Source organism: Aquipuribacter nitratireducens, from assembly GCF_037860835.1.
In the GTDB taxonomy this organism is placed as follows: Bacteria; Actinomycetota; Actinomycetes; order Actinomycetales; family JBBAYJ01; genus Aquipuribacter; species Aquipuribacter nitratireducens.
Map to the genome: position 1 here is coordinate 344,789 of NZ_JBBEOG010000001.1, position 428,034 is coordinate 772,822.

The 428,034-nt window shown below is 75.0% G+C and carries 374 protein-coding genes, 6 tRNA genes, 2 pseudogenes and 1 riboswitch (1 of these 383 running past the window's edge); of the genes and pseudogenes, 234 read left to right on the top strand and 148 right to left on the bottom strand.

Annotation, left to right across the window (positions count from 1 at the left end):
• The 3 genes in view from WAB14_RS01480 to WAB14_RS01490 are tightly spaced (each overlapping or abutting the next) and all read left to right on the top strand, a layout consistent with a single transcriptional unit that may run on beyond the window.
• Positions 1 to 657, top strand: partial view of an MBL fold metallo-hydrolase gene (locus WAB14_RS01480; protein WP_340266669.1) — the 3' portion only. The gene continues 714 nt to the left of window position 1, outside the view; the window shows 657 of its 1,371 coding nt (coding positions 715-1,371); its start codon lies beyond the left edge, outside the window; its stop codon occupies positions 655 to 657.
• Positions 654 to 1,259, top strand: a complete 606-nt coding sequence (locus tag WAB14_RS01485; protein ID WP_340266671.1) for a rhodanese-like domain-containing protein — start codon at positions 654 to 656, stop codon at positions 1,257 to 1,259. Before WAB14_RS01480 ends, WAB14_RS01485 begins: the two co-directional genes overlap by 4 nt.
• Positions 1,256 to 2,155 carry a sulfite exporter TauE/SafE family protein gene (locus WAB14_RS01490; RefSeq protein ID WP_340267385.1) on the top strand — a complete coding sequence of 300 codons (900 nt, stop codon included), beginning with the start codon at positions 1,256 to 1,258 and terminating at the stop codon, positions 2,153 to 2,155. Before WAB14_RS01485 ends, WAB14_RS01490 begins: the two co-directional genes overlap by 4 nt.
• Here the strand turns inward: WAB14_RS01490 and WAB14_RS01495 are convergent.
• Positions 2,115 to 3,038 (bottom strand): NAD-dependent epimerase/dehydratase family protein, encoded by a 924-nt coding sequence (locus WAB14_RS01495; RefSeq protein WP_340266673.1) that lies wholly within the window; start codon positions 3,036 to 3,038, stop codon positions 2,115 to 2,117. The genes WAB14_RS01490 and WAB14_RS01495 overlap by 41 nt on opposite strands.
• A gap of 29 nt (positions 3,039 to 3,067) precedes the next feature.
• Positions 3,068 to 3,265 carry a hypothetical protein gene (locus tag WAB14_RS01500; RefSeq protein ID WP_340266675.1) on the bottom strand — a complete coding sequence of 66 codons (198 nt, stop codon included), beginning with the start codon at positions 3,263 to 3,265 and terminating at the stop codon, positions 3,068 to 3,070.
• A 153-nt stretch (positions 3,266 to 3,418) separates the two neighbouring features.
• Here WAB14_RS01500 and WAB14_RS01505 point away from each other — a divergent pair, with 153 nt between their 5' ends.
• The 4 genes from WAB14_RS01505 (at position 3,419) to WAB14_RS01520 (ending at position 9,620) form a co-directional block, all read left to right on the top strand.
• Entirely contained in the window at positions 3,419 to 4,192 is a 774-nt protein-coding gene (locus WAB14_RS01505) for a response regulator transcription factor (RefSeq protein WP_340266677.1), read from the top strand.
• The gene (locus WAB14_RS01510) at positions 4,189 to 4,521 is read left to right on the top strand and encodes a hypothetical protein (protein ID WP_340266679.1); all 333 of its coding nucleotides are present in this window, start codon (positions 4,189 to 4,191) and stop codon (positions 4,519 to 4,521) included. Before WAB14_RS01505 ends, WAB14_RS01510 begins: the two co-directional genes overlap by 4 nt.
• A gap of 74 nt (positions 4,522 to 4,595) precedes the next feature.
• Complete coding sequence (locus WAB14_RS01515; protein ID WP_340266681.1) at positions 4,596 to 6,704, top strand: M12 family metallopeptidase; 2,109 nt, start codon at positions 4,596 to 4,598, stop codon at positions 6,702 to 6,704.
• A gap of 174 nt (positions 6,705 to 6,878) precedes the next feature.
• On the top strand, positions 6,879 to 9,620 hold the full coding sequence (locus WAB14_RS01520; RefSeq protein WP_340266683.1) for a S8 family serine peptidase: 2,742 nt from the start codon (positions 6,879 to 6,881) through the stop codon (positions 9,618 to 9,620).
• Positions 9,621 to 9,652: 32 nt separating this feature from the next.
• Here WAB14_RS01520 and WAB14_RS01525 read toward each other — a convergent pair whose 3' ends face one another.
• Together WAB14_RS01525 and WAB14_RS01530 are read right to left on the bottom strand one after the other, a co-directional pair.
• The gene (locus WAB14_RS01525) at positions 9,653 to 10,648 is read right to left on the bottom strand and encodes an LLM class flavin-dependent oxidoreductase (protein ID WP_340266685.1); all 996 of its coding nucleotides are present in this window, start codon (positions 10,646 to 10,648) and stop codon (positions 9,653 to 9,655) included.
• 116 nt (positions 10,649 to 10,764) lie between these two features.
• Positions 10,765 to 12,702 carry an adenylyl cyclase gene (locus WAB14_RS01530; protein ID WP_340266687.1) on the bottom strand — a complete coding sequence of 646 codons (1,938 nt, stop codon included), beginning with the start codon at positions 12,700 to 12,702 and terminating at the stop codon, positions 10,765 to 10,767.
• A gap of 209 nt (positions 12,703 to 12,911) precedes the next feature.
• Between WAB14_RS01530 and WAB14_RS01535 the strand changes: the two genes are divergently transcribed.
• The 7 genes from WAB14_RS01535 (at position 12,912) to WAB14_RS01565 (ending at position 21,883) form a co-directional block, all read left to right on the top strand.
• Positions 12,912 to 14,219: a cation:proton antiporter domain-containing protein gene (locus tag WAB14_RS01535; protein ID WP_340266689.1), complete on the top strand. Its 1,308-nt coding sequence runs from the start codon at positions 12,912 to 12,914 to the stop codon at positions 14,217 to 14,219.
• A 33-nt stretch (positions 14,220 to 14,252) separates the two neighbouring features.
• Positions 14,253 to 15,437 carry a pyridoxal phosphate-dependent aminotransferase gene (locus WAB14_RS01540; RefSeq protein ID WP_340266691.1) on the top strand — a complete coding sequence of 395 codons (1,185 nt, stop codon included), beginning with the start codon at positions 14,253 to 14,255 and terminating at the stop codon, positions 15,435 to 15,437.
• 63 nt (positions 15,438 to 15,500) lie between these two features.
• A complete protein-coding gene (locus tag WAB14_RS01545) occupies positions 15,501 to 16,178 on the top strand; it encodes a nucleoside/nucleotide kinase family protein (protein ID WP_340266693.1) in 678 nt (225 codons plus the stop codon).
• 77 nt (positions 16,179 to 16,255) lie between these two features.
• A complete protein-coding gene (locus tag WAB14_RS01550; RefSeq protein WP_340266695.1) occupies positions 16,256 to 17,677 on the top strand; it encodes a hypothetical protein in 1,422 nt (473 codons plus the stop codon).
• Complete coding sequence (locus tag WAB14_RS01555; protein WP_340266698.1) at positions 17,674 to 18,255, top strand: hypothetical protein; 582 nt, start codon at positions 17,674 to 17,676, stop codon at positions 18,253 to 18,255. The genes WAB14_RS01550 and WAB14_RS01555 overlap by 4 nt, the downstream gene beginning before the upstream one ends.
• Positions 18,252 to 21,002: a hypothetical protein gene (locus WAB14_RS01560; RefSeq protein WP_340266700.1), complete on the top strand. Its 2,751-nt coding sequence runs from the start codon at positions 18,252 to 18,254 to the stop codon at positions 21,000 to 21,002. Before WAB14_RS01555 ends, WAB14_RS01560 begins: the two co-directional genes overlap by 4 nt.
• Before the next feature lie 59 nt (positions 21,003 to 21,061).
• Positions 21,062 to 21,883, top strand: coding sequence for a C40 family peptidase (locus WAB14_RS01565; protein WP_340266702.1), 822 nt, complete (start codon positions 21,062 to 21,064; stop codon positions 21,881 to 21,883).
• Between the two features lie 19 nt (positions 21,884 to 21,902).
• Here WAB14_RS01565 and WAB14_RS01570 read toward each other — a convergent pair whose 3' ends face one another.
• From WAB14_RS01570 to WAB14_RS01610, 9 genes are all read right to left on the bottom strand, one after another.
• The gene (locus WAB14_RS01570; protein WP_340266704.1) at positions 21,903 to 24,056 is read right to left on the bottom strand and encodes a phospholipase D family protein; all 2,154 of its coding nucleotides are present in this window, start codon (positions 24,054 to 24,056) and stop codon (positions 21,903 to 21,905) included.
• 46 nt (positions 24,057 to 24,102) lie between these two features.
• Positions 24,103 to 24,912: a carbon-nitrogen hydrolase family protein gene (locus WAB14_RS01575; RefSeq protein ID WP_340266706.1), complete on the bottom strand. Its 810-nt coding sequence runs from the start codon at positions 24,910 to 24,912 to the stop codon at positions 24,103 to 24,105.
• A 30-nt stretch (positions 24,913 to 24,942) separates the two neighbouring features.
• On the bottom strand, positions 24,943 to 25,443 hold the full coding sequence (locus tag WAB14_RS01580; protein WP_340266708.1) for a hypothetical protein: 501 nt from the start codon (positions 25,441 to 25,443) through the stop codon (positions 24,943 to 24,945).
• A gap of 119 nt (positions 25,444 to 25,562) precedes the next feature.
• On the bottom strand, positions 25,563 to 26,603 hold the full coding sequence (locus WAB14_RS01585; RefSeq protein ID WP_340266710.1) for a M14 family zinc carboxypeptidase: 1,041 nt from the start codon (positions 26,601 to 26,603) through the stop codon (positions 25,563 to 25,565).
• 126 nt (positions 26,604 to 26,729) lie between these two features.
• Complete coding sequence (gene recD, locus WAB14_RS01590) at positions 26,730 to 28,754, bottom strand: exodeoxyribonuclease V subunit alpha (protein ID WP_340266712.1); 2,025 nt, start codon at positions 28,752 to 28,754, stop codon at positions 26,730 to 26,732.
• Entirely contained in the window at positions 28,751 to 32,146 is a 3,396-nt protein-coding gene (locus WAB14_RS01595) for a UvrD-helicase domain-containing protein (RefSeq protein ID WP_340266714.1), read from the bottom strand. The genes recD and WAB14_RS01595 overlap by 4 nt, the downstream gene beginning before the upstream one ends.
• The gene (gene recC, locus WAB14_RS01600; protein WP_340266716.1) at positions 32,143 to 35,661 is read right to left on the bottom strand and encodes an exodeoxyribonuclease V subunit gamma; all 3,519 of its coding nucleotides are present in this window, start codon (positions 35,659 to 35,661) and stop codon (positions 32,143 to 32,145) included. The genes WAB14_RS01595 and recC overlap by 4 nt, the downstream gene beginning before the upstream one ends.
• Before the next feature lie 96 nt (positions 35,662 to 35,757).
• The gene (locus WAB14_RS01605) at positions 35,758 to 36,684 is read right to left on the bottom strand and encodes an NADP-dependent oxidoreductase (protein WP_340266718.1); all 927 of its coding nucleotides are present in this window, start codon (positions 36,682 to 36,684) and stop codon (positions 35,758 to 35,760) included.
• Between the two features lie 149 nt (positions 36,685 to 36,833).
• Positions 36,834 to 37,004: a hypothetical protein gene (locus WAB14_RS01610; RefSeq protein ID WP_340266720.1), complete on the bottom strand. Its 171-nt coding sequence runs from the start codon at positions 37,002 to 37,004 to the stop codon at positions 36,834 to 36,836.
• 113 nt (positions 37,005 to 37,117) lie between these two features.
• Between WAB14_RS01610 and WAB14_RS01615 the strand changes: the two genes are divergently transcribed.
• Together WAB14_RS01615 and WAB14_RS01620 are read left to right on the top strand one after the other, a co-directional pair.
• Positions 37,118 to 38,263, top strand: coding sequence for a DNA topoisomerase IB (locus WAB14_RS01615; protein WP_340266722.1), 1,146 nt, complete (start codon positions 37,118 to 37,120; stop codon positions 38,261 to 38,263).
• A 482-nt stretch (positions 38,264 to 38,745) separates the two neighbouring features.
• A complete protein-coding gene (locus tag WAB14_RS01620) occupies positions 38,746 to 41,781 on the top strand; it encodes a S8 family serine peptidase (RefSeq protein WP_340266724.1) in 3,036 nt (1,011 codons plus the stop codon).
• A 73-nt stretch (positions 41,782 to 41,854) separates the two neighbouring features.
• Here the strand turns inward: WAB14_RS01620 and WAB14_RS01625 are convergent, their stop codons facing one another.
• From WAB14_RS01625 to WAB14_RS01640, 4 genes are read right to left on the bottom strand one after another with little or no spacing between them, the layout of a single operon-like run.
• Positions 41,855 to 43,012 (bottom strand): ABC transporter substrate-binding protein, encoded by a 1,158-nt coding sequence (locus WAB14_RS01625; protein ID WP_340266726.1) that lies wholly within the window; start codon positions 43,010 to 43,012, stop codon positions 41,855 to 41,857.
• Between the two features lie 45 nt (positions 43,013 to 43,057).
• Positions 43,058 to 43,843, bottom strand: coding sequence for an ABC transporter permease (locus WAB14_RS01630; RefSeq protein ID WP_340266728.1), 786 nt, complete (start codon positions 43,841 to 43,843; stop codon positions 43,058 to 43,060).
• Positions 43,840 to 44,634: an ABC transporter ATP-binding protein gene (locus WAB14_RS01635; protein ID WP_377002113.1), complete on the bottom strand. Its 795-nt coding sequence runs from the start codon at positions 44,632 to 44,634 to the stop codon at positions 43,840 to 43,842. The genes WAB14_RS01630 and WAB14_RS01635 overlap by 4 nt, the downstream gene beginning before the upstream one ends.
• The gene (locus tag WAB14_RS01640; protein WP_340266730.1) at positions 44,631 to 45,602 is read right to left on the bottom strand and encodes an ABC transporter permease; all 972 of its coding nucleotides are present in this window, start codon (positions 45,600 to 45,602) and stop codon (positions 44,631 to 44,633) included. The genes WAB14_RS01635 and WAB14_RS01640 overlap by 4 nt, the downstream gene beginning before the upstream one ends.
• A 115-nt stretch (positions 45,603 to 45,717) precedes the next feature.
• Here WAB14_RS01640 and WAB14_RS01645 point away from each other — a divergent pair, with 115 nt between their 5' ends.
• Complete coding sequence (locus WAB14_RS01645; protein ID WP_340266732.1) at positions 45,718 to 46,695, top strand: phosphatase PAP2 family protein; 978 nt, start codon at positions 45,718 to 45,720, stop codon at positions 46,693 to 46,695.
• A gap of 1,458 nt (positions 46,696 to 48,153) precedes the next feature.
• Positions 48,154 to 48,645, top strand: a complete 492-nt coding sequence (locus WAB14_RS01650) for a VOC family protein (RefSeq protein ID WP_340266734.1) — start codon at positions 48,154 to 48,156, stop codon at positions 48,643 to 48,645.
• A 6-nt stretch (positions 48,646 to 48,651) separates the two neighbouring features.
• On the opposite strand, the gene WAB14_RS01655 is transcribed toward WAB14_RS01650, so the two are convergent.
• Together WAB14_RS01655 and WAB14_RS01660 are read right to left on the bottom strand one after the other, a co-directional pair.
• Entirely contained in the window at positions 48,652 to 49,995 is a 1,344-nt protein-coding gene (locus tag WAB14_RS01655) for an aspartate aminotransferase family protein (RefSeq protein ID WP_340266736.1), read from the bottom strand.
• A gap of 15 nt (positions 49,996 to 50,010) precedes the next feature.
• A complete protein-coding gene (locus WAB14_RS01660; RefSeq protein WP_340266738.1) occupies positions 50,011 to 50,265 on the bottom strand; it encodes a hypothetical protein in 255 nt (84 codons plus the stop codon).
• 133 nt (positions 50,266 to 50,398) lie between these two features.
• Here WAB14_RS01660 and WAB14_RS01665 point away from each other — a divergent pair, with 133 nt between their 5' ends.
• On the top strand, positions 50,399 to 51,136 hold the full coding sequence (locus WAB14_RS01665) for an SDR family oxidoreductase (protein WP_340266740.1): 738 nt from the start codon (positions 50,399 to 50,401) through the stop codon (positions 51,134 to 51,136).
• Between the two features lie 18 nt (positions 51,137 to 51,154).
• On the opposite strand, the gene WAB14_RS01670 is transcribed toward WAB14_RS01665, so the two are convergent.
• The 8 genes from WAB14_RS01670 to WAB14_RS01705 form a co-directional block, all read right to left on the bottom strand.
• Positions 51,155 to 52,168 (bottom strand): TIGR03842 family LLM class F420-dependent oxidoreductase, encoded by a 1,014-nt coding sequence (locus WAB14_RS01670; protein WP_340266742.1) that lies wholly within the window; start codon positions 52,166 to 52,168, stop codon positions 51,155 to 51,157.
• A gap of 10 nt (positions 52,169 to 52,178) precedes the next feature.
• The gene (locus WAB14_RS01675; protein ID WP_340266744.1) at positions 52,179 to 53,666 is read right to left on the bottom strand and encodes a CoA-acylating methylmalonate-semialdehyde dehydrogenase; all 1,488 of its coding nucleotides are present in this window, start codon (positions 53,664 to 53,666) and stop codon (positions 52,179 to 52,181) included.
• 38 nt (positions 53,667 to 53,704) lie between these two features.
• Entirely contained in the window at positions 53,705 to 55,114 is a 1,410-nt protein-coding gene (gene hydA / locus WAB14_RS01680) for a dihydropyrimidinase (protein WP_340266746.1), read from the bottom strand.
• Between the two features lie 63 nt (positions 55,115 to 55,177).
• A complete protein-coding gene (locus tag WAB14_RS01685; RefSeq protein ID WP_340266748.1) occupies positions 55,178 to 55,618 on the bottom strand; it encodes a PIN domain-containing protein in 441 nt (146 codons plus the stop codon).
• A complete protein-coding gene (locus tag WAB14_RS01690; protein ID WP_340266750.1) occupies positions 55,615 to 55,857 on the bottom strand; it encodes an AbrB/MazE/SpoVT family DNA-binding domain-containing protein in 243 nt (80 codons plus the stop codon). The genes WAB14_RS01685 and WAB14_RS01690 overlap by 4 nt, the downstream gene beginning before the upstream one ends.
• Before the next feature lie 72 nt (positions 55,858 to 55,929).
• The gene (locus tag WAB14_RS01695; protein ID WP_340266752.1) at positions 55,930 to 57,117 is read right to left on the bottom strand and encodes an AI-2E family transporter; all 1,188 of its coding nucleotides are present in this window, start codon (positions 57,115 to 57,117) and stop codon (positions 55,930 to 55,932) included.
• A 91-nt stretch (positions 57,118 to 57,208) separates the two neighbouring features.
• Positions 57,209 to 58,051: a nitrilase-related carbon-nitrogen hydrolase gene (locus WAB14_RS01700; RefSeq protein WP_340266754.1), complete on the bottom strand. Its 843-nt coding sequence runs from the start codon at positions 58,049 to 58,051 to the stop codon at positions 57,209 to 57,211.
• Positions 58,052 to 58,117: 66 nt separating this feature from the next.
• Positions 58,118 to 60,367: a chorismate-binding protein gene (locus WAB14_RS01705; RefSeq protein WP_340266756.1), complete on the bottom strand. Its 2,250-nt coding sequence runs from the start codon at positions 60,365 to 60,367 to the stop codon at positions 58,118 to 58,120.
• 82 nt (positions 60,368 to 60,449) lie between these two features.
• On the opposite strand from WAB14_RS01705, the gene WAB14_RS01710 reads away from it, so the two are divergent.
• Together WAB14_RS01710 and WAB14_RS01715 are read left to right on the top strand one after the other, a co-directional pair.
• Positions 60,450 to 63,104 (top strand): hypothetical protein, encoded by a 2,655-nt coding sequence (locus WAB14_RS01710; RefSeq protein WP_340266758.1) that lies wholly within the window; start codon positions 60,450 to 60,452, stop codon positions 63,102 to 63,104.
• 73 nt (positions 63,105 to 63,177) lie between these two features.
• Positions 63,178 to 65,364, top strand: coding sequence for a DEAD/DEAH box helicase (locus tag WAB14_RS01715; RefSeq protein WP_377002106.1), 2,187 nt, complete (start codon positions 63,178 to 63,180; stop codon positions 65,362 to 65,364).
• A gap of 49 nt (positions 65,365 to 65,413) precedes the next feature.
• On the opposite strand, the gene WAB14_RS01720 is transcribed toward WAB14_RS01715, so the two are convergent.
• Together WAB14_RS01720 and WAB14_RS01725 are read right to left on the bottom strand one after the other, a co-directional pair.
• Complete coding sequence (locus WAB14_RS01720) at positions 65,414 to 66,097, bottom strand: TIGR00266 family protein (protein WP_340266760.1); 684 nt, start codon at positions 66,095 to 66,097, stop codon at positions 65,414 to 65,416.
• A 56-nt stretch (positions 66,098 to 66,153) separates the two neighbouring features.
• Entirely contained in the window at positions 66,154 to 66,777 is a 624-nt protein-coding gene (locus tag WAB14_RS01725; protein WP_340266762.1) for an ArsR/SmtB family transcription factor, read from the bottom strand.
• Between the two features lie 69 nt (positions 66,778 to 66,846).
• Here WAB14_RS01725 and WAB14_RS01730 point away from each other — a divergent pair, with 69 nt between their 5' ends.
• Positions 66,847 to 68,112 carry an MFS transporter gene (locus WAB14_RS01730; protein WP_340266764.1) on the top strand — a complete coding sequence of 422 codons (1,266 nt, stop codon included), beginning with the start codon at positions 66,847 to 66,849 and terminating at the stop codon, positions 68,110 to 68,112.
• 27 nt (positions 68,113 to 68,139) lie between these two features.
• Here the strand turns inward: WAB14_RS01730 and WAB14_RS01735 are convergent, their stop codons facing one another.
• Positions 68,140 to 68,637: a DUF1801 domain-containing protein gene (locus tag WAB14_RS01735; protein ID WP_340266766.1), complete on the bottom strand. Its 498-nt coding sequence runs from the start codon at positions 68,635 to 68,637 to the stop codon at positions 68,140 to 68,142.
• Between the two features lie 208 nt (positions 68,638 to 68,845).
• On the opposite strand from WAB14_RS01735, the gene WAB14_RS01740 reads away from it, so the two are divergent.
• Both WAB14_RS01740 and WAB14_RS01745 read left to right on the top strand, forming a co-directional pair.
• Entirely contained in the window at positions 68,846 to 75,877 is a 7,032-nt protein-coding gene (locus WAB14_RS01740) for an SdrD B-like domain-containing protein (RefSeq protein ID WP_340266769.1), read from the top strand.
• Positions 75,874 to 76,458, top strand: coding sequence for a hypothetical protein (locus tag WAB14_RS01745; RefSeq protein ID WP_340266771.1), 585 nt, complete (start codon positions 75,874 to 75,876; stop codon positions 76,456 to 76,458). The genes WAB14_RS01740 and WAB14_RS01745 overlap by 4 nt, the downstream gene beginning before the upstream one ends.
• A 15-nt stretch (positions 76,459 to 76,473) precedes the next feature.
• Here the strand turns inward: WAB14_RS01745 and WAB14_RS01750 are convergent, their stop codons facing one another.
• From WAB14_RS01750 to WAB14_RS01775, 6 genes are all read right to left on the bottom strand, one after another.
• On the bottom strand, positions 76,474 to 77,034 hold the full coding sequence (locus tag WAB14_RS01750; protein WP_340266773.1) for a phosphate-starvation-inducible PsiE family protein: 561 nt from the start codon (positions 77,032 to 77,034) through the stop codon (positions 76,474 to 76,476).
• A gap of 47 nt (positions 77,035 to 77,081) precedes the next feature.
• On the bottom strand, positions 77,082 to 77,444 hold the full coding sequence (locus WAB14_RS01755) for a hypothetical protein (RefSeq protein ID WP_340266775.1): 363 nt from the start codon (positions 77,442 to 77,444) through the stop codon (positions 77,082 to 77,084).
• A complete protein-coding gene (locus WAB14_RS01760) occupies positions 77,441 to 78,322 on the bottom strand; it encodes a DODA-type extradiol aromatic ring-opening family dioxygenase (RefSeq protein WP_340266777.1) in 882 nt (293 codons plus the stop codon). The genes WAB14_RS01755 and WAB14_RS01760 overlap by 4 nt, the downstream gene beginning before the upstream one ends.
• 33 nt (positions 78,323 to 78,355) lie before the next feature.
• Positions 78,356 to 79,168, bottom strand: coding sequence for a citryl-CoA lyase (locus WAB14_RS01765; RefSeq protein ID WP_340266779.1), 813 nt, complete (start codon positions 79,166 to 79,168; stop codon positions 78,356 to 78,358).
• Complete coding sequence (locus WAB14_RS01770) at positions 79,165 to 80,424, bottom strand: CaiB/BaiF CoA transferase family protein (protein ID WP_340266781.1); 1,260 nt, start codon at positions 80,422 to 80,424, stop codon at positions 79,165 to 79,167. Before WAB14_RS01770 ends, WAB14_RS01765 begins: the two co-directional genes overlap by 4 nt.
• A gap of 69 nt (positions 80,425 to 80,493) precedes the next feature.
• Complete coding sequence (locus tag WAB14_RS01775) at positions 80,494 to 81,303, bottom strand: IclR family transcriptional regulator domain-containing protein (RefSeq protein ID WP_340266783.1); 810 nt, start codon at positions 81,301 to 81,303, stop codon at positions 80,494 to 80,496.
• Between the two features lie 166 nt (positions 81,304 to 81,469).
• Here WAB14_RS01775 and WAB14_RS01780 point away from each other — a divergent pair, with 166 nt between their 5' ends.
• From WAB14_RS01780 to WAB14_RS01795, 4 genes are read left to right on the top strand one after another with little or no spacing between them, the layout of a single operon-like run.
• A complete protein-coding gene (locus tag WAB14_RS01780) occupies positions 81,470 to 83,305 on the top strand; it encodes an FAD-dependent oxidoreductase (RefSeq protein ID WP_340266785.1) in 1,836 nt (611 codons plus the stop codon).
• 57 nt (positions 83,306 to 83,362) lie between these two features.
• Positions 83,363 to 83,590 carry a hypothetical protein gene (locus tag WAB14_RS01785; protein WP_340266787.1) on the top strand — a complete coding sequence of 76 codons (228 nt, stop codon included), beginning with the start codon at positions 83,363 to 83,365 and terminating at the stop codon, positions 83,588 to 83,590.
• A gap of 51 nt (positions 83,591 to 83,641) precedes the next feature.
• Positions 83,642 to 84,589 (top strand): NAD(P)/FAD-dependent oxidoreductase, encoded by a 948-nt coding sequence (locus WAB14_RS01790; protein WP_340266789.1) that lies wholly within the window; start codon positions 83,642 to 83,644, stop codon positions 84,587 to 84,589.
• Positions 84,590 to 84,628: 39 nt separating this feature from the next.
• Entirely contained in the window at positions 84,629 to 86,356 is a 1,728-nt protein-coding gene (locus WAB14_RS01795) for a glycoside hydrolase family 13 protein (RefSeq protein WP_340266791.1), read from the top strand.
• Here WAB14_RS01795 and WAB14_RS01800 read toward each other — a convergent pair.
• On the bottom strand, positions 86,343 to 86,849 hold the full coding sequence (locus WAB14_RS01800) for a YajQ family cyclic di-GMP-binding protein (RefSeq protein ID WP_340266793.1): 507 nt from the start codon (positions 86,847 to 86,849) through the stop codon (positions 86,343 to 86,345). The genes WAB14_RS01795 and WAB14_RS01800 overlap by 14 nt on opposite strands.
• A gap of 124 nt (positions 86,850 to 86,973) precedes the next feature.
• Here WAB14_RS01800 and WAB14_RS01805 point away from each other — a divergent pair.
• The 3 genes from WAB14_RS01805 to WAB14_RS01815 all read left to right on the top strand — a co-directional run bounded on the left by WAB14_RS01805 (position 86,974) and on the right by WAB14_RS01815 (position 87,717).
• Positions 86,974 to 87,055 (top strand) — tRNA-Tyr (locus WAB14_RS01805).
• Between the two features lie 94 nt (positions 87,056 to 87,149).
• The gene (locus WAB14_RS01810) at positions 87,150 to 87,284 is read left to right on the top strand and encodes a hypothetical protein (protein WP_340266795.1); all 135 of its coding nucleotides are present in this window, start codon (positions 87,150 to 87,152) and stop codon (positions 87,282 to 87,284) included.
• 94 nt (positions 87,285 to 87,378) lie between these two features.
• Entirely contained in the window at positions 87,379 to 87,717 is a 339-nt protein-coding gene (locus WAB14_RS01815; protein ID WP_340266797.1) for a hypothetical protein, read from the top strand.
• A gap of 136 nt (positions 87,718 to 87,853) precedes the next feature.
• Here the strand turns inward: WAB14_RS01815 and WAB14_RS01820 are convergent, their stop codons facing one another.
• Positions 87,854 to 89,725 carry a hypothetical protein gene (locus WAB14_RS01820; protein WP_340266799.1) on the bottom strand — a complete coding sequence of 624 codons (1,872 nt, stop codon included), beginning with the start codon at positions 89,723 to 89,725 and terminating at the stop codon, positions 87,854 to 87,856.
• 124 nt (positions 89,726 to 89,849) lie between these two features.
• Between WAB14_RS01820 and WAB14_RS01825 the strand changes: the two genes are divergently transcribed.
• The 5 genes from WAB14_RS01825 (at position 89,850) to WAB14_RS01845 (ending at position 91,115) form a co-directional block, all read left to right on the top strand.
• Positions 89,850 to 89,922, top strand: a tRNA-Thr gene (locus tag WAB14_RS01825).
• Between the two features lie 31 nt (positions 89,923 to 89,953).
• Positions 89,954 to 90,026, top strand: a tRNA-Met gene (locus WAB14_RS01830).
• 39 nt (positions 90,027 to 90,065) lie between these two features.
• Entirely contained in the window at positions 90,066 to 90,236 is a 171-nt protein-coding gene (gene rpmG, locus WAB14_RS01835; RefSeq protein WP_340266801.1) for a 50S ribosomal protein L33, read from the top strand.
• A 7-nt stretch (positions 90,237 to 90,243) separates the two neighbouring features.
• Positions 90,244 to 90,693, top strand: a complete 450-nt coding sequence (locus WAB14_RS01840; protein WP_340266803.1) for an FAS1-like dehydratase domain-containing protein — start codon at positions 90,244 to 90,246, stop codon at positions 90,691 to 90,693.
• Positions 90,690 to 91,115: a MaoC/PaaZ C-terminal domain-containing protein gene (locus WAB14_RS01845; protein ID WP_340266805.1), complete on the top strand. Its 426-nt coding sequence runs from the start codon at positions 90,690 to 90,692 to the stop codon at positions 91,113 to 91,115. Before WAB14_RS01840 ends, WAB14_RS01845 begins: the two co-directional genes overlap by 4 nt.
• A gap of 26 nt (positions 91,116 to 91,141) precedes the next feature.
• Here the strand turns inward: WAB14_RS01845 and WAB14_RS01850 are convergent, their stop codons facing one another.
• Positions 91,142 to 92,317, bottom strand: a complete 1,176-nt coding sequence (locus tag WAB14_RS01850) for a substrate-binding domain-containing protein (RefSeq protein WP_340266807.1) — start codon at positions 92,315 to 92,317, stop codon at positions 91,142 to 91,144.
• Between the two features lie 33 nt (positions 92,318 to 92,350).
• On the opposite strand from WAB14_RS01850, the gene WAB14_RS01855 reads away from it, so the two are divergent.
• Together WAB14_RS01855 and WAB14_RS01860 are read left to right on the top strand one after the other, a co-directional pair.
• On the top strand, positions 92,351 to 93,715 hold the full coding sequence (locus tag WAB14_RS01855) for an MFS transporter (protein ID WP_340266809.1): 1,365 nt from the start codon (positions 92,351 to 92,353) through the stop codon (positions 93,713 to 93,715).
• Between the two features lie 9 nt (positions 93,716 to 93,724).
• Entirely contained in the window at positions 93,725 to 94,861 is a 1,137-nt protein-coding gene (locus WAB14_RS01860; protein WP_340266811.1) for a UDP-N-acetylmuramate dehydrogenase, read from the top strand.
• Here WAB14_RS01860 and WAB14_RS01865 read toward each other — a convergent pair.
• The 6 genes from WAB14_RS01865 to WAB14_RS01890 form a co-directional block, all read right to left on the bottom strand.
• Positions 94,851 to 95,918, bottom strand: coding sequence for an adenosine deaminase (locus tag WAB14_RS01865; protein ID WP_340266812.1), 1,068 nt, complete (start codon positions 95,916 to 95,918; stop codon positions 94,851 to 94,853). The two genes, WAB14_RS01860 and WAB14_RS01865, sit on opposite strands and share 11 nt — an antisense overlap.
• Positions 95,919 to 95,927: 9 nt before the next feature.
• The gene (locus WAB14_RS01870) at positions 95,928 to 96,584 is read right to left on the bottom strand and encodes a response regulator (RefSeq protein WP_340266814.1); all 657 of its coding nucleotides are present in this window, start codon (positions 96,582 to 96,584) and stop codon (positions 95,928 to 95,930) included.
• Positions 96,581 to 97,801 (bottom strand): sensor histidine kinase, encoded by a 1,221-nt coding sequence (locus WAB14_RS01875; RefSeq protein WP_340266816.1) that lies wholly within the window; start codon positions 97,799 to 97,801, stop codon positions 96,581 to 96,583. The genes WAB14_RS01870 and WAB14_RS01875 overlap by 4 nt, the downstream gene beginning before the upstream one ends.
• Positions 97,798 to 98,592 carry an ABC transporter permease gene (locus WAB14_RS01880; RefSeq protein ID WP_340266818.1) on the bottom strand — a complete coding sequence of 265 codons (795 nt, stop codon included), beginning with the start codon at positions 98,590 to 98,592 and terminating at the stop codon, positions 97,798 to 97,800. The genes WAB14_RS01875 and WAB14_RS01880 overlap by 4 nt, the downstream gene beginning before the upstream one ends.
• Positions 98,589 to 99,539 carry an ABC transporter ATP-binding protein gene (locus tag WAB14_RS01885; protein ID WP_340266820.1) on the bottom strand — a complete coding sequence of 317 codons (951 nt, stop codon included), beginning with the start codon at positions 99,537 to 99,539 and terminating at the stop codon, positions 98,589 to 98,591. Before WAB14_RS01885 ends, WAB14_RS01880 begins: the two co-directional genes overlap by 4 nt.
• A gap of 96 nt (positions 99,540 to 99,635) precedes the next feature.
• The gene (locus WAB14_RS01890; protein WP_340266822.1) at positions 99,636 to 100,859 is read right to left on the bottom strand and encodes a pyridoxal phosphate-dependent aminotransferase; all 1,224 of its coding nucleotides are present in this window, start codon (positions 100,857 to 100,859) and stop codon (positions 99,636 to 99,638) included.
• A gap of 162 nt (positions 100,860 to 101,021) precedes the next feature.
• On the opposite strand from WAB14_RS01890, the gene WAB14_RS01895 reads away from it, so the two are divergent.
• From WAB14_RS01895 to WAB14_RS02135, 49 genes and pseudogenes are all read left to right on the top strand, one after another.
• A tRNA-Trp gene (locus tag WAB14_RS01895) sits at positions 101,022 to 101,094 on the top strand.
• Positions 101,095 to 101,188: 94 nt separating this feature from the next.
• Positions 101,189 to 101,422: a preprotein translocase subunit SecE gene (gene secE, locus WAB14_RS01900; RefSeq protein ID WP_377002091.1), complete on the top strand. Its 234-nt coding sequence runs from the start codon at positions 101,189 to 101,191 to the stop codon at positions 101,420 to 101,422.
• A gap of 58 nt (positions 101,423 to 101,480) precedes the next feature.
• Positions 101,481 to 102,326, top strand: coding sequence for a transcription termination/antitermination protein NusG (nusG, locus tag WAB14_RS01905; RefSeq protein ID WP_340266823.1), 846 nt, complete (start codon positions 101,481 to 101,483; stop codon positions 102,324 to 102,326).
• A gap of 83 nt (positions 102,327 to 102,409) precedes the next feature.
• On the top strand, positions 102,410 to 102,844 hold the full coding sequence (gene rplK / locus WAB14_RS01910) for a 50S ribosomal protein L11 (protein WP_340266824.1): 435 nt from the start codon (positions 102,410 to 102,412) through the stop codon (positions 102,842 to 102,844).
• A 95-nt stretch (positions 102,845 to 102,939) separates the two neighbouring features.
• Entirely contained in the window at positions 102,940 to 103,650 is a 711-nt protein-coding gene (gene rplA / locus WAB14_RS01915; protein ID WP_340266826.1) for a 50S ribosomal protein L1, read from the top strand.
• A 463-nt stretch (positions 103,651 to 104,113) separates the two neighbouring features.
• Positions 104,114 to 104,650 (top strand): 50S ribosomal protein L10, encoded by a 537-nt coding sequence (rplJ, locus tag WAB14_RS01920; protein ID WP_340266828.1) that lies wholly within the window; start codon positions 104,114 to 104,116, stop codon positions 104,648 to 104,650.
• Positions 104,651 to 104,740: 90 nt separating this feature from the next.
• Positions 104,741 to 105,133 (top strand): 50S ribosomal protein L7/L12, encoded by a 393-nt coding sequence (rplL, locus tag WAB14_RS01925; protein WP_340266830.1) that lies wholly within the window; start codon positions 104,741 to 104,743, stop codon positions 105,131 to 105,133.
• Between the two features lie 200 nt (positions 105,134 to 105,333).
• The gene (rpoB, locus tag WAB14_RS01930; RefSeq protein ID WP_377002228.1) at positions 105,334 to 108,831 is read left to right on the top strand and encodes a DNA-directed RNA polymerase subunit beta; all 3,498 of its coding nucleotides are present in this window, start codon (positions 105,334 to 105,336) and stop codon (positions 108,829 to 108,831) included.
• Between the two features lie 86 nt (positions 108,832 to 108,917).
• The gene (locus WAB14_RS01935) at positions 108,918 to 112,793 is read left to right on the top strand and encodes a DNA-directed RNA polymerase subunit beta' (RefSeq protein ID WP_340266834.1); all 3,876 of its coding nucleotides are present in this window, start codon (positions 108,918 to 108,920) and stop codon (positions 112,791 to 112,793) included.
• Between the two features lie 313 nt (positions 112,794 to 113,106).
• Positions 113,107 to 113,481, top strand: coding sequence for a 30S ribosomal protein S12 (gene rpsL / locus WAB14_RS01940; RefSeq protein ID WP_336920709.1), 375 nt, complete (start codon positions 113,107 to 113,109; stop codon positions 113,479 to 113,481).
• Positions 113,481 to 113,951, top strand: coding sequence for a 30S ribosomal protein S7 (gene rpsG, locus WAB14_RS01945; protein WP_340266842.1), 471 nt, complete (start codon positions 113,481 to 113,483; stop codon positions 113,949 to 113,951). The genes rpsL and rpsG overlap by 1 nt, the downstream gene beginning before the upstream one ends.
• An 82-nt stretch (positions 113,952 to 114,033) precedes the next feature.
• Complete coding sequence (fusA, locus tag WAB14_RS01950; protein WP_340266844.1) at positions 114,034 to 116,139, top strand: elongation factor G; 2,106 nt, start codon at positions 114,034 to 114,036, stop codon at positions 116,137 to 116,139.
• Between the two features lie 123 nt (positions 116,140 to 116,262).
• Positions 116,263 to 117,456, top strand: a complete 1,194-nt coding sequence (tuf, locus tag WAB14_RS01955) for an elongation factor Tu (protein WP_340266846.1) — start codon at positions 116,263 to 116,265, stop codon at positions 117,454 to 117,456.
• A 386-nt stretch (positions 117,457 to 117,842) separates the two neighbouring features.
• Positions 117,843 to 118,151, top strand: a complete 309-nt coding sequence (gene rpsJ / locus WAB14_RS01960; protein WP_336920713.1) for a 30S ribosomal protein S10 — start codon at positions 117,843 to 117,845, stop codon at positions 118,149 to 118,151.
• A 10-nt stretch (positions 118,152 to 118,161) separates the two neighbouring features.
• Positions 118,162 to 118,809 carry a 50S ribosomal protein L3 gene (gene rplC, locus WAB14_RS01965; RefSeq protein ID WP_340266848.1) on the top strand — a complete coding sequence of 216 codons (648 nt, stop codon included), beginning with the start codon at positions 118,162 to 118,164 and terminating at the stop codon, positions 118,807 to 118,809.
• Between the two features lie 2 nt (positions 118,810 to 118,811).
• Positions 118,812 to 119,510 carry a 50S ribosomal protein L4 gene (gene rplD, locus WAB14_RS01970; protein ID WP_340266850.1) on the top strand — a complete coding sequence of 233 codons (699 nt, stop codon included), beginning with the start codon at positions 118,812 to 118,814 and terminating at the stop codon, positions 119,508 to 119,510.
• Positions 119,507 to 119,821 (top strand): 50S ribosomal protein L23, encoded by a 315-nt coding sequence (gene rplW, locus WAB14_RS01975; RefSeq protein WP_340266852.1) that lies wholly within the window; start codon positions 119,507 to 119,509, stop codon positions 119,819 to 119,821. The genes rplD and rplW overlap by 4 nt, the downstream gene beginning before the upstream one ends.
• Positions 119,822 to 119,852: 31 nt before the next feature.
• Positions 119,853 to 120,689, top strand: a complete 837-nt coding sequence (gene rplB / locus WAB14_RS01980) for a 50S ribosomal protein L2 (RefSeq protein WP_340266854.1) — start codon at positions 119,853 to 119,855, stop codon at positions 120,687 to 120,689.
• 14 nt (positions 120,690 to 120,703) lie between these two features.
• Entirely contained in the window at positions 120,704 to 120,985 is a 282-nt protein-coding gene (gene rpsS / locus WAB14_RS01985; protein WP_336920718.1) for a 30S ribosomal protein S19, read from the top strand.
• A gap of 37 nt (positions 120,986 to 121,022) precedes the next feature.
• Positions 121,023 to 121,433 (top strand): 50S ribosomal protein L22, encoded by a 411-nt coding sequence (gene rplV / locus WAB14_RS01990; RefSeq protein WP_340266858.1) that lies wholly within the window; start codon positions 121,023 to 121,025, stop codon positions 121,431 to 121,433.
• The gene (gene rpsC / locus WAB14_RS01995) at positions 121,433 to 122,314 is read left to right on the top strand and encodes a 30S ribosomal protein S3 (protein ID WP_340266860.1); all 882 of its coding nucleotides are present in this window, start codon (positions 121,433 to 121,435) and stop codon (positions 122,312 to 122,314) included. Before rplV ends, rpsC begins: the two co-directional genes overlap by 1 nt.
• 5 nt (positions 122,315 to 122,319) lie before the next feature.
• Positions 122,320 to 122,739 carry a 50S ribosomal protein L16 gene (rplP, locus tag WAB14_RS02000; protein WP_340266862.1) on the top strand — a complete coding sequence of 140 codons (420 nt, stop codon included), beginning with the start codon at positions 122,320 to 122,322 and terminating at the stop codon, positions 122,737 to 122,739.
• Positions 122,739 to 122,969: pseudogene (gene rpmC, locus WAB14_RS02005) on the top strand (50S ribosomal protein L29); the annotation flags it as partial. The gene rplP and the pseudogene rpmC, both read left to right, overlap by 1 nt.
• A gap of 2 nt (positions 122,970 to 122,971) precedes the next feature.
• Positions 122,972 to 123,238 (top strand): 30S ribosomal protein S17, encoded by a 267-nt coding sequence (rpsQ, locus tag WAB14_RS02010; RefSeq protein WP_340266864.1) that lies wholly within the window; start codon positions 122,972 to 122,974, stop codon positions 123,236 to 123,238.
• A 7-nt stretch (positions 123,239 to 123,245) separates the two neighbouring features.
• Complete coding sequence (gene rplN, locus WAB14_RS02015) at positions 123,246 to 123,614, top strand: 50S ribosomal protein L14 (protein WP_336920723.1); 369 nt, start codon at positions 123,246 to 123,248, stop codon at positions 123,612 to 123,614.
• On the top strand, positions 123,614 to 123,988 hold the full coding sequence (gene rplX, locus WAB14_RS02020; protein ID WP_340266867.1) for a 50S ribosomal protein L24: 375 nt from the start codon (positions 123,614 to 123,616) through the stop codon (positions 123,986 to 123,988). Before rplN ends, rplX begins: the two co-directional genes overlap by 1 nt.
• A complete protein-coding gene (gene rplE / locus WAB14_RS02025; protein ID WP_340266869.1) occupies positions 123,985 to 124,578 on the top strand; it encodes a 50S ribosomal protein L5 in 594 nt (197 codons plus the stop codon). Before rplX ends, rplE begins: the two co-directional genes overlap by 4 nt.
• A 16-nt stretch (positions 124,579 to 124,594) precedes the next feature.
• Positions 124,595 to 124,780 carry a type Z 30S ribosomal protein S14 gene (locus WAB14_RS02030; protein WP_340266871.1) on the top strand — a complete coding sequence of 62 codons (186 nt, stop codon included), beginning with the start codon at positions 124,595 to 124,597 and terminating at the stop codon, positions 124,778 to 124,780.
• Between the two features lie 76 nt (positions 124,781 to 124,856).
• Complete coding sequence (gene rpsH, locus WAB14_RS02035; protein ID WP_340266874.1) at positions 124,857 to 125,255, top strand: 30S ribosomal protein S8; 399 nt, start codon at positions 124,857 to 124,859, stop codon at positions 125,253 to 125,255.
• 30 nt (positions 125,256 to 125,285) lie between these two features.
• Positions 125,286 to 125,825: a 50S ribosomal protein L6 gene (gene rplF / locus WAB14_RS02040; RefSeq protein ID WP_340266876.1), complete on the top strand. Its 540-nt coding sequence runs from the start codon at positions 125,286 to 125,288 to the stop codon at positions 125,823 to 125,825.
• Complete coding sequence (gene rplR / locus WAB14_RS02045) at positions 125,825 to 126,214, top strand: 50S ribosomal protein L18 (protein WP_340266878.1); 390 nt, start codon at positions 125,825 to 125,827, stop codon at positions 126,212 to 126,214. The genes rplF and rplR overlap by 1 nt, the downstream gene beginning before the upstream one ends.
• 46 nt (positions 126,215 to 126,260) lie before the next feature.
• Positions 126,261 to 126,896 (top strand): 30S ribosomal protein S5, encoded by a 636-nt coding sequence (rpsE, locus tag WAB14_RS02050; protein WP_340266880.1) that lies wholly within the window; start codon positions 126,261 to 126,263, stop codon positions 126,894 to 126,896.
• A gap of 2 nt (positions 126,897 to 126,898) precedes the next feature.
• Positions 126,899 to 127,105, top strand: coding sequence for a 50S ribosomal protein L30 (gene rpmD / locus WAB14_RS02055; protein ID WP_340266882.1), 207 nt, complete (start codon positions 126,899 to 126,901; stop codon positions 127,103 to 127,105).
• Positions 127,106 to 127,107: 2 nt separating this feature from the next.
• The gene (rplO, locus tag WAB14_RS02060) at positions 127,108 to 127,575 is read left to right on the top strand and encodes a 50S ribosomal protein L15 (RefSeq protein ID WP_340266884.1); all 468 of its coding nucleotides are present in this window, start codon (positions 127,108 to 127,110) and stop codon (positions 127,573 to 127,575) included.
• 204 nt (positions 127,576 to 127,779) lie between these two features.
• Positions 127,780 to 129,090, top strand: a complete 1,311-nt coding sequence (secY, locus tag WAB14_RS02065; RefSeq protein WP_340266886.1) for a preprotein translocase subunit SecY — start codon at positions 127,780 to 127,782, stop codon at positions 129,088 to 129,090.
• Positions 129,087 to 129,659, top strand: coding sequence for an adenylate kinase (locus WAB14_RS02070; protein WP_340266888.1), 573 nt, complete (start codon positions 129,087 to 129,089; stop codon positions 129,657 to 129,659). Before secY ends, WAB14_RS02070 begins: the two co-directional genes overlap by 4 nt.
• A 14-nt stretch (positions 129,660 to 129,673) precedes the next feature.
• Entirely contained in the window at positions 129,674 to 130,531 is an 858-nt protein-coding gene (gene map / locus WAB14_RS02075; RefSeq protein WP_340266891.1) for a type I methionyl aminopeptidase, read from the top strand.
• Between the two features lie 336 nt (positions 130,532 to 130,867).
• The gene (locus tag WAB14_RS02080) at positions 130,868 to 131,269 is read left to right on the top strand and encodes a hypothetical protein (protein WP_340266894.1); all 402 of its coding nucleotides are present in this window, start codon (positions 130,868 to 130,870) and stop codon (positions 131,267 to 131,269) included.
• A gap of 294 nt (positions 131,270 to 131,563) precedes the next feature.
• Positions 131,564 to 131,785 (top strand): translation initiation factor IF-1, encoded by a 222-nt coding sequence (gene infA, locus WAB14_RS02085; protein ID WP_336920739.1) that lies wholly within the window; start codon positions 131,564 to 131,566, stop codon positions 131,783 to 131,785.
• 43 nt (positions 131,786 to 131,828) lie between these two features.
• The gene (gene rpmJ / locus WAB14_RS02090; protein ID WP_110851912.1) at positions 131,829 to 131,942 is read left to right on the top strand and encodes a 50S ribosomal protein L36; all 114 of its coding nucleotides are present in this window, start codon (positions 131,829 to 131,831) and stop codon (positions 131,940 to 131,942) included.
• 165 nt (positions 131,943 to 132,107) lie between these two features.
• A complete protein-coding gene (rpsM, locus tag WAB14_RS02095) occupies positions 132,108 to 132,488 on the top strand; it encodes a 30S ribosomal protein S13 (RefSeq protein WP_340266901.1) in 381 nt (126 codons plus the stop codon).
• Between the two features lie 56 nt (positions 132,489 to 132,544).
• Positions 132,545 to 132,952: a 30S ribosomal protein S11 gene (gene rpsK / locus WAB14_RS02100; protein ID WP_340266904.1), complete on the top strand. Its 408-nt coding sequence runs from the start codon at positions 132,545 to 132,547 to the stop codon at positions 132,950 to 132,952.
• Positions 132,953 to 132,982: 30 nt separating this feature from the next.
• Positions 132,983 to 133,609 carry a 30S ribosomal protein S4 gene (rpsD, locus tag WAB14_RS02105; RefSeq protein ID WP_340266906.1) on the top strand — a complete coding sequence of 209 codons (627 nt, stop codon included), beginning with the start codon at positions 132,983 to 132,985 and terminating at the stop codon, positions 133,607 to 133,609.
• Positions 133,610 to 133,776: 167 nt separating this feature from the next.
• Positions 133,777 to 134,832, top strand: coding sequence for a DNA-directed RNA polymerase subunit alpha (locus tag WAB14_RS02110; RefSeq protein WP_340266908.1), 1,056 nt, complete (start codon positions 133,777 to 133,779; stop codon positions 134,830 to 134,832).
• 66 nt (positions 134,833 to 134,898) lie between these two features.
• Positions 134,899 to 135,564, top strand: coding sequence for a 50S ribosomal protein L17 (gene rplQ / locus WAB14_RS02115; protein WP_340266910.1), 666 nt, complete (start codon positions 134,899 to 134,901; stop codon positions 135,562 to 135,564).
• Between the two features lie 103 nt (positions 135,565 to 135,667).
• Complete coding sequence (locus WAB14_RS02120; RefSeq protein WP_340266911.1) at positions 135,668 to 136,855, top strand: AAA family ATPase; 1,188 nt, start codon at positions 135,668 to 135,670, stop codon at positions 136,853 to 136,855.
• Positions 136,852 to 137,412 carry a hypothetical protein gene (locus tag WAB14_RS02125; protein ID WP_340266914.1) on the top strand — a complete coding sequence of 187 codons (561 nt, stop codon included), beginning with the start codon at positions 136,852 to 136,854 and terminating at the stop codon, positions 137,410 to 137,412. Before WAB14_RS02120 ends, WAB14_RS02125 begins: the two co-directional genes overlap by 4 nt.
• Positions 137,409 to 138,236: a tRNA pseudouridine synthase A gene (locus tag WAB14_RS02130; RefSeq protein WP_377002422.1), complete on the top strand. Its 828-nt coding sequence runs from the start codon at positions 137,409 to 137,411 to the stop codon at positions 138,234 to 138,236. The genes WAB14_RS02125 and WAB14_RS02130 overlap by 4 nt, the downstream gene beginning before the upstream one ends.
• Before the next feature lie 35 nt (positions 138,237 to 138,271).
• Entirely contained in the window at positions 138,272 to 139,498 is a 1,227-nt protein-coding gene (locus WAB14_RS02135) for an aminotransferase class V-fold PLP-dependent enzyme (protein WP_340266916.1), read from the top strand.
• Between the two features lie 2 nt (positions 139,499 to 139,500).
• Here the strand turns inward: WAB14_RS02135 and WAB14_RS02140 are convergent, their stop codons facing one another.
• The 11 genes from WAB14_RS02140 to WAB14_RS02190 form a co-directional block, all read right to left on the bottom strand.
• Entirely contained in the window at positions 139,501 to 140,184 is a 684-nt protein-coding gene (locus WAB14_RS02140; RefSeq protein WP_340266917.1) for an FHA domain-containing protein, read from the bottom strand.
• Positions 140,181 to 141,467: a VWA domain-containing protein gene (locus tag WAB14_RS02145; protein WP_340266918.1), complete on the bottom strand. Its 1,287-nt coding sequence runs from the start codon at positions 141,465 to 141,467 to the stop codon at positions 140,181 to 140,183. Before WAB14_RS02145 ends, WAB14_RS02140 begins: the two co-directional genes overlap by 4 nt.
• A complete protein-coding gene (locus WAB14_RS02150; protein ID WP_340266919.1) occupies positions 141,464 to 142,546 on the bottom strand; it encodes a PP2C family protein-serine/threonine phosphatase in 1,083 nt (360 codons plus the stop codon). The genes WAB14_RS02145 and WAB14_RS02150 overlap by 4 nt, the downstream gene beginning before the upstream one ends.
• Positions 142,543 to 144,867 (bottom strand): serine/threonine-protein kinase, encoded by a 2,325-nt coding sequence (locus tag WAB14_RS02155; protein WP_340266920.1) that lies wholly within the window; start codon positions 144,865 to 144,867, stop codon positions 142,543 to 142,545. The genes WAB14_RS02150 and WAB14_RS02155 overlap by 4 nt, the downstream gene beginning before the upstream one ends.
• A complete protein-coding gene (locus tag WAB14_RS02160) occupies positions 144,864 to 146,009 on the bottom strand; it encodes a hypothetical protein (RefSeq protein ID WP_340266921.1) in 1,146 nt (381 codons plus the stop codon). Before WAB14_RS02160 ends, WAB14_RS02155 begins: the two co-directional genes overlap by 4 nt.
• The gene (locus WAB14_RS02165) at positions 146,009 to 146,986 is read right to left on the bottom strand and encodes a glutamate ABC transporter substrate-binding protein (RefSeq protein ID WP_340266922.1); all 978 of its coding nucleotides are present in this window, start codon (positions 146,984 to 146,986) and stop codon (positions 146,009 to 146,011) included. The genes WAB14_RS02160 and WAB14_RS02165 overlap by 1 nt, the downstream gene beginning before the upstream one ends.
• Positions 146,983 to 148,293, bottom strand: coding sequence for a hypothetical protein (locus WAB14_RS02170; RefSeq protein WP_340266923.1), 1,311 nt, complete (start codon positions 148,291 to 148,293; stop codon positions 146,983 to 146,985). The genes WAB14_RS02165 and WAB14_RS02170 overlap by 4 nt, the downstream gene beginning before the upstream one ends.
• Positions 148,290 to 149,747 (bottom strand): AAA family ATPase, encoded by a 1,458-nt coding sequence (locus tag WAB14_RS02175; protein ID WP_340266924.1) that lies wholly within the window; start codon positions 149,745 to 149,747, stop codon positions 148,290 to 148,292. Before WAB14_RS02175 ends, WAB14_RS02170 begins: the two co-directional genes overlap by 4 nt.
• On the bottom strand, positions 149,744 to 150,328 hold the full coding sequence (locus WAB14_RS02180; RefSeq protein ID WP_340266925.1) for a hypothetical protein: 585 nt from the start codon (positions 150,326 to 150,328) through the stop codon (positions 149,744 to 149,746). Before WAB14_RS02180 ends, WAB14_RS02175 begins: the two co-directional genes overlap by 4 nt.
• Before the next feature lie 33 nt (positions 150,329 to 150,361).
• Positions 150,362 to 151,612, bottom strand: coding sequence for a toxic anion resistance protein (locus WAB14_RS02185; RefSeq protein WP_340266927.1), 1,251 nt, complete (start codon positions 151,610 to 151,612; stop codon positions 150,362 to 150,364).
• Positions 151,613 to 151,728: 116 nt separating this feature from the next.
• Entirely contained in the window at positions 151,729 to 152,736 is a 1,008-nt protein-coding gene (locus WAB14_RS02190) for an aldo/keto reductase (RefSeq protein ID WP_340266928.1), read from the bottom strand.
• Between the two features lie 69 nt (positions 152,737 to 152,805).
• Here WAB14_RS02190 and WAB14_RS02195 point away from each other — a divergent pair, with 69 nt between their 5' ends.
• The 5 genes from WAB14_RS02195 (at position 152,806) to WAB14_RS02215 (ending at position 158,215) form a co-directional block, all read left to right on the top strand.
• The gene (locus WAB14_RS02195) at positions 152,806 to 154,512 is read left to right on the top strand and encodes an ABC-F family ATP-binding cassette domain-containing protein (protein ID WP_340266929.1); all 1,707 of its coding nucleotides are present in this window, start codon (positions 152,806 to 152,808) and stop codon (positions 154,510 to 154,512) included.
• A 151-nt stretch (positions 154,513 to 154,663) separates the two neighbouring features.
• Entirely contained in the window at positions 154,664 to 155,110 is a 447-nt protein-coding gene (gene rplM, locus WAB14_RS02200) for a 50S ribosomal protein L13 (protein WP_340266930.1), read from the top strand.
• Positions 155,111 to 155,177: 67 nt separating this feature from the next.
• Positions 155,178 to 155,690, top strand: a complete 513-nt coding sequence (gene rpsI / locus WAB14_RS02205; protein WP_340266932.1) for a 30S ribosomal protein S9 — start codon at positions 155,178 to 155,180, stop codon at positions 155,688 to 155,690.
• 18 nt (positions 155,691 to 155,708) lie between these two features.
• Positions 155,709 to 157,076 carry a phosphoglucosamine mutase gene (glmM, locus tag WAB14_RS02210; RefSeq protein ID WP_340266934.1) on the top strand — a complete coding sequence of 456 codons (1,368 nt, stop codon included), beginning with the start codon at positions 155,709 to 155,711 and terminating at the stop codon, positions 157,074 to 157,076.
• A gap of 47 nt (positions 157,077 to 157,123) precedes the next feature.
• A complete protein-coding gene (locus tag WAB14_RS02215; protein WP_340266936.1) occupies positions 157,124 to 158,215 on the top strand; it encodes a GNAT family N-acetyltransferase in 1,092 nt (363 codons plus the stop codon).
• Positions 158,216 to 158,397: 182 nt separating this feature from the next.
• On the opposite strand, the gene coaA is transcribed toward WAB14_RS02215, so the two are convergent.
• Positions 158,398 to 159,453: a type I pantothenate kinase gene (gene coaA, locus WAB14_RS02220; protein WP_340266938.1), complete on the bottom strand. Its 1,056-nt coding sequence runs from the start codon at positions 159,451 to 159,453 to the stop codon at positions 158,398 to 158,400.
• Here coaA and glmS point away from each other — a divergent pair.
• From glmS to WAB14_RS02270, 10 genes are all read left to right on the top strand, one after another.
• On the top strand, positions 159,452 to 161,329 hold the full coding sequence (glmS, locus tag WAB14_RS02225; protein WP_340266939.1) for a glutamine--fructose-6-phosphate transaminase (isomerizing): 1,878 nt from the start codon (positions 159,452 to 159,454) through the stop codon (positions 161,327 to 161,329). The genes coaA and glmS overlap by 2 nt on opposite strands.
• Positions 161,330 to 161,345: 16 nt before the next feature.
• Positions 161,346 to 161,717: a holo-ACP synthase gene (locus WAB14_RS02230; RefSeq protein ID WP_340266940.1), complete on the top strand. Its 372-nt coding sequence runs from the start codon at positions 161,346 to 161,348 to the stop codon at positions 161,715 to 161,717.
• Positions 161,714 to 163,339: an NAD(P)H-hydrate dehydratase gene (locus tag WAB14_RS02235; protein ID WP_340266942.1), complete on the top strand. Its 1,626-nt coding sequence runs from the start codon at positions 161,714 to 161,716 to the stop codon at positions 163,337 to 163,339. Before WAB14_RS02230 ends, WAB14_RS02235 begins: the two co-directional genes overlap by 4 nt.
• A complete protein-coding gene (alr, locus tag WAB14_RS02240; protein ID WP_340266944.1) occupies positions 163,332 to 164,630 on the top strand; it encodes an alanine racemase in 1,299 nt (432 codons plus the stop codon). Before WAB14_RS02235 ends, alr begins: the two co-directional genes overlap by 8 nt.
• Positions 164,627 to 165,874, top strand: coding sequence for an alpha/beta fold hydrolase (locus WAB14_RS02245; RefSeq protein ID WP_340266946.1), 1,248 nt, complete (start codon positions 164,627 to 164,629; stop codon positions 165,872 to 165,874). The genes alr and WAB14_RS02245 overlap by 4 nt, the downstream gene beginning before the upstream one ends.
• A gap of 82 nt (positions 165,875 to 165,956) precedes the next feature.
• A complete protein-coding gene (gene tsaE / locus WAB14_RS02250) occupies positions 165,957 to 166,463 on the top strand; it encodes a tRNA (adenosine(37)-N6)-threonylcarbamoyltransferase complex ATPase subunit type 1 TsaE (protein WP_340266948.1) in 507 nt (168 codons plus the stop codon).
• A complete protein-coding gene (gene tsaB / locus WAB14_RS02255; RefSeq protein WP_340266950.1) occupies positions 166,460 to 167,164 on the top strand; it encodes a tRNA (adenosine(37)-N6)-threonylcarbamoyltransferase complex dimerization subunit type 1 TsaB in 705 nt (234 codons plus the stop codon). Before tsaE ends, tsaB begins: the two co-directional genes overlap by 4 nt.
• 11 nt (positions 167,165 to 167,175) lie before the next feature.
• Positions 167,176 to 167,697, top strand: a complete 522-nt coding sequence (locus tag WAB14_RS02260; RefSeq protein ID WP_340266952.1) for a GNAT family N-acetyltransferase — start codon at positions 167,176 to 167,178, stop codon at positions 167,695 to 167,697.
• The gene (gene tsaD, locus WAB14_RS02265) at positions 167,694 to 168,758 is read left to right on the top strand and encodes a tRNA (adenosine(37)-N6)-threonylcarbamoyltransferase complex transferase subunit TsaD (RefSeq protein WP_340266954.1); all 1,065 of its coding nucleotides are present in this window, start codon (positions 167,694 to 167,696) and stop codon (positions 168,756 to 168,758) included. The genes WAB14_RS02260 and tsaD overlap by 4 nt, the downstream gene beginning before the upstream one ends.
• Before the next feature lie 126 nt (positions 168,759 to 168,884).
• Positions 168,885 to 169,916: a PAS domain S-box protein gene (locus WAB14_RS02270; protein ID WP_340266956.1), complete on the top strand. Its 1,032-nt coding sequence runs from the start codon at positions 168,885 to 168,887 to the stop codon at positions 169,914 to 169,916.
• Positions 169,917 to 169,928: 12 nt separating this feature from the next.
• Here WAB14_RS02270 and WAB14_RS02275 read toward each other — a convergent pair whose 3' ends face one another.
• On the bottom strand, positions 169,929 to 171,212 hold the full coding sequence (locus tag WAB14_RS02275) for a THUMP-like domain-containing protein (protein WP_340266958.1): 1,284 nt from the start codon (positions 171,210 to 171,212) through the stop codon (positions 169,929 to 169,931).
• A gap of 214 nt (positions 171,213 to 171,426) precedes the next feature.
• Between WAB14_RS02275 and groES the strand changes: the two genes are divergently transcribed.
• The 3 genes from groES (at position 171,427) to WAB14_RS02290 (ending at position 175,120) form a co-directional block, all read left to right on the top strand.
• On the top strand, positions 171,427 to 171,726 hold the full coding sequence (gene groES, locus WAB14_RS02280) for a co-chaperone GroES (protein WP_336920765.1): 300 nt from the start codon (positions 171,427 to 171,429) through the stop codon (positions 171,724 to 171,726).
• Positions 171,727 to 171,834: 108 nt separating this feature from the next.
• Positions 171,835 to 173,460 (top strand): chaperonin GroEL, encoded by a 1,626-nt coding sequence (gene groL, locus WAB14_RS02285; protein WP_340266961.1) that lies wholly within the window; start codon positions 171,835 to 171,837, stop codon positions 173,458 to 173,460.
• 112 nt (positions 173,461 to 173,572) lie between these two features.
• Positions 173,573 to 175,120: a fused MFS/spermidine synthase gene (locus WAB14_RS02290; protein WP_340266963.1), complete on the top strand. Its 1,548-nt coding sequence runs from the start codon at positions 173,573 to 173,575 to the stop codon at positions 175,118 to 175,120.
• Positions 175,121 to 175,142: 22 nt separating this feature from the next.
• On the opposite strand, the gene WAB14_RS02295 is transcribed toward WAB14_RS02290, so the two are convergent.
• Positions 175,143 to 175,439 (bottom strand): WhiB family transcriptional regulator, encoded by a 297-nt coding sequence (locus tag WAB14_RS02295; protein WP_340266965.1) that lies wholly within the window; start codon positions 175,437 to 175,439, stop codon positions 175,143 to 175,145.
• Positions 175,440 to 175,728: 289 nt separating this feature from the next.
• On the opposite strand from WAB14_RS02295, the gene WAB14_RS02300 reads away from it, so the two are divergent.
• The 7 genes from WAB14_RS02300 (at position 175,729) to WAB14_RS02330 (ending at position 183,835) form a co-directional block, all read left to right on the top strand.
• Complete coding sequence (locus WAB14_RS02300; protein ID WP_340266967.1) at positions 175,729 to 176,934, top strand: MerR family transcriptional regulator; 1,206 nt, start codon at positions 175,729 to 175,731, stop codon at positions 176,932 to 176,934.
• 54 nt (positions 176,935 to 176,988) lie between these two features.
• Positions 176,989 to 177,639 (top strand): response regulator transcription factor, encoded by a 651-nt coding sequence (locus WAB14_RS02305; RefSeq protein ID WP_465251628.1) that lies wholly within the window; start codon positions 176,989 to 176,991, stop codon positions 177,637 to 177,639.
• Between the two features lie 167 nt (positions 177,640 to 177,806).
• Positions 177,807 to 178,448, top strand: coding sequence for an RNA polymerase sigma factor ShbA (gene shbA, locus WAB14_RS02310; protein ID WP_340266969.1), 642 nt, complete (start codon positions 177,807 to 177,809; stop codon positions 178,446 to 178,448).
• Complete coding sequence (locus tag WAB14_RS02315; RefSeq protein WP_340266971.1) at positions 178,445 to 179,671, top strand: hypothetical protein; 1,227 nt, start codon at positions 178,445 to 178,447, stop codon at positions 179,669 to 179,671. The genes shbA and WAB14_RS02315 overlap by 4 nt, the downstream gene beginning before the upstream one ends.
• Before the next feature lie 62 nt (positions 179,672 to 179,733).
• Entirely contained in the window at positions 179,734 to 181,278 is a 1,545-nt protein-coding gene (guaB, locus tag WAB14_RS02320; protein WP_340266973.1) for an IMP dehydrogenase, read from the top strand.
• 137 nt (positions 181,279 to 181,415) lie between these two features.
• Entirely contained in the window at positions 181,416 to 182,633 is a 1,218-nt protein-coding gene (gene fdhA / locus WAB14_RS02325; protein ID WP_340266975.1) for a formaldehyde dehydrogenase, glutathione-independent, read from the top strand.
• Positions 182,634 to 182,713: 80 nt separating this feature from the next.
• Positions 182,714 to 183,835 (top strand): GuaB3 family IMP dehydrogenase-related protein, encoded by a 1,122-nt coding sequence (locus WAB14_RS02330; protein WP_340266977.1) that lies wholly within the window; start codon positions 182,714 to 182,716, stop codon positions 183,833 to 183,835.
• On the opposite strand, the gene ptsP is transcribed toward WAB14_RS02330, so the two are convergent.
• Genes ptsP through dhaK form a run of 3 tightly spaced genes read right to left on the bottom strand, consistent with a single transcriptional unit; the run spans position 183,783 to position 187,995 of the window.
• Complete coding sequence (gene ptsP / locus WAB14_RS02335) at positions 183,783 to 186,347, bottom strand: phosphoenolpyruvate--protein phosphotransferase (protein WP_340266979.1); 2,565 nt, start codon at positions 186,345 to 186,347, stop codon at positions 183,783 to 183,785. The genes WAB14_RS02330 and ptsP overlap by 53 nt on opposite strands.
• Positions 186,344 to 186,991, bottom strand: coding sequence for a dihydroxyacetone kinase subunit DhaL (gene dhaL / locus WAB14_RS02340; protein ID WP_340266981.1), 648 nt, complete (start codon positions 186,989 to 186,991; stop codon positions 186,344 to 186,346). Before dhaL ends, ptsP begins: the two co-directional genes overlap by 4 nt.
• 2 nt (positions 186,992 to 186,993) lie before the next feature.
• A complete protein-coding gene (dhaK, locus tag WAB14_RS02345) occupies positions 186,994 to 187,995 on the bottom strand; it encodes a dihydroxyacetone kinase subunit DhaK (RefSeq protein ID WP_340266983.1) in 1,002 nt (333 codons plus the stop codon).
• Positions 187,996 to 188,117: 122 nt separating this feature from the next.
• On the opposite strand from dhaK, the gene WAB14_RS02350 reads away from it, so the two are divergent.
• Positions 188,118 to 188,897, top strand: a complete 780-nt coding sequence (locus tag WAB14_RS02350; RefSeq protein WP_340266985.1) for an IclR family transcriptional regulator — start codon at positions 188,118 to 188,120, stop codon at positions 188,895 to 188,897.
• A gap of 47 nt (positions 188,898 to 188,944) precedes the next feature.
• On the opposite strand, the gene glpK (WAB14_RS02355) is transcribed toward WAB14_RS02350, so the two are convergent.
• Together glpK (WAB14_RS02355) and WAB14_RS02360 are read right to left on the bottom strand one after the other, a co-directional pair.
• Positions 188,945 to 190,471 carry a glycerol kinase GlpK gene (gene glpK, locus WAB14_RS02355; RefSeq protein WP_340266987.1) on the bottom strand — a complete coding sequence of 509 codons (1,527 nt, stop codon included), beginning with the start codon at positions 190,469 to 190,471 and terminating at the stop codon, positions 188,945 to 188,947.
• Positions 190,468 to 191,271, bottom strand: coding sequence for an IclR family transcriptional regulator (locus tag WAB14_RS02360; protein WP_340266989.1), 804 nt, complete (start codon positions 191,269 to 191,271; stop codon positions 190,468 to 190,470). Before WAB14_RS02360 ends, glpK (WAB14_RS02355) begins: the two co-directional genes overlap by 4 nt.
• A gap of 158 nt (positions 191,272 to 191,429) precedes the next feature.
• Here WAB14_RS02360 and WAB14_RS02365 point away from each other — a divergent pair, with 158 nt between their 5' ends.
• The 6 genes from WAB14_RS02365 (at position 191,430) to guaA (ending at position 200,586) form a co-directional block, all read left to right on the top strand.
• On the top strand, positions 191,430 to 192,179 hold the full coding sequence (locus WAB14_RS02365) for an MIP/aquaporin family protein (protein WP_340266991.1): 750 nt from the start codon (positions 191,430 to 191,432) through the stop codon (positions 192,177 to 192,179).
• A 64-nt stretch (positions 192,180 to 192,243) separates the two neighbouring features.
• The gene (gene glpK, locus WAB14_RS02370) at positions 192,244 to 193,761 is read left to right on the top strand and encodes a glycerol kinase GlpK (protein WP_340266993.1); all 1,518 of its coding nucleotides are present in this window, start codon (positions 192,244 to 192,246) and stop codon (positions 193,759 to 193,761) included.
• 94 nt (positions 193,762 to 193,855) lie between these two features.
• Positions 193,856 to 195,661: a glycerol-3-phosphate dehydrogenase/oxidase gene (locus WAB14_RS02375; protein ID WP_340266995.1), complete on the top strand. Its 1,806-nt coding sequence runs from the start codon at positions 193,856 to 193,858 to the stop codon at positions 195,659 to 195,661.
• A 17-nt stretch (positions 195,662 to 195,678) separates the two neighbouring features.
• Positions 195,679 to 197,238 (top strand): succinic semialdehyde dehydrogenase, encoded by a 1,560-nt coding sequence (locus tag WAB14_RS02380; RefSeq protein ID WP_340266997.1) that lies wholly within the window; start codon positions 195,679 to 195,681, stop codon positions 197,236 to 197,238.
• A complete protein-coding gene (locus WAB14_RS02385) occupies positions 197,235 to 198,995 on the top strand; it encodes an FAD-dependent oxidoreductase (protein WP_340266999.1) in 1,761 nt (586 codons plus the stop codon). The genes WAB14_RS02380 and WAB14_RS02385 overlap by 4 nt, the downstream gene beginning before the upstream one ends.
• A 4-nt stretch (positions 198,996 to 198,999) precedes the next feature.
• Positions 199,000 to 200,586, top strand: a complete 1,587-nt coding sequence (gene guaA, locus WAB14_RS02390) for a glutamine-hydrolyzing GMP synthase (protein WP_340267001.1) — start codon at positions 199,000 to 199,002, stop codon at positions 200,584 to 200,586.
• A 9-nt stretch (positions 200,587 to 200,595) separates the two neighbouring features.
• On the opposite strand, the gene WAB14_RS02395 is transcribed toward guaA, so the two are convergent.
• A complete protein-coding gene (locus tag WAB14_RS02395; protein WP_340267003.1) occupies positions 200,596 to 201,087 on the bottom strand; it encodes a GNAT family N-acetyltransferase in 492 nt (163 codons plus the stop codon).
• A 174-nt stretch (positions 201,088 to 201,261) separates the two neighbouring features.
• Between WAB14_RS02395 and WAB14_RS02400 the strand changes: the two genes are divergently transcribed.
• Entirely contained in the window at positions 201,262 to 204,111 is a 2,850-nt protein-coding gene (locus WAB14_RS02400; protein ID WP_340267005.1) for a M36 family metallopeptidase, read from the top strand.
• 108 nt (positions 204,112 to 204,219) lie between these two features.
• Here WAB14_RS02400 and WAB14_RS02405 read toward each other — a convergent pair whose 3' ends face one another.
• Positions 204,220 to 204,480 carry a hypothetical protein gene (locus tag WAB14_RS02405; RefSeq protein WP_340267007.1) on the bottom strand — a complete coding sequence of 87 codons (261 nt, stop codon included), beginning with the start codon at positions 204,478 to 204,480 and terminating at the stop codon, positions 204,220 to 204,222.
• 188 nt (positions 204,481 to 204,668) lie between these two features.
• On the opposite strand from WAB14_RS02405, the gene WAB14_RS02410 reads away from it, so the two are divergent.
• From WAB14_RS02410 to WAB14_RS02440, 7 genes are all read left to right on the top strand, one after another.
• Positions 204,669 to 205,232 (top strand): peptidase, encoded by a 564-nt coding sequence (locus tag WAB14_RS02410; RefSeq protein ID WP_340267009.1) that lies wholly within the window; start codon positions 204,669 to 204,671, stop codon positions 205,230 to 205,232.
• A gap of 186 nt (positions 205,233 to 205,418) precedes the next feature.
• A complete protein-coding gene (locus WAB14_RS02415) occupies positions 205,419 to 206,282 on the top strand; it encodes an SURF1 family protein (RefSeq protein ID WP_340267011.1) in 864 nt (287 codons plus the stop codon).
• On the top strand, positions 206,279 to 206,626 hold the full coding sequence (locus WAB14_RS02420; RefSeq protein WP_340267013.1) for a DUF3817 domain-containing protein: 348 nt from the start codon (positions 206,279 to 206,281) through the stop codon (positions 206,624 to 206,626). Before WAB14_RS02415 ends, WAB14_RS02420 begins: the two co-directional genes overlap by 4 nt.
• Positions 206,623 to 207,642: an NUDIX hydrolase gene (locus WAB14_RS02425; protein ID WP_340267015.1), complete on the top strand. Its 1,020-nt coding sequence runs from the start codon at positions 206,623 to 206,625 to the stop codon at positions 207,640 to 207,642. Before WAB14_RS02420 ends, WAB14_RS02425 begins: the two co-directional genes overlap by 4 nt.
• Positions 207,639 to 208,628 carry a glutathione S-transferase family protein gene (locus WAB14_RS02430; protein ID WP_340267017.1) on the top strand — a complete coding sequence of 330 codons (990 nt, stop codon included), beginning with the start codon at positions 207,639 to 207,641 and terminating at the stop codon, positions 208,626 to 208,628. The genes WAB14_RS02425 and WAB14_RS02430 overlap by 4 nt, the downstream gene beginning before the upstream one ends.
• Positions 208,629 to 208,657: 29 nt before the next feature.
• Entirely contained in the window at positions 208,658 to 209,017 is a 360-nt protein-coding gene (locus WAB14_RS02435; RefSeq protein WP_340267019.1) for a hypothetical protein, read from the top strand.
• A 65-nt stretch (positions 209,018 to 209,082) separates the two neighbouring features.
• Positions 209,083 to 209,787, top strand: a complete 705-nt coding sequence (locus WAB14_RS02440; protein ID WP_340267021.1) for a hypothetical protein — start codon at positions 209,083 to 209,085, stop codon at positions 209,785 to 209,787.
• Between the two features lie 9 nt (positions 209,788 to 209,796).
• Here the strand turns inward: WAB14_RS02440 and WAB14_RS02445 are convergent, their stop codons facing one another.
• Positions 209,797 to 210,522, bottom strand: a complete 726-nt coding sequence (locus tag WAB14_RS02445; RefSeq protein ID WP_340267023.1) for a PIG-L deacetylase family protein — start codon at positions 210,520 to 210,522, stop codon at positions 209,797 to 209,799.
• Positions 210,523 to 210,673: 151 nt separating this feature from the next.
• Here WAB14_RS02445 and pcrA point away from each other — a divergent pair, with 151 nt between their 5' ends.
• Entirely contained in the window at positions 210,674 to 213,130 is a 2,457-nt protein-coding gene (gene pcrA, locus WAB14_RS02450) for a DNA helicase PcrA (RefSeq protein WP_340267024.1), read from the top strand.
• On the opposite strand, the gene WAB14_RS02455 is transcribed toward pcrA, so the two are convergent.
• From WAB14_RS02455 to WAB14_RS02465, 3 genes are all read right to left on the bottom strand, one after another.
• Entirely contained in the window at positions 213,127 to 214,497 is a 1,371-nt protein-coding gene (locus WAB14_RS02455) for an MFS transporter (protein ID WP_340267026.1), read from the bottom strand. The two genes, pcrA and WAB14_RS02455, sit on opposite strands and share 4 nt — an antisense overlap.
• A 73-nt stretch (positions 214,498 to 214,570) precedes the next feature.
• Positions 214,571 to 215,311 carry an alpha/beta hydrolase gene (locus WAB14_RS02460; RefSeq protein ID WP_340267028.1) on the bottom strand — a complete coding sequence of 247 codons (741 nt, stop codon included), beginning with the start codon at positions 215,309 to 215,311 and terminating at the stop codon, positions 214,571 to 214,573.
• A gap of 70 nt (positions 215,312 to 215,381) precedes the next feature.
• Positions 215,382 to 215,816 (bottom strand): cobalamin B12-binding domain-containing protein, encoded by a 435-nt coding sequence (locus WAB14_RS02465; RefSeq protein WP_340267029.1) that lies wholly within the window; start codon positions 215,814 to 215,816, stop codon positions 215,382 to 215,384.
• 147 nt (positions 215,817 to 215,963) lie between these two features.
• Here WAB14_RS02465 and sucC point away from each other — a divergent pair, with 147 nt between their 5' ends.
• From sucC to WAB14_RS02480, 3 genes are all read left to right on the top strand, one after another.
• Positions 215,964 to 217,136 carry an ADP-forming succinate--CoA ligase subunit beta gene (gene sucC, locus WAB14_RS02470; RefSeq protein ID WP_340267031.1) on the top strand — a complete coding sequence of 391 codons (1,173 nt, stop codon included), beginning with the start codon at positions 215,964 to 215,966 and terminating at the stop codon, positions 217,134 to 217,136.
• Positions 217,137 to 217,155: 19 nt separating this feature from the next.
• Positions 217,156 to 218,055: a succinate--CoA ligase subunit alpha gene (gene sucD, locus WAB14_RS02475; RefSeq protein ID WP_340267033.1), complete on the top strand. Its 900-nt coding sequence runs from the start codon at positions 217,156 to 217,158 to the stop codon at positions 218,053 to 218,055.
• A 67-nt stretch (positions 218,056 to 218,122) separates the two neighbouring features.
• Positions 218,123 to 219,400 (top strand): cell division protein PerM, encoded by a 1,278-nt coding sequence (locus WAB14_RS02480; RefSeq protein WP_340267035.1) that lies wholly within the window; start codon positions 218,123 to 218,125, stop codon positions 219,398 to 219,400.
• Here the strand turns inward: WAB14_RS02480 and WAB14_RS02485 are convergent.
• Positions 219,384 to 219,824 (bottom strand): hypothetical protein, encoded by a 441-nt coding sequence (locus WAB14_RS02485; protein ID WP_340267037.1) that lies wholly within the window; start codon positions 219,822 to 219,824, stop codon positions 219,384 to 219,386. The genes WAB14_RS02480 and WAB14_RS02485 overlap by 17 nt on opposite strands.
• Positions 219,825 to 219,882: 58 nt before the next feature.
• On the opposite strand from WAB14_RS02485, the gene purN reads away from it, so the two are divergent.
• Both purN and purH read left to right on the top strand, forming a co-directional pair.
• Complete coding sequence (gene purN / locus WAB14_RS02490) at positions 219,883 to 220,509, top strand: phosphoribosylglycinamide formyltransferase (RefSeq protein WP_340267039.1); 627 nt, start codon at positions 219,883 to 219,885, stop codon at positions 220,507 to 220,509.
• 11 nt (positions 220,510 to 220,520) lie between these two features.
• A complete protein-coding gene (gene purH / locus WAB14_RS02495) occupies positions 220,521 to 222,140 on the top strand; it encodes a bifunctional phosphoribosylaminoimidazolecarboxamide formyltransferase/IMP cyclohydrolase (RefSeq protein ID WP_340267041.1) in 1,620 nt (539 codons plus the stop codon).
• Between the two features lie 51 nt (positions 222,141 to 222,191).
• Here the strand turns inward: purH and WAB14_RS02500 are convergent, their stop codons facing one another.
• Positions 222,192 to 223,190 carry a malate dehydrogenase gene (locus WAB14_RS02500; RefSeq protein WP_340267042.1) on the bottom strand — a complete coding sequence of 333 codons (999 nt, stop codon included), beginning with the start codon at positions 223,188 to 223,190 and terminating at the stop codon, positions 222,192 to 222,194.
• A 149-nt stretch (positions 223,191 to 223,339) separates the two neighbouring features.
• Here WAB14_RS02500 and WAB14_RS02505 point away from each other — a divergent pair, with 149 nt between their 5' ends.
• Together WAB14_RS02505 and WAB14_RS02510 are read left to right on the top strand one after the other, a co-directional pair.
• On the top strand, positions 223,340 to 224,557 hold the full coding sequence (locus WAB14_RS02505; protein ID WP_340267043.1) for an NADP-dependent isocitrate dehydrogenase: 1,218 nt from the start codon (positions 223,340 to 223,342) through the stop codon (positions 224,555 to 224,557).
• A gap of 51 nt (positions 224,558 to 224,608) precedes the next feature.
• The gene (locus WAB14_RS02510) at positions 224,609 to 225,127 is read left to right on the top strand and encodes a gluconokinase (RefSeq protein ID WP_340267045.1); all 519 of its coding nucleotides are present in this window, start codon (positions 224,609 to 224,611) and stop codon (positions 225,125 to 225,127) included.
• Here the strand turns inward: WAB14_RS02510 and purU are convergent.
• Entirely contained in the window at positions 225,124 to 225,975 is an 852-nt protein-coding gene (gene purU / locus WAB14_RS02515) for a formyltetrahydrofolate deformylase (protein WP_340267047.1), read from the bottom strand. The genes WAB14_RS02510 and purU overlap by 4 nt on opposite strands.
• A gap of 38 nt (positions 225,976 to 226,013) precedes the next feature.
• A riboswitch (ZMP/ZTP riboswitch) is annotated at positions 226,014 to 226,096 on the top strand.
• 23 nt (positions 226,097 to 226,119) lie between these two features.
• Between purU and glyA the strand changes: the two genes are divergently transcribed.
• Both glyA and WAB14_RS02525 read left to right on the top strand, forming a co-directional pair.
• Entirely contained in the window at positions 226,120 to 227,436 is a 1,317-nt protein-coding gene (glyA, locus tag WAB14_RS02520; protein ID WP_340267049.1) for a serine hydroxymethyltransferase, read from the top strand.
• Entirely contained in the window at positions 227,433 to 228,314 is an 882-nt protein-coding gene (locus WAB14_RS02525; protein ID WP_340267051.1) for a bifunctional methylenetetrahydrofolate dehydrogenase/methenyltetrahydrofolate cyclohydrolase, read from the top strand. Before glyA ends, WAB14_RS02525 begins: the two co-directional genes overlap by 4 nt.
• A 3-nt stretch (positions 228,315 to 228,317) precedes the next feature.
• Here WAB14_RS02525 and WAB14_RS02530 read toward each other — a convergent pair whose 3' ends face one another.
• A complete protein-coding gene (locus tag WAB14_RS02530) occupies positions 228,318 to 228,782 on the bottom strand; it encodes a pyridoxamine 5'-phosphate oxidase family protein (protein ID WP_340267053.1) in 465 nt (154 codons plus the stop codon).
• Between the two features lie 97 nt (positions 228,783 to 228,879).
• Between WAB14_RS02530 and WAB14_RS02535 the strand changes: the two genes are divergently transcribed.
• Positions 228,880 to 230,403: an HNH endonuclease signature motif containing protein gene (locus WAB14_RS02535; RefSeq protein ID WP_340267055.1), complete on the top strand. Its 1,524-nt coding sequence runs from the start codon at positions 228,880 to 228,882 to the stop codon at positions 230,401 to 230,403.
• Positions 230,404 to 230,424: 21 nt separating this feature from the next.
• Here WAB14_RS02535 and WAB14_RS02540 read toward each other — a convergent pair whose 3' ends face one another.
• Together WAB14_RS02540 and WAB14_RS02545 are read right to left on the bottom strand one after the other, a co-directional pair.
• On the bottom strand, positions 230,425 to 230,781 hold the full coding sequence (locus WAB14_RS02540; RefSeq protein WP_340267057.1) for a VOC family protein: 357 nt from the start codon (positions 230,779 to 230,781) through the stop codon (positions 230,425 to 230,427).
• A 9-nt stretch (positions 230,782 to 230,790) separates the two neighbouring features.
• A complete protein-coding gene (locus WAB14_RS02545) occupies positions 230,791 to 232,032 on the bottom strand; it encodes a M20 metallopeptidase family protein (protein WP_340267059.1) in 1,242 nt (413 codons plus the stop codon).
• A 27-nt stretch (positions 232,033 to 232,059) separates the two neighbouring features.
• Between WAB14_RS02545 and WAB14_RS02550 the strand changes: the two genes are divergently transcribed.
• Positions 232,060 to 232,851, top strand: a complete 792-nt coding sequence (locus tag WAB14_RS02550; protein WP_340267395.1) for an exodeoxyribonuclease III — start codon at positions 232,060 to 232,062, stop codon at positions 232,849 to 232,851.
• A gap of 40 nt (positions 232,852 to 232,891) precedes the next feature.
• Here WAB14_RS02550 and WAB14_RS02555 read toward each other — a convergent pair whose 3' ends face one another.
• From WAB14_RS02555 to WAB14_RS02595, 9 genes are read right to left on the bottom strand one after another with little or no spacing between them, the layout of a single operon-like run.
• A complete protein-coding gene (locus WAB14_RS02555; RefSeq protein WP_340267061.1) occupies positions 232,892 to 234,220 on the bottom strand; it encodes a CysS/YqeB C-terminal domain-containing protein in 1,329 nt (442 codons plus the stop codon).
• Positions 234,217 to 235,176, bottom strand: a complete 960-nt coding sequence (locus WAB14_RS02560) for an alpha/beta fold hydrolase (RefSeq protein ID WP_340267063.1) — start codon at positions 235,174 to 235,176, stop codon at positions 234,217 to 234,219. Before WAB14_RS02560 ends, WAB14_RS02555 begins: the two co-directional genes overlap by 4 nt.
• Entirely contained in the window at positions 235,173 to 236,234 is a 1,062-nt protein-coding gene (locus tag WAB14_RS02565) for a Gfo/Idh/MocA family protein (protein WP_340267065.1), read from the bottom strand. The genes WAB14_RS02560 and WAB14_RS02565 overlap by 4 nt, the downstream gene beginning before the upstream one ends.
• 7 nt (positions 236,235 to 236,241) lie before the next feature.
• Positions 236,242 to 237,915, bottom strand: a complete 1,674-nt coding sequence (locus WAB14_RS02570) for a Gfo/Idh/MocA family protein (protein ID WP_340267067.1) — start codon at positions 237,913 to 237,915, stop codon at positions 236,242 to 236,244.
• A gap of 9 nt (positions 237,916 to 237,924) precedes the next feature.
• Positions 237,925 to 239,421, bottom strand: a complete 1,497-nt coding sequence (locus WAB14_RS02575; protein WP_340267069.1) for a dihydrolipoyl dehydrogenase family protein — start codon at positions 239,419 to 239,421, stop codon at positions 237,925 to 237,927.
• Between the two features lie 49 nt (positions 239,422 to 239,470).
• Entirely contained in the window at positions 239,471 to 240,694 is a 1,224-nt protein-coding gene (locus WAB14_RS02580) for a galactokinase (RefSeq protein ID WP_340267071.1), read from the bottom strand.
• A complete protein-coding gene (gene galT / locus WAB14_RS02585) occupies positions 240,691 to 241,920 on the bottom strand; it encodes a galactose-1-phosphate uridylyltransferase (protein WP_340267073.1) in 1,230 nt (409 codons plus the stop codon). The genes WAB14_RS02580 and galT overlap by 4 nt, the downstream gene beginning before the upstream one ends.
• Entirely contained in the window at positions 241,917 to 242,750 is an 834-nt protein-coding gene (locus WAB14_RS02590; protein ID WP_340267075.1) for a DeoR/GlpR family DNA-binding transcription regulator, read from the bottom strand. The genes galT and WAB14_RS02590 overlap by 4 nt, the downstream gene beginning before the upstream one ends.
• Positions 242,747 to 244,813 carry a beta-galactosidase gene (locus WAB14_RS02595; protein ID WP_340267077.1) on the bottom strand — a complete coding sequence of 689 codons (2,067 nt, stop codon included), beginning with the start codon at positions 244,811 to 244,813 and terminating at the stop codon, positions 242,747 to 242,749. The genes WAB14_RS02590 and WAB14_RS02595 overlap by 4 nt, the downstream gene beginning before the upstream one ends.
• 261 nt (positions 244,814 to 245,074) lie before the next feature.
• Between WAB14_RS02595 and WAB14_RS02600 the strand changes: the two genes are divergently transcribed.
• The 8 genes from WAB14_RS02600 to ppc all read left to right on the top strand — a co-directional run bounded on the left by WAB14_RS02600 (position 245,075) and on the right by ppc (position 256,442).
• A complete protein-coding gene (locus WAB14_RS02600; RefSeq protein WP_340267079.1) occupies positions 245,075 to 246,421 on the top strand; it encodes an ABC transporter substrate-binding protein in 1,347 nt (448 codons plus the stop codon).
• Positions 246,422 to 246,563: 142 nt separating this feature from the next.
• Positions 246,564 to 247,448 carry a carbohydrate ABC transporter permease gene (locus WAB14_RS02605; protein ID WP_340267081.1) on the top strand — a complete coding sequence of 295 codons (885 nt, stop codon included), beginning with the start codon at positions 246,564 to 246,566 and terminating at the stop codon, positions 247,446 to 247,448.
• Positions 247,445 to 248,386: a carbohydrate ABC transporter permease gene (locus WAB14_RS02610; protein ID WP_340267084.1), complete on the top strand. Its 942-nt coding sequence runs from the start codon at positions 247,445 to 247,447 to the stop codon at positions 248,384 to 248,386. The genes WAB14_RS02605 and WAB14_RS02610 overlap by 4 nt, the downstream gene beginning before the upstream one ends.
• A 9-nt stretch (positions 248,387 to 248,395) precedes the next feature.
• Entirely contained in the window at positions 248,396 to 250,585 is a 2,190-nt protein-coding gene (locus tag WAB14_RS02615) for an alpha-galactosidase (RefSeq protein ID WP_340267086.1), read from the top strand.
• A 125-nt stretch (positions 250,586 to 250,710) separates the two neighbouring features.
• Positions 250,711 to 251,721, top strand: coding sequence for a tryptophan--tRNA ligase (trpS, locus tag WAB14_RS02620; protein WP_340267397.1), 1,011 nt, complete (start codon positions 250,711 to 250,713; stop codon positions 251,719 to 251,721).
• Between the two features lie 31 nt (positions 251,722 to 251,752).
• Entirely contained in the window at positions 251,753 to 252,352 is a 600-nt protein-coding gene (locus WAB14_RS02625) for a 2'-5' RNA ligase family protein (protein ID WP_340267088.1), read from the top strand.
• 28 nt (positions 252,353 to 252,380) lie between these two features.
• Positions 252,381 to 253,490 carry a YihY/virulence factor BrkB family protein gene (locus WAB14_RS02630; protein ID WP_340267090.1) on the top strand — a complete coding sequence of 370 codons (1,110 nt, stop codon included), beginning with the start codon at positions 252,381 to 252,383 and terminating at the stop codon, positions 253,488 to 253,490.
• Between the two features lie 84 nt (positions 253,491 to 253,574).
• Entirely contained in the window at positions 253,575 to 256,442 is a 2,868-nt protein-coding gene (ppc, locus tag WAB14_RS02635) for a phosphoenolpyruvate carboxylase (RefSeq protein ID WP_340267093.1), read from the top strand.
• 6 nt (positions 256,443 to 256,448) lie between these two features.
• On the opposite strand, the gene WAB14_RS02640 is transcribed toward ppc, so the two are convergent.
• The 6 genes from WAB14_RS02640 to WAB14_RS02665 form a co-directional block, all read right to left on the bottom strand.
• Positions 256,449 to 257,882, bottom strand: coding sequence for a threonine/serine exporter family protein (locus WAB14_RS02640; protein WP_340267095.1), 1,434 nt, complete (start codon positions 257,880 to 257,882; stop codon positions 256,449 to 256,451).
• A 51-nt stretch (positions 257,883 to 257,933) separates the two neighbouring features.
• Complete coding sequence (locus WAB14_RS02645) at positions 257,934 to 258,698, bottom strand: succinate dehydrogenase iron-sulfur subunit (RefSeq protein ID WP_340267399.1); 765 nt, start codon at positions 258,696 to 258,698, stop codon at positions 257,934 to 257,936.
• A 41-nt stretch (positions 258,699 to 258,739) separates the two neighbouring features.
• Positions 258,740 to 260,515 carry a succinate dehydrogenase flavoprotein subunit gene (gene sdhA, locus WAB14_RS02650; protein ID WP_340267097.1) on the bottom strand — a complete coding sequence of 592 codons (1,776 nt, stop codon included), beginning with the start codon at positions 260,513 to 260,515 and terminating at the stop codon, positions 258,740 to 258,742.
• Between the two features lie 49 nt (positions 260,516 to 260,564).
• A complete protein-coding gene (locus tag WAB14_RS02655) occupies positions 260,565 to 261,002 on the bottom strand; it encodes a succinate dehydrogenase hydrophobic membrane anchor subunit (RefSeq protein ID WP_340267099.1) in 438 nt (145 codons plus the stop codon).
• A gap of 2 nt (positions 261,003 to 261,004) precedes the next feature.
• Positions 261,005 to 261,448, bottom strand: a complete 444-nt coding sequence (gene sdhC, locus WAB14_RS02660) for a succinate dehydrogenase, cytochrome b556 subunit (RefSeq protein WP_340267101.1) — start codon at positions 261,446 to 261,448, stop codon at positions 261,005 to 261,007.
• Between the two features lie 235 nt (positions 261,449 to 261,683).
• Entirely contained in the window at positions 261,684 to 262,865 is a 1,182-nt protein-coding gene (locus WAB14_RS02665; protein WP_340267103.1) for a glycosyltransferase family 4 protein, read from the bottom strand.
• Between the two features lie 62 nt (positions 262,866 to 262,927).
• Here WAB14_RS02665 and WAB14_RS02670 point away from each other — a divergent pair, with 62 nt between their 5' ends.
• The 9 genes from WAB14_RS02670 to WAB14_RS02710 all read left to right on the top strand — a co-directional run bounded on the left by WAB14_RS02670 (position 262,928) and on the right by WAB14_RS02710 (position 274,058).
• Complete coding sequence (locus WAB14_RS02670; protein ID WP_377002424.1) at positions 262,928 to 264,121, top strand: mannose-1-phosphate guanylyltransferase; 1,194 nt, start codon at positions 262,928 to 262,930, stop codon at positions 264,119 to 264,121.
• A gap of 30 nt (positions 264,122 to 264,151) precedes the next feature.
• Positions 264,152 to 265,732 (top strand): acyl-CoA mutase large subunit family protein, encoded by a 1,581-nt coding sequence (locus tag WAB14_RS02675; protein ID WP_340267105.1) that lies wholly within the window; start codon positions 264,152 to 264,154, stop codon positions 265,730 to 265,732.
• Positions 265,733 to 265,913: 181 nt separating this feature from the next.
• A complete protein-coding gene (locus WAB14_RS02680) occupies positions 265,914 to 267,023 on the top strand; it encodes a BMP family lipoprotein (protein WP_340267107.1) in 1,110 nt (369 codons plus the stop codon).
• Between the two features lie 105 nt (positions 267,024 to 267,128).
• A complete protein-coding gene (locus tag WAB14_RS02685; protein ID WP_340267109.1) occupies positions 267,129 to 268,724 on the top strand; it encodes an ABC transporter ATP-binding protein in 1,596 nt (531 codons plus the stop codon).
• Positions 268,721 to 269,956, top strand: a complete 1,236-nt coding sequence (locus WAB14_RS02690; RefSeq protein WP_340267111.1) for an ABC transporter permease — start codon at positions 268,721 to 268,723, stop codon at positions 269,954 to 269,956. Before WAB14_RS02685 ends, WAB14_RS02690 begins: the two co-directional genes overlap by 4 nt.
• Positions 269,953 to 271,263, top strand: coding sequence for an ABC transporter permease (locus WAB14_RS02695; protein WP_340267113.1), 1,311 nt, complete (start codon positions 269,953 to 269,955; stop codon positions 271,261 to 271,263). The genes WAB14_RS02690 and WAB14_RS02695 overlap by 4 nt, the downstream gene beginning before the upstream one ends.
• Positions 271,260 to 271,667: a cytidine deaminase gene (locus WAB14_RS02700; RefSeq protein ID WP_340267115.1), complete on the top strand. Its 408-nt coding sequence runs from the start codon at positions 271,260 to 271,262 to the stop codon at positions 271,665 to 271,667. The genes WAB14_RS02695 and WAB14_RS02700 overlap by 4 nt, the downstream gene beginning before the upstream one ends.
• Positions 271,664 to 272,953 (top strand): thymidine phosphorylase, encoded by a 1,290-nt coding sequence (locus WAB14_RS02705; protein ID WP_340267117.1) that lies wholly within the window; start codon positions 271,664 to 271,666, stop codon positions 272,951 to 272,953. Before WAB14_RS02700 ends, WAB14_RS02705 begins: the two co-directional genes overlap by 4 nt.
• Positions 272,954 to 272,990: 37 nt before the next feature.
• Entirely contained in the window at positions 272,991 to 274,058 is a 1,068-nt protein-coding gene (locus tag WAB14_RS02710) for an adenosine deaminase (RefSeq protein WP_340267119.1), read from the top strand.
• Between the two features lie 31 nt (positions 274,059 to 274,089).
• On the opposite strand, the gene WAB14_RS02715 is transcribed toward WAB14_RS02710, so the two are convergent.
• The 4 genes from WAB14_RS02715 to deoC form a co-directional block, all read right to left on the bottom strand.
• Positions 274,090 to 274,737, bottom strand: a complete 648-nt coding sequence (locus WAB14_RS02715) for a uridine kinase family protein (RefSeq protein WP_340267121.1) — start codon at positions 274,735 to 274,737, stop codon at positions 274,090 to 274,092.
• A 4-nt stretch (positions 274,738 to 274,741) separates the two neighbouring features.
• Positions 274,742 to 275,644 (bottom strand): aldehyde dehydrogenase family protein, encoded by a 903-nt coding sequence (locus tag WAB14_RS02720; RefSeq protein ID WP_340267123.1) that lies wholly within the window; start codon positions 275,642 to 275,644, stop codon positions 274,742 to 274,744.
• On the bottom strand, positions 275,641 to 277,134 hold the full coding sequence (locus WAB14_RS02725; protein WP_340267125.1) for an aldehyde dehydrogenase family protein: 1,494 nt from the start codon (positions 277,132 to 277,134) through the stop codon (positions 275,641 to 275,643). Before WAB14_RS02725 ends, WAB14_RS02720 begins: the two co-directional genes overlap by 4 nt.
• A gap of 61 nt (positions 277,135 to 277,195) precedes the next feature.
• Complete coding sequence (gene deoC, locus WAB14_RS02730; RefSeq protein WP_340267127.1) at positions 277,196 to 278,263, bottom strand: deoxyribose-phosphate aldolase; 1,068 nt, start codon at positions 278,261 to 278,263, stop codon at positions 277,196 to 277,198.
• 33 nt (positions 278,264 to 278,296) lie between these two features.
• Here deoC and WAB14_RS02735 point away from each other — a divergent pair, with 33 nt between their 5' ends.
• On the top strand, positions 278,297 to 278,953 hold the full coding sequence (locus tag WAB14_RS02735; RefSeq protein WP_340267129.1) for a PH domain-containing protein: 657 nt from the start codon (positions 278,297 to 278,299) through the stop codon (positions 278,951 to 278,953).
• Between the two features lie 22 nt (positions 278,954 to 278,975).
• Here WAB14_RS02735 and WAB14_RS02740 read toward each other — a convergent pair whose 3' ends face one another.
• Together WAB14_RS02740 and WAB14_RS02745 are read right to left on the bottom strand one after the other, a co-directional pair.
• Positions 278,976 to 280,742, bottom strand: a complete 1,767-nt coding sequence (locus tag WAB14_RS02740; protein ID WP_340267131.1) for a phospho-sugar mutase — start codon at positions 280,740 to 280,742, stop codon at positions 278,976 to 278,978.
• The gene (locus tag WAB14_RS02745; RefSeq protein WP_340267133.1) at positions 280,739 to 281,605 is read right to left on the bottom strand and encodes a purine-nucleoside phosphorylase; all 867 of its coding nucleotides are present in this window, start codon (positions 281,603 to 281,605) and stop codon (positions 280,739 to 280,741) included. Before WAB14_RS02745 ends, WAB14_RS02740 begins: the two co-directional genes overlap by 4 nt.
• 86 nt (positions 281,606 to 281,691) lie before the next feature.
• On the opposite strand from WAB14_RS02745, the gene WAB14_RS02750 reads away from it, so the two are divergent.
• Positions 281,692 to 282,846, top strand: coding sequence for a DUF418 domain-containing protein (locus WAB14_RS02750; RefSeq protein ID WP_340267135.1), 1,155 nt, complete (start codon positions 281,692 to 281,694; stop codon positions 282,844 to 282,846).
• Here WAB14_RS02750 and WAB14_RS02755 read toward each other — a convergent pair.
• Complete coding sequence (locus WAB14_RS02755) at positions 282,801 to 283,256, bottom strand: gamma-glutamylcyclotransferase (RefSeq protein WP_340267137.1); 456 nt, start codon at positions 283,254 to 283,256, stop codon at positions 282,801 to 282,803. The genes WAB14_RS02750 and WAB14_RS02755 overlap by 46 nt on opposite strands.
• Positions 283,257 to 283,339: 83 nt before the next feature.
• Between WAB14_RS02755 and WAB14_RS02760 the strand changes: the two genes are divergently transcribed.
• A complete protein-coding gene (locus WAB14_RS02760; protein ID WP_377002430.1) occupies positions 283,340 to 284,764 on the top strand; it encodes an NAD(P)H-quinone dehydrogenase in 1,425 nt (474 codons plus the stop codon).
• A gap of 45 nt (positions 284,765 to 284,809) precedes the next feature.
• On the opposite strand, the gene WAB14_RS02765 is transcribed toward WAB14_RS02760, so the two are convergent.
• Positions 284,810 to 286,633: an acetyl/propionyl/methylcrotonyl-CoA carboxylase subunit alpha gene (locus tag WAB14_RS02765; RefSeq protein ID WP_340267141.1), complete on the bottom strand. Its 1,824-nt coding sequence runs from the start codon at positions 286,631 to 286,633 to the stop codon at positions 284,810 to 284,812.
• A gap of 155 nt (positions 286,634 to 286,788) precedes the next feature.
• On the opposite strand from WAB14_RS02765, the gene WAB14_RS02770 reads away from it, so the two are divergent.
• The 4 genes from WAB14_RS02770 to WAB14_RS02785 all read left to right on the top strand — a co-directional run bounded on the left by WAB14_RS02770 (position 286,789) and on the right by WAB14_RS02785 (position 291,303).
• A complete protein-coding gene (locus WAB14_RS02770) occupies positions 286,789 to 288,117 on the top strand; it encodes an extracellular solute-binding protein (RefSeq protein WP_340267143.1) in 1,329 nt (442 codons plus the stop codon).
• Positions 288,118 to 288,236: 119 nt separating this feature from the next.
• The gene (locus WAB14_RS02775) at positions 288,237 to 289,133 is read left to right on the top strand and encodes a carbohydrate ABC transporter permease (protein ID WP_340267402.1); all 897 of its coding nucleotides are present in this window, start codon (positions 288,237 to 288,239) and stop codon (positions 289,131 to 289,133) included.
• Positions 289,133 to 289,972 (top strand): carbohydrate ABC transporter permease, encoded by an 840-nt coding sequence (locus tag WAB14_RS02780; protein WP_340267145.1) that lies wholly within the window; start codon positions 289,133 to 289,135, stop codon positions 289,970 to 289,972. The genes WAB14_RS02775 and WAB14_RS02780 overlap by 1 nt, the downstream gene beginning before the upstream one ends.
• Positions 289,973 to 289,983: 11 nt before the next feature.
• Positions 289,984 to 291,303, top strand: a complete 1,320-nt coding sequence (locus tag WAB14_RS02785) for an ABC transporter ATP-binding protein (protein ID WP_340267147.1) — start codon at positions 289,984 to 289,986, stop codon at positions 291,301 to 291,303.
• A 46-nt stretch (positions 291,304 to 291,349) separates the two neighbouring features.
• Here the strand turns inward: WAB14_RS02785 and map (WAB14_RS02790) are convergent, their stop codons facing one another.
• The 3 genes from map (WAB14_RS02790) to pta are packed head-to-tail and all read right to left on the bottom strand — an operon-like array spanning position 291,350 to position 295,517.
• Positions 291,350 to 292,120, bottom strand: a complete 771-nt coding sequence (gene map / locus WAB14_RS02790; protein WP_340267149.1) for a type I methionyl aminopeptidase — start codon at positions 292,118 to 292,120, stop codon at positions 291,350 to 291,352.
• 47 nt (positions 292,121 to 292,167) lie between these two features.
• Entirely contained in the window at positions 292,168 to 293,391 is a 1,224-nt protein-coding gene (locus tag WAB14_RS02795; protein ID WP_340267151.1) for an acetate/propionate family kinase, read from the bottom strand.
• Positions 293,388 to 295,517 (bottom strand): phosphate acetyltransferase, encoded by a 2,130-nt coding sequence (gene pta / locus WAB14_RS02800; protein ID WP_340267153.1) that lies wholly within the window; start codon positions 295,515 to 295,517, stop codon positions 293,388 to 293,390. Before pta ends, WAB14_RS02795 begins: the two co-directional genes overlap by 4 nt.
• 116 nt (positions 295,518 to 295,633) lie before the next feature.
• Here pta and WAB14_RS02805 point away from each other — a divergent pair, with 116 nt between their 5' ends.
• Together WAB14_RS02805 and WAB14_RS02810 are read left to right on the top strand one after the other, a co-directional pair.
• Positions 295,634 to 296,812: an acyl-CoA dehydrogenase family protein gene (locus WAB14_RS02805; RefSeq protein ID WP_340267155.1), complete on the top strand. Its 1,179-nt coding sequence runs from the start codon at positions 295,634 to 295,636 to the stop codon at positions 296,810 to 296,812.
• The gene (locus WAB14_RS02810; RefSeq protein ID WP_340267158.1) at positions 296,809 to 298,362 is read left to right on the top strand and encodes an acyl-CoA carboxylase subunit beta; all 1,554 of its coding nucleotides are present in this window, start codon (positions 296,809 to 296,811) and stop codon (positions 298,360 to 298,362) included. Before WAB14_RS02805 ends, WAB14_RS02810 begins: the two co-directional genes overlap by 4 nt.
• A 385-nt stretch (positions 298,363 to 298,747) precedes the next feature.
• Here the strand turns inward: WAB14_RS02810 and WAB14_RS02815 are convergent, their stop codons facing one another.
• The 7 genes from WAB14_RS02815 to WAB14_RS02845 form a co-directional block, all read right to left on the bottom strand.
• Positions 298,748 to 300,877, bottom strand: a complete 2,130-nt coding sequence (locus tag WAB14_RS02815; protein ID WP_340267160.1) for a methyl-accepting chemotaxis protein — start codon at positions 300,875 to 300,877, stop codon at positions 298,748 to 298,750.
• A gap of 31 nt (positions 300,878 to 300,908) precedes the next feature.
• Positions 300,909 to 301,592, bottom strand: coding sequence for a Maf family protein (locus tag WAB14_RS02820; RefSeq protein WP_340267162.1), 684 nt, complete (start codon positions 301,590 to 301,592; stop codon positions 300,909 to 300,911).
• Complete coding sequence (locus WAB14_RS02825; RefSeq protein WP_340267164.1) at positions 301,589 to 303,382, bottom strand: DUF885 domain-containing protein; 1,794 nt, start codon at positions 303,380 to 303,382, stop codon at positions 301,589 to 301,591. Before WAB14_RS02825 ends, WAB14_RS02820 begins: the two co-directional genes overlap by 4 nt.
• Positions 303,379 to 303,606, bottom strand: a complete 228-nt coding sequence (locus WAB14_RS02830; protein WP_340267166.1) for an acyl-CoA carboxylase subunit epsilon — start codon at positions 303,604 to 303,606, stop codon at positions 303,379 to 303,381. Before WAB14_RS02830 ends, WAB14_RS02825 begins: the two co-directional genes overlap by 4 nt.
• On the bottom strand, positions 303,603 to 304,328 hold the full coding sequence (locus tag WAB14_RS02835) for a PspA/IM30 family protein (RefSeq protein WP_340267168.1): 726 nt from the start codon (positions 304,326 to 304,328) through the stop codon (positions 303,603 to 303,605). Before WAB14_RS02835 ends, WAB14_RS02830 begins: the two co-directional genes overlap by 4 nt.
• A 48-nt stretch (positions 304,329 to 304,376) precedes the next feature.
• The gene (locus WAB14_RS02840) at positions 304,377 to 306,449 is read right to left on the bottom strand and encodes a TPM domain-containing protein (RefSeq protein ID WP_340267170.1); all 2,073 of its coding nucleotides are present in this window, start codon (positions 306,447 to 306,449) and stop codon (positions 304,377 to 304,379) included.
• A gap of 76 nt (positions 306,450 to 306,525) precedes the next feature.
• Complete coding sequence (locus WAB14_RS02845) at positions 306,526 to 308,181, bottom strand: acyl-CoA carboxylase subunit beta (protein WP_340267404.1); 1,656 nt, start codon at positions 308,179 to 308,181, stop codon at positions 306,526 to 306,528.
• 171 nt (positions 308,182 to 308,352) lie between these two features.
• Here WAB14_RS02845 and WAB14_RS02850 point away from each other — a divergent pair, with 171 nt between their 5' ends.
• The 5 genes from WAB14_RS02850 to WAB14_RS02870 are packed head-to-tail and all read left to right on the top strand — an operon-like array spanning position 308,353 to position 312,334.
• On the top strand, positions 308,353 to 309,012 hold the full coding sequence (locus WAB14_RS02850; RefSeq protein ID WP_417281682.1) for an ABC transporter ATP-binding protein: 660 nt from the start codon (positions 308,353 to 308,355) through the stop codon (positions 309,010 to 309,012).
• Positions 309,009 to 309,734 carry an ABC transporter permease gene (locus tag WAB14_RS02855; RefSeq protein WP_340267174.1) on the top strand — a complete coding sequence of 242 codons (726 nt, stop codon included), beginning with the start codon at positions 309,009 to 309,011 and terminating at the stop codon, positions 309,732 to 309,734. The genes WAB14_RS02850 and WAB14_RS02855 overlap by 4 nt, the downstream gene beginning before the upstream one ends.
• 21 nt (positions 309,735 to 309,755) lie before the next feature.
• Positions 309,756 to 310,535: a biotin--[acetyl-CoA-carboxylase] ligase gene (locus WAB14_RS02860; RefSeq protein ID WP_340267176.1), complete on the top strand. Its 780-nt coding sequence runs from the start codon at positions 309,756 to 309,758 to the stop codon at positions 310,533 to 310,535.
• Positions 310,532 to 311,494, top strand: coding sequence for an adenylate/guanylate cyclase domain-containing protein (locus tag WAB14_RS02865; protein ID WP_340267178.1), 963 nt, complete (start codon positions 310,532 to 310,534; stop codon positions 311,492 to 311,494). The genes WAB14_RS02860 and WAB14_RS02865 overlap by 4 nt, the downstream gene beginning before the upstream one ends.
• Positions 311,495 to 311,539: 45 nt before the next feature.
• Positions 311,540 to 312,334, top strand: a complete 795-nt coding sequence (locus tag WAB14_RS02870) for an enoyl-CoA hydratase/isomerase family protein (RefSeq protein WP_340267180.1) — start codon at positions 311,540 to 311,542, stop codon at positions 312,332 to 312,334.
• Here the strand turns inward: WAB14_RS02870 and WAB14_RS02875 are convergent.
• Positions 312,250 to 312,870 (bottom strand): GtrA family protein, encoded by a 621-nt coding sequence (locus WAB14_RS02875; RefSeq protein ID WP_340267182.1) that lies wholly within the window; start codon positions 312,868 to 312,870, stop codon positions 312,250 to 312,252. The genes WAB14_RS02870 and WAB14_RS02875 overlap by 85 nt on opposite strands.
• Before the next feature lie 34 nt (positions 312,871 to 312,904).
• Between WAB14_RS02875 and WAB14_RS02880 the strand changes: the two genes are divergently transcribed.
• Entirely contained in the window at positions 312,905 to 314,107 is a 1,203-nt protein-coding gene (locus WAB14_RS02880; protein WP_377002425.1) for a 5-(carboxyamino)imidazole ribonucleotide synthase, read from the top strand.
• 20 nt (positions 314,108 to 314,127) lie between these two features.
• Positions 314,128 to 314,613 carry a 5-(carboxyamino)imidazole ribonucleotide mutase gene (gene purE, locus WAB14_RS02885; RefSeq protein ID WP_340267408.1) on the top strand — a complete coding sequence of 162 codons (486 nt, stop codon included), beginning with the start codon at positions 314,128 to 314,130 and terminating at the stop codon, positions 314,611 to 314,613.
• A 7-nt stretch (positions 314,614 to 314,620) separates the two neighbouring features.
• On the opposite strand, the gene WAB14_RS02890 is transcribed toward purE, so the two are convergent.
• Both WAB14_RS02890 and WAB14_RS02895 read right to left on the bottom strand, forming a co-directional pair.
• Positions 314,621 to 316,048, bottom strand: a complete 1,428-nt coding sequence (locus WAB14_RS02890; protein WP_340267184.1) for an LCP family protein — start codon at positions 316,046 to 316,048, stop codon at positions 314,621 to 314,623.
• A gap of 76 nt (positions 316,049 to 316,124) precedes the next feature.
• A complete protein-coding gene (locus WAB14_RS02895) occupies positions 316,125 to 317,465 on the bottom strand; it encodes a UDP-glucose dehydrogenase family protein (RefSeq protein WP_340267186.1) in 1,341 nt (446 codons plus the stop codon).
• Between the two features lie 103 nt (positions 317,466 to 317,568).
• Between WAB14_RS02895 and WAB14_RS02900 the strand changes: the two genes are divergently transcribed.
• The 5 genes from WAB14_RS02900 (at position 317,569) to WAB14_RS02920 (ending at position 325,079) form a co-directional block, all read left to right on the top strand.
• Entirely contained in the window at positions 317,569 to 318,714 is a 1,146-nt protein-coding gene (locus tag WAB14_RS02900) for an acyl-CoA dehydrogenase family protein (protein WP_340267188.1), read from the top strand.
• Between the two features lie 206 nt (positions 318,715 to 318,920).
• Positions 318,921 to 320,945 (top strand): N-acetylmuramoyl-L-alanine amidase, encoded by a 2,025-nt coding sequence (locus WAB14_RS02905; RefSeq protein ID WP_340267190.1) that lies wholly within the window; start codon positions 318,921 to 318,923, stop codon positions 320,943 to 320,945.
• Complete coding sequence (locus WAB14_RS02910) at positions 320,942 to 323,026, top strand: SpoIID/LytB domain-containing protein (protein ID WP_340267192.1); 2,085 nt, start codon at positions 320,942 to 320,944, stop codon at positions 323,024 to 323,026. The genes WAB14_RS02905 and WAB14_RS02910 overlap by 4 nt, the downstream gene beginning before the upstream one ends.
• Positions 323,027 to 323,134: 108 nt before the next feature.
• Complete coding sequence (locus WAB14_RS02915) at positions 323,135 to 324,115, top strand: GDP-mannose 4,6-dehydratase (RefSeq protein WP_340267410.1); 981 nt, start codon at positions 323,135 to 323,137, stop codon at positions 324,113 to 324,115.
• Position 324,116: 1 nt separating this feature from the next.
• Positions 324,117 to 325,079: a GDP-mannose 4,6-dehydratase gene (locus WAB14_RS02920; protein WP_340267194.1), complete on the top strand. Its 963-nt coding sequence runs from the start codon at positions 324,117 to 324,119 to the stop codon at positions 325,077 to 325,079.
• Positions 325,080 to 325,120: 41 nt separating this feature from the next.
• On the opposite strand, the gene WAB14_RS02925 is transcribed toward WAB14_RS02920, so the two are convergent.
• From WAB14_RS02925 to WAB14_RS02955, 8 genes and pseudogenes are all read right to left on the bottom strand, one after another.
• Positions 325,121 to 326,071 carry a lysylphosphatidylglycerol synthase domain-containing protein gene (locus WAB14_RS02925; protein WP_340267196.1) on the bottom strand — a complete coding sequence of 317 codons (951 nt, stop codon included), beginning with the start codon at positions 326,069 to 326,071 and terminating at the stop codon, positions 325,121 to 325,123.
• On the bottom strand, positions 326,068 to 326,868 hold the full coding sequence (locus WAB14_RS02930) for a class I SAM-dependent methyltransferase (RefSeq protein ID WP_340267198.1): 801 nt from the start codon (positions 326,866 to 326,868) through the stop codon (positions 326,068 to 326,070). The genes WAB14_RS02925 and WAB14_RS02930 overlap by 4 nt, the downstream gene beginning before the upstream one ends.
• Before the next feature lie 101 nt (positions 326,869 to 326,969).
• A complete protein-coding gene (galE, locus tag WAB14_RS02935; RefSeq protein ID WP_340267200.1) occupies positions 326,970 to 327,944 on the bottom strand; it encodes a UDP-glucose 4-epimerase GalE in 975 nt (324 codons plus the stop codon).
• A gap of 25 nt (positions 327,945 to 327,969) precedes the next feature.
• Entirely contained in the window at positions 327,970 to 328,680 is a 711-nt protein-coding gene (locus WAB14_RS02940) for a CoA transferase subunit B (RefSeq protein WP_340267202.1), read from the bottom strand.
• The gene (locus tag WAB14_RS02945) at positions 328,677 to 329,477 is read right to left on the bottom strand and encodes a CoA transferase subunit A (protein WP_340267204.1); all 801 of its coding nucleotides are present in this window, start codon (positions 329,475 to 329,477) and stop codon (positions 328,677 to 328,679) included. The genes WAB14_RS02940 and WAB14_RS02945 overlap by 4 nt, the downstream gene beginning before the upstream one ends.
• Positions 329,478 to 329,519: 42 nt before the next feature.
• Entirely contained in the window at positions 329,520 to 330,677 is a 1,158-nt protein-coding gene (locus WAB14_RS02950) for a glycosyltransferase family 4 protein (protein WP_340267206.1), read from the bottom strand.
• A 66-nt stretch (positions 330,678 to 330,743) separates the two neighbouring features.
• Positions 330,744 to 330,953, bottom strand: a pseudogene (locus WAB14_RS18205) (hypothetical protein); the annotation flags it as partial.
• Positions 330,954 to 331,014: 61 nt separating this feature from the next.
• The gene (locus WAB14_RS02955; protein WP_340267208.1) at positions 331,015 to 332,208 is read right to left on the bottom strand and encodes a DUF222 domain-containing protein; all 1,194 of its coding nucleotides are present in this window, start codon (positions 332,206 to 332,208) and stop codon (positions 331,015 to 331,017) included.
• 74 nt (positions 332,209 to 332,282) lie between these two features.
• On the opposite strand from WAB14_RS02955, the gene WAB14_RS02960 reads away from it, so the two are divergent.
• Entirely contained in the window at positions 332,283 to 333,188 is a 906-nt protein-coding gene (locus WAB14_RS02960) for an SDR family oxidoreductase (protein ID WP_340267210.1), read from the top strand.
• Between the two features lie 25 nt (positions 333,189 to 333,213).
• Here the strand turns inward: WAB14_RS02960 and WAB14_RS02965 are convergent, their stop codons facing one another.
• Positions 333,214 to 333,909: a TIGR03089 family protein gene (locus tag WAB14_RS02965; protein ID WP_340267212.1), complete on the bottom strand. Its 696-nt coding sequence runs from the start codon at positions 333,907 to 333,909 to the stop codon at positions 333,214 to 333,216.
• A gap of 90 nt (positions 333,910 to 333,999) precedes the next feature.
• Between WAB14_RS02965 and WAB14_RS02970 the strand changes: the two genes are divergently transcribed.
• The 3 genes from WAB14_RS02970 to WAB14_RS02980 all read left to right on the top strand — a co-directional run bounded on the left by WAB14_RS02970 (position 334,000) and on the right by WAB14_RS02980 (position 337,048).
• Positions 334,000 to 335,028 carry a glycosyltransferase family 2 protein gene (locus tag WAB14_RS02970; RefSeq protein WP_340267214.1) on the top strand — a complete coding sequence of 343 codons (1,029 nt, stop codon included), beginning with the start codon at positions 334,000 to 334,002 and terminating at the stop codon, positions 335,026 to 335,028.
• 86 nt (positions 335,029 to 335,114) lie between these two features.
• On the top strand, positions 335,115 to 336,083 hold the full coding sequence (locus WAB14_RS02975; RefSeq protein WP_340267216.1) for a lysylphosphatidylglycerol synthase domain-containing protein: 969 nt from the start codon (positions 335,115 to 335,117) through the stop codon (positions 336,081 to 336,083).
• Complete coding sequence (locus WAB14_RS02980; RefSeq protein WP_340267218.1) at positions 336,080 to 337,048, top strand: DNA-3-methyladenine glycosylase family protein; 969 nt, start codon at positions 336,080 to 336,082, stop codon at positions 337,046 to 337,048. Before WAB14_RS02975 ends, WAB14_RS02980 begins: the two co-directional genes overlap by 4 nt.
• Here WAB14_RS02980 and WAB14_RS02985 read toward each other — a convergent pair.
• Entirely contained in the window at positions 337,045 to 338,166 is a 1,122-nt protein-coding gene (locus WAB14_RS02985; RefSeq protein WP_340267220.1) for a coenzyme F420-0:L-glutamate ligase, read from the bottom strand. The genes WAB14_RS02980 and WAB14_RS02985 overlap by 4 nt on opposite strands.
• Positions 338,163 to 339,209, bottom strand: a complete 1,047-nt coding sequence (gene cofD / locus WAB14_RS02990) for a 2-phospho-L-lactate transferase (protein WP_340267222.1) — start codon at positions 339,207 to 339,209, stop codon at positions 338,163 to 338,165. The genes WAB14_RS02985 and cofD overlap by 4 nt, the downstream gene beginning before the upstream one ends.
• A 219-nt stretch (positions 339,210 to 339,428) precedes the next feature.
• On the opposite strand from cofD, the gene WAB14_RS02995 reads away from it, so the two are divergent.
• The gene (locus WAB14_RS02995) at positions 339,429 to 339,935 is read left to right on the top strand and encodes a WhiB family transcriptional regulator (protein WP_340267224.1); all 507 of its coding nucleotides are present in this window, start codon (positions 339,429 to 339,431) and stop codon (positions 339,933 to 339,935) included.
• A gap of 27 nt (positions 339,936 to 339,962) precedes the next feature.
• A complete protein-coding gene (locus WAB14_RS03000; protein ID WP_340267226.1) occupies positions 339,963 to 344,948 on the top strand; it encodes a DUF5719 family protein in 4,986 nt (1,661 codons plus the stop codon).
• 15 nt (positions 344,949 to 344,963) lie between these two features.
• Here the strand turns inward: WAB14_RS03000 and WAB14_RS03005 are convergent, their stop codons facing one another.
• On the bottom strand, positions 344,964 to 345,431 hold the full coding sequence (locus tag WAB14_RS03005; protein WP_340267228.1) for a metallopeptidase family protein: 468 nt from the start codon (positions 345,429 to 345,431) through the stop codon (positions 344,964 to 344,966).
• Positions 345,432 to 345,479: 48 nt separating this feature from the next.
• On the opposite strand from WAB14_RS03005, the gene WAB14_RS03010 reads away from it, so the two are divergent.
• From WAB14_RS03010 to ahcY, 5 genes are all read left to right on the top strand, one after another.
• Positions 345,480 to 345,878, top strand: coding sequence for a DUF3499 domain-containing protein (locus WAB14_RS03010; protein WP_340267230.1), 399 nt, complete (start codon positions 345,480 to 345,482; stop codon positions 345,876 to 345,878).
• Positions 345,879 to 345,999: 121 nt separating this feature from the next.
• On the top strand, positions 346,000 to 346,311 hold the full coding sequence (locus WAB14_RS03015) for a hypothetical protein (protein ID WP_340267232.1): 312 nt from the start codon (positions 346,000 to 346,002) through the stop codon (positions 346,309 to 346,311).
• Positions 346,312 to 346,347: 36 nt separating this feature from the next.
• Positions 346,348 to 348,078 (top strand): phosphomannomutase/phosphoglucomutase, encoded by a 1,731-nt coding sequence (locus WAB14_RS03020; protein WP_340267234.1) that lies wholly within the window; start codon positions 346,348 to 346,350, stop codon positions 348,076 to 348,078.
• Positions 348,079 to 348,087: 9 nt separating this feature from the next.
• On the top strand, positions 348,088 to 349,236 hold the full coding sequence (locus WAB14_RS03025; protein ID WP_340267236.1) for an SIS domain-containing protein: 1,149 nt from the start codon (positions 348,088 to 348,090) through the stop codon (positions 349,234 to 349,236).
• A 162-nt stretch (positions 349,237 to 349,398) separates the two neighbouring features.
• A complete protein-coding gene (gene ahcY, locus WAB14_RS03030) occupies positions 349,399 to 350,916 on the top strand; it encodes an adenosylhomocysteinase (RefSeq protein ID WP_340267238.1) in 1,518 nt (505 codons plus the stop codon).
• Positions 350,917 to 350,977: 61 nt separating this feature from the next.
• Here ahcY and WAB14_RS03035 read toward each other — a convergent pair whose 3' ends face one another.
• From WAB14_RS03035 to WAB14_RS03045, 3 genes are all read right to left on the bottom strand, one after another.
• The gene (locus WAB14_RS03035) at positions 350,978 to 351,730 is read right to left on the bottom strand and encodes a hypothetical protein (RefSeq protein WP_340267240.1); all 753 of its coding nucleotides are present in this window, start codon (positions 351,728 to 351,730) and stop codon (positions 350,978 to 350,980) included.
• 4 nt (positions 351,731 to 351,734) lie between these two features.
• Positions 351,735 to 352,481 (bottom strand): HlyD family secretion protein, encoded by a 747-nt coding sequence (locus tag WAB14_RS03040; protein ID WP_340267242.1) that lies wholly within the window; start codon positions 352,479 to 352,481, stop codon positions 351,735 to 351,737.
• A gap of 142 nt (positions 352,482 to 352,623) precedes the next feature.
• Positions 352,624 to 353,421: an RDD family protein gene (locus tag WAB14_RS03045; protein WP_340267244.1), complete on the bottom strand. Its 798-nt coding sequence runs from the start codon at positions 353,419 to 353,421 to the stop codon at positions 352,624 to 352,626.
• A gap of 56 nt (positions 353,422 to 353,477) precedes the next feature.
• Between WAB14_RS03045 and WAB14_RS03050 the strand changes: the two genes are divergently transcribed.
• Positions 353,478 to 354,473 carry a stage II sporulation protein M gene (locus tag WAB14_RS03050; RefSeq protein WP_340267245.1) on the top strand — a complete coding sequence of 332 codons (996 nt, stop codon included), beginning with the start codon at positions 353,478 to 353,480 and terminating at the stop codon, positions 354,471 to 354,473.
• Positions 354,474 to 354,522: 49 nt separating this feature from the next.
• Here WAB14_RS03050 and WAB14_RS03055 read toward each other — a convergent pair whose 3' ends face one another.
• Complete coding sequence (locus tag WAB14_RS03055; RefSeq protein ID WP_340267246.1) at positions 354,523 to 355,251, bottom strand: hypothetical protein; 729 nt, start codon at positions 355,249 to 355,251, stop codon at positions 354,523 to 354,525.
• 152 nt (positions 355,252 to 355,403) lie between these two features.
• On the opposite strand from WAB14_RS03055, the gene WAB14_RS03060 reads away from it, so the two are divergent.
• Positions 355,404 to 356,042 (top strand): TetR/AcrR family transcriptional regulator, encoded by a 639-nt coding sequence (locus WAB14_RS03060; protein WP_377002426.1) that lies wholly within the window; start codon positions 355,404 to 355,406, stop codon positions 356,040 to 356,042.
• On the opposite strand, the gene WAB14_RS03065 is transcribed toward WAB14_RS03060, so the two are convergent.
• Both WAB14_RS03065 and WAB14_RS03070 read right to left on the bottom strand, forming a co-directional pair.
• The gene (locus WAB14_RS03065) at positions 355,958 to 356,473 is read right to left on the bottom strand and encodes a hypothetical protein (RefSeq protein ID WP_340267250.1); all 516 of its coding nucleotides are present in this window, start codon (positions 356,471 to 356,473) and stop codon (positions 355,958 to 355,960) included. The two genes, WAB14_RS03060 and WAB14_RS03065, sit on opposite strands and share 85 nt — an antisense overlap.
• 68 nt (positions 356,474 to 356,541) lie before the next feature.
• Positions 356,542 to 357,213: a LysE family translocator gene (locus WAB14_RS03070; protein WP_340267252.1), complete on the bottom strand. Its 672-nt coding sequence runs from the start codon at positions 357,211 to 357,213 to the stop codon at positions 356,542 to 356,544.
• Between the two features lie 246 nt (positions 357,214 to 357,459).
• Here WAB14_RS03070 and WAB14_RS18210 point away from each other — a divergent pair, with 246 nt between their 5' ends.
• Positions 357,460 to 357,828 carry a DUF805 domain-containing protein gene (locus tag WAB14_RS18210; protein ID WP_377002431.1) on the top strand — a complete coding sequence of 123 codons (369 nt, stop codon included), beginning with the start codon at positions 357,460 to 357,462 and terminating at the stop codon, positions 357,826 to 357,828.
• Here WAB14_RS18210 and WAB14_RS03075 read toward each other — a convergent pair.
• The 5 genes from WAB14_RS03075 to WAB14_RS03095 are packed head-to-tail and all read right to left on the bottom strand — an operon-like array spanning position 357,806 to position 363,227.
• A complete protein-coding gene (locus WAB14_RS03075) occupies positions 357,806 to 359,098 on the bottom strand; it encodes a DUF58 domain-containing protein (protein ID WP_340267254.1) in 1,293 nt (430 codons plus the stop codon). The genes WAB14_RS18210 and WAB14_RS03075 overlap by 23 nt on opposite strands.
• Before the next feature lie 4 nt (positions 359,099 to 359,102).
• Positions 359,103 to 360,092 carry an AAA family ATPase gene (locus WAB14_RS03080; protein WP_340267256.1) on the bottom strand — a complete coding sequence of 330 codons (990 nt, stop codon included), beginning with the start codon at positions 360,090 to 360,092 and terminating at the stop codon, positions 359,103 to 359,105.
• The gene (locus tag WAB14_RS03085; protein WP_340267258.1) at positions 360,089 to 361,369 is read right to left on the bottom strand and encodes a DUF4350 domain-containing protein; all 1,281 of its coding nucleotides are present in this window, start codon (positions 361,367 to 361,369) and stop codon (positions 360,089 to 360,091) included. Before WAB14_RS03085 ends, WAB14_RS03080 begins: the two co-directional genes overlap by 4 nt.
• Complete coding sequence (locus WAB14_RS03090) at positions 361,366 to 362,046, bottom strand: DUF4129 domain-containing protein (protein ID WP_340267260.1); 681 nt, start codon at positions 362,044 to 362,046, stop codon at positions 361,366 to 361,368. Before WAB14_RS03090 ends, WAB14_RS03085 begins: the two co-directional genes overlap by 4 nt.
• Entirely contained in the window at positions 362,043 to 363,227 is a 1,185-nt protein-coding gene (locus WAB14_RS03095; protein ID WP_340267262.1) for a DUF7847 domain-containing protein, read from the bottom strand. Before WAB14_RS03095 ends, WAB14_RS03090 begins: the two co-directional genes overlap by 4 nt.
• 86 nt (positions 363,228 to 363,313) lie before the next feature.
• On the opposite strand from WAB14_RS03095, the gene mtrA reads away from it, so the two are divergent.
• The 7 genes from mtrA (at position 363,314) to secA (ending at position 373,795) form a co-directional block, all read left to right on the top strand.
• Positions 363,314 to 364,006: an MtrAB system response regulator MtrA gene (gene mtrA / locus WAB14_RS03100; protein WP_340267264.1), complete on the top strand. Its 693-nt coding sequence runs from the start codon at positions 363,314 to 363,316 to the stop codon at positions 364,004 to 364,006.
• Entirely contained in the window at positions 364,003 to 365,754 is a 1,752-nt protein-coding gene (gene mtrB, locus WAB14_RS03105; RefSeq protein ID WP_340267412.1) for an MtrAB system histidine kinase MtrB, read from the top strand. The genes mtrA and mtrB overlap by 4 nt, the downstream gene beginning before the upstream one ends.
• The gene (locus tag WAB14_RS03110) at positions 365,751 to 367,628 is read left to right on the top strand and encodes an LpqB family beta-propeller domain-containing protein (protein ID WP_340267266.1); all 1,878 of its coding nucleotides are present in this window, start codon (positions 365,751 to 365,753) and stop codon (positions 367,626 to 367,628) included. The genes mtrB and WAB14_RS03110 overlap by 4 nt, the downstream gene beginning before the upstream one ends.
• Positions 367,629 to 367,716: 88 nt before the next feature.
• Positions 367,717 to 368,466: a ComF family protein gene (locus WAB14_RS03115; protein WP_340267268.1), complete on the top strand. Its 750-nt coding sequence runs from the start codon at positions 367,717 to 367,719 to the stop codon at positions 368,464 to 368,466.
• Positions 368,467 to 368,724: 258 nt separating this feature from the next.
• A complete protein-coding gene (hpf, locus tag WAB14_RS03120) occupies positions 368,725 to 369,477 on the top strand; it encodes a ribosome hibernation-promoting factor, HPF/YfiA family (protein WP_340267270.1) in 753 nt (250 codons plus the stop codon).
• An 80-nt stretch (positions 369,478 to 369,557) separates the two neighbouring features.
• The gene (locus WAB14_RS03125) at positions 369,558 to 370,811 is read left to right on the top strand and encodes a winged helix-turn-helix domain-containing protein (protein WP_340267272.1); all 1,254 of its coding nucleotides are present in this window, start codon (positions 369,558 to 369,560) and stop codon (positions 370,809 to 370,811) included.
• Positions 370,812 to 370,879: 68 nt separating this feature from the next.
• Positions 370,880 to 373,795, top strand: coding sequence for a preprotein translocase subunit SecA (gene secA / locus WAB14_RS03130; protein WP_340267275.1), 2,916 nt, complete (start codon positions 370,880 to 370,882; stop codon positions 373,793 to 373,795).
• A 108-nt stretch (positions 373,796 to 373,903) separates the two neighbouring features.
• On the opposite strand, the gene WAB14_RS03135 is transcribed toward secA, so the two are convergent.
• Positions 373,904 to 374,584: an Rv3235 family protein gene (locus WAB14_RS03135; RefSeq protein WP_340267277.1), complete on the bottom strand. Its 681-nt coding sequence runs from the start codon at positions 374,582 to 374,584 to the stop codon at positions 373,904 to 373,906.
• Positions 374,585 to 374,746: 162 nt separating this feature from the next.
• On the opposite strand from WAB14_RS03135, the gene WAB14_RS03140 reads away from it, so the two are divergent.
• Genes WAB14_RS03140 through WAB14_RS03155 form a run of 4 tightly spaced genes read left to right on the top strand, consistent with a single transcriptional unit; the run spans position 374,747 to position 379,786 of the window.
• Positions 374,747 to 376,201 carry a WS/DGAT/MGAT family O-acyltransferase gene (locus WAB14_RS03140; protein ID WP_340267279.1) on the top strand — a complete coding sequence of 485 codons (1,455 nt, stop codon included), beginning with the start codon at positions 374,747 to 374,749 and terminating at the stop codon, positions 376,199 to 376,201.
• The gene (locus WAB14_RS03145) at positions 376,198 to 377,307 is read left to right on the top strand and encodes a patatin-like phospholipase family protein (protein WP_340267281.1); all 1,110 of its coding nucleotides are present in this window, start codon (positions 376,198 to 376,200) and stop codon (positions 377,305 to 377,307) included. Before WAB14_RS03140 ends, WAB14_RS03145 begins: the two co-directional genes overlap by 4 nt.
• Positions 377,304 to 377,831: a DUF6912 family protein gene (locus WAB14_RS03150; protein ID WP_340267283.1), complete on the top strand. Its 528-nt coding sequence runs from the start codon at positions 377,304 to 377,306 to the stop codon at positions 377,829 to 377,831. The genes WAB14_RS03145 and WAB14_RS03150 overlap by 4 nt, the downstream gene beginning before the upstream one ends.
• Before the next feature lie 35 nt (positions 377,832 to 377,866).
• Positions 377,867 to 379,786, top strand: a complete 1,920-nt coding sequence (locus tag WAB14_RS03155; protein ID WP_340267285.1) for an alpha-amylase family protein — start codon at positions 377,867 to 377,869, stop codon at positions 379,784 to 379,786.
• Here WAB14_RS03155 and WAB14_RS03160 read toward each other — a convergent pair.
• The 3 genes from WAB14_RS03160 to WAB14_RS03170 all read right to left on the bottom strand — a co-directional run bounded on the left by WAB14_RS03160 (position 379,756) and on the right by WAB14_RS03170 (position 384,951).
• On the bottom strand, positions 379,756 to 381,276 hold the full coding sequence (locus tag WAB14_RS03160; protein ID WP_340267287.1) for an SDR family oxidoreductase: 1,521 nt from the start codon (positions 381,274 to 381,276) through the stop codon (positions 379,756 to 379,758). The two genes, WAB14_RS03155 and WAB14_RS03160, sit on opposite strands and share 31 nt — an antisense overlap.
• Before the next feature lie 89 nt (positions 381,277 to 381,365).
• A complete protein-coding gene (locus WAB14_RS03165; RefSeq protein WP_340267289.1) occupies positions 381,366 to 382,706 on the bottom strand; it encodes a mechanosensitive ion channel family protein in 1,341 nt (446 codons plus the stop codon).
• A gap of 55 nt (positions 382,707 to 382,761) precedes the next feature.
• On the bottom strand, positions 382,762 to 384,951 hold the full coding sequence (locus tag WAB14_RS03170; RefSeq protein ID WP_340267291.1) for a prolyl oligopeptidase family serine peptidase: 2,190 nt from the start codon (positions 384,949 to 384,951) through the stop codon (positions 382,762 to 382,764).
• A gap of 186 nt (positions 384,952 to 385,137) precedes the next feature.
• Between WAB14_RS03170 and malQ the strand changes: the two genes are divergently transcribed.
• The gene (malQ, locus tag WAB14_RS03175; RefSeq protein WP_340267293.1) at positions 385,138 to 387,297 is read left to right on the top strand and encodes a 4-alpha-glucanotransferase; all 2,160 of its coding nucleotides are present in this window, start codon (positions 385,138 to 385,140) and stop codon (positions 387,295 to 387,297) included.
• Between the two features lie 38 nt (positions 387,298 to 387,335).
• Here the strand turns inward: malQ and pepN are convergent, their stop codons facing one another.
• Positions 387,336 to 389,915, bottom strand: coding sequence for an aminopeptidase N (gene pepN, locus WAB14_RS03180; RefSeq protein WP_340267295.1), 2,580 nt, complete (start codon positions 389,913 to 389,915; stop codon positions 387,336 to 387,338).
• 57 nt (positions 389,916 to 389,972) lie between these two features.
• On the opposite strand from pepN, the gene WAB14_RS03185 reads away from it, so the two are divergent.
• Complete coding sequence (locus WAB14_RS03185; protein ID WP_340267297.1) at positions 389,973 to 390,581, top strand: mycothiol-dependent nitroreductase Rv2466c family protein; 609 nt, start codon at positions 389,973 to 389,975, stop codon at positions 390,579 to 390,581.
• Positions 390,582 to 390,599: 18 nt separating this feature from the next.
• Here WAB14_RS03185 and WAB14_RS03190 read toward each other — a convergent pair whose 3' ends face one another.
• On the bottom strand, positions 390,600 to 391,337 hold the full coding sequence (locus tag WAB14_RS03190) for a DUF429 domain-containing protein (protein ID WP_340267299.1): 738 nt from the start codon (positions 391,335 to 391,337) through the stop codon (positions 390,600 to 390,602).
• A gap of 17 nt (positions 391,338 to 391,354) precedes the next feature.
• Here WAB14_RS03190 and WAB14_RS03195 point away from each other — a divergent pair, with 17 nt between their 5' ends.
• Genes WAB14_RS03195 through WAB14_RS03210 form a run of 4 tightly spaced genes read left to right on the top strand, consistent with a single transcriptional unit; the run spans position 391,355 to position 394,613 of the window.
• Positions 391,355 to 391,846, top strand: a complete 492-nt coding sequence (locus tag WAB14_RS03195; protein WP_340267302.1) for a ribose-5-phosphate isomerase — start codon at positions 391,355 to 391,357, stop codon at positions 391,844 to 391,846.
• Positions 391,846 to 392,700: an Fpg/Nei family DNA glycosylase gene (locus WAB14_RS03200; RefSeq protein ID WP_340267304.1), complete on the top strand. Its 855-nt coding sequence runs from the start codon at positions 391,846 to 391,848 to the stop codon at positions 392,698 to 392,700. The genes WAB14_RS03195 and WAB14_RS03200 overlap by 1 nt, the downstream gene beginning before the upstream one ends.
• A 21-nt stretch (positions 392,701 to 392,721) precedes the next feature.
• Positions 392,722 to 393,840 (top strand): PP2C family protein-serine/threonine phosphatase, encoded by a 1,119-nt coding sequence (locus WAB14_RS03205; RefSeq protein ID WP_340267306.1) that lies wholly within the window; start codon positions 392,722 to 392,724, stop codon positions 393,838 to 393,840.
• Positions 393,828 to 394,613: a YqjF family protein gene (locus tag WAB14_RS03210; protein WP_340267308.1), complete on the top strand. Its 786-nt coding sequence runs from the start codon at positions 393,828 to 393,830 to the stop codon at positions 394,611 to 394,613. Before WAB14_RS03205 ends, WAB14_RS03210 begins: the two co-directional genes overlap by 13 nt.
• 79 nt (positions 394,614 to 394,692) lie before the next feature.
• Here the strand turns inward: WAB14_RS03210 and WAB14_RS03215 are convergent, their stop codons facing one another.
• The gene (locus WAB14_RS03215; protein WP_340267310.1) at positions 394,693 to 395,121 is read right to left on the bottom strand and encodes a hypothetical protein; all 429 of its coding nucleotides are present in this window, start codon (positions 395,119 to 395,121) and stop codon (positions 394,693 to 394,695) included.
• Between the two features lie 125 nt (positions 395,122 to 395,246).
• Between WAB14_RS03215 and WAB14_RS03220 the strand changes: the two genes are divergently transcribed.
• Positions 395,247 to 398,018: a helix-turn-helix transcriptional regulator gene (locus WAB14_RS03220; RefSeq protein ID WP_340267312.1), complete on the top strand. Its 2,772-nt coding sequence runs from the start codon at positions 395,247 to 395,249 to the stop codon at positions 398,016 to 398,018.
• 13 nt (positions 398,019 to 398,031) lie between these two features.
• Here the strand turns inward: WAB14_RS03220 and WAB14_RS03225 are convergent, their stop codons facing one another.
• Positions 398,032 to 398,703, bottom strand: a complete 672-nt coding sequence (locus WAB14_RS03225) for a hypothetical protein (protein ID WP_340267314.1) — start codon at positions 398,701 to 398,703, stop codon at positions 398,032 to 398,034.
• A 60-nt stretch (positions 398,704 to 398,763) separates the two neighbouring features.
• On the opposite strand from WAB14_RS03225, the gene WAB14_RS03230 reads away from it, so the two are divergent.
• Positions 398,764 to 399,201, top strand: a complete 438-nt coding sequence (locus WAB14_RS03230) for a winged helix-turn-helix transcriptional regulator (RefSeq protein ID WP_340267316.1) — start codon at positions 398,764 to 398,766, stop codon at positions 399,199 to 399,201.
• Between the two features lie 16 nt (positions 399,202 to 399,217).
• Here the strand turns inward: WAB14_RS03230 and WAB14_RS03235 are convergent.
• Together WAB14_RS03235 and WAB14_RS03240 are read right to left on the bottom strand one after the other, a co-directional pair.
• Positions 399,218 to 399,288 (bottom strand) — tRNA-Gly (locus WAB14_RS03235).
• A gap of 25 nt (positions 399,289 to 399,313) precedes the next feature.
• A complete protein-coding gene (locus WAB14_RS03240; RefSeq protein WP_340267317.1) occupies positions 399,314 to 399,814 on the bottom strand; it encodes a DUF6789 family protein in 501 nt (166 codons plus the stop codon).
• A gap of 75 nt (positions 399,815 to 399,889) precedes the next feature.
• Between WAB14_RS03240 and WAB14_RS03245 the strand changes: the two genes are divergently transcribed.
• The 6 genes from WAB14_RS03245 (at position 399,890) to clpX (ending at position 404,929) form a co-directional block, all read left to right on the top strand.
• Positions 399,890 to 400,363 (top strand): nitroreductase/quinone reductase family protein, encoded by a 474-nt coding sequence (locus WAB14_RS03245; protein ID WP_340267319.1) that lies wholly within the window; start codon positions 399,890 to 399,892, stop codon positions 400,361 to 400,363.
• A 47-nt stretch (positions 400,364 to 400,410) separates the two neighbouring features.
• Positions 400,411 to 400,484 (top strand) — tRNA-Pro (locus WAB14_RS03250).
• Positions 400,485 to 400,611: 127 nt separating this feature from the next.
• Positions 400,612 to 401,979 (top strand): trigger factor, encoded by a 1,368-nt coding sequence (tig, locus tag WAB14_RS03255; RefSeq protein WP_340267321.1) that lies wholly within the window; start codon positions 400,612 to 400,614, stop codon positions 401,977 to 401,979.
• Positions 401,980 to 402,190: 211 nt separating this feature from the next.
• Positions 402,191 to 402,796 (top strand): ATP-dependent Clp protease proteolytic subunit, encoded by a 606-nt coding sequence (locus tag WAB14_RS03260; RefSeq protein WP_340267414.1) that lies wholly within the window; start codon positions 402,191 to 402,193, stop codon positions 402,794 to 402,796.
• Positions 402,797 to 402,846: 50 nt separating this feature from the next.
• Positions 402,847 to 403,494, top strand: a complete 648-nt coding sequence (locus WAB14_RS03265) for an ATP-dependent Clp protease proteolytic subunit (protein ID WP_340267323.1) — start codon at positions 402,847 to 402,849, stop codon at positions 403,492 to 403,494.
• A 157-nt stretch (positions 403,495 to 403,651) separates the two neighbouring features.
• A complete protein-coding gene (gene clpX / locus WAB14_RS03270) occupies positions 403,652 to 404,929 on the top strand; it encodes an ATP-dependent Clp protease ATP-binding subunit ClpX (RefSeq protein ID WP_340267325.1) in 1,278 nt (425 codons plus the stop codon).
• Between the two features lie 25 nt (positions 404,930 to 404,954).
• Here the strand turns inward: clpX and WAB14_RS03275 are convergent, their stop codons facing one another.
• Both WAB14_RS03275 and valS read right to left on the bottom strand, forming a co-directional pair.
• Complete coding sequence (locus WAB14_RS03275) at positions 404,955 to 405,509, bottom strand: hypothetical protein (protein ID WP_340267327.1); 555 nt, start codon at positions 405,507 to 405,509, stop codon at positions 404,955 to 404,957.
• Complete coding sequence (gene valS / locus WAB14_RS03280) at positions 405,506 to 408,106, bottom strand: valine--tRNA ligase (RefSeq protein ID WP_340267329.1); 2,601 nt, start codon at positions 408,104 to 408,106, stop codon at positions 405,506 to 405,508. Before valS ends, WAB14_RS03275 begins: the two co-directional genes overlap by 4 nt.
• 66 nt (positions 408,107 to 408,172) lie before the next feature.
• Here valS and WAB14_RS03285 point away from each other — a divergent pair, with 66 nt between their 5' ends.
• From WAB14_RS03285 to ileS, 3 genes are all read left to right on the top strand, one after another.
• A complete protein-coding gene (locus WAB14_RS03285; RefSeq protein WP_340267331.1) occupies positions 408,173 to 408,694 on the top strand; it encodes an OsmC family protein in 522 nt (173 codons plus the stop codon).
• A gap of 87 nt (positions 408,695 to 408,781) precedes the next feature.
• A complete protein-coding gene (locus WAB14_RS03290; protein ID WP_340267333.1) occupies positions 408,782 to 410,227 on the top strand; it encodes a multicopper oxidase family protein in 1,446 nt (481 codons plus the stop codon).
• 257 nt (positions 410,228 to 410,484) lie between these two features.
• Positions 410,485 to 413,670 carry an isoleucine--tRNA ligase gene (ileS, locus tag WAB14_RS03295; protein ID WP_340267335.1) on the top strand — a complete coding sequence of 1,062 codons (3,186 nt, stop codon included), beginning with the start codon at positions 410,485 to 410,487 and terminating at the stop codon, positions 413,668 to 413,670.
• Between the two features lie 70 nt (positions 413,671 to 413,740).
• On the opposite strand, the gene WAB14_RS03300 is transcribed toward ileS, so the two are convergent.
• Complete coding sequence (locus WAB14_RS03300; RefSeq protein ID WP_340267337.1) at positions 413,741 to 413,872, bottom strand: hypothetical protein; 132 nt, start codon at positions 413,870 to 413,872, stop codon at positions 413,741 to 413,743.
• Between the two features lie 146 nt (positions 413,873 to 414,018).
• Here WAB14_RS03300 and WAB14_RS03305 point away from each other — a divergent pair, with 146 nt between their 5' ends.
• The 15 genes from WAB14_RS03305 to WAB14_RS03375 form a co-directional block, all read left to right on the top strand.
• A complete protein-coding gene (locus WAB14_RS03305; RefSeq protein WP_340267339.1) occupies positions 414,019 to 415,356 on the top strand; it encodes a helix-turn-helix domain-containing protein in 1,338 nt (445 codons plus the stop codon).
• 64 nt (positions 415,357 to 415,420) lie between these two features.
• Positions 415,421 to 415,672, top strand: a complete 252-nt coding sequence (locus WAB14_RS03310; RefSeq protein WP_340267341.1) for a hypothetical protein — start codon at positions 415,421 to 415,423, stop codon at positions 415,670 to 415,672.
• A complete protein-coding gene (locus tag WAB14_RS03315) occupies positions 415,669 to 416,376 on the top strand; it encodes an OmpA family protein (RefSeq protein WP_340267343.1) in 708 nt (235 codons plus the stop codon). Before WAB14_RS03310 ends, WAB14_RS03315 begins: the two co-directional genes overlap by 4 nt.
• 41 nt (positions 416,377 to 416,417) lie before the next feature.
• Positions 416,418 to 417,998, top strand: a complete 1,581-nt coding sequence (locus WAB14_RS03320; protein WP_340267345.1) for a bifunctional folylpolyglutamate synthase/dihydrofolate synthase — start codon at positions 416,418 to 416,420, stop codon at positions 417,996 to 417,998.
• A complete protein-coding gene (locus tag WAB14_RS03325) occupies positions 417,991 to 418,380 on the top strand; it encodes a DUF4233 domain-containing protein (protein WP_340267347.1) in 390 nt (129 codons plus the stop codon). Before WAB14_RS03320 ends, WAB14_RS03325 begins: the two co-directional genes overlap by 8 nt.
• Before the next feature lie 11 nt (positions 418,381 to 418,391).
• On the top strand, positions 418,392 to 418,838 hold the full coding sequence (gene ndk, locus WAB14_RS03330; protein ID WP_340267349.1) for a nucleoside-diphosphate kinase: 447 nt from the start codon (positions 418,392 to 418,394) through the stop codon (positions 418,836 to 418,838).
• A 257-nt stretch (positions 418,839 to 419,095) separates the two neighbouring features.
• On the top strand, positions 419,096 to 421,777 hold the full coding sequence (locus tag WAB14_RS03335; RefSeq protein ID WP_340267351.1) for an Rne/Rng family ribonuclease: 2,682 nt from the start codon (positions 419,096 to 419,098) through the stop codon (positions 421,775 to 421,777).
• 235 nt (positions 421,778 to 422,012) lie between these two features.
• The gene (gene rplU / locus WAB14_RS03340; protein ID WP_340267353.1) at positions 422,013 to 422,321 is read left to right on the top strand and encodes a 50S ribosomal protein L21; all 309 of its coding nucleotides are present in this window, start codon (positions 422,013 to 422,015) and stop codon (positions 422,319 to 422,321) included.
• 7 nt (positions 422,322 to 422,328) lie between these two features.
• Positions 422,329 to 422,592 carry a 50S ribosomal protein L27 gene (rpmA, locus tag WAB14_RS03345; protein WP_340267355.1) on the top strand — a complete coding sequence of 88 codons (264 nt, stop codon included), beginning with the start codon at positions 422,329 to 422,331 and terminating at the stop codon, positions 422,590 to 422,592.
• A 103-nt stretch (positions 422,593 to 422,695) separates the two neighbouring features.
• The gene (gene obgE, locus WAB14_RS03350) at positions 422,696 to 424,270 is read left to right on the top strand and encodes a GTPase ObgE (RefSeq protein WP_340267357.1); all 1,575 of its coding nucleotides are present in this window, start codon (positions 422,696 to 422,698) and stop codon (positions 424,268 to 424,270) included.
• On the top strand, positions 424,267 to 425,424 hold the full coding sequence (gene proB, locus WAB14_RS03355) for a glutamate 5-kinase (RefSeq protein WP_340267359.1): 1,158 nt from the start codon (positions 424,267 to 424,269) through the stop codon (positions 425,422 to 425,424). The genes obgE and proB overlap by 4 nt, the downstream gene beginning before the upstream one ends.
• 94 nt (positions 425,425 to 425,518) lie before the next feature.
• Positions 425,519 to 426,775: a glutamate-5-semialdehyde dehydrogenase gene (locus WAB14_RS03360; RefSeq protein WP_340267416.1), complete on the top strand. Its 1,257-nt coding sequence runs from the start codon at positions 425,519 to 425,521 to the stop codon at positions 426,773 to 426,775.
• Positions 426,776 to 426,860: 85 nt separating this feature from the next.
• Positions 426,861 to 427,043 carry a hypothetical protein gene (locus tag WAB14_RS03365; protein ID WP_340267361.1) on the top strand — a complete coding sequence of 61 codons (183 nt, stop codon included), beginning with the start codon at positions 426,861 to 426,863 and terminating at the stop codon, positions 427,041 to 427,043.
• Positions 427,040 to 427,672 (top strand): nicotinate-nucleotide adenylyltransferase, encoded by a 633-nt coding sequence (gene nadD / locus WAB14_RS03370; protein WP_340267363.1) that lies wholly within the window; start codon positions 427,040 to 427,042, stop codon positions 427,670 to 427,672. The genes WAB14_RS03365 and nadD overlap by 4 nt, the downstream gene beginning before the upstream one ends.
• On the top strand, positions 427,672 to 428,034 hold a 363-nt coding region (locus tag WAB14_RS03375; RefSeq protein WP_340267365.1), incomplete at its 3' end, for a hypothetical protein. The genes nadD and WAB14_RS03375, both read left to right, overlap by 1 nt.

Here is a 428,034-nt window from a genome sequence, read left to right on the forward strand (position 1 = left end):
AGCGCCGGCCCCGGGGCCCCCGACCTGTCGCCGGCGGCCCCGGCCGACCCGGCGGAGCTGCGCCGTCGCATCGACGCGGGGGAGTGGGTCGTCGACCTGCGCCGCCGCACCGAGTTCGCGGCGGGCCACCTCCGCGGCGCCTTCAACTTCGGCAACGACGGCTCGTTCATCACGTACCTCGGGTGGCTCGTGCCGTGGGGCACCGCCCTCACGCTGCTCGCCGACAGCCCCCAGGACCTCGAGGCCGCGCAGCGCGACCTCGTCCGGATCGGTATCGAACGGCCCGCCGCGGCCGCCTCGGGTCGGGTCGAGGACTGGGCGGGCGACGAGCTGCTCGCCACCTACCCGAGGAGGACCTTCGCCGACCTGGCCGGGCTGCGGTCCGCCGGCGACGACCCGCACGTGCTCGACGTCCGCCGCGACGACGAGCGCCGCGCGGGCCACGTCGCGGACTCGCAGCACGTGCCGCTCCACGAGCTCCTCGAGCGGGTCGACGAGGTGCCCCGAGGCCAGGCGGTCTGGGTGCACTGCGCCGCCGGCTACCGCTCCTCCATCGCCGCCGCCGTGCTCGACCGTGCCGGCGTCGACGTCGTCCTCGTCGACGACTCCTTCGACAACGCCGGGACCGCCGGCCTCACCATCGAGAGGACCGCATGACCGCCACCGCCGAGCCCCGCCGCCTCGACGTCACCGCCCTCCGGGAGGGCGTGAACGCCGGGACGGTCCGGGTCCTCGACGTCCGCACCCCTGCGGAGTTCGAGACGGCCCACGTGCCCGGGTCGTACAACGTCCCGCTCGACACGCTGCGCGAGCACCGCGAGGAGCTGCGCAACCACCTCGACGAGGACGTCGTCCTCGTCTGCCGCTCCGGCGTCCGGGCGACGCAGGCCGAGCAGGCGCTCGCCGGCGTCGGCCTGCCGAACCTCCGCGTCCTCGACGGCGGGATCGTCGCCTGGGAGAAGGCGGGCGGCGAGCTGCGGCGCGGCCGCCAGAGGTGGGAGCTCGAACGGCAGGTCCGCCTCGTCGCGGGCTCGATCGTCCTCACGTCGGTCGTCGCGTCCGCGGTCGTGCCGGGCGCCCAGGTCGTCGCCGGTGCCATCGGTGCCGGCCTCGCCTTCGCCGCGCTGTCGAACAGCTGCCTCATGGGCCGCGCCCTCATGGCCCTGCCGTACAACCGCGACACCTCGTACGACCTCGAACGGGAGATCGCGCGGCTCGCCGGCGACGGTCCGGGCCGCGCCGCACGGCGGGCGGGCTGAGCGTGCTCTGGCTCGTCCTCGTCCTCGCCCTCGCCGTCGGGCTCAGTCTCGGGCTGCTCGGCGGCGGCGGCAGCATCCTCGCGGTGCCGCTGCTCGTGTACGTCGCGGGTCTCGACGCGAAGGAGGCCATCGCGACCTCCCTGCTCGTCGTCGGCACGACGAGCCTCGCGGCGCTCGTGCCGCACGCCCGCGCCGGGCGCGTCCGGTGGCGCACGGGACTGCTCTTCGGAGCGGCGGCCATGGCGGGCGCGTACGCGGGCGGCCGCCTCGCCGCGTTCGTGCCCGGACCGGTGCTCCTCCTGCTCTTCGCCGCGATGATGCTCGCGACCGCCGTCGCGATGATCCGCGGGCGCCGCGCGGTCAGCGCGACCGAGCACGGGCTGCGGGTCGGCGTCGTCCTCCTCGAGGGCGCCGTCGTCGGGCTGGTCACCGGGATGGTGGGGGCAGGAGGCGGGTTCCTGGTGGTGCCGGCGCTCGTGCTCCTCGGCGGGCTGCCGATGAGCGCGGCGGTCGGCACGTCGCTGCTCGTGATCGCGCTCAAGTCGTTCGCGGGCCTCGCGGGCTACCTCGCGAGCGTCGACGTCGACTGGCCGCTCGCCCTCGCCGTCACCGGCGCGGCCGTCGTCGGCTCGCTCGTCGGCGGGTCGCTCACCGGGCGGATCCCGGCCGACACCCTGCGCCGGGCGTTCGGCTGGTTCGTCGTCGTCATGGGCGGGTTCGTGCTCGCCCAGGAGCTCGGGGACGTGCTGGGCTTGTCCCTGGTTCCCGCCGTCCTGGTGTCGCTCGGCGTCGTCGCCGTCGCGGCGGTCGCCGCGCTGGCCCCGCGTCGATCGGACCGTCCCCGCCGGGACGACGTCAGTACCGGAGGCCGGCCACGTCGCGCCGCAGCTCGCTGAGCGCAACTGCACGGTCGACGCGCGGAGCCCAGCCCCAGCGCGCGGCGCGGTCGGGGCGGATGCGTCCCGTCCAGACCGGCTCGTCGGTCCACTCCGGCTCGACGCCGAGCGCGTCGCACACCGTGCCGTGGTAGTCCCGCCAGGTCGCCGGCTCGCCGGCGACGAGCACCGGTGTGGTGCCGCCTGCCACCGGCCCCTGCTCCGGGTCACCGGAAGGTCGGACCGCCCCGACCGCGAGGTCGGCGAGGAGCGCCGCGAGGTCGTCGACGTGGACCCACGCGAACGACTTCGCCGGGTTCGCGCCCCGGTCGCCGTCGCGGACCTGCTGCGGCCGCAGCGTGTTCCACACCGACGTCGGCCCGGGGCCGAGGATGGCGGGCGGCCGCACGAGGACCGTCGTGAGCCCGTCGACCCCGGCGAGCGCCGCGTCGGTGTCGCGCTTCGTCACGGCGTAGTCGCCGTCGTCGTCCCCGACGAGGGGACTGTCCTCGACGACGTCGCCGGCGGCGGGGGAGCGGTCGTACACGCCGGCCGTCGACACGTGGACGAGCCGCGCGACGCCCGCGTCGCGTGCCGCCCGCGCGAACGCCGTCGTGCCGTCGACGCCGACGCGCTCCTGCGTCCGCCGGTCCGAACCCATGGGGTGCACCGTCGTGACGGCGGCGTCGGCGCCCTCGACGACCGACGCGGCGAGGGACGGGTCCGCGAAGTCGCCGACGTGCTCGGTGACGTGCGGCCCGGACGGTGCCGTCCCCGGCCGCCGGACGAGGGCCCGCACGTGTGCGCCGCGTCCCTCCAGCGCGGCGCACACGCGGGCCCCCACGAGGCCGTTGGCGCCGGTGACGACCACGACGGGAGGGCGGGGTGTCGCGTCCTCGGTCATGGCCGCCACCCTGCCAGCGGCGGGCCGGCCTAGCAGGCGGAGACGGGCAGCGCTGGGCAGACGGCGACGGGGCCGCCCTCGGACGTCGCGGGCGCGGTGCCGGAGCTGCTGCCGGGCGTCAGCAGCATGACGACGCCGAGCACGAGCAGGGTGGCGACGAGCACCACGGCGGTGACGAGCACCGCGGTCCGGGCGGGAGCGCTGTGGTGGGTGGCGACGGTGGTCATGACGGCTCCTCTCGGGTCGCCGGCCCCCGGTGATACCGGTGCCCCGAGCCTCGACCCGCCCTCGCCCGTCCGGTAGTCGTCATCGTGCGTATTCCGTCCCGGTCACCCGACTCCTACGGTGGTGACGCACCAGTCCCTCCCAGGAGGTCGCCCATGACGGGTCACCTGCGCGATCACGACGCCGACCGCATGCTGCAGCTGCTCGGGGACGTCGCCGACGACCCCGACCCGGGACCCGCGGCCCCGTGGACGCTGCTCACCGGCCTCCAGCGGCTGGACCCGTGCGACCTCGAGGTCTCCTACCAGCACCACGACTACGCACGGCAGCGCACGGAGCTCATCCAGGCCGTCGACCTCGATCACGGCAGGGAGGCCGTGGGCGACGCGGTCGGGGTCGAGCACGTCGAGGACGAGTGGTGGCTGGGCTGGTGGACGAGCGCCTGCTCTTGGCCGCAGCGCTCCGGCGACCTCCGCAGCGTCGTCCACACGTACGACGTCCACCCGCTGGAGCGCGACCGCCTCGCGGCCACGTCGGCCGACGACGAGCTCCGCGACTGCATGATCGTGTCGCTTCCCGCGGAGCCGGGGCACGCGCGCCGGATCTGCTTCATGCGGCAGGAGGGCGCAGCGTCCGACGAGCGCGACCGGGAGGTCCTCACCCGGCTCCGGCCCCACGTGGTGGAGATCGTGCAGGACGCGGAGCGGCGCAGGACGGGGGTGCCGCGCCTCACGCCGCGGGAGCGGGAGGTGCTCGTGCTCGTCGCGTGCGGGCTCTCGTACCCCGAGGTCGCGGCGCGGCTCGTCGTGTCGACCGCGACCGTCCGCACACACATGGAGCACGTGCGGGAACGGCTCGGCGTCTCGAGCGCCGCGGCGGCGGTCGCCGTCGCCAAGCCGCACGCGCCCGCCCAGCACAGCGTGCCGTGAGGGTCCGCGTCGAGGTCGTCCTCGCGCCGGGCGTCGCGTCCGTCGTCGCGGCGGAGCTCCGGGTCGACGTCCTCGACGTCACCGAGCACGACGCCCCCGCGCGCCGGGTGTCGCGGGCGACGCTGGCGGAGGCGGCACTGGGGAACGAACCCGTCACCCTCGACGTCGAGGTCGCGCTCGACCCGTCCCGCGACCACGTCGTCCGGGCGGTCGCCGACCTCGCGGGGACCGGCGGCACGGACCCCGGCGACCTCACGACGACGACGCGGGTCGCCGTCTCCGCCGACCACCCGCGCGCACGGCTCGTCCTGCACCGTGCCACCGGCTGAGAACGAACCGGACGTATCACCCCCGTTCGCCGCGGCCTCCTGCTGACGCCCGAGTTCCTGCCAGGAGGCTCCTCATGACCGAGAACGACAACACCACCCCCGACCCCACCGTCCACGTCGCCGACGAGTCCGGCGCGTCGTCGCAGGTCGAGACCGGCTACCTGTCCGGTCCCGGCTTCACCGACGTCCCCGTCCGCTACTCCGTCCACGACGGCCACGCGTTCTACCAGGGCTGCATCGACATGGGCCCCGTCGACGAGGTCCGCGCCCACACCGAGGACGTCCGCGCCCAGGTCGCCCAGCGCATGGACCTGCCGCTCGGCGGTCCCGACCCCACCGGCACCGACCCCGAGGGCGCGTCGCTCGACGGCATCGAGCTGGAGGCGAGGGGGATCGGCCGCCCGCCGAGCTCCTCCGACCTCTGGACGAACGGCGTCGTGCCCTTCGTCGTCGACGGCGGGCTGCCGAACCAGCAGCGGATCACCGACGCCGTCGCGCACCTGCGCGACAACACCCCCATCCGCTTCGTCCCCCGCACGACGCAGAACGACTACGTCCGCTTCGTCCGGAACCCGAACGTCGGGTGGAGCTCCTCGCCGATCGGCCGCCGCGGCGGCGAGCAGATCATCCGGATCTCCGACGGCGCCAGCATGGGCACCGTCGTCCACGAGTGCTTCCACACCCTCGGAGTGCTCCACGAGCAGAGCCGGTGCGACCGCGACGCCCACGTCACGATCAACTTCGCCAACATCGACGACGACTTCGAGAGCAACTTCGACCGGTTCTGCGCCGGGTTCCAGGACTACTTCGACTACGACTACGACTCGATCATGCACTACGGCCCGACGGCGTTCTCCACCAACGGCCAGCCGACGATCGTGCCGAAGAAGAGGGGCGTGACGATCGGCCAGCGCGCCGGTCTCAGCGTCGGCGACCGGCTCACCATCGCCGAGATGTACTCCCGCTTCACCGGCAAGGGCCACACCGGCGTGTGGCGGCAGGGCAGCGGCGCGTACGGGCTGTGGGTCAACGCGACGTGGGAGTCGTTCGTCCAGAAGTGGCAGCAGTGGGCCGGGCTCGGTCTGCGGCTCGTCGACATCGACGTCCGGAAGGCCGGCTCGAGCACCCGCTACTCCGGGGTGTGGCGCGCCGGCACGGGTGGCTACGCGCTGTGGGCGAACGCCACGTGGGAGTCGTTCGTCCAGAAGTGGCAGCAGTGGGGCACCCAGGGCCTGCGGCTCGTCGACATGAGCAGCCACGGCAGCGGCGCGAACGCCCGCTACTCCGGGGTGTGGCTGCCCGGCACCGGCGGCTACGCCCTGTGGGCCAACGCCTCCTGGGACTCCTTCGTCCAGAAGTGGCAGCAGTGGGGTGCCCAGGGCCTGCGGCTCGTCGACGTCAACGTCCAGCGGCACGGCGGCGACACCCGCTACTCCGGGGTGTGGCTGCCCGGCACCGGCGGGTACGCGCTGTGGGCGAACGCGTCGTGGGCGTCGTTCGTCGCCAAGTGGCAGCAGTGGGCCGGCCAGGGCCTGCGGCTCGTCGACATCAACGTCCACCGCAGCGGCTCCGACACCCGCTACTCCGGGGTGTGGCTGCCGGGCACCGACGGCTACTACCTGTGGGCCAACGCACCGTGGGAGGCCTTCCGCGCACGGTGGGAGGACAACGCGAGCAAGGGCCTGCGTCTCGTCGACTACGAGCTCACAATCAGCCAGGACGCCGCCGACCTCGACAGTGCCGGTCTCCCGGTCACGGCCGAGGTGCTCGAGGACGGGTTCGGCGGCGTGTTCGCCGAGGACGGCAGCCCGATGGTGGAGGAGGCCGCCGAGACCACCGACAGTCGCCTCGCCCCGCAGGCTGAGGACGCCGGCGACGGCATGGGCGGTCTCGTGCTCGCCGGCGCGGACCCCTCGCAGGAGCCCACGGCGGCGTCCGCCGACAGCGGCGACGGCATGGGCGGTCTCGTGAGCGGTGACGAGGCCCCCGCGACCAGCGGCGCCTCCGCGGCCGACGGCGGCGACCAGGCGGAGGACGGCATGGGCGGGCTCGTCGCCGGGTCCTCCGGGTCCGCCGAGGTCGACCTCACGGTGTCGACCGACGGCGCGGCCACCGAGACGACCGACGACGGCCGTGGTGGTCTCGTCGGCCAGCGCTCGCGCACCACGGCGGGCGCCCGCTGACCCCGGCACCCTCCCCGCGCACGACCACGCGCCCCGTCGCCCACCCGGCGGCGGGGCGCGGTCGCGTGTCCCGGGACGTGTCCGATCACCTGTCAGCACGTATCAGCGCGACCGGTGACCCGCTCCTGGTGAGGGCTGCGGGACACGCAGACGCACACGAGGAGGCACACGGACATGGAGCGGTATTTCTACCGGCGCGGGGAGCGGGTCCCGGTCACCGAGGTCGACGGCGTCGTCGCCGTGCAGGTCGCGGACGAGCAGCGGCAGGCGCTGCTGGACGGCGACCCCGCGGGCGACGAGCGGGTGCGCGGCCTGTTCGGCGCGCCCGCCACCGGGCCCCGCGTCACCGACGCCGAGCTCGACGTCGACGCGGAGGAGGCCCGCGGACTCCGGGAGTCCGGCTGGCTGCTCGTGCGGCCCGTCGCGGGGCTCACCGCCCGAGGCGGCGACCTGCCCGAGGCGGCGGAGGACGTCGGGACCGTCTTCACGCAGGCGGACGGGCACGTCCTCATCGGCACCCGGAGCATCGTCGTCCAGTTCGACCCCGAGCTCAGCGAGGAGGAGGCCCGCGCCCGGGCGGCGCAGCGCGGCCTCACGATCGTCCGCGAGCTGCGCTTCGCGCCCAACCAGTTCGAGGTCGCGGCCGCGGCGGGGGAGGACGTCCTCGAGGTCGCGAACGACCTGCAGGAGAGCGGGGAGACCGTCTTCGCCGAGCCGTCCTTCGTCGAGTACATCGGGCAGCGGCTGCGGCCCGGCGACCCCACGTACGCCCAGCAGTGGCACCTGCGCAACACCGGTGCCGCCGGCGGTGTCGCGGGCGCCGACATCGCCGCCGAGCAGGCGTGGGACGTCACCCGCGGCGCGGGCGTCACCGTCGCCGTCATCGACAACGGCTTCGACGTCACGCACGGCGACCTCTCGCCCGCCCTCACCGCCGGCTGCGGCTTCTTCGACGGCTCCGGCACGTTCCGCCGCACCCTCACCGGCTACCCGGACAGCGACCACGGCACGTTCTGCGCCGGGATGGCCGCCGCCCGCCAGAACACGCTCGACGGGTCCGGTTCCGCCCCGCTGGCCGACCTGCTGCTCGTCGCGTCCCGGGGGGACCAGGTCGGCACGCAGGCGACCCTCGCCCGCGCGGTCGCGTACGCCGCCGACCCGCGCACGGAGGTCGCGACGGCGAACCCCGCCGACGGCGCCGACGTCATCGTGTCGAGCCTCGGCCCGAACGGCGCGAACTGGGCGCTCACGAGCGTGCTGCAGAACGCGATCGAGTTCGCGGCGCAGACCGGCAGGGAGGGCCGCGGCACGCCGATCTTCTGGGCGAGCAGCAACGGCAACGTGGACATCGCCCTCGACCAGGTCGTGTCCCACCGCGACGTCATCGCCGTCGGCCGGTCCCGTCGCACCGACCTGGAGGACAACAGCGCCCGCGGCGAGGAGCTCGACTTCCTCGCGCCCGGCGTCAACGTGGTGAGCACCGCCTCCGGCGGTGGCACCCGCACCGACACGGGGACGAGCTTCGCCGCGCCCCTGGCCGCGGGGGTGGGGGCGCTGCTGCTCGCGGTGAACCCCGACCTGTCGGCCGACGACGTCCGCACGATCATGCGACGCACGTGCGACAAGGTCGGCGGGGTCACCTACGACGCGGCGGGGCACAACCTCGACTACGGCCACGGCCGCGTCAACGCGTTCCGGGCCGTCGTCCACGCGCTCAGCACCGTCGCCGAGCGCTCCGGCGTCGACACCGACCACGACGGCGACGGGCTCGCGGAGGTCCCGGTCGTGAGCCCGTGGGGGCTCGGGACCCTCGAGTACCGCGCCGGCGGCCTCACCCACCTGTCGATGGCGCCGAACGGCAGCCGCTTCGGTGGCTGGCTCCTCAACACCCGCGACAACCGCTTCCCCGTCCTCGGGGACCTCGACCGGGACCGCCGCTCCGAGCTGTTCGTCACCAGCCCCTGGGGCATCGGCGTCCTCGACGTCTCCGGCGGCTCCTACCGGGGCCGGATGCTCGCCCCGAACGGCACCCGCTTCGGGGGCTGGCTGCTCAACACCGCCGACAACCGGTTCGGTCCGGTCGGCGACTTCGACGGTGACGGCCGCGACGAGGTGCTCGTGACGAGCCCGTGGGGGATCGCCCTCCTCAAGCTGACCGGGCGCACGTTCTCCACGGTCGTCATGGCCCGCAACGGCACCCGCTTCGGCGGCTGGCTGCTCAACACCGCCGACAACGTGTTCGGTCCGGTCGGCGACTTCGACGGCGACGGCCGCGACGAGGTCGTCGTGCGCAGCCCGTGGGGGATCGGCGTGCTGAAGCTGTCCGGCACGACCTTCGCCCCCGCGATGATGGCGCCGAACGGCACCCGGTTCGGCGGGTGGCTGCTCAACACCGCAGACAACTGGTTCGGCCCGGCCGGGGACCTCGACGGCGACAGCCGCGACGAGCTCGTCATCGCGAGCCCCTGGGGTGTCGGTGTCCTCGAGCTCTCCGGCGGCACCCTGTCCGCCGCGACGATGGCGCCGAACGGCACCCGTTTCGGTGGCTGGCTGCTCAACACCTTCGACAACCGCTTCCGGGCGGCCGCCGACCTCGACGGGGACAGCCGGGACGAGCTGTTCGTCACGAGCCCGTGGGGGGTGGGCGTGCTCCGGCTGGCCGGCGGGTCGCTGACGAGCGTCATGCTGCAGCCCAACGGCACCCGCTTCGGTGGGTGGCTGCTCAACACGGGCGACAACGCGTTCCGGCGGTTCGCGCCGATCACGCGGACCGGTCAGGCGGAGGTCCTCGTCGAGAGCCCGTGGGGCATCGGGGTGCTGCGGCTGAACGGGGGGACCTTCGACGCGCCGTTCATGGCGCCGAACGGCACCCGGTTCGGCGGCTGGCTCCTCAACACGGCCGACAACCGGTTCTGACGGGGGTGGGGACGGTGTTCTTCTGACGTGCCCTACGCCGCGACGGCGGTCGCCGCGGCCGTGAGCTCGAGCGAGCGGACCCGGGAGGTGGGGTCGGGGGACTGGAACGCCACGACCAGCTCGTCCGCGTCCGCGTGGGCGGCGAAGCGGTCGAGGTACTCCCGCACCTCCTCAGGCGTGCCCGCCACGCTGTACCGCAGCATGTCGGCGAGCTGGGCGCCCTGTGCGCTCGCGAGCAGCGCGTCGACCTCGTCGTCTCCCAGCAGCGGGGCGTCGGGGCCGCGCTGGAGGATCCGCTTCACGAACGACCGCCGGACGGTCGCGAGCTGCCGCTGCGCGTCGGTGGCGTCGTGGTCGGCGACGACGTTGACGGCGGCGAGGACGTACGGCTCCGCCAGCTGCTCCGACGGCCGGAAGTCGCGCCGGTACAGCGCGACCGCCTGCTCGAGCATCGCGGGCGCGAAGTGCGAGGCGAACGCGTACGGCAGGCCGAGGGCCGCCGCCACCTGCGCGCCGTAGAGGGAGGACCCGAGCACGTACAGGGGCACGCGGGTGCCCGCGCCGGGCACCGCCTGCACGCCCGGCACGCGGGACTCACCGGCGAGGTAGGCCTGCAGCTCGACGACGTCGTCGGGGAAGCGCTCGGCGGCGGCCGGGTCGCGCCGCAGCGCGTACGTCGTCGTCCGGTCGCTGCCCGGTGCGCGGCCGAGCCCGAGGTCGATGCGGCCCGGGTGCAGCGACGCCAGGGTGCCGAACTGCTCGGCGACGACGAGCGGGGAGTGGTTCGGAAGCATGACCCCGCCCGCGCCCAGCCGGATCCTCGAGGTGTGCGCGGCGACGTGCGCGACGACCACCGCGGTCGCCGACGACGCGATGGTCGGCATGTTGTGGTGCTCGGCGTACCAGACGCGGCGGTAGCCGGCGGCTTCGGCCGCGCGGGCGAGGTCGACGCTCGCGCGGAGGCTGTCGCCGACGGTCTGCCCCTCGGCGACGGGAGCGAGGTCGAGGACGGAGAGCGGGACGGTCACGTCCGGTGCCAACCGCCCGCGCCGTGCGCTCCTTCCCGCCGTCCGGCAGCGGACGGCGACGGGCCCGCCCCTCCGAGGAGGGACGGGCCCGTCGCGTGCCGTGCGGCGAGGAACCGTCAGGGAAGCGGGTAGCGCACGACGTACTCCGGGTCCTCGTAGTCGTCCGGGTCACCCGGGTCCGGGATGCCGTCGACGCGACCGCCGACCCCGTTGACCACGTGGGCGATGATCCCCGGGCCGCTGAGGTTCTTCGTCATGATGTGGTGGAGCACGACGCCCGGGGTCTCGGGGACCTCGTAGCCGTCCTCGGTGACGATGGTCGGGTCGTTGCGGTTGAACGCGTAGACACCGCCGCCCCACAGCGTGTGCCGCTCGACGTCGTCGGCGACCTTGTAGCCCGCCCAGCCGAGCGTGCCGTCCGGCTGCGTCCACTCCGCCTGCGACGGCGGGTCGTACGGCAGCTCGTTCTGGAACAGGACGACGAACCCGTCCTCGCCGTTCCACACGCTGTTGTACTCCTGGAAGTGCTCGACGAAGTACCCGGTCGCGGTGACCCGGTCGCCGTTGACGACGACGCCGTTGCGGCCGATGTTGGTCCGCCACCGCTCGTTGTCGCCGAAGACGCCGTCGGTGCGGTCGAAGCCCTCGATGCCGTGGTCGGCGCGCCACACCCACGTGTGGTCGATGAGGACGTCGTCGCTGTTGACCTCGAGCGCGATGTCGGTCTTGCCGACGTACGGCCCGCCGACGCGGAAGTACACGTCGGACAGCGTCGTCGGGTTCGAGCCGCTCGACTTCCGGGCGGCCTTCGGCGTGTTCTTCTTCCCGACCTGCAGGAGCACCGGCGACTCGACCTCGCCCGCGTCGACGGTGACGCCCGCGACGACGACGCCCGGCACGTCGGCGACGGTCAGCGGGACCGCCCCGCCGACCGAGTGCAGCGTCGCGAGGCCGATGCCGAGCACGACGGTGTCGGGCCGCTTCACCTGGATGCTGCGGGAGACGTCGTAGACGCCCGGGGTGAGGAGCAGGTGCCTGCCGCGGGCCAGCTGGTTGTTGATCTCCTGGACGGAGTCGTCCGGCGTCGCGACGAAGAACTGCGTGATCGGGATCGAGCGGCCGGCCGTCATGCCGTCCGCCCACGTGATGCCGCGGGTGCCCTGCTTCGCGACGGGGACCCGGACCTGCCAGGCGCCGGCGTCGTCGACGTAGAGGTACGGCTTCTCCCGGCTGACCGGCGTCGTCTCGAGCGTCGTGTACGGCGGGTCGGGGTACGTGCTGTCGTCCGGGGCGCCGACGACGCCGGAGAACACCTGGTTCCACACCGCGTTGGTCCAGGTGCCGAACTCGCTGTTGCGGGCGTACCACTGCTGCTGCGAGCCGTTGATCACGACGCCCGCGCGGGAGTCGGCGATGAACCCACCCGAGGCGAACGACGGGCCCGTGCAGTAGTCCATCAGCGTGAGGTTGGCGCCCTGCACGTCGACCCGACGCATCGAGACGGCCTGGGAGACGGCCCAGAAGTTCGCCGACGCCTCGCAGCCGCCCTGCCCGGCCGTGTTCACGTCGATCGTGAGGTTGGAGATGCCGCGCCAGAAGTTGTTGAGGGCGAAGCAGCCGACGAACTCGGGGTTCGTCGGGTCGTCGAAGCACTGGTTGTAGACCTCGACGGCGCCGTTGATGACGACGTCGCCGGGGGAGGCGCCGAGGCCGATGACCTCCGTGTAGTAGCCGACCTTCACCTGCAGCGGCTCGGCGTCGGTGCCGTAGGTGCCGGGCAGGAAGAGGAACGCGTGCCGGCCGGAGCCCATCTCGTCGCTCACCTGCTGGGCGTGGACGGCGTCGACCGTGGCCTGGATCTCGCTGACGGGCATGCTGGGGTCGAAGACGACGGCCGAGCCCACGTCCGGGTCGGTGGCCGAGGTCGTGGGCGGCGGCGCCGCGGTGGCGGTGACCGCGGAGGCGAGGACGAGACCGGCGGCGGCGACGACGGCGGGCACGACCCGCCGGGCGACGCCACGCCGTCGGCGGGCAGGGGGTGACAGGGGACTCACGGTGGACTCCTTCGTCCGGGAGCAGGGGCCGTCCGGTGTCGCCGACGAACAGGTGGCGCGGACGGCCGTACTGTGTCACGACAGCCGGAACGGCGGGTACCGGTCGGTGACGAGCAGCGTCGCGTACGCCTGCACCCGCAGCGCCCAGCGGCCGACCCGGGACCGAGGTCCCCCTCGACGGGTCCGGCCCCCGGCGGCAGGCTGACCGCGTGGAGGAGTCGTCGCTCGCCGCGCAGTTCGCCGTGCTCGCCGCCGGTGTCGTCGCCTTCGCCGTCGTGTCGCGCCGCACCGCACCGTGGCCGCTCACCATGCCGATGGTCTTCGCCGCCTTCGGGCTGCTGTGCGCCGTCACCGGGCTCGTACGCCTCGGCGTCGAGCCGACGGCGACGGCCGTGCTCGCCGAGCTCGCGCTCGGGGTCATCCTCTTCGTCGACGCGGCCCGCATCGACGTGCGCGCCCTCGCCCGCGAACGGGGGCTGCCGCTGCGGCTGCTCGGGCTCGGTCTGCCCCTCACGCTGCTGCTCGGCGCCGTCGTCATGTGGGCGGTCGCGCCCGGGCTCGGCCTGCTCGGGGCCCTCCTGCTCGCGGCGATCCTCGCCCCGACGGACGCCGCCCTCGGGCTGGCCGTCGTGGAGGACCCCGCCGTGCCGCAACGGGTCCGTCAGGGGCTCACCGTCGAGTCGGGACTCAACGACGGCCTCGTGCTCCCCGTCGTGCTCTTCTGCCTCGCCGCGCTCGGCGGAGGGGACGGGGCAGGCGAGGGCCCGGCGTACTGGGCGGCGTTCGTCCTCGGTCAGGTGGGCGGCGGGACGCTGCTCGGGATCGGCGTCGGGGCCCTCGGCGGCTGGGCGCTCGCACGTGCCGCCCGCGCCGGCTGGGTCGAGGGCCTCTGGCGGCAGCTGGGGACGCTCGCGCTCGCAGGACTCACGCTCGCCGCGGCGGAGACGCTCGGCACGAACGGCTTCATCGCCGCCTTCGTCGCGGGTCTCGCCGTCGGCGTCGTGTCCCGCCGGGTGGGGCACACGGGCGACAGCGCCCCGACGGAGTACACCGAGGACACCGGCCAGCTGCTCGCGGTCGTCGCGTTCTTCGCCTTCGGCAACGTGCTGCTCGCGGAGTTCGCGGTCGACCTCACATGGCAGGTCGCGGTGCTCGCCCTCTTCTCGCTCACGCTCATGCGGCTCGTGCCCGTCGCCGTGTCCCTGCTGGGCTCGCGGGCGCGACGCGCCACCGTCCTGTTCGTGGGCTGGTTCGGTCCCCGCGGTCTCGCCTCGATCCTCTTCGGCCTCCTCGTGCTGGAGGCGGAGGTGCCGGCGTCGGAGGAGCTGTTCTCCGTCGTGACGTGGACCGTTGCGGCGAGCATCGTCCTGCACGGCGCGAGCGCGTCGTGGGGGGCGGCCCGCTACGGCCGCTGGTACGCCCGCGTGCGGCGGGACATGCCCGCGGAGCAGGCGGCCGGGATGCCCGAGGCGGGCAGCGCGATGGCGCACCGGCCGCGGCGGGGTCGCGCCCGCTGACCGGCCCCGCGCCCGGGGCGTAGCCTCGCCGGGATGGCAGTGGACACCGACCCGCTCGTCGCCCGCATGCGCGGGTTCGGGACGACGATCTTCGCCGAGATGTCGGCGCTCGCGACGTCGACGGGGGCGGTCAACCTGGGGCAGGGCTTCCCCGACTTCGACGGTCCGCCGCAGATGCTCGAGGCCGCCCGCGAGGCGATCCGCACAGGGGTGAACCAGTACCCGCCCGGACCGGGCACGCCGGAGCTGCGCGGGGCGGTCGCCGCGCACCAGCTCCGCTTCCACGGGCTCGGTTACGACCCCGGGAGCGAGGTCGTCGTCACCGCGGGAGCGACCGAGGCCGTGACGGCGGCGGTGCTCGCGCTGTGCGAGGTGGGCGACGAGGTCGTCGTGCTCGACCCCCTGTACGACTCCTACGCGGCGGCGGTGGCACTCGCCGGCGCCGTCGTGCGCCCCGTGCCGCTGCGTCCCGGGCCGGACGGGCGCTTCGCCTTCGACGAGGCCGACCTGCGGGGCGCGTTCGGGCCCCGCACCCGGCTCGTCCTCCTCAACTCCCCGCACAACCCGACGGGCACCGTCCTGAGCCGTGAGGAGCTCGCGCTCGTGGCGGAGCTGTGCCTCGAGCACGACGTCCTCGCCGTCACCGACGAGGTGTACGAGCACCTCGTCCTCGACGGGGAGCACGTCCCGCTCGCGACGTTCGACGGCATGCGGGACCGGACGCTCCAGGTGTCCTCGGCCGGCAAGTCGTTCTCCTGCACCGGGTGGAAGATCGGCTGGGCGTGCGGGCCCGCGGTACTCACGGGTGCCCTCATGCGGGTCAAGCAGTACCTCACGTACACCAACGGTGCCCCGTTCCAGCCCGCCGTCGCCCTCGCCCTCGGCCTCGGCGACGACTACTTCGACGCGTTCACCGCGAGCATGCGCGGCAAGCGGGACCGGCTCGTGGCGGGGCTGCAAGAGGCCGGGTTCGGCGTCGAGCGCTCGCAGGGCACGTACTTCGTCGCCGCCGACATCCGGCCCGTCGCCGGGGAGCAGGACGGTCTCGCGTTCTGCCGGTCCCTGCCGGAGCGGGTCGGGGTGGCGGCGGTGCCGATGCAGGTCTTCTACGCCACGCCGGGGGAGGGGCGGCACCTCGTGCGGTTCACCTTCGGCAAGCGCGACGACGTGCTCGACGAGGGGGTCCGCCGCCTCGTCGGCTCGCGCGAGCCGTCGTGACACGAGCCGTACGCCGGCCGTCGAGTGGGATCGGCCGTCCGGCCGGCGGCAGGAGCGGGGAGGATGTCTCCCGTGGTTGACCTCGAGGACCTCGTACGGCGGGCGTGGCAGCTGGTTCCGACCGACGGGCGGGCCATGCTCGGCATCACCGGCAGCCCCGGCGCGGGCAAGACGACGCTCGCGGCGGCCCTCGCCGAGCGCGTGCAGGCGCTCCACGGCGAGGGCGAGGAAGGCGGCGCGGTCGCGGTGCACGTGCCGATGGACGGCTTCCACCTCGCCAACGCGACGCTCGACCGGCTCGGGCTGCGCGATCGCAAGGGCGCCGTCGAGACCTTCGACGGGTGGGGTTTCGTCGCCCTGCTGCGGCGCCTCGCCGCCGAGACCGACCACACCGTCTACGCCCCCGGCTTCGACCGGGCCGTGGAGGAGGGGGTGACGGGCGTCCACGCGGTCCCGGCGTCAGCCCGCCTCGTCGTCGTCGAGGGCAACTACCTCCTCGTCGACCGGGAGCCGTGGTCGCAGGTGCGGGACCTGCTCGCCGAGGCGTGGTTCGTCGAGGCCTCGCCGCAGGAGCGCACGGCGAGGCTCGTGGTCCGGCACGAGGCCGGCGGCCGCTCACCCGAGGCGGCGCGCGCGTGGGCCGACACCGTCGACGGGTCCAACGCGGTCCTCATCGACGCGACGCGGGAGCGGGCGGACCTCGTCGTCAGCGGCGTCGCACTCCGCACCGCCGGTCCCTGACCCACGATCCGCCCCCGGCGGTATCACTCGCGCGACGGCGGGCTCCTGGCACGTGACCGGCGACCCAGGAGGCGCGGGTGGACACGAGCCCACGGCAGCAGCACCGGGCCCACCCTGCCCGGACGCTGCCGTGGCTCCTCACCCTCGCGCTGGCTCTCGGCATGTGGGTGGTGGGTCCCGCTGCGCTCGCGCAGCCCGCCGACGGTCGTGTCGTCGTCGACTTCGACACCGGCACGGCCGCGCGCGACGCCGGCGTGGAGGTCGTCGGTGGGGAGCGCGCGGAGGTCGGCGGTGACGGCGTCCTCTTCCTGCCGACCGTGTGCCGCGCCGCCTGCCCCGACGCCGTCGAGCTGCGCCTGCCGGGACCGGCGGTGTCCGTGCAGGTGAGCGTCGCCGTGGTCGTCCCCGACTCCGTCGCGAGCGGCGCCGCGGTCGTCGCCGCGCCGGCGCTGGTCCCCGCTGCGCCGGCTGCGCTGCTCGAGGGCCTCGACAGCTCCGGCGACGCGACCGTCGAGCCGGTGGGGACCGCGCTCCCGCTCGCGGTCGGGCTGCCCCTCGACCCCGACGCGGAACGGTCCGTCGCGCTCCGCGACCCGGCGGGCCGCACGAGCACGGTCCGGGTGCGGCTGGTCGCGCCGGCCGAGGCGCAGGCCGCGGTCCTCGTCGTCGACGACCTCGTCCTCGAGCCGGCACGCCCCGCCCTCGACCTGTCCGCGAGCGCGGTCACGCTCGCCGAGCCGGGCAGCGGTGCCACCGTCGTGGCGACGAACTCGGGCAGCACGACGCTCACCGGCATCGTGATCACCCTCGACCCGGACCCCGGTGACGGTCTCGACGTCGACGCGTCCGCGTGCGACGGCGACCTCGGACCCGGTGGCGAGTGCGCCCTCCGGCTGACGGCGGGGGAGGTGACGGACGACCTCGACGTCCTCCTCGTGGTCGGCTCCGAGGGGACGGGTCCGCTGGCGCGCGCCGTCGTCACCGTGCCCGCGGTCGTCCCCGAGCCGGAGCCGGCACCCGAGCCGGAACCGGCACCCGAGCCGGAGCCGGCACCCGAGCCGGAGCCGGCACCCGTGCCGGAGCCGGCACCCGAGCCGGAGCCGGCACCCGAGCCGGAGCCGGCACCCGAGCCGGTACCGGAACCTGCACCGGAGCAGCCCGGGGACACCGTCGCACCCGGTCTCGACCTGCTGGCGGCGACGCCCGTGGCGCTCGGCGGCGCGCTCCTCGTCGTGCTGCTCCTCGTCGCGGGTCTCGGTGGTGCGCTCCTGCAGCGCCGCGTCGCCCGTCGTCGCGTCGAGCGGCGCCGACCCCCCCGCGACCCCGTTCCGCGGGCACGCTGGGACGTCACCCGCGACGACGGCTCCCAGCGCGTCAGCGGCGCCGGCGCCCCGCTGGTGACCGCGACGGCGTGGGCGCCGTCGCCCCGCACCGACCTGCACGAGGACACGACACCCCGCACGACCCCGGCGGGCCGCACGACAGGAGGCACGACATGACGACCGTCACGCACCTGCTCGGCGTCGACACCGACGACGGCGCCGCCGCCCTCTCCCGCGGTCTCGCGGCCGCGCTGCGCGCCGTCCCGGACCTCGGCGTCGACGGCCTCCGGCTGCCGGTCGACGACCTCGTCGACGTCGTCCGGGAGCTGCTCTCGGTCCCCGTCGGCAACCTCGCGGTGCGGGCGTGGCAGGGCGAGCGGGCCGTCGTCGCCGCCCGGCGGCGCACGCTCGAGCACCCGGGGGAGCGGGTCGTCGTCGAGCTGTTCCACCACACCGTCACGAGCACGCAGGAACCGACCGTCGACCTGTCGGTCGAGGGCCTGGGACGCCGGCCCGTGCTGCGCCTCACGCTCGAGGTGACCCTCGACGTGGACGCGCTGCTCGTCACCGTGAGCGGCGGGCGGGTCGAGCGGCTCTCGCCCGGCCGTGCGTCGGCGACGGCGGAGCTGTCGGTCTCCGGTGCGACGCTGCTGCGCCGGCACGTGGACGTCGTCGGCCTTCGGCCGGACCCGCCACCGCCTGGAGTCGACCGGGGCCCGGCGGCACGCGTGCCCGGCCAGGAGGTGCGGTCGTGACCGTCCGGTTCGGCGCCGACGGGCTGCGCCGTCTCGGGGAGCTCATGTCGACCGCGGCGCCCGTGCCGGACGCGCTCCTCGACCGGGACGCGGTGCCGGCGGCCGACGCCGCCGGCGGACCCGCGCTCGACCTCCAGGAGCCCGAGCGGTGGCTGTGGCACCCGGCCCCCGGCGGTTCGGTGCCGCTCGCCGGCGCGTGGTCCGACCCCGCGCAGTACGAGATGGTCGACGACGCGCGGCTGCGACGGCGTCTCCTCACGACGCCCCCGGCGCGGGTCGGTGACCTCGACCCGGAGGAGCAGCGCCTGTACGCCCGGCACAGCGCCGACATCGCGATGCGGGGCGGGACCACGTCCGGTGTCGTCTACCCGCTCGCCGTGTGCGAGCTGGCGAAGGACCGCAGGCTGCGCAACGTCGGCGGCGCGTCCGCCGGGGCCATCGCCGCGGCCGCCGCCGCCGCCGCGGAGCTCGGCCGTTCCACCGGGGCGGCCCCGAGCGGCCCCGCGCCGACGGGCCGGCTGCGCAGCGGCTTCCCCGGGCTCGCCGACCTCGTCGCGTGGCTCGTCCAGGCCGACGCCCCGGACGACAGGGAGCAGTACCGCCTCGCCGCGCTGTTCCGGCCCGCGGCCGACCAGCGCCGGCTCTTCGCCATCGCCGTCGCCGTCATGCGCCGGCGCGTGTGGGCCGCGCCGGTCGCCGCGTTCGCCGCCCTCCGGTGGTTCTTCCAGGTCGCGCTGCTCGTCGCGGTCGCGCTCGGCGTGTGGTCCCTCGCCGTCGTCACCTCGTCCCTCGCCGGCACCGACGGCACGTGGGTCGCGACCGCGCTGCGGGGCGCCGGGCTGCTCGTGGGCGGCGTCCTCGCCGTCAGCGCGGTCACCGCCGCGCTCCTCCTCGCGCCGTCTCTGCTGGAGCCGCTGCGGCGGCGCCGTCGGGTCCGCGCCGACCTGTCCCTCACGACCGAGGAGGTCAACCGGCTGCAGCAGCACTCGACGAGCCGGCCCCGGCTCGGCCTCGACCGCAAGGGCGACGGTGGCGGTCTCCTCGTGGTCGCGCTCCTCGCCCTCGGCAGCGCGGCGTTCCTGCGCCCGTACGGCGCGGCCGAGCGGACCGTGGCCGTGCTCGGCGGGCTGTCGCTCGTCCTCGTCCTGCTCGCCGTCGTCGGCGTGGCGGTCCTGCTGTGGGCGCTGCGGGCCCGTGGTCGCTCCTACGGGCTCGTGCCCGGCGCGACGCCCTACCGCGCGCCGAGCCCCCTCGACCGCCTCGTCGGCGCCGGCCGGCGCGGCGACGACACGCGGCCCCTGTCGACGTGGCTGTCGGACGCGCTCGCCGACCTCGCCGGGCTCACCACGGCGCCCACGGCGCCCACGGCCCCCACCGCCCCCACCGCCGACGGCGGCCGGGGCGACGCGGTCCTCTGCTTCGGGCACCTGTGGCAGGGACCGGACTTCCGCCCCGTCCCCGAGGACCGGGCCGCCCGCCCGCTCCCGGAGGAGGCAGCGGTCCGCGCCGCCGCGGACGACCCCGCCGCGCGCCTCGTCAACCTCGTCGTCATGACGACGGACCTCAGCCGCAAGCGGCCGTGGACCTTCCCGCTCGACCCGTGGCGCACCGACGCGCCGGCCGAGGACGGCGACGCGGCCGCGGACCCGCTCTCGCTGTGGTTCGACCCCGCCGACCTCACCGCCTCGTGGGACCCCGACCGCGGCGGGACCGACGTCCTGCCGCGCCACGTCGTCGACCTCATGGTCGACGTGACCCGGGCGAGCGTCCGCACGGTGCCGCGCGCCGACGGCTCGGGCGCCGTGACCCTGTACCGGCTGCCGCAGCCGTGGAACCTGCCGGTCGTGCTCGCGGTCCGCATCAGCGGGGCCCTCCCGGTCCTGCTGTCCGCGGTGCGGCTGTACCGGCTGCGCCGGCCGAGCCGGGTCCGCGACGACCTCGGTCGGCTCGTCGTGCACGGGCGCGGCGCCGGGTCCCGGCCGGTGTGCTCCCAGGAGCCGCCGGAGGTCGCGGAGGAGCTGTGGCTGTCCGACGGCGGGATCACGAGCAACTTCCCCGTCCACCTCTTCGACAGCTACCTGCCGCGCTGGCCGAGCTTCGGGCTCAACCTCGGCGAGCACGTCCCCGGTCAGCCCGTCCAGGACGTGTGGCTGCCGGAGGACTGGCAGTCCGCCCTCGTCCCGGCCGACCGGCTGGGTGCGGGCCTGCCCGCGCTGCTCGGCGCCGTCCTCACGTGCGCGCGCAACTGGCGGGACAACCTGCAGACCGCCATGCCCGGCTACCGCAGCCGGGTCGCGTGGGTGCGGCAGCACGAGGGGGAGGGCGGCACGAACCTGTTCATGGCGCGGACGACCATCGCGGCGCTCGCGCTGCGCGGCGCCCTCGCCGGGGCGCGGCTCCGCGTCCGCTACGCCGACCCGGGGCAGTGGGACCGGCACCGCTGGCTGCGGCTGCGGGTCTCCGCCGCGAACGTCGAGGAGCTGCGGGGTCGGCTCGCCGTGGCGCGGCCGGTGTACGGCGACGTCCTCGACGGCGGCGCGCCGTGGCTGTCGCAGCTCCGCGACGGACTGACCGGCGACCCCGACCTGCCGGGCACGGACGCCCACTGGTTCGCACCGGACGTCGACACGTACTGGCGGGACGTCGCCCGGCTCCTCGACAGCGCGGGCGAGGCGGACGCGGCGACACACCTCGCGGCCGGGGTGCCGGCGCCGCCGCCGCGGCTCAGCCAGGTGCCGCCCGTCTGAGGGGCGACGAGTCCGGCGGCACCCCTCCAGCCGCAGGTCCGGCGACCCGATGAGGGGGCATGAGCCTGTCGCGTCGTTCCCTCCTGCGTGGTGCCGTCCTCGTCCCCGGCGCGGTCGGGGCCGGGCTCCTGACCGGCCCGGCGTCGGCCGCCGTCACGCCGCTCGCGCCCGTCGCGAGCATCACCCCCGCGAAGGGGCACCACCCGCTGGTCCCGGGCTGGACGGGCATCAAGGTGAAGGTCGTCCAGCACCGCCTCGGCCTGCCCGCGAGCAGCTGGGAGGCGGTCGACGCCACGACGCTCGCGGCGGTGAAGGACTTCCAGCGCGCCAACGGCCTGCGAGTCGACGGTGTCGTCGACTGGCGGACGTGGGGGGCGATGGCGACCGGTCGCAGCTGGGGCATGGACCGGTGGCAGGCCACCCCGCGCTGGGGGCTGTCGGCGGGGCGGGCCCGTCGCGTCGAGACGATGGTCGAGCACGCGATGACGTACGTCGGGCACGAGTACGTGTGGGGCGGGGCCGGCCGCCCGCACGAGGGCGTCGACTGCTCGGGGCTGGTGCTGCAGTGCCTCTACCGGGCGGGACTGGACCCGCAGCCGATCTCCGTCGACCGGCACGTCGAGCCCACGTACCGGACGTCCTACGAGTTCTACCGCCACCCGCGGCTGGTGCACGCGCCGCTGGCCCGGGCCCGTCGCGGCGACCTCGTCTTCTACCGGAACACCTCGACCGGCCGCATCAACCACGTCGCGATCTACCTCGGCGACGGACGGCTCGTCGAGGCGATGAGCGGCCCGAACGTCGTCCGGGTCGCCCCGCTGAAGCGGACCCTGTCGACGCAGTCGCCCATGCCGGAGGTCGTCCGGCCGTTCCCGGTGTGACAGCGTCGGTCGAGGTCGCTCAGTACAGCCCCCGCCACCGCATCCGCGGCGGCCGGCCATCGGGGTCGAACGCGGTCCGGTAGAGCGGGGACGCGAGCAGCCGCAGCCCGCGCGGCGGCGCCTCGACCCGGTGGGGGCGGAGCCGTCCCGGCGGCCGCGCTCCCTGGCGGCCGCCCTCGTGCCACGCGTCGAGCCGGGCGGCGCTCGCCGTCAGCGTCGCGACCGCCTCGTCGGGGTCGAGGAGCCCGGTGTCGTCGCCGGTGTCGAGGTGCTCCCGCCACAGCCGCAGCCGCAGGTCCCGGGCGAAGCGCCGGGCGCCGTCGCCCCGCCCGCCGGGGTCGCGGGGCTCCCGTTCGTCGCGCTCGCCGTCGAGGACGGCGGCGGTGAGCTCGGAGTCGTGCGTCCACGAGCGGCGGTTGAAGTTGTCGCTGCCGACCGTCGCCCACACGTCGTCGACGACGCACACCTTCGCGTGGACGTACACCGGCTCCCCGGCCCGGTTCTCCACGTCGAGGACGTGGACGCGGTCGCCACCCGCCGAGCGCACGACCTCGAGGGCCTGCACGTGCCCGAGCAGCGCCGACCTCGCCGCCAGCCGGCCGTCCTGGTCGGGGAAGCGCGGTACGACGGCGACGAGGTGGAGGCGCGGGCAGCGGTGCAGGGCCGCGGCGAAGACGCGGGCGACGTCCGTCGACCACAGGTACTGGTCCTCGACGTAGACGAGCCGCTCGGCGCGCTGCAGCGCCTTGGCGTACCCGCGCGCGGCGGTGCGCTCCCCGTCGGGGGCGAACGGGTAGCCGGGCCAGCGGTTCGGGTAGGTGCGCAGCAGCTGGACGGTCGCGCTGCCGGCGGGCGGCGGCTCCGGTCGGGGCGGCGGCAGCGCGTCCGGGTCGCGGTCCGTGCCGCGGACGAGGTCGGGGACGACGTGCCACGGCAGGCGCGACAGGACGGCCGGGTCCTGCCAGCGCTCGCGGACGGTGTCCTCCACAGCGCGCACGACCGGTCCCCGGAGCCGGACCTGGACGTCGTGCCACGCGGGAGATCCGCCGTACGGGTCGGCGAAGACCTGCTCCTGCGGGTCGCCGCCGTGGTCGGCGTCGTCGCGGCGGCTGTGGGCGAGGTCGATCCCGCCGACGAACGCGACGTCGCGGCGGCTGTCGTCGCGGTGGCGGATGACGACGACCTTCTGGTGGTGGCTGCCGAGCGGGCGCACCCGCTGGTCGAGGAGCACCTCGGCGCCGTGGTCCACCAGGCCCTCCGACAGGTTCCGGTTCTGCTCGGAGGAGAACTGCAGGCGGTCCCAGTGGGAGCGCCACAGCAGGCCCTTCACCACGGCGCCGCGGTCCGCGGCGGCGGCCAGCGCCTCCACGACGGTCGGCCCGTCGTCCGTCAGCCGCTCGTCGGGGTCGCCGCGCCAGTCGCACAGCATGACGAGGTCGCCCTCACCGGTTGCGGCGAGGGCCTCGAGCAGCGCCGGGAAGTACGTGCGGCCGTGCACGAGGGGCTCGACGAGGTTGCCCGTGCACCACAGCGGGACACGGGAGCGGTCGTTGCCGAGCTGGTGCGCGCTGAGCAGCCACGCGGCGACGGCGGGGTCCGCCGGCTCGGCGTCCTCACGCTCCTGCAGTCGTGACCGGAGCGCTCCGCCGTCGGGCGCGCGGACCACCGGCACCTCGCCCATCCGGTCGACGAGGTCCGGCCCGGTGAGCCGGACGCCCCCGTGGGGGGCCGTCTGCCGCAGGAGCACGGCGGCCACGCGGGCGGGGTGCTCACCGGCCGAGTCGAGGAACAGGGCGGTCAGGTCCTCGGTGTCGTCGCCGACGAGGTACCAGCGGTGGGGGCCGTCGGACAGCACGCGGGGGAGATCGCCGCCGGGGTCGGTCGTGACGAGGACGCGGCCGGGCGGCAGCCCGCGGGCGTGGAGCGCGCGCCGGACGCGGGGGAGGAGCCGTCCGGGCCAGCGGCACAGGTAGACCACCGGACCGGGCGGGCTGCCCTCCCCGACGCCGGACAGGTGCCGCACGAGCCCGGGCACCCCGTGCCCGGGGGTGCGGTCGGCCCCGGTCTGCGACGTCGCGCGCCACAGGGCGACGAGCGGGTGCCGGAGGCCGGCGAGGCCCGCGAGGTCGTCGACGTCGACGACGACGCCGGCGTGCGGCGGGTCCGGGGCCACGGCGACGAGGCTGGCAGAGCGGGGCCGCCCGTGCACCCGCCGGAGCTCAGCCCGGCGGGTGGAGCCCCCTGGCGTGCCGCAGGACGGGCAGGCGCTGGCGGACGGCCGCCACCTCGTCGGTGTCGACGTCGACGACGAGGACCTCCGGGGCTGCGCCGGCGCGGGCCCCGACCTGCCCGGTCGGGGACACCGCGAGGCTCGCCCCGATGCCGCCGGCGGACCCGGGCAGCGGCTCGAGGCCGGCGGTCGTGGGCTCGGCCTGGTCGCACGCGAGCAGCCACGACGTGGAGTCGAGCGCCCGGGCCCGGACGAGGAGCTCCCACTGCTCGGCCTTGCCCGGACCGTCGCCCCACGAGGCGGGCAGCACGACGACCTCGGCGCCCTGCCGGGCCAGCGACGTGAACACCGCCGGGAAGCGGACGTCGTAGCACGTGGCGACGCCGACCCGGGTGTGGTCGACGCTCACGACGACCGTGCGGTCCCCGGGCTCCACCCAGTCCGACTCCCGCGAGCCGAAGGCGTCGAACAGGTGGATCTTGTCGTAGTGCGTGTCGCACCCGGGCCCGGTGACGAGAAGCGTGTTGCGGACGCGGTCGCCGTCGGAGGCGGGCGTGAACATGCCGACGACGACCGTGAGGTGCGCGCGCGCCGCGGCCTCGCGCACGGCGTCCGCCCACGGCCCGTCGCACGGCTGCGCGACGTCGCGCAGCCGGGTCCCGAAGCGGGCCATCGTCGCCTCGGGGAACACGGCGAGCTCGGCGCCGGCGTCCGCGGCGGTGCGGATGCCGTCGCGCACCAGCTCGAGGTTGTGCGCCGGGTCCGACGTCGAGGCGACCTGGCAGAGCGCTGCCCGCATGGCTCCACGGTAGGCGCACCGGGCAGCAGGTCAGTGCACCTGCTCGGGCTCCGGTGCGGTGACCCGGCGCAGCCACAGCCGGGACACGGGCGTGCTGGCGGCGTGGAGCAGCCGCGCCCACAGCGGGGCGTCCCGCGGCAGCGGCACCGCGACGAACGTCGCCCCGAGCCGCCAGGCGAGCAGGCCGTCCTGCAGGGGCTGGTCGCCGACCACGACGGCGCCGGGCGGGACCTGCAGGCGCGTGAACGGCTTGCGGGCGACGCGCAGGTAGCGCCACGACGCCGGGAGGAGGCCGTCGGACACGCCGCGCGCCGAGTTGGTGACGACGTGGACGTGCTGGTCGCCCCACTCCCGCCCGAGCCGCTCGACGGCGTCGTCGAGCTCCCGCTGCCCGGTGCGCCAGTGCGCGACCCACGGCTCGACGTCGAGCACGACGACGCTCGCGCGGGGCCGGGTGCCGTCGCGGACCTGCTCCTGCCACGTCCCGACGTCGAGGACCTCTGCCCGGCGCCACCTGGTCGGTCGTCTCATTCCGGGGAGGTACCCCGCCCGTGCCGCACCCACCCCTGCTGCGCCCCATACGACCGCGCCGCCCCCGGGCGGACCGGGGGCGGCGCGGGCGGTGCAGGTCGTGCAGGTGGTGCGCTGGCTCAGACGCCGCAGGAGCCGCGGTCGGCGTAGGGGAGCGCGTCGTAGTCGGCCCAGTCGCTCGTGAACAGCGAGCCGTCGGCGGCCGCGGCCAGGACGGCCATGGTGGGCCGCTCGAAGAGGGTGGCGAGGTAGCCGTTGCTCTTCTGCCCGACCGAGCGCACCTCGTAGAAGATCGCGCCCTGGACGACGTCCTGCGACAGCGGCGTCTCACCGGCCGGGGCGGTGCCGCCGAGCAGCATCCGCGACAGCGCGGCGTTCGTGATGTCGATGTCGGGGTAGCGGGCCACGTGCGTCTGGCCGTAGCCGTCGAGCGCGTCGAGGCTCACCTCTGCCATCTGCCGGGCGGTGGCCCACTGCTCGTCCGTGAGCCGGGCGGGGTCGACGGTCCGCGCGCCGATCTGGAACTGGTTGAGGTCGTCGGTCCCGGCGACCCGCGGCGCGGAGCTCATGTGGTGCAGGTCGAGCCCGAGGTCCGGCTGCACCTCGGCGAACAGCTCCCAGAACGCGACGGACTCCGGCTGGACGAAGTTCTCCCAGTCGCGGTTGAGGTCGGTGCGGGTCGGCGTGGTGCTCTGCCGGATGTTGGCCTCGGCGCCGTCCGGGTTGTACATGGGGATGACGACGACGGTGAGGTTCTCCCGGATGCTGCGGGCCTCGGGCGTGTTGCTGCGGCCGAGCTCCTGGAGGATGTGGAGCACCGCCTGCGTGGACTGCAGCTCGTTGCCGTGGATGCGGGCCTGCAGCCAGAACACGGTGTCCCCCGTGCCGACCGTCGCGTAGTACAGCTCACGGCCCTCGCCGGACAACCCGGCGCTCTCGACGCTCACCCGGCCGTCGCTGTTCGCCTCGATGGTCGCGAGGCGGCGCTCGACGTCCTCGTAGTCCGCGACGCTGCTGAGGGTGACGGTCTGGTCCTCCTGCAGGCACGGGCCGCCGGGGGTGTGGGCGGGCTCGGCGCTGGCGGGCTGTGCCGCGATCCCGGACAGGACGCCGGCGGTGAGCAGCCCGGTGGCGCAGGCGGCGACGACTCGCGTTCTCACGAGGTGTTCTCCTTCGATCGGCAGGTTCTGGCAGCACACACCTACCCGTTCTGTCGCCTTCCCGGCAATACCTGTCGAACGATCAGTCGGATCGTGGACGGGGCCGTCGGAAGTCGACCGGCCCCGTCAGGGTCCGGGCTCGCCGCCGAGTCGTCCGCGCAGCCCGCTCGCGCGTGCGGCCGGGGTGCGCACGGCGGCCGCGACGGCGTCGACCGAGCCGACGACGCGCACGTGCGCGACGGCCCGCGTCACCGCCGTGTAGAGGGTCTCCCGGGTCGCCAGCGGGGAGTCCGCGGCGGGCAGCACGACGGTGACGCGGTCGAACTGGGAGCCCTGGCTGCGGTGGACCGTCATCGCGTGCACCGGGCGGACGGCGCCGAGCCGGACCAGCGGGATGCCCACCGGCGCGCGACCACGGGCGAACCACGCGCGGGGCCCCGTCCCGCGTGCGCCGGGCGGCTCCGCGACCACGACGCCCGTGTCGCCGTTGAAGAGGGCGACCTCGTAGTCGTTCGCCGTGACGAGCAGCGGCTCACCGGGGTGGTGGCCGTCGGCGCGCGCCGTCAGCAGGTCGGGGTCGGCCGAGACGAGCCAGCGCAGCGCGAGGGCCTCCCACTGCTGCACGCCGCGGGGGCCGCGCCGGTGGGCGCACAGCAGCCGGTGGGTGTCGAGCGCACGGAGGGCGCCGACCGCGTCGCCCGCGAGCGCGGAGCGCCGCATCGCCGAGCCCCAGGTGACGACGTCGCGCTCGACGGCCGCGAGCGCCTCCGCCCCGGGCGGGGCGTCGTCGGGGACCTCGACGAGCTCGACGCCACGCGGTCCGGGTGCGTCGCCGGCGGGACCCGCGTCGCTCTCGTCGCCGGAGCGGAGGAGGTCGACGACCTCGTCGACGCGACCCCTCCGCACGGCCTCGGCGAGGCGTCCGATGGCGCTGGCGGCGTCGAAGCGGTGGTTGACGGTGAGCGCCGCGATGCCGTCCTGCACGTACGCGGCAGGGCGGGCCGGGACGACGACGGCACCGTGACCGGGGACGACCGCGTCGAGGGCGGCGGCGGTGCGGGCGGTGCGCTGCCGGAGGGCGTCGCGGTCGACGAGGTCGCCGAGCACGGCGCCGGCCTCCACGGAGGCGAGCTGGTCGGGGTCGCCGACGAGCACGAGCCGGGTCCCGTCGCGGAGCGCCTCGAGGAGGCGCGCCATGAGCGTGAGCGGGACCATCGAGGCCTCGTCGACGACGACCACCTCGAACGGCAGCCGGTTCGCGCGGTCGTGCCGGAACCGCGACCGGGATCCCGGCCGCCACCCGAGCAGGCGGTGCACCGTGGTGCCCTCGAGGCGGCCGAGCCGCTCGAGGTCGACCGCCGGGAGCGTCCCGCTCGACGCGGCCACGGCCTCGTCCAGCCGCGCCGCCGCCTTGCCGGTCGGCGCCGCCAGCGCGACCCGCCACGAGGGGTGCTGCTCCTTGAGCAGCGCGAGGACCTTCGACACCGTCGTCGTCTTGCCGGTGCCGGGGCCCCCGGCGAGCACCGAGACCCGCGACAGCGCGCACACCGCAGCGGCGAGGCGCTGGTCGGCGTCGGCGTCGGGGTAGAGCCGGTCGAGCCCCGCTCGCAGGACGGCGAGGTCGAGGTCGTCCGGGCGGTCGGCGGTGCGCCGGAGGAGCTCGTCGGCGACGAGCTGCTCCTGCGCGTCGTAGCGCGCGAGCCACAGGCGCGTTCCGCGCAGCCGGAGCGGGGCGTCCTCGCCGACCGTCAGCGGGCTCGCGGCGCACGCCGCCACCCACGCGCCCACCTCCGGCCACGGCAGCGGTCCGGTGGTCCCGCCGTCCGTGGCGGCCGAGGTGACGGAGGAGATGGCGGAGGAGGTGGCGGACGAGGTGGCGGCGTGGCCGGCGTCGGCGACGTGCTCGTCGGTGTCCGGGACGGCGGTGGCCGCGACGGTCGACAGGTCGACGACCACGGAGCCCTGCCGCGTCGAGCGCACCGCGAGGGCGGCGGCGAGCAGCACCCGCTCGTCGCCCTCGCCGACGAGCACGCCGAGCCGGGACGCGACGTGGACGTCGGCGGCGGTGAGGACGCCGGCGTCGTTCATGAGGCGCAGCACGCCCTCGGCGCGCAGGGCGAGGTCCGCCGACCACGGGGACGCCACGCTCACCCGGCACCTCCCGCCAGCAGGTCCGACAGGCCGACGACGAGGGCGGTGGGTGGTCGCCACGCGAGGACCCCGGGCGCCTCGCCGGCGTCGTCGAGCACCCCGGGGCCGCTCATGCCGCGCAGGAACAGGTAGAGGACGCCGCCGAGGTGCTGCTCCGGGTCGTAGCCCGGGCGGCGCCAGCGCAGGTAGCGGTGGAGCGCCGCGGCGTACAGCAGCGCCTGCAGCGGGTAGTGCGCCTCGACCATCGAGTGCTCGAGCGCCTCCGAGCGGTAGTGCCAGGCGGTGAGGGCCTCCTCGCGGGGGGCCAGGCGGTTCGTCTTGTGGTCGACGACGAGGTAGCGCTCCGCCCCGGGCGCACCCACCCGCACCACGGCGTCGACGGAGCCCGCGAGGTAGCCGCGCAGGGTCGCCTCGCCGCGCGCGACCGGCAGCTGCTCGAGGGCGTCGGCGTACCCGGCGAGTCGCCCGCTCGGCACGTGCTCCCGCCACAGCGCGACGAGCCCGGCGAGCGTGGCGCCGGCGGCGTGGCGGGGGTCGGGCCGGTCGCCGCCTGCCAGCGGCAGCTCGAAGTCGAGCTCGGGCAGCCGGTCCGCCACGGGGACCTGCGCCCACGCGAGACCGTCGGCGAGCGGGCCGAGCGGCGTCGCGAGCGCGACGTCGAGCGCGCGGACGAGAGCGGGGACGTCGGCGCCGCCCTGGGCGAGCCGCCCGACCAGCGCCGCCACGTCCCCGCCGGGCTCGTAGCGCTCGAGCGCGAGGTGGACGAGGGTGCCGAAGCCCGTGCCGCCCGCGAGGTCGTGCCACAGGGAGGGGACGTCGAGCAGGTGCGCGTCGGCGGTGGCGCCCGCGTCGCCCCGGCGCGGGACCGGCGCGCCGGTGAGCGTCCCGGGCCCGGCGTCGGGCTCGTCGTCCGTCCGGCCGGTCTCCGGCTCGTCGGCGGGCGCGGGCGTCGGGCCACCCGGTCCGGGCCCGAGGCCGTACACCGCCTCGTGGGCGGCGTGCGTGAGCGCGCTGTACGACGTGCGCCGCCACCCCGCGTCCGGCGCCCGGTCGAGCCGGGCGAGCGCGAGCCGGGGTGTCGGTCGCGGGGGCGGCTGCCACGTCCCGACCGGCGCGGAGCCGGGCGCCGGCACGGGGAGCACGTCGAGCGCGGCGCCGGTCGTCGCCGCGCGGCTGTGGAAGGCCCGCACCGCCTCGGCGTCGGAGGGCACGGGGACACGGAACGGGGCGACGGTGCCCGGGTCGTCGTGGAGCAGCAGGCGCTGCAGCGGCGACGAGGGCGTGTTGGTGGTCGGGCACCACCACGTCACGACCTTGCCCTGCGCGCGGGTGAGGGTGACGTAGGCGAGCCGCAGCTCCTCGGCCGCCTCCTCGTCCTGGTGCAGCCGGACGTGCTCGCCGAAGTCGGGTCCCGTGGGACCGCCGACGTCCCGGGTGCGGACCCCGCGGCGGTCGTGGAACAGGGGGTGGAGCGGGGGCCGGCCCGTGTAGTGGTTCCACAGCGAGGGCGCGAGGACGACGGCGAACTCCAGTCCCTTGCTCGTGTGGGAGGTGAGGACCTGCACGGCGTCGGCGTCGGTCTCCAGCCGCCGGCTGCGCTCCACCGTGGCGTCGGTGCCCTCGCTGCGCCGCCGGCACAGCCACGAGGCGAGCGCGGTGAGGCCGAGGTCCCCGACCACCGCCTCCTCGTGGAGCACCTCGGCGACGTGGCGGAGGTCGGTGAGGACGCGCTCCCCGTCGGGCTGCGCGAGCAGTCGCTCCTGCACCCGCAGGTCGGACTGCACGCGCTCGAAGAGGGCCGCCACCCCACGCTCGGCGTGGACGCGGCCCCAGCCGCGGAGGCGCAGGGCGAGGTCGTCGACGGCGGGGGCGTCGCCGTCGAGGTCGGCCGCGGTGAGCCCGACGAGGCGGCCGACCCCCAGCCGGCGCACCCGGGTGGTGCGGTGCGGCTGCTCCAGCGCCTCGAGGAGCCGCTGCCACTCCTCCGCGGCCTCGGTGGCGAACACGCTCGTGCGGCCGGACACGACCGCGGGCACCCCGGCCTCGCGCAGGCGGGCCTGGATCGCGAGCGCCTCGGAGTTGTACCGCACGACGACGGCGACGTCGCCGGGGTGCAGCGGGCGGGCGGTACCGCCCCGGGGGGTGAGGGTGGTGCCGTCGAGGAGCTCGACGACCCGGCGCGCGCAGTCCTCCTGCACGGCCGCGCGGGCGGCGCGCGCGGTGACGAGTCCCGCGCCCGTGAGGTCGTGCGCCGCCAGCCCCTCCCGCCGGAGGACCCGCAGCTCGACCGGCGCCCCGACCGCGGGGCCGTCCACCACCTGGCCGTCGTGGGCGGCGGTGACCGGACGCACCCGGATCCGCTCGTCGCCGAGCGCCGCGCCGCCGAGCAGCCCCGCGAGCCCGCGCACGAGGCCGGGGTCGCTGCGGTGGTTGCGCGGCAGCGTGGCCCGCCCGGTCGTCGCGGCGCGGGCGTCGAGGTACGCCGCGACGTCGGCGCCGCGGAAGCCGTAGATCGCCTGCTTGGGGTCGCCGACGAGCACGAGGGTCGCGTGGCCGTGGAAGGCCCGTCGCAGGATGCGCCACTGGACGGGGTCGGTGTCCTGGAACTCGTCGACGAGCACGACGGTGAACCGGGAGCGCATGCGCGCGGCGGCGACGGCGGCGGTCGCGGGGTCGGTGAGGGCGTCGTCCAGCCGCAGCACCATGTCGTCGTAGGTGAGGAGCCGGCCCGCGCGGGTGCGTCGGGCCACCTCGGCCCGGACCGCCGCGGCGACGCGGACGCGCAGGCGGGTCGCCTCGTCGGCGGCCTCCGACGGGTCGGGCACGAGCGGGGTCGCGAGGTCGAGGCCGACCTCGCGCGCGAGCCGGCGGAACGTGTCGACGTCCAGCGCCGGCCGGTCCTCGGCGCCCGGCGCGCCCCACTTGCGGACGTAGAGGTCGTCGGCGACCTCCGCGACGAGGTCGGACGGGTCCTCGACGAGGACGGCGTCCCGGTCGTGGTCCGCGGCGGTGCCGAGCTCGCGCAGCATGGCGTGGCAGAACGCGTGGGTGGTCGTGACGGTCGCGCCGTCGAAGTCGGCGAGCGCGCGCTCGAGCCGGTCGACGCGGTCGTCGGCCCCGGCTGCTGCGGCGTCCCCCCTGTCCTCGACGAGCCGGCCGCGCACCCGCTCCCGCAGCTCGCGGGAGGACTCGCGGCTGAACGACACGACGAGGAGCCGGTCGACCGGGACGTCCTGCTCCGCGACGTAGCGCGACACGAGCCGCGCGATCGTGAAGGTCTTGCCGGTCCCCGCGCTCGCCTCGAGCACCGACGTGCCGACCGGCAGCGGACCCTCGAGGTCGAACGGCTCCGGATCGGGCTCGAGCAGCCCGCGCAGCGGCGACGCGCTCACAGGACGTCCCTCGTCTCCGCCGCGAGCAGCGGCGACCACAGGCGCCGGGCGAGCACCCCGAACCGGTCGCCCTCCTCCTCCGCGGCGACGTGCGGGACCACCGAACCGGCGTCGGCGGCCGTCGCCCGGGCGGCGAGGAGCCCGTCGAGTCCGACGACGCCTCCGTGGACGAGGACGTGCTCGGGTTCGGACTGCTCACCGCCGTAGCCGTTGTCGCTGTCGGCCCACTTCTGCCCGGCGACCGTGCGGGCGATCGTGATCCGGGTGCCCTCGTGGCGGCGCCCCGCGTACGCACCGGCCGTCGCGCACGGCAGCGGCAGCGGCTCCGCGAGACCGGCGCGGTGGAGGGCGACGAGGTCCCGGAGCACCGCGGTCGCGTGGTCGGGGGCGACCGGCCCCAGCAGGCTGCGCGCGCAGCGGGTCCTGTCCCGGCCCGTGCCCCGGCCGAGGGTCACGGCCTGCCAGGGCCGCTCGGGCCCGCACGCGGCGAGCGCGAGCACGCGCACCCAGGCGGCGAGCCGGTGCTTCGGGGCGAGCGAGGAGAACGCGACCGACACCAGGCAGTCGCCCCGGACGCCCCCGACCGTGCCGGTGAGCCGCGTGCCGTCCCCCAGGTCGACGGCGACGTCGTAGGACTCCGGCTCGTGGACGTGCCAGGGCTCGGCCGCCGCGACGAGGGCCTCGACCTGGCCGCCGACCTCCTGCAGCACCCGGGCGCCGAGCGGGCCCGGGGGGAGCACGCCCCGGCCGTGCTCGAGCGAGGCGACGGTCGCGATGTCGAGCCCGGCGAGGCGGTCCCGCAGGAGCCGGTCCCCGACTCCCCAGCGCCCGAGGCCGTCGAGCTGCACCGGGAGGGCGTCGTCGGGGTCGTCGTCGCGCTCGGCCAGCGACAGCTGCAGCCGCTGGCGGAGGTACTGCCGGGCCGGGTGGACGAGGAGGCGGACGAGGTCGTCGAGGGCGACGTCGGTCGGCGGCGGCGCAGGTAGTGCCCGGCCGAGCAGCGGCGGGGGTGCGGCCCGCTCGCGGGCGGCGGCGACGGCGCCGCGGTGGGCGCGCGGGTCGAAGCCGAACGGCCGCCCGTCGGGGTCCGTCCCCAGGGCCCCCGGGGTGAAGGCCCGGGGGTCGAACGGCTGCAGCGGGTGGTGGGTCGTGACGGCCTCGCGGCCGGGGCTGCCGTCCGCGCCGACGACGGTGCGGTCGACGGCGTCGAGGAGCTCACCGACGGGGACCGCGGGCGGCACGGGGGCCCCGGTCCGTTCGTCGTGGCCGGTGAACGTCACGACGAGGTGTTCGCCGGCGGCGCCGATCGCGTCGAGCAGGAGCTGGCGGTCCTCGCTGCGGGGGTCGCGGTCGCCCACCCAGGGCTCGCGGGTCAGCAGGTCGTCGCCGTCGCGGACGGTCCGGCGGGGGAAGGCGCCGTCGTCGAGGCCGAGGAGCGCGACGACGCGGTGCGGCACGGACCGCATGGGGACGAGCGTGCACACGGTGAGCGCGCCGGTCCGGAACCCCGTGCGGGTCGGACGGCCCGCGAGCGCGTCGCGGAGCACAGGGCGCAGCTCGGCGACGGTGAGGGACGGACCGGCCCCTGCGCCGGTGGGCGCCGCCCCCGTCCCGGGGTCGGGCGCGCCGGGCATGAGCGCCTCCTCCAGGACCTCCCGCAGCTGGATCTCCTGCCACGCCGCGTCCCGCTCGGGCGCGGCCAGGCGCAGGGTGGCGCGTTCGAGCACGTCCGCCCACGACCGGCGGGTGCGGGCCACGGACAGCTCGGCGCGGGCCGCGTCGAGCCGGTCGAGGAGCTCGACGACGCGGCCGAGGAGGTCGAGGTCGGCGGAGTCGACGTCGTCGAGGGGCACGAGCCCCGCGACCGGCCCGGCGTCGGTGCCGCGGCCGGGCTCGACCGCCGCGCCCAGCACGAGCCGGTCGAGCCCCCGGCGCCACGTGCCGTCCCCCACGTGCTGGAGGTGCCACTCCGCCCGGTGCTCGCGGTGGAGCCCCCACCGGACGCCCGCCTCGCCGACCCAGTCCCGCAACCGCTCGACGGCCTCTTCGTCGAGACCGAGGCGGCGGGCGACCGCCGGGTGGCCGGCGAGGTCGAGGACCTCGCTCGCGGTGAGGCGGCCGGACGCGAGCTCCAGCAGCCGGTCGAGCACGGCGACGAGCGGGTTCGACTGGTGCAGCGCGCGGTCGGCGACCCGCACCCGCAGCCGGGACGCCGGGTGCGCGTCCCGGGAGCGGTACCCGTCGTCCCCGCCGTCGTCCCCGCCGTCGTCCCCGCCGCCGTCCCTGTCGGACGCGAAGGCCGCGGCGAGCAGCGGCGCGAAGGTCTCGACGTCCGGGCACATGACGAGCACGTCCCGGGGCTCGAGGGTCGGGTCGTCGGCGAGCAGGCCCACGACGACGTCGCGGAGCACCTCCACCTGCCGGGTGCGGCCGTGGCACGCGTGGACCTGGACGCTGCGGTCGCCCGCGAGGAGCGGGGTGGGCGAGGGCGGGACCCGGTCGGCGACGAGGTCGGCGCGCAGCCGCTCGAGGAGGGTGCTCGGTCGACCCGGCGGGTCCTCGTGCGGCTCGTGGTGGAGGGTCGTCGCCGCCGGGGCGTGGGCGCGGAGCAGCTGCTGGAGCTCGCGCACGTCCCGGGACAGGCTGCGCAGCAGCGGGTTCCGCACCGGCGTGCGGTCGTCGGCCCGCCGCACCACCGCGGGGCGGTCCGCGACCGTCTGCCACAGGGCGGGGGAGGCGTGGTGGAGCCACACGTGCACGTCGCGGTGCTCCGCGAGGGCGGCGAGCAGGTCGAGGTCCGTGCGCGGCAGGCGGCTCGGCCCGAAGACGCTGAGCCGGTGCGGGGCCGAGACGTCGCCGGGGCGCTCGCGGACGGCGGCGCAGACCTCGTCCCGCAGCCGCACGGGGTCGGTGCCCCCGACCCGGTCGAGGACGCGCCGCCACAGCAGGGGCTGCCACTGCTCGTGCTCCTCGACCGCGGTCCACCCGCCCTGGCACGGGACCACCGCCTCGGCCTCGGCCCAGCGCCTCAGCATCTCCGGCCGGGACCGCGCGTACGTGTCGAACAGGCGGGCGAGGTGGGTGGCGAGGCTCAACCGGCGTCCGGTGGGGGTGCCGGCGACGAGGAGGTGGCGGCGCGGCACGCGGCACCACTCCTCGTCGAGGGACTCGTCGAGGACCTCGAGGAGCGGCCACGCGAGCCGCTCGGGGTCCCACGCCGCGAGGGCTCCCGCCACCTCGGGTGCGGCGGTCGTGCTCACACCGTCGAGCATGCGCCGGGGGGAGGGGAAGTCGACGTTGGCGCACACCCCGTCACCCGGCCCGCCGCCCGCCCCGTCGCCCGGTCCCGACGTGCCGAGCCGGTGCGACAGCCGCTGCGCCAGCCAGCGCTCGACGCCCTTCGCGGGCACGGCGACGACCTCGGCGGCGAACGGGTCGGGGAGCGGGTCGGCGAGGAGGTCGGCGAGGGCGTCGGCCAGGGCGGTCGCGCGCTCGGCGCGGTGCACGACCAGCACGCCCCCACCCCCTCGTCGTCGTCGAGCCCTCGTCCCGTTCCCGGCGGCGCTCAACCTACCGAGGGGGCCGGACACAGGGTGCCGGTCGGGGTGGCGTCAGACGGTGACGACGACCTTTCCCGCGCCGTGGCCGGCCTCGACGTCGCGGTGGGCCTCGGCCACGCGCTCGAGGGGGTACGTCCCGCGGACGTGCACGCGGAGCGAGCCGTCCTCGACGAGGCGCGCGAGGTGGGCGAGCTGCGCGCTGTCGGGGCGGACGAAGACGTACCGACCGCCGCCGCCGAGCACCGTCGCGGCGTCGGTGATCGAGACGACGCGGCCCGGGTCGGATGTGACGGCGAAGGAGGCGGGGAGCGCGTCGCCGCCGACGAGGTCGATGCTCGCGTCGACGGCGGCCCCGCCCAGGACGGTCCGCACGCGCTCCGCGAGCCCGTCGCCGTACGTCACCGGCTCGGCGCCGAGGTCGCGCAGCGACGCGTGGTTGGCCTCGCTGGCGGTGCCGAGGACGCGGGCGCCCCGCAGCCGCGCGAGCTGCACGGCGAGGTGCCCCACACCACCTGCGGCGGCGTGCACGAGGGCGGTCTCGCGGTCCTGCACCCCCGCCGCCTCGACCGCCTGCAGCGCCGTGAGGCCGGCGAGGGGGAGGGCGGCGGCCTGCTCGAACCCGACGCCGTCGGGCAGGGGCGCGAGGTGGCGCACGGCGGCGCGCACGAGCTCGGCGGTCGTCCCGTGCTGCACGTGGTCCTTGCGGACGTACCCCAGGACCCGGTCGCCGACCGCGAACGCGGTGACGGCGGGGCCGACCGCCTCGACCGTGCCGGCGACGTCCCAGCCGGGCACGACGGGGAAGGCGGAGGGGAACGCGCCGTCGAGGTACCCGGCGCGGATCTTGTGGTCGACGGGGTTGACCCCGGCGGCGCGCACCCGGACGACGACGTCGTCCGGTCCCGGCCCGGGGTCGGGGAGCTCCCCGACCCGGAGCACGTCGGCGTCGCCGTAGCTGTCGAAGAAGGCTGCTCGCACGGAGGGCGCAACGGGTGCATCGCGCGGGCTGTTCCCGGGTGGCCGACCACCGGAGGCTCGTCCCCGCGGACGGCTGACAGGCGCCGCACCACGCGACGAGGGGGCCTGCACCGTCCGGTGCGGGCCCCCTCGGCCGTGGTCGTGAGCTGTCAGCGCTTCTTGTCGGGTCGGACCGTGTCCGCGGCCTTCCGCAGGCCCCGGGCGACCTTCGACTTCGGGCCGCGGCGCTCCTCGACGGTGTCGGCGACCTTGCGGGCCGCGGCCGCCGCGAGGGGCACGGCGACGGCGACGGCGACCCAGCGCACGAGCTGGCGTCTCATGAGGTGTCTCCTTCGGTGGGGGTCGACCCGGCGGTCGGGTCGTCGGGCTGCCACAGCGGTACCCGCCCGCGCGTCGCGGCATGCCGACCGCGTCCTGCGGGTACTGCAGCGCCGTGCCCCGCCTCCGCCGTGCCACCCCGTCCGAGCCCGGTCTGACCCGTCGTCGCGCCGGCCGGGGCTGGGTGTACCTCGACGCCGACGGGCGGAAGGTCGACGACCCGGCGGTCGTCGCCCGCTGCCGCGAGCTCGTCATCCCGCCTGCGTGGTCGGACGTGTGGATCTGCCCGTGGCCGAACGGCCACCTGCAGGCCGTCGGCACCGACGACGCCGGCCGGCGCCAGTACCTCTACCACCCGCAGTGGCGGGCCGCCCGGGACGAGGCGAAGCACCAGCGCGTCCTCGACATCGCGGCACGGCTGCCCGAGGCCAGGCGCGCGGTCGCGACCCACCTCGCGCGCGGGGACATGTCCCGGGAGCACGTCCTCGCGGCGGCCTTCCGCCTGCTCGACCTCGGCCTGTTCCGGGTGGGCGGCGAGAGCTACGCGGCGGACAACGGCTCGTTCGGCCTCGCCACCCTGCGGCGGGACCACGTCCGTGTGTCGGCCGAGGGGATCGTCTTCGACTACCGCGCCAAGCACGGGCAGCGGCGGCGCCTCGTGCTGCAGGACGAGGCGTGCGCCGAGGTCGTCCGGACGCTGAAGCGGCGCCGCGACAGCAGCGAGGAGCTGCTCGCGTGGCGGGTGCGTGACGGGGGCCGCACCCGGTGGCGGGACGTGACGAGCGGCGACGTCAACGACTTCGTCCAGGAGGTCGTCGGGCCCGACACGACGGCGAAGGACTTCCGCACGTGGCACGCGACCGTCCTGGCGGCGCGGTCCCTCGCCGACGCGGGCCCGGCGGAGGAGCTGTCGAGGACCCGACGCACGAGGACCGTCGCCGGGGTCATGCGGGAGGTCGCCGAGCACCTCGGCAACACCCCGGCGGTCGCCCGCAGCAGCTACGTGGACCCGCGGGTCGTCGACCTGTGGGAGGACGGGGTGAGCATCGCGCCGGTCGTCGCGGCGCTCGGTGCCGAGGGCAGCGCGGACGTGGCCCCGGGGGAGCGGACCCAGGACGCCCAGGACGCGCTCGAGCGGTCGGTGCTCGAGCTGCTCACGCTGCCGCCGCTCAAGGCGCGCGCCACCCTGCGGCGGACGGCGCGCGAGGTGGCCGAGGGCCCGGTGCACGGGCGGCGTGACCGCTCCCGCGGCGCCGCCTGACCCCGATACGGGGGTGCAACGACTCGCCGCTGCTGCGGCGCCGGCGCGAGCCCTCGTCGGTCTGACGTGTGGCCGGAGGCCGGCACCCGTGGGCGCGGCGGGAACCGGGACCTTCACAACAACCCCTGCGCTCCTGTGACCCTGACCCGCGGTTCCCGCCGCGCGACTTCGGGGTACCCGACGTGCGCGGAGGCAAACGCGCCCGGCCGGAGGATCTGGCCCTGCATCCCCGCAGCCCAGGCCGTCACGTAGGGTGACCAGTGATGCGTCCGGAGTGGCGTTGTCCACGGGTTGGCCGTCGCAGGTCGGGACCGGTCCGCACGCATCGCCCCGGTATGTCCGGTTCCGTGACACTCGGTCACAGCAGTGTAACGAGGCGGTAACTCATCCCGGTGACTCCTTGACCCCGAGAGTTCCCTGACGGAAGGTCCCGCTGTCCCGCGCCGCAGCGCAGGTCCCAGCCCATGAGGAGAACTCCCACCGTGATCTCTGCCACCCGAAGGGTCCGGTGCGTCGTCGCCGGGCTCGCCGCCACGGCCACCGCCGTCGGCGGCGTCGCGCTCGCGGGCACCCCCGCGACCGCCGCGCCGCTGCCCTACGACGACGGCAGCTACGTCGTCCTGCTCGACGAGCCCGCCGTCGCCTCCTACGACGGCGGCGTCCCCGGCTACGCCGCCACCCGGCCCGCCGAGGGCGAGGCCGTCGACGTCACCGGTCGCGACGTGCGCCGCTACGCCGACCGGCTCGCCTCCGCGCAGGCGGACCTCCTCGACGAGGTCGACGCCGAGGCGACGTACACCTACCAGGTCGCGCTCAACGGCTTCGCCGCCGAGCTCGACGGGTCCCAGGCGACGAAGCTCGCCGCCCTCCCGGGCGTCACGGCCGTCGTCCCGAACGAGGTCCGCTCGATCGACACCGTCCAGACCCCCGAGTTCCTCGGCCTCGACGGAGAGGGCGGCCTGTGGGAGCAGGTCGGCGGTCCGGACGCCGCGGGCGAGGGCGTCGTCGTCGGTGTCCTCGACACCGGCGTGTGGCCCGAGAACCCGTCGTTCGCGGGTGAGCGCCTGCGCACCGGCAACGGGCTGCGCACCGACGGCAAGGGCCGCGTCGTCGGCCGGAACCCGCTCGTCGGGACGCCGTTCCGCACCGCCGACGGTGAGGTCTACATGCTGAAGGGCGACCGCACCGTGTTCCGGGGCGAGTGCGAGCTCGGCGAGGGCTGGGAGAGCGCCGACCTCTGCAACGACAAGCTCGTCACCGCCCGGTACTTCGCCGACTCCTTCGTCGCGAACGTGCCCGAGGCGAACCGCGGTGAGTTCGAGTACCTGTCCGCCCGCGACGGCGACGGGCACGGCTCCCACACCGCCGGCACCGCGGCGGGCAACGACGGCGTGCCGATGAGCATCGACGGCATCGACCTCGGTGAGGGCTCCGGCATGGCGCCCGGCGCCAAGCTCGCCGTGTACAAGGTGTGCTGGGAGGACGACGACCCGAACACGGGCGGCTGCTACACCGCCGACTCCCTCCGGGCCATCGAGCAGGCGGTCGTCGACGGCGTCGACGTCCTCAACTACTCGATCTCCGGCACGACGACCACGGTCGTCGACGCCGTCGAGCTCGCCTTCTACAACGCCGCCAACGCGGGCGTCTTCGTCGCCGCGTCGGCCGGCAACTCCGGCCCCGGCTCGTCGACGACGGCCCACAACAGCCCGTGGGTCATGACGGTCGGCGCCACCACCTTCAAGCGGGACGAGGGCACGGTCGTGCTCGGCAACGGGGAGACGTACCTCGGCGCCAGCGTCATCCAGTCCCCGCTCGCCGCCACCGAGGCGGTCCTGTCGAGCGAGGTCGCCCTCGCCGGGGCGGACCCGGACGAGGCGACGCTGTGCTACCCCGGCACGCTCGACCCCGCCCTCGTCGACGGCAAGGTCGTGGTCTGCGACCGCGGCGTCATCGCCCGCGTCGACAAGTCCCTCGCGGTCGCGCAGGCCGGCGGTGTCGGCACGGTGCTCGCCAACGTCGCCCCCAGCAGCCTCGACCCCGACTTCCACTCCGTGCCCACGGTCCACGTCGACGAGGTCGCGGGCGCCGAGATCAAGGACTACGTCGGGTCCGTCGCAGGCGCGACGGTCGCCTTCGAGGTCGGCGACACCACCGGCGGCGAGCCGACGCCGCTCCCGCAGATCGCCGGGTTCTCCTCCCGGGGCCCGACGCTCGCGGCGGGCAGCGACATCATCAAGCCCGACATCGCTGCCCCGGGCGTCGCGGTCGTGGCCGCCGTGGCCCCCGGCCCCAACAACGGCAACGACTTCAACGCCATCTCGGGCACGTCGATGTCGAGCCCGCACGTCGCGGGGCTCGGGGCGCTCGTCCTCGGCGAGAACCCGCTGTGGCACCCCAGCACGGTGAAGTCGGCGATGATGACGACCGCCGACGACATCAAGGACACCGACGGCGACGCCGAGACCGACCCCTTCGTCCAGGGCGCCGGGTTCGTCGACCCCGCCCAGATGCTCCGTCCGGGTCTCGTGCTCGAGGCGGGCGAGGAGGAGTGGGCCCGCTTCTACGCCGGCCAGGGGCTGCAGCTCGGCGAGCCGGGCAGCGAGTACGAGCCCCTCGCGACGACCGACCTCAACTACCCGTCGATCGCGATCGGGCAGCAGGCCGGCCCGCAGACGGTGACCCGGACGTTCCGCGCCCTCCAGGCCGGCACGTGGGACGTCAGCGTCGACGTGCCCGGCTACGAGGTGACGACCTCGGTCGACACCGTGCGGGGCGACGCCTCCGGGAAGCGCTCGACCTCGGTCGACCTCACCTTCACCCGCACCGACGCCACGCTCGCCGACTGGGCGACGGGCTTCGTCACCCTGGAGGGCCCGACGACGGTCCGCATGCCGGTCGCGCTGCGCCCGGTGTCGGTCGCGGCGCCCGCCGAGGTGAGCGGTGCGGTCGCCGACGGCGCGGTCGACGTCGAGATCACCCCCGGCTTCGAGGGCGAGCTCGCTCTCGAGACCCAGGGCCTGGCGCGTGGGAACACCGTCGCGGCGACGTTCGCCCAGGGTCAGCAGGGCGCGGTGCGGACGACGATCCCGGCCGGGACGTCCTTCGCGCGCTTCGACCTCGACGCGGTGAACGACGAGGCCGACCTCGACCTCACGGTCTACCGGATGAACGCCGCCGGCACCGCGCTGGTCGCCCTCGTCGGGCAGTCGGCGACGGGCGCGGCCGACGAGCGGGTCGACGTCCTCGCCCCGGTTCCCGGCATCTACTACGCCGTGCTCAGCAACTACGCGAACGCGCCGGGCGAGAGCAGCGCCGCGTTCGAGTACACGACGTACGCCGTCACGCCGTCGACGACGCTCGGCGGGTTCACCGCCGAGCCGAACCCGCTCGACGTGTCGACGGGGGAGCCGACGTCGTTCCGGGCCACGTGGTCCGGGCTGACCGAGGGTGCGAAGTACCTCGGCTGGGTCGGCTACGAGGGCGCCATCGCCCCCACGATCGTGTCGATCGACTGACACCGGCACGACGCGCGTCGGCCCCCCGCCCTCCCGGGCGGGGGGCCGTCGCGCGTGAGGCGGGCGGCCGGGGTCAGACCCCGCCCTCCTCCAGCTGCACCTCGGTCTTCTCGAAACCCTCACCGGTGACGTCGAGACCCTCCTCCTCGAGCTCGGCGACGGCCGACTCCGCGAAGGAGGAGTCGTAGGCGGAGTCGTCGACCTCCGCGCCCTCGAGCTCGGGGATCTGGCTCGTGGCGACCTGGACGGTCTGCTCCCACTGCGACTCGTCCATCACGCCGATCCCGCCGGGGGAGGGCCAGATGAGGGCGTTGACCTCGTTCATCTGCCACGTCTGGTGGCTCGTGCCGAGGGTCGGCCCGGCGGCGAGGACGTGCTCGACGCACGCGTCCGGGTTGTCGCGGCAGAAGATCCAGCCGCGGAACGTGCCGCGGAGGAACGCCTCGATCGTCTCGCCGTTCTCCGCGGCGTAGTCCTCGGTCACCCACAGGGAGTCCTGGAGCATCGCGGTGCCGACGTCGTTGAAGTCGATGACGGTGAAGTCCTCCGGCTGGTACAGCTCGCCGGTGTCGGGGTTCACCGCCTCGAGCAGCTGCGCGTACTCGTTGTAGATCATCGCCTCGGCGGCGTCGAGGTCGCGGCTCAGCAGGCCCTCCATGTCGAAGTTCTGTGCGACGAGCTCGACGTCCTCCACCCCCTCCTGCTCGATGGCGGCGGTGAGCTCGTACTCGTTGCCGAAGCCCCAGTTGCCGACCGTCTTCCCCGCCCAGTCGGCGGGCTCGGTGATGCCGGAGTCCGCCCACGACACCATGAGCGTCCCCGAGCGCTGGAACACCTGGGCGACGTTGACGAGCCCCGCGCCCTCGGTGTTCGACACGAGCGCCTTCGGCACCCACGCGATGCCGAAGTCCGCGCCGCCGGTGGCGACGACCTGCTGGGGCACGATGTCGACCGCCCCCTCGAGGATGCTGACGTCGAGACCCTCCTCCTCGTAGAAGCCCTCCTCCAGCGCGGCGTAGTAGCCGGCGAACTGCGCCTGGGCGAACCACTGCAGCTGCAGGCTGACGGGGGTCAGCTCGCCGTCGCCGCCGGCTGCGGCGTCGGTGGCTGCGCCGGACGCCGCCTCGTCGGGGTCGCCCGTGTCGTCGGCGCCGCCGCAGGCGGCGACCCCGAGGGCGGCCGCGGTGAGGAGCGCGACCGCGGGAGCGAGGGAACGGGACCGTGCTGTCACTGGGACCTCCTGGTGACGGTGGGTGGGACGGGCGGGTCGGGCGGGTCAGGCGGTGCTCGTCGCGCGGACGGACACGTGCCAGGGCATGAGGCGGCGCTCGAGGAACGCGACGACGAGGTAGAGGGAGATCCCGAAGACGGACGCGAGGACGATCGCGGCCCACGCCTCCGCGAACTGGAAGAGGGCCGCCTTCGTCGTGATGTACTGCCCGAGCCGGTCCTGCGGCCCGCCGAAGTACTCCTTGACGATCGCGCCGATGAGGCTGAGCGGCGCCGCCACCGTGAGCGCGGAGAACAGGAACGGCAGCGCGGTCGGCACCTGGAGCCGCTGCAGCGTCGAGCGGCGGTCGCTGGCGTAGGAGGCCATGAGCTCCCGCTGCGCCGGCGTCGTCGACAGCAGGCCCCGCAGGACGTTGACCATGACGGGGAAGAACACGAGCACACCCACCACGAAGACGGTGCCGAGCGGGCTCAGCAGACCGAACCACGCGTTGGCGACGGGCGCGAGCACGATGATCGGCATCGAGTTGACGGCGACGGCGAGCGGCAGGGCACCGCGCCGCACAGGCGTCCACCGGGCGCACGCGGCCGCGGCGAGGACGGCGAGGGACGCGCCGACGAGCAGACCGCTCACCGCCCCCGCGAGGGTCGCGAGCCCGGCCGACAGCAGGTCCGGCCACTCCGCCACGATCGCCGCCACGACCTCCGACGGCGTGGGGAGGATGAACGACTCCGCCCCGCTGATCCGCAGCACGACCTCGAGCGCGACGAGGGTGCCGACGAACAGCGCGACGGCGGGCGCCGCGCCCGCGACCCGGCCCCGGGCGCTCACGACCGGGGGCTCCCGGCGTCGGCGTCGACCTTCCGCAGGGCGTCCCGCACCCGCGTGGTGAGCGCGAAGAAGCGCTGGTCCTCGCGGGTGTCGTCGTCGCGCTCGCGGGGGAGGTCCACCTCGACCACGTCGGCGATGCGCCCCGGGCGCGGGGACATCACGACGACCCGCGTCGACAGGAACACCGCCTCCGGGATGGAGTGGGTGACGAAGACGACCGTGGTGCCGGTCTCGCCCCAGATCCGCAGCACCTCCGCCTGCATGCGCTCCCGCGTCATCTCGTCGAGGGCCCCGAACGGCTCGTCCATGAGGAGGACGGCAGGCCGGAACGCGAGGGCGCGGGCGATCGCCACCCGCTGCTGCATGCCACCGGACAGCTGCCACGGGTAGGCGTCGGCGAACTCGGCGAGCCCGACGAGGGCGAGCATCTCGGTGGCGCGGGCGCGGCGCTCGGCCCGGGCGACGCCCATGATCTCCAGCGGCAGCTCGACGTTGGCCCGCACCCGCCGCCACTCCAGCAGCGTCGCGGCCTGGAACACCATGCCGTAGGTGCGGTCGAGGCGTGCCCGGTGCGGGTCCGCGCCGTCGACGAGCACGCTGCCGCTCGTGGGCTGCAGCAGGTCGGCGAGCAGGCGCAGGAGGGTCGACTTGCCGCACCCCGACGGGCCGATGAGGGAGACGAACTCGCCTGCCTCGACGTCGAGGTCGATGTGCTCGAGGGCGGTGACCGGGCCGCCGGGCGCGGGGAACACCATCCCCACGTCGGCGAGGTGGAGGGCGGGGGTGCTCACGTCGTCCCGACCAGCGGTCGGGCGGTGCCGGTGGGGGCGGTGCCGGTGGGAGCGGTGCCGGTCCGCTCCGCCGGGTCGGTGTGCCGCAGCGGCGCCGGCACGACGAGGCGCTCGACGAGCGCGACGAGCCCGACGAAGAGCACCCCGAGCAGCGCGGAGACGAGCACGGAGGCGAAGAGCTTCTCCGGCGCGGCGGAGAAGCTCGACGCGAAGGACAGGATCTGCCGTGCGAGCCCGTCGGACTGCCCGGCCGGCAGCTCCCCGACGATCGCACCGATCACGGAGGCGGTCGCGGCGATCCGCAGCGCCGGGAAGAGGAACGGCAGCGCCGCCGGCAGCTGCAGGCGCAGCAGCACGGTCCGTGGTGGTGCGGCGTAGGAGCGGAACAGCTCCGTCGCCGTCGTGGCGGGGGAGCGCAGCCCCCGGACGGCGGCGATGGTCACTGGGTAGAACGCGAGGTAGGCGGACAGGAACGCGACCGGCACCCAGATCGGCACCTGCTCGCGGCGGGCGAAGGAGATGAGGAGCGGCGCGATCGCGAGGACCGGGACCGTCTGCGACGCGATGACGTACGGCATGAGGCCCCGCATGGCCACGCGGGAGCGGACCAGCAGCACCGCGAGCAGCAGACCGACGACCGAGCCGACGAGGAAGCCGACGACCGCGATCCGCCACGTGTAGAACGCGGCCCGGGCGAGGATCACGAGGAGGACCTCCTCGCCGCCGCGGCGGGCGGGCTCGAAGAGCGTGGCGACGATCTCCCACGTGTGCGGCATCGTCCGGTCGTCGGGCCGGACGGGCAGCCGGACGTCCGTCCCGGGCCACGTGCCGCCGAGGGCCGCGCCGAGCCCCTTGTACGCCTCCCACGCGGCGACGAGCGCGAGCACGATGAGGCCGGCCGACAGCACGGCGCGCGCGGCGCCCGCGCCCGCCCACGAGGCGGCCCGCCCGGCCACGACCTGCTCCATCGCGCCACCCTGGCCGGGCGCCGCCCGGCTGACAAGCACCGTCGTGTGACGACTGCGTAACGCGTCCGGGGCACCTCGACGGGCGCTCGTCCCCCGGGAGGTGCACTCTCCCTCCGTGCCGCAGAACATCGAGATGCCGAGCGGGGGGGACACCTCCGCCGACTGGGGCCGCCTGCGCGGGGCCCGCGCCCGGTGGGCGGCGCTCGCCGTCCTCGCCCTCGTCGTCGCCCCGTGCCTCGCGCTCACCGGCGCGCTCTTCCTGTCGGAGTCCGACAACTCCCTCGACGCGTTCGACGAGCCGGTGCTCGAGTGGTTCGTCGGTCTGCGCGAGCCGGTCGGCGAGGTCGTCGTGCGCGTCTACAGCGCCCTCGGGAGCCCCGTCTTCGGCATCCTCTTCACGTTCCTCGCCGTCGTCGGGCTGGGGGTGCTGTGGCGGAGCAGGACGCCCTTCCTCCTCATGCTCGTCGCGGGTGCCGGGTCGCTGGCGATGTCGATGACGACGAAGGCGTACGCGGACCGGGAGCGTCCGCCGGACGCGACGGCCGTCGGCGAGCTCGAGCCGTCGTGGTCCTTCCCCAGCGGGCACGCGCTCAACGCCACGATCATCGCCGGCGTCCTCGCGTACCTCTTCATCATCCGGGCGCGGCCCGGGCGCTCCGGCCGGGTGGCCGTCGTGGCCGTCACGCTCGCCGTGCTCCACGCCGGTCTCATGGGGCTGTCCCGGGTCTACCTCGGGCAGCACTGGTTCACCGACGTCGCCGTCGGCTGGGCGATGGGTGTCGCGTGGCTCGCCGTCGTCCTCGGCGCGCACCAGCTGTTCCTGCGCAGCAGGGAGGGCCGGGTCGGTGCCGCGGGCGCCCAGTCGGGCGGGCAGGGCTCAGCCGGTCGGACCGCCCGGCAGGGCGGGTCGCGCGACGTCGACGACACCGCCGGAGAAGTAGGGGTCGGTGATGCGGACGAGGCCGTCGTCGCTGCGCCGGTAGGAGCCGCTCAACCCGAGCCGCCACGGGCTGCGGCTGTCGAGGGCGGGCTGCAGGCTCGGGGTGGCGAACCGCTCCGGGTCGACGGCGACGAGCAGCTCGGGAGCCGCTGAGCCGGCGTCGCCGCGGGCCTGGACCGTGCGCGCGTACGCGCGCGCGGTCGTCACGAGCACGTGCCCGCTGGCGTCGGGGCTGCCGTGCAGTGCGGTGCTCGTCGTGACGGCGGTGCCGGGCATCGCGCCGCGCAGCTCCTCGGCCCACACGGCGACGTCCGCGCGGCGGGGCGCGACGACGACGACGGGCCGGCCCGTGCCGCTGACGTGCCGCAGCACGGCGAGCCCGAGCGTGAGGCGACGCTGCGGGTCCGGGTCGACGACGACCCCCCGCCCACCGCCGAGCACCCACGCCTGGACGGCGTCGAGACCCTCGGGCGACAGGCCGACCTCGTCGGCGGCGCGGGCGAACGCGTCGGACGCGGCCACACCCAGGCGCGAGGCGCGGTCGGCGAGCTCGTCGTTGTGCGCCTGGAGCAGCTCCCGTGCCGACAGGACCCTGGGGTGGACCGGGCGCTGCTGCACCTCCTCGCGCAGCCGCGCGACCTCCTCCCGCAGCAGGGTGGTCTCGCTGCGGTGCGAGTCGAGGAGCTGCCCGAGGAGCGCGCGCGTCGCGGACAGCTCCGTGACGAGCGCCTCGACCGCGCGCAGCGCGACGTCCTGGTGGCCGGGGGCCGTGGGGAAGCCCTGGTCGCGGAGCCGGTCCTCGGCGCGTCTCCGGGGCAGCGGCTGCCACACGCCGGTCGCGGTCCCGGGGGCGGCGTCGCTCGCGCTGTCGGGGGAGACGGGCGCGGTGCGGGTCGTGCGGCGGGCCGACGGCACGGGCTGGGCGCCGACGGGCGGCGCGGACGGTGCGGGACGGGGAACGGGGGCACCGACGGGCCGCGCCGTCGACGGGCCCGGCGGGACCACGCCGGTCGACGGCTGCGACGGGCCCGGAAGGGGCTGCGTCGGGAGGACGGGTGGGGCCGGTGGGGCCGGGGACGTCCCGGCCCGTGGCGCGACGGGCGGTGCCGGGGCAGGCGGCTCCGGCCACTGCACCTCGACGGGTCCGACCCCGGACGCCAGGCGGGCGGGGGTGCTGCGCGTGAGGGGCAGGGCGTTGAGGCGGCCGCCGGGGCGTCCGCCGGGCTCGCCGGAGCGGGCGGGTGCGCCGCGGGAGAACGAGGTCTGCGGCGTGCCGGACCCCATGACACCGGACCCGGCCGCGCGACGGTCGTCGGCGCCGGCGAAGCGGGGGGCGGGCGGCGGCACCGGCGGCGCCGGCGCCTTCTCCTCCCGTCGGGAGAACCACCGCCGCTTCTGTGGCGGTACGGGGTAGGGCACCACCGTCACCGCGGGCTCGCGCGGGGCCGGTGGCTCCACCGGCTCGGCGTCGCTCACGTGTGCCTCATCGGCATCTGCGTGACGGTCTTGAGCCGGACGGGTTACGCACCCGCCCCAGCAGCCGCCCCGGCGACGACCGTCATGATCCGTGAGGTCCGTCGCCGCCGGTGCCCGGATCGCACGACAAGGGTCATGATCCGTGCCCGGCCGCACGCGGACACCGCGGAGTCGGGGGACCGGGAACCCGCGAGGGCCGAGCGGTGTTCGTCGGGTGTGCGCCTCACCGGTACCGCCGTGTCGCTCGTCGTCCCCGACCCTGCCGGCTCGGCCGACTGGTTCGTCGACCATCTCGGCTTCGTCGTCGCCATGCGGGCCGACGGATTCGTGTCCCTGGCTCATCCCGACTCGGGCGCCAACCTCGTGCTCCTCGACCCCGACCTGCCGACCCTCGCCCCCGCCGAGCTGCGCGGGAGCAGGGTCGCGGGCGTGCTCCTCGCCTTCGTCGTCGAGGACGTCGACGCGGAGCACACCCGCCTCGTCGCCTCGGGCGTCGACGTCGTCGCGGCGCCCGAGACGGAGCCGTGGGGCGAGCGGTTCAGCCAGTACCGCGACCCCAGCGGTCTCCTCGTCCAGCTCGTGACGTGGGTCGAGGAGCCTCCGGCCGAGGTCGTCGGGGCCCGCTGAGCGCGCTCAGCCGATCGAGCGGATGGCGTCGGCGAGGAGCGCGGCGCCCTCGTCGGCCTCGTCGTCGGTGAGCGTGAGGGGCGGCGCGACGCGGAGCACGTTGCCGTACAGCCCGCCCTTGCCGATGAGGAGCAGGCGCTCCTTGCAGGCCTCCGTGAGCGCGGCGGCCCGCGCCGGGTCGGGCTCGACGCCGCCCGGGTGGACGGTCTCGAGGGCGAGCATGAGGCCCTTGCCCCGCAGCTCGGCGATCCACGGCGTCTCGTTCACGACCGGCTGGAGCACCGCGCGCAGGCGCTCGCCCTGGCGGCGGGCGTTGCCCTGGAGGTCGTGCTCGACGAGGTAGCGGAGGTTGGCGTTCGCGGCCGCGGAGACGAGCGGGGACCCGCCGAACGTCGAGATGTGGTTGGCGGCGATGGCGTCGACGACCTCCGCCCGGGCGACCACGCCGCCGAGGGGGACTCCGTTCCCGACGCCCTTGGCGAAGGTCAGGAGGTCCGGCGTGATGCCGTGCGCCTGGTAGCCCCAGAAGTTCTCGCCCGTACGGCCCCAGCCGGTCTGGACCTCGTCGGAGACGAAGAGGATGCCGTGCTCGTCGAGGACCTCCTTGATCGCGCCGAAGAAGCCGTCGGGCGGTGTCGCGAACCCGCCGACGCCCTGGACGGGCTCGGCGATGAGGCACGCGACGTCGCCGGAGGTCGCCATGTCGAGCAGCTGGCGCAGGTCGGCGACGCATGCCGCCGTGTACTCCCCGTCCGGCAGGTCGCGGAAGGGGGAGCGGAGCCGGTAGCCGCCCTGGACGTACGTCACCTGCAGCCCGGAGAAGCTCGTCGGGCTCCACGAGCGGTGGCTCGTGATGCCGATCGTGGAGAACGAGCGCCCGTGGTAGCTGTTGCGCATCGCGAGGACCTGGTTGCTGCGCCGGTACGCGGTCGCCATGAGGAGCGCCGCGTCGTTGGCCTCGGTCCCGGACGGCGTGAGGAACACCTTCGCGTCGGGGATGCCGGACAGCCCGGCGATGCGCTCGGCCAGCTCGATGGTCTGCTCGTTGAGGTAGAGCGTGCTCGAGTGGAGGATCTTCCCGGCCTGCTCCTGCACCGCCGCGGTGACCTCGGGCAGGGCGTGCGCGGTCATCGTCGTGAGGATGCCGCCGAAGAAGTCGAGGTAGCGCGTGCCCTCGACGTCCCACACGTGCCGGCCCTCGCCGTGCGACAGGGCGATCGGCTGCTCGTAGTACAGCGCCTGCCAGCGGGGCATGACGGCGCGGTGGCGGGCGAGCAGGTCCTCGGTGCGGGCGCGGTCGGACGCGGGAGCGGTGCCCGCGTGCCCGACCGCCGGGTCGGTCAGCGTCATGGCCTGACGGTAGGGCTACTCGTCGCGCGGGTCGAGGGACTCGGGCTCGCTCTGGAAGTTCACGCCGAGGCCGCTCGCCTGACCGCTGCCGAGCCCGGTGTCGGAGCCGAGCGCGGCGACGTCGGCGCGGTCGAGCCCGAGGGAGCGGAGCAGCTCGGCGTGCTCCTCGGTGTCGACCCGCTCGGGCAGCTCGGACTCGGCGCGTCGGACCTGCTCGTCGTCGCCTCGGGTGCGGAGGCTGTCGAGGACCTCGGCCTTGGAGACGTGCATGCTGCTCCTCCTCCTCGTCGTCGGGCGGGGTCGCGGCGGGGCGCGTGCGACCCGAGGACGAGGTGCCCGGTGCACGGGGGGCGAAACCCCCCTGGACGCGCGGGTCGCCCGGTCGCTGTCTACCGTCCCGTCCATGACCCTCATGCAGCCCCGGGACCTCACCGGCACCGTCGTCGCCATCACCGGAGCGAGCGCCGGGATCGGTCGCGCGACCGCGGAGGCGTGTGTCGCCGCCGGCGCGAACGTCGCCGTCGGCGCCCGCCGGCTGGAGCGCCTCGACGCCCTCGCCGACGAGCTCGGCCGGGACCGCGTCGAGTGCGTCGAGATGGACGTCCGTGAGCCTGCGGGCAACGCGCGCCTCGTGCAGGCGGCGCTCGACCGGTGGGGGCGCCTGGACTCCGTCGTGCCGAACGTCGGGATCGGCTCCTACGGCTCGATCCTCCACATGAGCGACGACGAGGTCGCCGACATGGTGGACACGAACGTCACCGGCACCGTCCACACGATCCGCGCGGCCCTGCCGCACCTGCTCGAGCGCGGCGAGGGCGACGTCGTCATCGTCGCCTCCGTCGCGAGCTTCCGCGGCGGCGCGGACGAGGCCGTGTACGCGGCGACGAAGTTCGCCCAGCAGGGCCTTGCGGGCTCCCTCGACCGCGAGCTGCGGGAGAAGGGCATCCGGGTGTCGACGGTCAACCCGGCCGGGGTCGAGACTGAGTTCGCCATCGGCCGCGGGCGCACCGAGGGCGATCCGGCGCTGGCGGAGTACCTGCGACCGGAGCAGGTCGCCCACGCGATCGTCACCGTGCTCCAGCAGCCGCGGAGCATGCGGACGCAGTCGTGGGCGTTCTGGCCCATGGGCCAGCAGAGCTGACCGGTCCGACGGGCCCGGTCAGGTCCCCCGACGCAGGACGGGCGCGACCCGCTCGCCGTAGGCGGTGAGGGTCGCCTCCGGCTCGTCGTGCATGAGGTAGACGGCGAACTGGTCGACGCCGAGGTCACGCAGCTCCGCGAGCCGCTCGAGGTGGCGCTCGACCGGCCCGAGCAGGCAGAAGCGGTCGATGACCTCGTCCGGCACGAAGTCGGTGTGCGTGTTGCCCGCCCGGCCGTGCTCGGCGTAGTCGTAGCCCTGCCGGCCCCGGATGTAGTCGGTGAGGGCGGTCGGCACGGCCGCCCCGGCGTCGCCGTAGCGCCCGACGAGGTCGGCGACGTGGTTGCCGACCATGCCACCGAACCAGCGGACCTGGTCGCGCATGTGCGGCAGGCGCTCCTCGGGCCCGACGTACGCGGGCGCGGCCACGATCACGTAGAGGGAGTCCGGGTCCCGCCCGGCCGCGGCCGCGGCCTCGCGGACGGCGCCGATCGTCCACTCGACGATCGAGGGGTCCGCCAGCTGGAGGATGAAGCCGTCGGCGTGCTCGCCGCACGTCTGCAGCGCCTTGGGCCCGTACCCGGCCATGTAGACGGGCAGGGACCCGCCGGCGCGCCACGGGAAGGCGATCTCCCGCTCGTTGTATGTGACGGTGCGTCCCTCGGCGAGGGCCTTGACCGTGTGCATGGCGTCGCGCACCTCCCCGAGCGTGCACGGGCTGCGGCCGATGTAGCGCATCGCGGAGTCGCCGCGACCGAAGGCGCACACCGTCCGCTCGCCGTACATGTCGTGCAGCGTGGCGTGGAGGCTCGCGATCACCGTCCAGTCGCGGGTGCCCGGGTTCGTCACCATCGGGCCGACGACCATCCGGTGGGTGGCGGCGAGGACCTGGCTGTAGACGACGTACGGCTCCTGCCACAACACGTGGGAGTCGAACGTCCAGCCGTGGCTGAAGCCGAGGGTCTCCGCGCGGCGGAGCAGGTCGACGACCCGCCACGCCGGCGGGTCGTTCTGCAGCACGAGCCCGAGGTCCATGCGCGCGCCCTCAGTGGTTCCGCGGGAAGCCGAGGTCGACGCTCGACGTCGCCGGGTCCGGCCAGCGGCTCGTCACGACCTTGCCGCGCGTCCAGAAGTGGATGCCCTCCGGGCCGTACATGTGGGTGTCACCGAAGAGGGAGTCCTTCCAGCCACCGAAGGAGTAGTAGCCGACCGGGACGGGGATCGGGACGTTGACCCCGACCATCCCGGCGCTCACCTCGTGCTGGAAGCGCCGGGCCGCGCCGCCGTCGCGGGTGAAGATCGCCGCCCCGTTGCCCCAGGGGTTCGCCTCGACGAGTCCGACGGCCTCCGCGTACGTCTCCGCGCGCACGACGCACAGCACCGGCCCGAAGATCTCGTCGGTGTAGACGCTCATGTCCGCGGTCACGTGGTCGAGCAGCGTGACCCCGAGGAAGAAGCCGTCGCCGTCGAACCGCTTCTGCCGCCCGTCGACGACGACGCGGGCGCCGGCCTGCTCGCCGGCGTCGACGTAGCCGGCGACCCGGTCGCGGTGCTCGCGGGTGATGAGCGGTCCCATCTGGGAGTCCGGGTCGGAGCCGGGCCCGATGACGAGCTTGTCGACGCGGGCGGCGACGGCGTCGACCAGCGCGTCGCCGACGTCCCCGACGGCGACGACGACGCTGACGGCCATGCACCGCTCGCCCGCCGAGCCGTACGCGGCGCCGACCGCCGCGTCGGCGGCGAGGTCGACGTCGGCGTCGGGCAGCACGACCATGTGGTTCTTCGCCCCGCCGAGGGCCTGGACGCGCTTCCCGGCCGCCGTGCCCGTCGTGTAGACGTGCCGCGCGATCGGCGTCGACCCCACGAAGCTGACCGCCGCGATCCCCGGGTGCGTGAGCAGGTGGTTCACGGCCTCCGCGTCGCCGTTGACGACGTTGAGGACACCGGGCGGGAACCCGGCCTCGGCGAAGAGCTCGGCGACGAACATCGGCGCCGAGGGGTCCTTCTCGCTCGGCTTGAGGACGAACGTGTTCCCGCACGCCACGGCGTTCGGGATCATCCACAGCGGGACCATCGCCGGGAAGTTGAAGGGCGTGATGCCGGCGACGACCCCGAGCGGCTGCCGCAGGGAGTAGACGTCGACGCCGCCGGAGGCCTGCTCGCTGTAGCCGCCCTTGAGGAGCTCCGCGAGCCCGCACGCGTACTCGATGTTCTCCAGGGCCCGCGCGACCTCGCCGCCGGCGTCGGACAGGACCTTCCCGTGCTCGGCGGACAGCCGCCGGGCGAGCTCGTCCCGGTTCGCCTCGACGAGCTCGCGGAAGCGGAACAGCAGCCGGGTGCGGGCGGCGATCGAGGTCTCCCGCCACTCGGTCGCCGCCTCGGCGGCGGAGGACACCGCGGCGTCGACCTCGGCGGTGCTCGCGAGGTCGACGTGGGCGCTGACCTCGCCGGTGGCGGGGTCGTGGACGGGGGCGCTGCGGCCGGAGACGCCCGGGCGGACGCCGTTGTCGACCCAGTGGGAGATGCGGTTCACGGACGGATCCTCTCAGCGCGGGTGCTCAGCGGAGGTGCTCAGCGGAGGTACGACGACAGCCCGCGCGGCACGAACCGGCCGTGGCCCTTCGTCCCGAGGTACTGCCCGCGGTCGACGACGACGGTGCCGCGGGACATGACGGTCCGGACCCCGCCGGCGATCTCGAACCCCTCGTAGGCGGAGTAGTCCATCGCCATGTGGTGCGTGGCGGCGCTGATCGTCGTCCGGGCCTGCGGGTCGTACAGGACGATGTCGGCGTCCGACCCGGGGGCGATGACGCCCTTCTTCGGGTACATGCCGAACATCCGCGCCGGTGTCGTGGCGCACGTCTCGACCCACCGGGCGAGACTGAGCTCACCGGTCACGACGCCCTGGTAGACGAGGTCCATCCGGTGCTCGACCCCGCCGATGCCGTTGGGGATGAGGCGGAAGTCGTCGCGGCCCAGCTCCTTCTGGTCCTTGAAGCAGAACGGGCAGTGGTCGGTCGCGACGATGGCGAGGTCGTTCGTGCGCAGCCCCCGCCACAGGTCGCGGTGGTGGTGCTCGTGCTTGCTCCGCAGCGGGGAGGAGCACACGTACTTCGCCCCCTCGAACCCGTCCTCGCCGGGGGCGCCGAGGTGGTCCTCGAGCGTGAGGTAGAGGTACTGGGGGCACGTCTCGGCGAAGACGTTGTGGCCCTCGGCGCGTGCGCGGACGACCTCCGCCAGCGCCTCGCTGCTCGACAGGTGGACGAAGTAGACCGGTGCCCCGGCGACGAGGGCGAGCTGGATGGCCCGGTGCGTGGCCTCGCCCTCCAGTCGCGCGGGTCGGGTGATGCCGTGGTGGATGGGCGCGGTCTCGCCGCGGGCGGCGGCCTGCTCGGCGAGCACGTCGATCGCGATGCCGTTCTCGGCGTGCATGGAGATGAGCGCCCCGAGCTCGGCGGCGCGCTGCATCGCGCGCAGGATCTGCCCGTCGTCGGAGTAGAAGACGCCCGGGTACGCCATGAAGAGCTTGAAGCTCGTGATGCCCTCGGCGACGAGGTCGCCCATGAGCTTGAGGCTCGCGTCGTCGACCCCGCCGATGATCATGTGGAACGCGTAGTCGACGGCGCACTCCCCCTCGGCCTTGCCGTACCACGTGTCGAGGCTCTCTCGGACGTCGTTGCCGGCCGTCTGCACGGCGAAGTCGATGATCGTCGTCGTGCCGCCGTACGCCGCGGCACGCGTGCCCGTCTCGAACGTGTCGGAGGAGAACGTCCCGCCGAACGGGAGCTCCATGTGGGTGTGGGCGTCGATGCCGCCCGGCACCACGTACGTGCCCGTCGCGTCGACCGTGGTGTCCGCCGTGATGCCCTGCGTGCCGGGGGCCAGGAGGGCGACGACCTTCTCGTCCTCGACCAGCACGTCGTGGGCGATGGCGCCCGTGGCGCTGACGACCGTGCCGTTGGTGATGAGGGTCCGGGTCATGCTGCGCTCCTCGCGTCCGGGGCTCTCGACGCTAGACCGGGGTCCGGCGCGGGTAAAGGACCCTCATGCGGCTGCGGGGTCGTGGACCGAGCCGTCCGCGCGGGGGAGGGCCACGTATGGGGCGCCCGCCACGCGGAGCGTGTCGAGCATGTCGGGGTCGGACGTGGCGACGGGGGCTCCGGAGCGCACACCCTCAGCGAGGACGAGGCAGTCGGCGAGGCTGAGCGGCGCGCGGGTGCGGTGGTAGGCGTGCGCCCGCAGCACTCCCGCCCGGACGGCGAGGTCCGCGTCGACGCCGGTCACCGACAGCGGCAGCTGCCGGAGGCTCAGCGCGACGTCGCTCGCCGGCCGGCCGCTGAGGCGGCCGACACGGTCGACGACCTCGGTGAGGGTGGTGGCGAGGGTCCGGGTGCCCACGTCCGGGTCCAGCAGCAGGCCACGGACGACGGGTGCCGCCGGTTCCCCGCGCAGCGCGGCCACGAGCGCGCAGGCGTCGAGGATCACGGCGGTTCCTTGCGCGTCTCGATCCGGGCCTCCTCCTCCCGGGACAGCGCCTGCAGCTCGTCGGAGGTGACGGGGGTCCGGTAGCGCCCGATGACCGCGTCGACGTCCTCGACCGGGTCACCGGTCACGGGGCGCATCACGAGGGTGTCCCCGAGATCGAGGACGAGCACGTGGGAGGTGGCCCAGCGGCGACGTACGTCGGCCGGCAGGGAGACCTGACCGTTCCGGGACACCTTCATGAGGGCTGCTGTAGACGACACAGTTCTCACTGCATGAAAACCACCGTGCATTGTAGAAAGCGACCAGTCGGCTCACCGACGCGCGGGCGAGCCGCGCAGTATCGCAGGGCCGGGCTCCTCGGCGGGGGCCCGCCGGGAAGCCGCTCCCTCCGGGTCGTCCGGCCCGCCCCGCTCGTCGTCGGTGTCGTCCGGGGCGTGGTCCCGCCCCGCGAGGTAGCTGACGAGGCGGTAGCCGACGGCGACGACCGGGACGGCGAGGACCGCGCCGGCGATCCCGAGCAGGAGGGTGCCGACGGTGACGGCGGACACCGTGACGAGCGGGTGCAGCTTGACGACGCCGCTCATGACGAGCGGCTGGAGGAGGTTGCCCTCGAGCTGCTGGACGAGGAGCACGAGACCGAGGACGAGCAGGGCGTCGGTCGCCCCGTTCGTCACGAGGGTGACGAGGACGGCGGCCGCGCCGGCGATCGTCGCCCCGACGATCGGGACGAACGCGCTCACGAAGGTGAGGAGGGCGAGGGACAGCCACAGCGGCACCCCGAGGACGAGCAGGCCCAGCCCGATGCCGACGGCGTCGCCGAGGGCGACGAGGACGGTCCCGCGGACGTAGGCGGTGACGGTGGACCACGCGAGGCGGCCCCCACCGTCGACGCGGGCGCGCCGCTCCTCCGGCACCCACGACAGGAACCACCGCCACATCGCGTCGCCGTCCTTGGCGAGGAAGAACACGGCGAAGACGACGAGGAGGAGGCCGGTGAGCACGTGCAGGGCGGTGGTCGTCCCGGCGACGGGGCTCGGGAGCGCGGCGCGGGCGGCGTCGAAGGCGGACGTCCGCAGCTCGTCGATCCGCGCCGGGTCGACCCCGAGCGGACCGGTCACGAGCCACTCGCGGATCCGGTCGAGACCCGCCGTGACGGCGGGCCCGACGGCCTCGAGCTGGACCATGACCCGGCTGTAGAGGAGCCAGCCGATGCCGACCGGGACACCGAGGAGCAGGAGCAGGGCGGCGAGCGCCGCGACGGCCCGGGGCAGCCCGAGGCGCCGCAGACCCGTGGCGACCGGGGCGAGCAGCGCCGTGAGTAGCAGCGCGGCGAGCAGCGCGAACGCGACGACCCCGACCCGCAGCAGGGCGACGGTGACCACGGCCACGACGGCGGCCGCGACGAGCGCCGCGATCCCGTAGGCGACGGTCCGGCGCAGCCAGCGGGGCAGCGGGGCCAGGACGCCGTCGGCGACGGGGCGTGACGGGGACTCGGGCACGGGGGTCTCCTCGCGGGTGAGGGCTCGACCGGTCGTCCCGGTCCCTACCCACCGCTCGGCGCCCCACCCCTCCCGCGGGTCGGCTCCCCGCTCAGGCGTCGGTCAGCGAGCCGTACGCGTCCGGGCGGCGGTCCCGGTAGAAGGCCCACTGGTTGCGGACCTCCTCGATGAGGGAGAGGTCGAGGTCGCGCACGACGAGCTCCTCCTCGTGCCCGCTCGCGGTCTCCCCGACGAACTGGCCCCGCGGGTCGACGAAGTAGCTCGTGCCGTAGAAGTCGTCGTCGCCGAGCGGCTCGACGCCCACCCGGTTGATGGCGCCGACGAAGTACATGTTGGCGACCGCGCTCGCCGGCTGCTCGAGCTTCCACAGGTAGCTCGACAGGCCGCGGGAGGTGGCCGACGGGTTGAAGACGATCTCCGCGCCCGCGAGGCCGAGGGCCCGCCAGCCCTCCGGGAAGTGCCGGTCGTAGCAGATGTAGACGCCGACCTTGCCGACCGCGGTCTCGAAGACGGGCCAGCCGAGGTTGCCGGGACGGAAGTAGAACTTCTCCCAGAAGCCCTTCACCTGCGGGATGTGGTGCTTGCGGTACTTGCCGAGGTACGTGCCGTCGGCGTCGACCACCGCGGCGGTGTTGTAGAGCAGGCCCGCCTGCTCCTGCTCGTACACGGGCAGCACGAGCACCATGCCGAGCTCCTTGGCGAGCGCGGAGAACCTATGGACGGTCGGGCCGTCGGGGACCGCCTCGGCGTAGGCGTAGTACTCGGCGTCCTGCACCTGGCAGAAGTACGGGCCGTAGAACAGCTCCTGGAAGCACATGACCTGCGCGCCCTGCGCCGCGGCGTCGCGCGCGTGCTTCTCGTGGAGGTCGAGCATCGAGTCCTTGTCGCCGGTCCAGGCGGTCTGGACGATCGCGGAGCGCACGACGCGGGACATGGCGTCACCTCTTCCGGTCCCCGGGGCGCGTGCCCCGGCCCGGGTCCGGCGCCCGGGAGCCCGACGCTAGGCGAGGCCGGGACGGCGGTAAAGGCCCGCGGGTGCCCCCGTCGTCGTGAGCCGCCGCCTCGTCCTCAGCATCTCGGCGAGGGCCACGACCCCGTCGCCCGGCGCCGCCCAGCTCCGCGCCGTCGCCCTGGTGCCTCCGTCGGCCGCGCCCCGGACCTCGCGGACCCACCGGACGCCGCGCAGCGCGTTGCACGCGAGCAGCCCGTCGGCCGACTCGAGCGTGGGCGCGTCGAGCGGGCCGAGCCGGACGGCCCAGCCGGCTTCCGCCGCGAGGTCGAGGAGCACGCGGCGGGTGACCCCGGGCAGGACGCGGCCGTCCTCCGGCGGTGTCACGAGGCCGCGCCGGCCGTCGGGCCCCGGCGCCACGGTGGCGACGAGGCAGTCGCGCGTCGTCTCCAGCAGCGCACCCGAGGGCTCGACGAGGACGGCGTCGTCGGCGTGCGCGGCCACCGCGGCCCCGTGCACCTCGTCGAGCCGGCGCCTGTCGGCCCACTTGTGCCGCTCGAGCCCGTGCTCGGGCGCCGGGACGGCGAGGAGCACGAGACCCGTCTGCTCGACGACGAGCGGGGTGGGGGCGAGAGGCTCGTGCTCGACGAGGACGGGGGCGCTCCCGGTCGGGGTCGTGGCGCAGCGGACGCGGACGCGGTGCGTCCCGGGACCGGCGGCCTCTGCGGCGGCGGCCAGCGCAGCGGCGAGGTCCGGCGCGTCGGTGTCGAGGGAGCGTCCCGTCACCTCCCAGTAGGAGCGGCGGAGGCGTGCCACGTGGTCGGCGGCCTCGTGGAGGTGGCCGTCGGTCGCGAGCAGCGTCTCGAGCAGGCCGCCGGCGGGGTCGGCGAGGCCCTTCCGGCTCGCGGTGTCGGGATCCGGTCGCGGCGGCTCCGCCCCCAGGGCGCGCACGAGGGGCGCCGCCTTCGTCAGGACCTCGTGCCACTCCTCGGCGGGGGTGGAGTCCGCGACGACCCCGCCCCCGACCCCGAGGGCCGCGGTGCCGTCCGCGGCGACCTCGAGCGAGCGGATGGTGACGGCGAGCCGGGCGAGGCGAGGACCGACGAAGCCGACGGCTCCGGTGTGGGCGCCCCGTGCGGCCGCCTCCACGGCGTCCGTCACCTCCGAGGCCCGCTGCTTCGGCGTCCCGGTCACCGAGCCGGGCGGGAACGTCGCCGCGACGACCGCTCCCGTGCCGGTCCGGGGTCGCAGCGTCCCGGAGACCCGGGAGACGAGGTGCTCGACGCCGGCGTGCCGTCCGACGCTCAGCAGGTCCTCCACCCGCACCGTCCCCGGCTCGCAGACCCTCGCGAGGTCGTTGCGGACGAGGTCGACGATCATGACGTTCTCGCTCGAGTCCTTCGCGGACGCGACCAGCTCCGCCGACTGACCCGCCGGGCGCGTCCCCTTGATCGGCGCCGACGTCACCCGGTCGCCGTCCCGGTCGAGATAGGTCTCGGGCGACGCGCCGACGAGGGCGCCCCACGGGCCGGTGACGAGCGCGGCGCGCGCGGGCCGCAGCGCCGCCACGAGCGCGAGCCACGCCCCGACCGCGGCGGCCCCGCCGTCGCGCAGCCGCAGGGAGAAGCGGGAGCAGACGTTCGCCTGGGCGATGTCCCCGGCCCGCACGGCGTGGACGACCCGCTCGACCGCGAGCATGTGCGCCGTACCGTCCGGGGCGACGACGTCGGCGACGAGGGACGCCCCGTCGGGCGCGCCGTCCGTCGTCCCGTCACCCGGCGGCGCGGCGGCGAGCCCCCGCACGGCCTCGTCCGCCAGGCGGCGGGCCGCGTCGACGGCCGAGCCGTCGCCCGGGTCGAGGGCCTCCGCCCACCACCCCGCCCCGTCGTGGCGCAGGACGTGGTCGGTGCGGGCGAGCGACACGGTCGGCAGCGCCGGCCCGACCAGCGGCGGCAGGGGACCCCGGACCCGGCCGGTCCGGCGACCGAGAGCGTGGCCCAGGAGGCACACCCAGCCCCCGCCGACGGCCCCGGGCGGGGCCCGCAGGTCCCGGGCGAGCGGCACCGGCTCGTCGAGGAGGGCGAACGGGTCGACGGGTGCCGAGCCGGGCAGCTCCTCGTGCACCTCGACGGGGTCCGCGCTCAGCAGCAGCGGCGCCGTCGCGGCCCACCCGCCGGACAGCACGGCGAGCCGCCGGGCGCCGGCCAGGCCGGACAGGGCACGGACGACGTCGACGGCGGGCACGCCGTCGAGGGCCGGGACGGCCTCGCCGACGAGCCGACGGACGCGCGGCGCGGGCACGCCCGGAGGCTAGCGTCGGTGCGTCCCGCGGCCACGTGGGGTTGGGTGGTGGCGCAGGACCACGGCGAGGGGACGGGTGTCGATGACGGTGCGGTACGGGGCGGCGGCCATGACGACCCTCGCCCGGTTGCTCGGCACGACGACCCCGCACGTCGACGACCTGCTCGCCGACCTCCCGGACGGCGTCGCCGTCGTGCCGCCCGCACCCGGGGGCGATCCCGACCGCTGGCTGTGGGCGGACAGCCCGGGCGTGCTCGGCGGGTGGGCCCGGCCGGACTCCTACGACCTCGTCGCGGACCCCGTCCTGCGGGACCGGCTCCTGCGGACTCCGCCCGCGCGCCTCACGGGGCTCGCCCCGGCGGAGCAGCAGCAGTACGTCCGGCACAGCGTCGACCTCGCGATGCGCGGTGGCGCCACGTCCGGGGTCGTGTACCCGCTGGCCGTCTGCGAGATCGCCCGCGGTCACCGCGTCCGCAACGTCGGCGGCTCCAGCGCGGGGGCGATCGCGGCGGCGGCGACCGCGGCGGCGGAGCTCGGGCGCAGCTCGGGCCGGGAGGGCGCGGGTGAGGCGGGCGCCGGCCGGTGGCGCGCCGGCTTCACCGGTCTCGCGGACCTCCTCGCGTGGCTCGTGCAGCTCGACGACCCCGGCGCCGGTGCCCCGGGCGAGGACGGCGCGCGGGAGGAGTACCGCCTCGCGCAGCTGTTCCGCCCGCTGCGCCGGCAGCGGGCGGTCTTCGCCCTCGCGGTCGCCGTCCTGCGGCGCCGGTACTGGGCCGTGCCCGTGGCCGCCGTCGCGGCGACCGGACCGGTGGGCGGGGCGGTGCTCGCCGGGGTCGCCGTGGCCGCGGTCGCCGCGCTGTCGGCCGTGGCCGGCACGACGTGGTCCCTCGCGCTGCTCCTCCTCGCCGCGGCCGCCCTCGTGGTCACGGGGCTCGTCGGCGGTGGCCTCCTGCTGCTCGCCCGGGGACGCCTCGCCGGGGCGGGGGAGCCGTGGCAGCCGACGCCGTTGCTGCGACGGCTCGCCGGACGCGCCGGGAGCGGACCGGAACCCGCCCGCGCCCGCACCGCCGCGGTCGTGGCCGCGGTCGCGCTCGTCGCTGCCGTCGCGCTCGCCGGGGTGGGCGTCGCCGTCCTGGACGGCGACACGTTCCTCGCGACGGTCGTCGTGACGCTGTCCGCCGCGCTCCTCACCGCCGTCGTGCTCGCGTGGGCCGCCGTCCGGTGGGTGCTCGGCGGACGCGGTCGGGGCTGGGGTGTCGTCGCCGGCGCGACGCCGCCCGACCGTCCCGGTCCCGTCCAGCGGCTCGTGTCGTGGCTCGTGGGTGCGCCCCGCGCGACGGTCGAGCGGTCCCTCGTGACGTGGCTGTCGGAGTCCCTGGCGGACCTCGCGGGCGCACCCGGGACGGTGCTGTGCTTCGGCCACCTGTGGGCCGGACCCGGGTTCGTGCCCGTCCCGGAGAGCGGGGACGGCGCCCCGACGCCCGCCGAGACGCCCCTGCGGGAGCTGGCGGACCGGCCCGCGCTCCGTCTGGTCAACCTCGAGGTCATGACGACGGACCTCACCCGCGGTCGCCCGGTCCGCTTCCCACGACCGGTGGCCGATCCACCGACGGCGCCGCCCGCTGGGCGGCCGGAGGCGCTGCACCACCTCGAGGGGCGCGGTGACCGTGGCGTCGAGCAGCTGTGGTTCGACGCCGCCGAGCTCGTGGCCTCGCAGGTGCTGCCGGCGGACGTCGTCGACGCCATGACGGCGGTCGTCCCCTCCCGGACCGTGCCGCGCGCGCACGGGACGGGCGAGGTGACGCTGCACCGGCTGCCGCACCCGTGGAACCTGCCCGTCGTCGTCGCCGTCCGGCTGAGCCTCGCGCTGCCCGTCCTGCTCTCCGCCGTGCGGCTGTACCGGCTCCTGCCCGTCACGACGTCGCGGGACGACCTCGGGCGGGAGCTCGCGACGCGCGAGGACGGCGGGCTCGTGCCGGTGCCGACCCAGGCCCACCCGTGGGTGGCCGAACCGCTGTGGGTGTCCGACGGCGGCATCACGAGCAACTTCCCAGTCCACCTCTTCGACACCTACCTGCCGCGCTGGCCGAGCTTCGGTCTCGACCTCGGGGCCCACCCGCCCGGGCAGCCCCTGCAGGACGTCGCGCTGCCGCAGGACTGGCAGGTGCTGCCGGTGCCCGGTGGGCGGCTGGGGGAGGGCGTCGTGAGCCTCCTGTCGTCCGCCGTGGCGGCGGCGCGGGACTGGCGGGACGGCCTCCAGGCGGACCTGCCCGGCTTCCGCAGCCGCATCGCGGCGGTGCGGCAGCACCCCGGCGAGGGGGGTGTCAGCCTCTTCATGCCCCGCACGACCGTCGCGGCCCTCGCGCTGCGGGGCGCCGTGGCGGGCGCCCGACTGCGGGAGCGCTTCCGCGACGAGGACCAGTGGGACCGCCACCGCTGGCTCCGGCTCCGGGTGACGGCCGGGTCGCTGGAGCGCCTGCGGGCGAGCATCACGCGGGCGGACCCGCTGTACGACGACCTGCTGGAGGCCGGCGACGCCGGTCTCGCGGCGCTCGCCGACCGGCTCCCGGGCGACCCGACCCTGCCGCCGCCGTGGGCCTGGTACGACCCGGTGGCCGGGTTCTGGGCCCACGAGGACGCCGTCGTCGACGCCCTCGGCGTGCCCCCGCCCGACCTCGACGTCGTCGCGGGCGGCCCCCGCCCGGAGCCGACGTTCCTCCAGGTGCCGCCGGTCTGACGAGCGCCCCGTCGTCCACAGGCGGGGTGCGCGGCGGCCCGTGGTGTCCGGGGCTCGTCGTAGCGTCGTCACCGTGAGCACCGCGACCCCCACCAGCGCCGTGGACCTCGGGCCCCTCGTCGACCCCGACTCGCTGGCCGACGAGGCCCGCGAGGTGCTGCGGCGGCTCACGGCGCGGGAGGACGCCGCCTTCCGTCCCGACCAGCTCGAGGCGGTCCGGGCGCTGCTCGTCGAACGGGCCAGGGTCCTCGTGGTCCAGCGCACCGGCTGGGGCAAGTCGGCGGTGTACTTCGTCGCCACGGCCCTGCTGCGGGCCGTCGGCATGGGGCCCACCGTCATCGTCAGCCCGCTGCTGTCGCTCATGCGCAACCAGGTGGAGGCGGCGGCGCGGGCGGGCGTGCGGGCCCACACCGTCAACAGCGGCAACGTGACGGAGTGGCAGCAGGTCCGTGAGCGCCTCGCGGCCGGCGAGGTCGACGTGCTCCTCGTGAGCCCCGAGCGGCTCAACAACCCCGAGTTCCGCGAGTCGTGGCTGCCGGAGCTCACGCGCGACGTCGGTCTCCTCGTCGTCGACGAGGCGCACTGCGTCTCCGACTGGGGCCACGACTTCCGGCCCGACTACCGCCGGATCCGCGACCTGCTCGCCGGCCTGCCGGTCGGCACCCCGGTGCTCGCGACGACCGCGACGGCCAACGCCCGCGTCGTCACCGACGTCACCGAGCAGCTCGCGGCCGGGGCATCCGGTGCCACCCACGAGGTCGTGACCCTGCGCGGCCCGCTCGGGCGGGACTCGCTCCGCCTCGGGGTGCTGCGCCTGCGGGGCGACGACCGGCTGCCGTGGCTGGCCGAGCACCTGTCGGACCTGCCCGGCTCCGGCATCGTCTACACCCTCACGGTCGCGCAGGCGACGGACGTCGCCGAGGCCCTCCGCGCGGCCGGCCACGAGGTCCGCGCGTACTCGGGGCGGACCGACCCGGAGGAGCGGGTGGCGCTCGAGCGGGCGCTCCTCGACAACCGGGTCAAGGCGCTCGTCGCGACGTCTGCGCTCGGCATGGGGTTCGACAAGCCCGACCTCGGCTTCGTCGTCCACCTCGGCGCCCCCGACTCGCCCATCGCGTACTACCAGCAGGTCGGGCGGGCGGGGCGCGCCGTGGCGTCGGCCGACGTCCTGCTGCTGCCGGGCCCGGAGGACGAGTCGATCTGGGCGTGGTTCGCGTCGATGTCCTTCCCCGGGCCCCACAGCGTCCACCGGGTCCTCGACGTCCTCGGGCGGGCCGACCGGCCGCTGTCGACCGCCGCCCTCGAGCCGCGGGTCGAGCTCAAGCGCGGCAAGCTCGAGCTGCTCCTCAAGGTGCTCGACGTCGACGGAGCCGTCAGCCGGGTCCGCGGCGGCTGGGTCGCCACGGGCCAGGAGTGGCACCACGAGTCGGCCCGCTACGCCCGGGTCGAGGCGGCGCGCGCCGCGGAGCAGCAGGCGATGCGCGACTACGTCCGCGACGACACCGGCGTGTGCCGGATGCGCTTCCTGCGTGAGCGGCTCGACGACCCGCACGCCGGCGACTGCGGGCGCTGCGACGTGTGCCTCGGACCGTGGTACCCGACGAGCCTGTCGGGTCAGGGCCGCGACGTCCTCGACGAGGTCCTGCGGCGGCCCGGGGTCGTCGTCGAGGCGCGCACGGCGTGGCCGACCGGGATGGACGCCGTCGGGGTCCCCGTCAAGGGGCGCATCCCCGACAGCGAGCGGGCGGCGGACGGCCGCGCCGTCGCGCGGCTCACCGACCTCGGGTGGGGCGCGGCGCTGCGGCAGGCGCTGCGGACGGACGAGGACGGCCACGCCGTCGACGCACCCGTGCCGGACGACCTCTTCACCGCCGCCGTGCGGGTGCTGCGCGAGTGGGACTGGGCGGAGCGACCCGTCGCCGTCGTCCAGGTCCCGTCGCGGTCGAGGCCGCAGCTCGTCGCCTCGTTCCGGTCCCGGCTCGCCGAGGTGGGCCGGCTCGCGGACCTCGGCGAGCTCGCCCTCGTCCACGGCGGCCCGAGCGGCGGGGCCGGCGGCAACAGCGCCGTGCGGCTCGCCGGGGTGTGGGAGCGGCTCGCGGTGCCGCCGGAGCTCACCGAGCGCCTCGCCGGCCTGCGGGGGCCGGTGCTGCTCGTCGACGACCTCGTCGACTCCCGGTGGACCCTGACGGTCGCGGCGCGGGAGCTCCGGCGGGCCGGCGCGGACGCCGTGCTGCCGCTGACCCTCGGCATCGCCGGCTGATGGGGCCGAGGCGGTCCGCCGCCGTGGCGTCAGCGCCCGACGGGGCGGGCTACTGCCGGTTCGGCAGCTGCGCGGCCAGCCAGCCGACGAGCTCGGTGGGGTTGCGCGACTGCGTCCAGACCGTGCCGGGGCCCTGGAAGTCGAAGACCCAGCCCTCGCCCGACTTCATCGACTGCAGGACACCGCGGCTCACCTTCCGCATGCGCGGCTGGACCCGGTCCTCGTACGCGACGACGTGACCGGTGTCGACGGTGAAGCCGCCGCCTTCGGGCAGGTCGTGCCGGTCGAGGGCGCCGTAGCAGGCGCCGACGACCGTCCCGCGGCCGGTGGCGTGCACGACGAAGCCGCCCTCACCGCCGAACAACGAGCTGGCGCCGCCCCACCGGGTGTCGAGCTCGACCCCGGCGTCCGAGGCGAGCCACGACCCGCGCGTGAGGACGAGCCCGCTCGAGGGCTCGACGTCGAGCACGAGCGCGTCACCGGGGAGGCGGGCGGCGAGGTCGACCCAGCCCGGGTGCTCCGGGTGCGCCGTGAAGGTCGTGACGTAGAGGGACTCCCCGCCGAGCACGCTGCGCGACAGCGAGCGCATGAGCCCGCCCTGCATCTGCGCCTGCACCTCCACGCCCCACGAGTGGGCCGCCATCGACCCGGACTCGCCGCGGACCTGCTCGCCGGGGGCGAGCTCGACGCGGACGACGGCGAACGACGGCTGGTGGCGTACCGACACCCTCACGGCGTGCTCCTTCGTGGCCGGTGCCGGGCGCCCTTCGCCGCGGCCCGCGCGTCACGCTAGTCCTCGGGCGCCGCCTCGGGCACGAGCGCGAGCGTCACGGCGACGGTCCGGGTCCCCGGCTCCCGGCGCTCGTGGCGGGCGGCGTAGCGCTCGACGACGGCGGCGAGCTCCCGGGACAGCTCGGCCGTCTCGGCCGCGCTGAGGTGGAGCGTGGTCGGGAACAGGCCGCCGACGCGCCACTCGGGGTCCTCCCGGTGGGCGCGCGCCGACAGGGCCGCCAGGGACGCGGCGAGCCGCTCGAGCATCGCGCCGAGGAGCAGGTCGGTGGCGGCCCGGTTCGCGGTCTGCTCGCCCGCACCCGACCCGCCGCTGCGGACGACGACCTGCTCGCCGGCCGCGCGCCAGGGTCGCTGCCGCTCGTCGCCCGTGGCCTCCGCGCGGACGACGAGCCCGTGCCGCTCGAGCGCCCGCAGGTGGTAGCTCATGGCGCTGGGGGTGAGCCCTGCCTCGGCGGCGAGCTCCGTCGCGGTGAGCGCGACGCCCCTACGGGCGAACAGCAGCTCCGTCGCGAGGAGGCGGGCGGGGTGGGCGAGCGCGCGGATGGCCGCGGCGTCCTCGAGGACGACGTCGCCCGGTCCGGGCTGCCAGCCTCTCTCGCCGGGCTGTCCCTGCTCGCTCACGGAGCCACCGTACGACATGTCTGAAGCAGGCCCTTCACAAATGAGTCGTGAAGCACTACCTTCACATCCATGAAGCGACTCCTTCACGACTCACCGTGGGCGATCCGGGACGTACGGCTCGCCGGCTCCGCGCAGGCCGTCACCTTCCTCGCCGGCGAGGTCGTCGTCGTCGCTCTCCTCCTCCACGCCTACGCGGCGGGCTGGGGGAGCCGGGGCACCGCCCTCCTCCTCGTGACCGCGGCGCTCCCGGTCGCCGTCGGCTCCGTGCTCGCGGGCCCGCTCGTCGACCGGTTCTCGTCGCGGCTGCTCGCGACCGGTGCCGCGGCGTGGCAGGCGCTGGTGTGCGCAGCCGCGGCGGCCGCCGCCGCGTCCGGCGCCCCGGGCTGGCTCCTCGTCGCCGCCCTCCTGCTCGTGCAGGTGGGTCAGGCGGTGGCGGGGCCGACGTGGGCGGCCCTCCTGCCGGAGCTCGTCGCCCGCGAGCAGCTCGCGCGTACGGTCGGGGCCGTCCACTCCCTCGTCATGCTGCTCGGCATGGCGGGACCGCTGGCCGCGGGGGGCGCCGTCGCCGTCGGGGGCGTCCCGGCGGCGCTCGGTGCCGCGGCCGTCGGCTACTCCGCCGTCGCGGTGTTCGCAGCGCTCACGCGGGCGACCCGCGGGGGAGCGGGTGCCCCGGCCGAGCCGGTGCACGTGCTCGACGGTCTCCGCTTCGTCCGCGGCGAGCCCGTCGTGCGGACCTTCGTCGTCGGCTTCGTCGCGTTCGTGCTCGCCGTCGAGGTCGTCGGGGTGGTCCTCGTGCTGCTCGTGCGCGGCGAGCTGGGCGGCAGCGAGCTCGACTACGGGGTCGTGGGGTCCGTCATGGCGGTCGGCCTCGTCGTCGGCACGCTCCTGGCGGGCGGGCTCGGCGCGGGCCGGCGGCTGGTGCGGGCGGCCGTCGTCGGTGCGCTCGGGATGTCGCTCGCGCTCGTCGCCGGCGGTCTGGCCCCGACCGTGCTGCTGCTCGGAGCCGCCATGCTGCTGCTCGGGGTGGCGAACGGCCTCGTCAACGTGTCGGCGCAGACGACCATGGCGCTGCGGGTGCCGGCCGAGCGACGCGGTCGTGTGCTCGGCTCGGTGTCCGGGGCGTTGCGCACGGCGTCGGTCCTCGGGCTCGTCGCCGGTGGCGCACTGGGGACGGTGCTCGGACCCCGGGAGCTCGTCGTGGGTGCAGGCGTCGGTGGCCTCCTCGTCACCGCGTGGCTGTGGCGGGCGCTGTGGTGGCGCTCGGACCTCGAGCCGACGGCACCGACGGGACCGGCGACGCGCCCCGCCGGCGCGGAGGCCGAGCTCGCCGCCTGAGGCCGCCGCGCGGGCAGGGGCCGCGGCTCAGCGGGCGCGGGATCGCTCGTACACCGCGACGAAGTCCTCGACGGGGAGCGAGCCGACGACCTCGGCCACGAGGTCGAGGTCGAGGTCGTCGGCGGAGCGGAATCGCAGGCACGAGCGGCCCATGTCGAGCCGGCGGCCCGTCGCGGTCCAGCGTCGACGGAAGTCCGCCTCGCGCTCGGCGTCGCCGTACAGCCCCATGAGGTACAGGGACCCGTGGCGCTTCTGCGCCGCCAGTGCCGCGTAGCCGAGCGGGCGGCCGTTGTACGTGTCGGGGTACACGTCGAGCGGCACGACCCAGCTCACCATGCCGAAGGCCGTCGTCTCCTCGTAGCCCTCCGGCAGCGCCCCGCGGACCGTGGTGAGCACGCGCTCGAGGTCCTCGGCCCGCTCGCGAGGCAGGGCGGCGACGTACCCGTCCGCGCTGGTCGCCGACCGGGCGGCCGCGAGCCCGTCGTCGCTCGCCCCGCCCTTCGCCGTCCGGGTCCCGCGCGCCACGGGGGAACCGTAGCCCGGTGGTCCCACTGCGGGCACGGGCGCCGCCGGTCCGCCCGGTACGCCCCGGTACGACCGCTGCGGGTGTCGTCGCCGGCGGCCGTTTCACGCGCAGATCACGGCACGGGCGCAGCGTGCCCGCTGAGGACCCGCGCCCACCGTCGGGGGGCGCGGGTCCGCACGGACGACCGCCACCTGCCAGGAGCCCGCCATGGCCGCAGCCCCGCACGCCGCCCCCGCACCGCGACGCGACACGGCCCCCGTCGCGGCCGCCGTCGTCCTGCTCGCAGCGGCAGGGGCCGCCCTGTCGCTGCTCGTCGGGACCGCGCTCCCGCCGGTGGCCGCGCTGCTCGTGGCCACGGCTGCCGCGCTGGGAGCGGTGGCGGCGGCACGGACGGCGAGCGGGCGCGTGCCGGGCGCCACGGGGTCGTGGGTGGCGGGACTCGCCGGTGCGATCGGCGCAGGGGCCGCCGGTGCCTGGGCGGCCGTGAGCGCCGCCTGGAGCACGGGCGTCCCGGTCACGGCCGCGGTCCTCGTCGTCCCCGTGCACGCCGCGCTCGCGCTGCTCGTCCTCGCCTGGGTGGTCGGACGGGGCTGGCGCGTGCCGCTCGACCCGGCCGCCGCCGGGCGCGCCGTCGTGGCGGCCAGGCGGCCGCTCGTCGCCGGGGTGACGTCGCTCCCGCTCGTCCTCACCCTGCTCGCAGGTCCCGCCGTCGCGCCGGCGACCGCCGCAGCGGTCGAGGACCCGGCGGTGGCGCCGTGCGTCGCGGGGGAGCAGGTCCGCAACTACGCCGTCTCGGCGATCACCGTCGACGTGCCGTTCAACCGCTGGGGGAAGACGCTGCGGAGCGCCCGCATCTTCGCGATGGACCAGGACCTCGCGGCGGTCCGAAACTGGCACCGGCCCCTGGCCGCGAGCGCCGCGGACGACCCCGCGGCGAACCGGCGGCTGCGCCCGCGTCCGCTCGTCCTCCGCGCCAACGAGGGCGAGTGCATCCGCGTCACCCTCACCAACCGGCTGTCGTCGGAGGCCGCGCACGGGCTGCCCGGGGACCCCCGGGTCGGCATCCAGGCCGCCGGCGTCGTGATGAACGTCCGCCGCTCCGGCGGCGCCCGCGTCGGCTACAACGCCGACCCGACCGTCGGCATCGGCGAGTCGATCTCGTACTTCTGGCGGGTGCCCGACCAGGAGGGCCTCTACATGTTCGAGGACCTCGCGACGCCGGCGGGTGGCGAGCACGACGCGGGCTCCCGCGGCGTCGGTCTCTACGGCGGCCTCGCGGTGCAGCCGGCGGGGTCCACGTGGACCGACCCGCGCAGCGGCAAGGTGCTGTCCGGCACGCCCGGGGCCCTCAACAGCACGTACGCGGCCGTCCGGAACCAGTCGGGCGAGCTCTACATCGAGGCCGACATCCACCCGCCGGGCGGCGACTCCTTCCGCGAGAGCATCCAGCTCGCCCAGGACGAGATCCCCGACATCGGGATGGGGTTCAACTACGGCTCGGAGCCCCTGGAGGACCGCGAGACCGCACTCTGCCCCGACTGCGTGGGGGAGGAGACGTGGCTGTCGTCGTGGCCGTACGGGGACCCCGCGCTCGTCAAGCTCGCGAGCGGCAGGGGACCGTGGCTGCCGAACGGCGAGGGCGACCGGAAGGACAAGGAGGACTGCGGCCTGCCCGAGTCGTGCTACGTCTCCAACGTCTTCCACACGTACACCGGTGACGCGACGAAGATCCGCTTCGGTCTGGCAGGGGTGAAGGAGACCCACGTCTTCCACCTGCACGCCCACCAGTGGCTCGCCGACGCACGCGAGGACGTCGCGCAGGGCGACGGCCCGGGATACAAGCCCGGCTCGTCGACGATCGACTCGCAGAGCTACGGGCCGGGCGAGGCGTACTCCGCCGAGCTCCTCTACGGCGCCGGCTCCCAGAACGGCACCTTCGGCGACTCGATCTTCCACTGCCACCTGTACCCGCACTTCGCCGAGGGCTTCTGGGCGATCATGCGCGTCCACGACGTCCGCCTCGACGGCCGTTCCGCCACCCCGGACGGGGTCAACGTGCGCCCGCTCCAGCCGCTGCCCGACGCCCCGGCGCCGCCGCAGCCCACCGCCGACAACCCCGGCTTCCCCGGCATGATCCCCGGGACCTACGGCTACCGGGCGCCCCAGCCGCCGGGCAGCGTCACCGTCGGCGGCGTCGACGGCACCCCCGAGCGGCCTGCGCCGCGCGTGGTCGGCGGCCGTCCCATCGCCGAGGGCAAGCTCGCGCTCGAGGAGGGCGTCGTCGCGCGGCACAACCCCGGCGGCGAGGCCCCGCGCGGTGCCCCGTTCGCCGACCCCTGCCCGAGCGGGTCCCGCGAGGTCGACTACGCCGTCACGGTGCTCCAGCGCGACCTCGTGTACAACACCGCGGGGCACCACGACCCGCAGGCCCGCGTCATGGTGCTGACGAAGGACGTCGAGGCCGTGCTCGCCGGCACGAAGAAGGTCGAGCCGCTCTTCATCCGCGCGAACGCCGGCGACTGCATCAACTTCTCCCTCACGAACATGACGCACAACTGGGCCGGCAACGACGTGTTCCAGAAGCTCGTCCAGACCAACATGGCAGGCGGGCACGTCCACCTCACGAAGTTCGACGTCACCGCCTCCGACGGCGGCTCCAACGGGTGGAACTACCAGCAGGCCGCCTTCACGAAGGAGCAGGCCGACTTCGTCGAGAAGCAGGCCGCAGGCGAGGTCCGGTGCACCCCGAGCGACACGTTCTACGGCGGTGAGAGCACCGGCTGCCGCATCCCCTACGACTGGTCGTGGCAGCCCCCGGCGGACTCCTCCGGGCTGTGGGGCCAGACGATCCACGAGCGCTGGTACGCCGACTACGAGCTGCGGACCGCGTTCACCCACGACCACCACTTCCCGGCGGTCACGCAGAACCACGGCCACTACGGCGCCCTCGTCGTCGAGCCTGCCGGTTTCGACGTCCGCGACCCCGAGACCGGGGAGTTCCGCCAGCCGGTCAACGACCCCGCCCACGGCACCGTCTGCGGCGCCCGCTGCGACGGCGACGCCGACGGCGAGGCCGCCGACCTCGTCGGCCCCGGAGCCAACGACGACTACCGCGAGTTCGGGCTCGCCGTCGCCGACTTCGTGTCGCTGGTGAAGAAGGGCGGGAACCCCCGCAACCCCGACGACGCGATCAACCCGCCGGGCGCCCCCGAGTCCTTCCCCAGCAACGACCCCGGCACCTTCAGCGTCAACTACCGCAACGAGCCGCTCCACGAGCGCCGCACCCGCAACGGCCAGCCCGTCGACCCCGCTCACCGGTTCTCCTCGTGGGTGTTCGGCGACCCCTACACGCCGCTGCTGCAGGCCTACTCGCGCGACAACGTGAAGTTCCGTCTCATCCAGGGCTCGCACGAGGAGCAGCACATGTTCCAGGTGCACCGCCTGCGCTGGCTCGAGGAGCCCGACGACCCTGACTCCCCGCTCGTCAACGCCCAGACCATCGGCATCTCCGAGGCGTTCAACGTCGAGATGCCGGGCTACGACTGCCGCGCCACGGACACCCCGTGCCGCGGGGACCACCTCTACGGCGCCACGACCCCCGAGGGGCTGTGGAACGGCATGTGGGGCGTCCTCCGCGTCCACGGCCAGAGGACCGCCGGCCTGCTCCCGCTGCCGGACAACACCCCCCGCGAGGCGACCGTGCCCGAACCCGTCCCCGCCTCGCGGCAGGCGCCGCCGCCGGCGCAGCAGACCGGGACGAGCTGCCCCGACGGTGCCCCCGTGAAGCGCTACGACGTCGTCGCCATGGCGAACGACCTCGTCTACAACGAGCACGGCGACCACGACCCCAAGGGCGCGCTCTTCGTCCTCGCCGAGGACGAGGCCGCCGTGCGGGCCGGGACGAAGGCGCCCGAGCCGCTCGTCCTGCGCGCCAACGAGGGCGACTGCGTCCGCGTGACCCTCCACAACGCCCTGCCCGCGAACTACGGGGACCTCGTCAACGGCACCGACGGCGACATCCGGTACACGCTCGAGCCGCCGACCGGCACGCGCATGGGTACCCGGGTCTCGCTGCACCCGCAGATGCTGCGGCACGACGTGCGCCTGTCCGACGGCTCGGCCGTCGGGTTCAACCCCGACTCGACGGTCGGCATCAACGGCACGATCTCGTACGAGTGGTACGCCGACCGCGAGGTCGGCGCCACCAACCTCGTCGACTACGGCGACGTCCGGGGGCACCGCCACCACGGCCTGTTCGCGGGTCTCGTGGTCGAGCCGCGGAACGCCACGTACCACGACCCCGTGACGGGCGCCGAGGTCCGCAGCGGCGTGAGCGCGGACGTCCGCGTCCCCGGCCTCCGCGACTTCCGCGAGAACGTCCTCTTCTACGAGGACGGGCTCGACCTGCGCGACGCCACGGGCGCCGCGGTCGTCGACACCGTCCACCCGGGCGCGGCCGACGAGGTGCCGACCGGGCGGGAGGACCACGGCGATAAGGGCGTGAACTACACCAACGCCCCGCTGCACCGCCGTCTCGGCGCCCCCGCCGGCGCGCAGGCGGACGTCACGAGCGCCGCGTGGTCGACCGTGTTCAGCTCGGCCGTCCACGGCGACCCCCGGACCCCCGTGCTGCGCGCGTACGCCGGCGACGACCAGCGGGTCCGCCTGCTCAACGGCTCCGCCAAGGCGCCGCCCGCGTACTTCGGCAGCTTCCAGCTCGACGGCGCCTCCTGGCGGGCCGAGCCGTACGACCCGCAGAGCGAGCGCGTCGGCCTCTACGGCAACCTCGGCTCCGGCGGGGCGAAGAACGTCCACGTCGGGCTCGCGACGCCGGGTGACCACCTGTGGGCGAGCAAGACGTCGCTGCAGCTGCCGAGCGGCGTCTGGGGCATGGCCCGGGTCTACCCGCAGCCGACCGCGGGCGCGGGCTTCACCCCCACCCCGCTGCGGCGCGTCGACAACCCCTACGGGCTCGACAACGTCCCCATCCTGCCGCTGGAGCGGGCCTCCGTGACCGTCGCGGTGTTCGACGACGCGGACGCCGACGGCGCCCGCGACGAGGGTGAGGCGGTGCGCGTCGGTGTCCCCGTCGAGCTGCGCGCCACCGACGGCACGGTCGTCTCGACCGTCCCCACGACCGCCGCGGGGACCGCGACGTTCTCCCCGACGCCCGGCGTCTACGACGTCGCGGTGAGCGCCCCGCAGGGGACCAGCGTCGTCGGGGCCCCGACGCGTCGCGTGGACGTGCGCGGGGACGTGGCACCCGCACGCCTCGCCGTGGGGGTCACCTCGCGCGTCGTCCTCACCGCCCGCGTCTTCGACGACCGCGACGGCGACGGCGTGCGCGACGAGGGCGAGCCCGGTCTCGCCGGGCGGACCGTCCAGCTCGACGGCCCGGTCCCGGTGGCCGACGGCACGACCGGCGCGGACGGCACCGCCACGGCCGCCGTCGTCGCCGGCACGTGGAAGGCGTACATCGCCCCCCGCACGGGATGGACCGCGACGACGCCGCTGCCCGCCGTCGTCACGGTCTCGGGGACGGCGCCGGTGTCGGTCGACCTCGGTGTCCGGCGCGACCCGGGCGTCGTCGTCCGCGTCGTCGACGACGTCGACGGCAGCGGGACCGCCGGCCCGGCGGAGGCCGGCGTGCCCGGTGTCCTCGTCGACGCCACGCTCGCCGACGGCAGCGCGCTGTCCCGGCGCACGGGGGTCGACGGCGCGGTCGTCGACACCCGCGCCCAGGCCGCCACGCTGCGGGTCCTCGGGCCCGACATGCGGACGTGGCCGTGCGTGAGCGCGGTGGTCACGCTCGTCGAGGGCTCGACCACCGTCGTCACGTGCGACGCGGCCGGAGCGTTCGCCGTCCCGGCCGACGCCGTCGAGGTCTCCGTGCTCGGCGCCTTCGACGACGGCGTCGTGTCGGTCCAGCTCTTCCAGGACGCCGACTCCGACGGTCGCCGCGGTCCCACCGAACCCGCGCTCGCGGACTGGCCCGTGGTCCTGCAGGACCCGGTCACCCACACGGAGGTCGCGCGTGGCACCACGGGCGCCGACGGCCTCACGGGCTTCCTCGTGCCTCCGGGCGACTACGAGGTGGTCCCGCTGCCACCCGTCTCCGACGTCGCGTGGACCAACACCGTCGGCGACTACGCGATCACCGTGGAGCGCGCGCAGCGGGCCCAGGCCAGCGGCGGGTGGGTGCAGCGGGCGTCGGTGTCCGCGTCGGTCTTCCACGACCTCGACGGCAACGGCCGGCGCGACGACTACGACCCGCCGCTCGCCGAGCGCACCGTCCGGCTCCTCGACTCCGCCGGCCGGCTGCGGTCGACCGCGGTCACCGACAGCACCGGCAGCGCGGTCTTCCCCGTCACCGCGGGCGCCTCGTACTCGGTGGAGACGACGGTGCCGAGCGGGTGGCGCGCCACCGGGCCGCTGAGCGGCACGACGGTGCAGTCCCGCGTGCCGTTGACCGCCCCGGCGGACGGCTCGCAGGCGGTGGTGGCGTTCGGGCAGTACAACACCGTCGACCGGACGCCGCCGGCGCGCCCGGTCCTCACCCCGGCGGGCGGGGTCCTCGACCGCCCGACCCTCGTCGGCTTCTCCGCCGAGACCGGGGCGACGATCCGGTACACGCTCGACGGTTCGACGCCGACCGCGACCCGCGGCATGGTCGTGAGCGGCGACGTCCGCATCGCCACCGACCGGGTGGTCCAGGCCGTCGCGGTCGACGCCGCGGGCAACGTGTCGGCCGTGGCATCGGCGACGTTCGACCTGCCGTGGACCGGTGCCGTGACCAGGGTGGGCGCCGGGGCGTGGCAGGCGACGACGGGCACGGTGCGCGGGACCGTCGCCGACGCCGCGGTCGACGACAACCGGTACCTGTCGGTGTCCGCCGGCCTCGTCGCGTCGCGGCGAACCGCCGACGTGACCGCTCGCGTCGTGCTGCCGGAGGCGGCCCGCACCCCTGCGGCCCTCGACGTGTCGATGTCGGCGCGGACGACCCTGCGCAACGTGCGGGTGCGGCTGCAGTACTGGGACAACGAGGGCGGCCTGTGGCGGAACCTGCTGACGCCCTACACCTCGGGACTCGACGAGCAGCGTGTCGACCTCGACCTGCCCGGCGCGGGTCGCGCGGTCGCCGCCGACGGCACGGTCCTCGTCCGCGTCGTCGCCGACACCGCGCAGCCGTTCGACCTGCAGGTCGACCAGCTGACCGTCACCGCGGTGAACCGGCGGTGAGCCGGGCCCCCAGCGGGCCCGCGGGTCCGCCGTGGCGCCGGGTCGGGCTCGTCCTGGTCGTCGCCGCTGCGGTCCTCGTCGTCGTCGGCGGGGCGGTGTGGAGCCTCGCCCGCACGGCGGCCACGGTTCCCGTCGGGGCGGACGAGCTCGCCGTTCCCGGGGGGCTCGTCCGCGTCGACCGGGTCCTCACCGCCGAGCAGGCGATGGCCGGCATGGCGATGCCGGGCATGGGCACGGACGCCGACCCGGTTCCCGAGGGCGAGAAGCGGGTGTCGGTCGACGTCACCGTCCTCGGTGCCCGTGGCGACGGGGTGGCGGTCGACCCGGACGCCTTCACGCTCGAGGCGCCGGGCGCGGGCGCCCGTCCGCCGCACCGCTCGGTGCTGCCCACCACGACCGTGCCGGCGGGGAGCAGGCTGTCGGGGACCCTCGTGTTCGACGTGCCCGCGGACGCCACGACCGGCGTGCTCGGCGTGGCGGGGGGCGGCGCGCTCGACGTGCCCCTCCCGGCGGAGGACGCGCACGACCCCTCGCACGACCCGTCGCACGGACCGTCGCACGCGCCGGCGCCCTCGCCGTGACGGGCGGCCGGTGCCTCAGCGAGCCTCCTCGCCCGCGACGGCGTCGGCCGCCCGCTCGACGTCCTCGGTGCGGCGCCGCTCGTCGGGGTAGACCTGCGAGCGCCGCAGGAGGAGCACGGCCAGCGCGAGCAGGAAGGTCACACCGCCGAGCACGGCGATGAGCGCGAGCCGGTCGTCGAACAGCGACAGGTCGCCGACCGCGCCGGCCGCCTCGACCGACAGCACGACGATCTCCTTGATCGAGGCGATGATCCCGATGAGGAGGAACGGCTCCGCGGCGATCTCGTGGCGGGTGATCGTCACGCGCACCGCGTACAGCAGCTCGACGAAGATGAACACGAGCAGGAGCGCGTCGAGGACCTCGAGCATCGCGGTCTCGGTCTCGTCGGCGACGCGGACGAAGCTCTCGAGCGCGAAGAACAGGACGACGGCCGAGGCGGCGAGCAGGACGAGCGCCATCGCGTAGTAGACGCCGTCCTCCGCCCACCGCAGCGCGCGCATCGCCCGGCCCGCGCCGGGCTCGGGGGGAGCGGTGCCTTCCGCGACCGGCGTCCGGTCGGCCTCCCGTCGGCTCATGGCGGGATCATGGGGCCGTGCCCGGCGCCGCGCGAGCCGGCCGGGCCCTACGTCGCGATGTCGGGGTACGGCATCGAGTAGTGCGCGAGCCGTCGCGCGTACTCCAGCTGGAACCCGAGCGGCTCGGCGTGGTCCCGCTCGAACATCGCGATGAAGAGCGTGAGCGTGAGGAACGGGTGCGCGCCCAGGCCGAAGAGGGCGGGGTAGTCGTGCGTGCGCAGCGCCTCCCGCTCGGCGTCGGTGAACGCGAGCCACGTCGACCGCTCGTCGCCGTGGCAGGCGAGGATGCGGTTGGCCTCCTCCTGCTCCCACCACCCGACGGTCCCGACCGGGTCCTCGCGGTACCGCTCGACGAGCTCCGGGTCCCGGTCGACGCAGAACAGGAACTTGTTCACCAGGTACTTGCTCACGCCGCACCTCCGGCCGGCTGCGGGACCCCGTTCGGGTACCACGTGAAGTACGCCTCCATCGTGTGGAAGAGGTCGAGGGAGTCGACGTGGTCGGCCTTCTGCCCCTCTCCCGCCACGCCCATCATGAGCATGAAGTCCATGAACCCGTGGGTGGCGTTGCCCGGGGCGTGGAGGGACTCCAGCGTCACCTCGGCGAGCGTCTTCTCGATGTCGCCGGTGGCGATCCACTCGACCGCCTTCCGGTCGAACTCCGGGTCCGGGCCGTGGGGGCCGAACTGGCGCGGACCGCCGAGCTCGAGGCTGAGGTGGCCGGTACCGATGATCGCGACGCGCTTGTCGCTCGGCCACGACTCGACCATCTCCCGGATGGCCTGCCCGAGCTGGACGAACCGCTTCGGCTGCGGCAGAGGAGGGGCGAAGATGTTCGTGTACACCGGCACGATCGGCAGGTCGTTCTGCGGGCGCAGCGTGATGATCGGGCACGTCACCGAGTGGTCGATGCGCAGCTCGTTGCTGAACGCGAGGTCGAAGCCCATGTCGAGGCCGTTGCGCAGCAGGTGCCCGGACAGGTCCCGGTCCCCGAGCATGTGCATCCGCGGCAGGCCGAACTCCCGCTCCTCGTTGTACCAGTTGGCGTCGTACTGCTCCGCGTGGCCGACGAGGAACTGCGGCATGTTGTCGAGCCACAGCTGGTGGAAGTGGTCGCTGCCGACCATGAGGAGCACGTCGGGGCGCGCGGCGGTGAGGGTGGCGCGGAACGCCTCGATCTTGCGGACCCACTCGTCGGCGAACGGCGGGCGGTCCTCACCGGTCGCGGTGCTCGCGCGGTAGTAGAACGGGTGGTGGGTCGAGGCGACGACGGCGACGATCTCTGCCAACTCGGGACTCCTTCGTCCGGTCCGGTGGGGCGGTCAGGCCCGGGGGTCGTTGTCGGACTCGTGGGGGACGTACGTGGCGTTGCGGTCGACCGTGAGGTAGACGTCCATGCCGAGCGGGCGCCGGCGCTCCTCGGCCAGGTGCCCGAGCAGGCCCGCGGTGCGGGCGAGGAGGGCGACGCCGCGGAGCAGCTCGACGGGCAGGTCGAGGTCCGCCAGCGCCGCCCCGCAGACGCCCGCGCCGTTGAGGGGCAGCGTGCGGCCGAGGACCTGCGGGTGGACGCGACCGACGGCCTCGAACAGCCGCAGGTGCGGCCCGCGAAGCCCCTCCTCCTCGGCGACGGCGAGGATCCGGGGCGTGCGCGGGTCGCGCTCCTTGTGGACGGGGTGACCGAGCCCGGGCACGAACCGCTTCTGCGACCGGGCCTCCTGCACCGCGGCGAGGGCGAGGGCGTCCCAGCCGGCGTCGTCGGTGGGGAGGGCACCGTCGACCCCGGCCAGGACGCCGGCGAGGAAGCGGCCGGAGTCCTCGGTCACCCCGAGGAACCGCGAGCCGCCCCCGAGCAGCCCCGCCGCGAGCGCACCCTGGAGGGAGTCCGGCGCGCTGAGGTACGTGAGACGCGACGCGATGGCCGTCGGGGTGAAGCCGTGGTCGGCGAGGGCGACGAGGACGGTCTCGAACACCCGGACGTGGCCGGGCTCCGGTCGCCGCTGCGTCATGAGCCACAGGGCGAGCTCGCCGAAGCCCACCCGGCCCATGAGGTCCTCGGCGAGGTCGTGGCCCATGAGCCGGATCTGCTCGGCGTCTGAGGTGCCGAGGCCCGTGGGGAACTCGGGGACCCCGCTCACCGGTGGGCCTCCGCCCGCTCCGCCGTCGCCGTCGCTGTCGCCGTCCGGACGCTGCCGGGTCGGGGCCCGTCCTCCAGCAGCCAGCGGCGGACCTCGTCACCGTGCTCGTCGAGCGCCGGTGGCGGCAGGCGGTACGACGCCGGGGTCGCGGAGAAGCGGACGGGGTTGCGCACGACCGGGACGGCCGCCGCCCCCTCGCCGACCTCGACGACCGGCTCGAGGCCGAGCTCGGTGGCGAAGGCGACACCCTCGTCGACGGTGTTGATGGGAGCGCACGGGACCCCGGCGTCGAGGAGGTCGCGGAACCACTCGTCGCGGGTGCGGGTCCGCAGCCGCTCGACGAGCAGCGGGTAGAGCTCCTCGCGGTTGGCCGTGCGGTCCTGGTTGTGCGCGAAGCGGGGGTCGTCGACGAGCCCCGGCACGCCGAGGACGTCGCAGAGGCGGGCGAACTGCCCGTCGTTGCCCGCGATGACGATGAGCTCGCCGTCGGCGACGGGCAGCGGCTCGTAGGGGAACAGGGACGGGTGGGCGTTGCCCATCCGGAACGGCACGGTGCCGCCGGCGACCCACGCGCTCGTGTGGTTGACGAGCCCGGACAGGGCGGTCGACATGAGGTTGACCTCGACGTGCTGGCCGCGGCCGGCGCCCGCGCCGGCGCGGTGGGTGAGGGCGGCGAGGATCCCGATGGTCGCCTGCATGCCGGACATGACGTCGAAGACGCTGATGCCGGCCCGGTACGGCGAGCCGTCGGGGTCGCCCGTGAGGCTCATGAGCCCGGACATCGCCTGGACCATGAGGTCGTAGCCGGGCAGCGACGCCCCCGCCCCCGGCCCGAAGCCCGTGATGGAGGCGTACACGACGCCGGGGTTCGCGTCGCTCACGCTCGCGTAGTCGAGGCCGTACTTCGACAGGCCCCCGGGCTTGAAGTTCTCGATGACGACGTCGGCCCGCCGGGCCAGCTCCTGGGCGGCCCGCAGGTCCGTGGCGTCGCGCAGGTCGAGCGCGACGGAGCGCTTGCCGCGGTTGACGCCGAGGTAGTAGGTCGACACGTCCTCGCGGACGGGGGGCATCCACGTGCGGGTGTCGTCGCCGGTGCCGGGGCTCTCGACCTTGACGACCTCGGCGCCCATGTCGGAGAGCAGCATCGTCGCGTACGGCCCCGCGAGGATGCGGGAGAAGTCCGCCACCAGGAGACCGGCGAGCGGTCCCGTCGGCGTGCCGGGTGCGGGGGTGGCACCGTCCCGCTGCGTCGTCATCGACCCTCCCGTGTCCGGTGAGCGGACAGTCGTCCGCTGATGAGAGTCTGCGGAGCCCGGCGGGGGGTGTCAAGCCGACGGCGCGACGACCTCGACGGGGAGGCGGCCGATGAGCGCGTAGTCGGCGCTGACGGCCTCGGCGGTGGCGAGCAGGAGCGGGAGGTGCTCGCCGAGCAGCGTGTCGACGCTCGTCTCCGCGGCGTGCACGGTGACGTTGACAGCGGCGAAGACACGTCCGTCGGGGCCGCGCAGCGGCGCGGCGACCGAGCGGACCCCGGGGGCGAGCCGCTCGTCCGCCAGGGCCCAGCCGTTGTCGCGTGCCTCCTCGAGCGCGGCGTCGAGCTCGGCGCGGGTCGGCTGCCAGCGGGCGGTGACGCCGGCGCGGCTCGGCTCCTCCAGGACGGCGTCGAGCTCCGCGGTCGGCAGGTCGGCGAGCAGGACCGTCCCCATCGACGTGGCGGGGGCGGGGAAGCGCGTGCCGATCTGCACGGCGAGGGCGATGAGCTTCGGCACCGCGACGCGGGCGACGTAGACGATGTCGCTGCCGTCGAGCTGCGCGATCGACGTCGACTCGTGCGTGCGCTCGACGAGGCGCTCCATGTGCGGCCGGGCGACGTCCCACAGCCCCATCGACTGCACGTACGTCACCCCGAGCTCGAGCACGCGGGGAGTGAGCACGAACCCTGCCTCGCCGGAGCGGACGTACCCCAGCGACTCCAGCGTGAGCAGGATGCGACGGGCGGTCGGCCGGGCGAGGTTGGCCGCCGCGGCCACCTCGCTCAGCGACATCGCGGGCCGGCGGGGCTCGAAGGCCCGGAGCACGTCGAGGCCCCGGGCGACGGCCTCCACGAAGTCGGGGTCGTCGTCGCGTCGGGGCACGGGCCACCTCCGGGCGGGTCGTGGGGCCGGCGTGCGGCCGGACCTGCGGAGCGTAGCGCCGTCCGGGTTGACAGCCCTCCGGTCAGAGGTGACAGTTCAGGCGTCAACCAGGTGTACGCCAGTCGGACGGCCGTCCGCTGGCGCAGGTCGGCGACGGAGGCGACCCATGAACGAGACCAGTGACGGTACGGCCTCGGCGCGCACGGACGTGCTCGTCGTCGGCTCGGGCCCGGCGGGCGCGTCGGCCGCCCTGTTCCTCGCGACGTACGGCGTCGACGTCACCGTCGTCACGAAGTACGGCCGCCTGTCCGACACCCCGCGGGCGCACATCACGAACCAGCGCACGATGGAGACGATGCGCGACGTGGGGCTCGAGCAGACCCTCATGGACCTCGCGACGCCGTGGGAGCTGATGTCGAACACGACGTTCTGCACGAGCCTGGCCGGGGAGGAGCTCGGGCGGGTGGAGTCGTGGGGGACCTCCCTCGCCCGCAAGGGCGACTACGAGGCGCAGAGCCCGTGCCACATGCTCGACGCCCCCCAGACCATCACCGAGCCCGTGCTCATGAAGGCCGCGCAGGAGCGTGGCGCGAAGGTGCGCTTCGACACCGAGTACCTCTCCCACAGCCAGGACGACGAGGGCGTGACGACGCGCCTGCGCGACCGGCTCACCGGCGCGGAGTACAGCGTCCGCTCGCGCTACCTGGTCGGCGCCGACGGTGCCCGTTCGAGGGTCGCCGCCGATCTCGACCTGCCGTTCGAGGGCCCCGGCGCCGTCGGCGGTGCGCTCGGCATCATCTTCGAGGCCGACCTGTCGCGCTTCGTCGCCCACCGGCCCTCGGTCCTGTACTGGATGCTGCAGCCGGGCGCGGAGAAGGAGGGCGTCGGCCTCGGCGTCCTGCGGATGATCAAGCCGTGGCACGAGTGGATGCTCATGTGGGGCTACGCCGTGGCCGACGGCCCGCCGGACCTCACCGACGAGTACATCCGCGAGCTCGCCGTGATGCTCGTCGGCACCGACGACTTCGAGATGCGCGTGACGGCCCGCTCGCCGTGGACGGTCAACCACCACTACGCGACGTCGCTCGCCAGTGGCCGCGTCTTCTGCGTCGGTGACGCCGTCCACCGGCACCCGCCGACGAACGGGCTCGGGTCGAACACGTCCGTGCAGGACTCCTACAACCTCGCGTGGAAGCTCGCGCACGTCCTGCGCGGCACCGCCTCCCCGTCGCTGCTGGAGTCCTACGACGCCGAGCGCGCACCGATCGCCCGGCAGATCGTCGAGCGGGCGAACCAGTCGATCGCCGACACCGGCCGGATCATGCAGGCGCTCGGGCTCGACGACACCTCCGACCCCGCACGGCTGGAGGAGGCGCTCGCGGCGCGGAAGGCGCCCGGTCCCGAGGGCGACGCGGTGCGTGCGGCGCTGCGCGACGCCATCGCGTACAAGTCGTACGAGTTCAACGCCCACGGTGTCGAGCACAACCAGCGCTACGTCTCGACGGCGGTCGTCCCCGACGGCACCCCGATGCCGGAGTTCCGCCGCGACGAGCAGCTGTACGCGCAGCCGACGACGTGGCCCGGCGCCAAGCTGCCCCACACGTGGGTGACCCGGGACGGGCACCGCGTCAGCACGCTCGACCTCGTCGGACGCGGCGAGTGGAGCGTCGTCACGGGGATCGGCGGGGCGTCGTGGCTCGCGGCCGCCGCAGCGCTCGGCGCCGCCCGCGGGCTCCAGCTGCGGCCCGTGTCGATCGGGCCGGGGGAGGCGGTCGAGGACCCGTACGGGACCTGGGCGCAGCTGCGGGAGACCGACGACGGCGGCGTCCTGCTGGTCCGCCCCGACGGCTACGTCGCGGCCCGGTCGATCGCGGCGCCCGACTCGCCCGAGGAGGCGCACGCGTGGCTCGCAGGAGTGCTGGACGCCGTCCTCGGTCCCGTGCCGGGGGCGCCGGGCGACGTCGTCGACGCCCGTGCCGAGGCGGTACCCGCGCCGGCCTGACCGTGGGGGCGCCGGGTCCGGACCCACCCCGCCTTCGCCGACCGTAGGCTGGGCCGGGTGGGTCCTGACACGTCCGGCCGCGAGTACTTCTGGCTCGCGCCGCTCGGCCTCGTCCTCGTCGGCGCGGGGGTGAGCGTCGCGGTCGACGCGGCGGCGCGGCGCGCGGCGGGTGCGGCGACCCGACGGTGGGTGGGCCAGGGAACGGCCGGGCTCGTGCTGCTCAACAGCGGCCTGTCGGTGTTCGGCGACGCCGTCCGGCGGCGGGCGGTCGCACTCGCCCGCTGACCCTCCGGGCCGTGCGCGTGGGCGCGTGCGCGTCCGGGGTAGCACACCTGCATGACAGCGGAGCCGGAGCACGTGGACGTCGTCGTCGTCGGCGGTGGGGCCGCCGGGCTCAGCGCCGCGCTGGTCCTCTCCCGCGCCCGGCGGGACGTCGTCGTCGTCGACGCCGGCAGCCCCCGCAACGCCCCGGCCGCGCACGCCCACGGCTACCTCGGGCGGGAGGGCGTCGAGCCGCTCGAGCTGCTGCGGCTCGGGCGCGAGGAGGTCCGCGCCTACGGCGGACGCGTCGAGACCGGCGTCGTCGACGCCGTCGTCCACGGCCCCGGCGGCGCGTCGTGGCGCTACGAGGTGCGCTGCGTCGACGGCCGGTCGTGGCGCTGCCGGGCCCTCCTCGTGTGCACGGGGCTGTCCGACGAGCTGCCCGGTGTGCCGGGGCTGCGGCAGCGCTGGGGCCGCGACGTCCTCCACTGCCCGTACTGCCACGGCCGTGAGGTCGCCGACCGGCGTGTCGGGGTGCTCGCGACGAGCCCGGGCTCCTTCCACCAGGCGGAGCTGGTGCGGCAGTGGTGCGCCGACGTCGTCCTCCTCGCGCACGGGCTCGCCGTCGGCGAGGAGCAGCGCCGGCGCCTCGACGTGCTCGGCGTCGACGTCGTCGAGCAGCCGGTCGACCGCCTCCTCGTCACCGACGACGCGCTGCGTGGGGTGCGCCTGTCCGACGGGTCCGACGTCGGCGTCGAGGCGCTCTTCGTCGGACCGGTCTTCCGCGGCACGGACACCTTCCTGCTGGGGCTCGGCGCCTCGACGCAGCGGCGTTCGGAGGGCTCGTGGGTCGTCGTCGACGACCGCGGCCGGACGAGCGTGCCGTGGCTGTACGCGGCCGGGAACGTCGTCGACCCCGCCGCGCAGGTCGTCGACGCGGCGTCCGCCGGTTCCCGCGCGGCCGTCACGGTGAACGGCGACCTCGTCGACGCCGACGTCGAGGCGGCGCTCGCGCGGCGCTGACGTCTGGCCCGACGGCGAGGGCTCTGTCAGGGTCGGGGGATGACCGCCCCGTGGTGGACCCGCAGCGTCGTGTACCAGGTCTACCCGCGCTCCTTCGCGGACTCCGACGGCGACGGGATGGGCGACCTCGGTGGCGTGCTCGAGCGGGTCGACCACTTCGTCGACCTCGGTGTCGACGTCGTGTGGCTCTCCCCGGTCTACCCCTCGCCGCAGGACGACAACGGATACGACATCAGCGACTACCGCGACGTCGACCCGGTGTTCGGCTCGCTCGCCCTCCTCGACGATCTCACCGACGCCCTCCACGACCGCGGCATCCGCCTCGTCATGGACCTCGTCGTCAACCACACCTCCGACGAGCACCCGTGGTTCGTCGCCTCACGGTCGTCGACGACGAGCCCGACGCGGGACTGGTACTGGTGGCGACCGCCACGCGATGGCGCGGCGCCCGGCGCACCCGGCGCCGAGCCGACGAACTGGCGCAGCGCCTTCGGCGGCTCCGCCTGGCAGCTCGACGAGGCGACGGGGGAGTACTACCTCCACCTCTTCAGCCGCAAGCAGCCCGATCTCAACTGGGAGAACCCCGAGGTCCGCCGGGCCGTCCACGACATGATGCGGTGGTGGCTCGACCGGGGCGTCGACGGCTTCCGGATGGACGTCATCAACTTCGTCTCCAAGCACGTCGAGCCCGACGGCACGCTGCACGACGGGCCGCCCATGCCGGGCTCGCCCTGGGGTGACGGGTCCGCCCAGTTCATGTCCGGGCCACGCATCCACGAGTTCCTCGGGGAGATGCACCGGGAGGTGTTCGAGGGCCGCACCGCCTTCGACGGCGGGCCGCTCCTCGTCGTGGGGGAGATGCCGGGCGTCACGGTCGAGGACGCCAGGCTCTTCACCGACCCCGCCCGGCGCGAGGTCGACATGGTGTTCCAGTTCGAGCACGTCGACCTCGACCACGGTCCCCACGGCAGGTACGACCCCCAGCCGCTGCGGCTCGTCGACCTCAAGACGTCGTTCGGACGGTGGCAGGCGGGCCTGGCGGAGGCGGGCTGGAACAGCCTCTACTGGGACAAGCACGACCAGCCGCGCATCGTGTCCCGCCTGGGCGACGACTCCCCGGCGCACCGGCGGGACTCCGCGACGTGCCTCGCGACCCTGCTCCACCTCCACCGCGGGACGCCGTACCTGTACCAGGGGCAGGAGATCGCGATGGCGAACTTCCCCTTCGAGCGGCTGCTCGACTTCCGCGACATCGAGTCCCTCGGCTGGGCGCACGAGCAGCAGGCCCTCGGGCGCGACGTCGCCGAGCTGCTGCCCGGCCTGCGGGCGCAGAGCCGGGACAACGCGCGCACGCCGGTGCAGTGGGACGACACCCGGAACGCCGGCTTCACGACCGGCGAGCCGTGGATCGCCGTCAACCCCGACCACACGACGTGGAACGTCGCCGCCCAGCGGGACGACCCGCGGTCCGTCCTCGCCCACTACCGACGGCTCATCGCGCTCCGCAAGGAGCTCGACGTCGTCGCGACCGGTGACTTCGCGATGCTCCTGCCGGAGCACGAGCAGGTGTACGCATTCCGCCGGCGGCTGCCCGGGGCGGACCCGGCCGAGCTGCTCGTCGTGTGCAACGTCGGCGGCGAGCCGGTCGACCTCGACGTGCTGCTGCCCGAGGCGGTGGGCCGGGAGCTGGTGCTCGGGAACCTCCCGGCGCCCGACGACGACGCCGTGCTGCGCGGCTGGGAGGCGCGGGTCCTCAGCGGTAGTTGACGAACTGGAGGGCGACGTCGAGGTCGGCGCCCTTGAGCAGCTGGATGACGGACTGGAGGTCGTCGCGGCTCTTGCCGGACACCCGCAGCTCGTCGCCCGTGATCTGCGTCTTGACGCCCTTGGGGCCCTCGTCGCGGATCAGCTTGCCGATCTTCTTCGCGTCCTCCTGGCTGATGCCCTCCTTGAGGGCGGAGTCGAGGACGTAGAGCTTGCCCGACGCCTTCGGCTCGCCCGAGTCGAGGGCCTTGAGGGAGACGCCGCGCTTCACGAGCTTCGACTGGAGGACGTCGAGGACGGCCTGCGCCCGCTCCTCGCTGTTGGCCTCGATGCGGATGGCGTCGTCACCGCGCCACGCGATCGAGGCGTCCGTGCCCTTGAAGTCGTACCGCTGCGCCACCTCCTTCGCGGCCTGGTTGAGCGCGTTGTCGACCTCCTGGCGGTCGAGCTTGCTGACGACGTCGAAGGAGGACTCGGAGGCCACGGCGGTGGGCACCTTTCCTGGGCTGGGTGTGCGGTCGGGCTCGTCCCGCGGGGCGCGCGGCGGTGCCGGGAGGCCCCGTGGGCTTGCTATCCTCGCACCGCTGCCGAGGCGTCCGCGCCCCGGCGAGCACCTACCCGGCAGGTTGCCCGAGCGGCCAAAGGGAGCTGACTGTAAATCAGCCGGCACAGCCTTCGCAGGTTCGAATCCTGCACCTGCCACGTGACGACGACGGCCCCGCAGCGCGCGCTGCGGGGCCGACGTGTCTCTCGGCGCGACCCGTGTGCGACCGCGCGCAGCGGGCACCGATGACGCATGATCGCTCTCCCCCTCCCGCTCCAGCAGGGCCTGACGATCGACTGGACCGACGTCCCGGTCTACAACACGGTGATGTCCGTCGCGGCCGGTGTGCCGGGCTGCTCCTGCTGGTCGACCTCGCCCGACGTCTGAGGCGCGGGGACGTCGTACGCCTCGAGGGCTGGGCGCTGGCGTTCACGGCCAACGGGGCGCTGCTGACGGCGACCGGCCTCCACATGACGCTGACGTGGCCGCTCGCGCCGGGTGGGTTCCCTACGACAACATCATCTTCGGTGAGCCCGCGCTGGTGCTCGGGGTCGTCCTGCTGGTCGTGTCGTTCGGGCTGTGGAGGCGCGGGGACCTGATAGCCGCCCCCGGCCCTGGGCGCGACGAGGCCCTCGGGGCGCTCGGGCTCCCGATGTCCGTGCTCGCAGTCGGTATCGGGCTCGGCTGCTTCGCCATCGCCGCCGCGACCGTCGGAGGGGTGGCGTGGACCCTGGCCGGCCTCGCGTTCCTCCTCTTCGGTGCGCTCAACTGCTACACGCACATCGAGCTGATCCTCGCGACGCAGCCCTCCGCCGGCTGAGCCCGACAGCAGGGGTGCGTCGCGGGGATCTCCCGCGCAAGCCGGCCACAGCGCAGGAACCTGGCGTCGCACCTGCAGGCCGGCGACGAGACGGACGCGCCCGTCCTGCGGTGTGGCCGCGCCGCGGCCCGACGCCTCAGCGGTCCGTCGCGGGGATCTCGGACCCGGTGGGGGCGTACCAGACGCCGTAGCGGAGCGTGGGGTCGATCTCGACGAGGCGGTGCGGCGCACCGATGATGAGCGGCCGCGGCACGAGGGCTCCGATGAGCAGCTCTCCGGGCTCTGCCCGGATCGCCTCCTGCGCAGGGTCGACGAGGCGGTAGTCGCGGTCGCCGAGCCAGTACTGGAAGGCCGTCCCGGTGAGCAGGAGCGGACGGTCGACGATGAGGGCGATGTCGGCGTCCGGGTACTCCTCGACGGTGTCGCGGAGGGTGAACAGCTGTCGGAGGCCGTCGTCGCGGGCGTCGATCGTGCGGTGCTCGGCGACGAAGGAGCCCGTGACGGCGGCGGCCCCGAGCGCGACGAGGACGACCCCGGCGAGCGTCGCCGGCGGCACGGCCCGCGCCTGCAGCCAGCGGATGGCGACGAGCACGACGAGCGCGGCGAGGGTCGCCTGGACCCACGGCACCCGGAGCTCGCCGTCCGGTACCCAGTCCCACATCTCGATGCCGGGCGGGTTGAGCTGCACGAGCCCGCCGACGATGCCGCCGACCGCGAACAGGACCACCGCGACGCCGAGACCGAGCAGCCCCACCGCCCACACGGCACGGCGCCACATGAGCCGGTCGAGCCGGCCCGTGACGACGACCGTGAGGCCGACCACGGCGAGCAGGGACCACACGGGGTCCATGTAGCGGCCGTACACGACCTGGTCGAGGCGACCGGCGCCGACGGTGAGCCGGGTCGAGAGGTAGAACGCGCCGACCAGCAGCTGCCCCAGGCCGATCGCGAGGAGAACGCCGTAGGGGCCGGGGGAGCGCTGCTCCCACTCGCGACGGGCGAGGCGGAGCAGCCACAGGACCGCGACGACGGTCATGCCGCCCCACGCGACCGCCCCGTACCAGGCGTGCCCCACGGTCAGCGACGTCATGAAGCCGATGTGGAGCTGGCCGATCTGGTCCCCGGCGGCCGAGAACCGGTCGACCTCGCCGTAGAGCCGCGCCTCGACGAGGCGGTTCGCGACGACGGACCCGGCGACGCCGGCCGCGCCGAGCGCGACGACCACCCAGCCGCCCCGCGGGCGGGTGCGCCACGCCCACCACGCGACGACGACGACGAGCAGTGCCGCGGTCGGTACGAACCGGGAGTGGACGAGGCCGAGGTAGCCGGCGGTGAGCGCGAGTGCCGCCGCGGTGCCGGTGCGGGAGGCGACGGGCAGGCCCACGCGGCGGACCAGCCCGACGGGGCCCTGCGGACGCGTCGCGGTCGTCCCGTCGTCCCACAGCCGGAGCACGAGGAGGAAGGACAGGGCGACGAGGAGACCGATGAGGGCCTCCGGCAGGGCGTAGCCGGTGTACAGCGCCCGACCCGGCGCGACCGCGACGACCCCGCCCACGAGGAGGGCGGCGCGGGGACCGGCGCCGAGCCGACGCGACACCGCCGCCCACACGACGACCGCGACCGTCGCGAGCACGACGTTGACGGCGACCGAGAGGTGCAGGAACGTCACCGGGCTGTCCGCCACCGACCACAGCGGCGACACGAGCAGCCCCCAGCCCGCGGAGTACCCGCCGGCGTGCGGCGGCATGATGAGGTCGGCGCCGCCGCCCCCGCCGAGCAGGCGCGCGGCCATGAGGTAGCCGATCTCGTCCTTCGTCTGGACCGGTGCCGTGGCGTCGAGGCTCAGCGCCGTCTGCACCGCCGCCACGGCCGCGAGCACGAGCACCCACTGCCACGGGCGGGCGCCGGGCCGGGTGGTGCGCGGGGCCCGCGCGGGCGCGGTCGCACGGACCGGCGTCGCCGCGGTCGTGACCGGGGTCGGCCCGGCGGCGTCGATCGAGGTGTCCATCGTCTCCGAGTGTCGCGTACGGGGACGGGTGCCGCGTGACGGCGGCGTTGCAGCGCGGTCACGGATCGGGCACGATCCGGCGGGCGCGAGCACGGTCCGGGGTCCTGTACCCTCGTTCCTCGTCGCCCCGATAGCTCAGTCGGCAGAGCGTCTCCATGGTAAGGAGAAGGTCTAGGGTTCGATTCCCTATCGGGGCTCTGACGGGTGCCTGGCGACAGGCACCCACCAGGCGGTGTAGCTCAGCTGGTAGAGCAAGCGGCTCATAATCGCTGTGTCGTCGGTTCGAGTCCGGCCACCGCTACCGATCCTCCTCGACACCTGCAACGGAAGGTCTGGTCCCATGGCCGCCAAGAGCGCTGACGTCCGCCCCAAGATCACCATGGCGTGCACCGAGTGCAAGGAGCGGAACTACATCACGAAGAAGAACCGGCGGAACGACCCCGACCGGCTCGACCTCGCGAAGTTCTGCCCGCGCTGCGGCAAGCACACCACGCACCGCGAGACCCGCTGACGCGGGCGTGAGCCTCGACCCAGGGCTCGTCGGCCGGGAGTACCGGTCCGACGAGCCCTTCGTCGTCGGGCGCGAGGCCGTCCGCGAGTTCGCGCGTGCCGTCCGGGCGGTGCACCCGTGGCACCACGACACCGCTGCCGCCCGGGACGCCGGCCACCCCGACGTCGTCGCGCCGCCGACCTTCGCGGTCGTCGTCGCGCAGGGCGCGACGCAGCGCCTCGTCGACGACCCCGAGGTCGGGATCGAGTACTCCCGGGTCGTCCACGGCGAGCAGGGCTTCGTCGCGCACTCGCCGATCGTCGCGGGCGACGAGCTCGTCACGACGACGACCCTCGCCGGCCTGCGCCAGGCGGCGGGCGTCGACATGCTGACGCTGCGCACCGAGGTCACGACGAGCGCAGGCGAGCCCCGCAGCACCGTCACCGCGATGCTCGTGCACCGGGGCGCCGACTCGTGAGCCTGCGAGGGTTCGACACGGTCGCGGTCGGAGACACGCTGCCCGTGCTCACCGTGGAGCTCGACCGGGCCGCGCTCGTCGCGTACGCCGCCGCCTCCGGCGACCACAACGCGATCCACTGGAGCGACCGTGTCGCCCAGGAGGTCGGCCTGCCCGGCGTCATCGCCCACGGCATGCTGACGATGGGCGTGGCGTCCCGGACGCTCACCGAGTGGGCGGGGGAGCCGACCGCGGTCGTCGCGTACTCCACGCGCTTCACCCGCCCCGTCGTGGTCCCGGACCCGGGTGTGGTGGTCCTCGAGGTCTCCGGGTCCGTCCGGAGCACCGACGCCGACGCGCGCGAGGTCGTCGTCGACCTGACGGTGGGCGTCGGCGGCGAGACCGTCCTCACGAAGACGCGGGCGACGCTCCGCCTCGCCTGAGCGCGTGCACGAGGTCCGGGCGCCGTTCAGCCCGGCGGCGGCCCGGTCGTCGCACCGACCCGCAGCCGCACCGGCAGGGTGACGTCGCTCGCCGGGCCTCCCGCCAGCCGGGCGAGGACCGCGTCGGCGGTCGCGCGGGCCTTCTCGGTGACAGGCTGCACGAGGGTCGTCAGCTGCAGCGGCAGCCACGGGATCTCGACCCCGTCGAACCCGACGACGCTCACGTCCCCCGGGACGTCGAGGCCGAGGTCGCGGCACCCCTGCACGACGCCCGCCGCCAGCACGTCGCTCTGCGCGACCACGGCCGTCGGCCGTTCCCCGACGTCGTCCCCGAGCAGCCGCACGGCCGCGTCGCGGCCGGCCTCGACCGTGTTCGTCGGGCACTCCACGACGGCCACCGGCGCGAGCACGTCCTCGACGCCGGCCAGCCGCGCGGTGGAGTCGGCGAAACCCGCGAGGGCGCGCCGCGACGCGGTGAGCGCCCCGCTGCTGCCGTCGAGGCGCCACGGCATCGTCACGACACCCACGCGTGCGTGGCCGAGCCCGGCGAGCAGCCGGGCCGCGTGCCGGGAGCCGTCCCGGTCGTCGATCCGGACGAGGCTGGCTCCCGGGGCCTCAGGACCCTCGATCGCGACGACCGGCACCCCGCGGCCGAGGACCACGGGCAGGCTCGGGTCGTCCGGCAGCCCGCCCGTCGCGTAGACGACGGCGTCCATCGGCGCCGTGCGGTACTGCTCCGCCGGCTGGCCGCCGACGTCGTGGACCATCGGGAGCAGGAGGATCGCGAGGCCCTCGCCCGCGAGCGCGTCGACGAGGCCGTCGAGCAGCGTCGCGACGTAGGGGTCGCGGAAGGCGTCACGGATGCGCTCGCCGACGACGACCCCGACGACGCCGGAGCGGCCGCGACGCAGCGACGCCGCCGTGGGGTCGGGGCCCGCGTAGCCGAGGGACTGCGCCGCGTCGAGCACCCGCCGCCGCGTCGCCTCCGCGACCGGTCCGGCGCCGCTGAAGGCGAGGGACGCCGTCGAGGCCGACACCCCGGCCGCGGCGGCGACGTCCTGCAGCGTCGGGCGGCGGGGCCGGGCGGGCCGCGACGGGCGGTCGATGGTCGGCTCCTTCCGGCCGCTCGGTCGTGCGGCGGCTCGTCTCGACGGGTTGGCGTCCGCCCCAGTCTGCCGTACGATCGAATCGATTCGATCCATCCCCGGCGCAGCCGAGCACCACCAGGAGAAGCGTTGTCCCTGCCCGCCCCCGCGGACGGCCGTCCCGTGCCGCCCGCCGACGCCCGTCCGTCCCTCGCCCCCGACGAGGTCGCCCGCGCCGTGCGCGCGGCGACGTGGTCGGTCTACGCGGTCTTCGCCGCCAACGGCGTCCTCATCTCCACGCTGCTCGCACGGCTGCCCGCGGTCCGCGACGACCTCGGGCTCTCCCCGCAGCAGCTCGGGCTCCTCCTGCTCGCCGGGTCGGTCGGGTCCCTGCTGGCGCTGCCGACCGCGGGCGCCCTCGTCCAGAAGCTCGGTGTCCGTCCCGTCGTCCTCGCGGGCGCCGTGCTCGCGACCACGGGCGTCGCGTTCGTCGGGGTGGCGCCGGACCGGACGTTCCTGGCGGCGGGCCTGTTCGTCTGGGGCTTCGCCAACGGGGCGTGGGACGTCGCGATGAACGTCGAGGCGGCGGACGTGGAGCGGCGCCTCGGCGTCACGATCATGCCGCGCTTCCACGGCCTGTGGTCCGTCGGGACCGTCGTGGGCGCCGGCATCGCCGCGGGGGTCGCCTTCCTGACGATCGGCCGCGGGCCCCACCTCGTCGTCATGGCGGGCGTCGTGCTCGTCCTCGCGGTGCTTTCGGTCCGCTCGTTCCTGCCGGCCGCGCTCGGCTCCCGCGGAGCTGCGGCGGAGCACGCGGAGACCGAGGCCGCGCGGGTCGCCGCGGGCGGGGAGCGGGCGCGCACCTACTCCCTCCTCGACGCGTGGCGCGAGCCCCGCACCCTTCTCGTCGGGCTCACGATGCTCGGCTTCGCCCTCGCCGAGGGCATCGCCGGTGACTGGCTCGCCATCGCCGTGGTCGACTCGCGCGACGCCGCCGAGTACGTGGGCGTCGCGATGTACTGGGTGTTCCTCGTCAGCGTCATGGTGGGGCGTTTCGTCGGCCCGGTCGTCCTCGACCGCTACGGGCGCTACCGGCCCCTGCTCGTCATGGCGGGCATGGTCGTGGCCGGCGTGCTCACCGTCGTCCTGGTCCCGGGGGTCGTCGGTGCCGCGATCGGTGCCCTGCTGTGGGGGATCGGCGCGAGCCTCGGGTTCCCCGTCGGGATGACGGCCGCCGCGGACGACCCGGTGCGGGCGGCCGTGCGGGTGTCCGTCGTCGCCTCGATCGCCTACACGGCGTTCCTCGCCGGCCCGCCGCTCGTCGGGCTCCTCGGGGAGCGGTTCGGCACCGACCTCGCGCTGCTCACCGCGGTGGGCGCGGCGCTGCTCGCCGCTGCGTGCGCCGTCGGGATGCGGCCCGTGCCGCCGTCGCTCGGTGGCGCCTCGGACGGTGCCGGGGCGCCGGGGGACCCCGGGCTCGACGTCGCGGCGGGGGAGCCGGCCGTCCGCGGCTAGCCTGAGCCGGTGCCGACCACGCTCGCCGACCTCACGACGCTGCGGGTCGGCGGCCCGGCCGGCCGGCTCGTGACCGCCGGCTCGCCCGACGAGCTCCTCGCCGCCGTCCAGGACGTCGACGCCCGTGGCGACCGCCTCCTCCTCGTCGCGGGCGGGTCGAACCTCGTCGTCTCCGACGAGGGGTTCCCCGGCACGGTCGTCCACGTCCGCCCGCCCGCAGCCGACGCCGCGTCCGGCGACCTGCCCGGACGGGCGGACCGGGCCCACCCGCTCGCGGGCGTCACGGTCCCCGACGTCGGCTACTGCGGCGGCGCCGACGTCCTCGTCGAGGCCGGCGTCGTGTGGGACGACCTCGTCGCGCTCGCGGTGGCGAAGGGGTGGTCCGGTCTCGAGGCGCTGTCCGGGATCCCCGGCAGCGTCGGCGCCACCCCGGTGCAGAACGTCGGCGCCTACGGGGCGGAGGTCGCCGACACCGTCGCCTCCGTCCAGGTGTGGGACCGGGTGGAGCAGCGCACGCGCACGCTGTTCAACCGCGACTGCGCGTTCTCCTACCGCGACTCCCTCCTCAAGCGCGCGGCCCGGGAGGGCCCGGACGGTGGCGACCGCTACGTCGTCCTGCGCGTCCGTTTCCAGCTGCCCGTGGCTGACCTCTCGGCCCCCGTGCGCTACGCCGAGCTCGCCCGCCGCCTCGGCGTCGGGGTGGGGGAGCGGGCGCCGCTCGGCGCCGTCCGGGAGGCCGTCCTCGCGCTGCGGGCCGGCAAGGGCATGGTGCTCGACCGGCCCGAGGCGCCCGACCCCGACACGTGGAGCGTCGGCTCGTTCTTCACCAACCCGGTGGTCCCGGCCGCGGCCCTGCCGGGCTCCCTCGACGGGGCCCCACGCTGGCCGGCCGGGACGGGTGAGGACGGCGCGGAGCTCGTCAAGCTCCCGGCGGCGTGGCTCATCGAGCACGCCGGCATCGCGAAGGGGCACGGCCTGCCGGGCCCGGCCGCCGTGTCGACGAAGCACACCCTCGCCCTCACCAACCGGGGCGGTGCCCGCGCCGCCGACGTCGTCGACCTCGCGCGCGAGGTGCGCGACGCCGTGCGCCAGGCGTTCGGGGTCGTCCTCGTGCCCGAGCCGCGCCTGGTCGGCGTCAGCCTCTGACGACTGCGGGCTCCGCGGGGGCCGGGGTGGCGAGCCACGCGTCGACCTCGCCGAGCCAGCGGCGCCTGTCGGGCTCCTCGACGCGCGCGAGGCGCAGGCTCGCGCGCGCGAGGTCCGCGAGGGCCGCGTCGTCCAGCCCCCACACGTCGCGGGCGGTCGCGTACTGCGCGACGAGCCGGGAACCGAAGAGGAGCGGGTCGTCCGCCCCGAGCGCGACGGAGGCGCCGGCCCGCAGCAGCGCCGGACCGGGGACCGCGCCCGCGTCGGCGTACACGCCGAGCCCGACGTTGCTCGCCGGGCACACCTCGAAGCCGACGCCGGCGTCGACGAGCCGGCGCAGCAGCCCGGGGTCCTCGCTGCTGCGGACGCCGTGACCGAGGCGGTCCGGCCGCAGGACGTCGACGACCTCCGCGACGTGGTCGGCCCCCAGCAGCTCCCCGCCGTGCGGGACCGCCGCGAGGCCGGCCCGCCGCGCGATGTCGAACGCGCGGGCGAACTCGGCCGTGTCGCCGCGCCGCTCGTCGTTGCTCAGCCCGAAGCCGACCACCTCGCCGGGCCCCGTGCCGGCGTAGCGGGCGGCGAGACGGGCGAGCGCCCGCGCGTCGAGCGGGTGGCGCAGGCGGCTCGCGGCCACGACGACGGCGACGTGGCAGCCCGTGGTGCGGCTCGCGTCGCGGGCGGCGTCGAGCACGACCTCGAGGGCGGAGGTGAGGCCCCCGACGAGAGGCGCGTACGACGTCGGGTCGATCTGGAGCTCCAGGTGCCGGGAGCCCTCGGCGGCGTCGTCGGCCGCGGCCTCGAGGACGAGCCGGCGCATGTCGTCGGCGGTACGGACGCAGGCCCGCGCCGCCTCGTACAGGCGCTGGAAGCGGAACCAGCCCCGCTCGTCCGGGGGCAGCCGCAGGAGGTGGTGCTCGCGCAGCACCGCCGGCAGACGCAGGTCGTGCCGCTCCGCGAGGTCGCTGAGCGTGCCCGGCCGCATCGACCCGGTGAAGTGGAGGTGGAGGTGCGCCTTCGGCAGTGTCGCGAGGTCGCGGCGGCCGGGCGGCGGAGGCATCGCGGCAGACTAGGACAGGGGGTCGCCGGACCTCCCGCCGAGCAGTCCGCGCTCCTGCGCGACGAGCACGGCCCGGGTGCGGTCGTCGACGTCGAGCTTGGTGAAGACCCGCAGCAGGTGCGTCTTCACCGTCGCCTCGCCGATGTGGAGGTGCCGTCCGATCTCCGCGTTGCTCCACCCCTGGGCGACCCCGCGCAGGACGTCGGCCTCCCGGGCGGTGAGGGCCGGGCCGGGGGCGCGGACACGCTGGACGAGGCGCGCGGCGACCGACGGGGCGAGGACCGTCTCGCCGCGAGCGGCGGCGCGCACACCCTCGACGAGCACGTCGGCGGGGGAGTCCTTGAGGAGGTAGCCGCGCGCACCGGCCTCGACCGCGCGGAGGATGTCGGCGTCCGTGTCGTACGTCGTGAGGACGAGGACCGCCGCCGCCGGGTCGAGCGCGAGCACGCGCTCCGTCGCACCGGCGCCGTCGAGGCGCGGCATCCGCAGGTCGGTGAGCAGCACGTCGGGCCGCAGCCGCTCGTGCAGGGCGACGGCCTCCTCCCCGTCGCCCGCCTCCCCGACGACCTCGACGTCGGCCTCGCCGGCGAGCAGCCCGACGATGCCGGCGCGCACGACGGGGTGGTCGTCGGCGACGAGCACCCGCACCGGACCGCCGCCGGTCACGGCTCCGGCACCTCGACCGCGAGGCGCGTCCCGCCGCCCGGGGCGGTCGCGACGTCGACCCGACCGCCGACGTCACCGGCACGGTCGCGGAGACCCCGGAGACCGAACCCGGTGGGGCCGTCGACATCGGGGTGGAGGCCGCGGCCGTCGTCCTCCACCACGAGCCGGACGGTGCCGCCGGAGCGGTCGAGACCGAGCCGGACCGAGGTCGCGGCCGCGTGCTTCCGCACGTTGGCGAGGCCCTCCTGCGCGGTGCGGAGCAGCACGACGGCGAGGTCCTGGTGGAGGTCGGTGTCGAGCCCGTCGAGGGCCGTCTCGTCGACGTCGACGGCGACCCGCACACCGGTCTCCGCCGCGAAGCGGTCCCCGAGCCGCCGCAGCGCCCCCACGAGGTCGCGGCCGTGGACCTCGACGGGGGAGAAGGCCGCCACGAGCGCCCTCGCCTCCGCGAGGTTGGTGCGGGCGACGTCCTCCATCGCGGCGAGGCGCCCGCGGGCCTGGTCGGCGTCGCCGGCGTCCACGTCGCGACGGGCGACCTGCGCGAGCATGACGATGCTCGTGAAGCCCTGCGCGAGGGTGTCGTGGATGTCGCGGGCGACCCGGGCGCGGGCCTCGGCGGCGCCGGCCGAACGCTCCGCGGCGGCGAGCTCGGCACGGGTGGCGCGCAGCTGGGCGACGAGGTCGGCCCGTTCGGCGGACTGGTCGATGATCGAGCTGATCCACAGGCCGAGGGCGAGGCTGAAGAGGAAGCTCGCGGCCACCGCCGTGCCGTAGCTGCGCAGGGCCGTCGGTCCGAAGCCGAAGGCCAGCCCGAAGCCGACGAGACCGGCGACCGACACGACGGCGGTCATGGCGACGGCGCGGGCGCGTCCCTCGACGAGAAGCCACACCTGCGGGTAGGCGAGGAACAGGAGGAACGAGGTCCCGGCGTCCAGCCACAGCAGCACGACGAGGGCCACCACGAGGACCGCGAGGTAGGCGAAGGCCCGCGGTTGCGACCGCGTCCGGGCGGCCGGGCCCCCGAGGAGCAGGTAGGCCACCGCGAGGACGCCGATCACGGAGAACGCCGTCACGAGCTGCTCGGGCGGGTTGTCGCCCTCGGCGACGAGGGAGACCGCGAGGAGGGCCAGGACCACCCAGAACGCGGCGTCCCACCCCACGACCCCCCGGTCCCACGCGTGGACCGGCCGGGTCGCGCGTCGGGTCCGCTCGCTCACCCGTGGCGCCGCGGCAGCCACCGGAACGTCAGCCGGGCCAGCACGAGCCCGGCGACGAGCCACACGACGAGCACGACCGCCGTCTCGGTCGTCTGCCACGACCCCGAGGGTTCCACCTGCAGCCAGCCCGTGTCATCGAGGAACACCGAGCGCATGCCCTGCGCCATCCACTTGAGCGGGAACAGCGACGCGACGTCGAGCATCCAGTCGGGCAGGTCGCTGACGACGAAGTACACGCCGCTGATGAACTGCAGGACGATCATCGGTGGTGTGACCACCGCGCTCGCGGAGCGGGCGTTCGGCGGCACGGAGCTGAACGCGATGCCGAGGACCGTGCCCGCGGCGGTGCCGAGCACGACGATCCACGCGAAGCGCGCCCACAGGTCCGCGCCGCTCGGCAGCGTGACGTCGAAGAAGAGCACGGCGACGGTGAGCAGGAGGACCAGCTGCAGCGCGGTCGTCGCGAGGACCTGGCCGATCTTCCCGAGGAAGAAGGCGACGGGCGGCATGGGTGTGGTGCGGAGTCGCTTGAGCGTGCCGTTGTCGCGCTCGATGCACAGCTCGATCGCCATCGCCTGGAAGCTCGTGAGCAGGACCCCGGCCGCAGCGATGCCGGCGACGAAGTACTGCGTGAAGGGCACCCCGCCCGGCAGCTCGGCGTCGAAGACGCTGCCGAAGATGACGAGGAGGATGACGGGGAACAGCAGGTTGAAGATGACGGCGTCGCGCTCGCGGAAGAACTGCAGGAGCTCCACGCGGGTGCGGGCGGCGCCGACGGCGAGCGTGCTCATCGCACGGCCTCCTCGAGGTCGTCGGTGGGGGTCGCGGGGTCCGCGACCCGGGCGTCGTCGGCGGCGCCGCCGATGAGGTGGAGGTAGACGTCCTCCAGGGACAGGCGGGCGACCTGCAGGTCGGTGACCTCGCCGTCGGGTCCGGTCGGCAGCGAGCGGACGAGGCGGGTGGGGGTGCGGGTGGCGTGGGCGTGCGCGAGCCCGTCCGCGTCGCGCCACGTGACGGTCGACTCCTCGCGCAGCGCGCCGCCGAGGGTCTCCGGCGGGTCGCAGGCGACGAGCCGGCCGCCGGCGATGACGGCGACCCGGTCGGCCAGCCGCGCGGCCTCGTCGAGGTAGTGCGTCGTGAGGAGGATCGTCGTGCCCTCCTCGCGCAGCCCCTCGACGAAGTCCCAGAAGGCGCGGCGGGCGGCGGGGTCGAAGCCGGTCGTCGGCTCGTCGAGGAACAGCAGCTCGGGGCGGCCGACGACGGCGAGCGCGACGTCGAGCCGGCGCCGCTGCCCGCCGGACAGCGACGGCACCCGCGCCCGGGCCTTCTCGGTGAGCCCGACGAGGTCGATGACCTCGTCGGCGTCGCGGGGGTGGGGGGACAGGCGCGTCCAGTGGTGGACGAGCTCGGCGACGGTGAGGTCGACCGGCTCGGACGTGTCCTGGAGGACGACGCCGACCCGGGCTCGCCACGACAGCGGCGCCTGCCAGGGGTCGCGGCCGAGGACGTCGACCTCGCCGGCGTCGCGGTGGCGGATGCCCTCGAGGACCTCCGTCGTCGTCGACTTGCCGGCGCCGTTCGGGCCGAGCAGGGCGAGGATCTCGCCGCGGGCGACGTCGAGGTCGACGCCCGCGACGGCGTCCCGCACCGTCGCGCGGCCGACGCGGTAGGACTTGCGGAGCCCGCGGACGCGGACCGCGAGGTCCGTGCCGGCGGGGAGTGTGGCGTCCGGTGTCATGCCCCCAGGCTGGTCGCACGCGCCCTGGCGCCGCGAGAACCGCCCGGCTGGACTCCGGGTCCACCGGTCGGTGGACCCGGACCTCCTCCCGAGCGCTCAGACCGTGCCGAGCAGGCGCTGGAGGCGTCCCACGCCCTCCACGAGGTCGTCGTCGCCGAGGGCGTAGCTGAGTCGCAGGTAGCCGCTCGGCCCGAACGCCTCGCCCGGCACCACCGCCACCTCCGCCTCCTCGAGGACGATCTCGGCGAGCTCCGCCGACGTCGTCGGCGTGCGGCCGGCGACCTCGCGGCCGAGGACGCCCCGCACGTCCGGGTAGGCGTAGAACGCACCCTGCGGGACCGGGCAGCTGACGCCGTCGATCTCCTCGAGCATCCGGACCATCGTCCGGCGGCGCCGGTCGAACGCCTCGCGCATGGCGTGGGCGGCGTCGAGCGGTCCGCTGACCGCGGCGAGCGCCGCGCGCTGGGAGACGTTGGCGACGTTGCTCGACAGGTGCGACTGGAGGTTCGTCGCGGCCTTCACGACGTCGGCCGGACCGAGGAGCCAGCCGACGCGCCAGCCCGTCATCGCGTACGTCTTGGCAACGCCGTTGAGGACGACGCACGTGTCGGCGAGCTCGGGGACGACGACCGGCATCGAGGCCGCCTCGACGCCGTCGTACGTCAGGTGCTCGTAGATCTCGTCCGTCACGACCCACACGCCGTGCTCGAGCGCCCAGCGGCCGATCGCCTCGACGTGCTCGCGCGGGTACACCGCGCCGGTGGGGTTCGACGGCGAGCAGAACAGGAGGATCTTGGTCCGGGCGGTGCGGGCGCGCTCGAGCTGGTCGACGTTCACGAGGTAGCCCTGCTCCGGCCCGGCGAAGACCTCGACGGGCACCCCGCCCGCGAGCCGGACCGCCTCGGGGTACGTCGTCCAGTACGGCGCCGGCAGCAGCACCTCGTCGCCGGGGTCGAGGAGGGTCGCGAAGGCCTCGTACACGGCCTGCTTGCCGCCGTTGGTGACGAGCACCTGCGAGGCCTTCACCTCGTAGCCGGAGTCGCGGGCGGTCTTCGCCGCGATCGCCTCCTTGAGCGCGGGCAGCCCCCCGGCGGGCGTGTAGCGGTGCATGGCGGGCTCGTGCGCGGCGGCGACCGCGGCCTCGACGACCTCGGGCGGGGTGGGGAAGTCCGGCTCGCCGGCGCCGAAGCCGATGACCGGGCGGCCCTGCGCCTTCAGCGCCTTCGCCTTGGCGTCGACCGCGAGTGTCGCGGACTCGCTGATGCCCCCGACGCGGGCGGAGACGCGGGCGGGGGCGGCGGTCGTGTCGGTCGCGCTCATGCGGCCCATCCTGCCGCGCCCGCCGGGGGCCGCACGGCGTCGTCCGCCCAGCGGGTTCGACCCACGGGCCCCGGGACCCGTATGCTCGAGCGACGGCGTGCACCGGTGCGTCCGCGCGCGCCCCTGGGGACAGGGGAGCGGGGGCTGCCGGGGGAGCGTCGAAGGGCAGTGGCGCAATTGGTAGCGCACCGGTCTCCAAAACCGGCGGTTGTGGGTTCGAGTCCCTCCTGCCCTGCGCGACAGGCACCGGCGCGACGCCGGCCCGGCCGGGTCCGCCCGCCGGGGGCGAGAGGCGTCACCACGGACGCACGAGGGAAGAAGGCAGCACGGTGACGGACACCCGCGAGGGGAAGACGAGCCCGACGGACGAGCGTCCCCGCGGGGGCTTCGTGCTCTTCCTGCGTCAGGTCGTCGCCGAGCTGCGCAAGGTCGTCCGGCCCACGCGCGACGAGCTCATCGCCTACACCAGCGTCGTCCTCGTCTTCGTCATCGCCGTCATGATCTACGTCGGGCTGCTCGACTTCGGGTTCGGGCGGCTCGTGCTGTGGGCCTTCGGCGGCTGAGCGCCGCCGCGGGCCCCGCGCCCGTCCGCCCACCCCTCTGAGGAAGCAGGTTCACCGCATGTCCGACCAGCCCGACGTCGAGCGCGACGCCCCGGGTCCCGTCGACCCCTTCGCCGCCCCCGCGGCCGAGACCACCGACGCGGACGGCACGGCCGACGTGGACCTGGCCGACGACACCGCCGAGCAGGACGTGCTCGGGGACGAGCTCGTCGACGCCTCGGACGACGCCTCGGACGACGCCTCGGACGAGGAGACCGTCGAGGAGCCCGTCGCCGCCGACGACGACGACGTCGCCGACCCGGTCGAGGAGCTGCGCTCCGAGCTCCGCCGCGTGCCCGGTGACTGGTACGTCGTCCACAGCTACGCGGGCTACGAGAACCGCGTGAAGAGCAACCTCGAGGCGCGGATCACCTCGCTCAACATGGAGGACTACATCCACCAGGTGGAGGTCCCCATGGAGGAGGTGACCGAGATCAAGAACGGGCAGAAGAAGCAGGTCCGCCGCGTGCGGATCCCGTCCTACGTCCTCGTGCGGATGGACCTCACCGACGAGTCGTGGGGCGCCGTCCGGCACACGCCGGGCGTCACCGGCTTCCTCGGCTCGGCGCACCACCCGGTCCCGCTCACCATCGACGAGGTCGTCGGCATGCTCGCCCCGACGGTCGCCCAGCCCGCCGCGGCCGGTGCCGGCGCGGGCGGCGGCAAGGCCGCCGGCCAGGCGGCGACCGCAACGGTCGACTACGAGGTCGGCGAGTCCGTCACGGTCATGGACGGCCCGTTCCAGACCCTCCCGGCGACGATCTCCGAGATCAACGTCGACTCCCAGAAGCTCAAGGTGCTCGTGTCGATCTTCGGTCGCGAGACCCCCGTCGAGCTGTCGTTCAACCAGGTCGCCAAGCTCTGAGACAATCCGTCGGTCGACCTGGCGGTCGGCGGGCACGCCCATGCCCGCCGCCACCACCCCTCTGAACCAGAAGGACCCGAGACGTGCCCCCCAAGAAGAAGAAGGTCACCGGAGTCATCAAGCTCCAGATCAAGGCCGGTGCCGCGAACCCCGCGCCGCCGATCGGCCCCGCCCTCGGTGCCGCCGGCGTCAACATCATGGAGTTCTGCAAGGCCTACAACGCGGCGACCGAGTCGCAGCGCGGCAACATCGTGCCGGTCGAGATCACCGTGTTCGAGGACCGCTCGTTCACGTTCATCACGAAGACCCCGCCCGCCGCCGAGCTCATCAAGAAGGCCGCCGGCATCGACAAGGGCTCCGGCACCCCGCACACCGTCAAGGTCGCCACCATCAGCCGAGACCAGGTGCGCTCCATCGCCGAGACGAAGATGGCCGACCTCAACGCCACCGACGTCGACCAGGCCGCCAAGATCATCGCCGGCACCGCCCGGAGCATGGGCGTCACCGTCTCCGACTGAGACGCCGGGGCGACCAGCACCCCGAGCACGACGTGGGAGGGCCGAGCGCGGCCCGCCGACCACGACTCCGCACCACCGAACCCGCAGGAGCAGACATGAAGCGCAGCAAGGCCTACCGCGCCGCCGCCGAGAAGATCGACGCCGAGCGCCTCTACACCCCCGGCGAGGCGGTCCGCCTCGTCCAGCAGACCGCCACGACGACGTACGACGCGACCGTCGAGGTCGCCCTGCGGCTGGGCGTCGACCCCCGCAAGGCCGACCAGATGGTCCGCGGCACCGTCAACCTGCCGCACGGCACGGGCAAGACCGCCCGGGTCCTGGTCTTCGCCACCGGTGACCGTGCGCAGCAGGCCCTCGACGCCGGCGCCGACCACGTCGGCTCGGACGACATGATCGAGAAGGTGCAGGGCGGCTGGCTCGACTTCGACGCCGTCGTCGCCACCCCCGACCTCATGGGCAAGGTCGGCCGTCTCGGCAAGGTGCTGGGCCCCCGCGGTCTCATGCCGAACCCGAAGACCGGCACGGTGACGATGGACGTCGCGAAGGCCGTCTCCGACATCAAGGGCGGCAAGATCGAGTTCCGCGTCGACAAGCACGCGAACCTCCACTTCATCATCGGCAAGGCGTCCTTCGACGCCGAGAAGCTGGCGGAGAACTACGCCGCGGCCATGGACGAGGTCATGCGCCTCAAGCCGAGTGCGGCCAAGGGCCGCTACGTGAAGAAGGCGACCATGGCCTCCTCCATGGGGCCGGGCGTCCCGCTCGACCCCAGCGCGACGAGCGCCACCGAGGCCGCGACCGCCTGAGTCGCCGCAGCACGACGTCCGGAGCCCGGGCCGCCACGCGCGGCCCGGGCTCCGTCGCGTCCGTGCCCTGCGCCGCCCCCGCCCCGCCCGCCCGCCCGGACTGGGACGTTCGCGCCGCGACTGGGACGTTCTCGGGCTCTGCGGGCGTGCCGGAGCCCGATGACGTCCCACTCGTGCGCGCAACGTCCCACTCGCGGGGTCGACGGGCCCGCGCACAGGCGATTTGGTCGGGGGAGCGGGGGACCCGTACCCTGAGCGAGCCGAAGACCGCTGGTCGCCGCCCTCCGGGGTGGTCGAAGGCCCCGGGACACCCCGGACGGCCCGCGCAGGTGATACGGAGCACGACCCCCGAGGTCCCACGCCCCGTGCGCCTGCGCACGGGGCGTCCGTCGTCTCCGGGCCCGGTTCGGCCGGCGCCGCGCCAGCGGTGCCGTGGACCCACGGGCCGGACGGAAGGACCCACATGCCCACCCAGGAGAAGGCCGACGCGGTCGCCGAGCTCGCGGACCTGTTCCGTGCCTCGAACGCCGCCGTCCTCACCGAGTACCGCGGGCTCACCGTCTCCCAGCTGACCGCCCTGCGTCGCGCCCTCGGCGCGAACGCGACCTACGCCGTCGTGAAGAACACCCTCACGAAGATCGCCGCCGAGAAGGCGGGCTTCGAGGGCCTCGACGCCGACGCGCTCAAGGGCCCCACGGCCATCGCCTTCGTCACCGGTGACCCGGTCGAGGCGGCCAAGGGCCTGCGCGACTTCGGCAAGGACGCTCCCGCCCTCGTCATCAAGGGCGGCGTCCTCGAGGGCCGTGCGATCGACGCCGACGGGCTCCGGAAGCTGGCCGACCTCGAGCCGCGCGAGGTGCTCCTCGCCAAGCTCGCCGGCGCCATGAAGGCCCCGCTCTCCAAGGCGGTCTACATGGCCAACGCCCCGCTCGCCCAGGCCGCCCGTGCGGTCGACGCGCTGCGGGCCAAGCGCGAGCAGGAGGGCGACGCGGCCGCCTGAGCCCAGGCACCGCGCCGCGCCGCTGCCGCGCCGGCACGACCCACCCGCAGCACCACCCCGCACGAGAACACCCGAGATCAGGAGACAACCATGGCGAAGCTCAGCGCCGACGAGCTGCTCGAGCAGTTCAAGGACATGACCCTCATCGAGCTCAGCGAGTTCGTGAAGAAGTTCGAGGAGACCTTCGAGGTCACCGCCGCCGCCCCGGTCGCCGTCGCGGCCGCCGGTGGTGCCGCCGCCGGTGGCGGCGAGGCCGCCGCCGCGGAGGAGCAGGACGAGTTCGACGTCGTCCTCGAGGCCGCCGGCGACAAGAAGATCCAGGTCATCAAGGAGGTGCGCGCGCTCACGAGCCTCGGCCTCAAGGAGGCCAAGGACCTCGTCGACGGCGCCCCCAAGGCCGTCCTGGAGAAGGTCGACAAGGACGCCGCCAACGCGGCCAAGGAGAAGCTCGAGGCGGCCGGCGCCACCGTCACCGTCAAGTGACGAGCTGATCCCCAGCACCACCCGCACCGGCCCCCGCGCGGCACCTCGCGCGGGGGCCGGTGCGCGTGCCGGCGGATTTGCCCTGCCGGCGTATAGCACGTATCGTCGTCCTTTGCTGCCCATCCTCTGACCCCGTGGGATTTGACCACGGGTGTCAGGCGTGCAAAAAAACCATCAGCAGGCCCGTGGAAGGACCCGTCTTGGTCGCCTCGCGCACCGCGCCCGCTCCCCGTGTTCAGCCCGTCCCGGTGAACCCCCGCCCCTCCTTCGCCAAGATCCGTGAACCGCTCGAGGTCCCCGACCTCCTCGCGCTCCAGACCGAGAGCTTCGACTGGCTCCTCGGCAACGAGAGCTGGCGCGCCCGCTGCGCCGAGCTCGGCGAGGAGCCCGGTCTCTCCGGCCTCGCGGAGATCTTCGAGGAGATCAGCCCCATCGAGGACTTCTCGGAGACGATGTCCCTGTCGTTCAGGGACCACCGCTTCGAGCCCCCCAAGTACTCCGTCGAGGAGTGCCGCGACAAGGACATGACGTACGCGGCGCCGCTCTTCGTCACCGCCGAGTTCATGAACATGACGACCGGCGAGATCAAGAGCCAGACGGTCTTCATGGGCGACTTCCCGCTCATGACCGACCGCGGCACGTTCGTCATCAACGGCACCGAGCGCGTCGTCGTCTCCCAGCTCGTCCGCTCGCCCGGCGCGTACTTCGAGCGCGTCCGCGACAAGACGAGCGACAAGGACGTCTACACCGCCAAGCTCATCCCGAGCCGCGGTGCGTGGCTGGAGTTCGAGATCGACAAGCGCGACGCCGTCGGCGTGCGCGTCGACCGCAAGCGCAAGCAGTCGGTCACGGTCTTCCTCAAGGCCCTCGGCATGACCGAGCAGGAGATCCGCGAGGAGTTCGCCGGCTTCGACTCGATGCTCGGCACGCTCGACAAGGACACGACGGCCGACTCCGACGCCGCCCTCCTCGACCTGTACCGCAAGCTGCGTCCGGGCGAGCCCCCGACGCGCGAGGCGGCGCAGACGCTGCTCGACAACCTCTACTTCAACCCCAAGCGCTACGACCTCGCGAAGGTCGGTCGCTACAAGCTCAACCGGAAGCTCGGCGTCGACAAGGCGCTGAAGGACTCGGTGCTGAGCCTCGACGACATCGTCGCGACGCTGAAGTTCCTCGTCACGCTCCACCACAACGAGAACGCCCAGCTCACCGGCGGCGAGCAGCGCTCCCTGCACGGCAGCCGCGACGGCGAGCAGGTCGACCTGCGCGTCGAGGTCGACGACATCGACCACTTCGGCAACCGCCGCCTGCGCAGCGTCGGCGAGCTCATCCAGAACCAGGTCCGCACCGGCCTGTCCCGGATGGAGCGCGTCGTCCGCGAGCGCATGACGACCTCCGACGTCGAGGCGATCACGCCGCAGAGCCTCATCAACATCCGCCCGGTCGTCGCTGCGATCAAGGAGTTCTTCGGGACCTCCCAGCTGTCGCAGTTCATGGACCAGAACAACCCGCTCGCCGGGCTCACCCACAAGCGCCGCCTGTCGGCGCTCGGCCCGGGTGGTCTCTCGCGCGACCGCGCGGGCTTCGAGGTCCGTGACGTCCACCCGTCGCACTACGGCCGCATGTGCCCGATCGAGACGCCCGAGGGCCCGAACATCGGTCTCATCGGCTCGCTCGCGACGTACGCGCGGATCAACTCGTTCGGCTTCGTCGAGACGCCGTACCGCCGGGTCACCGACGGCACGGTCACCGACCACGTCGACTACCTCACCGCCGACGAGGAGGACAACTTCGTCGTCGCGCAGGCGAACGCCCCGCTCGACGAGGAGAACCGCTTCGCCGAGGACCGCGTCCTCGTCCGCACCCGCGGCGGTGAGGTCGACTACGTCCACGGCGACGAGGTCGACTACATGGACGTCTCCGCCCGGCAGATCTCCTCGGTCGCCACGGCGATGATCCCGTTCCTCGAGCACGACGACTCCAACCGCGCGCTCATGGGCTCGAACATGCAGCGCCAGGCCGTGCCGCTCGTCCGCGCCGAGGCGCCGTACGTCGGCACCGGCATGGAGCTGCGCGCGGCGGTCGACGGCGGCGACGTCGTCGTCGCGGACGCGCCCGGCGTCGTGCAGGAGGTCGCGGCGGACGCCGTGACGATCCAGCAGGACGACGGTGTCACCCGCACGTACCGGGTCCACAAGTTCCGTCGCTCGAACCAGGGCACGAGCTACAACCAGCGCGTGCTCGTCGACGCCGGCCAGCGGGTCGAGGCCGGCAGCATCCTCGCCGACGGCCCCTCGACCGACGGCGGCGAGATGGCGCTGGGTCGCAACCTCCTCGTGGCGTTCATGCCGTGGGAGGGCCTCAACTACGAGGACGCGATCATCCTCAGCCAGCGCCTCGTCCAGGACGACGTCCTCTCCTCGATCCACATCGAGGAGCACGAGGTCGACGCCCGCGACACGAAGCTGGGCCCCGAGGAGATCACCCGGGACATCCCGAACGTCGGCGAGGAGGTCCTCGCGGACCTCGACGAGCGCGGCATCATCCGCATCGGCGCCGAGGTCGTCCCCGGCGACATCCTCGTCGGCAAGGTGACGCCCAAGGGCGAGACCGAGCTGACCCCGGAGGAGCGGCTGCTCCGCGCGATCTTCGGCGAGAAGGCGCGCGAGGTCCGCGACACGAGCCTCAAGGTCCCGCACGGCGAGACGGGCACCGTCATCGGCGTCCGGCTCTTCGACCGCGACGAGGGCGACGAGCTCCCGCCGGGCGTCAACCAGCTGGTCCGGGTGTACGTCGCCCAGAAGCGCAAGATCACCGACGGCGACAAGCTCGCCGGCCGTCACGGCAACAAGGGCGTCATCTCGAAGATCCTGCCCGTCGAGGACATGCCGTTCCTCGAGGACGGGACCCCGGTCGACGTCGTCCTCAACCCGCTCGGCGTGCCCGGCCGCATGAACATCGGCCAGATCCTCGAGCTCCACCTCGGCTGGATCGCCAGCCAGGGCTGGAAGATCGAGGGGACGCCGGAGTGGGCGGGCCGTCTGCCCGACACGGTCAACGAGGCGCCCCCCGGCACCAAGGTCGCGAGCCCCGTCTTCGACGGGGCGACCGAGGACGAGGTCACGGGCCTGCTGACCGCGACGCTGCCGAACCGCGACGGCGACCGCCTGGTCGACGCCGACGGCAAGGCGCGCCTGCTCGACGGCCGCTCCGGCGAGCCGTTCCCGGACCCCGTGTCCGTCGGCTACATGTACATCCTCAAGCTCCACCACCTGGTCGACGACAAGATCCACGCCCGCTCGACCGGCCCCTACTCGATGATCACGCAGCAGCCCCTGGGCGGTAAGGCCCAGTTCGGCGGCCAGCGGTTCGGCGAGATGGAGGTGTGGGCGCTCGAGGCGTACGGCGCCAGCTACGCGCTGCAGGAGCTGCTCACCATCAAGTCCGACGACGTCCTCGGCCGGGTCAAGGTCTACGAGGCGATCGTCAAGGGCGACAACATCCCCGAGCCCGGGATCCCCGAGTCGTTCAAGGTCCTCATCAAGGAGATGCAGTCCCTGTGTCTCAACGTCGAGGTGCTGTCGAGCGACGGCACGTCGATCGAGATGCGCGACTCCGACGACGACGTGTTCCGCGCTGCGGAGGAGCTCGGCATCGACCTGTCCCGGCGCGAGCCGAGCAGCGTCGAAGAGGTCTGACGGTCCGGCGCGGGAGGCCTCGCCTCCCGCGCCGCCGCCGGCCATCGGTCTGACCCGTCACCCTCGAAACTGAGAGAAGGAACTACGTGCTCGACGTCAACTTCTTCGACGAGCTCCGTATCGGCCTCGCCACCGCGGACAACATCCGTGCGTGGTCGCACGGCGAGGTCAAGAAGCCCGAGACGATCAACTACCGCACCCTGAAGCCGGAGAAGGACGGGCTCTTCTGCGAGAAGATCTTCGGTCCCACCCGGGACTGGGAGTGCTACTGCGGCAAGTACAAGCGGGTCCGCTTCAAGGGCATCATCTGCGAGCGCTGCGGCGTCGAGGTGACCCGCGCCAAGGTGCGCCGTGAGCGGATGGGCCACATCGAGCTCGCCGCGCCCGTCACCCACATCTGGTACTTCAAGGGCGTGCCGAGCCGGCTCGGCTACCTCCTCGACCTCGCGCCGAAGGACCTCGAGAAGGTCATCTACTTCGCCGCGTACATGATCACGAGCGTCGACGACGAGGCGCGCCACCGCGACCTGTCGAGCCTCGAGACCGGCATCCTCAACGAGAAGGCCGAGATCGAGAAGCGCCGCGACGCCGACATCGAGGAGCGCGCGAAGAAGCTCGAGACCGACCTCGCCGAGCTCGAGGCCGAGGGCGCCAAGGCCGACGTGCGCCGCAAGGTCCGCGAGGGCGCCGAGCGCGAGATGTCGCAGATGCGCCGCCGCGCCACCCAGGAGCTCGACAAGCTCGAGGCCGTCTGGGACCGCTTCAAGAACCTCAAGGTCCAGGACCTCGAGGGCGACGAGCAGCTGTACCGCGAGATGCGGCTGCGCTTCGGCATGTACTTCGAGGGCGGGATGGGTGCCGCGGCGCTGCAGAAGCGCCTCGAGACCTTCGACCTCGACGCCGAGGCCGCGTCGCTGCGCGAGACCATCGCCACCGGCAAGGGCCAGAAGAAGACCCGCGCCCTCAAGCGGCTCAAGGTCGTCTCGGCGTTCCTGTCGACGACGAACTCGCCCATGGGCATGGTGCTCGACTGCGTCCCGGTCATCCCGCCGGACCTGCGCCCCATGGTGCAGCTCGACGGCGGCCGCTTCGCCACCAGCGACCTCAACGACCTGTACCGCCGCGTCATCAACCGGAACAACCGGCTCAAGCGGCTCCTCGACCTCGGTGCGCCCGAGATCATCGTCAACAACGAGAAGCGCATGCTCCAGGAGGCCGTCGACGCGCTGTTCGACAACGGCCGCCGCGGCCGGCCCGTCACGGGCCCGGGCAACCGTGCGCTCAAGTCGCTGTCCGACATGCTCAAGGGCAAGCAGGGCCGGTTCCGCCAGAACCTGCTGGGCAAGCGCGTCGACTACTCCGGCCGCTCGGTCATCGTCGTCGGCCCGCAGCTCAAGCTCCACCAGTGCGGCCTGCCCAAGCAGATGGCGCTGGAGCTGTTCAAGCCGTTCGTCATGAAGCGGCTCGTCGACCTCAACCACGCCCAGAACATCAAGTCCGCCAAGCGGATGGTCGAGCGCTCGCGCTCGGTCGTGTGGGACGTGCTCGAGGAGGTCATCGCGGAGCACCCCGTGCTGCTCAACCGCGCCCCGACCCTGCACCGCCTCGGCATCCAGGCCTTCGAGCCGCAGCTGGTCGAGGGCAAGGCCATCCAGATCCACCCGCTCGTCTGCACCGCGTTCAACGCGGACTTCGACGGTGACCAGATGGCCGTGCACCTGCCGCTGAGCGCGGAGGCGCAGGCCGAGGCCCGCATCCTCATGCTGTCGAGCAACAACATCCTCAAGCCGTCCGACGGCCGGCCGGTGACCATGCCCACGCAGGACATGATCATCGGGCTGTACCACCTGACGAAGGACGTCGAGGGCGCGGTGGGCGAGGGCCGGGCCTTCTCCTCGGTGTCCGAGGCCCTGATGGCGCACGACCGCGGCGAGATCCACGTCGGGGCCAAGGTGCAGATCCGCTTCACCGACGTCACGCCGGCGGAGGGGGAGCAGCTGCCCGAGGGCTGGGTCGAGGGCGAGCCGCTGCGGCTCACCACGACGCTCGGGCGCGCGCTGTTCAACGAGGCGCTGCCCGAGGGCTTCGCGTTCGTCAACTACACCGTCGACAAGAAGAAGCTGTCGGCGATCGTGTACGACCTCGCCGAGCGCTACCCCAAGGTGCAGGTCGCGGCGACGCTCGACGCGCTCAAGGAGGCGGGCTTCCACTGGGCCACCCGGTCCGGCACGACCGTCGCGCTCAGCGACGTCATCCCGCCCGCCAACAAGACGCAGATCCTCGAGGCGTACGAGGCGCGCGCGGACAAGGTGCAGAGCCAGTACGAGCGGGGCCTCATCACGAACGACGAGCGGCGCAGCGAGCTCATCGAGATCTGGACCGAGGCCACCGACACCGTCGCGAAGGCGATGGAGGAGAACCTCACCGACACCAACACGATCTACCGGATGGTCACCTCCGGCGCCCGCGGCAACATGATGCAGATGCGTCAGATCGCCGCCATGCGAGGCCTGGTGGCGAACCCGAAGGGCGAGATCATCCCGCGGCCCATCAAGGCGAACTTCCGCGAGGGCCTGTCGGTGCTGGAGTTCTTCATCTCCACGCACGGCGCCCGCAAGGGCCTCGCGGACACCGCGCTGCGCACCGCCGACTCCGGGTACCTCACCCGTCGTCTGGTGGACGTCAGCCAGGACGTCATCGTCCGCGAGGAGGACTGCGGCACCGAGCGCGGCCTCGTCATGCCGATCGCGAGCGAGAACGCCGAGGGCGTCCTCGCGAAGGACGAGCACGTCGAGTCCACGGTCTACGCCCGCAACCTCGCGGTCGACGTCGAGGTGGACGGCGCGGTCGTCGCCACCGCCAACACCGACCTCGGCGACGTCGTCATCGACCGGCTCGTCGCGGCGGGCGTGCGCGAGGTCAAGGTGCGCTCGGTCCTCACGTGCGAGTCGCACGTCGGCACGTGCGCGCGCTGCTACGGACGCTCCCTGGCCACCGGCAAGCTCGTCGACATCGGCGAGGCCGTCGGCATCGTCGCGGCGCAGTCCATCGGCGAGCCCGGCACCCAGCTGACCATGCGGACCTTCCACACCGGTGGTGTGGCCGGCGACGACATCACGCAGGGTCTGCCCCGCGTCGTCGAGCTGTTCGAGGCCCGCACCCCGAAGGGCAACGCGCCCATCGCGGAGGTCACCGGCCGGGTGCGCCTCGAGCGCAACGAGGCCGACGTCGTCACCGCGGTCGTCGTGGTGCCGGACGACGGCAGCGACGAGGTCGAGGTCGCCGTCGGGCAGCGCGCGAAGCTCCTGGTCAAGGACGGCGACTCCGTCGTCGTCGGCCAGCAGCTCGTGGCCGGTGTCGTCGACCCCAAGCAGGTGCTCCGCCTCCTCGGGCCGCGCAAGGTGCAGCAGCACCTCGTGGACGAGGTCCAGCGGGTCTACCGCAGCCAGGGCGTGACGATCCACGACAAGCACATCGAGGTCATCGTCCGCCAGATGCTCAAGCGGGTGACGATCATCGACTCCGGCGACAGCGACCTGCTGCCGGGCGAGCTCACCGAGCGCGCGCGCTTCGAGACGTCCAACCGCGAGGTCGTCCGCAACGGCGGCAAGCCCGCCAGCGGCCGCCCGGAGCTCATGGGCATCACGAAGGCGTCGCTCGCGACGGAGTCGTGGCTGTCCGCGGCCTCCTTCCAGGAGACGACCCGGGTGCTGACGGACGCGGCGATGAACGCCAAGTCCGACCCGCTCGTCGGCCTCAAGGAGAACGTCATCATCGGCAAGCTCATCCCCGCCGGCACCGGCCTGTCGCGCTACCGCGACGTCACGGTCGAGCCGACGGAGGAGGCGAAGGCGGCGATGTACACCCTGCCGAGCTACGACGACGACTACGCGCCGTTCGGCACGGGCTCCGGTCAGGCCGTCCCGCTCGAGGACCTCGACTTCGGCGGCTCCTACCGCTGAGCAGCTCCTCCCGCACCACCCGGCGCAGCCGGCGGCGACCCTCGTGTCGCCCCGGCCGCGCCGGTCCCGGGGGGCCCCGACGGCTCCCTCGGGGCGTTTTGACCCGTCACGCTCGGGCCGGTTACCCTCTCCCGAGCTGCCCGGTCCGACCGGGTCATCGCGCGTGCCGCAGCACCACCGCGGCGCCGGGCCACCCCCCACCCGCCGTCCGAGCAGGCGCGGGGGATCCCAGGGCAGCGCGACACGCCCGACCTCGGGGGTCACGCCCCCCGACCAGGCACAACCACGACACGAAGTAGGGAGTACCGCCGAGGTGCCCACGATCCAGCAGCTGGTGCGCAAGGGCCGCCAGGACAAGCCGGTCAAGAACTCGACGCCCGCGCTCAAGGGCTCGCCCCAGCGCCGCGGCGTCTGCACGCGCGTCTACACGACCACGCCCAAGAAGCCGAACTCGGCGCTGCGCAAGGTCGCCCGCGTCCGGCTGTCCAACGGCATCGAGGTCACGGCGTACATCCCCGGCGTCGGCCACAACCTCCAGGAGCACTCGATGGTGCTCGTGCGCGGCGGCCGCGTGAAGGACCTCCCGGGCGTGCGCTACAAGATCGTCCGCGGCTCGCTCGACACCCAGGGCGTGAAGAACCGCAAGCAGGCACGCTCCCGTTACGGCGCGAAGAAGGAGAAGGGCTGATGCCTCGTAAGGGCCCCGCCCCCAAGCGGCCGCTGGTCGTCGACCCGGTCTACAGCTCCCCGCTGGTCACCCAGCTGGTCAACAAGGTGCTGCTCGACGGCAAGAAGTCCGTCGCCGAGCGCACGGTGTACGGCGCCCTCGAGGGTGCCCGCGCCAAGACCGGCAACGACCCGGTCATCATCCTCAAGCGCGCGCTCGACAACGTGAAGCCCGCGCTCGAGGTCCGCTCGCGCCGCGTCGGCGGGTCCACCTACCAGGTGCCGGTCGACGTGCGCCCCGCGCGCTCGACGACGCTGGCGCTGCGCTGGCTCGTCTCCTTCGCCCGCGCCCGCCGCGAGAAGACGATGACCGAGCGCCTCATGAACGAGATCCTCGACGCGAGCAACGGCCTCGGCGCCTCCGTGAAGCGCCGCGAGGACATGCACAAGATGGCGGAGTCGAACAAGGCGTTCGCCCACTACCGCTGGTGACGCGTCGGCCGGTGCCCCCTCGCGGGGCGCCGGCCCTCGTCCGTCCCGCACCCGCCCGCCCCACGACCCAGGAAGGCCCACCGTGGCTCAGGACGTCCTGACCGACCTCACGAAGGTCCGCAACATCGGGATCATGGCGCACATCGACGCCGGCAAGACCACGACCACCGAGCGGATCCTGTTCTACACCGGCATCAACTACAAGATCGGCGAGGTGCACGACGGCGCCGCGACGATGGACTGGATGGAGCAGGAGCAGGAGCGCGGCATCACCATCACGTCCGCCGCGACGACCTGCTTCTGGGAGGGCACCCAGATCAACATCATCGACACGCCCGGCCACGTCGACTTCACGGTCGAGGTCGAGCGGTCGCTGCGCGTGCTCGACGGCGCCGTCGCCGTCTTCGACGGCAAGGAGGGCGTGGAGCCCCAGTCCGAGACCGTGTGGCGGCAGGCGGACAAGTACAACGTCCCGCGCATCTGCTTCGTCAACAAGATGGACAAGCTCGGCGCGGACTTCTACTTCACCGTCCGGACCATCGTCGAGCGCCTCGGCGCCAAGCCGCTGCCCATCCAGCTGCCGATCGGCTCCGAGAGCGACTTCGTCGGCGTCGTCGACCTCGTGTACAAGCGCGCGCTCACGTGGCGCGGCGAGGTGCAGAAGGGCGAGGACTACACGATCGAGGACGTGCCGGCCGACATGGCCGACAAGGTCGAGGAGTACCGCAACGCCCTCATCGAGGCCGTCGCGGAGTCCGACGAGGCCCTCCTCGAGAAGTACCTCGGCGGCGAGGAGATCTCGCCCGAGGAGATCAAGGCGGCCGTCCGCAAGCTGACGATCGCCGGCGAGGCGTACCCCGTCCTCTGCGGCTCGGCGTTCAAGAACAAGGGCGTGCAGCCCGTGCTCGACGCCGTCATCGACTACCTGCCGAACCCGCTCGACGTCGGCGAGGTCCACGGCCACGTCGTCGGCAAGGAGGACGAGGAGCTCACGCGCCCGCCGAGCAAGGACGCACCGTTCTCCGCGCTCGCGTTCAAGGTCGCCGCGCACCCGTTCTTCGGCAAGCTCACGTATGTCCGGGTGTACTCCGGCAACGTCGACTCCGGCGCCCAGGTCATCAACTCGACCAAGGGCAAGAAGGAGCGCATCGGGAAGCTCTTCCAGATGCACTCCAACAAGGAGAACCCGGTCGAGAACGCCCAGGCGGGCCACATCTACGCGATGATCGGTCTCAAGGACACGACGACCGGCGACACGCTCTGCGACCCGCAGCAGCCCGTCGTCCTCGAGTCGATGACCTTCCCCGACCCCGTCATCAGCGTCGCCATCGAGCCGAAGACGAAGTCCGACCAGGAGAAGCTCTCGGTCGCGATCCAGAAGCTCGCGGACGAGGACCCCACCTTCCAGGTGGAGCTCGACGAGGAGACCGGCCAGACCATCATCAAGGGAATGGGCGAGCTCCACCTCGACATCCTCGTCGACCGCATGCGGCGCGAGTTCAAGGTCGAGGCGAACGTCGGCAAGCCGCAGGTCGCCTACCGCGAGACCATCCGCCGCGTCGTCGACAAGTACTCGTACACCCACAAGAAGCAGACGGGTGGCTCGGGTCAGTTCGCGAAGATCCAGTTCACCATCGAGCCGCTCGTGGACGCCGAGGAGGGCGTGCAGTACGAGTTCGACAACAAGGTGACCGGTGGTCGCGTCCCGCGCGAGTACATCCCGAGCGTCGACGCCGGCTTCCAGGACGCCATGCAGGTCGGCGTGCTCGCGGGCTACCCCATGGTCGGCGTGAAGGCCACGCTGGTGGACGGCGCCGCGCACGACGTCGACTCGTCCGAGCTCGCGTTCAAGATCGCCGGTTCCGCCGGCTTCAAGGAGGCGGCCCGCAAGGCGGACCCCGTCCTGCTGGAGCCGATCATGGCCGTCGAGGTGCGGACGCCCGAGGACTACATGGGCGACGTCATCGGCGACATCAACTCCCGCCGTGGCCAGATGCAGTCCATGGAGGACATCTCCGGGGCCAAGGTCGTCAAGGCCCTCGTCCCGCTGTCGGAGATGTTCGGCTACGTCGGGGACCTGCGCTCCCGCACCCAGGGCCGCGCGGTGTACACGATGCAGTTCCACTCCTACGCGGAGGTGCCCCGGAACGTCGCCGACGAGATCGTCAAGAAGATCCGCGGCGAGTGACACCCCCGGGGGCGGTCTAGGCTTGCCCCCGGTCCGGGCGGTCACCACCGCCCACCCAGAACCACCCCACGACCACCGTCGGGCGAACCGGCCCACGGAGAACAGCCCGAGGAGGAGCCCCCAGTGGCCAAGGCGAAGTTCGAGCGGACCAAGCCGCACGTCAACATCGGCACCATCGGTCACATCGACCACGGCAAGACGACGCTCACCGCGGCGATCACGAAGGTGCTGCACGACAAGTACCCCGACCTCAACCAGGCCTCGCCGTTCGACCAGATCGACAAGGCCCCCGAGGAGCGCGAGCGCGGGATCACGATCTCGATCGCGCACGTCGAGTACCAGACGGAGAACCGTCACTACGCGCACGTCGACTGCCCCGGTCACGCCGACTACATCAAGAACATGATCACCGGCGCGGCCCAGATGGACGGTGCGATCCTCGTGGTCGCCGCCACCGACGGCCCGATGCCGCAGACGAAGGAGCACGTCCTCCTGGCCCGCCAGGTCGGCGTCCCCTACATCGTCGTGGCGCTCAACAAGGCCGACATGGTCGACGACGAGGAGATCCTCGAGCTCGTCGAGGTCGAGGTCCGCGACCTGCTGTCGCAGTACGAGTTCCCCGGCGACGACGTCCCCGTCGTCCGCGTCTCGGCGCTCAAGGCGCTCGAGGGCGACGCCGAGTGGAGCGAGAAGCTCCTCGAGCTCATGAACGCCGTCGACACGGCGATCCCGGAGCCCGAGCGCGCCGTCGACCAGCCGTTCCTCATGCCGATCGAGGACGTCTTCACGATCACCGGCCGCGGCACCGTCGTGACCGGTCGCGCCGAGCGCGGCATCCTCAAGGTCAACGAGGAGGTCGAGATCGTCGGCATCAAGGAGTCGTCGACCAAGACCACCGTCACCGGCGTCGAGATGTTCCGCAAGCTCCTCGACGAGGCGCGTGCGGGCGAGAACGTCGGCCTGCTCCTCCGCGGCATCAAGCGCGAGGACGTCGAGCGCGGCCAGGTCGTCGTGAAGCCGGGGTCGATCACGCCCCACACCGAGTTCGAGGCGCAGGTCTACATCCTGTCCAAGGACGAGGGTGGGCGTCACAACCCCTTCTACTCGAACTACCGTCCGCAGTTCTACTTCCGGACCACGGACGTCACCGGCGTCATCACGCTGCCCGAGGGCACCGAGATGGTCATGCCCGGCGACGACACGCAGATGACGGTCAACCTGATCCAGCCCATCGCCATGGAGCAGGGTCTGCGCTTCGCCATCCGCGAGGGCGGCCGCACCGTCGGCGCGGGTCGCGTCACCAAGATCCTCAAGTGATCTGAGCGGCGGCGACGCCCCGGTTCCCCCGGGGCGTCGCCGCCGTCGCACGTCCGGGGGAGGGGTCCTCCGGACGGCGCAGGCCGGCCCGGCCGGGGCCCGGGCGGTCGATTTGGGCGAGGGCCACCTCGTCTGTCAGACTGTCGCGGTTGCCCGGCGCAGGTCTGCGCCCACCAACGGCTCAGAGCTCAGCGCCCCGCACCGCGGGGGGCCGCGCCGGCCGGGGGAGGCACCCACCCCGTACCACCGAACGACACCGACCCGGACCCTCGTGGGGCGTGCGACACGCCCGAGCGCGGGGGTCGGCGGTACAGACCGAGCACGACCACCGGATGGCGGCCCTGACGGCCGGGAACCGGTACCGAGAAGAGAGAGTGGACGACGGCATGGCGGGACAGAAGATCCGCATCAGGCTCAAGGCCTACGACCACGAGGTCATCGACTCGTCGGCGCGCAAGATCGTCGAGACGGTCACCCGCACGGGTGCCTCCGTCGCCGGTCCCGTGCCGCTGCCGACGGAGAAGAACGTCTACTGCGTCATCCGCTCGCCCCACAAGTACAAGGACAGCCGCGAGCACTTCGAGATGCGCACCCACAAGCGGCTCATCGACATCCTCGACCCGACGCCCAAGACGGTGGACTCGCTCATGCGGCTCGACCTCCCCGCGGGCGTCGACATCGAGATCAAGCTCTGAGGGACCGATCGTGACCATCGAGAGAGACGTGAAGGCGCTGCTGGGCCGCAAGCTCGGCATGACGCAGGTCTGGGACGAGAACAACGTCCTCGTGCCCGTCACGGTCGTCGAGGCGGCCGGCAACGTCGTGACCGACGTGCTGACGGCCGACAAGGACGGCTACGCCGCGGTGCAGCTCGGGTTCGGGCGCATCGACCCGCGCAAGGTGAACCAGCCGATGTCCGGCCACTTCGAGCGCGCGGGCGTGCCGCCGCGGCGCCACCTCGTCGAGGTGCGCACCGCCGGCTCCTTCGAGCTCGGCCAGGAGGTCGGCCTCGACACGTTCGCGGGCGGTGACGTCGTCGACGTCGTCGGCACCACGAAGGGCAAGGGGCACGCGGGCGTCATGAAGCGCCACGGCTTCGCCGGCGTCAGCGCCTCGCACGGTGCCCACCGCAACCACCGCAAGCCCGGCTCCATCGGCGCCTGCGCGACCCCCGGTCGCGTGTTCAAGGGCGTCCGGATGGCCGGTCGCATGGGTGGCGCGCGCCAGACCACGCAGAACCTCACGGTCCATGCCGTCGACGCCGAGCGCGGCCTCGTGCTCGTCAAGGGCGCTATCCCGGGCCCGCGCGGTGGGGTCGTCCTGCTGAAGACCGCCAGCAAGAAGGGGGCCTGACCATGGCTACCGCCACGAAGGGTGCCGAGGGCACCGAGGGCCTCACGGTCCCGGTGACCACGGCCGACGGCTCGAGCAGCCGCTCCGTGGAGCTGCCCGCCGAGCTCTTCGGCGCGCAGACCAACGTGCCGCTCATCCACCAGGTGGTCGTCGCCCAGCTCGCGGCCGCGCGCCAGGGCACGCACAAGGTGAAGACCCGCGGCGAGGTCTCCGGCGGCGGCAAGAAGCCGTACCGCCAGAAGGGCACCGGCCGCGCCCGCCAGGGCTCGACCCGCGCCCCGCAGTTCGCCGGCGGCGGCACCGTCCACGGTCCCGTGCCGCGCGACTACTCGCAGCGCACCCCCAAGAAGATGAAGGCGGCCGCCCTGCGCGGTGCGCTGTCCGACCGGGCCCGCCACGGCCGGGTGCACGTCCTCGAGGGCGTCGTGTCCGGCGAGGTGCCGAGCACCAAGCAGGCCGCCGCGGCGCTCGCGGGTGTCAGCGAGCGGCGCAACCTGCTCGTGCTCGTGAGCCGCGACGACGAGCTCACGTGGAAGAGCGTGCGCAACCTCGCCGGCCTCCACGTGCTCGCCGTCGACCAGATCAACACCTACGACGTGCTCTGCGCCGACGACATCGTGTTCGTCGGCGGGGCGTACGACGAGTTCGTCCAGGCGCGTCAGCGCGGCGCGGCCGCTACCGACGAGGAGGCGACGGCGTGAGCGACTTCAGCACCGTCGGCAAGGACCCCCGCGACATCCTGCTCGCCCCCGTCGTGAGCGAGAAGTCGTACAGCCTGCAGGAGGAGGGGAAGTACACCTTCCTCGTCGACCCGCGCGCCACGAAGACCGAGATCAAGATCGCGGTCGAGAAGGTGTTCGGCGTCAAGGTGGCGACCAAGGGCGTCAACATCATCAACCGGCAGGGCAAGGCGCGTCGCACGCGCTACGGCCTGGGCCGCCGCAAGGACACGAAGCGCGCGATCGTCACCCTCCGCGAGGGCTCGATCGACATCTTCGGTCCGGTCGGCTGAGGCACGGACGACGTAGAGGACTGACTGACCAATGGCCATCCGCAAGTACAAGCCGACGACCCCGGGTCGCCGCGGCTCCTCGGTCGCCGACTTCGTCGAGGTGACGCGTAGCGAGCCCGAGAAGTCGCTCGTCAAGCCCCTCCCGAAGAAGGGCGGCCGCAACAACTCCGGCCGCATCACGACGCGTCACCAGGGCGGCGGCCACAAGCGCGCCTACCGCGTCATCGACTTCCGGCGCAACGACAAGGACGGCGTGACCGCGAAGGTCGCCCACATCGAGTACGACCCCAACCGCACCGCGCGCATCGCGCTGCTGCACTACGCCGACGGCGAGAAGCGCTACATCCTCGCGCCGTACCGGCTCTCGCAGGGCGACGTCGTGGAGAACGGGCCGGGCGCCGACATCAAGCCGGGCAACAACCTGCCGCTGCGCAACATCCCCGTCGGCACCGTCGTCCACGCGATCGAGCTCCGTCCCGGTGGCGGCGCGAAGATCGCCCGCTCCGCCGGTGCGAGCGTCCAGCTCGTCGCCCGCGAGGGCACCCACGCGCAGCTGCGCATGCCCTCCGGCGAGATCCGCAACGTCGACGTCCGCTGCCGCGCGACGATCGGCGAGGTCGGCAACGCCGAGCAGTCGAACATCAGCTGGGGCAAGGCGGGCCGCATGCGCTGGAAGGGCAAGCGCCCGACCGTCCGCGGTGTCGTCATGAACCCGGTCGACCACCCGCACGGCGGTGGTGAGGGCAAGACCTCCGGTGGCCGTCACCCCGTCAGCCCCTGGGGCAAGCCCGAGGGCCGTACCCGCCGGCCGAACAAGGCCAGCGACAAGCAGATCGTCCGCCGCCGCAAGACCGGCAAGAAGCGCTGAGAGGAGTTGCGACGATGCCACGCAGCCTGAAGAAGGGCCCCTTCGTCGACGACCACCTCGCGAAGAAGGTGGACGCGCAGAACGAGGCCGGCACGAAGAACGTCATCAAGACCTGGTCGCGCCGCTCGATGATCGTGCCCGACATGCTCGGCCACACCATCGCGGTGCACGACGGCCGCAAGCACGTCCCGGTGTTCGTCACCGAGTCGATGGTCGGCCACAAGCTGGGCGAGTTCGCCCCCACCCGCACCTTCCGCGGGCACGAGAAGGACGACCGGAAGGGCCGCCGCCGCTGAGGCGGGGCGTCCTCCCGAGACAGGTCAGGAGCTGACTATGGAAGCCACGGCGAAGGCGCGCCACGTGCGCGTCACGCCCATGAAGGCCCGTCGCGTCGTCGACCTCGTGCGCGGCAAGCGCGCCACGGAGGCGGTGCAGGTGCTGCGGTTCAGCCCGCAGTCCGCCGCGGAGCCGGTGCGCAAGCTCGTCGAGAGCGCGATCGCGAACGCCCGGGTGCAGGCCGACCAGTTCGGTGAGCGCTTCGTCGCGGACGACCTCGTCGTCACGACGGCGTTCGTCGACGAGGGGCCGACCCTCAAGCGGTTCCAGCCGCGGGCCCAGGGCCGCGCGTTCCGCATCCGCAAGCGCACGAGCCACATCACCGTCGTCGTGTCGTCGCCCGAGGTCGAGGCCGCCGGCACCGCTCCGGCGGGCCGCACGACGCGCAGCACGAAGGGAGCCCGCTGATGGGTCAGAAGGTCAACCCGCACGGGTTCCGCCTCGGCATCACCACCGAGCACAAGTCGCGGTGGTTCGCCGACTCGACGACGTCGGGCCAGCGCTACCGCGACTACGTGGGCGAGGACGTCAAGATCCGCAAGCTCATGACGGACGGCCTCGAGCGCGCCGGCATCGCGAAGGTCGAGATCGAGCGCACGCGCGACCGCGTCCGCGTCGACCTCCACACCGCCCGCCCCGGCATCGTCATCGGCCGCCGTGGCGCCGAGGCCGACCGCCTGCGCGGCGAGCTGGAGAAGCTCACGGGCAAGCAGGTGCAGCTCAACATCCTCGAGGTGAAGAACCCCGAGGGCGACGCCCAGCTCGTCGCCGTCGGCATCGCGGAGCAGCTGAGCAGCCGCGTGTCCTTCCGCCGCGCCATGCGCAAGGGCATGCAGTCCGCGCAGCGCGCCGGCGCCAAGGGCGTGCGCGTGCAGGTGTCCGGCCGCCTCGGCGGAGCGGAGATGAGCCGCACGGAGTTCTACCGCGAGGGCCGGGTCCCGCTGCACACGCTGCGCGCGAACGTCGACTACGGGTTCTTCGAGGCCCGCACGACGTTCGGCCGCATCGGCGTCAAGGTGTGGATCTACAACGGCGACAAGACGGCCAAGGAGCTCGCCCGCGAGCAGGCCGCCGCCGCCCCGCGCGGTCGCGGTCGCGACCGTGGCGAGCGCCCCGGCCGCCGTGGCGACCGCCCCGAGCGCGCGCCGCGCAGCGAGGCGCCGGTCGCCGAGCCGGCGGCCGCCGCCGGCCAGGACGCCGCCCCCGTCACCGAGACGGTCTCGAACCCGACCGCCGTCGCCGAGCCCACCGGGGCGGGGACGTCGCAGCAGACCGGACAGGAGGCCTGAGGACGATGCTCATCCCGCGTCGCGTCAAGCACCGCAAGCAGCACCACCCGCACCGCGGTGGGGCTGCCAAGGGCGGCACGCAGGTGACGTTCGGCGAGTGGGGCCTGCAGGCCCTCGAGCCCGCCTACGTCACCAACCGGCAGATCGAGTCGGCGCGTATCGCCATGACCCGCCACATCAAGCGTGGCGGCAAGGTCTGGATCAACATCTACCCGGACCGCCCGATCACGAAGAAGCCCGCCGAGACCCGCATGGGCTCCGGCAAGGGCTCGCCCGAGTGGTGGGTGGCCAACGTCAAGCCGGGCCGCGTGATGTTCGAGCTCAGCTACCCGAGCGAGGACGTCGCCCGCGAGGCGCTCACCCGCGCCATGCACAAGCTGCCCATGAAGTGCCGGATCGTCCAGCGTGAGGGTGGTGACATCTGATGAGCGTCGGGAGCAAGGACCTCGCGCCCGCCAACCTGCGGACCTTCGACGACGAGCGACTCGTCGAGGAGCTCCGCAAGGCGAAGGAGGAGCTGTTCAACCTCCGCTTCGCCTCCGCCACGGGTCAGCTGGAGAGCCACGGCCGCCTCAAGGCCGTCAAGCGGGACATCGCCCGGATCTACACCGTGATGCGCGAGCGGGAGCTCGGCATCACCACCCAGGAGGTGGCCTCATGAGCACGGAGACCGAGCGCGGCAACCGCAAGGTGCGCCGCGGGTACGTCGTCAGCGACAAGATGGACAAGACCGTCGTCGTCGCCGTCGAGGACCGCGTCAAGCACCCGCTGTACGGCAAGGTCCTGCGCCGCACCAGCAAGGTGAAGGCGCACGACGAGCAGAACGGCGCCGGCATCGGCGACCTCGTGCTGCTGATGGAGACCCGGCCGCTGTCCGCGACCAAGCGCTGGCGCGTGGTCGAGGTCCTCGAGAAGGCGAAGTGAGGCACCAGTGATCCAGCAGGAGTCCCGGCTCAAGGTCGCCGACAACACCGGTGCGAAGGAGATCCTCTGCATCCGCGTGCTCGGTGGCTCCGGCCGTCGCTACGCCGGCATCGGCGACACGATCGTCGCGACCGTCAAGGACGCCATCCCCGGCGGGAACGTCAAGCGCGGTGACGTCGTCAAGGCCGTCGTCGTGCGCACCGTCAAGGAGCGCCGCCGGCCCGACGGCAGCTACATCCGCTTCGACGAGAACGCCGCGGTGATCCTCCGCAACGACGGCGACCCGCGCGGCACGCGCATCTTCGGGCCCGTCGGTCGCGAGCTGCGCGACAAGAAGTTCATGAAGATCATCTCGCTGGCACCGGAGGTGCTGTGATGAGCGCGGGCAAGTTCCGCATCAAGAAGGGCGACACCGTCAAGGTGATCGCCGGGGCACGCCAGTCCCGCGGCGGCGACCGCGGCAAGACCGGCAAGGTGCTCGCCGTCTACCACGACACCAACCGGGTGCTCGTGGAGGGCGTCAACCGGGTGACGAAGCACGTGCGCGCCGGCCAGACCGGCCGGGGCTCGCGCACGGGCGGTCTCGTCCACACCGAGGCGCCGATCCACGTCTCCAACGTCGCCCTCGTCGACCCCGAGTCCGGCGAGGCCACCCGCGTGGGCATCCGCGTCGAGACCCAGGAGCGCGGCGGCCGGGAGCGCGTCGTGCGCGTCCGCGTCGCCAAGCGTTCCGGCAAGGACATCGCATGACCGACACCACCACCGCCCCGGAGACCGCGGCGGCCGACGAGCGGCCGCAGCCGCGGCTCAAGCTGCGCTACCGCGAGGAGATCCTCCCCGCGCTGCGCGAGGAGTTCGGCCACGCCAACGTCATGCAGGTGCCGGGCGTCGTCAAGGTCGTCGTCAACATGGGCGTCGGGGACGCGGCGCGCGACTCCAAGCTCATCGACGGCGCCGTCCGCGACCTCACGGCCATCACCGGCCAGAAGCCGCAGGTGACGAAGGCCCGCAAGTCCATCGCGCAGTTCAAGCTCCGCGAGGGCATGCCGATCGGCGCGCACGTCACGCTGCGCGGCGACCGCATGTGGGAGTTCCTCGACCGCCTGCTGAGCGTCGCCCTGCCCCGCATCCGCGACTTCCGCGGGCTGTCGGACCGGCAGTTCGACGGGCGCGGCAACTACACGTTCGGTCTCACGGAGCAGGCGATGTTCCACGAGATCGACCAGGACAAGGTCGACCGCGTCCGCGGCATGGACATCACCGTCGTGACGTCCGCGACCTCCGACGACGAGGGCCGCAGCCTGCTCCGCAGGCTCGGGTTCCCCTTCAAGGCCAGCTGAGGGGAGGAGTACCCACATGGCGAAGACCGCCCTCATCAACAAGGCCGCCCGCAAGCCGAAGTTCAAGGTGCGCGCCTACACCCGCTGCCAGAAGTGCGGCCGCCCGCACTCGGTGTACCGCAAGTTCGGCCTGTGCCGCGTGTGCCTGCGCGAGATGGCGCACGCCGGCGAGCTGCCGGGCGTCACCAAGAGCTCCTGGTAAGTCCCACCCCCCGCACGACCCACTGACGCGCCGCAGGTCCCACCCGGAAACCACGGCGAGGAAGGGCAGAAGCCCGATGACGATGACCGACCCGATCGCGGACATGCTGACGCGTCTGCGGAACGCCAACTCGGCGTACCACGACGACGTCTCCATGCCCTACAGCAAGCTCAAGGCGAACGTCGCCGACATCCTCAAGCAGGAGGGCTACATCGCCGGCTGGAGCGTGGCGGAGGCCGAGGTCGGCCGCACGCTCACCATCCAGCTGAAGTTCGGCCCCCAGCGCGAGCGCTCGATCGCCGGCCTGCGCCGCGTGTCGAAGCCGGGGCTGCGCGTGTACGCCAAGTCCACCAACCTGCCGCGCGTCCTCGGGGGCCTCGGCGTGGCGATCCTGTCCACGTCGTCGGGGCTGCTGACCGACAAGCAGGCGAAGACCAAGGGCGTGGGCGGGGAAGTCCTCGCCTACGTCTGGTGACGGGCGAGCCGAGGACCTGAGGAGGCAGACATGTCGCGCATCGGCAAGAACCCGGTGACCGTGCCGTCCGGCGTCACGGTCGCCCTGGACGGTCGCACCGTCAACGTCAAGGGCCCCAAGGGCGAGCTGAGCCACACCGTGGCCGAGCCCATCACCGTGTCGCAGGAGGACGGCTCGCTCGTCGTCGCCCGTCCGGACGACGAGCGCCGCTCGAAGTCCCTGCACGGCCTGACCCGCACCCTCATCGCCAACATGGTGACGGGCGTGACGGACGGCTACACGCGCAAGATGGAGATCCACGGCACGGGCTACCGCGTCCAGGCCAAGGGCAGCAACCTCGAGTTCGCCCTCGGCTACAGCCACTCCATCACCATCGAGCCGCCGGCGGGCATCAGCTTCGCCGTCGAGAACCCGACCCGCTTCTCGGTGTCGGGTATCGACAAGCAGCTCGTGGGCGAGGTGGCCGCCAACATCCACAAGCTCCGCAAGCCCGACCCGTACAAGGGCAAGGGCATCCGCTACGAGGGCGAGCAGATCCGCCGCAAGGTCGGGAAGGCTGGGAAGAAGTAATGCCCACTGTCGTCGAGCGCAGCACGCGCCACGGAGGCCGGGGCCGCGTCGCGGCCCGCAGCCGTCGTCACCAGCGCGTCCGCAAGTACGTCGTCGGGACCGCCGAGCGTCCCCGCCTCGTCGTCACCCGCTCCCTGCGCCACGTCGTGGCGCAGGTCGTGGACGACGGGTCCGGTCGGACGATCGCGTCGGCCTCGACCCTCGAGGTCGACCTGCGCGCCGCCGAGGGCGACAAGACGGCCAAGGCGAAGGCCGTCGGCGAGCTCGTCGCCGAGCGCGCGAAGGCCGCCGGCGTCACCGCCGTCGTCTTCGACCGCTCCGGCAACAAGTACCACGGCCGGGTCGCGGCCGTGGCGGACGGCGCCCGCGAGAAGGGGCTGCAGCTGTGACGCGGCTCCCGCACGACCTCACGCACCCGAAGGAAGGAAACCTCTGATGGCTGGACCGCAGCAGCGCCGCGGTGGCACCGCCGGCGGCGGTGGCCCCGAGGGCGGCCGCGACGGTCGCCGTGACCGCCGTGACCGCCGCGACGACCGCGGTGGGCGTGGCGGCGAGGACCGCAACCAGTACGTGGAGCGGGTCGTCGCGATCAACCGCGTCGCCAAGGTCGTGAAGGGTGGTCGGCGCTTCAGCTTCACCGCCCTCGTGGTCGTGGGCGACGGCGACGGCATGGTCGGCGTCGGCTACGGCAAGGCGAAGGAGGTGCCCGCGGCGATCAGCAAGGGCGTCGAGGAGGCGAAGAAGAACTTCTTCCGCGTCCCCCGCATCGCCGGCACCGTCCCGCACCCGGTCCAGGGGGAGAAGGCGGCCGGTGTCGTCATGCTCCGCCCGGCCGCGCCCGGTACCGGGGTCATCGCCGGCGGGCCCGTCCGCGCCGTCCTCGAGGCGGCCGGCATCCACGACGTGCTGAGCAAGTCGCTCGGCTCCGACAACGCGATCAACATCGTGCACGCGACGGTCGCGGCCCTCAAGGGCCTGGAGCCGCCGGAGTCGGTCGCCGCCCGTCGCGGCCTGCCTCTGGAGGACGTGGCCCCGGCCGCGCTGCTGCGTGCCCGGCAGGAGGCGTCCTGATCATGGCTGCCAGCACGAAGGCCTCGAGCAAGCGGCTCAAGGTCACCCAGGTCAAGAGCGTCATCGGCGGCACCCACGGGCAGCGGAACACCGTCCGCTCGCTGGGTCTCAAGCGCATCGGTGACGTCGTCGTGAAGGAGGACCGTCCCGAGATCCGCGGGATGGTCGCCACCGTGGCGCACCTCGTCGCGGTCGAGGAGGTCGAGTGACGATGGCGAAGCAGGACAGGCCCGCCGAGCACGCGCTGAAGGTCCACCACCTGCGCCCCGCGCCGGGCGCGCACACCGCCAAGACGCGCGTCGGTCGCGGTGAGGCGAGCAAGGGCAAGACCGCCGGGCGCGGCACCAAGGGCACGAAGGCCCGCTACCAGGTCCCGGAGCGCTTCGAGGGCGGGCAGACCCCGCTCCACATGCGCCTGCCGAAGCTGCGCGGGTTCACCAACCGGTTCCGCACGGAGTACCAGGTCGTCAACCTGGACCGCCTGCAGGAGCTCTACCCCGAGGGCGGCACGGTGACCCCGGTCGACCTCGTGAAGCGGGGTGCCGTCCGCGACGGCGCGCCCGTCAAGGTGCTCGGCACCGGCGACGTCACCGTCGCCCTCCAGGTGTCGGCGCACAAGTTCTCGGCGTCCGCCGCGAGCAAGATCGAGGCGGCAGGCGGGACCACCACCACCGTCTGACACACCGTCTGACACACCGTCTGATCGGCGTGACCGCCCGTCGAGGGCGGGTCGCGGCCGCCCGCGCGGCCGGCTGACCACCACCAGGACCGGGGCCTCGGCCCCGGTCCTGGTGTTAGGGTCGCGGGCACGAGGCGGGTCGCTGCGGTGCACCGGCCAGCCGTCCGTGCCCCTCTCGGGGGCCTAGCAGGAGGTACATCCGTCGTGGTCAGCCTCGGCGCGTTCATCAGCGCGTTCAAGACCCCCGACCTGCGCGCGAAGATCCTGTTCACGCTCGGGATCATGGCGATCTTCCGGCTCGGGTCGTTCATCCCGACCCCCGGTGTCGACTTCGGCAACGTCCGGGAGTGCCTCGCGCTCGCCGAGACCCAGGGCGGCGTCTTCGGCCTCATCAACCTCTTCAGCGGGGGCGCGCTGCTGCAGCTGTCGATCTTCGCGCTGGGGATCCTCCCCTACATCACGGCGAGCATCATCGTGCAGCTGCTCACGGTCGTGATCCCGCGCTTCGAGGAGCTGAAGAAGGAGGGGCAGACGGGCACGGCGAAGCTCACGCAGTACACCCGCTACCTCACCATCGGCCTCGCGATCCTCCAGTCCACGACGTTCGTCACCCTGGCCCGCACCAACGCCATCTTCGGCGGCGCGTGCGACCCGGCCGCGTTCCCCACCATCCCGGACCAGAGCGTGCCGGTGCTGCTCCTCATGATCCTCACGATGACGGCCGGCACCGGGCTCATCATGTGGCTCGGCGAGCTCATCACCGCCCGTGGCGTCGGCAACGGCATGTCGCTGCTGATCTTCACCTCCATCGCCGCGACCTTCCCCAGCTCGCTGTGGAACATCGCCCAGCAGCAGTCCTTCGAGACGATGCTGCTCGTCATCGCGATCGGCCTCGTCATCGTCGCCGCGGTCGTCTTCGTCGAGCAGAGCCAGCGCCGCATCCCCGTGCAGTACGCGAAGCGGATGGTGGGCCAGCGGGCCTACGGCGGCACGAGCACCTACATCCCGCTCAAGGTCAACATGGCCGGCGTCATCCCGGTCATCTTCGCGAGCTCGCTGCTGTACCTCCCGGCGCTCATCGCGCAGTTCTCGCCGGAGTCGACGTGGGCGGGCTGGATCAACACGTACTTCGCGACCGGCGACCACCCCATCTACATGGCGGTCTACTTCGGGCTCATCATCTTCTTCGCGTTCTTCTACGTCGCCATCACGTTCAACCCCGACGACGTGGCGGAGAACATGCGCAAGTACGGCGGGTTCATCCCGGGGATCCGCGCCGGGCGGCCGACGGCGGAGTACCTCGACTACGTCATCACGCGCATCACGTTCCCCGGGGCGATCTACCTCGGCGTGGTCGCCCTCATCCCGCTGGTCGCGATCGTCCTCGTCGACGCCAACCAGAACTTCCCCTTCGGTGGCGCGTCGATCCTCATCGTCGTCGGCGTCGGGCTCGAGACGGTCAAGCAGATCCAGTCCCAGCTCCAGCAGCGCAACTACGAAGGGTTCCTTCGATGACGCGACTCGTCCTCCTCGGACCGCCCGGCGCGGGCAAGGGCACGCAGGCGGCCCGGCTGGCCGCCACGCTCGGGGTGCCGGCCATCTCGACCGGCGACATCTTCCGGCGCAACGTCGCCGACGGCACCGAGCTCGGTGTCACTGCGAAGCGGTACATGGACGCGGGGGAGTACGTCCCCGACTCGGTGACGAACGCGATGGTCGCCGACCGGCTCGCCGAGCCCGACGCCTCCGACGGGTTCCTGCTCGACGGCTACCCGCGTACCGCCGAGCAGGTCGAGGAGCTCGACCGCATGCTCGCAGCGCAGGACGCTCGGCTCGACCACGTCGTCGAGCTGACCGCCGACACCGACGAGGTCGTCCAGCGGCTGCTCAAGCGGGCCCAGGAGCAGGGCCGCAGCGACGACACCGAGGACGTCGTCCGCCGGCGGCTGGAGGTCTACGCCGAGCAGACGGCACCGCTCGCCGCCGTCTACGAGCGGCGCGACCTGCTCGTCCGCGTCGACGGCATGGGCGAGGTGGACGAGGTCACCGCCCGCCTGCTCGACGCCATCGGCGTCTCCGTCTGACCCGCCCCTCGCTCGTGTTCGGCCGGGAGCGCATCGAGTACAAGACCGTCGCGCAGGTCCGCACCATGCGCCGCGCGGGTCTCGTGGTCGCCGCGGCGCTCGACGCGGTCCGTGCAGCGGTGCGTCCCGGTGTGACGACGGCGGAGCTCGACGAGGTCGCGGCGCGGGTCATCGCCGACGCCGGGGCGACGTCGAACTTCCTCGGCTACCACGGCTACCCCCGGACGGTGTGCTCGTCCGTCGACGACGAGGTGGTCCACGGCATCCCGGGGGACCGGGTGCTGCGGCCCGGGCAGCTGGTGAGCGTCGACTGCGGCGCGGTGGTCGACGGCTGGCACGGTGACGCGGCGTTCTCCGTGCTCGTGCCCGACGTCGACGGTTCCGACGTCTCGTCCGCCGCGGACCGCGCCCTCGTCGCCGCCACCGAGGAGTCCCTGTGGCGGGGGATCGCCGCGCTGCGCGTGGGGGAGCCCGTCGCGCGCGTCGGGGAGGCGGTCGACGACTTCGTCACCCACGAGTGCGACGGGCGCTACGGGCTCGTGGAGGAGTACACAGGACACGGCATCGGCACCGCCATGCACCAGCCGCCGGAGGTGCTCAACTACCGCGCCGGTGGTCGCTCGCCGCGCGTGAGGGCCGGGCTGTGCGTCGCCGTCGAGCCGATGCTGACGGCCGGCTCGGCCGCGACCCGACTGCTCGACGACGGCTGGACCGTCGTGACGGCCGACGGGTCCAGGGCGGCGCACGTGGAGCACTCCGTCGCGGTGCTGGCGGACGGTCTCTTCGTGCTCACCGCCCCCGACGGAGGGCGTGCCCGGCTGGAGGCGATGGGCGTGCGGGTCTCCGACGCCGTGGAGCCGGCCGCCGCCTGACGTCGGCACAAGCGCTGTCACCTGGACGGCGCAACCGCGCAGAATCACCCGAAGGGCACAGCGGTGGCTGTGCGTATCGCCAGGGATGCGTCGAGTGTCCGGAAGGTGACGCGCCGTCGTGGCCTCGCCGTCGGTTCATGACAGGGCGACGTCCTGTGACTACCGGGGGTGTGACCGCTCACCCGACCGGCGCAGCCGGCGTGACGACGTGGCAGGTGAGAGCCGTGAGGACTCGTGGTCACAGGGCGGTCGCCCGTATTGACACCTCGGGGCCGTGCTGGTGCGCTGTGCCCGACGCGACCGCGTCGTCCCTGCGCCCATCCCGGAGGTCCCGCCGTGCTGTTCCGACTGCGCTCCCGCGTCCTGACACTGTCCGCCGTCCTGCTCGCCGCCCTGCTCGGTGGTGTCCTCACCACGACCGCGTCCGCCTCCGCGGCCACCGGCGCCGCGCCCGCCGTCGCGGCGAAGTCGTGGCTGCCGTACAAGAGCTGGCTGCCGTACGAGTCGGGTGTGGCGGCGAAGTCGTGGCTGCCGTACGAGTCGGGTGTGGCGGCGAAGTCGTGGCTGCCGTACAAGAGCTGGCTGCCGTACGAGTCGGGTGTGGCGGCGAAGTCGTGGCTGCCGTACAAGAGCTGGCTGCCGTACGAGTCCGGTGTCGCCGCGAAGTCGTGGCTGCCGTACAAGAGCTGGCTCCCGTACTCGACGACGAGCAGCAGCAAGTACGTGCGCGCCGTCTGACGTCCCCGGTGACGGTGCCCCCGCCCTGCCAGGGACGGGGGCGCCGTCCTGTTCGAGCACCTCCGGTGCAGTCGTCGTGGTCGTGATCGGCGCCGACCTGGCCGGTCCCGGCTGATTTCGGCATCCGGGCGCTATGCCGTAGGATCGCCGTTTGGCACACGGCTTCAACGTCCCGTTCGCCCCCGCGGCTGGTCTGGGTGGACGGGACTCGTCACGCGTGGGCTCGGTGCGCACCGCCGGTGCGCAGCAACTGTCGGAGGCTCCCCCGAGGAGCGCGTAGGGATAGCGGAGGACATGCCGAAGAAGGACGGGGTCATCGAGATCGAGGGCAGCGTGGTCGAAGCCCTCCCCAACGCCATGTTCCGCGTCGAGCTGGAGAACGGGCACAAGGTGCTCGCGCACATCTCCGGGAAGATGCGGCAGCACTACATCCGGATCCTCCCGGAGGACCGCGTGGTGGTGGAGCTCAGCCCGTACGACCTGTCCCGCGGACGCATCGTCTACCGCTACAAGTGACGGCACGCCTCTGCGAGGGGCTGTGTCGCCAGGGAGTCCATCGATGAAGGTCAAGCCCAGCGTCAAGAAGATCTGCGACAACTGCAAGGTGATCCGCCGTCACGGCCGGGTCATGGTCATCTGCACCAACCTGCGCCACAAGCAGCGCCAGGGCTGAGCAGCTCCGACCACCTGCACCACCACCCCTGCGGTGCCCGACCCCGGGACGGCGTGAGCACGCCGGACCGGACGACACCCCCGGACGAGGGCCGGGGACCCGCGAGAGACGCTCGCGGGACAGGCAGCCGCGCAGACCCTCGTGCACCGAGAGGCACCACCACCCATGGCACGTCTTGTCGGCGTCGACCTGCCCCGTGAGAAGCGGGTCGAGATCGCCCTCACCTACGTCTTCGGCATCGGGCGCACCCGGTCGACGGAGACCCTCGCGGCCACCGGCATCGGGTCGGACGTCCGCGTGAAGGACCTCACCGAGGAGCAGCTCGTCGCGCTCCGCGACCACATCGAGGCCAACTACCGCGTCGAGGGCGACCTGCGGCGCGAGGTGGCCGCCGACATCCGCCGCAAGGTCGAGATCGGCAGCTACGAGGGGCTGCGCCACCGCCGCCACCTCCCGGTCCGCGGCCAGCGCACCAAGACCAACGCCCGCACCCGCAAGGGTCCGAAGCGGACCGTCGCCGGCAAGAAGAAGGTCGGCAAGAAGTGAGCCGGCGCGCTCACGACACCGCCATCCGGACCGTCTGACCAGGAGAGACCAGCCGCATGCCCCCCAAGACCCGAGCCGCGTCCGCGGCGCGCAAGCCGCGCCGCAAGGAGCGGAAGAACGTCGCCGCCGGCGTCGCGCACATCAAGAGCACCTTCAACAACACCATCGTGTCGATCACCGACCCGGGCGGCGCCGTCATCGCGTGGGCGTCCGCCGGCCAGGTCGGCTACAAGGGCTCCCGCAAGTCGACGCCCTTCGCCGCGCAGCTCGCCGCCGAGGCCGCCGCGCGCCGTGCCCAGGAGCACGGCATGAAGAAGGTCGACGTCCTCGTCAAGGGTCCCGGCTCCGGCCGCGAGACCGCCATCCGCTCCCTGACCGCCGCGGGGCTGGAGATCGGTTCGATCTCCGACGTGACGCCGCAGCCGCACAACGGCTGCCGTCCGCCCAAGCGTCGTCGCGTCTGAGCGCCCGAGCCGAGAAGGAGAGACCGACACATGGCTCGTTACACCGGCGCTGACTGCAAGCGCTGCCGCCGCGAGAAGACCAAGCTCTTCCTCAAGGGCGCCAAGTGCGACTCGCCGAAGTGCCCCATCGAGATCCGGCCCTACCCCCCGGGCGAGCACGGCCGTGCCCGCACCAAGGAGTCGGAGTACCTCCTGCAGATGCGGGAGAAGCAGAAGATGGCGCGCATCTACGGCGTCCTCGAGAAGCAGTTCCGCAACTACTACGAGGAGGCGAACCGCCAGTCGGGCAAGACGGGTGACAACCTGCTGCGCCTGCTGGAGGCCCGCCTCGACAACGTCGTGTACCGGGCCGGCTTCGCCAAGTCCCGCGACATGGCCCGTCAGCTCGTCAAGCACGGCCACTTCACGGTGAACGGCCGCAAGGTCGACATCCCGTCGTTCCAGGTGAGCGAGAACGACATCATCGAGGTCCGCAAGACGTCGGTGGAGCTCACCCCGTTCGTCGTGGCGCGCGCCGAGGCCGGCGAGAAGACCGTTCCGGCGTGGCTCGAGGCCATCCCGAACAAGATGCAGGTCCTCGTCCACGGCCTGCCCCAGCGGCAGGTCATCGACACCCAGGTGCAGGAGCAGCTGGTCGTCGAGCTGTACTCGAAGTGACGCACCGGGACCGTGCCGCCCTCGGGCGGCACGGTCCCGACGCACGTCGGCCGTCGCGGGCAGGGCACCCCGCGGCACCAGGCCCGTCGACCCGGTGGACGGATACCGGGACGACCTGCCCGTCGCGAGGCGTCAAATAGCGGTCGCCCGCGGGAAGGACACCTGAAGTGCTCATCGCACAGCGCCCCACCCTCACCGAGGAGAGCGTCGACACCGCCCGGTCCCGGTTCGTCATCGAGCCGCTGGAGCCCGGCTTCGGCTACACCCTCGGCAACAGCCTCCGCCGGACCCTGCTGTCGTCCATCCCCGGCGCGGCGGTCACCAGCATCCGCATCGACGGCGTGCTCCACGAGTTCTCGACGGTCGCGGGCGTCAAGGAGGACGTCACCGAGATCATCCTCAACCTCAAGGAGCTCGTCGTCTCGAGCGAGTTCGACGAGCCGGTCGTCATGTACCTGCGCAAGCAGGGCCCCGGTCTCGTCACCGCGGCAGACATCGCGCCGCCCGCGGGCGTCGAGGTCCACAACCCGGAACTCGTCATCGCGACCCTCAACGAGAAGGGGAAGCTCGAGATCGAGTTCACGGTCGAGCGCGGCCGCGGCTACGTCTCCGCCTCGCAGAACAAGAGCGGCGACTCCGAGATCGGCCGCATCCCGGTCGACTCCATCTACTCGCCGGTGCGGCGCGTGACGTACAAGGTCGAGGCGACCCGCGTCGAGCAGCGCACCGACTTCGACCGCCTCGTGGTCGACGTCGAGACGAAGAGCTCGATCAGCCCCCGCGACGCCATGGCGAGCGCGGGCCGGACTCTCACCGAGCTGTTCGGTCTCGCCCGGGAGCTCAACGTCGAGGCCGAGGGCATCGACATCGGTCCCAGCCCGAACGACGCGGCGCTCGCCGCGGACCTCGCGCTGCCGATCGAGGAGCTCGACCTCACGGTCCGCTCGTACAACTGCCTCAAGCGCGAGGGCATCCACTCGGTGGGTGAGCTCGTCGGCCGCAGCGAGGCCGACCTCCTCGACATCCGCAACTTCGGCGCGAAGTCGATCGACGAGGTCAAGGCCAAGCTCGCCGGGCTCGGTCTGCAGCTGAAGGACAGCCCGCCCGGGTTCGACCCGGCCGTGGCGCTGGCCAGCTACAGCGAGGACGGCGTGAACGACGACCCGTTCTCGACCGCCGGCTACGACGACGACCGTTCTGCCGTCGAGGACGAGCAGCTCTGACCCAGCGCCCGGGGCGCACCGACCCCGCGCCGGGGTGACCGGCGCGAGAACCACGAGGAGAACGACATGCCCACGCCCACCAAGGGCCCGCGTCTCGGCGGCGGACCGGCGCACGAGCGGCTGATGCTCGCCGGCCTGGCGACGTCGCTGTTCGAGCACCGCCGGATCACCACGACCGAGGCCAAGGCCAAGCGGCTGCGCCCGCTCGCCGAGCGCATGGTGACCTTCGCCAAGCGGGGGGACCTCCACGCCCGGCGCCGGGTCATGACGGTCATCCGCGACAAGAGCGTCGTGCACGCCCTCTTCACCGAGATCGCCCCGCTCGTCGCGGAGCGTCCCGGCGGCTACACGCGCATCACGAAGGTCGGTCCGCGCAAGGGCGACAACGCCCCCATGGCGGTCATCGAGCTCGTCCTGGAGCCGTACAGCCCGAAGGTCGCGACGGTGAAGGAGGCGGAGGCCGCCACGAAGCGGTCCGCCGCCACTGCGCCGGCCGCGGCGCAGAGCGAGCCGGCCGCGGAGGCCGAGGCCGCCGCCACCGACGCGGTCGAGGCCGCGGCCGAGGGCGACGCGGACGCGGCGGTCGAGGCCGCCGCCGAGGCCGAGGGTGCCGCGGAGAAGGCCGAGGCCGAGGGTGCCGTCGACGCCGACGAGGCGAAGGCGGACGCCGAGGTCGCCGACGAGATGGCGCAGGACGCCGTCGACGAGAAGGCCGCCGACGAGAAGGCCTGACCGGTCGTTCAGCCGCTGCCCGTCGCCGCATCTGCGGGGGCGGGCAGCGCTGTCTTCTCGCCCAGGCAACATGCGATGCGGCGCCCGGGCGTAGCCTTTGACGGTGACGCCGACCAAGTTCGCCATCAGGCGGGTGCGCCTCACCCACTACCGCAGCATCAAGAGCTGCGACGTCGGTCTGGGCGATCTCATGGTTCTTGTAGGACCGAATGGCTCGGGCAAAAGCAACTTTTTGGACGCACTGAGGTTCACTGCTCAGTCACTCCGAGATAACCTCGACAACGCGCTGCGCGAGCGTGGCGGTGTAACCGAGGTGCGACGCCGGAGCACTGGTCACCCGACGCATTTCACTATCCACCTCGACTTCGAGTGGGGGTCCGGGGCCGGGCACTACAGCTTCTCAGTGGGTGCGCGCAGGAACGGCGGATACGAAGTCACGAGGGAAAGTTGTCACGTCTCGACGGCGGCCTTCGGGTCGGACAAGTCATACTTTGAATTGAAGCGACGCGGGGCGGACGTCGAAATCGCGTCGTCAGAGTACCGCATCCCTGCCGTCACCGCTGATCGTCTGTTGCTCGTGGCCCTCTCGGGCTCTGAGCCCTTCTCCACCGTCTTTCACGGCCTAGCAGGGGTCAATGTTTTCAACATCAATCCCGACGCGATCCGTACCCCCCAGAAGCCGGGGCCCGGCGACCTGCTGCTTCGTGACGGAGCCAATCTGGCGAGCGTCCTTGACCAGCTATCGAGGGAGGAACCGCGGCGCAAGGCTGTGATCGAGCAGTACCTCTCCACCGTGGTCGACGGGATCGTCTCAGCGGACCGTCGGACGATCGATGCCTGGGAGACGGTCGAATTCCGTCAGAGAGTGCGGGGGTCTGCAGCACCTTGGGACTTCACGGCATCATCGATGAGCGATGGAACTTTGCGAGTCCTCGGTATCTTGACCGCTGTCCTCGGTGCTTCGTCCCGCCTGACCAGCCCCGTCGGCGTTGAAGAGCCAGAGACTGCCCTTCACCCTCGCGCGGCGGGTCTATTGCTTGACGCAATGAGGGAGGCCGCCGACACCCGGCAGGTGCTTGTCACCACCCACAGCCCGGAGCTCATCGATGGGCTCGACAATCCCGATCACCTGCTAGCAGTGCGATCTTTGCACGGGGATACCACGATCGGGCGCGTGGACGCAGCAGGCACGAAGGCGCTCGTCGAGCGCCTCTTCACCGCCGGTGAGCTGTTGCGGTCGGACCAGTTGCAGCCTGAGGGTGCGGACGAGGCGCTTCGGTTGTTCGTGTGACGGCGCAGGACGACATCTGCACAGTCGCCTCGATTGTGGAGGGCTTCGGTGAGGTGCAGGCGCTACCTAAGCTGTTGCACCGCCTCTGGCCCACGTTGGGCGCGCCGGGTTGGTTGCACACGCCAGTACCTCACCGCCTGCCGCGAGGCCAGATCGTCAAGCCTGAGCGCCTCGAGGCCGCCGTGAGGGTGCAGAGTGCGCGTGTACAGGGACGAGGTGGGATCCTCGTGGTGGTCGATGCGGACGACGACGACCCTGCGGAGCTCGAGGCCCGTTTGGCGGCAGCGGAAGCGACCAAGGGAGTACGCCTCCGGGTGGTGGCTGCGGTTCCTGAGTATGAGGCGTGGCTGCTCGCCGGTGGGGCAGCGGACGACGTCGACCCGGAGGCGCACCGGGACGCCAAGAGCCTGGTGAGTTCTCTCCTTCTCGATGAGCCCTACAGAGAGACCAGGCATCAGGCGCTATTGAGCCAGCGCCTCGACGTAGGTCGGGCGCTGTCGAGGTCACCTTCATTTCGGCGCCTGGTGCATGGTCTCCGTGAGCTCTGCAGTCCATGAGTGGGCTCGTGCGTCTGCGGCTCGACCTCGGCTACGACGGGACCGGCTTCCACGGCTGGGCCGTGCAGCCGGGGCTCCGAACCGTCGCCGGGGTGCTCGTCGACGCCCTCGGCACCGTCCTGCGGACGCCCGCCGAGGAGGTCCTCGCCGCGACGGTCGTCGCGGGACGCACCGACGCCGGGGTCCACGCGAGCGGGCAGGTGGCCCACGTCGACGTCGACCCCGGCGCCCTCGCGGGAGCCGGCGGCGGCGACGGGATCCGCCGGCGGCTGCGCGGCCTCCTTCCTGCGGACGTGCGCGTCGTCGCGGTGGCGCCGGCCCCGACCGGGTTCGACGCCCGGTTCTCCGCCCTGCGCCGCCACTACCGCTACCGGGTCTGCGACGACCCGAGCGGTGTCGACCCGCTGCGTCGGCACGACACGCTCGCCCACCCCCGCCTCCTCGACGAGGCCCGGATGGACGCGGCGGCAGGGCGGCTCCTCGGCCTCCACGACTTCGCCGCGTTCTGCCGCCGTCGCGAGGGGGCCACGACCACTCGGACGCTCCTGCGCTACACGTGGGCGCGGGACGCCGACGGCACGGTCGTCGCCCGCGTGAGCGCGGACGCGTTCTGCCACTCGATGGTCCGCGCGCTCGTCGGAGCGCTCCTGCCCGTGGGCGACGGCAGACGCGACGTCACGTGGCCGCAGGAGGTGCTCCGGGGCCGGGTCCGCGACCCGGCCGTCGGGGTCGTGGCCGCGCACGGCCTCACGCTCGTCGGCGTCGACTACCCGCCCGACGAGGACCTCGCGGCACGGGCGAGCGAGGCCCGCGCGCGCCGGTGACCCGGCAGGGCGGCGGCAGCGGGCACGATGCCCGCGTGGACCCCACCACCGCCCCGGCCGCCGCACTCGACGCCGCCGACCCGCTCGCGGGGTTCCGCGACCGCTTCGCCGTCGACGACGTGCCCGGTGCGCCGCTGGCCTACCTCGACGGCAACTCGCTCGGGCGTCCGCCGCGGCGCACGCTCGAGCGGCTGCGGCACCTGCACGAGACCGGGTGGGCGGTCGACCTCATCCGCGGCTGGGACCGCTGGCAGCACCTGCCCACCGAGGTCGGCGACGCGCTGGGTGCCGCCGTGCTCGGTGCTGCTCCCGGGCAGGTGGTCGTCGCGGACTCCACGAGCGTCCTGCTCTTCAAGGCGCTGCACGCCGCCCTCGCCCTCCGCCCGGGCCGCACGCGCCTCGTCGCGTCCGCCGGTGACTTCCCGACCGACCGCTACCTCGTCGAGGCCGTGGCCGCGCGGTCCGGCGGCGAGGTCCGCTGGCTGCGGCCCGACCCGGCGGAGGGGCTCGGTGCGGACGAGGTCGTCGCGGCGGTCGACGAGCGGACGGCGGCCGTGCTGCTCAGCCACGTCGACTACCGCTCGGCGGCGCTCGCCGACCTGCGAGCCGTCACCGCGGGGGCACACGCTGCGGGGGCCGTCGTCGTGTGGGACCTGTCGCACTCCGCGGGCGCCGTCCCCCTCGCCCTCGACGCCGACGGCGTCGACCTCGCCGTCGGGTGCACGTACAAGTACCTGTGCGCCGGTCCGGGCGCGCCGGCGTTCCTCTTCGCGGCGGCCCGGCACCACGAGCAGCTGGACAACGTCGTGCCCGGCTGGTTCGGCGCCGACGACGTGTTCGCGATGGCCGGTGAGTGGGTGCCGGCGGCGGGGATCCGGCGGATGGTCTCGGGCACGCCGCCGGTGCCGGGCCTCGTCGCCGTCGACGAGGGCGTCCGGCTGGTCGGCGAGGCCGGCACCGACCGGATACGGGAGAAGTCCGTCGCGCTGACGTCCCGGGCCGTCGCTCGGCTCGACACCGTCGCCCGCCCCCACGGCTGGCGGCTGGCGAGCCCGCGGGACGCCGACCGCCGGGGGTCCCACGTCGTCGTGGGCGGGCCCGGTGCCCGGGAGGTGGAGCAGCGCATGCGCGCCCGGGGGGTCCTCGCCGACTTCCGGCACCCCGACCTCGTGCGGCTCGGCCTGTCCCCGCTCACGACGTCCTTCGCCGAGCTGGACGCCGCTCTCGACGTGGTCGAGGCGGCACTCGGCGGGAGCGGCTGACGTCAGCCGTGCTGCGCCTTCTCCGCGTCGGTCGCCGCGCGCAGCACCAGCCGGGTCCACGCGCCGACGTAGATGCGGTCCCCCTCGGAGACCTCCGTCCGCTGCCCGGGGGGCAGCGGGGACCTCGGGAGCGGACCGCTGGCCGGGCCGGTGAACGTGCCGTTCGAGGACCGGAGGTCCTCGATCCACCACCGGGTCCCGTCGGTCGTCAGCTGGGCGTGGCGACGGCTCACGGCCGTGTCGGGCGTGCAGTCGATGTCGGGGCCGATGTTGCGCGAGGCGGACGGACGGCCGATGAGGAGGCTCCGGGCGACCAGCGGCACCACGACGGGCAGCCCGGGGGACGGGCAGGGAGCGGGGCTGTCCTGGCTCGCGTGCCACTCGGGGTCGACCCAGCGCTCGAGCACCCACTCCAGCGGCACCGCGGGCGCGAGCGGCTCACCGGGCGCCGGTGACGCCGCGGCCCGAGGCGCCGCACCCGTCGTGAAGTCGTACCCGCAGCCCTCGCAGAACAGCGCCGCAGGGACGTTGTCGAGCCCGCAGTGCGGGCACGGCCGCGGCGCCGCCGGGGCGGCGGGGGCGGACGGGCCCGGTCCGGGGACGGCGGACGCGCCCATGGGGGCCCCGCACGTGTCGCAGTAGTCGTCCGCGGTGCTGGTGTGCCCGTTGGGACACGTCCCGGTCACCGGCGCACCCGGCTGGTCTTCGTCGAGGCGGTGTCGAGGGCCATCTCGTCGAGACGCTCGACGGCCTGCTTGAGCCGTACCTTCCCCGTCGCCGCCTCGTCGATGTCGACGACCTTCCGCAGCCGTGCCGTCGCCTCGTCGTTGCCGGTCGCCGCGGCCAGCTGCACCGCGCGGCCGAGCTTCGCGGTGGCAGTCCCCTCGTCGCCGGCGGCCTTGGCCGCCAGGCCGTCCTGGATCGCCGCGGCCAGCTCCGTCTGCCCCGTGTAGTGGGCGACCTCCGGGCTGATGCGGGCGCTGAGCGCGTCGTCGTCGGTCCACATCGCCTTCACCAGGCCCTGTGCCCGGACCTCGCCCCCGACGGCGAGCTGGACGCGGGCCGCCAGCTGCTCCGAGCCGACCTCGCGCGCCGCCGCGAGCCGCACGGCGACGTGGTACTCGCGGGTCTCGTCGCCCCAGCTGCCGGTCGGGTAGCCCCCCGTCAGCGGGTTGACGTCGGTGCGGCGGGCCGTGAGGTCCTCGACCTCGGGCGCCACCTGGCGGACGAACAGCACCTGGGCGCCCTGCGGCGTCCACACCCGCAGCTCCGCCGCGGCGACGCCCCGCGCCATGGCCGCCCTCATGAGCCGCTCGAACTCCGCCGGCATCTCCGCCGGTGTCGGGATGAGGTCGACGGTGCCGAGCAGGGCCTGGGCGATGCGTCGGACCTCGCCGACCTCCCAGTCGGCGCCGATGCCGCGGCAGTCGCACTGGAACGCCCCGGTGACCGTGGCGAGGCGGGCGTCGAGCTCGGACCGCGTCTCGTGCTCGTTGCGGCCGTCGGTGAGGAGGATGGCGTGTCGCTGGGCCGCCGAGGGGACCGTGGCGAACACTCGTCCGGTGAGCTCGAGCCACGTCCCCATGGCCGTGCCGCCGGCCGGCTCGAGCCGGCGGACGGCCGCGACGGCCTCCGCCCGCGTGGTCGGGGACATCCGCGACATCCACGACTCGAGGGGCCGCACGGGGTACGCGAGGTAGGCCTGGTGGTTGCCCGCGACGACGGCGAACCACGTGCCGTCCAGGATCTGCTCGAGGGCCGCGACGGCGGCGTCCTGCGCGGCGCGCATCCGCCCCGGCACCTGCATCGACCCGGAGATGTCGACGACCACGACCTCGGCTGCGTCACCGGCACCGGAGTGCCCGGCCCGCCCCGCGCCGGAGCACGTGACGCCGACGATCGCGTGCGCGTCCGTCGCCCCCACCGGCAGGAACTCGTTCTGGAACACCGTCGCGGAGAACTCGGTCACGTCGTGCCTCCTGATCCCACCCTGGCCAGGGCCACCGTGATGTTGTCACGTCCGCCCTGCGCGTTGGCCCACGCCACGAGGGCCTCGGCGAGGCGCGTCGCGTCCGCGTCCGCGCGGTGCTCGTCCACCACGCGGCGGACGTCTGCCGGGGTGGGCGCGTAGTTCCACAGCCCGTCCGAGCACGCCAGCACCCAGCCGGGGCCGTCGAGGGCGAGGGAGGACAGCCTCGGGGAGGGGTCCGGGCTGTCGGCGCCGAGCCAGCGGGTGATGGCGTGCGCGTGCGGCGAGGCCTCGACGAGCGCCCGGTCCGCGCCGGCCTCCAGCTGCTCCGCCGCCCACGAGTCGTCGCGGGTGAGCTGGACCGCGGGTCCGCGGTCGGGCAGCCAGTAGACGCGGCTGTCGCCGACCGACGCCGCCACGACCTCCCCGGGGCCGACGACCGCTGCGGCCAGGGTGCACGACGGCGGTCCGTCGGCCGTCCCTGGTGCGCCCTCCGCCGTGGCCGCAACGGCGTGGTCGGCCGCGGTCACGGCGGCGACGAGCGCGTCCTCCGTGGCCTCCCGGGCCCACGCGCCGGCGGCGAGGTGCTCGACGGCGGTCCGCACCGCCGCCTCCGCCGCCGCGAGGCTCGCGACGTCGGAGTCCGGCGACGTCGACACCCCGTCGCACACGACGAGGACCGTAGGCGCTCCCGCCGTGTCCCCGGTGCCCGTGTGCAGGGCGACGGCGTCCTCGTTGCGGTGGTGCCGCCGGCCCCGGTCGCTGACACCGCCGACGCCGTCGCCGGCGTCCACGACCACGTGGTCCCGGGGCCGCGGTGCCGCGGCGCCGCACACCGTGCACCAGCCGTCCGCGTCGACGACGCCCCCGCACTCGCGGCACGTCCGCACCGAGGTCCCGACGGGTGCGACGGTCCCGACACGTGCCGCTGGCGCCGCGGCCTCGGCGGACCCGGCGGCCGTGGCCTCGAGGGCCATCCCGCACGCCTCGCACCACGAGGCCCGCGCCGGCACGATCTCCCCGCACGACGGGCAGGCGGCGCCCGTGGCCGCGCCCGGGGTGGTAGGGGCCCCGGTCACAGCCACGTCCAGCGCCGGACGCGGTTGGCCTCGTCGACGAGGCGGACGCGTTCCGCCGGCGAGTCGCTCGTCGTCGCGAGGTCCCGGATCGCGGACTCCAGCCCGTCCCGCAGCGACCGCTCGGTCGCGGCGTGGCCCGCCACGAGGAGAGCCGGTTGCGGCCCGCTCGTGCGGACCTGCTCCAGTGCCGCACGCAGCACCGTCACGGTGAGCCGGGTGCGGTCACGCGGGTCCATGGCGACGCCCTCGACGCCGGAGACGGCCGCGGCGAGCGACGGCAGCCCCGCCCCGGGCCCGGCGAGGAGGGAGGCCCGCATGGCCCGCGCGTCGACGTAGGCACGGCTCGTGCTGGGCACGAGCTCGAGCGCGGCGACCGCGTCGTCCGTGGCGCCCCGCGCCCCGCGGATGCGTGCCAGACCGAAGGCGGCGGGGGGTGTGTAGGCGGCGTCGGTGCGCGCGCAGACGGCGTAGAGGCCCTCGGCGATCTCGGGCTCGCCGCTGCGCTCGCACGCGAGCGCGAGCGCGAGCTTGGGGGCCAGCTCGCCCGGGACCTGCCCGTAGACGGCGTTGAACGCGCCGCGCGCCGCCCGCCCGTCGTCGGCTGCCAGTGCGGCGAGGCCCTGCAGCCACACGGCGCGCCAGTCCCACGGGTCGAGCCGCAGCAGCTCGCGGGCGGCGGTCTCCACCTCGTCGGCGTGCCCCGCGTGCAGGGCCGCGATCCCCGTCTGCACGAGCACCTCGGGGGAGCTCGACGGAGCGGCCAGGAGCGCCTCGAGCCGTTCCGCGGGTCCGTCGACGCTGACGGTGGCGAGCCAGCCGGCCTGCGGGTCGGAGGGGTCGGGCAGCAGCCCCGGCAGGTCCGACCACTCCAGCGTGTCCCCGGCGACCCGCGGCACCTCGAAGTGCAGGGACGGAGCCGCGTGCACGACGGGACCGGCGGGGCCGGCGGAGCCGGCGGCCTCCTGCTGCTGCTGCGCGACGACCTCGCGCAGGACACCGAGGAGCTGCACGCGCATCTCCGCGGCGGAGGCGAACCGGTCGGCGGGCTCGGGGGCGCACGCCTTCACCACGAGCCGGTAGAACGACTCGTACCGCTGGAACAGGGGCGTGGCGGACAGCGGCGGCAGGCTCGTGGCGTACGTCGTCTGGTAGCCGCGGAACTCCGTCGACATGACGACGAGGGCCCGACCCAGCGTGTAGATGTCCGAGGCCACGGACGGGCCCGCCGACGGCACCTCCGGCGCCTGGTACCCGACCGTGCCGTAGATGACGGACTCGTGGTCGTCGGCCCGCCGGACGCCCCCGAGGTCGATGAGGCGCACCTCGTCGCCCACCTGGATGATGTTGTCGGGCTTGAAGTCGCAGTAGAGCAGGCCGAGGTCGTGGAGGTAGCCGAACGCCGGCAGCACCTCGAGCACGTAGGCGATCGCCTGGTCCAGCGGCAGGGGGTCGTAGTGCCCTGCCCGTCGCATCCGGTCCTTGAGGAGGGCCTTCAGCGAGGTCCCCCCGACGTACTCCATGACGATGTAGCCGGACCCGTCGTGGCTCACGAAGTTGTAGATCTCGACGATGAGCGGGTGCTCGACGCGGGCGAGGAACTGCCGCTCCGCCAGGGCCGCGCCCAGCGCGTCGGCGTCCTGGGAGTTGAGGAGGCCCTTGAGCACGACCCAGCGGTCCGACACGTTGCGGTCGCGCGCGAGGTAGATCCAGCCGAGCCCGCCGTGCGCGAGCGGGCCCGCGACCTCGTACTGACCGGCGACGAGGTCCCCGGCCCGCAGCTTGGGGCTGAAGGAGAACGGGCTGCGGCACTGCGGGCAGAAGCCCTCCGTGCGTCCCGGCCGGCCCTCGACGGAGCGGCCCACCGGCGAGCCGCACGACGGGCAGAAGCGCTTGCTCTCGGCGAGGACGGGGTCCCGCATCAGCGCCTTCTCCGCGTCGACCGCGGGCAGCGGGGGGACCCGGGTGAGGCCGGCCCCCAGCCGGGCGGCCCGCAGCCGGGTGGAGGAGCTGCCGGCGCGGCGTGGTGTCAGCACCGTCTCGCTGCCCCGCGCGGTCCCCAGCGCGGTTCCCAGCGCGGCCGACGCGAGCCGCATCGACGTGCTGGCCCCGGCACCCGGGGTCGCGACCGTGAGGTCGGCCGACGACGGGTCGGACGGCACCGTCGCCGAGCCGGCGCCGCCGAGCGCGGTGGCCGCCGAGGCGACCGCCGCCTCGAACGCCCCGGCGCGGGTCGGTCCGGGAACGCCGCAGACGTCGCAGTAGCCGTCGACGACGTCGCCGGTGCACCCCGGCTCCCGGCACGGCTCCGGCGCCGCGCTCACCGGTCGCCGCCCCACGTCGCGGCGGTCTCCGGCGATCCGGACACGAGCGTCCTGTAGGCGGCGAAGGCCGTCCGGGCCCGGGCGAGGTCGACGGGCACGTCGTCGAGCAGCGACCGCGTCGCGGCCACGAGGCCGCGGACCTCCGCCCGTTCGGAGACGCCGGTGGCGCGGGCCTTGACGCCGTACGCCTCCAGGCCGTCGCGCAGGGCGGCGAGCTCCGCCAGCGGCGCGGCGTACGCGGCCTCGACGCGCTCGAGCGCCTCGGCGACGGTCTCGAGGCGCACGAGGTAGGTGTCGACGTCCCGTGCGTCCGACGGCACCGGACCCAGCTGCTCGACCCGGGGCACGGCGAGGCGCGGTGCGTCCCGCACGGCAGCGACGCAGCGGCGCTCGAGGTCGGCCGCCCGGCGCGACCGGGACAGCAGCTCCGCCCGCAGCGTCACCGCGCGGGCGGCGTCGCGCTCGTCGTCGCGCCTCGCCGCCGCCGCGACGATGCTGTCGCGCTCGGCGCGCGCGAGGTCGCTCCCCAGCTGGGGGAGGAGACCGCCGACGTCCGCGCCGCGTCCCGCGCGGGCGGTGACGTCAGCCAGCCGGGACTCCAGCGAGGCCAGGGCCCGGACCTGCGCGGGGTCGTCGGTGCCCGTGAGGTCGCGGACGCGCTCGAGCCCCGCCCGCAGCTCGCGGAGCCGGATCGCGACATCAGTGGCGCCGACGGAGGACAGCCGCAGCCGCAGCTGCCCCGCGAGCGCGTCGGACAGGCGGCACGCCTCCGGCAGGGACACCACGAGCCCCCCGCCGGGGACGTCGCCGCCCGCCGAGCGCCGCCCCCACACGATCCCCGCCAGCCGCGTGCGCTCGACGGGCCCGACGCGCCCGCCGTCCCACACGCGCACGAGCTCGTCGTGCCGCTCGGCCACCGCCTGCCACAGCGTCATCGACAGCGTGACGTCCGCCGTGACGTCCGCCGCCGTGCCGAGGGGGCCGTCCCCGGTCCCGAGCGCCTGCGCGTCGAGGCTCTCGAGCTCGGCCCGCCGGTGCTCCCGCCAGTCCCGCAGCTCGGCGAGGTAGCGCTCCATGGCCGCGGGCTCCACCGCCTCTCCGAGGCGACCGGGCGCCTGCGGCGCCGTGACCGTGCCCGTCATCAGCCGCGCCCGTAGTCGGGTACCGGAGGGGTCGGCGCAGCTCCCAGCGAGTCGGCGAGCCACCGGTCGTAGGAGGCCCGCCACCGGCCGTCGGCGACGGCGTCGGCGAGAACGGCGTTGACGAAGCGCACGAGGTCGACGTCGTCGGCGTTGACGCCGAGCCCGTACGGCTCGTCGGTGAAGGCCTCGCCGACGACCACGGCGTACGGGTCCTGCGCGGCCATGCCCGCCAGGACGGTGTCGTCGCCGGTGATGGCGTCGACCGTCCCCTGCTGGAAGCGCACGAGGCAGTCGGTGTGGGTCGCGGCGCCGACGGCCTCGACGTCCGGGTGGTCCCGCTGCAGCGTCGCGAGGCTCGTCGAGCCCGTCGGCGCGCACACGCGCGCCCCCGCGAGGTCGTCGAGGGAGGCCGCATCGGAGCCGAGCGGCACGAGGACCTTCTGCCCCGAGCGGTAGTACTCCGCGCTGAAGGCGATCTCCTCCCAGCGCTCGCACGTGATCGTCATGTTGCGGGCCACGAGGTCGACGCTGCCGTCCTGCAGCAGCGGGATCCGCTCGGCAGCGGTGATCACGCGGAGCTCGACGGCGTCGGGGTCGCCGAGGAGGGCCTCGGCGACCATGCGCGCCAGGTCGATGTCGAAGCCCTCGATCCGCCCGCTCACGGGGTCGCGCGCGCCCAGGAGCAGCGAGTCGGCCGAGACGCCGACGACGAGCCGGCCCCGGTCGCGGATCTGCGCCATCGTCGATCCCGCCGGAAGCGAGTCGGGCGACGGCAGGGGGTCCAGCGGCGCGTACGACGCCAGCGGGTCCTCGCACCCCGCCGCCGGTGACGGACCGGGGCTCGGACCGGTGGGGGTCTCGACCTCCGCCGGCACGGACGGGCTCGGCAGGGCGGTCTCCTCGTAGGGGGCGCTCGCGCAACCGGCGAGCAGCAGCGCGGGGAGCAGCGCCGCGGCGAGCGCGACCCGCGCCCTCACCGGTACTCCTCGTAGCGCAGCCGCAGGCCCCACTGGGCGAGCGCCGCGGCCGCCACGCCCGCGAGCAGGCACAGCCACACCGCGACGCCGATGCCGCGCCCGGCCTCCTCCAGCGCCGCGGCGGTCCGCGCGTCGAGGTCGGCGAGCGCGGCGGCGGAGCGCTCGTCGAAGGCGTCGAACGCCGCGTTCGGGCTGTCGGGCTCGCGGCTCGTCGCCAGCGCCACCGCCTGCTCCCAGTCGCCCCCGTCGTCGAGCGCCCGCACCTCGCGGTGGCGGTCGGCGTAGTCGGTCCAGGCAGCGGCGAGACCGTCGGCCGCCGAGTCGGCGGCCGCGGCGTCGGCCAGGCGCGCCTCCGTGGTGTCGGACGCCGCGACCCACGCCTCCTCGAAGGCCGCCCCGGAGCCACGCGACACGAGCGTGAGGCTCTCGTTCGCCTTCGCGTCGAACGCGGCCGTCCGTGCCTCCGCGAGGTCCCGCTCGGCCGCGTAGGAGGTCTCCCGGACGTCCGCCACCGTGCGGGCCGCGGTCCCGAGCACCACCGCGGCGCCCACCGTGACGGCGACCAGGACGACGCCGGAGGCGACGAGCGGCAGGTTGAGCCGGCGGTGGGTGCGCCGCGCGAGCCAGGACGAGGCGAGGACGACGGCGACGAGACCGAGCAGACCCACGACGACCGGTGGCACCCATGCCGTGCGCACCCGCGTCAGCTCCGCCTCCGTCCGTTCGCTGTTGGCGTCGCGGACCACGGCGAGGACGGGGAGCGCGTCGGCGCGCAGGTCGGACCCGGCGACCCGCAGGTACTGGGCGCCGACGGGCAGCCCCTGCCGGTTGTTGGCGCGGGCGAGCGCCACGGTGCCGACGTAGTCCTGCACGGCGGTCGTGAGGGTGGCGAGCGCCTCGCCGTCGGCGGGCTGGGCCCTGGCGGCGAGGGTGATGCCGCGCCCCGCCGTCCCGACGGCCTCGTCGTAGTCCTCCCGCAGCGCGGCGGGCTCGAGGCCGCCGACGAGGAACGCGTTGGTGGCGTCCGCGTCCGCGCGGACGAGTGCCGTCTGGACGGCCTGGACCCGGACCAGCTGTGCGGCGTTCTCGCCCGCGCGCTCGAGGGCGGTCCCGGCGGTCCGGAACGACTGCGCCGCCACCAGCCCGGTCACGAGCCCCACGACGACGAGGCCGACGGCCAGCCACCGCATGAGGGTCGGGGTGTCGCGGCGGAACGGCGCCGCGCGGGCGGTGGTGCGAGCCGTGGCTACCGGCGCGGCTCCCGGCGTGGTTCCCGGCGCGGCTCTGGGCGTGGTGGAGGCGCTCACGGGGCGCCTCCGGCGGCCGCGACCACGGTCCCCTCGGCGCCCTCGGACGCGTCGGTCACCGGGTCGGGGGAGTCCTCGAGGTCCTCCGGCAGGAGCGCCCGGAGCTCGTCACGGGACGGCTCGGTGACGTCGCGCAGCCGCCACGCGTGACGCCCGATGGCCCCTTCCAGGCAGTTGCGCGCGAAGCGGCCGTTGCCGAAGCCCGGGCCGCGGGGCGTCTCGGCGAGCAGGCGGCGGAACCGCGCGAGGCACGCGTCCGTCGGCTCGAAGTCGGCCTTGTCCGCGAGCAGCCGGAAGATCTCGACGAGCTCGTCGTCCGTGTAGTCGTCGAAGTGGACCGTCGTCCGGAACCGGCTGTCGAGGCCGGGGTTGGACCGGATGAGCTCGGCCATCGGCACGGGGTAGCCCGCCACGACCACGACGAGCGACTCGCGGTGGTCCTCCATGAGCTTCACGAGGGCGTCGACGGCCTCCTCGCCGTAGTCGTCGCCGGCGAGGGAGTACGCCTCGTCGACGAAGAGGACGCCGTCGAGGGCGGTGCGCGTGACCTCGGCGGTGCGCGCGGCGGTCTGGCCGAGGTAGCCCGCGACGAGGTCGGACCGGTCGACCTCGACCAGGTGGCCCCGCTCGAGCAGCCCGAGCGCCCGGTAGATGCGGGCGACGAGCCGGGCGACCGTCGTCTTGCCCGTCCCCGGGTTGCCGGTGAAGACGAGGTGGCGCGTGATGGTCGGGTTCGCGAGCCCCTGCTCGGCGCGCAGCCGCTGCACGCGCAGCACCGCTGCCTGCCGGTGGACCTCCCGCTTCACGGCGGTGAGCCCCACGAGCGCGTCGAGCTCGGCGAGCAGGTCCTCGACGCTGTCGTGCCCCTCGACCTCGACCTCGACCTCGACCTCGACCTCGCCCTCGTCCTCGCCCTTGGCGACCGGAGCAGGGGACGGGCCCGTCGTGGCGGGTACGACGGGTGTGGTGGTCGCGCTCGTCGTGTCCGGTGCGCTCGTCGTGTCCGGTGCGCCCGGCCGTCCCGGCGCCTGACGCGGGGGGACGGCCGGTGCCGCCGCCGGGCCCCGCGCCGCGGCGAGCTGCGCGGCGGCGGCCACCGAGGCGTTGCCGAGCGCCCGCAGCATCGGCTCGCCGAGCCCGCACGCCGCCGAGGCCACCCGCGACAGCGCCGCCGCGTAGTCGCCCGCACCCTGGGAGCGCTCGACCACGAGGCGGTCGAGCAGGTGGGTGGGGGAGGCCCGCCAGCGCCCGCCCCTGGCGACGGCCGCCTCCCACCCGCCGGCGCCGCCCACGGCGCTCGCCCAGTCCGCCGCCGCCCCGGGGGAGTCGGCGGCGACGCCCGCGGCGAGGGCCGCGCCCTCGTCCCGCGCGGCTGCGACGTCCACGCCCACCGCGGTGGCGACGGCCGCCAGACCGTCGAGCGCGGCGGCGAGCTCGTGCGGTCCCCGGCTCACGGCTCCACCCCCGGCGGCGGGGCCAGCCGTGAGCCGCCCGTGACGCCGGGCGCAGGGCGCGGGGCGTCCCCACCGAGCGCGAGGCCGCCGCCGACCGCCTCGTGGCCGAAGCGTGCCCGCAGGAACTCCCCGTGCGCGACGAGCGCCGCCGCGTCGCGCCGGTTCACGGCGTCGAGGACCCCGTCCATCGTGCGGCCGAGGAGGTCGAGCTGGTCGATGAGGACCATGAGCGAGGTACGTCCGGCGTCCACCGGTCGGCTGTTCGCCCAGTCCCTCGGCAGACGCAGGTACCCGGCCACGGCGTCCGGCAGGTAGTCCGTGGCGGTCGCGACGACCGAGTACGCCTCGAGGCTGCCGGCGCCGAGGCGGTCGAGGCGGGGCACCGTGTCGCGGACGGTCCGCGTCACCCGCGCCACCCGCGAGGCGACGGCGGCGGGCACGCCGGCGTCGGCGACCATCGACTCCACGCGGTCGACCGCGGCGAGCAGGTCCTCGGCCGTCGGGGCGGCGGGCAGCGCCGGTCCGGGGTCGGGCTCGCGACGGCGCCGACCCCTCAGCAGGTCGAGCAGGCCCGGGGGCACGCAGACCTCACCGACCCGTCGTCGGCCCGGCCGTCACCGGGTGCCGCCCAGGTCGAGGGACCCGAGGCCGACGCGCTCGTCGTGCCGCTGCGCCCGCTCGAGGTACGTGCGCGACTTGTCGACCTCGCTCTGCAGCGCCCCCACGGTGGCGGCCATGCTGTCGAGGGCCTCGACCTTGAACGCGTCGATGGCGTCCATGGTGGCGTAGATGTTGGCGAAGGCGGCCTCGAGCTGCGGCAGCCCGATCGTGGCCGAGGCGGCCTGCCGCTGGATCTCGACGGAGTTGTCGAGGAGCAGCTTCGAGGTGCGCTCGATGAGGTCCGACGTCGTCGTGTTGAGCGCCGAGATCTGGTCGAGCACGAGCTTCTGGTTGGTGAGGGCCTGTGCGACGACGACGGCCGTCCGCAGCGCCGACACCGTCGTCGTCGAGGCCCGGTCGACCCCCTTGACGAGCTCGAGGTTGTTCTTGATGACGACGTCGATGGCGAGGTAGTTCTGGATCGAGACCGCGAGCTGGACGAGCAGGTCCTGGTGCTTCTGGCGCACGTAGAACAGGACGTCCTCGCGCAGCGCGCGGGCCCGCTCCGGGTCGGTCGCCTCGAGCGCGGCGACGCGCTCGGCGAGCTGCGCGTCGAGCCGCTCCGCGATGTACACGTACTGGTTGAGGCGGGTCATCGCCTCCCACAGCGCCACCTTCTCGAGGTTGAGGGCGGCGTTGTCCTTCATGAGCTCGTCCTGGCCCTCGCGGAGCGCGTGGAGGATGGCGTCGAGGTGGGACTGCGCGCTCTGGTAGCGACGGAAGTAGTCGGTGAGCCGCTCGCCGAACGGGATGAGCCCGAGCAGCCGGCGTGCGCCGGTCGCCTGGGAGGGGTCGAGGTCCTCGACCGTCCGGCGCAGCTCCACCAGCGTCGTGCCGACCTTCGAGCCGGACGACAGCCCGCCCTCCCGGATGGCCCGGACCGGTGTCTGCAGCAGCCGGTTGGAGCTCTCCGCGGCGCCGCGGATGTCGGCGTCGCCCATGCCGCGGACCTCGGCGGCCTTCGCCGCGAACTCGGGGGAGCGGCTCTCGGCGGCGAGCAGCGCGTCGAGGTAGTCCGCCACCTTCGCGTCGAGCGCGGGCAGCACGTCCGGCGCGACGGCCGGGGCCGTGGCGGGCGCCTGCGTCGTCGGGACGGCCGCCACGGGCGCGGGTGCGGTGAGGGCGAGGACCGGTTCCGCGGGCCCGGGCGGGGACAGCGGCGACGCCGCGCCCGGGGCACCGCCCTCGGGGTGCTGAGCGCTCACGTCCGTCTCCTCCCCGGGCGCCGTCATCCGCGCCGACGCCCCGCTACCGACGCCTCGGACGATACGCGTCGCGTCCCCGTCGCGGGAGGCGTCGGAGCAGACACCCCCGGACGGGCTCAGGAGCGCTCGGGGTCCGCCGTGACCGTCGCGTACGGGTAGGGCAGGGGGCGGTCGCTGGCGGCGTCGAGCCGGGCGCGCTGCTCGTCGCCCAGCTCCCACCCGACGGCGCCCAGGTTCGCCTCGAGGTGCTCGGGGGTGCGCACGCCGATGATGGGGGAGGTGACCCCCGGGCGGTCCTTCACCCACGCGAGCGCGACCTGCGCGACGGTGCGACCCGTCTCCTCGGCGACCGCGTCGAGCGCGTCGACGACGCCCCACGTGCGGTCGTTGGCGTAGACGTCCCACGCCTCGCCCCAGCCCTGCTTGGCCGCCTCGTCGATGCGGGTGTCCGCGGGCGGTCCGGACATCCCCCGCCGGTAGCGGCCGGTGAGCCAGCCGCCGCGCAGGGGGCTCCACGGCAGGATGCCGAGCCCCTCGGTCACCGAGACCGGGACGAGCTCCCACTCGAGCTCGCGGTCGAGGAGGTTGTACAGCGCCTGGAGGCTGACGAAGCCCTCCCAGCCGTTCGCGGCGGCGAGGTCCACCGCCTTCTGCAGCTGGTAGCCGGCGTAGTTCGAGGCGCCGAGGTACCGCACCTTCCCCTCGCGGACGAGCGCGTCGAGCGTCGACAGCGTCTCCTCCAGCGCGGTCGCACCGTCCCACGCGTGCACCTGGTACAGGTCGATGTGGTCGGTCCGCAGCCGCCGCAGCGACGCCTCGACCTGCCGGCGGATGTGGCCCCGCGAGAGCCCCTGGTCGTTGGGGCCCTCGCCCATGGGGAAGCGGACCTTCGTCGCGATCGTGACGGCGTCGCGGTCGGTGGTCGCGAGCCAGCGCCCGAGGATCTCCTCGCTCGTCCCCTGCCCGTAGACGTTCGCGGTGTCGATGAACGTGCCGCCCGCGTCGAGGAACGTGTCGCACATGCGGTGCGACGTCGCCTCGTCGGTCTCGCGACCGAACGTCATCGCGCCGAGGCACAGCTCGGAGACCTTGAGACCACTGCGACCGAGGAAGCGCTGCTGCACGATCGACGACGCTAGACGCCGCGAAACGGCGTTGCACGCCGGGGCGCGCGCCCCGCATGCTGCGGCCTCGTGGGTCACGTGGACGTCGTCGGGGTCGGGTTCACGCTGCCCGACGGCCGCCCGCTGCTCCGGGACGTCTCGTTCCGCGTCCCCGACGGCTCGGCCACCGCGCTCGTCGGCCCCAACGGCGTGGGCAAGACGACGCTGCTGCGGACGGTGACCGGCGACGTCGACCCCGACGAGGGCCACGTCGCGCGCTCCGGCGGGCTCGGGGTCATGCGCCAGCACGTCGCCGCCGTCGACCCGGACGCCGACGGCGTCGTCACCGTCGCGCTGCTGCTGCGCAGCGTCGCCCCGCCGCGCGTGCGGGCGGCCGCGGCCGCCGTCGACGCCTGCGAGCTCGCGCTGATGGAGGACGACAGCGAGCCGGTGCAGATGCGCTACGCCCAGGCGCTCGCCGACTACGGCGATGCGGGTGGCTACGAGGCCGAGACGCTGTGGGACGTGTGCTGCGAGGCGGCGCTCGGGGTCGGGTTCGAGCGGGCCCGCGGCCGGGACGTCCGGACCCTGTCCGGCGGCGAGCAGAAGCGGCTCGTCCTCGAGGCGCTGCTGCGCGGTCCCGACGGCGTCCTCGTCCTCGACGAGCCCGACAACTACCTCGACGTGCCGGCCAAGCGCTGGCTCGAGGACCGGCTCCGCGAGACGACCAAGGCCGTCCTGCTCGTGAGCCACGACCGCGAGCTCCTCGCGCGGGCCGCGGACCGGGTCGTCACCCTCGAGCCCGGCGCCGCCGGGGCCACGGCGTGGGTGCACGGTGGCGGGTTCGCGACGTGGCACACCGCCCGCGAGGAGCGCAACGCGCGCCTGGAGGAGCTGCGGCTGCGCTGGGACGAGGACCGGGCGCGGCTCGTCGCGCTCGTGCAGCGGCTCAAGGTGAAGGCGACGTACAACGACGGGATGGCCAGCCAGTACCAGGCCGCGCAGACGAGGCTGCGGAAGTTCGACGAGGCGGGCCCGCCCCTCGCCGTGCCGCAGCAGCAGAAGGTGACGATGCGGCTGCGGGGGGCCCGGACCGGCAAGCGGGCCGTCGTCTGCGAGGGGCTGTCGCTGCGCACCGCGGACGGCCTGCCGCTCGTCGAGCCCTTCGACCTCGAGGTGTGGTTCGGCGACCGCGTCGCCGTCCTCGGCTCCAACGGCTCCGGCAAGTCCCACCTGCTGCGCCTCCTCGCCGCCGGCGGGAGCGACCCCGACGCCGAGCACCGCCCGGTCGGGGCGGTGCCGGACCCCGTCCCGCACGACGGGACCGCGCGGCTGGGCGCCCGGGTGCGTCCGGGGTGGTTCCGGCAGACGAACGCGGCCCCCCACCTCGTCGGGCGGACCCTCCTGGAGGTGCTCCACCGTGGTGACGACCGCCGCGACGGGCTGCCGCGCGAGCCGGCGAGCCGGGTCCTCGACCGGTACGGGCTCGCCCGGGCCGCCGAGCAGCGGTACGAGCTGCTGTCCGGGGGACAGCAGGCGCGCTTCCAGGTGCTCCTGCTCGAGCTGTCCGGCTGCACGCTGCTCCTCCTCGACGAGCCGACCGACAACCTCGACCTGCACTCCGCGGAGGCGCTCGAGGAGGCGCTCGCGACCTTCGAGGGCACGGTGCTCGCCGTCACGCACGACCGCTGGTTCGCGCGGGGCTTCGACCGCTTCCTCGTCGTGGGGCGGGACGGCCGCGTGCGCGAGGAGCCGGACGCGGTGTGGGACGAGGGGCGGGTCGTCCGCGCCCGCTGAGGCGTTTTGACCCGCGACGCCCCCGGCTCGTATCGTGGGGCGCTGTTGCGCGCACTACCGCGTGCGCGCCCTCGCCCCGCGGCACCGGCACTCCGGCCGGGCCACGCGGCGGCGGACCTTCGAGACTAGACCGGCTGGACGAGGTAGACCTGTGCGCACGTTTTCCCCCCGCCCTGGCGACGTCGACCGTCGCTGGCACGTGATCGACGCCTCCGACGTCGTCCTCGGGCGTCTGGCGAGCCAGACCGCCCAGCTGCTGCGCGGCAAGCACAAGGCGGTCTACGCGCCCCACGTCGACACCGGTGACTTCGTCATCATCGTCAACGCCGAGAAGGTCGCCCTCACCGGCTCCAAGCGCGACCAGAAGGTCGCCTACCGCCACAGCGGCTACCCGGGCGGCCTCAAGGCCGTCGGCTACACCGAGCTCCTCGCGACCAAGCCGACCCGCGCGGTCGAGAAGGCCGTCGCCGGCATGCTCCCCAAGAACCGGCTCGGGCGTCAGATGCTCGGCAAGCTCAAGGTGTACGCGGGCCCCGAGCACCCGCACGCGGCGCAGAAGCCGCAGCCCTTCAGCGTCAACGACCAGATCGCCCAGTGACGCGGTCCGCCGCGACCACCCCCTGACCGCAGCCCGACTGCACAGCACCTGAGGAAGTAGGAGACACGTGGCCGACGTCACCACCGACGCCCCCGCCGGCACCCCGGACACCGACGAGGCGACCGAGGAGTTCAGCGGCAGCTACACGACCGAGTCGGTCGTCGAGACCCGCAGCGGCGGGCAGAGCATCACCGCGCCCGGTGCCGCCGTCGGCCGCCGCAAGCGCGCCATCGCCCGCGCCCGGCTCGTCCCCGGCTCCGGCCAGTGGACGATCAACGGCCGCGCGCTCGACGACTACTTCCCGAACAAGGTCCACCAGCAGGAGGTCAACGACCCCTTCTCGGTGACCGAGACCGAGGGTCGCTTCGACGTCGTCGCCCGCATCGTCGGTGGCGGCCCCTCCGGCCAGGCCGGGGCGCTGCGCCTCGCGATCGCGCGGGCCCTCAACGGCATCGACGTCGAGGCCAACCGCCCGACGCTGAAGAAGGCCGGCTTCCTCACCCGCGACCCGCGTGCGGTCGAGCGCAAGAAGGCCGGGCTCAAGAAGGCCCGCAAGGCCCCGCAGTACAGCAAGCGCTGACGCACCCCTCGCGACTCGATGGGCAGGATCTTCGGTACCGACGGGGTACGGGGGCGGGCCAACGTCGACGTCACGGCCGAGCTCGCCCTCGACCTGTCGGTGGCGGCCGCCCACGTCCTCGTCGAGGGCCGTCCCGACACCGGTGAGCGGCCGCGGGCGCTCGTGGCCCGCGACCCGCGGGCCTCGGGGGAGTTCCTCTGCGCCGCCGTGTCCGCCGGGCTCGCGAGCGCCGGGATGGACGTCCTCGACGCCGGGGTGCTCCCGACGCCGGGGCTCGCGCACCTCGTCGCCACGCGCGACGACGTCGACCTCGGCGTCATGATCTCCGCGTCGCACAACCCGATGCCCGACAACGGCATCAAGTTCTTCGACCGGTTCGGGCACAAGCTCGCCGACGACGTCGAGGACGCCATCACCGACCTCGCCGGGCAGCCGTGGCAGCGGCCCACCGGGGCGGCGGTCGGCCGCGTCCGGACCGACCACGGCGCCTCGCAGGTGTACGCGGCCCACTGCGTCAACACCCTCGACGACGCCGCACCGCTGACCGGCCTGCGGGTCGTCGTCGACTGCGCGCACGGGGCGGCGTCCGTCGTCGCGCCGATGGCCCTGCGCTCGGCGGGGGCGCAGGTCACCGTCATCGGGGCCGAGCCCGACGGGCTCAACATCAACGACGGCTACGGCTCCACGCACCTCGAGAGGCTGCAGGCCGCGGTCGTCGAGCAGGGCGCGGACGCCGGGGTCGCCTTCGACGGCGACGCCGACCGCTGCCTGGCCGTCGACGCCGCGGGCCGCGTCGTCGACGGGGACCAGGTCCTCGCCGTGCTCGCCCTCGGGCTCAAGGAGCAGGGTCGGCTCGTCGGCGACACGGTCGTCGCGACGGTCATGAGCAACCTCGGGCTCCGGCTCGCCCTCCAGGAGCACGGCCTCCACCTCGTCACCACGGCGGTGGGCGACCGCTACGTCCTCGAGGAGATGCGCGCCAAGGGCTACGTCCTCGGGGGCGAGCAGTCCGGGCACGTCGTGCTCGCGGAGCACAACACGACCGGTGACGGCCTCCTCACCGCCCTCCACCTGCTGCAGCGGATGACCGCCACCGGACGTCCGCTCGCCGACCTCGCCGCCGTCGTGACGCGGCTGCCGCAGGTGCTCCTCAACGTGCCGGGCGTCGACAAGACCCGCGTGTCCGCCGACGACGTCGTCGTGGCGTGCGTCCGTGACGTCGAGGCGGAGCTGGGGGAGCGCGGGCGGGTCCTGCTGCGGGCCTCCGGCACCGAGCCGCTCGTCCGCGTCATGGTCGAGGCGCCCGACGAGGAGACGGCGCAGAAGCACGCCGACCGCATCGCCGACGTCGTCCTCGACCGGCTGTCGCTGTCCTCCGTGGGCTGAGCGGGAAACCCGTTGCCGCGCGAGGGCGCGCGCGGGACCGTTGGTGTGTGGACACGCGCACCGACACCGCCGTCGTGACGAGCGTCGTCGAGATCGACCCCACCTCGCCGTGGTTCCCGGACCTCGTGCGCCTGCTCGCGGACGTCGACCGCGAGACCGTCGGCGACGCGTACGAGCCGCAGAGCGTCGAGTACCACGCGCGGTCGTGGCGCACCCCGAACGGGCGCCAGCTCGGGTGGGGCGTCGTGGCCGGTGGTGGGCTCGCGGGTGTGGCCAAGGCCTACCTGCCCACGCAGGACAACACCCACCTCGTCGAGCTCGAGCTCGCCGTCGCCGCCGCGCACCGGGGCCGCGGCCACGGGCGGGCGCTGCTGGAGCGCGTCGTCGCCGCGGCCCGGGCGGAGGGGCGCGACACCGTCGTGTCCGGGACCGGCTACCGGCCCGACCCCTCCGAGGCGTGGACGCTGCACGAGCAGGCGGTCGCGGACGCCAGCGTCAGCACCGACCGGGTGCCCGACCACCTCGGTGTGGGCTTCGCGCGGGCCAGCGGCGCCACGCCGGTGCAGACCGAGATGCGCAGCCAGGTGCGGCTGCCGGTGCCGGACCCCGTCCTCGAGGCCGTGGAGGCCGAGGCCGCCGGTCGCGCGGACGGGTACACGACGCGGACGTGGACGGGGGTCCCCCCGGACGACCTCGTCGACGACCGCGCCGTCCTCGCCGAGCGCATGAGCACGGACCCGCCGCTCGGGGACCTCGACTGGCGCCCCGAGGTCTGGGACGCCGCTCGCGTCCGTGAGACGAGCGAGGACTGGGCCCGCCGCGGCATCACCGTCGTGGGAGCCGGCGCCGTGGACCGGTCGACGGGCCGCATGGTCGCGTTCAGCGAGGTCGGCCGCGACGAGCGGGAGCCGACCATCGCCTACCAGTTCGACACGATCGTCGACCCCGGCCACCGCGGCCGGCGGCTCGGGATCGTGGTGAAGGCCGCGAACCTGCGCGCGGTCGCGCTCGCGTGGCCGGAGGTGCGACGGGTGCAGACGTGGAACGCGCTGGAGAACGGGCCGATGCTGCGCGTCAACCGGGCGCTCGGCTTCGAGCCGGTGGGCCTCTACACGCTGTGGCAGCTCGTGCTCCGCTGAGGGTGCGACCGAGCGGGCGCACCCGCGCCACAACCGCTGCGGCGCAGGGGTCGTAGCGCGGCTTCGGGTTGTATCCGCGCTCTGATCCCTGCGGGACAGGGGTTGTGGCGCGGTTTCGGGCTGTCTCCGCGCTCTGATCCCTGCGGGACAGGGGTTGTGGCGCGGGCCGCCCGCCGCATCCGTCAGACCTTGCGCAGGCGCACCCGTCGGACCGAGTGGTCCGGGCCCTTCGTGAGGACGAGTGAGGCCCGGCCCCGGGTGGGGAGCACGTTCTCTCGCAGGTTCTTCTCGTTGATGTCGTGCCAGATCCGCTCCGCGGTCCGCACGGCGTCGGCGTCGGAGAGGTCGGCGTAGCGGCGGAAGTACGACTCCGGGCGGGCGAAGGCGGTCTCCCGCAGGCGCAGGAACCGTTCGACGTACCAGCGGCGGACGTCGTCCACGCGAGCGTCGACGTAGATCGAGAAGTCGAAGAAGTCGCTGACCGCCACGCCCTGCCGGCCGTCGGAGCGCACCCGCGCCGGCTGGAGCACGTTGAGCCCCTCGACCACGAGGATGTCCGGGCGCCGCACCGTGACGTGCGCGCCGGGGACGACGTCGTACGTGAGGTGGGAGTACACCGGAGCGGGCACGAGCGCCTGGCCCGACTTCACGGCCTGGACGAAGCGCAGGAGCGCCCGCCGGTCGTAGGACTCGGGGAAGCCCTTGCGGCCCATGAGGCCCCGGCGCTCGAGCTCGGCGTTGGGGTAGAGGAAGCCGTCGGTCGTCACGAGCTCGACCCGTGGCGTGCCCGGCCAGCGCGACAGCATCTCCCGCAGGATGCGGGCGGTCGTCGACTTGCCGACCGCCACGGACCCGGCCACCCCGATCACGTAGGGGGTGCGCGCCGCGGGGTGCTCCCCGAGGAAGGTCGCCGTGGCGTCCCGCAGCCCGTCGTTGGCCTCGACGTACAGGGTGAGCAGGCGCGACAGCGGCAGGTACACCTCCTCGACCTCCCCGAGGTCGACCCGGTCCCCGAGGCCCTGGAGGCGCACGAGGTCGGCCTGGTCCAGCGTCATGGGGGTGGCGGCACGCAACCGGCTCCACGCCTGCCGGTCGAGCTCGACGTAGGGCGACGCCGCCCCGTCGGGTGCGGCCAGGGGTGTCAGCACGCGCGGTCCGGCCCGCTGGTCGGCCCGGTCACGGGCCTGCTCCCGCGCCTGCGCCGGGGACGGGGTGCCTGCTCCTAGACTCCCCGGCATGTGCGGAATCGTAGGAGTCACCGGAGGGGTGGGCGCGCCGAGCGCGCTCGACGTCGTGCTCGGGGGCCTGCGGCGCCTGGAGTACCGCGGCTACGACTCCGCCGGTGTCGCGCTGGTCGCCGACGACGCCCTCCACGTGACCAAGCGGTCCGGCAAGCTCGCCCGTCTCGTCGACGCCGTCACCGCCGCGGAGACCCTCGAGGCGGTCCCCGCGTACTCCTCCCGCACCGGCATCGGCCACACGCGCTGGGCGACGCACGGCGCGCCGACCGACGAGAACGCCCACCCGCACCTGTCCGAGGACGGTCAGGTCGCCCTCATCCACAACGGCATCATCGAGAACTTCGCCCCCCTGCGCGCCGAGCTCACCGAGGCCGGGGTCACGCTGCTGAGCGAGACCGACTCCGAGGTCGTCGCCCACCTGCTGGCGCGTCGCCTCGCCGACGGCGGGACCGACCTCGCCGGTGCCATGCGCGACGTCGTCCAGCGGCTCGAGGGTGCCTTCACCCTCCTCGCCGTGTGGCGCGGCCAGCCGGACGTCGTCGTCGGGGCCCGCCGCTCGTCCCCGCTCGTCGTCGGCGTCGGGGACACCGCCACCTACCTCGGCAGCGACGTCGCGGCGTTCATCGACCACACGAAGGAGGCGGTCGAGCTCGGCGAGGACCAGGTCGTCGAGGTCCGCCCGGACGGCTTCACCATCACCGACTTCGCGGGCGCCCCCGTCCAGGGCAAGCCGTACACCGTGACGTGGGACGCCGCCGCCGCCGAGAAGGGCGGCTACGACACCTTCATGGCGAAGGAGATCGACGAGCAGCCGAAGGCGGTCGCCGACACGCTCCTGGCCCGCTCGGACGAGCAGGGCCGGCTGGTGCTCGACGAGATGCGGATCGACGAGGCGGCGCTCGCCGACGTCGACAAGGTCGTCATCGTCTCGTGCGGCACGAGCAGCTACGCCGGCATGGTCGCGAAGTACGCGATCGAGCGGTGGGCGCGCATCCCGGTCGAGATCGAGTACTCGCACGAGTTCCGCTACCGCGACCCCGTCATCGGCGCGCGCACCCTCGTGGTGTCGATCAGCCAGTCCGGGGAGACGATGGACACGCTCATGGCGGTCCGGCACGCCCGCGAGCTCGGCGCGACCACCGTCGCCGTCTGCAACACGCACGGCTCGACGATCCCCCGCGAGTCCGACGGCGTCCTCTACACGCACGCCGGTCCCGAGGTCGCCGTCGCGAGCACCAAGGCGTTCGTCGCGCAGATCACCGCCATCTACCTGCTCGGGCTCTACCTCGCCCAGCTGCGCGGCACGCTCGCCGCCGCCGACATCAAGGGCGTCCTCGCCGAGCTGCACGCCGTGCCGGACAAGGTCCAGAAGGTGCTCGACGGGTCGGGTCACGTCCGCCAGATCGCCCGGTGGATGGCCGACACCCGCTCGGTCCTGTTCCTCGGGCGCCACGTCGGCTTCCCCGTCGCCCTCGAGGGGGCCCTCAAGCTCAAGGAGCTCGCCTACATCCACGCCGAGGGCTTCGCCGCCGGCGAGCTCAAGCACGGCCCGATCGCCCTCATCGAGCCCGGCCAGCCCGTGTTCGTCGTCGTGCCGAGCCCCGAGGGCGACGACTCCGTCCATGCCAAGGTCATCTCCAACATCCAGGAGATCCGGGCCCGCGGGGCCCGCACCATCGTCATCGCGGAGGAGGGCGACGACGCCGTCGTGCCGTACGCGGAGGAGATCATCCGCGTGCCGCAGACCCCGCCCCTGCTGGCCCCGCTCGTGACGGTCGTGCCGCTGCAGGTGTTCGCGTGCGAGCTGGCCGGCGCCAAGGGCCTCGACGTCGACCAGCCCCGCAACCTCGCCAAGAGCGTGACCGTCGAGTGAGCCCACGGGCTCGCGGATGATCGTCGGCGTCGGGACCGACGTCGTCGACGTCGCACGCTTCCTCGCGCAGCTCGAGCGCTCGCCGGGCCTGCGCGAGCGGCTGTTCACCGACGCGGAGCGCCACCTCTCGCCCGCGTCCCTCGCGGCCCGCTTCGCCGCGAAGGAGGCGATCGCGAAGGCGCTGGGGGCGCCCGGGGGGCTGCGGTGGCACGACTGCACGGTGACGCGCGAGCCGGGCGCCGCGCCCCGCGTGCACGCGCGCGGCACGGTGGCGGCGCGCATGGCGGAGCTGGGGGTGACCCGTCTCCACCTCAGCCTGTCCCACGACGCGGGCATCGCGGCGGCGACGTGCGTGGCGGAGGGCCGCGAGCCAGGCTCGACCGCGTGAGCACCCTCACGTGGACCCCCGACGCGCCCGGGGAGCTGCTGCCCGGCTGGCGCGCGGCGGACGTCGCCGCTGCCGACGCCGCGCGCCTCGCGACGGGCGTCGACCTCATGGCCGTCGCCGCCCACGCCCTCGCGGGGCGGTGCGCCGCACTCCTGCGGGAGCGTGCCGGCGGGGTGAGCGGACGCGCCGTCGTGCTGCTCGTCGGGCCGGGGAACAACGGCGGCGACGCGCTGCTCGCCGGTGCCTCCCTGCGTCGCCGCGGGGCGGGGGTCACCGCCCTGCTCCTCGCGGACAGGGCCCACGAGGGCGGGGTCGCGGGGCTGCGCGCCGCCGGGGGCCGCGTGATCCGCCCCCACCCCGACGACGAGGCCGACCTCCACCACGCCGCCGACCTCGTCCGCGACGCCGACCTCGTCGTCGACGGCGTCCTCGGCATCGGCGCCCGGGGGGCGGTCCGCGGGGCGGCCCACGACCTGCTCGAGCGGGTCGCGCTCCGCGGCGGGGCCGTCGTCGCGTGCGACCTGCCGAGCGGGCTCGACCCCGACACCGGGGCGCTGTCCGGCCCGGTCCTGCCCGCCGACGTCACCGTGACGTTCGGGGCGGCGAAGGCGGGTCTGCTGCTGCCCCGCGGCCGGCACGTCGTCGGGGAGCTCGTGGTCGTCGACCTCGGGCTCGAGGAGCACCTGCCCGACCCCGCCCTCCACCTCGTCCGCGACGGCGGCGCCCCCGACCTCCCGGGGCCCCACGTGGCGGTGCGGTGGCCGAGGCCGTGGCGGGACGCCGACAAGTACGCCCGGGGTGTGCTCGGCGTCGCCGCCGGTGACGACCGCTACCCCGGGGCCGCCGTCCTCGCGTGCTCCGCCGCAGCGGCGTCGGGGGTCGGCATGGTCCGCTACGTGCCCGCCGACGGCAGGGCCGCCGCCGTCGACCCGGTCGGCCCGCTCGTGCTCCGCGCGGTCCCGGAGCTGCTCGTCCAGCCCCTCGCCGACGTCGGTCGGGTCCAGGCGTGGGTGGTCGGGCCGGGGGTCTCCGAACCGGACGACCCCCGCGTGCGGCACGTCCTCGAGGAGGCCGACGAGCCCGCGGTCGTCGACGCCGGGGCACTGCAGGCCGCGGCCCGCCTGACCCGGGAGGGCACTCTGCGTCGCCCCGACCGGCTGCTGCTCACCCCCCACCGCGGGGAGCTCGAGCGGGTCGCCGGGGTCCTCGGGCTCGAGCGCCGCGAGGACGCCGTCGACACCGCGAGGGACGTCGTCGCCCGGACCGGGGCGGTGGTCCTCCTCAAGGGGGCGGACACCGTCGTCCTCACGCCCGAGGGCCGCACGACCGTGGTCCCGGGGGGACCGCCGTGGCTCGCCACCGCCGGAGCCGGTGACGTCCTCGCCGGGGTGGCGGGGGCGCTGCTGGCCGCCGGCACGGCACCGGGGCGGGCGGCGACGCTCGCCGCCCACGTCCACGCCGTCGCCGCGCACCGGGCGTCCCGCGGGGGACCCCTCCACGCGGCTCTCGTCGCAGACGAGGTGCGCGGGGTGGTCGCCGACGCGCTCGGTGCCCGCGTCCCGGGGGAGGGCCTCGCGTCCGGCGGCGCGCCCGTCCTCTGGGACGATGGTGCACGTGACTGAGCAGCTCGCCGCTCCGGGACCCGCGGCCGCCGCGGCGACCGCCCCGGCCCCGCTCGGGACCCCGGCCCCGGGCACCGACCCGAGCGTCGACCCGGGCGCCGACCCGGTGGGGACGGGCGTCGTGGAGGTCGACCTCGACGCCGTGGCGTCGAACGTCGCCGTCCTCGCCGCCCGCAGCGGGCGCCCCGTCCTCGCCGTCGTCAAGGCCGACGCGTACGGCCACGGCCTCGTGCCCGTGGCCCGGGCCGCCGTCGCCGGCGGTGCCACCTGGCTCGGCGTCGCGCAGCTCGACGAGGCCCTCCGCCTGCGCGAGGCCGGGGTGGACGAGCCCCTGCTGTGCTGGCTCCTCCTGCCCGACGCGCAGCTGCTCGAGGCGGCGGTGCGCCGCGACGTCACGATCGGCGTGTCCGACCCCGAGCACCTCGACGCCCTGCTCGCCGCGGCCCGGGCGAGCGGCCGGGTCGCCGACGTCCACGTCAAGGTCGACACCGGGCTCAACCGCAACGGCGTCCGCGTCGAGGACCTCGCCCCCCTCGCGGCCCGCCTGGCGGACGCCGAGCGCGACGGCCTCCTCGCGGTCGGTGGTGTCTTCAGCCACCTCGCGTGGGCCGACGCCCCCGACCACCCGACGGTCGACGCGCAGGCGGAGGCCTTCGCCGAGGCGGTCGACGTGCTCCGCGCCGCGGGGCTGCGGCCGACCTGGCGGCACCTCGCGAACTCCGCGGCGACCCTCACCCGGGCCGACCTCCACCTCGACCTCGTCCGGCCCGGGCTCGCCGTCTACGGCCTGAGCCCCGTCCCGGACCTCGCGACGTCCGCCGAGCTCGGCCTCCGCCCCGCGCTCACGCTGCGCTCCCGGCTCGCCCTCACCAAGCGCGTCCGCGCCGGGGAGGGCGTGTCGTACGGCCACGTGTGGACCGCCCCGCACGACACCGTGGTCGGGCTCGTGCCCCTCGGCTACGCCGACGGCCTGCCCCGCGCAGCGACCGGGCACGCCGAGGTGTGGGTCGGGGCGCGTCGGGCGCCCGTCGTCGGGCGCATCTGCATGGACCAGGTCGTCGTCGACCTCGGCCCGTCGGCGCACGACCGGATCGGCGACGACGTCGTCGTCCTCGGCCCGGGGGACCGGGGCGAGCCCACGGCGCAGGACTGGGCCGAGGCGGCCGGCACCATCTCCTACGAGGTGGTGGCGCGGCTCGGCGCCCGGCTTCCCCGCCGCTACGTCGGGACCGGCCAGGCCGTGCTCACCGACGACCCCGGCGACGGGCTCGACGAGGCGGTGTCGCCGTGAGCCCCCGTCCCGCCGCCCCGCTGCCTGCCCGGCCCCCTCGCGTGACGCCGTGGGGGCTCGTCGGGCTCGGCGCCGGGCTCGCCGCCGCCGGCGCCGGCGTCGCGGTCGGGGTGGCCGCGGACCGCGTCCACTCCCGGCGCAGGCAGGCGGAGGCGGTCTTCGACCGCGAGGGCCTCGCCCTGCTCGGCGCCGTCCGCGGCGAGGAGTACGTGCTCCACACCGACGACGGCGTCCGGCTCCACGTCGAGGTCGACGAGCCCGGGCCGCGCGACGCCGGGGAGGCCCCGTGCCTCACCGTCGTCCTCGTCCACGGCTACGGCCTCAGCAGCCAGTCCTGGCACTTCCAGCGCCTCTCCCTACGGGGTCGCTACCGCGTCGTGACGTACGACCAGCGGGGCCACGGCCGCTCCGAGCCGGGGCCGTCGGGCTCCGCGCGGATCCCCCGCCTCGGCCGCGACCTCGAGGCCGTCCTCGACGCCTACGCCCCGGAGGGGCCCGTCGTCCTCGTCGGGCACTCCATGGGCGGCATGACCGTCATGAGCCTCGCGGCACAGCGCCCGGACCTGTTCGGGGACCGCGTCCACGGGGTGGGGTTCGTCGCCACGAGCGCCGGCGACCTCGGCAGCCTCGACTTCGGGCTGCCCGGCGGCGGGGCCGTCACGCGCGTGGCGCCGAACCTGCTCGCGCTGCTCGCCCGCCGCCCCGAGCTCGTCACCCGCGGGCGGCGGATGGTCTCCGACATCGAGACGCTCGTCGTGCGGCGGTGGTCGTTCGCCTCGCCGGTGCCCTCGGAGCTCACGCGCTTCGTCGCGGACATCATCGCGAGCACGAGCATCGAGGTCGTGAGCGACTACCTGCCGGGCTTCACCGAGCACGACGAGAAGGAGGCGCTCGCGGTCCTCGACGACCTGCCGACGCTCGTCCTCGTCGGCGACCAGGACCGCATGACGCCGCCGCGGCACTCCGACGAGATCGTCCGGATGCTGCCGGGCACGGCCCACGTCGTCGTCCGGCAGGCGGGCCACCTCGTCATGCTCGAGCACCCGGACGTCGTCAACGGGCACGTCCTCGACCTCGTCGCCCGCGCGCTGCGGCACGCCCGGCGCCCGACCGGCGAGCAGCTGACCGCGCTGGCGTCCGCCTCCACCGCCAAGGGGCGCGGGCGTCGTCGCCGCGCCCTCGCCGAGGCCGCGGACGCGGTCCAGCGCCTGGTGGGGCGGCCGCTGGAGAACCGCGGTGCCTGAGGCGGTCCGGTCGCTCGTGGAGAGGCACGGGACCCCTGCACGGGTGACGTTGCGCTGTCCCGGCCCCTTGGACACCGCCGCCGTGGGCGAGGCGCTCGGTCGCCAGCTCGTGGGCGGCGACGTGGTCGTCCTCGACGGACCGCTCGGGGCCGGCAAGACGACGTTCACCCAGGGCCTGGCGCGCGGGCTCGGCGTGACGGCCCCCGTGACGTCGCCGACGTTCGTGCTCGCACGCCACCAGCGCCCCGACCCCGCCGGCCCCCGCCCGGACGGCCCCTGGCTCGTCCACGTCGACGCCTACCGCGTCGGCGGCGCGCTCGAGTGGGACGACCTCGACCTCGACTCCGACGTCGACCGCTCGGTCGTCGTCGTCGAGTGGGGCCACGGCCTCGCCGAGCGGCTCGCGGACCGGTGGGTCGCGGTGCGGCTCACCCGCGCTGCGGGCGACGGCACCTCCGACGGGGAGGCGCGCACGCTCGAGGTGTCGCTCGAGGGGACGGCCCCGGGTCCGGAGCACGCCCCGGGGCGTCGTGTCGACCTCGACCTGCTCCCCGGGCGCGTCCCAGCGCCGGAGGGGAGCGACCCGTGAGGATCCTCGGTCTCGACACCTCGACGTCGACCGTCTCGGTCGCCGTCCTCGAGGGGCCGGCGGAGCCGGTCGGACCCGCGGCGGCCGCGCCGCGGGTGCTCGCCGCGGCCGACGTCCACGAGGGCAACCGCCCGGCGGAGCTCCTCGCGCCGACCATCAAGCAGGTGCTGGCCGAGGCGGGCCTCGGTCCCCGCGACCTCGGGGCCGTCGCCGCGGGCGTCGGACCCGGGCCGTTCACGGGCCTGCGCGCCGGGCTCGTCACGGCGCGGGCGCTCGCGCACGTCGTCGGCGTCCCCGTGCACGGCGTGTGCAGCCTCGACGCGCTCCACGCCGCCGCGCTCGCCGCCGGGGGTCCCGCCGACGCCGTCGTCGTCACCGACGCGCGCCGCCGCGAGGTCTACTGGGCGACGTACCGGGACGGCCGGCGCACCGGCGACCCGCAGGTGGGCGCGCCCGCCGAGGCGGCCGCACGCGCCGCCGCCCTGGGCGTGCCGGTCGTCGGCCGCGGCGCCCTCGTCCACGCCGACGTCCTCGGAGCCCCGCCGGAGGCGCTGCCCCTCGACCCGCCCGCCGTGCAGGTCGCCGCGCTCGCGCTCGCCTCGCTCGCCGGGCGGGGGCCGCAGCCGCTGCCGGCGGACCCCCTCTACCTGCGACGCCCCGACGCGCAGGTGCCCGGCGCCCCGAAGCGGGTGACCGGGTGAGGACGCCCGCCGTGACCCTCCGCCGGCTGCGGTGGTGGGACGCCGACGCGGTCGCCGCCGCCGAGCCCGAGGCCTTCGGGTCGGACGCGTGGTCGAGGGAGGCCGTCCTCGCCGAGCTCGCGGCCCCCGGCCGCTGGTACGTGCGCGCCGACGACGGCGACGGGCACCTCCAGGGGTACGTCGGGACCGCCGCGCACGGTGCGGACGCCGAGCTGCAGACCGTCGCCGTGCTGCCCGCCGCCCGCGGGACCGGGCTCGGGCGGCGTCTCCTGGACGAGGCGGTGTCGGCCGTGACCGCGGCCGGCGCGCGCCGGCTCCACCTCGAGGTGCGCGAGGACAACGGCCCCGCGCTCGCCCTCTACGGCGGTTCCGGCTTCCGCCGCACCGGCCGGCGGCCCCGCTACTACGCCCCGGCGCGACCGGACGGCGAGCGGGTGGCGGCAGTGCTCATGACGCGCGACCTCGCGAGGGACCCGGCCGAGCCCCCCGGGTCGGCCGAGCCGGCCGGTCACGGGGGAGCGGGGCGGCCGTGAGCGACGCGCCCCTCGTGCTCGGCATCGAGACCTCGTGCGACGAGACCGGGGTCGGTCTGGTCCGCGGTGGCACGCTGCTCGCCGACGCGCTCGCGAGCAGCGTCGAGGAGCACGCCCGTTTCGGCGGCGTCGTGCCCGAGGTCGCGAGCCGCGCCCACCTCGAGGCGTTCCTGCCGACCCTCGAGCGCGCGTGCCGCGAGGCGGGTGTGCGGCTGGAGGACGTCGACGCGGTCGCGGTGACGAGCGGGCCGGGGCTCGCCGGCACGCTCGTCGTCGGGGTGTCCGCGGCGAAGGCCCTCGCCGTCGGGCTGGGGGTGCCGCTGTACGGGGTCAACCACCTCGCCGCGCACGTGGCCGTCGACACCCTGGAGAACGGGCCGCTGCCGGGCGCGGCGCTCGCGCTGCTCGTCAGCGGCGGGCACTCGAGCCTCCTGCGCGTCGACGACGTCACCGCCGACATCTCGGTGCTGGGCCACACCCTCGACGACGCCGCCGGCGAGGCCTTCGACAAGGTCGCGCGGGTGCTCGGGCTGCCGTTCCCGGGTGGTCCGCACGTCGACCGGGCGGCGCGCTCGGGCGACCCCGCCGCCATCCGCTTCCCGCGCGGGCTCACCGGGGCCCAGGCGGTCGGGCGCGACGGTCGCGACCACCACGACGACTTCTCCTTCTCCGGCGTCAAGACGGCGGTCGCCCGGTGGGTGGAGAAGGCGCGGGACGAGGGTCGCGCGGTGCCCGTCGCCGACGTCGCCGCCTCCTTCCAGGAGGCGGTCGTCGACGTCCTCAGCAGCAAGGCCGTCGCCGCCTGCCGGCGCGAGGGGGTCGACCACCTCCTCGTCGGCGGCGGAGTGGCGGCGAACAGCCGGCTCCGGGCCCTCGTCACCGAGCGGGCGGAGGCAGCCGGCGTCCGGGTGCGGATCCCGCGTCCGGGGCTGTGCACCGACAACGGGGCCATGGTCGCCGCGCTCGGCGCCCTGCTGGTCGAGCGCGGGCGCGCGCCGTCGCCGCTGGAGATCGCGACCGACCCGGCCATGAGCGTCCGGCAGGTCCTCGCCGGCACCTGACGGGGCGGCGCGCGGACCGTCCGGCGGCGCGTCCGGACGGGTGGTCGTCGGTCAAGGCGCCGCCCGGGTGGGCCGACACACCTCCGCAGGGGCGTGCCACGAGGGTGCGCCGGTCGGAGGTCGGACGTGCGGACGGGTCCCACGAGCAGCAGCGGGAACGGCAGCGGGGACGTCGTGCCACCGACGGACGGCGAGACCGCCGAGCGCCTGCGTCAGGTCTTCCGCAGCACGGGCGCCGCCATGGGCCTCGTCGGGCTCGACGGCACCTGGCTCGCGGCGACCGACCGTCTCTGCGAGCTCCTCCGCACCGACACCGACACGCTCCTCGCGCTCAGCCCGCGCGACCTCATCCACCCCGACGACCGGCCGGCGGCCGTGCGGGCGACCCGGCTGCTGCTCGAGGGCGGCGTCGACTCCGTCGACGCGGAGCGGCGCTACCTGCGCGCCGACGGCGGGGTCCTGCACGCCCGCGTCGCGACGACGCTGCTGCGCGACCCGGACGGGCGCCCGGACAGCTTCCTCACCCAGCTGCTCGACACCGAGGACGACAGCGGGCCGGTCCCGCTCGAGCGCCAGGTGAGCGGGCTCGTCGGCGCCGACACCTTCCTCGCCCACGTCGACCGGGCCCTCGAGCGCAGCCGGCGCGCCGGACGCACCGTCCTGCTCGTCCACGTCGAGCTCGACGACACCGGCACCGACCCCGTCCTGGCCGCCCGGCTGCGCACGTGCGCCGCGCAGCGGCTCGTCGGCACGGTCCGCGGCGGCGACATGGTCGCGGCCCTGCCGGCGCGGCTCACCGTCTGCTGCGAGGGCCTCGTCGACGAGGCCGACGTGCCCACCGTCGTCCGGCGGCTGCACGGCACGCTCACCGCCGCCGTTGAGGTGGACGGACAGCGGCACCTCCTCCCGGTCGCCGTCACCGCCGCCGTGGCCGGACGCGGGGAGACGGCCGACGAGCTGCTCGCCCGACCCGGCTGGCCCGTCGACGTCACGGCCGGACCGGCCGTCGCAGGCCCACCGGCGGGGGTCGCGGCGAGCGGGCCGGGCCAGGTCCCCCGTGCGAGCGCGGTGCCGGCGCAGTCCGTCCTGCCGGGTCGAGGGGCCGACGCGGGGCGCGCGGGCCGCGCTGGTCGTCACCGGGCGGGCGCGGTCCGGTGAGCCCGGGAGCGCTCAGGCCGTGACGGGGTCGACGACGAGCACGAGCCGCTCGTCCCCGCGTCGCGTCAGCACCACCGTCGCCTCGCCGTCGCCGTCCAGCCGCAGCGCCCGCCGTAGCTCGTCGGGGTCGATCGGGCTGCCGCGCCGCTTGACCGTGACCCGACCCACCCCGTGCCCCCGCAGGTACGCGCGCAGGCGCTTGAGGCCCCACGGCAGCACGGCCCGGACCTCGTAGCTGCGGGCCAGCGGCGACGGCACGAGGTCGTCCGCCGTGACGTAGGCGATCATCGGGTCGAGGAGCCGGCCGCCGACGGCGGCGGCGACGTGCCCCACCAGGCCGGCGCGGACGACCGCCCCGTCGGGCTCGTGGAGGTAGGCACCGACCCCGCCGACCGGCGGGACCGGCAGGCCGACGTCGGTCAGCGTCCCCGCCTCCTGCACCTCGACCGCGCCGTCCCGCGTGACGCTGCGCAGGACCGTCGCGCTCCGCGCCGCCCCCGTGACCGCGGCCGCCCCCCACCAGAGCACCGCCTCCACGACGTCCCCGTCGACCGACGTCCACGCCGCGGTCCAGCCGTGGGCGGGTCCGCCCGGCGCCACGAGGGCGTGGTCGACGCCGGGCGCGACCTTGACCCCCACGGCGCGGACCCCTGTCCCCGGCAGGCCCAGCGCCCACGACAGGGGCGGTGACCACGCCTCGGGGTCCGTGAGGCGGCGGCCGCCGGCCCGTCGGGCGGGGTCCGCCCACGCGGCGTCGACGCCGCCCGGGGTGCCGGGCTGCGCCACGGGGAGCGCGGCCGGGAAGCCCGTCGCGTCGCCCAGGTGCACCCGCGCGCGCGGGAAGTGGCGGAGGTTGACGGTGGCGACGGCGGCTGTCGCCTCGTCCCGCTCGACGGCGTCGACGGCGAGGTCCATGCCCGCCATCGCGAGCGCGTCGACCCCGATCCCGCACCCGAGGTCGGCGACGCGCGTGGCGCCGGCGGCCCGGAGCCGGGCGGCGTGCCGTGCCGCCACCGGCAGCCGGGTCGCCTGCTCGAGGCCGTCGGGGGTGAAGAGCATGCCGTCGGCGAACGCCCCCACCTTGTCCCGCGCCGCCGCGCGCAGCCGCGACTGCGTGAGGGCCGCGGCGACCGTGCCCGGGGGCACGCCGTCGGCCCGCAGACGCTCCCCGAGGGCGAGCGCGCGGTCGGGGTCGTACGGTGGCAGGGCCTCGAGCAGGGCCCAGCCCTCGGGGCGGAGCAGGGCCGACAGGCCGGTCGGTGCGCCGTCCCCGGCGCCCGCCGCTCCCTCACCCACACCGCGATCCTGCCAGCAGGGCGAGGGCTGGCACTCGGGTTGACCGAGTGCTAATCGTCTGGCTACTGTCGACCTGGCACTCGACGGCATCGGGTGCCAGCTCGCCGGAGGACGGGTCGGCACCCGCGACGACGTCCCGACCGACGGCGGAACCCCAGACCACACGGACCGGCCGACCGGCCGGCCGCTCACGTCGCGAAAGAGAGGTCAGCACGTGGCTGTCTCCATCAAGCCGCTCGAGGACCGCATCGTCGTCCAGACGCTCGAGGCCGAGCAGACGACGGCCTCCGGGCTCGTCATCCCCGACACCGCGAAGGAGAAGCCCCAGGAGGGCAAGGTCCTCGCGGTGGGCCCGGGTCGCTTCGACGAGGACGGCGAGAAGCGCATCCCGCTCGACGTCCAGGTCGGTGACACGGTCCTGTACAGCAAGTACGGCGGCACCGAGGTCAAGTACGGCGGCGAGGAGTACCTCATCCTCTCCGCGCGTGACGTCCTCGCCGTCATCGAGAAGTGAGCCGGGCGTCGCGCTGACGCCCTCCCGACGCCGCCCCGGCCCCACGGCCGCGGGCGGCGTCGGTGCCTGACCTGCAGACGAACCACCCCTCCCACCGCCAGGAGCGAGATGCCCAAGAGCCTGTCCTTCGACGAGACCGCGCGGAAGGCGCTGGAGCGCGGGGTCGACGCCCTCGCCGACGCCGTCAAGGTGACCCTCGGCCCGCGCGGCCGCAACGTCGTCCTCGCGAAGAGCTTCGGTCCGCCCGTCATCACCAACGACGGCGTCACCATCGCCCGCGAGGTCGAGCTGTCCGACCCGTACGAGAACCTCGGCGCCCAGCTCGCCAAGGAGGCCGCGACCAAGACGAACGACGTCGCGGGCGACGGCACCACGACCGCCACGGTGCTCGCCCAGGGCCTCGTGCGCGAGGGGCTGCGCAACGTCGCCGCCGGCGCCAACCCGACCGCGCTCAAGCGCGGCATCGACGCCGCGGTCGCCGCGCTCGAGGCCCGCCTCGACGACATCGCCGTCGAGGTCACCGACTCCGCGTCCGTCGCGCACGTCGCGACCGTCTCGGCGCAGGACGCGACGATCGGCGAGACCCTCGCCGAGGCCTTCGACAAGGTCGGCCGCGACGGCGTCATCACCGTCGAGGAGGGCTCGACCACCGGCGTCAGCCTGCAGTTCACCGAGGGCATGCAGTTCGACAAGGGGTACCTGTCGCCGTACATGGTGACCGACCCCGAGCGCATGGAGGCGGTCCTCACCGACGCCCACGTCCTCCTCGTCGCGAGCAAGATCAGCACCGTCGCGCAGCTGCTCCCGCTCATGGAGAAGGTCCTCGAGACCGGCAAGCCGCTGTTCGTCGTCGCGGAGGACGTCGAGGGCGAGGCGCTCTCGACCATCGTCGTCAACAAGATGCGCGGCACCTTCACCGCCGTCGCCGTCAAGGCGCCCGGATTCGGCGACCGCCGCAAGGCGATGCTGCAGGACATGGCCGTGCTCACGGGCGCCCAGGTCGTCTCCGAGGACGTCGGCCTCAGCCTCGACACCGTCGGGCTCGAGGTGCTCGGCAGCGCCCGTCGCGTCGTCGTGACGAAGGACGACACGACGATCGTCGACGGCGGCGGCCAGAGCGACGCCGTGGCCGACCGGGTCCGGCAGATCAAGGCCGAGATCGAGCGCACCGACTCCGACTGGGACCGCGAGAAGCTCCAGGAGCGGCTCGCGAAGCTGTCCGGCGGCGTCGTCGTCATCGAGGTCGGCGGGCACACCGAGGTCGAGGTCAAGGAGCGCAAGCACCGCGTCGAGGACGCGGTGTCGGCGACCCGCGCCGCGATCGAGGAGGGGATCGTCGCCGGTGGCGGCTCCGCCCTCGTCCACGCCCGCAGCGCCCTGGACTCCCTCGACCGCGAGGGCGACGAGGCGGTCGGCGTCGACATCGTCCGACGCGCCGTCAGCCGCCCGCTGTGGTGGATCGCGACGAACGCCGGCCTCGAGGGCTCCGTCGTCGTCGACAAGGTCGCGGCGCTGCCGCCGGGGCAGGGTCTCGACGCCGCCACCGGCGAGCACGTCGACCTCGTGGAGCGCGGCATCGTCGACCCGGTCAAGGTGACGAAGGCGGCCCTGCGCAACGCCGCCAGCATCGCCTCCATGGTGCTGACGACCGAGGCCGTCGTCGTCGACAAGCCCGAGCCGGTGCAGGAGCAGGGCCACGGCCACTCCCACGGCGGCCACGGCCACCACCACTGAGGCGCAGGCCCGCAGCACCACCCGCAGCACCACCCGCAGACGCCGAACGGCCCGCCCGGTCCCCGACCGGGCGGGCCGTCCGCGCTCGTGCGGGCCGGGTACGTTCGCGCGTGTGACCGACAGCGCGACCGGAGCCCCCGCCCCCGGCCGACCCGCCGTCGGGCAGCCGCTCGCCGTCGTCGTGGTCTTCGCGACCTCGGCCGCCGTCCTCGTCCTCGAGATCCTCGCCGCCCGCCTCCTCGCGCCGTACGTGGGGGAGTCGCTGCGCACCTACACGGCGATCATCGGCGTCGTGCTCGCCGGGATCGCCGCCGGCTCGTGGCTCGGCGGGCGGTGGGCCGACGCGGTCGACCCCCGTCTCGTGCTCGGTCCCGTCGTCACCGGCGGGGGTCTGCTCGGGCTCGCCGCCCTCCCGCTGACGACGGCAGCGGGCAGCGCGCTCGCGGGCAGCGGCGCGATCGGCACCGTGCTCGTCACGGGGCTCGCCTTCTTCGGTCCCGCCCTGCTCCTCACCGCCGCGACGCCCCTGTGCGTCGCGCTCCGGCTCCAGGACCTCGCGGAGACCGGCCGCGTCGTGGGACGGCTCTCGGCCGTCGGCACCGCGGGCGCCCTCGTCGGCACCTTCACCACGGGGTTCGTGCTCGTCGCGGCGCTGCCGACCCGCGTCATCGTCGTCGCGGTGGCGGGCGCGATGGTCGTGCTCGGCCTGGGGCTCACCGTCGCCCTGTCGCGGCGGGGCGCGCGCCGGACCGTCGCGCTCGCGGCGGTCGCCGTCGCCCTGGGCGGGGTCGCGTGGGTGGTGCCGACGCCCTGCGACGTCGAGACGGAGTACTACTGCGCCGCGGTCGTCGCCGAGACCACCGACGACGGGCGCGAGCTCGACGTCCTCGTGCTCGACTCGCTGCGGCACTCGGCCGTCGACGTCGACGACCCGTCGTACCTGCACTTCCGCTACACGCAGCTGTTCGGCGCCGTCCTGTCGACGCGGCCGGCCGGCCCGCTCGACGTCGTCCACGTGGGCGCCGGTGGCCTGTCGATGCCCCGCTGGCTCGACGCCGAGCGACCCGGGAGCGCGAGCACGGTGCTCGAGATCGACCCGGCCCTCGCCGACCTCGCCCGGGAGCGGCTCGGGTGGACGGACCCGCCGTCGACGCGCGTGCTGGCGGGCGACGCCCGGCTCACCCTCGCCGACCTGCCCGCGGCCACCGCCGACGCCGTCGTCGGGGACGCCTTCGGGGGGCTGGCGGTGCCGTGGCACCTCACCACGCTGGAGTTCCTCGCCGACGTGCAGCGCGTGCTCCGTCCGGACGGGGTCTACGTGCTCAACGTCGTCGACTACGACGACCTCGGCCTCGCCCGGGCGCAGACGGCCACCCTGAGTGCGGCGTTCGACCACGTGGCCGTCGTCGCGACGCCCGAACGGCTCGCGGGCGAGGGGGGTGGCAACCTCGTCCTCGTCGCGACGGACGCGTCGTTGGCGCCCGACGAGATCCGTGCCGCCGTGCCCGCCGCGGACGTCGGGGCGGGGTCGGGCTCGGGATCGCGCGAGACGGTGCTCACGGGGTCCGGACTCGAGCGGTGGGTGGGAGATGCCGTCGTGCTCACCGACGACTACGCGCCCGTGGACCAGCTGCTGTCGCCGGCCGACCTGCCGGGCTGAGCCCGGCGAGGACCGGGCCGGGTCAGCCCGCGGCGGCGAGCCGGCGCGAGCGGGAGTACACGGCCTCGCGCTCGTCCTCCGTCATGCCGCCCCAGACGCCGTACGGCTCGCGGACCGCGAGGGCGTGGGCGCGGCACTGGGCGAGGACGGGGCACGACGCGCAGATGGCGACCGCCGCGGCGTCGCGGTTGCGCCGGGCGGGCCCGCGCTCGCCCTCGGGGTGGAAGAACAACGACGTCTCCGCCCCGCGGCACGCCCCCTCGAGCTGCCAGTCCCAGAGCTCGGCCACCGGGCCAGGCAGTCGGGAGATCTCGGCCATGTGTCCTCCTGCGTGTCCTCGGTGTCGCGTGTGCCGAGACCGTAGCAACCGCGTCAGAGATTGTTCAAGACCCGGTCTCGACTTGTTCGCCGGTGGTTCGCGGTCGACGTCCGCGACGACCCGCAGTTGTTCACGGGTGCGCCACGGGCGCCTCTTCCAGCGCTGTGCCCCGTCCAGGCGTTGTTCAACCCTGCTTCAGGCACGAATTTCCGCGCGCATCCGCGAGGAGGCCGCGCCGCGCGGCGGGTCAGCGTGTGCGATCACCGCGTCGGGTCGTCACAATCGCGGAATGGCTGAGGCTCCTGCGGGTCGGCAGGGCGGCGGTGACACGGTGCTGCGCCCGATGCTGACCGTCGCCGCCGTCGCACGACGGCTGGGCGTCGCACCGGCGACCCTCCGCACGTGGGACCGCCGCTACGGCCTGGGGCCGTCGGAGCACACGGCCGGCTCGCACCGTCGCTACTCGGCGACCGACGTCGGTCGACTCATGGTCATGCGGCGACTCACGCTCGAGGGCGTGCCGCCCGCCGAGGCGGCGGGACTCGCCCGGACGAGTGACGTCCCGGAGGACCTCGGTCTGGCGAGCGTCACCGCGCTCGTCGGCCGGCCGGTCCCGGTGGGAGGGCCGAGCGCGGCGACGACGAGTCCCGTCGGGGCCCTGCCCCGGGAGCGGGACGGCGCCGTGGCCGACGCGGACGACGGCTACCCGACGTCCGGTCTCTTCGACGACGTCGGCGACGTCTGGGCGGACGACCTCGCAGTGGGCGCGGCGGACGCCGAGGGCGACGGCATGGCGCTCCGTGCGGGTGCCTCCGTCGACGGCGGCACGGGTGCGGTGCCCGTGCGCCCGCGCAGCGGGGGCGGCCGGGTCGTCGCCCTGCCGGACGGGTCGCCCACCGCGCGGGGGCTGGCGCGTGCCGCGATGGCCGTCGACAGCCACGAGTGCGTCCGGATCGTCCGTCAGCACCTCGAGCGGTTCGGCACGGTGCGCACGTGGGAGCAGCTCGTCGCCCCTGTGCTCGTGGCGGTCGGCGAGCGCTGGCGCGCGACCGGCGCGGGCGTCGAGGTCGAGCACGCGCTGACGGAGAGCGTCCTGCAGTGCCTGCGCGGTGTCGCCGGCGGGCTGCGTCACCCCCGCAACAGCCGGCCGGTGCTCCTGGCGGCAGCGGAGGACGAGCACCACGGCCTGCCGCTCCACGTGCTGACCGCCGCGCTGGCCGAGCAGGGGGTCGCGTCGCGCCTCCTGGGCGTCAGGGTGCCGCGGGCCGCCCTCGCGGCGGCCGTGCGCCGCAGCGGTCCTGCCGTCGTCTTCGTGTACGCCCACCTGCGCGTGCGGCAGCCCGAGCAGCTCGACGAGCTGCCCCGCCTGCGGCCCAGCCCGCTCCTGCTCCTCGGCGGCCCCGGCTGGTCCGGCGTCGACACCCCGCCCGGGGTCGAGCGGGTCGACGACCTCCCGGGTGCCGTCGACCGGATCGTCACCGCCGTCGGCGCCTGAGGTCCGTCGCGCCCCACTCCCTCAACCCGCCTCACCCACCTGCCGATACGGCTCGTGGAGCGCCCCGAGGGGGTGCCGGAGAAGGGAGCCCTCGTGGCCACGGTCCTCGTCGTCGACGACACGCCCATCGTGCGTGAGCAGCTGCGCCGTGCCGTCGGCGGGCTGCCCGGCATCACGCGGGTCGTCGGGGCCGCCTCGGGGGAGGAGGCGCTGTCACGCTGGCCCGTCGAGCGCCCGAGCGTCGTGCTCCTCGACGTCCGCATGCCCGGCATCGGCGGGGTCGAGACCGCGAAGCGGCTGCTGACGCGCCACCCGGAGGCGAACGTCCTCATGACGACGATGGCGGAGGACGCCGACGGCCTCGCCCGCGCCATCGCCGCAGGCGCCCGCGGCTACGTCGTGAAGGACGCCAGCCCCGAGGAGCTGTCCATCGCGCTCGCCGCGGCTCTCAGCGAGGCCACGCGCCGACAGGTCCCCGCGCAGACGCGGGGCCGTCCGGGCGGGAGCGCCGTGCAGCTGACGGAGCGCGAGGTCCAGGTGCTCGACGGCATGTCCCGTGGCTGCAGCAACGCCGCCATCGGCAAGGAGCTGTTCCTCTCCGAGGACACGATCAAGACGCACGCCCGTCGCCTCTTCCGCAAGCTCGACGCCGCCGACCGCGCCCAGGCGGTGGCGACCGGCTTCCGCCTCGGCCTGGTCCGCTGACAGCTAGCCTGGCGGTGCCCGTCGCACGGGCCGACCCGGGGACGAGGACCTGCCATGCACCTGTGCCGCGCCGCCCGCACCGCGAGGGGCACGGGCGTCGTCCGTCGAACGAGTGACGCACCGTGCCCGCACGGTGCTGGTCTGTAACGACTCGACGGGTTGTCGCGATGTCGCACGAGGACGCCCCAGCAGGCGCCGGTCCCCCTGACGGCAGCCTGTGGTCGAGGCTCGTCACGCGGGCCGTGGCCGGGGAGTCCGCAGCAGTCGAGACCCTGATCGCCGGGGTGCGGCAGCGGGTGCACCGGTACTGCCGCGCCCGGCTCCGCGGCTACCCCGGCGCCGAGCAGGCCGCGGACGACGTGGCCCAGGAGGTGTGCGTTGCCGTGCTGACCGCCCTGCCCCGCTACCAGGACACCGGACGCCCGTTCGAGGCGTTCGTGTTCCGCGTGGCCGGGCACAAGGTCGCCGACGCGCAGCGCCAGGCGCTCGGGCGGGAGCAGCCGGTCGAGGAGCTCCCGGACGGGCACAGCGACGCCCTCGCCGACGACCCCGCGCGCAGCGCCGAGGTGTCCTCCGAGGCGGACCGGGTGACGCGGCTCATGGACCGGCTGCCCGGCCAGCAGCGCGAGGTGCTCGTGCTGCGGGTGGCGGTCGGTCTGTCGACCGAGGAGACGGCCGCGGCGCTCGGCATGACCGCGGGTGCGGTGCGGGTGGCGCAGCACCGGGCGCTGGGCCGGCTGCGGGTGCTGCTCGCCGAGGAGGACGCCGGCAGCCCCGGCTCCGGTGCGACCGGGCGGGGTCGTCGGTGAGCCCGCGCCGCCCGTCGCAGCTCGGCCCGGAGGAGGCCACGCGTTCGCTCGCCGCCGTGCGCAGCTCGGACGCGCTGGTCGACGCGCTCGCCGCACGTGGCGACCTCCGCCGGGTCGCCGCCGACGACGACGGGCTCGCCCGCCTGCTCGCCGGGTGGGCGGCGACCGTCGACGCCGAGACGGTCGCGCGGCTCGGGACCCCGCCCGTCGCACCCGTCTCGCCCGGCCCGACGACGGCACGACCGCGCGCGACCGCGCCGACTGTCCTCACGGCACGCCCGGCTGCGCCGGGGGGGCGGGCTCGACCGTGGTGGCTCGTCTCCGCCGCGGCCGCCGCCGTCGTCGTCTCGCTGGGCGTCGGGGGTGCCGTCCACGACATCGGCCGCCTGTCCCCGTCGCCGGCGCAGGCGGCCACCAGCATCGAGACGACGCTCGTCGCGGCCCGGCTCGCGCTGGCCGAGGGGGACGTCGCCGGCGCCCGCGTGCTGCTCGACCAGGTCGCGGCCCTCCTCGACGAGCTGCCGCCGGAGGTGCGCGACGGACTCGAGCCGGACGTCGACAGCGTCGTCGTCGAGCTGCGCGCCGCCGCGGCCGAGGGCGGCCCCGGAGGTGTCGGTGGTGGTGCCGGGAACGGTGGGGCTGCCGGGAACGGTGGGGCTGCCGGGAACGGTGGTGGTGCCGGGAACGGTGGGGCTGCCGGGAACGGTGGTGGTGCCGGGAACGGTGGTGGTGCCGGGAACGGTGGTGGTGCCGGGAACGGTGGTGGTGCCGGGAACGGTGGTGGTGCCGGGAACGGTGGTGGTGCCGGGAACGGTGGTGGTGCCGGGAACGGTGGGGCTGCCGGGAACGGTGGGGCTAGCGGGAACGGTGGGGCTGCCGGGAACGGTGGGGCTGCCGGGAACGGTGGTGGTGCCGGGAACGGTGGTGGTGGCACGCCTGCCGATCCGCCGACAGCGGACCGCGAACAGCCGGCCCCGAAGCCGACAGCGGCCCCCGAACGCCCGGCCCCGAAGTCGACAGCGGCCCCTCGGCCGCCGGCTCCGAAGCCGACAGCACCCCCGACCACCGCGCGGCCGACCGCCGCCCCACCACCGGCGGGCGACGAGCGGGCCACGGCGGCCCCGGCGACGCCCACCGCGCGGACGAGCACGACCCCGACGGCCGCTCCCGCTCCCGCGACCCCCACACCCCCGTCCGGCGGTCGGCCCACGTCCGACGGCTGAGCCGTCCCCCCGGTGGCCCGCGGGCGGTCGGGGCGCCCGCCCCGAGCGCCTACCATCGGGGCGTGGTGAACGAGCGTCCCGCCGCCCCCGTGAACGCCGCCGCCGACGAGGTCCCTGTGCCGGACCCCTTCGCGACCGTCGGCCTCACGTACGACGACGTCCTCCTCCTGCCCGGCGAGAGCGACGTCGTGCCGAGCGCGACCTCCACCCGGTCGCGGGTGTCGCGACGGATCCACGTCGAGGTCCCGCTGCTGTCCAGCGCCATGGACACGGTGACGGAGTCCCGGATGGCCATCGCGATGGCGCGGCAGGGCGGGCTCGGTGTGCTCCACCGCAACCTGTCAGCGGAGGACCAGGCGCAGCAGGTCGACCTCGTCAAGCGGTCGGAGGCAGGCATGGTGACCCACCCCGTCACGACGAGCCCGGACGCGACCCTGGCGGAGGTCGACGCCCTGTGCGGGCGCTACCGGGTGAGCGGCCTGCCGGTCGTCGACGGGGCCGGTGTCCTCCTCGGCATCGTCACCAACCGGGACCTCCGCTTCGAGAGCGACAACACCCGCTGCGTCCGCGACGTCATGACCCGGATGCCGCTCGTTACGGCCCCCGTCGGCACCTCGCCCGAGGCGGCCATGGCGCTGCTCGCCCGGCACAAGGTCGAGAAGCTGCCGCTGGTCGACGACAGCGGGCGGCTCCGCGGCCTCATCACCGTCAAGGACTTCACGAAGCGCGAGCAGTACCCGCTCGCGACCAAGGACGACGACGGCCGGCTCCGGGTCGCGGCCGCCATCGGCATCTTCGAGGACGCCTGGAAGCGCGCGATGCTCCTCGTCGAGGCCGGCGTCGACCTCCTCGTCGTCGACATGGCCCACGGGCACTCCCGCGCGGTCCTCGACATGATCCGCCGGCTGAAGGCCGAGCCGTCGGTGGGCGGGGTCGACGTCGTCGGCGGCAACGTCGCGACCCGCGCCGCCGCGCAGGCCCTCGTCGACGCCGGTGTCGACGGCGTCAAGGTCGGCGTCGGGCCCGGCTCCATCTGCACTACCCGGGTCGTCGCGGGCGTCGGCGTGCCGCAGGTGAGCGCCATCCACGAGGCGGCGCAGGCCTGCGCCCCCGCCGGTGTGCCCGTCATCGGGGACGGTGGCCTGCAGTACTCCGGCGACATCGCGAAGGCGCTCGTCGCCGGGGCCGACACCGTGATGCTCGGCTCGCTCCTCGCCGGGTGCGAGGAGAGCCCCGGCGAGCTCGTGTTCGTCAACGGCAAGCAGTACAAGTCCTACCGCGGCATGGGCAGCCTCGGTGCGCAGCAGACCCGCGCCGGTGCCCGGTCGTTCAGCAAGGACCGCTACTTCCAGAACGACGTCGTCGCCGACGACGAGTTCGTCCCGGAGGGCGTCGAGGGGCAGGTGCCGTACCGGGGGCCGCTCGGGGCGGTGGCGCACCAGCTCGTCGGGGGGCTCCGGCAGTCGATGTTCTACGTCGGAGCAGAGACCGTCGAGCAGCTGAAGCGCCGTGGGCGCTTCGTGCGGATCACGTCGGCCGGGCTCAAGGAGAGCCACCCGCACGACATCCGCATGACGAACGAGGCGCCGAACTACACGGTCCGCTGACCGCCGGGGTCGCGTCCGGTCCGTCCCGGGTTGTCCGGATCCCGTGACAGGAGTTTGCTGCGCCTGTGCGCATCCGTGCACGGGCGACGGCGCCGTCGGGCCTCCCGTCGCCGACCGGTGACGAGAGGGGCAGGCAGATGGCGGAGAACCGAGCGGTCACGTACCAGGGGGCGGGCAAGGTCCGGGTCGACGAGATCCCGTACCCGAGCTGGGAGCTGAAGGACGGCCCGGGCGTGAACCCGGACAACGTCGGTCGGCCGCTGCACCACGGCGCGATCCTCAAGGTCGTCACGACCAACATCTGCGGCAGCGACCAGCACATGGTCCGCGGCCGCACGACCGCTCCCGAGGGCCTCGCCCTCGGCCACGAGATCACCGGCGAGGTCGTCGAGACCGGCCGGGACGTCGAGTTCATCAAGGTCGGCGACCTGTGCTCCGTGCCGTTCAACATCGCGTGCGGACGGTGCCGCAACTGCAAGGAGCGCAAGACCGGCATCTGCCTCAACGTCAACCCCGACCGGCCGGGCTCGGCCTACGGCTACGTCGACATGGGCGGCTGGGTGGGCGGCCAGGCGGAGTACGTCATGGTGCCGTACGCCGACTTCAACCTCCTGCCGTTCCCCGACAAGGACCAGGCCATGAGCAAGATCATGGACCTGACGATGCTGTCCGACATCTTCCCGACCGGGTTCCACGGCTGCGTGACGGCGGGGGTCGGCGTCGGGTCGACGGTCTACATCGCCGGAGCAGGACCCGTCGGCCTCGCCGCCGCGGCCGGAGCGCAGCTGCTCGGGGCGGCGGTCGTCATCGTCGGTGACCTCGTCGAGGACCGGCTCGCGCAGGCGCGCAGCTTCGGCTGCGAGACCGTCGACGTGTCGAAGGGCGACCCCCGGGACCAGATCGAGGAGATCCTCGGGGTCCGCGAGGTCGACTGCGGCGTCGACGCCGTCGGCTTCGAGGCCCGCGGTCACGGGGAGGGCGCGCAGCAGGAGGCACCTGCGACCGTCCTCAACTCGCTCATGGACCTCACGGCGGCCGGGGGCGCGCTCGGCATCCCCGGCCTCTACGTCACCGGCGACCCGGGAGGCATCGACGAGGCGGCGAAGAAGGGGTCGCTGTCGCTCAGCCTCGGCACGGGGTGGGCGAAGTCGCTGTCCTTCACGACGGGCCAGTGCCCGGTCATGAAGTACAACCGCGGCCTCATGATGGCGATCCTCCACGACCGGGTGCAGATCGCGAAGGCCGTCAACGCCACGAGGATCAGCCTCGACGAGGCGCCGCAGGGCTACGCCGACTTCGACAGCGGCGCGGCGAAGAAGTACGTCATCGACCCGCACGGGTCGGTCGCGGCCTGAGGGTCGCGACGGTCCGGGCGGCCCGAGGTGGCCGGTGCGGCGGGTCCGGGCCCGCCGCACCGGCCCACTAGGGTCGCGGCGTGAACGAGCTCGAGATCGGCCGTGGCAAGCGCGGGCGCCGCGCCTACTCCCTCGACGACGTCGCCATCGTCCCCTCCCGTCGCACCCGCGACCCGGAGGACGTCTCGACGGCGTGGCAGATCGACGCCTACCGGTTCGAGCTCCCCCTGCTCGCCGCCCCCATGGACTCCGTCATGAGCCCGGCCACCGCCGTCGCCGTCGGGCGGCACGGCGGGCTCGGTGTCCTCGACCTCGAGGGCGTGTGGACCCGCTACGAGGACCCGACCGACCTGCTGGCGGAGATCGCCTCGCTCGACCCCGCCGCCGCGACGACGCGCATGCAGGAGATCTACGCCGCCCCGGTGCAGCCGGACCTCATCACGCAGCGGCTCGCGGAGGTCCGGGCGGCCGGCGTCACCGTGGCGGGGGCGCTCAGCCCCCAGCGCACGCAGGAGCTGTGGCAGACGGTCGTCAGCGCCGGCGTCGACCTCTTCGTCATCCGCGGGACCACCGTGTCCGCGGAGCACGTGTCCACCCGCAGCGAACCCCTCAACCTCAAGCGCTTCATCTACGAGCTCGACGTGCCCGTCATCGTGGGCGGCGCGGCGACGTACACCGCGGCGCTCCATCTCATGCGGACGGGCGCGGCGGGCGTGCTCGTCGGCTTCGGCGGCGGAGCCGCGCGCACCACCCGGCAGACCGTCGGCATCCACGCGCCCATGGCCACGGCCATCGCCGACGTCGCCGCCGCCCGCCGGGACTACCTCGACGAGTCCGGCGGCCGCTACGTCCACGTCATCGCCGACGGCGGGCTCGGGCGCAGCGGGGCGGTCGTGAGCGCGGTCGCGTGCGGCGCCGACGCCGTCATGCTCGGCACGGCCCTGGCCCGTGCCGTCGAGGCGCCGGGGCGGGGCTGGCACTGGGGCCCGGAGGCGCACCACGCGGTGCTGCCGCGCGGCGAGCGGGTGCAGGTCGGGACCGTGGCGCCGCTGGAGGAGATCCTCCTCGGCCCGGGGCGCAGCGCCGACGGCACGACCAACCTGTTCGGTGCGCTCCGCCGGTCCATGGCGACGACCGGCTACCTCGACCTCAAGGAGTTCCAGCGGGTCGAGGTCGTGGTGTCGCCCTACCGGCCGGGCTGAGGGCCCGGACCTCCGCGGGGCCGGGCGCCTCGAGGCAGCGGCGGGCCAGGTCCCGCGCCGCTGCGGCGTCCAGCTCCCGCACCCGGTCCTTGACGGCCGGGACCGAGCGCGGTCCGACGCTCAGCTCGCGCACGCCGAGCCCGACGAGGACGGGGACGGCGGCCGGGTCGCCCGCGAGCTCCCCGCACACCGCGACGCGGACCTCGGGGCCGACCCCCTCGCACGTGGCGGCGACGAGCGCGAGCACGGCGGGGTCGAGGCCGTCGGCCAGGGAGGCGACGTGGGGGTTGCCGCGCTCGGCGGCGAGCGCGTACTGCGTGAGGTCGTTCGTCCCGATCGACACGAAGTCGACGAGACCGCGCAGGTGCCGCGACCGCAGCGCGAGCGCCGGCACCTCCACCATGACCCCGACCTCGAGGCCGGTGGGGAGGTCGGACATCCCGAGGGCACGTGCGGCGTCGTGGAGCGCCTCGCGGGCCCGCGAGAGCTCCTCGACCGTGCCGACCATCGGGAACATGACGCCGAGGGGCGTCTCGGCCGCAGCCCGGACGACGGCCCGCAGCTGGGTCGCGAGCAGGTCGGGGCGCGCCAGCTGGAGCCGGAGGCCGCGAAGGCCGAGGAAGGGGTTGGCCTCGACGGGCTGGTCGGCGTACGGCACGGGCTTGTCGCCCCCGACGTCGAGGGTGCGCACGACGACCCGCCGTACGCCGACGGCCGCCGCGACCGCGAGGTAGGCGGCGACCTGCTCCTCCTCGTCCGGTGGGGAGTCGCGGCCGCCGAAGAGCAGCTCCGTGCGCAGCAGGCCTATCCCGTCGGCCCCGTGGGCGGCCGCGGTCCGTGCGTCGTGCTCCCCGGCGGCGTTCGCCGCGACCTCGACGTGGACGCCGTCGCCGGTCACGGCCGGGCCCTCCGCGCGGCGGCGCGCCTCCTCGGCCGTGCGGGTGCGCTCGGCGCGCTCGGCCTCCCACCGCCCGAGCAGGTCGGCCGCCGGGCTCACGAGGAGGGAGCCGTCGTCACCGTCGACGGCGACCGTGGTGCCTGTCGGCACCTCGAGCACCGCGGGCCCTGCGGCGACGACGAGGGGCAGGCCGGCGGCGCGCGCGAGCAGCGTCGCGTGCGAGGTCGGGCTGCCCTCCGCCGTCACGACGGCCGTCACCTCGGCGGGATCGAGGGCCCGGACGTCGTCCGGGGTGACGTCGCGCGCGAGGAGGACGCCGGGGCGGCTCGTCGTACCGCGCCCGGCCCCCTGGAGACGGCGGCGGACCGCGCGACCGACCGCGCGCACGTCCGCCGCCCGTGCGGCGAGGTACTCGTCGTCGAGCGCCTCGAGGTCGGCGGCGACGCGGTCGACGGCACGCTGCCACGCCACCTCGGCCGCGCTGCCGGCGTCGACGTCGTCACGGGCCGGTGCGAGCAGGCTGTCGTCCTCGAGCAGGAGCAGGTGGGTGGCGAGGATCGCGGCGTAGGGGTCGTCGGCGTCGTCCGGAGCCCGCCCGCCGGTTCCGTGAGGTGCCCGCAGCTCGTCCACGGCACCGGCGAGGGCGCTCTCGAGCCGCTCCCGCTCGTGCTCCGGCGTCCCGGCCGGCCCGTCGGGCAGTGGCGGCAGCGTGTCCTCCAGGTACCAGGCCCGGCCCCAGCCCCGTCCGGGCGCGGCGGGCGTCCCTCGCACGTCGCCCGGCCGCTCCTGCGCGGATGTGGGTGACGGTGCCGGCCCCACCGCCGGCGCCGGGGGAGCGGTCGCCGCCTCGGTGCCCTCGCCGAAGCCCGCCTCGACCGCGGCGACGACCTGGTCGACGGCCGCGGCGGCACCGGGCCCGGACGCGGTGACCCGGACGACGTGCCCGCGGACGGCGCCCAGCTGCTGGATCCCCACGAGGCTGCGGGCGGCGACCGGGCCCCGCCCGGACGTCACGTCGTGGAGCCGGACGTCGGCGTCGAGGCGGCGCACGAGCTGCACGAGCGCGGCCGCCGGTCGGGCGTGCAGACCGTGCGGGTTGACGACGGTGACCTCGCGGGCGACCTCGTCGTCGGTCGTCGCGTCGGGGGCGGGCGAGTGGTCGGCCGTGCCGCCGAGGTGCTCGGCCTTCGCCCCGCCGGCGAGCGCGGCGTCCGCCGCCACCTCCTCCAGCGTCGCCCCGCCCGCCGCCTGCACGACCGCGGCGACGACTCCCTCGACGAACGGTGCGGCGCTCAACCGCACCTCGAAGCCGAGGTCGCCACCGAGCTCGAGGGCGAGCTCGGCACTGAGCACGGCGCTGCCGAGGTCCATGACGACGAGGACGCCGGCCGGACCCCCAACCTGCTCGACGGCCTCGAGTACGGCGGTGGCGTCCGTCCCGGTGCCGCCGTCCGGTGTCCCCGCGGCGACCGCGACGGCCGGCGGGTCCTCGTGGACCATCTCGAGAGCGAGGGCCACGGCGGCCTCCGCCAGCGGTCGGCTGTGCGAGACGACGACGAGGCCGACCCGGTCCGTGCGGGGCGCGCGCGGGTCGCCCCCGGGTGGTGCCGTCACGGGCCGGCGAGGGCGTCGGCCAGGCTCTCGAGCAGGAGCGTCGTCGACGCCGAGCCCGGGTCGACGTGGCCGACCGAGCGCTCCCCGAGGTAGCTCGCGCGGCCCTTGCGGGCGAGCAGGGGGGCGGTCGCGTCACGTCGCTCCGGCGCGGCGTCCGCGGCGGCGCGTGCCGCGGCCGCGGCCCCGGCACCGCCGGCGACCGCCTCGTCGAACACCGTGAGGCACGGCTCGAGCACGTCGACCATCGTCTTGTCCCCGGGCTCGGCCTTGCCGCGCGCCACGACGCCGTCGTAGCCCGCCCGGAGCGCGGTACCCAGGGCGGTCGCGTCGAGGGCGTCCACCGCCCCCGCCGTCGTGCCGAAGCGCAGCATGAAGGTGCCGTACAGCGGGCCGCTCGCGCCGCCGACCGTCTTGACGAGCGTCATCCCGGCCTGCTTGAACGCGGCGCCGACGTCGCCCGGCGGGTCGGCGTCGAGCGCCTCGACGACGGCCGCCGTCCCGCGGCGGAGGTTGCTGCCGTGGTCGGCGTCGCCGATCTTGGCGTCGAGGTCGGTGAGGTGGCGCTCGTCCCGGGCGACCGCGGCGGCGAAGCGGCGCAGCCAGTCGGTGAGAGCGGCGAGGGAGGCCTGGTCGGCGTCCGCCACCGTCACATCCCCCACCGCAGGCCGGGGGTGCTCACCGGGGCGTCCCAGAGGGAGAGCAGGTCGTCGTCGGCCCGCAGGAGCGTGACCGACGCACCCGCCATCTCCAGCGACGTGATGTACGGGCCGACGAGGCTCCGCGCGATCGACACCCCGGCCTTCTCGCAGATCGCGGCCACCTCGGCGTAGAGCCCGTACAGCTCGATGAGGGGCGTGCCGCCCATGCTGTTGACGAACGCGACGACGGGCGCGCCGTCGGCCGCGGGCAGGTCCTGCAGGACGGGCTCGACGAGCTGCTCGGCCACCTCGCGGAGCGGGCCGAGCCGGCGACGCTCGCGGCCGGGCTCGCCGTGGATGCCGATGCCGAGCTCGAACTCGTCGTCCCCGAGCTCGAACGTCGGGACGCCGGCGGCGGGGACGACGCAGCTCGTGAGGGCCATGCCCATGCTGCGGGCGTTGCCGTTGACCTTCTTCGCGAGCTCCTCGCACGCGGCGAGGTCGCGGCGCTCCTCGGCCGCGGCGCCGACGATCTTCTCCAGCAGCACCGTCGCCCCGACGCCGCGGCGACCCGCGGTGTAAAGGCTGTCCTGCACCGCGACGTCGTCGTCGACGACCACGGAGCGGACCTCGACGTCGCCCTCGGCCGCCGCGAGCTCGGCCGCCATCTCGAAGTTCATGACGTCGCCGGTGTAGTTCTTCACGATGTGGAGGACGCCGGCGCCGCCGGACACGGCGAGCGTCGCCGCCTGCATCTGGTCGGGTGTGGGGGAGGTGAACACCTCGCCGGCGCAGGCGGCGTCGAGCATGCCGTGCCCGACGAAGCCGCCGTGCATCGGCTCGTGCCCGGACCCGCCGCCCGAGACGAGACCGACCTTGCCCTCGACCGCCCCGGAGGCCCGCAGGACCACCCGGTTCTCGTGGTCGACCCGCAGATCGGGGTGGGCCGCCGCCATGCCGCGCAGCGCGTCGGGCACGACCTGTTCGGGGGAGTTGATGAGCTTCTTCATGGGGGGACCTCCGTGTCGTCGTCGACGGGTGTGGCCGCGCTCGAAGTGCTTGCGACATTATCGAAAGCCTGTCGAGCCGTCGAGGGTGCGTGGCAGGGTGACGGTCCAGTCGGAGGTCAGCGGTGATCCAGTCCATCGATCGAGCGGCGCGGGTGCTGATGTGCCTGCAGGGCGCCCGGCACCTGGGCCTCAGCGAGATCGCCGCCGAGCTGGGTCTCGCACCGTCGACGGTCCACGGCATCGTCACCAGCCTCGCCGCCCACGGCCTGGTGGCGCGGGAGCCCAACGGGACCCGGTACATGCTCGGGCCGGCGCTCGTGAAGCTGTCGAGCGTCTACCTCGACACGCACGAGGTGCGGGTCCGGGCGCTGCGGTGGGCCGACGAGCTCGCGCGACGCGCCGGCCTCGCGGTGCGGCTCGGGGTCGAGCTCTTCGACGAGGTGATGATCATCCACCACGTGCCCGCGCCCGGGGGGTCCCAGCAGATGCCCGAGACCGGGATGGCGGTGCAGGCGCACGCGTGCGCGCTCGGCAAGGTGCTCCTGGCCAACGACCCCGAGCAGGCGGAGCGGGTGATGGCGGCGGGGCTGCGCGCGATGACGGGTGACACGCTCGTCGACCCGGACGCCCTGCGCGCCCAGCTGCGCGCCGTCGCGGAGGCGGGCGTCGCCACCGAGGTCGACGAGTCCGTCATCGGGGAGGCCGGGCTCGCGGCGCCGGTCGCGGACCGGTCGGGGACGGTCGTCGCCGCGGTGTCCGTCGTGGTGCCGAGCTCGCGGTGGCCACCACCCCGGGAGACCGAGGAGGCGCTTCGGGAGACCGCCCGGTCCCTGTCGCGTGAGCTCGGCGCCCCGCGCTGGCCACCCGCACCACCCGTCCCGCCGGAGGCCGTCGACGGCTAGGGAGGCACCCGGGTGCGGTCGTCGGCGCCTGCGGCACCGGCGTCGGCCTACGCCCCGGTGCCGCCGGCGGTGCCGGATCGGGCCCAGCCGAACGAGTGCTCGACGGCGCGCTTCCAGTCCTCGTGCTCGCGGCGGCGGCGGGCCTCGGGCATCGACGGCTGCCACTCGGCGGCCCGGTGCCAGTTGCGTCGCAGGCCCTCGAGGTCGGGCCAGTAGCCGACGGCCAGACCGGCGGCGTACGCGGCCCCGAGCGACACGGTCTCGCTCACCATGGGCCGGACGACGGGCACCCCGAGCACGTCCGCGACCGTCTGCATGAGGAGGTTGTTGCTGGTCATGCCACCGTCGACCTTCATGGCCCGCAGGGCGACGCCGGAGTCGGCGTCCATGGCGTCGACGACGTCCCGGGTCTGCCACGCCGTCGCCTCGAGGACGGCGCGGGCGAGGTGGCCCCGCGTGATGTACGACGTGAGGCCCACGACGACGCCGCGCGCCTCCGCGCGCCACCACGGGGCGAAGAGACCGGAGAACGCCGGGACGATGTAGCAGCCGCCGTTGTCGTCGACGGTCGTCGCGAGGGTCTCGATCTCCGGTGCGCTGGAGATCATCCCGAGGTTGTCGCGGAACCACTGGACGAGCGAGCCGGTCACGGCGATCGCGCCCTCGAGCGCGTAGACCGCGGGCTGGTCGCCGATCCGGTACGCGACGGTCGGGATGAGCCCGTGACGGGACGTCACGGGCGCCCGCCCGGTGTTGAGGAGCACGAAGCTGCCCGTCCCGTACGTGCACTTCGCCTCGCCGGGGGAGAAGCACGTCTGCCCGAAGAGCGCCGCCTGCTGGTCGCCGAGAGCCGCGGCGATACGGACCCCCGGCAGCACGCGCCGCATCTCGCCGTACACCTCCGAGCTGGAGCGGATCTCCGGCAGCACGGCCATCGGGACGTCGAAGACGTCGCACAGCTCCGGCGACCACGAGAGCGTGTGGAGGTCCATGAGCATCGTGCGGCTGGCGTTCGTGACGTCGGTGACGTGGACCCCGCCGTCGGGTCCGCCCGTGAGGTTCCACACGAGCCAGCTCTCCATCGTCCCGAACAGGACCTCGCCGGCCTCGGCCCGGGCGCGCAGTCCGGGCGTCGCGTCGAGGAGCCAGCGGACCCGCGGGGCCGAGAAGTACGTCGCCATCGGGAGACCGCACAGCTCGCGGACCCGCTCGCGCCCGCCGTCGGCGGCGAGCCGTTCGACGAGGTCGGCCGTGCGCAGGTCCTGCCACGTGACCGCGTGACCGTACGGCCGACCGGTCCGCGGGTCCCACAGCACCGTCGTCTCCCGCTGGTTCGCGATGCCGAGGGCGACGACGTCGGAGGCGGAGGCGCCGGCCCGGGCGAGGGCCTCGGGCACGACGCGTTGGACGTTGCGCCACACCTCGAGCGCGTCGTGCTCTGCCCAGCCGGGCAGCGGGTGCAGCTGGGCGTGCTCGTGCTGCGCGACGGACACGAGCCGTCCCGCCTGGTCGAAGAGGATGCACCGCGTCGACGTCGTCCCCTGGTCGATCGCCGCGACGACGGGGTCGCTCACCCGGCCAGCTCCGCGGACACGTTCCGGGCGCACTCGACGACCTGCTCGGCGTAGCGGGCGCGCACCACGCCCCGGCCGTCGCACAGCCGGTCGACGGCCCCGGTGAGGCCGACGGCGCCGACGACGAGGCCGCCGGCGTCGCGGACCGGCGCGGCGACGTCGGCACGGTCCGGCTCGTGCTCCCCGACCGCCACGGCGAAGCCCCGGGCCCGCACCTCCGCCACGGTCCGCACGAGGTCGGCGGGGCCGGTGAGCGTGCGCGTGGTGAACGCCTCGGGTGCATCGCCACCGAGCACGCCGACGAGCGCCGGGTGCGCCGCGAGCAGGACCTTGCCGAGGGCGGTCGCGTGGACCGGCAGCCGCAGACCGGTCTGCAGGCGCTGCGGGGTGTCGTCCGGGCGGAAGACGTGGTGGACCACCTCGACGCAGCGCCCGACCAGCATGCCGACGTGCACGGCCTCCCCGGCGTGGGCGGCCAGGCTGTCGGCCCAGTTCATCGACAGCGAGCGCAGGACGTTGCCGTCGGTGCGGTGGGAGTCGACCCGGTGGAGGCCGCCGTCGAGGGAGTAGTGCCCCGTCGTGCGGTCGTGCTCGACGAAGCCGACCGCCACCAGGGTCGCGAGCAGCCCGTGGGTCGTCGCCTTCGGCAGCCCCAGCGAGCCCGCCACCTCCCCGAGCGACAGCGGGCGCGGCCCGGTCGCGAGCAGTCGCAGCACCGCGACCGCCCGCTCGACGGACTGGATCGCGCCGGGCACCCGGCCACCGTAGGAGTCGACGCGCGCGCCGTCGACGTTCGACATTGTCGAATGCTCACTGTTGTCCCGGTCCTGCGGCGTCCCTAGCGTCCCGACCGCAGGTGGGACGCGTGTCCCGGGCCCGACGGAGGCTCCGGGACCGTGGCCCGCCGAGGTCACAGGCTCCCGGCGACGTCGCCGGGCGGAGAGCGAAGGAGCTCTGCATGGATCTCTCGTACGGTGCGCTGTTCCTGTCGGAGGTGGTCGGGACCGGCTTCCTCCTCCTGCTCGGTTGTGGCGTCGTGGCGAACGTGGCCCTGGCCCGGACGAAGGGCTCGGGAGGTGGCTTCCTCCTCGTCAACTTCGGGTGGGGTCTCGCCGTCTTCGCGGGCGTCTACGCCGCGTTCGCCTCGGGCGCGCACATCAACCCGGCCGTCACCGTCGGGCTGCTCGCCAACGGCGCCGACGAGTACGCGCCCGGCATCCCGGTGAACATCGGCACCACGCTGGTGTACTTCGCGGGACAGCTCGTCGGCGCCTTCCTCGGCGCGGTGCTCGCGTGGCTCGCCTACCGCAAGCAGTTCGACGAGACCGAGGACCCCTCGGCGCAGCTCGCCGTGTTCTCCACGGGGCCCGAGACGCGCACCCCGGCCTGGAACGTCGTGACCGAGGTGATCGGCACGTTCGTCCTCGTCTTCATCATCCTCATGTTCGGCCAGACCCCGGCTGAGCTCGGCCCGCTACCGGTCGCGCTCCTCGTCGTCGGCATCGGCGCCTCGCTCGGTGGTCCCACCGGCTACGCCATCAACCCCGCGCGCGACCTCGGTCCCCGCATCGCCCACGCCGTGCTGCCGATGCGGGGCAAGGGCTCCAGCGACTGGGGGTACGCGTGGGTCCCCGTCGTGGGGCCGCTGATCGGCGGCGCCCTCGCGGGCATCGCGGCGAACCTCTACTTCATGCCCATGGGGGTGTGAGCCGGCGCAGGCCGACCGGACCTCCTCGACCGACCGCACGACCTCTCGAACGAAAGGACACGTCATGGCTGACTTCGTCGGAGCAGTTGACCAGGGCACGACCAGCACCCGTTTCATGATCTTCGACCACGGGGGCAACGAGCGGGGCAAGTACCAGCTCGAGCACGAGCAGATCCTCCCGCAGGCCGGCTGGGTGGAGCACAACCCCGTGGAGATCTGGGAGCGCACCTCCTCCGTCATCCGCACGGCGCTCAACCAGGCGGGGCTGCAGCACTCCGACCTCGCCGCGATGGGCATCACGAACCAGCGCGAGACGGCGGTCGTGTGGGACCGGAAGACCGGCCGGCCGTACTACAACGCCATCGTCTGGCAGGACACGCGCACCGACCGCATCGCCTCGAAGCTCGAGCGCGAGGGCAAGGGCGACGTCATCCGGCAGAAGGCGGGCCTGCCGCCCGCGACGTACTTCTCCGGCGGCAAGGTGCAGTGGATCCTCGAGAACGTCGACGGGGTCCGCGAGGCGGCGGAGCGCGGTGACGCGGTGTTCGGCAACACCGACACGTGGCTGCTGTGGAACCTCACGGGCGGCACCGACGGCGGGCAGCACATCACGGACGTGACGAACGCCAGCCGCACCATGTGCATGAACCTCGAGACGCTCGACTGGGACGACGAGCTCCTCGGCTTCTTCGGCATCCCCCGCTCGATGATGCCGGAGATCCGGCCGTCCTCCGACCCCAACGGCTACGGCACCACCCTCAGCGGCGGTCCGCTCGGCGGCGAGGTCCCGCTCACCGGCGACCTCGGCGACCAGCAGGCGGCGACCGTCGGGCAGGTGTGCTTCGGCGTCGGCGAGGCGAAGAACACCTACGGCACCGGCAACTTCATGCTCCTCAACACCGGCGAGGAGCTCGTCCGCTCGAAGGCCGGCCTCCTGACGACGGTCTGCTACCAGCTCGGCGACAGCAAGCCCGTCTACGCCCTCGAGGGGTCGATCGCCGTCACCGGGTCCGCCGTCCAGTGGCTCCGGGACCAGCTCGGCATCATCAGCGGCGCCTCCGAGTCGGAGTCGCTCGCGCGGCAGGTGCCGGACTCGGGTGGGGTCTACTTCGTCCCCGCGTTCTCCGGGCTGTTCGCGCCGTACTGGCGCTCCGACGCCCGCGGCGCGATCGTCGGCCTGTCCCGGTTCAACACCAACGCCCACCTCGCCCGCGCCACGCTCGAGGCGATCTGCTACCAGTCCAAGGACGTCGTCGAGGCGATGGAGAAGGACTCCGGCGTGCACCTGGAGGTCCTCAAGGTCGACGGCGGCATCACGGCCAACGACCTCTGCATGCAGATCCAGGCCGACGTCCTCGGGGTGCCGGTCTCGAAGCCGGTCGTCGCGGAGACCACGGCGCTCGGCGCGGCGTACGCCGCCGGCCTCGCCGTCGGGTTCTGGAACAGCACCGACGAGCTGCGGGAGAACTGGAACGAGGACAAGCGCTGGGAGCCGGAGTGGACCGACGAGCAGCGCACGGAGGGCCACGCCAGGTGGCACAAGGCCGTCGAGCGGACGCTCGACTGGGTCGACGTCGAGTGACCACCACGGCCTGACACGAGCCCGCCCGGGGCGCGGCGGCCCCGCGCCCCGGGCGGCGATCACCCGACAACCGACGGACACTGAGGACGTGGACATGTCAGACACCGACACCCCGAACGACACGACCGGGCCCGGTGACGGGCTCGTCCCCCCGGCCAGGCTGGTGGGTGCGGAGCTGTCCGTGAGGGGGCGGCTCGGCCCCGCCGACCGAGAACGCGCTCTCGACGCCCTGCAGCGCGACGAGCTCGACGTCGTCGTGGTCGGCGGCGGGGTCGTCGGCACGGGCGCCGCGCTCGACGCCGCCACGCGCGGGCTGAGCGTCGGGCTCCTCGAGGCCCGCGACTTCGCCTCCGGCACCTCCAGCCGCTCGAGCAAGCTCGTGCACGGCGGCCTGCGCTACCTCGAGATGCTCGACTTCGCGCTCGTCCGCGAGGCCCTGCGGGAGCGCGGCCTCATCCTCACCAGGCTGGCCCCCCACCTGTGCCGCCCCGTCCCCTTCCTGTACCCGCTGAAGAACCCCGTCGTCGAACGGGCGTACGTCGGAGCGGGCGTCCTGCTCTACGACGCCCTCGCCGTGCTCGGGGCCGTGCAGGGCGGGCACCCGCGCGGGGTGCCGCTGCACCGGCACATGACGAAGAAGCAGGTGAAGCGGGCCGTCCCGAGCCTCAAGGCCGACGCCGCCTTCGGGGCCATCCAGTACTACGACGCCCAGATCGACGACGCCCGCCACACCATGGGGCTCGCACGCACGGCGGCCGCGTACGGCGCCCACGTCGTGAGCCGCACCCGTGTCGTCGACATGCTCCGTGAGGGCGAGCGCGTCGTGGGTGTCGTCGCGGAGGACCTCGAGTCCGGGCACCGCTTCCAGGTCAAGGCGAAGCAGGTCATCAACGCCACGGGCGTGTGGACCGACGACACCCAGGCGATGGTCCACGAGCGCGGGCAGTTCAAGGTGCGCGCGAGCAAGGGCATCCACCTCGTCGTGCCGAAGGACCGCATCGCCTCGACCACCGGGATGATCATGCGGACGGAGAAGTCCGTCCTGTTCGTCATCCCGTGGGGCCGGCACTGGATCATCGGGACGACCGACACCGACTGGAACCTCGACAAGGCGCACCCGGCGGCGAGCAGCAAGGACATCGACTACGTCCTCGACCACGTCAACGCCGTCCTCGCCCGCCCGCTCACCCGGGAGGACGTCGAGGGCGTGTACGCGGGCCTGCGCCCGCTGCTCTCGGGGGAGTCGGACTCCACGAGCAAGCTGTCGCGCGAGCACGTCGTCGGGCACCCGGTGCCGGGTCTCGTCGTCGTCGCGGGCGGCAAGTACACGACCTACCGGGTCATGGCGGAGGACGCCGTCGACGAGGCCGTCCGCGCCCTGCCGTTCCGCGTGCCGGCCTCGCCGACGGAGGACGTGCCGATGGTCGGCGCGGCCGGGTACCAGGCGGCGTGGAACGCGCGCGTCCGCACGGCGGAGGCCTCCGGGCTCCACGTCGCGCGCGTCGAGCACCTGCTCGGGCGCTACGGCACCGACGTCGACGACATCGTCGCCCTCGTCGCGCGCCGGCCCGACCTCGCGCAGCCCCTGCCGGGGGCGGAGGACTACCTCCAGGCCGAGGTCGTGTACGCCTGCACCCACGAGGGCGCCCGGCACGTCGAGGACGTGCTGGCCCGCCGCACCCGCATCTCGATCGAGACCTTCGACCGCGGTGTCGCGGCGGCACGGCCGACCGCCGAGCTCATGGGCTCCGTCCTCGGCTGGGGCGAGGAGCAGGTCGAGCGCGAGGTCACCCACTACCTCAAGCGGGTCGAGGCGGAGCGGGAGAGCCAGCAGCAGCCGGACGACGAGACCGCCGACGCGGTGCGGCTCGGGGCTCCGGAGGTCGTCCCCGTCGCCTGAGGACCTACCGTGTGGTCATGACGGCGTCGACGACGAGCCCGGTCGGGTCCCGCGAGGACCCGACCGGGCTCGTCGCCGTCCCGGGAGCCACCGGCGAGCCCGCCGACGTCGTCTCCCCGGCGACCCAGGCCGTGCTCGTCCGGGTCCGCCGCCACGTCGCGGACGACGTCGGCCCGGTCGTGGCGGGCGCCGCACGCGCGCAGGTGGACTGGGCCGCGGTCCCGGTCGCCGAGCGCGCCGCCGTCCTTCGCCGCGTCCACGACCTCGTGCTGCGGGACCGCGGTGCGCTCTCCGACCTCGTGCAGGACGTCACCGGCAAGAGCCGCGCCGACGCCTACCTCGAGGTCGTCAACGCCCTCCAGGTCACCCGGCACCACGTCGTCCGCGGACCGGGGTACCTGCGCCCGCAGCGGCGGGCGGGCTTCGTGCCGGGGCTCACGACCGCGCAGGTGCGGCTGCTGCCGGTCGGCGTCGTGGGGAACGTCGCCGCGTGGAACTACCCCCTCGTCTTCGTCCTGTCCGACAGCGTCGCCCCACTGCTGGCCGGTGACGCGGTCGTCGTCAAGCCGGCGCTGCGCAGCGTCCCGCTCGCCCTGCGGGTCGCGGCGCTCCTGCGCGAGGCGGGCGTGCCCGACGGGCTCTGGCGCGTGCTCGCGGGCGACGAGCCGGAGCTCGTGCAGGCGCTCGTCGAGGCCGTCGACCACGTCCTGTTCACCGGCTCGGAGCGGGTGGGGCGGGAGGTGGGCGCGCTCGCCGGGCGCTCGCTCGTCGGCTCGACGCTCGAGCTCGGCGGCAAGAACGCCGCGTACGTCGCGGCGGACGCCGACGTCCCCGCCGCCGCGACGGCCCTCGTCCGCGACTGCTTCGGCAGCGCCGGCCAGACCTGCACCTCCACGGAGCGGCTCTACGTCCACGCCGACGTCGCCGAGGCCTTCACGGCGGCGTTCCTCGCCGCGACGGAGCGGCTGCGGGTCGGCTGGTCGCGGGGGCTCGACGTCGACATGGGGAGCCTCGTGTCCCCCGAGCACCGCGCCCGCGTGCTCGGTGCCGTCGACCGTGCCGTGGCGGCCGGGGCACGGGTGCTGACCGGTGGCCACGCCCGCGACGACCTCGGGCCCGCCTTCATGGCGCCGACGGTCCTCGCCGACGTCCCGGACGACGCCGCGATCGGCCACGAGGAGACGTTCGGACCGGTCGTGCACCTCGTCGTCGTGCCCGACGACGACGCCGCGGCGACCGCCATGGCCGACCACCCGAGCGGGCTGTCCGCCGCCGTGTGGACCCGCGACGGCGCCCGCGCCCGGCGGGTGGCGGGGCGCCTGCGGGTCGGCACGGTCGTCGTCAACGAGACGTACCAGCTCGCGTGGGGCTCGCCCGGGGCGCCGGTCGGCGGGTTCGGGACGTCCGGCTACGGCCGCCGCTACGGCCCGGAGGGGATCGCGGAGGTGACCCGGCCGCAGGTGGTGCTGCGCGCCCGCGGCGGCGTCGTGCCCGCGCTCATGCGACGCCCCGCCGCCACGTGGGTGCCCGTGCTCGACGGCGTGCTGCGCGCGGCGCGTCGGGTGGGGCTGCGGTGAGCGGGTCCGCTCCGGCAGCGACCGCCGGGGCCGACGCCGGCGCCGGGGTGGACGTCGACGTCGCCGTCGTGGGGTCCGGGTTCGGCGGCTCCGTCGCGGCGCTGCGGCTCGCGGAGAAGGGGTACGACGTCGTCGTCCTCGAGGCCGGGCGCCGCTTCGCCGACCACGAACACGCCCGGACCTCGTGGGACCTGCCGCGCTTCCTCTGGGCGCCGCGGCTCGGCTGCTTCGGCGTGCAGCGGCTCCACCGGCTGCCGCACGTCCTCGTCCTCGCCGGCGCGGGCGTCGGCGGCGGCTCCCTCAACTACGCCAACACCCTCTACCGGCCGCCGTCGGAGTTCTTCCGCGGCGGTCCGTGGGCGGGGCTCGCCGACTGGGAGCGCGAGCTCGCCCCCCACTACGACACGGCCCAGCGGATGCTCGGGGTGCGAGAGCACGACTTCGACGGCCCCGTCGAGCAGGCGATGCGCCTCGCCGCCGCCGACATGGGCGTCGCGGACACCTTCCGGACCACCCCGGTGGGGGTGTTCCTCCCGACGCCCACGGTGCGGGCCGGGCAGACCGTGCCCGACCCGTACTTCGGCGGGGAGGGCCCGGACCGGACGGCGTGCACCGGGTGCGGCAACTGCATGGTCGGCTGCCGGGTCGGGGCGAAGAACACGCTCGTGAAGAACTACCTCCACCTCGCCGAGCGCCGTGGCGCGCGGGTCGAGGCGCTCCGCAGCGTCGTCCGCCTCGAGCAGCTCGCGCCCGACGAGCACGGCCCGCGCTGGCGCGTCGTCCACGATCGGACCGGGCGGCCCGGGCTCACCGGCCTGCGCCGCGACCGCCGGGAGGTGGTGTGCCGTGACGTCGTCCTCGCCGCCGGCACGTGGGGCACCCAGCGGCTGCTCCACCGCATGCGTGCCGAGGGCGTCCTGCCCGACCTCCCGCCCGCGCTCGGCACGCTCACGCGGACCAACTCCGAGGCGCTCGTCGGTGCGGTGAGCGACCGGGTGCCCGACGCGGACCTCACGCACGGCGTCGCCATCACCTCGTCGTTCCACCCCGCACCCGACACCCACGTGGAGAACTGCCGGTACGGACCGGGGTCCGACGCGATGGGCCTGCTCGGCACCCTTCTCGTCGACGGCGGCGGCCGCGTGCCCCGACCGGTGCGCTACCTCGCCCAGGCGCTGCGCCACCCCCTGCTCCTGCTGCGGTCGCTCTCGGTGCGGCGCTGGAGCCGACGGGCGGTCGTCGGGCTCGTCATGCAGACCCGGGACAACTCGATCACCGTGCGGTGGCGGCGGGGGCGGCTGGGAGGCGGTGGGCTCACGTCGGTCCACGGGCACGGCGAGCCGAACCCGTCGTGGATCCCCGCCGGCCACGACGCCGTGCGGGCGCTCGCGCGACGCCTCACCGAGGTCACCGGCGTCACGACCCGCCCCGGCGGCACCGTCGTCGACGTCCTCGACGTGCCGATGACCGCCCACTTCCTCGGCGGCTGCCCCATCGCCGCCGACCCCGACCACGGTGTCCTCGACGCCTGCCAGCGGGTCCACGGCCACCCCGGGCTCCACGTCGTCGACGGCTCGGCGGTCAGCGCCAACCTCGGCGTCAACCCCTCCCTCACGATCACGGCGCAGGCGGAGCGGGCGATGTCCCTGTGGCCGCGCAAGGGCGAGCCCGACGAGCGGCCGGCGGCGGGGGAGGCGGCGGGGCGGCCGGCGGGAAGGCCGGCGGGGAGGCCGGCGGCCCCCGCGCCACTAGCCTGACCCGGTGACCGCCGCCGCACCCGAGACCGAGCACCCGACCGTCCTCGTCGTCGACTTCGGCGCGCAGTACGCGCAGCTCATCGCCCGCCGGGTCCGCGAGGCACGCGTCTACAGCGAGATCGTGCCCCACACCATGCCGGTGGGGGAGATGCTCGAGCGCGGTCCCGCCGCGATCATCCTGTCCGGCGGCCCCGCCTCGGTGTACGCCGAGGACGCCCCCGACCTCGGGCCCGAGCTGTTCGAGGCGGGCGTCCCGGCGTTCGGCATCTGCTACGGCTTCCAGGCGATGGCACGAGCCCTCGGCGGCACCGTCGAGCGCACCGGACGCGCGGAGTTCGGGGGGACGGACCTCGAGGTCGTCTCCGGCGACTCCACGCTGTTCCACGGACTGCCGCGCTCGCAGTCGGTGTGGATGTCCCACGGCGACGCCGTCACCCACGCCCCGAGCGGGTTCGAGGTCGTCGCCCGCACCGCCGGTACCCCCGTGGCGGCGTTCGAGGACCCCGAGCGCCGGCTGGCCGGGGTCCAGTTCCACCCCGAGGTGCTCCACTCCGCGCACGGGCAGGCCGTGCTCGAGCACTTCCTCCACGAGATCGCCGGCATCCGGCCGACGTGGACGATCGGCAACGTCATCCACGACCAGGTCGAGGCCGTCCGCGCGCAGGTGGGGGAGGGCCGCGCCGTGTGCGGGCTGTCCGGCGGGGTCGACTCCTCCGTCGCCGCCGCGCTCGTCCAGCGCGCCATCGGCGACCGGCTGACGTGCGTCCTCGTCGACCACGGTCTGCTGCGCGAGGGCGAGGTCGAGCAGGTCGAGCGGGACTTCGTCGCCGCCACCGGCGTCGACCTCGTCGTCGTCGACGCCGCCGACCGGTTCCTCGCGGCGCTGTCCGGCGTCACCGATCCCGAGGAGAAGCGCAAGGTCATCGGCCGGGAGTTCATCAGGGTGTTCGAGGAGGCCGCGGCCGGTGTCGTGGCCGACGCCGACGCGCACGGGGAGAGCGTGGAGTTCCTCGTCCAGGGCACCCTCTACCCGGACGTCGTCGAGTCCGGCGGAGGCAGTGGCACCGCCACGATCAAGAGCCACCACAACGTCGGCGGGCTCCCCGAGGACCTCGAGTTCGCGCTCGTCGAGCCGCTGCGGACGCTGTTCAAGGACGAGGTCCGGCGCGTCGGGCTCGAGCTCGGGGTGCCCGAGGAGATCGTGTGGCGCCAGCCGTTCCCGGGGCCCGGCCTCGGGATCCGCATCATCGGGGAGGTGACGGCGGACCGGCTCGCCGTGCTCCGTCGCGCCGACGCGATCGCCCGCGAGGAGCTGAGCGCCGCCGGTCTCGACCGCGAGGTGTGGCAGTGCCCGGTCGTGCTGCTCGCCGACGTCCGCAGCGTCGGGGTGCAGGGCGACGGGCGCACGTACGGCCACCCCGTCGTGCTGCGGCCGGTCAGCAGCGAGGACGCCATGACGGCCGACTGGTCCCGGCTGCCCTACGACGTGCTCCAGCGCATCTCCACGCGCATCACCAACGAGGTGCGGGAGGTCAACCGGGTCGTGCTCGACGTCACGAGCAAGCCACCGGGCACCATCGAGTGGGAGTGAGTCGCCACGTCACGGGGGGTCGTGGCGCAGCAGCACGCCCTCACCGCCGGTGAAGGCGATCCCGACCATGCGGCTCGCGCGCAGCACCTCGGTGAAGCCGAGCGCCGCGTGCAGGGCGAGGGACATCTCGTCGCGCGCGTTCACGACCGACCACACCGGCTCGCCCGCGGGCCGCATCGCGAGGACGTCGGCGACGAGCCGGCGGGCGACGCCCCGGCGGCGGTGCGCGACCGCGACGACGAGCCCCGTCACGTACCACCCCGACGGTGACGGGTCGTCGGGCAGGTCGTCCGGTGACGGCGCGCGGACACCGGCACGGGCGTAGCCGACGATCGTCCCGGGGGGCTCCTCGGCGACGAGGACGAGCTCGCCGGCCATGAGCGCCTCCCGCAGCCGCTCCTCCCAGCCGCCCGTGCCGTGGTGCTCGCGGGCGAGCGCGGCGAGGGCCGCGACGTCGTCCGGGGCGGCGCGGCGGACGCGGGCTGCGGCTGGGCCGGACACGTGCCGACCGTACGCCCCGGACGCCCCCACCGGATGGTCGGGAACCCCTAGGCAGGGGAGGCCGCCGAGGTCTAGCGTCAGCCATGCGGGTAACCGCACGTCAGCCACCACGTCACTGCAGACGAAAGGCCAGCCCATGACGCCCCCTGCCCACTCGCTCGCACCGGACCTGCCGTGAGGGCCCGCCGCACCGCGCTCGTCACCGCACCGGTCGTCCTCGGTGCCCTGCTCGCCGCCCCGCTGCCGGGTCAGGCCGCTCCCGCTGCGGAGGCGGCGCCCCGGCCCGGCTTCCTCACCGCGCCGAGCGACGCGGACGCGACCGACATCGCGGTCGACTTCGTCCAGCAGAACGCCGCCGGCTACGGCGTGCTGTCCGCCGACGTCGCCGACCTCGTCGTGCGCTCGGCCTACGAGAGCCGCCACAGCGGCGTCACGCACGTCAACCTCTACCAGCGCCACGACGGGCTCGAGGTCTTCGGGGGCACCGCGACGGTCAACGTCGCGCGCGACGGCAGCATCGTCCACGCGGCCAGCACCCTCGTCCGCGACCTGTCCGGGGCGGAGGCCGCCGAGGCCACGGGGCCCGTCGAGGCCGTCGAGGCCGTCGCCGAGGAGCTCCACCTCGACGAGCCGGAGGACCTGCGGCCGACCGTCACGGCACGGACCGCCTCGCCCGGCGAGGTGACCCTCACCGACGGCGGCATCTCCGCCGAGCCCATCCCGACGAGGCTCGGCTGGCAGCCGACCGCCTCGGGCCTGCGCCCGGCGTACCAGGTCGTCATCGACGACGCGGAGAGCCCCGACCTGTGGAACGCCGTCGTCGACGCCGAGACCGGGGAGCTCCTCGACCTCGACAACTGGACGATCGAGCACACGCACGATCAGCTCGCCTCGACCCTCGCCCGCGGCGCCGCGACCGCCACCACGCAGGCGGCGGCCCACGACCACGCCGCCGACGACGCGCACGACCACGCCGGTGAGGCCGACCTCGGGCCCTCGACGCACGCCCCCGAGGAGCGCGTCGAGGACGGCTCGAGCTACCGGGTGTACGAGATCCCGAAGGAGAGCCCGAACGACGGTCCGCGCACGGTGGTGGAGAACCCCGCCGACGCCGACGCCTCGCCGTTCGGCTGGCACGACACCGACGGCGTCGCCGGCCCCGAGTTCACGATCACGCGCGGCAACAACGTCCACGCGTACCTCGACCGCGACAACAACAACGCCCCCGACCCCGGGGGTGACGTCGACGGCGGGCCCTCGCTCGACTTCGACTTCGAGCTCGACCTCGCCGACGACCCGACCGACTACCAGCCGGCCGCGGTGACGAACCTCTTCTACCTCAACAACGTCATCCACGACGTCATGCACGGGTACGGCTTCGACGAGGTCTCCGGCAACTTCCAGGTCAACAACTACGGCCGCGGCGGCACCGGCGGCGACGTCGTCCGCGCCGAGGCGCAGGACGGCGGCGGCACCAACAACGCGAACTTCTCCACGCCCGCCGCCGACGGCAGCCCGCCGCGCATGCAGATGTACCTGTGGAACCCCGGTGGCGGCGTCCTGCCGTTCCAGGTCGTCGTCGACGCGCCGTCGCCGGCCGCCGGCACCTACGGCGCCAGCGGTGCGGGGTACGGCCCCGAGCCGACCGTCGAGGGCCTGAGCGGCACCTTCGCGCTCGCCGAGGACGGCTCCGGCACCAACGAGGGGTGCTCGCCGTTCGTCGGGTTCCCGGCCGGGGCCATCGCCGTCGTCGACCGCGGCACGTGTCCGTTCGTCACGAAGACCGCCAACGCGGACGCCGCAGGCGCCAGCGCGGTCGTCGTCGTCAACAACGCGCCCGGCGCCCCGATCTCCCTCGGCGGCTCCCTCGCCACCGACATCCCGTCGGTCATGGTGCGCCAGGAGGACGGCCAGGCCCTCAAGGCCGGCCTGCCCGCAACGGGCACCGTCCGGGCCGACGCGAACATCCCGCCGCGCCGTGACGGCGACCTCGAGAACGGGATCGTCATCCACGAGTACGGCCACGGGATCTCCAACCGGCTCACCGGCGGGCTCAACGTCAACTGCCTGTCCGGCAACGAGCAGATGGGCGAGGGCTGGAGCGACTACTACGCCATCGTCATGCTCATGGACCCGGCGGTCGACGACCCGGAGGCCGCGCGGGGCATGGGGCCGTACGCGCTGTACCAGGACGACCGGTCCGGTGCGGGCATCCGTCCGGCGCCGTACTCCCGCGACATGACGAAGCAGCCGTTCACCTACGACCGGATCAGGACCGGTGGCTGGGTCGGCGGCACCTCCCTCGCCGTCCCGCACGGCATCGGCCACACGTGGGCCGCGACGCTGTGGGACATGACGTGGGACCTCGTCGACCGCCACGGGTTCAACGACAACGTCTACGACGACTGGGACGCGGGCGGCAACAACCGGTCCCTGCAGTACGTGACGGACGGACTCAAGATGCAGGGCTGCGCGCCCGGCTTCGTCGCCGGCCGCGACGGCATCCTCGCCGCGGAGCGGGCGCTGACGGGCGGGGAGGACCAGTGCCTCATCTGGAACGCCTTCGCCCGGCGCGGCCTCGGCTACAGCGCGGTCCAGGGCACGACCAACCGCGACGACAACACCGAGGCCTTCGACGTCCCGCCGACGTGCGAGGCGACGGGTGCGGGTGTGGTGTCGCCGAAGGCCGGGGCCGACGGTCTCGTCACCCGCGACGCGGGCTCGGCGATCCCCGTCGACTTCTCCCTCGGCGCTGACCGGGGCCTCGACGTGCTGAAGCCGGCGCACTCCCCGGCCAGCCGCGAGGTGTCGTGCGAGACCGGTGAGGTCGTCCAGTACGCCCTCACGACGCCGGCGGACGCCCCGGGCGAGACCGTGCTCCGCTACAACAGGGCACGGGACCGCTACAGCCTCATCTGGGAGACCGACGAGGCGTGGGCCGGGACGTGCCGGGAGCTCGTGATCGTGCTGGAGGACGGCACGCAGCACACCATGCAGGTGCGACTCACGGAGCCGACCGACTGATCCGACGGTGACGCGGCAGGGCGCCCGGACCTCGTGGTCCGGGCGCCCTGTCGTCCCCCAGCGGTGCTGTCCCTGCCGTGCTGGGCGTGCCGTGCCGGCCGTGGCCTCTCAGCCGCGGCCGGGGGCGCGCTCCGAGGGGTTGCCGGTCGTCTCGAGGCAGTTCGACGCACCGGACGTGCCCTGGTGGGGGCCGGGGTTGCCGCCCTCGGCGTCGGTGGTGGCGCGCGCGTGCACGCCGAACCACGAGAAGCCGGGAGCGGGGTCGCTGCCGGCGGGCGCGAGGCAGTGCGCCGCCGAGGCGGGGCCGGCGAGGGCGATGCCGCCCGCGGCGACGAGGGCGGCGGCGAAGGTGAGGACTGTCGTCTTCATCGATCTCTCCATCGGGTCGGTGTGCGTGTCGTGCGCCCGCCCGCGAAGGAGCGGGCGCATGGTGGGTACGTCACAGGTGGGTCACCCGGATGGCCGCTGGCACTCAAGGGATCTTGTGTGCCAGCCGATCATGACCGCACCCTGACGCTCCACCCGGGTCGTCGGGACCCGGCCCCCGGCAGGAGGTGGTGGCGGTGCAGACCGGCGACGACCACAGGGACGGGGCGCGCGCGCCGCGCGCCGTCGGCATCGCTCCGCTGCACCGGCCCGAGGACGGCCTCGCGGGCTTCCTCGTCTCCGGCCGCTGGCCCGACAGCACCCGGGAGTGGGTGCAGCTCCTCACCCTCGCCGTCCGGGTCGCGACGACGCCCGGCCTCCTGCCGACGACGTCGCTGTTCTCCGCCAGCGAGACCCGCCCTGACGACGACCGGGTGCCCGACGCCGTCGGGCTCGTGCGCCTCGTCGGCCGGGCCCTCGACCCGGCAGTGGCCGAGCGGCGGCCCAGCGAGCCGCCCGTCGCTCTCCTCCTCCTGCACCCGCCCGCCGAGACCCCCACGACCACGCCCGAGGTCGACGTCGTCGCGAGCGGCTGCGTGCTGCTGCCGGGGGCGCCGCACCTCGGCCTCGACCACCGCGCGGCGTGGGTGGAGGCGGAGCCGGACGGGACCGTCACCCGGCTGGTGAGCCGTCGCGGGGTCGACCCGGCGGCGGACGTCGACACCGCGGTGCTCGCCATGCTCATGGCGGCCTGAGGGACGCCCCTACTCCGACGACAACGGTCATGATCCACGACCCGATCCGCCGGATCGAGGGACTGGGCGGGACAAGGGTCATGATCCACGACCGGAGATCGGCGCGGGGTGCCGCGTCGTGCTCCCCCTGACGCCCACCGCCCGCCCGCGGCCGTCACGCAGGCACCCGGTCCGTACCCTGGTGTGGTGCGGAGGAGGCTGCTGACGGCGCGGTGGCTCACGCTCACCGCCCTCCTCCTCGGTGCCGTCGGCGGGATGCTGTGGCTCGGGCAGTGGCAGTGGCAGCGCAGCGCCCCCGAGACCGCGGCCCTCGTCGAGGACCCGTCGGGGGTGGCGCCGGCCGCGCTGCCCGCCGTCGGGGAGCTCGTCGGGGTGGGGGAGCGCGTCGTGCAGGGCGACCCGGGCCGCCTCGTCCGGGTGCGCGGGGAGTGGGTCCCCGAGCGGACCCTGTTCGTCGCCGACCGCGCGGCCCCCGGGGAGCCCGACGTGTCGGGTCGGTGGGTGGTGACCGCCGTGCGCGTGGGCGAGGGTGCGGCCGGCGGCGGAGGCGACGGCGACGTGCTCGTGCCCGTCGTCCGGGGCTGGGTGCCGGCCGATCCGGACGCACCGGCCGGAACGGCTCCCGCGCCGCCGGCCGGTCCCGTCGAGGTCGTCGGGTGGCTGCAGGCCGCCGAGCCGCTCGACCTGCCCGTCGACATCGTCCAGCCCGACGGCGTCGTCCCGATCCTCGCGACCGCCGACCTCGTCAACCGCTGGCCGGAGGAGCTGCTCGGCGGCTTCGTCGTCGCGGCGCCGGGGTCGTCCGGCCTCACCGCCGATCCGCTGACGGCGCCGCCGGAGTCCGCGCGCGAGTCACGCGACTGGCGCAACCTCGCGTACTCCGCGCAGTGGTTCGTGTTCGCCGGCTTCGCCGTCGTCCTGTGGTGGCGCATGCTCCGCGACGACGTCGCCCGGAGCGAGGCGTCGGCCGAGGCCGCGGCCCGTGACCGGGCGCGTGTCCCGGCGGGGCCGGTGCCCGTCCAGACCCCGAGAGAGAGGAGCGCGCCGTGAGGGCCGCACTGACGAGGTTCCGCGTGGTCGCCTGGGTGGTGGGGGTGTTCCTCCTGCTGCTGACGGTCGGCATCCTGCTCCGCTACACGGACCTCTTCGGCTTCCGCACGGACGTGCTCTCCCGCACGGTCAGCCCGATCCACGGCTTCGGCTACATGGTCTACCTCGCCACGGGCATCGACCTCGCGAGCCGGCGGCGCTGGCGGCCGCTGACGACGCTCGGGGTGCTGCTCGCCGGCACCGTCCCGTTCCTGTCCTTCTACGCCGAGCGGCGGGTCACCCACGACGTGCGGGCCGAGCTCGCCCGTCGCGAGGCCGACGAGGCGACGGCACCGGCGTCGTGACGGGGCAGGTGACGCGGCACGCCCTGCGTCCCGTCCAGCGGCTCGCCTCGTACGCCGTGCTGCACCCGGACGGCGACGCCGAGCGCGTCCTGCTCGTCGAGGCGTCACGGCACTCCGACCTCGCCGGACGATGGTTCCTGCCCGGCGGTGGCGTCGACCACGGGGAGGACCCCGCGGCCGCTGTCGTCCGCGAGGTCGAGGAGGAGACCGGGCTCCGAGTGAGGCCCACCGGGGTGAGGGACGTCCTCGACGACGTCCTCGACCTCCCGCACCGCGGGCTGCAGGTCCACACCGTCCGGGTCGTCCACGACGTCGACGTCCTCGGGGGCACCCTCCGCCCCGAGCCGGAGGAACGCGACGGCGCCACCGGCGGCCGGCTCGCCGTCGTCACGCGCGAGGAGGCGCGACGGCTGCCGCTCACGCCGTACGTCGCGCGGGTGCTCGGGCTCCCGGCCGTGCCGTGGGGCGGACTCTCCCCGGACGTCGCCCTGCTGCGGCCGCTGTCCGGGGCGCCGGCCGCGGTGGCGCCGCCCGCCGGGACCACCGGGCCCGTGCCCCGGCTGCGTGTGGGCGTGTACGGCGTCGCGACGCGGGGGAGCGGTACCGACGAGGAGGTCCTCCTCACCCTCATCGCCGACCACGCGGCCGGGGCCGGGTCGTGGACCCTGCCGGGCGGGGGGATCGACCACGGGGAGGACGTCACCGCCGCGCTGCTGCGCGAGGTGCACGAGGAGACCGGCCTGCCCGTGCGGCACCACCGTCTCCTGGGGGTCGGCAGCGTCCACTTCACCGGCCGCGCGCCGCACGGGCCCCTGGAGGACTTCCACGGCGTGCGGGTCGTCCACCACGTCGAGGTCCCCACGGACGTCGAGCCCCGGGTCGTCGAGGTCGACGGCTCGACCGCCGCGGTGCGCTGGGTGCCCGTCCGCGACCTCGCGGCGCTGCCCGCGACGCGACTCGTCCGGCACGCCCTCGACCTGCTCGGGCACCCGGCCGCTCGTACGCTCGGAGGGTGACGGCTTCGACGACGACGGGTCCCGCCCGCGGCCAGTTCTCCTCCGAGACCTCCTCCTCCGGGCAGTGGGTCCGGCAGGGCAACCGCTTCACCGACCGCATCACGCGGGACAGCACGTCGGCGCCCGGCGAGGGACCGGACGAGCACGGCCGCTGGCCGGTGGAGGCCGGCCGCTACCGGCTCGTCGTGTGCCTCGCGTGCCCCTGGGCCCACCGCTCGCTCATCGTCCGGGGGCTGCTCGGCCTGCAGGACGCCATCTCCCTCGCCGTCGTCGACCCGATCCGGGACGAGCGCGGCTGGCGGTTCACCCTCGACCCGGACGGGCGCGACCCGGTCCTCGGCATCGCCTACCTGTCCGAGGCGTACCTCTTCACCGACCCGGACTACGAGGGCCGGGTGACCGTGCCGTGCATCGTCGACACCGTCACCGGGCGGGTCGTCACCAACGACTACCCCCAGATCACGCTCGACCTGTCGACGGAGTGGGTCGACCACCACCGCCCCGGCGCGGACGGGCAGGTGCCGGACCTGTGGCCGGCGGGTGAGCGTGACGAGATGCAGCCGCTCATCGACGAGATCTACGCCGACGTCAACAACGGCGTCTACCGCTGCGGGTTCGCGACCAGCCAGGAGGCGTACGACGAGGCGTTCGACCGGCTGTTCGCCCGCCTCGACGTCCTCGAGGCCCGGCTCGCGGACCGCCGGTTCCTCATGGGCGACGAGCCGCGCGAGGTCGACGTGCGGCTCTTCACCACCCTCGTCCGCTTCGACGCCGCCTACCACGGCCACTTCAAGTGCAACCGCAGCAAGCTGACGGAGATGCCGAACCTGTGGCGGTACGCGCGCGAGCTCTACCGCCGGCCGGGCTGGGGGGAGACGGTCGACTTCGACCACATCAAGCGGCACTACTACGCGACGCACGAGCAGATCAACCCCACCCGCATCGTGCCGAAGGGCCCCGACACGTCGGTGTGGCTCGCCGACTGATCGGAGCGGTCCTCGCCTAGGCTCGCGGCATGGCGATCCTGTACGGCGTCCTCGTGGTGCTCCACCTCATCGGGATGGCCGGGGTCGTCGGCGGCTACCTCGCGAGCGTCCGGTCGCCGCGCTTCCCGGTGGTGATGCTCCACGGGGCGCTGACGGCGCTCGTCACGGGCCTTCTCCTCGTCGGGCTCAGCTACCCGGTCTTCGACGGGGAGAACATCGACAACGCGAAGATCAGCGTGAAGCTCGTCGTCGCTCTCGTCGTCGCCGTGCTCGTGTTCGTCAACCGGCGTCGCGAGGTCGTGCCGACGGGCCTCTTCCACCTCGTCGGGGGTCTCGCGGTGCTCAACGTCGCGGTCGCCGTCCTCTGGAGCGACCGCTTCCTCGGCTGAGGGGGACCTCCGTCCCTCGCGGAGCCCGCCACCGCGCGCTTCCGTGGAGGCGTGAGGTCGCAGCCGTGACGCCGGACGGGGTCGAGATCGCGTGGATCCCGCTCGGAGCGGGGGCACGCACCCCGACCGTGCGGCTCTCGGGTCGCCTCTACGAGCGGCTGGCCGCGACGCGCGAGCACCGACCGGTGGCGGCCCTCGTCCACGCCGCGCTGCTGCTGGGCGCGGAGCGGGGGTCGTGGACCGTCGAGGTCGCGCCGGCCTGGGGCCCGGGCTCGCGCGGTCCCGGCGTCTGCGCGACCGGACCGGTCGGCTCCCGGCTGCTCGGGCGCGCGCGGGTGTTCCGCTACGAGGTGCGACGGTGGCGCGACGGTGTGGTCCCGGACCTGCCGTGGGCGCTGGTCCGGCGCCGGCTCGCCGCGGACGACACCGCCGCGCGCGACGTCCTCGACCGGCTCGACGACGTGCCGGTGCTCACGTGGGGGCGCGACGAGCACCGCCACGGCGACATGTGGAACTCCAACAGCGTCGTCGCGTGGGTCCTCGCCGCCTCGGGCGTCGACCTCGCGGCGGCCGCGCCCCCGCCCGGCACCCGCGCGCCCGGCTGGGCTGCCGGGCTCGAGGAGGCAGGGTTCCGCGACAGCAACGACTCCCTCGGAGCCGTGCTGATGCGGATGGGCGTGTTCCGCGACAGCAACGACTCCCTCGCAGCCGTGGGTGACCCGGATGGGCGTGTTCCGCGACAGCAACGACTCCCTCGGAGCCGTGGGTGACCCGGAGGCTCAGGCGAGCTCGGTCACCGTGAAGATCTCCGCCAGCCGGCCGTCGGGCAGACCGCCGAGCGCGGCGTTGCGGGTGAGCCAGTCGCGGACCATCGTCTCGAGCTCGTCTCCCATGTGGGCGGTCTGGCTCTTGTGCTCCCGGAGCGCCGCGATCTTGCGCTCGAAGGTGTCGGTGACGTCGACGGGGTGGTCGGCGTGGGGGTGGGCGACGATGAACACCTCGTTCACCACCCACGGCTCGAGGCCCTCGTCCTTCAGCAGCTCCGGCCAGGCGAACGGGTTGCGCGCCGAGGGGTAGATCGCGCGGATCGCGGCCTCGCCGGTCGCGAGGTGGTCGGAGTGCGAGGCGGGCAGGCGCTCGTAGTTGCGCTCGGGGGACTGGATGAGCATCCGCTGCGGGCGCACCTGCCGGATCACCCGCGAGATGTCGCGCTCGAGCTCGCGGGTCGGCTCGACCCACCCGTCGCGGTAGCCGTCGAGGAAGCGCACGTCGTGCACGCCGACCGCGGCGGCCGCCGCGCGCTGCTCCTGCTCGCGGATCGGTCCGACCTCCTCGCGGGGCGTGTCGTCGAAGCCGCCCTGGTCGCCGCGGGTGACGAGGAGGTACGTCACCTCGACCCCGGCGTCGACCCACGTCGCGACCGTCCCCGCACACCCGAAGTCGATGTCGTCGGGGTGCGCGCCCACGACGAGCGCGCGCTCGATATCGTTGTCCGGCTTCGGCACGGGTCCTCCAGGTGGCAGGGGTCGGTCTCGGCCGTCAGGCCCTCGTTGTCGCGTCAACGACCAGCCTATGGTCGGTAGTCCCGGCCCACACCCGCGCCGGGGTGTGGAGAGCGGCTGCGGCGCCCCGGCGACACGTAGGCTGGGGACCCGCATGAGCACCCTCTTCGACCCCCTCCACGACCTGCCGCCGGGCATGGCGGACGTGCCGGTGCTCGGCACGGTCCGCCCCCGCCACCCGAGCGCGACGGCCCGGCCGGACGTCGAGTCGCTGCTCGCCGACCTCAACCCCGCGCAGCGGGAGGCGGTGACGCACGCGGGCTCCCCGCTCCTCGTCGTCGCGGGCGCCGGCTCGGGCAAGACGCGGGTGCTGACGTACCGGATCGCGCACCTGCTCGCGGCCCGCGGCGTGCGTCCCGGCGAGGTCCTCGCCATCACGTTCACCAACAAGGCGGCGGCCGAGATGCGCGAGCGCGTCGAGGCGCTCGTCGGGCCTCGCGCGGAGCGCATGTGGGTGTCGACGTTCCACTCCGCGGCCGTGCGCATCCTGCGCTTCGAGGCCAAGCGGCTCGACCTGCGCTCGAGCTTCTCCATCTACGACGCCGCCGACACCCAGCGCCTCGTCGGGCTCACGGTCCGCGACCTCGACCTCGACCCGAAGCGCTACCCGGCCCGGGCGCTCGCCTCCCGCATCAGCAGCCTGAAGAACGAGCTCGTCGACCCGGACGCCTACGCGACGAAGGTCGCGGACGGCACCGCCGACGAGCTCGTCCTCCTCGACGTCTACCGCGGGTACACGCGCCGGCTGCAGCAGGCCCACGCGCTCGACTTCGACGACCTCATCATGCGGACCGTCGAGCTGTTCCAGCGCTTCCCCGAGGTGGCCGAGCACTACCGACGCCGGTTCCGCCACGTGCTCGTCGACGAGTACCAGGACACGAACCACGCCCAGTACACGCTGGTCCGCGAGCTCGTCGGCGGCTACGACAAGGAGCTCCCCGGCACCGACCGCGAGGCCGAGCACCACCCGACCGCGCCGACCGGGTCGGCGCCGCCCGTGGGGCCGAGCGAGCTGACGGTCGTCGGCGACGCCGACCAGTCGATCTACGCCTTCCGCGGCGCGACGATCCGCAACATCGAGGAGTTCGAGGCCGACTACCCGGACGCCCACGTCGTCCTCCTCGAGCAGAACTACCGCTCGACGCAGACGGTCCTCGACGCCGCCAACGCCGTCATCGCGCGCAACCCCAACCGCAAGGACAAGCGGTTGTGGACCGACGCGGGGGCGGGGGAGAGGATCGTCGGCTACGTCGCCGACTCCGAGCACGACGAGGCCGCGTTCGTCGTCGAGGAGATCGACCGGCTGCGCGACGACCACGGGCTGTCGTACGGCGACGTCGCCGTCTTCTACCGGACGAACAACCAGTCCCGTGCCGTGGAGGAGGTGCTCGTCCGGACCGGCGTGCCGTACGTCGTCGTCGGCGGCACCCGCTTCTACGAGCGCCGCGAGGTGAAGGACGCCCTCGCCTACCTGCGGGCGCTGTCCAACCCCGACGACTCCGTCAACCTCCGACGCGTGCTCAACGTGCCGAAGCGGGGCATCGGGGACCGCGCCGAGGCCCTCGTCGCCGGCTACGCCGAGAGCCAGGGCCTGTCGTTCGGGGCCGCGCTCGAGCGCCTCGACGACGTCCCGGCGCTCGCCGCCCGCTCGTACAACGCGGTCGCTGCCTTCGTGCAGCTGATGGCGGGGCTGCGGGAGCTCGTCGCCGCGGGCGCGGCCGTCGCGACCGTCCTGCAGGAGGTGCTCGACCGCAGCGGCTACCTCGCCGAGCTCCGGGCCAGCCGCGACCCGCAGGACGAGGGCCGCCTCGACAACCTGTCGGAGCTGCTCGGCGTCGCGCAGGAGTACGACGCCGGCAACCCCGACGGCACGCTCTCGGACTTCCTCGAGCGGACCTCGCTCGTCGCCGACACCGACGACATCCCCGACGCGCCGGACGCCCTCGACGAGAGCGACCGCGGCCGCGTCACGCTCATGACCCTCCACACGGCGAAGGGCCTGGAGTTCCCCGTCGTCTTCCTCACCGGCATGGAGGACGGCACCTTCCCGCACATCCGCAGCCTCGACGACCCGCTCGGCATCGCGGAGGAGCGGCGCCTCGCCTACGTCGGGATCACGCGGGCCCGGCAGCGGCTCTACCTGTCGAGGGCCGGGGTCCGCAGCGCGTGGGGGCAGCCGCAGTACCTGCCGGCGAGCCGGTTCCTCGACGAGGTCCCGAAGGAGCTCGTTGAGTGGCGCCGCACGCAGTCCGCGGTCGACACCGCCGGCACGGGGTGGCGCAGCGGGTCGGGCGGCTCCGACGGGTTCGGCACCGGCCGGGCGATGACGCCGGCCATGGCCCGCGTCGCCATGCGGCCGGGCGTGCGGACCGCCGGCATGCGCGAGGTGGTCCACCTCGAACCGGGGGACCGGGTGAGCCACGACTCCTTCGGCCTCGGGTCGGTCGTGCGCGTCGACGGCAGCGGGGACCGGGCCGTCGCCGTCATCGACTTCCGGGAGCTCGGTGAGAAGAAGCTCCTCCTGCGCTACGCCCCGGTCGAGAAGCTCTAGCCGCGGCTCGCCGCGACCAGCCGTCGCGCCGCGCCCGCCGCCACCGGCAGCAGCGCGACGTACAGCACCTGTGCGCGCGTGACGGGGTCGTCCACGAGACCGAACCCCGTGCCCAGCCACGCGAAGGCGAGTGTCGTCGCGAGCGCCAGCCCCACGGTCTCCGCGAGGGCGACCGCCCCCGCCATCCGGTCCTCGTCGATCCCGTCGTCGTGGTCCGGCGGTGTGAAGCAGCGCCCGAGCAGGTCGGGGTAGACCGTGCCCATCCCCGCGCCCAACAGGGCCGCTCCGACCACGAGACCGACGAAGGCGGCCGTCGGGGTGGCGAGGAACGTCGTCCCCGCCAGCGCGGTCACCCCGGCGCCGAGACCGACCGCCCCGGCGGTCGCCCGTCGCCGGAACGGCGCGTCCGCCAGCGCCGGGTGCGTGCCCGTCCACAGGCCGAGGGCCGCCCACGTGAAGCCGGAGGTGGCGATGACGACCCCGAACTGCCCAGGGGTGAGCCCGAAAGCGTCGACGGCCACGACGGTCAGTACCGACGTCGCGCCGAAGTACGTCGCCGCGACGGTGAGGAGGGCCGAGAGGCCCGCGCGACGGCCGTGGGTGGCGCTCAGCGTGCCCTCGGGCAGCAGCGCCCGCGTCGCGACGACGACGAGCACGGCGCCGACGGCGGCGACCGCGAGCGACCACACCCCGACCGGCAGCGAGAGGACTGCCGACCCCGTCGCCAGTACCACCGCCCACCCCCACGGCGCGGGCTCGGCCGCCACCGACGGGTCGCTCCGCTCGGGCACGTACCGGGCGATCAGCATCCGGGCGAGGAGCAGGAGCGGGAGGTACATCAGCATCGCCCAGCGCCAGCCCAGCAGGCTCGAGACGGCGACGGCGTAGACGGGCCCGAGGACGGACGACACGACCCAGACGCCCGACATGCCGGCGAGGACGAGCTGGCGGTACCGAGGCGGCAGGCCACGGCTGATCGCCCCCAGACCGATCGTCGCGAGGGCACCCGCTGCGAACGCGCGAACGGCGGTGCCCGCGATGAAGACGCCCATCGTGGGAGCGGCCGCGCACAGCAGGGAGCCGAGCGCCGTCACGGCGGTGAAGACGAGCATGAGGGTGCCGATGCGGAACCGGGCCAGCAGCCAGACGCCGATCGGCATCATGAGGAAGAGGGGCGCCTGGGCCGCGGCGTCGAGCGGGCCGTAGAGGTCGCGGCCGTCGAGCTCCTCCGCGACCAGCGGCAGGACGGTCTGTGACAGGTACCGCTGCATGCCGGCGAGGAACTCCACCGACAGCAGCGCGACCGCGAGCAGCGCGACGGCCAGCCGGCCGCGCGGCCTCGTCTCCCGTGCGACGGTGCCCGTCACCTGCACCACCCCCGTCACCGCCTCCGACACGGAGGATGACACGTGGCCGGCGACGGGGCGACGTGGCCCGCGCTCAGGCCTTGTCGGCGACGGCGTCCGCCAGCAGGCCCACCGACGCGGGGTGGATCGCGAGGCTCATGTGCCCGATGTCGGGAAGCACGGTGTGCTCGGCCGGCAGGTCGGGGTGGTAAAGCAGCGCCGAGGACCGCGGGAGGATGACGTGGTCGATCCCCGACGCGAGGCAGACGAAGCGCGTCCCGATCCCGGGGGCGGGCTCGTCGAGCTCGCGCACCAGGTCGCTGCCGGGCCGCAGCTGCCGTCCGAGCCGGGTCGGCAGGAGGTGCGCGGCGTGCGTCCCGTGGTGCGGCGTGCCCGCGGTCGCGAGCGTGCGGACGTGGCGGTGGCCGCCGAGTCGCTGGACGTAGTAGCGGGCGATGAGCCCGCCGAGGGAGTGCGCGACGACGTCGACGCCACGCTCGCCGTCGAGCGCCTCCACGTGCCGGCCGAGGTCGGCGGCGACGGCGCGGACGTCGTCGCGCTCGGGGGAGTAGTCGACGGCGACGACGTGGTCGTGACCTCGGCGGGCGAGCTCCTCCCGCAGGACGGGGAACAGGGACGGGTTGTCGCCGATGCCGTGGACGAGCACGACGGGCCGGTCGGGCTCGCTGTCGCCGTCCCCCTGCCGCGGGACGACGAGCGGGTGGTCGTCCGCCGGGACCGGGTCGGCGAGCGTGAGCGCGCTGCGGTGCGGGCCCAGCAGCCGCAGCGGCACCTGCGCCGGCCACGTGAGGGCGTGGGCGCCGTTCCACAGCACCTCGAGCGCGACGCCGAGCCCCCGGTGCGTGCGGCGGGGCAGGTGCCGGCCGGCCCAGGCCCCGGGCCGCTCAGACGTTCTCCCTCACCCACTCCACGATCGTCGACATCGGCGTGCCGGGCGTGAACACCATGGCGACGCCCTGTTCCTGCAGGAGGGGGATGTCCTCCTCGGGGATGATCCCGCCGCCGAAGACGACGACGTCGTCGGCGCCCTGCTCGCGCAGCAGCTCGACGACCCGGGGGAACAGCGTCATGTGCGCCCCGGAGAGGATCGACAGCCCGACGGCGTCGGCGTCCTCCTGGACGACGGCGGCGACGACCTGCTCGGGCGTCTGGTGCAGACCCGTGTACACGACCTCGACGCCGGCGTCGCGCAGCGCGCGCGCCACGACCTTCGCCCCGCGGTCGTGCCCGTCCAGCCCCGGCTTCGCGATGACGACCCGCGGCGGGCCCGTGCGGGTGTCCACCTCGTCGTCGCGTGCCTCCGTCGCCACGTCGTCCACGTGGTGAGACTAACGCCCCCTGATCACCGCTCGTCGACCTGTGACGACCGTCTCCCGCAGCCGTGCCCGCGGCCGGGTGGGGCGTGTCCGGCCCGGCGATAGGGTGCACCCGGCCCGCAGGACCCGACCCGAGGACGTGACGCTGACGTGGACCTCTACGAGTACCAGGCACGCGACCTGTTCGAGCAGCACGGTGTGCCCGTGCTCGCCGGCGCGGTCGCGACGACGCCGGAGGAGGCCCGCGCCGCCGCCGAGGCGATGGGCGGCGTCACCGTCGTCAAGGCGCAGGTGAAGACCGGCGGGCGCGGCAAGGCCGGCGGCGTCAAGGTCGCGAGGACCGCCGACGAGGCCGAGGCCCACGCGCGCGCCATCCTCGGCATGGACATCAAGGGCCACACCGTCCACCGCGTGATGGTCGCCCAGGGCGCCGACATCGCCGAGGAGTACTACGCCTCCTACCTCCTCGACCGCTCCAACCGCACCTTCCTCGCCATGGTGAGCAAGGAGGGCGGCGTCGAGATCGAGACGCTCGCCGTCGAGCGGCCCGAGGCGCTCGCCCGCGTCCCCGTCGACGCCCTCGAGGGGGTCGACGCCGCGAAGGCGGCGGAGATCGCCGCTGCTGCCGGCTTCGAGGGCGAGCGCGCGCAGCAGGTCGCCGACGTCCTCGAGAAGCTGTGGACGGTGTTCGTCGAGGAGGACGCCACGCTCGTCGAGGTCAACCCGCTCGTCGCCACCGGCGACGGGCAGGTCATCGCCCTCGACGGCAAGGTGACGCTCGACGAGAACGCCGCCTTCCGCCACCCCGCGCACGCCGACCTCGTCGACTCCTCCGCCGTCGACCCGCTCGAGCAGGCGGCGAAGGAGAAGGACCTCAACTACGTCAAGCTCGACGGCTCCGTCGGGATCATCGGCAACGGCGCGGGGCTCGTCATGAGCACCCTCGACGTCGTCGCGCAGGCAGGTGAGCGCCACGGCGGCGCGAAGCCCGCGAACTTCCTCGACATCGGCGGCGGCGCGAGCGCCGAGGTCATGGCGAACGGACTGGAGATCATCATCTCCGACCCGCAGGTGAAGAGCGTCTTCGTCAACGTGTTCGGCGGCATCACGGCGTGCGACGCGGTCGCGAACGGCATCGTGAGCGCCTTCGAGCTCCTCGCCTCCCGCGACGAGCACGTGAGCGTCCCGCTCGTCGTCCGCCTCGACGGCAACAACGCCGAGCTCGGCCGGCAGATCCTCAGCGAGGCGGGCCTCGACGGCGTCGAGCAGGTCGACACGATGGACGGGGCGGCCGACCGCGCCGCCGAGCTGGCAGCGAGCTGAGAGGGCACCCGAGCACACCATGGCGATCTTCCTGACCGACCAGAGCAAGGTCATCGTCCAGGGCATGACCGGGAGCGAGGGGCGCAAGCACACCCAGCGCATGCTCACCTCCGGCACCGCCGTCGTCGGCGGCGTGACCCCCGGCAAGGGCGGGCAGTCCGTGTCGTTCACCGGCGCCGACGGCAGTCCCGTCGACGTGCCCGTCTTCGACTCCGTCGGCGAGGCGATGGCCGCGACCGGCGCCGACACGACGGTCATCTTCGTGCCCGCGAAGTTCACGAAGGGCGCCGCCCTCGAGGCCATCGAGGCCGGCATCCCCCTCGCCGTCGTCATCACCGAGGGCGTGCCCGTCAAGGACACCGCGGAGTTCTTCACGCGCGCCCAGCAGTCGGGCACGACGCGCATCGTCGGCCCCAACTGTCCCGGCCTCATCAGCCCCGCGCAGTCCAACGCCGGCATCATCCCCGCCGACATCACGACGGCCGGCCCCATCGGCCTCGTGTCGAAGTCCGGCACGCTGACGTACCAGATGATGTACGAGCTGCGGGACCTCGGCTTCACCTCGTGCGTCGGCATCGGCGGCGACCCCGTCATCGGGACCACGCACATCGACTGCCTCGAGGCGTTCGAGAACGACCCCGACACCAAGGCGATCGTCATGATCGGCGAGATCGGCGGCGACGCCGAGGAGCGCGCCGCCGCCTACATCAAGGACCACGTGACGAAGCCCGTCGTCGGCTACGTCGCGGGGTTCACCGCCCCCGAGGGCAAGACCATGGGCCACGCCGGCGCCATCGTGTCCGGCTCGGCCGGCACGGCCGCGGCGAAGGCGGAGGCCCTCGAGGCGGTCGGCGTCAAGGTCGGCCGCACGCCCAGCGAGACCGCGCGCCTCATGCGGGAGATCGTCACCTCGCTGTGAGGACGCCGGGGCCGGGCGACGCGTGTCGCTCGGCCCCCGGTCCCTCCTCCGCCGCGACGATGGGACGGTGAGCAGCACCCGCACGCCCGCCCGGGCGACCCCGCGCGCGACCCCCGCGGCGCGGTCCGGGCCGCACATCCCCCTCCCGGGTCTCTTCGCGGACGTCCGCGCCGCCGTCTCGCAGTCCCTCGGGGCGGTCGCGCTCGGGCTCGTCGCGTGCGTCGCCCTCGCCGCGCTCGGCTGGGCCGGGACCCCCGAGGCGGGCACCGGCTGGCTCGACGCGGTCCGCCTCGGTGCCGTCGGGTGGCTGCTGGCGTACGCGGGCCGCCTCCACGTGGTGGCGGAGGTCGCGGTGTCCGCGTCCCCGGCCGACCCGCCGGTCCCGGTCGACGGCGAGGTGTCGTTGCCGCTGCTGGGCCTCGTCCTGCTCGCGGGACTGCTGAGCGCACGGATCGGGCGCGGTCTCGCCGCGCGCACGTGGCCGCTGCCGTCCCTGCTGCTCGTCGCGGTCGTCGCTGCCGTCCACGCCGGGGCGGCGTGGCTCGTCGCGGGCGTCACCGGGCTCGCGGACCTCGACCCGCTGCCCGTGGCGTGCGCGGCCGGCGCCGCCGTCGTGTCCGCGGCCGGCGCCCTGCTGGGCGTCGCGACCGTCCACGGCGGGGCGCTGCTCGACCGGCTGCCCCTCGTGGTCCGCGCCCAGCTCGCGCGCGTCGGGCCCGGCGCCGCGGTCGCGCTCGTCGCGTGGCTGTCCGCCGGTGCGCTGCTGGTCGCGACCGGGCTCGTGCTCCACCTGCCGCGCGTCGTCGAGGTCCACGAACGGCTCGCCCCCGGCCCGCTGGGGGGACTGGTGCTGCTGCTCGTCCAGCTGCTCGTCCTGCCGGTGCTCGTCGCGTGGGCGGGGGCCCTGCTCGCCGGCCCGGGGGTGGCGCTCGGCGACGCGGGCCTGTCGCTGCAGGGCTCGGCGGTCACCGACCTGCCCGCGCTGCCCCTGCTGGCCGCGGTGCCCGGACCGGGGCCCTTCCCGCTGTGGGCGTGGGCGGGGCCGCTCGTGCTCGTGGTCTCCGGGGCGCTCGCCGCCTGGCACGGCCACCGCCACCCCAGCAGCCGCGGCGCCACGCTCGCGGACCGGGTGGGCGACGCCGTCGCGGTCGCCGCGCTCTGCGGCGCGGCCGCCGTCGTCCTCGGTCTCGCCTCCCGCGGGTCCGTGGGCGCGTGGGCGCCGCTGGGACCCGACCCGCTCGTGCTCGCGGCCGCCGTGACGGCCGGGGTCCTCGCCGGCGGTCTGGCGGTCGGCGGGGCCCTCCACCTGCTGGCGGGCCGCCCGCTGCTCAGGCGCCGGGGCTGACCCGGGAGAGCACGATCTCGTCGAGCCGCTCCTGGAGCCGCTCGTCGCACGCCGCGCGGGCGGTGTTCGTCAGCGCCCGCTCCGTGCACTCCCGGTGTTCGGCGACGACGGGGTAGAAGGCGAGGGTGAGGGCCTGGACGGCGAGGAGACCGCCCGCGAGCGCGACCCCGACCGCGACCATCGCGGTACCGAACGGCGTGACGCCGTCCTCGCCGCGTCGTCGCGCCCGGCCCATGGCCCGCAGCGCCCGCAGGCCCTGCACGAGCGCGAGGGCCGCGAAGACGAGCCCCGCCACGGACCACGGCAGCTCGAGCCGACGGGTCAGCTCGGCACCGAGGAGGAGCAGGCCCATCTCGAGGGGCAGCCGCACCTGCGGGCGGGACAGCGCGGCACCCGCGCCGGTGCGCTCACCCGTCGTCGACACCCCCCGATGGTCCCAGACGAGCAGCGGGGCCGAGCACACCGCCCACTAGCCTGACGCGGTGCCCGCCCCCCGCCTCGTCGTGCTCGCCTCGGGCACGGGCAGCCTGCTCGAGGCCCTCCTCGCCGCGACCGGCGACGGCCGGCTGCCGGTCGACGTCGTCGGGTTCGTCGCCGACCGCGACTGCCGGGCCGTCGAGGTCGCGCAGCGCGCCGGCGTCCCCACCGCCGTGGTCCGGCCGCAGGACCAGCCCGACCGTGCCGCGTGGGACGCCGCCCTCGCCGACCACCTGCAGGGGCTCGCGCCGGACTGGGTCGTGAGCGCCGGGTTCATGCGGATCCTCGGGGAGGCCGTCCTCGCCGCCTTCCCCGACCGGGTCGTCAACACGCACCCGGCGCTGCTGCCGTCCTTCCCTGGCGCGCACGCGGTGCGGGACGCCCTGGCCCACGGGGTGCGGGTGAGCGGGTGCACCGTCCACCTCGTCGACGCCGGCACCGACACCGGCCCGGTGCTCGCCCAGGCCGCCGTCCCGGTCCTCGACGACGACGACGAGGCGAGCCTCCACGAGCGGATCAAGGTCGTGGAGCGCGGCCTCCTCGTCGAGGTGCTCGCGGGGCTCGCGGTGGGCGGCGTCGAGGTGGTCGGGCGTCGCACCCGCTGGCGGCCGGCCCGTCCCGCGCCTCAGTAGGCTCGCCCCCCGTGAGCGCGCCGACTGCTGCCCCGGGCCCCGCCGACCACGAGGGCGAGGTGGGCCGGCGACCGGTGCGGCGCGCGCTCGTCAGCGTCTACGACAAGACGGGGCTCGAGGACCTCGCCCGCGGCCTCCACGAGGCCGGCGTCGAGCTCGTCTCGACCGGGTCGACGGCGGCGCGGATCGCCGCGGCCGGGGTACCCGTGACCCCCGTCGAGGAGCTGACGGGCTTCCCCGAGTGCCTCGATGGCCGCGTGAAGACGCTCCACCCGCGCGTCCACGCGGGGCTCCTCGCCGACCTGCGGCTCGACTCGCACCGCGCGCAGCTCGACGAGCTCGGCATCGCGCCGTTCGAGCTCGTCGTCGTCAACCTCTACCCGTTCGCCGAGACCGTCGCCTCGGGGGCGACGCCCGACGAGTGCGTCGAGCAGATCGACATCGGCGGGCCGTCGATGGTGCGGGCCGCCGCGAAGAACCACCCGAGCGTCGCCGTCGCCACCGACCCCGGCCGCTACGGCGACGTGCTCGCCGCCGTCCACGCCGGCGGGTTCACGCTCGCGCAGCGCGCGCGGCTCGCGGCCGAGGCGTTCGTCCACACCGCGTCCTACGACGTCGCGGTCGCCTCCTGGATGGGCAACGTCCTCGCCCCCGACCCGGACGGCGACGGCTTCCCCACGTGGCTCGGGGCGACGTGGGACCGCTCCACGGTGCTCCGGTACGGCGAGAACCCCCACCAGCGCGCGGCGCTGTACGTGTCGGGGCACGGCGCGGGCGGTCTCGCGACGGCCGAGCAGCTGCACGGCAAGGAGATGTCGTTCAACAACTACGTCGACGCCGACGCCGCCTGGCGAGCCGCCCACGACCACACCGAGCCGGCGGTCGCGATCATCAAGCACGCCAACCCGTGCGGCATCGCGGTCGGGGCAGACGTCGGGGAGGCCCACGCCCGGGCCCACGCCTGCGACCCGGTGTCCGCGTTCGGTGGGGTGGTCGCCGCCAACCGGCCCGTGACCCGCACCGTGGCCGACCAGCTCGCCGACGTCTTCACCGAGGTCGTCCTCGCGCCCGGCTTCGACGACGACGCGCTCGAGGTGCTGACCCGCAAGAAGAACGTCCGGCTCCTCGTCGCCTCACCGCCGACCCGGGGCACGATCGAGATGCGCCCGGTCAGCGGCGGCGTGCTCCTGCAGGAGCGCGACGACGTCCGCGCGAGCGTCGCCGACGGCGGTGACGACCCGTCCCGCTGGCGGCTCGCCGCCGGCGAGCCCGCCGACGAGGCGACGCTCGCCGACCTCGCCTTCGCGTGGCGGGCGGTGCGTGCCGTGAAGTCGAACGCCATCCTCCTGGCCCGCGACGGCGCGAGCGTCGGCATCGGCATGGGCCAGGTCAACCGGGTCGACTCGTGCCGCCTCGCCGTCGCCCGGGCGGGGGAGGAGCGGGCCCGCGGCGCCGTCGCCGCGTCCGACGCGTTCTTCCCGTTCGCGGACGGGCTGCAGGTGCTCCTCGACGCGGGCGTCCGCGCCGTCGTGCAGCCCGGCGGCTCGGTGCGCGACGAGGAGGTCGTCGCGGCCGCGCAGGCCGCCGGTGCGACGCTCTACCTCACGGGCACGCGCCACTTCGCGCACTGACGGCGCCGGTCCGGGTGCCCCACGTGCGCGGGGCACCCGGACGGGCGGCTGTCAGCCGAGCAGTCCCATGCCCTGCACGGTGTCGCGCTCCTCGACAAGCTCGGCGACGGAGGTGTCGATGCGACCGCGGGAGAACGCGTCGAGCTCGATGCCCTGGACGATCGACCACTCCCCGCCGGAGCAGGTGACGGGGAACGACGAGATGAGGCCGTCGGGCACGCCGTAGGAGCCGTCCGACGGCACCGCCATCGACACCCAGTCGTCGGCGGGGGTGCCGTGGACCCAGTCGCGGACGTGGTCGATGGCGGCGGACGCCGCGGAGGCGGCCGACGAGGCGCCGCGTGCCTCGATGATCGCGGCACCGCGCTTCTGCACGGTCGGGATGTACGTGTCCTCGAGCCACTGCTGGTCGTCGACGACGTCGGCCGCGACGCGACCCCCGACCTCGGCGCGGAAGAGGTCCGGGTACTGGGTGGCGGAGTGGTTGCCCCAGATGGTCATGTGCCGGATGTCGGTGACGGGTGCCCCGACCTTCGCCGACAGCTGCGCGAGGGCCCGGTTGTGGTCGAGGCGCGTCATGGCGGTGAAGCGCTCGCGGGGCACGTCGGGGGCGTTGTTCATCGCGATGAGGGCGTTGGTGTTCGCCGGGTTGCCGACCACCAGCACCTTGACGTCGTCCGCGGCGTGGTCGTTGAGCGCGCGGCCCTGGCCGGTGAAGATCGCGCCGTTGGCCTCGAGGAGGTCGCCGCGCTCCATGCCCTTGGTGCGGGGCCGCGAGCCGACGAGCAGCGCTACGTTCGCGCCGTCGAAGGCCGTGTTCGGGTCGTCGCTGATGTCGATCCCCGCGAGCAGCGGGAAGGCGCAGTCGTCGAGCTCCATGGCGACGCCCTGCGCGGCGCCGAGCGCGGGTGTGATCTCGAGCAGACGCAGCCGGACGGGGGTGTCGGGGCCGAGCATGGCGCCGCTGGCGATGCGGAACAGCAGGCTGTAGCCGATCTGGCCGGCGGCCCCTGTGACGGCGACGGTGACGGGGGACTGGGCGGGGCTCACGGGCTCTCCTGTTCGACGGTGGACCGGGCGGGCACGTCCGCCGACGATAGCGACGCCGCGGGGGCACGGGCTCGCCACGGTGATGTGGTCTGCGGCACTGGCACTAGGCTCGCTGCGGCCGATTCCACCGACGAGGAGCTGCAACCCCCATGGCGAAGATCAAGGTCCAGGGCCCGGTCGTCGAGCTCGACGGCGACGAGATGACCCGGATCATCTGGCAGTTCATCAAGGACCGCCTGATCCACCCCTACCTCGACGTGGACCTCGAGTACTACGACCTCGGCATCGAGCACCGCGACGCCACCGACGACCAGGTGACGATCGACGCCGCCAACGCCATCAAGGAGCACGGCGTCGGCGTCAAGTGCGCGACGATCACGCCGGACGAGGCGCGCGTCGAGGAGTTCGGCCTCAAGAAGATGTGGCGCTCCCCGAACGGGACGATCCGCAACATCCTCGGCGGCGTCGTCTTCCGCGAGCCCATCATCATCAGCAACATCCCTCGGCTGGTCCCGGGCTGGACCAAGCCGATCATCATCGGCCGCCACGCCCACGGCGACCAGTACCGCGCCACCGACTACAAGGTCCCCGGCGCCGGCACCGTCACCATGACGTACACGCCCGCCGACGGCTCCGAGCCGGTCGAGATGGAGATCGTCCAGATGCCCGAGGACGGCGGCGTCGTCATGGGCATGTACAACTTCCGGAAGTCGATCGAGGACTTCGCCCGGGCCTCGCTCAGCTACGGCCTCAACCGCGGCTACCCCGTCTACATGTCGACGAAGAACACGATCCTCAAGGCCTACGACGGCATGTTCAAGGACGTGTTCGCCGAGGTGTTCGAGAACGAGTTCAAGTCCGACTTCGACGCCGCGGGCCTCACGTACGAACACCGGCTCATCGACGACATGGTGGCGGCCGCGCTCAAGTGGGAGGGCGGCTACGTCTGGGCGTGCAAGAACTACGACGGCGACGTCCAGTCCGACACCGTCGCCCAGGGCTTCGGGTCCCTCGGGCTCATGACGTCGGTCCTGCTGACCCCGGACGGGAAGACGATGGAGGCGGAGGCCGCCCACGGGACCGTCACGCGCCACTACCGCCAGCACCAGCAGGGCAAGCCGACCTCGACCAACCCCATCGCGTCGATCTTCGCCTGGACCCGCGGCCTGGCCCACCGCGGCCGCCTCGACGGCACCCCCGAGGTCGTCGGGTTCGCCGAGACGCTCGAGCAGGTCGTCGTCGAGACCGTCGAGCGCGGGCAGATGACGAAGGACCTCGCGCTGCTCGTCGGCAAGGACCAGGCGTTCCTCTCCACGGAGGAGTTCCTCGGCGCGCTCGACGAGAACCTCGCGGCGAAGCTGGGCTGAGCCGTCGAGTCCTCCGGCACCGACCGTCCGCCGGTCCGGCACCTCGTCGTCATGGGGGTGTCCGGGTCCGGAAAGACGTCGGTGGCGCACGCCCTCGTCGACCGGCTCGGCTGGGACTTCCTCGAGGGCGACGACGCGCACCCGGCGGCCAACGTCGAGAAGATGCGGGCGGGGACGCCCCTGACCGACGACGACCGCTGGGGCTGGCTGCGGACCATCGCCCACTGGGTGGGGACGCACCACGAGGAGGGCCGGCGGACGGTCGTGGCGTGCTCCGCGCTCAGGCGGGCCTACCGCGACGTCCTGCGGACCGGGGACGAGGAGGCGGTGGCGGCGACGGCGTTCGTCCACCTCCACGGCGACCGCGACCTGCTGCTGTCGCGGATCAGCGGCCGGAAGGGGCACTTCATGCCCGCGACGCTGCTCGACTCCCAGCTCGACACGCTGGAGCCGCTTGGCGGCGACGAGCGCGGCGTCGTGATCGACGTCGACGACCCGCCGGACGTGCTGGCGGAGCGGGTCGTCGAGGCGCTCGGCCTGCGGCCGGGCCCGCCGGGGCTCGACGGCTAGCGGAAGACGACCGTCCGGTTCCGGTCGACGAGGACGCGCCGCTCGGCGTGCCAACGCACGGCGCGCGCGAGGGCGCGGCTCTCGAGGTCGTGGCCCAGGCCCACGAGCTCGTCGACGCCGTCGGCGTGGTCGACCCGCTCGACGTCCTGCTCGATGATCGGCCCCTCGTCGAGGTCGGCGGTGACGTAGTGGGCGGTCGCGCCGATGAGCTTGACCCCGCGCTCGTGCGCCTGGTGGTACGGCCGGGCGCCGGCGAAGCTCGGCAGGAACGAGTGGTGAATGTTGATGGCCCGCCCGGCGAGCGCCTCGCACACCCGCGGGCTCAGCACCTGCATGTAGCGGGCGAGCACGACGAGCTCGACGTCGAGCCCGTCGACCAGACGCAGGAGCGCGTCCTCCGCGGCCGGCTTCGTCTCCGGCGTGACGGGGACGTGGTGGAACGGCACCTCGTAGAACCCGGCGAGGGGCTCGAGGTCGCGGTGGTTGCCGACGACGGCGACGGGCGTGATGGGCAGGCGGCCCGCGCGCTGCCGGTAGAGCAGGTCGTTGAGGCAGTGCCCGGCCCGGCTCACCATGACGAGGGTGCGGGTGGGCTCGTCGAGGCCGTGCAGGCCCCACGCCATCTCGAACTCCTCCGCCGTCCCGCGGAGGGCCGCCTCGAGGCGCTCCCGGGGCGCGTCGCACGTGAACTGGACGCGGAGGAAGAACAGACGGGTGTCGGGGTCCCCGAACTGCTGGGACTCCGTCACGTTGGCGTGGTGGCGCAGCAGCGCGCCGGTGACGGCGTGCACGATGCCGGGCCGGTCGGGGCACGACAGCGTGAGGACGTAGTGCGGGGCCTCGCTCACGACGGGGAGCGTACGCAGCGGGCGGGCGTTGCTAGGCTCGCGTCCACCGCGACTGGCGTTCAGGGGGCCACCCCCGGGGAGCGGTAGGCACGCCGACGGGTCGTTCGCCTGGGCCCGTGGCTTGACCCGACCCTGGAGTGCACGATGACCCAGACCCACACGCCGCCCGCTGCCGTCCGCGCGGACGACCCCACCGACCTCCCGCTGTGGCAGGTCGACCCCGAGATCGCCGCCGTCCTCGACGGCGAGGCCGACCGCCAGCGCGGGACGCTCGAGATGATCGCGAGCGAGAACTTCGCCCCCCGCGCCGTCCTCGAGGCGCAGGGCAGCGTCCTCACGAACAAGTACGCCGAGGGCTACCCCGGCAAGCGGTACTACGGCGGCTGCGAGCAGGTCGACGTCGCCGAGGAGCTCGCTCGCTCCCGCGCCAAGCAGCTGTTCGGCGCGGAGCACGCGAACGTCCAGCCGCACTCCGGGGCGAGCGCGAACGCCGCCGTCATGCAGAAGCTCCTGGAGCCGGGTGACACGATCCTCGGCCTCGACCTCGCCCACGGCGGGCACCTCACGCACGGCATGCGCCTCAACTTCTCGGGCCGGCTCTACGACGTCGCGACGTACGGGGTGTCGGAGCAGACGTACCGCATCGACATGGACGCCGTGCGCGACACCGCGCTCGAGCGCCGTCCCAAGATGATCATCGCGGGCTGGTCGGCGTATCCGCGCCACCTCGACTTCGCGGCGTTCCGAGCCATCGCCGACGAGGTCGGGGCGTACCTCCTCGTCGACATGGCCCACTTCGCGGGCCTCGTCGCCGCGGGGCTCCATCCCTCGCCGGTGCCGCACGCGCACGTCGTGACGACGACCACGCACAAGACGCTGACGGGGCCGCGCGCCGGGATCATCCTGTCGACCGCCGACCTGGCGAAGAAGGTCGACTCGGGGGTGTTCCCCGGTCAGCAGGGCGGGCCGCTCATGCACGTCATCGCGGCCAAGGCCGTCGCGTTCAAGATCGCGATGACGCCGCAGTTCCGTGAGAAGCAGGAGCGGACGCTGCGCGGTGCGGCCCTCCTCGCCGAGCGGCTGCTCGCCGCCGACGCGAAGGCCACCGGCGTCGACGTCGTCACCGGCGGCACCGACGTCCACCTCGTCCTCGCCGACCTGCGCGCGAGCGAGCTCGACGGCAAGCAGGCCGAGGACCGCCTCCACGAGGCCGGCATCACGGCGAACCGCAACGCGGTGCCGTTCGACCCGCGCCCGCCGATGGTGACGAGCGGCGTCCGGCTTGGCACGCCCGCGCTCGCGACCCGCGGGTTCGGCGACGAGCAGTTCCGCGAGGTCGCCGACGTCGTCGCCGGGGCCTTCGACCCCACCTCGGACGTCCGCGCGCTGCGCGAGCGGGTCGACGTGCTGACGCGCGACTTCCCGCTGTACCCGTCGGTCCAGCCGTACGCGAACGCGTGAGCGCGACGCTCCTCGACGGGAAGGCGACCGCCGCGGCGATCCGGGTCGAGCTGACTGCACGTGTCGCCGCGCTCGCGGTGCGCGGGGTCGTGCCCGGGCTCGGCACGGTGCTGGTCGGCGACGACCCCGGGTCGGCGTCGTACGTCGCCGGGAAGCACCGCGACTGCGCGGAGGTCGGCATCACGTCGCTGCGGGAGGACCTGCCGGCGACCGCGTCGACCGACGACGTGCTGGCGGCGGTGCGGCGGCTCAACGAGGACCCGTCGTGCACCGGCTTCATCGTCCAGCTGCCGCTGCCGCCCCAGGTCGACCAGCAGGCGGTGCTCGAGGCCGTCGACCCGGCGAAGGACGCCGACGGCCTGCACCCGACGAACCTCGGCCGGCTCGTCCTGTCGGTCGGCGGGTCGCTGACCTCGCCGCTGCCGTGCACGCCGCGCGGGATCGTCGAGCTGCTGGCCCGCTACGACGTGCCGCTGGCGGGTGCCGAGGTGTGCGTCATCGGGCGCGGGGTCACCGTGGGGCGCCCGATCGGTCTGCTCCTGACGCGCCGCGGGGTCGACGCCACCGTCACCCTCACCCACACGCGCACGCGCGACCTCGCGGCCGCGGTGCGGCGCGCGGACGTCGTCGTCGCAGCGGCCGGCGCCGCGGGGACGGTGCGGCCGGACTGGGTGACACCCGGCGCAGCCGTGCTCGACGTCGGCGTCACGCGGGTGGTCGACGAGGCGACCGGCAGGGCGCGGCTCGTGGGGGACGTCGACCCGGGCGTCCGGGAGGTCGCGGGCTGGCTCGCCCCCATGCCCGGGGGAGTCGGACCGATGACGCGCGCGATGCTGCTCGCCAACGTCGTGGACGCCGCGGAGCGCGCGCTGGGGTGAGGCTCAGGAGTCGAGTGCGCTCGGGAACCGGGTGACGAAGTCGAGCACCCGCACCTGCTCCGGGGTGATGGCGATGCGTGCCATGGGGGCCTCGCCGAGGCCTGCGACCCACTGCGCAGCCGCCTCGGGACCCATGTAGCGCTCGGCGGCTGCGACGTACTCCTCGGTGACCCGGTCGTGCACCGTCACCTCGGCGTGTCCGCGGACGAGCAGCACCTTGTAGGGCCAGTCCGCCTCGTCGATCGTGACGGACACGGAGGGGTGCTCCTGGAGCGCGCGCACCTTGGGTGCGGCGGGAGGCGTCCCGACCACGATCTGCGTGCCGTCCCAGTGGAACCACACGGGCACGACGCGCGGCGTCCCGTCGTGCCACGTGTACGCGACCCTCGCCGGCTGCCGGCTCACCAGCAGCTGCTGCGCGACCGGGTCGTTGAGGAGGTCGAGTCCGTCGTCGGTGGTCGTCGTCATGGCGACCAGGGTCGCGGCCCCTGCGGTCGTCCACATCAGGGTTTTCCCCATCGCCGTCGAACGTGTGTTCGAGTAGACTGGGGCGCGGGAGGCCGACATGGGGGACACGGGCACGGTGACGCTGACGGACGACGTCCGCCGGCTGCGCGCGGAGGTGGCGACGCTGTCGCAGCGGCTCGCCGCCGACACAGCGTGGCGCAGCACCGACGCCGACGTCCTGGCCGCCGTCGTGGAGCTCGCGGCCCTGCGAGGGGCCGTCGACGCGCTCCACCTCCGTCTCGTGCGCGAGGTCGACACGCGCGGGACGGCGGAGGCCTCACCGGTCGCGACCACCCCCGAGGGGTTCCTCCGTACGTCGTGCCTGCTCACGGCGACCCAGGCCCGCCGCGACGTCGCCGCGGCGCGCGCCACCGCTCCCGGCAAGCCGCTCGAGCGGCTCGGCGACGCCCTCGCCGAGGGCTCGTGCAGCCGGGCGCACGTCGACAGCGCCGTCCGCTGCGTCGACCGCATCCCCCGCCACCTGCTGGCGCGCCGGGGCGCGGGTGACGTCATCGCCGACTACCTGCTGACGGCGGCGGTCGGCGCGTCACCCAAGGACATGGACCGCGCCGCCACGGACCTGCTCCAGACCCTCGCGCCCGACCCGGCGGACCGCTTCGACCCCGCCGCCCACGAGCGGCGCTTCTTCGACCTCTCGACGGATGCCACGGGGATGGTGGTGGGTCGCTTCGCCGTCGACGCCGTCACGGGGGCCGAGCTCCGGGCGACGCTCGAGCGGTGGTCGGGACCGGTCTCCGGCGGTGAGGCGGCGGCGGGGTCGTCCGGTGAGGTGGCGCGTGACCGCCGGTCGGCGACCGAGCGCAGAGCCGACGCCTTCGCGTTCGCCATCCGGACCGCCGCTGGCGTCGCGGTGCCCCGTCGCTCCGAGCGGCCTCGGGTGGTCGTGCACGTCACCCCCGAGCAGCTCGCGGCGACGGGGTCGGCGGCCGACGGCCTGCCGTGGCTCGAGAGCGGCGGCCCCGTACCGACGTGGGCGGCCCGACGGTTGTCGTGCGACGCGGTGCTGCAGCGGGTCGTGGTGTCGTCCGAGCTCGGGCCGCTGTCGGTCGGGCGGGAGGAGCGGCTCGCGAACCGTGCCCAGCGGGTGGCGCTCGCCGCCCGCGACGGAGGATGCGTCATCCCCGGCTGCGGCGCGACGCCCGACGTCTGCGACGCCCACCACGTCATCCACTGGGTCGACGGCGGCCCGACGGACGTCGACAACATGTGCCTGGTGTGCCCGGGCCACCACACCGCCGTCCACGCCGGCACGTGGGGCGTCGGTATCGACCCGGTCACGCAGCTGGTGACCGTCACGCCGCCGCCGTGGATCGACGCAGCGCGCCGGCCGCGCCCGGCGTGGCGGCAGAAGGCCCGGACGACGTGGGCGCAGTTCCAGCAGGACCTGTACCGGCCGGCGGAGCCGCCGGAGCCGCCGGAGCCGCCGGAGCCGCCGGAGCCGCCAGCGCCGCCAGGGCTGACGGAGCCGACGGAGCCGCCGGGTCGGACCGGTGATCGTCTCGACGCGTTCGACGCCGCGCTCGCGCGCGGCGAGGCCGACCGGCGTGGCCCGCCGTCCTGACCCGCGGCCCCTCCGGGGCGGTCAGACGAAGAAGCAGAAGGGGTGGCCGGCCGGGTCGAGCCACACCCGCACGTCGTCCTGGGGCTGGAACGCAGCGAGCCGCGCGCCGGCCGCCTCGGCGACGCGTCCGGCGGCGTCGAGGTCGTCGACCTCGATGTCGAGGTGGAGCTGCATCTGCTGGTCCCCCCGGCCCGCGGGCCAGACCGGGGGCTCGTGCGCGTCCTCCAGCTGGAACGAGAGACCCGTGGAGCCGTCCGGCGGGCGCAGCGTCACCCAGTCCGGCTCGTCCGTGCCGATCGGCCACCCGCGCAGCTGCTGGTAGAAGCGCGCGAGGCCGCGGGGGTCCGGCGTGCCGAGGACCGTGGAGACGAGGCGCACCCGACCGTCCTAGTGCCGTTCGGCGAGCTGCGCGAGCCGCCGCTCGGCGAGGCCGGCGAGCAGCGCCGCCCCGTCGGGCAGCACGGAGTCGTCGAAGCCCGCGAGGGGGGAGTGGTTGTCCGGTGCGGTCTCCCAGTCGCGCCCGTCGAGGCACGCGCCGAGGAACACCATGACCCCGGGGACGGCCTGGAGCACCCGGCTGAAGTCCTCCGCGCCCGCGATGGGGTCCGGCATGTCGAGCCAGCGGTCGGCGCCGACCACCTCGGCGACTGTCCGGCGGGCGAACTCGAGCTCGGCCGCGTCGTTCACCGTGACCGGGTACTCCGGCTCGAGGCGGACCTCGGCCTCGAGGCCGTGGGCGGCGGCGACACCCTCGCAGTAGCGGACCAGGGCGGCGTGGAGGCGCTCGCGGACAGCCGGGTCGGTGGTCCGGATCGTCGCCTCCGCGTACGCGGTGGTGGGAATGATGTTGCGCCGGGTGCCGGCCTCGACCTTGCCGAACGTCACGAGACCCGTCTCGAACGGCCCGACGGTGCGTCCGGCGACCGCCTGCGCCCCCAGCACGATCTCGCCGATCGCCGGCACGGGGTCCGCGGCGCGGTGCGGCGCGGAGCCGTGGCCGCCCTTGCCCGTGAGCGTGACGAAGAGGCCGTCGGACGCCGACAGGAGCGGGCCCGGGCGCGAGGCGACGGCGCCCTTCGGCGCCAGCCCGGACATCACGTGGAGCGCGTACGCCGCGTCCGGGCGGCGACCGGCCGCCTCGAGCACGCCCTCACGGATCATGTGTCCCGCGCCGTCCCAGCCCTCCTCGCCGGGCTGGAACATGAGGACCACGTCCCCGGGCAGGGAGTCCCGTTGGGCGGCGAGCAGGTGCGCGGCACCGACGAGCGACGTCACGTGGAGGTCGTGCCCGCAGGCGTGCATGACGCCGTCCACCTCGCTGCGGTACGGGACGTCGAGCTCCTCCTGCACAGGCAGGGCGTCCATGTCGGCGCGCAGCAGGACCACCGGCCGCTGCGCGGGGGCCGCGGAGGGTCCGCGACGGCCGACGTCGGCGCCGCCCCGGAGGACGGCGGTGATGCTCGACAGGCCGCGACCGGTCGTGATCTCGAGGTCGAGACCCTGGATGGCCTCGAGGACGGTCTGCTGGGTGCGGGGGAGCTCGAGGCCGATCTCGGGGTGGCGGTGCAGCCGGTGGCGGAGCCGGACCAGGTCGTCGGTCAGGGCGAGGGCGTCGTCGGCCACGGTCATGGCGCCACCGTAGTGTTCGGGCCCGTGCTGGTCGTCGCGAGCCTCAACGTCAACGGAGTCCGGGCCGCGCACCGCCGCGGCATGCCCGCGTGGCTGGAGCAGCGCCGCCCCGACGTGCTCCTCCTGCAGGAGGTCCGCGCGGACGCCGAGACGGTCGCCGAGCACCTCGGCGAGGGCTGGCACGTCGTCGAGGCGGTCTGTGCCCAGAAGGGGCGCTCCGGCGTCGCCGTCGCCGCGCGGACGCCGCTGCGCGACCCCGTGACGACGCTGCCCGGGTTCGCCGACGACGGCCGCTGGGTCGAGGCGACCGTCGGGGAGGGCGACGCCGCGGTGCGGTGCGTCAGCGTCTACGTCCACTCCGGCGAGGCGGGCACCGAGCGGCAGGTCGACAAGGTCCGCTTCCTCGCGGCGATGAGCGTGCGACTCGGCGAGCTCCGGGCTCGGGAGGCCGCCGGCGGGCCGCCCGTCGTCGTGGCGGGCGACCTCAACATCGGGCACACCGAGCGGGACATCCGGAACTGGAAGGGCAACCGCGGGAAGGCGGGCTTCCTGCCAGAGGAGCGGGCGTTCCTCGACAGCTGGTACGCCGGCGGCTGGGTCGACGTGTCCCGCCGCCTCCACGGCGACGTCGACGGTCCGTACTCGTGGTGGTCGTGGCGGGGGCAGGCGTTCGACACCGACACCGGCTGGCGGATCGACGTCCACGTCGCCACGGAGGCGCTCGCCGCCCGCGCGCGCTTCAGCGAGGTCGACCGTGCCGCCTCGTACGCGGAGCGCTTCAGCGACCACGCCCCGGTCGTGGTCGGCTACGACGTCTGAGGTCCGGCCACACGGGTCGGACACACGCCCCGACGCCGCCTCACGCCGACGCCGGCAGCAGCCACTCGGCGCCGTCCGGGGTGTCGCGCACCTCGACACCGAGGTCGGCGAGCCCGTCCCGCACGTGGTCGCTCGTCGCGAAGTCCTTGTCCGCGCGGGCCCGCGCCCGCAGGGACAGGAGCAGCTCGACGTAGCCGCCGACAACGTCCCGCGGGTCCCGGGCGCCGGTCCGCGCGAGCTCGCCGAGCCGCACCACCATCGCCCGCAGCACCCGGCGGGCGTGGTCGCGGTCGTCGCTCTGGAGGGTGTCGCTCAGCCAGTCCTGCATCGACTGCTCGACCGCGTGCACGGCGGCGACCGCGGCGTCCACGTCGGAGGCCGCCATCGCGGCGTCGAAGCGCTCCCGCTCCGCGTCGACGGCCGCGCGGAGCGACGTCGCGGACCCGGGGGCGGCCGCGTCGTCCGGCCGGCCGGCGGTGTCCGTCGAGGCGGAGGTGGTGGGGGGTGCGGAGGCGGAGGCCGACGTCGTCGACGCGGGCGGAGCCGCCCCGGGCTCCGCGGGACCCCGTCCCGCCACGACGTCCCCGACCCACCCCGTCTCGACGGTCCGGCCGTCCGCCAGCGCCACCTCGTGGTCCCGGTACCGCAGCGTGACGACGCCGCTGCCCCGGACGGTCGCCGTCCCGGCGGCGAGGTCGAGCAGGAGGGCGGTGTGCTCGTCGACACCGACCACGCCGACGCCGTCCGGCAGCAGGGCCTCCATCGCCCGGAGCCGCGCGGCGCCGAGGTAGCAGTAGCGCGTGTCGTAGGTGCCGCCCTCGGCGTTGTCGAAGTGCGGGACGAGCGCGGCCGGGACGCCGGCGAGCGCCCCGAGCACGTCGAGCCCCTCCGCCCAGTGCAGGTCCTCGCCGGCCTTGTAGATCTCGTAGACCGGTACCGCGTGCGACCCCACGGTGCACGCGGCGGCCGAGCCGACGACGAGGGTGCCGCCGCGACGGACGACGTCCGTCATCGCGGCCGCGACGCCGGTGCCGCGCCACTGCCGCAGCGCGTACGTCGGGCTGCCGGGACCGGCGAACAGCCAGCGCGCCTGCTCGAGGTCCGCGAGCGTGCGCTCCGCCTCACCCGAGGGGGCGTCCGCTCGGCGCCAGCGCGCCACGCCGACCCGGCGGCCGACCGACTGCTCGAAGTACTGCAGCGTGCGCTCGACGAGCTCGTCGGCGTTGTCCTGGAAGCCGAAGGTCGTGTCGAGGGCGAGCGCGGTCCCGCTCGGCCCGCCGTCGGGGAACGTGTCGGCGAGCACCGACCGGTGCGTCTTCACCATCGTGGGCGCGGTCTCGCCGGACCCCATGACGACGATGCGGCTCACGACGGCTCCTCCTGGTGCTCCGGTGGTCGGACGCCCGCCGCGGCGAGCACGTCGACGAGGTCGGCGGCGAGGCGGTCGGGGTGCTGCAGGTGCAGGTCGTGGTGGGCGTCGTCGTACCGCCGCAGGAGCGGGTGCGACAGTCCCGCGACGGCCTCGGCGACGCGGTCCGCGGACGGCTGACGGCCCGCGGGTGCGAGCAGGACGGGGACGGTCACCGCCGGGTACAGCGTGCGCGGGTCCTGCGCGTGCATCGAGCGGAGGATCCGCTCGTGGGACGCGAGCGGGAGCACGTTGCGGACGCGGCCGTCGGGGTCGCCGGGTGGCTCGCTCGTGAGGTTGGCGAGCACCGCGGGCAGGGCGTGCGGGCCCCAGTCCGCCAAGGCGGTGGCCAGCCGGTCCTCGGCGTCCCGCCACGTCGCGCCGTCCCAGCCCGGCGGTGCGAGCCGGCGCCACACCTGCTCGAACGGCTCGTCGCCGTCGAAGCGGAGCCAGCCGCCGTCGACGAGCGCGAGGGCAGCGACGCCCTCGACCCCCCGCGCCGCCGCCTCGAGCACGACGTTGCCGCCCCACGACTGCCCCGCGAGCACGACGGGCAGCCCGGAGAAGGCGTGCTCGGAGCGCAGCAGCCCCACGAGCGCGGCGACGTCGCCCGCCGCCGTCGGGGTGTCGACGGTCCCCGCCGTGCGGGGCGCGTCGGGCAGCGTCGCGCTCGCGCCGTGCTCGCGCTGGTCGACGGCGACCGAGGCGACACCGTGCCGGGCGAGCGCCGCGGCGCACGCGTCCCACATGCGGGCGTTGGAGGCGAGGCCGTGGACCAGGACGGCGAGCGCCCACGGCCCGCCGACGGGCACGGTGCGCCGCACCGCGAGGTGGACGTCGCGCCCGGGGAGGGCGACGACGTCGGGCACGACGTCGGGCACGGCCGCGCCGGCCGGGCGGGTCGGTTCGGCGCTCACGTGGTCGGCGACCCGACCACGCGTGCCCGGAGCGTCGACACGGCGGTCGCGATGTCGATGCTGTCCTGGGCGGACGGCAGCCACGTGCGCTCGCCCCGCACCGCCCGGGCGACACCCTCGACCATGAGCCGGTAGGGGTCGACCGCGTCGAAGGTCTCCGTCGTCCGTTCCGCGCTGAGGTGGCCCTCGTCGTCGAGCGGGCGCACGTGCAGCTCGCACGGCGCGTCCTTCGCCGTGAACGAGGGCGAGCCCAGGACGAGGGCCGCCTCGTCGCCGTACACGGCGACGAGCTGCTCGTCGCGCCCTGCGATGCCGCAGCGGACGGACGCCGTGCGCTCCTGGCCCGCGACCGGCTCCGGCGACCCTGCGGGACGCAGTGTGCCGTGCGCCCGCACGTCGACCCCGCCGACCACGTCCCCACCCGCGTCGACGACCTCGAGTGCTCCCGCGCCCAGCGCCCACCGGCACGCGTCGACGGCGTAGCACCCGACGTCGAGCAGGGCCCCTCCGCCGCGGGCGGGGTCGAGCCGGTAGTTGCCGGCCATGGCGCCGGTGACGTCGCCGTCGAAGCTGAACTCCGCCTCGACCCGGCCCACCCTGCCGAGGGCCCCGGAGCGCACGAGCTCGACGGCGCGCTGCGTGCGCGGGTGCCACCGGTACCACCACGCCTCGACGAGGAGCCGCTCCGCGGCCGCGGCGGCGGTGTGCATGCGCGCGGCCTCGTGCTCGTCGAGGCCGAGGGGCTTCTCGCACAGCACGTGCTTGCCCGCCTCCAGGGCGGCGAGGGTCCACGGCAGGTGCGCGTCGTTGTTCAGACCGACGTACACGACGTCGACCTCGGGGTCCTCGAGCAGGGCCCGGTACGCCACGGCGCCGTCGTGCGACCCGGACCCGTACGCCCGCCCGGTCGGTCCGAGCGCCGCCGCCCGCGCCTCGTCCCGGGCCGCGACGGCCTGCAGGTGGGCGCCCGTGGCCGCGTGCGTCGCCGGCGCGAGCGCCCCGCGGGAGATGCCACCCGCACCGAGCAGACCGACCCCGACCGACCCGTCGGACCTCATCGCCGGCTCACCTCGGCACCACCGGGCGACCGTCCTCCGCCGCGGAGGTCGAGGCCGCCTCCATGACCGCGAGGACCCGCCGGCTCGTCGCCCCGGTCACCGACATCGGCAGCCCGAGGAGGAGGTGGTCGGCGAGCTCCCGGTGGAAGGGGTGCGGCGGGGCGCCCGGCGTGGCGAGCCGCGTGACGGACCCGTCGGCGGCGTGCAGGTCGAGCACGGGCGGGGAGTCCGCAGGCGCGAGGACGTCCTCCTCCAGCGTGCCGACCGCGTTGCGGGACACGATGCGCTCCGTCCGCCACGAGCCGACGACCGCCCCCTCGGTGCCGAGGACGTACCAGCGCGGCTTGAGCGCGGCGGCGAGGTCGGAGTGCGTGAACTCGGCCTCGGCGCCGTCCTCGAAGCGCACGAGCACGCGGGAGTGGTCGGCGTTCGTCACGTCGAACCACCGGCGCTTGTGCGTCGTCGCGCTCACGTGCGCGACGGGCGCGGGGAACAGGTCGAGCAGCTGGTCGATGACGTGGGCGCCCCAGTCGTAGAAGGCACCCCCGGAGGCGTCGGCGTCGGAGTGCCAGAGGTTGCACGGGTGCCCGAAGCCCCCGACGAAGGCCTCGACGTGGAACACCTCGCCGAGTCGCCCGGAGCGGACCGCCCGCGACAGCGCGAGGTGGTCCGGGTCCCAGCGGCGGTTCTGGTAGACGACGGCGAGCACCTCGGCGTCGGCCGCCGCGTCGAGGACGGCGTCGGCCTCCTCGGTGCGGATCGCGAAGGGCTTCTCCACGACGACGTGCTTGCCGGCCCGCACCGCTGCCAGCGCCCACCGGGCGTGCGTGTCCGGGGGGGTCGACACGACGACGAGGTCGACGTCCGGGTCGGCGAGCACCGCCTCGGGGTCGTCCGTCGTGCGGACGTCCGGGGCGACGGCGGCGGCGGCGGCGAGCCGTTCGGGGTTGCGGTCGCACACCGCCTCCAGCGACAGCCCCGTCACCTCGCGGAAGGCGGCGGAGTGCTCGTGCCCGATGGCGCCGTAGCCGAGCAGCGCGGCACGGACGGGGGAGCGGGGGGCGGTGTCGCGCTCGACGAGGTCGTGGAGCGCGAGCAGCAGCAGCCTGCGGGCGGGCGGCGACGCGACCCCGGTCGGGGTCGTGCCGAGCGTCCACGTGAGCGTGCGCCCCCGGCGGGCGGCGACGGGGTGGACCGCGAGACCGACGGCGGCGGTGAGGAGGACCGTGATGTCGTCGGCGAGCTTGTCGACGGTGAGGACCCGGTCGCGCACGTGGACGTGCTCACCGAGGTGCGCGCCCGTGCCGTGGCGGTGGTCGACGAGCCGCGCGGCGAGGGCGCCGGCGTCGCGGCCGGCGCGCACCCGCACGTCGTGGGCCGGTGTCGGGGCACCGTGGACGACGCCGGTGAGGTCCTGCCACACCGCGCCGGTGTCGCTGCCGAGCGTGGGGCCGGCGAGCACGAGGGGCCGCCCGCTCGCGACGAGCCGGTCCCGCACGGCGGGGTCGCCCGGACGGTCCGTCCACACGAGGACGGCGTCCGCGGCCGCCGGGTCGGGGGTCTCCGCCACGCCTGCGCCACTGAGACCGTCGCGGAGGTCGGCGACGGCGTCGGCGAGGTGGGCGTCACCGAGGTCGACGTACCAGTGCAGCCGCAGCCGCACGCGCCCGGGCGTCCTCACGTCACCAACCTACGACGGCACCCGCCCGGTCCGCTCGGCCGCCGCGATCGCGGCCGGCGTGACGACCTCCGACCACGTGGGGAACGCCCGCACGTGCCCGGCGAGGAACCCGATGTCGCACCGCGCGGCGATGGCGAGGGCGAGCTCGCCCGCCCACGAGTCCGCCTGCGCCCCGACGGCGGCGGCCCCGAGCAGCCGCCCGTCGGCCCGGTCGACGACGAGCCGGAGGCGGGCGGGGGCCGCGGGCCCGTCGTCGCCGGGCCGGGCGAGGTCCTCGAGGAACCACCGCGCGGTGCCGTCGAGGTCCTGGTCGCACGCGACGACGTCGTGGCCGGCGTCCCGGGCGGCCGACTCCCCGAGACCGACCGAGAACAGCGGGGGGTCGGTGTACACCGCGCGGGGCGCCGCCCAGTCGCGGGCCCGCACGTCGTGCCCCTGCAGCCGCGCGAGGACCACCCGTGCGTGCGCGTTCGCGGTGTGCGTGTACGCCGGCCCGCCCGTGACGTCCCCGACCGCGAAGACGCCGTCGACCGGGGAGCCGTCACCGCCGAGGACACGGCACGCGTCGTCGACGCGCACGGCGCCCTTCTCCACCTGCACCCCCAGCGTCTCGAGGCCGAGGTCGTCGCCGGCCGGGGCGCGGCCGGTGACGACGAGGACGCGGTCCACGTCGACGGTCTCCGCCGGCGCGTCCTCCCGCTGCAGCCGCCCGCGCACCACGCCGTCGACGGTCTCCACCGACGCGAGCGTCGTGCCCGTCCGCACGTCGACCCCGCTCGCGCGCAGGTGCGCGGCCATCGCCTCGCCGACCCACGGGTCCTCGCCGCCGAGCAGGGCGGGGGCGGTCTCGACGAGCACGACGCGCGTGCCGAAGGACGCGTACGCCTGGGACAGCTCGCAGCCCACCGCCCCGCCGCCGAGGACGAGGAGCCGGTCCGGGCGCTCCGGGGAGGCCAGGGCGTCGTCGGAGGTCCACACCGGGGCCCCGGCGAGGCCCGGCAGGTCGGGGACCACGGCGCGGGACCCGGTCCCCACGACGAGGGCACGCCGCCACCGCACGACCCGCCGGCCGCCGTCGGGCGTCGCCACCGTCACCTCGCCCGAGGCGCTCACCCGGCCCCGGCCCCGGACGAGCGTCGCCCCCGACTCCCGGACGTCGTCGGCGTGGCCGGAGTCGTCGCGGTGCTCGGCCGCCTCGTCGCGCAGCCCGACGGCGTCGCGCCAGGCCGCCGCCAGCGCCTCGCCCTCGAGCCCGGCACGGCGCGCCCGGGCCGCGGCGAGCAGGAGCGCCTTGCTCGGCACGCACGCGAGGAAGGGGCACTCACCGCCGACGAGACCGTCGGCGACCGCCGCGACGCTCATCCCCGCGCGGGCCGCCTCCGTCGCGAGGAGCTCGCCCCCGGAGCCGACGCCGAGGACGACGACGTCGAACGTGTCCGTGCTGTCGGGCTGGTCCGTGCTCTCCGGCTGGTCGCTGCTGTCGGCGCTCTCGGGCTGGTCCGGCATGCGGCCAGCGTGCCCCGCCGCCCGGGGCGCGGCCACCGGGCGGCGGCGCTCAGGCCACGCGTCCGGCGGGCGCGCTGGGCCGGACGCGCAGGACCTGCGGCTGCCGGTGCCCGGCGTCCGAGGCCGCGCGGGTGACGGCCTCCGCGAGGGCGTCGCTCCCGCCCGGCGGGGCGAGGACGACGGCGGACCCGCCGAACCCGCCACCGGTCATGCGGGCTCCCGGTGACCCCGCGACGAGGGCGCTGTCGACGACGAGGTCGAGCTCGGGGGTCGAGATGCGGAAGTCGTCCCGCATCGAGGCGTGCGAGGCGACGAGGGCCGGACCGGCGCCGGCGAGCGTGCCCGCCCTCAGGTGCGCGACGACCTCGTGGACGCGACCGACCTCGGTGAGGACGTGGCGCACCGCACGCCGCAGCTCGTCGTCCGGCAGCCGCGGCAGCACGTGGTCGAGGACGACGGCGTCGTCGACGGCGGCACCCGGCAGGAGGTCGGCGAGGCGGTCGACGCCGAGCAGCCCGGCGGCGCGCTCGCACGTGCTGCGCCTGCCGCCGTACTGCCCGTCGGTGAGGGCGTGGTGGGTGCGGGTGTCGACGACGAGGAGCTCGGCGTCGGCGGGCACCGGCACGTGCTCGACGTCGAACGTCGCGCAGTCGAGCAGCAGGACCGCGCCGTCACGGGCCCGCAGGGACACCGCCTGGTCCATGCCGCCCGTCGGGGCGCCGGCGAACTCGTTCTCGGCCCGGACGCACGCCGCGGCGAGGGACCGGCGCGCCACGTCGTCGTCGGGCAGGCCCGCAAGCCCCGCGACGGCGACGGCGACGGCGCACGTGAGGGACGCCGACGACGACAGCCCCGCCCCCAGGGGCACGCGGCCGTCGACCACGAGGTCGAGACCCGGCACGTCGTGGGGTCCGACGAGCCCCACCTCGGCGAGCGCCCACACGACCCCAGCGGCGTACGCGGCCCACCCGGGGACCCCGCCCGGCGCGAGGCCGGCGACGGGACCCTCCCACCGTGAGCCGTCCTGCCGCGAGGCGAGGCGCAGGAGCCCGTCGTCACGACGTCGCGCCGCGACCAGGCCGCGGTGGGGGATGGCGAAGGGCAGGACCGGGCCGCCGTTGTAGTCGACGTGCTCCCCGACGAGGTTGACGCGCCCGGGTGCCGCCCACACGCCGTCGGGTCGTCCGCCGACCAGCGTGGTGAAGGCGTCGAGGACGTCGTCGAGGTGCGCGTGCGGCTCGGGCGCCGGGGCCCAGAGGACGTCGGTGCTCACGCCCCGCTGCCCCCGGCCGGTGCGGGATCCGCCCGATCGGTGCGGACGAGCTCGGCGAACCGGTCGGCGATCCGCTCCGGCGTCGTGTCGGACACCCACGCCCCCTGCCCGGACTCCGAGCCCGCGAGGAACTTCAGCTTGCCCGCCGCCCGCAGCACGGAGAACACCTGCAGGTGCAGCCGGGGGAGTGCGGCGGGGTCGCCGTCGCGCTCCGGGCCCACGGGCGCGGCGAACCACCCCGCGATGTACGGCAGCGTGACGGGCGAGCCGTCCTCGCCCTCGAAGAACCGGTCGAGCAGCCGCAGCAGGCGCGGGTAGAGGAGCGCGAGCTCGTCGCGCTCGGCGTCGTCGAGGCCCGCGAGGTCGAGGACGTGGCGGTGCGGCACGAGGTGGACCTCGACGGGCCAACGGGCGGCCGCGGGCACGAACGCCGTCCAGTGCTCCCCGGTGAGGACGACGCGGCGGGTGCTGCGGCGCTCGGCGGCGAGGACGTCGCCCAGGAGGTCGCGGCCCGTCGCCGCGTGGTGCTCGGCCGCGCGCGCGGCGTGCTGCGCGCTGCGCGGGGGCACGTACGGGTAGGCGTAGACCTGTCCGTGCGGGTGCGTGAGCGTGACGCCGATCTCGCGCCCGCGGTTCTCGAAGCAGAACACCGAGCGGACCGCGGGCAGACGCGACAGCTCCGCGGTGCGGTCGGCCCACGCCTCGACGACGGTGCGCACCCGGGCGGGGTGCAGGTCGGCGAACGTCGACTCGTGGTCGGCGGTGAAGCACACGACCTCGCAACGCCCCGCGGCGGCGTCCTCCGGCCACAGGGCCTCGCCGTCGACGAGGCCGGCGGGCTCGGGGTCGCGGGGGTTGAGGGAGGGGAAGCGGTTCTCGAAGACGACGACGTCGTAGTCGGCCGCCGGCACCTCGCTCGGCGTCCCACCCGGTGCGGTCGGGCACAGCGGGCACGCCTCGCGCGGCGGCAGGTGGGTGCGGTTCATCCGGTGCGAGGCCAGCGGCACCCACTCCCCGGTCAGCGGGTCCCGGCGCATGCGGGCCGCGGGCCCGAGCGGCGGCAGGTCGCGCGTGTCGTCGCCCGGTCGGGTCCGCCCCGACACCCACGGCTCGGTGTCGTCGAAGTAGAACAGCTCCCGACCGTCGGACAGCAGCACGCGGCTGCGGTGCACCCGGTGCCCGGCGAGGGCCGGGTCGCGGGCGTGGTCGTGCGGGCGTGTCGTCATGCGTGACCTCCGGCGGTGGGCGGGATCTCGGCGTCCGCCCCGGCGTCGTGGACGTCGGCGACGAGGAGCCGCCCGACGTGGGTGCTGAGCATGGCGCGGTCCGCCGCGCCGAGCCCGGAGTCGGACACGAGCACGTCGACGTCGTCGAGGGGGACGATCGTCGACAGCCCGACGAGCCGGAGCTTCGTGTGGTCGCTCACCACGACGGTCCGTCCCGCCGCGGCGATCATCGCCTTGTTGGTCGCCGCCTCGACCATGTTCGGGCTCGTGCACCCCGTGCGCTCCGAGAAGCCGTGCACCCCCAGGAAGAGGGTGTCGACGTGGAGGTCGCGGAGCGCCTGCACCGCGACCGGACCGACGAGCGCGTCCGAGGGCGTCCGGGTGCCGCCGGTGAGGACGACCGTGCGGTCCCGCCGCTCGGGGTCGTGGAGGGCGTCGGCGACCGGCACGGAGTTCGTCACGACCGTGAGGTCGGGCACCTCCCGCAGCTGCTCGGCGAGGGCGAGGGTCGTCGTGCCCGCGGACAGCGCGACCGACGACCCGGGCGGTACGAGGGTGGCGGCGAGCCGGGCGATCGCGAGCTTCTCCTCCCGCTGCTCCCCGAGCTTGGTGCGGAACTCCGGCTCGAAGCTCGAGTGCGGGGCGTCGGCGAGGGTGGCGCCGCCGTGCACCCGCACGACGAGACCCCGGTCGGCGAGCTGGGCGATGTCGCGGCGCACCGTCATGTCGGACACGCCGAGCTCCTCGACGAGGGCGCTCACGCGCACCGCGCCGTCACGGCGGACCTGGTCGAGGATCGCCTGCTGGCGCTGCCGCGCCAACGCGCTCACGGGGAGCCTCCCGGTCCCTCCCGGACCACGGCGACACCGCCGGGCCCGACGACGAGCGGCTCCTCGGCCGAGCAGGCACGGCCCGTCACGAGGTCGGTGCCGGCCAGGGGCACCCGGGCGCCCTCACCGGTGTGGTCGAGGACGAAGACCCAGCTGCCGCCGTCCCCGCGGCGGCGGACGGCGTCGACGCCCGGCGGCAGCCCGGGCACGACGGGTCGCACCCCGGCGGCGGCGGCGAGCGCCGCGACGAGCGCGTCCGTGCCGTCGTCCGGCAGCCGCGTCGCGCAGTACCACGCCGAACCGGCGCCGACAGCACGTCGCGTGACGGCGGGGTCGCCGGCGCACGGACCGTCGGCGAACTCCGCGACGACCTCGGTGCCCGGCTCCGCGCGACCCCACTCCGACCACACGCTGCCGCGGACGCGGTCGAGCGCGGGCACCGCCGAGCCCGGCGGGGTCCGCAGGGCCGTCGTCGTGCCGGGCAGGAGCGGGACGAACTCCTCGACGCGGACCCCCAGCAGGTCGCGGAAGGCGCCCGGGTAGCCGCCGAGGCGGATGTGGTCGTCGGGGTCGACGGTGCCGGAGAAGTACGTGACGAGGACCTGCGCCCCCGCCTCGGCCGCGGCGGCGATGCTCGCGGCGCCGGCGTCGGACACGAGGTGGAGGCTCGGGACGAGGACCACGCGGTACCTGCTGAGGTCGGCCTCCGGGTGCTCCCCGCAGACCGTGAGCCCCGCCCGCCACGCCGCCCCGTACCAGGCGCGGAGCTCGTCGCGGTAGCGGTGCAGCGTCGAGGGGGTCGACGCGGCGTCGGTCGTCCACAGCGAGTCGTAGTCGTGGACGAGGGCGACGTGCGCCTCGGTGCGGCTCCCGGCGGCCTCGGACACCGCGTCGAGGACCCGACCGAGCTCGACGACCTCCTGCCACCGGCGGCTGTCGGTGCCGGCGTGGGGGAGCAGGGCCGAGTGGTACTTCTCCGCGCCGGCGCGCGAGGCGCGCCACTGGAAGAACCCGACGGCGTCGGCGCCCCGCGCGACGTGGCTGAGGCTGTCGCGCAGCATCTGCCCGCGCGGCTTCGCGGTGTTGACCGGCTGCCAGTTCACCGCCGACGTCGAGTGCTCCATGAGCACCCACGGGTCGCCGCCGGCGAGGCCGCGGGTGATGTCGGCGCTCATCGCGAGCTCGACGTGGGCGTCCGGCAGGTGCGCGGCGAGGTAGTGGTCGTTCGACACGACGTCCTGGTGGGGCGCCCACCGGTGGTAGTCGAGGCCGTCGAAGGAGAAGCCGACCATGAAGTTCGTCGTCACCGGCACGCCCGGCGACAGCTCGTGGAGCAGGTCCCGCTCGGCGAGGTGCTGCTCGAGGGAGGCGTCGGAGCAGAAGCGGCGCCAGTCGAGCTCGGCGGTCGGGTTCGGGATCGCCGTGGTCGCGCGCGGCGGCACGACGTCGTCCCAGCTCGTGTAGCGCTGGGACCAGAACGTCGTGCCCCACGCCTCGTTGAGCGAGTCGAGGGCGTCGGCCGGGTCGGCCGTCGTGCCGTAGCGGCCCTGGAGCCACGTCCGGAAGTGCGCGGCGGAGGTGTCGCAGAAGCACATGAGGTTGTGGCAGCCGAACTCGTTGCCGACGTGCCACATGGCGAGCGCGGGGTGGCCGGCGTAGCGACGGGCCAGGAGCTCGACGAGGGCGAGGCTGCGGCGCCGGTAGTCGGGGCTCGACGGGCACCACGTCTGCCGGCTGCCGTGCGAGAGCCGCGTCCCGTCGCGCGTCACGGGCATGGCGTCCGGGTGGAGGCGGGCGAACCACGGCGGTGGGGCGGCGGTCGCGGTGGCGAGGTCGACGGCGATGCCCGCGTCGTGCAGCCGGTCGAGGACCCGGTCCAGCCACGCCGTCTCGTACCGCCCGGGCTCCGGCTCGAGGAGCGCCCACGAGAAGACGCCGACGGTCGCGAAGCCCACGCCGCACTCCCGCATGCGGGCGACGTCGTCGTCGAGGGTCGCGTCGGGCCACTGCTCGGGGTTGTAGTCCCCGCCGAGTACGACCCGGTCAGACGGCCATGTCCGCATGAGCCGACACTCTGGCCCGATGAGGCTGTTGAGTCAACATAATCCGACATAACGAGGTGGTGGCCGCCGCTTCGTCACGAGCGCGTAACGGTCGACCTCGTGGCGCGACGGAGCCCTTGACAGCCGCGGGTAGCGCTGTTTAGGTCACGACATCCGATGTGGAGTTGTGTTCGAACCTGGGTGAACTCGTGCAGACGCGATGTGGCGTCGGCGCGGCCCGGGTGAGGACCCGCTCAGTGCCGAGTGATCCAGGAGGGCCCCGTGGCTCAGCGTCTTGCGTCCCCATCCCTGTCCGGCTTCGCGCGCCGCAGCTCGGGCCTCGTCGTCCCCCGCCGGGCCGTGCTCGCCGGCGCCGGCGCTGCGGGCGCCATGGGCGTCCTCGCCGCGTGCGGCGGCGACGAGGAGTCGTCCGGCTCCGCGAGCGGCGGCGCCGCGGCGAGCGGCTCGACGAGCCTCGGCTCGAACCGCGGTGACGAGGTCCCCCGCGCGGCGGAGGACGAGATGATCGCCGCCTTCGAGGAGGAGTCCGGCATCACGGTCGAGACGAACGTCGTCGACAACGAGTCGTTCCAGGAGTCGATCAACAGCTACCTCCAGGGCAACCCGCAGGACGTCTTCACGTGGTTCGCCGGCTTCCGGGCCCGCTTCTTCGACGACCAGGGCTTCATCGGCGACATCAGCGACGTGTGGGAGGACATCGGCAGCGGCTTCACCGACGCTTTCCGTGAGGCCTCGAGCAACGGCGACCGGCAGATCTTCGTCCCGCTCTACAACTACCCGTGGGCCGTCTTCTACCGGAAGAGCGTCTTCGAGGAGAACGGCTGGGCGATCCCCGAGACCCTCGACGACTTCGTCGCCCTCTGCGAGGAGATCCAGGGCGCCGGCCTCACGCCCGTCGCGCTCGGCGACCAGGACGGCTGGCCCGCGATGGGGACGTTCGACATCCTCAACATGCGGATCAACGGGTACGACTACCACATCGACCTCATGGCCGGGAACCAGGACTGGGACTCCGGCGAGGTCCGTGCCGTCTTCGAGCAGTGGGCCGAGCTGCTGCCCTACCACCAGGCCGACCCGAACGGCCGCACGTGGCAGGACGCCGCCGCCTCCCTCGTCCAGGGCGAGTCGGCGATGTACGTGCTCGGCATGTTCGTCGGCGAGCAGTTCCCGGAGGAGGAGCGCGAGGACCTCGACTTCTTCACCTTCCCCGAGATCGACCCGGAGATCGGCTCCGGCGCGCTCGACGCCCCGATCGACGGCTACATGATGACGGCGAACCCGGAGAACGAGGAGGCCGCGAAGGAGTTCCTCCGCTTCCTCGGCTCGGCCCAGGCGGGCGAGATCTTCGTCGCCAGCAGCCCCAACAGCATCGCCGCGCACAGCGACGCCGACACCTCCGGCTACAACTCTCTGCAGCAGAAGGCCGTCGATCTCATCAGCAACGCCGACGGGATCGCGCAGTTCCTCGACCGCGACACGCGGCCGGACTTCGCCTCGACGATCGTCATCCCGACGCTGCAGAACTTCCTCAACGACCCGAGCGACATCGACACGGTGCTCGCGGACCTGCAGGCCGGCAAGGAGCGGCTCTTCGTCGACCAGGGCTGAGCCCGGTCGCCACCCAGCCGCGACCGACCCGTAGGGAGGAGACCCCGCGATGACCGTCTCGACACCCCCCGCGCCCCCGCCGGCCGCCGCCGGCGGGGGCCGCCCCCGGCCCCACGTGCCGGGGCGGGGCAGGCGCCGACCCGTGCGCCTGCTCACCGCCCGCGACCGGGTCGTGCTCGGCCTCATGATCGGGGTGCCGGCGCTGTTCGTGCTCGCCATCGTGTGGCTCCCGACGCTCGGCACGATCCTGCTCTCGTTCACGAGCTGGAACGGCATCGGGGGCCTCGACCGCATCGAGGTCGTCGGCCTGCGCAACTACGAGAACATCATCACGAACTACCCGCCGTTCGACATCGCGGTCCGCAACAACCTCCTGTGGCTCGGGGTGTTCTTCCTCGTGGCGACGCCCCTCGGGATGTTCATGGCGGTCCTGCTCGACCGCGAGCTGCGAGGCTCGTGGTTCTACCGCAGCGCCCTCTACCTGCCGGTCGTGCTGTCGCTCGCGCTCGCCGGCTTCATCTGGCAGCTGCAGTACAGCCGCGACCAGGGCCTCATCAACGCCGTCCTCGGTCTCGAGGGGGCGGAGCGGATCGACTGGTACGGGGACCCGTCGATCAACATCTGGGCGGTGCTCGTCGCAGCCTCGTGGCGGCACGTCGGCTACATCATGCTCCTGTACCTGGCGGGCCTGAAGGCCGTCGACCCGGCGCTCCGCGAGGCGGCGCAGGTCGACGGGGCCTCGGAGGCCCGGACCTTCTTCAGCGTCGTCTTCCCGACCATGGCGCCCATCAACATCGTCGTGCTCGTCATCACGGTCATCGAGTCGCTCCGGGCGTTCGACCTCGTGTGGGTCGTCAACCGCGGGCGCAACGGCCTGGAGGTCCTGGGGGCGCTCGTTCTCGCGAACCTCACGGGCGAGGCGAGCCTCGTCGGGTTCGGCTCGGCCATCGCGACGCTGCTCATCGTCATCAGCGTCGTCTTCATCGTCGTCTACCTCGGCACGATCCTGCGGGAGGAGCGGAAGTGAGCGCGACGTCGCACCCCGCCACGACCGGGGCCACGGGCACCACGCCGGAGGACCGCGTCCCCGGGCAGGCCGGGCGGCCGCCCGGTACCCCGAGCCGCACGGCACGCCGCCGGCGACGCACGACCCCCGGCCGCATCGCGCTCTACGCGTTCCTCACGGTCACCGCCCTGCTGTGGCTGTTCCCTGTCGCGTGGGCCTTCTACAACAGCTTCCGCGACTACGCCTTCACCGCGGTCAACGGCTACGTGTCGTTCGGCGGCTTCACCCTCGACAACTACGTCGACGCGTGGGAGCAGGGCGACTTCACGCAGTACTTCGTCAACTCGCTCATCATCACGGTGCCGGCGGTGCTCGTCGTGCTCGCGCTGTCGAGCATGGCGGCGTTCGTCCTCGCGCGGTTCTCGTGGGCGCTCAACATCCCGTTCCTCATCTTCTTCACCGCCGCGAACCTGCTCCCGCAGCAGGGCCTGCTCATCCCGCTGTTCCGCTGGTACAGCTGGGTCGGGATCTACGACTCCTACCTCGCCGTCATCCTCACGCACATCGCGTTCCAGATGGGCTTCTGCACGTTCGTCCTCAGCAACTACATGAAGACGCTGCCCAAGGAGCTGAGCGAGGCGGCGTTCGTCGACGGCGCCGGGGTGTGGCGCCAGTACTGGCAGATCGTCCTGCCCTTGTGCCGGCCGCCGCTCGCCGCGCTCGGCACCCTGCAGGTGACGTGGGTGTACAACGACTTCTTCTGGGCCGTCGCCTTCATGTCGACCGGGGACAAGCGGCCGATCACGAGCGCCCTGCAGAACCTCCAGGGCCAGTTCTTCACCGACTACAACCTGCTGTCCGCCGGCTCGGCGATCGTCGCGATCCCGACGCTCGTCGTGTTCTTCGCCCTCCAGCGGCACTTCGTCTCCGGCCTCACGCTCGGCGCGAACAAGGGGTAGGCACACGGCATGACGGACACCACCACCGCCGTCCACCAGCTGCGCGGCGGGGGCGTCGCACTCGTGCTCGCGGAGCGGGCGGACGGCCTGCCCGAGATCGTCCACTGGGGCGCCGACCTCGGCCTCGACACGGCGGACGCCGACGCGTGTGCGGCGCTCCTCGCGGCCGGGGTGGCGCCGGTGCCGCACAGCACCTTCGACGCGCCGTGGCCCCTCACGCTCCTGCCGGGCGAGGCGGACGGCTGGTCCGGGCGGCCGGGGCTGGCGGCCCACCGCGGTGGGCGGGCGGTGCTGCCGCGGTGGAGCGACGTCAGGGTCGACTCCTCCGACGACCGCTCGCTCGTCGTCGAGGCGCGGGACCCCGCTGCGGAGGTGGCGCTGCGGAGCGAGTGCGTGCTCGACGAGCACGGGGTCCTCGCGGTGCGGCACACCGTCACGTCCACCGCCGGGGGCGAGGAGCCGCCGCTCGACGTCGCAGGCGTGCTCGCCGTCGTCCCCCTCCCGCCGTCGGCGACGGAGCTGCTCGACCTCACCGGTCGCTGGTGCCGCGAGCGGCACCCGCAGCGGCTCCCGCTGCGCCACGGCGGCCGGGTCCGGGAGTCGCGCCGGGGCCGGACCGGGCACGACGCCACCCTGCTGCTCGTCGCCGGCACCGCCGGGTTCGGGTTCGCCGACGGCGAGGTCGACGCGGTCCACGTCGCGTGGAGCGGCGACCACGTCCACCTCGTCGAGCGGCTCCCCGAGGGCGCCGGTCGTCATGCTGGCGTCCTCGCGGGCGGGGAGCTGCTGCGGCCGGGCGAGGTGCGTCTCGGCGCGGGGGAGTCCTACGCGAGCCCGCCGGTGCTGTTCGTCCACGACGACGCGGGGCTCGACGGCGTCGGCGACCGGCTGCACCGGCACGTCCGCGCGCGTCCGGAGCACCCCCGGAGCCCCCGGCCCGTCACCCTCAACTCGTGGGAGGCCGTGTACTTCGACCACGACCACGACCGGCTCGCGGCGCTCGTCGACACCGCGGCCCGCGTCGGCGTCGAGCGCGTCGTGCTCGACGACGGCTGGTTCCTCGGCCGCCGCGACGACTCCCGCGGTCTCGGCGACTGGGTCGTCGACCCCGCGGTGTGGCCCGCCGACCTCGGGCCGTTCGCCGACCGCGTGCGCTCGCACGGCATGCAGGTCGGGCTGTGGGTCGAGCCGGAGATGGTGAACCCCGACTCCGACGTCGCCCGGGCGCACCCCGACTGGGTGCTCGGGCCTGCGCCCGCGAGCCACGGCTCGGCGCCCGGGACGCGCCCGTGGCGGCGCCAGCAGGCGCTCGACCTCACACAGCCCGGCGCGTACGCCCACGTGCGGGACCAGCTCGACCGGGTCCTGTCCGACGTGCGGCCGGACTACCTCAAGTGGGACCACAACCGGGACCTCCACGAGGCCGTCGACGCCCAAGGGCGTCCCGCCGTCCACCGGCAGACGCAGGCGGCCTACCGGCTGATGACCGAGCTGCAGGAGCGCCACCCCGGCCTCGAGATCGAGTCGTGCGCGTCCGGCGGGGCGCGCGTCGACCTCGGGGTCCTCGCCCGCACGCAGCGGGTGTGGACGAGCGACTGCAACGACGCCCTCGAGCGGCAGACCATCCAGCGCTGGACCTCCCTGCTGCTGCCGCCGGAGCTCATGGGCACCCACGTGGGGCCCGAGCACTCCCACACCACGGGGCGCTCGCTCGGCCTGTCGCTGCGGTGCCTGAGCGCCCTGTTCGGCCACGCCGGCATCGAGTGGGACATCAGCCGGTGCGACGAGGCGGAGCTCGCTCGCGTCGCGGGGTGGGTCGCCCTCCACAAGCGGCTGCGGCCCCTGCTCCACACCGGCCGGACCGTGCGCGGGGAGGAGCACGACGGGGCGTGGTGGCACGGTGTCGTCGCCCCGGACCGCACACACGCCGTCCTCGCGTACGTCCGGCTCACGACGGGCGCCGACGCCGTCCCCGGCCTGCTGCGGCTGCCGGGCCTCGATCCCGGGCGCCGCTACGCCGTGCGGGCCCTCGACCCGACGGGCCTCGAGCGACCGCAGCTCCCGCGGGCCGTGGTGCAGCCACCGTGGATCGCCGACGGGGTGGAGCTGAGCGGCCGCGTGCTCGCCCGGCACGGCCTCGCGATGCCGGTCGTCGACCCCGCCGACGGGCTGCTCGTCGAGCTCACCGCCGTCGGCTGAGCCCCGGGGGGCGGGCCGGCGCCCCGTGCGCGGCTGGCAGGATGGCGCGCGTGAGTGTCCCCGCACCGGCCACCGCCACGGCCAACGCCACGGCCGCGCCCGCGCGCGCCGACTCGGAGCGGCCCGTGCGCGTGCCGCGCGTGTTCTCCGGCATGCAGCCGACGTCCGACTCGCTCCACCTCGGCAACTACCTCGGGGCCCTGCGGCAGTGGGTGGCGGTGCAGGAGGACCACGACGCCTTCTACTGCGTCGTCGACCTGCACGCCATCACCGTCGAGGTCGACCCCCGGGTCCTGCGCGAGCGCACCCGGCGCACCGCCGCCCAGTACCTCGCCGCCGGCGTCGACCCCGCGCGCAGCGTCGTCTTCGTCCAGAGCCACGCCCCCGAGCACGCGCAGCTGGCGTGGGTGCTCGGCTGCCTCACCGGTTTCGGGGAGGCGAGCCGCATGACGCAGTTCAAGGACAAGTCCGCCAGGGGCGGCGCCGAGCGCTCGAGCGTCGGTCTCTTCACCTACCCGGTGCTGCAGGCGGCCGACATCCTCCTGTACGACGCGGACCTCGTCCCCGTCGGTGAGGACCAGCGGCAGCACCTCGAGCTCACCCGCGACCTCGCGCAGCGGTTCAACTCGCGCTTCGGCCGGACGTTCGTCGTCCCGCAGGCCTACATCCTCGGCGGCACCGCCAAGATCATGGACCTGCAGGAGCCGACCGCGAAGATGTCGAAGTCCGCGGCGAGCCCCGCCGGTCTCGTCGACCTGCTCGACGACCCGAAGGTCGTGGCGAAGCGCATCCGCTCCGCCGTCACCGACACCGAGCGGGACATCCGCTTCGACCCCGAGGCGAAGCCGGGGGTGTCGAACCTGCTCGGCATCCTCGCGGCGTTCACGGGCACGACGCCGCAGGCGGCCGCCGAGGGCTACGCGGGCAGGGGCTACGGCGACCTCAAGGCCGACGTCGCCGACGCCGTCCTCGCCGAGCTGCAGCCGTTCCAGGAGCGCTTCACCGCCCTGCTCGCGGACCCGGCCGAGCTCGACCGGCTCCTCGCTGCGGGGGCCGCGCGCGCCCGTGAGGTGTCCGCCGCGACCCTGGCGCGGGTGCACGACCGCGTGGGCTTCCTGCCCGCGGCCGCGGGCTGAGGGCCTCGCGCCGACCGGCGACACCTCCGTCGTGACGACCTCCTGGGACGCCGCCGCCCAGCACCCGCCGTCCCCCCGGGACGCCGCGGGCGCCTCGGCGGCCGCCGAGGTGACGCTCGGGCTCGCGGTCCCGGTGCCCGAGCCGTGGGCGGCGCGCCTCACCGCCGAGCGCGAGGCGACCGGGGACCCGGTCGCGCGCTCCGTCCCGCCGCACGTCACCCTCGTCCCGCCCGTCGTCGTCCCCGCCGACGCCGTCGCCGCCGTCCTCGCCCACGTGCGCGACCGCGTGCGGACGCGCCGGTCCTTCACGCTGCGCCTGCGCGGGACCGGCACGTTCCGTCCCGTCAGCCAGGTCTCGTTCGTCACGGTCGCGGACGGGGCCGCGGAGTGCGACGACCTGCAGGAGCACGTCCGCTGCGGCCCCCTCACCCGGCGGCTCGGATTCCCGTACCACCCGCACGTCACCGTCGGCCACGACGTGCCCGACGACGCCCTCGACGCCGCCGAGGACCGGCTCGCCGACTTCGACGTGTCGTTCACCGTCGCGTCGGTGTCGCTCTTCCGGTGCGGGACGGACGGGGTCTGGCGGGTCCTCGCCGACGCGCCGCTGGAGGGCCGCCCGCTCGCCTGACCAGCACCGACGTGGTGGGGTGGAGGTCGTGAGCAGCGTCGTGGAGACAGCCAAGGGTGCCGTGGCGGCCGTCATGCGGTCGCGCCCGTGGCGCGCGAACGAGCGGCTCGGCCAGAGCCGCGGGGCGTTCCTGTCGGCCGGGATCGCCTTCTACGGGGTGTTCGCGATCTTCCCGCTGCTCGTCCTCGGGATCGCGGTCCTCGGGTACGTCGCGGCCGGCAACGAGGAGCTCCAGGACGAGGTCATCGGGTTCGTCCAGACCGGAGTGCCCGGGCTCATCGGCCCCGACGGCATCGTCTCCGAGGCCGACGTCCGACAGGCCGCGGGCAACCGGGTCGCCTTCGGTGTCACCGCGGCGGTCGGTGTCGTCACCCTGCTCCTCACGGGCCTGGGCTGGGTGGCCGCGCTGCGGGAGGGCATCCGGGCGATGTTCCGGATGCCGACGCTCCAGCTCGACCCCGTCCGCGCGAAGCTCTTCGACCTCGCCGTGCTCCTCACCCTCGGCGTCCTCGTCGTCACCACCGCGCTGGCGTCGGTCGTGACGACGAGCGTCAACAACCGCATCCTCGACCTGCTCGACCTCGAGCAGACCCCTGTGACGAGCGTGCTCTCCGCCGGCCTCGTCGCCCTCTTCACCCTGCTGCTCGACACGCTGCTGTTCACCGTGCTCTACCGCGTCCTCGCGCACACGGACGCACCGCTGCGGCAGGTCGTCTCCGGCGCCGTCGTCGCCGCCATCGGCACGGCCGTGCTCCGGCAGCTCGTGGCGTACGGCTTCCTGCTCAGCGGCAACGTCGGCGGGGGCTTCACGTTCCTCACCGCGTTCGTGCCGATCCTCCTCCTCTTCGTCTGGCTCAACCTCACGGCCCGCGTCCTCCTCTTCGGTGCCTCGTGGGTCGCGGTCGGACCCACCGCCCCCGCTGCCGAGGAGGCGCCGGAGACGGACACCGCGCCCACGCCGTCGTCGCGGCGGCCGGCGCCGCCCCCGCTGCCGCCTGCGCTGCCGGTGCGCTGGGCCGACCGCGCCGTCCTCGGGGCGGGTGTCGTGCTGGGGGCGAGCGCCGTCGCCCTGCTCCAGGCGACCGGGGCCGCGCTGCGCGCCGTGACGCGCGGCGTCGCGCGCGTGCGGGAGGACTGACGACGTGTCCCGGGAGGGGGCGCCGGTGTCGAGTGCTGGACCGCGCGCTGCGCCCTGGGTGCCCCTCTTGCGAGACTGCGGGTCATGGCGGACTCGGGCACCCGGACGGACACCGGCACGCAGACGGGCACGGGGGGGCTGAGCGTCAGCCACGAGCAGCGGGGCGACCTCGACGACGTCGCCCGCTACGCGGCCGGCGTCGCCTCCGACGAGCAGCACGCCGCGCTCCGCGCCTCGGTGCGCCAGCTCGCCGGCCTGCTGGGCGAGGCGGTCGCCCGGCACGAGGGCCCCGAGCTCCTCGAGCTCGTCGAGCAGGTCCGGGCGCTGGCCCGCGAACCCGACGACGGCGCCCTCCACGAGCTCCTCGCCGGGGTCGACGACGCGACGGCCGTCGTCCTCGCCCGCGCGTTCACGGGCTACTTCAACCTCGTCAACGTCACCGAGCAGCTCCACCGCTGGCGCGAGGTGACGAGCGAGGGGGAAGGACCGCTCGCGCAGACCGTCGCCCGCATCGGCGAGGCCGTCGAGGCGGGGACGTTCGACCTCGACCACGTCCGCGACGTCCTCGCCCGCACCGAGTACCGGCCCGTCTTCACCGCCCACCCCACCGAGGCGAGCCGGCGGACCGTCCTGCGCCTGCTGCAGTCCGTGGCGGAGGTCGTCGACGCCGCCGAGGACGCGCGCGCCCGGCCCGGCGACGCCGCCCGGCACGAGCGCCGCCTCGCCGAGCTCGTCGACCTGCTGTGGCAGACCGACGAGCTCCGCATCGCGAAGCCCGAGCCCACGGACGAGGCCCGGACCGCGCTGTACTACCTCACCTCGATCGCCCAGCACGTCCTGCCCGGCCTGCTCGAGGAGCTCGACCAGCAGCTGTCCCGCATCGGCGTCACCCTCCCGCCGACGGCCCGGCCGCTGCGCTTCGGCACGTGGGCGGGCGGGGACCGGGACGGCAACCCGAACGTCACGCCCGACGTCACCCTCGAGGTGCTCCAGCTCCACCACGACCTCGGGCTGCGCGAGCTCGTCCGGCAGGTCGAGGACGCGCTCACGGAGATGTCGGCGTCCACTCGCGTCGTCACCGCGAGCGAGGAGCTGCTGCTCTCCCTCGACGCCGACGCCGAGGCGCTGCCCATCACGTACTCGACGCTGCGGCGCCTCAACGCCGAGGAGCCGTACCGGCTCAAGCTCAGCTTCGTCCGGGTACGGCTGCAGCGCACCCGCGACCGCCTCGCCTCCGAGGGCCCGCACGAGCCGGGCCGCGACTACCTCCGCGTCGAGGAGCTGCTCCGCGACCTCACCCTCGTCCGCGAGTCGATGCTCGCGGGCGGGGACCGGATGGGCGCCGACGGGGCGATCCTCCGGCTCATCCGCACCGCGACCGCCGTCGGGCTCGGCCTCGCGACCCTCGACGTCCGCGAGCACTCCGGCGTCCACCACGCGGCCCTCGCCGAGCTGTACGGCCGCCTCGGCGAGCTCGACGGCGACTACGCCGACCTGTCCCGGGAGGACCGGATCGCGCTGCTGTCGCGGGAGATGGCGGGCCGGCGCCCGCTCGTGGGGGAGGGGCGGGTCGACGACGACGGGCCCGCGTCCCGCTCGCTGCGGCTCATGCGGACCATCCGCACCGCGCTCGACGCCTACGGCCCCGACGTCGTCGAGACGTACATCGTCTCGATGACGCACGACGTCGACGACCTCTTCGCCGTCGTCGTCCTCGCCCGCGAGGCGGGTCTCGTCGACCTCGGCTCCCCGGGCTCGCCCGCGAGCGCCCGCATCGGCTTCGCGCCGCTGTTCGAGACGGTCGCGGAGCTCGAGATCGCGGGGCCGCTGCTCGACGCCCTCCTGCGGGACCCGTCGTACCGCCGGCTCGTCGCCGCCCGCGGCGACGTGCAGGAGATCATGCTCGGCTACTCCGACTCCTCCAAGGACGCCGGCATCGCCGCCTCGCAGTGGCAGATCCAGCGCGCCCAGCGCGCGCTCCGCGACATCGCGACCTCGCACGGGGTCCGGCTGCGGCTGTTCCACGGCCGTGGCGGGTCGGTCGGCCGCGGCGGCGGCCCGACGGCCGAGGCGATCCTCGCCCAGCCGCACGGCAGCCTCGACGGCCCCATCAAGATCACCGAGCAGGGCGAGGTGATCTCCGACAAGTACGTGCTGCCCGGCCTCGGGCGGTGGAACCTCGAGAGCGCCCTCGCGGCCGTCGTCGAGGCCTCCGTCCTCCACCGCAGCCCCACGCTGCCCGCCGACGTCCTCGACGGCTGGGACCGGACGATGGACCTCGTCGCCTCCCACGGCCAGCAGGCCTACCGCGGGCTGGTCCGTGACCCTGCGCTCGTGCCGTTCTTCGTCACCGCCACCCCCGTCGACGAGCTCGGGAAGATGAACATCGGCTCGCGGCCGTCGAAGCGCCCGGGCGGCGCAGGCGGCCTCGACGACCTCCGCGCCATCCCGTGGGTGTTCGGCTGGACGCAGTCGAGGATCATCCTGCCCGGCTGGTTCGGCGTCGGCAGCGGCCTCGCGGCGGCGCGCGAGCAGGGCCACGGGCAGACGCTGCAGGACATGTACGGCTCGTGGCGCTTCTTCCGGACGTTCCTGTCGAACGTCCAGATGACGCTCGCGAAGACCGACCTCGACATCGCCGAGCGCTACGTCCGGACCCTCGTCCCCGCGGAGTCCGCGCAGCTGTTCGACGTCATCCGCACCGAGCACGAGCGGACGGTCGCCGAGGTCCTCGCCGTCACGGGGCAGGAGCAGCTCCTCGAGCCCTCGCCGACGCTGCGCCGCACCCTCGCGCTGCGCGACGCCTACCTCGCGCCCCTGCACGCGCTCCAGGTGTCGCTGCTCGCCCGCTCGCGGACGTACGGCGAGGGCGACGCCGTGCCGGACGACCTCCGCCGCGCCCTCCTGCTGACGGTCAACGGGATCGCGGCCGGGCTGCGCAACACCGGCTGAGGGCCGTCAGGAACCGTCGGCGGGACCTCGCCGCCGGCGCAGCCCCGTGGCGCGCGCCAGCGCGACCGACGGGCCGAAGAAGCGCGCGGCGGGGGCGCGTCCGCGGGGGTGGGGCCCGGCGGTCCGCAACCGCGCGGCGCCGAGGCTCGCGTCCCACAGGGAGCGCAGCCGTCGCAGGCGCCGCGCGGCGAGGTCGCCGAGCACGACCCCGCTCGCGAGCGCCCCGGCCGTGCCGATGGCGCCGATGACGTCCGCGACGCCGAGCCCGACGTCCGCCTGGCTGATGCGGAACATGCCGCGGTAGACCGCGAGCCCCGGCAGCAGCGGCATGAACCCCGCCACCGCCGGCACGAGCGCCGGCACGTGGGCCCGACCCGCGACGACCGCGGCGACCGTGCCCGCGACGGTCGCCGCGAGCGCGGTCGAGAACAGCGGCTGGACGCCGACCGTGTCGAGCGCGACGAACACGCCGCCCGCGCTGAGCCCGATGAGCGCGGCCGGGAGCAGCAGCGACCGCGGCGCGTACACGCTGACGAGGAACAGCAGGCTCGCGAGCGCACCCCCGACGAGCCGCGCCCACAGCATCCCGGGCGGGTCCTGGCCCGAGATCTCCCGCAGCGGCACCCCGAGCGGCACGGCGACGGCGAGCACCGCCCCGACCCCCGAGGTGATCCCGGCGAGCAGGACGACGACCTCGACGAAGCGGCCGGCCGCCGTCACGACGTAGCCGGCGAGCGCGTCCTGCACGGCGGCGAGGAGGGCGACGGACGGCAGGAGCGCGATGATCCCCCCCGCGACGATGAGGGACGGGCGCACGTCGAGGCCGACCGCGTACGCCGTCGTCGCGACGACGGTCACGATGGCGGCCGCCGCGGCGTTGCCGAAGAACGGCGGCAGGCCGCGCGACAGGGTGAGGCGGTTGACGACGAGGACGACGTACGTCGTGAGCACCGCGAGCACGATGCCGAGCACCCCGCCGCCCAGCAGGAGCACGACCGCACCGGCGAGCCCGGCGAGCCCGGCTTCGGCGGTCCGCCTGCCGTACGGGTAGTCCTGGCTGCGGATCGCCCGCAGGCCCAGGCCCGCCTGCCGGGGGGTGAGGTGCCCGCGGACGAGGTCGTCGAGGAGCCGGTGCACCCGGATCAGGCGGGTGTAGTCGAGCGTGCGCTGCTCGACGACCCGCTGCCGCGTGACGGCCGGGCTGTCGTCGTCGCGGGCCCACGACAGCGTGAGGGAGTTGAACGTGACGTCGACCGACACCCGGTGGAGGCCGCACGCGAGGGCCGCGGCCTCCATCGTCGCCGCGCAGTCGGCGGACCCGGCCCCCGCGGCGAGGACCTCCTCACCCGCCGCCAGCGCGATCCCGAGCGCCCGGTTGACGCTCACCGGCTCGTCCGGCGGGGTCCACTCGTCGTGGCCGGCGTGGGGCTGCTCCGACACGCCCCGGACGCTACCGGCGGCCCCGGGGCCGCGACCGCGGGGTCCGCGGGCTCAGACGCTGCGGGAGATGAGCGCCCGCTTGACCTCCTGGATGGCCTTCGTCACCTCGATGCCGCGGGGGCACGCCTCCGTGCAGTTGAAGGTCGTGCGGCAGCGCCACACGCCCTCCTTCGTGTTGAGGATCTCCAGGCGCAGGTCGGAGCCCGCGTCGCGGCTGTCGAAGATGAACCGGTGCGCGTTGACGATCGACGCGGGCCCGAAGTACTGCCCGTCGGTCCAGAACACCGGGCAGCTCGTCGTGCACGCCGCGCAGAGGATGCACTTCGTCGTGTCGTCGTAGCGCTCGCGGTCCGCCTGCGACTGCACGCGCTCGCGGGTGGGCTCCGCGCCCTTCGTGATGAGGAACGGCATGACCTCGCGGTACGCCGCGAAGAACGGCTCCATGTCGACGACGAGGTCCTTCTCCACCGGCAGGCCCTTGATGGCCTCGACCGTGATCGGCCGGTCGGGGTTGAGGTCCTTGAGGAGCGTCTTGCACGCGAGCCGGTTGCGGCCGTTGATCCGCATGGCGTCGGAGCCGCAGATGCCGTGCGCGCACGAGCGGCGGAACGTCAGCGACCCGTCCTGGTCCCACTTGATGCGGTGGAGCGCGTCGAGGACCCGGTCGGTGCCGTAGGCGGTGACCGTGTACTCCTCCCAGTGCGGCTCGCTGTCGCGCTCGGGGTCGTACCGGCGAATCTTCAGCGTGACGTCGAAGCTCGGCACCGCCTCCACACCGGCGGACTCCTCGCGCACGTCGGTGTCGCTGCCCGACATCTCGCCCCACGTGTCGCGGTTCGTGGTCTCCGTCGTCGTCATCAGTACTTGCGCTCCATGGGCTCGTAACGGGTCTGGACGACGGGCTTCCAGTCGATGCGCACACCGGTGCCGCCGCCGTCGGGCTCGCGGTAGGCCATGGTGTGACGCATGAAGTTCGTGTCGTCGCGCGTCGGGTAGTCCTCGCGGAAGTGCCCGCCGCGGGACTCGTTCCGGTTGCGGGCGCTCACGACGAGGACCTCGGCGAGCTCGAGGAGGAAGCCGAGCTCGACGGCCTCGAGCAGGTCGGTGTTGAACCGCCTCCCCTTGTCCGTGACGCCGACGCGCGCGTAGCGCTCCTTGAGCCGGGCGATGTCGACCTCGGCCTGCTTGAGCGTCGCCTCCGTCCGGTACACCTGGGCGTTGGCGTCCATCGTCTCCTGCAGCTCGGTCCGGATGGCGGCGACGTTCTCCGTGGGGGAGCCGTCGGCACCGCGCTCGAGCAGGTCGGTGAGGAGGGTGACGACGTCGCGCTCCGGCTGCTCCGGCAGGTCCCGCCACGCGGCGGAGCCGGCGTACGCGGCGGCCGCCAGGCCGGCGCGCTTGCCGAACACGTTGATGTCGAGCAGGGAGTTGGTGCCGAGCCGGTTCGCGCCGTGCACCGAGACGCACGCGACCTCGCCGGCGGCGTACAGGCCGCCGACGGTCGTCGTGTTGTCGCTCAGCACCTCCGTCGTCACCGTCGTCGGCACCCCGCCCATCGCGTAGTGCGCCGTCGGGTAGACCGGCACCGGCTCCGTGTAGGGCTCGACCCCGAGGTAGGTGCGGGCGAACTCCGTGATGTCCGGCAGCTTCGCGTCGATGTGCGCGGGCTCGAGGTGCGTGAGGTCGAGCAGGACGTAGTCCTTGTTCGGGCCCGCGCCGCGGCCCTCGCGCACCTCGGTCGACATCGCCCGGGCGACCATGTCGCGGGGGGCCAGGTCCTTGATCGTGGGCGCGTAGCGCTCCATGAACCGCTCGCCCTCGCTGTTGCGGAGGATGCCGCCCTCGCCGCGCGCCGCCTCGCTCAGGAGGATGCCGAGACCCGCGAGGCCCGTCGGGTGGAACTGGTAGAACTCCATGTCCTCCAGCGGCAGGCCCCGGCGCCACGCGATCCCCATGCCGTCGCCGGTGAGGGTGTGGGCGTTGGACGTCGTCTTGAAGACCTTGCCGAAGCCGCCCGTGGCGAGGACGACGGACTTCGCGTGCACGACGTGGACCGTGCCCGTGGCGAGCTCGTAGGCGACGACGCCGGTGGCGTGGCGGCGGCCGTCCTCGCCGTCGACCAGCAGGAGGTCGAGCACGTAGAACTCGTTGAAGAACTCGACCTCGTGCTTGACGCACTGCTGGTAGAGCGTCTGGAGGATCATGTGGCCGGTGCGGTCCGCGGCGAAGCAGCTGCGGCGCACGGCGGCCTCGCCGTGGTTGCGGGTGTGCCCGCCGAAGCGGCGCTGGTCGATGCGGCCCTCGGGGGTCCGGTTGAACGGCAGCCCCATCTTCTCCAGGTCGAGGACCGCGTCGATGGCCTCCTTGCACATGACCTCGGCCGCGTCCTGGTCGACGAGGTAGTCGCCGCCCTTGACGGTGTCGAAGGTGTGCCACTCCCAGTTGTCCTCCTCGACGTTCGCGAGGGCGGCGCACATGCCGCCCTGCGCGGCGCCGGTGTGGGAGCGCGTGGGGTAGAGCTTCGTGAGGACCGCCGTCCGGGCGCGCTTGCCGGCCTCGAGGGCCGCGCGCATGCCGGCGCCGCCCGCGCCGACGATCACGACGTCGAACCGGTGGTGCTCGACTGCGGTCATGTCGCTGTCCTCCCGGGGACGAGGGGCTGGGGGGTCCGTGGCTGAGGGGTCACTGGCAGACCGACAGCGTCGACTCGGGGTCGATGCACGGGTCGAAGGTCGTGATGGTGAGCGTGCCGATGAGCAGGGTGAGCGCGACCCCGACGTAGAGCAGGCCGAGCAGCCACAGCCGCGTGCGCTCCCGCTCCGAGTAGTCGTTGATGATCGTGCGCACGCCGTTGGCGCCGTGCAGGAGCGCGAGCCACAGCATCGTGAGGTCCCACACCTGCCAGAAGGGGCTCGCCCACTTGCCGGCGACGAAGGCGAAGTCGATCTGGTTGATGCCCTCGCCCGTCATGAGGTTGACGAACAGGTGCCCGAAGACGAGCACGACGAGCAGGACGCCGGACAGGCGCATGAACAGCCAGCCGTAGAGCTCGCCGTTGCCGGAGCGCGGGCGGCGGGAGCGGGGCGCCTCGAGGGTGGGGGCGGACTGCGTCGTGGCCATGCTCACTCCCCTCCGAAGACGAAGCCGAGGTGCCGGACGGTGAAGGGGATCATGAGGACGACCCAGACCCCGAGCACGCCGTACAGCATGTGGCGGTGGTAGCGGGTGCCCTGGCTCCAGAAGTCGACGAGCACGACCCGCAGCCCGTTGAGGGCGTGGAAGAGGAAGGCGGCGACGAGGCCGACCTCCGCGAGACCCACGACGGGGTTCTTGTACGTCTCGATGACGAGGTCGTAGGCCTCGGGGGACACCCGCACCAGCCCGGTGTCGAGCACGTGGACGAGGAGGAAGAAGAAGAGGACGACGCCGCTGATGCGGTGGGCGACCCACGACCACATGCCCTCGCGGCCGCGGTAGAGGGTCCCGGCAGGCCGACGGCGGGCGGTTCCCGGCGCGCCGGGTGCCGCGCCGGTGCCCGGCTGCGGGTCGAGGGCGGTGGACGCCACTGTGCGGTCCTTTCTCGCGTGGCCCCCGGCGGCCGCTGCCGGCCACCAGGGCGGGCCTGGTCGACGGGTCCCCGGACGCGCACCGACGGAGCCCTGGTGAGCCCGTGGTCACGCTCGGCGACCCGACCGTCCCAGCATACGGTCAGGTGGCCGAGGGCTCCTGCCCGGCTCGCGTCACCTGCGTCACACGGTGTCGTCGCGTTTCGCGGCTGCTCGGTCCCCCCGGCGGAGCGGCTCAGCGGGGGAACAGGTCGGCCCCGGCGACCGCGGACAGGTCGAGCACCTGCCGGCGCGGGGTGGTCGGGTGCGCGGCGCACGCCTCGTCGTAGTAGCCGAGGAGCTGGTCGCAGACGGCCTCCCACGACCGCGTGAGCACCGCGCGACGGCCCGCCTCGCCCATGCGCTCGCGCAGGCCGGGATCGCGGACGAGGACGTCGACCTGCCGGCGCAGGGCCTTGTCGTCCTCCCCGCCGTAGCGGTACCCGGTGACCCCGTGCTGGACGATGTCCCGCGGGCCGCCGACGTCGGGGGCGACGACCGGCAGCCGCGAGGCCATCGCCTCCTGCAGCGTCTGCCCGAAGGTCTCCTCGGTGCCGGTGTGGACGAAGACGTCGAGCGCGGCGTACGCGTCGGCGAGCGCGTCGCCCTCGAGGTGGCCGAGGAACGTCGCCGGCAGCCCGACCTCGGCGAAGAGCCGCTCGAGCGCGGACCGGCTCGGGCCGTCGCCGCCCAGCACGACGCGGACGCCGGGCAGACCGGCGAGCACGGCGAGGCGCTCGACGCGCTTCTCGGGGAACAGCCGCCCGACGTAGCCGACGAGCACCTCCCCGTCGGGGGCGAGACGCGCCCGCAGCGCGTGCGCGCCCTCGCCGTCGCGCCGGCCGGGCCGGAAGCGCTCGGTGTCGACGCCACGGCCCCACAGCCGCACCCGTGGCACGCGGTGGGCGCGCAGGTCGGCCATCGCCGCACGCGACGGCGCGAGGGTCATGTCCGCCATCTCGTGGACCCGCCGCAGCCACCGCCAGATGCCGCGGGAGGCGACCTTGAACCCGTGGCGGGAGGCGAAGCCCGCCATGTCGGTCTGGTAGACGGCGACGGTCGGCAGGTCGAGCCGCTCGCACGCCGTGAGCCCGTAGGCCCCGAGGACGAACGGCGCGGCGACGTGGACGACGTCGGGGGAGAAGTCCTCGAGCGCCTGCTGGACGTGCGCCGTGGGCAGCCCGACGGGGAACTGGCGGTAGCTGAACGCCGTCACCTCGCGCACCGGCATGTCCGCGTAGGACTCCGGGGCCGGGCCCGGGCAGATGACGAGGCCCTCGTGGCCGCGGCGCCCGAGGTGCTCGAGCACCCGGCACACGCTGTTGGTCACGCCGTTGACGGTGGGGAGGAAGGACTCCGCCACGACCGCGACCCGCATGATCGCACTGTAACGGCTGGTCGGCTGCGGGCCGGGGGACACGCTCGCTAGCGTCAGCGCGCGTGAGCGCCTCGTCACCCGACCGGTCGAGCCCGCCCCACCACGCCGCGGGCCCGGCCCCGGGCCGGCTGCCCGGCTTCCACGCGGTGGTGCCGGCGGGTGGTGCCGGCACGCGGCTGTGGCCCCTGTCGCGGGCGGCGCGACCGAAGTTCCTCCTCGACCTCACCGGCAGCGGGCGCACGCTCGTGCAGGCGACGTGGGACCGCCTCGTCCCCCTCGCGGGCGAGTCGGGCGTCGTGGTCGTGACGGGCACCCAGCACGCCGTGGCGGTCGCGCGGCAGCTGCCGGGGCTCGGCGAGGCCGACCTCGTCGTCGAGCCCGCCCCCCGCAACAGCGCCGCCGCCATCGGCGTCGTGGCGGCCGTGCTCGCCGCACGCGACCCCGACGCCGTCCTCGGCTCCTTCGCCGCCGACCACGTCATCGGTGACGTCGACTCCTTCCACGCCGCGGTGGCGGAGGCGGTCGCCGCCGCACGCGAGGGCTGGCTCGTGACGATCGGCATGCAGCCGACCGGGCCCTCCACCGGCTTCGGGTACGTCTCGCCCGGCGAGGCGCTCGCGGTGCCCGGTGCGCCGTCGCTGCACCGGGTCGTCCGGTTCGTCGAGAAGCCGGACGCGGCCACGGCCGAGCGGTACGTCGCCGAGGGCTGGCGGTGGAACGCCGGCATGTTCGTCGTCCGCGCGGCCGTGCTCCTCGACCTGCTCGCCGAGCACGCGCCGGAGCTCGCCGAGGGCCTGCGACGGATCGGGGAGGCGTGGGACACCCCGCAGCGGGAGACGGTGCTCGACGCGACGTGGCCCGGCCTGCCGTCCCTGCCGATCGACACGGCGGTCGCCGAGCCGGCCGCGGACGCCGGGCGGGTCGCCGTCGTCCCCGGCTCCTTCCGCTGGGACGACGTCGGGGACTGGACCTCGCTCGGGGACCTGCTCGGCCCCGCCGGCGACGGGGCCGGCGTGCCGCTGGGCGACCCGGGGGAGGGGCTGCGGGTCCTGGGGGACCCGGGCCGCGTCGTGTGCAAGGACGCCACCGGCGTCGTCGTGCCGAGCGGAGGGCGCCTCGTCGTCCTGTCCGGCGTCGACGACGTCGTCGTCGTCGACACCCTCGACGCCGTGCTCGTCACGACGCGCGAACGCGCCCAGGAGGTCAAGGACGTCGTCGACATCCTCAAGCGGGAGGGCCGCACGGACCTCGTGTGAGGCCCGGGCAGTGCACCTAGGCTGCCGCGCATGGGAGACCCGACGACGGAGTCCGGACTGCCCCTGCGTCCCGTCAGTGACCCCTCCGACGTCGCCGACGGGCTCGGCGACCGCCTCGGCGCCCCGGGGGAGTACCCGTACACCCGCGGCGTCCACCCGGGCATGTACACGACGCGGCCGTGGACGATGCGGCAGTACGCCGGCTTCGGGTCGGCGAAGGAGTCGAACGCCCGCTACCACCAGCTCGTCGCCGCCGGCACCGGCGGGCTCAGCGTCGCCTTCGACCTGCCGACGCAGATGGGCCTCGACTCCGACGACCCCCTCGCCGCCGGCGAGGTCGGGAAGGTGGGCGTCGCCGTCGACTCCCTGCAGGACATGCGCGTCCTCTTCGACGGCCTGCCCCTCGACGAGGTGAGCACGTCGATGACGATCAACGCGCCCGCCTCTGTGCTCCTCCTGCTCTACCAGCTCGTCGCGGAGGAGAACGGCGTCCCCGGGGAGAAGCTGCGCGGCACGGTCCAGAACGACGTGCTCAAGGAGTACATCGCGCGCGGGACGTACATCTTCCCGCCCGCGCCGTCGCTGCGGCTCGTCAGCGACACCTTCGCGTACTGCCGTGACGAGCTGCCCCGCTGGAACACGATCAGCGTGTCCGGCTACCACATGGCCGAGGCGGGGGCGACGCCCGCGCAGGAGGTCGCGTTCACCCTCGCCGACGGCATCGCTTACCTCGAGGCCGCCCGGGCCGCGGGACTGTCGGTCGACGACGTCGGGCCGCGGCTGTCCTTCTTCTTCGTCGCCCGGACGACGCTGCTCGAGGAGGTCGCGAAGTTCCGCGCCGCCCGGCGCGTGTGGGCGCGCATCACGAAGGAGCGCTTCGGCGCCACCGACCCCAGGGCGATGATGCTCCGCTTCCACACCCAGACCGCCGGGGTGCAGCTGACGGCGCAGCAGCCGGAGGTCAACCTCGTCCGGGTCGCGCTCCAGGCGCTCGGGGCGGTCCTCGGCGGCACGCAGAGCCTCCACACGAACTCCTTCGACGAGGCCATCGCCCTGCCGACGGAGAAGGCCGCCCGTCTCGCGCTGCGCACGCAGCAGGTGATCGCGCACGAGACGGACGTCACGAGGCTCGTCGACCCGTTCGCCGGCTCGTGGGCCGTCGAGTCGATGACCGACGACCTCGAGGCGGAGGTCGAGCGGCTCATCGCCCGCGTCGACGACCTCGGTGGGGCGGTCCCCGCGATCGAGGCCGGCTTCCAGAAGGAGGAGATCGAGCGGGCGGCGTACGCCGTGGCCCGCGAGATCGACGCCGGCGACCGGGTCGTCGTCGGGGTGAACCGGTTCCGGACCGAGACGGAGGAGCCGTACGAGCCGCTCCGCGTCGACCCCGCGCTCGAGCGCCGGCAGGCCGCGGGGCTCGCGGAGCTGCGGGGCTCCCGCGACCAGGCGGGGGTCGACGCCGCGCTCGCCGACCTCCGCCGGGCCGCGGAGGGGACCGCGAACGTGCTCGTGCCGATGAAGGAGGCGCTGCGGCGGCTCGCGACGGTCGGTGAGGTGTGCCGCGTGCTCCGTGACGTGTGGGGCCGGTACGAGCCGTCCGAGCGCTTCTGAGCCCCGGAGCGCCGCGGCCCGGGGTCACGACTCTGCAACGACCGGGCCGGGGGCGTCGGTCCCGACCGTCCGGGCAGGTATGTTCCGTCCGACCGCGCGAGGGCGAGTGCCCTCGGAGGGCATCCGGTGCCGCATCACCTGGCACCCCCGCGGTCCCGTGGACATCCCAGCAGGAGGCAACGTGAAGCAGTGGGCGCGTGTGACCGCGGTCGTGGGCCTGTCGGCCCTCGTCCTCGCGGCGTGCGGTGAGGCTCCCGAGGACGAGACGGCGGCCCCGGCCGCCAGCGGCGACGCGGGCGCGAGCGCGCCGGCGGCCGAGGAGGTCGACTTCACCGGCTGCATGGTGACCGACGCCGGCGGCGTCGACGACCGCTCGTTCAACGAGGCGGCCGACCGCGGCCTCAGCCAGGCCGTCGAGGAGCTCGGCATCGAGAAGACGGTCGTCGAGTCGAGCTCGGAGACCGACTACACCCCGAACGTCGAGCAGCTCGTCCAGCAGGACTGCGACCTCATCGTCGGTGTCGGGTTCCTCCTCGCGGGCGCGGTCGGCGAGGCCGCCGCGGCCAACCCGGAGGAGACCTTCGCCCTCATCGACTCGACGCTCGAGGAGCCGGCCGACAACGTCAAGCCGCTCCTGTTCAACACGGCGGAGGCCGCGTTCCTCGGCGGCTACCTCGCCGCGGGCATGACGGAGACCGGCACGGTCGCGACGTTCGGCGGCATCCCGATCCCGCCCGTGACGATCTTCATGGACGGCTTCGTCGACGGCGTCGCGTACTACAACGAGCAGAAGGGCACCGACGTCCAGGTCCTCGGCTGGGACAAGGACGCGCAGGACGGCACCTTCACCGGTGACTTCGAGAACCAGGCCCAGGGCCAGACGGTGACGGAGAACTTCATCGGCCAGGGCGCCGACATCATCCTCCCGGTCGCCGGGCCCGTCGGCCTCGGTGCCGCCGCCGCCGCGGAGGCCGCCGGGGACGTCGACCTCATCTGGGTCGACTCCGACGGCTACGAGTCGGCGTCGCAGTACGGCCCGCTCTTCATCTCCTCGGTGCTGAAGAACATCGACGCCGCCGTGTTCGACGCCACCCAGGAGACGCTCGAGGACAGCTTCTCCAGCGAGCCCTACGTCGGCACGCTCGAGAACGGTGGCGTGGGCCTGGCCCCGTACCACGACTTCGAGGACGAGGTCCCGCAGGAGCTCAAGGACGAGATCACGGCCCTGCAGGACCAGATCATCTCCGGCGAGGTGGCCGTCGAGTCGCCCGCGTCGCCCTCCGTGGGCTGACGCAGCGGAGAGCCGCTGACGCGGGGGGTGCGCCGACGGCGCACCCCCCGCGCTACGTTTCCCTACGCGCCCACCCTGCCGCGGGCGCCGCACGAGGAGGTGACGGTGAGACTCGAGCTCGAGGGCATCACCAAGCGCTTCGGGTCCTTCACGGCCAACGACGCCATCGACCTGGTCGTCGAGCCCGGGGAGATCCACGCGCTGCTCGGTGAGAACGGCGCCGGGAAGTCGACGCTGATGAACGTCCTGTTCGGCCTCCTCAAGGCCGACGAGGGCCGCGTGCTCGTCGACGGCGACCCGGTCCGGTTCACCGGCCCGCGGGACGCCATGCAGGCGGGGATCGGCATGGTGCACCAGCACTTCATGCTCGTCCCGGTCTTCACCGTCGCGGAGAACGTCGTCCTCGGTGACGAGCCGACGAAGGGCGGCGGCTTCCTCGACCGGGCCACCGCGGCCCAGCGGGTGCGGGAGACCTCCGCCCGGTTCGGCTTCGACCTCGACCCCGACCGCCTCGTCGGCGACCTGCCGGTCGGCGTCCAGCAGCGCGTGGAGATCATCAAGGCGCTCGTCCGCGACGCCGAGGTGCTCATCCTCGACGAGCCGACGGCCGTCCTCACGCCCCAGGAGACCGACGAGCTGCTGGGGATCATGAAGGAGCTCGCGGCCTCGGGCACGTCGATCGTCTTCATCACCCACAAGCTGCGGGAGGTGAAGGAGGTCGCCGACCGGATCACCGTCATCCGGCGGGGCAAGGTCGTCGGCACCGCCGAGCCGACCGCGTCCGCCACCGAGCTGGCCTCCCTCATGGTGGGCCGCGCCGTCGACCTCACGGTCGACAAGGAGGACAAGGAGGCGGGCGAGGTCCGCTTCAGCATGCGGGGCGTCAGCCTCGTGGAGGACGGCATCACGCTGCTCGACGACGTCGACCTCGACGTCCGCAGCGGCGAGATCGTCGCCGTCGCCGGTGTGCAGGGCAACGGGCAGACCGAGCTCACCGAGACGATCCTCGGCCTCGTCCGGCCCTCGTCGGGGTCGATCACGCTCGACGGCACGGAGCTGAGCGGACGCAGCGTCCGGCAGGTCCTCGACGCGGGCGTGGGGTTCGTGCCGGAGGACCGCTCGACGGACGGCGTCATCGGCAGCTTCACGGTCGCCGAGAACCTCGTCCTCGACCTCTTCCACGGCCCGCCCTTCGCCAGCGGCCTCGCCTACGACCCCAAGGCGGTGCTCGCCAACGCCGAGCACCGCATCGAGGAGTTCGACATCCGCGCGGGCGGGCCCACCTCGACCGCCGGGTCGCTCTCGGGCGGCAACCAGCAGAAGGTGGTCCTCGCCCGCGAGCTGTCGCGGCCGCTGCGGCTGTTCGTCGCGTCCCAGCCGACCCGCGGCCTCGACGTCGGCTCCATCGAGTTCGTCCACAGCCGGATCGTCGCCGAGCGGGACTCCGGCGCGGCCGTGCTCGTCGTGTCGACCGAGCTCGACGAGGTCGTCGCCCTCGCGGACCGGATCGCCGTCATGTACGCGGGTCGGGTCGTCGGGGTCGTCCCCGCCGACACCCCCCGCGAGGTCCTCGGCCTCATGATGGCCGGCATGAGCGCCGACGAGGCCGCCCGCGCCCGTGCGAGCGAGGGCTCGGACGCCGCTACCAGCACCCCCAGCACCACCTCCAGCACCCCCAGCACGTCCGGAGCCGACGCATGAGCGCCCCCGCCACCGAGGCCCCCGCCGCCCCGCCGCCTCCGCCCGCGGCGCCGAGCCGCCCCACTGCGACGAGCTTCTGGCGCTCGACGGCCCTGCCGTCGCTGCTGAGCATCGCGATGGCGCTCGTCGTCGGCGCGGTCCTCATCGCCTTCAGCGACGACGACGTCCGCGAGGCCGCCTCGTACTTCTTCGCGCGACCCGGCGACACGCTCGGGGCGGTGTTCTCGAGCATCGCCGAGGCGTACGGGGCGCTGTTCCGCGGCTCGGTGCTCGACGTCCGCGCCGACAGCGTCGTCGGGGCGCTGCGGCCGATCGGGCAGACGCTGCTCTTCGCGACGCCGCTCATCGCCGGCGGCCTCGCCGTCGCCATCCCGTTCAAGGCCGGCATGTTCAACATCGGCGCCGAGGGGCAGATCATCCTCGCCGCCATCGGCGCCGCCTACGTCGGCTTCGCGTTCGACCTGCCGGTCGGGGTGCACCTCGTCGTCGCGGTCGCGGTCGGTGTCCTCGGCGGCGCGCTGTGGGGTGCGATCCCCGGGGCGCTCAAGGCGACGACCGGGGCCCACGAGGTCATCACGACGATCATGCTGAACTACGTCGCGCGGTTCCTCATCCTCTTCCTGCTCGGCACCACGTACTTCCAGCGGGAGGGTCGCGCGGACCCCATCAGCCCCCAGATCGCCGACACCGCGACGCTGCCGGCGCTCATCCCCGGTTTCGGCCGTCTCAACTGGGCCTTCGTCCTCGTCCTCGCCGCCGCGGCGCTCGCGTGGTGGCTCGTCAACCGCAGCACCGTCGGGTTCCGGCTGCGCGCGGTCGGCGCCAACGCCGAGGCGGCCCGCACCGCCGGCATGTCCGTCCCGCGGGCCTACGTCACCGCCATGGCCCTCGCCGGCGGCTTCGCCGGGCTCGCCGGGGTGTCGCAGGTCCTCGGCAGCGAGCGGGTCCTCACGACCGGCATCAGCGCCGGGCTCGGCTTCGACGCCATCACCGTCGCCCTGCTCGGTCGCGCCAACCCCGTCGGCGTCGTCGCCGCGGGCCTGCTGTTCGGCGCGCTCAAGGCGGGCGGGCTCACGATGCAGGCGCAGACCGGCACCTCGCTCGACATCGTCGTCGTCCTCCAGGCGCTCATCGTCCTGTTCATCGCCGCGCCCGCCCTCATCTCCGCGATCTTCCGCCTGCGCACCACCGGCGCCGGCGTCGGCCAGCTGTCGAAGGGCTGGAACGGATGACCACCACCGACACCCCCCGCCCCGACGTGCCGGGCCCCCGGTCCGACACCGCCGAGCCTGCGCTTCCGCACGCGCTGCCGCGCCGGCAGTGGCGCACCCCGGTCATCCTCTGGGTGCTCGCGGTCGTCGCCCTCCTCGGCTTCGCCCTCACCGCGCCCGTGGACCGCTCGAGCGCCTTCGGGCTGTCGACGGGCGGCCAGGCGATCCAGCTGCCCGACCTCGTGCTCCCGACGCTCGCGACGACCGTCGTGCTCGGCCTGCTGCTCGCCGGGCTCGCCGCGTACGCGACCGTGCTCGCCAACGCCCGCCGCGGCGTGCCGCTGTGGGTGGGGCTCGTCGCCGGCGCGGCCTTCCTGCTGTCGTTCCTCACGTGGGCGGCCGAGGGGCAGCGCATCCCCTTCACCAACCTGCTGCAGGGCGCGCTGTTCCTCGCGACGCCGCTCGTGTTCGGCGCCCTGTCCGGGGTGCTGTGCGAGCGCGCCGGCGTCATCAACATCTCCATCGAGGGCCAGCTGCTCAGCGGCGCGTTCACCTCCGCCGTCGTCGCGAGCCTCACCGGGAACGTCTACGTGGGACTGCTCGCGGCGCCCGTCGCGGGGCTGTTCTTCGGCTGGCTCCTCGCGGTGTTCGCCATCCGCTACGTCGTCGACCAGATCGTCCTCGGCGTCGTCCTCAACGTCCTCGTCATCGGCCTCACGAGCTTCCTCTACGGCCAGGTGCTCGTGAACGACGCCGACACGTGGAACCAGCCGGGGCGCCTGCCCCGGGTCGCGGTGCCGGGCCTCGTCGAGATCCCCGTCCTCGGGCCGGTCCTCTTCAACCAGTCGCTCATCGTCTACCTCATGTACGCCGCGGTCATCGCGGTCCACGTCGGGCTGTTCCGCACCCGGTGGGGGCTGCGGGTCCGCGCCGTGGGCGAGCACCCGAAGGCCGCCGACACCGCCGGGATCGACGTCAACCGGCTCCGCTTCCGCAACGTCCTCCTCGGGGGTGCGGTGGCGGGGCTCGGCGGGGCGTTCTTCACCCTCGGCTCGGTCGGCGCGTTCGGGGAGGAGATGACGGCGGGCCAGGGCTTCATCGCCCTCGCCGCCCTCATCTTCGGTCGCTGGTCGCCCGTCGGGGCGCTGCTCGCGGCGCTGCTGTTCGGTTTCGCCGCCAACCTGCAGTCGACGCTGTCGATCATCGGGACGCCCATCCCGGGCGAGTTCCTCCTCATGGCGCCGTACCTCGTGACGATCTTCGCGGTCGCCGGGCTCGTCGGGAAGGTGCGCGCCCCCGCGGCCGACGGCGTGCCGTACCGGCCGTGAGCGACGTCGACTGGCCGGCGCTGCGGGCCGCGGCGCGCGACGTCATGACGCGCGCGTACGCCCCGTACAGCCGATTCCGGGTCGGTGCCGCGGGCCTCGTCGACGACGGGCGCGTCGTCGTCGGGTGCAACGTCGAGAACGGCGCGTACGGCGTGACGCTGTGCGCGGAGTGCGGCCTCGTCTCGAGCCTGCACTCCAGCGGCGGCGGCCGGCTCGTGGCCGTGGCCGTCGTCGACGGGGACGGCGCCCCGTGCGCGCCGTGCGGGCGCTGCCGGCAGCTGCTGTGGGAGGCGGGCGGACCCACGTGCCTGCTCGACGCCGGGGAGGGCAGTGCGCCCCTGCCGATGACCGAGGTGCTGCCCGGTGCCTTCGACCTGCCCGTGCGGCCCGAGGAGGAGTCATGAGCGAGGCGTTCGACGCCGTCGACGTCATCCGCACGAAGCGGGACGGCGGGCGGCTGTCCGACGAGCAGGTCGACTGGGTCGTCGACGCCTACACCCGCGGCGTCGTCGCCGACGAGCAGATGTCGGCGCTCGCGATGGCGATCCTCCTGCGCGGCATGGACCGCGCGGAGATCTCCCGCTGGACGACGGCGATGATCGCCTCCGGCGAGCGGATGGACTTCACCGACCTGCCGCGGCCGTCGGTCGACAAGCACTCGACCGGCGGGGTGGGCGACAAGATCACCCTCCCGCTGGCGCCGCTCGTCGCGGCCTGCGGGGCCGCGGTCCCGCAGCTGTCGGGTCGCGGCCTCGGCCACACCGGCGGCACCCTCGACAAGCTCGAGTCGGTCCCCGGCTGGCAGGCGTCCCTCGACAACGACCGCATGCGGCAGGTCCTCACCGACGTCGGGGCCGTCATCTGCGCCGCCGGCAGCGGTCTCGCCCCCGCCGACCGCAAGCTGTACGCGCTGCGCGACGTCACCGGGACCGTCGAGGCGATCCCCCTCATCGCGAGCTCGATCATGAGCAAGAAGATCGCCGAGGGGACGGGCGGGCTCGTCCTCGACGTCAAGGTCGGCTCCGGGGCCTTCATGAAGTCCCTCGACGACGCGCGCGAGCTCGCCGAGACCATGGTCGGCCTCGGCGCCGACGCGTCGGTGCCGACCGTCGCGCTCCTCACGGACATGTCGACGCCGCTCGGGCTCACGGTCGGCAACGCGCTCGAGGTGCGGGAGTCCGTCGAGGTCCTCGCGGGCGGGGGCCCGCAGGACGTCGTCGACCTCACCCTCGCCCTCGCGCGGGAGATGCTCGCCCTCGCCGGCATCGACGCCGACCCCGCCGACGCCCTCCGCGACGGGCGAGCCATGGACTCCTGGCGCGCGATGGTCGCCGCGCAGGGCGGTGACCCCGACGCGCCGCTGCCGACCGCGCGGGAGACCCACACCGTCCTCGCGCCCGCGGAGGGCGTCCTCGCCCGGCTCGACGCGCTCGCCGTCGGGGTGGCGTCGTGGCGGCTCGGCGCCGGTCGCGCGCGCAAGGAGGACCCGGTGCAGGCCGGGGCGGGTGTCGAGGTCCACGCCAAGCCCGGCGCGGTGCTCCGCGGCGGGGAGCCGCTCCTCACCCTCCACACCGACACCCCCGAGCGGTTCGAGCGGGCGCTGGCGGCGCTCGAGGGCGCCTACGACGTCATCCCCGAGGGCGACCGGCCGGACCTGCGGCCGGTCGTCCTCGAGCGGGTGGCGGGCTGAGCGGGACACCGCCGGTCCAGGCGCTACGTTGGCGCGCGTGACCGTCGACCTCCGCCAGGCCCCCAAGGTCCTCCTCCACGACCACCTCGACGGCGGTCTGCGACCGCAGACCCTCGTCGAGCTCGCCGACGGCATCGGCCACGCCCTGCCGGCGACCGAGCCGGGCGCGCTCGCGACGTGGTTCGTCGAGTCCGCGGAGTCCGGCTCCCTCGAGCGCTACCTCGAGACGTTCGCCCACACCGTCGCCGTGCTCCAGACCGAGGAGGCGCTCGAGCGGGTCGCCGCCGAGGCCGTCCTCGACCTCGCCGCCGACGGCGTCGTCCACGCGGAGGTCCGCTACGCCCCCGAGCTGTGCACCGGTGGCGGGCTCGCGCTCGAGGCGGTCGTCGAGGCCGTCCAGGCCGGCTTCGCCCGCGGTGTCCGCGAGGCGGCGGCGCAGGGCGCGACGACGAGCGTCGGCACGCTGCTGTGCGCGATGCGGCAGGCCGACAACCACATGGCCGCCGCCCGGCTCGCCGTGCGCTACCGCGACGCCGGCGTCGTCGGGTTCGACATCGCCGGGCCCGAGGCCGGCTTCCCGCCGAGCCGGCAGAAGGACGCCTTCGACCTCCTGCGGGCCGAGCTCGTGCCGTTCACCGTCCACGCGGGGGAGGCCGCGGGCCTCGACAGCGTCGCCGACGCGCTCTCGGTCGGGACGCTGCGGCTCGGGCACGGCGTGCGGGTGGCCGACGACGTCGTCGCCGCCGACGCGCCGGGCGGCGCGCCGACGCTCGGCCGCCTGGCGGCGTGGGTGCGGGACCGGCGGGTGCCGCTGGAGGCGAGCCCGACGTCGAACGTCCAGACCGGCGCCGCGACGAGCATCGCCGCGCACCCCGCGACCCTCCTCAAGGACCTCGGCTTCGCCGTCACCGTCAACACCGACAACCGGCTCGTGTCCGGCACGTCGACGACCCAGGAGATGACGCTGCTGCGCGAGCAGGCCGGCTGGTCCGACGCCGACCTCGCGCTCGCGTCCGTCGCCGCGGCCGAGGCCGCCTTCCTCCCGCTGCCGGAGCGCGAGGCCCTCGTCCTGCGCGTCCGCGACGGCTGGGCCGCCCTGACGTAGGTCCGCGTCCCCGCCGACGGGGGACGGGGCGTCAGCGGGGGGTGTCGTGCACGCGAGCGAGGTGGGCGGCGACGAGCGCCTCGACCTCGGCCTTCGTCACCGGGCGGGTGCCGCACGCCTCCCAGTGACTTAGCAGGGCCGGCTCCTTGCGCGCGAGGACGAGCCCGCGGCGGACGAGGGTGAGCGGGGGCTTGCGGTGACCCGCGAGGTCCCGGGCCAGTCGCCGGACGAAGGTGACGGCGGGCCGGGAGCGCAGGTGGACCGCGTCGAGCAGCACGTCGCCGCCGCCCAGTCGCGCCACGAGCTCGGGCGCGAAGAGGCCCTCGGCGACGACGAGCCCGCCCGGGCGCACGTGCACGGGCCGGTGGCCCGTCGCCCGGCTCGTCGGGATGTCGTAGACCGGGACGTCGCACGTGCCGTCGCGGCAGAGCGCGCGCAGGGCCCGCTCGGCGGCGTCGGCGTCCCACGAGCGGGGGTCGTCCCAGTCGACGATGCCGCCCCACGCCGGCAGGCCGGGGTCGGTGACGTCGCGGTAGAAGTCGTCGAGCTGGACGACCGTCACGGCGTCGTGGCGACCCCGGAGCCGTTCGACGAGCGTCGTCTTGCCGGAGCCGCTCGCACCGGCCAGGAGGAGGACGCGGGCCGGCGACCCCGGTCCGTCCGGGGGGTCGGAGGGCACGGGGTCAGCGTCCCTTGGGGTGCCAGACGGTCTTGGTCTCCATGAAGCGGAGCATGCGGCGCGGGTCCGGCACCGCCGTCCAGTCCGGCTCCTCGCCGTCCGGGAGCTCGGCGGGGCGCACGACCCGGGTGAGGGTCTCGGCCGCAGCCGCCTCGAGGTCGCCCCACGTCGGGTCGCTGAGGCCCGCGGCGCCGGCGAGGTCGAGCGCGTCGACGTCGCGGTGGGACGCGAGCCAGGGCCCCAGCTCGGCCGCGGAGCCCGTCAGGAGGTTGACGACCCCACCCGGGACGTCGGAGGTGGCGAGGACCTCGCCGAGGGCGACGGCGGGCAGCGGCCGCTCGTAGGACGTGACGACGACGCACGTGCAGCCGGTGGCGACGACGGGCGCGACGACGCTCGTGAGCCCGAGCAGCGAGGACCGCTGGGGCGCGAGGACGGCGACGACGCCTGTCGGCTCCGGTACCGACAGGTTGAAGAACGGCCCGGCGACCGGGTTGGCGTTGCCCGCGACCTGGGCGATCTTGTCCGTCCACCCGGCGTACCAGACCCACCGGTCGACGGCGGCGGCGACCTGCGCGCGGGCGGTGGCGTCCTCGACGCCCTCGGCCTGGGCGACGAGCTCCGCGAGCTGCGCGGTGCGCCCCTCGAGCATCTCCGCGACCCGGTAGAGGACCTGTCCGCGGTTGTAGGCCGTGGCGGCGGACCAGCGGGAGAAGGCGGCGCGGGCGGCCACGACGGCGTCGCGGGCGTCCTTGCGGGACGCCTTCGCCGCCTGCGCGAGCGCGCGACCGTCCGCGCCGTGGACGGCGTACGTGCGGCCGGACTCGCTGCGCGGGAACGCCCCGCCGAGGTACAGCTTGTACGTCTTGCGCACGTCGAGGCGCTCCGACGAGGGGCTCGTGGTCATCGGACGTACGCCTCCAGGCCGTGCCGGCCGCCCTCGCGGCCGTAACCGGACTCCTTGAACCCGCCGAACGGGCTCGTGGGGTCGAACTTGTTGAACGTGTTGGCCCACACGACCCCGGCCCGGAGCCGGTCGGCGGTCCACAGGATCTTCGAGCCCTTGTCCGTCCACACGCCCGCCGACAGCCCGTACGGCGTGTTGTTCGCCTTCGCGACGGCCTCCTCCGGCGTGCGGAACGTGAGGACGGACAGGACCGGGCCGAAGATCTCCTCGCGCGCGACGCGGTGGGAGGTCTGCACCCCCGTCAGCAGCGTCGGGGTGAACCAGTAGCCGCGCTCCGGCAGGTCGCACTCCAGCGACCAGCGCTCGGCGCCCTCGGTCTCCCCGGCGGCGGTCAGCTCCTCGATGCGGCCGAGCTGCTCGGCGGAGTTGATGGCCCCGAGGTCGGTGTTCTTGTCCATCGGGTCCCCGACGCGCAGCGAGGCGAGGCGACGCTTGAGCCGGTCGACGACCTCCTCCGCGACGGCCTCCTGGACGAGCAGGCGGGAGCCCGCGCAGCACACGTGACCCTGGTTGAAGAAGATCCCGTCGACGATGCCCTCGACGGTGGAGTCGAGGGGGGCGTCGTCGTAGACGATGTTGGCGGCCTTGCCGCCGAGCTCGAGCGTCGCCTTCGTGCGCGTGCCGGCGATGCTCTTCGCGATGGCCCGCCCCACGGCGGTGGAGCCGGTGAACGCGACCTTGTCGACGCCGTCGTGGCCGACGACGGCGGCGCCGGTGTCGCCCGCCCCCGTCACGATGTTGACGACGCCCGGCGGCAGGTCCGCCTCCTGGCAGATCTCCGCGAACAGCAGCGCGGACAGCGGGGTGGTCTCGGCGGGCTTGAGCACGACCGTGTTGCCCGTCGCGAGGGCCGGGGCGACCTTCCACGCGAGCATGAGGAGGGGGAAGTTCCACGGGATGACCTGGCCGACGACCCCGTGCGGCTGCGGGTCGCGACCCAGGCCCGCCCACTCGAGCTTGTCGGCCCAGCCCGCGTGGTAGAAGAAGTGGTTCGCGACGAGGGGCACGTCGACGTCGCGGGTCTCGCGGATCGGCTTGCCGTTGTCGAGGGTCTCGACGACCGCGAGCTCCCGCGCCCGCTCGGCGACGAGGCGCGCGAGGCGGAACAGGTACTTGCCGCGCTCGGCCGGCGCCATGGGCCCCCACACCTGCTCGTGGGCCCGGCGCGCGGCGGCGACGGCGGCGTCGACGTCGGCGGTCCCCGCGTGCGCCACGCTCGACAGCCGCTCCTCGGTCGCCGGGTTGACGGTGTCGAGGGTGCGCCCGTCGGCGGCCTCGCGGAACTCGCCGTCGACGAAAAGGCCGTAGGAGTCGGCGATCGTCGCGATGCTGCGGGACTCCGGCGCGGGGGAGTACCGGAACGGGGTGTCCGACAGGTCGGTGAGCTCGCGGGCACCGGGCTCGGGGCGGCGGGGGGAGAGGTCGGTCATCGGGTCCTCGGCGGGGTCGAAGGTCGCGTCGGTGGGGTCGGGGGACTCGGGCGTCCGGCGCTCAGTCGATGCTCACGTAGTCCGCGCCGCTGTAGGCGCCGGTGCGGAGCTTCTGCCGCTGCATGAGCACGTCGTTGAGGAGGCTGGAGGCGCCGAAGCGGAAGCGGTCCGGGTGCAGCCAGCCCGGCCCCAGCGTCTCCTGCACCATGACGAGGTAGCGGAGGGCGTCCTTCGCCGTGCGGATGCCGCCCGCCGGCTTCATCCCGACCACGAGGCCGGTCGCGAGGTGGAAGTCGCGGATGGCCTCGAGCATGACGAGCGTCACCGGCATCGTCGCCGCCGGCGACACCTTGCCGGTGCTCGTCTTGATCGTGTCGGCGCCCGCGAGCATCGCGAGCCACGACGCCCGCCGGACGTTGTCGTACGTCGCGAGCTCGCCCGTCTCGAGGATGACCTTGAGCTTCGCGCGGCTGCCGTCGGGGCGGGCGCACGCGGCCCGGACCGCGACGACGTCCTCGAACACCTCGAGCCAGCGCCCGGCGAGGAAGGCGCCCCGGTCGATCACCATGTCGATCTCGTGGGCGCCCGCGGCGACGGCGTCGGCGGTGTCGAGGAGCCGGACCTTCGTCGAGGCCCGGCCGGACGGGAAGGCCGTCGCGACGGCCGCGATCCTCACCCCGGGCCGCTCGTCACCCGCCGGGGGCCGCCGCCACAGGGCGCCGACGCGGTCGAGGGCGTCGGCGACGTCCGCGACGAGGTCGCCGTACACGCACACCGCGGCCACGGGCGGGCAGCCGGTCGCCGGGTCCGGGTTCGCGGCCTTCGCGGCGAGGGTGCGGACCTTGCCGGGGGTGTCGGCGCCCTCGAGCGTCGTGAGGTCGATCATGGAGACGACGGCGTCGAGGCCCCACGCCTTGGAGTCGGTCTTGATGGACCGGGTGCCGAACTTCGCCGCGCGGGCGTTCGCGCCGACCTCGTCGACCCCCGGCAGCCCGCGCAGGAAGCGGCGCAGGCTCGTGTCGTCGACGCGCCCCACGAGGCGCTCGACCGCTCCGTCGAGGGCCGGACCGTCGCCGGGTCGGGCCTCCGCGGCGGCGGTGTCCGGGGCCGGGGCGGCGAGGTCGGTCATGGTCAGGAGCCTAACGCCGGGCAGGATGTGCGGATGCCGCCCGAGGAGCCGTCCCGCCCCGCCGGCCCCGCCGGGCCGGTCGACCCCGCCGACGCGCCGGCGGAGTTCCGGCCGGGCGCGGTGCGGGTGCTGGCGGTCGCGTGGTGGGTGCTCGCGGGGGTGCTCGTCGTCGACCTCGTCGCCAACGGGACGCTCACGAGCGTCCTGCTCGGCGGGGGCGTCCTCGCCCTCGCCTCCGCGGTCGTCCACGCCCTGTTCTGGCGACCCGCGGTGCGGGTCGACCGGGGCGGGGTCGAGCTCGTCAACGTGTGGCGGACGGTCCGCCTGCCGTGGTCGACCCTGGAGGACCTCGACACCCGCTGGGCGCTCACGCTGACCGCTGCCGGGCGGCGCTGGTCGTCGTGGGCCGCGCCGGCGTCGGGGCGCCGCATCCGGCCGGTCCGGCGCTCGGAGACGCCGTGGGCGGAGCGGGACGCCGAGGGGATCGCCGGGAGCCGGGCCCCCGGGTCGAGCGCCGGGGAGGCGGCCGTGCTGGTCGGGACCCGCTGGGAGCGGTGGCGACAGGCACCGGGACCGGTCCGCGCCGAGGGGACGGGCGAGCCCGTGGTGCGCTGGGAGCCCGCCGCGCTGCTGCCGCTCGCGGCCGCCGGTCTCGTGCTCCTCGCGGGGGTGCTCACCGCGCTCGGGTGAACGGTCGAGCCGGTCGGGACGCTCAGGAGGTGAGCAGCTCCCGCACCTGCTGCTGCAGGGCGTCGAGGCGTCCGGCGCCGGCGGCGCGCGCCGCCGCGAGGTCGGTTCCCACGACCGGCTGGACGACCTCGCAGTACGCCTTGAGCTTCGGTTCCGTGCCGGAGGGCCGCACGACGACGCGGGCGCTCGTCCCGTCGTCGGGCCCGCCGTCGGCCGCAGCCGCGAGGCGGACCCCGCTCGTGGGCGGGAGCCCGTCGACGCCGGCCGACAGGTCCTCGACGCTCACGGGGCCGAGGCCCGCGAGGTCCGCCGGGGGTGTGCGCAGCAGTCCCGACAGCACCGACGGCACGACCGACATGTCGGCGAGGCGCAGCGTGACCGGCGCCGTGAGGTGGGCGCCGTGCGCGCGGTGCAGGTCGTCGAGGAGGTCGAGCAGCCCCCGGCCGTCGGCGGCGGCGCGGGCGGCGAGCTCTGCGACGAGGAGGGCCGCGCTCACGCCGTCCTTGTCCCGCACCACCCCCGGCGCCACGCAGTACCCGAGGGCCTCCTCGTAGCCGTAGACGAGGCCCGGCACGCGCGCGATCCACTTGAAGCCCGTGAGCGTCGTCGCCGACCGGGTGCCGTGCGCCGCGGCCACGCGGTGCAGCAGCGCCGACGACACGAGGGACGCGGCGAGGGTCGCGGGCTCGCCGTCGTCGACCGGAGGGGGCGCGTCGCCGCCGCGGGTGAGGACGTGCTCGGCGAGCAGGGCGCCCACCTCGTCGCCGCTCAGCTGCCGCCACCCGGCGGGGTCGTCGCGGGGGCCCCGCGACGGGTCCGGCACCGCGACGCTGCAGCGGTCGGCGTCGGGGTCGTTGGCGATGACGAGGTCCGCACCGGAGCCCGCGGCGAGGGCGAGGGCGAGGTCGAGCGCCCCCGCCTCCTCGGGGTTGGGGAACGGGACGGTGGGGAAGTCGGGGTCGGCGGCCGCCTGCTCGGGCACGGGGGTGACGTCGGTGAAGCCCGCCCGCCCGAGCACGTCGCGCAGCAGCGCGTCGCCCACGCCGTGCATCGCGGTCGTGACGACCCGCAGGTCGCGGGGCCCCGGCACGGCGAGGGCCGCGACGGTCCCCGCGTAGGCGTCGAGGAGGTCCTCACCGGTGCCCGCCCAGCCCGACCCGGCGCGCGGCACCGCGACGGACGGCGGCGCGGCGTCGATGGCCGCGGCGATGCCCGCGTCGGCGGGCGGGACGATCTGGACGCCCGCGCCCGGGTCGGGCGACACGCGGCCGCCGAGGTAGACCTTGTAGCCGTTGTCGTCCTTCGGGTTGTGGCTCGCCGTCACGACGACGCCGGCGTCGGCGTCGAGACGCCGGACGGCGTGGGCCACGACGGGGGTCGGCACGGGCCGGTCGACGAGGGTGGCGTCGCAGCCGGCGGCGGTCAGCACGGCGGCGGTGTCGCGCGCGAACTGCTGCGAGCCGTGGCGCGCGTCGTGCCCGACGACCACCCGGGGCGTCTCGCCGGCGAGTGCCGACTGCGCCCGCAGCCACGTCGCGAGGCCGGCGGCGGCGCGGACGACGACCGCCCGGTTCATGCGGTTGGGTCCCGGTCCCATGCGCCCGCGCAGCCCGGCGGTGCCGAAGGTGAGGGACGCGCCGACGCTGTCGCGCAGCTCCTCGGCGGCGGCCGCGTCGCCCGCGTCGGCGGCGGCGACGAGGTCGCGCAGGGCCGTCGCGTCCGCGGGGTCGACGTCGCCGTCGGCCCACGCGAGCGCCTCGGCGCGCAGGAGCGCCGCGGCGTCGCTCACGCGGCCGACACCCGGTCGACGACGGCGGCGAGGAGGCGACCGCACCGCTCCGCGGCCTCCCGGCCCGCGTCGAGGACCTCCTGGTGGTCGAGCGCCTGACCGCTCGTGCCCGCCGCGAGGTTCGTCACGAGCGACAGCCCGAGCACCTCCAGACCGAGGGCGCGGGCGGCGATGGTCTCCAGCGCCGTCGACATCCCGACGAGGTCGCCGCCGAGCACGCCGACCATCCGGACCTCGGCGGGGGTCTCGTACTGCGGGCCGTGCAGCTGCGCGTACACGCCCTCCGGCAGGGACCCGTCGACCTCCCGGGCGAGGTCGCGCAGGCGGGGGGAGTACGCGTCGGTGAGGTCGACGAACGTCGCGCCGCGCAGGGGCGTCGCGCCCGTGAGGTTGAGGTGGTCCCGCAGCAGGACGGCGGTCCCGGGACCCCACTCGGCGTTGAGGGAGCCGCAGCCGTTCGTGAGGACGACGTGGCGGCAGCCGAGGGCAGCGGCGGTGCGGACGCCGTGGGCGACCGCGTCGACGCCGTGGCCCTCGTAGAAGTGGGTGCGGGCGGCGACGAGCAGGACGAGCCGGCCGGAGGCGGTGCGGACCACGCGCAGCCGGCCGTGGTGCCCCGCGACGCTCGAGGCGCGGAAGCCGGGCACGTCGGCCGCGGCGACGTCGACCACCACCTCGCCGAGCAGGTCGGCGGCCTGGCCCCAGCCGGACCCGAGGACGACGGCGGTGTCGACGGCGGCGTCCGCGGGCAGGCCCGCGCGCTCCCGGACGGTGGCGGCGGCCCGGGCGGCGAGGTCCTGCCACGCGGGCCCGTCCGGTCCCTGGTCGGCTGTCGTGGCGGTGGGGTCCGTCGCGCTCGTCACCCGGCGGAGCGTACCGATGGTCGTCGTCGTCGTGGTCGGCCGCGACCCGCGGGGCGGGTCGGTCGGGCGCGGGAGAGCATGGGGGCGTGCCGTCCCCACCGACGCCGCGCCCGGGCCCGGGCACGGAGCGGCTGCTCGCCGCGGACGCCGCCCGCGGGCTCGCGCTCCTGGGCGCGGCGACGGCGACCGCGCTGCTGTGGGTGCACGGCCGGCAGCTGGGCGCGGGGTACCGCCCGCTCGGCGCGGGCCGGCTCGATGCGGTGGCGGACGGGCTCACCGCGCTGCTCGTCGACAACCGGGTCCTGCCGCTGCTCGCCGTGGCGCTCGGCGCCGGGCTCGTCGTCCGCGTGCGGCGGCGGGGACACGTCGACGTCACGCGGCGCGCCGGCGTCCTCCTCGCCCTCGGTGCGGCGCACGCCGTCCTCGTCTCCGAGGCGGACCCGCTCGGGGTGCTCGCGCTCGTCCTGCTCGCGGGGCTGCCGCTCGCGACGGCCCGGCGCCGCTGGGCGGTGCTCGTGTGCGTGGGCGCGGTCGTCCCGCTGCTGCTCCAGGGGGCGGCGGACGGGCTCGGTGGCACGGCCGGGTTCCCGGACCCGCCGGCGTCGTACCCGCTGTCGGCACTGGACCGGACCGGGACGTGGCTGCTGGGTCTCGTGCTCGCGCCGCTGTTCCAGGGCGGGCTCCTCGTGGCACTGGTCGCGGGGGTCTGGCTGGTCCGCAGCGGCTGGCTGCTCGCCCCGCACGAGCACAGGCGCGGCCTCGCCGCGCTCGCGGTGACGGGCACGCTCGTCGGGCTGCTGGGCGCCGTGCCCTACGCCCGGCTCGTCGCCGGGGCGGGGGCCGCGGACCCGGGTCGTGCCACCGCGGCGGGCGCCCTCGACGCCGTCACCGGCCCCGCGGGCGCCGTCGGCGTCGTCGCGGCGCTCGCCCTGGTCGCGGCCCGGGGCGTCGGCCCGGCGTGGCTGCGGGCGCTCGCCCGGCTCGGGCGGCACTCCCTCGTCGTCTACCTCGCGACGTCCGTGGTGCTCGCCGGTCTGCTCGCGCCGTGGGCCGGGGGGCTCGGGGACCGGTGGGGGACCGCGGCGCTCACGGCGCTCGGCGCCACCGCGTGGGCCGCGGCGCTGGGCGTCGTCGGTCTCCTCGCCGTCGCCCGGGACCGGCGCGCGCGACGGGGCGAGGAGCCGGGCGAGGACCCTCAGCCGACGGAGCGGCAGGGGCGGGCGCGCAGCTCGGCGACGTAGTCGGCGGGTGCCCCGCCCTTCTCCGCGGCGTCGGCGACGAGACCGACCGTCAGCGCCGACGGCAGGCCGCCCTCGTAGGCGTCGAGGACGTAGAGGAACGCGGGCACGCTGCCGTCGAGGGTCTGCACCCGCACCGTCAGGCGGCGGAAGAGGCCCATCGACACCCCCTCCCACGCGTCGAGGAGGTGCTCGTCGCCTGGCGCGACCTCGTAGAGCACGACGTAGACGGCGCTGTCCGGCCGCTCGGGGCACTCCACGACCGTCGGCAGGGGGCCGTCCCAGCCGTGCTCCTCCCCGCCGAACGTCAGCCGCCAGCCCGGCAGCCAGCCCGAGCCCCGGACCGGGGAGCGGGGGGCCCGCTCGGCCATCCGGTCGGGGTCGAGGTTGCCCGCGTAGGCGGCGTAGAGCATGGCAGCGCACTGTAGTGCGGGTCGTGCCCGCGAGGACGGGCGCGGCGGCGCCCGGGCTGGTGCCGCCGGGTGCGCCTGGAAGGATGGCGGCCGTGAGCGAGGCACCCCACCGGCCCCAGCAGCACGTCGTCGTCGTCGGCGGGGGACCGGGCGGCTACGAGGCCGCCCTGGTCGCCGCGCAGCTCGGCGCCGACGTCACCGTCGTCGACGAGGACGGTCTCGGTGGCGCCGCGGTCCTCACCGACTGCGTGCCGAGCAAGACGCTCATCGCGACGAGCGAGGTCATGACGCAGGTCGACGGCTCGTCCCGGCTCGGCGTCCGCTACCCCAGCGCCGTCGCGGCCGGCGAGCACGTCGGCGTCGACATCGGCACCGTCAACGCGCGCGTCAAGCGGCTCGCCACCGCCCAGTCCCGCGACATCCGCCGCTCCCTCGAGGCCGTGGGGGTGCGGGTGGTGACGGGCCGCGGCCGGCTCACCGACGGTGCCGTGGAGGTCGAGGGCGGGGACGGCCCGGGGCGTTTCCCGGCCGACGCCGTCCTGCTGTCGACGGGGGCGACGCCCCGTCGGCTGCCCTCGGCGATGCCGGACGGGGAACGCATCCTCGACTGGCGCCAGCTGTACGACCTCGACGTCCTGCCCGAGCGGCTCGTCGTCGTGGGGTCCGGCGTCACCGGCGCCGAGTTCGCCTCCGCCTACCTCGCCCTCGGCAGCGAGGTCGTCCTCGTCTCCTCCCGCGACCGCGTGCTGCCCGGCGAGGACGCCGACGCCGCGACCGTCCTGGAGGACGCGTTCCGCCGCCGCGGCATGCGGGTGCTGTCCCGCTCGCGGGCGGAGACGGTCGAGCGCGTCGGGGACGGGGTGGTCGTGCGGCTGTCCGACGGCAGCACGGTCGAGGGCTCGCACTGTCTCATGGCCGTCGGCTCGACCCCGAACACGGCCGGGATGGGCCTGGAGGACGTCGGGGTCGAGCTCACCCCCAGCGGCCACGTGGCCGTCGACCGGGTGTCCCGCACGAGCGTGCCCGGGGTGTACGCGGCCGGGGACTGCACGGGCGTGCTCGCGCTCGCGAGCGTCGCCGCGATGCAGGGCCGGATCGCGATGCGCCACCTGCTGGGCGACGCCGTGCGGCCGCTGTCGCTCAAGACCGTCGCGAGCAACATCTTCACCGCCCCGGAGATCGCGACGGTCGGGTGGACGCAGGCGCAGCTCGACAGCGGCGAGGCGCAGGGCAACGGCGTCATGCTGCCGCTCGCGACGAACCCGCGGGCGAAGATGCAGGGCGTCGACGAGGGTTTCGTCAAGCTGTTCGCGCGGACCGGGTCCGGCACGGTGCTCGGCGGGGTCGTCGTCGGCCCGCGCGCGAGCGAGCTCATCTTCCCCATCACGCTCGCCGTCGAGCACCGGCTGACGGTCGACGACATGGCCCGCGCGTTCACCGTCTACCCGAGCCTGTCCGGCTCGATCGCCGAGGCGGCCCGCCAGCTGCACCCCGCGCCGCTCGCCTGAGGGTCGCGGGCCCGGATTCTCGGGCCCGACGGCCGCTCGCGGGCCCTACGCGATCTCGCAGACCACCGCTCCGGCGGTGACGGTCCCGCCGACGCTCACCTGCAGGCCCTTGACGGTCCCGGCCTTGTGGGCGGTGAGCGGCTGCTCCATCTTCATCGCCTCGAGGACGGCGACGAGGTCCCCCTCGGCGACCTCGTCCCCCTCGGCGACGACGACCTTGACGACGGTCGCCTGCATCGGGCTCGTGAGGGCGTCACCGGACACCGCCGCGCCGCCGGAGGCCTTGCGCCCGCTGCGGCGGGGCGCCCGCTGCAGCCCCCCGGCCGCGCCGGCACCCGCGGCGGCGACCGCGAACCCGGCGGGGAGCGCGACCTCGACGCGGCGCCCGTCGACCTCGACGACGACACGCTGCTTCTCGCCGCCGCCGGCCTCGTCCGCCCCGCCGCCGCCGCCCGGCGACCACGGCGCGATCGTGTTGTCGAACTCCGTCTCGATCCAGCGGGTGTGGACCGTGAAGGCCTCGTCCGGGTCGGCCGGGGCGAACGCGGGGTCGGAGACGACGGTCCGGTGGAACGGGATCACCGTCGGCAGGCCCTCGACCGTGAACTCCGCGAGCGCCCGCCGCGACCGCTCGAGCGCCTGCTGCCGGGTGGCGCCGGTGACGACGAGCTTCGCGAGCATGGAGTCGAAGCCGCCGCCGACGACGCTGCCGGCCGTGACGCCGGAGTCCAGCCGGACGCCGGGACCGCTCGGCGGCCGCCACACGTCGACGGGGCCGGGCTGGGGGAGGAACCCGCGCCCGGCGTCCTCGCCGTTGATGCGGAACTCGATGGAGTGCCCCCGCTCCTCGGGGTCGTCGTAGCCGAGGGCCTCGCCCGCCGCGACGCGGAACTGCTCGCGGACGAGGTCGATGCCCGTGACCTCCTCCGAGACGCAGTGCTCGACCTGCAGGCGCGTGTTGACCTCGAGGAAGCTGATGGTGCCGTCCTGCCCGACGAGGAACTCGCACGTGCCGGCCCCGACGTAGCCGGCCTCCCGCAGGATCGCCTTCGACGCCGCGTACAGCTGCTCCACCTGCGCCTGCGACAGGAACGGTGCCGGGGCCTCCTCGACGAGCTTCTGGTGGCGCCGCTGCAGCGAGCAGTCCCGGGTCGACACGACGACGACCCCGCCGTGGGTGTCGGCGAGGCACTGGGTCTCCACGTGGCGCGGCCGGTCGAGGTACCGCTCGACGAAGCACTCGCCGCGCCCGAACGCGCCGACGGCCTCGCGGACGGCGGACTCGTAGAGCTCCGGGACCTCCTCGAGGGTGCGGGCGACCTTGAGGCCGCGCCCGCCGCCGCCGAACGCGGCCTTGATGGCGATCGGCAGGCCGTGCTCCTGTGCGAAGGCCACGACCTCGTCGGCGTCGGCGACCGGGTCCGGGGTGCCGGCGACGAGCGGCGCCCCCGCCCGGGCGGCGATGTGCCGCGCCGACACCTTGTCCCCGAGGTCGCGGATCGCCTGCGGCGGCGGACCCACCCACACGAGGCCGGCGTCGATCACGGCCTGCGCGAAGTCGGCGTTCTCCGACAGGAACCCGTAGCCGGGGTGCACGGCGTCCGCGCCGGCCTTCTCCGCGACCGCGAGCAGCTTCGCGACGTCGAGGTAGGTCTCGGCCGAGGTGCTGCCCCCGAGGGCGAACGCCTCGTCCGCCGCGGTGACGTGGGGGCTGTCGGCGTCCGGGTCCGCGTAGACCGCCACCGAGCGGAGACCGTGGTCGGCGCACGCCCGGGCGACGCGCACGGCGATCTCACCCCGGTTCGCGATGAGCACGGTGGTGAAGGGCCGGGCGGACCCGGCGGCGGGGGAGGACAGCGTCGTCGACATCGCTGCGGAGCCTAGCCGGACGCCGTGCGGGGAGGCCGCCGCGCACCGACGTGCGTCGTCCGGGATGTCCGGGTATGACTGCTTCGTGTCACCCCCGGTCGCCGGACCGGGCGGTCACGGGTCCCGGCGACGCCGCCGGGAGGAGGGGGACGCCGATGACGGCGGACCGGAACGAGAGACGGGCGCCGCTGGGGCTGCGCCGGGGTCTGGCTCCCGCGCTGGGGGTGGTGCCGCTGGCGGTGCTCGCCGCGTGCGGTGGCGGCGACCCCGGGGCCGCGACGAGCCTCACGTGGTACACGATCCCGGACAACGGCGGCCAGGCGGAGGTCGCCGCCGCGTGCAGCGAGTCCTCCGAGGGCGCGTACACGATCGAGACCGCGAGCCTGCCGAGCGACGCCGACGCCCAGCGCGAGCAGCTCATCCGCCGCCTCGCCGCGAACGACGCCTCGATCGACATCATGAGCCTCGACCCGCCGTTCGTGCCGGAGTTCGCCGAGGCCGGCTTCATCGCCGACATCCCCGACGAGCTCGCGGAGACGTTCACCGACGACGTCTTCGACGCCGCCGTCGAGAGCGCGACGTGGAAGGACGAGCTCGTCGCCGCGCCGATGTGGACCAACACGCAGCTGCTCTGGTACCGCACCTCCGTCGCCGAGGAGGCGGGACTCGACCTCGAGAGCGGACCGGTGACGTGGGAGCAGGTCATCGACGCCGCCGAGGAGACCGGCACGACGATCTCGGTCCAGGCCAACCGCTACGAGGGCTACACCGTCTGGATCAACGCGCTCATCGAGGGCGCGGGCGGGCAGGTGCTGGAGAACCCGGAGGCCGAGCCCGAGGACCTCGAGCTCGGCCTCGACGGGGACGCCGCCGCCGAGGCCGCCGCGGTCATCCGGCAGGCCGTCGACGCCGGGGTCGTGGGCCCGAGCGTGTCGACGTCGACGGAGGAGGAGTCCCTCGCGCTGTTCCAGCGGGAGGGCAGCGGCTTCATGGTCAACTGGCCGTACGTCTACGAGGCCTTCAACGGCGCGGTCGAGAGCGGCGCCCTCGACGAGGCGTTCCTCGACGACCTCGGCTGGACGACGTACCCCCGCACCGTCGAGGGCGAGGAGGCCGCCCCGCCGTTCGGCGGCGGAGCGGTCGGCGTCGGGGCGTTCAGCGAGAACGGCGACCTCGCGCTCGAGGCCGTCGAGTGCCTCGTGAGCCCGGAGAGCCAGAAGCTGCTGTGGCAGGTCAACGGCGTGCCCGCCGCGACCCGCTCGGTCTACGACGACGAGGAGATCCAGGAGCAGTACCCCGCGGCGGACGCCATCCGCGAGTCCATGGAGCTGTCCCGGCCGCGGCCGCTGACCCCGTACTACGGCGAGGTGTCGCAGTCCCTGCAACGCACCTTCCACCCGCCCGGCGAGGTCGACCCCGACCGCACCCCGCAGGAGGCGGCCGACCTCATCCAGGGCGTGCTGGCGAAGGAGGACCTGCTGTGAGCACGAGCGCGTCCGCGGCGACCGCCGCGGGGACAGGGGACCTGCGGCTGGAGCGCAGGGGTGACGGGAGCGACGACGGCGGACCGCCGGGTGACGGCGGGAACCGCCGGGCGCAGGAGGTGGCGAGGGCCCGAGCGAGCGAGCGGGTGCGCGCCGAGCGCCGCCTCGGCTGGCTGCTCGCCGGTCCCGCCTTCGTCGTCATGCTGTCGGTGACCCTCTACCCGATCCTCCAGGCGACGTACGACTCGCTGTTCGACTACCGCCTCACCGACCCCGACAACAGGGCGTTCGTCGGGCTGGAGAACTACGGGGTCATCCTCACCGACCCCGTGTGGTGGCGGGCCTTCGGCGTGACGTCCCTCATCACCGTCATCACGGTCGTCGTGGAGCTCGTCCTCGGCTTCGCCCTCGCCCTCGTCATGCACAAGGTGCTGACGGGCCTGCGGGGGATCGTCCGGGCCGCGATCCTCATCCCGTACGCGATCATCACCGTCGTCTCCGCGTTCGCGTGGCAGTTCGCCTTCGCCAACGACACGGGCTTCGTCAACACGTGGTTCCGGCTCGGCCAGCTCGACTGGTTCGGCGACTTCTGGACCGCCCTCGTCGTCATCTGCGCGAGCGAGATCTGGAAGACGACGCCGTTCATCTCCCTCCTCCTGCTCGCCGGCCTCGCGCAGGTGCCGGAGGACATGCAGGAGGCCGCGAAGGTCGACGGCGCGACGTGGTGGGAGCGCTTCCGCCGCGTGACGGTCCCGAGCATGAAGGCGTCGATCATGGTGGCGGTCCTGTTCCGCGCCCTCGACGCGTTCCGGGTCTTCGACAACATCTTCATCATGACGAACGGTGCGCAGGGCACCGAGTCGCTGTCGATCCTCGCCTACCGGCAGACCATCAGCCGGGTCGAGATCGGGCTCGGCTCCGCCGTGTCGGTCCTGCTGTTCCTGTCCGTCGTCCTCATCGCCGTCGGCTTCGTCAAGGGGTTCAAGGTCGACCTCGCCGCAGGGAGGAACAGCTGATGCCCGGCCGCACCCGCGAGAAGGTCCTCTGGTACGTCGCGGCGCTCGTCGTCGTCCTCTACGCCCTGTTCCCGGTGGCGTGGATCGTGTCGCTGTCGCTCAAGCCGACGGCCGACCTCACGAACCGGCAGTTCCTGCCGACGACGCCGACGCTGGAGAACTACGAGCAGATCCTCCTGGGCGACGCCCGGGAGCTCTTCCTGCCCGCGCTCGGCGTCTCCGTCGTCGTGTCGGGGCTGTCGACGCTGCTCGCGGTCGTCCTCGCGACGTTCTGCGCGTACGCGATCGCGCGGCTCGACTTCCCGGGCAAGCGGTTCGTCCTCGGCTCCGCCCTCGCGGTGTCGATCTTCCCCGTCATCAGCATCGTGACGCCGCTGTTCAACGTGTGGCGCTCCATCGGGCTGTACGACACGATCCCCGGCCTCGTCATCCCGTACATGGCGCTCACGCTGCCGCTGTCGATCTGGGTGCTGTCGGCGTTCTTCCGGCAGATCCCGTGGGAGCTCGAGCAGGCCGCGCAGGTCGACGGGGCGACGACGTGGCAGGCGTTCCGGAAGGTCATCGTCCCGCTCGCCGCGCCCGGGGTGTTCACCACCGCGATCATCGCGTTCTTCATCGCGTGGAACGACTTCGTCTTCGGCATCTCGCTGACCTCGACGGAGCGGGCCCGACCGGTGCCCGCCGCGCTCGCGTTCTTCACGGGCGAGTCGCAGTTCGTCGAGCCGACCGGCGCCATCGCCGCGGCGGCCGTCGTCGTGACCGTCCCCGTCGTCGTCCTCGTCCTCATCTTCCAGCGCCGGATCGTGTCCGGCCTCACGTCCGGCGCCGTCAAGGGGTAAGGAGCACTCCCGTGGCACAGATCCAGCTGAAGAACATCGTCAAGGTCTACGGGGACGGCTTCGCGGCCGTCGACGACGTCAGCATCGACATCGACGACGGCGAGTTCGTCATCCTCGTCGGGCCGTCCGGGTCGGGGAAGTCGACGCTGCTGCGCATGATCGCCGGCCTGGAGGACATCACGTCCGGCGACCTCACCATCGGCGGCACCCGGGTCAACGAGAAGGCGCCGCGCGACCGCGGCCTCGCGATGGTCTTCCAGAACTACGCCCTGTACCCGCACCTCACGGTGTACGAGAACATCGCGTTCCCCCTGCGGCTCGCCAAGCACAGGATGAAGGACGCCGACGTCGACGCCGCCGTCCGCAACGCCGCCGGGCTGCTGGAGCTGGAGGAGCACCTCGAGCGCAAGCCCGCCAACCTCTCCGGCGGGCAGCGCCAGCGCGTGGCCATGGGGCGGGCGCTGGTCCGGGAGGCCAACGCGTTCCTCTTCGACGAGCCCCTGTCGAACCTCGACGCCAAGCTGCGCGGGCAGATGCGGACGGAGATCGCCCGGCTGCAGCGCCGGCTCGGCACGACGACGGTCTACGTCACGCACGACCAGACGGAGGCCATGACGCTCGGCGACCGCGTCGCCGTGCTGCGGCGCGGCGTGCTCCAGCAGGTCGCGAGCCCCCGCGAGCTGTACGAGCAGCCCGTCAACCTCTTCGTCGCCGGGTTCATCGGCTCCCCGCCGATGAACTTCGTCCCCGGCCGGGTCGACGGCGGCACCCTCCACCTGCCGTTCGGCGACCTCCCGCTGCCGGAGGACATGGTGGCCGCCGTCGGCGACCGCGAGGTCGTGGTCGCGGGGGTCCGCCCCGAGCACTTCGAGGACGCGTCCCTCGTCGACGACGACCGCGAGGGCGGCGTGACGTTCGAGGCGGACGTCGACGTCACCGAGTGGCTCGGGGACGAGCTGTACGCGTACGTGCCGTTCGAGGCCGAGGGCGAGGTCCGGCAGAAGCTCGAGGACCTCGACCGCGAGCTCGACGGCGAGGGCATGCGCACGCAGCTGGTCGTCGCGCTCGACGGGCAGAGCCGGGTGCGCGACGGGTCACGGGCCCGGCTGTGGCTCGACACGACCCGCATGCACCTGTTCGACCCCGAGACGGGGGAGAACCTCACCCGGGACGAGGAGAAGGCCGCGCAGCTCGGCAAGGAGAGCGCCGACGCGCGACGGGAGGCGCTGGAGCGCGAGAAGCAGCACCGGGACGCCGCCGCGTCCGACGGCGGGCGCCCGCGCACCGTCGACGTGCGCGACCAGGGGCAGCGGACGGGCGCCCGGGCCTGAGCCCGGGTCGACCCGGCCCCGCGGCGCGCGGTCCGGCACCGGCGACTCAGCGGGGGAGCGTCAGCACCTCGACGCCGTCCTCGGTCACCGCCACCGTGTGCTCGCTGTGCGCCGTCCGGCACCCGGTCGCGCTGCGCAGCGTCCAGCCGTCGTCGTCGACGACGAGCTCGTCGGTGTCCGCCATGACCCACGGCTCCAGCGCGAGCAGCAGCCCGGGTCGCAGGACGTACCCGCGCCCGGGCCGGCCGTCGTTCGGCACGTGCGGGTCCTGGTGCATCGTCGAGCCGACGCCGTGGCCACCGAACTCGGTGTTGACCGGGTGGCCCGCGCCCCGCAGCACCGTCCCGATGGCGTGCGAGAGGTCACCGATCCGCACCCCCGGTCCCGCGGCGTCGATCGCCGCGGCGAGGGCGCGCTCGGTCACCTCGACGAGCGGGTCGGGCGCCTCGTCCGGGCGCGCGCCGACGACGAAGCTGAGGGCCGAGTCGGCGACGACGCCGTGGAGGGACACCGCGAGGTCGAGCGACACGAGGTCGCCGTCGGCGAGCACCTGGTCGCGGGGGCGCCCGTGGAGGACCGCGTCGTTCACCGACGTGCAGACGTAGTGGCCGAAGGGCCCGCGGCCGAACGACGGCGCGTAGTCGACGTAGCACGACACGGCGCCCGCCGCCTCGATCATCCGCCGCGCCTCCGCGTCGAGCTCGAGGAGGTTCGTGCCCGGCGTGCTGCGTTCCCGCAGCGTCCGGAGGATGTCCGCGACCAGGGCGCCGGTCTCCCGGCCCCGGGCCACCTCGGCGGGCGACAGGAGCTCGATCACACCCTCCAGCCTGCCGTACCCGGTGGCTCGTGCCCCCGGCGGCGCCCTCAGCCGCGCAGCAGGTCGAGGGCCTGGCGGGCGATCTCGCCCTCCTCGTCGGTCGGGACCACGAGAGCCGCGGCCGGGCTGCCGTCCTCGCTCAGCACCCCGACCTCACCGGGCTGCGAGGCCGCGGCGTCGTTGCGTCCCTCGTCGAGCCGCACCCCGAGCACGCCGAGGCCCCGGCAGACGTCGCGGCGCACCCGGGCGGAGTTCTCCCCGACCCCTGCGGTGAAGGCGAGCGCGTCGAGGCCGCCGAGGGCGACGGCGTAGGCGCCGACGTAGGCACGGATCCGGTAGGCGTACACCTCGAGCGCGAGACGGGCGTCGGTGTCGCCGCCGTCGGCCCGGCGCTCGACGTCGCGGAGGTCGCTGTCGCCGCACAGACCGCGCAGCCCGGACGCCGTGTTGAGCGCCGTCTCGACGGCCTCGGCGTCGAGCCCGGCGACCCGGCGCAGGTGCCCGGCCAGGGCGGGGTCGACCTCCCCGCTCCGGGTGCCCATGACGAGCCCGCCGAGCGGGGTCAGCCCCATCGACGTGTCGACGCTGCGCCCGCCGAGAACCGCGCACGCGCTCGCGCCGTTGCCGAGGTGGAGCACGACCACGCGCGAGGCCTCCGCCGGCACCCCGCGCTCGCGCGACAGCCACGCGGCGGCGGTCCGCGACACGTACGCGTGGGACGTGCCGTGAAAGCCGTAGCGGCGGACGCCGTGCTCCCGCCGCCAGTCGCCCGGCACCGCGTACGTGGCCGCACCGGCCGGCATGTCGGCGTGGAAGGCCGTGTCGAAGACCGCGACGTGCGGGACGTCGGGGAAGCGGTCGCGCGCCGCCCGGATGCCCGCGGCGTTGACCGGGTTGTGGAGCGGCGCGAGCACCGCGAGCTCCTCGATCCGGGCGAGGACGGCGTCGTCGACGACGACCGGACCGGAGTGGTCCTCGCCGCCGTGGACGACACGGTGCCCGACCGCGGTGACGTCGTCGGCGGCTGGGCCGTGGGCGCGGATGGCGTCCGCGGCGACCAGCAGCGCGGCGGCGTGGTCGGGGGCGTCGACGGCCTCGCCGTCGACGGCCCGCCCGTGCGGCCCGTCGTGGCGCAGCCGGGCGCCGCCGGACCCGATCCGCTCGACGAGGCCGCCGCCGAGGCGCTGCGCCGGCGCCGTCGGGTCGTCGGAGGGCTCGAGCACGGCGTACTTCAGCGACGACGAGCCGGCGTTGACGACGAGGACGCTCACGACGCCGCCCCCGCCGACCGCTCCGTCTCCTGCGCCTGCACGGCGGTCACCGCCACGGTCGTCGCGATGTCGTCGACCGTCGCGCCGCGGGACAGGTCGTTGACGGGGGCGTTGAGCCCCTGGAGCACGGGCCCGACGGCCGTCGCGCCCGCGGAGCGCTGGACCGCCTTGTACGTGTTGTTGCCGGTGTTGAGGTCCGGGAACACGAGGACCGTCGCGCGTCCGGCGACGGGGGAGTCGGGCAGCTTGGTCGCCGCGACCGCGGGGTCGACCGCGGCGTCGTACTGCAGCGGGCCCTCGACGAGGAGCTCCGGGCGGCGCTCCCGCACGAGGGCCGTCGCGGTGCGGACCCGGTCGACGTCCTCGCCGGAGCCGGACGTGCCCGTGGAGTACGACAGCATCGCGACGCGCGGCTCCACCCCGAACGCCTCCGCGGTGCCCGCCGAGGACACCGCGATGTCGGCGAGCTGCTCGGCGGTGGGGCTCGGCACGACCGCGCAGTCGCCGTACACGAGCACGCGGTCCGGCAGGAGCATGAAGAAGACGCTCGACACCACCGACACCCCGGGCCGGGTCCGGATGATCTCGAACGCGGGTCGGATGGTGTGCGCGGTCGTGTGGACCGAGCCGGACACCATCCCGTCCGCCTCGCCGGCGTGGACCATGAGCGTGCCGAAGTACGACACGTCGGTGACGACGTCGTGGGCCTGCTCGGGCGTCACCCCGCGGTGGGCGCGCAGCCGGGCGTACGTCTCCGCGTACCGGTCCCGGCGCTCGTCGTGCACGGGGTCGACGACCTCGGCCTGCTGGAGCACGGACGCGTCCACCCCGGCCGCGACCGCGGCGGCCGTCACCTCGTCGGGGTCCCCGAGGAGCACGAGGTCGGCGACCCCGCGCCGCAGCACCCGCTCGGCGGCGCGCAGCACCCGTGGCTCCGTGCCCTCCGGCAGGACGATGCGGCGGCGGTCGGCGCGCGCGCGTTCGAACAGGTCGTGGGTGAACATCACGGGCGTGACGGCCTCGCTCGGCGCGAGCGCGACGCCGTCGAGCCACGCCTCGGCGGGCACGTGCTCGGCGGCGAGCTGCAGCGCCGCCTCGATCTTCCGCTCGGACCCGGCCCGCATGCGCCCGCGGAGCCCGGCGGCGACGGTCGCGACCTCGAAGGTCGAGCCGGGGGCGACGACGACGGGCGGGCTCGGGGTGAAGCCCGCGACCAGGCGCGCCGTCACGGGGTCGGGCTCGAAGCCGCCGGTGAGGACGAGACCGGACGGGGTGGGGAAGGTGTCGGCGTGCGCGGCGGCGAGCGTGCCGACGAGGACGTCGGAGCGGTCCCCGGGCACGATGACGACCGCCTGGTCGACGAGCCGCTCGAGCATGTGCGGCAGGGTCATCGCGGCGACCATGACGTCGACGGCCGCACGGTCGAGGTCCGCCTCGTCGCCGCTCACGAGGTGCGCGCCGGTCGCGTCGGCGATCTGCCGCAGCGTCGGGGCGGCGAGGAGCGGCAGCTCGGGCACGACGGCCAGCGGCACCTCCGTCATGCCGGCCTCGCGCAGCGACGCGGTCGCCTCGTCCCGGACCGCCTCGAGCGCGTCCGGGTCGCAGCGGTTCGCGACGAGCCCGACGACGGGCAGGTGGCGGGCGCGCAGCTGGGCGAGCGCGTGGTCGGCGGCGGCGCGGACGTCGCCGGGCTCGCGCCGGCCGTCGCTGTGCCGCCCGGTGACGACCGCGACGACGGGCGCGGCGAGGTCCTGGGCGAGGTCGAGGTTGGTCGCGAGCTCGCTGGCGGCCCCGACGTCGGTGAAGTCGCTGCCGACGACGAGCACGGCGTCGTGCTCGGCGGTGAGGCGCCGGAACTGCGCGACGATGCGCGGCCGGGTGGCGTCCGGGTCGGCGTGGTGCTCGTCGTACGTCACCCCGACGCAGTCCGCCGCGGCGGGGCGCGCGGCCTCCGGCAGGCGGCTCAGGAGGAGGTCGACGACGAAGTCCGCCTCGCCCTCGCGCGTGACCGGGCGGAACACGGCCGGGCGGGCGACCCGGCGGGCCATGGCCTCGAACAGGGCGAGCGCGAGCGCCGACTTGCCGCTCTCCGCCTCCGTGCTCAGCAGGAACAGGGCGGTGCTCATGACGGCCACGCTAGTGACGGGCCCCGCTCGCGGCACGCTGTCAGCGGTCGGGACGACGCCGGATAGGCTCAGCGAGGAGCGGCCACCACCCCTCGGCCGCCCAGAGGGAGCGACCGATGACGTTCGCACTGGCGGAGCACCACGAGGACCTCCGCGCAGTCGTCCGGGACTTCGCGGCGGCCGAGATCGCGCCGCACATCGCGAAGTGGGACGAGACGCACCACTTCCCCGCCCACCTCGTCCCGCTCATGGGCGAGCTCGGGCTGTTCGGGCTCGTCGTGCCCGAGGAGCACGGCGGCGCCGGCGGGGACTTCACGAGCCTGTGCGTGGCGATCGAGGAGCTGGGCTACGTCGACCAGTCGGCGGGCATCACCCTGTCCGCAGGCGTCGGGCTCGGCATCAACCCGATCCTCACGTTCGGCACCGACGAGCAGAAGCAGCGGTGGCTGCCCGACCTCGTCGAGGGCCGCGCGCTCGCGGCGTTCGGGCTCACCGAGCCGGAGGCCGGCTCCGACGCCGGTGCCACCCGCACGAAGGCGCGCCTCGAGGACGGCGAGTGGGTCGTCGACGGCGCGAAGAGCTACATCACGAACTCCGGCACCGAGCTGACGAGCGTCGTCACCGTCACCGCCCGCACCGGCACCCGCGACGACGGCTCCGCCGAGATCAGCGCGATCACGATCCCCGCGGGCACGCCCGGGTTCACCGTCGAGCAGGCGTACCGCAAGCTCGGCTGGAACTCCTCCGACACCCACGGGCTGTCGTTCTCCGGCTGCCGGGTGCCCGAGGACCACCTCCTCGGCGAGCGGGGGGCGGGGTTCCGGCAGTTCCTCGCCATCCTCGACGACGGGCGCATCGCGATCTCCGCGCTCGCGCTCGGCTCCGCCCGCGCGTGCCTCGACCTCGCGACGGAGTACGCCCGCACCCGCGTCGCGTTCGGGGCGCCCATCGGGCGCAACCAGGGCGTGGCGTTCCCCCTCGCGGACCTCGCGACCGCCGTCGAGGCGGGTCACCTCCTGACGTACAAGGCGGCGTGGCTCAAGGACGAGCAGCGGCAGGGCCGCGCGAGCGCCGCCGAGGTCCGCGACGCCGCCGCCAAGGCGAAGCTCCACACCTCGACCGTCGCGATGGACGCCGCGCGCCTCGCCACGCAGGTGTTCGGCGGTGCCGGGTTCATGGAGGAGTACCCCGTCGCCCGCTTCTACCGCGACGCGAAGATCCTCGAGATCGGGGAGGGCACGAGCGAGGTGCAGCGCCTCGTCCTCGCCCGTGGGCTCGGCCTGCCCGTGGCATGACGGGCACCTCGGAGAGCACGCACCGGCCGTCGTTCACCGACTGGTTCGCCGAGGCGCAGGAGCGCACGGCGGCGCCGGACGAGAAGGGCCGGGCGCGGCTGGAGAAGGCGGGCAAGCTCGCCGTCCGCGAGCGGGTCGCGCTGCTGTGCGACGAGGGGTCCTTCGTCGAGGACGGCCGGCTCGCCAACGGCACCGCGGTGGGGCTCCCCGCCGACGGCGTCGTCACGGGCCGCGGCACGGTCGACGGCCGCCCGGTCGTCGTCGTGGCGAACGACCCGACGGTCAAGGCCGGCTCGTGGGGCGCCCGGACGGTCGAGAAGATGGTCCGCGCCACCGAGACCGCGCTCCGCGAGCAGCTCGCCATCGTGTGGCTCGTCGACTCCGCCGGGGCGCGCATCACCGACCAGGTCGAGCTGTTCCCGGGACGCCGCGGTGCGGGGCGCATCTTCCACAACCAGGTCGCGCTGTCGGGGAAGGTCCCGCAGGTGTGCTGCCTGTTCGGGCCCTCGGCGGCCGGCGGGGCGTACGTCCCGTCCTTCTGCGATGTCGTGATCATGGTCGAGGGCAACGCGTCGATGTACCTCGGCAGCCCCCGGATGGCCGAGATGGTCGTGGGGGAGCACGTGTCGCTGGAGGAGATGGGCGGGGCGCGCATGCACTGCACGGTGTCCGGCTGCGGGGACCTGCTCGCCTCCGACGACGCCGACGCCATCGAGCAGGCCCGGCTCTACCTGTCCTACATGCCGGCGACGTGGCGCGACGAGCCGCCGACGTACACCCCGGAGCCGCCCGTGCGACCGCTGCGGACCGGTGACGTGCCGGCGCGGGAGTCCGAGCCGTTCGACGTCCACACCGTCATCGACGGCCTCGTCGACGACGACTCGTTCTTCGAGATCAAGCCGCTCTTCGCGCCCGAGCTCGTCGTCGGGCTCGCCCGCCTCGAGGGGCGCACGGTCGGGGTCGTCGCGAACAACTCCGCCGTCAAGGGCGGGGTGCTCTTCGTCGACAGCGCCGACAAGGCGGCCCGCTTCGTCACGCTGTGCGACGCCTTCGGGATCCCGCTCGTCTACCTCGCCGACGTGCCCGGCTTCATGATCGGCAGCGAGGTCGAGCGGGCCGGCATCATCCGGCACGGCGCGAAGATGGTCGCCGCGGTGAGCGAGGCGACCGTGCCGCAGGTGAGCGTCGTCCTCCGCAAGGCGTACGGCGCCGGGCTGTACGCGATGGCGGGGCCGGGCTTCGCCCCGCACGCGTGCGTCGCCCTGCCGACCGCCGCGATCGCCGTCATGGGTCCCGAGGCGGCGGTCAACGCCGTGTACGCCAACCACATCGCCGCGATCGCGGACCCGGCCGAGCGGGAGGCGTTCGTCGCGCAGCGGCGCACGGAGTACCTGGCGGACGTCGACCTCCGCCGGCTCGCGAGCGACCTCGTGATCGACGCGGTCGTGGAGCCGGAGCACCTGCGGGCCGACCTCGTCCGGCGCCTGGCGTACGCCGCGCGGACGCACCGGGAGTTCTCCGACCGCCGCCACGCGGTCTGGCCGGTCTGAGGACGGGCGTCCACAACCCCGGCGGGGCAGGGGTTGTGGACGCGACACGCCGCGCGAGGGCGCTCCGATCGCTGCGGGGCAGGGGTTGTGGACGCGACACGCCGCGCGAGGGCGCTCCGATCGCTGCGGGGCAGGGGTTGTGGACGCGACACGCCGCGCGAGGGCGCTCCGATCGCTGCGGGGCAGGGGTTGTGGACGCGACACGCCGCGCGAGGGCGCTCCGATCGCTGCGGGGCAGGGGTTGTGGACGCGACACGCCGCGCGAGGGCGCTCCGATCGCTGCGGGGCAGGGGTTGTGGACGCGACACGCCCCGCGAGGGCGCTCCGATCGCTGCGGGGCAGGGGTTGTGGACGCGACACGCCCCGCCCCGCCGCGGCGTCGAGGTCAGCGGCGCCCGTCGACGATGGTCGCGAGGTCGTCCGAGGTCGTCGTCATCGCCCGGGCGGCCCGTGCGACGTCGTCGGAGACGCTCGTCGTGCGGGCCGCGCGCTCGGCGACCGCGTCCACCTCGGCGGCGATGCGGTCGGACGCCCGCGCGATCCGCGCCGCCGCCTCGGCGACGTGCGCCATCGCGGTCGACTGCTCGGCGAGCGCGGCGTCCACGTGCGACTGGCTGCGCACCAGCTCGTGGGTGCCCTCCGCCTGGTGCTGCGTGGCCCGGGCCACCAGCTCCTGCAGCTCCCGGATGCGGGCGACGGTCGTGACGATCTGGGCCATCGCGGCCTTCGCCTGGTCGGTCTCGGTGCGCATCGCCTCGACCGAGGCCCGGACCTGCTGGCTGACCGTGTCGGACTGGTCGGCGAGCTGCTTGACGTCGGTCGCGACGACGGCGAAGCCCCGGCCCGCCTCACCGGCCCGCGCCGCCTCGATGCCCGCGTTGAGCGCGAGGAGCTTCGTCTGCGCGGCGATGCCGATGATGGCGCCGACGCTGGCGGCGACCTGCTCGCCCGCCTCGTCGAGCCGCGCGACGACCGCGGTCGTCGCACCCGCCGCCGTCCCCGCCTGGTCGGCGATGGCGCTGACCTCCACGGCGGCGCGCCGGACCTGCTCGACGTCGCCGGACAGCCGCTCGACGACCTCCGCGAGCGGCTCCCGGGTGCGGGAGATCTCGACGTTGGCGGTCGTCAGCTCCTCGAGCGCCGCCGCGGTCGACTCCGCGTCGCTGCGGACCTCGGCCGCCGACGACGACACCGTCCGCGCACTGTCCGCCGTGCCGCGCGCGGCGACGGCGAGGGCCTCGCTGGCCCCGGTGAGCCCGCCGTCGCCGTCGCCACCGCGGGCGATCTCTGCGACCGCGCGGGCGGCGGCCGCGACGGGCGCGGTCGCCCGCCGGGCGAGCCGGGCGCCCACCCCGACGGCGACGAGGACCGCGACGAGGGCAGCCACGGCGATCGCGACGAAGGTCTGGCGCTCGACGGCGTCGAGGCGCTCGGCGGTGGCGGCGAAGTCGTCGTGGGCGACGACGCTCACGAGCGCCCAGTCCCACGGCTGGTAGTAGGCGAAGCCGGCGGTGACGACCCGCGGCGCACCGCCGTCCTCCAGCGGGGCGAGCGTGAGGGTCCGGGTGCCGGTGGCGCCCGGCTCGAGCTCGACGGCCTCCGCGAGGACCCCGGTGAGCCACGGTGCACCGTCGGCGTCGAGCTCGGCCTCCACGGCGGAGGTGCCGACGAGGGCCGGGTCGGCGGCGACGTCGTACACGCCCGCCCGGGTGCCCGCCGTCCCGACGACGAATGTCCTGCCCGCCTCGCCGAGCGCCGCTGCGGTGACCGCCTCCGCGAGCTCCGGCACGGCCTGCTGCTGGATGCCGACGTACAGGGCGCCGGTGACCTCACCGGACTCGTCGAGCAGCGGCTGGTACGCGCTCTCGAACCACGCGTTCACGACGAAGGCGTTGCCGAGGTAGGTGTCGCCCGCGAGGAGCGAGGCGACGACGGCGTTGGGCGTGCCGTCCGGGCCCGTGGCGGGGATGTACGTGCCGATGGCGCGGTCCCCGTCGACGGTGCGGACGGTCGTCGCGACCCGGAGCATGTCGCCCTCGTCGTTCATGCGCTGGAACAGGGTGACGGTCGCGCCCGTGAGGTCCGCGACGTCGTCGAGCAGAGGCACCCGCACCTCGGTGGAGCGCTCGGGCTCCAGCCACGTACCCCCGAGGAGGACCTGCGGCAGCTCGACCGGCGTCGCCTCCTTCGTCAGCTGGTCGACCGCGTCCCACGACACCGTGTCGTCGCCGGGGCCCGTCCCGCCGCGTCGCTGCAGCTGGTCGCTCGCGACCCGCAGGGCGGTCTGCACCTCGCCGCTCGTCTTCGACCCGACGGCGTTGACCGTCCCGAACAGCGCCTCGGCGCTCGCGGCGGCGCGTTCCCGGATGAACGCCTCGCTCTCCTCGTGGGCGACGGCGCCGGCGCGGGCCGACTGGACGACGGTGACGGAGGCGACGGCCCCGGTGGCGACGGTGACGGCGACGAGGCACACGACGACCACGCGGGCGCGCAGCGACAGGGGAGGGCGCGGCATGGCACACGGATCGGCCGCGCGGCCCGGGACCTTAGTCCCGGGTGCCGGCCGGCCCCGCCGCGGCCCACAGCGCGTGCCAGGGCAGCCCGGCCTGCCCGACGAGGCGACGCAGCGTCGGCAGCCCGATGCCGACGACGGCGTGCGGGTCGCCGTCGACACCCTCGACGAACGCCCCGCCGAGACCGTCGATGGTGAACGCGCCCGCCACCTCCAGCGGCTCCCCGGTCGCGACGTAGGCGTCGACCTCGTCGTCGGCCAGGTCGGCGAAGCGGACGACGGTGCTCGCGAGCTCCCCGACCGAGGCGCCGGACCCGCCGTCGTCCGGGTCGCGGAGGTCGACGAGCCAGTGCCCGGTCCGCAGCACGCCGGTCCGACCGCGCATGGCCCGCCAGCGCTCGCGGGCGACCTCCGCCGTGCCCGGCTTGCCGAACGGCAGCCCGTCGAGGTCGAGGACGGAGTCGCACCCGACGACGAGGACGCCCGTCCCACCGTCGACGCCCTCGCCGTCGACGCCGTCCGCGACGAGGACGCTCGCGACGGCCTCCGCCTTCGCCCGGGCAAGGAGGAGCGCCACGTCGGCGGGGTCGTCGACGCCGTAGGCCGCGACGACGGCGTCCTCGTCGACGCCGCTCACCCGCACGAGCGGGTCCACCCCGGCCGAGCGGAGCGTCGCGAGCCGGGCGGGCGAGCGCGACGCGAGGACGAGCCGCGTCACGCGGCGGCGGGGGTGAGGGCCCGGCGCAGCGTGCCGAGGCCGACCGAGCCGAGGTCGAGCGCCCGCCGGTGCCAGGCGGCGAGGTCGAACGACTCGCCGTCGCGCGCCCGGGCCTCGTCCCGCAGGGCCAGCCACACGCGCTCGCCCACCTTGTACGACGGCGCCTGACCGGGGTGGCCGAGGTAGCGGTCGAGCTCGAAGCGGAGCGTGGCCTCCGGCTCGGGTACGTGCCCGGTGAGGTAGGCCCACGCCTTCTCGTAGTCCCAGGCCCCGCCACCGGCCGCCGCGGGCGCCTCGAAGCCGCAGTGCACGCCGATGTCGAGGACGACCCGGACCGAGCGCAGGAGCTGGGAGGCGACGAGACCGAGCCGGTCGGCGGGGTCGTCGAGGAACCCGAGCTCGGCCATGAGCCGCTCGGCGTACAGCGCCCACCCCTCGCCGTGACCGGACACCCACACGCCCGTGCGCCGGTACCGGTTGAGCGTCGCGGCCCGCAGCACCGTCTGCGCGATCTGCAGGTGGTGGCCCGGGACGCCCTCGTGGTAGACGGTCGTGCGCTGCTGCCACGTCGAGAACGACGTCATCCCCTTCGGCACGGACCACCACATGGCCCCCGGGCGGGAGAGGTCCTCGCTCGGCCCGGTGTAGTACACGACACCCGTGTGGCTCGGGGCGATGCGGCACTCGAGCCGGCGGATCTCGTCGGGGACGTCGAAGTGGGTGCCCGCGAGCGCGTCGACGGCCTCGTCGGACACCGTCTGCATCCAGTCCCGGAACGCCTCCGCCCCCTCGACGCGCCGGGACGCGTCGGCCTCCAGCAGGTGCGCGGCCTCGGCGACGCTGCCGGCCCCGAGCGCACGGGCGACGGTCGTCCCCTCGTCGGTGAGCCGCTCGACCTCCGCGACCCCCCAGTCGTAGGTGTCGCGCAGGTCGACGTCGTCACCGAGGGCGTACGCGAGGCGGGGCGCGTACCGCTCCGCCCCGACGGCGTCGGTGTCGGTGGCGACGGGCAGCAGCTCCTCCCGCAGGTGACCGGCGAGGTCGGCGTAGGCCTGGGACGCCCCCGCACCGAGTCGCTCCAGCTCCGAGACGAGCGTCTCCGGGACGCCGTGGCCGGCGGCGGCGCGACCGGCCAGCGCCCGGAAGAAGCCGCCGGGTCCGACGTTGTCGTCGCACTGGGCGGCGCAGCCGAGCACCTGCCGACGCGCCGGCACCCGGCCGGCGGCCGCGGACTCCCGCAGCGCCGACCGGTACGACGCGACGGCGTCGGGGACGGCGCGGAGCCGCTCGGCGAGGACCGCCCAGTCGTCGGTGCCCGCGGTCGGCATGAGGTCGAACACCTCGCGGATGCTCTGGACCGGCGAGGCGAGGACGTCGAGGGCCCGCGCCGGCTCCCCGGCCTCGGCCAGGGCGATCTCGCGCCCCGTGCGCTCGCGGAGGACGTCGAGGGTGACGGCGTCGACGTCGTCGACCGGCTGCAACCGGTCCGCCTCCGCTCGCACCCGCCGGTGCAGGGCGGTCCGGGCCGCGATCCCCGCGGGGGAGTGGTCGGTGAGGCGGGTGTCGTGCCCCGCGACACCCATGCGCGTCGCGGACTCCGGGTCGAGCGCGGCGTACTCGTCGAGGTAGCCGTCGACGAGCTCGTCGACCGGCGTCCGCTCCCGGACCCCGAGCGGGACGGTGGGCGCGATCCCCGTCTGCGCGGTCACGAGCGGCTCGATGTGCCGCCCCGATCCGCCGGCCGGCCGGTCGGGCTCGGGGACGGGATCGGGGGTGAGGGCGTCGGTCACCGCGGCACGGTAGCCGACGGCCCGCCCCAGCCCGCCGGGCCGGTGCCCCGGCGCACCAGCGTCGCCGGCGCTCCCCACAGCGGCGCCGGCCGCGCCGGCGCGCTCGCCGCCGGGGTCGCGGCGACCGCCTGGAGCACGGTGACGAGCGCCGCGACCTCGGCGTCCGACGGCCGGCCGCGGACGACCCGCAGCACGGGTGGGCCGTCCGTCACCGCGTCCGTCACTGCCGGTCCTGCTGCGCGGACTTGAGCGCCGCGAGCCGCGACTCGACCTCGATGGCGGTGCCGGCGTCCTCGAGCTCGGCGAACTGCCGGTCGAGGCTCGAGGCGGCGAGCTCGGCGGCGCCGAGGGCCCGGGCCTCCTCGCGGCGGATCTTCTCCTCGAAGCGGGACAGCTCGCTCGTGGGGTCGGCGAGGTCGATGCTCTTGATGGCGTCGTGCATCTGGTTCTGGGCCTGCGCGACCTTCTGGCGGGACACGAGCTGGTCGCGGCGCTGCTTGAGGTCCTGCAGCTTGCCCTTCATGCCGTCGAGGCCGGTGCGCAGCTTCGTCACGACCTCCTGCTGCGCGGTGATCTGCGAGTCGAGGGCGGAGGCGTCCTGCTCGGCCTTGATCTGCCGCTCGATCGCCACCTTCGCGAGCCCGTCGAGGCGGTCCGCCTCCGCGCCGCTGCCGGCGGAGCGCAGCTGGTCGGCGCGGGTGCTCGCGGCGATCGCCTTGCTGCCCCAGTCACGGGCGGCGGCGGCGTCCTCGTCGCGGTCGGCCTCCATGAGCCGGAGGTTGCCGATGGTCTGCGCGACGGCCTGCTCGGCCTCGGTGATGTTGGCGGTGTAGTCGCGGATCATCTGGTCGAGCATCTTCTCGGGGTCCTCGGCGCCGTCGATGAGGGCGTTGATGTTCGCCCGCGCGAGCTGGGAGATGCGGCCGAAGATGGACTGCTGGGACATGCCTGCTCCTGTCGTGAGTGTGTCGTTCGCTGCGTGTACCTGACGCGCCTAGAAGCTGCCGCCGAAACCGCCGCCTCCGCCGAAGCCGCCCCCGAAGCCACCCCCGAAGCCACCGCCGAAGCCGCCTCCGCCGAAGCCCCCGCCACCGCCGCCTCCGCCGCCTCCGCCGCCACCACCGTGGCCGCCCCCGCCGAGGATGCTGCCGAGGAGGACGCCCATCGCGATGCCGCCGACGTCCACCCCGCCCTGCCGCCGCCCGCCGCTCCACGGACCCCGCCAGTCGTCGTCCGGGTCACGGAACCGGTCGACCTCCCGGCGCGCGTCGGCGAGGGCCTGGTCGGCCTCGCGGTCGGCGGCACGCGCGGCCTGCAGCGCCGCCACGGGGTCCGTGGCCGCCTGCTGCTCGGCGGTGGTGAGGAGGTGACGGGCGTGCGCGGCGCGCGTGCGGGGACCGTTGCCGACGGCGCCGCGTCGGGTCGCGATGAAGCGCTCGACCTCCTCGACGTCGGCGCGGGCCGCGACGACGGCGTGCTCGAGGGCGGCCTCGGCGCGGGCACGCTCCCGTCCCGCCGCCGACGACGCCTCGAGGGCGCTCGCCAGCGCCTCGTCGGCCGCCTCGACGCGTCGCAGCACCCCGAGCGGGTCACCGGCCCGGACCGCGAGCGCCGTGCCCGTGGCGCCTGCGACCTGCCGGTCCGCCGGTGCGGCGGCACCGCCCGACGCCGCGAGCTGCCGCTCGGCCTCCGCGACGGCCGCCCGGGCCCGGGCCACCGCGCCCGCGAGGTCGTCCGTGCCGCCCCGGGCCAGCACGCCCTCGCCCTGGGCGAGGTCGGCGCGGAGGTCGGCCGTCGCGCCGGGCAGCTGGACGACGGCGTCACGGACGTGCCGGTCGAGGTCGCCGACCGCCTGGGACTGCTCGGCCGCGCGGGCGAGGGACGCCTCGACCTCACGCGCGGCCACCGCACCCTCGCCGGCGGTCCCGGTGGCGACGTGGCGCTCGGCCTCCGCGAGGCGCTCGCGGGAGAACGCGACCAGCTCGCGGGCGTGGTCGACGTTGTCCCGGGCGGGGTCGACGGCGGCCTCGTCGTAGGTGGCGCGCAACCGTGCGAGCGTCGCGTCGGCCCGTTCGACCTGCGCCTCGACCTCGTCGACGACGGTCCGCAGTCGGGGCAGGAGCGACGGCAGCGTCCGCTCGTAGTCGCGCAGCGTGCTCATCGACTCCGCCTGCGCCTGGAGGGACTCGTCGGACGCGCGGGTGCGCTCGAGCACCTCGACGAGGAGCCGCCGCTGCTGGACCTCCGGCACGTCGCCGCGGCGGCGGAGCTCGTCGAGCTCGTGCTGGGCCTCGAAGGCGCGCGTGAGGTCGGCGCGCGCGGCGGCGACGGCCGCGTCGAACGCGCCGGTCGCCTCGTCCCCGAACTGGGCGCGGGCGAACATCAGCTCCTGCTCGGACTCCCGGAGGGCCTCGTCGGCGGCGAGGAGCGCGGAGCCGGCCCGCTGCTCGAGCTCCGGCGTCGGGACGGTCGTCCAGCCGGTCTCGCCGCGGCGCTCCGCGACGACGTGGGCGGGCAGGCGGGGTCGGCGCCGGTTCGCGAGGGCGAGCAGCCCCAGGACGACGGCGAGACCGACGACCCCGAGCACGAGGAACACCGCGAGGCCGGAGAACCCGCCGCCGTCAGCCGCGGCCTCCTCGACGGGCGCGCCGCCGGTGCCCTCGGCGGCGACGACGTCGGCGAGGGTCGACGCCGCCGCCTCGACGGCGCCGTCCCAGTCGTCGGCGGACAGCTCCGGCACCACCGCCTCCTGCACTGCCGAGACCTCGGCGGTGCTGAGGTCGGCCGGCGGCTCGAACCGGAAGTCGCGGTCCTCGACCGCGACGGCGAGCATCGCGTCGGAGCCGTCGAGGCCGGTGAGGCCGCCCGTGTCGAGCACCCACTCCTCGGCCGGGACGCCGTCGAAGCTGTCGACGAACACGACGTAGAGGTCCGTGCCGACGTCCTCCGCGGTCTGCTGGACGGCGGCCTCCGCCGCCGCGACGTCGAGGACACCGGCCTCGTCGACCACCTGGTCCTGCAGGGCGAAGGGCGGTTCCGCCGGGATCCCCGTCAGCGTCGGCACCACGGCTCCCGATCCTGCCATCACGCCGTGACCACGTCCCGGGGGGTGCCTGCAGTTCCCGCGCGGGCTCGCAGCCCCGTCAGAGCGGGATGTTGCCGTGCTTCTTCGGCGGCAGCGTCTCGCGCTTGTGGCGCAGCAGCCGCAGCGCCTTGACGATCTCGACGCGGGTCTCCGACGGCTCGATGACGGCGTCGACGTAGCCGCGCTCCGCCGCGATGTACGGGTTGGCGAGGGTGTCCTCGTACTCCGTGATCTTCTGCGCCCGCAGCGCCTCGACGTCCTCGCCGCGCTCGGCGGCGGCGGCCAGGGCCCCGCGGTAGAGGATGTTCGCTGCGCCCTGCGCGCCCATGACGGCGATCTGGGCCGTCGGCCACGCGAGGTTGAGGTCGGCGCCGAGGTGCTTGGAGCCCATGACGCAGTACGCGCCGCCGTACGCCTTGCGCGTGATGACGGTGACCATGGGCACCGTCGCCTCGGCGTAGGCGTACAGCAGCTTCGCGCCGCGGCGGATGATGCCGTTCCACTCCTGGTCGGTGCCGGGCAGGAAGCCGGGCACGTCGACGAACGTGAGGACCGGCACGTTGAAGGCGTCGCACGTGCGGACGAAGCGCGCGGCCTTCTCGCTGGCGTCGATGTCGAGCGTGCCCGCCAGCTGCATCGGCTGGTTGGCGACGATGCCGACCGGGTGCCCGTCCACCCGGGCGAACCCGCAGAGGATGTTGGGGGCGAACAGGGGCTGCGACTCGAGGAAGTGCCCCTCGTCGACGACGGCCTCGATGACGGCGTGCATGTCGTAGGGCTGGTTCGCCGAGTCGGGCACGAGCGTGTCGAGGGCGGTGTCCTCCTCGCGCGGCTCGGTCGCCGCGGGGTCGTCCGCCGGCTCGGCCACGGGCGGGGTCTCGAGGTTGTTCGCCGGCAGGAACGACAGCAGGTCGCGGACGTACTCGATGGCGTCGTCCTCGTCGCTCGCCATGTAGTGGGCGTTGCCCGACCGGCTGTTGTGCGTGCGGGCGCCGCCCAGCTCCTCCATCGTCACGACCTCGCCCGTCACCGTCCTGATGACGTCCGGGCCGGTGATGAACATGTGCGACGACTGGTCGACCATGATCGTGAAGTCGGTGATGGCGGGGGAGTACACCGCCCCGCCGGCGCACGGCCCCATGACGAGGCTAATCTGGGGGACGACCCCGGAGGCGTGGACGTTGCGGCGGAAGATCTCCGCGTAGAGGCCGAGCGCGACGACGCCCTCCTGGATGCGCGCGCCCCCGGAGTCGTTGATGCCGACCACGGGGCAGCCGACGCGGGCCGCGAGGTCCATGACCTTGACGATCTTCTCGCCGAACACCTCGCCGAGGCTGCCGCCGAACACCGTGAAGTCCTGCGCGAACACGCACACCTGCCGGCCGTCGACCGTGCCGAAGCCGGTGACGACGCCGTCGCCGTACGGCCGGTTGCCGTCGAGACCGAAGTTCGTCGAGCGGTGCCGGGCGAGCTCGTCGAGCTCGGTGAAGCTGCCCGGGTCGAGCAGCGCCTCGATGCGCTCGCGCGCGGTCTTCTTCCCCTTGGCGTGCTGCTTCTCCACCGCGCGGGCCGAGCCGGCGTGGACGGCCTCGTCGATGCGGTGGCGGAGGTCGGCGAGCTTGCCGGCGGTGGTGTGGATGTCCGGGCCGCTCTGCCCGTGACCCGTCTCGCTGTCGCTGCGCTGCACGAGCAGGGACCCTACCCGCGGCGGCATCCGGCGCCCGGGCGCGAGGCGGGCGCCGCCGGTGGACGGCAGGCGCAGCGGCCCTTGACGGGCGCGCGGGCGCGGGAGGACGTTCGTCGTGTGGGCAGGCACGCCGGCGGGCTCGCGCTCGAGGCGGACCGCGTCGGCGTCGTGCGCGGCGGTCGGCGGGTCGTGGACGGCGTGGACCTCGCGGTCCCCGTCGGGCAGCTCCTCGGCGTCGTGGGTCCGAGCGGAGGGGGGAAGAGCACCCTCCTCCGGGCCGTCGTCGGGGTGCAGGAGCGGGTGAGCGGCCGCCTCAGCGTGCTCGGCCGCCCCGCCGGGGACCCCGCTCTGCGACGGGACATCGGCTACGGGCCCCAGTCCGGCGCGGTCTACCAGGACCTCACGGTGCGGCAGAACCTCGCGTACGCCGCCGCCGCGGCCGGGATCCGGCGGTCGGGCAGGGCGGCGGCCGTCGACCGGGCGCTCGGGGAGGTCGACCTCGGTGGGCTCGCCGATCGGCTCGTGGCCTCGCTGTCCGGGGGGCAGCGTTCGCGTGTCGCCCTGGCTGCCGCGGTGCTCGCCCGACCGCGGCTGCTCGTCCTCGACGAGCCCACCGTGGGGCTCGACCCGGTGCTGCGCCGCGACCTGTGGGCGTTCTTCCGCGCGCTCGCGGCCGACGGCACCACCCTGCTCGTCTCGAGCCACGTCATGGACGAGGCGGAGCGGTGCGAGTCGCTCCTGCTGCTGCGAGAGGGGCGGGTGGTCGCGCACGACACGCCCGAGGACCTCATGTCCCGCACCGGGACGCGCGACGTGGGCAGTGCCTTCCTCTCGCTCGTCGAGCCGGACACGCCGTGAGCGCCGCCGCCACGGTCGCGACCGCGGTACGCGTGCTGCAGCAGGTGCGGCACGACCCGCGCACGGTCGGGCTCGTCGTCGTGGTGCCGTCGGTCCTCGTGGCGCTGCTGGCGTGGGTGTACCGGGGCACGGACGTCTTCGACCGGGTCGGTCCCGCGATGGTCGCCCTGTTCCCGTTCGTCGTGATGTTCGTCGTCACCTCCGTCACGACCCTGCGGGAGCGCCAGACCGGGACGCTGGAGCGGCTGATGACGACCCCGCTGGGGCGAGGTGACCTCGTCGCCGGCTACGCGATCGCCTTCGGGCTCCTCGCCGTCGTCCAGGCGGTCGTCGTCACCCTCGTCGCGCTCGCGCTGGGGCTCGACGTCGCCGGACCACCGGTCGCTCTCGTCGGGGTCGCGGTGCTCGACGCCGTCCTCGGGACGGCGCTGGGACTGGCCGGCAGCGCCTTCGCCGCCACGGAGCTGCAGGCGGTCCAGCTGATGCCCGCGTTCGTGCTGCCCCAGGTGCTCCTGTGCGGGCTGCTGAGGCCGCGCGAGGACCTGCCCGACGTGCTGCGGGAGCTGTCGTCGCTCCTGCCGCTCAGCCACGCCGTGGACCTCATGTCGGCGGTCACGGTGGCCAGCACCGACGGCGTCGCGGGCTCGCTCCTCGTCGTCGTGGGGTACGTCGGCGCCGCCCTCGTCGCGGGGGCGCTCACGCTGCGTCGTCGGACGCCGTGAGGGCGACGGTACGGTGCCGACGTGCAGTGGCCGGTGCAGGTGGTGGGGGCGACCGGCTCCACGAACGCCGACCTCGTCGCGGCCGTCCGTCGCGGGGAGGGCGGTCCGCGTGTCCTCGCCGCCCGGCGGCAGGACGCGGGCCGGGGGCGTCTGGACCGCGGGTGGTCGAGCCCCGACGGCGCGTCCGTCGCGGTCTCGTGGCTGTGGCGCCCGGCGCGGCCCCAGCGGGACCGGACCTGGCTGCCGATGGTCGTGGGACTGGGGGTCGTCGACGCCGTGCGGGCGCTCGGCCTCCGGAGCGTGGCGCTCAAGTGGCCCAACGACGTCGTCGTCCCCGCCGGGCCGCGGTCGGACGGGGAGCAGGGCGCGACCACCGGGCTGAGGAAGCTGGCGGGCGTCCTCGTGGAGGTCGCGACCGCCCCCGACGGCACGGCGCACGTCGTCGCGGGCGTCGGGCTCAACGTCGGCCAGCAGTCCGACGACCTCCCTGTGCCGAGCGCCACCTCGCTGCTCCTCGCCACCGGACGCGACCCCGGCTTCGACGCCGCGCTCGACGCCCTCGTCGTGCACGTCGGTCGCCGGCTCGACGACTGGGGCTCCGGCGCCGCCCGGGACGCCGCGCTGCGCGAGGACTACCGGACGGCCTGCACGACACCCGGGCGCGTCGTGCACGTCCGCACGCCCGGCGGCTCGGTGGACGGCACGGCGGAGGACGTCGACGACGACGGCTGCCTCGTCGTCGTCACCGACGACGGCACCCGGCACCGCCTGTCCGCCGGTGACGTGGAGCACGTGCGGTGACGGAGCAGCGGAGCACCTCGACGGGGACCCAGCGCACGTACACCCTGCGGGAGGCGGCGCGCGCCGTCGGTGTCTCCCAGCTGAGCGCGCGCAAGCTCTTCCGTGCCCTCGGCTACGCCGAGGTCGCCGACCAGCCCGCGCTCGGGGACACCGAGCTGAGCGCCCTCGAGCTGGCCGCCGGGATGGTCCGCGACGGCACGCTCGACGAGCAGACGGTCCTCAACCTCTCCCGCGCCGTCGGTCGCTCCCTCGACCGGCTCGCGACGTGGCAGGTGGAGTCCGTCGCCGAGCGGGTCGACGGGGACCCCACGGCGACGGTCGCGCTCCTCGAGCAGCTGGGGCCCCGGCTCGAGGCGCTGCTCGCCATCGTGTGGCGGCGCCTGATCGACGACGCCGTCGACCGTGTCGTCGTCCCCGCCGGCGAGGCGTTCGAGCGGGCCGTCGGCTTCGCCGACGTCGTCGGGTGGACCCAGGTCGTGCAGAGCCTCGACGAGCCCGAGCTCGCCGACCTCGTGCGCCGCTTCGGCGACGTCGCCGGCGACGTCATCGCCGACGGCGGGGGCCGGGTGATCAAGACGGTGGGCGACGAGGTGATGTTCTCCGCGCGCGGGCCCGAGGACGCCGCGCGGACGGCGCTCGAGCTCGCCGACGCCTTCCACGACGAGCCGCTCGTCCCCGGGGTCCGGGTCGGCTTCGCCCACGGTCCCGTCGTGGCGCGGCTCGGCGACCTGTTCGGAAGCACCGTCAACCTCGCCTCGCGCGTGTGCCGCCTCGCGGGCGGGGGCGAGGTGCTGACCGACGCGCGCACCGCCACACTCCTCACCGGCACCCCCGGCCTGCGACTCCGACCCCTCGGGGAGCGGCAGGTCCGCGGGGTCGGCCGGGTGCCGCTCGTCACCGTCGAACCGGTGGGCCGGCGGGAGCAGCGCGGCGGCTACGCCCCCGGCGAGCACGGCTGAGCACGCCGGAGAACACGCCCACCCCACCCTCAGGAGGCACGCACCATGGAGCAGCAGTGGGTCCGGCTCGTCGACGAGGACGAGGCCGGGCACGTCGTCTCGCTCGTCCTCGACCGCCCGGAGGCGCGCAACGCGATCTCGGTCCTGCTCGCCCGCCAGCTCGGCGCGGCGACGGCCGAGCTGGCCCGACGCCCCGGTCTGCGCGCGGTCGTGCTCCGGTCCTCGCGCGCCGACGCGTTCTGCGTGGGCGCCGACCTCAAGGAGCGCCGCGGCGCGACGACCGAGGACCTGCTCGCCGCCCGCGACACCAACCGCGGCGCCTACGGGGGTGTGCTCGGCCTGCCCGTCCCGGTCGTCGCCGCGGTCACCGGCTACGCGTTGGGGGGTGGCTGCGAGCTCGCGCTGTCGTGCGACCTCGTCGTGGGCGACGCGGGGACGGTCCTCGGGCTGCCCGAGGTGGGTGTGGGGCTGCTGCCGGGCGGCGGTGGCACGCAGCTGGCGGTCCGCCGCCTCGGCTGGGGCCGGGCCGCCGACCTCGTCCTCACGGCGCGTCGTGTCGGCGGGGAGGAGGCGTACCGGCTGGGGCTGCTCGACCGGCTCGTGGCCGACGGCACGGTCGTCGACGAGGCGCTCGACGTCGCCCGCACCGTCGCGTCACGGTCGCCGCGGGCGGTGCGGCTGGCGAAGCAGGCGATGCGGGACGGTGCCCACCGGCCGCTGCCCGACGCGCTCGACGTCGAGGACGCCGCGTGGCGTCAGGTCGTCGGCGGCCCGGACCGCGTCGAGGGCATCGCGGCCTTCGTCGAGAAGCGCGAGCCCCGCTGGGCCGACCCCGCCTGAGACCCGGGCTCCGGATCCGCTCCCGGCGAGACCGCCGCGGCGCCCTCGACGACCGCCGGCGCGGCGCCCGGCTCGCCCTCCCGCAGCTCCGTGAAGACGACCGTCCGGTACATGACGAACCGGAACAGGGTGCCGAGCGCGAGGCCCACGACGTTCGCCGCGATGTTGTCGGCGAGGGCCGAGGTCAGACCCAGCACGTACCGGCTGACGGCGAGCGGGACGAGCGCGAGGAGCAGCCCACCGACGTTGACGACCGCGAAGAGGAACAGCTCCCGCGGCACGGCGGAGCGGCGCCGGCGGCGGAAGGTCCAGTAGCGGTTGCCGAGCCACGCGACGAGCGTCGCGACGCACACCGAGACGACCTTGCCCGTGAGGGGGCGCTCCTGGAGGACGGGGTCGCTGCCGACGTGGACCAGCAGGTTGAACACCCCGAGGTCGACGACGTAGGCGACCGCCCCCACGACACCGAACTTCATGGCCTCCCGCACCACGAGCGCGAGGGCGCCGTGGATCGTCCCGTAGAGGCGTCGCAGCACCGGACCACGGTAGTCGGCTGCGTAGGCTCTGCTCGTGCCGAGCCCCGCCGTCGAGACGCAGTCGCCCGGATTCCCCACCGTCGCCGTCGTCGGCGGCGGGCAGCTCGCCCGCATGCTCGTGCCGCCGGCCGTCGCGCTGGGTGTCCACCTGCGCGTGCTCGCGGAGGACGCCGCCGACAGCGCGGCGCTCGTCGCCGCGCACGCGGTCGGGCGGGCGGACGACGAGGCCGCGGTCCGTGCGGTCGCCGACGGCGCCGCGGTGGTGACGTTCGACCACGAGCACGTGCCCCAGCCGCTCCTCGCCGCGCTCGAGGCCGACGGCCTCGCGGTGCGGCCCGGCGCCGCGGCGCTGCTGCACGCGCAGGACAAGCTCGCGATGCGACGACGGCTCGCCGCGCTCGACGTCCCGGTGCCCGCGTGGGCGGAGGTCGGCGACGTCACCGCGCTCGACGACTTCGTCGCCGCGCACGAGGGGGGCGCGGTCCTCAAGACCCCCCGCGGCGGGTACGACGGCAAGGGCGTCCTCGTGGTCCGCGACGGCGACGCGGAGGCGCGGGCGACGGCCGCGTCGTGGTTCGAGCGCGCGGGCGGTGCGCCGCTGCTCGTCGAGGAGCTCGTCCCCTTCACCCGCGAGCTGGCGGTGCTGCTCGCGCGCAGCCCGTCGGGGCAGGCGGCGCTGTGGCCGGTCGTCGAGACGGTCCAGGAGGCGGGCGTGTGCCGGGAGGTGCTCGCGCCCGCCCCCGGTCTCGACGACGACCTCGCCGGCGAGGCCGCCCACGTCGCGCTGCGTGTGGCGGGCGAGCTCGGGGTCACCGGGGTGCTCGCCGTCGAGGGGTTCGAGGTCCCCGGGCCCCACGGTCCGCGCTTCCTCGTCAACGAGCTCGCGATGCGGCCGCACAACAGCGGGCACTGGACGATCGACGGCAGCACGACGAGCCAGTTCGAGCAGCACCTGCGGGCCGTGCTCGACCTCCCGCTCGGGGACACGCGCGCCCGGACGCGCTGGACGGTCATGGCGAACGTCCTGGGCGGGGAGCACCCCGACCTCTACCGCGCCTACCTCCACGTCATGGCCCGCGACCCCGGCGTCAAGGTCCACCTCTACGGCAAGGCCGTGCGGCCGGGACGGAAGATCGGGCACGTGACGGTGAGCGGCGACGACCCGGACGGGCTCGACGCGCTGCGGGAGCGGGCCCGCCACGCCGCCGACTACATCACGGGGACGGTGACGGAGTGAGCGCGCTCGTCGGGGTCGTCATGGGGTCGGACTCCGACTGGTCGGTGATGGAGGGCGCGGCCCAGGCGCTCGAGGAGCTCGGCGTGCCGTACGAGGTCGGGGTCGTCTCCGCCCACCGCATGCCCCACGACATGGTGGCGTGGGGCGCCGAGGCCGCCGGGCGCGGTCTGCGGGTGGTGGTCGCCGGGGCGGGCGGCGCCGCGCACCTGCCGGGCATGCTCGCCTCCGTCACCCCGCTGCCCGTCGTCGGCGTGCCGGTGCCGCTGCGGCACCTCGACGGGCTCGACTCGCTCCTCAGCATCGTCCAGATGCCCGCCGGCGTGCCGGTCGCGACCGTCGGCGTGGGCGCGGCCCGCAACGCCGGCCTGCTCGCGGCCCGGATCCTCGCCGCAGGCGAGGGCGAGGCGGCCCAGGCGCTGCGGCACCGGCTCGAGGACCACGCCGCCGGTCTGCGCGACACCGCACTGCGCAAGGGCGAGGCGCTGCGCGCGCGGCTCGAGGGCTGAGAGGCGCTCAGCCGGCCTCGGCCTCCCACTGCTCGGCGAGGCGCTGGACCTCCCGGGTGTCGTCCTCGCGCAGGGCGGCGAACAGCTGCTCGGCCCGCTCGTCGTCCCACTCGACGGCGGACCCGACGTCCGTGCTGAGCGACGGGTTCGACACCGGCACGGTGAGCTGGACGCCGTTCCCACCCGCGGCGGAGCGCATCGCGAGGAGGAAGCGGACGAGGCCGAACGGGCTCATCCCGTCGTCGACCGCCAGCGCCGAGCCGCCCGCCGCCGCGGTCGCGTAGGCCCGTCGCGGGTCGAGGAGGACCCCGGGGGAGGCCGTCTTGTCGACGATGGCCGCGAGCACCTGCCGCTGCCGCTCGACGCGGGCGAGGTCGCCCCGGGCGTCGGTCTTCCGCGTGCGGACGAGACCGAGTGCGTCCTGGCCCTGGAGGGTCTGCTCGCCGGCGGGGAGGTCGATGTCGGCGAAGGAGTCCTCGATCGGCTCCGGCAGCGTCACCGTCACCCCGCCGAGGGCGTCGACGACGGAGGCGAACCCGCCGAAGCCGGTCTCGACGTAGCCGTCGACCCCGATCCCCGTCGCCGCCTCGACCGTCTCGGTGAGCAGCTGGGGCCCGCCGAAGGCGTAGGAGGCGTTGAGCTTGTTCATGCCGCTGCCCGGGATCTCGACGTAGGAGTCCCGCGGCAGGCTCAGCAGCACCGTCGGCCCGCCGCCGGTCGGGGTGTGGAGCAGGAGGATCGTGTCGGTGCGGCTGCCCGTGGTGTCGGTGAGGACCTCGCCGTCCTCGCCCTCGACCTCCGCGCGGGAGTCGCTGCCGACGAGGAGGAACGTCGTACCCGGTGTGCCGGCCGCGGTCGCGACGTCACCGACGGTGCGGACGTTCTGCCACGCGACGAGGCCCAGCGACACCGGGTACGCCACGAGCAGCGCGACGAGCAGCAGGACGACGACGAGCGCACCACGCCCGCGGCGGCGCCGACGCGGGGCGCGGGAGGGGCGCGGCGCGCGGGCGCCCGGGCGAGGACCGGACGGGGGACCGCCCCGGCCGCCGGATCCGCCGGAGCCGCCGGAGCCGCCGGAGCCGCCGGAGCCGCCCGGTCGGCCGGAGCGCGGGGGCCTCGGGGCGTACGCGGTGTCGTCACGGTCGACGTAGGGCTGCCACTGCTCCCGCACGGGCGCCGCCGCCGGTCGCACCCCGGCGCCGCGGGCGCTCGAGCCGCGCTCCTGCGGCGCCGGACGCGGCATGACGCGCGTCGCGTCCGGGGCGGACGGCGCACCGCCCGAGGCAGCGCCCGAGGCACCGCCGGACGCTCCCGGCGAGGCGCCGGGACGGGCGCCCTGCACCGTCGGGCGACCCGTCAGCGGCGACCGCAACGGGGCCGGCCGCCGCATCTGGCGGGTCGGGTCGTCGTCGCGGTACGGCTGCTCGGGCACCCCACCACGGTAGAGCCGTCCGGGTGGTGCGCGTGGCAGGCGGGCGGGACCCGCAGGTCAGCGGGCTCCCGGAGGGTCAGCCGCGGGGCCGGCCGAGGGCTCGGTACGTCCACCCGGCCGCGCGCCAGCGGGCGGGGTCGAGGGCGTTGCGGCCGTCGAGCACCCGGCGGTGGGCGACCTTCGTCCCCAGCACCTCGGGGTCGAGGTCGCGGAACTCCCGCCACTCCGTGAGGAGCAGGACGACGTCGGCGTTCTCCACCGCCTCGTCGGCGCTGCTGCCGAAACGCAGGTCCGGCCACACCCGGCGGGCGTTCTCCACCGCCTGCGGGTCGTACACCGTCACGTGACCGCCCTGCAGGCGCAGCTGCGCGGCGACGTTGAGGGCGGGGGAGTCGCGGATGTCGTCGCTGTCGGGCTTGAACGCGGCGCCGAGCACGCCGATGCGACGCCCGAGCAGGGAGCCCTCGCACACCTCGCGCGTGAGCTCGACCATCCGCTGGCGGCGGCGCATGTTGATGTCGTCGACCTCGCGGAGGAACGTCAGCGCCTGGTCGGCGCCGAGCTCGCCGGCGCGGGCCATGAACGCACGGATGTCCTTCGGCAGGCACCCGCCGCCGAAGCCGAGGCCGGCGTTGAGGAACTTGCGGCCGATGCGCGCGTCGTGGCCGATGGCGTCGGCGAGCGCGACGACGTCGGCGTTCACCTTCTCGCACACCTCCGCCATCGCGTTGATGAACGAGATCTTCGTGGCGAGGAACGAGTTCGCGGCGACCTTGACGAGCTCCGCGGTCGCGTAGTCCGTCGTGACGAGCGGCGTGCCGGTGGACAGCGGCGTCGCGTAGACCTCGTCGAGCAGCGCCTTCGCCACCTCCCCGTCCGGCCCGTCGGGCAGGCCGTAGACGAACCGGTCGGGTGCGAGGGTGTCCTGCACGGCGAAGCCCTCCCGGAGGAACTCGGGGTTCCACGCGAGCAGCGCGTGCTCGCCGTCGGGGAGGCCGTCGGCCACGAGGTCCGCCAGGCGCGCGGCCGTGCCGACGGGCACGGTCGACTTGCCGACGACGAGCGCGGGCGCCTCGCCCGTGCCGCGCAGTTGCGGGACGAGACCCTCGACGGCGGCGTCGACGTACGTGAGGTCGGCGGCGTACTCGCCCTTGCGCTGCGGGGTGCCGACGCACACGAAGTGGACGCGGGAGCCCGCCACCTCCGCCATGTCGGTGGTGAAGCGCAGCCGGCCGGTCGCCATCACCTTCTCGAGGAGCTCCGGCAGCCCGGGCTCGTAGAACGGGGCCTTGCCGGCGGCGAGCAGCTCGACCTTCGCGGGGTCGACGTCCACGCCGACGACCTCGTGGCCGAGGTCGGCCATGCAGGCGGCGTGGACGGCGCCGAGGTAGCCGCAACCGATGACGGAGATACGCACGACGGCGCACGCTACCGCGCACCGACCCGGAGCCGGACCGCAACGACCGCGTCTCGCCCCGACGAGGGGTTACCGACCGGTAGCCCCTGCGTAGGATCGCCCCGTGAGCGACGACGCCTTCACCCTGACCGAGGACCAGCGCGACCTGCAGGAGGCCGTCCGGGCCGTGGTCGCGGACAAGGTCGCCCCGTACGCCGCCGAGGTCGACCGCGAGGCGCGCTTCCCGCAGGAGGCCCACGACGCCCTCGTCGCGGCCGACTTCCACGCCCCGCACGTGCCGGAGGAGTACGACGGCGTCGGGGCGGGCGCGCTCGAGGTGTGCCTCGTCATCGAGGAGGTCGCCCGGGCGTGCGCGTCGAGCTCGCTGATCCCCGCCGTCAACAAGCTCGGCTCGATGCCGGTCCTGCTCGCGGGGTCGGACGACATCAAGCAGCGGTACATGCCGCGCCTGGCCCGCGGCGAGGGCTTCAGCTACGGCCTGTCGGAGCGGGAGGCCGGGTCCGACACCGCCGCCATGCGGTGCCGGGCGCGCCGCGACGGCGACGACTGGGTGCTCGACGGGCAGAAGTCGTGGATCACCAACGCCGGCGTCAGCGAGTTCTACACCGTGATGGCCGTCACCGACCCGGACGCCGGGAGCCGCGGCATCAGCGCCTTCGTCGTGGAGAAGGGGGACGAGGGCTTCACCTTCGGGGCGAAGGAGCGCAAGCTCGGCATCACCGGCTCCCCGACCCGGGAGCTGCTCTTCGACTCCTGCCGCATCCCCGGCGACCGGCTCGTGGGGGAGGAGGGCCAGGGCCTCAAGATCGCGCTCCGCACGCTCGACCACACCCGCATCACGATCGGGGCGCAGGCCGTCGGCATCGCCCAGGGTGCCCTCGACTACGCCCGCGACTACGTGAAGGAGCGCCGTCAGTTCGGCAAGGCGATCGCGGAGTTCCAGGGCATCCAGTTCATGCTCGCCGACATGGCGATGCAGCTGGAGGCCGCGCGTCAGCTCGTGTACGTCGCGGCCGCCAGGAGCCAGCGCTCCGACGCGGACCTCTCGTTCTTCGGCGCGGCGGCGAAGTGCTTCGCCTCCGACGTCGCCATGCAGGTGACGACCGACGCCGTCCAGCTGCTCGGCGGGGCCGGGTACGTCAACGACCACCCGGTCGAGCGCATGATGCGCGACGCCAAGATCACGCAGATCTACGAGGGCACGAACCAGGTCCAGCGGCTCGTCATGGGGCGCCAGCTCCTCCGCTGACGACCCCGGTCGCGACCGGGCGTCGCTGCCTCTCCCTACACCGCGCGGGTCAAGGCGTCACGGCGACGCGCCGATGGGTGTTCACGGAACGAAGCAGATGAGTCGCTCTGGGTGACACGGGTGGGCGGTCGACGGTTATCGTGCGCCGGCGCCGCACTGGCCCTGACACCGGTGCCGACTCGCCGACGCCGAGCCGAAGGACCTCCATGACGCACCTCCGCCGAGCCGCCGCGCTCGTCACCGCAACCGCGACCGTCGGGGGGCTCCTCGTCTTCGACGTCGTGTCGCTGCCGCAGCAGGGGGTGGCGCCGCGCGTCACGACCCTCGCCCTCGCGAGCGAGGTCGAGACGCTGCCGCCCGGCACGTCGCCCGGCGTCGACGCGGTCGGTGGCACGGGCACGGTGACGACGCACCCGGTCCCCACGGACGACTTCACCCTCGTGGGGCTCACGTGGGACGAGGGCGACGCCCCCGGGCGGGTGGAGGTCCGCGTCCGCGAGGCCGACGGCTGGTCGGCGTGGACCCCGCTCGACCCGGTCGACGGCGGCCCGGACCCCGGCACCGAGGAGGCGGCGCTCGCCGCGGGGGTCACGGGCACCGAGCCGCTCGTCACCGACGGCGCGGACGCCTTCCAGGTGCGCGTCGCCGGGACCGGACCCGACCTGCCGGAGAGCCTGACCGCGGCGGTCGTCGACCCCGGTGAGTCGCCCGCCGACGGCAGCGAGGTCACGGGGACGCCGCTCAGCGGTGCCGAGGCGGACCTCCTGCGTCCGCGGATCGTGCCCCGCTCCGCGTGGGGCGCCGACGAGTCGCTGCGCCGGTGCTCGCCGTCGTACTCCGCCGGCATCGAGGCCGCGACCGTGCACCACACGGCCGGCACGAACGGCTACTCGCGCGCCGCGAGCGCCGGCATCGTCCGGGGCATCTACGCGTACCACACGCAGTCGCTCGGCTGGTGCGACGTCGGCTACAACTTCCTCGTCGACCGCTTCGGCACCGTCTACGAAGGACGCGCGGGCGGCATCGCGAGCGCCGTCCGCGGCGCCCACGCCGGTGGGTTCAACGACCGCACCTTCGGTGTCTCCGCCATCGGCAACTACGAGACAGCCGCCGCGCCGGAGGCGATGGTCCGCGCGATCGGGCAGGTGATCGGCTGGAAGCTGTCGCTGTTCGGTCGCAGCGCCGCGGGCACGACGGCGCTCACGTCCGCCGGGGGTAGCACGAGCCGCTACCCCTCGGGCCAGCGCGTGACGCTGCCGCGGGTGTTCGCGCACCGTGACGTCGGCATGACGGCGTGCCCCGGTCGCACCCTCGTCGCCGCGCTCGGCGCCGTGCGGGCCGAGGCGGGCCGCTACGGCGGCGCCCTCGCCTCCTCCACACGGCTGCTGCCGGTTCAGGCCGACGGCGACAGCGGCTCCGAGCTGCTGACCTACGATCCCGTGACGGGCGCCCAGCGGCTCGTCGACGTCGGCACCGACGGGCGGTCCGCGCCGCTGTCGAGCACGACGTGGTCGACGGGGTGGACGCACCTCGTGCCCGTCGAGGCGGACGGGTCGCCGGGTCAGGAGCTGCTGCTCTACGACCGCGCCGGCGGCCGTCAGGCCCTCCTCGACCTCGCCGGCGGGAAGGTCCGCACCCTGTCGAGCGTCACGTGGTCCCGGTCGTGGACCCACGTCGTCCCCGTCGAGTCGGACGGCAGCGGCGGCAGCGAGCTCGTCGTGTACAACGCGGCCAGCGGCCGCCAGCAGCTGCTCGACCTCGCCGGTGGCCGGGCGCGGACCGTCTCGAAGGTCGACTGGTCCCGCTCGTGGTCGCAGGTGACGGCCCTGGAGGCCGACGGCAGCGGCGGCAGCGAGGTCCTCGTGTACAACGCGGCGAGCGGTCGCCAGCAGCTCCTCGACCTCGTCGCGGGACGGGCCCGGACCCTCACCAAGGCGGACTGGTCGCCGGCGTGGAGCCACGTCGTGCCCGTGGAGGCCGACGGGAGCGCGGGCAGCGAGCTCGTCCTCTACAACCGGGCCTCGGGCCGGCAGGCGGTCATCGACACCCGCGGCGGCGGCGTCCGCACGATGTCGACGTCGGCCTGGTCGAGGGGATGGACGGAGGTCCTGGCCGTGGAGCTGGACCGGAGCGTACGCTCGGAGGTTCTCGTCTTCCAGGCAGCGACGCGACGGGCGGTGTACCTCGACATGGCAGTCAACGGCTCGACCCGCACCCTGGCCCAGCCATGAGCCCGGGTGCCCGCGCACGGGGTGCGCACCGTCCCGCTCGTTCCCGCGGGGTCCGCGGCGTGCTCCTCGCCGTCGCCGCCCTCGTGCTCGCGCTCCTCGTGGCTCCGGCCGCGCACGCGGCGCCCGGCGACCTCGTCCTGGACGGCCGCGGGTTCGGCCACGGCCGCGGCATGGCCCAGTGGGGCGCCCAGGGCGCGGGCATCCGCGGTCTCACCCACCAGCAGATCCTCGGCTTCTACTACCCCGGCACCACCCTCGGCACGGTCCCGGGCGCCTCGGTCCGCGTCCTGCTGCGCACCCGCGCGTCGAGCGCCGTCGTGGAGTCGGCCGTCGCCGTCGTCGACAGCGCGACGGGACTGCGTGCCGAGCTGCCCGCGGGTGCGGTCGTGACGGCGGCCCGCACCACCGCGGGCGGCGTGCGCGTCACCGGCTCGACCGCCCTGACCGACCCGCGCTGGTCCGACGGCGTCGCGGGACCGGTGCGGCTCGAGGGCTCCGGCCTCACGTGGTTGCGCAACAGCGACGGCACCGCCGTCGGCTACCGCGGCGACCTCGTCGTCCACGCGGAGACGACGAGCGGCGTCGCGGTCGTCAACAGCCTCGACCGCGAGCTCTACCTCTACAGCGTCGTGTCGAAGGAGATGCCGGCGTACTTCGAGCCGGCTGCCCTGCGCTCCCAGGCCGTCGCGGCCCGCTCGTACTCCACGTTCGACTGCTCCGGCGGCGACCCCCGCGCCGACCTGCGGCCGACCACCGACTGCCAGGTCTACGGCGGTCGCGCCACCCGGTCCGCCGGCGGGGCCGTGACCTCGGTCGAGCAGTCGAGCGTGCGCTCCGCCGTGGACGCGACCGCCCGCGTCGTCGTGCTGCGATCCGGGTCGCCGCTGCGGACCGAGTTCAGCTCGAGCAACGGCGGCCGGACCGCGGAGAGCGTCCTCGGCCCCGCGAAGGACGACCCCTACGACGGCGTCGACCCCCGCAACACCAACCACGAGTGGACGACGACCGTCCCCGCCTCGCGCGTGGAGGCGGCGTTCCCCGCCATCGGCACCTTCACGGCCCTCGAGGTCCGCACCCGCAGCGGCGGGGGCGAGTGGGGCGGGCGCGCGGAGGAGGTCGCGGTCCACGGCACCGGCGGGACGGTCGTCACGACCGGCCTCGACGTCCGGCTGCGGCTCGGCCTCCGTTCGACGTGGTTCGAGCCGCAGGTCAGCGGCACCCCACTGTCCGACGTCCTCCTGTACCGCCCCGACTCCGGCTCCCGGCAGGTCCTCGACGTCCTCCCGGGCGGCGACTTCCGCACGCTGTCGACCGGCGGCTGGTCGGCGGGCTGGGACGTCACCGCCCTCGAGGCGGACGGCACCCCGGGCGCCGAGGCGCTCCTCTACGACCCCGTCACCGGCTCCCACGCGGTCGTCGACGCCCGACCCGACGGCCTGACCCCGACCCTGTGGACCGGCACGTGGAGCACCGGGTGGGACGCCACGGCCATCGAGGCCGACGGCACCCCCGGCTCCGAGCTCCTCCTCTACCGCGCCTCGTCCGGGTCCCGGCACGTCCTCGACGTGCTGCCCGGCGGCGGGTTCCGCACGCTCGCGACGGGCTCGTGGTCGGCCGGGTGGGACGTCGAGGCGGTGGAGTCCGACGGCTCCGTCCGCTCGGAGGTCCTCGTGTACAACCCCGACCGCGGGTACCGCTACCTCCTCGACGTCCTGCCGGGCGGCGGCTTCCGCACCCTCGACGGCGGCCCGTGGTCGACCGGGTGGGACATCACGCCGATGGAGGCGGACGGGACCGCGGGCTCCGAGCTCCTGCTGTACCGGTCCTCGTCCGGTTCCCGGCAGGTGCTCGACGTGCTGCCGGGCGGCTTCCGGACCCTGTCGTCCGGCACGTCGTGGACGACGGACTGGGACATCACGGCGTTCGAGGCCGACGGCAGCGCGGGCTCCGAGCTCCTGCTGTACCGGGCGTCGTCGGGCTCCCGGCAGGTGCTCGACGTGCTGCCGGCCGGGTTCCGGACGCTGTCGTCGGGCTCGTCGTGGACCACCGGCTGGGACGTGACGGCCCTGGACGCGGGCTGAGCGCACGTCCCGTCCCGTGCTCCGGTGCGTCCCGGTGCCCCGGCGACGCGGCGGTCCGGCGCGCGCGGTGGCGCACGCCGGACCGTGGCCGTGGCAGGCTTCCTGCTCGTGCCACGCGCCCTCGTCACCGGGATCACCGGCCAGGACGGCCTCTACCTCTCCGAGCTCCTGCTCGGGAAGGGCTACGAGGTGTTCGGCCTCATCCGCGGCCAGAACAACCCGAAGGCCGACCTCGTCCGCCGGACCGTCCCGGACGTCACGCTGCTCACCGGTGACCTCACCGACCTGTCGAGCCTGCTGCGCGCCATGGCGGTGGCCGACCCGGACGAGGTCTACAACCTCGGGGCCATCTCCTTCGTCGCGTACTCGTGGGAGAACGCCCACCTCACGACCGAGGTGACGGGCAAGGGCGTCCTCAACATGCTCGAGGCCGTCCGCCTCCACGCCCACGACGACACCTCGCGCGTCCGCTTCTACCAGGCGTCGAGCTCGGAGATGTTCGGCCGCGTGCAGGAGGTTCCGCAGCGGGAGACGACCCTGCTGTGGCCGCGGTCCCCGTACGGCGTCGCGAAGGTGTACGGGCACTACATGACGATCAACTACCGCGAGTCGTACGGCATGCACGCCTCCAGCGGCATCCTCTTCAACCACGAGTCCCCGCGCCGCGGCGTGGAGTTCGTCACCCGCAAGGTGTCCCGCGCCGTCGCCCGGATCGCCCTCGGCCTGCAGGACTCCGTCACCCTCGGCAACCTCGACGCGCGACGCGACTGGGGCTTCGCGGGGGACTACGTCGAGGCGATGTGGTGCATGCTCCAGCAGGAGGTCGCCGACGACTACGTCGTCGCGACCGGGCACACGCACTCCATCCGCGAGCTGCTCGACGTCGCGTTCGCCCACGTCGGTGTCGACGACTGGTCGGGCCTCGTCCGGCAGGACAAGGCCCTGCTCCGTCCGGCGGAGGTCGACCTGCTCGTGGGGGACGCGAGCAAGGCCCGCGAGAAGCTCGGCTGGAGCCCGCGGGTCCGCTTCGAGGAGCTCGTCCGCATGATGGTCGACCACGACCTCGCCGAGCAGCGGGCCGGCGGCTGACGTGCCCCGCGCGCTCGTCACCGGCGTCACCGGCCAGGACGGCAGCTACCTCGCGGAGCGCCTCCTCGCCGAGGGCTGGGCGGTCGACGGGCTCGTACGGGCCGGTGACACCGCCGGCACCCTCGTGCCGGGGGTGACGGTCCACCACGGCGACCTCGCCGAGCCCGGGCTGTTCCGGCGCCTGCTGCCCGAGGCGAGCCCCGACGTCGTGTTCCACCTCGGCGGGCTGTCGTCGGTGGCGCGGTCGTGGCAGGACCCGGGCCTCACCGCGGACGTCACCGGGGCGGCGACCGCCCGGCTGCTCGGTGCGGCCCACGCGCTCGGCGCGTCGTGCCCCCGGGTCGTCGTCGCGAGCAGCGCCGAGGTCTTCGCCGGGTCCGGTGTCGTGCCGCAGGACGAGAGCACCCCGGTGTCGCCGACCTCCCCGTACGGGGCGGCGAAGGCGTACACCCTCCACCTCGCGCGCACGTACCGCGCGGCGGGCCGCTTCGTCAGCGCCGCCGTCCTCTACAACCACGAGTCGCCGCGACGACCCCACACGTTCGTCACCCGGACGATCACCCGGGGCGTCGCCTCCCTCGTCCTCGAGGGCGGTCCCGCTCTACGGCTCGGCAACCTCGCCGCCGTCCGGGACTGGGGCTGGGCGCCGGACTACGTCGAGGCCATGCACCGCATGGCCCTCGCGGACGAGCCGGGCGACTTCGTGGTCGCGACCGGGCGCGGCCACACGGTCGAGGACTTCGTCGCGGCCGCGTTCGCCGCCGCCGGCGTGCACGACTGGCGCGAGCACGTGGAGACCGACCCGACCCTCTTCCGGCCCGTCGACGGACCCGCGCTCGTCGGTGACGCCACACGGGCCCGGGAGGTGCTGGGGTGGACCCCGACGCGCGGCTTCGACGACGTCGTCCGCGCGATGGTGGAGGCGGACCTCGCGCGGGTGCGCTCCGGCCCCGCCACGCCCTGACGGTCTAGTCGCGGCGAGCGGCGAGCGGCGGACGGGGGCGCCTACGGAGCGGTGCCCGTGCCGCGCCGCCCCAGCACCCCGCTGGACGCGGCGGCGAGCCCCAGGTCGGCGACGGTGAGGACCACCCGGGACACGAGCGCCACCGACAGCGCCCCGCCCAGCCCGACCCCGGGCTGGAGGACCGCGACGAGCACGGCCTCGCGCGCTCCGACGCCGGCCGGGGCCGCCACGGCGAGGAACCCCACCACCCACGCGAGCGCGTAGGCGCCGACGGCGGTGCGGGCGAGGGCCGCGTCCGCCGTGCCGGGGGACAGCGGCACGAGCAGGACCCACGTCGCGGCGCCGTACGCGGCCCACGCCAGCGCCATGAGCGCCGTGGCGCGCGCCGTCGCCCCCCACGACGGCGGCGTCCCCGGGCGCACGCGCCCGGAACGGGCCAGCAGGCCCAGGAGCCGGCCGAGGACCGGCGGCAGGAGGACGAGCAGCCCGGCCAGGGCGACGGGGTACAGCAGCCGGCCCCACGATCCCGCCGCCGTCGGCCCGAGCGCGACGACGCCCACCACGACGCCCGTGACGGTGTGGAGGAGGAGGAAGAGGGTGGACGCGGTGACGACGGTCGCCCGACCGACCCCGTACCGGCGCGCGAGCGCCGCCTGGGCGAGGACGGGCCACAGCGAGCCGGGGACGTACTTGCCCGCCTGGGTCACGTAGAAGACCCGGTGCGCGACCGACGGCGCCGGTCGCCCGCCGAGGCCCGCGAGGAGCACGCGCCAGCACTCCCCGGTCGCGAGGACCCCGACGAGCGTGAGGCCGAGGGCGAGGACGGACGGGCCCGCGCCGATCGTCGCCAGGGCCGGGCCGACCTCGTCCCAGCGGGCGGCGACGACCCACGCCCCGAGCACGAGGACCCCGACGCCCACGACGACCGAGAGCCACGTGAGCGCGCCGCGGCGACCGGCGGGCGTGCCGGGCGCCGCCGCGCCGGCCGTCACCCCGTGAGCGGCGCGGGGCGGCGGCCCAGCACCTCGAGGACGTCGCGGTCGCGCGACAGCAGCACCGTCTCGCGGGGCAGGGGCTGGCAGGGCGTCGCGCCGCGGGTGCGCCGGGCGTACCAGCCGCGCTCGACCGCGCTGGCCACCGGCGCGTGGTAGCGCTCCCGCTGGGCGTCGTCGAGGAGCACGAGGCCGTCGTCGGCGACCCGGTCGAGCGCGTGGAGGAGGGCCGCCTCCCGGGCGCGCCCGTCGACGCACAGCAGGTCGACCGTGCCCTCGACGGCGTCGACGGTGCGGACGTAGCCGTCGAAGTCGAGGCCGGTCCCGCTCGGGGCGCGCGACGGCGTGCGGGCGGTCCTGCCGCTCGGTACGGCAGGGATCTCCGGCACGTGGAGGACCGGCGTGCACCGCAGGCCGGGCGCCTCGGCGAGGAGCTGACGCACCCGCTCCGCCCACCCGGCCTGGTGCTCGACGGCGTCGACCGCGTCGCACCGGCGCGCGAGCCACACGGTGCTGGCGCCCGAGCCGTACTCGAAGGCGCGGGGCGCCTCCCGCGTGCGGAGGAAGTCGTCGACGGCGTCGACGGCCTCGTACGTCCACCACGGGAGGTCGAGGGCGACGAGGTCCTCGGCGTTGTGGACGGCGAGGAGGGTCCGCAGGTGGGCGGTCCGGGAACGCGGCGCCGCGGCCGCGCGGGCGTCCCAGCGCCGGAGCAGGGCCGTGCCGTCGAGGGCGCGCCGGGCGCCGGTCGCGACGGCGAGGTACCCGGCCCGCAGCGGGCCTGAGTCGGTCTCCACGCGTGTCCTCCTGGGTGAGCGGGCGGTGGCCGCCGGGCAGCCTAGTGCCGCCCCGACGCGTCCCCGGCCGGGCCGGTCACCGGCCCGTCACCGACCGCGCGTCAGTTCCCGGCCCGGTGCCGCTCGGCCTCGACCGCGGACGCGCAGATGTCGGCGAGGTCGCGGGCGGCCCGCCACCCGAGGACGTCGTGGATCCGGTCGACGGACGCGACGAGCCGGGGCGGGTCGCCGGCGCGTCGCGGCGCCACCTCGACCGGCACCTCGCGCCCGAGCGCCTCGGCCAGCGCGGCGACGACCTCGAGGACGGAGGCGCCTCGGCCCGTACCGACGTTGAGGACGTCGTGCGGGCGCTCGTCCTCCTCCAGGTGCGCCAGCGCCCGCGCGTGCGCGTCCGCGAGGTCGGCGACGTGGACGTAGTCGCGGATGCACGTGCCGTCGGGCGTGGGGTAGTCGTCCCCGAAGACGAGAGCCGGCAGGCCCTGCTCGACGCGGTCGAGGACGAGGGGGATGAGGTTGGCCCGGACCACGTCGCCGAGCTCCGGCCGGCCGGCGCCCGCGACGTTGAAGTAGCGCAGGCAGACAGCGCGCAGCCCGGTCGCGCGTGCGGCGGCGCGCACGAGCCACTCCCCGACGAGCTTCGTCTCGCCGTAGGGGTTGATGGGCCGGCAGTCGAGGTCCTCGTCGACGGCCTCGACGTCGGGCATGCCGTAGGTGGCGGCGGAGGAGGAGAACACGAGCCGGTCCACGGCCGACTGCTGCATGGCGGTGAGGAGGTTCGCGAGGCCCGCGACGTTCTGGTGGTAGTAGCGCGCGGGCTGCTCGACGGACTCCCCGACGGCCTTGCGCGCCGCGAGGTGGACGACAGCCCGGACCTGGTGCTGGGCGAACGCGGCGCGCAGCACGCCGGGTGCCTCGTCCCGGGCGAGGTCGATCTCGACGAGGGGGAAGGAGTCGACGCGCGCGCCGATGCCGGCCGACATGTCGTCGACCGCCAGGACGTGGGCGCCCTGCTCGCGCAGGAGGTGCGCGACGTGCGACCCGATGTAGCCCGCGGCCCCGGTCACGGCGATCGTCATGGCGACGAACCTACTCAGCCGGCGCTCATCCGGCGGTGACGGTCTCGACGTCGTCCGGCACGACGAGCGGGGCGCCCGTGGCCGCGCGCACCTGCTCGACGGTCACGCCCGGGGCGAGCTCGCGGAGCACGAACCCGGCGGCGGGGTCGTCGCGGTCGACGTCGAGCACGGCGAGGTCGGTGACGACCCGGTCGACGACCCCCTTGCCGGTGAGGGGGAGCGTGCACTCCCCGAGGAGCTTCGGGGACCCGTCTTTCGCCACGTGCTCCATGATCACGACCACGCGGCGGGCGCCGTGGACGAGGTCCATCGCCCCGCCCATGCCCTTCACCATCTTGCCGGGCACGAGCCAGTTCGCGATGTCGCCCGACGTCGTCACCTGCATGGCGCCGAGCAGGGCGATGTCGATCTTGCCTCCGCGGATCATGGCGAAGCTCGTCGCGGAGTCGAAGAAGCTCGACCCGGGGAGCACCGTCACGGTCTCCTTGCCGGCGTTGATGAGGTCGGGGTCGACGTCGTCCTCGTCCGGGTACGGCCCGACACCGAGGATGCCGTTCTCGCTCTGGAGCACGACCTCGACGCCGTCGGGGACGTAGTTGCTGACGAGGGTCGGCAGCCCGATGCCGAGGTTGACGTAGTCGCCGTCGTGCAGCTCCCGGGCCGCCCGGGCGGCCATCTCGTGCCGGGTCAGGCCGACCTTCTGCTCGCTCGTGGACCCGCCCGTGTGCTGGCTCATCGGCCGGTCCCTCCTGCGTGCTGTCGGGTCGTGCGCCGCTCGACGAGCTTGTCGCCCGCCTGCTCGGGCGTCAGGGGCACGACGCGGTGGACGAACGCGCCGGGCAGGTGGACGTGGTCGGGGTCGAGCTCCCCGGGCTCGACGAGCTCCTCGACCTCGGCGACGCAGAGCCGCCCCGCCATGGCGCACAGCGGGTTGAAGTTGCGGGCGGAGCGGTGGAACTGGAGGTTGCCGTGGCGGTCGCCGCGGGCGGCGCGCACGAGGGCGACGTCGGCGACGATGGCGGTCTCGAGGACGTGGTCCACCGGCTCGCCGTCCGGCTCGGCGGTTGCGGGGAAGCGCTCGACCCGCTTGGGCGGGCTCGCGACGACGACCTCCCCGGCGGCGTCGTAGCGCCACGGCAGGCCGCCGTCGGCGACGACCGTGCCGACGCCGGTGCGGGTGAAGAACGCGGGGATGCCCGAGCCGCCGGCCCGCAGCCGCTCCGCGAGCGTCCCCTGGGGGGTGAGCTCGACCTCGAGCTCGCCGGACAGGTACTGGCGGGCGAACTCCTTGTTCTCGCCGACGTAGCTCGCGACGATGCGGCGGATCCGGCCCGCCTCGAGCAGCAGCCCGAGCCCGGCGCCGTCGACCCCGCAGTTGTTGCTCACGATCTCGAGGTCGCCGACCCCGGTGTCGAGGAGGGCCTGGATGAGCACCCGGGGGATGCCGCAGAGACCGAACCCGCCCACGGCGACGGTGGCGCCGGGGCGGACGTCGGCGACGGCGGTCCGCGCGTCGGGGACGACGATGTCCATGGCGAGCAACCTACCGCCGGGCCGAGGGCACGGCGTCCGCGGTCAGGAGCGGTTGAGGTTGCGCTCCTCGTGGAGCTCCCGGGCCGTCACGTCGCCCCTGGCGACGCCCTCGAGGAGGTCGTGGAGCGTCGCGGCGAAGCGGTCCGCGGAGTAGAGGTCGCGGGCGGTGGCGCCGAAGCGCCGCCCCTGGGTCGCGAGGGCGTCGGGGTCCGCGAGCACCTCGCGCAGCCGTCGGCGCCAGCGGGGGGCGTCCTGCGACGTCACGAGCCACCCGGTCTCCCCGTCGACGACGGCGTCGGGGATGCCGTCGATGTCGGCGGCGAGCACCGGGAGGTCCCGCACGGCGGCCTCGACGTTGACGAGCCCGAAGCCCTCCATGTCGCCGTACACGTGGATGTTGGGCTGGACGAACAGGTCCGCGCCGCGCAGCAGCAGCTCGCGGGTGGGGTCGTCGACCCGGCCGAGCAGCCGGACCGTGCCCTCGAGGCCCTTGGAGCGGGCGACCCGCCGGATCCGGTCCTCCGCCGGGCCGGCCCCCGCGACGAGGTGGACCAGGCGCAGGCCGTCCTGGCGGTCGGGGGTCGGGCGGGTCACCGCGGGCAGCACCTGCGCGGCGAACCACGCCACCCCCTTGCGACGCACGAGCCGTCCGACGGTGACGAGGACCACTGTGTCGTCCGGGACGTCGAAGCGACGGCGCAGCTCGGCGCGCGCCACCTCCCGGGGGGCCATGTCGTCCGGCGGCACGACGGACAGCCGCAGCACCCGCAGGTGCTCGTCCTCGACCCCGGCGGCGCGGACGGCCCGGGCGGTGGCGTCGCTGATCGCGATGATGAGCGGGGCCGCTCTCAGGTGCCGCACGACGATCTTGCGGTAGACGGAGGAGTCGAACGTGACGTCGAGGCCCATGACCATCGTCGCGTGCGGCATGCGGTGCAGCCGGAGCAGCCACGTGCCCACCGCGTTCATGAGCGCGTCGCCGAGCAGGACGACGTCGGGCCGCTCGGCCCCGCTCCGCCGCAGCACCTGGTGCATGCGCCACAGCGTGAGCGGGAGCCACCACCACGAGTGCCAGTCGCTGCGGACGTTGCGCAGCAGCGTGACCCGGCTGCCGCCGGCCAGGAGCGCGTCGAACGTGTCCTTGGCGAGCGTCTCCATGCCCCCGGTCTGCGGCGGGAACTTCCGGGTCACGAACAGCACGTGCACACGCGGAACCTACTGCCCGATGCGGGTCGGTCAGGCGCGGCGGAGTCAGCGGCACCGCGGTCACGCGGCTCGGCGGGCGCGCGCGGCGCGCTGCCGCGGCGCCGGTCGTGGTCGGCGACAGGGATCCACCCAGCGCGGCGGCGTGACCCACACGTGTCCGCTGTCGTCGATCGAGATCTCCCAGACGCCCGCGTGGACGGCGGTGTGGTGCGCCGGGCACAGCAGGCACAGGTTGCCCACGTCGGTGTCGCCGCCGTCGATCCAGTGCCGGACGTGGTGGGCGTCTTACGCCACGGGGGGAGCGCTGCAGCCGGGGACGACGCACCCGTGGTCACGGCCCCCGAGGGCGCGGCGCTGCGCGCGCGAGGCGAGCCGGACGCTCCGTCCCAGGGACAGCGGGCCCTTCCTCGGGTGCGGCGACGAGCCTCGGCAGCGTCGCGTCGCAGGCCAGGGCACGGGTTGCCCACGTGGGGAGCGGGGCGCCGCCCTCGGCCTCCGCGAGCCCGACGGGCAGGCTCCTCACCGCGTCGGGCTCCCCGACGCCGTCCTCCAGCAGCGCCCGCCGGATCGCGGCGGCGCCCGCCGGCTGCTCCGGTGTCGTGTGCACGACGACCCGGGCCGGTTCGCAGCGCCGCCACGCACGGCCCTCCGGTGTCGCGAGGGCGAGCCGCAGGGCGTGGGCGAGGCCGTCGGCGCGGCGCTGCCGGGCCTCGCGACGGTCCGCGGCCGCGAGCCGGCTGGTGCCCTCCCCGCAGGTGATCCCGTCCGGTCCGACGACCTCGGTCGCGGTGTCCGGGTCGACCTCCGCGCCCGGGCCTCCGGGAGCCGCCCAGCGTTCGAGGGCCGTCCGCAGCAGCGCGCCGGTCACCGGGTCGAGCTGGAAGCGACCGACCGTCATGCCGGTGGCGTCCGTGGCGAGGTCGAGCAGCCGCCGGCGGTGCGCCTGCTCGTCGCGTCGGTCCTCGGGGTCGGGGGCGAGCGTGGCGAGGAGGTGCCGCGCGGCGCGCTCGAGGTCGGCCGGGGTCGCGTCGGCGGCCGCATCGAGGAGGTACCCGGACACCGCCTGCGCGGCGCCCGGCCGGTCGAGCAGCGCCTCGGGCAGTCGCTCGAGGCAGCGCGTCGCGACGTCGACGTGGCGACGACTCACCCTCCCGGCCGCCAGCTCGGCGCCGAAGCGGGCAAGCGGTGCCCGGGGGGAGGTGGCGCGGGTGGCCGCGACGTCACGACGGGCTTCGCCGGCGGTGAGGAGGCACGCGCTGCGGAGGAGCCCCTCGGGTGTGGTGGCGACGGTCGAGGAGGTGGCGACTCCCCGGCTGTCGACCTCGCGGACGAGGGACAGGTGGATCGAGTCCAGCGCCGCTCTGATTCTCGCGAGCCGACCGACGGCGTCGACCACGTCCCTGTCGGACGTGCGCCAGGCGGTGTCCGCAGCCGGGAGCCCTGCGACGTCGTCGACCGCCGTCGCCGCGGCGTCGAGCGCGACGGCCAGCGGTGCCCACGACCGGTCCTCCGACTCCCGCTTCACCGGCTCCCCCTCCTCCGGCCTCCAGCCTACTCGAACACCTGTTCGATGACAAGAGGTGTCGCTACCCTCCCGCCGTGGACGTCCTCGTGATCGGTGCCTCGGGACTCCTCGGGACCGACCTCGTCACGGCGCTGCTGGAGGCCGACCACGAGGTGACCGGGCTCGGTCAGAGCGAGCTCGACGTCCGCACCCTCGCCGTCGACGACGAGGACGCCGTCCGTCACGCCGTCGGCGGCCACGACGTCGTCGTCGACGCCGCCGGTCTGCCGCCCGAGGCCGCGGAGCGGCACCCGTCGCTCGCCTTCGACGTCGACGCCGTCGGGGCCCAGCTCGTCGCGGCGGCGTGCGCACGCACGGGCACCCGGCTCGTCCACGTCTCGAGCGCCGACGTCGTCGCGGGTCACCCGCAGGGCTCGCCGGTGCCGGTGACGGCGCCGTTGCGACCCCTCGGAGCCCACGGGCGGGCGCACGCCGCGGGGGAGTGGGCCGTGCGCGCCAGCGGCGCCGACGCCCTCGTCGTGCGGGCCGGCTGGCTCTACGGCGCCCACGGCGACTGCCTGCCACGCATGCTCGCGGCACTCGCCCGCGAGACGGACGCGCTGCGGGTCCCCGCGTCGTGGGCGGGGCAGCCGACGTGGACGGTCGACGTCGCGCGCGTCGTCGTCGGCCTGCTGGAGGTCGGGGCCCCCGCCGGGGTCTACCCCGCGTCCGCCATGGGGTGGACGGACCGGTTCGGCTGGGCGCTGGAGGTGTGGGAGTCGCTGGGCCGGGACCTCGACCTGCTCGAGCCGGTCGAGGGGGAGGACCCCGGCGACGACCACGACGACCACGACCACCACGTTGAGCACGACGGTCCCGTGGAGCCGCCGGGCTGGTCCGTCCTCGCGCCCCAGCCGCTGCGGCGCCTCGGCGTCGAGCCCGTCGGCCCCTGGCGGCTGCGGTGGCAGGAGGCGGCCGACGAGGTCCTCGCCGGCCTCTGAGCCCGCGACCGGCCCGGCCGGGGGTTCAGGCCCGCTCGGCGAGCTCCTGCCGGGCGAGCCGCTCGAGCGCGGCGGGGTCGAGCCCGTCGTGCCACACCACGGACCCGCCGTCCGCCCAGACGGCGAGCAGGTCGAGCGGGCCGGCGTCGGGGCCCAGCAGCGCCCGCCGCCCGCCCGCGAGCGACGGTGCCGGCGCCGCGCCCGCCGCCCCGGGTGGCAGCTCGTCGGGGTGCAGCCTCACCTCGGCGGCGTAGTCCACCCAGCCGAGGGTCGCGACGCGGGCGTCGTCCGCGCGCGCGGCCAGCGCCGACGTCGGCACCACGAGGACGTCGGCCCCCGCGCTCCCGCCGGGCACGTCCGCGCCCTCCGCGACCACGAGGACGTCCGCGCCGACCGCGTCCCCGGCCGGGTCGGCGGCGGTGTCGGGCGCGGGGCCGGCGGTCCCGGCCGCAGCGCCCAGGTGCCACGCCGCGAGCCACAGCACGGGTGCGCGCCACGAGGCGCCGAGGGCCGTGACGAGCGAGCCCCCCGCGCCGAGGTCGCAGTCGACCGCGAGCAGGTGAGCGGACTTGGCCACCCAGTTGACGAGCACGCGGCCCGACAGCTCCACCCGCTCGCCGGACCGCGACACCCACGTGAGCCGCGGCTGCGGCTCGACGGTGAGCGCGTGCAGCAGGCGGGGGACGTCGACGGGCGCCGGTTCGGGGGCGTGCGAGGTCACGCCCCCGAGCCTGCCACCTGCCGGCGGGCCCGCCTCCGGCACCTCGGCGTGGCGGGGACGCCCAGGTCGCGCGGATACGCTGGGCGCCACATGGACGAGACCAGCACGGGGGAGCGCAGCCCCCTCACCGCCTCCGGCCCGGCCGCCACCGCGCCACACGGCCCCGACCGGGCCGTCGAGCGCGCCGTGGAGCGCGCCGTCGAGCAGGCCTTCGACGACGAGCGCGCCACGCGCGTCACCGCGACCGTCGTCCTGCCCTGCTACAACGAGCAGGACCACGTGCTGGAGGAGATCGAGCGCATCAGCGCGGCCCTGGACGCCGACGGCATGTCGTACGAGCTGCTCGTCATCGACGACGCCTCGACCGACGACACGCTGGCGGTCCTCCGGGCCGCGCAGGCGCAGTACCCCCGCATGCGGCTGCTGCCGTTCCGCCGCAACGGCGGCGCCGGCACCGCCCGCCGCATCGGCACCCGGGAGGCCCGCGGCGAGATCGTCGTGTGGACCGACGCCGACATGACGTACCCCAACGAGCGGATCCCCGAGCTCGTCCGGGAGGTCCTCGACGACCCGTCCATCGACCAGGTGGTCGGCGCGCGCCTCACCGAGGAGGGCACGCACCGCTGGGCGCGGGTGCCGGCGAAGTGGCTCATCCGCAAGTTCGCCGAGGTGCTGACCAAGCAGCGCATACCCGACCTCAACTCGGGGCTGCGGGCCTTCCGCCGCGACGTCGCCCTGCCCTACCTGCGCCTGCTGCCGCCGGGCTTCTCGTGCGTGACGACGCTGACGATCTCGTTCCTGTCGAACCAGCACGACATCCGCTACGTCCCGATCGAGTACAAGAAGCGCTCCGGGGTGTCGAAGTTCAAGTTCTTCCGCGACGCCTACCGCTACCTGCTCCAGGTGCTCCGCATGGTCATGTACTTCGACCCGCTGCGCGTGCTCCTGCCCGTCGCGCTCGTCCTGCTCGGCCTCGGCACCGCGAAGCTCGTCTACGACCAGTTCCAGGCGCTGTTCAGCCTCGCCGACAACACCGTCCTCATCCTGCTGAGCGGGCTCCTCATCGGCATGATGGCCCTGCTGGCCGACCTCATCGTCCGGTCGCGGGACAGCCCCTGACCACGAGGGGGACCGACACCGGGGCCCCCACGGGGTCCCGCGCGCGACACGGAGGTGCTGTGGCGGGCCGAGGACCGGGGGGCGGGATGGCGCGGCTGGCGGACCTCGTGCGCTCGCGGGCCTTCCGCGGCGTCTTCCTCGGCGTCACGGTCGTGCTCGCCGCGGTCGCGCTCGCGCTGGACTGGGAGGAGTTCGCCGCCGGCGTGCGGCGGCTCGGTCCGCCGAGCCTCGTCCTGGCCGCGGTCTTCACCGTCGGCAACATCCTCCTGTCCGCGGCCGCCTGGCGTTCCGTCCTCGCCGACCTCGGCAGCCGGCTGTCGTGGGGCGCCACGAGCCACGTGTTCCTCGTCGGCCAGCTCGGCAAGTACCTGCCCGGCTCGCTGTGGCACGTCGTCGCGCAGGTCGAGCTCGCGGCCGACCACGGGGTGTCCCGACGGCGCTCGGCGTCCGCGACCGTCGTCCACGTCGTCGTCGTGTTCGCCACCGCGCTGCTGCTCGGCGTCGCGGGCTTCGCGCTCGTCCCCGACCTGCTGCCCGGCGGCTACACCTGGGTGGCGCTGCTCGTCGTCCCGCTGCTCGTGCTGCTGTGGCCACCGGTGCTCAACCGGGTGCTCGCGCGGGTGCTCGCGATCGCCCGGCGGCCCCCGCTGGAGCACAGCATCAGCCACGCAGGGGCGTGGCGGACGACGGCGCTGGCGTTCGCGTCGTGGTGCAGCATCGGCGCCCAGACGGTCGTGCTCGTCGCGCGCGTCGGCGACCAGCCGCTGTCGGTGCGCCTCGTCGTGCTCGGGGTCACCGCCTTCGCCCTCGCGTGGTGCGTCGGCTTCGCCACCGTCGTGAGCCCCGCGGGGGCCGGGGCCCGCGAGGCCGCCCTCGTGCTCATGCTGTCGGGGGTGATGTCGCCGGGGCGGGCGCTGCTCGTCGCCGTCGTGTCCCGCGTCCTCATGACCACGGCCGACCTGTCCCTCGCCGGGCTCGCGCTCGTCGGCGACCGGCGCCGGGCGCGCGGCCGGGTGCGGCGAGCCGCGGCCCCGCAGGAGGGCGGGGGCGCGTGAGCGCGGCGTGCTCGCGCACGCGGGAGTGGCGCCCCGGCCGGCCCGTCGACCTCCCCGCCACCACGGGCACCCTCGCCCGCGGTGGCGGCGACCCGAGCCACCGTCGCGCGGGTGAGGCCGCCCTGTGGCGGGCGACCCGGACGCCCGACGGGCCGGCGCTCCTCCACGTCCGCGTCGTCGCGCCGCTCGGTCTCGTCCACGCCGAGGCGTGGGGCCCCGGTGCCTCGTGGGTGCTCGACGGCGTCCCCGAGCTCCTGGGGGACGCCGACCCGGGGTACGACGACTTCCGGCCCCGTCCGGAGCACCCCCTCCTCGTCGACGCGTGGCGTCGCCGCCCGGGCCTGCGCACGCCCCGCACGCGCGCGGTCCTCGAGGCGCTCGCGTGGGCCGGGCTCGAGCAGGTCGTCACGGGCAAGGAGTCCCGCCGCTCCATGCGCCTGCTCCTGCGCCGCTACGGCGAGCCCGCCCCCGGTGCTCCCGCGGCGCCGGGCGGACCGGCCGCCGGGATGCTCGTGCCCCCCGCGCCGCGGGACTGGGCCCGCGTGCCGTCGTGGGAGTGGCTGCGGGCGGGTGTCGAGCGCCGCCGCAGTGCCGTCGTGCTCCGCGCGGCGGGGGTCGCCGGTCGGCTCGAGGCGACGCTCGGCCTCGACCACGCAGCAGCGGACCGCGCGCTGCGGAGCCTGCCGGGCGTCGGGCGGTGGACGTCGGCGGAGGTGCGCCAGCGCGCCCACGGCGACCCGGACGCCTTCAGCTTCGACGACTACCACGTCGCGAAGGACGTCTCGTGGGCGCTCACCGGCGAGGTGCTCGACGACGACGGGTGCGCAGAGGTCATCGCCTGCTACACCGGGCACCGCTACCGCGTCCAGCGCCTCCTCGAGGTCGCCGGCGCCCGTCGACCGCGCCGGGCGCCGCGCATGACGCTGCCGACCCACACCCCTGCGGCGACGGGCGGGCGCTCCTAGGCCGGGAGCTCCTGGGACGGCGGCGTCGCCCCCGCCGGGACCGGACGGACGCGCAGAAGTGCGCCGTCCGCCTCGACCCCGCAGCGGAGCCCCTCCGCGCGGGCGGCGACGACGACCCGCTCCGCGACCCGGGCGGCGCGGACGACGTCCTCGACGGAGGTCCCGCCGGCGGTCCCAGCGGCGGTGACGGTGACCTCCTCGGGGCCCGGGCCCGCGGCGAGGGCGACGGCGCCGAGCAGCCCGTCCGCCCGTGCCCCCGTCCTCGCCACGGCGGCGGCGCGCGCGAGGACGCCCACGACGTCGGAGGGGTCCGGCGCGGCCGGGGCGAGCGGCACCCCCGCGGTGCCCGGCGGGCAGCCGAGCGCCGCGCGCACCGACTCGACGGTCCCGGTCGCGAACCAGTCGCCCGGCCCGAAGCGCACGAGCCCGGCGGCACCCGGCCCGTCGTCCGCCGTCACGTGGTGGCCCAGCCCGTGGACCACGACCGCGGGGACGCCGTCGGCCTTGCCCTTGACGAGCTCGGCGGCCGCGGCCACCTCGTCCGCGACCGCCCGCACCGTCACCGACAGGGCGCCACCGTCGGCGTCGGTGCCGCCCCGGAGGTCGTCGACCGGCTGCAGGCCCGCCGCCCCGAGGGCGAAGTCGGTCTGCCCCACGCGCCACGGCCTGCCCGAGGTGTCGGACAGCACGACCGCCGGACGCGTGCCGCACCGCGCCGCGACCTCCCGGCGCAGGCGTGCGGCCGCCGCATCGGGGTCCCGCGGCAGGACGAGGACGCGGCCGCCCCCCTCCGGCCCGGCGTTCGACGCGTCGACGCCGGCGGCGGCCATCACCGGGCCCGCCGCGGCGCGGACGATGCGGGTCGTGCCGTTCGGCGTCGTCCGCTCCGCCACGACGCCTGCGCTCTCCTCGAGCACCGCGGTCTCCCGGTCGTCGCGCCACAGGCCGAGCGCCTTCGCCACGACCTTGCTCGACACGACGAGGACGTCGTCGTCGACCAGGCGGTGGCCCGCCCGCTCGGCGGCGGAGACGAGGAGGGCGGCGAGGTCGTCGCCGGTGAGGACCGCGCCGATGCCGGTGAGGGGCACGACACCCAGCGGCCGCGGGGCGGTGCTCACGCCGCGGCCCGGCGGTCGAGGGCGACCTGCAGGGCGGTCCCCGCCAGCCGCGCCGCGCCGGTGCGGTCGCGCATGAGGAGGTCGGTGCCGTGCAGCGACGGCGGGGCCGACGGTCCGGCTGAGGCGCGACCGGCGTCCTCGCCGAGCGCCGCCCGCGTGTCGGCGAGGTCGGTGTCGTCGACGAGCCACGCGTCGAGGACGTCCGCCAGGAGCGTCGCGACACCCGCGGCGGTCGCCGGCACGTCCAGGGCGGCCAGGCACGCCTCCGCCATCCCGCGCACGGCCCGGCCGCCGACGAGCGGGGACACCCCGACGACCGGTGCGGCGGTCCCGCGCAGGGCGTCCCGGACGCCGGGGAGCGCGAGGACGGGCCCGAGGGACACGACGGGGTTGCTGGGGGGGAGGAGGACGACGTCGGCGCCCCGCAGCGCGTCGAGGACACCGGGGCCCGGCGCCGCGGCGTCGAGACCAAGGAGCGGGAAGCCGAGCGCCGGCACCTCCGCCCGCAGCCGGACCCACCACTCCTGGAGGTGGACCGCGCGACGCTCCGGGTCCGCGACGACGACGTGCGTCTCGACGGGCTGGTCGCTCATCGGCAGCAGCCGCACGCCCGGCTGCCACCGCTCGCACAGGGCGCGCGTGACCTCCGACAGGGGGTAGCCGGCCCCCAGCATGCGGGTGCGGACGAGGTGGGTGGCGAGGTCCCGGTCCCCGAGGGTGAACCACGCGGGGCCTGCGCCGTAGGCCGCCAGCTCCGCCGCGACCTCGTGGGTGTCGCCCGCCCGTCCCCAGCCCTGCGTCTCGTCGACGCCGCCGCCGAGGGTGTACATGAGCGTGTCGAGGTCGGGGCACACCCGCAGACCGTGCAGCGTGATGTCGTCGCCGGTGTTCGCGACGACCGTCACCTCGGCGGCGAGTCCCGCGGCGTCGAGGTGGTCCCGCAGGCCGCGCAGGAACCGGGCGCCGCCGACGCCCCCGGAGACGGCCGCGACACGGAGCGGTGCGCGGGACGTGTCAGGCTCGTCGGGCGCGGCAGGGGGCACGGCGCAATCCTGCCGGACGAGTCGTCGCACACCGCACCGAACCGGCCACTGCTCGTGATCTCGCGATCACGGATAGCACGAACCCGCTTGACACCGTCCGGATGACACGCGTGTAATTCCCACGTCGTCGTTCTGTCCGGTAGAGCTCCCACGGGCAGCAGGGCCGGTGGGAGCCGGGTAGCGCGGGGGCCGGACGAGCACCGGGGCGAGGAGGACGTCATGGCACTGCCGATGATCGTGGGAGAGGTGGTCGCACCCCTCGGGCGCGAGGACCACCGCCGGGAGGTCGACGAGCTGACGAGCGCCCTGCGGGGCGCCGAGGCGCGGGCGACGCCGCCCGAGCTCGCCCCGCTCGACGAGGACGAGGACGAGCTCGACGCGCTCGACGACGACGGGCTCGACGGGCTCGGCGGGCTCGACGACCTCGCGGGCATCGACCTCCCCCCGGGCACCGTCGTCGAGGGCGGGGCGGTCGTCCTGCCGCTCCTGCCGGGCGGGCGCTCTCCCGCGCCGGACTGGAAGGACCGCGCGCTGTGCGCGGAGACCGACCCCGAGGCGTTCTTCCCGGAGAAGGGCGGCTCCACCCGGGAGGCGAAGAAGGTGTGCTCCTCGTGCGACGTCCGGGCCGAGTGCCTCGACTTCGCCCTCGGCAACGACGAGCGGTTCGGGATCTGGGGCGGGCTGTCGGAGCGGGAGCGCCGGAGGCTCAAGAAGCGTGTCGTCTGACCGCCGCCTCGTGACCCGGGCGGGGGAGTGAGCCTGCTCGGGGTCGGTGTCGACGACGCCGGCGGGCCCGCCGGCGCGCACCCGGGAGCACCCGCACCGCACGTCACCGCCGTCCTCGTCGTCCACGACGGCGCCCCGTGGCTGCCGCGCGCCCTCGCCGCCCTGGCCGGCTCGACCCGTCGCCCGGACGTCGTCGTCGCCGTCGACGCGGGCAGCCGCGACCGCAGCGCCGCCCTCCTCGACACCGCGCTGCTCGACTCCCCGGTCGTCCCCGGCAGCCCGGTCGTCGACGCCGTCGTCCAGGCGCCGCGTGAGGCGGCTCTCGGCGACTCGGTCGCGCGCGGTCTCGCCGCGGCCGCCGACCTGCCCGGAGGCCGTCCGGGGCACGGCGTCGCCGGCGGCCCGGCGTGGGTGTGGCTTCTCCACGACGACTGCGCCCCGGAGCCCGACGCCCTCGAGCAGCTGCTGAGCGCCGTCACCGCCGGGCCCACCATCGCCGTCGCCGGCTGCAAGCAGCGGGGCTGGGACGACGCGCACCGCCTCGTCGAGGCCGGCGCCACCGTCACCCCGGGCGGGCGCCGCCTCACGGACGTCGCGCCCGGCGACCTCGACCAGGGTCAGCTCGACGGCCGCGGCGACGTCCTCGTCGTGTCGACCGCGGGCATGCTCGTCCGCGCCGACGTGCTCGCCGACCTCGGCGGACTCGACCCCGGCCTGCCCCTCGTCGGTGACGACGTCGACCTGTGCGTGCGGGTCCGGCGGGCCGGGCACCGGGTCTCCGTCGTGCCCTCCGCGGTCGTGCGGCACGCCGCCGCCCTCGAGACGGGCGCCCGCGAGGCCACTGCGCTGCGCGGACGCCTCGGACGCGGCGTCGGTGCGCCCGCGCCGCGCGCCGGCGGACCCCGGGGCGGGCTCGCCGCCGCCCGTCGGGCGCACTGGCTCCACACCCGCGCCGTCCAGGCGCCGCTGCTGCTCGTGCCCCTCCTCCTCCTGTGGGTCGTCGTGGCCGCCCCCGCCCGCGCGGTGTTCTGGCTGCTGCGGCGGGACCCGGGGGCGGCGTGGGCGGAGCTCGCCGCCCTGCTCCACCTCCTCGCGCACCTGCACCGCGTCGTCCGCTCCCGGTGGCGCTCCCGCCGCACCCGCGCCGTCCCTGCCTCCGCCCTGCGACCGCTGCGCCCCACCCGCCTGCAGGTCCTCCGCGACGAGGTCGACGCGTGGCGCGTCCGCCGGGCGCTGGCGCGGCGGCAGCCGGAGCCCGACGACGAGCCACCCCTCGGGGCGCTCGAGACGGGCCCGGTCGCCGACGAGTACATCCACCTCGACCTCGGGGCCGGCGGCCCGCTCAAGGGTGTCGTCCGTCACCCGCTCACCTACCTCGTCCCGCTCGTCGCCCTCGTCGCGGCCCTGCCCGCCGTCCGCTCGCTCCTGCGTCCCCTGCCGGACGACCCGGCCGGGGCGGGCGCGGGCCCGCAGATCGGTGCCGGCGGTGCGACCGCCGGCGAGCTGTGGGGCCGTGCGCTCAGCGACTGGCGCGAGGTCGGCGCCGGGACCGCCGCCCCCGCTGACCCTGCCACCACCGTGTGGGCGGCGCTCACGAGCGTCGTCTCCCTGCTGCAGGGCGACGGCTGGGACGCGTCGTCCGTCGGCTCCGCACGCGCCTGGGTGGCGGTCGCCGCGCCCCTCGTCGCGCTGTGCGGCGCCTACCTCGCCGCGCACCTCGTCGTGCGCCGCCCGTGGCCCGCCGGCGCGCTCGCCCTCACGTGGGCGCTCCTGCCGGTGACGGGCCTGCTCGGGACCGTCGACGCGGGCACGCTCGTCGGCCACGCCCTCCTGCCGTTCCTCGCCCTCGCGCTCGTCGGCTGCCTCGGCACGCGGCCCGTCCGCTCCGCCGGGGCGGCCGCCCTGCTCGCGACCGTCGTCGTCGCGCTCGAACCGGCCGCCTGGCCGGCGCTGGTGCTCGGCGCGGCCGTCGTCGGAGGCCTCGGCGGCTGGCGGCGGCGGGCGGGCTGGCGGGCCGCCCTGCCGCCCGTCGTGTCGCTGTGGCCGGCCGCGGTCCTCGCGCCGTGGGCCGTCCTCCTGCCCGCGGCGCCGCGCCTGCTCCTCGTCGACCCCCGGGCGGCCGACCCCTCGCTCCTCCCCCTTCCCACCCTCACCGACGTCGCGCCGGCCGGACGCCGTCTCGTCGAGGCGGCCCTCGCCGGTGAGGTGCAGGTCGCCGAGGTCCCGCTGCCGGACGCGGCCGCCGTCGTCGCCCTCGTCGTGCTGGGCGCCGCGGTCCTCGCGGCCGCGGTCCTCGCGCTCCTCGGGGTGGCGCGGGGCCGGGTCCCCGCCGCCTGGGCGGCGCTGCTCGTGGGCGCCGCCGCCCTGCTGACCGGTGCGCTCGCGGTGTGGCGCGCCGGTGCCGTCCCGTCGGTGCCCACGTCGGCGGCGGCACTGGCCGGGCTCCTCGTCGTCGCGCTGCTCGTGCGCGACCTCGACGACCCGGACCGACGACCGGCCCGGCTCGACGCCCTCGCCCGCCGCAGCGCGTGGCGCACCCGGCGCCTCCTCCTCCCGCTCGTCCCCGTCGGCGCGCTCGTCGCCGCGGGCGTGACCGCCGCTGCCGGCGCCCTGCCGCCGCTGCCGTCGCCGCTCCCCGCCGCCGCCCTCGTCGCGTCCGCCTCCGAGCTCTCGACGCGCACGCTCGTCGTCGAGGCGACAGGCGACGACGGCGGTGGGAACCCGGACACGGCGGCCGGAGACGCGCAGGACGCGACCGGGCTCCCGCCGGAGGTCCGGTGGTCGGTGACGCGCGGACCCGCGGGCCCGGGCCAGGCCTCGGTGCCCTCGCTGCTCCTCGAGAGCCCGCAGCGTGCGGGCGACGCCGAGCTCGACCGCACGGTCGCCACGCTCCTCGGGGAGCAGGAGGCCGGGTCCGCCGGCGCGGACGGGGCCGGGGCCGTGGCCGCCGAGCTCGCCGCCGCCGGCGTCGGCTGGGTCGTCGTCAGCGGCCCGCCGGCCCTCGACACCGCCGTGGCGCAACGCGGCGGCCTCGTCCGCACCGCCGTGGAGCCCGGGCGGACCACGTGGCGCGTCGACGGTGCCGCGGTCCGCGACGCCGGCGGCACCGAGCCCGCCCGTGCGCGTGTCGTCCCGGCGGCCGGGGGCAGCGCCGCCGCCCTGCCGCTCGACGGTCTGCGCGCCGACCTGCCCGCTGGTGAGGAGGGTCGGCTCCTCGTCCTCGCGGACAACGCGCACCCGGGCTGGGCGGCGACCCTCGACGGGGCGGTCCTCACCCCCACCCGCGCCGACGGCTGGGCGCAGGCGTTCGAGCTCCCCGCCACCGGCGGTGTCCTCCGGCTGCGGCCGCCGACGGTCCGGCCCGACGCCGAGCTCCTCGCCCTCGCCGCGGCCGCGGTCGCCCTGCTCGCCCTGGTCTGGCCCGGGCGGGCCGCCGTGCCGTGGCCGTGGCGGGGTCGCCGCACGACCCGCACGACCCTCGGCCTGCGTCGTCGGGTACTGGTGCGGAGCGGGAGGCTCGCCGCGGGTGGAGCGGCCCTGGTGGTCGTGACCGCGCTCGCCGTCGCCACCACCGGGGTCCTCGCGGGCCAGGTCCGGGTGCGCACCGCGGCCGCCGCGGCGGCCACCGACGCCGGCACCGGGGCTGCGGGGGCCGACCGGCTCCTCGAGCGCGCCGTCGCCCCGCTCGCACCGGTGGTGACCGCGCTCCAGGACCTGCGGGTGGCCGCACCCGACCCCGCCTCCACCGCCCCGCTGCTCGGGCTCGCCCGCGCCGGCGCCGAGCAGGCGTGCCCTGACGGCACGACCCCGCCACCCGCCTTCCCGGTCGACGCCGCCCGCGGGCTCGAGGCGAGCGTCGTCCGCGACGGCGACGACCGGGGCCTCTCCGTCACCGCGTGCCCGCTGTCCGCGACGACGTCGTGGCTCCTGCTCGGCAGCACGGGCGTGGGGGAGCGCCCGGAGGTGCGGGTGACCGGCACGGGCGAGACCGCCGCGGTCGTCGACCTCGCCGTCGGCTCCGTCGACGGTCCGGTCGACACCCCCGCGGCGACCGGTGTGCTCGTCCCGCCGGGGGAGACCACCTCGCTGCGCGTCGACGCCGTCGCGCCCGACCTGCCGGTGGTCCTCGTCCGGGTCACCGCCCGCGACGGCACCGTCGCGGTGACCGGCAGCGACACCGGGCTCGCGGGGCTCGTCCCGCTCGGGCGGGCGCGGGCGGCCGCCCAGACCGCTCCCGACCGCACCGCCGTGCTGCCCGCGGTCGTCGTCCCGGCCGGCCCGGACGCGGTGAGCCGGGTGCTCCTGGCCCCCGCCGGGGACGAGGCCGCGGTCACGCAGGTCGTCGTCACCGGCGACGACGGGCCGGTCGACATCGGCGAGGCCGCGGTGACCGTCGCCCCCGGCGGCGGGGTCGCCGTGGTCGACCTCGCGGGACTCGAGCCCGGTCGCTACACCGTGGGTGTGCGCGCCGACGTGCCGGTCGTCGCGGCCGCGACGTGGCAGCAGCGACGCGACGGCGAGCCGCTCGAGGGCCTCACCGGCGTGCCGTCGGACCGGGCGCTCGTCCAGGCCACCACCCCGGTCGGACCCGCGGGCACCAGCCTCGGCGTCGCCGGCCTGCGGGACGCGGGCGCGCTCGGCCTGAGCGTCGTCGACGTCGCCGCGGCCCCGGGCGAGCCCGTCGCGGGCCGGGTCGAGCTGCTCGACGGCAGCGGACGGGTGCTCGCCGAGACGGTGTTCGACGCGGCCACGGGTCGGCCCGTGTCCGTCCCGGTCGCCGACCTCCTCGCCTCCGCCGACGACGCGGCGGCCGACGGGGCCGCCCCCGCGCAGGAACGCGCGGCGGTCCTGCGGGTGCTTCCGACGGGCGACGTCCCCCTGCACGTCGGGCTCCGCAGCACGGTCGACGACCCGGACGGCGCCCTCGTGGCCGCGACGACCGTGCCCGGCGCCCCGCCCGCTCCCGTCGTCGTGCGGCTGGTCAGGGAGGCGGTGCCCGGTCTCCTCCCGTGAGGTCCCGACCCGGGGTCAGTCCGGGTCGTAGTCGGGGTCGACGTCCTCCGGCGCGCGGGCCAGGAGCTCGGCGACCTGCTCGACGACGACCCGGCGCACCAGCTCGGGCAGGTCGTCGTCCGCGCGCTGCTCGACCGGGCGCCGGTAGACGACGAGCCGTGCCCGGTGCCCGCCGTCGGCGGGGAACACGCGGGCGAGCGGGACCGCTCCGCCCTCCCACGCGGCGGGGTCGCTCGGCGGCACCTCCTCCACGGCGACGTCGACGTCCGCGAGCTCCGTGGCCCAGCGCGCCTCGAGCCGGCGCACGGCGGCGACGACCAGGGCGTCGAACCGCTGGGCGCGGGTCCGCGCAGCCGGCAGACCAGGCGGCAGCACAGGACCTCGGGGGCCCCGGCCCCGCCGGTCGCGACGGGTACGGCGGAGGCGGCGCGCACGGCCCTCGCGGTGGTGGGACGACCCCGCGGGGTCGGCGGACGACGACACGACCCCACGGTAGCCAGCAGCGTCGCCGGTCCCCGCTACCGTGACCGGGTGAGGTCCGGACGCCGCTGCTCGCGCTCGGGGTGCGCCGCGGACGCGGTCGCGACCCTCACGTACGTGTACTCCGACTCCACGGCCGTCCTGGGCCCGCTCGCGACGTTCGCCGAGCCGCACTCGTACGACCTGTGCGCCGCGCACGCCGAGCGCCTGACGGCGCCCCGCGGGTGGGAGGTCGTCCGTCTCGCCGTCGAGGACCACGGACCCGTCGGGCCGAGCCGCGACGACCTCCTCGCCCTCGTCGACGCCGTCCGCGAGGCGGCCCGCCCCCGACCGGACGCGGGAGCGGCGAGGGCTGCCGCCGGTGCCGGGCCGGGCCCGGAGCCCGCAGCGGGTGCGCGGGGACGGCGGGGGCACCTGCGGGTGCTCGACACGGCCCCGCGCCCCGACTGACCGGGTCGTCCCGGTTCGCCCGAGCTGTCCCGGATGCCGCGACACGCCGGGGCGCTCAAGGTTCTGCGGGCCGGGGCCGAGAGGTGTGCTAGTCGTCCGACCCCCTCCCGAGGAGCCTCCCGTGGCCGCTTCCGCCCGCCGCACCGCCACCACCCACGGTCCCCGCGTCACCGGCGCCCGGCCGGTCCCGCGGCAGCGTCGCGGCCACCACGACACCGACCTGCCCCTCGGCTCGCTGACCCAGCGGGAGCACCGGCCCGAGGGAAGCTGCGCGGCGTGCGGCGGGATGCGGCTGACCCGCCTCGTCATGCACCTCGGCGACGGCTCGGCCGTCGACTTCGTGTCGTGCCACCACTGCGAGCACAAGGCGTGGGAGGAGCAGGGCAGCCCGCTGTCCGTCACCGACGTGCTCGCGCGCTCGGCTCGCCGCTGACGCTCCCGCTCGCCGCCCGGGCCTAGCCTGGGCGCCGTGACGCACCCGCTCGAGCGCGCCGTCAAGGCCTACGACGTCCGCGGTGTCGTGGGGGAGGACCTCGACGAAGCCGCCTTCGACGCCCTCGGCGAGGCGTTCGTCCGGACCGGCGTCGCCGGTCCCGCCCCCACCCGCGTGGTCGTCGGCCACGACATGCGGCCCTCGTCCCCGGACCTCGCCGAGGCGTTCGCCCGCGGGGCCGCTCGCGCGGGCGCGCACGTCGAGCTGCTCGGGCTCACCGCGACCGACCAGCTGTACCTCGCCTCCGGCCTGCGGGACGCCGGCGGGGCGATGGTGACCGCGAGCCACAACCCGGCCCGCTACAACGGGCTCAAGCTGTGCCGCCCCGGCGCACGGGCCGTGAGCCTCGACGACGGGCTCGCGGAGGTCCGCGACGCCGCGCTCGCCACCCTGGCCGGCGCTGCGCCCGGACCCGCGGCCGCCCAGGGGGAGGTCGTGCGCCGCGACAGCCTCGCCGAGTACGCCGCCCACCTGCGCGGGCTCGTCGACCTGTCCGCCGGTCGCCCGTTGCGGGTCGTCGTCGACGCCGGCAACGGCATGGCGGGGCTCACCGTGCCCGCCGTGCTCGGCACGGTCGCCGGGCTGCCGGCGCTGCCCGTCGACCTCGTGCCGCTGTACTGGGAGCTCGACGGCAGCTTCCCGAACCACGAGGCGAACCCGCTCGACGTGTCGACGCTCACCGACCTGCAGGCGGCCGTGGTCGCCGAGGGCGCCGACGCCGGGCTCGCGTTCGACGGCGACGCCGACCGGTGCGTCCTCGTCGACGAGACCGGCCGCGTCGTCGACGCGAGCGCGGTCACCGCGCTCGTCGCCCGGACCGAGGTCGCGCGCGCCCGGGCCTCGGGCGAGGCCGAGCCGGTGGTGCTCCACAACCTCATCACGTCCCGGGTCGTGCCCGAGGTCGTGAGCGCCGCGGGCGGGCGCTCGGTCCGCACCCGCGTCGGGCACTCCTACATCAAGGCGGAGATGGCCCGCACCGGCGCGGTCTTCGGCGGCGAGCACTCCGCCCACTACTACTTCCGCGACTTCTACGGCGCGGACTCCGGCATGCTCGCGGCCCTCCACGTCCTCGCGGCCCTCGGCCGGAGCCCCGCGGGCACGACCCTGTCGTCGCTCGTCGCGGACTACGCCCCGTACGCACGGAGCGGGGAGGTGAACTCCACGGTCGGGGACGCCGCCGCCGCGACCGCGCGTGCCGTCGCGGCGGCCGAGGCCTGGGGGGAGCCCGTCGACGTCGACCGCCTCGACGGCACCACCGTGTCGGCCGGCGACGGGTCGTGGTGGTTCAACCTGCGCCCCAGCAACACCGAGCCGCTGCTGCGCCTCAACGTCGAGGCGGGGGACGAGGCGACGATGACCCGCGTGCGCGACGATGTGCTCGCCGTCGTCCGCACGGACCCGCAGGTCGACCCCGAGGAGGAGCCCGTGAGCGCCAGCACGTCCGCCGCGCCGGAGGGGGCCGGCGACCGCCCGCTCGTCGAGCCGTGGCTGCGGGAGGTGCTGCGCTGCCCCGCCTGCCGCAGCACGCTCGCCGACGGGACCGGCGACGACGGGCAGCCGCGGCTGCGGTGCACGCAGGACGCACCCGACCCCGGCGACGGCGCCGAGGCGCTCGACCGCCCCGCGGCGTGCGGGCGCTCGTACCCCTTCGACCGGGGGGTCCCCGTCCTCCTCGTCGACGAGGGCGTCCTGCCCTCCGCCGGCTGAGGTCGCGCCGTGCTCGACGAGACCCTCCTCGACGACCCCGACGCCCTGCAGGCTGCCGACCGCGACGGCGCCCTCCGGGTCCTCGCGACCGCCGGCGCCCAGGTGCGGGCCGCGCTCGCGGAGGAGCACGCCCTCGACCGGGTCGCCGACGACGGTCGGCCCCGCACCGTCCTCGTGGCCGGGCTCGGCGGCAGCGCCGTCGTGGGGGAGGTCGTCGCCGCGCTCGCCGGCGAGCACTCGAGCGTCCCGGTGCAGCGGCGGCGCGGCGGGCCGCTCCCCGGCTGGGTCGGCTCCCTCGACCTCGTGATCGCGGTGTCGATGTCGGGGCGGGCGCCCGAGCCGCTGCGGATCGCAGGGGAGGCGGCTCGCCGCGGCGCACGGCTCGTGTCGGTGTGCCGGGACGGCTCGCCGCTCGCCGACGTCACCCGACGTGCCCGCGGGACGCTGCTCACCGTGCCCCGCACCGGGGTGCCCGGGGCGCCGCCGCCCGGGTCCCGGACCGGCCTGTGGTCCCTGCTCGCCCCGGTGCTCCTGGCGTGCGACGCGGCCGACGTCCTCGAGGTCGACCACGCCGAGCTCGCCGGCGCCGCGGACCGCCTCGACGACGAGGCGGAGGCGTGCAGGCCGTCCTCGGAGTCGTTCGTCAACCCGGCGAAGCTGCTCGCGGCCGAGCTGGACGGCAGCGTCCCGGTCGTCCTGTCCGACGGGGACGCCGCCCAGGGAGCGGCGGCCCGCGCGGTGTCGATGCTCCACGTCACCGCCCGCGTCCCCGCCGTCCGCGGCACGCTCCCGGACGACGCCGGTGACGTCGTCGCGCTCTTCGACGGCGCGTTCCGGCCCGCCGACGACGACGTGTTCGCCGACCCCTTCGTCGACGGCCCCGCCCGCCCGACGCTGCGTCTGCTCCTGCTCGCCGACCAGGCCGGGGAGCACCGGGCGCCCGCCGACCGGGCCGGGCCCGTCCTCGAGGTCGCCCAGCACGCGGGCGTGCGGGTGAGCGAGCTCGCGGCCGACCCGGGCCGCCCGGTGGAGAAGCTCGCGCAGCTCGTCGCCCGCACGGACTTCGCCGCCACGTACCTCGCCCTCGGCAGTGGGCTCGACCCGTCCCGCTCCCCGCACCTCGCCGACCTCCGCGAGGTCTGGGCCGAACGCGGCTGACGGAAGGTCGACGCAGGCTCGCGCGTTACCCTGAGGACCACTGCAGGGCTGCCTGCAGCGCACGGCGTCGGTGATGCCGAGGGCCCAGAGGGGCCACGCCGGGGCGGAGAAGGAGCGCACCACCACCCGAGTCGCGGCCGCGTGCCGCGGGAAGGAACACCCATGTCCTCCACCACCCCTCCGGGTCGCGCCGCGGCCCTCGCCGCGTCCGTCACCACCGCGGACGGCCGCACCCTCGACCACGCTGTCGCCGACCTGTCGCTCGCGACCGCCGGCCGGCACCAGATCCGCCTCGCCGAGCACGAGATGCCGGGCCTCATGGCCCTGCGCGCCGAGTACGGCGACTCGAAGCCGCTCGCGGCTGCCCGCGTCGCCGGCTCCCTCCACATGACGGTCCAGACCGCCGTCCTCATCGAGACCCTCGTCGCGCTCGGCGCCGACGTCCGCTGGGCCTCGTGCAACATCTTCTCCACGCAGGACGAGGCCGCCGCGGCCGTCGTCGTGGGCCCCGAGGGCACCGTCGAGCAGCCCGCGGGCGTGCCCGTCTACGCGTGGAAGGGCGAGACGCTCGAGGAGTACTGGTGGTGCACCGACCGCGTCCTCGCGTGGCCGGGTGCCGTCGGGCCCAACATGATCCTCGACGACGGCGGTGACGCCACCCTCCTCGTCCACAAGGGCGTCGAGTTCGAGAAGGCCGGCGCGGTGCCCGCCACCACCGACGACGACAACGAGGAGTACCGGGTCGTCCTCGACACGCTGCGCCGCAGCCTCGCCGAGGACGCCGGCCGCTTCACCGCGCTCGCCGCCGAGGTCAAGGGCGTGACGGAGGAGACGACGACCGGGGTCCTGCGCCTGTACGACCGCATGCGCGACGGCACGCTGCTGTTCCCGGCGATCAACGTCAACGACTCCGTGACGAAGTCGAAGTTCGACAACACCTACGGCACCCGCCACTCGATCATCGACGGCATCAACCGGGCCACCGACGTCCTCATCGGCGGCAAGGTCGTCGTGGTCTGCGGCTACGGCGACGTCGGCAAGGGCTCCGCGGAGTCGCTGCGCGGCCAGGGCGCCCGGGTGATCGTCACCGAGATCGACCCCATCAACGCCCTGCAGGCGGCGATGGACGGCTACCAGGTCGCCCGCCTCGACGACGTCCTCGAGACCGCGGACATCGTCATCACGGCCACCGGCAACAAGGACGTCGTCACCGCCGAGCAGATCGGGCGGATGAAGGACAAGGCGATCCTCGGCAACATCGGCCACTTCGACAACGAGATCGACATGGCCGGTCTGGCCCGCACGCCCGGGGTCACCCGCACCGAGATCAAGCCGCAGGTCCACGAGTGGACGTTCAGCGGGACCGACGGCGCGCCGGACCGCTCGGTCATCGTCCTGTCGGAGGGCCGCCTGCTCAACCTCGGCAACGCCACCGGGCACCCGAGCTTCGTCATGAGCAACAGCTTCACCAACCAGGTGATGGCCCAGATCGAGCTCTTCACCAAGGCGGACGAGTACCCACTCGGGGTCCACGTGCTCCCGAAGCTGCTCGACGAGAAGGTCGCCCGGCTCCACCTCGACGCCCTCGGTGTCCGGCTCACCGAGCTGACGAAGGCGCAGGCGGAGTACCTCGGCGTCGACGTCGCGGGCCCGTACAAGACGGACATGTACCGGTACTGACACGCAGACCGGCATGACGTCGGAGGCCCCGGGAGCGTGTTGCTCCCGGGGCCTCCGTCGTTCAGCCGGTGAAGTCGGCGGGCCGCGCGACGGGCGTCGCGGGTCGGGCCACCGGGGCGACGGTGTCGTCGTCCGACGGCTCCGTGCCGTCGTAGCAGGCGCCCAGGACGTCGAGCAGGAGCGACGCGTAGTCCTCGGACGCGAGGAACTGCAACGAGAGGACCAGCTCCTCGAGCTCGGCCTCGTCGTAGGTCGCGGGCGTGACCGGTCCGCCGTCGACGATCTCGAGGCGCAGCTCCTGGGCCGCGCGCTCCTCCGGAAGCACGATCGTCGTGAGGTAGTCGAGGCCGTCCACGATCTCGTCGACGTCCGCCTGCGCCGCCTCGGCGGCGCTGACGGCGTCGGAGACGACCCTGGTCGCGGTGTCGACCTGCTCCTGTGCTGCGGCGATCTCCTCGGCGGTGCCGGTGCTCTGCGCCTCGGCCAGGGCCGCCTCGGCGGCGGCAAGGTCCGCCTCGGCGGTCTGCTGCGCCGCGGTGGCCTGGTCGAGGGCAGTCTCGGCCGCGGGCAGCTGCGCGGTCAGCTCGTCGACATCGGCCTCCCACCCGGCGATGAGGTCGGCGGCCTCCGCAGCGTCCTCCTCGAGCGGTCCGCCGATTCGGTAGGCCTCCGCCGCGGCGACGGCGGCCTCGCACGCCGCTGTCGCAGACGAGGCGGCGGGGAGGGTGCGCGCCTCCGCGCCGACGACGAGGGACGGGACGACGAGCGCGACGGATGCGGTCAGCAGCGCGATGGCGCGCGGACGGACGGACACGACGTCAGCCGGTGAAGTCGGCCGGACGGGCGACGGGTGCCGCCGGGCGAGCGACGGGTGTGCCGGGGACGCCGTCGTACGCCTCCCCGAAGCACTCCACGAGAACGTCCTCCAACAGCAAGGCGTAGTCCTCGGACACGACGTAGTCCACCCTGCCGATGAGGTCCTCCAGCTCGGCGACGTCGTAGGTCGCCGGGGTGACGGGTCCGCCGTCGAGGAGCTCCGTGCTCAGCAGCAGTCCGTCCCTCAGCTCCACGAGGATGATCCCCGTGACGGCATCGAGCCCCTGGGTGCGCGCGAGGACGTCCGCGTCCGCGTCGGAGACGGCGCGCTCGGCGTCGGCCAGGAGCGACGTCGTGGTGTCGAGCTGCTCCTGCGCCGCAGCGATGTCCTCCGGCGTACCGCTCGACTGCGCCTCGGCCAAGGCGGACTCGGCGTCGGCGAGCGCGGTCTGCGCCAAGTCGCGTGTGGCTGTGGCCTCATCGAGGTCCGCCTCCGCCTCCGCGAGCTCCGAGGTCAGCTGTTCCGCCTGCGCCTCGTACCGCGCGATGGACTCGACCCGGTTCGACCGGATCTCGGCGATCACCCCGCTTGTGCGGAAGGCCTCTGCCTCGGCGACCGCAGCGTCGCACGCTGCGGTCGCGGACGAGCCGGCGGGAAGGGTGCGCGCCTCGGCGCCGACGACGAGGGACGGGACGACGAGCGCGACGGATGCGGTGAGCAGCGCGACGGCGCGCGGACGGACGGACACGAGAACCCCCAGGTGACGGTGCGCCGCTCCGTGCGGCGTCGAGCAAAGCATCGAGCCTGCCGGCGCCGCCGTGTCAGGAGTTGCCGTAACGACTCGACAACGGGTTGGACTCGGGACGGACACGGCCCCCGGCGGCCGGGTGTCAGCCCTCCCGGGCGTGCTCCGTCATCTCCCGCAGCCGCCGCAGCTGGGCGGCCTCCCGGTCGAGTCGCAGCAGGTCACGGCGGCGGCGCTCGGCGAGGACCGCCGCGATGAGGTCGGGCTGCGACGTGCCGGGCGGCGGGGGAGGGGAGACGAGCGCCAGCAGGTCGTCGCTGAGCCGCTGACCGAGGTGGGCACGCGCCTGCGGCGACAGCGACGCCGCCCGCGCGAGGTACGACCGCGCCGCGAGCGACAGCTGCCCGGGCACCTGCCCGAGGTCGGCGCGTTCCGCCCACCCCGCGAGGTGCGGCGGCATGACCGCCATCTCGCCGGCCGAGGTGGGGGCGCGCTCGCTCACGACGTACGTGCCGGCGAGCACGTCGCCGATGCGCTTGCTGCGGTTCGTCGCGAGCACGCAGTACACGGTGAGCGCGCCGGCGGTGAGGTAGATCTCCCCGAACCCGACGAGCGCGCGCGTCGCGGCGTGCCGGGCGGTGACCGGTCCGCCGTCGTCGCGGACCACGCGCAGGCCGAGGGCGAGCTTGCCGAGGGAGCGCCCGTGGGTCGTCGTCTCGACGACCGCGGGCACGACGACGAGCACGAGCACGACGAGCGTGAGCGTGACGGCGGTGAACGCGGCCTCGTCGAGGCCGTCGAGCAGGCGCGAGAGTCCGAACACGAGGCCGATCAGGACGAGCACGAGGACGACGACGTCGATGAGGATCCCGACGACGCGGGTGCCGAGCCCCGCTGGCGGCAGCTCGACGACGACCGCGTCCCCCGTGACGAGCGTGCTCACGCCGTCAGGCTATCCGCCGGGCCGGACGCCGGGGCGTGCTGGCTACCCTGACGGGCGTGGACCTCGACGCGTTCGTCCAGACGCACGCGCGCGAGTGGTCCCGCCTCGAGCAGCTGACGCGGCGGCGGCGCCTCAGCGCTGCGGAGGCCGACGAGCTGGTGTCGTTGTACCAGCAGGTCGCGACGCACCTGTCCGTCGTACGCTCCGCGGCGCCGGACCCCGGGCTCGTGCAGCGGCTGTCGATGCTCGTCAACCGGGCCCGGCAGGCCGTCTCCGGCAGGCGGGAGCCGGTGTGGCACGGCGTCGGGCGGTTCTTCGCCGTCGAGCTGCCGGCGGCGCTGTACCGCGCCGGGCCCGCGACGGTCGCCGTCGCGCTCGTGTTCCTCCTCGTCGCGGGCGCCTCAGGTTGGTGGGTGGCGGCCACGCCGGAGGCGCAGGCCGGCTTCGGCACCCCCGCGCAGATCCGGCAGCTGTGCGACGTCGAGTTCGCCGCCTACTACTCGGAGAACCCGGCGGCGTCCTTCGCCGGGCTCGTGTGGACGAACAACGCGTGGATCGCCGCACAGTCCATCGCCTTCGGCATCACCGGCCTGTTCCCGGCCTACGTCTTCCTGTCGAACGCGGTGAACGTCGGCGCGACCGGCGGGGTGATGGCCTCGTGCGGCAACCTCGGGACGTTCTTCTCCTTCATCACCCCGCACGGCCTCCTCGAGCTGACGGCGGTCTTCGTCGCCCTCGCCGCCGGGCTGCGGCTGTTCTGGGCGCTCGTCGACCCCGGCCCGCGGCCGCGGGTGGAGGCGCTGGGCGCCGAGGGGCGCGCGATGATCGGGATCGCGCTGGGCCTCGTGCCCGTGCTCTTCGTCTCCGGGCTGGTGGAGGCGTACGTGACCCCGGCGCCGCTGCCCACGTGGGCGCGCATCGCGATCGGTGCGCTGGTGTGGGCGGCCTTCATCGCGTACGCGGCCGTGATCGGCGGGCGCGCGGTCCGGCGGGGGGAGACCGGGGACGTGCGCCGGGAGACGCGCGGGGACCTCGACCTCGTCGCGGGCTGAAGCGCCGGGTGGGGCGCCGACGACGCGCGGGGGCACACGACGTGCCTCGTCACGACTCCCGGCCGCTCCGCCGAACCAGACGCAGTCCCGTCACGAGCAGCCACACGAGCCACGCGGCGAGGCCGGGCAGCCCGACGAGGAGGAGCGCGGAGCCGTCCGCGATCGCGAGGCCCGCCGCCCCGGCGACGAGGAGCAGCACACCACCCGCCACGCCGAGCAGACGCTGCCACGACGGCGTCAGCCCGCTCGCGTGGGCCGCCAGCGCGGCCCCGACGAGGGTCGCGCCGAGCGCCGGCAGGGCCAGCGCGAACGCTGCGGCGTGCATCTGCCAGGCGAGCTCGAAGGCCGGGGTGGGAGCGGCGGTCGCCTCGGCGGCCAGGACGGCGCCGACCCACAGCACGGCGTAGAGCGCCCACGCCGCCGAGAGCGCAGCGCCCGCGGCGACCGCGAGACGCGACCAGTCCGCACCTGCACTCCCGCGACGACTGACGAGCCCGTGCAGACCCGTCACGAACCCGAGCAGCAGCGGCAGGTGCAGCGCCTCCTGGCCGACCGCGACCGCCACCACGGCCCGGTTCTGCGCGTGCCACGCGAGCACCTCCTCGATCGGGTCCCCGTAGGCGGGCGCCCCCGCCCAGGCGAACAGGGCGTTCTGGCCCGCCATCGACAGGGCGAGGACCACGGCCGTCACGCCGACGACACGCGTCGTCGTCACCCGGGCGGCGGCCGGACCCGGCGCCGGGGCGACAGGACTGTCGGGGCGTTGATCGAGCTCCATCGGTTCTCCTCGCGTCTGGGTCGGACGGCGGTGCGTACGCCGTACGCGTACGCTGTACAGTGACGCGTACGGCGTACGCTCGTCAAGCGGTGCGACGAGAGCGAGGAGCCGTGTCCGAGAGGGAGAGACGCCAGGGGGCGTCAGGGTCCGGGTTGAGCACCCGGCGCGTGGTGGAGGAGGCGATCCGGCTCGCCGACCACGAGGGGGTCGACGGGCTCAGCATGCGTCGCTTGGCGGCCGTGCTCGGCGCCGGCGCGATGTCGCTCTACCGGTACGTCGCGAGCAAGGAGCATCTGCTCGACGCGATGGTCGACGTCGTGTTCGAGGAGATCGACCTCCCGCCGGAGGACGCCGACTGGCGGACGGCGATGCGACAGCGCTCGGCGTCCGCACGCGAGGTGTTCGCACGCCACCCCTGGGCCATCGGCGTCGTCGAGTCACGGACCTCGCCGGGGCCCGCCCACCTGCGCCACCGCGAAGCGGTCACCGCCTGCCTGCGCAGGGCCGGGTTCTCGGTCGTGACGGCGACGCACGCCCACTGGCTGCTCGACGCGTACGTCTACGGGTCGGCCCTGCAGGAGGCCACCCTGCCGTTCGACACCCGCGCGGACTTCGCGGACGTGACCGAGGAAGTCCTCCTGCCCCGGCTCGCCCCTGAGGAGTTCCCCTACCTCCACGAGTCGGCGGCGGAGCTCGTCGCCACCGGCTACGACCCGGCCGAGGAGTTCCTCTTCGGCCTCGACCTCGTCCTCGGTGCCCTCGAGCCTCTGAGGGGTCGGACGAGCGCGTAGTACCGACGGACCGACGGCAGGATGAAGACCGACCAGGCGACGACCGGCAGCAGCAGGAACAGCGCGACGACCGGGTTGAGCCGCAGGCCCCACTCGTCGTCCACGACGAGGCGGTCCACGGCGCCCACCGCGACGAGGAGAGGGAGGACGACGAGCGCGACCGGTCGCGCCCACGCGCGACGCCGCCACAGGGCGACCGCGCCCAGCAGCGCCCCGCCGCCGAGCGCCAGGAGACCCAGTCCGAACGGGAACACCTGCCACTGCGGCGGGGTGTCGCCTGCGAGGACCTGTGACGCGACGACCGCCACGTACGCGAGCGCGGGCAGCGTCGTTGCCAGGCCGAGCAGGACGAGCACGCCGAACGGGACCCACAGGACGTCGGGAGCGCGCGGCGCCGGAGCGGGCGCGGCGGTCCCCGGCATGTCGCTCACGCACCGATCATCGCTGGTGGCGGACCGCTGGGGCGAAGGCCGGGAGCCCGTCCTCGTCACGGCGAGCGCTAACGGCTCGTGAGGGCGACGCGCACCCCGAGGCCGATGAGCACGGCGCCGCTCACACCCTCGAGGCGGCGCCTCACCGACCGGCGCCGGAACCACGTGCCCGCGCGGCTGACGCCCATGGCGAGACCGAGATAGAGCAGCGTCTCGACCAGCACCTGGAGCAGCGCCAGCAGGGCGGTCGTCGCGAACAGCGGTCGGCTGGCCGGGATGAACTGCGGGTAGAACGCGATCATGAAGACGGCGGCCTTCGGGTTGGCCAGCTGCACGGCGGCCCCCTCACCGAAGCGGGTGAGCCACTGCCGTCGGCCGAGGGTCGCGACGACTGCGTGGCTGTCGGAGCCCGGCGCCGATCGTCGCCCCGCCGACGGCGCAGGGCGGTCCCGCCACAGCCTCACCCAGGCCCTCACACCGAGGTACAGGAGGACCCCTGCCCCCACGACGCGGAGCACGAGGAACGCAGCCTCGGACGCGGCGACCAGGGCGGCGAAGCCGGCAGCGGCGACCAGTGCCCACACGTACAGACCCAGCTCCAGCCCCAGCACCGTCGGCACCGCACCACGCCAGCCGTCGAGTGCGGCCCGGCGGAGGATCAGGGCCATGGCCGGACCCGGCGAGGCCGAGATGAGAACCACCGCCACGAGGAACGCCGGCAGCACGACGAGGAGGTCCACCACCGGATCGTGACACTGCGGGCGCCAGAGTCGCCACGCCGGTTCGGCGCATCCGCAGAGTCCGGCCCCGGTCCGCCGCGCCGTCGCCGGACGACCGGGTGACGACGCACGAACACGGCACCCTCACGGCTGGCGCAGGGGACCATCCCCGGTGTGAGCCGGACAGGACGTCCATCCTCCGACCTCGCGTCGGGCGACTCCGCTGACGCGGGCGGTCGGCTCGGCCCGGTCGTCGCCGTTCGGGCAGTGCTCCGGAAGACCTTCACGTGGTCCGGCCGTGCCAGGCGCTCGGAGTTCTGGTGGTGGACGCTCGCCGCACTCGCCGTCTACGTCCTGGCCATCGCCGTCGAGCTGCAGGTGGACCCCAGCGGCGACAGCGTGTGGCTGACGGGCGCCACGTGGCTCGCCCTCCTCCTCCCGACCCTGGCCGTCACCGTCCGACAACTCCACGACCGGTCGTTCTCCGCATTGCGCCTTCGACAGCTGGGCCGGACCCAACAGGTACGAGCCGAGAGGTCACCTGCGCGCACGACACGCCGGCGTGTCGTCGTAGCGGTGACCTCTCGCGCTCCGCCTCCGGAGCCGCTCCGCCTCAGAGCCGCCCCGCCGCCTTGAGCGCGAGGTAGCGGTCCGCGAGTGCCGGGGGCAGGTCGTCGGCGTCGCCGCGCACGACCTCGACCCCGAGCCGGCCGACCCACGCCGACACCGTCGCGGCGTCGAGGCGGGCGCGCTCGGCGGCGGCGGCGTCGTGCACGGCGGTCACGTCCCCGCGCCGCCGCGCCATCGCCGTCAGGGCGGGGTCGTCGACCGACGCGACGAGCACGAGGTGCTTGCGCGACAGCTGGCCGAGGGCCGGCAGGAGACCCGAGTTGACGCTCGTGGCGTCCAACGACGTCAGCAGCACCACGAGGGAGCGCCGCGACAGCCGCGTCAGCACCTGCGCCGCGACACCGGACCAGTCGGGCTCGACGAGCGCCGGCTCGACCGGCGCCATGACCTCGACCAGGCGGGGGAGCAGGTCCGTCCGGGAGGAGCCCTCCACCCGCGCCCGGACGCGACGGTCGTGGACGGCGAGGTCGACACGGTCCCCGGCACGGGACGCGAGCGCGGCCAGGAGCAGGGCCGCGTCCATGGCGGCGTCGAGGCGGGGTTCGTCGCCGATCCGCGCCGCGGAGCTCCGCCCGGCGTCGAGGACGAGCTGCACGTGGCGATCGCGCTCCGGGCGCCACGTGCGGACGACCACGGCGGAGCGGCGGGCGGTCGCCCGCCAGTCGATGGAGCGGACGTCGTCGCCGACGACGTACTCGCGCAGCGAGTCGAACTCGGTGCCCTGACCCCGCACCTGCACCGCGGAGCGTCCCTCGAGCTCGCGCAGCCGGGCCAGCCGGCTCGGCAGGTGGCGGCGGGACCGGAACGGCGGCAGCACCCGCAGCCGCCCCGGCAGGTCGAGGCTGCGCTGCCGCGCCGCCACCCCGAGCGGGCCGAGGCTGCGGACGGCGAGCCCGGGGGAGAGCCGGTCCCCGCGCCGGGTCGGGACCAGCGGCGTCGACACCCGGCGCCGCTCGCCCGCCGGCACGTCGAGGCGCTGCCGTGCGACCTGGGCGCCGGCCGAGGGCTGCCACGCGTCCCGGACGACGGCGCGGAGACGCCGCCGACCCGGGTTCGTCACGACGACGGACGCGACCGTCGGCTCGTCCTGCCGCACGGCAGCCATCGGCTCCCGCTCGAGCGCGAGCGCGCGGGGGGACGCCGCGAGCGCGAGGTCGACCACGACGGCGACCACCAGGACACCGAGCCAGCCGAGGAGGCTCGTCCAGCCGGGGACGAGGACGACCGCGACCACCCCCGCGAGGGCGAGGAGGACCGCGCGCCCGGTCAGCGCCACGGCGTCAGCGGGGGACGGGCGTCGCGGCGAGCACCGAGTCGAGGACGGACTCGACGCTCACGCCCTCGAGCTCGGCCTCGGGCCGCAGCCGCACCCGGTGCCGCAGGGTGGCGCGCGCCATCGCCTTGACGTCGTCCGGGGTCACGTAGTCGCGGCCGGTGAGCCACGCCCACGCCCGCGCCGTCTGCAGCAGGGCGGTCGACCCGCGGGGGGACACGCCGAGCGACAGCGACGGCGACACCCGGGTGGCGCGGGCGAGGTCGACGACGTAGGCGAGCACCTGCCGGTCCACCTGCACCCGCGCGACCGCCTCGCGCCCGGCGCGCAGGTCGTCCGGACCCGCGACCCGCCGCACCCCGGCCGCCTCGAGGTCGCGCGGGTCGAAACCGGCGGCGTGCCGGGCGAGGACCTCGACCTCCGCGTCGCGCTCGGGCAGCGGCATCGTCAGCTTGAGGAGGAAGCGGTCGAGCTGCGCCTCCGGCAGCGTGTACGTGCCCTCGTACTCCACGGGGTTCTGCGTGGCGGCGACGATGAACGGGTCGGGCAGCGGCCGGGGGGTGCCGTCGACGCTCACCTGCCGCTCCTCCATCGCCTCCAGCAGCGACGCCTGGGTCTTCGGCGGGGTCCGGTTGATCTCGTCGGCGAGCAGCAGGTTGGTGAACACCGGGCCCTCGCGGAACGAGAACTCCGCGGTCCGTGCGTCGTACACGAGGGAGCCGGTGACGTCGCCCGGCATGAGGTCGGGCGTGAACTGCACCCGTGTCGTCCGCAGGTGCAGCGCCGCGGACAGCGCCCGCACCGTCAGGGTCTTCGCGACACCGGGCACGCCCTCCAGCAGCACGTGCCCGCGGCACAGCAGCGCGATCACGAGGCCCGTGACGACCGCCTGCTGCCCGACCACCGCCTTGCCCACCTCGACCGGCAGCTGCTGCAGGGCCGCGCGCGGGTCGGCGGCGGGCTCGGGGGAGCCCGTCCAGGTCTGCGTGTCGGTCATCGTCGTGCCACCTCTCGTTCGAGCGTGTCGAGGTCGTCCGCGAGCCGGACGAGGCCGGCGTCGTCGGTGGGGTCGGGTCCGAGCAGGAGCGTCGCGACGGCCGTGGGGTCCCGGCCGGTGGCGTCCGCGGCGAGCCGGGCCACGGCCCGGGCGTCCGGCGAGCGGCCCGCGCCGAGCCGGCTCGCGAGGCGCCGGACCGAAGCCCGGCGCAGCACCCGGGCGCTCGTGCCGCGGGCGCCCGCCGCGCGGTACAGCCGCGCCCGCCCCTCCGTCGTCTCGACCGAGCGGACGACGGCGGGCAGACGCTCGGGGACGAGCCGGCCGAGGCGCCGCGATCGCCACACGACGGCGACGGCGAGGACGACGAGCAGCTGGATGCCGACCCACCGCACCCAGCGCGGGAGCAGCTCGAGCGGCGAGACGGTCCGCTCGCCGCCGGCGTCGAGGGCGGGGTCGAGGGGAGAGGCCCGGTACCAGTGGAGGACGGGGTCCTCACCGAGGGCACGGAGGGCGAGGGCGGCGTTGCCGGCCTGCGCGAGGGTCTCGTTCCGGAGGACCCCCTCCTGACCGAGGACGACGACCTGCCGGTCGCCGTCGGTGACGACGGCGTACGACCCGGCGTCCGGGCGGCTACCGCCCCCGGAGGGGTAGCAGACGACGACGTCGGCGTCAGGCGACGGCTGCTCCCCGTCGACACCGGGGACGGCCTCCTCCGACGGGACGTAGCGGGACCCGCCGGCGCGCGCGTCGCCCGCGGCGACGGCGTCCGGGGCGTCGCACTGCGGGTCGACGACCTCCGCGGCCGCCGCCCCGCCGAGGCTCAGCTCGGGTGCGAGGACCCGCAGCGTCGGCAGGCCGGGCTGCACGAGCACGAGCCGCGCCTCGGTGCCGCGCAGCGCCCGCAGGTTGTCCGGACGCAGGACCTCGGAGTCGAGGACGAGGACGGTCTCGTCGGCGTCCGCCTCGGCGAGCACGGTCGCCAGGTCGTCCTGCCGGAGCACCTCGACGCCTTCCCGCTCGAGGATGCGCGCCACCGCCTGCGCACCCTCGGGGGCGGGGTTGTCGGGGTCGAGCGGCTCCCCGGGTGCGCCGGTCGCGGTGGCGACGGACACGGCGACCCCGAGCAGCAGGACCACCACGACGAGGACGAGCGTCCGGTGCCGGCGCCACCACGCCCCGGCGCCGCGCTCCCGGCGGGCCTCGTCGCGGGCGTCGGCCTCGTCGTCGCGCACGTCGAGGGCGCGGTCGAGCCCGAGGAGGTCGGCGGGACCGCTCACGTGCCCGCCCCCGCGCGCGTCGCGACCGCGCCGGGCCGGGCGCGGGCGGTGGCGTCGTCGGCGGCGACGCACGCGTCGTACGCGGCCTCGTCGCCGTCGCGGCCGCCGTAGGTCACGTCGTCGAACGCGCGGGCGGCGGAGGTGAGCGCCTCGGAGGCGTCCGGGAGCAGCGCGCCGCCCTCCCGCGCGACCTCGTCGGCGGTCCGGCCGGGCCGCACGTCGAGGACGACGCGCTCCTCCAACGACCGGGCGACGGCGCGGAACCGCTCCTGGACGGCCTCCCGCCAGCGGCGCTCCCGGGCCGCCGCGACGGCCGCGGCGCGGTGCTCGGCGGCCGTGCGCACGGCACCGCCGAACAGGTCCGCGGCCGCCGGTCCGCGTCGCCGCGCCCGCCGCCGCAGCGGCCCGGCGAGGAGCAGGACGAGGGCGACGACCGCGAGCACGACGAGCGCGGCGACGACGAGACCACCGGTACCGCCGACGCCCTGCACGTCGGCGAGGAGCTCCTCGAGCCGGTCGAGCACCCAGCCGAGCACCCGCTGGACGAGTCCTGGCTCGGCGCGCGTGTACTCCGGCCGCGTGAGCTCCTCCACCGCCCACCGGCGGGCCGTCTCGCGGTCGGGCTCCACGACCCCACGGGACAGCGGGAGGACGAGGCCCGCGAGGGCTCCCGTCACGCCCGCTCGTCCGCCAGGACGCGGGAGAGCGCGACGTCGAGGCCCTCGAGGCGCATCCGCCGGTCGACGTAGAGCAGCGCCGTGACGGCGGCGAGGTACGGCACGACGACGACGGTCGCGACGGTCGAGCCGAGCGCGACCCCGCCGACGTAGAGGACCGCCCCGACGGCGGGTGACGGCGCGAGGGCGAGCCCGAGCCCCGCGACGACGGAGAACGGCGCGGCGAGCAGCGACGACACCGCCTGCGTGAGCAGGAGGGCGAGCAGGAGCACCCCGAACGTGCGCCAGAACGCACCGCGGGTGAGGTGCCACGACCGGCGGACGGCGTCGACGAGGCGTGCCCGCTCGACGACGAGCACGACGGGGACGTACACGAGGCGCACCGCGAGCCAGACCGAGAGGACGGCGACCCCGATGCCGAGGACGACGAGGCTCACGACTCCGCCCGCGACCTGCTCGAGCACGAGGAGGGTGATGCCGGGTGCGAGCGCGGTCGCGACGAGCAGCGACCCGCCGAGGGACAGCAGCAGCGACCAGCCGACGAGGACGAGGACCCGGCCGCGCGCCCGCTGCCACAGCTCCCCGGCCGACAGCTTCCGGTCCACCGCGCTCTGCGTGACCGAGAGGATGAGCAGCCCGGTGAGGACGACGAGCGCGACCGACTGGATGAACCCGGCGGGGACGAGCGCGGCGAACACCCCGAGGGCGGCGACGGCGTCGTCCCCGCTCGCGGGGGCGTCGGGGTCGGTGAAGGTCGGCAGGGAGACCAGCCCGCCGAGCGGCAGGGCGACGAGGACGTTCGTCACGGTGAGGACGATCGCCGTCAGCCCGAGCATGACCGCCGGGTTGTGGCGGATGGCCCGGAAGGAGCCGTCGAAGAAGTCGGAGAAGCCGAGCGGTCGCAGCGGCACGATGCCCCGCCGCGTGAGGACGCTGCCGTACGGCTGCTGCCCCTGCCGGCGTTGGACGTCGGTCCACCCCCCGACGCCGCGCTGGTCCTGCGGCGGGGGCGGACCGGGCTGGGGCGGGGGAGCGGCGGGGGTCCACGGGGACGCGGTCTCGGGCGTCACCCAGCCGCCGGCGGGCGGGCGGTCGTCCGGGCCGGTGCCTCCGGGCGCCGGTGTGCTCACGCGGTCCCTCCCCGTCGTCGTCCCGGTCCCCGCGACCGCGACGACGCTCATCGTGCCATCCCGACCCCGCGTCCCGACCTGCGCGTCCTCCCTCCGGGTGCACCTGCGTGCCACCTCGATGCCGCATCATGGGAGCCATGCGTGGCCGCGTACTCGTCGTCGACGACGACCCCGCCCTGTCGGAGATGCTCGGGATCGTGCTGCGGGGCGAGGGCCTGGAGCCGGTGTTCTGCGCCGACGGCTCCCGGGCGCTGGAGGAGTTCCGCGCCCGCAAGCCCGACGTCGTGCTCCTCGACGTCATGCTGCCGGGCGTCGACGGCATCACGGTGGCGCAGCAGATCCGTGCGGAGTCCGGCACGCCCATCGTCATGCTGACGGCGAAGTCCGACACCGTCGACGTCGTCCTCGGCCTGGAGTCCGGCGCCGACGACTACGTCGTGAAGCCGTTCAAGCCGAAGGAGCTCGTCGCGCGCGTGCGGGCGCGGCTGCGCCGCAGCGACACCGCGACGCCGGAGGTCCTGCGCATCGGCGACCTCGTCGTCGACGTGCCCGGTCACTCCGTCGAGCGCAACGGCGAGCACATCGCCCTCACCCCGCTGGAGTTCGACCTCCTCGTCGCCCTCGCCCGCAAGCCGTGGCAGGTCTTCACCCGCGAGGCGCTGCTCGAGCAGGTGTGGGGCTACCAGCACGCCGCCGACACCCGCCTCGTCAACGTCCACGTGCAGCGGCTGCGGGCCAAGATCGAGCGCGACCCCGAGAACCCCGCCTTCGTGCTGACGGTCCGGGGCGTCGGCTACCGCGCCGGCAGCGCGAGGGAGCCGGTGTCCTGAGCCGCCTCCGTGCCGCGCTCGGTGCCCTCGCCCAGCGGTGGCGCCGGTCGCTCCACGTCCGGGTCGTCGTCCTCACCGTGTCGCTCGGCACGGTCGTCGTCGTCGCCATCGGGCAGCTCGTCCTCTACGACGTCGCGAACGGCCTCGTCGAGCAGCGCACCCGCGTCGCCTTCGTCGAGAGCGCCGCGCAGGCCGCCCGCGTGCAGGAGGCCTTCGACCAGGCCGCCGCCCAGGACGTCACCGCCGAGCAGCAGCTCGTCAACGACCTCCTGCCCCGCCTCGAGGGGGCGGGCGCGCAGCGGCTGCGGGAGGTCGTGCTCCTGCGCTCGGTCGGCAACGAGCGCGCCGTCCGGCTCGGGGACACCTACAGCGACGGGCTGCTGCCCAGCACCATCACCCCGGAGCTGCGCGCGGCCGTCACCGACGACCCCGAGCGGCAGCAGGCCCAGCTGCTGCAGGTGCGCAGCAGCGGCCCCGACGACGGTGACCCCGCCATCGCCGTGGGCGAGCGCATCGAGCTGCCGCTCTCGGGCGAGCACGACCTGTTCCTCGTCTACCGCCTCGACCAGGAGCAGCAGAGCCTCGCCGTCGTCGAGCGCGCCCTCCTGCTCGGCCAGGTCGCGCTCGTCCTCCTCGTCGGGGCCATCGCGTGGCTCGTCACCCGCCTCGTCGTCGAACCGGTCCGCGAGGCCGCCGGGACCGCCGAGCGGCTCGCCGGCGGACAGCTCGACGTCCGCATGGCCGAGCGCGGCGAGGACGACCTCGCCCTGCTGTCGCGCAGCTTCAACGCCATGGCGGCGAGCCTCCAGCGGCAGATCGTCCAGCTCGAGCAGCTGTCGCACCTGCAGCAGCGCTTCGTCAGCGACGTCTCCCACGAGCTGCGGACGCCCCTCACGACCATCCGGATGGCCGCGGACCTCCTCCACGACCGCCGGCACGACTTCGACGCCGACCTCGCCCGCAGCGTCGAGCTCCTCCAGGCGCAGATCGACCGGTTCGAGGCGCTGCTCGCCGACCTCCTCGAGGTGAGCCGCTTCGACGCCGGGGCCGCCGAGCTCGACACCGAGGCGGTCGACGTCGCCGACGTCGTCCGCCACGCGACCGAGACCGCCCGGCCGATCGCCGACGCGCGCGGCGTCGTGCTCGTGGTCCACGCGCCGGCCCAGCCCGTCATGGCGCAGGTCGACCGGCGCCGCGTCGAGCGGGTCGTCCGCAACCTCGTGAGCAACGCCGTCGAGCACGCCGAGGGCACCGACGTCACCGTCACGGTCGCCGCGGACGCGCAGGCGGTCGGGGTCGGGGTCCGCGACCACGGCGTCGGCCTCGACGGTGCGGAGCTCGGCCGGGTCTTCGACCGGTTCTGGCGCGCCGACCCCGCCCGCGCCCGGACGACCGGCGGGACCGGCCTCGGCCTCGCGATCTCCCTGGAGGACGCGCGCCTGCACGGCGGCCGGCTCGAGGTGTGGGGGCGTCCCGGGGAGGGTGCGCACTTCCTCATGACGGTGCCGCGACGGGCCGGCGCCGACCCGGGCGCAGGGCCCCTCGCCGTCGTCCCCGAGGACGGCACGGACGGCACGGACGGCACGGACGGCACGGACGGCACGGACGGCACGGACGGCGCCGGAGCGACGGGGGCGGCAGCCGCACCGGACGCACCTGTCGCGGACGCTGCGGACGCCTCCGGGTTCGTACCTCCCGGTGCCGCGGGCGACCCTGCGGGCACGCGCGACGCGGAGGTGATCCGGTGACCGCGCGGCCGCCGCGCGCGCGGGCGGCCCGGGCGGTGCGCGCGGTGCTCGCCGTCCTGCTCGGGCTCGTGCTCGCCGGCTGCGCGAGCCTGCCGACGACCGGGCGGGTCGTCGCCGGCGGCGACGTCGACCAGCAGGGCGTCCGGCCGGCGCTGCGGGTGGCGGCCGCCGGACCCGTGCCCGGTGCGGACGAGCGCGAGCTCGTCACCGGGTTCCTCGCCGCCGTCGCCGGGCTCGACGACTACAGCGTCGCGCGGGAGTTCCTCGCCCCCGGTGCGGAGGACTGGCGACCGGCGGACCGCACGGTCGTGCACCAGGGCCTCCAGGTCCTGTCCTCCGACGTCGAGGGCGACGAGGCGACCGTCCGGCTCAGCGCCGTCGTCGTCGCCCGCATCGACGGCAACGGCCGCTACGTGCCGCAGAGCCCGACGACCGAGGAGCAGGTGTACCGGCTCGAGCGCGTCGCGGGGGAGTGGCGCATCAGCGAGCTGCCGACGGGCGTCCTCGTCAGCGAGATCGACGCCGACCGCGTGCTCAGCGACTTCGGGGTCTGGTTCCCCGACCCGACCGGCACCTACCTCGTGCCCGACGTCCGCTGGTTCCCCCATCTGACGTCGTCGGCGACGAGCCTCGTGCGGGCGCTGCTCGCCGGGCCGAGCGCCCCGTACCTCGGCGCGCTCACGACCGCCGTCCCCGAGGGGACGCGGCTGGGGCTCGCGACCGTCCCCGTCGAGAACGGCATCGCGACCGTCGACCTCACCGACGACGTCCTCGTCGCCGACAGCGCCCAGCGCTCCCTCCTGCTCTCGCAGCTGCGGCAGACGCTGCGTGCGGTGCCCGGCGTCAGCAACGTGTCGGTGACGGTCGACGGCGCCCCGCTGCCCGACGTGCAGCCGGAGGACGGTCTGCAGGGCACCCAGCTGCGGGTCGACCCGGGGGTCGACGACCGGCCCTACGTGCTGGGCGCGCCGACGGGCGGTGCAACCGGCTCCCCCGGCGAGGGCGGCGACGGTGACGGTGACGGTGACGGCGAGGAGGGGCCGGACGCCACCGCGGATCCCGTCGAGACCGAGCCGGCCGTGGGGCCGGACGGTCGTACCGTCGCCCCGCCCGGGGCGCAGCTCCTGCGCCTCGACCTCGACGGCGCGACCCCGGTCGACGGCACCGAGGCGCTCACCGACCTCGTGCGCACAGGTCTCGCGGCGTCGTACGACGGGGAGACGTTCGCGGGGCTCGACGCCGACCGGACGGCGCTGTGGGTCCAGCAGACCGGCTCGCCGCCCGTCGAGCTCGTCACCGGCAGCGGCCTCACGCAGCCCTCCTTCGACCCGCCGCCGCTCGGCTGGCTGTGGACGGTGTCCGCCGACCCCGACGGGGGGCCGCCCCGGGTGCTCGCGGCGGCGTCGTCGACCGAACCGGTCGAGGCGCGGTGGCTGACGAGCGGCGACGAGGTGCGGGCGCTGCGCGTGAGCCGCGACGGCACACGGGTCGTCGTCGTCGTCGCGCGGCGCGACGGGTCGGTCGTCGTGGAGGTGAGGGGCGTCCGCCGGGACGCGGGCAACCAGCCCCTGTCGCTGTCCGAGGCCGCGATCCGGCTCGCCCCGCAGGTCCTCGACGCCGTCGACGCGGCGTGGGTGGGCGACGACCAGGTGGTCGTCCTCGGCCGCTCCGGCGAGGAGCCCCTGCGGCCGTTCCTCGCCCAGGTCGGCGGTCCCGCCCAGCCGCTGGCACCCACCCCGGGAGCGGTGACGGTGTCGAGCGGGCTGGGGGAGCGCTCGATCGTCGTCGGTACCTCCGACGGCACCGTGCTGCGCCGCTCCGGCAGCCTGTGGATCGACGGCGCCTCCGGGGTGTCGCCCGCGCACCCCGGCTGAGGCGGGGGTCCCGTCCACAGCCACCGCGGGTCGTCCCCAGGCGACGGCGCCCCCGACGCGGACGAGGCGCCCGGCCCACGCTGAGGCGGTGGGTCGGGGCGAGGGGACGGTCGGCGGGTCGCTGCTCGCCGGTCTCGACGGTGTCGTGAGGGTGCTCCTGCCGGTCTCCTGCCCCGGCTGCGGGTGCCCGGACGTCGTGGTGTGCCCGTCGTGCCGCCACCGGGTCCTGTCCGGGCCGGCGCTCCACCGGATCCTGGTCGACGGCACCCCGGCGGTCGCCTCGGCGTCGTGGCGCGGGCCGGCCGCCGGGCTCGTCGGGGGCCTCAAGGAGCGGGGCCGCACCGACGTCCTCGACGTGCTGGCGGCCGCGCTGGCCCGTGCCGTCGCGCTGCTGCTGTGGCCGGCGGAGGGCGGTCCGCGCCACGACGCCGGCCCGCCGGTCCCCCCGGTCCTGCCGGGGGCGGGGGGTCCCGTGCTGCTCGTCCCGCCGCCGGCGACGTGGCGGGCCGTGGTGCGCCGTCGCGACCGCCCGGGGGAGCGGCTCGCCGGGCACGCCGCCGACCGTCTCCGTCGCGCGGGCGCCGACGTGGTCGCCGTCCCGGCCCTCGCGCTGCGCCGCCGTGTCGTCGACCAGGCGGGACTCGGGCGCGTCGCGCGCGAGCAGAACCTCACCGGTGCCCACCGCCTGCGGCCCGGTCTCGGCGGTGTCGTCGCCGGCCGCGACGTCGTGGTCGTCGACGACGTCGTGACGAGCGGTGCCACCGCCGTCGAGGCGGGTGCGACGCTCCGGGCGGCCGGGGCGCGGGTCGTGGGGACCGCGAGCGTGGCGCACGCGTGATGCCGCCCGGATCGCCGCCCGGATCGCCGCCCGGATCGCCGCCCCGGCTTCACGCGGGCGCGACGGGGGACTAACGTTCTGTCATGGAGCAGGCCGCGGTCCTCGGGACCGCGGCCTCCTGCGTCCTCGGCCGGTCCGCCGCCCGGCCCGGGGGGGTGGTCGCCCGGTCCTGAGCACCGTCGGCACCCGTCCGGGCGGCCGTCGTCAGGGCCACCACCTGATGCACGTGTCTCTGCACCCACGCACTCAGGAGGCTCCATGGACGTCACCGTGACCGCACGACACACCCACGTGTCCGACCGGTTCCGTCGCCACCTCGAGGAGAAGGTCGAGAAGGTCGAGCAGCTCTGCCCGCGCTGCATCCGCGTCGACGCGGTCGTCAGCGAGGAGAAGAACCCGCGGCAGCAGAGCAGCTCCCACCGGATCGAGCTGACGGTTCTCAGCAAGGGACCCGTCGTGCGCGGCGAGGCCCGTGCCGGCGACCCGTACGCGGCGCTCGACCTGGCGCTCGCGAAGCTGTACGAACGCCTCAGGCGCGCGCGGGACCGTCGCAAGGTGCACCACGGACGTCATGCCCCCGAACCCCTCCACCGCGCCAGCGCGCGCTGGGACGGCATCGACCTCGACGCCGAGCGCGAGGTCGCCGCCGGGGTGGCCGCACCCGCCCTCAACGGGCACGCACCGACCGCGGAGGCGGGCGCCGACGCCGCCCCGGGCGAGGTGGCGGACGACCGTGCGTCCTCGGACGGCGCGACGGGCCTCGACGGCTCGCCCGTCGAGATCCGCGAGAAGGTCCACCCGGCCGTGCCGATGACCCCCGAGCAGGCGCTGTACGAGATGGAGCTCGTCGGCCACGACTTCTACCTCTTCGTCGACGCCGCCACCGGCATGCCGAGCGCCATGTACCGGCGCAAGGGCTGGAGCTACGGCGTGATCCGGCTCAGCGACCGCGCCACCGACGAGGCGGAGCAGCGCAGCAGCGAGGTCCCGGTGATGGCCGGCCACGACTGAGCGCACCCGACCCGCGCCGACGGCCCCCGCCACCGACACTGGTGACGGGGGCCGTCGGTGTCTCCTGCGAGGATCCGCCGGTGCCCCGAGAGCTGCTGCGCGCGGACCAGGCCCGCCGTCTCGCCCTCGGCGCGCAGGGACTGCTGGCCGCGCGCCCTCGGCCGGGCGCCGCGAGCGACCGCGGCCACGTGCGGCGCCTCGTCGAGCGGCTCGGCGCCGTCCAGGTGGACTCCGTCAACGTCGTCGCCCGCGCCCACCTGCTGCCGTTCCTCGCCCGCCTCGGTGACTACCGGCCCGACGTCCTCGACGCGGCGCTCCGGGCGAGCTCCTCGCGCCCGCCCGTCGCGTGGGAGTACTGGGGACACGAGGCCTCCTACGTCCCCGCCGGGGCGCTCGCCGCCCTCCGCTTCCGCATGCGCGAGGCCGAGGAACGCGCGTGGGGCGGGATGCTCGACGTCGCCCGCCGCCGTCCCCAGCTGCTGACCGACGTCGTCGCGGCGCTCGCCGACGGCCCGCTCACCGCACGGCAGCTCCAGGCGCTCCTCGAGCCCGCGCACCGACGCCGCAGCGACCACTGGGGCTGGAACTGGTCCGACGTCAAGCGCGCCGTCGAGATGGCCTTCTGGTCCGGGCAGGTGACGAGTGCCGGGCGGACCACCCAGTTCGAGCGCCGCTACGACCTGCCCGAACGGGTGTGGCCCGCCGAGGCCCTGCGCACGCCGTGGCCGGACCGCGTGGAGGCGGCCCTCGAGCTGGTCCGGAGGGCGGGTCTCGCCCTGGGCGTCGCGACCCTCGACGACCTCGCCGACCACTACCGGCTCCGCACCGCCGACGCACGGGGCGCGGTCGCCGCGCTCGTCGAGTCCGGCGACCTGGTCCCCGTCGAGGTCGTGGGCTGGGACGCCCCGGCGTGGCGGCACACCGCGGTCCCGCTGCCGCGGGCGAGCGCGGTCGAGGGCCCGGGCGTCCTGCTCGCGCCCTTCGACCCGCTGGTGTGGCACCGGCCCCGCACGGAGCGGCTCTTCGGGTTCCGCTACCGGCTCGAGATCTACGTGCCGGCCGCCCGCCGGGTCCACGGCTACTACGTGCTGCCCTTCCTCCACCGCGGGCGTCTCGTCGCCCGGGTCGACCTCAAGGCGGACCGCAGGGCCGGCCGGCTGCTCGTCCGGGCCGCCTGGGCGGAGGCCGGCACGGACGGCGACGACGTCGCCGCCCTCGCCGCCGAGTGCGGGCGGGTGGGGCGCTGGCTCGGGTGCCCGGACGTCGTCGTCGAGCCGCTGGGGGACCTGGCGGCTCCCCTCGCGCTGGCCTGCCGGGCGGTCACCGGCCGCTGAGGGGGTCGGGCGGACGACGGCCGACGGTGGGTCGACGTCGCGGTCCGGGCCCCGGACCGGCGTCTACGATGCCGCGTGTGGGATTCATCGACCGCATGCTCCGGGTGGGCGAGGGCAAGGTCCTCCGGCGCCTGACGACGATCGCCGACCAGGTCAACGCCATCGAGGACGAGTTCGTCGCGATGAGCGACGCCGAGCTGCGCGGGGAGACCGACCGGCTCAAGGCGCGGCTGGCCGACGGGGAGACGCTCGAGCGGCTCATGCCCGAGGCCTTCGCGGCGGTGCGGGAGGCGTCCAAGCGCACCCTCGGGTTCCGGCACTTCGACGTGCAGGTCATGGGCGGCGCGGCCCTCCACCTCGGCAACATCGCGGAGATGAAGACCGGTGAGGGCAAGACCCTCGTCGCGACGCTGCCCGCCTACCTCAACGCGCTCACCGGGCGCGGCGTCCACGTCGTCACCGTCAACGACTACCTCGCCCGGTACCAGAGCGACCTCATGGGCCGCGTCTACCGGTTCCTCGGCATGGAGACCGGGGTCGTCCTCAACGGCCAGACCCCGACCGAGCGTCGCCAGATGTACGCCGCCGACATCACGTACGGCACGAACAACGAGTTCGGCTTCGACTACCTCCGCGACAACATGGCGCAGAGCCTGCAGAACCTCGTGCAGCGCGACCACTACTTCGCGATCGTCGACGAGGTCGACTCGATCCTCGTCGACGAGGCACGTACGCCGCTCATCATCTCCGGGCCCGTCGAGCAGCCGCAGAAGTGGTACCAGGAGTTCGCGAGGCTCGCGGCCCGGATGGAGGCCGACACCCACTACGAGGTCGACGAGAAGAAGCGCACCGTCGGTGTCACCGAGGACGGCATCGCCCTCGTGGAGGACCACCTCGGCGTGGAGAACCTCTACGAGTCGGAGAACACGCCGCTCATCGGCTTCCTCAACAACGCCGTCAAGGCGAAGGAGCTGTACAAGCGGGACCGCGACTACGTCGTCATCGACGGCAACGTCAACATCGTCGACGAGCACACCGGGCGCATGCTGCCCGGCCGCCGCTACTCCGAGGGCATGCACCAGGCCATCGAGGCGAAGGAGGGCGTGACGATCCAGCGGGAGAACCAGACGCTGGCCTCGATCACGCTCCAGAACTACTTCCGGATGTACAACAAGCTCGCCGGGATGACCGGTACGGCGAAGACGGAGGAGACGGAGTTCAGCCAGATCTACGGCATGGGCGTCGTCGAGATCCCGACGAACCGGCCGATGGTCCGCGCCGACGAGGTCGACGTCGTCTACAAGAACGAGGACGCGAAGTACCGCGCGATCCTCTCCGACATCGTCGAGCGGCACGAGAAGGGCCAGCCGGTGCTCGTCGGCACGACGAGCGTCGAGAAGTCCGAGCGGGTCTCCCGGGCCCTGCAGAAGGCCGGCATCCCGCACGAGGTCCTCAACGCCAAGCAGCACGAGCGTGAGGCCGCGGTCGTCGCCATGGCCGGTCGCACCGGCGCCGTCACCGTCGCCACCAACATGGCAGGGCGCGGCACCGACATCATGCTCGGCGGCAACGCGGAGTTCATGGCCGTCGAGGCGATGCGGGCCCGCGGCCTCGACCCGAACGAGGACCCCGAGGCGTACGAGGCGGCGTGGCCCGACGAGCTGGACACGGCGAAGGCCGCCGTGGCCGCCGACGCCGACAAGGTCCTCGAGGCGGGCGGTCTCTACGTCCTCGGCACCGAGCGGCACGAGTCGCGCCGCATCGACAACCAGCTCCGCGGCCGCTCCGGTCGGCAGGGCGACCCGGGCGAGAGCCGCTTCTACCTCGCGCTCAGCGACGACCTCATGCGGATGTTCAACTCGGGGCTCGTCGAGGGCTTCCTCGAGCGGACCGGGGTCTCGGAGGACGAGCCCATCCGCTCGAAGATGGTGAGCCGCTCCATCGAGAGCGCCCAGAAGCAGGTCGAGGCCCGCAACTTCGAGATCCGCAAGAACGTCCTCAAGTACGACGACGTCCTCAACATGCAGCGCACCGTCATCTACAAGGAGCGCCGCCGCGTCCTGGAGCACGCCGACCTCGGCGACGAGGTCCGCCACTTCGCCGCCGACGTCGTCGAGGGCTACGTCCGCGCCGCCACGAGCGAGCCGCACGCCGAGGACTGGGACCTCGACCAGCTGTGGCAGGACCTGCGGGCGGTGTACCCGGTGGGCGTCCAGCAGGAGGAGGTGCTCGCCGAGCACGGCGGCCTGCAGGGCGTCTCGCCGCAGGTCCTCGTCGACGAGCTCACCGCCGACGTCCGCGTCGCCTACGACGCGCGCGAGGAGGAGATGAGCCCCGCGCTCATGCGCCAGCTCGAACGGCGGGTCGTGCTCGGGGTCATCGACCGCAAGTGGCGCGAGCACCTGTACGAGATGGACTACCTGCAGGACGGCATCGGCCTGCGGGCCATGGCCCAGCGCAACCCGCTCGTGGAGTACCAGCGCGAGGGCTTCGACATGTTCCAGGCGATGACGGAGGGCATCAAGGAGGAGACGGTCCGGCTCGTCTTCGCCGCCCAGCTCACCGCCGCCCCGCAGCGTCCGCCCGCCGGGGTGGAGGTCGTCGACGGCGGCGGGTCCGAGCCCGTCGCGGTCGGTGCCGGTGCCCGGACCGCGGGTGCGGCCGCTGCCGGCGCCGCCACGGGCGGCACGGCCGGCGGAGCCGGGGCCCCCGCCCAGCCCCCGACCGGGACCGAGCCCGGGGAGCCGGCGGACAAGACACCGGCCGCCGCCGCGGAGGCGGAGCCCGAGGTCCCCGCCTCGTTCTCCGTCCCGGGCCTCGACCAGCGCGTCGGCGCGCTGTCGTACACCGCCCCCACGCTCGACGGTGAGGCCCCCGGCGAGCCGGGGACGAGCGGGGCCCGCCCGGCGGGCCGCGGCGGGGCCGACGGCGCCAACCGCGCCCAGCGCCGCGCCGCCGCGAAGCGGGACAAGCGCCAGGGCTGACCCGCCCGCGCCGCGCACGTCGGCCTCCGTGTCGACCTCCGGCCGGTAGGCCTGCGTCCCTGCTGACATACCGGCACGAGCTCTGCCTCCGTTCGACGGGTGGGGGAGTCAGCCGAGCTCGAGCGCCACGAGCCGCCAGCGGCCGTCGCTGCCGTCGAGGCGGGCCGCGACGGCGCGGGCGCGCACCCCGTCGAGGACCACGGCGCTGACCTCCAGGGCGCGGCTGCCCGCCGGGGCGCTGCGCACGCTGCGGACCACCGGTCGACGGGCGACCGCCGTGGCCGCGCCCCGACCGGTGGCCGCGTGCTCGAGGAGGACCCGCTGGCGGAGCTCGGCGTAGACCTCCGGCGTCGTCCAGCGCAGCAGCTGCGACGGCGGGCGGTGACCGCGCACGACGTCGACGACGGCCTGGACGAGACGGCGCACGAGGTCGTCCGGGCAGTCCCGGGCAGCGGCCCCCCGGCCCTCGTGACCGCCGTCGGGCGACGCGCCGTCACCGTCGCGGCCGACGCCCGCGGTGTCGGTCTCGTCGACGAGGGACCGGAAGATCGGCAACGGCACGTGGGTCGCCCGCGACGGCGCCCGCGACGCGCGGACGGCCCGCGGCGACCACCGCGCCCGCGCGGGCTCCGGCACGTCGTGCACGTGCGGTCGCCGCGGCTCCACCGGCTCGACGGGCCCGTCGGGCCCGTCCGGCCCCGCGGGACGCCCGGCGCACGGCGCCACGGGTGCCGGGCGCCACGCGGGCACCGCAGGTGCCGGGGCTGCCGCGATCGTCGCTGTCGTCATCGTCGTCCCTCTCTCACCGGCCCTTCAGGGCGCTGCGCCTGTGGCAGGTGCCCCGCGCGGCCGCGCCGTGACAACGACAGGCGGCGCGTCACGGGACGACGCCGCGCCGGACCTGCCCTACCGGTGGGTAACAAGGGGGGTGGGCTCGGTAGCATCACAGGGATGTCCGACCGCCTGAGCGCTCTGGACGCCTCGTTCCTCTACGCCGAGGAGCCCGGCGCGCCTCAGCACGTCGGCACCGTCATGACCTTCGAGGGCCCGCTCGACTTCCCCCGCCTCCAGCGGCACGTCGCGGGCCGCATCGCGTTCGTGCCCCGCTACCGCAAGCGCGTCCGCGCCGTGCCCGGTGGGCTCGCGAACCCCGTGTGGGTCGACGACGCCCGCTTCGACCTCGCCTTCCACGTGCGCCGTTCCGCGCTGCCGCGCCCCGGCACGCTCGACCAGCTGCGCGAGCTCGTCGCACGGGTCCACCCCCGTCAGCTCGACCGCAGCCGTCCCCTGTGGGAGCTGTACGTCGTCGAGGGCCTCGAGGGCGACCGGTTCGCCCTGGTGAGCAAGGCCCACCAGGCGCTCGTCGACGGCGTCCACGCCCTCGACCTCGCACAGGTCGTCCTCGACGCGTCCCCCGAGGCCGTGGAGGCGCCTCCGGACGCGTGGCGGCCGGCCCCCGAGCCGTCGGTGCTCGACCTCGTGGCGGGGGCGGCGCTCGAGGCCGCGCAGCGGCCCGGCGAGGCGGTGCGGACCGTCCGCCGCCGGGCCGCGGAGGTCCAGCAGGGCGCCGCGCGCGTCGCCGGGTCCCTCACCCGGCTCGCCGTGCAGCGCAGCGCTCCCGAGAGCCCGCTCGACGTCGAGCTGTCGCAGCAGCGCCGCTACGCCGTCGCGTCCCACGACCTCGCCGAGTTCCGCGACGTCGCCCGCCGCCACGGCAAGGAGGCCGACAACACCCGCTCCCCGGGAGCGCTCGGGGTGCGCCCGACGGTCAACGACGTCGTCCTCGCCGTGCTCGCGGGGACCCTCCGGACGTGGCTGCAGGCGCGCGGGGCGGTCGTCACGCCCACCACCCGGGTCCGGGCGCTCGTTCCGGTGAGCGTGCTGCCCGCGGACGGCGACGACGAGCAGCGCATGCTCGAGCCGCCCGGAGCCCGGGCCGACTCGGCGTTCGGCACGACGGTCGACGGCCAGCTCGTCGACCTGCCCGTCGGGGAGCCGAGCCCCGTCATGCGGCTGCACCAGGTCGCCTACCAGCTGAGCCCGCACCGCGAGGGCGGGCGGGCCGTGCGCGCCCGCGAGCTCGCCGCCCTCGCGGGTTTCGCGCCGCCCACGCTCCACAGCCTCGGGGTGCGGGTCGCGGCCGGGCTGTCGCGGCGGTGGTTCAACCTGCTCGTCACCAACGTGCCCGGCCCGCAGGAGCCGATGTACTGCGCCGGGGCGCGGCTCGCCGAGACCTACCCCGTCATCCCCCTGTCGCCGGGGCACGCCCTCGCCGTAGGCGTGACGAGCTACGACGGGCGCGTCTTCGTCGGCTTCAACGCCGACCGGGACGCCGTCGCCGACGTCGGGGAGATGCCGACGTACCTCGCCGAGGCGCTCGCCGAGCTGCGGGAGACGGCCCGGTGAGCCCGCGTTCGGCGCGCCGCGGGAGGACGCGGGGCCGCGGCGGGCGCCCGTCGTGGGGCCTCGTCCTCGGCGGTGGCGGGGTGCTCGGCGGGGCGTGGATGGTCGGCGCGCTCACCGCGTACGAGGAGGTGAGCGGACGCGACTGCCGCGACGCCGACGTCATCATCGGCACGTCCGTCGGGGCGTTCGCGGCGGCCCTGCTGGGTGCCGGCGCCTCGGTGGCCGACTGGCGCGCCCACCAGGAGGGTCGTGCCGTGCGTCACGGTCCGATGGCGGGGCTGTCGTGGGACTACGACGTCGACAGCGGCGGGGCGACGCCACCGACGCCGGGCCGCCGACCCGGCTCGCCCGGCCTCGTCACCTCCGGCGTGCGGCGCCTGCGCCGGCTGCCGCCGACCGCCGTCCTGTCCGGTCTCGTCCCGGAGGGCCGCGGCTCCATGACGCGGATCGGGGAGACCGTCGACGGGCTCCTCGGCGGCCGCGACTGGGTCCGCCGGCGCGGCGTGCGCGTCGTCGCCCTCGACTACGACTCCGGGCACCGCACCGTGTTCGCCGGGCCCACGGACCAGCCCGACGCCGACCGCCACCGCCGCCACACCGTGCGCGGTGCCCGTCTCCCGGACGCCGTCATGGCGTCGTGCGCGATCCCCGGCTGGTACGCGCCCGTGCGGATCGGGGACCACCGCTACGTCGACGGGGGCGCCTGGTCGAGCACCAACGTCGACCTCGTCGCCGCCGACCACCTCGACGAGGTCGTCGTCGTCGCGCCCATGGTGTGCTTCGCTCCCGACCGGCCCCGCAGCTTCGCCCAGATCGTCGACCGGCAGTGGCGGGCGTCGGTGACGGCCCGCTGCCTGCGGGAGGTGCAGGCCGCCCACGCCGCCGGCACGGCCGTCACCGTCATCGGGCCGTCCGCGGAGGACCTCGAGGCGGTCGGACCCAACGTCATGGACCCCAACCGGCGACGCCGGGTCCTCGAGACCTCCCTGCGCACCTCGCGGGCCGCGCTCGCCGACCCCGAGCCCCTCGAGCTGCCCGTGCCGCCCGCGCCGAGCGCGCCCGCCGACGCCCGTCACCAGCGCGACGCGGCCGGGGCCCGCCGGTGAAGGGGGTCCGGGTCTACCTGCCGACGACCTGGGCGGCTCTCCCTGCGCTCGCGACGGCCGGCGTGCCGCCCGCCACGACGGGCTACGCCGCCACCGCGGCGCTCGCCGAGGCCCTGGACGTGCCGGTCCGCCAGGACGAGCTGCTCGAGGACGCCCCGGACACCTCCGAGCACCTCGACGACCTCCACGCCGCGGCGGCCGCCGCGGCCGCCGACCACTCCCTCCTCCTGCTCGCCGACGGCCCCGAGCCCGGCCCGGCGCGTCGCGCCGTCGTCGTCGCGGTCGCGCACGTCTCGACGGTGCCCGGTCACGGCGAGCACCCGGGAGCCGTTCGGCTCGAGGAGGCCGTGCCGTGGTCGCGCGTGGAGGCCGTGCTCGCCGACGGTCCCGGCGACGAGCCGGCCGTGGCGGCAGCCCTCGCGGCGCTCGGGGCCGACGCGGACGCGGGGCTCGAGCGCGCGGTGGCCGTGCTCGACGACGTCGCGCTCGGCTGGTTCGCGCCGTCGGAGGTCGCGGCGCCCTGAGGGTCCGTCGCCGGCCCGTGGCTAGGCTCCCGGGCGTGGCCGCCCCGACCCCCGACGTGCACGACGAGCTGTTCGAGCTGCGCCTGGAGCGCTGGCTCCCGGACCTCGACGCGGGTCTGGCCGGGGCGTACGAGCCGGAGCAGTGCGAGGCGCTCCGCACCGCCGTCGTACGGGTCCTGCGGCGTGCGCACGCGGCCCGGCGACCCGTGCTGCGACAGCACGACCAGCGGCGCCTGCTGCGTCCGGACTGGTTCCAGCGGGAGGACGTCCTCGGCTACGCCGCCTACACCGAGCGCTTCGCGGGCGACCTCGACGGCGTCCGGCGACGCATCGGCTACCTCGAGGAGCTGGGGGTCACGTACCTGCACCTCCTGCCGCTGCTGGAGCCCCGCCCCGGCGACAACGACGGCGGCTACGCGGTCGCGGACTACCGGCGCGTCCGGGCGGACCTCGGCACCAACGACGACCTCGCCCGCCTGGCCGACACCCTCCACGAGCACGGCATCAGCCTGTGCGTCGACCTCGTCCTCAACCACGTCGCGTACGAGCACGAGTGGGCGCGCCGGGCCCGGGCGGGGGAGGAGCGCTACCGCCGCTACTTCCGCGTGTTCCCCGACCGCAAGGAGCCGGACGCCTACGAGCAGACCCTGCCGGAGGTGTTCCCCGACTTCGCGCCCGGCAACTTCACGTGGGACGACGACCTCGACGGCTGGGTGTGGACGACGTTCAACTCCTGGCAGTGGGACGTCGACTGGTCGAACCCCGACGTGTTCGTCGAGTACCTCGAGATCGTCTGCCACCTCGCGAACCTCGGCGTCGACGTCCTCCGCCTCGACGCCATCGCGTTCCTGTGGAAGCGGCTCGGGACCACGTGCCAGAACGAGCCGGAGGTGCACGCCCTCACGCAGGCCCTGCGCGCGGCGCTCCGCGTCGTCGCCCCCGCCGTCGCGCTCAAGGCCGAGGCGATCGTCGGGCCGCGCGACCTCGTGCCGTACCTCGGCACCGGCCGCCACCACGGCAAGGTGAGCGACCTCGCGTACCACAACAGCCTCATGGTCCAGGTGTGGTCGATGCTCGCCAGCCGCGACGTCCGCCTCACCGTCCACGCCCTCCGGCAGTTCCCGCCCGTGCCGTCGACGACGGCGTGGATCACGTACGTCCGCTGCCACGACGACATCGGCTGGGCGGTCGACGACGGCGACGCCGCCGCGGTCGGGCTCAGCGGGTACGCCCACCGGGCCTTCCTCGCCGACTACTACACCGGCGGCTTCCCCGGCTCCTTCGGGCGCGGCCTCACGTTCCAGCACAACCCGGAGACCGGGGACCGGCGCACCTCCGGGACGGCGGCGTCGCTGCTCGGTGTCGACGCCGCCCTCGAGCAGCCCGAGGGCCCGGACCGCCTGCGCGCCCTCGACGGTGCCGTCGCGCGGCTGCTGCTCGCGCACGCCGTCGTCATCGGCTTCGGCGGGGTCCCCGTCATCTGGTCGGGCGACGAGCTCGGGCTGCGCGACGACCCCGTGTGGTTCGACGAACCGGGCCACGGGGGCGACAACCGCTGGGCGCACCGCCCCCGCATCCCGTGGGAGCCGAACGCGCTCGGGGAGCACGCCGCCGACCGGCACGACCCCACGAGCGTCGCCGGACGCGTGTTCGGCGGGCTCGCGGCACTCGCACGGGCCCGCGCCGGGCTGCCGCAGCTGCACGCGGCCGTGCCGAGCGAAGCCCTGGACCCCGTGCACGACGGCGTGCTCGCGATCGTGCGCCGGCACCCGGTCGGGTCGCTGCTCGCCCTCTACAACGTCACCGAGCACGCGGCCGACGTGCCGGGGTGGCTGCTGCACGCCCACGGGCTGGCTGCGGCCCGTGACCACGTCGCGGGTCGGGACGTGGACGTCGCCGCCCACGAGGTCCTCACGCTGCCGCCCTACGCCGCCTGCTGGCTCACCGCCCGCTGAGGCTCCGCGGCGCGCTCGCGCTCGAGCCGCTCGGCGGCCAGCGCGACGTTCTGCTGCATGCCGCCGAACACGAAGGCGTGGAAGGGCAGGACGGCCAGCCAGTACGCCTCGCCCGGCAGCCCCCGGGGGTGGAACACCGCGCGCTGGCGGAAGAGGGTGCGGCCCACGGGGTCCTGCTCGACGCGCAGCTCCAGCCACGCCATGCCGGGGACCTTCATCTCGGCGCGCAGCCGCAGCAGCCGCAGCTCCTGCACCTCCTCGACCCGCCACCAGTCGAGCGCGTCCCCGACGGTGACCCGCGCCGGGTCCCGGCGTCCGCGCGTGAGGCCGGGTCCGCCGGAGAAGCGGTCGAGCCAGCCCCGCACCGACCACGCCAGCGGCCAGGAGTACCAGCCGTTCTCCCCGCCGATGCCCTGGATGACCGACCACAGGTGCTCCGGCGACGCCCGCACGGGCGTGGCCCGCTCGTCGACGTAGAGGGACCCGCCGGCCCACTCCGGGTCGCTCGGCAGGGGGTCGCTCGGGGTGCCGGGCAGGCTCGCCGAGGACCACCGGGTGAGGACGGTCGCCTCCTTCACCCGCTGCAGCGCGAGCTCGACGGCGCGGTCGAAACCGAGCCGGCCCTCCGGCGGGTCGGGCACCCACGCGCGGATGTCGTCGTCGGTGGCGACGACCTCGTGGACGAGGCTCTCGACGAGGGGTTTCGCGATGCGGTGCGGCACGGGCGTCACCAGGCCCACCCAGTGCGCCGACAGCCCGGGGCTCAGCACGTTGAGGGGGAGGATGACGCGACGGCCCAGCCCGGCGACGGCCGCGTACCGCTGCATCATGTCGGTGTACGTCAGCACGTCCGGCCCGCCGATGTCGAAGGCCCGGCTGACGTGCGGCGGGAGCGCGGCGACACCGACGAGGTAGCGGAGGACGTCGCGGACCGCGATGGGCTGGATGCGGTTGCGCACCCAGCGCGGCGTGATCATGGCGGGGAGCCGCTCCGTGAGGTAGCGGAGCATCTCGAAGGACGCGGACCCGGACCCGAGGATGACGGCGGCCCGCAGCACGGTGGTCGGGACCCCCGAGGCGAGGAAGATCTCCCCGACCTCCCGGCGGGAGCGCATGTGGGGGGACAGCGTCGCCTCGTCCGGGTGGAGCCCTCCGAGGTAGACGATCCGGCCGACCCGCGCGTCCCGCGCCTCCCGCGCGAACAGGCGGGCCGCCTCCCTGTCGAGGGCCTCGAAGCGCGGTCCCGAGGCGAGGGAGTGGATGAGGTAGTACGCGACGTCGACGCCGTCGAGGGCGGCGCGGACGGCGTCCTCGTCGAGGGCGTCGCCGCGCACGACCTCGACCTCGTCGCGCCACGGCTGCCCGCCCAGGCGCTCCGGGTGCCGGGCGAGCGCGCGGACGCGGTAGCCCGCGCGGAGCAGCTCCGGGACGAGCCGGCCCCCGACGTACCCGGTGGCGCCGGTCACGAGGACGAGGGGGGAGCCGCTCATCCCCCCAGTCTCGGCACGGCCGCGGGGGCCCGCACCCGGGACGACGGCGGCGGAGGTCCGGGTGGTGCGCGGACCGAGCCGGAGCCGGGTCAGGCGCGGGGCCTCTCGCCCGGGCCCGCGGTCTCGGAGGCGCCGAACGGCTCGCCCTGACCGGGCTCGGGGGCGTCCTCCTGGGCGACGTCGGCCTCGCCGCGCGTGCTCTGCGGCGCGGGGGGGATGTCGTCGCCGGTCGTGGGGACGGGACCGGTGCGTCGCCGCGCAGGCGGGCTCGGGGCCGCGGCGGCGCCACCGCCGACCCGCTCGGCCTCCGCGGGCTCGTCCTCGCTCCCGGGCCCCTCGGTCCGCATCCACACCGTGCGCTGGGGGAACGGGATCTCGATGCCGAGGGTGTCGAAGCGGTACTTGATCCGCCGGCGCATCTCCCGGGCGACGACCCACTGCTTGAGCGGCACGGTCTTGATGATCATGCGGACGGTGATGCCGTCGGCCGCGAGCGCCTCCACGCCCCACACCTCGGGCTCGTCGAGGAAGTGCTGTGACCAGTCCGGGTCGGTGCGCATCTGGTGGCCGAGGTCCTTGAGCACCTCCATCACCTGGGTGAGGTCCTCGCCGTAGGCCACGTCGACGTCGAGGACCGCCCGGGACCAGCCCTGGCTCATGTTCCCGACGCGCACGACCTCGCCGTTGCGGACGTGCCACACGGTGCCGTCGACCGCCCGCAGGCGCGTCACACGGAGCCCGACGGCCTCCACGACCCCGGTCGCCTCGCCCATGTCGATGACGTCGCCGACGCCGTACTGGTCCTCGGCGATCATGAAGAGGCCGGAGATGAAGTCCTGGACGAGGGTCTGCGCACCGAAGCCCAGCGCGATCCCGACGATGCCGGCGCCGGCGACGAGGCCGGTGATGTTGACCCCGAGCGTCGGGAGGATGACGAAGACGGCGGCGGTCCACACGACGACGGACACGAACGCCCGCAGGATCGAGCCGATCGCCTGCGCCCGCTGCACCTTGCGCTCGCGGGTGATCGGGTCGGGGGACTCGAGGAAGTCGAGGCGACCGCGCCGGCGGCGGCCGGCGCTCGCCTCGTGGTCGCTCTCGATCCGCCGGACGGTGCGGTTGATGACGCGGTGGAGGACGTAGCGCAGGACCGCCGCGACGACGACGACCGCGACGATCAGGAGCAGGGGGTTGACGATGCCCGCCAGGGTCTGGGCGAGCTCGATGTCGCCGACCGCGCGGTTGAGGAGACCGCAGACCGTGAGGTCCTGCGTGCCGCACGGCTGCTCGCGCAGGGCCTCGGCGATCTCCTCGCCGGTACCGGTCGGTTCCGTGGTCGGCTCGCCGCCCTCGCTCGCCTCCGGGGACGGCACGAGCGGGTTGCGCGGCAGGGACGCGGGCATGCTGAGGAGAGCGGTCCAGGGGGGCATCGCGCGCCACCGTAGCGACCCGCCATGAGAGCGACGGCCCCTGTCCGGGGCGGGGTCACGGTTGCCAGGGAAGTCCCAGGTGGTGGCCGAGGAACAGCAGCGTGTCCGTCGCGAGCCCCACGGTGCGGCTCACGGAGCGCGCACCGTGGCCGACGTCCTTCTCGCGCCGCAGCAGCACCGGTCGCGCCTCCGGGGACCCGACCGTCGCCGCCTGCATCGCCGCGCACGTCTTCCGCGCGTGGAGCGGGTCGACGCGGCTGTCGCCGTCGAAGACCGTGAAGAGCGTCGGCGGGTAGTCGACGCCGGCGCCGTACGCCTCGACGGCCCGGTGGTAGGGGGAGTACCCCAGCAGCCACCCGAGCTCCTCGGGGTCGTCGGCGGTGCCGTACTCGTCGTTCCACGTGACGCCGAGGCCGTGCCGCTCGTAGCGGACCATGTCGAGCAGCGGCGCCGAGCACACGACCGCGGCGTAGTCCTGCGGGCGACGGGTCACGGCCGCGCCCACGAGCAGCCCGCCGTTGGACCCGCCCTGGATGCCGAGGCGGTCGCGGGTGGTCCAGCCCCCGGCGACGAGGGCGGCCGCGGCCGCCTCGAAGTCCTCGAACACCCGCTGCTTGCGGTCGCGGTAGCCGGCGCGGTGCCACTGCTCGCCCTCCTCCCCGCCGCCGCGGAGGTTCGCCACCGCCCACACCCCGCCGGCCCGGACCCACGCGAGGGTCGAGGCGGAGTAGCCGGGCGTCATGCTGATGCCGAAGCCGCCGTAGCCGTAGAGCACCGCGGGCGCGGGGGAGCGCGGCCGGCCGTCGGCGTCGAGCGCGTCGGCGCGCGCGAGCACCGTCACCCGGACCGTCGTCCCGTCGGCGCTCGTCACCTCGAGGCGACGGGCGAGCACGTCGGGCCCGGGCGGCGGCTCACCGGGAGGCGTCTCCCACGTCGCGAGCGACAGGTCGTGCCCGTCGAGGCGGAGCACCCGGCCGGGGTGCGTGTGGTCGGTGAAGGTGAACCACGCGGCGTCCCGGTCCTCGAGCGCGGTCACGAGGCCGCCCGTCGCGCCGAGCCCCGGGAGGGGGACGTCGGCGACGTGGCGGCCGTCGAGGAGCCGGTGGACGGCGAGCTCGGCGACGGCGTGGCGGGTCCGCGAGACGAGCAGGCGCGGCTCGGGCAGAGCCGGGTGGTCGAGGACGGCGACGTCGGCGAGGACGGCCTCGGGGTCCTCCGGCACGAGGTCGGCCCAGTTCCCCGGGGTCGGCTCCGCCGGGTCGGCCACGCAGAGCCGGCCGCGCGGGGCGTCGAGGTCGGTGTGGACGTAGAGGCGGTCGTCGCGGCCCACCCACACCGAGTGCTCGGCGTCGAGCCCCACCGCCACGGCACGCCACGGGGGTGCGGCGGGTGAGGCCCCCGGGGCTGCGAGGTCGGCGAGCCACACGTCGGTCCGCGGCGCGGTGCCCGTGGCCGCGGAGACCGTGAGCCAGCGCCCGTCGTGGCTCATCCCGACGCCGTAGTAGTTGCGCAGGTCGAGGCCCTCGCCGAACACCTCGACGTCGTCGGTCGACGCGGACCCCACGGTCCGCAGGTAGACCCGGCGGTGGTACTGCCGCTCGTCCTCGGGCAGGAGGTGCGGCGGCAGGCGCCGGACGTAGAAGAACCGCGCGGGGTCGCCGTCCGCGCGCGGCAGCCACGCGACGGGGGAGTACCGGGCGCGGTCGAGCGGCCCGTCGACGTCCTCGCCGGTGGCGACGTCGAGCACCCGCAGGACGCTCTCCTCCGACCCGCCCTCGCTCAGCTGGTACGCGAGCAGGTCGCCCTCCCGGGACAGCGACCACGCGTCGAGCGTCGTGGTGCCGCTGGGGTCGCGCAGGACGGGGTCGACGAGGACGCGCTCGGAGCGGACCGTGCCGTCGACCGACCGGTCCCGCACGATGACGACGGCGTGCTCCTGCTCCGGCTCCCGCCGGGTCAGCACCTCGCGCGTGCCGCCGTCGGGGCCGCGACGGCGGGCGGCGACCCCCACGGACCCGGTCGCGAGGAGGCGCTCGAGGTCGGCGCGGACCCCGTCGCGACCCGCCCACGTCGCGGCGTGCGCCGCGAACAGCCGGTCCTGCGCGGCCGACCACGCCTGCGTGTCCTCCGCGGCGGCGTCCTCCAGCCAGCGGTACGGGTCGGGCACGTGCCGCCCGTGGAGGTCGTCGACGACGTCGTCGCGACGGGCCGAGGGGTAGCTGACCGGCTGCGGCTCCGCGCACATGGCGCGACACACTAGGCCGCGGACCGGGGACCCGCCGCGCCCGCCCGGCGCCCCGGGCGCGCCACGGTCGTGCGCGCCGCCGTGATCGGTCGCGGCGGGTCTGCGAGACTGCGGCGGGCAGCGGCGCCGCCCCCGTGGCGGGGCCGGGCCCCGGACGGCACGGTCGACGACACGGAGGACGACGGCGTGGACGACGCGGCGGACCACGCGCAGGGCCTCGACGAGGACCTCGCGCGCCTGGCGGACGCCTACGGGGTGGCGACGGACTACTGGGACTGGCAGGGCAACCACGTCGTGGTGCCCCGCGCCACCGTCCTCGCCGTCCTCGCCGCCCTCGAGGTGGACGCGGCCACCCCTGAGGCCCTGCAGCAGGCCCTGCGTGACGTCGATCTCGGCCCGTGGCGGCGTGCGGTCCCCGCGTGCACGGTCGTGCGCGAGGGGCGTGAGGAGCGGGTGCTCGTCCACGTCGACGACGGCTGGGACGCCCGGCTCTCCGTGGTCGTCGAGGAGGGCGAGGAGCGTCCCCTCGAGCAGGTGGCCCACGACGTCCCGCCCCGCGACGTCGACGGCCGCCGGGTCGGCGAGGCCGCTTTCGCGCTGCCCACCGACCTGCCGCTGGGCTGGCACGAGCTCCACCTCCGCGCCACACCCGGCGACGGCGGGTCGGCGACGGACGCCACCGGGGTGCTCGTGGTGTCCCCCGAGCGGCTCGAGCTGCCGCCGGCGCTGGCGGCGCGCCGCCAGTGGGGCTTCATGACGATGCTGTTCCAGGTCCGCTCGGAGGCCTCGTGGGCCTTCGGCGACCTCGCCGACCTCACGGAGGTCGCGACGTGGTCGGCCCGCGAGCACGGCGCGGGCTTCGTCCTCCTCAACCCGCTGCACGCCACCGACCCGGTCCCGCCCGTCGAGGCCTCGCCGTACCTGCCCGCCACCCGGCGCTTCGTCAACCCGCTGTACCTGCGGGTGGAGGACGTCCGCGAGACCGCGTACCTGTCGGCCGCCGACCGCGCCGTCGTCGAGTGGCACGCCGAGGAGCTGCGCGAGCTCAACCGCGACGACGTCCTCATCGACCGCGACCTCGTGTGGGAGGCGAAGCGGGCCGCCCTCGAGCGGGTGTTCCGGGTGCCGCGCTCGCCCGCCAGGCAGTCGTCCTTCGCCGCGTTCCAGGAGCGCGAGGGGGAGGGGCTGCGCGACTGGGCGACGTGGTGCGCGCTGCGGGAGTTCTACGGCGAGCCCTCGCCCCGCTGGCCCGAGCACGCCGGGCGACCCGACACCGAGGCCGTCGCGCAGCTGCGCGAGGAGCTGGCCGAGCGCATCGAGTTCCACTGCTGGCTGCAGTGGCTCATGGACGAGCAGCTGGCGGCTGCGCAGCGTGCGGCGGTCGAGGCCGGCATGGGGCTCGGCATCATCCACGACCTCGCGGTCGGGGTGCACCCCGACGGGGCCGACGCGTGGGCGCTGCAGGACTCCGTCGCGCGCGGCGTGAGCGTCGGGGCCCCGCCGGACGCCTTCAACCAGCAGGGCCAGGACTGGTCCCAGCCGCCATGGCGGCCGGACGCCCTCGCCGCCTCCGCCTACGCCCCCCTGCGCGACATGCTCCGGGCCGTGCTCCGCCACGGCGGCGGCATCCGGATCGACCACATCATCGGGCTGTTCCGGCTGTGGTGGATCCCCTCGGGCGCCGGGCCCGCGGCCGGCACGTACGTGCGCTTCGACCACGAGGCGATGATCGGTGTCCTCGCGCTCGAGGCGCACCGGGCGGGCGCGGTCGTCGTGGGCGAGGACCTCGGCAACGTCGAGCCGTGGGTGCGGGTGTACCTGCGCGAGCGCGGCATCCTCGGCACGTCCATCCTGTGGTTCGAGAAGGACGAGGACGGCACCCCGCTCAAGCCGCAGAAGTGGCGCGAGCTCTGCCTCGCGACGGTGACGACGCACGACCTGCCCCCGACGGCCGGCTACCTCGCCGGCGAGCACATCGAGGTGCGGGAGCGGCTCGGCCTGCTCACCCGCGACGTCGACGAGGAGCGCGCCGCCGACACCGCCGACCGGGCGGCGTACCTGTCGATGCTGTCCGAGCTCGGCCTGCTGCCCGACGCGCCGCTGGAGCGGCACACCGTGGAGGCCCTGCACCGGCTGCTCACGTGGACGCCGAGCCTCCTGCTCGGGGTCGCGCTGCCGGACGCGGTGGGCGACAGGCGCGCCATCAACCAGCCGGGCACGCACCTGGAGTACCCGAACTGGCGGTTGCCGATGGCCGACGGCGTCGGGGTGCCCGTCCTGGTCGAGGACCTCGTCCGCTCCCCGCGCGCCGCCAACCTCGCGAAGGTCCTCCGCGAGGGCCTCTGACGCCCTGACGACGGCACTGCGGACGGCTCAGCGACGGCTCAGCGTGCGCCGACCGCCTGCACCCGCAGCGCACGGGCCGTGCCGTCGCGGTTCTCCAGCACGAGGCGCCGCAGGCCGGCGGGCGCGTCGGGGTGCGCGGCGAGCCACGCGTCGCCGCGGGCGACGACGTCCTCGGTGACGAGCGGCAGCGGGTACAGCCCGGTGACGAGCTGCTGCGCCATCTCGTTCGTCCGGGCCTCCCACTGCGGCAGGAGCACGTCGAAGTAGCGGTCGAGGAACGGCTCGAACAGCGCCGGGTCCGGGGTGCGCCCGAAGCCCGCGATCGTGGCGGCGGACACGGCGTTCGGCAGGTCGCCGGACAGCACCCTGGCCCACGCCTCCTCCTTGGCCTGCCGTGACGGGCGCGCCGCGAGCGCCGCGGCGGCCGCCCGCTGCCCGGACGCGGTGTCGTCGCGCGCGAGCTCGGCATCGACGAGCTGGCCGCTGCGCAGCGAGCCGTCGGAGTCGGCGCCCGCGACGGCACCGACGAGGTCCCACCGGAGGTCGGTGTCGACGACGAGACCGGGCAGCGACTCCCGCCCGCTCAGCAGGTCCCGGACGACGGCGACGTGTGCGGGGTCCCGGACGAAGCCGCAGAACGCGCGGACCGCCTGCAGCTGGATGTCGCCGCCCGGGTCGGCCCGCCGCGCGAGGTCGAGCAACCCCGCCGCGACCCGCGACGCGGTCGCGTCCCGCTCCTGCGGCGGGGTGTAGAGGCGGGCGGCGCTGCTCAGCTGCCGCACGAGCGTGAGGACGACCGAGGACTCCGTCTCGGCGCCGACGTTGCCGAGGACGAGGTCGACGAACGTGCGCGCGGGGGTCTCCGCGTCGCGCAGCATGTCCCAGGCCGCACCCCACACGACGCTGCGCGGCATGGCGTCGGACAGGTCCGACAGGTGCGAGGTCGCGGTCGCGAGGGAGCGGTCGTCGAGGCGCACCTTCGCGTACGCGAGGTCCTCGTCGTTGAGCAGCAGCAGGTCCGGGCGCGGCAGGCCGACGAGGCCGGGCACGTCGGTGCGCTCCCCGTCGACGTCGAGCTCGACCCGGTGGGTGCGGACGAGGACGCCGTCGACGAGGTCGTAGCAGCCGACCGAGAGCCGGTGCTGGCGCAGGACGGGGTGCTCGGACGGCGCCTCCTGGTGCAGCGTCACCCGCTCGAGCGTCCCGTCGGCGGTCTCGACGACCTCGGCCCGCAGGGTGTTGACCCCGCTCGTGCGGAGCCAGCGCGCCACCCAGTCGTCGAGGTCGCGGCCGGAGGCCGCGGCGAGCTCGCGGAGCAGGTCGGAGAACACGGTGCTGCCCCAGGCGTGAGCGCGGAAGTACGCGCGGAGGCCGGCGAAGAACTCCTCGCGCCCGACCCACGCGACGAGCTGCTTGAGGACGCTCGCGCCCTTGGCGTACGTGATGCCGTCGAAGTTGACCTCGACGTCCTCGAGGTCCCGGATGTCGGCGATGACGGGGTGCGTGGTCGGCAGCTGGTCCTGCCGGTACGCCCACGACTTCTCCATCGAGCTGAAGGTCGTCCACGCCTGGTGCCAGCGCGTCGCCTCCGCCGTCGCGAGCGTCGAGGCGAACTCCGCGAACGACTCGTTGAGCCACAGGTCGTCCCACCAGCGCATCGTCACGAGGTCGCCGAACCACATGTGGGCGAGCTCGTGGAGCACGGTGACGGCCCGGCGCTCGTGGAACGCCTCCGGGGTCTTCGAACGGAAGACGTACGTCTCGGTGAACGTCACGCAGCCGGCGTTCTCCATCGCCCCCGCGTTGAACTCCGGGACGAACAGCTGGTCGTACTTCTCGAACGGGTACGCCTGGTCGAATGCCTGCTCGAAGTAGGCGAACCCGCGCCTCGTGGTGTCGAGGACCTCGTCGGCGTCCAGGTGCTCCGCCAGCGACGCCCGGCAGAACACCCCGAGCGGGATCGTGCGACCGTCACGGCTCACCAGCTCGTCCCGGACCGCGTGGTAGGGGCCCGCGACGACCGCGGTGACGTAGGAGGAGACGCGGGGCGTGGGAGCGAAGCGCCACGTCGCGGTCCGGTGCTCGCGCGGCTCCGGCGCGGGCGTGGGTGACACCGAGACGACCTGCCAGTGGTCCGGTGCCGTCACGGTGTAGGCGAACGTCGCCTTGAGGTCCGGCTGCTCGAACACCGCGAACACCCGGCGGGAGTCGGCGACCTCGAACTGGGTGTAGAGGTACGTCTCCTTGTCGACGGGGTCGACGAAGCGGTGGAGTCCCTCGCCGGTGTTCATGTAGCGGCACCACGCCTCGACGGTGACCTCGACGTCGCCGGCCGGGAGGTCGCGCAGCCACAGCCGGGAGTCGTGGTGGTGGTGGGCCGGGTCGAGGGCCACCGCCTGGCCGCCGGTGCCGCTGTGGCGCAGCGTGACGCGCGTGACGTCGTCGCTCACGAGGTCGAGGAACGTCGTGCCGGGCTCCCGGACCCGGAAGCGGGCGACCGTCGTGGAGCGGAAGGTGTCGGGGCCACCGGTGAGGTCGAGGTCGACGTCGTAGCTGTGCGTCTCGACGAGGGCGGCGCGGGCCTGTGCCTCGTCGCGCGTGAGGTTGGTTCCCGGCACGCACGCATCCTGGCACGCGCCGGAATGACGGGCCGGTCGCGAGCGTTCGAGCCCACGATGAGCACACAGCCGACTGCCGACTTCTGGTTCGACCCCGTCTGCCCGTGGGCGTGGATGACGTCACGGTGGATGGACGAGGTGGAGAAGGTCCGCGACGTCAGCGTCCGCTGGCACGTCATGAGCCTCGCCGTTCTCAACGAGGGTCGTGACCTGCCGCAGGAGTACCGCGACCTCATGGACCGTGCGTGGCTCCCCGCCCGCACCGTCGTGGCCGCGCAGGAGGTGTACGGCGACAAGGTCGTCAAGCCCCTGTACGACGCCATCGGCACCCGGATCCACCCCGGCGGCCGCACGGACTGGGACGCGGTCGTCGACGAGGCGGTCCGGGAGGTCGGGCTGCCCGAGGACGTCGCCGGCGCGGGGCGCACCGACGCCCACGACACGGCCCTGCGCGCGAGCCACGCCGAGGGAATCGGCCTGGTCGGGGAGGACGTCGGCACGCCCGTCGTCGCGTTCGGCGGGGTCGCGTTCTTCGGTCCGGTCGTCACGCCGGCCCCCAAGGGCGAGGCCGCCGGCCGGCTGTGGGACGGGACCCTCCTCGTCGCGGGGACCCCCGGCTTCTTCGAGATCAAGCGCACCCGGACCCGGGGCCCGGTCTTCGACTGAGTCCGGTCCGGCCGCTCCTCACACGACGACGACGGCGCGACCCGGCGCCGGACTGAGGTCCCGCCACACGGCGTCGGTCCCCTCCCCGAGCACGCGGGCCGCGCCCCGGGCGTGCCGGGCGGCCGACCACGCCGCGGCGAGCGCGTCGAGCGCGTCGTCGACGGGCACTCCCGGCGGCGCGGCCGCGAGGGCCGCGACGACGTCGAGGACCAGGGCGTCCGTCAGGAGCCGGACGCGCTGCGCGGCCCCCGCCGCGCTCCGTTTCGGCGCCGGCGACGCGACGCCCGCCCCTGCGGCCAGGACGGCGAAGGCGGTCTCCGGGTGGGTCTCGACGACCCGCTGCCCGGACGCGCCGAGCCCCCGGACCACGTCCTCCACCTCGAGGACCTTGGGGACCAGTCCCCACGAGTGCGACCCGACTCCGGGCCCGCCCACCGCGGCCGAGGCGGCCGAGGCGGCGCGCCGTGCGTCGTCGGAGCGGTCCCCGTCGGCGGCGAGGGCGAACGCCGGCGCGGCCGCCGTCGCGAAGATGCTGCTGCGCGCGGCTCCGAGCTGCCTCCGCGCGTCGGCCTCACACCGGCGGGAGCCGGCGCGGACGTAGCCGATCGGGACGTCGATCGCGGCGAGCGCGACGGACGCGTCGGCCACGCGGCGCAGGACGTCGCGGGCCGCGCCGAGCACCCACTCCACGTCGCCGTCGCCGACGAGGACCCCGACCCACCGGTCGCGGACCCCGTCGACCCCGAGCACCCGCACTCGGCCACAATGCACCCGTGCGCGTCCACCTCGGCTCCGACCACGCCGGCTTCGACCTCAAGACCCACCTCGTGCGGGCGCTGGTGGCGGACGGCCACGACGTCGTCGACCACGGGCCGGTCGCGTTCGACCCGGTCGACGACTACCCGCCCTTCTGCCTCCGAGCCGCCCTCGCCGTGTCCCGTGAGCCGGGCAGCCTCGGGGTCGTCGTCGGTGGCTCCGGCAACGGCGAGCAGATCGCGGCGAACAAGGTCCCCGGCATCCGGGCGGTGCTCGCGTGGAGCGAGGAGACGGCACGGCTCGGGCGCCAGCACAACGACGCCCACGTGATCGCCGTCGGCGGGCGCATGCACAGCGCGGAGGAGGCGACGGGTTTCGTCCGCGCGTTCCTCGCGGAGCCGTTCAGCGGCGACGCCCGGCACCAGCGCCGCCTCGACCAGGTCGGCCGCTGGGAGTCCGACGGCGTGCTGCCGCCGCTGCCGGAGGGCCACCCGGCCGACCCGGCCTGATGCCGGAGGGACACACCGTCCACCGGCACGCCCGGCAGCTGACCGCCGCCTTCGGCGGCCGGCCCGTGGCGGCCGACAGCCCGCAGGGCCGGTTCGCCGCCGGTGCCGCCGCCGTCGACGGCCTCGTGCTCCTCCGCGCGGAGGCGTGGGGGAAGCACCTCTTCCTCCGGCTCGACGCCCCGCCGGGCGCCGACCGGTGGGTGCACGTCCACCTCGGGTTGTTCGGGAAGTGGGCGCTGGGCACGGGGACGCCGCCGGAGCCGCGTGGCGCCCTGCGCCTGCGCCTGGTCGGCGGGGACCCGGCGGAGCCGGCGTGGGCGGAGCTGCGGGGCCCCACCGCCTGCGAGCTGCTCGACGACGCCGGTCGCGCCCGGCTCCTCGACCGGCTCGGACCCGACCCGCTGCGCCGCGACGGCGACCCTTCGCTCGCGCTCGCGCGGGTGGCGCGGTCCCGGCAGTCGCTCGCCGCGCTCCTCATGGACCAGTCGGTCGTGGCCGGCGTCGGCAACGTCTACCGCGCCGAGGTCCTCTTCCGTGCCGGCCTGCACCCGGAGGTGCGCGGCCGCGACCTCGACCCCGGGCGCTGGAACGAGCTGTGGCAGGACCTCGCGACCCTCATGCGCGCCGGGGTCCGCTCCGGTCGGATCGTCACGACCGAGCGCGAGCACCGGGAGCGCCGCACCGGCGCCGTGCGGCGCTCCGACGCCCACTACGTCTACCGCCGCCACGGCCTGCCGTGCCGGGTGTGCGGCACGACGGTGCAGGTCCGGGAGCTGCTCGGTCGCCGCCTCTACTGGTGCCCCGCGTGCCAGGCGGCCGGATCCACCGGGACGGTCTCTCGCGACATCGCGTGACAGGGCCCTACGCTCCTGATCATGCGACTCGTCCCGCACGCCGCCGTGCGCGGCTGGCGGGGCGGGTGGCCCCGCAACCAGCCGGCCGTCTTCGGGGCCATGGCCGCGCTCGCCGTGCTGTTCGCGGTGGCGAGCGGGACGTTCGGGCGATGGGTGCCGGGCGCGTGGGCGCTCGTCATCGTCATGATCGCCGGGTACCTCCTGCAGCTGCGGTATCTGCTGCTGCTCTACGTCGTGCTCGTCGCCGCCGTCGTGGCTGTCGCCGTGATGCGCCCGCCGGACGACCCGCTCGCTCCCGGGGTGGTCGCCGCACTCGTCACGACCGCCGTCCTCATCGCGATGTTCGTGCGCACCCGGGAGGCGCTCGGCGTGCTCGGCAACACGGGGCAGACCATGCTCGTCGACCTGCGCGACCGGCTGCGGGCGCAGGCCCTGCCGCCGCGCACCCCGGACGGCCTCGGTCTCGAGGTCGCGCAGCTGTCGGCGAACGGCGAGGGCTTCTCCGGCGACTTCGTGCTGTCGGCCGTCCGCCCGAGCGCGGAGCAGGTCCGCGAGATGGGCGGGGAGAGCGTCGACTGGCCCGGTGCGCTCGAGGTGGCCGTGGTCGACGTCTCCGGCAAGGGCCAGGCGGCCGGCACCCGTGCGCTCCTGCTGTCGGGTGGGCTCAGCGGGCTGCTCGCGGGCGTGCGCGTCGACCGGTTCCTGCCCGCCGCCAACGCCTACCTGCTGCGGCAGGAGTGGCAGGAGGGGTTCGCCACGGCCCTCCACCTCGTCGTCGACCCGTGCACGGGGGAGTTCTCCGTGCGCAGCGCCGGGCACCCGCCCCCGGTCGTCCACGAGGCCGCGACCGGGTCATGGACCGCCCTGCCCGGGACCGGGGAGCCCGCCCTGGGTCTCGTCGCGACCGGGGAGTACCGCGAGTGCCGCGGTCGGCTGCGTCGCGGTGACGCGCTCGTGCTCTTCACCGACGGCGTCGTGGAGAACCGGGGCCGCGACCTCAGCTTCGGCGTCGACCGCCTCGTCGGGCAGGTCGCGCGGCAGGCGCAGCGTGGTTTCCGGGGCGCCGCCGCCGCGGGGGTGGCAGCCCCGCGCGGGAACGTCGACGACGACCGCACCGTCGTCGTCGTGTGGCGCGAGTGACACCGGCGGCCGACGTCGCCCCGGGCGAGCGCGAGCCGCTGCCGCTCCGTGCGAGCGCCCCGCGCCTCACCGGGCCGGTGATCATGGGACAGCGCTGGCGGGACCTCGTCTACCTCCACTGGCGGGTGCCGCCCGCGCGCGTGCAGCCGCTGCTGCCGCGCGGCGTCCGGGCCGACACCTTCGACGGCGACGCGTGGGTCGGGCTCATCCCCTTCCGCCTCCTCGACGCCGGCGTCGGGCGCGGCGCCCCCGTGCCGTACGTCGGCTCGTTCGTCGAGTGCAACGTCCGCACCTACAGCGTCGACGCCGACGGCCGCCGCGCGGTGACGTTCCTGTCGCTGGACGCCGAGCGCCTCGCCGTCGTCGCCGCCGCACGCGCCGTGTTCGCGCTGCCGTACATGTGGGCGTCGATGTCGGCGGAGCGGGACGGCGACGTCGTGACGTACGCGAGCCGGCGGCTGGCACCCGGGCAGCGGGGCGCCGCGACCCGGGTGGCCGTCCGCCTCGGGGGCCCGGTCGACGAGGCGGACCCCCTCGCGCTGTTCCTCACCGCCCGTTTCGGGCTCCACACCCGCATCGCCGGACGGCTCGTGCACGTGCCGAACAGCCACGAGCCCTGGCGGCTGCATCACGCGACGCTGCTCGACCTCGACGACGGGCTCGTCGCGGCAGCGGGCCTGCCGGGACTGGTCGAGCGGCCCCCGGACTCCGTGCTGGCCGCGCCCGGGGTCACGACGCGCTTCGGTCGACCGGTCGTCGCCCGGGAGCTGTGAGCCCGGGCGGCCGACAGGCACGCGACCAGCTCGGCACCCCACCGGGGGTGGAAGGGCCCGAGGCGGCTCGGGGGCCCCGTCACGACGGCACCGCCTCGACCGGGCCGGGGACCGCGGCCGCACCGATGTGGACGACCCGCGTGCGGTCGGGCCCCCGCACGAGCCGCTCGTCCTCGTCCTCGAGCAGCGGGGCCTGCACGACACGGTCGACGCACGCCCCCACCGCCTCGTCGGACTCCAGGACGACGACCACGAGGACCCCGCCGTCCGGCTGCCTCGACCGCAGCAGCCCGACGAGTCCCGGGAGGTCGTGGACGGCGGGCCAGATGCGCCGCTCGAACGCGTGCTGCTCGGCCCGGACGAGGTCGGGCGCTCGGGGCCCGTGGAACTCCAGGACGAGCAGCCGGGTGGCGACGTGCGCGGGGCCGGGTGCCCACGTCGACGCGGCGGCGTGGTCGCGGCGCGGCCCCGCCGCGCGGTCGTCGGTGTCGGTACGGCTCGTGAGCACGGGGGCCTCCTCGGGTGGTGTCCCCACGCTGCCGCCCGCGCGCGGGCCGGGGATCCGTGCCGGTACGGACGTCACCACGGAGATCTCCCTGGTCACGGAGCGCCGCGCCCGGCGATACTGCGGACGTGCCGGAGGCGGGGCAGACGCCGGGTGGCCCGCTCGTCGGTCGGGACGAGGAGCTCGCCACGCTCCGGGACGCCCTGGTCGCGGCGAGCGGGCACGACGGACGGGTCGCGCTCGTGACCGGTCCCGCCGGGGTCGGGAAGACGACCCTCGTGACCGCGGCCTGCCGCGACACGAGGCGCCCCGTCGCGGTGGGCCGGTGCGCCGCCGACACGGCCGCCGTCCCCCTGTGGCCGTGGCGCCGGGCGGCGCACGGCACCCCCGCCGCGACCGTGCTCGAGCGGCTGGCGCGGGAGGAGTCGACCGGTGCGGGGGCCGGCGGACTCGCCTCCGAGCACCTCGCCCGGACCGCCGAAGCCGCCGACGCGGTCGCGGAGGGGATCGACGGAGGGACCGTCGTCGTCCTCGAGGACCTGCACTGGGCGGATGCGTGGAGCACGGAGCTCCTCGGGCACCTCGGCGTGCACGCGAGCGGCGGGCCGACCCTCGTCGCGACGAGCCGCCGGCCGCCCGTCGCCGCCGGTCTCGCCGACCTGCTCCGCGTGCCGACCACGTGCCACGTGCCGCTGGCCGGGCTCGGCGTCGAGGCCGTCGCCGCCTACCTCGCGGCGACCGAGGGGCGCGAGGTGACGCCGGCCCGGGTGGCGGAGGTCACGGCGGCCACGGGCGGCCTGCCGTGGCTGCTGGCCGCGACAGTGGGCCGGGACCCGGGACGGGCCCGCGCCGACGTCGCGGCGGCCGCCCTGGCGGGCCTGGACGCGGCCCAGCGGGACGTCCTCACGACGGCCGCCGTGCTGGGGGAGGTGCTCGACCTCGACCTGCTGACGGCCGTCACCGGCCGCTCCCGCGCGGAGGTGGCGGGCGCCCTCTCGCTCGCCCGGGGGGCGGGCGTGGTCCGCGACGGCCGTTTCGTCCACGACCTCGTCCGCGAGGTGGTCGCCGAGCACGCGCGCGCGGATCCTGCCGACCTGTGCCTGGCCGCGGCCGAGCACGTCCTCGCGAGCGGAGACCCCGCCCGCTCGCTCACGTGGTGGGTGCGCTCGCCGCCCGCCGCGTCGGTCCGCAGGAGGGGCGCCGGCGCGGCGGCCGACGCGGCCCGGGCGGCCGTGCTCCGCGGGACCCTCGACGACGCCCGCCGGCTCCTCGACGGCTGGTCGGGCGACCCGGCCGTGTCGGGCGAGCCCGCACTGCTCGCCGATCTGTGCCTGCTCCAGGCCGAGGTGGCGTTCGGGGCCGGCGCGATCGGGGCGTGCCTGGAGCACCTGGCGCGCGCCGCCGAGGCGGCCGTGGCGACCGCGCCGCCAGATCGGGCGGGACTGCTCGCCAGGACGGCGCTCACCTGCTGGGGGGTCGGCTACCCGCAGGCCCGCGACGCCGTCATCGGCTTCTGCGAGCTCGCTCTCGCGGAGGAGCAGCCCGCGGACGTCCGGGCCCGGCTCGTCGCGCAGCTGGCCGCCGCCGTCGCCGACGTGCCCGACCTGCCCCGGGCCAGGGCGCTGACGGTCCAGGCGGTCGCCCTCGCGCGGGCGAGCGGGGACGACCGCGCCCTCCTCGACGCCGCTCGCGCCGAGGAGATCACGCTCGTCGAGGCCGGCGACTGCGGCGCGGCACGCTGGGACGTGGCGACGCGGGCGGTCGCGGCCGCCTCGCGGCTCGGCCTGGTCCTCCCGCTCGTGATCGCGCACGGCTGGCAGCTGACCGCGTCGCTCGAGCTCGCCCGCCCCGCCGCCGCCGAGGACGCCGTCACCGCGATGGAGGGCATCGGTCGCCGCCACGGCGGGTACCCGCGCTGGCACGCGTGCCGCGCGGGGGCGGCCCTCGCCGCGATGCGGGGGCGCTTCGCCGAGGGCGCCGCCCTGAACGCGGCGGCGCTGGAGGCGGTGCCCGCCGCCCACGACCCGGTGGCGAACGGGCTCGCCCACCAGCTCGGCCTCCACATGGCGTGGGTGAGCGGGGACGTCTCGTGGCTGCTGCCGACGACGGAGGCGACCCTGGCGGAGCACCCGGCGATCCCGGTGGTCCTCGTCGCGCGGGCGGTGCTGGCGCACCTGAGGGGGGAGCGGTCGACCGCGGCGCAGATCGTCGCGCAGCTGGTGGCGCTGCCGCCGGAGGAGCTGTGGGACGAACGGGGCCGGGCGGTGGCCTTCCACCTCGCGCAGCTCGTCTGCGAGGCCGGTGAGCCGGAGCAGGTCCGTTGGATGCTCGCGGTGCTCGACGGCTTCCGCGAGCACGACGGCGTCATCGGCGTCCACACCGCGCACGTCGTGGGGTCGCCGCGCCGGGTGATCGGGCTGCTCCACGCCCGGCAGGGCGAGCACGTCGCCGCCGAGCAGCACCTGCGGGCCGCGCTCGCGGCGGACTCCGCGATGTCCGCGGCGCCGTTCGTCGTCCACGACCTGCTCGGGCTCGCCGAGGTCGCCGCCGCCACCGGTCGCGGCGGCGAGGCCGCGGCGCTCGCCTCACGAGCGGCCCGCGGGGCCCGCGCCCTCGGCATGCCCGGTCCGGGGAAGCGGGCACGGCGGCTCCTCGGCACAGGGGAGCCCGCGGGCGCGGGGAGTCCCCTGACCCCGCGCGAGCGCGAGGTGATGGCGCTCGTCCGCCGCGGCTCGTCGAACCACGAGATCGCCTCGAGGCTGTACCTGTCGGAGCGCACGGTCGAGACCCACGTCAGCAACCTCCTCCGCAAGCTCGGGCACGCCAACCGGCGGGAGCTGCTCGTCGCCGACGGCCCGGGTCCCCACGAGCAGGGTCCCGCCGGGTCGGGCCCCGTCTGAGCGGACCGGTCCGTCAGGGCCTCGGGTCGCGGCCGAGCAGCCGGTGCAGGGCGAGCAGGCTGACCGCACCGGTGAGCGGCACGCCCCACAGCGGGATGAGGGCCATCGGGGTCTCCAGCAGCGTCCGCATGAGCGGGTCGCCGAGCAGCGTGAACGCGAGGCCCGTCCCGACCGCCACGACGAAGTCGCCGAAGCTGAAGAGGTGGAAGCCGAGGTAGGCCCGTCGCCGGGCGGCGCCGTGCAACCGGGCGCCGACGAGGACGACGAGCGGTGCGAGCGCACCGGCGACGAGGTCGCCCCACGCGGCGTTGGCGACGAACTGCGGGGGCAGCAGCCCGCGAGCGCCGACGGCGAAGAAGACGAGAGCGGCGGGCACCCGCCAGGCGTTGAACCACGTGAGGTGCGCGATGTCGACCTCCGCGACCGCACGCCGGCTCGTGGGGTCGAGACGGACGCCGAGCAGGGGGAGGGCGATGCCGAGGACGACGAGCAGCGGCAGCACGGTGAGCGGCAGGCGCGCCAGGGCACCCGAGACCGACAGCGCGAGCACGGCGCCGCCCCACGCGAGCACCGTGAGGGTCCACGTGAGGGCGACACGTCCCGGGTGCCCCTGCGGAGCCGCGGAGGTGGCGGGAGCCGCCGGCGGGGAGGGTGGCCGGTCGGCGAGTTCATAATCTGTACTCATGGGAGAGACGATGCTCCCGGTGGGTTGAGAAAGTCAACCCACTGAGGGAGGATCGGTCGCGTGACCACCGTCCGCCCGTGCTCCGTCCACGACGCCCTCGAGCTGCTGGGGCCCCGGTGGACGTTCCTCGTGCTGCGCGAGCTCATGTTCGGCACCACCCGTTTCGACGCGGTCGTCGCCGCGACCGGGGCATCCCGCAACCTCGTCGCGGAGCGGCTGCGGCGTCTGGAGGAGGCGGGGCTCGTCCGGCGTGACACGTACCAGGAGCACCCGCCGCGCCACGACTACCGGCTGACCGACGAGGGCCGACGGGTCGCGGAGGTCCTGCTCGTCCTCATGCGGGTGGGCGACGAGCGCCGTGACGACGAGCCCCCGGTGCGCTGGCACCACGGGAGCGGCGGCGACCGGCACGAGCTCGACGTCGAGCTCGTGTGCCGGCGCTGCGGCCGACCGGCGTCGGAGGGGCTCGGCGACCCCGTCGGTCGCGGAGCGCCCTGAGGCGACCTCCGGTGGGAGCGGGTGACGGGAATCGAACCCGCACGACCAGCTTGGAAGGCTGGAGTTCTACCATTGAACTACACCCGCACGGCGCCCTCCCGGGCGCGCGGACCTACCGTACCGGCACGCCGTCGGCGTGGTCGGCGCCGGCCGTCGCGGCCCGGAGCCGGCGCGCCACCTCGCCGAGCACCACGCCGTACACCAGGTGCGCCACGACCATCGACACGGCTCGGTCGCGCCGGTCGTCCTCCGCCGACGGCATCGCCCGCACCGCGGGCACCCACCCGAGGTACGCCGAGGCCCACACCGCGAGGCCGTACCCGGCGCCGGCGAGCCACCGCGGGACCGCCGCCGGCACCAGCGGGTCGATCACACCCCAGGCACCGCCCGCCACGGCGCCGAAGACGGCGTGGTCGACGGCGGTCGCGGCGCGTCGGGCCGGCTCGGGCAGGTCGACGCCGATCGCCTGCAGCGCACGGTCGGTCAGCCGCCGCGGCGGCGCAGTACCGAGCAGGCCCGCGCCCCTCGCGCCCCACACGACCGCGCTCATCGGCACCGTCGCGACGCCGCCCGCGACGGCGCCCGCGACGACACGCAAGATCGCCCGGCTCACCGTCCCGACCACGGTCCGCCCGTACCTCCCCGCCGCCGCCGCAAACCCGGCCCCCGGCGCGCGTACGGTCGTGGGGTGAGCGGCGAGCAGGCGCAGGACCACGTGTGGGCGGACGCCGCGGCGCACGTGGCGGCCTACGAGGCGAGCGACGGCGCCGTCGGCCACGACTGGCTGGGTCGGCCCCACCTGCTCCTGCGGACGACGGGTCGGCGCACGGGTCGCGTGCGCACCGTCCCGCTCGCCTACGCCCGGCTCCCGGCGGTGGACGGCGCCGCGCGGTACGTCGTCGCCGCCAGCGCCGGCGGTGCCGAGCGACACCCCGCCTGGTACCTCAACCTCGTCGCCGACCCCCGCGTCGAGGTCCAGGTCCGGGCGGACCGCTGGTCCACGACGGCGGACCCGCTCACCGACGAGCCGCACGACGTCGTGGAGGGCGCGTGGGCCGCCCTGACCGACGTCTGGTCCGGCTTCGCCCGCTACCGCGCCGGCACACGACGGCGGATCCCCGTCGTGCTCCTCGACGCACCCGCCGCCGTCGACCGGTCCTGACGAGGGCCCCGGGGACTACGCTGACCCCGCCGGTGGGCAGCCGGCGACGGGGTGTGGCGCAGCCAGGTAGCGCGTCCGCTTTGGGAGCGGAAGGCCCCCGGTTCGAATCCGGGTACCCCGACAGGCGTGCGGAGCGGCTCCCGCGAGCGCGTACCCTGGCTGGTCGCGCCGTGCTGCGCTGCCGCGTCCCGATGTGCCGTGCTGCGCCGCGCCCGTCCGCCCGTCCTCGTCCCTGTGGAGCCGTGTCCGTGAAGAGCACCGTCGAGTCCCTCGCCCCGACCCGCGTCAAGCTGAGCGTCGAGGTCCCCTACGAGGAGCTCCGGCCCAGCATCGACGCCGCCTACAAGACGATCGGGCAGCAGGTGCAGGTGCCGGGCTTCCGCCGCGGCAAGGTGCCCGCCCGCATCATCGACCAGCGCGTCGGGCGCGGGGCGGTCCTGCAGGAGGCCATCAACGACGCCCTCCCGAAGCTGTACCAGCAGGCGGTGACGGAGAACTCCGTCCGCGTCCTCGGTCGCCCCGAGGTCGAGGTGTCCGAGGTCCCCGACCCGGGCGCGACCGACGGCGAGCTGAAGTTCACGGCCGAGGTCGACGTCCGCCCCGACCTCGAGCTGCCCGACCTGTCCGGCATCGCCGTCGAGGTCGACGACGTCGCGGTGGGCGACGAGGAGGTCGACGCACGCCTCGACGACCTCCGCGGTCGTTTCGGCACGCTGGCCGGCGTCGACCGGCCCGCCGCGCAGGGCGACTACGTCACCCTCGACATCGTCGCGACGGTCGACGGCGACGAGGTCGACTCCGCCAGCGGCATCAGCTACGAGGTCGGGTCCGGCCAGATGCTGGAGGGCACCGACGAGGCCGTCACGGGGCTGTCCGCCGGCGAGGAGGCGATCTTCACCTCCGTCCTGCGCGGCGGCGAGCACGCGGGCGCCGAGGCCGAGATCACCGTCACGGTGGGGGCCGTCAAGGAGCGCGTCCTGCCCGAGGCGGACGACGACTTCGCCCAGCTCGCGAGCGAGTTCGACACCATCGACGAGCTGCGCGCCGACCTGCGCCACCAGGTCGAGCAGACGAAGAAGGTCGAGCAGGGCGTCCAGGCGCGCGAGAAGGTCATCGAGGCGCTCCTCGCCGCGGTCGAGGTGCCCGTCCCCGCCGGCCTCGTCGAGGAGGAGGTCGCGCGCCACCTCGAGAGCGAGGGCAAGGAGTCCGACGACCCGCACGGCGAGGAGATCCGGCCCGACGCGGAGAAGGCCCTCCAGGGGCAGCTCCTGCTCGACGCCCTCGCCGAGCGCGAGCAGGTCACCGTCGCGCGCGAGGAGCTCATCCAGTTCCTCGTCTCCAGCTCGCGCCAGTACGGCATGGACCCGAACGAGTTCGCCAAGGCCGTCGACGAGGCGGGCCAGGTGCCGGCCATGGTGCAGGAGGTCGGGCGCCGCAAGGCCCTCGCCGTCGCCCTGGCCGCCGCCACCGTCACCGACGCGTCCGGCAACACCGTCGACCTCGAGGAGTCGCTGTCGCGGCAGGCGGCCGGCGTCCCGCAGCCGCCCGCCGAGGTCGTCGAGGAGGTCGCGGCCGCCGACGCCGAGGCGGCGGACGCCGAGGTCGTCCAGGCCTGAGAGCCGCCACGCCGACAGCGAAACGCTCTCAGGCCGGGGAGTGGTCCCTCCGACCCCGGCGTTAGGGTCCGTAGCCGACGGAGCCCCGGCCGACCAGCCGCCGGGGCTCCTCGGAACGGACCAGCCACCGGATCAGCCACGCACCCACCGTGAGGAGCACACCGTGACGGCCCAGCACCACCAGCCCGGCACCGGCGCCCCCGGCCTCGTCGTGCCCAGCGCGCGCACGACGTCCCCCGGGCAGTTCGGCCTCGACGACAACGTCTACCAGCGCCTGCTGTCCCAGCGGATCATCTTCCTCGGCTCCGAGGTGCGCGACGAGAACGCCAACGCGATCTGCGCGCAGCTGCTGCTCCTGGCGGCCGAGGACCCGACGAAGGACATCTTCCTCTACATCAACTCCCCGGGCGGCTCCGTCAGCGCGGGCATGGCGATCTACGACACGATGCAGTACGTCGAGCCGGACGTCGGCACGGTCGCGATGGGTCTCGCCGCGTCGATGGGGCAGTTCCTCCTGTGCGCGGGCGCGAAGGGCAAGCGCTACGCCCTGCCCCACTCGCGGATCATGATGCACCAGCCGCTCGGCGGCATGGGCGGCACCGCGTCCGACATCAAGATCCAGGCCGAGCAGATCGGTCACATCAAGCGGCAGATGGCCGAGCTCATCGCCGTCCACACCGGTCAGGACGTCGACACGATCACGCGCGACTCCGACCGGGACCGCTGGTTCACCGCCGAGGACGCGAAGGCGTACGGCCAGGTCGACCACGTCGTCCGCTCGTCCCACGACGTCCCGGGCGGCGGTGGCACCCAGTGAGCGCGTACCTCGACCCGCGACGCCCGTCCGCGACCACCCCGGAGGTCTCCATGGCGCAGCCCGTCCCCGCCCCGAGCAGCCGCTACATCCTGCCGAGCTTCGAGGAGCGCACGAGCTACGGCTACAAGCGCCTCGACCCGTACGCGAAGCTCTTCGAGGACCGCATCATCTTCCTCGGTGTCCAGGTCGACGACGCGTCCGCGGACGACGTCATGGCCCAGCTCATCGTGCTGGAGTCGCAGGACCCGGACCGCGACATCATCTTCTACATCAACTCGCCCGGCGGCTCGTTCACGGCGCTCACGGCGATCTACGACACGATGCAGTACATCAAGCCGGACATCCAGACGTACTGCCTCGGCCAGGCCGCCAGCGCCGCGGCGGTGCTCCTGGCGGCGGGCTCGCCCGGCAAGCGCTTCGCGCTGCCGAACGCCCGGGTGCTCATCCACCAGCCGGCCATGGCGGGCAGCGACTACGGGCAGGCCTCCGACATCGAGATCCAGGCCAACGAGGTGCAGCGCATGCGCACGTGGCTGGAGGAGACCGTGGCCCGCCACACCGGGCAGGACGTCGACAAGGTCCGCACCGACATCGAGCGCGACAAGATCCTCACCGCGCAGCAGGCCCTCGAGTACGGGCTCATCGACCAGGTCCTCGAGCCTCGCAAGGCCGCGCAGGCGGGCCTGCCGAAGGTCTGAGGGCCCTCCTCGCGCACGCCGCCGGCGCGCACGGGTGGTCCTGGACCGCGCGTGACGCGCCGGGTGGCGGGGAGGACTGCCCAGGACCGACCCTGGGAGGTAGCGTCGTAGGGTGCGCGTCGGGGCCCCCGGCGCGGCGACACCGGAAGGACACGTGGTGGCACGACTCGGAGACGGCAGCGACCTCCTCAAGTGCTCCTTCTGCGGCAAGAGCCAGAAGCAGGTCAAGAAGCTCATCGCGGGGCCCGGGGTCTACATCTGCGACGAGTGCATCGACCTGTGCAACGAGATCATCGAGGAGGAGCTCGCCGACGCCGGCGACCTCGGCCTCACCGAGCTGCCGAAGCCGCGCGAGATCTTCTCCTTCCTCGACAACTACGTCGTCGGGCAGGAGGCCGCCAAGCGCGCGCTGTCCGTCGCGGTCTACAACCACTACAAGCGCGTGCAGGCGGGGTCCTCGGGTCCCAAGCGCGACGACCAGGTGGAGATCGCGAAGTCGAACATCCTCCTCATCGGCCCCACCGGCTGCGGCAAGACGTACCTCGCGCAGACGCTCGCGCGGATGCTCAACGTCCCCTTCGCCATCGCCGACGCCACGGCGCTCACCGAGGCGGGCTACGTCGGCGAGGACGTGGAGAACATCCTCCTCAAGCTCATCCAGGCCGCCGACTACGACGTCAAGAAGGCCGAGACGGGCATCATCTACATCGACGAGGTCGACAAGATCGCCCGCAAGAGCGAGAACCCGTCGATCACGCGTGACGTGTCCGGCGAGGGCGTGCAGCAGGCGCTGCTCAAGATCCTCGAGGGCACGAGCGCGTCGGTGCCCCCGCAGGGCGGGCGCAAGCACCCCCACCAGGAGTTCATCCAGATCGACACCACCAACGTGCTGTTCATCGTCGGCGGCGCCTTCGCCGGCCTGGAGAAGATGATCGAGCAGCGCGTCGGCAAGCGCGGTCTCGGCTTCGGCGCCGAGCTCGCGAGCGGCGTCGACGAGGCGACGGCCATGACCGAGGTCATGCCCGAGGACCTCCTGAAGTTCGGCCTCATCCCGGAGTTCATCGGCCGTCTGCCCGTGCTCGCGACCGTCACGAACCTCGACCGCGAGGCGCTCGTCCGCATCCTCACCGAGCCCCGCAACGCCCTCGTCAAGCAGTACCAGCGGATGTTCGAGATCGACGGCGTCGAGCTCGAGTTCACGCCCGAGGCCGTCGAGGCCGTCGCCGACCAGGCGATCCTCCGCGGCACGGGTGCCCGCGGCCTCCGCGCGATCATGGAGGAGGTCCTCATGCCCGTCATGTTCGACCTCCCGAGCCGCGACGACGTCGCGCGGGTCGTCATCACCCGCGAGGTGGTGCTCGAGAACGTCCTGCCGACCCTCGTGCCGCGCGAGGACAGCCCCCGCGCCCGCACCCGTCGGGACAAGACCGCCTGACCGGCGGGGATCGGCCGGACGACGGCTACCCCGCCGGCGCGGCCCCGTCGACGACGTCCTCGCGGACGTCGTCGAGCCACGCGAGGGGGTCGGGCGCGGCCAGCCCGGTCGCGACCGCGACGACGGCGCGGCTGCCGTCGACCGCGACGCACGTCGGTGCGCCGGCCTCGCCCGCGCACGCGAGCAGCGCCTCGCCGTCCGTGCTCGGCCGTGCCGCCCCGGCGCTCGCCGTCACAGCCTCGGGGGAGGCGCCGGCGGCCCGCAGCACCCCGGAGACGAGCCGGCCGGCCGTCTCGTCCGTCAGGGGGTCCGCGGGCGTCACCACGAGCACCGCCGCCCGGGTCGTCCCGTCGTCGTAGAGGCGCCCCGCGACGTCCGCCACGGTGTCGTCGTCCCGCAGCGCCCGCTCGAGCCGGGCCACCCCGTCGTCACGACCGGCGGCCGGCAGCCCCGCCACCGTGTCGGGCAGGTCGTCGCCGCCCGTCGACCGCAGCAGGAGCACGACGAGGACGGCTGTCACCGCGAGCGCGGCGGCGAGCGCCGCGACGCCCCCACGCGACAGCCGGCGGGTGGAGCTCACCCCGCCGCGGGCTCGAGCTCGACGTCCTCCACCCGCAGCTCCTCGCCACCGGGCACGAGCCGGAGCGCGTCGACCCGGCCGGCGCCCCGCAGGTCGCCGACCGCGGGCTCGACGAGGGCGACGGCGGCGTCCGGGACCCGCACGGTGGCGGAGCGCACCTCGGTGCGCTGCGACACCTTCGCCTCGCTCTTGGCCTTGCGGATACCGGCGAGCGCCTGGCCCACGACACGGAGCATGCCCGGCTGGGCGTCACCGGCGGCACGGCGCAGCGGCTCGGCGTCCGGCCACGGGGCCCGGTGCACGGAGCCGTCCTGCCACCACGACCACACCTCCTCGGTCGCGAACGGCAGGAAGGGTGCGAGCAGGCGCAGCTGGACGGACAGACCCTCCCGCAGCGCGGCGACGGCCGAGCGCCGGGCCGCCTCGTCCCCGCGGTAGGCGCGCTCCTTGACGAGCTCGACGTGGTCGTCGCAGAAGTCCCAGAAGAACGCCTCGGCGACCTCGAGGGCCCGTGCGTAGTCGTAGGCCTCGAAGGCCGCCGTCGCGGTGTCGACGACGTCGGCGAGCCCGGCGAGCATGGCGCGGTCCAGCGGCTCGGCGACGTCGTCGAGGCCCACCCCGGGGGCGTCGTTGGCGAGGACGAACCTGCTCGCGTTGAGCACCTTCATCGCGAGGCGCCGGCCGACCTTCATCTGGCCCGGGTCGAAGGCGGTGTCGACGCCGGGGCGGCCGCTGGCGGCCCAGTAGCGGACCCCGTCGGAGCCGTGCTCCTCGAGCAGGCCCATGGGCGTGACGACGTTGCCCTTGGACTTGCTCATCTTCTTGCGGTCGGGGTCGAGGATCCAGCCGGACAGCGCGGCGTGGTGCCACGGCAGGCTGTCGTGCTCGGCGTCGGCGCGCACCACCGTGGCGAACAGCCACGTGCGGATGATGTCGTGCCCCTGCGGGCGCAGGTCCATGGGGAAGACCCGCGCGAACAGGTCGGGGTCCCGCTCCCAGCCGCCGGCGATCTGCGGGGTGAGGGAGCTCGTCGCCCACGTGTCCATGACGTCGGGGTCGCCGACGAAGCCGCCCGGCACGCCCCGCTGCGACTCCTCGAAGCCGTCGGGGACGTCGCTCGAGGGGTCGACGGGCAGCCTGCCCTCGTCGGGCAGCAGGGGGCTGTCGTGGACGGGCTCGCCGTGCTCGTCGAGGCGGTACCAGACGGGGAAGGGCACGCCGAAGAACCGCTGCCGCGACACCAGCCAGTCCCCGTTGAGGCCGCCCACCCAGTTCTCGTAGCGGTGCCGCATGTGCTCGGGGTGCCACACGAGCTCGCGGCCGCGCTCGAGCAGGCGCGCGCGGAGCGCACCGCCGTCGCCGTGGTCCCGGCCGCCGTTGCGCAGGTACCACTGGCGGCTGGCGACGATCTCGAGGGGCTTGTCGCCCTTCTCGTAGAACTTCACGGGGTGGGTGATGGGCCGCGGCTCGCCCTCGAGCTCCCCGCTCTCGCGCAGCGCGGCGACGACGGCCTCGCGCGCGGAGTGGGCCGTCTTCCCCGCCATCGTCCCGTAGACCTCGGAGCCGCCCGGCGACGTGATCCAGGCCGGGGTGTCCGCCGCGAAGCGCCCGTCGCGGCCGACGAGGGCGCGGGTCGGCAGGTCGAGCTCCCGCCACCACGTGACGTCGGTGACGTCGCCGAAGGTGCAGATCATCGCGATGCCCGTGCCCTTGTCCGGCTCGGCGAGCCGGTGGGCGACCACGGGCACCTCGACCCCGAACAGGGGCGTGCGGACCGTGGCCCCGAACAGCGGCTGGTAGCGCTCGTCGTCCGGGTGCGCGACGAGCGCGACGCACGACGGGATGAGCTCCGGCCGGCTGGTCTCGATCCGCACGGGCTCGCCGCCGTCGGGGCGGGGGAAGGCGACCCGGTGGTAGGCGCCGGGGCGCTCGCGGTCCTCCAGCTCGGCCTGCGCGACGGCGGTCCGGAACGTCGTGTCCCACAGCGTCGGCGCCTCGGTCGCGTACGCGTCGCCACGCGCCAGCGCCCGCAGGAACGCCCGCTGCGACGCGGCCTGGGCCGCCCTGTCGATCGTCTGGTACGTGTGCGACCAGTCGACCGACAGCCCGAGTCGGCGCCACAGCGCCTCGAAGACCTGCTCGTCCTCCACCGTGAGCCGTTCGCACAGCTCGACGAAGTTGCGTCGGGACACGTTGGCGTAGTCGCGGTCGTTCTTCGGGGCCTGCGCGGGCGGGGCGAAGTCGGGGTCGTACGGCAGCGAGGGGTCGCAGCGCACCCCGAAGTAGTTCTGGACGCGCCGCTCCGTGGGCAGGCCGTTGTCGTCCCAGCCCATCGGGTAGAAGACCTCGTAGCCGCGCATCCGCTTGTACCGGGCCACGCAGTCGGTGTGGGTGTAGCTGAAGACGTGCCCGACGTGGAGGGATCCCGAGACCGTCGGCGGCGGCGTGTCGATGGCGTAGACGTGTGCGCGGGTCGCCGTGCGGTCGAACGCGTAGGTGCCCTGCTCCGCCCAGACGCCTACCCACTTCTCCTCGAGGCCGTCGACGGTCGGGCGCTCGGGGACGCGGGAGGCGGCGGACGCCGCGGGCTCGCTCATGCGCGCCATTGTGCCGAAGCGGACGGGCAGGTCCGGACGGGTCGTCGGGTCGGGGACACTGGGGTCATGGACGCCACGACGCTGCGCGAGCTGCAGGCCCCGCTCAAGCAGAAGTACCGCGACGACCCCGCGACCGCCACGACACCGCTGCACGCGCGCGGGCGCGGTCAGGGGGACGACATCACGTTCACCGTCACCGGCTGGGCGGGCGACGTCCGCGCGGGGCTCCACGAGGCCACGGGCGGCGACGGCCGCGACGCCTGCTCGGGCGACATGCTGCTCGAGGCCCTCCTCGGGTGCGCCGGGGTGACGCTCCGCAGCGTCGCCACCGCCATGGGCATCACGCTGGAGGGGGTCACCGGCGAGGTCACCGGCTCCTTCGACGCCCGCGGCACCCTCGGGGTCGACCGGGAGGCGTCCGTGGGCGTCACCGACGTGAGGGTCGTCTTCGAGGCGGTCACCGACGCCGACGACGAGCGCCTCGCGAAGCTCGCGCAGCTGACCGAGCGGTACTGCGTCGTGGCCAAGAGCCTCGCCGAGGCGCCGAGCATCGAGATCCGCCGCCGCGGCGATAGTTCTGTCGAGTAACGCACAAAACCCGTCGTACTCGCAGTCGGAAGACGGCTAGTCTCCGAGGCGTCGCACACCGTCGTGACGTCGTGAGGAGGGCCTGCCGTGCCCGTCGACCGCTCGGTCCTGCCCCCCGGGGCCGCAGTCCCTGTGCCGTCGCGCCGTGCCCTGCTGCGGGCCGTCGTCGGGGGCGCGACCGGCGCCGTGCTCCTCGACCCCGGTCGGGCTCTCGCCACGCCGGCCGGGGCGGTGCCGCTCCGCGAGCCGGAGGTACGTCGGAGCGCGGGCGGGGTCCTCGACGTCACGTTGCGCGCCGCGCGCTCCGCGGTGCCGTTCGGGGGCGCCCGGCGCACGGTCATGTCCTACGAGGGCGGCGTCCCCGGACCCACGCTCGTCGTCGCCCCCGGCGACGTGCTGCGCGTGCGGCTCGTCAACGACCTCCCGCACCCGACGAACCTCCACACGCACGGCCTCCACGTGTCCGGCGAGGGGATCGCCGACAACGTCTTCCGGCACGTGGGCCCCGGCGAGACCGCCGACTACGAGATCCCGCTGCGGCCGGACCACCACGAGGGCACGAACTGGTACCACCCGCACGCGCACGGCCACAGCGCGCAGCAGATGTTCGAGGGGATGGCCGGGGCGCTCGTCGTCCAGCGCCGCGAGGAGACCGGCCGCTCGACCGGCATCTCCCGGGACCGGGTGCTCGTGCTGTCGTCGACCGCGTTCACGGCCGACGGTGCGGTCGCCGACCCGTTCACCACCCGGCAGGACGCGCAGGTGCGTCTCGTCAACGGTCAGGTGCGTCCCACGATCGGCATCGCGCCGGGGGAGACCCAGCGGTGGCGCCTCGTCAACGCCTCGGTCAACCACGTCTTCCGGCTCCGGCTCGACGGTCACCGGACGACGCAGGTGGCGGCTGACGGCGTGCCGTTCCGCCGGGCGCTCGACGTCGACGAGCTCCTCCTCGCCCCCGGGCAGCGGGCCGACCTCCTCGTGACGGGCGGCGCCGAGGGCGTCGTGGAGCTGAGGACCCTGCCGGTCGACATCGGCTTCGGTGTCGTGCTGCCCGCCGGTCCGGTCGCGACCGTCGCGTGCCGGGGCGCCGCCCCGGCTCCGGGGCCCCTGCACGCCGCCGCCCTGCTCCGCCCCTTCGAGGACCTGCGACGCCGGCGCGTCGCCGTGCACCGCGAGGTCGCGTTCACCATGGCGGGCGGCTTCGGGATGGACGGTCGGCCCTTCGACCCCACCCGCGTCGACCAGACGTGCGAGCTGGGGACGGTGGAGGAGTGGACGGTCCGCAACGAGACCGGCCTCGTCCACCCCTTCCACAGCCACGTCAACCCGTTCCAGGTGACGCACGTCGACGGCGTCCCGGTGGACGCCCGCTCCTACCAGGACACCGTGCTCGTCGGGAAGCAGGGCGGGACCGTGACCTTCCGGACGCACCTGCAGCACTTCCCCGGCCGCGCGGTCTACCACTGCCACTTCGTCACCCACGCCGAGCTCGGGATGATGGCGGTCGCCGACGTCGTCGACCCACGGGCCTGAGCGCGGAACCCGCTGGACACGAGCCGTACCATCGTCGTCACAGGCACCGATCCGGCCATCACCGGGGAGCCGCCGGAAGAACGGGTCGCACGAGCGGCCCCAGTAGAACCGGCCGGGGCAGGCCCGTCACAGCCGCAGGCGAGAGGTCGCCGTCCTCCGCGAGGGGGCCGGCGGCAAGCGAGGTGGTACCGCGGTGGCCCGGGAGACCCGGGGCGTCGTCCTCGTGGGGAACGACCGACCACGAGGAGCACCCGCTCATGACGACCCTGGAGCCCACGACGGACACGCGCTCCGACGACTCCGCCCCGGGCTACCCCCGCCACGGCGGTGGTGTGCCGGCGAGCCCGCGCTTCCCGGAGATCGAGGAGCGGGTGCTGCGCTACTGGGACGCCGACGGCACCTTCCAGGCCTCGGTCGACGCGCGTCCGGCGGGCGACGACGGCGCCAACGAGTACGTCTTCTACGACGGTCCGCCGTTCGCCAACGGACTGCCGCACTACGGCCACCTCCTCACCGGGTACGTCAAGGACGTCGTGCCGCGCTTCCGCACCATGCAGGGCCGACGCGTCGAGCGCCGCTTCGGCTGGGACTGCCACGGCCTGCCCGCCGAGGTCGAGGCGGAGCGACAGCTCGGCATCACGCACAAGAGCGAGATCGAGGCGCTCGGCGTCGCCCGGTTCAACGACGCCTGCCGCACCTCCGTCCTGCGCTACACCGACGAGTGGCAGGACTACGTCACCCGGCAGGCGCGCTGGGTGGACTTCGAGCACGACTACAAGACCCTCGACCTCGACTACATGGAGTCGGTCATGTGGGCGTTCAAGACGCTCCACGACAAGGGCCTGGTCTACGAGGGCTTCCGCGTGCTCGCGTACTGCTGGCGCTGCGAGACCCCGCTCAGCAACACCGAGACGCGCATGGACGACGTCTACCGGCCGCGCCAGGACCCCGCGGTCACCGTCGGGCTGCGGCTGGAGACGGGCGAGCTCGCGCTCGTGTGGACGACGACGCCGTGGACGCTGCCGAGCAACCTCGCGGCGGCGGTCAACCCCGACCTCGACTACGTCGTCGTGCGGCCCCGGCAGGGTGACTGGACGGGGGAGCGGCTCGTGCTCGCCGAGGCGCGGGTCGCCGCCTACGCCCGCGAGCTCGGCGAGGACCCCGAGGTCCTCGAGCGGATGAAGGGCACCGCGCTCCTCGGTCGCCGCTACACGCCGCCCTTCGACTACTTCGTCGGCCGGGAGAACGCCCACCGGGTGCTGCCGGCGGACTACGTGACGACCGAGGACGGCACCGGCCTCGTCCACATCGCGCCCGCCTTCGGTGAGGAGGACAAGGTCGTCACCGACGCCGCCGGCATCGAGCCGGTCGTCCCCGTCGACAGCAAGGGCGAGTTCACCGCCGAGGTGCGCGACTTCGCCGGGCAGCACGTGTTCGCCGCCAACACGCCCATCACGCGGGCGCTGCGCGAGAAGCGGCTGCTGCTGCGCCACGAGTCGTACGAGCACCCCTACCCGCACTGCTGGCGCTGCGGCAACGCCCTCATCTACCGCGCCGTGAGCAGCTGGTTCGTCCGGGTGACGGCGTTCAAGGACCGCATGGTCGAGCTCAACGAGCAGATCGACTGGGTGCCCGAGCACGTGAAGGACGGCTCGTTCGGGCAGTGGCTGGCCAACGCCCGCGACTGGTCGATCAGCCGCAACCGGTTCTGGGGGTCCCCGATCCCCGTGTGGGTGTCCGACGACCCCGCGTACCCGCGGGTCGACGTCTACGGCTCCCTCGACGACCTCGAGCGCGACTTCGGCGTGCGGCCGACCGACCTGCACCGCCCGACCGTCGACGAGCTCACCCGGCCGAACCCGGACGACCCGCGTCCGGAGGGGCAGCGCTCGACGATGCGCCGGGTGCCGGAGGTCCTCGACTGCTGGTTCGAGTCCGGCTCCATGCCGTTCGCGCAGGTGCACTACCCGTTCGAGAACGCCGACTGGTTCGAGCACCACTACCCGGGCGACTTCATCGTCGAGTACAACGGCCAGGTCCGCGGCTGGTTCTACACCCTCCACGTCCTCGCCACCGCGCTGTTCGACCGGCCGGCGTTCCGCACGTGCCTCGTCCACGGGATCCTCCTGGGCGACGACGGGCGCAAGATGAGCAAGTCGCTGCGCAACTACCCCGACGTCCGCGAGGTCTTCGACCGCGACGGCGCCGACGCCATGCGCTGGTTCCTCATGAGCAGTCCCGTCCTGCGCGGCGGGAACCTCGTCGTCACCGAGCAGGGCATCCGCGACACCGTCCGGCAGGTGCTGCTGCCGCTGTGGAGCACGTGGTACTTCCTGCACCTCTACGCGGGTGCCGCGGGGACGGTCGGACGCACCCGCACCGACTGCTCCCACGTGCTCGACCGGTACCTGCTCGCCACGGTGCGGCGGGCCGTCGAGGACGTCACACGGGCGTTGGAGGCCAACGAGCTCGCGGTGGCCGCGCAGGCGTACCGGGAGACCCTCGAGGCCGTGACGAACTGGTACGTGCGCCGCTCGCGCGACCGGTTCTGGACCGCCGAGACGCCGGAGGGTCAGGCCGCGGTCGACACACTCCACACCGCGATGGAGGTGCTGCTGCGGCTGGGCGCACCGCTCCTCCCGCTCGTCACCGAGGAGGTGTGGCGCGGGCTGACCGGCGGGCGCTCCGTCCACCTCGCGGACTGGCCCTCCCCGGACGAGCTCCCCGCCGACGACGCCCTCGTGGCGGCGATGGACGAGCTGCGCGAGGTCGCCTCCGCGGCGCTCGGGCTGCGGAAGGCGGCGGGGCTCCGCGTGCGGCAGCCGCTCCGGCGGCTCACGGTGGCCCTGCCGGAACCCGAGCGCGTCGAGAGCCTCGTCGACCTGCTCCGCGCCGAGCTCAACGTCCACGAGGTGCGCCTGATGTCCGTCGAGCGCGCCCACGAGGCCGGCATCGACGTGGAACAGCGCCTCACGGTGAACGCGCGCGCGGCCGGGCCCCGGCTCGGCCGTGAGGTGCAGCGTGTCATCGGTGCCGCGAGGGCGGGGGAGTGGGAGCAGGGCCCGGACGGGCTCGTGTGCGGCGGGACGCCGCTCCTGGAGGGCGAGTACGAGCTGGCGACCGTCGTCGGGTCGGGGGTCGAGGGGGCCGCGGCCGCGTTGCCGGGCGGCGGCGTCGTCGTCCTCGACACGACCGTCACCGACGCGCTGGAGCGGGAGGGCTGGGCCCGCGACGTCGTCCGGCGGGTGCAGGACGCGCGGCGCGAGGCGGGGCTGCACGTGTCCGACCGCGTGCGGGTGGGTCTCGTCGTCGCACCGTCCCGGGCGTCGGCGGCCGAGGAGCACCGCGACCTCGTGGCCCGCGAGACCCTCGCCACGGAGGTGTCGGTGAGCACCGGCGAGGTGCCCGTGGACGCCGCGGAGGTCTCCGTCAGCCGCGTGTGAGCCAGCGCCGCAGGGCGCCCGCCGACCCGGGGGTCGGCGGGCGCCCGGTCCTGGTCGCAGGCGGGAGGGCTCAGGTCGTGCAGCAGGCGGGCCCCGGCCCGTAGGCCTCCGTGTCGGAGGCCTGCGCGGCGGCCCCCACGGCGCCTGCGAGGAGGGCGGCGAGGACGGCGGCGGCGGCGATGGTGCGTCGGCTGGGGCGCATGGGTGCTCCTGGTGGCTGTCGGTGGCGGTCCGCTTGCAGCGGGTCAGTGAACGAAGCATGGCTCAGTCACAGGCGAGCGCGCTAGTGTGTGACTCGGGCGGGCGTCGACTGGAGCTACCGGCACGCGCGCCACGCGAGGAGGAGTCATGACCGAGGGCACCACCGGGGGCCTCGGCGAGCGCCTGCGCGCCGTGCGCGAGGAGCGCCGTGTGTCGCAGACCCAGCTGGCCGGTCCCGACCTGTCGCCGAGCTACCTGTCGCTCATCGAGTCCGGCAAGCGCACCCCGAGCGACGCCGTCCTGGAGAAGCTCGCGACGCGCCTCGACGTCTCCGCCCACTTCCTGCGCTACGGCAGCGCCGCCCCCGAGGAGCGGGTGCCGGAGCTCGAGCTGGAGCACGCCCGGCACGCGATGGTCACCGGTGACCTCGCCGAGGCCGCGACCCGCGCCCGGGCGGTCCTCGCCGCGCGGGGCGCGCCGAGGCGGCTCCACGACGAGGCCGTCCTCGTCCTGTGCCGGGCGCTGGAGCGCACGGGCGACCTCGAGGGTGCGCTCGTCTCGCTCCTGCCGCTGCACCGTCGGGCCCTCACCGGCGACGCGGCCGTCGGCGTCTCGCAGACCGGCATCCTGCTCCTGCACTGCCTCACGCAGTCCGGGGACCTCAACCAGGCCGCGGACGCGGGCGCGGAGGCCGTCGCCGCATCCACACGGCTCGGCTCCGGCGGGACGGACGAGCACCTGCGGCTCGCGGCGACGCTGGTAGGGGTCCACATGGAGCGCGGGGACCTGCTGTACGCCCAGCACCTCGCCGAGGAGATGCTGCAGGACGCCGAGCAGGTCGGCAGCCGCGCCGGCCAGGGCAGCCTGCACTGGAACGCGGCCCTCATCGCGGAGGAGAACGGGCAGATCGAGCGGGCGCTGCACCACGCCCGTCGGGCGGTCGCGTTCCTCTCGGAGGGCCCCGACAACCGGGACTTCTTCCGCCTCAAGCTCGCGCTCGCCTCGCTGCTGCTCGCCGCCGACCCGCCCGAGGTCGACGAGGCCGTCGCGGCGCTGGGGTCCATCCGCGAGCCCCTGGAGCAGCTCGGCAGCGAGGTCGACCTCGCCTACTGGTACCGGATCCGCGCCACCGCGCACCTGCGTCGCGGCGAGGTCGACGAGGCGCAGGAGGCGGCGAGCGCCGCGCTCCGGGCGCTCGGCGACACCCCGCGGCTGGAGGCCGGTGTCGTGCGGACCGTGCTCGGCGACACGCTCGCCGCCCGCGGCGACCACGAGGCGGCCGAGGCGGAGTACCGGCGGGCCGGGGACGCCCTCGCCATGATGTCCGCGTCGCGGCAGGCCGCGCAGGCGTGGCGCGACCTCGGGGACCGGCTCATGGACATCGGCCGGACCGACGCGGCCCTCGAGGCCTTCCAGCACGCGTTCGACGCCCTCGGCGTGCGGGGCAGCTCGACCCGGGCGAGGACCGCTCCCGTCGAGCGCTGAGCGACCTGCCGTAGCGTGAGGCCGGCCGGGGCGGTCCCGCCCCGGCCGGACGACGGTCGGACGGGTGGCGGGTGACGCGGCGGTGACGGGACAGCTCCTGCTGCACGTGGGGCTCACGCTGCTGGCGTTCGCTCTCGGCGTCGCCGTGGGCTGGTTGTGGTGGGGTCGGCAGTTCGTCCGGGCCCGCCTCACCCGCGAGGAGGCCGTCGCCATCATGGCCGACCGGCTCGAGCGCGAGCTCGCGGCCAAGGACGCGGAGATCGAGCGTCTGCTCGACGCCGCGGCGCTGCCCCGCTCGCCGGACCCGCGGGGGTGAGCGGGAGCCCCCGGCGGTCGGCGCCCTACCGGGCGCCGGCCGCCCTCACGTACTGGCGCCCCCGCGCCCGCAGCCCCGTGCCGGCGGTGCTCGTCGGCGTCCTGGGGCTCGGTGCGCTCGCCGGGGCGCAGGTCGCGGTCGCCGCCGCGTCGCCGGAGACGCCCGCAGCGCCCGAGGCGGCTGTCGCGGCGCCGGCCGACCCGCTCACGCCGACCGGACGCGTCACGCCGAGCGGGTCGTCCGTCCCGGAGACCGGCGCACCACCGATCCTGTCCGCGCCGGTGGCGGGCCCCACCGCCGTCCCCACGGGACCCCTACCGACGGGTCCCGCCACCGTCGCGTCGCAGGATCCGTCGACGGGCGTGTCGGCGGGCCTGTCGACGGGGCAGGCGGCGCCGGCCCGGACGCTCGCCACCGTCGAGCTGCCGGTCGGTGCCGTCGTCGACGACGAGGCGGCCGGGGCGCTCGAGCCGGTCCTCGCGGAGCTGAGGCGCCCCGGCGCCGCGCCCGTCGTCGTCGTGGGCGCCGGCGACGGCGACGGCGCGGTGGCGGACGCGCTGGCCGAGGAGCGGGCGCGGGCGGTCGTGGCGTGGCTCGTCGAGCGGGGCGCGCCCCCGTCGCTGCTGCGCACCGACGTGGCCGACGGCGCCGCGGCGGGCGGGACGGCCGGTCCCCTGCGGGGGGTGCGCGTCCTCACGTCGTGACGGGTGGTCGCGGCCGGTCCCGGCGCTGGGATGATGGTGCCGTGAGCGTGCCCACCCCCGCCCGCGACCCCCGCTTCCACCTGGTCGAGGCCGAGATCCTCGCCCGGGCCCCCGAGCACACGCCGCAGCCGTCGCTGGACCGCGTCCGTGCCGTCCTCGAGCTGCTCGGCGACCCGCAGCGCGCGTACCCGGTCGTCCACGTCACCGGCACCAACGGCAAGACCTCGACCGCCCGCATGACCGACCGGCTGCTGCGCGAGCACGGCCTGCGCACCGGCCGCTTCACCTCCCCGCACCTCAGCCACGTCGGCGAGCGGATCACCGTCGACGGCGTCCGGCTCGACGAGGAGGCGTTCGTCGCCGCGTGGGACGACGTCGCGCCCTACGTCGAGCTCGTCGACGCCCGCAGCCAGGAGGAGGGTGGGCCGCGGCTGTCGTTCTTCGAGGTCCTGACGTGCATGGCGTTCGCCGTCTTCGCCGACGCCCCCGTCGACGTCGCCGTCGTCGAGGTCGGCCTCGGCGGCACGTGGGACTCGACCAACGTCGCCGACGCCGCCGTCGCCGTCGTCACCCCGGTGGCGCTGGACCACGAGCGGTGGCTGGGCCACGACGTCGTGCAGATCGCGGAGCAGAAGAGCGGCATCGTCAAGGAGGGCTCGGTCCTCGTCACCGCCCAGCAGCCGCTCGAGGTCGCGGAGGTGCTGCTGCGCCGCGCCGCCGAGGTCGGGGCGGTCGTCGCCCGCGAGGGCATCGAGTTCGGGGTGGTGTCGCGGGACGTCGCCGTCGGCGGGCAGCGCCTCACCCTCAAGGGCCTCGTCGGCGGGGCGGACGACGTGTACCTGCCGCTCCACGGCGCGCACCAGGCCGGCAACGCCGCCACGGCGCTCGCAGCGGTCGAGGCGTTCCTCGGCTCCGGCGGCGCGGCGGGCACCGGCCTGGACCCCGACCTCGTCCGGGACGCCTTCGCCCACGTCGACGTCCCCGGCCGGATGGAGCCCGTCCGGCGGGGCCCCCTCGTGGTGGTGGACGCCGCGCACAACCCGGCGGGGGCGGAGGCGCTCGTGGCCGGGGTCGACGAGGCGTTCCCCGGCACCCGCCTCGTCGGAGTCGTCGGGATGATGGCCGACAAGGACGCCGCACAGGTCCTCGAGGTGCTGGAGCCCGCGCTCGCGGAGGTCGTCGTGACGAGCGCCCCGACCGAGCGCGCCCTGCCGGCCGCCGAGCTCGCCGAGGCGGCGGTCGGCGTCTTCGGCGACGAGCGAGTCCACGTGCACCCCGACCTCGCCGACGCCCTCGACGTCGCGGTCCGGCTCGCCGACGAGGCGGACCCGGCCGCGGGAGCGGGTGCGGCCGGTGTCGCCTCGGGGGTGCTCGTGTGCGGGTCCGTCCTGCTCACCGCCCACGCCCGGCGGCTGCTCGGCGCCCCGGACCCGGACGCCGTCGCCGTCGACACGACGAGTCGCGGCGTCTCCGTCGTCGCGACCGACACCGAGCGCCAGCTGCTGGGCGACGACTGGGCGGACCCCGGCGACGACCGCTACGAGGCGCCCGACGACAGCGTCCTCCTCGACGACCCGTGGGCCGAGCCGGACGACGACGACGGGGGCGCCGGTCGTGCGTGACCCCAAGCGGGTGATGGCCGCGACGGTCCTCGTGTTCGAGGCCCTCGTCGTCGTCTTCGCCGCCCTCGTCGCCAAGGACCTCACCGGTCTCGGCACCACCACGGCCGTCGGGGGAGGGGCCGCGCTCGCGGTGGTCCTCGTCGTCGCCTCCGGCGTGCTCGGGCGACCAGGCGGCTACTGGCTGGGCTCGCTCCTGCAGGTGGTGGTGGTGGCGACGGGCCTCCTGCTCCCGGCGATGCTCCTCGTGGGCGGGGTCTTCGCCGGACTGTGGGTCGCGGCGGTCGTCCTCGGCACCCGCATCGAGCGCGACCGGGCCGCCTGGTCGGGCGGCGCGGGTCCGTCGGGTCCCGACGGCCCGGGTGCCACCGTGGGCGACGGTTAGGCTGACCGACCGTGAGCGAGCCGTCGACCGTCCCGACCCCCGACCGCACCCTCGTCATCGTCAAGCCCGACGGTGTCGCGCGGGGCCTCACCGGCGAGGTGCTGCGCCGGGTGGAGGCGAAGGGGTACCGGGTCGTCCGCCTCGAGATGCGCCGCGCCACGCCGGACGAGCTCGCCCGCCACTACGCCGAGCACGAGGGCAAGCCCTTCTACCAGCCCCTCGTCGACTTCATGCTGTCCGGTCCGGTCGTTCTCGCCGTCGTCGAGGGCCACGGCGTCGTGCCCGGCTTCCGCAGCCTCGCGGGCGCCACCGACCCGACGGCTGCCGCGCCCGGGACGATCCGCGGCGACCTCGGTCGGGACTGGGGCCTGAAGGTCCAGCAGAACATCGTCCACGGCAGCGACTCCGCGGAGTCCGCCGCCCGCGAGACCGCCATCTGGTTCGGCGCCGACGCCTGAGCTCCACCTGAGCGCGACCGGCGCGCCACCCCCGACGGGGCGCGAGCCATGCCATACTCGGTGCCGGAGAGCGTCCCGCACCGGACGTGACCCGCGCCGCCCGTCCTCGCCGGGCGCGACCTGCCCGGACCTCACGGTCCGCGGGTCTGCGCCCGCGGACCGAGGTGGCGCCACCACGGACTTCCGTGCCGCCCGAGGGCGCACGACGACCGCCCCGGCCGGGGGTGCAGACCGGCGGGGGTCGAAGAGGAGCACCAGTGCTCGACGAGACCGACCAGCCCACCGAACCGACGACGGGCGGTGAGCAGGCGGAGGCGTCGACGACGGCGTCGGGTCGCCCCCGACGGCGCCGCGCCGCGTCGCGACCCGCCGGCCCGCCCGAGGTCGCCGAGGAGACCCCCGCCGAGGACGCCCCCGCCGAGGACGCCCCCGCCGAGGACGCCCTGACCGAGGAGCCCTCCGCGGAGGTGGACACCGCGGCCGCGGTGGCGCCGGACACGGAGGAGGCCACCGCACCGGGGGCTGCGCTGTTCGCCACCGCGGACAGCGCCCCCGCGCCGGCCCCGCGCCGGGCCCGGCGTCGTGCCACGAGCGCCGCGGGCCCGCCGACCGCCGACATCTTCACGCCTGCGCCGCAGGTCGACTTCGACGAGCTGCTCCCGCCCCCCGTCACGACCACGGGCACCGCCGCTGTCGGCGACGACCCCGCGGGTACCGGCGACGAGGCGCCCGCCGCCCCGCGGCGACGCGGCGGGCGGCGACGCGCGTCGGCACCGGCGGGTCCGGCGCCGGAGGACGTCCTGGACCGCCCGCAGCCGCCCACGGACGGCCCCGAGGGCACCGAGGGCAGCGACGCGGCGGACGTCGGACTCGCGTCCCGGTCCCACGCCGTGGAGAGCGACACCCCCGACGGGGTGCAGGACGACGACCGTCGGGACGCCGGCGACGACGACCGCGACGACGACCGCAACGGCGAGCGTGACGACGAGCGCGACGGCGACGACGAGCGCGACGGTGAGGGCCGTGGTGGTCGCAGCCGCCGTGGGGGCCGAGGTCGGCGCCGACGCGGCGGTCGTGGGGGCCGGAGCGGCTCCCGCGCGGACCGCGACGAGGACCCGGCCGACGACGCCGGCGACGACGACGGTGACGACGACGGTGACGACGCCGCAGGCGACGGGCCCGGCAGCAGCAGGGCGGCCCGCGGGTCGCGTGGTGACGACGGCGCCGACGACAGCGCGGACGCCGACGACGACGCCGACGACGCCGACGACGCCGACGACTCCGACGAGACCTCCGACGACGACTCGGACGACACGGGCGGCGGCTCGTCGCGTTCCTCGCGTCGGCGCCGCCGCCGGCGTCGCCGCTCCGGCTCCTCCGATGCCGACCTCGGCCCGGGTCCCGACGACCCGCCGGGGACCGTCGTCCGGATCCGGGAGTCCCGCGCCGACGAGGTGACGAAGGTCAAGGGCTCGACGCGGCTCGAGGCCAAGCGCCAGCGGCGCCGCGAGGGACGCACCGACCGGCGCCGCCGCACCGTCATCACGGAGGCGGAGTTCCTCACCCGCCGCGAGAGCGTCGACCGCACGCTGCTCGTGCGCCAGCTCGCCGACCGCACCGAGACCGCCGTGCTCGAGGACGGCGTGCTGGTCGAGCACCACGTCGCGCACGCGAGCCAGCAGTCGATGATCGGCAACGTCTACCTCGGCAAGGTGCAGAACGTGCTCCCGAGCATGGAGGCGGCCTTCGTCGACATCGGGCGCGGCCGGAACGCGGTGCTCTACGCGGGCGAGGTGAACTGGGACGCCGTCGGGCTGCCCAACGGCGCCGCCCGCGCCATCGAGGCCGCGCTCAAGCCGGGGGACCCCGTGCTCGCGCAGGTGACGAAGGACCCCATCGGCCACAAGGGCGCCCGCCTCACCGCGCAGGTGTCGCTGCCGGGCCGCTACCTCGTGTACGTGCCCGGGTCCACCATGACCGGCATCAGCCGCAAGCTGCCCGAGACCGAGCGCAACCGGCTCAAGAAGGTGCTGCGCCGCGTCGTGCCGGAGAACGCGGGCGTCATCGTCCGCACCGCCGCGGAGGGCGCGAGCGAGACCGAGCTCGAGCGTGACGTCGCCCGCCTCAAGGCCCAGTGGGAGGACATCGAGAGGAAGGCCGGGGCCGTCAACGCCCCCGCCCGCCTCTACAGCGAGCCCGACCTCGCCATCAAGGTCGTGCGCGACGTCTTCAACGAGGACTTCACCCGCCTCCACGTCCAGGGCGACGACGCGTGGGACACCCTCGACGGCTACGTCCGTCACGTCGCGCCGGACCTCGCCGAGCGCATGGAGCGCTGGAGCCCGCAGGAGGGCGGCGAGCAGGACCTGTTTGCCCACCACCGCATCGACGAGCAGGTCCACAAGGCGCTCGACCGCAAGGTGTGGCTGCCCTCGGGCGGGTCCCTCGTCATCGACCGCACCGAGGCGATGACGGTCGTCGACGTCAACACCGGCAAGTACACCGGCTCCGGGGGGAACCTCGAGGAGACGGTCACCCGGAACAACCTCGAGGCCGCCGAGGAGATCGTCCGCCAGCTCCGCCTCCGCGACATCGGGGGGATCATCGTCGTCGACTTCATCGACATGGTGCTCGAGAGCAACCGCCAGCTCGTGCTCCGCCGGCTCGTGGAGTGCCTGGGGCGCGACCGCACGAAGCACCAGGTCGCGGAGGTCACCTCCCTCGGCCTCGTGCAGCTCACCCGCAAGCGCGTCGGGTCCGGGCTGCTGGAGTCCTTCAGCAGCGCGTGCGAGCACTGCGGCGGACGCGGGGTCGTGCTCCACGACGAGCCCGTCGGCGCGCCGGCAGGCCAGGGTGGTGGCTCGGGCAGCGCGGAGAGCAGCGGGAGCGGCGGCGGTGGTCGCCGTCGCGGTGGCCGCGGTCGCGGCAACGGCGGCTGAGCGCGCCGGACACCACCGGAGCACCACCGCGGCAGCGCGGCAGCACCACCACGGCACCACCACGGCACGACCGCGGCGCCGGCCGGTTTGGAGAGCCGGGCGGCGCCGCGTACGCTAGGCCGCTGGCCGGTGGCGCGTCTCGTCGCTCGCCACCCAGCGGTCCTCGCGCCGGAGCTCCACGGCCCGGCCCCTCAGGAACGCACCCACGCACGCCCGACAGGAAGAGAGCCACGACGTGTACGCGATCGTCCGCGCTGGAGGACGCCAGGAGAAGGTCGCCGTCGGCGACGTCCTCACGGTGGACCGACTCGCCGGTGAGCCCGGTGACGACGTCCGCTTCACCCCCGTCCTCGTCGTCGACGGCTCCACCGTCACCTCCGACGCCGACGCGCTGAGCAGCCTCGTCGTCGCCGGCGAGATCGTCGAGGACCTCCGGGGACCGAAGATCCGCATCCTCAAGTACAAGAACAAGACCGGGTACCGCAAGCGCCAGGGCCACCGGCAGGCGCTCACCAAGGTCAAGATCACCAAGATCGGGAAGTGAGCTAGGCATGGCACACAAGAAGGGCGCGAGCTCGACCCGCAACGGTCGCGACTCCAACGCGCAGCGCCTCGGCGTCAAGCGCTTCGGCGGCCAGGTCGTCGGCGCCGGCGAGATCATTGTCCGGCAGCGCGGCACCCACTTCCACCCCGGCGACAACGTCGGCCGCGGCGGCGACGACACCCTCTTCGCCCTCGCCCCCGGCGCGGTGCAGTTCGGCACCCGGCGCGGGCGCCGCGTCGTCAACGTCGTGGCCGCGGAGGCCTCGGCCTGAGACCGGGCTGACCCCAAGGCACGACCAGCACCCAGCTCGCCGACGCGCCGGTCGCCCCCACTGCGGGGCGGCCGGCGCGTCGCGTTCCGACCAGGAGGCACCCGTGAGCCAGTTCGTCGACCGCGTCGTCCTGCACGTCGCCGGCGGCGCCGGCGGCCACGGCGTCGCGTCGGTGCACCGGGAGAAGTTCAAGCCGCTCGGCGGTCCCGACGGCGGCAACGGCGGTCACGGCGGGGACGTCGTGCTCGTCGTCGACCCGTCCGTCACGACCCTCCTGGAGTACCACCGCTCCCCGCACCGGCGCGCCGGCGACGGTGGCGTGGGGCGTGGCGGCAACCGCAGCGGCGCCGACGGCGCGGACGTCGAGCTGCGCGTCCCGGACGGCACCGTCGTGACGACGCCGGACGGCGAGGTGCTGGCCGACCTCCTCGGGGACGGCACGCGGGTCGTCGTCGCCGCGGGCGGCCGCGGGGGCCTCGGGAACGCCGCCCTCGCCAGCCCCCGCCGCAAGGCCCCGGGGTTCGCCCTGCTCGGCGAGCCCGGCGAGGCCCGCGACGTCGTCCTCGAGCTCAAGACGGTCGCGGACGTCGCGCTCGTCGGGTTCCCCAGCGCCGGCAAGTCGAGCCTCGTCGCGGCGATGTCCGCCGCCCGGCCGAAGATCGCCGACTACCCCTTCACGACCCTCACGCCCAACCTCGGCGTCGTCGAGGCGGGCGACGTCCGCTTCACGGTCGCCGACGTGCCCGGCCTCATCGAGGGCGCGAGCGAGGGGAGGGGCCTCGGGCTCGAGTTCCTCCGGCACGTCGAGCGGTGCGCGGTCCTCGCGCACGTCCTCGACACCGCGACGCTGGAGAGCGACCGCGACCCGGTCCGCGACCTCGACACGATCCTCGCCGAGCTGGAGCGGTACCGCGGCGACGGCGAGTCCGTGCCGCTCGTCGAGCGTCCGCAGGTCGTCGTCCTCAACAAGGTCGACACGACCGACGGCCGGGACATGGCCGACCTCGTCGCACCCCAGCTGCGTGAGCGCGGCTACGAGGTGTTCGTCGTGTCCGCCGTCAGCCGCGAGGGCCTGCGCGAGCTGGCCTTCGGGCTCGCCCGCTACGTCGCCGCCGACCGCGCCGAGCGCGCCCGGCCCACCGCGCCGGAGCGCGTCGTCCTGCGACCGCTCGCCACCGACGACGCCGGGTTCACCGTCACCCCCGAGCAGCACGGGGACCGGACGGTGTACCGGGTGCGCGGCGGCCGGCCGGAGCGGTGGGTGCGTCAGACCGACTTCGCCAACGACGAGGCCGTCGGGTACCTCGCGGACAGGCTGGCCCGCGCGGGTGTCGAGGACGCGCTGTTCGCGGCCGGGGCGGTCGCGGGCGCCGAGGTCGCCATCGGGTCCGGCGACGACGCCGTCCTCTTCGACTGGGAGCCGACGCTGTCCGGGGTCGCGACGGCGGGCCCGCGGGGCACCGACCTGCGGGTGGGTGGGGAGTCCGCGCGCGCCAGCCGCGCCGAGCGCCGCCGCGCGTACGAGGAGCGGATGGACGCGAAGAGCGCCGCCCGCGACGAGTTAGCCGAGGAGCGGGCCGCCGGCCGCTGGACCGACCCCGACGCCGACCCCGACGCCGACCCCGACGGGGGCCCCGCCCCCGACGACGAGCGCGCCGGCGACGGCGCCGGCTCGTGACCGCACCGGACGTCGCGGGGTCGGTCGCGGCCGCCCTGCTGACCGGCCCCGGCACGCTCGTCGTCAAGGTCGGCTCCTCCAGCCTCGCCTCCGACGCGGGCATCGACGGCGCGCAGGTCGACCGGCTCGTCGAGCTCCTCGCCGCCCGCCGCGCGCTCGGGCCGGACCGGCAGCTCGTCGTCGTGACGAGCGGCGCCATCGCCGCCGGCCTGCCCGCGCTCGGTCTGCCGCGCCGACCCGCCGACCTCGCGGGACTGCAGGCGGCAGCCAGCGTGGGCCAGGGGCGCCTCCAGGCCCGGTGGGCGCTCGCCTTCGAGCGCCACGACATGGTGACGGGGCAGGTGCTGCTCGACCTCGACGACCTCGTGCGCCGCAACCACTACCTCAACGCACGGGCGACCCTCGCCCGGCTCCTGCAGCTGGGGGCGGTGCCGGTCGTCAACGAGAACGACACCGTCGCCACCGACGAGATCCGCTTCGGGGACAACGACCGGCTCGCCGCGTTCGTCGCGCACCTCGTCGGCGCGAGCGCGCTCGTCCTCCTCACCGACGTCGACGCCCTCTACGACCGCCCGCCCACCCGCCCCGGCGCGGTGCGGCTGCGCACGGTCGAGGACCCCCAGGCGGTGGGCGCCGACCTCGGCACGGGGGCCGGCAGTGCGGTCGGCACCGGCGGGATGCGGACCAAGGTCGACGCGGCCGCCATCGCCGCGGACGCGGGCGTGCCCACGTTCGTCACCGCGACGTCCCGCTACGGCGACGCGGTCGCCGGCGCGGACGTCGGCACGTGGTTCCGGGCCGCCGAGCGGGCGATGCCCGCCCGCATCCTGTGGCTCACGCACGTCGCCGTCCCGAAGGGACGGCTCACCCTCGACGCGGGAGCCGTCCGCGCCGTCGTCGAGCGGGGCGCGTCCCTCCTGCCCGCGGGGATCCGCGCCGTCAGCGGCGGCTTCGACGTCGGCGCGGTCGTCGACCTCTGCGACGAGGCGGGCGGGACCGTCGCGCGGGGGGTCGTCTCCTACGGCGCCGCGGAGCTGCCCCGGCTGCTCGGCCGCTCCACCCACGACCTGCGGGCCGACCTCGGCCCCGGCTACGGCCGGGAGGTCGTGCACCGGGACGACCTCGTCGTCGTCCCCGCCCCCGGCCTACCCTGAGCGGGTGACCGACCTCCTCGCCGCCCGTCCCGACAGCGCGGGACACCGCTCCGCCGTCCCGTCGGGGGACGACGCGCAGGACGGCGACCCCGCTGTGCGGGAGGCCGTCGAGCAGGTCGCGCGCGAGGCGCGCGAGGCCTCGCGCGCCCTCGCGACCGCGTCCGGTGCGACCCGCGACGCCGCCCTCCTCGCCGTCGCGGACGGCCTCGTGGCGGCCACCGAGCGGCTCGTCGCCGCGAACGCCGACGACCTCGCCCGGGCGCAGGCCGACGGCATGTCGACGTCCCTGCAGGACCGGCTCCGGCTCGACGCCGGCCGGATCGCCGCGATCGCCGACGCCGTCCGCGACGTCGTCGCCCTGCCGGACCCCGTCGGGCAGGTCGTGCGGGGGTCGACGCTGCCGAACGGGCTGCGCGTGCACCAGGTGCGCCGCCCGCTCGGCGTGGTCGGCATGGTGTACGAGGCGCGTCCCAACGTCACCGTCGACGCCGCCGCGCTCTGCCTCAAGAGCGGCAACGCCGTCGTCCTGCGCGGTGGCTCCGCGGCCCGCAGCAGCAACGAGGCGATCATCGAGGTCCTCCAGGACGCCCTCGCCGCCACCGGTCTGCCGCGTGACGCCGTCCGCACCATCGACGCCCACGGCCGGGCGGGGGTGCGTGCGCTGCTGCGCGCCCGCGGCCTCGTCGACGTCGTCATCCCCCGCGGTGGGGCCGACCTCATCCGGACCGTCGTCGAGACCGCGACCGTGCCGACGGTGGAGACCGGAACCGGCAACTGCCACGTCTACGTCGACACCGCCGCGGACCTCGACGAGGCCCTCGCCGTGTGCGTCAACGCGAAGGTGCAGCGGCCCAGCACGTGCAACGCCGCAGAGACCGTGCTCGTGCACGCGGCTGTCGCGGAGCGGTTCGTGCCGCGGCTCCTGCGCGCCATGCACGAGGCCGGGGTCCGTCTGCACGGCGACGAGACGGTGCAGGGGCTGGCCGGCGAGGTGCCCGTCGAGGCCGCCACCGAGGAGGACTGGGCGACGGAGTACCTCGCGCTCGAGCTCGCGGTCGGGGTCGTGCCCGACCTCGGGTCCGCGCTCGACCACATCCGGCGCTTCTCCAGCGGCCACACCGAGGCGATCTGCACCCGGGACACGCGCGCCGCCGACCGGTTCGTCGCGGAGGTCGACGCGGCCGGGGTCGCGGTCAACGCCTCGACCCGCTTCACCGACGGCGGTCAGCTGGGTCTCGGGGCGGAGATCGGCATCTCGACGCAGAAGCTCCACGCGCGGGGCCCGATGGGCCTGCCCGACCTCACGACGACGACGTGGGTGATGACCGGGGACGGTCACCTGCGCTCCTGACGCGCCACCGGACCTCGTCGCGTCGCCCGCGCACGGGGCGTGCCAGACTGTCCGCCGTCAGCAGCACCGGTGGAGCGGAGGACACATGGGCAGCAGCATCGTCGCGGGTCTCGCGGGCGCGGCGCTCGCCGCGGGCGAGACGACCGGCGAGTTGGCCGAGGTCGAGCTGCCGGTCCCGCCGCTGGTGTTCGGCATCGGCACCCTCGTGATCTTCCTCATCCTCCTCGGCATCACCTACTCGTTCAAGAACGTCGCCCACCGCCAGTGACGGCGGCGCCGACCCGGCGACCTCGCCTCGGGGTCATGGGCGGCACGTTCGACCCGCTCCACCACGGGCACCTCGTCGCCGCGAGCGAGGTCGCGGCCCGCTTCGACCTCGACGAGGTCGTCTTCGTCCCCACCGGCCGGCCGTGGCAGAAGGCCGCCGGTGAGGTGACACCCGCCGAGGACCGCTACCTCATGACGGTCGTCGCCACCGCCGCCGACCCGCGCTTCACCGTCTCCCGCGTCGACATCGACAGGCCGGGTCCGACGTACACCACCGACACCCTGCGGGACCTCGCCGCCACTCGCCCCGGCAGCGAGCTCTTCTTCATCACGGGCGCCGACGCGCTGGAGCAGATCCTGTCGTGGCGGGACGTCGACGAGCTGTGGCGCCTCGCCCACTTCGTCGCCGTCAGCCGGCCCGGCCACACCCTCGACACGTCGGGCCTGCCCGACGACGCCGTGAGCGTCGTCGAGATCCCCGCGCTCGCCATCTCCAGCTCCGACATCCGCCGTCGCGTCCGGGAGGGCCGGCCCATCCGCTACCTCGTGCCCACCGGGGTCCTGCAGTACATCGCGAAGTCCGGCCTCTACCGTGGAGCGGGCGGGCACCCGAGCGGCGAGGAGGACTGATGGTCGACGACCCGCGGCAGGACGCCGCCGACGCCTCGGCCGACGTCCCGGACAGCGCGACGGAGACCGGCGTCCAGCGGGCGTTGGGGGAGCGGCGCCGCCGGCGCCTGGCGGAGCGGCAGGGCCAGGTCCCCCTCGACGCCACGACCTCCCAGTGGCCCGTGCTGGAGCCGCCCGCCTCGCCGCGCCCGGTCGTCCGGCAGGCCCGGCCCACGTCGCCCGGCACCGCCACGTCCCCCGTGCTGCCGACGCCCGGCGCGCTCGTCGTCGGCCCGCTGCTCGAGGCGCGTCGTGGTGGCGGCGGAGGCGGCCGCCGGGCCCGCCGGCTCGCCGAGCAGACGGCGGGCGCGGCGCCGGTGGCC

Bases quoted from the DNA above. Each gene is read 5' to 3' on its own strand.
- WAB14_RS01485 (WP_340266671.1), top strand. From the start codon at position 654: ATGACCGCCACCGCCGAGCCCCGCCGCCTCGACGTCACCGCCCTCCGG.
- WAB14_RS01495 (WP_340266673.1), bottom strand. From the start codon at position 3,038: ATGACCGAGGACGCGACACCCCGCCCTCCCGTCGTGGTCGTCACCGGC.
- WAB14_RS01500 (WP_340266675.1), bottom strand. From the start codon at position 3,265: ATGACCACCGTCGCCACCCACCACAGCGCTCCCGCCCGGACCGCGGTG.
- WAB14_RS01505 (WP_340266677.1), top strand. From the start codon at position 3,419: ATGACGGGTCACCTGCGCGATCACGACGCCGACCGCATGCTGCAGCTG.
- WAB14_RS01515 (WP_340266681.1), top strand. From the start codon at position 4,596: ATGACCGAGAACGACAACACCACCCCCGACCCCACCGTCCACGTCGCC.
- WAB14_RS01520 (WP_340266683.1), top strand. From the start codon at position 6,879: ATGGAGCGGTATTTCTACCGGCGCGGGGAGCGGGTCCCGGTCACCGAG.
- WAB14_RS01540 (WP_340266691.1), top strand. From the start codon at position 14,253: ATGGCAGTGGACACCGACCCGCTCGTCGCCCGCATGCGCGGGTTCGGG.
- WAB14_RS01545 (WP_340266693.1), top strand. From the start codon at position 15,501: ATGTCTCCCGTGGTTGACCTCGAGGACCTCGTACGGCGGGCGTGGCAG.
- WAB14_RS01555 (WP_340266698.1), top strand. From the start codon at position 17,674: ATGACGACCGTCACGCACCTGCTCGGCGTCGACACCGACGACGGCGCC.
- WAB14_RS01565 (WP_340266702.1), top strand. From the start codon at position 21,062: ATGAGCCTGTCGCGTCGTTCCCTCCTGCGTGGTGCCGTCCTCGTCCCC.
- WAB14_RS01575 (WP_340266706.1), bottom strand. From the start codon at position 24,912: ATGCGGGCAGCGCTCTGCCAGGTCGCCTCGACGTCGGACCCGGCGCAC.
- WAB14_RS01580 (WP_340266708.1), bottom strand. From the start codon at position 25,443: ATGAGACGACCGACCAGGTGGCGCCGGGCAGAGGTCCTCGACGTCGGG.
- WAB14_RS01610 (WP_340266720.1), bottom strand. From the start codon at position 37,004: ATGAGACGCCAGCTCGTGCGCTGGGTCGCCGTCGCCGTCGCCGTGCCC.
- WAB14_RS01640 (WP_340266730.1), bottom strand. From the start codon at position 45,602: ATGGAGCAGGTCGTGGCCGGGCGGGCCGCCTCGTGGGCGGGCGCGGGC.
- WAB14_RS01650 (WP_340266734.1), top strand. From the start codon at position 48,154: ATGATCCGTGCCCGGCCGCACGCGGACACCGCGGAGTCGGGGGACCGG.
- WAB14_RS01655 (WP_340266736.1), bottom strand. From the start codon at position 49,995: ATGACGCTGACCGACCCGGCGGTCGGGCACGCGGGCACCGCTCCCGCG.
- WAB14_RS01660 (WP_340266738.1), bottom strand. From the start codon at position 50,265: ATGCACGTCTCCAAGGCCGAGGTCCTCGACAGCCTCCGCACCCGAGGC.
- WAB14_RS01665 (WP_340266740.1), top strand. From the start codon at position 50,399: ATGACCCTCATGCAGCCCCGGGACCTCACCGGCACCGTCGTCGCCATC.
- WAB14_RS01670 (WP_340266742.1), bottom strand. From the start codon at position 52,168: ATGGACCTCGGGCTCGTGCTGCAGAACGACCCGCCGGCGTGGCGGGTC.
- hydA (WP_340266746.1), bottom strand. From the start codon at position 55,114: ATGACCCGGACCCTCATCACCAACGGCACGGTCGTCAGCGCCACGGGC.
- WAB14_RS01690 (WP_340266750.1), bottom strand. From the start codon at position 55,857: ATGAAGGTGTCCCGGAACGGTCAGGTCTCCCTGCCGGCCGACGTACGT.
- WAB14_RS01700 (WP_340266754.1), bottom strand. From the start codon at position 58,051: ATGTCCCGCGTCGTGCGCTCCGCGATCGTCCAGACCGCCTGGACCGGC.
- WAB14_RS01710 (WP_340266758.1), top strand. From the start codon at position 60,450: ATGACGGTGCGGTACGGGGCGGCGGCCATGACGACCCTCGCCCGGTTG.
- WAB14_RS01730 (WP_340266764.1), top strand. From the start codon at position 66,847: ATGAAGCGACTCCTTCACGACTCACCGTGGGCGATCCGGGACGTACGG.
- WAB14_RS01740 (WP_340266769.1), top strand. From the start codon at position 68,846: ATGGCCGCAGCCCCGCACGCCGCCCCCGCACCGCGACGCGACACGGCC.
- WAB14_RS01750 (WP_340266773.1), bottom strand. From the start codon at position 77,034: ATGAGCCGACGGGAGGCCGACCGGACGCCGGTCGCGGAAGGCACCGCT.
- WAB14_RS01770 (WP_340266781.1), bottom strand. From the start codon at position 80,424: ATGACGACGCAGCGGGACGGTGCCACCCCCGCACCCGGCACGCCGACG.
- WAB14_RS01780 (WP_340266785.1), top strand. From the start codon at position 81,470: ATGAACGAGACCAGTGACGGTACGGCCTCGGCGCGCACGGACGTGCTC.
- WAB14_RS01790 (WP_340266789.1), top strand. From the start codon at position 83,642: ATGACAGCGGAGCCGGAGCACGTGGACGTCGTCGTCGTCGGCGGTGGG.
- WAB14_RS01795 (WP_340266791.1), top strand. From the start codon at position 84,629: ATGACCGCCCCGTGGTGGACCCGCAGCGTCGTGTACCAGGTCTACCCG.
- WAB14_RS01810 (WP_340266795.1), top strand. From the start codon at position 87,150: ATGATCGCTCTCCCCCTCCCGCTCCAGCAGGGCCTGACGATCGACTGG.
- WAB14_RS01820 (WP_340266799.1), bottom strand. From the start codon at position 89,725: ATGGACACCTCGATCGACGCCGCCGGGCCGACCCCGGTCACGACCGCG.
- rpmG (WP_340266801.1), top strand. From the start codon at position 90,066: ATGGCCGCCAAGAGCGCTGACGTCCGCCCCAAGATCACCATGGCGTGC.
- WAB14_RS01850 (WP_340266807.1), bottom strand. From the start codon at position 92,317: ATGGATCGAATCGATTCGATCGTACGGCAGACTGGGGCGGACGCCAAC.
- WAB14_RS01865 (WP_340266812.1), bottom strand. From the start codon at position 95,918: ATGCCTCCGCCGCCCGGCCGCCGCGACCTCGCGACACTGCCGAAGGCG.
- WAB14_RS01880 (WP_340266818.1), bottom strand. From the start codon at position 98,592: ATGAGCACGCTCGCCGTCGGCGCCGCCCGCACCCGCGTGGAGCTCCTG.
- WAB14_RS01885 (WP_340266820.1), bottom strand. From the start codon at position 99,539: ATGACACCGGACGCCACACTCCCCGCCGGCACGGACCTCGCGGTCCGC.
- WAB14_RS01890 (WP_340266822.1), bottom strand. From the start codon at position 100,859: ATGAGCGCGACCGACACGACCGCCGCCCCCGCCCGCGTCTCCGCCCGC.
- nusG (WP_340266823.1), top strand. From the start codon at position 101,481: ATGTCCGACCAGCCCGACGTCGAGCGCGACGCCCCGGGTCCCGTCGAC.
- rplA (WP_340266826.1), top strand. From the start codon at position 102,940: ATGAAGCGCAGCAAGGCCTACCGCGCCGCCGCCGAGAAGATCGACGCC.
- rplJ (WP_340266828.1), top strand. From the start codon at position 104,114: ATGCCCACCCAGGAGAAGGCCGACGCGGTCGCCGAGCTCGCGGACCTG.
- rplL (WP_340266830.1), top strand. From the start codon at position 104,741: ATGGCGAAGCTCAGCGCCGACGAGCTGCTCGAGCAGTTCAAGGACATG.
- rpsG (WP_340266842.1), top strand. From the start codon at position 113,481: ATGCCTCGTAAGGGCCCCGCCCCCAAGCGGCCGCTGGTCGTCGACCCG.
- rpsJ (WP_336920713.1), top strand. From the start codon at position 117,843: ATGGCGGGACAGAAGATCCGCATCAGGCTCAAGGCCTACGACCACGAG.
- rplD (WP_340266850.1), top strand. From the start codon at position 118,812: ATGGCTACCGCCACGAAGGGTGCCGAGGGCACCGAGGGCCTCACGGTC.
- rplB (WP_340266854.1), top strand. From the start codon at position 119,853: ATGGCCATCCGCAAGTACAAGCCGACGACCCCGGGTCGCCGCGGCTCC.
- rpsS (WP_336920718.1), top strand. From the start codon at position 120,704: ATGCCACGCAGCCTGAAGAAGGGCCCCTTCGTCGACGACCACCTCGCG.
- rplV (WP_340266858.1), top strand. From the start codon at position 121,023: ATGGAAGCCACGGCGAAGGCGCGCCACGTGCGCGTCACGCCCATGAAG.
- rpsC (WP_340266860.1), top strand. From the start codon at position 121,433: ATGGGTCAGAAGGTCAACCCGCACGGGTTCCGCCTCGGCATCACCACC.
- rplP (WP_340266862.1), top strand. From the start codon at position 122,320: ATGCTCATCCCGCGTCGCGTCAAGCACCGCAAGCAGCACCACCCGCAC.
- rpsQ (WP_340266864.1), top strand. From the start codon at position 122,972: ATGAGCACGGAGACCGAGCGCGGCAACCGCAAGGTGCGCCGCGGGTAC.
- rplX (WP_340266867.1), top strand. From the start codon at position 123,614: ATGAGCGCGGGCAAGTTCCGCATCAAGAAGGGCGACACCGTCAAGGTG.
- rplE (WP_340266869.1), top strand. From the start codon at position 123,985: ATGACCGACACCACCACCGCCCCGGAGACCGCGGCGGCCGACGAGCGG.
- WAB14_RS02030 (WP_340266871.1), top strand. From the start codon at position 124,595: ATGGCGAAGACCGCCCTCATCAACAAGGCCGCCCGCAAGCCGAAGTTC.
- rpsH (WP_340266874.1), top strand. From the start codon at position 124,857: ATGACGATGACCGACCCGATCGCGGACATGCTGACGCGTCTGCGGAAC.
- rplF (WP_340266876.1), top strand. From the start codon at position 125,286: ATGTCGCGCATCGGCAAGAACCCGGTGACCGTGCCGTCCGGCGTCACG.
- rplR (WP_340266878.1), top strand. From the start codon at position 125,825: ATGCCCACTGTCGTCGAGCGCAGCACGCGCCACGGAGGCCGGGGCCGC.
- rpsE (WP_340266880.1), top strand. From the start codon at position 126,261: ATGGCTGGACCGCAGCAGCGCCGCGGTGGCACCGCCGGCGGCGGTGGC.
- rpmD (WP_340266882.1), top strand. From the start codon at position 126,899: ATGGCTGCCAGCACGAAGGCCTCGAGCAAGCGGCTCAAGGTCACCCAG.
- rplO (WP_340266884.1), top strand. From the start codon at position 127,108: ATGGCGAAGCAGGACAGGCCCGCCGAGCACGCGCTGAAGGTCCACCAC.
- WAB14_RS02070 (WP_340266888.1), top strand. From the start codon at position 129,087: ATGACGCGACTCGTCCTCCTCGGACCGCCCGGCGCGGGCAAGGGCACG.
- infA (WP_336920739.1), top strand. From the start codon at position 131,564: ATGCCGAAGAAGGACGGGGTCATCGAGATCGAGGGCAGCGTGGTCGAA.
- rpmJ (WP_110851912.1), top strand. From the start codon at position 131,829: ATGAAGGTCAAGCCCAGCGTCAAGAAGATCTGCGACAACTGCAAGGTG.
- rpsM (WP_340266901.1), top strand. From the start codon at position 132,108: ATGGCACGTCTTGTCGGCGTCGACCTGCCCCGTGAGAAGCGGGTCGAG.
- rpsK (WP_340266904.1), top strand. From the start codon at position 132,545: ATGCCCCCCAAGACCCGAGCCGCGTCCGCGGCGCGCAAGCCGCGCCGC.
- rpsD (WP_340266906.1), top strand. From the start codon at position 132,983: ATGGCTCGTTACACCGGCGCTGACTGCAAGCGCTGCCGCCGCGAGAAG.
- rplQ (WP_340266910.1), top strand. From the start codon at position 134,899: ATGCCCACGCCCACCAAGGGCCCGCGTCTCGGCGGCGGACCGGCGCAC.
- WAB14_RS02130 (WP_377002422.1), top strand. From the start codon at position 137,409: ATGAGTGGGCTCGTGCGTCTGCGGCTCGACCTCGGCTACGACGGGACC.
- WAB14_RS02160 (WP_340266921.1), bottom strand. From the start codon at position 146,009: ATGACGGGCACGGTCACGGCGCCGCAGGCGCCCGGTCGCCTCGGAGAG.
- glmM (WP_340266934.1), top strand. From the start codon at position 155,709: ATGGGCAGGATCTTCGGTACCGACGGGGTACGGGGGCGGGCCAACGTC.
- glmS (WP_340266939.1), top strand. From the start codon at position 159,452: ATGTGCGGAATCGTAGGAGTCACCGGAGGGGTGGGCGCGCCGAGCGCG.
- coaA (WP_340266938.1), bottom strand. From the start codon at position 159,453: ATGCCGGGGAGTCTAGGAGCAGGCACCCCGTCCCCGGCGCAGGCGCGG.
- WAB14_RS02230 (WP_340266940.1), top strand. From the start codon at position 161,346: ATGATCGTCGGCGTCGGGACCGACGTCGTCGACGTCGCACGCTTCCTC.
- groL (WP_340266961.1), top strand. From the start codon at position 171,835: ATGCCCAAGAGCCTGTCCTTCGACGAGACCGCGCGGAAGGCGCTGGAG.
- WAB14_RS02295 (WP_340266965.1), bottom strand. From the start codon at position 175,439: ATGGCCGAGATCTCCCGACTGCCTGGCCCGGTGGCCGAGCTCTGGGAC.
- WAB14_RS02300 (WP_340266967.1), top strand. From the start codon at position 175,729: ATGGCTGAGGCTCCTGCGGGTCGGCAGGGCGGCGGTGACACGGTGCTG.
- shbA (WP_340266969.1), top strand. From the start codon at position 177,807: ATGTCGCACGAGGACGCCCCAGCAGGCGCCGGTCCCCCTGACGGCAGC.
- fdhA (WP_340266975.1), top strand. From the start codon at position 181,416: ATGGCGGAGAACCGAGCGGTCACGTACCAGGGGGCGGGCAAGGTCCGG.
- dhaK (WP_340266983.1), bottom strand. From the start codon at position 187,995: ATGAAGAAGCTCATCAACTCCCCCGAACAGGTCGTGCCCGACGCGCTG.
- WAB14_RS02360 (WP_340266989.1), bottom strand. From the start codon at position 191,271: ATGTCGAACGTCGACGGCGCGCGCGTCGACTCCTACGGTGGCCGGGTG.
- WAB14_RS02365 (WP_340266991.1), top strand. From the start codon at position 191,430: ATGGATCTCTCGTACGGTGCGCTGTTCCTGTCGGAGGTGGTCGGGACC.
- glpK (WP_340266993.1), top strand. From the start codon at position 192,244: ATGGCTGACTTCGTCGGAGCAGTTGACCAGGGCACGACCAGCACCCGT.
- WAB14_RS02375 (WP_340266995.1), top strand. From the start codon at position 193,856: ATGTCAGACACCGACACCCCGAACGACACGACCGGGCCCGGTGACGGG.
- WAB14_RS02380 (WP_340266997.1), top strand. From the start codon at position 195,679: ATGACGGCGTCGACGACGAGCCCGGTCGGGTCCCGCGAGGACCCGACC.
- WAB14_RS02405 (WP_340267007.1), bottom strand. From the start codon at position 204,480: ATGAAGACGACAGTCCTCACCTTCGCCGCCGCCCTCGTCGCCGCGGGC.
- WAB14_RS02435 (WP_340267019.1), top strand. From the start codon at position 208,658: ATGGCGATCCTGTACGGCGTCCTCGTGGTGCTCCACCTCATCGGGATG.
- pcrA (WP_340267024.1), top strand. From the start codon at position 210,674: ATGAGCACCCTCTTCGACCCCCTCCACGACCTGCCGCCGGGCATGGCG.
- sucD (WP_340267033.1), top strand. From the start codon at position 217,156: ATGGCGATCTTCCTGACCGACCAGAGCAAGGTCATCGTCCAGGGCATG.
- WAB14_RS02505 (WP_340267043.1), top strand. From the start codon at position 223,340: ATGGCGAAGATCAAGGTCCAGGGCCCGGTCGTCGAGCTCGACGGCGAC.
- WAB14_RS02510 (WP_340267045.1), top strand. From the start codon at position 224,609: ATGGGGGTGTCCGGGTCCGGAAAGACGTCGGTGGCGCACGCCCTCGTC.
- glyA (WP_340267049.1), top strand. From the start codon at position 226,120: ATGACCCAGACCCACACGCCGCCCGCTGCCGTCCGCGCGGACGACCCC.
- WAB14_RS02530 (WP_340267053.1), bottom strand. From the start codon at position 228,782: ATGACGACGACCACCGACGACGGACTCGACCTCCTCAACGACCCGGTC.
- WAB14_RS02535 (WP_340267055.1), top strand. From the start codon at position 228,880: ATGGGGGACACGGGCACGGTGACGCTGACGGACGACGTCCGCCGGCTG.
- WAB14_RS02545 (WP_340267059.1), bottom strand. From the start codon at position 232,032: ATGACCGTGGCCGACGACGCCCTCGCCCTGACCGACGACCTGGTCCGG.
- WAB14_RS02565 (WP_340267065.1), bottom strand. From the start codon at position 236,234: ATGAGGTCCGACGGGTCGGTCGGGGTCGGTCTGCTCGGTGCGGGTGGC.
- WAB14_RS02575 (WP_340267069.1), bottom strand. From the start codon at position 239,421: ATGCCGGACCAGCCCGAGAGCGCCGACAGCAGCGACCAGCCGGAGAGC.
- galT (WP_340267073.1), bottom strand. From the start codon at position 241,920: ATGACGACACGCCCGCACGACCACGCCCGCGACCCGGCCCTCGCCGGG.
- WAB14_RS02595 (WP_340267077.1), bottom strand. From the start codon at position 244,813: ATGCGGACATGGCCGTCTGACCGGGTCGTACTCGGCGGGGACTACAAC.
- WAB14_RS02615 (WP_340267086.1), top strand. From the start codon at position 248,396: ATGACGGACACCACCACCGCCGTCCACCAGCTGCGCGGCGGGGGCGTC.
- ppc (WP_340267093.1), top strand. From the start codon at position 253,575: ATGGCGGACTCGGGCACCCGGACGGACACCGGCACGCAGACGGGCACG.
- WAB14_RS02645 (WP_340267399.1), bottom strand. From the start codon at position 258,698: ATGTCGGGCAGCGACACCGACGTGCGCGAGGAGTCCGCCGGTGTGGAG.
- sdhA (WP_340267097.1), bottom strand. From the start codon at position 260,515: ATGACCGCAGTCGAGCACCACCGGTTCGACGTCGTGATCGTCGGCGCG.
- WAB14_RS02655 (WP_340267099.1), bottom strand. From the start codon at position 261,002: ATGGCCACGACGCAGTCCGCCCCCACCCTCGAGGCGCCCCGCTCCCGC.
- WAB14_RS02665 (WP_340267103.1), bottom strand. From the start codon at position 262,865: ATGCGGGTCGCGGTCGTGGCGGAGTCCTTCCTCCCCACCGTCAACGGC.
- WAB14_RS02675 (WP_340267105.1), top strand. From the start codon at position 264,152: ATGGGAGACCCGACGACGGAGTCCGGACTGCCCCTGCGTCCCGTCAGT.
- WAB14_RS02690 (WP_340267111.1), top strand. From the start codon at position 268,721: ATGAGCGCCCCCGCCACCGAGGCCCCCGCCGCCCCGCCGCCTCCGCCC.
- WAB14_RS02695 (WP_340267113.1), top strand. From the start codon at position 269,953: ATGACCACCACCGACACCCCCCGCCCCGACGTGCCGGGCCCCCGGTCC.
- WAB14_RS02705 (WP_340267117.1), top strand. From the start codon at position 271,664: ATGAGCGAGGCGTTCGACGCCGTCGACGTCATCCGCACGAAGCGGGAC.
- WAB14_RS02720 (WP_340267123.1), bottom strand. From the start codon at position 275,644: ATGACCACGAGCCCCTCGTCGGAGCGCCTCGACGTGCGCAAGACGTAC.
- WAB14_RS02725 (WP_340267125.1), bottom strand. From the start codon at position 277,134: ATGACCGACCTCTCCCCCCGCCGCCCCGAGCCCGGTGCCCGCGAGCTC.
- deoC (WP_340267127.1), bottom strand. From the start codon at position 278,263: ATGACCGACCTCGCCGCCCCGGCCCCGGACACCGCCGCCGCGGAGGCC.
- WAB14_RS02735 (WP_340267129.1), top strand. From the start codon at position 278,297: ATGCCGCCCGAGGAGCCGTCCCGCCCCGCCGGCCCCGCCGGGCCGGTC.
- WAB14_RS02755 (WP_340267137.1), bottom strand. From the start codon at position 283,256: ATGCTCTACGCCGCCTACGCGGGCAACCTCGACCCCGACCGGATGGCC.
- WAB14_RS02760 (WP_377002430.1), top strand. From the start codon at position 283,340: ATGGCGGCCGTGAGCGAGGCACCCCACCGGCCCCAGCAGCACGTCGTC.
- WAB14_RS02765 (WP_340267141.1), bottom strand. From the start codon at position 286,633: ATGTCGACGACGCTGTCCTCCCCCGCCGCCGGGTCCGCCCGGCCCTTC.
- WAB14_RS02770 (WP_340267143.1), top strand. From the start codon at position 286,789: ATGACGGCGGACCGGAACGAGAGACGGGCGCCGCTGGGGCTGCGCCGG.
- WAB14_RS02780 (WP_340267145.1), top strand. From the start codon at position 289,133: ATGCCCGGCCGCACCCGCGAGAAGGTCCTCTGGTACGTCGCGGCGCTC.
- pta (WP_340267153.1), bottom strand. From the start codon at position 295,517: ATGAGCACCGCCCTGTTCCTGCTGAGCACGGAGGCGGAGAGCGGCAAG.
- WAB14_RS02805 (WP_340267155.1), top strand. From the start codon at position 295,634: ATGACGTTCGCACTGGCGGAGCACCACGAGGACCTCCGCGCAGTCGTC.
- WAB14_RS02810 (WP_340267158.1), top strand. From the start codon at position 296,809: ATGACGGGCACCTCGGAGAGCACGCACCGGCCGTCGTTCACCGACTGG.
- WAB14_RS02815 (WP_340267160.1), bottom strand. From the start codon at position 300,877: ATGCCGCGCCCTCCCCTGTCGCTGCGCGCCCGCGTGGTCGTCGTGTGC.
- WAB14_RS02835 (WP_340267168.1), bottom strand. From the start codon at position 304,328: ATGTCCCAGCAGTCCATCTTCGGCCGCATCTCCCAGCTCGCGCGGGCG.
- WAB14_RS02845 (WP_340267404.1), bottom strand. From the start codon at position 308,181: ATGCCGCCGCGGGTAGGGTCCCTGCTCGTGCAGCGCAGCGACAGCGAG.
- WAB14_RS02870 (WP_340267180.1), top strand. From the start codon at position 311,540: ATGGAGCAGCAGTGGGTCCGGCTCGTCGACGAGGACGAGGCCGGGCAC.
- purE (WP_340267408.1), top strand. From the start codon at position 314,128: ATGGGGTCGGACTCCGACTGGTCGGTGATGGAGGGCGCGGCCCAGGCG.
- WAB14_RS02905 (WP_340267190.1), top strand. From the start codon at position 318,921: ATGACGCACCTCCGCCGAGCCGCCGCGCTCGTCACCGCAACCGCGACC.
- WAB14_RS02910 (WP_340267192.1), top strand. From the start codon at position 320,942: ATGAGCCCGGGTGCCCGCGCACGGGGTGCGCACCGTCCCGCTCGTTCC.
- galE (WP_340267200.1), bottom strand. From the start codon at position 327,944: ATGACGATCGCCGTGACCGGGGCCGCGGGCTACATCGGGTCGCACGTC.
- WAB14_RS02940 (WP_340267202.1), bottom strand. From the start codon at position 328,680: ATGAGCCAGCACACGGGCGGGTCCACGAGCGAGCAGAAGGTCGGCCTG.
- WAB14_RS02945 (WP_340267204.1), bottom strand. From the start codon at position 329,477: ATGGACATCGTCGTCCCCGACGCGCGGACCGCCGTCGCCGACGTCCGC.
- WAB14_RS02970 (WP_340267214.1), top strand. From the start codon at position 334,000: ATGGACGAGACCAGCACGGGGGAGCGCAGCCCCCTCACCGCCTCCGGC.
- WAB14_RS02975 (WP_340267216.1), top strand. From the start codon at position 335,115: ATGGCGCGGCTGGCGGACCTCGTGCGCTCGCGGGCCTTCCGCGGCGTC.
- WAB14_RS02995 (WP_340267224.1), top strand. From the start codon at position 339,429: ATGGCACTGCCGATGATCGTGGGAGAGGTGGTCGCACCCCTCGGGCGC.
- ahcY (WP_340267238.1), top strand. From the start codon at position 349,399: ATGTCCTCCACCACCCCTCCGGGTCGCGCCGCGGCCCTCGCCGCGTCC.
- WAB14_RS03055 (WP_340267246.1), bottom strand. From the start codon at position 355,251: ATGGAGCTCGATCAACGCCCCGACAGTCCTGTCGCCCCGGCGCCGGGT.
- WAB14_RS03080 (WP_340267256.1), bottom strand. From the start codon at position 360,092: ATGACCGACACGCAGACCTGGACGGGCTCCCCCGAGCCCGCCGCCGAC.
- WAB14_RS03095 (WP_340267262.1), bottom strand. From the start codon at position 363,227: ATGAGCGTCGTCGCGGTCGCGGGGACCGGGACGACGACGGGGAGGGAC.
- mtrA (WP_340267264.1), top strand. From the start codon at position 363,314: ATGCGTGGCCGCGTACTCGTCGTCGACGACGACCCCGCCCTGTCGGAG.
- hpf (WP_340267270.1), top strand. From the start codon at position 368,725: ATGGACGTCACCGTGACCGCACGACACACCCACGTGTCCGACCGGTTC.
- secA (WP_340267275.1), top strand. From the start codon at position 370,880: ATGCCGCGTGTGGGATTCATCGACCGCATGCTCCGGGTGGGCGAGGGC.
- WAB14_RS03135 (WP_340267277.1), bottom strand. From the start codon at position 374,584: ATGACGACAGCGACGATCGCGGCAGCCCCGGCACCTGCGGTGCCCGCG.
- WAB14_RS03140 (WP_340267279.1), top strand. From the start codon at position 374,747: ATGTCCGACCGCCTGAGCGCTCTGGACGCCTCGTTCCTCTACGCCGAG.
- WAB14_RS03160 (WP_340267287.1), bottom strand. From the start codon at position 381,276: ATGAGCGGCTCCCCCCTCGTCCTCGTGACCGGCGCCACCGGGTACGTC.
- WAB14_RS03165 (WP_340267289.1), bottom strand. From the start codon at position 382,706: ATGCCCCCCTGGACCGCTCTCCTCAGCATGCCCGCGTCCCTGCCGCGC.
- WAB14_RS03170 (WP_340267291.1), bottom strand. From the start codon at position 384,951: ATGTGCGCGGAGCCGCAGCCGGTCAGCTACCCCTCGGCCCGTCGCGAC.
- WAB14_RS03185 (WP_340267297.1), top strand. From the start codon at position 389,973: ATGAGCACACAGCCGACTGCCGACTTCTGGTTCGACCCCGTCTGCCCG.
- WAB14_RS03200 (WP_340267304.1), top strand. From the start codon at position 391,846: ATGCCGGAGGGACACACCGTCCACCGGCACGCCCGGCAGCTGACCGCC.
- WAB14_RS03205 (WP_340267306.1), top strand. From the start codon at position 392,722: ATGCGACTCGTCCCGCACGCCGCCGTGCGCGGCTGGCGGGGCGGGTGG.
- WAB14_RS03225 (WP_340267314.1), bottom strand. From the start codon at position 398,703: ATGAGTACAGATTATGAACTCGCCGACCGGCCACCCTCCCCGCCGGCG.
- WAB14_RS03265 (WP_340267323.1), top strand. From the start codon at position 402,847: ATGGCGCAGCCCGTCCCCGCCCCGAGCAGCCGCTACATCCTGCCGAGC.
- valS (WP_340267329.1), bottom strand. From the start codon at position 408,106: ATGAGCGAGCCCGCGGCGTCCGCCGCCTCCCGCGTCCCCGAGCGCCCG.
- WAB14_RS03285 (WP_340267331.1), top strand. From the start codon at position 408,173: ATGGACGCCACGACGCTGCGCGAGCTGCAGGCCCCGCTCAAGCAGAAG.
- ileS (WP_340267335.1), top strand. From the start codon at position 410,485: ATGACGACCCTGGAGCCCACGACGGACACGCGCTCCGACGACTCCGCC.
- WAB14_RS03300 (WP_340267337.1), bottom strand. From the start codon at position 413,872: ATGCGCCCCAGCCGACGCACCATCGCCGCCGCCGCCGTCCTCGCCGCC.
- WAB14_RS03305 (WP_340267339.1), top strand. From the start codon at position 414,019: ATGACCGAGGGCACCACCGGGGGCCTCGGCGAGCGCCTGCGCGCCGTG.
- rpmA (WP_340267355.1), top strand. From the start codon at position 422,329: ATGGCACACAAGAAGGGCGCGAGCTCGACCCGCAACGGTCGCGACTCC.
- WAB14_RS03365 (WP_340267361.1), top strand. From the start codon at position 426,861: ATGGGCAGCAGCATCGTCGCGGGTCTCGCGGGCGCGGCGCTCGCCGCG.